This window comes from Burkholderia sp. LA-2-3-30-S1-D2, from assembly GCF_001523915.2.
GTDB classification, from domain to species: domain Bacteria; phylum Pseudomonadota; class Gammaproteobacteria; order Burkholderiales; family Burkholderiaceae; genus Burkholderia; species Burkholderia diffusa.
In genome coordinates this window covers 1-461,373 of sequence record NZ_CP013384.1, presented here as the reverse complement: position 1 = coordinate 461,373, position 461,373 = coordinate 1, and the positions used below count along the sequence as shown (strand labels likewise).

The 461,373-nt window shown below is 65.4% G+C and carries 399 protein-coding genes, 11 tRNA genes, 6 rRNA genes, 7 pseudogenes, 4 riboswitches and 1 other annotated feature (1 of these 428 only partly in view); of the genes and pseudogenes, 141 read left to right on the top strand and 282 right to left on the bottom strand.

Annotated features, from left to right (window positions below):
- Together WS66_RS14740 and WS66_RS14735 are read left to right on the top strand one after the other, a co-directional pair.
- Positions 1-618 carry the final stretch of a S41 family peptidase gene (locus WS66_RS14740; RefSeq protein ID WP_059599859.1) on the top strand. The gene continues 924 nt to the left of window position 1, outside the view, so 618 of the gene's 1,542 nt are visible here — the last part of the coding sequence; the start codon falls outside the window, past its left edge; its stop codon occupies positions 616-618.
- Positions 619-730: 112 nt separating this feature from the next.
- On the top strand, positions 731-1,483 hold the full coding sequence (locus tag WS66_RS14735; protein ID WP_059599858.1) for a HesA/MoeB/ThiF family protein: 753 nt from the start codon (positions 731-733) through the stop codon (positions 1,481-1,483).
- Between the two features lie 83 nt (positions 1,484-1,566).
- Here WS66_RS14735 and ptsP read toward each other — a convergent pair whose 3' ends face one another.
- The 7 genes from ptsP to WS66_RS14700 form a co-directional block, all read right to left on the bottom strand.
- Positions 1,567-3,339 (bottom strand): phosphoenolpyruvate--protein phosphotransferase, encoded by a 1,773-nt coding sequence (gene ptsP / locus WS66_RS14730; protein ID WP_059599898.1) that lies wholly within the window; start codon positions 3,337-3,339, stop codon positions 1,567-1,569.
- A 201-nt stretch (positions 3,340-3,540) separates the two neighbouring features.
- Positions 3,541-3,810, bottom strand: a complete 270-nt coding sequence (locus WS66_RS14725) for an HPr family phosphocarrier protein (protein ID WP_059599857.1) — start codon at positions 3,808-3,810, stop codon at positions 3,541-3,543.
- Between the two features lie 74 nt (positions 3,811-3,884).
- Complete coding sequence (locus tag WS66_RS14720; RefSeq protein ID WP_059599856.1) at positions 3,885-4,355, bottom strand: PTS sugar transporter subunit IIA; 471 nt, start codon at positions 4,353-4,355, stop codon at positions 3,885-3,887.
- A gap of 232 nt (positions 4,356-4,587) precedes the next feature.
- Positions 4,588-5,544, bottom strand: coding sequence for a glutathione synthase (gshB, locus tag WS66_RS14715; RefSeq protein ID WP_059599855.1), 957 nt, complete (start codon positions 5,542-5,544; stop codon positions 4,588-4,590).
- Positions 5,545-5,569: 25 nt separating this feature from the next.
- Positions 5,570-6,859, bottom strand: coding sequence for a glutamate--cysteine ligase (gshA, locus tag WS66_RS14710; RefSeq protein ID WP_059599854.1), 1,290 nt, complete (start codon positions 6,857-6,859; stop codon positions 5,570-5,572).
- A 243-nt stretch (positions 6,860-7,102) separates the two neighbouring features.
- The gene (locus WS66_RS14705; protein WP_059599853.1) at positions 7,103-8,614 is read right to left on the bottom strand and encodes an ammonium transporter; all 1,512 of its coding nucleotides are present in this window, start codon (positions 8,612-8,614) and stop codon (positions 7,103-7,105) included.
- 33 nt (positions 8,615-8,647) lie between these two features.
- Positions 8,648-8,986, bottom strand: a complete 339-nt coding sequence (locus tag WS66_RS14700; protein ID WP_006398175.1) for a P-II family nitrogen regulator — start codon at positions 8,984-8,986, stop codon at positions 8,648-8,650.
- 355 nt (positions 8,987-9,341) lie between these two features.
- On the opposite strand from WS66_RS14700, the gene WS66_RS14695 reads away from it, so the two are divergent.
- Both WS66_RS14695 and WS66_RS14690 read left to right on the top strand, forming a co-directional pair.
- On the top strand, positions 9,342-9,593 hold the full coding sequence (locus tag WS66_RS14695) for an accessory factor UbiK family protein (protein WP_059599852.1): 252 nt from the start codon (positions 9,342-9,344) through the stop codon (positions 9,591-9,593).
- Positions 9,594-9,833: 240 nt separating this feature from the next.
- A complete protein-coding gene (locus WS66_RS14690) occupies positions 9,834-11,468 on the top strand; it encodes a YifB family Mg chelatase-like AAA ATPase (protein WP_059599851.1) in 1,635 nt (544 codons plus the stop codon).
- 333 nt (positions 11,469-11,801) lie between these two features.
- On the opposite strand, the gene WS66_RS14680 is transcribed toward WS66_RS14690, so the two are convergent.
- Positions 11,802-12,374: a hypothetical protein gene (locus WS66_RS14680; RefSeq protein ID WP_059599850.1), complete on the bottom strand. Its 573-nt coding sequence runs from the start codon at positions 12,372-12,374 to the stop codon at positions 11,802-11,804.
- A 162-nt stretch (positions 12,375-12,536) separates the two neighbouring features.
- On the opposite strand from WS66_RS14680, the gene WS66_RS14675 reads away from it, so the two are divergent.
- Entirely contained in the window at positions 12,537-13,073 is a 537-nt protein-coding gene (locus WS66_RS14675) for a peroxiredoxin family protein (RefSeq protein WP_059599849.1), read from the top strand.
- Between the two features lie 97 nt (positions 13,074-13,170).
- Here the strand turns inward: WS66_RS14675 and WS66_RS14670 are convergent, their stop codons facing one another.
- From WS66_RS14670 to WS66_RS14630, 9 genes are all read right to left on the bottom strand, one after another.
- Positions 13,171-14,526: a sigma-54-dependent transcriptional regulator gene (locus WS66_RS14670; protein ID WP_059599848.1), complete on the bottom strand. Its 1,356-nt coding sequence runs from the start codon at positions 14,524-14,526 to the stop codon at positions 13,171-13,173.
- 91 nt (positions 14,527-14,617) lie between these two features.
- The gene (locus WS66_RS14665; RefSeq protein ID WP_059599847.1) at positions 14,618-16,627 is read right to left on the bottom strand and encodes a sensor histidine kinase; all 2,010 of its coding nucleotides are present in this window, start codon (positions 16,625-16,627) and stop codon (positions 14,618-14,620) included.
- A gap of 4 nt (positions 16,628-16,631) precedes the next feature.
- The gene (locus WS66_RS14660; protein ID WP_059599846.1) at positions 16,632-17,921 is read right to left on the bottom strand and encodes a dicarboxylate/amino acid:cation symporter; all 1,290 of its coding nucleotides are present in this window, start codon (positions 17,919-17,921) and stop codon (positions 16,632-16,634) included.
- A gap of 353 nt (positions 17,922-18,274) precedes the next feature.
- Complete coding sequence (actP, locus tag WS66_RS14655) at positions 18,275-19,972, bottom strand: cation/acetate symporter ActP (protein ID WP_059599897.1); 1,698 nt, start codon at positions 19,970-19,972, stop codon at positions 18,275-18,277.
- Positions 19,973-19,983: 11 nt separating this feature from the next.
- Positions 19,984-20,289 (bottom strand): DUF485 domain-containing protein, encoded by a 306-nt coding sequence (locus WS66_RS14650; RefSeq protein ID WP_059599844.1) that lies wholly within the window; start codon positions 20,287-20,289, stop codon positions 19,984-19,986.
- 102 nt (positions 20,290-20,391) lie between these two features.
- Entirely contained in the window at positions 20,392-21,597 is a 1,206-nt protein-coding gene (locus WS66_RS14645; protein ID WP_059599843.1) for a CaiB/BaiF CoA transferase family protein, read from the bottom strand.
- Positions 21,598-21,627: 30 nt separating this feature from the next.
- A complete protein-coding gene (locus WS66_RS14640; protein ID WP_059599842.1) occupies positions 21,628-22,773 on the bottom strand; it encodes an acyl-CoA dehydrogenase family protein in 1,146 nt (381 codons plus the stop codon).
- Positions 22,774-22,787: 14 nt separating this feature from the next.
- A complete protein-coding gene (locus tag WS66_RS14635; protein ID WP_059599841.1) occupies positions 22,788-23,984 on the bottom strand; it encodes an acyl-CoA dehydrogenase family protein in 1,197 nt (398 codons plus the stop codon).
- Between the two features lie 29 nt (positions 23,985-24,013).
- A complete protein-coding gene (locus WS66_RS14630; RefSeq protein WP_059599896.1) occupies positions 24,014-26,149 on the bottom strand; it encodes a 3-hydroxyacyl-CoA dehydrogenase NAD-binding domain-containing protein in 2,136 nt (711 codons plus the stop codon).
- 240 nt (positions 26,150-26,389) lie between these two features.
- Between WS66_RS14630 and WS66_RS14625 the strand changes: the two genes are divergently transcribed.
- Both WS66_RS14625 and ggt read left to right on the top strand, forming a co-directional pair.
- Positions 26,390-27,352 carry a LysR family transcriptional regulator gene (locus WS66_RS14625; RefSeq protein WP_059599840.1) on the top strand — a complete coding sequence of 321 codons (963 nt, stop codon included), beginning with the start codon at positions 26,390-26,392 and terminating at the stop codon, positions 27,350-27,352.
- A 70-nt stretch (positions 27,353-27,422) separates the two neighbouring features.
- Positions 27,423-29,315 carry a gamma-glutamyltransferase gene (gene ggt / locus WS66_RS14620; RefSeq protein ID WP_059599839.1) on the top strand — a complete coding sequence of 631 codons (1,893 nt, stop codon included), beginning with the start codon at positions 27,423-27,425 and terminating at the stop codon, positions 29,313-29,315.
- Positions 29,316-29,358: 43 nt separating this feature from the next.
- On the opposite strand, the gene WS66_RS14615 is transcribed toward ggt, so the two are convergent.
- The 5 genes and pseudogenes from WS66_RS14615 to WS66_RS14595 form a co-directional block, all read right to left on the bottom strand.
- Complete coding sequence (locus WS66_RS14615; protein ID WP_059599838.1) at positions 29,359-30,312, bottom strand: ABC transporter permease subunit; 954 nt, start codon at positions 30,310-30,312, stop codon at positions 29,359-29,361.
- Positions 30,312-31,109 (bottom strand): taurine ABC transporter ATP-binding protein, encoded by a 798-nt coding sequence (locus tag WS66_RS14610; protein ID WP_059599837.1) that lies wholly within the window; start codon positions 31,107-31,109, stop codon positions 30,312-30,314. The genes WS66_RS14615 and WS66_RS14610 overlap by 1 nt, the downstream gene beginning before the upstream one ends.
- 48 nt (positions 31,110-31,157) lie before the next feature.
- Complete coding sequence (tauA, locus tag WS66_RS14605; RefSeq protein WP_059599836.1) at positions 31,158-32,174, bottom strand: taurine ABC transporter substrate-binding protein; 1,017 nt, start codon at positions 32,172-32,174, stop codon at positions 31,158-31,160.
- Between the two features lie 352 nt (positions 32,175-32,526).
- Positions 32,527-34,878, bottom strand: a complete 2,352-nt coding sequence (locus WS66_RS14600) for a TOTE conflict system archaeo-eukaryotic primase domain-containing protein (protein ID WP_059599835.1) — start codon at positions 34,876-34,878, stop codon at positions 32,527-32,529.
- Positions 34,879-35,022: 144 nt separating this feature from the next.
- A pseudogene (locus tag WS66_RS14595) lies at positions 35,023-36,186 on the bottom strand (DUF6531 domain-containing protein); the annotation flags it as partial.
- Positions 36,187-36,604: 418 nt separating this feature from the next.
- On the opposite strand from WS66_RS14595, the gene WS66_RS14590 reads away from it, so the two are divergent.
- The gene (locus tag WS66_RS14590) at positions 36,605-37,405 is read left to right on the top strand and encodes a cystine ABC transporter substrate-binding protein (RefSeq protein ID WP_059599833.1); all 801 of its coding nucleotides are present in this window, start codon (positions 36,605-36,607) and stop codon (positions 37,403-37,405) included.
- 82 nt (positions 37,406-37,487) lie between these two features.
- Here the strand turns inward: WS66_RS14590 and WS66_RS14585 are convergent, their stop codons facing one another.
- Entirely contained in the window at positions 37,488-37,691 is a 204-nt protein-coding gene (locus WS66_RS14585; RefSeq protein ID WP_059599832.1) for a hypothetical protein, read from the bottom strand.
- 1,133 nt (positions 37,692-38,824) lie between these two features.
- On the opposite strand from WS66_RS14585, the pseudogene WS66_RS14580 reads away from it, so the two are divergent.
- From WS66_RS14580 to WS66_RS14570, 3 genes and pseudogenes are all read left to right on the top strand, one after another.
- A pseudogene (locus WS66_RS14580) lies at positions 38,825-39,356 on the top strand (PAAR domain-containing protein).
- The gene (locus WS66_RS14575) at positions 39,353-40,093 is read left to right on the top strand and encodes a VRR-NUC domain-containing protein (protein ID WP_059599831.1); all 741 of its coding nucleotides are present in this window, start codon (positions 39,353-39,355) and stop codon (positions 40,091-40,093) included. The pseudogene WS66_RS14580 and the gene WS66_RS14575 overlap by 4 nt, the downstream one beginning before the upstream one ends.
- 4 nt (positions 40,094-40,097) lie before the next feature.
- Positions 40,098-41,216: a DUF3396 domain-containing protein gene (locus WS66_RS14570; protein ID WP_059599830.1), complete on the top strand. Its 1,119-nt coding sequence runs from the start codon at positions 40,098-40,100 to the stop codon at positions 41,214-41,216.
- A 338-nt stretch (positions 41,217-41,554) separates the two neighbouring features.
- Here WS66_RS14570 and WS66_RS14565 read toward each other — a convergent pair.
- The 7 genes from WS66_RS14565 to WS66_RS14535 all read right to left on the bottom strand — a co-directional run bounded on the left by WS66_RS14565 (position 41,555) and on the right by WS66_RS14535 (position 46,690).
- Positions 41,555-41,630 (bottom strand) — tRNA-Thr (locus WS66_RS14565).
- A 19-nt stretch (positions 41,631-41,649) separates the two neighbouring features.
- Positions 41,650-42,168: a ClpXP protease specificity-enhancing factor gene (locus WS66_RS14560; protein WP_059599829.1), complete on the bottom strand. Its 519-nt coding sequence runs from the start codon at positions 42,166-42,168 to the stop codon at positions 41,650-41,652.
- A 71-nt stretch (positions 42,169-42,239) separates the two neighbouring features.
- The gene (locus tag WS66_RS14555; protein ID WP_006400565.1) at positions 42,240-42,851 is read right to left on the bottom strand and encodes a glutathione S-transferase N-terminal domain-containing protein; all 612 of its coding nucleotides are present in this window, start codon (positions 42,849-42,851) and stop codon (positions 42,240-42,242) included.
- Between the two features lie 94 nt (positions 42,852-42,945).
- The gene (locus WS66_RS14550; protein ID WP_059599828.1) at positions 42,946-43,704 is read right to left on the bottom strand and encodes a cytochrome c1; all 759 of its coding nucleotides are present in this window, start codon (positions 43,702-43,704) and stop codon (positions 42,946-42,948) included.
- 21 nt (positions 43,705-43,725) lie between these two features.
- Entirely contained in the window at positions 43,726-45,108 is a 1,383-nt protein-coding gene (locus tag WS66_RS14545; protein WP_108064681.1) for a cytochrome b, read from the bottom strand.
- Entirely contained in the window at positions 45,105-45,725 is a 621-nt protein-coding gene (gene petA, locus WS66_RS14540) for a ubiquinol-cytochrome c reductase iron-sulfur subunit (RefSeq protein ID WP_059599826.1), read from the bottom strand. The genes WS66_RS14545 and petA overlap by 4 nt, the downstream gene beginning before the upstream one ends.
- A 218-nt stretch (positions 45,726-45,943) precedes the next feature.
- Positions 45,944-46,690 (bottom strand): Nif3-like dinuclear metal center hexameric protein, encoded by a 747-nt coding sequence (locus WS66_RS14535; protein WP_059599825.1) that lies wholly within the window; start codon positions 46,688-46,690, stop codon positions 45,944-45,946.
- Between the two features lie 21 nt (positions 46,691-46,711).
- Here WS66_RS14535 and WS66_RS14530 point away from each other — a divergent pair, with 21 nt between their 5' ends.
- Positions 46,712-47,917 (top strand): Do family serine endopeptidase, encoded by a 1,206-nt coding sequence (locus tag WS66_RS14530; protein WP_059599824.1) that lies wholly within the window; start codon positions 46,712-46,714, stop codon positions 47,915-47,917.
- Between the two features lie 226 nt (positions 47,918-48,143).
- On the opposite strand, the gene tatC is transcribed toward WS66_RS14530, so the two are convergent.
- The 29 genes from tatC to WS66_RS14385 form a co-directional block, all read right to left on the bottom strand.
- A complete protein-coding gene (tatC, locus tag WS66_RS14525; protein WP_059599823.1) occupies positions 48,144-48,926 on the bottom strand; it encodes a twin-arginine translocase subunit TatC in 783 nt (260 codons plus the stop codon).
- 41 nt (positions 48,927-48,967) lie between these two features.
- Complete coding sequence (gene tatB, locus WS66_RS14520) at positions 48,968-49,498, bottom strand: Sec-independent protein translocase protein TatB (protein WP_059599822.1); 531 nt, start codon at positions 49,496-49,498, stop codon at positions 48,968-48,970.
- Between the two features lie 26 nt (positions 49,499-49,524).
- Entirely contained in the window at positions 49,525-49,755 is a 231-nt protein-coding gene (gene tatA / locus WS66_RS14515) for a Sec-independent protein translocase subunit TatA (RefSeq protein WP_059599821.1), read from the bottom strand.
- Positions 49,756-49,848: 93 nt separating this feature from the next.
- Positions 49,849-50,214, bottom strand: a complete 366-nt coding sequence (locus tag WS66_RS14510; protein WP_044845951.1) for a histidine triad nucleotide-binding protein — start codon at positions 50,212-50,214, stop codon at positions 49,849-49,851.
- 29 nt (positions 50,215-50,243) lie between these two features.
- Complete coding sequence (locus tag WS66_RS14505) at positions 50,244-50,636, bottom strand: DUF4870 family protein (RefSeq protein ID WP_059599820.1); 393 nt, start codon at positions 50,634-50,636, stop codon at positions 50,244-50,246.
- 71 nt (positions 50,637-50,707) lie between these two features.
- Positions 50,708-51,073 (bottom strand): phosphoribosyl-ATP diphosphatase, encoded by a 366-nt coding sequence (locus WS66_RS14500; RefSeq protein ID WP_044845953.1) that lies wholly within the window; start codon positions 51,071-51,073, stop codon positions 50,708-50,710.
- Entirely contained in the window at positions 51,070-51,486 is a 417-nt protein-coding gene (gene hisI / locus WS66_RS14495) for a phosphoribosyl-AMP cyclohydrolase (protein WP_044845954.1), read from the bottom strand. Before hisI ends, WS66_RS14500 begins: the two co-directional genes overlap by 4 nt.
- Positions 51,486-52,259, bottom strand: coding sequence for an imidazole glycerol phosphate synthase subunit HisF (gene hisF / locus WS66_RS14490; protein WP_059599819.1), 774 nt, complete (start codon positions 52,257-52,259; stop codon positions 51,486-51,488). The genes hisI and hisF overlap by 1 nt, the downstream gene beginning before the upstream one ends.
- A 105-nt stretch (positions 52,260-52,364) precedes the next feature.
- Positions 52,365-53,120: a 1-(5-phosphoribosyl)-5-[(5-phosphoribosylamino)methylideneamino]imidazole-4-carboxamide isomerase gene (gene hisA / locus WS66_RS14485; RefSeq protein ID WP_039366646.1), complete on the bottom strand. Its 756-nt coding sequence runs from the start codon at positions 53,118-53,120 to the stop codon at positions 52,365-52,367.
- Between the two features lie 163 nt (positions 53,121-53,283).
- Positions 53,284-53,925, bottom strand: a complete 642-nt coding sequence (gene hisH / locus WS66_RS14480; RefSeq protein WP_059599818.1) for an imidazole glycerol phosphate synthase subunit HisH — start codon at positions 53,923-53,925, stop codon at positions 53,284-53,286.
- On the bottom strand, positions 53,922-54,542 hold the full coding sequence (locus WS66_RS14475) for a YchE family NAAT transporter (protein WP_059599817.1): 621 nt from the start codon (positions 54,540-54,542) through the stop codon (positions 53,922-53,924). Before WS66_RS14475 ends, hisH begins: the two co-directional genes overlap by 4 nt.
- A 62-nt stretch (positions 54,543-54,604) precedes the next feature.
- On the bottom strand, positions 54,605-55,192 hold the full coding sequence (hisB, locus tag WS66_RS14470) for an imidazoleglycerol-phosphate dehydratase HisB (RefSeq protein WP_059599816.1): 588 nt from the start codon (positions 55,190-55,192) through the stop codon (positions 54,605-54,607).
- A gap of 65 nt (positions 55,193-55,257) precedes the next feature.
- The gene (gene hisC, locus WS66_RS14465) at positions 55,258-56,331 is read right to left on the bottom strand and encodes a histidinol-phosphate transaminase (protein WP_059599815.1); all 1,074 of its coding nucleotides are present in this window, start codon (positions 56,329-56,331) and stop codon (positions 55,258-55,260) included.
- Positions 56,332-56,450: 119 nt separating this feature from the next.
- The gene (gene hisD, locus WS66_RS14460; protein WP_059599814.1) at positions 56,451-57,767 is read right to left on the bottom strand and encodes a histidinol dehydrogenase; all 1,317 of its coding nucleotides are present in this window, start codon (positions 57,765-57,767) and stop codon (positions 56,451-56,453) included.
- 24 nt (positions 57,768-57,791) lie between these two features.
- The gene (gene hisG / locus WS66_RS14455; RefSeq protein WP_059599813.1) at positions 57,792-58,445 is read right to left on the bottom strand and encodes an ATP phosphoribosyltransferase; all 654 of its coding nucleotides are present in this window, start codon (positions 58,443-58,445) and stop codon (positions 57,792-57,794) included.
- Positions 58,442-59,791 carry a UDP-N-acetylglucosamine 1-carboxyvinyltransferase gene (murA, locus tag WS66_RS14450; protein ID WP_059599812.1) on the bottom strand — a complete coding sequence of 450 codons (1,350 nt, stop codon included), beginning with the start codon at positions 59,789-59,791 and terminating at the stop codon, positions 58,442-58,444. Before murA ends, hisG begins: the two co-directional genes overlap by 4 nt.
- 13 nt (positions 59,792-59,804) lie before the next feature.
- A complete protein-coding gene (locus WS66_RS14445; RefSeq protein WP_006477131.1) occupies positions 59,805-60,044 on the bottom strand; it encodes a BolA family protein in 240 nt (79 codons plus the stop codon).
- A gap of 50 nt (positions 60,045-60,094) precedes the next feature.
- Positions 60,095-60,934 (bottom strand): ABC transporter permease, encoded by an 840-nt coding sequence (locus WS66_RS14440; RefSeq protein WP_226118283.1) that lies wholly within the window; start codon positions 60,932-60,934, stop codon positions 60,095-60,097.
- Positions 60,931-61,857, bottom strand: coding sequence for an ABC transporter ATP-binding protein (locus WS66_RS14435; protein ID WP_059599810.1), 927 nt, complete (start codon positions 61,855-61,857; stop codon positions 60,931-60,933). Before WS66_RS14435 ends, WS66_RS14440 begins: the two co-directional genes overlap by 4 nt.
- Before the next feature lie 192 nt (positions 61,858-62,049).
- Positions 62,050-62,325: an STAS domain-containing protein gene (locus WS66_RS14430; protein ID WP_059599809.1), complete on the bottom strand. Its 276-nt coding sequence runs from the start codon at positions 62,323-62,325 to the stop codon at positions 62,050-62,052.
- On the bottom strand, positions 62,322-62,951 hold the full coding sequence (locus tag WS66_RS14425; RefSeq protein ID WP_059599895.1) for an MlaC/ttg2D family ABC transporter substrate-binding protein: 630 nt from the start codon (positions 62,949-62,951) through the stop codon (positions 62,322-62,324). Before WS66_RS14425 ends, WS66_RS14430 begins: the two co-directional genes overlap by 4 nt.
- A gap of 110 nt (positions 62,952-63,061) precedes the next feature.
- Positions 63,062-64,027: an MlaA family lipoprotein gene (locus WS66_RS14420; protein ID WP_059599894.1), complete on the bottom strand. Its 966-nt coding sequence runs from the start codon at positions 64,025-64,027 to the stop codon at positions 63,062-63,064.
- Between the two features lie 31 nt (positions 64,028-64,058).
- Positions 64,059-64,619 carry an outer membrane lipid asymmetry maintenance protein MlaD gene (mlaD, locus tag WS66_RS14415; RefSeq protein ID WP_059599808.1) on the bottom strand — a complete coding sequence of 187 codons (561 nt, stop codon included), beginning with the start codon at positions 64,617-64,619 and terminating at the stop codon, positions 64,059-64,061.
- 24 nt (positions 64,620-64,643) lie between these two features.
- Positions 64,644-65,411 (bottom strand): lipid asymmetry maintenance ABC transporter permease subunit MlaE, encoded by a 768-nt coding sequence (mlaE, locus tag WS66_RS14410; RefSeq protein WP_059599807.1) that lies wholly within the window; start codon positions 65,409-65,411, stop codon positions 64,644-64,646.
- A complete protein-coding gene (locus WS66_RS14405; protein WP_059599806.1) occupies positions 65,408-66,229 on the bottom strand; it encodes an ABC transporter ATP-binding protein in 822 nt (273 codons plus the stop codon). The genes mlaE and WS66_RS14405 overlap by 4 nt, the downstream gene beginning before the upstream one ends.
- An 84-nt stretch (positions 66,230-66,313) precedes the next feature.
- A complete protein-coding gene (gene thiE, locus WS66_RS14400) occupies positions 66,314-67,438 on the bottom strand; it encodes a thiamine phosphate synthase (protein WP_082728863.1) in 1,125 nt (374 codons plus the stop codon).
- Positions 67,435-68,250, bottom strand: a complete 816-nt coding sequence (locus WS66_RS14395) for a thiazole synthase (protein WP_059599805.1) — start codon at positions 68,248-68,250, stop codon at positions 67,435-67,437. The genes thiE and WS66_RS14395 overlap by 4 nt, the downstream gene beginning before the upstream one ends.
- Before the next feature lie 39 nt (positions 68,251-68,289).
- Positions 68,290-68,487, bottom strand: coding sequence for a sulfur carrier protein ThiS (gene thiS / locus WS66_RS14390; protein WP_014898319.1), 198 nt, complete (start codon positions 68,485-68,487; stop codon positions 68,290-68,292).
- Between the two features lie 32 nt (positions 68,488-68,519).
- On the bottom strand, positions 68,520-69,656 hold the full coding sequence (locus WS66_RS14385; RefSeq protein ID WP_059599804.1) for an FAD-dependent oxidoreductase: 1,137 nt from the start codon (positions 69,654-69,656) through the stop codon (positions 68,520-68,522).
- A gap of 234 nt (positions 69,657-69,890) precedes the next feature.
- A riboswitch (TPP riboswitch) is annotated at positions 69,891-70,014 on the bottom strand.
- 268 nt (positions 70,015-70,282) lie between these two features.
- On the opposite strand from WS66_RS14385, the gene WS66_RS14380 reads away from it, so the two are divergent.
- Positions 70,283-72,052: an ABC transporter ATP-binding protein/permease gene (locus tag WS66_RS14380; protein ID WP_059599803.1), complete on the top strand. Its 1,770-nt coding sequence runs from the start codon at positions 70,283-70,285 to the stop codon at positions 72,050-72,052.
- A 70-nt stretch (positions 72,053-72,122) separates the two neighbouring features.
- On the opposite strand, the gene thpR is transcribed toward WS66_RS14380, so the two are convergent.
- The 6 genes from thpR to WS66_RS14345 form a co-directional block, all read right to left on the bottom strand.
- A complete protein-coding gene (gene thpR, locus WS66_RS14375; RefSeq protein ID WP_059599802.1) occupies positions 72,123-72,671 on the bottom strand; it encodes an RNA 2',3'-cyclic phosphodiesterase in 549 nt (182 codons plus the stop codon).
- Complete coding sequence (locus WS66_RS14370; RefSeq protein ID WP_059599801.1) at positions 72,668-74,158, bottom strand: alanine/glycine:cation symporter family protein; 1,491 nt, start codon at positions 74,156-74,158, stop codon at positions 72,668-72,670. The genes thpR and WS66_RS14370 overlap by 4 nt, the downstream gene beginning before the upstream one ends.
- Before the next feature lie 596 nt (positions 74,159-74,754).
- On the bottom strand, positions 74,755-75,249 hold the full coding sequence (locus tag WS66_RS14365; RefSeq protein ID WP_108064680.1) for an RICIN domain-containing protein: 495 nt from the start codon (positions 75,247-75,249) through the stop codon (positions 74,755-74,757).
- A 282-nt stretch (positions 75,250-75,531) separates the two neighbouring features.
- Positions 75,532-76,998, bottom strand: coding sequence for a glutamate synthase subunit beta (locus WS66_RS14360; RefSeq protein WP_059599799.1), 1,467 nt, complete (start codon positions 76,996-76,998; stop codon positions 75,532-75,534).
- 85 nt (positions 76,999-77,083) lie between these two features.
- Entirely contained in the window at positions 77,084-81,787 is a 4,704-nt protein-coding gene (locus WS66_RS14355) for a glutamate synthase-related protein (RefSeq protein WP_059599798.1), read from the bottom strand.
- A gap of 288 nt (positions 81,788-82,075) precedes the next feature.
- Positions 82,076-82,789 carry a transposase gene (locus tag WS66_RS14345; RefSeq protein WP_027783329.1) on the bottom strand — a complete coding sequence of 238 codons (714 nt, stop codon included), beginning with the start codon at positions 82,787-82,789 and terminating at the stop codon, positions 82,076-82,078.
- 193 nt (positions 82,790-82,982) lie between these two features.
- Between WS66_RS14345 and WS66_RS14340 the strand changes: the two genes are divergently transcribed.
- Positions 82,983-83,714 carry an OmpW/AlkL family protein gene (locus WS66_RS14340; RefSeq protein WP_059599797.1) on the top strand — a complete coding sequence of 244 codons (732 nt, stop codon included), beginning with the start codon at positions 82,983-82,985 and terminating at the stop codon, positions 83,712-83,714.
- Between the two features lie 164 nt (positions 83,715-83,878).
- Here the strand turns inward: WS66_RS14340 and ugpQ are convergent, their stop codons facing one another.
- The 12 genes from ugpQ to WS66_RS14280 form a co-directional block, all read right to left on the bottom strand.
- Complete coding sequence (ugpQ, locus tag WS66_RS14335) at positions 83,879-84,643, bottom strand: glycerophosphodiester phosphodiesterase (RefSeq protein WP_059599796.1); 765 nt, start codon at positions 84,641-84,643, stop codon at positions 83,879-83,881.
- Between the two features lie 28 nt (positions 84,644-84,671).
- A complete protein-coding gene (locus WS66_RS14330) occupies positions 84,672-85,757 on the bottom strand; it encodes a sn-glycerol-3-phosphate import ATP-binding protein UgpC (RefSeq protein ID WP_059599795.1) in 1,086 nt (361 codons plus the stop codon).
- Between the two features lie 32 nt (positions 85,758-85,789).
- On the bottom strand, positions 85,790-86,635 hold the full coding sequence (gene ugpE, locus WS66_RS14325) for a sn-glycerol-3-phosphate ABC transporter permease UgpE (protein WP_059599794.1): 846 nt from the start codon (positions 86,633-86,635) through the stop codon (positions 85,790-85,792).
- Positions 86,632-87,516, bottom strand: coding sequence for a sn-glycerol-3-phosphate ABC transporter permease UgpA (ugpA, locus tag WS66_RS14320; protein WP_059599892.1), 885 nt, complete (start codon positions 87,514-87,516; stop codon positions 86,632-86,634). The genes ugpE and ugpA overlap by 4 nt, the downstream gene beginning before the upstream one ends.
- Positions 87,517-87,616: 100 nt before the next feature.
- Positions 87,617-88,951 (bottom strand): sn-glycerol-3-phosphate ABC transporter substrate-binding protein UgpB, encoded by a 1,335-nt coding sequence (gene ugpB / locus WS66_RS14315; protein WP_059599793.1) that lies wholly within the window; start codon positions 88,949-88,951, stop codon positions 87,617-87,619.
- A gap of 90 nt (positions 88,952-89,041) precedes the next feature.
- Entirely contained in the window at positions 89,042-90,250 is a 1,209-nt protein-coding gene (locus WS66_RS14310; RefSeq protein WP_059599792.1) for a deoxyguanosinetriphosphate triphosphohydrolase, read from the bottom strand.
- Positions 90,251-90,291: 41 nt separating this feature from the next.
- Positions 90,292-91,371, bottom strand: a complete 1,080-nt coding sequence (gene aroB / locus WS66_RS14305) for a 3-dehydroquinate synthase (protein ID WP_059599791.1) — start codon at positions 91,369-91,371, stop codon at positions 90,292-90,294.
- Complete coding sequence (locus WS66_RS14300) at positions 91,368-91,922, bottom strand: shikimate kinase (protein WP_082728862.1); 555 nt, start codon at positions 91,920-91,922, stop codon at positions 91,368-91,370. Before WS66_RS14300 ends, aroB begins: the two co-directional genes overlap by 4 nt.
- A 40-nt stretch (positions 91,923-91,962) precedes the next feature.
- The gene (locus tag WS66_RS14295) at positions 91,963-93,606 is read right to left on the bottom strand and encodes a type IV pilus secretin PilQ (RefSeq protein ID WP_059599789.1); all 1,644 of its coding nucleotides are present in this window, start codon (positions 93,604-93,606) and stop codon (positions 91,963-91,965) included.
- Entirely contained in the window at positions 93,603-94,472 is an 870-nt protein-coding gene (locus WS66_RS14290; RefSeq protein ID WP_059599788.1) for a hypothetical protein, read from the bottom strand. The genes WS66_RS14295 and WS66_RS14290 overlap by 4 nt, the downstream gene beginning before the upstream one ends.
- A complete protein-coding gene (locus tag WS66_RS14285) occupies positions 94,469-95,104 on the bottom strand; it encodes a fimbrial protein (protein WP_179955271.1) in 636 nt (211 codons plus the stop codon). Before WS66_RS14285 ends, WS66_RS14290 begins: the two co-directional genes overlap by 4 nt.
- A complete protein-coding gene (locus WS66_RS14280; RefSeq protein WP_059599787.1) occupies positions 95,101-96,024 on the bottom strand; it encodes a hypothetical protein in 924 nt (307 codons plus the stop codon). Before WS66_RS14280 ends, WS66_RS14285 begins: the two co-directional genes overlap by 4 nt.
- 225 nt (positions 96,025-96,249) lie before the next feature.
- Between WS66_RS14280 and WS66_RS14275 the strand changes: the two genes are divergently transcribed.
- The gene (locus tag WS66_RS14275) at positions 96,250-98,637 is read left to right on the top strand and encodes a penicillin-binding protein 1A (RefSeq protein WP_108064679.1); all 2,388 of its coding nucleotides are present in this window, start codon (positions 96,250-96,252) and stop codon (positions 98,635-98,637) included.
- An 82-nt stretch (positions 98,638-98,719) separates the two neighbouring features.
- Here WS66_RS14275 and cyaY read toward each other — a convergent pair whose 3' ends face one another.
- The gene (cyaY, locus tag WS66_RS14270; protein WP_059599785.1) at positions 98,720-99,046 is read right to left on the bottom strand and encodes an iron donor protein CyaY; all 327 of its coding nucleotides are present in this window, start codon (positions 99,044-99,046) and stop codon (positions 98,720-98,722) included.
- A 36-nt stretch (positions 99,047-99,082) separates the two neighbouring features.
- Between cyaY and lptM the strand changes: the two genes are divergently transcribed.
- Positions 99,083-99,364, top strand: a complete 282-nt coding sequence (gene lptM / locus WS66_RS14265) for an LPS translocon maturation chaperone LptM (RefSeq protein WP_059599784.1) — start codon at positions 99,083-99,085, stop codon at positions 99,362-99,364.
- Between the two features lie 84 nt (positions 99,365-99,448).
- On the opposite strand, the gene msrQ is transcribed toward lptM, so the two are convergent.
- From msrQ to WS66_RS14235, 5 genes are all read right to left on the bottom strand, one after another.
- Entirely contained in the window at positions 99,449-100,138 is a 690-nt protein-coding gene (gene msrQ / locus WS66_RS14260; protein ID WP_059599890.1) for a protein-methionine-sulfoxide reductase heme-binding subunit MsrQ, read from the bottom strand.
- Positions 100,139-100,158: 20 nt separating this feature from the next.
- Complete coding sequence (msrP, locus tag WS66_RS14255; RefSeq protein WP_059599783.1) at positions 100,159-101,154, bottom strand: protein-methionine-sulfoxide reductase catalytic subunit MsrP; 996 nt, start codon at positions 101,152-101,154, stop codon at positions 100,159-100,161.
- Between the two features lie 158 nt (positions 101,155-101,312).
- Positions 101,313-102,503 carry a c-type cytochrome biogenesis protein CcsB gene (gene ccsB / locus WS66_RS14250; protein ID WP_059599782.1) on the bottom strand — a complete coding sequence of 397 codons (1,191 nt, stop codon included), beginning with the start codon at positions 102,501-102,503 and terminating at the stop codon, positions 101,313-101,315.
- 4 nt (positions 102,504-102,507) lie between these two features.
- The gene (locus WS66_RS14245; RefSeq protein ID WP_059599781.1) at positions 102,508-104,724 is read right to left on the bottom strand and encodes a cytochrome c biogenesis protein ResB; all 2,217 of its coding nucleotides are present in this window, start codon (positions 104,722-104,724) and stop codon (positions 102,508-102,510) included.
- Positions 104,725-104,929: 205 nt separating this feature from the next.
- Complete coding sequence (locus tag WS66_RS14235) at positions 104,930-105,583, bottom strand: c-type cytochrome (RefSeq protein WP_059468469.1); 654 nt, start codon at positions 105,581-105,583, stop codon at positions 104,930-104,932.
- A 218-nt stretch (positions 105,584-105,801) separates the two neighbouring features.
- Here WS66_RS14235 and yihA point away from each other — a divergent pair, with 218 nt between their 5' ends.
- Together yihA and hemB are read left to right on the top strand one after the other, a co-directional pair.
- Positions 105,802-106,461 (top strand): ribosome biogenesis GTP-binding protein YihA/YsxC, encoded by a 660-nt coding sequence (gene yihA, locus WS66_RS14230; protein ID WP_059599780.1) that lies wholly within the window; start codon positions 105,802-105,804, stop codon positions 106,459-106,461.
- Between the two features lie 253 nt (positions 106,462-106,714).
- Positions 106,715-107,713 carry a porphobilinogen synthase gene (hemB, locus tag WS66_RS14225; RefSeq protein WP_059599779.1) on the top strand — a complete coding sequence of 333 codons (999 nt, stop codon included), beginning with the start codon at positions 106,715-106,717 and terminating at the stop codon, positions 107,711-107,713.
- Positions 107,714-107,828: 115 nt separating this feature from the next.
- Here hemB and dsbD read toward each other — a convergent pair whose 3' ends face one another.
- The 49 genes from dsbD to WS66_RS13975 form a co-directional block, all read right to left on the bottom strand.
- Positions 107,829-109,664, bottom strand: coding sequence for a protein-disulfide reductase DsbD (gene dsbD, locus WS66_RS14220; RefSeq protein WP_059599778.1), 1,836 nt, complete (start codon positions 109,662-109,664; stop codon positions 107,829-107,831).
- Positions 109,657-109,983 (bottom strand): divalent-cation tolerance protein CutA, encoded by a 327-nt coding sequence (gene cutA, locus WS66_RS14215; RefSeq protein ID WP_059599777.1) that lies wholly within the window; start codon positions 109,981-109,983, stop codon positions 109,657-109,659. The genes dsbD and cutA overlap by 8 nt, the downstream gene beginning before the upstream one ends.
- Before the next feature lie 208 nt (positions 109,984-110,191).
- A complete protein-coding gene (rplQ, locus tag WS66_RS14210; RefSeq protein WP_006477175.1) occupies positions 110,192-110,587 on the bottom strand; it encodes a 50S ribosomal protein L17 in 396 nt (131 codons plus the stop codon).
- A gap of 136 nt (positions 110,588-110,723) precedes the next feature.
- Positions 110,724-111,701, bottom strand: a complete 978-nt coding sequence (locus WS66_RS14205) for a DNA-directed RNA polymerase subunit alpha (RefSeq protein WP_006477176.1) — start codon at positions 111,699-111,701, stop codon at positions 110,724-110,726.
- 124 nt (positions 111,702-111,825) lie between these two features.
- Complete coding sequence (gene rpsD / locus WS66_RS14200; RefSeq protein ID WP_012362893.1) at positions 111,826-112,449, bottom strand: 30S ribosomal protein S4; 624 nt, start codon at positions 112,447-112,449, stop codon at positions 111,826-111,828.
- Positions 112,450-112,604: 155 nt separating this feature from the next.
- On the bottom strand, positions 112,605-113,006 hold the full coding sequence (gene rpsK, locus WS66_RS14195) for a 30S ribosomal protein S11 (RefSeq protein ID WP_004197937.1): 402 nt from the start codon (positions 113,004-113,006) through the stop codon (positions 112,605-112,607).
- A gap of 28 nt (positions 113,007-113,034) precedes the next feature.
- Positions 113,035-113,400, bottom strand: a complete 366-nt coding sequence (gene rpsM, locus WS66_RS14190; protein WP_039323572.1) for a 30S ribosomal protein S13 — start codon at positions 113,398-113,400, stop codon at positions 113,035-113,037.
- 38 nt (positions 113,401-113,438) lie between these two features.
- Complete coding sequence (gene rpmJ / locus WS66_RS14185; protein ID WP_004199844.1) at positions 113,439-113,555, bottom strand: 50S ribosomal protein L36; 117 nt, start codon at positions 113,553-113,555, stop codon at positions 113,439-113,441.
- 20 nt (positions 113,556-113,575) lie between these two features.
- Positions 113,576-113,794, bottom strand: coding sequence for a translation initiation factor IF-1 (gene infA, locus WS66_RS14180; RefSeq protein WP_004521905.1), 219 nt, complete (start codon positions 113,792-113,794; stop codon positions 113,576-113,578).
- Between the two features lie 9 nt (positions 113,795-113,803).
- Positions 113,804-115,153 carry a preprotein translocase subunit SecY gene (gene secY / locus WS66_RS14175; protein ID WP_006400642.1) on the bottom strand — a complete coding sequence of 450 codons (1,350 nt, stop codon included), beginning with the start codon at positions 115,151-115,153 and terminating at the stop codon, positions 113,804-113,806.
- A gap of 42 nt (positions 115,154-115,195) precedes the next feature.
- Entirely contained in the window at positions 115,196-115,630 is a 435-nt protein-coding gene (gene rplO, locus WS66_RS14170) for a 50S ribosomal protein L15 (protein ID WP_006477180.1), read from the bottom strand.
- Positions 115,631-115,656: 26 nt separating this feature from the next.
- A complete protein-coding gene (gene rpmD / locus WS66_RS14165) occupies positions 115,657-115,839 on the bottom strand; it encodes a 50S ribosomal protein L30 (RefSeq protein ID WP_006400644.1) in 183 nt (60 codons plus the stop codon).
- Between the two features lie 15 nt (positions 115,840-115,854).
- On the bottom strand, positions 115,855-116,373 hold the full coding sequence (rpsE, locus tag WS66_RS14160; RefSeq protein ID WP_006752931.1) for a 30S ribosomal protein S5: 519 nt from the start codon (positions 116,371-116,373) through the stop codon (positions 115,855-115,857).
- 14 nt (positions 116,374-116,387) lie between these two features.
- On the bottom strand, positions 116,388-116,753 hold the full coding sequence (gene rplR / locus WS66_RS14155) for a 50S ribosomal protein L18 (protein ID WP_006477183.1): 366 nt from the start codon (positions 116,751-116,753) through the stop codon (positions 116,388-116,390).
- 12 nt (positions 116,754-116,765) lie between these two features.
- Entirely contained in the window at positions 116,766-117,296 is a 531-nt protein-coding gene (rplF, locus tag WS66_RS14150) for a 50S ribosomal protein L6 (RefSeq protein ID WP_006758786.1), read from the bottom strand.
- Positions 117,297-117,314: 18 nt separating this feature from the next.
- On the bottom strand, positions 117,315-117,710 hold the full coding sequence (gene rpsH / locus WS66_RS14145; protein ID WP_006477185.1) for a 30S ribosomal protein S8: 396 nt from the start codon (positions 117,708-117,710) through the stop codon (positions 117,315-117,317).
- Between the two features lie 14 nt (positions 117,711-117,724).
- Positions 117,725-118,030: a 30S ribosomal protein S14 gene (gene rpsN / locus WS66_RS14140; protein ID WP_006482884.1), complete on the bottom strand. Its 306-nt coding sequence runs from the start codon at positions 118,028-118,030 to the stop codon at positions 117,725-117,727.
- Between the two features lie 7 nt (positions 118,031-118,037).
- Positions 118,038-118,577, bottom strand: coding sequence for a 50S ribosomal protein L5 (gene rplE, locus WS66_RS14135; protein WP_006482882.1), 540 nt, complete (start codon positions 118,575-118,577; stop codon positions 118,038-118,040).
- A 16-nt stretch (positions 118,578-118,593) separates the two neighbouring features.
- Positions 118,594-118,902 carry a 50S ribosomal protein L24 gene (gene rplX, locus WS66_RS14130; RefSeq protein WP_006477187.1) on the bottom strand — a complete coding sequence of 103 codons (309 nt, stop codon included), beginning with the start codon at positions 118,900-118,902 and terminating at the stop codon, positions 118,594-118,596.
- 9 nt (positions 118,903-118,911) lie between these two features.
- Positions 118,912-119,280, bottom strand: a complete 369-nt coding sequence (gene rplN, locus WS66_RS14125) for a 50S ribosomal protein L14 (protein WP_006752929.1) — start codon at positions 119,278-119,280, stop codon at positions 118,912-118,914.
- A 309-nt stretch (positions 119,281-119,589) separates the two neighbouring features.
- Complete coding sequence (gene rpsQ / locus WS66_RS14120) at positions 119,590-119,862, bottom strand: 30S ribosomal protein S17 (RefSeq protein WP_006752928.1); 273 nt, start codon at positions 119,860-119,862, stop codon at positions 119,590-119,592.
- A complete protein-coding gene (gene rpmC, locus WS66_RS14115; RefSeq protein WP_006400652.1) occupies positions 119,859-120,053 on the bottom strand; it encodes a 50S ribosomal protein L29 in 195 nt (64 codons plus the stop codon). Before rpmC ends, rpsQ begins: the two co-directional genes overlap by 4 nt.
- Before the next feature lie 9 nt (positions 120,054-120,062).
- Positions 120,063-120,479: a 50S ribosomal protein L16 gene (gene rplP, locus WS66_RS14110; protein WP_059468475.1), complete on the bottom strand. Its 417-nt coding sequence runs from the start codon at positions 120,477-120,479 to the stop codon at positions 120,063-120,065.
- Between the two features lie 2 nt (positions 120,480-120,481).
- The gene (rpsC, locus tag WS66_RS14105) at positions 120,482-121,282 is read right to left on the bottom strand and encodes a 30S ribosomal protein S3 (protein ID WP_006482899.1); all 801 of its coding nucleotides are present in this window, start codon (positions 121,280-121,282) and stop codon (positions 120,482-120,484) included.
- Positions 121,283-121,293: 11 nt separating this feature from the next.
- Positions 121,294-121,623: a 50S ribosomal protein L22 gene (rplV, locus tag WS66_RS14100; RefSeq protein ID WP_004199272.1), complete on the bottom strand. Its 330-nt coding sequence runs from the start codon at positions 121,621-121,623 to the stop codon at positions 121,294-121,296.
- A gap of 12 nt (positions 121,624-121,635) precedes the next feature.
- Positions 121,636-121,911, bottom strand: a complete 276-nt coding sequence (gene rpsS, locus WS66_RS14095) for a 30S ribosomal protein S19 (RefSeq protein ID WP_004199273.1) — start codon at positions 121,909-121,911, stop codon at positions 121,636-121,638.
- Positions 121,912-121,921: 10 nt separating this feature from the next.
- Positions 121,922-122,749: a 50S ribosomal protein L2 gene (rplB, locus tag WS66_RS14090; protein ID WP_034209733.1), complete on the bottom strand. Its 828-nt coding sequence runs from the start codon at positions 122,747-122,749 to the stop codon at positions 121,922-121,924.
- A 2-nt stretch (positions 122,750-122,751) separates the two neighbouring features.
- Positions 122,752-123,066, bottom strand: a complete 315-nt coding sequence (rplW, locus tag WS66_RS14085) for a 50S ribosomal protein L23 (RefSeq protein ID WP_004199275.1) — start codon at positions 123,064-123,066, stop codon at positions 122,752-122,754.
- On the bottom strand, positions 123,063-123,683 hold the full coding sequence (gene rplD, locus WS66_RS14080; RefSeq protein ID WP_006477192.1) for a 50S ribosomal protein L4: 621 nt from the start codon (positions 123,681-123,683) through the stop codon (positions 123,063-123,065). The genes rplW and rplD overlap by 4 nt, the downstream gene beginning before the upstream one ends.
- The gene (rplC, locus tag WS66_RS14075) at positions 123,683-124,333 is read right to left on the bottom strand and encodes a 50S ribosomal protein L3 (RefSeq protein ID WP_006752926.1); all 651 of its coding nucleotides are present in this window, start codon (positions 124,331-124,333) and stop codon (positions 123,683-123,685) included. The genes rplD and rplC overlap by 1 nt, the downstream gene beginning before the upstream one ends.
- 178 nt (positions 124,334-124,511) lie before the next feature.
- Entirely contained in the window at positions 124,512-124,823 is a 312-nt protein-coding gene (rpsJ, locus tag WS66_RS14070; RefSeq protein ID WP_004199280.1) for a 30S ribosomal protein S10, read from the bottom strand.
- Between the two features lie 286 nt (positions 124,824-125,109).
- Positions 125,110-126,300 carry an elongation factor Tu gene (gene tuf, locus WS66_RS14065; protein WP_006482910.1) on the bottom strand — a complete coding sequence of 397 codons (1,191 nt, stop codon included), beginning with the start codon at positions 126,298-126,300 and terminating at the stop codon, positions 125,110-125,112.
- Between the two features lie 42 nt (positions 126,301-126,342).
- Positions 126,343-128,445, bottom strand: coding sequence for an elongation factor G (gene fusA / locus WS66_RS14060; RefSeq protein ID WP_059535572.1), 2,103 nt, complete (start codon positions 128,443-128,445; stop codon positions 126,343-126,345).
- 123 nt (positions 128,446-128,568) lie between these two features.
- On the bottom strand, positions 128,569-129,039 hold the full coding sequence (gene rpsG, locus WS66_RS14055) for a 30S ribosomal protein S7 (RefSeq protein ID WP_006477195.1): 471 nt from the start codon (positions 129,037-129,039) through the stop codon (positions 128,569-128,571).
- A gap of 172 nt (positions 129,040-129,211) precedes the next feature.
- Positions 129,212-129,592 carry a 30S ribosomal protein S12 gene (gene rpsL, locus WS66_RS14050; RefSeq protein WP_006400662.1) on the bottom strand — a complete coding sequence of 127 codons (381 nt, stop codon included), beginning with the start codon at positions 129,590-129,592 and terminating at the stop codon, positions 129,212-129,214.
- A gap of 227 nt (positions 129,593-129,819) precedes the next feature.
- On the bottom strand, positions 129,820-131,667 hold the full coding sequence (gene recQ, locus WS66_RS14040) for a DNA helicase RecQ (RefSeq protein ID WP_059599776.1): 1,848 nt from the start codon (positions 131,665-131,667) through the stop codon (positions 129,820-129,822).
- 243 nt (positions 131,668-131,910) lie between these two features.
- The gene (rpoC, locus tag WS66_RS14035; RefSeq protein WP_059599775.1) at positions 131,911-136,152 is read right to left on the bottom strand and encodes a DNA-directed RNA polymerase subunit beta'; all 4,242 of its coding nucleotides are present in this window, start codon (positions 136,150-136,152) and stop codon (positions 131,911-131,913) included.
- 21 nt (positions 136,153-136,173) lie between these two features.
- A complete protein-coding gene (gene rpoB, locus WS66_RS14030; protein WP_059599774.1) occupies positions 136,174-140,280 on the bottom strand; it encodes a DNA-directed RNA polymerase subunit beta in 4,107 nt (1,368 codons plus the stop codon).
- A gap of 377 nt (positions 140,281-140,657) precedes the next feature.
- Positions 140,658-141,032, bottom strand: a complete 375-nt coding sequence (rplL, locus tag WS66_RS14025) for a 50S ribosomal protein L7/L12 (RefSeq protein WP_021161757.1) — start codon at positions 141,030-141,032, stop codon at positions 140,658-140,660.
- A 63-nt stretch (positions 141,033-141,095) separates the two neighbouring features.
- Positions 141,096-141,593, bottom strand: coding sequence for a 50S ribosomal protein L10 (gene rplJ / locus WS66_RS14020; protein WP_059599773.1), 498 nt, complete (start codon positions 141,591-141,593; stop codon positions 141,096-141,098).
- 295 nt (positions 141,594-141,888) lie between these two features.
- Complete coding sequence (gene rplA, locus WS66_RS14015) at positions 141,889-142,587, bottom strand: 50S ribosomal protein L1 (protein WP_059535563.1); 699 nt, start codon at positions 142,585-142,587, stop codon at positions 141,889-141,891.
- Positions 142,588-143,019, bottom strand: coding sequence for a 50S ribosomal protein L11 (gene rplK / locus WS66_RS14010; protein ID WP_006400671.1), 432 nt, complete (start codon positions 143,017-143,019; stop codon positions 142,588-142,590).
- A 140-nt stretch (positions 143,020-143,159) separates the two neighbouring features.
- Positions 143,160-143,717: a transcription termination/antitermination protein NusG gene (nusG, locus tag WS66_RS14005; protein ID WP_006400672.1), complete on the bottom strand. Its 558-nt coding sequence runs from the start codon at positions 143,715-143,717 to the stop codon at positions 143,160-143,162.
- Position 143,718: 1 nt separating this feature from the next.
- Entirely contained in the window at positions 143,719-144,099 is a 381-nt protein-coding gene (gene secE / locus WS66_RS14000; protein ID WP_006482892.1) for a preprotein translocase subunit SecE, read from the bottom strand.
- A 42-nt stretch (positions 144,100-144,141) separates the two neighbouring features.
- Positions 144,142-144,217: transfer RNA gene (locus WS66_RS13995), tRNA-Trp, on the bottom strand.
- A gap of 59 nt (positions 144,218-144,276) precedes the next feature.
- Positions 144,277-145,467, bottom strand: a complete 1,191-nt coding sequence (tuf, locus tag WS66_RS13990) for an elongation factor Tu (protein WP_006482910.1) — start codon at positions 145,465-145,467, stop codon at positions 144,277-144,279.
- A gap of 65 nt (positions 145,468-145,532) precedes the next feature.
- Positions 145,533-145,607 (bottom strand) — tRNA-Thr (locus WS66_RS13985).
- A gap of 25 nt (positions 145,608-145,632) precedes the next feature.
- Positions 145,633-145,706 (bottom strand) — tRNA-Gly (locus WS66_RS13980).
- 43 nt (positions 145,707-145,749) lie between these two features.
- Positions 145,750-145,835, bottom strand: a tRNA-Tyr gene (locus WS66_RS13975).
- A gap of 668 nt (positions 145,836-146,503) precedes the next feature.
- Between WS66_RS13975 and WS66_RS13970 the strand changes: the two are divergent.
- Positions 146,504-147,659, top strand: a pseudogene (locus WS66_RS13970) (IS3 family transposase).
- A gap of 129 nt (positions 147,660-147,788) precedes the next feature.
- Here WS66_RS13970 and rrf (WS66_RS13965) read toward each other — a convergent pair.
- The 6 genes from rrf (WS66_RS13965) to WS66_RS13930 all read right to left on the bottom strand — a co-directional run bounded on the left by rrf (WS66_RS13965) (position 147,789) and on the right by WS66_RS13930 (position 154,812).
- A 5S ribosomal RNA gene (gene rrf, locus WS66_RS13965) occupies positions 147,789-147,901 on the bottom strand.
- A 130-nt stretch (positions 147,902-148,031) separates the two neighbouring features.
- Positions 148,032-150,913, bottom strand: a 23S ribosomal RNA gene (locus tag WS66_RS13960).
- Between the two features lie 281 nt (positions 150,914-151,194).
- Positions 151,195-151,270: transfer RNA gene (locus tag WS66_RS13950), tRNA-Ala, on the bottom strand.
- Between the two features lie 37 nt (positions 151,271-151,307).
- Positions 151,308-151,384 (bottom strand) — tRNA-Ile (locus WS66_RS13945).
- 63 nt (positions 151,385-151,447) lie between these two features.
- Positions 151,448-152,980 (bottom strand): 16S ribosomal RNA (locus WS66_RS13940).
- Positions 152,981-153,546: 566 nt separating this feature from the next.
- Positions 153,547-154,812 carry an SGNH/GDSL hydrolase family protein gene (locus tag WS66_RS13930; protein ID WP_059608505.1) on the bottom strand — a complete coding sequence of 422 codons (1,266 nt, stop codon included), beginning with the start codon at positions 154,810-154,812 and terminating at the stop codon, positions 153,547-153,549.
- A gap of 211 nt (positions 154,813-155,023) precedes the next feature.
- Here WS66_RS13930 and paaA point away from each other — a divergent pair, with 211 nt between their 5' ends.
- The 8 genes from paaA to WS66_RS13890 all read left to right on the top strand — a co-directional run bounded on the left by paaA (position 155,024) and on the right by WS66_RS13890 (position 161,293).
- Entirely contained in the window at positions 155,024-156,022 is a 999-nt protein-coding gene (paaA, locus tag WS66_RS13925; protein ID WP_059608506.1) for a 1,2-phenylacetyl-CoA epoxidase subunit PaaA, read from the top strand.
- 36 nt (positions 156,023-156,058) lie between these two features.
- Complete coding sequence (gene paaB, locus WS66_RS13920; RefSeq protein WP_006752453.1) at positions 156,059-156,343, top strand: 1,2-phenylacetyl-CoA epoxidase subunit PaaB; 285 nt, start codon at positions 156,059-156,061, stop codon at positions 156,341-156,343.
- Positions 156,344-156,353: 10 nt separating this feature from the next.
- On the top strand, positions 156,354-157,157 hold the full coding sequence (gene paaC / locus WS66_RS13915) for a 1,2-phenylacetyl-CoA epoxidase subunit PaaC (protein WP_059608507.1): 804 nt from the start codon (positions 156,354-156,356) through the stop codon (positions 157,155-157,157).
- A gap of 25 nt (positions 157,158-157,182) precedes the next feature.
- Positions 157,183-157,746 carry a 1,2-phenylacetyl-CoA epoxidase subunit PaaD gene (gene paaD / locus WS66_RS13910; RefSeq protein ID WP_059608508.1) on the top strand — a complete coding sequence of 188 codons (564 nt, stop codon included), beginning with the start codon at positions 157,183-157,185 and terminating at the stop codon, positions 157,744-157,746.
- Positions 157,747-157,748: 2 nt separating this feature from the next.
- Positions 157,749-158,837 (top strand): 1,2-phenylacetyl-CoA epoxidase subunit PaaE, encoded by a 1,089-nt coding sequence (gene paaE, locus WS66_RS13905; protein WP_059608509.1) that lies wholly within the window; start codon positions 157,749-157,751, stop codon positions 158,835-158,837.
- 129 nt (positions 158,838-158,966) lie between these two features.
- On the top strand, positions 158,967-159,782 hold the full coding sequence (locus tag WS66_RS13900) for a DUF1835 domain-containing protein (protein ID WP_059608510.1): 816 nt from the start codon (positions 158,967-158,969) through the stop codon (positions 159,780-159,782).
- A gap of 23 nt (positions 159,783-159,805) precedes the next feature.
- Complete coding sequence (locus WS66_RS13895; protein ID WP_006757885.1) at positions 159,806-160,411, top strand: TetR/AcrR family transcriptional regulator; 606 nt, start codon at positions 159,806-159,808, stop codon at positions 160,409-160,411.
- Positions 160,412-160,645: 234 nt separating this feature from the next.
- A complete protein-coding gene (locus WS66_RS13890; RefSeq protein WP_059608522.1) occupies positions 160,646-161,293 on the top strand; it encodes a GNAT family N-acetyltransferase in 648 nt (215 codons plus the stop codon).
- Between the two features lie 69 nt (positions 161,294-161,362).
- Here the strand turns inward: WS66_RS13890 and WS66_RS13885 are convergent, their stop codons facing one another.
- Positions 161,363-161,887, bottom strand: a complete 525-nt coding sequence (locus WS66_RS13885) for an Lrp/AsnC family transcriptional regulator (protein ID WP_059608511.1) — start codon at positions 161,885-161,887, stop codon at positions 161,363-161,365.
- A 211-nt stretch (positions 161,888-162,098) separates the two neighbouring features.
- Between WS66_RS13885 and hppD the strand changes: the two genes are divergently transcribed.
- On the top strand, positions 162,099-163,196 hold the full coding sequence (gene hppD, locus WS66_RS13880) for a 4-hydroxyphenylpyruvate dioxygenase (RefSeq protein WP_059608512.1): 1,098 nt from the start codon (positions 162,099-162,101) through the stop codon (positions 163,194-163,196).
- Positions 163,197-163,334: 138 nt separating this feature from the next.
- Here the strand turns inward: hppD and WS66_RS13875 are convergent, their stop codons facing one another.
- Entirely contained in the window at positions 163,335-163,526 is a 192-nt protein-coding gene (locus WS66_RS13875; RefSeq protein ID WP_059608513.1) for a hypothetical protein, read from the bottom strand.
- 320 nt (positions 163,527-163,846) lie between these two features.
- Here WS66_RS13875 and WS66_RS13870 point away from each other — a divergent pair, with 320 nt between their 5' ends.
- Complete coding sequence (locus tag WS66_RS13870) at positions 163,847-167,437, top strand: indolepyruvate ferredoxin oxidoreductase family protein (RefSeq protein WP_059608514.1); 3,591 nt, start codon at positions 163,847-163,849, stop codon at positions 167,435-167,437.
- Positions 167,438-167,575: 138 nt separating this feature from the next.
- On the opposite strand, the gene WS66_RS13865 is transcribed toward WS66_RS13870, so the two are convergent.
- Positions 167,576-169,846: an NADP-dependent malic enzyme gene (locus WS66_RS13865; RefSeq protein ID WP_059608515.1), complete on the bottom strand. Its 2,271-nt coding sequence runs from the start codon at positions 169,844-169,846 to the stop codon at positions 167,576-167,578.
- Positions 169,847-170,307: 461 nt separating this feature from the next.
- Between WS66_RS13865 and WS66_RS13860 the strand changes: the two genes are divergently transcribed.
- From WS66_RS13860 to WS66_RS13830, 7 genes are all read left to right on the top strand, one after another.
- A complete protein-coding gene (locus WS66_RS13860; RefSeq protein WP_006752465.1) occupies positions 170,308-170,994 on the top strand; it encodes an orotate phosphoribosyltransferase in 687 nt (228 codons plus the stop codon).
- A gap of 221 nt (positions 170,995-171,215) precedes the next feature.
- The gene (locus WS66_RS13855) at positions 171,216-171,818 is read left to right on the top strand and encodes a YbhB/YbcL family Raf kinase inhibitor-like protein (RefSeq protein WP_059608516.1); all 603 of its coding nucleotides are present in this window, start codon (positions 171,216-171,218) and stop codon (positions 171,816-171,818) included.
- 229 nt (positions 171,819-172,047) lie between these two features.
- Positions 172,048-172,620, top strand: coding sequence for a flavodoxin family protein (locus WS66_RS13850; protein WP_059608517.1), 573 nt, complete (start codon positions 172,048-172,050; stop codon positions 172,618-172,620).
- A gap of 187 nt (positions 172,621-172,807) precedes the next feature.
- Positions 172,808-173,758, top strand: coding sequence for an N-acetyl-gamma-glutamyl-phosphate reductase (argC, locus tag WS66_RS13845; RefSeq protein WP_059608518.1), 951 nt, complete (start codon positions 172,808-172,810; stop codon positions 173,756-173,758).
- A 426-nt stretch (positions 173,759-174,184) separates the two neighbouring features.
- Complete coding sequence (locus WS66_RS13840; RefSeq protein ID WP_059608519.1) at positions 174,185-175,603, top strand: DUF2957 domain-containing protein; 1,419 nt, start codon at positions 174,185-174,187, stop codon at positions 175,601-175,603.
- Positions 175,604-175,758: 155 nt separating this feature from the next.
- Entirely contained in the window at positions 175,759-177,000 is a 1,242-nt protein-coding gene (locus tag WS66_RS13835) for a DUF2957 domain-containing protein (protein ID WP_059608520.1), read from the top strand.
- Between the two features lie 16 nt (positions 177,001-177,016).
- Positions 177,017-177,850 carry an OmpW/AlkL family protein gene (locus tag WS66_RS13830; RefSeq protein ID WP_059608521.1) on the top strand — a complete coding sequence of 278 codons (834 nt, stop codon included), beginning with the start codon at positions 177,017-177,019 and terminating at the stop codon, positions 177,848-177,850.
- A gap of 91 nt (positions 177,851-177,941) precedes the next feature.
- Here WS66_RS13830 and WS66_RS13825 read toward each other — a convergent pair.
- Positions 177,942-179,164 (bottom strand): IS3 family transposase gene (locus WS66_RS13825; protein WP_108064678.1). Its coding sequence is split into 2 segments (ribosomal slippage): positions 177,942-178,796 and positions 178,799-179,164, totalling 1,221 coding nucleotides; the frame shifts between segments, so codons are not numbered across the junction.
- A gap of 205 nt (positions 179,165-179,369) precedes the next feature.
- A complete protein-coding gene (locus tag WS66_RS13820; RefSeq protein ID WP_059607769.1) occupies positions 179,370-180,290 on the bottom strand; it encodes a LysR family transcriptional regulator in 921 nt (306 codons plus the stop codon).
- Between the two features lie 97 nt (positions 180,291-180,387).
- Between WS66_RS13820 and WS66_RS13815 the strand changes: the two genes are divergently transcribed.
- The gene (locus WS66_RS13815; RefSeq protein WP_059607768.1) at positions 180,388-181,665 is read left to right on the top strand and encodes an MFS transporter; all 1,278 of its coding nucleotides are present in this window, start codon (positions 180,388-180,390) and stop codon (positions 181,663-181,665) included.
- A gap of 73 nt (positions 181,666-181,738) precedes the next feature.
- Here WS66_RS13815 and WS66_RS13810 read toward each other — a convergent pair whose 3' ends face one another.
- Together WS66_RS13810 and WS66_RS13805 are read right to left on the bottom strand one after the other, a co-directional pair.
- Positions 181,739-182,380, bottom strand: a complete 642-nt coding sequence (locus WS66_RS13810) for a LysE family translocator (protein WP_059607767.1) — start codon at positions 182,378-182,380, stop codon at positions 181,739-181,741.
- A gap of 71 nt (positions 182,381-182,451) precedes the next feature.
- Positions 182,452-183,321 carry an NAD(P)-dependent oxidoreductase gene (locus tag WS66_RS13805; RefSeq protein ID WP_059607766.1) on the bottom strand — a complete coding sequence of 290 codons (870 nt, stop codon included), beginning with the start codon at positions 183,319-183,321 and terminating at the stop codon, positions 182,452-182,454.
- 97 nt (positions 183,322-183,418) lie between these two features.
- Here WS66_RS13805 and WS66_RS13800 point away from each other — a divergent pair, with 97 nt between their 5' ends.
- Complete coding sequence (locus tag WS66_RS13800; protein ID WP_059607765.1) at positions 183,419-184,186, top strand: Mut7-C RNAse domain-containing protein; 768 nt, start codon at positions 183,419-183,421, stop codon at positions 184,184-184,186.
- Positions 184,187-184,264: 78 nt separating this feature from the next.
- Here the strand turns inward: WS66_RS13800 and WS66_RS13795 are convergent, their stop codons facing one another.
- On the bottom strand, positions 184,265-184,501 hold the full coding sequence (locus WS66_RS13795; protein ID WP_059607764.1) for a hypothetical protein: 237 nt from the start codon (positions 184,499-184,501) through the stop codon (positions 184,265-184,267).
- 366 nt (positions 184,502-184,867) lie between these two features.
- Between WS66_RS13795 and WS66_RS13790 the strand changes: the two genes are divergently transcribed.
- From WS66_RS13790 to WS66_RS13775, 4 genes are read left to right on the top strand one after another with little or no spacing between them, the layout of a single operon-like run.
- Positions 184,868-186,073, top strand: coding sequence for an efflux RND transporter periplasmic adaptor subunit (locus tag WS66_RS13790; RefSeq protein WP_059607763.1), 1,206 nt, complete (start codon positions 184,868-184,870; stop codon positions 186,071-186,073).
- 10 nt (positions 186,074-186,083) lie between these two features.
- A complete protein-coding gene (locus WS66_RS13785; protein WP_059607770.1) occupies positions 186,084-186,782 on the top strand; it encodes an ABC transporter ATP-binding protein in 699 nt (232 codons plus the stop codon).
- Positions 186,783-186,800: 18 nt separating this feature from the next.
- Positions 186,801-187,955, top strand: coding sequence for an ABC transporter permease (locus tag WS66_RS13780; RefSeq protein ID WP_059607762.1), 1,155 nt, complete (start codon positions 186,801-186,803; stop codon positions 187,953-187,955).
- A 4-nt stretch (positions 187,956-187,959) separates the two neighbouring features.
- Positions 187,960-189,126, top strand: a complete 1,167-nt coding sequence (locus WS66_RS13775; RefSeq protein WP_059607761.1) for an ABC transporter permease — start codon at positions 187,960-187,962, stop codon at positions 189,124-189,126.
- Positions 189,127-189,139: 13 nt separating this feature from the next.
- Here WS66_RS13775 and WS66_RS13770 read toward each other — a convergent pair whose 3' ends face one another.
- Both WS66_RS13770 and WS66_RS13765 read right to left on the bottom strand, forming a co-directional pair.
- A complete protein-coding gene (locus tag WS66_RS13770; RefSeq protein ID WP_059607760.1) occupies positions 189,140-190,477 on the bottom strand; it encodes a carotenoid oxygenase family protein in 1,338 nt (445 codons plus the stop codon).
- A gap of 16 nt (positions 190,478-190,493) precedes the next feature.
- Complete coding sequence (locus WS66_RS13765) at positions 190,494-191,117, bottom strand: DUF2239 family protein (protein ID WP_059607759.1); 624 nt, start codon at positions 191,115-191,117, stop codon at positions 190,494-190,496.
- A 296-nt stretch (positions 191,118-191,413) separates the two neighbouring features.
- On the opposite strand from WS66_RS13765, the gene WS66_RS13755 reads away from it, so the two are divergent.
- Positions 191,414-192,754, top strand: coding sequence for an MFS transporter (locus WS66_RS13755; RefSeq protein ID WP_059607758.1), 1,341 nt, complete (start codon positions 191,414-191,416; stop codon positions 192,752-192,754).
- Between the two features lie 65 nt (positions 192,755-192,819).
- Complete coding sequence (locus WS66_RS13750; protein ID WP_059607757.1) at positions 192,820-194,217, top strand: enolase C-terminal domain-like protein; 1,398 nt, start codon at positions 192,820-192,822, stop codon at positions 194,215-194,217.
- Between the two features lie 69 nt (positions 194,218-194,286).
- On the opposite strand, the gene WS66_RS33690 is transcribed toward WS66_RS13750, so the two are convergent.
- Positions 194,287-194,378: transfer RNA gene (locus WS66_RS33690), tRNA-Ala, on the bottom strand.
- A 135-nt stretch (positions 194,379-194,513) separates the two neighbouring features.
- On the opposite strand from WS66_RS33690, the gene WS66_RS13745 reads away from it, so the two are divergent.
- Positions 194,514-195,872, top strand: a complete 1,359-nt coding sequence (locus tag WS66_RS13745; protein ID WP_059607756.1) for a tyrosine-type recombinase/integrase — start codon at positions 194,514-194,516, stop codon at positions 195,870-195,872.
- Positions 195,873-195,970: 98 nt separating this feature from the next.
- Positions 195,971-197,091, top strand: a protein-coding gene (locus WS66_RS13735) for an IS3-like element IS407 family transposase (protein ID WP_108064606.1) whose coding sequence is annotated in 2 segments (ribosomal slippage) — positions 195,971-196,229 and positions 196,229-197,091 — 1,122 coding nt in all. Because the reading frame shifts where the segments join, the coding sequence is not laid out codon by codon here.
- A gap of 162 nt (positions 197,092-197,253) precedes the next feature.
- Here WS66_RS13735 and WS66_RS13730 read toward each other — a convergent pair.
- The 3 genes and pseudogenes from WS66_RS13730 to WS66_RS13720 form a co-directional block, all read right to left on the bottom strand.
- Positions 197,254-198,504 (bottom strand): DGQHR domain-containing protein, encoded by a 1,251-nt coding sequence (locus WS66_RS13730; protein WP_082729099.1) that lies wholly within the window; start codon positions 198,502-198,504, stop codon positions 197,254-197,256.
- Positions 198,501-199,292: an HNH endonuclease gene (locus tag WS66_RS13725; RefSeq protein WP_082729098.1), complete on the bottom strand. Its 792-nt coding sequence runs from the start codon at positions 199,290-199,292 to the stop codon at positions 198,501-198,503. The genes WS66_RS13730 and WS66_RS13725 overlap by 4 nt, the downstream gene beginning before the upstream one ends.
- A gap of 260 nt (positions 199,293-199,552) precedes the next feature.
- Positions 199,553-200,686 (bottom strand): annotated as a pseudogene (locus WS66_RS13720) (IS3 family transposase).
- Between the two features lie 423 nt (positions 200,687-201,109).
- Here WS66_RS13720 and dpdE point away from each other — a divergent pair.
- The 9 genes from dpdE to WS66_RS33680 are packed head-to-tail and all read left to right on the top strand — an operon-like array spanning position 201,110 to position 220,120.
- Positions 201,110-204,379, top strand: a complete 3,270-nt coding sequence (dpdE, locus tag WS66_RS13715; RefSeq protein WP_159086551.1) for a protein DpdE — start codon at positions 201,110-201,112, stop codon at positions 204,377-204,379.
- Positions 204,376-206,949 carry a protein DpdF gene (gene dpdF / locus WS66_RS13710; protein ID WP_059608369.1) on the top strand — a complete coding sequence of 858 codons (2,574 nt, stop codon included), beginning with the start codon at positions 204,376-204,378 and terminating at the stop codon, positions 206,947-206,949. Before dpdE ends, dpdF begins: the two co-directional genes overlap by 4 nt.
- The gene (gene dpdG, locus WS66_RS13705) at positions 206,946-207,842 is read left to right on the top strand and encodes a protein DpdG (RefSeq protein WP_059608368.1); all 897 of its coding nucleotides are present in this window, start codon (positions 206,946-206,948) and stop codon (positions 207,840-207,842) included. Before dpdF ends, dpdG begins: the two co-directional genes overlap by 4 nt.
- The gene (gene dpdH, locus WS66_RS13700; RefSeq protein WP_059608367.1) at positions 207,839-210,964 is read left to right on the top strand and encodes a protein DpdH; all 3,126 of its coding nucleotides are present in this window, start codon (positions 207,839-207,841) and stop codon (positions 210,962-210,964) included. The genes dpdG and dpdH overlap by 4 nt, the downstream gene beginning before the upstream one ends.
- Complete coding sequence (locus tag WS66_RS33685) at positions 210,961-211,695, top strand: hypothetical protein (protein WP_059608366.1); 735 nt, start codon at positions 210,961-210,963, stop codon at positions 211,693-211,695. The genes dpdH and WS66_RS33685 overlap by 4 nt, the downstream gene beginning before the upstream one ends.
- Complete coding sequence (gene dpdJ, locus WS66_RS13695; RefSeq protein WP_059608365.1) at positions 211,686-216,458, top strand: protein DpdJ; 4,773 nt, start codon at positions 211,686-211,688, stop codon at positions 216,456-216,458. The genes WS66_RS33685 and dpdJ overlap by 10 nt, the downstream gene beginning before the upstream one ends.
- Complete coding sequence (gene dpdK, locus WS66_RS13690; protein WP_059608364.1) at positions 216,455-216,979, top strand: phospholipase D-like domain-containing protein DpdK; 525 nt, start codon at positions 216,455-216,457, stop codon at positions 216,977-216,979. Before dpdJ ends, dpdK begins: the two co-directional genes overlap by 4 nt.
- Positions 216,969-219,203, top strand: a complete 2,235-nt coding sequence (gene dpdD / locus WS66_RS13685; RefSeq protein ID WP_059608363.1) for a protein DpdD — start codon at positions 216,969-216,971, stop codon at positions 219,201-219,203. Before dpdK ends, dpdD begins: the two co-directional genes overlap by 11 nt.
- Positions 219,204-219,250: 47 nt before the next feature.
- Positions 219,251-220,120 (top strand): serine protease, encoded by an 870-nt coding sequence (locus tag WS66_RS33680; RefSeq protein ID WP_218928990.1) that lies wholly within the window; start codon positions 219,251-219,253, stop codon positions 220,118-220,120.
- 95 nt (positions 220,121-220,215) lie between these two features.
- On the opposite strand, the gene WS66_RS13680 is transcribed toward WS66_RS33680, so the two are convergent.
- From WS66_RS13680 to WS66_RS33675, 9 genes and pseudogenes are all read right to left on the bottom strand, one after another.
- Positions 220,216-220,623: a 6-pyruvoyl trahydropterin synthase family protein gene (locus WS66_RS13680; RefSeq protein ID WP_059608375.1), complete on the bottom strand. Its 408-nt coding sequence runs from the start codon at positions 220,621-220,623 to the stop codon at positions 220,216-220,218.
- Between the two features lie 111 nt (positions 220,624-220,734).
- Positions 220,735-220,898, bottom strand: a pseudogene (locus WS66_RS34405) (7-cyano-7-deazaguanine synthase); the annotation flags it as partial.
- 92 nt (positions 220,899-220,990) lie between these two features.
- Entirely contained in the window at positions 220,991-221,440 is a 450-nt protein-coding gene (gene queD / locus WS66_RS13670) for a 6-carboxytetrahydropterin synthase QueD (protein WP_059608362.1), read from the bottom strand.
- A gap of 7 nt (positions 221,441-221,447) precedes the next feature.
- On the bottom strand, positions 221,448-222,080 hold the full coding sequence (queE, locus tag WS66_RS13665; RefSeq protein ID WP_059608374.1) for a 7-carboxy-7-deazaguanine synthase: 633 nt from the start codon (positions 222,078-222,080) through the stop codon (positions 221,448-221,450).
- Positions 222,081-222,147: 67 nt separating this feature from the next.
- The gene (gene queC / locus WS66_RS13660; protein ID WP_059608361.1) at positions 222,148-222,864 is read right to left on the bottom strand and encodes a 7-cyano-7-deazaguanine synthase QueC; all 717 of its coding nucleotides are present in this window, start codon (positions 222,862-222,864) and stop codon (positions 222,148-222,150) included.
- 16 nt (positions 222,865-222,880) lie between these two features.
- Entirely contained in the window at positions 222,881-223,957 is a 1,077-nt protein-coding gene (gene dbpB / locus WS66_RS13655) for a DGQHR domain-containing protein DpdB (protein ID WP_059608360.1), read from the bottom strand.
- Entirely contained in the window at positions 223,954-225,252 is a 1,299-nt protein-coding gene (dpdA, locus tag WS66_RS13650) for a tRNA-guanine transglycosylase DpdA (RefSeq protein WP_059608359.1), read from the bottom strand. Before dpdA ends, dbpB (WS66_RS13655) begins: the two co-directional genes overlap by 4 nt.
- Positions 225,249-226,370 (bottom strand): DGQHR domain-containing protein DpdB, encoded by a 1,122-nt coding sequence (gene dbpB, locus WS66_RS13645; RefSeq protein ID WP_059608358.1) that lies wholly within the window; start codon positions 226,368-226,370, stop codon positions 225,249-225,251. Before dbpB (WS66_RS13645) ends, dpdA begins: the two co-directional genes overlap by 4 nt.
- Before the next feature lies 1 nt (position 226,371).
- Entirely contained in the window at positions 226,372-227,193 is an 822-nt protein-coding gene (locus WS66_RS33675) for a hypothetical protein (RefSeq protein ID WP_159086549.1), read from the bottom strand.
- A 793-nt stretch (positions 227,194-227,986) separates the two neighbouring features.
- On the opposite strand from WS66_RS33675, the gene WS66_RS34670 reads away from it, so the two are divergent.
- The 6 genes from WS66_RS34670 to WS66_RS13620 all read left to right on the top strand — a co-directional run bounded on the left by WS66_RS34670 (position 227,987) and on the right by WS66_RS13620 (position 232,682).
- Positions 227,987-228,115, top strand: coding sequence for a hypothetical protein (locus tag WS66_RS34670; RefSeq protein ID WP_257792079.1), 129 nt, complete (start codon positions 227,987-227,989; stop codon positions 228,113-228,115).
- Positions 228,108-228,593 carry a hypothetical protein gene (locus WS66_RS13640; RefSeq protein WP_082729094.1) on the top strand — a complete coding sequence of 162 codons (486 nt, stop codon included), beginning with the start codon at positions 228,108-228,110 and terminating at the stop codon, positions 228,591-228,593. Before WS66_RS34670 ends, WS66_RS13640 begins: the two co-directional genes overlap by 8 nt.
- 100 nt (positions 228,594-228,693) lie before the next feature.
- The gene (locus WS66_RS13635; protein WP_059608357.1) at positions 228,694-229,662 is read left to right on the top strand and encodes a DUF932 domain-containing protein; all 969 of its coding nucleotides are present in this window, start codon (positions 228,694-228,696) and stop codon (positions 229,660-229,662) included.
- A 77-nt stretch (positions 229,663-229,739) separates the two neighbouring features.
- Positions 229,740-230,735: a YqaJ viral recombinase family nuclease gene (locus WS66_RS13630; RefSeq protein WP_059608356.1), complete on the top strand. Its 996-nt coding sequence runs from the start codon at positions 229,740-229,742 to the stop codon at positions 230,733-230,735.
- 28 nt (positions 230,736-230,763) lie between these two features.
- Positions 230,764-231,675, top strand: a complete 912-nt coding sequence (locus WS66_RS13625) for a recombination directionality factor (RefSeq protein WP_059608355.1) — start codon at positions 230,764-230,766, stop codon at positions 231,673-231,675.
- Positions 231,672-232,682: a hypothetical protein gene (locus tag WS66_RS13620; RefSeq protein ID WP_159086548.1), complete on the top strand. Its 1,011-nt coding sequence runs from the start codon at positions 231,672-231,674 to the stop codon at positions 232,680-232,682. Before WS66_RS13625 ends, WS66_RS13620 begins: the two co-directional genes overlap by 4 nt.
- 31 nt (positions 232,683-232,713) lie before the next feature.
- Here WS66_RS13620 and WS66_RS13615 read toward each other — a convergent pair.
- Positions 232,714-233,951 (bottom strand): IS3 family transposase gene (locus WS66_RS13615; protein WP_108064622.1). Its coding sequence is split into 2 segments (ribosomal slippage): positions 232,714-233,660 and positions 233,660-233,951, totalling 1,239 coding nucleotides; the frame shifts between segments, so codons are not numbered across the junction.
- Positions 233,554-233,670: a sequence feature (AL1L pseudoknot), on the bottom strand. It overlaps the preceding gene by 117 nt.
- A 244-nt stretch (positions 233,952-234,195) precedes the next feature.
- Here WS66_RS13615 and WS66_RS13610 point away from each other — a divergent pair.
- A protein-coding gene (locus WS66_RS13610) for an IS3-like element IS407 family transposase (protein ID WP_108064606.1) occupies positions 234,196-235,316 on the top strand; the annotation gives its coding sequence in 2 pieces (ribosomal slippage) (positions 234,196-234,454 and positions 234,454-235,316; 1,122 coding nt in all).
- Positions 235,317-235,343: 27 nt separating this feature from the next.
- Here WS66_RS13610 and trfA read toward each other — a convergent pair.
- The 7 genes from trfA to WS66_RS13575 form a co-directional block, all read right to left on the bottom strand.
- The gene (trfA, locus tag WS66_RS13605; RefSeq protein ID WP_082728926.1) at positions 235,344-236,126 is read right to left on the bottom strand and encodes a plasmid replication initiator TrfA; all 783 of its coding nucleotides are present in this window, start codon (positions 236,124-236,126) and stop codon (positions 235,344-235,346) included.
- Entirely contained in the window at positions 236,123-236,473 is a 351-nt protein-coding gene (locus WS66_RS33670) for a DNA-binding protein (RefSeq protein WP_159086547.1), read from the bottom strand. The genes trfA and WS66_RS33670 overlap by 4 nt, the downstream gene beginning before the upstream one ends.
- Before the next feature lie 477 nt (positions 236,474-236,950).
- Positions 236,951-237,026: transfer RNA gene (locus WS66_RS13595), tRNA-Ala, on the bottom strand.
- 65 nt (positions 237,027-237,091) lie between these two features.
- The gene (locus tag WS66_RS13590) at positions 237,092-237,451 is read right to left on the bottom strand and encodes a c-type cytochrome (protein ID WP_059601871.1); all 360 of its coding nucleotides are present in this window, start codon (positions 237,449-237,451) and stop codon (positions 237,092-237,094) included.
- Positions 237,448-238,245 carry a BON domain-containing protein gene (locus tag WS66_RS13585; RefSeq protein WP_059601873.1) on the bottom strand — a complete coding sequence of 266 codons (798 nt, stop codon included), beginning with the start codon at positions 238,243-238,245 and terminating at the stop codon, positions 237,448-237,450. Before WS66_RS13585 ends, WS66_RS13590 begins: the two co-directional genes overlap by 4 nt.
- A gap of 17 nt (positions 238,246-238,262) precedes the next feature.
- Positions 238,263-238,847, bottom strand: coding sequence for an SIS domain-containing protein (locus WS66_RS13580; RefSeq protein ID WP_059601875.1), 585 nt, complete (start codon positions 238,845-238,847; stop codon positions 238,263-238,265).
- 128 nt (positions 238,848-238,975) lie between these two features.
- Positions 238,976-239,404 (bottom strand): YraN family protein, encoded by a 429-nt coding sequence (locus tag WS66_RS13575; protein WP_179955273.1) that lies wholly within the window; start codon positions 239,402-239,404, stop codon positions 238,976-238,978.
- Positions 239,405-239,450: 46 nt separating this feature from the next.
- Here WS66_RS13575 and rsmI point away from each other — a divergent pair, with 46 nt between their 5' ends.
- Complete coding sequence (rsmI, locus tag WS66_RS13570; protein ID WP_059601879.1) at positions 239,451-240,329, top strand: 16S rRNA (cytidine(1402)-2'-O)-methyltransferase; 879 nt, start codon at positions 239,451-239,453, stop codon at positions 240,327-240,329.
- 95 nt (positions 240,330-240,424) lie between these two features.
- Here the strand turns inward: rsmI and WS66_RS13565 are convergent, their stop codons facing one another.
- Positions 240,425-241,036, bottom strand: a complete 612-nt coding sequence (locus WS66_RS13565; RefSeq protein WP_059601881.1) for a septal ring lytic transglycosylase RlpA family protein — start codon at positions 241,034-241,036, stop codon at positions 240,425-240,427.
- A gap of 662 nt (positions 241,037-241,698) precedes the next feature.
- Here WS66_RS13565 and WS66_RS13560 point away from each other — a divergent pair.
- The 3 genes from WS66_RS13560 to WS66_RS13550 all read left to right on the top strand — a co-directional run bounded on the left by WS66_RS13560 (position 241,699) and on the right by WS66_RS13550 (position 243,549).
- Positions 241,699-242,343: an MBL fold metallo-hydrolase gene (locus tag WS66_RS13560; protein WP_059601883.1), complete on the top strand. Its 645-nt coding sequence runs from the start codon at positions 241,699-241,701 to the stop codon at positions 242,341-242,343.
- On the top strand, positions 242,340-242,999 hold the full coding sequence (locus WS66_RS13555) for a hypothetical protein (RefSeq protein WP_059601885.1): 660 nt from the start codon (positions 242,340-242,342) through the stop codon (positions 242,997-242,999). The genes WS66_RS13560 and WS66_RS13555 overlap by 4 nt, the downstream gene beginning before the upstream one ends.
- 79 nt (positions 243,000-243,078) lie before the next feature.
- Entirely contained in the window at positions 243,079-243,549 is a 471-nt protein-coding gene (locus tag WS66_RS13550; protein ID WP_006477376.1) for an Lrp/AsnC family transcriptional regulator, read from the top strand.
- Positions 243,550-243,577: 28 nt separating this feature from the next.
- Here WS66_RS13550 and WS66_RS13545 read toward each other — a convergent pair whose 3' ends face one another.
- From WS66_RS13545 to WS66_RS13535, 3 genes are all read right to left on the bottom strand, one after another.
- On the bottom strand, positions 243,578-244,735 hold the full coding sequence (locus WS66_RS13545) for a cation diffusion facilitator family transporter (RefSeq protein WP_059601887.1): 1,158 nt from the start codon (positions 244,733-244,735) through the stop codon (positions 243,578-243,580).
- A gap of 236 nt (positions 244,736-244,971) precedes the next feature.
- Positions 244,972-245,265, bottom strand: a complete 294-nt coding sequence (locus tag WS66_RS13540; RefSeq protein WP_006491875.1) for an H-NS histone family protein — start codon at positions 245,263-245,265, stop codon at positions 244,972-244,974.
- A gap of 354 nt (positions 245,266-245,619) precedes the next feature.
- The gene (locus WS66_RS13535) at positions 245,620-246,279 is read right to left on the bottom strand and encodes a HugZ family pyridoxamine 5'-phosphate oxidase (RefSeq protein WP_059601890.1); all 660 of its coding nucleotides are present in this window, start codon (positions 246,277-246,279) and stop codon (positions 245,620-245,622) included.
- Between the two features lie 276 nt (positions 246,280-246,555).
- Here WS66_RS13535 and WS66_RS13530 point away from each other — a divergent pair, with 276 nt between their 5' ends.
- On the top strand, positions 246,556-247,770 hold the full coding sequence (locus tag WS66_RS13530) for an MFS transporter (RefSeq protein ID WP_059601892.1): 1,215 nt from the start codon (positions 246,556-246,558) through the stop codon (positions 247,768-247,770).
- Positions 247,771-247,871: 101 nt separating this feature from the next.
- Here WS66_RS13530 and WS66_RS13525 read toward each other — a convergent pair whose 3' ends face one another.
- A complete protein-coding gene (locus tag WS66_RS13525) occupies positions 247,872-249,014 on the bottom strand; it encodes a branched-chain amino acid ABC transporter substrate-binding protein (protein ID WP_059601894.1) in 1,143 nt (380 codons plus the stop codon).
- Between the two features lie 419 nt (positions 249,015-249,433).
- Positions 249,434-250,513, bottom strand: coding sequence for an NAD(P)H-dependent flavin oxidoreductase (locus WS66_RS13520; protein WP_059601896.1), 1,080 nt, complete (start codon positions 250,511-250,513; stop codon positions 249,434-249,436).
- 270 nt (positions 250,514-250,783) lie between these two features.
- On the opposite strand from WS66_RS13520, the gene WS66_RS13515 reads away from it, so the two are divergent.
- Together WS66_RS13515 and WS66_RS13510 are read left to right on the top strand one after the other, a co-directional pair.
- Positions 250,784-251,476 carry a dienelactone hydrolase family protein gene (locus WS66_RS13515; RefSeq protein ID WP_059601898.1) on the top strand — a complete coding sequence of 231 codons (693 nt, stop codon included), beginning with the start codon at positions 250,784-250,786 and terminating at the stop codon, positions 251,474-251,476.
- An 81-nt stretch (positions 251,477-251,557) separates the two neighbouring features.
- Positions 251,558-253,036, top strand: a complete 1,479-nt coding sequence (locus tag WS66_RS13510; protein ID WP_059601900.1) for an amidase — start codon at positions 251,558-251,560, stop codon at positions 253,034-253,036.
- Positions 253,037-253,123: 87 nt separating this feature from the next.
- Here WS66_RS13510 and metF read toward each other — a convergent pair whose 3' ends face one another.
- The 25 genes from metF to flhD all read right to left on the bottom strand — a co-directional run bounded on the left by metF (position 253,124) and on the right by flhD (position 278,751).
- Positions 253,124-253,954, bottom strand: coding sequence for a methylenetetrahydrofolate reductase [NAD(P)H] (gene metF / locus WS66_RS13505; protein WP_059601901.1), 831 nt, complete (start codon positions 253,952-253,954; stop codon positions 253,124-253,126).
- Positions 253,955-253,978: 24 nt separating this feature from the next.
- A complete protein-coding gene (locus WS66_RS13500) occupies positions 253,979-254,332 on the bottom strand; it encodes a phage holin family protein (protein ID WP_006477367.1) in 354 nt (117 codons plus the stop codon).
- A gap of 106 nt (positions 254,333-254,438) precedes the next feature.
- The gene (gene ahcY, locus WS66_RS13495) at positions 254,439-255,857 is read right to left on the bottom strand and encodes an adenosylhomocysteinase (protein WP_059533465.1); all 1,419 of its coding nucleotides are present in this window, start codon (positions 255,855-255,857) and stop codon (positions 254,439-254,441) included.
- A gap of 34 nt (positions 255,858-255,891) precedes the next feature.
- Positions 255,892-256,008, bottom strand: a riboswitch (S-adenosyl-L-homocysteine riboswitch).
- Positions 256,009-256,090: 82 nt separating this feature from the next.
- Complete coding sequence (locus WS66_RS13490) at positions 256,091-256,825, bottom strand: RNA polymerase sigma factor FliA (RefSeq protein WP_059452641.1); 735 nt, start codon at positions 256,823-256,825, stop codon at positions 256,091-256,093.
- A 24-nt stretch (positions 256,826-256,849) separates the two neighbouring features.
- Positions 256,850-257,659, bottom strand: a complete 810-nt coding sequence (locus WS66_RS13485) for a MinD/ParA family ATP-binding protein (protein WP_059601903.1) — start codon at positions 257,657-257,659, stop codon at positions 256,850-256,852.
- The gene (gene flhF / locus WS66_RS13480) at positions 257,652-259,394 is read right to left on the bottom strand and encodes a flagellar biosynthesis protein FlhF (protein WP_059601904.1); all 1,743 of its coding nucleotides are present in this window, start codon (positions 259,392-259,394) and stop codon (positions 257,652-257,654) included. The genes WS66_RS13485 and flhF overlap by 8 nt, the downstream gene beginning before the upstream one ends.
- Positions 259,391-261,493, bottom strand: coding sequence for a flagellar biosynthesis protein FlhA (flhA, locus tag WS66_RS13475; protein WP_059601908.1), 2,103 nt, complete (start codon positions 261,491-261,493; stop codon positions 259,391-259,393). The genes flhF and flhA overlap by 4 nt, the downstream gene beginning before the upstream one ends.
- Positions 261,490-262,689 (bottom strand): flagellar biosynthesis protein FlhB, encoded by a 1,200-nt coding sequence (gene flhB / locus WS66_RS13470; protein ID WP_059601910.1) that lies wholly within the window; start codon positions 262,687-262,689, stop codon positions 261,490-261,492. Before flhB ends, flhA begins: the two co-directional genes overlap by 4 nt.
- A gap of 326 nt (positions 262,690-263,015) precedes the next feature.
- Positions 263,016-263,714, bottom strand: coding sequence for a DUF805 domain-containing protein (locus WS66_RS34400; protein WP_236872967.1), 699 nt, complete (start codon positions 263,712-263,714; stop codon positions 263,016-263,018).
- A gap of 44 nt (positions 263,715-263,758) precedes the next feature.
- Complete coding sequence (locus WS66_RS13460) at positions 263,759-264,256, bottom strand: VOC family protein (protein ID WP_059601914.1); 498 nt, start codon at positions 264,254-264,256, stop codon at positions 263,759-263,761.
- 162 nt (positions 264,257-264,418) lie between these two features.
- Positions 264,419-265,672: a DUF3443 domain-containing protein gene (locus WS66_RS13455; RefSeq protein WP_059601916.1), complete on the bottom strand. Its 1,254-nt coding sequence runs from the start codon at positions 265,670-265,672 to the stop codon at positions 264,419-264,421.
- A 16-nt stretch (positions 265,673-265,688) separates the two neighbouring features.
- Positions 265,689-266,192, bottom strand: a complete 504-nt coding sequence (locus tag WS66_RS13450) for a DUF2844 domain-containing protein (protein ID WP_059601918.1) — start codon at positions 266,190-266,192, stop codon at positions 265,689-265,691.
- A gap of 275 nt (positions 266,193-266,467) precedes the next feature.
- The gene (cheZ, locus tag WS66_RS13445; RefSeq protein WP_059601920.1) at positions 266,468-267,199 is read right to left on the bottom strand and encodes a protein phosphatase CheZ; all 732 of its coding nucleotides are present in this window, start codon (positions 267,197-267,199) and stop codon (positions 266,468-266,470) included.
- A 1-nt stretch (position 267,200) separates the two neighbouring features.
- Complete coding sequence (gene cheY / locus WS66_RS13440; RefSeq protein ID WP_006754880.1) at positions 267,201-267,596, bottom strand: chemotaxis response regulator CheY; 396 nt, start codon at positions 267,594-267,596, stop codon at positions 267,201-267,203.
- A 67-nt stretch (positions 267,597-267,663) separates the two neighbouring features.
- A complete protein-coding gene (locus WS66_RS13435; protein WP_059601922.1) occupies positions 267,664-268,755 on the bottom strand; it encodes a protein-glutamate methylesterase/protein-glutamine glutaminase in 1,092 nt (363 codons plus the stop codon).
- Positions 268,752-269,498, bottom strand: coding sequence for a chemoreceptor glutamine deamidase CheD (gene cheD, locus WS66_RS13430; protein ID WP_059601924.1), 747 nt, complete (start codon positions 269,496-269,498; stop codon positions 268,752-268,754). Before cheD ends, WS66_RS13435 begins: the two co-directional genes overlap by 4 nt.
- Positions 269,495-270,481 (bottom strand): CheR family methyltransferase, encoded by a 987-nt coding sequence (locus WS66_RS13425; protein ID WP_059601926.1) that lies wholly within the window; start codon positions 270,479-270,481, stop codon positions 269,495-269,497. Before WS66_RS13425 ends, cheD begins: the two co-directional genes overlap by 4 nt.
- A 3-nt stretch (positions 270,482-270,484) precedes the next feature.
- A complete protein-coding gene (locus WS66_RS13420) occupies positions 270,485-272,431 on the bottom strand; it encodes a methyl-accepting chemotaxis protein (RefSeq protein WP_059601928.1) in 1,947 nt (648 codons plus the stop codon).
- A gap of 37 nt (positions 272,432-272,468) precedes the next feature.
- Positions 272,469-272,984 (bottom strand): chemotaxis protein CheW, encoded by a 516-nt coding sequence (gene cheW / locus WS66_RS13415; RefSeq protein WP_059601930.1) that lies wholly within the window; start codon positions 272,982-272,984, stop codon positions 272,469-272,471.
- A gap of 48 nt (positions 272,985-273,032) precedes the next feature.
- A complete protein-coding gene (gene cheA / locus WS66_RS13410) occupies positions 273,033-275,261 on the bottom strand; it encodes a chemotaxis protein CheA (protein ID WP_059601932.1) in 2,229 nt (742 codons plus the stop codon).
- 33 nt (positions 275,262-275,294) lie between these two features.
- Positions 275,295-275,672: a response regulator gene (locus WS66_RS13405; RefSeq protein ID WP_059601934.1), complete on the bottom strand. Its 378-nt coding sequence runs from the start codon at positions 275,670-275,672 to the stop codon at positions 275,295-275,297.
- Between the two features lie 24 nt (positions 275,673-275,696).
- Positions 275,697-276,716 (bottom strand): flagellar motor protein MotB, encoded by a 1,020-nt coding sequence (motB, locus tag WS66_RS13400; protein ID WP_059601936.1) that lies wholly within the window; start codon positions 276,714-276,716, stop codon positions 275,697-275,699.
- 13 nt (positions 276,717-276,729) lie between these two features.
- On the bottom strand, positions 276,730-277,590 hold the full coding sequence (gene motA / locus WS66_RS13395) for a flagellar motor stator protein MotA (RefSeq protein ID WP_059601938.1): 861 nt from the start codon (positions 277,588-277,590) through the stop codon (positions 276,730-276,732).
- Positions 277,591-277,781: 191 nt separating this feature from the next.
- The gene (flhC, locus tag WS66_RS13390) at positions 277,782-278,336 is read right to left on the bottom strand and encodes a flagellar transcriptional regulator FlhC (protein ID WP_059601940.1); all 555 of its coding nucleotides are present in this window, start codon (positions 278,334-278,336) and stop codon (positions 277,782-277,784) included.
- 94 nt (positions 278,337-278,430) lie between these two features.
- Positions 278,431-278,751, bottom strand: a complete 321-nt coding sequence (flhD, locus tag WS66_RS13385; protein WP_059601943.1) for a flagellar transcriptional regulator FlhD — start codon at positions 278,749-278,751, stop codon at positions 278,431-278,433.
- Positions 278,752-279,417: 666 nt separating this feature from the next.
- Here flhD and WS66_RS13375 point away from each other — a divergent pair.
- Positions 279,418-280,482 (top strand): glycosyltransferase family 4 protein, encoded by a 1,065-nt coding sequence (locus WS66_RS13375; RefSeq protein WP_059601945.1) that lies wholly within the window; start codon positions 279,418-279,420, stop codon positions 280,480-280,482.
- A gap of 110 nt (positions 280,483-280,592) precedes the next feature.
- Here WS66_RS13375 and WS66_RS13370 read toward each other — a convergent pair whose 3' ends face one another.
- The gene (locus WS66_RS13370; protein WP_059452621.1) at positions 280,593-280,889 is read right to left on the bottom strand and encodes an H-NS histone family protein; all 297 of its coding nucleotides are present in this window, start codon (positions 280,887-280,889) and stop codon (positions 280,593-280,595) included.
- A 298-nt stretch (positions 280,890-281,187) separates the two neighbouring features.
- Here WS66_RS13370 and aqpZ point away from each other — a divergent pair, with 298 nt between their 5' ends.
- Positions 281,188-281,928 (top strand): aquaporin Z, encoded by a 741-nt coding sequence (gene aqpZ / locus WS66_RS13365; protein ID WP_059601946.1) that lies wholly within the window; start codon positions 281,188-281,190, stop codon positions 281,926-281,928.
- A gap of 105 nt (positions 281,929-282,033) precedes the next feature.
- On the opposite strand, the gene WS66_RS13360 is transcribed toward aqpZ, so the two are convergent.
- Both WS66_RS13360 and WS66_RS13355 read right to left on the bottom strand, forming a co-directional pair.
- Complete coding sequence (locus WS66_RS13360; RefSeq protein ID WP_059601949.1) at positions 282,034-282,867, bottom strand: Cof-type HAD-IIB family hydrolase; 834 nt, start codon at positions 282,865-282,867, stop codon at positions 282,034-282,036.
- Positions 282,868-283,014: 147 nt separating this feature from the next.
- A complete protein-coding gene (locus tag WS66_RS13355) occupies positions 283,015-283,896 on the bottom strand; it encodes a BadF/BadG/BcrA/BcrD ATPase family protein (RefSeq protein ID WP_059601951.1) in 882 nt (293 codons plus the stop codon).
- 141 nt (positions 283,897-284,037) lie between these two features.
- On the opposite strand from WS66_RS13355, the gene WS66_RS13350 reads away from it, so the two are divergent.
- Positions 284,038-284,643 carry a DNA-3-methyladenine glycosylase I gene (locus tag WS66_RS13350; protein WP_059601954.1) on the top strand — a complete coding sequence of 202 codons (606 nt, stop codon included), beginning with the start codon at positions 284,038-284,040 and terminating at the stop codon, positions 284,641-284,643.
- 335 nt (positions 284,644-284,978) lie between these two features.
- Here the strand turns inward: WS66_RS13350 and rpsU are convergent, their stop codons facing one another.
- A complete protein-coding gene (rpsU, locus tag WS66_RS13345) occupies positions 284,979-285,191 on the bottom strand; it encodes a 30S ribosomal protein S21 (protein WP_006401410.1) in 213 nt (70 codons plus the stop codon).
- 547 nt (positions 285,192-285,738) lie between these two features.
- On the opposite strand from rpsU, the gene WS66_RS13340 reads away from it, so the two are divergent.
- The 3 genes from WS66_RS13340 (at position 285,739) to fliT (ending at position 288,515) form a co-directional block, all read left to right on the top strand.
- On the top strand, positions 285,739-286,557 hold the full coding sequence (locus WS66_RS13340) for a flagellin domain-containing protein (RefSeq protein WP_059452616.1): 819 nt from the start codon (positions 285,739-285,741) through the stop codon (positions 286,555-286,557).
- Between the two features lie 184 nt (positions 286,558-286,741).
- On the top strand, positions 286,742-288,175 hold the full coding sequence (fliD, locus tag WS66_RS13335; protein WP_059601956.1) for a flagellar filament capping protein FliD: 1,434 nt from the start codon (positions 286,742-286,744) through the stop codon (positions 288,173-288,175).
- 40 nt (positions 288,176-288,215) lie between these two features.
- On the top strand, positions 288,216-288,515 hold the full coding sequence (fliT, locus tag WS66_RS13330; protein ID WP_059601958.1) for a flagellar protein FliT: 300 nt from the start codon (positions 288,216-288,218) through the stop codon (positions 288,513-288,515).
- A gap of 158 nt (positions 288,516-288,673) precedes the next feature.
- Here the strand turns inward: fliT and WS66_RS13325 are convergent, their stop codons facing one another.
- The 4 genes from WS66_RS13325 to WS66_RS13310 form a co-directional block, all read right to left on the bottom strand.
- Positions 288,674-291,163, bottom strand: coding sequence for a tetratricopeptide repeat protein (locus WS66_RS13325; RefSeq protein WP_059602237.1), 2,490 nt, complete (start codon positions 291,161-291,163; stop codon positions 288,674-288,676).
- 40 nt (positions 291,164-291,203) lie between these two features.
- Positions 291,204-293,714 (bottom strand): tetratricopeptide repeat protein, encoded by a 2,511-nt coding sequence (locus WS66_RS13320; RefSeq protein ID WP_059601960.1) that lies wholly within the window; start codon positions 293,712-293,714, stop codon positions 291,204-291,206.
- A gap of 39 nt (positions 293,715-293,753) precedes the next feature.
- A complete protein-coding gene (locus WS66_RS13315) occupies positions 293,754-295,607 on the bottom strand; it encodes an O-linked N-acetylglucosamine transferase, SPINDLY family protein (RefSeq protein ID WP_082728928.1) in 1,854 nt (617 codons plus the stop codon).
- 516 nt (positions 295,608-296,123) lie between these two features.
- A tRNA-Arg gene (locus tag WS66_RS13310) sits at positions 296,124-296,199 on the bottom strand.
- Positions 296,200-296,451: 252 nt separating this feature from the next.
- On the opposite strand from WS66_RS13310, the gene WS66_RS13305 reads away from it, so the two are divergent.
- On the top strand, positions 296,452-297,351 hold the full coding sequence (locus WS66_RS13305; protein ID WP_059601963.1) for a c-type cytochrome: 900 nt from the start codon (positions 296,452-296,454) through the stop codon (positions 297,349-297,351).
- Positions 297,352-297,441: 90 nt separating this feature from the next.
- On the opposite strand, the gene WS66_RS13300 is transcribed toward WS66_RS13305, so the two are convergent.
- The gene (locus WS66_RS13300) at positions 297,442-299,529 is read right to left on the bottom strand and encodes a UvrD-helicase domain-containing protein (RefSeq protein ID WP_059601965.1); all 2,088 of its coding nucleotides are present in this window, start codon (positions 299,527-299,529) and stop codon (positions 297,442-297,444) included.
- A 392-nt stretch (positions 299,530-299,921) separates the two neighbouring features.
- Between WS66_RS13300 and WS66_RS13295 the strand changes: the two genes are divergently transcribed.
- Together WS66_RS13295 and WS66_RS13290 are read left to right on the top strand one after the other, a co-directional pair.
- Positions 299,922-301,361, top strand: a complete 1,440-nt coding sequence (locus WS66_RS13295) for a glycosyltransferase family 2 protein (RefSeq protein WP_059601967.1) — start codon at positions 299,922-299,924, stop codon at positions 301,359-301,361.
- A gap of 82 nt (positions 301,362-301,443) precedes the next feature.
- Entirely contained in the window at positions 301,444-302,238 is a 795-nt protein-coding gene (locus WS66_RS13290) for an FkbM family methyltransferase (RefSeq protein ID WP_059601969.1), read from the top strand.
- 21 nt (positions 302,239-302,259) lie between these two features.
- Here the strand turns inward: WS66_RS13290 and WS66_RS13285 are convergent, their stop codons facing one another.
- Positions 302,260-302,967, bottom strand: coding sequence for an SGNH/GDSL hydrolase family protein (locus WS66_RS13285; RefSeq protein WP_059601971.1), 708 nt, complete (start codon positions 302,965-302,967; stop codon positions 302,260-302,262).
- 243 nt (positions 302,968-303,210) lie between these two features.
- Here WS66_RS13285 and WS66_RS13280 point away from each other — a divergent pair, with 243 nt between their 5' ends.
- From WS66_RS13280 to WS66_RS13240, 9 genes are all read left to right on the top strand, one after another.
- Positions 303,211-304,263, top strand: coding sequence for an oxidoreductase (locus WS66_RS13280; protein ID WP_059601973.1), 1,053 nt, complete (start codon positions 303,211-303,213; stop codon positions 304,261-304,263).
- Positions 304,264-304,465: 202 nt separating this feature from the next.
- Positions 304,466-304,834 carry a hypothetical protein gene (locus WS66_RS13275; protein ID WP_059601974.1) on the top strand — a complete coding sequence of 123 codons (369 nt, stop codon included), beginning with the start codon at positions 304,466-304,468 and terminating at the stop codon, positions 304,832-304,834.
- Positions 304,835-304,957: 123 nt separating this feature from the next.
- A riboswitch (glycine riboswitch) is annotated at positions 304,958-305,064 on the top strand.
- Between the two features lie 32 nt (positions 305,065-305,096).
- Positions 305,097-305,229: riboswitch (glycine riboswitch) on the top strand.
- Between the two features lie 84 nt (positions 305,230-305,313).
- Positions 305,314-306,432 carry a glycine cleavage system aminomethyltransferase GcvT gene (gene gcvT / locus WS66_RS13270; RefSeq protein ID WP_059601976.1) on the top strand — a complete coding sequence of 373 codons (1,119 nt, stop codon included), beginning with the start codon at positions 305,314-305,316 and terminating at the stop codon, positions 306,430-306,432.
- Between the two features lie 127 nt (positions 306,433-306,559).
- A complete protein-coding gene (gene gcvH, locus WS66_RS13265; RefSeq protein ID WP_057926424.1) occupies positions 306,560-306,940 on the top strand; it encodes a glycine cleavage system protein GcvH in 381 nt (126 codons plus the stop codon).
- Between the two features lie 59 nt (positions 306,941-306,999).
- Positions 307,000-309,927, top strand: a complete 2,928-nt coding sequence (gcvP, locus tag WS66_RS13260) for an aminomethyl-transferring glycine dehydrogenase (RefSeq protein ID WP_059601978.1) — start codon at positions 307,000-307,002, stop codon at positions 309,925-309,927.
- 152 nt (positions 309,928-310,079) lie between these two features.
- Positions 310,080-311,216, top strand: coding sequence for an alginate lyase family protein (locus tag WS66_RS13255; protein ID WP_059601981.1), 1,137 nt, complete (start codon positions 310,080-310,082; stop codon positions 311,214-311,216).
- A 30-nt stretch (positions 311,217-311,246) separates the two neighbouring features.
- Positions 311,247-312,635 (top strand): L-serine ammonia-lyase, encoded by a 1,389-nt coding sequence (locus WS66_RS13250; RefSeq protein WP_059601985.1) that lies wholly within the window; start codon positions 311,247-311,249, stop codon positions 312,633-312,635.
- Between the two features lie 138 nt (positions 312,636-312,773).
- Positions 312,774-314,477, top strand: coding sequence for a thiamine pyrophosphate-binding protein (locus WS66_RS13245; RefSeq protein ID WP_059601988.1), 1,704 nt, complete (start codon positions 312,774-312,776; stop codon positions 314,475-314,477).
- Positions 314,474-315,568 carry a hypothetical protein gene (locus WS66_RS13240; protein ID WP_059601991.1) on the top strand — a complete coding sequence of 365 codons (1,095 nt, stop codon included), beginning with the start codon at positions 314,474-314,476 and terminating at the stop codon, positions 315,566-315,568. The genes WS66_RS13245 and WS66_RS13240 overlap by 4 nt, the downstream gene beginning before the upstream one ends.
- Positions 315,569-315,628: 60 nt before the next feature.
- On the opposite strand, the gene WS66_RS13235 is transcribed toward WS66_RS13240, so the two are convergent.
- The 3 genes from WS66_RS13235 to exaC all read right to left on the bottom strand — a co-directional run bounded on the left by WS66_RS13235 (position 315,629) and on the right by exaC (position 319,119).
- On the bottom strand, positions 315,629-316,663 hold the full coding sequence (locus WS66_RS13235; protein ID WP_059601994.1) for a helix-turn-helix domain-containing protein: 1,035 nt from the start codon (positions 316,661-316,663) through the stop codon (positions 315,629-315,631).
- A 185-nt stretch (positions 316,664-316,848) separates the two neighbouring features.
- Positions 316,849-317,391 (bottom strand): hypothetical protein, encoded by a 543-nt coding sequence (locus tag WS66_RS13230; RefSeq protein ID WP_059601996.1) that lies wholly within the window; start codon positions 317,389-317,391, stop codon positions 316,849-316,851.
- Positions 317,392-317,592: 201 nt separating this feature from the next.
- Positions 317,593-319,119, bottom strand: coding sequence for an acetaldehyde dehydrogenase ExaC (exaC, locus tag WS66_RS13220; RefSeq protein ID WP_059602002.1), 1,527 nt, complete (start codon positions 319,117-319,119; stop codon positions 317,593-317,595).
- Positions 319,120-319,436: 317 nt separating this feature from the next.
- On the opposite strand from exaC, the gene WS66_RS13215 reads away from it, so the two are divergent.
- Positions 319,437-319,862 carry a pyridoxamine 5'-phosphate oxidase family protein gene (locus tag WS66_RS13215; protein ID WP_059602244.1) on the top strand — a complete coding sequence of 142 codons (426 nt, stop codon included), beginning with the start codon at positions 319,437-319,439 and terminating at the stop codon, positions 319,860-319,862.
- A 272-nt stretch (positions 319,863-320,134) separates the two neighbouring features.
- Here the strand turns inward: WS66_RS13215 and WS66_RS13210 are convergent, their stop codons facing one another.
- A complete protein-coding gene (locus WS66_RS13210) occupies positions 320,135-321,739 on the bottom strand; it encodes an MFS transporter (RefSeq protein ID WP_059602006.1) in 1,605 nt (534 codons plus the stop codon).
- A 151-nt stretch (positions 321,740-321,890) separates the two neighbouring features.
- Between WS66_RS13210 and WS66_RS13205 the strand changes: the two genes are divergently transcribed.
- Complete coding sequence (locus tag WS66_RS13205) at positions 321,891-322,775, top strand: LysR family transcriptional regulator (protein ID WP_059602008.1); 885 nt, start codon at positions 321,891-321,893, stop codon at positions 322,773-322,775.
- A 13-nt stretch (positions 322,776-322,788) separates the two neighbouring features.
- On the opposite strand, the gene eutC is transcribed toward WS66_RS13205, so the two are convergent.
- The 4 genes from eutC to WS66_RS13185 all read right to left on the bottom strand — a co-directional run bounded on the left by eutC (position 322,789) and on the right by WS66_RS13185 (position 328,199).
- Positions 322,789-323,580, bottom strand: coding sequence for an ethanolamine ammonia-lyase subunit EutC (gene eutC / locus WS66_RS13200; RefSeq protein ID WP_059602012.1), 792 nt, complete (start codon positions 323,578-323,580; stop codon positions 322,789-322,791).
- Positions 323,577-324,974: an ethanolamine ammonia-lyase subunit EutB gene (locus tag WS66_RS13195; RefSeq protein WP_059602015.1), complete on the bottom strand. Its 1,398-nt coding sequence runs from the start codon at positions 324,972-324,974 to the stop codon at positions 323,577-323,579. The genes eutC and WS66_RS13195 overlap by 4 nt, the downstream gene beginning before the upstream one ends.
- Positions 324,975-325,080: 106 nt before the next feature.
- Positions 325,081-326,493 carry an ethanolamine permease gene (eat, locus tag WS66_RS13190; protein ID WP_059602017.1) on the bottom strand — a complete coding sequence of 471 codons (1,413 nt, stop codon included), beginning with the start codon at positions 326,491-326,493 and terminating at the stop codon, positions 325,081-325,083.
- Between the two features lie 242 nt (positions 326,494-326,735).
- Entirely contained in the window at positions 326,736-328,199 is a 1,464-nt protein-coding gene (locus WS66_RS13185; RefSeq protein ID WP_059602021.1) for a mechanosensitive ion channel, read from the bottom strand.
- Positions 328,200-328,477: 278 nt separating this feature from the next.
- On the opposite strand from WS66_RS13185, the gene WS66_RS13180 reads away from it, so the two are divergent.
- Entirely contained in the window at positions 328,478-329,356 is an 879-nt protein-coding gene (locus WS66_RS13180) for an AraC family transcriptional regulator (protein WP_059602024.1), read from the top strand.
- A gap of 81 nt (positions 329,357-329,437) precedes the next feature.
- On the opposite strand, the gene WS66_RS13175 is transcribed toward WS66_RS13180, so the two are convergent.
- Together WS66_RS13175 and WS66_RS13170 are read right to left on the bottom strand one after the other, a co-directional pair.
- Positions 329,438-329,797 carry a zinc ribbon domain-containing protein gene (locus WS66_RS13175; RefSeq protein WP_059602026.1) on the bottom strand — a complete coding sequence of 120 codons (360 nt, stop codon included), beginning with the start codon at positions 329,795-329,797 and terminating at the stop codon, positions 329,438-329,440.
- A 10-nt stretch (positions 329,798-329,807) separates the two neighbouring features.
- Positions 329,808-332,399 carry a heavy metal translocating P-type ATPase gene (locus WS66_RS13170; protein ID WP_059602029.1) on the bottom strand — a complete coding sequence of 864 codons (2,592 nt, stop codon included), beginning with the start codon at positions 332,397-332,399 and terminating at the stop codon, positions 329,808-329,810.
- 81 nt (positions 332,400-332,480) lie between these two features.
- Here WS66_RS13170 and cadR point away from each other — a divergent pair, with 81 nt between their 5' ends.
- Positions 332,481-332,912 carry a Cd(II)/Pb(II)-responsive transcriptional regulator gene (gene cadR, locus WS66_RS13165; protein WP_059602032.1) on the top strand — a complete coding sequence of 144 codons (432 nt, stop codon included), beginning with the start codon at positions 332,481-332,483 and terminating at the stop codon, positions 332,910-332,912.
- 68 nt (positions 332,913-332,980) lie between these two features.
- Complete coding sequence (locus WS66_RS13160; protein ID WP_059602035.1) at positions 332,981-333,553, top strand: PadR family transcriptional regulator; 573 nt, start codon at positions 332,981-332,983, stop codon at positions 333,551-333,553.
- A 25-nt stretch (positions 333,554-333,578) separates the two neighbouring features.
- Here the strand turns inward: WS66_RS13160 and WS66_RS13155 are convergent, their stop codons facing one another.
- The 4 genes from WS66_RS13155 to WS66_RS13140 all read right to left on the bottom strand — a co-directional run bounded on the left by WS66_RS13155 (position 333,579) and on the right by WS66_RS13140 (position 338,016).
- Positions 333,579-335,009, bottom strand: a complete 1,431-nt coding sequence (locus WS66_RS13155) for an FAD-binding oxidoreductase (protein WP_059602039.1) — start codon at positions 335,007-335,009, stop codon at positions 333,579-333,581.
- Positions 335,010-335,021: 12 nt separating this feature from the next.
- Complete coding sequence (locus WS66_RS13150; RefSeq protein WP_059602042.1) at positions 335,022-335,810, bottom strand: ABC transporter substrate-binding protein; 789 nt, start codon at positions 335,808-335,810, stop codon at positions 335,022-335,024.
- A gap of 115 nt (positions 335,811-335,925) precedes the next feature.
- Positions 335,926-337,080: a pyridoxal phosphate-dependent aminotransferase gene (locus tag WS66_RS13145; RefSeq protein WP_059602045.1), complete on the bottom strand. Its 1,155-nt coding sequence runs from the start codon at positions 337,078-337,080 to the stop codon at positions 335,926-335,928.
- 267 nt (positions 337,081-337,347) lie between these two features.
- On the bottom strand, positions 337,348-338,016 hold the full coding sequence (locus tag WS66_RS13140; protein ID WP_059602048.1) for a TetR/AcrR family transcriptional regulator: 669 nt from the start codon (positions 338,014-338,016) through the stop codon (positions 337,348-337,350).
- Positions 338,017-338,089: 73 nt separating this feature from the next.
- Between WS66_RS13140 and WS66_RS13135 the strand changes: the two genes are divergently transcribed.
- Positions 338,090-339,742, top strand: coding sequence for an acyl-CoA dehydrogenase family protein (locus WS66_RS13135; protein ID WP_059602051.1), 1,653 nt, complete (start codon positions 338,090-338,092; stop codon positions 339,740-339,742).
- Positions 339,743-339,861: 119 nt separating this feature from the next.
- On the opposite strand, the gene WS66_RS13130 is transcribed toward WS66_RS13135, so the two are convergent.
- The 4 genes from WS66_RS13130 to hemE all read right to left on the bottom strand — a co-directional run bounded on the left by WS66_RS13130 (position 339,862) and on the right by hemE (position 349,199).
- Complete coding sequence (locus tag WS66_RS13130; protein ID WP_059602054.1) at positions 339,862-341,001, bottom strand: branched-chain amino acid ABC transporter substrate-binding protein; 1,140 nt, start codon at positions 340,999-341,001, stop codon at positions 339,862-339,864.
- An 84-nt stretch (positions 341,002-341,085) separates the two neighbouring features.
- A complete protein-coding gene (gene putA, locus WS66_RS13125) occupies positions 341,086-345,018 on the bottom strand; it encodes a trifunctional transcriptional regulator/proline dehydrogenase/L-glutamate gamma-semialdehyde dehydrogenase (RefSeq protein ID WP_059602057.1) in 3,933 nt (1,310 codons plus the stop codon).
- A 376-nt stretch (positions 345,019-345,394) separates the two neighbouring features.
- Positions 345,395-347,656, bottom strand: coding sequence for a primosomal protein N' (locus WS66_RS13120; protein ID WP_059602060.1), 2,262 nt, complete (start codon positions 347,654-347,656; stop codon positions 345,395-345,397).
- 448 nt (positions 347,657-348,104) lie between these two features.
- Positions 348,105-349,199 carry a uroporphyrinogen decarboxylase gene (gene hemE / locus WS66_RS13115; RefSeq protein ID WP_059602063.1) on the bottom strand — a complete coding sequence of 365 codons (1,095 nt, stop codon included), beginning with the start codon at positions 349,197-349,199 and terminating at the stop codon, positions 348,105-348,107.
- Between the two features lie 148 nt (positions 349,200-349,347).
- Here hemE and WS66_RS13110 point away from each other — a divergent pair, with 148 nt between their 5' ends.
- Positions 349,348-350,157 (top strand): transporter substrate-binding domain-containing protein, encoded by an 810-nt coding sequence (locus tag WS66_RS13110; protein WP_059602066.1) that lies wholly within the window; start codon positions 349,348-349,350, stop codon positions 350,155-350,157.
- A 701-nt stretch (positions 350,158-350,858) separates the two neighbouring features.
- Here WS66_RS13110 and WS66_RS13100 read toward each other — a convergent pair.
- The 25 genes from WS66_RS13100 to WS66_RS12975 all read right to left on the bottom strand — a co-directional run bounded on the left by WS66_RS13100 (position 350,859) and on the right by WS66_RS12975 (position 380,025).
- Positions 350,859-352,586 (bottom strand): AMP-binding protein, encoded by a 1,728-nt coding sequence (locus WS66_RS13100; protein ID WP_059602069.1) that lies wholly within the window; start codon positions 352,584-352,586, stop codon positions 350,859-350,861.
- A 258-nt stretch (positions 352,587-352,844) separates the two neighbouring features.
- The gene (locus WS66_RS13095) at positions 352,845-353,270 is read right to left on the bottom strand and encodes a F0F1 ATP synthase subunit epsilon (RefSeq protein ID WP_006477288.1); all 426 of its coding nucleotides are present in this window, start codon (positions 353,268-353,270) and stop codon (positions 352,845-352,847) included.
- Between the two features lie 104 nt (positions 353,271-353,374).
- The gene (gene atpD / locus WS66_RS13090) at positions 353,375-354,769 is read right to left on the bottom strand and encodes a F0F1 ATP synthase subunit beta (protein ID WP_034183838.1); all 1,395 of its coding nucleotides are present in this window, start codon (positions 354,767-354,769) and stop codon (positions 353,375-353,377) included.
- 66 nt (positions 354,770-354,835) lie between these two features.
- Positions 354,836-355,711, bottom strand: coding sequence for a F0F1 ATP synthase subunit gamma (gene atpG / locus WS66_RS13085; RefSeq protein ID WP_059602072.1), 876 nt, complete (start codon positions 355,709-355,711; stop codon positions 354,836-354,838).
- 69 nt (positions 355,712-355,780) lie between these two features.
- The gene (atpA, locus tag WS66_RS13080) at positions 355,781-357,322 is read right to left on the bottom strand and encodes a F0F1 ATP synthase subunit alpha (protein ID WP_059602075.1); all 1,542 of its coding nucleotides are present in this window, start codon (positions 357,320-357,322) and stop codon (positions 355,781-355,783) included.
- Positions 357,323-357,366: 44 nt separating this feature from the next.
- Positions 357,367-357,906 (bottom strand): F0F1 ATP synthase subunit delta, encoded by a 540-nt coding sequence (locus WS66_RS13075; protein WP_014895498.1) that lies wholly within the window; start codon positions 357,904-357,906, stop codon positions 357,367-357,369.
- Between the two features lie 2 nt (positions 357,907-357,908).
- Positions 357,909-358,379 (bottom strand): F0F1 ATP synthase subunit B, encoded by a 471-nt coding sequence (locus WS66_RS13070; RefSeq protein WP_006477283.1) that lies wholly within the window; start codon positions 358,377-358,379, stop codon positions 357,909-357,911.
- 129 nt (positions 358,380-358,508) lie between these two features.
- Entirely contained in the window at positions 358,509-358,778 is a 270-nt protein-coding gene (gene atpE, locus WS66_RS13065; protein ID WP_006482730.1) for a F0F1 ATP synthase subunit C, read from the bottom strand.
- Between the two features lie 75 nt (positions 358,779-358,853).
- Entirely contained in the window at positions 358,854-359,705 is an 852-nt protein-coding gene (atpB, locus tag WS66_RS13060) for a F0F1 ATP synthase subunit A (RefSeq protein WP_059602078.1), read from the bottom strand.
- Between the two features lie 110 nt (positions 359,706-359,815).
- Positions 359,816-360,343 (bottom strand): ATP synthase subunit I, encoded by a 528-nt coding sequence (locus WS66_RS13055; protein ID WP_059602081.1) that lies wholly within the window; start codon positions 360,341-360,343, stop codon positions 359,816-359,818.
- A gap of 575 nt (positions 360,344-360,918) precedes the next feature.
- Positions 360,919-362,049 (bottom strand): SLC13 family permease, encoded by a 1,131-nt coding sequence (locus WS66_RS13045; protein ID WP_059602248.1) that lies wholly within the window; start codon positions 362,047-362,049, stop codon positions 360,919-360,921.
- A gap of 13 nt (positions 362,050-362,062) precedes the next feature.
- Complete coding sequence (locus tag WS66_RS13040; RefSeq protein WP_059602251.1) at positions 362,063-362,956, bottom strand: ParB/RepB/Spo0J family partition protein; 894 nt, start codon at positions 362,954-362,956, stop codon at positions 362,063-362,065.
- A 31-nt stretch (positions 362,957-362,987) separates the two neighbouring features.
- Complete coding sequence (locus WS66_RS13035; RefSeq protein WP_059602087.1) at positions 362,988-363,767, bottom strand: ParA family protein; 780 nt, start codon at positions 363,765-363,767, stop codon at positions 362,988-362,990.
- Between the two features lie 51 nt (positions 363,768-363,818).
- On the bottom strand, positions 363,819-364,505 hold the full coding sequence (rsmG, locus tag WS66_RS13030; RefSeq protein WP_059602089.1) for a 16S rRNA (guanine(527)-N(7))-methyltransferase RsmG: 687 nt from the start codon (positions 364,503-364,505) through the stop codon (positions 363,819-363,821).
- Positions 364,502-366,472 carry a tRNA uridine-5-carboxymethylaminomethyl(34) synthesis enzyme MnmG gene (gene mnmG, locus WS66_RS13025; RefSeq protein ID WP_059602092.1) on the bottom strand — a complete coding sequence of 657 codons (1,971 nt, stop codon included), beginning with the start codon at positions 366,470-366,472 and terminating at the stop codon, positions 364,502-364,504. The genes rsmG and mnmG overlap by 4 nt, the downstream gene beginning before the upstream one ends.
- 519 nt (positions 366,473-366,991) lie before the next feature.
- Positions 366,992-367,747, bottom strand: a complete 756-nt coding sequence (locus WS66_RS13020) for an ABC transporter ATP-binding protein (RefSeq protein ID WP_059602253.1) — start codon at positions 367,745-367,747, stop codon at positions 366,992-366,994.
- The gene (locus tag WS66_RS13015; RefSeq protein ID WP_059602095.1) at positions 367,747-369,531 is read right to left on the bottom strand and encodes a branched-chain amino acid ABC transporter ATP-binding protein/permease; all 1,785 of its coding nucleotides are present in this window, start codon (positions 369,529-369,531) and stop codon (positions 367,747-367,749) included. Before WS66_RS13015 ends, WS66_RS13020 begins: the two co-directional genes overlap by 1 nt.
- A gap of 4 nt (positions 369,532-369,535) precedes the next feature.
- Entirely contained in the window at positions 369,536-370,591 is a 1,056-nt protein-coding gene (locus tag WS66_RS13010; RefSeq protein WP_059602097.1) for a branched-chain amino acid ABC transporter permease, read from the bottom strand.
- Between the two features lie 201 nt (positions 370,592-370,792).
- Positions 370,793-371,950 (bottom strand): ABC transporter substrate-binding protein, encoded by a 1,158-nt coding sequence (locus tag WS66_RS13005; RefSeq protein ID WP_059602101.1) that lies wholly within the window; start codon positions 371,948-371,950, stop codon positions 370,793-370,795.
- Positions 371,951-373,072: 1,122 nt separating this feature from the next.
- Positions 373,073-374,047, bottom strand: a complete 975-nt coding sequence (locus tag WS66_RS13000; RefSeq protein ID WP_059602256.1) for a branched-chain amino acid ABC transporter permease — start codon at positions 374,045-374,047, stop codon at positions 373,073-373,075.
- Entirely contained in the window at positions 374,047-374,931 is an 885-nt protein-coding gene (locus WS66_RS12995; RefSeq protein WP_059602103.1) for a branched-chain amino acid ABC transporter permease, read from the bottom strand. The genes WS66_RS13000 and WS66_RS12995 overlap by 1 nt, the downstream gene beginning before the upstream one ends.
- A 114-nt stretch (positions 374,932-375,045) precedes the next feature.
- A complete protein-coding gene (locus WS66_RS12990) occupies positions 375,046-376,245 on the bottom strand; it encodes an ABC transporter substrate-binding protein (protein WP_059602106.1) in 1,200 nt (399 codons plus the stop codon).
- A gap of 76 nt (positions 376,246-376,321) precedes the next feature.
- A complete protein-coding gene (locus WS66_RS12985) occupies positions 376,322-377,077 on the bottom strand; it encodes an ABC transporter ATP-binding protein (RefSeq protein ID WP_059602109.1) in 756 nt (251 codons plus the stop codon).
- Positions 377,074-377,853, bottom strand: a complete 780-nt coding sequence (locus WS66_RS12980; protein ID WP_059602111.1) for an ABC transporter ATP-binding protein — start codon at positions 377,851-377,853, stop codon at positions 377,074-377,076. The genes WS66_RS12985 and WS66_RS12980 overlap by 4 nt, the downstream gene beginning before the upstream one ends.
- Positions 377,854-378,339: 486 nt before the next feature.
- A complete protein-coding gene (locus WS66_RS12975; protein ID WP_059602259.1) occupies positions 378,340-380,025 on the bottom strand; it encodes a GMC family oxidoreductase in 1,686 nt (561 codons plus the stop codon).
- 163 nt (positions 380,026-380,188) lie between these two features.
- Between WS66_RS12975 and WS66_RS12970 the strand changes: the two genes are divergently transcribed.
- Complete coding sequence (locus tag WS66_RS12970) at positions 380,189-381,088, top strand: LysR family transcriptional regulator (RefSeq protein WP_059602114.1); 900 nt, start codon at positions 380,189-380,191, stop codon at positions 381,086-381,088.
- Between the two features lie 233 nt (positions 381,089-381,321).
- Positions 381,322-381,855, top strand: a complete 534-nt coding sequence (locus WS66_RS12965) for a class IV adenylate cyclase (RefSeq protein WP_059602117.1) — start codon at positions 381,322-381,324, stop codon at positions 381,853-381,855.
- 54 nt (positions 381,856-381,909) lie between these two features.
- On the opposite strand, the gene WS66_RS12960 is transcribed toward WS66_RS12965, so the two are convergent.
- Positions 381,910-382,395, bottom strand: coding sequence for an Lrp/AsnC family transcriptional regulator (locus WS66_RS12960; RefSeq protein WP_006408082.1), 486 nt, complete (start codon positions 382,393-382,395; stop codon positions 381,910-381,912).
- 106 nt (positions 382,396-382,501) lie between these two features.
- Between WS66_RS12960 and phhA the strand changes: the two genes are divergently transcribed.
- Positions 382,502-383,428, top strand: coding sequence for a phenylalanine 4-monooxygenase (gene phhA / locus WS66_RS12955; RefSeq protein ID WP_082728930.1), 927 nt, complete (start codon positions 382,502-382,504; stop codon positions 383,426-383,428).
- Between the two features lie 156 nt (positions 383,429-383,584).
- Entirely contained in the window at positions 383,585-383,893 is a 309-nt protein-coding gene (locus WS66_RS12950; protein WP_059452552.1) for a 4a-hydroxytetrahydrobiopterin dehydratase, read from the top strand.
- A gap of 92 nt (positions 383,894-383,985) precedes the next feature.
- On the opposite strand, the gene WS66_RS12945 is transcribed toward WS66_RS12950, so the two are convergent.
- Positions 383,986-384,216 (bottom strand): DUF3717 domain-containing protein, encoded by a 231-nt coding sequence (locus WS66_RS12945; protein WP_006756491.1) that lies wholly within the window; start codon positions 384,214-384,216, stop codon positions 383,986-383,988.
- A 123-nt stretch (positions 384,217-384,339) separates the two neighbouring features.
- On the opposite strand from WS66_RS12945, the gene WS66_RS12940 reads away from it, so the two are divergent.
- Both WS66_RS12940 and WS66_RS12935 read left to right on the top strand, forming a co-directional pair.
- Positions 384,340-385,032 (top strand): response regulator, encoded by a 693-nt coding sequence (locus tag WS66_RS12940; RefSeq protein ID WP_006401494.1) that lies wholly within the window; start codon positions 384,340-384,342, stop codon positions 385,030-385,032.
- Between the two features lie 116 nt (positions 385,033-385,148).
- Positions 385,149-386,633: a sensor histidine kinase gene (locus WS66_RS12935; RefSeq protein WP_059602120.1), complete on the top strand. Its 1,485-nt coding sequence runs from the start codon at positions 385,149-385,151 to the stop codon at positions 386,631-386,633.
- Between the two features lie 95 nt (positions 386,634-386,728).
- On the opposite strand, the gene WS66_RS12930 is transcribed toward WS66_RS12935, so the two are convergent.
- From WS66_RS12930 to mnmC, 7 genes are all read right to left on the bottom strand, one after another.
- A complete protein-coding gene (locus WS66_RS12930) occupies positions 386,729-387,250 on the bottom strand; it encodes an SET domain-containing protein (protein WP_059602123.1) in 522 nt (173 codons plus the stop codon).
- A gap of 188 nt (positions 387,251-387,438) precedes the next feature.
- Positions 387,439-388,551 carry an NADH:flavin oxidoreductase/NADH oxidase gene (locus WS66_RS12925; protein WP_059602125.1) on the bottom strand — a complete coding sequence of 371 codons (1,113 nt, stop codon included), beginning with the start codon at positions 388,549-388,551 and terminating at the stop codon, positions 387,439-387,441.
- A 203-nt stretch (positions 388,552-388,754) separates the two neighbouring features.
- Entirely contained in the window at positions 388,755-389,465 is a 711-nt protein-coding gene (locus WS66_RS12920) for a glutamine amidotransferase (protein WP_059602264.1), read from the bottom strand.
- Between the two features lie 28 nt (positions 389,466-389,493).
- Entirely contained in the window at positions 389,494-390,132 is a 639-nt protein-coding gene (locus WS66_RS12915; protein ID WP_059602129.1) for a MarR family winged helix-turn-helix transcriptional regulator, read from the bottom strand.
- Between the two features lie 505 nt (positions 390,133-390,637).
- Positions 390,638-391,753 (bottom strand): YbdK family carboxylate-amine ligase, encoded by a 1,116-nt coding sequence (locus tag WS66_RS12910; protein WP_006490006.1) that lies wholly within the window; start codon positions 391,751-391,753, stop codon positions 390,638-390,640.
- A 15-nt stretch (positions 391,754-391,768) separates the two neighbouring features.
- Positions 391,769-392,983: a cation:proton antiporter gene (locus WS66_RS12905; RefSeq protein ID WP_059602132.1), complete on the bottom strand. Its 1,215-nt coding sequence runs from the start codon at positions 392,981-392,983 to the stop codon at positions 391,769-391,771.
- A 675-nt stretch (positions 392,984-393,658) separates the two neighbouring features.
- Positions 393,659-395,620: a bifunctional tRNA (5-methylaminomethyl-2-thiouridine)(34)-methyltransferase MnmD/FAD-dependent 5-carboxymethylaminomethyl-2-thiouridine(34) oxidoreductase MnmC gene (mnmC, locus tag WS66_RS12890; RefSeq protein WP_059602135.1), complete on the bottom strand. Its 1,962-nt coding sequence runs from the start codon at positions 395,618-395,620 to the stop codon at positions 393,659-393,661.
- 389 nt (positions 395,621-396,009) lie between these two features.
- On the opposite strand from mnmC, the gene WS66_RS12885 reads away from it, so the two are divergent.
- Positions 396,010-396,288: an HU family DNA-binding protein gene (locus WS66_RS12885; RefSeq protein WP_006401505.1), complete on the top strand. Its 279-nt coding sequence runs from the start codon at positions 396,010-396,012 to the stop codon at positions 396,286-396,288.
- Positions 396,289-396,432: 144 nt separating this feature from the next.
- Here the strand turns inward: WS66_RS12885 and WS66_RS12880 are convergent, their stop codons facing one another.
- Entirely contained in the window at positions 396,433-397,746 is a 1,314-nt protein-coding gene (locus WS66_RS12880; RefSeq protein WP_059602138.1) for a GTP-binding protein, read from the bottom strand.
- A gap of 159 nt (positions 397,747-397,905) precedes the next feature.
- A complete protein-coding gene (locus WS66_RS12875) occupies positions 397,906-398,355 on the bottom strand; it encodes a lytic transglycosylase domain-containing protein (protein ID WP_059602140.1) in 450 nt (149 codons plus the stop codon).
- Positions 398,356-398,722: 367 nt separating this feature from the next.
- On the opposite strand from WS66_RS12875, the gene gspD reads away from it, so the two are divergent.
- From gspD to gspF, 3 genes are read left to right on the top strand one after another with little or no spacing between them, the layout of a single operon-like run.
- The gene (gene gspD, locus WS66_RS12870; protein ID WP_059602143.1) at positions 398,723-401,047 is read left to right on the top strand and encodes a type II secretion system secretin GspD; all 2,325 of its coding nucleotides are present in this window, start codon (positions 398,723-398,725) and stop codon (positions 401,045-401,047) included.
- The gene (gspE, locus tag WS66_RS12865) at positions 401,044-402,543 is read left to right on the top strand and encodes a type II secretion system ATPase GspE (RefSeq protein ID WP_059602146.1); all 1,500 of its coding nucleotides are present in this window, start codon (positions 401,044-401,046) and stop codon (positions 402,541-402,543) included. Before gspD ends, gspE begins: the two co-directional genes overlap by 4 nt.
- A 4-nt stretch (positions 402,544-402,547) precedes the next feature.
- Positions 402,548-403,765, top strand: coding sequence for a type II secretion system inner membrane protein GspF (gspF, locus tag WS66_RS12860; protein ID WP_059602149.1), 1,218 nt, complete (start codon positions 402,548-402,550; stop codon positions 403,763-403,765).
- 30 nt (positions 403,766-403,795) lie between these two features.
- On the opposite strand, the gene WS66_RS12855 is transcribed toward gspF, so the two are convergent.
- Positions 403,796-404,206, bottom strand: a complete 411-nt coding sequence (locus WS66_RS12855) for a type II secretion system protein N (RefSeq protein ID WP_059602152.1) — start codon at positions 404,204-404,206, stop codon at positions 403,796-403,798.
- A 178-nt stretch (positions 404,207-404,384) separates the two neighbouring features.
- On the opposite strand from WS66_RS12855, the gene gspG reads away from it, so the two are divergent.
- From gspG to WS66_RS12815, 8 genes are read left to right on the top strand one after another with little or no spacing between them, the layout of a single operon-like run.
- A complete protein-coding gene (gspG, locus tag WS66_RS12850; RefSeq protein WP_059602155.1) occupies positions 404,385-404,837 on the top strand; it encodes a type II secretion system major pseudopilin GspG in 453 nt (150 codons plus the stop codon).
- Between the two features lie 42 nt (positions 404,838-404,879).
- On the top strand, positions 404,880-405,416 hold the full coding sequence (locus WS66_RS12845; protein WP_082728932.1) for a GspH/FimT family pseudopilin: 537 nt from the start codon (positions 404,880-404,882) through the stop codon (positions 405,414-405,416).
- Entirely contained in the window at positions 405,413-405,817 is a 405-nt protein-coding gene (gene gspI, locus WS66_RS12840) for a type II secretion system minor pseudopilin GspI (protein ID WP_059602158.1), read from the top strand. Before WS66_RS12845 ends, gspI begins: the two co-directional genes overlap by 4 nt.
- Positions 405,795-406,499, top strand: coding sequence for a PulJ/GspJ family protein (locus WS66_RS12835; RefSeq protein ID WP_059602162.1), 705 nt, complete (start codon positions 405,795-405,797; stop codon positions 406,497-406,499). Before gspI ends, WS66_RS12835 begins: the two co-directional genes overlap by 23 nt.
- 2 nt (positions 406,500-406,501) lie before the next feature.
- Entirely contained in the window at positions 406,502-407,626 is a 1,125-nt protein-coding gene (gene gspK, locus WS66_RS12830; protein WP_059602270.1) for a type II secretion system minor pseudopilin GspK, read from the top strand.
- A gap of 24 nt (positions 407,627-407,650) precedes the next feature.
- Entirely contained in the window at positions 407,651-409,012 is a 1,362-nt protein-coding gene (gene gspL / locus WS66_RS12825) for a type II secretion system protein GspL (RefSeq protein ID WP_059602166.1), read from the top strand.
- A complete protein-coding gene (gspM, locus tag WS66_RS12820; RefSeq protein WP_059602273.1) occupies positions 409,009-409,515 on the top strand; it encodes a type II secretion system protein GspM in 507 nt (168 codons plus the stop codon). Before gspL ends, gspM begins: the two co-directional genes overlap by 4 nt.
- A 31-nt stretch (positions 409,516-409,546) precedes the next feature.
- Positions 409,547-410,335: a type II secretion system protein N gene (locus WS66_RS12815; protein ID WP_059602168.1), complete on the top strand. Its 789-nt coding sequence runs from the start codon at positions 409,547-409,549 to the stop codon at positions 410,333-410,335.
- Positions 410,336-410,364: 29 nt separating this feature from the next.
- Here the strand turns inward: WS66_RS12815 and WS66_RS12810 are convergent, their stop codons facing one another.
- Together WS66_RS12810 and WS66_RS12805 are read right to left on the bottom strand one after the other, a co-directional pair.
- The gene (locus WS66_RS12810) at positions 410,365-411,924 is read right to left on the bottom strand and encodes an efflux transporter outer membrane subunit (RefSeq protein WP_059602171.1); all 1,560 of its coding nucleotides are present in this window, start codon (positions 411,922-411,924) and stop codon (positions 410,365-410,367) included.
- A gap of 275 nt (positions 411,925-412,199) precedes the next feature.
- Positions 412,200-412,505: a multidrug ABC transporter ATPase gene (locus tag WS66_RS12805; protein WP_082728934.1), complete on the bottom strand. Its 306-nt coding sequence runs from the start codon at positions 412,503-412,505 to the stop codon at positions 412,200-412,202.
- 175 nt (positions 412,506-412,680) lie between these two features.
- Here WS66_RS12805 and WS66_RS12800 point away from each other — a divergent pair, with 175 nt between their 5' ends.
- Positions 412,681-413,169, top strand: a complete 489-nt coding sequence (locus WS66_RS12800) for a MarR family winged helix-turn-helix transcriptional regulator (protein ID WP_059531315.1) — start codon at positions 412,681-412,683, stop codon at positions 413,167-413,169.
- 174 nt (positions 413,170-413,343) lie between these two features.
- Complete coding sequence (locus WS66_RS12795; protein ID WP_059602177.1) at positions 413,344-414,906, top strand: DHA2 family efflux MFS transporter permease subunit; 1,563 nt, start codon at positions 413,344-413,346, stop codon at positions 414,904-414,906.
- Positions 414,907-414,959: 53 nt separating this feature from the next.
- On the opposite strand, the gene WS66_RS12790 is transcribed toward WS66_RS12795, so the two are convergent.
- Positions 414,960-415,886 carry a LysR family transcriptional regulator gene (locus tag WS66_RS12790; RefSeq protein WP_059602180.1) on the bottom strand — a complete coding sequence of 309 codons (927 nt, stop codon included), beginning with the start codon at positions 415,884-415,886 and terminating at the stop codon, positions 414,960-414,962.
- Positions 415,887-416,025: 139 nt separating this feature from the next.
- Between WS66_RS12790 and WS66_RS12785 the strand changes: the two genes are divergently transcribed.
- The 17 genes from WS66_RS12785 to WS66_RS12705 all read left to right on the top strand — a co-directional run bounded on the left by WS66_RS12785 (position 416,026) and on the right by WS66_RS12705 (position 433,813).
- Complete coding sequence (locus WS66_RS12785; RefSeq protein WP_059602183.1) at positions 416,026-416,502, top strand: CidA/LrgA family protein; 477 nt, start codon at positions 416,026-416,028, stop codon at positions 416,500-416,502.
- Between the two features lie 13 nt (positions 416,503-416,515).
- A complete protein-coding gene (locus tag WS66_RS12780; protein WP_059531328.1) occupies positions 416,516-417,238 on the top strand; it encodes an LrgB family protein in 723 nt (240 codons plus the stop codon).
- Positions 417,239-417,417: 179 nt separating this feature from the next.
- Entirely contained in the window at positions 417,418-417,954 is a 537-nt protein-coding gene (fliL, locus tag WS66_RS12775; RefSeq protein ID WP_059602185.1) for a flagellar basal body-associated protein FliL, read from the top strand.
- A 22-nt stretch (positions 417,955-417,976) separates the two neighbouring features.
- Complete coding sequence (gene fliM, locus WS66_RS12770; RefSeq protein ID WP_059465946.1) at positions 417,977-418,975, top strand: flagellar motor switch protein FliM; 999 nt, start codon at positions 417,977-417,979, stop codon at positions 418,973-418,975.
- A complete protein-coding gene (fliN, locus tag WS66_RS12765; protein WP_059602188.1) occupies positions 418,968-419,459 on the top strand; it encodes a flagellar motor switch protein FliN in 492 nt (163 codons plus the stop codon). The genes fliM and fliN overlap by 8 nt, the downstream gene beginning before the upstream one ends.
- Positions 419,456-420,025 (top strand): flagellar biosynthetic protein FliO, encoded by a 570-nt coding sequence (gene fliO / locus WS66_RS12760; RefSeq protein ID WP_059602191.1) that lies wholly within the window; start codon positions 419,456-419,458, stop codon positions 420,023-420,025. Before fliN ends, fliO begins: the two co-directional genes overlap by 4 nt.
- Before the next feature lie 36 nt (positions 420,026-420,061).
- Positions 420,062-420,823, top strand: a complete 762-nt coding sequence (fliP, locus tag WS66_RS12755; protein WP_059602194.1) for a flagellar type III secretion system pore protein FliP — start codon at positions 420,062-420,064, stop codon at positions 420,821-420,823.
- A 16-nt stretch (positions 420,824-420,839) separates the two neighbouring features.
- Positions 420,840-421,112, top strand: coding sequence for a flagellar biosynthesis protein FliQ (gene fliQ, locus WS66_RS12750; protein WP_006750427.1), 273 nt, complete (start codon positions 420,840-420,842; stop codon positions 421,110-421,112).
- A gap of 28 nt (positions 421,113-421,140) precedes the next feature.
- The gene (fliR, locus tag WS66_RS12745; protein WP_059602197.1) at positions 421,141-421,923 is read left to right on the top strand and encodes a flagellar biosynthetic protein FliR; all 783 of its coding nucleotides are present in this window, start codon (positions 421,141-421,143) and stop codon (positions 421,921-421,923) included.
- A 165-nt stretch (positions 421,924-422,088) separates the two neighbouring features.
- Positions 422,089-423,093, top strand: coding sequence for an ABC transporter substrate-binding protein (locus tag WS66_RS12740; RefSeq protein ID WP_059602275.1), 1,005 nt, complete (start codon positions 422,089-422,091; stop codon positions 423,091-423,093).
- 121 nt (positions 423,094-423,214) lie between these two features.
- The gene (locus tag WS66_RS12735) at positions 423,215-424,012 is read left to right on the top strand and encodes an ABC transporter ATP-binding protein (RefSeq protein ID WP_027788757.1); all 798 of its coding nucleotides are present in this window, start codon (positions 423,215-423,217) and stop codon (positions 424,010-424,012) included.
- Positions 424,013-424,036: 24 nt separating this feature from the next.
- Complete coding sequence (locus tag WS66_RS12730) at positions 424,037-424,894, top strand: ABC transporter permease (protein ID WP_108064675.1); 858 nt, start codon at positions 424,037-424,039, stop codon at positions 424,892-424,894.
- A gap of 73 nt (positions 424,895-424,967) precedes the next feature.
- Positions 424,968-426,335, top strand: coding sequence for a sensor histidine kinase (locus WS66_RS12725; RefSeq protein WP_059602199.1), 1,368 nt, complete (start codon positions 424,968-424,970; stop codon positions 426,333-426,335).
- 12 nt (positions 426,336-426,347) lie between these two features.
- Positions 426,348-427,025, top strand: a complete 678-nt coding sequence (locus tag WS66_RS12720) for a response regulator (protein ID WP_059602202.1) — start codon at positions 426,348-426,350, stop codon at positions 427,023-427,025.
- Positions 427,026-427,296: 271 nt separating this feature from the next.
- Positions 427,297-428,427 (top strand): porin, encoded by a 1,131-nt coding sequence (locus WS66_RS12715; RefSeq protein WP_059602205.1) that lies wholly within the window; start codon positions 427,297-427,299, stop codon positions 428,425-428,427.
- A 332-nt stretch (positions 428,428-428,759) separates the two neighbouring features.
- Complete coding sequence (locus WS66_RS12710) at positions 428,760-430,778, top strand: site-specific DNA-methyltransferase (RefSeq protein ID WP_059602208.1); 2,019 nt, start codon at positions 428,760-428,762, stop codon at positions 430,776-430,778.
- The gene (locus WS66_RS12705; protein WP_059602210.1) at positions 430,778-433,813 is read left to right on the top strand and encodes a type III restriction-modification system endonuclease; all 3,036 of its coding nucleotides are present in this window, start codon (positions 430,778-430,780) and stop codon (positions 433,811-433,813) included. The genes WS66_RS12710 and WS66_RS12705 overlap by 1 nt, the downstream gene beginning before the upstream one ends.
- A gap of 228 nt (positions 433,814-434,041) precedes the next feature.
- Here WS66_RS12705 and WS66_RS12700 read toward each other — a convergent pair whose 3' ends face one another.
- From WS66_RS12700 to egtB, 5 genes and pseudogenes are all read right to left on the bottom strand, one after another.
- On the bottom strand, positions 434,042-434,410 hold the full coding sequence (locus WS66_RS12700; protein ID WP_059602214.1) for a hypothetical protein: 369 nt from the start codon (positions 434,408-434,410) through the stop codon (positions 434,042-434,044).
- A 224-nt stretch (positions 434,411-434,634) separates the two neighbouring features.
- Positions 434,635-434,887, bottom strand: a pseudogene (locus WS66_RS12695) (hypothetical protein).
- Between the two features lie 56 nt (positions 434,888-434,943).
- On the bottom strand, positions 434,944-435,246 hold the full coding sequence (locus tag WS66_RS12690; protein WP_059448027.1) for a hypothetical protein: 303 nt from the start codon (positions 435,244-435,246) through the stop codon (positions 434,944-434,946).
- 247 nt (positions 435,247-435,493) lie between these two features.
- Positions 435,494-436,507: an L-histidine N(alpha)-methyltransferase gene (gene egtD / locus WS66_RS12685; protein WP_059602217.1), complete on the bottom strand. Its 1,014-nt coding sequence runs from the start codon at positions 436,505-436,507 to the stop codon at positions 435,494-435,496.
- On the bottom strand, positions 436,491-437,720 hold the full coding sequence (gene egtB, locus WS66_RS12680) for an ergothioneine biosynthesis protein EgtB (RefSeq protein WP_059602220.1): 1,230 nt from the start codon (positions 437,718-437,720) through the stop codon (positions 436,491-436,493). Before egtB ends, egtD begins: the two co-directional genes overlap by 17 nt.
- 581 nt (positions 437,721-438,301) lie before the next feature.
- On the opposite strand from egtB, the gene WS66_RS12670 reads away from it, so the two are divergent.
- Positions 438,302-438,778, top strand: coding sequence for a carboxymuconolactone decarboxylase family protein (locus WS66_RS12670; RefSeq protein ID WP_059602222.1), 477 nt, complete (start codon positions 438,302-438,304; stop codon positions 438,776-438,778).
- Positions 438,778-439,659 carry a sigma-70 family RNA polymerase sigma factor gene (locus WS66_RS12665; RefSeq protein WP_059602224.1) on the top strand — a complete coding sequence of 294 codons (882 nt, stop codon included), beginning with the start codon at positions 438,778-438,780 and terminating at the stop codon, positions 439,657-439,659. The genes WS66_RS12670 and WS66_RS12665 overlap by 1 nt, the downstream gene beginning before the upstream one ends.
- Before the next feature lie 195 nt (positions 439,660-439,854).
- Here the strand turns inward: WS66_RS12665 and WS66_RS12660 are convergent.
- A tRNA-Val gene (locus tag WS66_RS12660) sits at positions 439,855-439,931 on the bottom strand.
- Between the two features lie 94 nt (positions 439,932-440,025).
- On the opposite strand from WS66_RS12660, the gene WS66_RS12655 reads away from it, so the two are divergent.
- Together WS66_RS12655 and WS66_RS12650 are read left to right on the top strand one after the other, a co-directional pair.
- On the top strand, positions 440,026-440,280 hold the full coding sequence (locus WS66_RS12655; protein WP_236872966.1) for an EamA family transporter: 255 nt from the start codon (positions 440,026-440,028) through the stop codon (positions 440,278-440,280).
- Positions 440,281-440,809: 529 nt separating this feature from the next.
- The gene (locus tag WS66_RS12650) at positions 440,810-441,085 is read left to right on the top strand and encodes a hypothetical protein (RefSeq protein ID WP_059602225.1); all 276 of its coding nucleotides are present in this window, start codon (positions 440,810-440,812) and stop codon (positions 441,083-441,085) included.
- A gap of 520 nt (positions 441,086-441,605) precedes the next feature.
- On the opposite strand, the gene WS66_RS12645 is transcribed toward WS66_RS12650, so the two are convergent.
- Positions 441,606-442,367: an anti-sigma factor family protein gene (locus WS66_RS12645; protein ID WP_059602227.1), complete on the bottom strand. Its 762-nt coding sequence runs from the start codon at positions 442,365-442,367 to the stop codon at positions 441,606-441,608.
- Positions 442,364-442,882 (bottom strand): sigma-70 family RNA polymerase sigma factor, encoded by a 519-nt coding sequence (locus tag WS66_RS12640; protein ID WP_059602230.1) that lies wholly within the window; start codon positions 442,880-442,882, stop codon positions 442,364-442,366. Before WS66_RS12640 ends, WS66_RS12645 begins: the two co-directional genes overlap by 4 nt.
- Positions 442,883-443,039: 157 nt before the next feature.
- On the opposite strand from WS66_RS12640, the gene WS66_RS12635 reads away from it, so the two are divergent.
- The 6 genes and pseudogenes from WS66_RS12635 to WS66_RS12595 all read left to right on the top strand — a co-directional run.
- Entirely contained in the window at positions 443,040-444,128 is a 1,089-nt protein-coding gene (locus tag WS66_RS12635; RefSeq protein WP_059602233.1) for a catalase family peroxidase, read from the top strand.
- Entirely contained in the window at positions 444,125-444,658 is a 534-nt protein-coding gene (locus tag WS66_RS12630; protein ID WP_059602235.1) for a cytochrome b, read from the top strand. The genes WS66_RS12635 and WS66_RS12630 overlap by 4 nt, the downstream gene beginning before the upstream one ends.
- Positions 444,659-445,236: 578 nt before the next feature.
- A 16S ribosomal RNA gene (locus WS66_RS12620) occupies positions 445,237-446,769 on the top strand.
- Between the two features lie 383 nt (positions 446,770-447,152).
- A 23S ribosomal RNA gene (locus tag WS66_RS12610) occupies positions 447,153-450,034 on the top strand.
- A 189-nt stretch (positions 450,035-450,223) separates the two neighbouring features.
- A 5S ribosomal RNA gene (gene rrf / locus WS66_RS12600) occupies positions 450,224-450,336 on the top strand.
- 359 nt (positions 450,337-450,695) lie between these two features.
- Positions 450,696-450,899: pseudogene (locus WS66_RS12595) on the top strand (IS256 family transposase); the annotation flags it as partial.
- 43 nt (positions 450,900-450,942) lie between these two features.
- Here the strand turns inward: WS66_RS12595 and WS66_RS12590 are convergent.
- The 6 genes from WS66_RS12590 to dnaA form a co-directional block, all read right to left on the bottom strand.
- Positions 450,943-453,534, bottom strand: a complete 2,592-nt coding sequence (locus WS66_RS12590; RefSeq protein WP_059605236.1) for a DEAD/DEAH box helicase — start codon at positions 453,532-453,534, stop codon at positions 450,943-450,945.
- 5 nt (positions 453,535-453,539) lie between these two features.
- Positions 453,540-455,339, bottom strand: coding sequence for a site-specific DNA-methyltransferase (locus WS66_RS12585; protein WP_059605256.1), 1,800 nt, complete (start codon positions 455,337-455,339; stop codon positions 453,540-453,542).
- On the bottom strand, positions 455,332-455,730 hold the full coding sequence (locus WS66_RS34200) for a type II toxin-antitoxin system Phd/YefM family antitoxin (protein WP_218928989.1): 399 nt from the start codon (positions 455,728-455,730) through the stop codon (positions 455,332-455,334). Before WS66_RS34200 ends, WS66_RS12585 begins: the two co-directional genes overlap by 8 nt.
- 120 nt (positions 455,731-455,850) lie before the next feature.
- On the bottom strand, positions 455,851-458,325 hold the full coding sequence (gene gyrB, locus WS66_RS12575) for a DNA topoisomerase (ATP-hydrolyzing) subunit B (RefSeq protein ID WP_059605242.1): 2,475 nt from the start codon (positions 458,323-458,325) through the stop codon (positions 455,851-455,853).
- Positions 458,326-458,518: 193 nt separating this feature from the next.
- Positions 458,519-459,625, bottom strand: coding sequence for a DNA polymerase III subunit beta (gene dnaN / locus WS66_RS12570; protein WP_059605245.1), 1,107 nt, complete (start codon positions 459,623-459,625; stop codon positions 458,519-458,521).
- A gap of 170 nt (positions 459,626-459,795) precedes the next feature.
- Positions 459,796-461,373, bottom strand: a complete 1,578-nt coding sequence (gene dnaA, locus WS66_RS12565) for a chromosomal replication initiator protein DnaA (RefSeq protein WP_059605259.1) — start codon at positions 461,371-461,373, stop codon at positions 459,796-459,798.

Below are 461,373 nucleotides of genomic sequence, written 5' to 3'. Positions count from 1 at the left end.
ACAAACGCGTATTCGGCGTCCGCGTCGGAAATCGTCGCCGGCGCGCTGCAGGATTCGAAGCGCGCGCAGATCATGGGCAAGACGACGTTCGGCAAGGGCTCGGTGCAGACGGTCCGTCCGATGACGGCCGACACCGCGCTGCGCCTGACGACGGCCTACTACTACACGCCGAGCGGCCGTTCGATCCAGAACAAGGGCATCACGCCCGACGTACCGGTCGATCAGTACGCGGACGGCGATCCGGACGACGTGCTCGTGACGCGCGAGGTCGACTACACGAACCACCTCGCGAACACGCAGGATCCGAACGAGAAGAAGGAGCAGGAAGCACGCGAGCAGCGCCGCATGGACCAGCTGCGCGTCCTCGAGGAGCAGAACGACAAGAAGACGCCGGAGCAGCGCCAGAAGGACCGCGATCGCAAGCCGATCGAGTTCGGCAGCACCGACGACTTCATGATGCAGCAGGCGCTCAACAAGCTGGAGGGCAAGCCGGTGCAGGAATCGAAGTCGCTGCTCGCCGAAAGCACGACGAAGAGCCCGGCCGGCAAGGCCGCGTCCACCACGAAGGCGTCGGGCGCGAAGGCGGCCGCACCGAAGCCCGCGTCGGCACCGCAGTAAGCGCCGACCGGCATCCGACGGGCCATCGCGGGAAGACCGCGATGGCCCGTTTTTCATGTACGCCTAGAATGAATCGATACGCCGGCGCTTCCGCCCCGCTCACGACTGTCCCATGAACGACGATCAACTCCTCCGCTACTCCCGCCACATCCTCGTCGACGAAATCGGCATCGAGGCGCAGCAGCGCTTTCTCGACGCGCATGCGATCGTCGTCGGCGCCGGCGGTCTCGGCTCGCCGGCCGCGATGTATCTCGCGGCGTCCGGGGTCGGTACGATCACGCTCGTCGATGCCGACACGGTCGACCTCACGAACCTGCAGCGGCAGATCCTCCACGTGACCGCATCGGTCGGCCGCAGCAAGGTCGAATCGGGGCGCGACGCGCTCGCGCAGCTGAACCCGGAAGTGACCGTGCATGCGGTCGCGGCGCGCGTCGACGATGCGTGGCTCGACGAACACGTGCCACGGGCAACCGTCGTGCTCGACTGCACCGACAACTTCGCGACGCGCCATGCGATCAACCGTGCGTGCGTCGCGCACGGCGTGCCGCTCGTGTCGGGCGCCGCGCTGCGCTTCGACGGCCAGATCAGCACGTTCGACTTCCGCGACCCGAGTGCGCCCTGCTACGCGTGCGTGTTTCCGGAAGACCAGCCGTTCGAGGAAGTCGCGTGCGCGACGATGGGCGTGTTCGCGCCGACGGTCGGCATCATCGGTGCGATGCAGGCTGCCGAGGCGCTGCGCGTGATCGGCGATATCGGCACGACGCTCAACGGCCGGCTGATGATGCTCGATTCGCTGCGGATGGAATGGACGACGATGAAGATCGCGCGCCAGGCCGACTGCCCCGTCTGCCAGGGCCGGCACTGACGCGCGCGGGATGCATGCGCCGGGCGGCGCATGCGTGACGTTTCGCAACCTTCGCGACGGTTCCGCGGCGCAGCGCGTGCCGCCTAGGCGGCCGCGTCCGCACGCGGTTCCGCGACCGACAGGCGCTTGAGCGCCGCCTGCACTTCTTCCGGTTCGAACGCGGCCAGCACATCGGCCGTGGGCTTCTCGAGCGCCTTCAGGTGCGCGCGCAGGATCTCCTGCTTCACGACCAGCAACTGGCTCGGGTGCATCGAGAACTCGGTGAGCCCCATCCCGAGCAACAGGCGCGTGAGCGCCGGATCGCCCGCCATCTCCCCGCACACCGACACCGACACGCCCGCCCGCTTCGCTTCGCGCAGCGTATACGAGATCAGGTGCAGCACGGCCGGATGCAGCGGGTCGTACAGGTGCGCGACCGCGTTGTCCGCGCGGTCGATCGCGAGCGTGTACTGGATCAGGTCGTTCGTGCCGATCGACAGGAAATCGAACCGCTTCAGGAACAGCGGCAGCGCGATCGCCGCGGCCGGAATCTCGATCATCGCGCCGATGCGCACGTTCGGATCGTACGCGAGCCCCGCGTCGTCGAGCTGGCGCTTCGCCTCGCGGATCAGGTCGAGCGTCTGGTCGATCTCCTGCGCGTGCGCGAGCATCGGGATCAGGATCTTCACCTGCCCGAACGCGGACGCGCGCAGGATCGCGCGCAACTGCGTGAGGAACATCTGCGGCTCGGACAGGCTCCAGCGGATCGCACGCAGGCCGAGCGCCGGGTTCGGCGCCGTCTCGTAGCCCTCGTCGAGCGCCTCGAGCGGCTTGTCCGCGCCGACGTCGATCGTGCGGATCGTCACCGGCATGCCCTTCATCCACTCGACCGCGCGCTTGTACGCGGCGAACTGCTCCTCCTCCTCGGGCATCTCCTTCTGATGCATGAACAGGAACTCGGAGCGGAACAGCCCGACGCCGACCGCGCCAGCCTCGACCGCGGCCTTCGCGTCGTCGGGCAGCTCGATGTTCGCGTACAGCTCGATCTTCGTGCCGCACAGCGTTTGCGTCGGCGAGAACTTCAGGCGCTGCAGCTTGCGTTGCTCGAGCAGCTTCTCGGACTGGCGGTACGAATATTCCTCGAGGACGATCGGCGCGGGATCGACGATCACGATCCCCTGGTCGCCGTCGACGATGATCAGGTCGTCCTGCCGGATCAGCGAGCTCGCATGCTGGACGCCGACCGCGGCGGGAATGCCGAGGCTGCGCGCGACGATCGCCGTGTGCGACGTGCGGCCGCCGAGATCGGTGACGAACGCCTGGAACGATTGCGACTTGAACTGCATCATGTCGGCCGGCGCGATGTCGTGCGCGACGACGATCATCTCGTTCGTGCCGTTCGCGGCCGCGCGGTCGAGCGCCTGCGACGCGGACGGCGCACCGGCGAGTGCCTTCAGCACGCGCTCGACCACCTGTTCGATGTCGGCCTTGCGCTCGCGCAAGTATTCGTCCTCGATATCGTCGAAGTGGCGCGTGAGCAATTCGAGCTGCTCGGTCAGCGCCCACTCGACGTTGTAGCGGCGCGTGCGGATCAGGTCGATGGTTTCCTGCACGAGCATCGCGTCGCTCAGGATCATCATGTGGACGTCGATGAATGCGCCCACTTCGCTCGGGGTGTCGTCGGTCAGGTCGGCGCGCAACGCGTCGAGTTCGCGATGCACGACTTCGAGCGCCGTGCGGAAACGCTGGACCTCGGCGTCGATCTGGTTCGCCTCGACCAGGTAATGGGCGACGTCGAGCGCCGCCGGCGCGATCAGATACGCTCGCCCGATCGCGATACCACGTGAGACGGGAATGCCATGCAGCGTGAAGGACACGCGCACCTCCTCTGTACATGTAAAGCCGCGGCACACTGCTGCGATGCGCTTATGACCCCGGTTAGTGATTATAAATTCCGTATCTCCATGCTGACTGCGTGCAGCGCAGCATTACCATTTCCGCATCAACGCCGCGGACGAAAAAAATGCCGCGGCAAACGCGGCATTCTGCTTCGAAACGACAACGATCCCGCGCGGGGATCACTGACCTTCGCCGAACTTGTCCGCGATCAGCTTGAGCAGTGCATCCATCGCCTCGCGTTCGTCGGGACCGTCGGTCTCGATCGACACGGTGCTGCCGATGCCCGCCGCGAGCATCATCACGCCCATGATGCTTTTCGCGTTGATCTTGCGTCCGTTACGCGTCATCCAGACTTCGGACTGGAAGTTGCCGGCCAGTTGCGTAAGCTTGGCCGATGCGCGCGCATGGAGCCCCAATTTGTTGACGATGGTGGTTTCTTGTTGAAGCATGATTCTCGGTCGGGTCGGTCGCGGCCGCCGGCGACGTGCGTCGGCGGGTCGGTCTAAAACGAAAAACGGGACGGTCAGTGCGATTCGGTGCGCGGTTGCGGCTCGGGCGGAATCGGCGCGCACTGGCCGCAGCCGACTTCGGTCGGCGGCGGCGGTGTACCGGCCGCCACTTCGTGGACGCCCTTCGCGCCGCCGGACAGCGCCTTGTCGACGAGCTTGTCGAGCGGCACGGAACGGTAGCAGACGGCCCGCACCAGCATCGGCAGGTTCACGCCCGCCAGCACGCGCACGTTGTCGAGTTTCGCGAGCTGGCCCGCGATGTTCGCGGGCGTCGCGCCGTACATGTCGGTCAGCACGACGACGCCATTTTCTTCCCTGAGCCGAGCGAGCTCCGCGTGCGCGAACGCCATCACCTGGGTGGGATCGCTGTCGGCCAGCACGTCGATGCAGCCGATGCGCGCGGGCACGCCGCCGTAGATGTGCGCGATGCAGTCCCGCAGCGCGGTGGCGAGCGGTGCGTGCGCGATGATCAGAATCCCGGCCATGTCAGACTGCCCCCGGCCGCCCCTGGCGGGCCGACGCCCCGCAGCGGGGCAACGAGCATAGCGAGTGAGGGAATCGTTTCATGTTCAGCCTTGCAACGGTTTCGGCCCGACCGCCGGGCCTTCGGCGCGCTGGTCGCGGCACCGGGCAAGCGGGCATTGTAGCAGGCCAGTCAAGCTGCTCCGGCGACGGGGGACCTGCGCGGCCGCCGCCGGGGTTGCGCGGGGAGACGGCCTACGCGGCCGCACGCTCCAGCGCGTCGATGAACATCGCGGCGACGTCGAAGCCCGTCTGCTCCATGATCTCGCGGAAGCACGTCGGGCTCGTCACGTTCACCTCGGTCAGCCAGTCGCCGATCGCGTCGAGCCCGACCAGCAGCAGCCCGCGCGATGCGAGCACCGGCCCGAGCGTCTCCGCGATCTCGCGATCGCGGGCAGTCAGCGGCTGTGCGACGCCGAGCCCGCCCGCGGCGAGATTGCCGCGCACTTCGCTGCCCTGCGGAATGCGCGCGAGCGAATACGGCACCGGCTCGCCCGCGATCAGCAGAATGCGTTTGTCGCCCGCCGTGATCTCGGGGATGAACTTCTGGATCATCAGCGAGCGCGTGCCGTCGTGGCCGAGCATCTCGATGATCGCGCCGAGATTCATCCCGTCGGCCTTCACGCGGAACACGCCCATCCCGCCCATGCCGTCGAGCGGCTTCACGATCACGTCGCCGTGCTCGGCATGGAACGCGCGCAAGCGTGCGGCATCGCGCGTGACCAGCGTCGGCGCGACGAATTGCGGAAACTCGCCGATCGCCAGCTTCTCCGAATGGTCGCGGATCGACTGCGGCTTGTTGAACACGCGCGCGCCCGCGCGCTCGGCGAGTTCGAGCATCCACGTGGCCGTCACGTACTCCATGTCGAACGGCGGATCCTTGCGCATCAGCACCGCGCCGAACGACGTCAGCAGACGCGATTGATGCGCGGCCGCCTCGTACCACGGATGGCGATGCAGGTCGGCCGTGTCGCCGACGATCGTCACGCGCTGCACGTCCGCCTCGACGCCCGACCCCGTCCACGCAAGCTGGTGCGGCTCGCACGTGTAGATCGCGTGCCCGCGCCGCGCGGCCTCCGCCATCATCGCGTAGGTCGAATCCTTGTAGATCTTGAAGCGCTCGAGCGGGTCGGCGATAAAGAGAATGTCCATGCGGGTCCTGTACGTAGCGAAGCCGTTACACCTGGATGGCTTCGGGATCGGTCTTTTCCAGTTCGATCGACGACGCGATCAGCGACAGCCGCGCGACGACGCCGTACATGTAGAAACGGTTCGGCGGCGCGGCGCCCGGCTTCGCGCCGGCATCCGGCAGCGCGGTGTGCTCGAAGCCGAGCGGGACGTAGTGCATGCCGGGCGCGTTCAGGTTCTGGTCGCGCTCGCGGCCGCCGTGCGTGCGGTAGAAACCGCCGACCACGTAGCGGTCGATCATGTACACGACCGGCTCCGCGACTTCGTCGCCGACGCGCTCGAACGTATAGACGCCTTCCTGCACGATCACGTCGCGCACCGCGAGGCCGGCCTTCGACTCGGCCATCTGCGCGCGCTCGGCCTTCGACATGCGGCCGATCTCGGCCGCGTCGTGCACGGTCATCACGCCGCGCCCGGCGGTGCCCGCGTCGGCCTTCACGACGACGTACGGCTTTTCGCTGATCCCGTATTCGCGATACTTGCGCGCGATCTTCTTCAGCACGCCGTCGATCGCGTCGGCGAGCGCCTGCTCGCCTTCATGGCCCTGCCAGTCGACGCCTTCGACGTGTGCGAAATACGGATTCACCATCCAGGGATCGACGCCGACCATCTTCGCGAACTTCTTCGCGACGTCGTCGTAGCACGAGAAGTGCGTCGACTTGCTGCGCACGGCCCAGCCCGCGTGCAGGGGCGGCAGGAGGTACTGCTCGTGCAGGTTTTCCAGCACGGCGGGAATTCCGGCCGACAGGTCGTTGTTCAGCAGGATCGAGCACGGATCGAAATTCTTCAGGCCGAGGCGGCGCTGCGAACGCTCGAGCGGTTCGAGCACGATCTTCTGGCCGTCGGCCAGCGTGATCGGTGTCATGTCGGTGATGCTCGGGTCGAGCGAGCCGAAGCGCACGTTCAGGCCGGCCTGGCGCATGATCGTCGCGAGCCGCGCGACGTTTTCCAGGTAGAACGCGTTGCGGGTCGGCAGCTCGGGAATCACGAGCAGGTTCTTCGCGTCCGGGCAGATCTTCTCGATCGCGGCCATCGCGGCCTGGACGGCGAGCGGCAGCACTTCGGACGGCAGATTATTGAACGCGCCGGGGAACAGGTTCGCGTCGACGGGCGCCAGCTTGAAACCGGCGTTGCGCAGGTCCACCGAACAATAGAACGGCGGGGTGTGTTCCTGCCATTCGAGCCTGAACCAGCGTTCGATCGCAGGCGTCGCGTCGAGGATCTTCTGCTCGAGCTCGAGCAGCGGACCGTTCAACGCGGTAACGAGGTGGGGAACCATGAATCACTCGCGAGCGGGAGAATGAAGATTGTAGAGCAATTGCCCTGTCCATTTGGGGATTGTTCCCGGCTTCGCAAGGGTTTGGAGGAAGTTTTCGGCTATTGACCCGATAGCGTGAAGGGTTATGCGCTACGGCAGCGCGCGGCAGGAGAAAAAAAAGCCCGCCGGGCGGGCGGGCCGAAGTCGCTGCGCTCATTCGTGGCGGGTGCCGTCTGCGCGGCGGCCCGCCGTCATCCGTACGACTTATTCGACGTGCTCGCCGTGCAGGATCACGTCGAGGCCTTCGCGCTCTTCCTCTTCGGACACGCGCAAACCAATCGTCAGGTCGATCAGCTTGAGCAGCACGAAGCTCAGCACGCCGCTGTAGACCAGCGTGATCAGCACGCCCTTCGCCTGCAGCAGCAGGCTGCCGTCGGCGCCGCCGATGTCCTTGACCGCGAACACGCCCGTCAGCAGCGCGCCGAGAATCCCGCCCACGCCGTGCACGCCGAACGCATCGAGCGAATCGTCGTAGCCGAGCTTCGACTTGAGCCACGTCGCCGACCAGAAGCAGACCACGCCTGCCGCGATGCCGATCACGAGCGCACCCGCCACGCCGACGAAGCCGGCAGCCGGGGTGATCGCCACGAGACCCGCGACCGCGCCCGACACGATGCCGAGCACCGACGGCTTGCCCTTCGCGACCCACTCGGCAAACATCCAGCCGAGCGCCGCGCAGGCCGTCGCCACTTGCGTGGTCAGCATCGCGAAGCCGGCACGGCCGTCAGCCGCGACCGCCGAACCCGCGTTGAAACCGAACCAGCCGACCCACAGCATCGAGCCGCCGATCATCGTCAGCACGAGGTTGTGCGGCGCCATCGATTCGCGACCGTAGCCGACGCGCTTGCCGAGCACGAGGCACGACATCAGGCCCGCGATACCGGCGTTGATGTGCACCACCGTGCCGCCCGCGAAGTCGAGCACGCCGTCGGCCGACAGCCAGCCGGTCGGCTCCCACACCATGTGCGCGATCGGCACATAGACGATCAGCGACCAGAGCGTCATGAACACGAGCATCGCCGAGAACTTCATCCGGTCGGCGAACGCGCCGCAGATCAGCGCCGGCGTGATGATCGCGAACGTCATCTGGTAGACGAAGTAGACCGACTCCGGAATCGTCGTCGCCAGGTGGCTGACGGTCAGCGTGGTCGCCTTGTCGCCCTTCACGTAGGTCATCCCGTGCAGGAACGCGCGCGACAGGCCGCCGATGAAGCCGTTGCCCGGCGTGAACGCGAGGCTGTAGCCGACCACCGTCCACAGCACCGTGATCAGCGCGGTGATCGCGAAGCTCTGCATCACGGTCGCGAGCACGTTCTTCTTGCGGACCATGCCCGCGTAGAACAGCGCGAGGCCGGGGACCGTCATGAACAGCACGAGCGCGGTGGACGTCAGCATCCACGCGGTGTCGCCCGAGTTGATCTTCGACGAATCGACGGAGAACGGCTCGGTCGGCGCGGCGGGTGCGGCCGGCGCGGACGCGGTGGCGGCAGCCGATGCGTCGGAGGCGGCGCCCGAAGCGGGTGCGGCGGCAGCGGCGGATGCGTCAGGCGCGGCGCTCGCCGTCGCGGCGGGTGCCGCGGCAGCCGATGCGTCGGAAGCCGTTGCGGCGGGCGCGGACGCAGCCGCGGCGGACGCCGCGTCGTCGGCGAGCGCGGGGCCGACACCGGCCGCGATCAGCGAGCCGGCCATCAGCAGGGACATCAGAAGTTTGCGCATCTTGGATTTCCTCTTGTCGCTTGTCTTTGTCTGTTACAGCGCGTCTGCGCCGGTCTCCCCGGTCCGGATCCGGATCACTTGCTCGATCGGCGTGACGAAGATCTTCCCGTCGCCGATCTTGCCGGTGCGGGCGGCCCGCTCGATCGCCTCGACCGCCTGGTCGACCAGATCGTCGGACACGGCCGCCTCGATCTTCATCTTCGGCAGGAAGTCGACCACGTATTCGGCGCCCCGGTACAGCTCCGTGTGCCCCTTCTGGCGCCCGAACCCTTTCACCTCCGTGACCGTGATGCCGGAGACGCCGAGCGCTGAGAGCGCTTCGCGCGTCTCATCGAGCTTGAACGGCTTGATGATTGCGGTAATGAGTTTCATGAAGTCCTCTCGCTGGGTGGTCCCGTCGAATTGGTTGGAATGGTGTGACGGTCTCTCCTCAGCAACTCGCATGCCATGTTCGTGCGAACACCGCCTCGAACGGCTCTTAAACAGGGTCGCATCTGATGCTGAAAGGTGCGAAAGCCCGGCCGAATGGCCAACATGGCCCGGTTCGCTGGCGCGCCGAAAGGATCGTTGCTAGAGTGCACGCACGTCCCGGCTTACCGGGCCATTCACCCATGCGGGCGCCATGCCCGGAAATCGCGCCGCGCGCGCACCATTTCCGGTCATGCGTGCATCATGGGCACGTATGCAACTGAAGATGCACATTTTTTGTGCAAGGAAGGGAAATCTCATGAAGCAACCCAGCGATGTTTTCAACGACCTGCAGTCGCGCGTCAGCGACCTGCTAAAAAACTCGCCGGCCAAGGATGTCGAGCGCAACGTGAAGGCCATGTTGTCGCAAGGCTTCTCGAAGCTCGATCTCGTCACGCGCGAGGAGTTCGACACGCAGGCACATGTGCTCGCCCGCACTCGCGTGCGTCTCGAGGAACTCGAGAAGCGCGTCGCGGAACTCGAGCAGAAGCTCGCAGCGCCCCAGGCCTGACGCCCCCACCCGACCGACTGGTCGGGGCGCGGGCCGCCTCGCGCGGCCCGCGCCTGCCCCCCGGAAATCAGCCAGTCGGCAAGCCGTTCCGTCGTTCTTCGCTGTTCCTCGCTCTTCGCAGTTCGTCGTTCCTCGTTCTTTTCCGCGCCACGCCGGCAGCGCGCAACGATTCCTCCGATTCCCGCGGCATGCGGCCCTGAACAGCCGTCGCCCGTCCGATTCATCTACAGGAGCCTCGCCATGTCGCTCGCCGTGGTGCGCAGTCGCGCGCCGGCGGCCGGCCGCGCGCCGGACGTCACCGTCGAAGTTCATCTTGCCAACGGGTTGCCGTCGTTCTCGATCGTCGGCCTGCCTGATCTCGAAGTCCGCGAAAGCCGCGAGCGCGTGCGCGCCGCGCTGCAGAACTGCGGATTCGACTTCCCCGTCAGGCGTATCACCGTCAATCTCGCGCCGGCCGACTTGCCGAAGGAGTCGGGCCGCTTCGACCTGCCGATCGCGCTCGGCATCCTCGCCGCGAACGGCCAGCTCCCGGCCGACGCGCTGGCCGGCCGCGAATTCGCGGGCGAACTGTCGCTGACCGGCGCGCTGCGGCCGATGCGCGGCGCGTTCGCGATGGCGTGCGGCGCCGCGCGCGACTGGCGCGCGGGTCATGCCGAAGCGCAACTCGATTCCGGCGCCCGTTTCAGTTTCGATTCCAGCGGCCATGCCGGCGTCGACTGCGTCGCGATATCCGGCGAGACAGCCCCGTCGCGCCCGCCCGAGCTGTACCTGCCGCTCGACAGCGCGGCCGAGGCCGCGCTGGTGCCGGGCGTCACCGTGTTCGGCGCGCCCGACCTCCCCGCGCTGTGCGCGCACCTGGCCGGTGCGCCGGATGCCCGGCTCGCGCCGGTCGCGGCGCCCTGCCTCGACGGCGTGCCGGCGCCGGCCGCGCCCGATCTCGCGGACGTCGTCGGCCAACGCGGCGCCCGGCGCGCGCTCGAAGTCGCGGCCGCCGGCGGGCACCACATGCTGATGATCGGGCCGCCCGGCGCCGGCAAGTCGATGCTCGCCGCGCGGCTGCCCGGCCTCCTGCCGCCGCTGACCGACGACGAGGCGCTGACGTCGGCCGCGCTCCTTTCCGCGAGTCGCATCGGCTTCTCGCCCCCGCAGTGGCGGCGGCGCCCGTTCCGCTCGCCGCACCATTCCTCGAGCGCCGCCGCGCTGGTCGGCGGCCGCAACCCGCCTCAGCCGGGCGAGATCACGCTCGCGCACCTCGGCGTGCTGTTTCTCGACGAGTTGCCCGAATTCGACCGGCATGTGCTGGAAATGCTGCGCGAACCGCTGGAAGCGGGCCGCATCACGATCTCGCGCGCGGCCCAGCAGGCCGACTTCCCCGCCGCATGCCAGCTGATCGCCGCGATGAATCCGTGCCCGTGCGGGTGGCACGGCGATCCGTCCGGGCGCTGCCGCTGCACGCCGGATGTCGCCACGCGCTACCTGCGCAAGCTGTCGGGCCCGTTGCTCGACCGGATCGACATCCAGATCGACCTGCCAGCGCTGTCGCCGGCCGAACTCGCGTCGCGCGCGACGGCACCGGGCGAGCCGAGCGCGGCGGTCGCCGCGCGGGTCGCCCAGGCGCGTGCGTTGCAGCTCGAGCGGCAGGGCAAGACCAATCACATGCTGAGCGGCCGCGAGACCGACGACCTGTGCCGGCCGACCGACGACGGCGAGAGGCTGCTGCGCGAGGCCGGCGAGCGCTTCGGCTGGTCGGCGCGCGCGTATTTCCGCGTGCTGAAGGTCGCGCGCACGATCGCCGACCTGGCCGGCGACCCGTTGCCGACGGCCGCGCAGATCGCAGAAGCGATCCGCTACCGGCGTGCGCTCACGGCGCTGTGAGCGCCTTCGGAGGACAAAATGCGGCTGTCAAGACTTGACTTATGCACAATTTCACGAACCCGGCCCCAGATCACCCTGCACGGCCGCCCTTTCATCTAGAAATTCATATCCCTTTGTTTTTATTGATTTTTCACAAGGGAAGCGTGAACTGTCAAATGCGCCGGAGGGCCGTCCGGCGCGGCTTTGCGGGAGATTCGGTCAACTTTTCAACAAAGTTATCCACATGCGCTGTGGATAGCCGAAAAATCCCCGCAAAATCCGGCGATTAGCGTCGAAAGCTACGAATGAACTTTCAATTGCCACAGGAGTCGGAGGCGCCCTCGCCGGCCGCGGTCAGTCGAGTTTGAACGAGCCGAAAAACTGGTCGATCTGTTCCTGCGCGAGCGGCCGGTCGGCGATCGCGACGGCCTGGTACGCGTGCCGGCCCCGCGCCACGAGCCGCGCCACGATTGTCTTGTGGGAATGGTCGCCGCCGCTGGCCGCGCCCGCGACGCGCAGTTCGAGCCCGTTTACCGCACCGCCGGCCGCGAGCGGCACCGGCACCGAGGCCGTCTCTGGCACGCCTTCGAGATTGCGCGACAACCCGGCCCGCAGGAACTCGAGCGCCGCGCGGCGCGTATCGTCGCGATCGTCGGGCAGCGTCAGCGTGCCGACCGCGAACACCGCGCCGTCGACGTGCGCGGCCTGCATCCGCATCGGCATCGACGCACCGCCGACCGCCACCGGCTGATCCTCGACGGTCGGCTTCGCCGGCAGGTCGATCGTGTAGCCGGCGTCGTTGTGCAGCGTACGCCAGTCATATGACGGCGAGCACGCGGCCAGCGCCGCGCTCACGCACGCGAGCGCGGCGAAGTGTCGCAGGGGGCGAAAAAGGGGGCGCAACGAATGGAGAACTTCCTTCGGCATGGCAGTGATGGGGACAGGCAAAACGCCATTATCCGCCGAAGCCGACGCCCGGTATGCGTGGCGGCCGCCGGTGCATGCGCCGCATTCGCGCTAAAATGAGCGCCGAATTTCGACGTCCTTTGCATCGATCCGCGTCATCGACCGACTCCGAGAGCACCGCAGATGAACACCACGCCTCCCGCCCAGCGCCGCACCGGCCCCGCCCGCTATATCGTCGCGGCCGTCGTCGTCGCGGCCATCGCCATTGCCGGCTTCTTCGCGTTCAACGGCAAGTCCACCGTGCCGGACGCCACGTTCACGCTGCTGTCGGGCCAGAAGGTGTCGACGGCCGGCGACCTGAAAGGCAAGGTCTACCTCGTGAATTTCTGGGCGACGAGCTGCGCGACCTGCATGCAGGAAATGCCGCAGATGGTCGATACCTACAATCGCTTCAAGGGCCAGGGGCTGGAATTCGTCGCGGTCGCGATGAACTACGATCCGCCGATGTACGTCGCGAACTACGCGCAGACGCGCCAGCTGCCGTTCAAGGTCGCGCTCGACGACGGCAGCGTCGCGAAGCAGTTCGGCAACGTGCAGCTCACGCCAACGACCTTCGTCGTCGACAAGGACGGCAAGATCCTGAAGCGCTACGTCGGCGCCCCGCAATTCGCGGAACTCGACGCGCTGCTCAAGAAGGCGCTCGACGGCAACGCGGCCTGAGCGCCGCACGACAGGACTCGCGGGGGCGCCCACTGCGCCCCGCTCCGCACCACGGACCGCCCGACCGGCCAGCCCGGTTCCGCGGTCCGTCTCTTTTTCAGCGCTCGGTTTCGCCTTTCGCCGACAGCCCGTAGCGCTTCATCTTCTCGTACAGCGTCGCCTTGCCGACATGCAGGCGATCGGCTGTCGCCGCGACCGCGCCGCCCGTCTGGTTCAGCGCCTCGGCGATCACCGCGCGCTCGAACTGCTCGATGCGCTCCTTCAGCGTCTGGTCGCTCTGCGCATCGTCGTCGCCCGCGCCGGCTTCCTGCGGCATGTCGGCGACGCCGAGCACGAAGCGGTCGGCCGCGTTGCGCAGCTCGCGCACGTTGCCCGGCCAGTCGCGCTGCATCAGGCTCGCGCGCTGCCGGTCGGTCAGCACGGGGGCCGGCCGCCCGTAGCGCACGGCCGCGTCGAGCATGAAGTGCTCGAACAGCGGCACGATGTCCTCGCGGCGCTCGGCGAGCGGCGGCAGCGCGATCGTCACGACGTTGAGCCGGTACAGCAGGTCGCGCCGGAACGTGCCGGCCGCGACGAGTTCGCTCATGTCGCCTTTCGCGGCCGCGACGACGCGGCAGTTCACGCGGATCGGCTGGTTCGAGCCGAGCCGCTCCAGCACGCCGTCCTGCAGCACGCGCAAGAGCTTCACCTGCAGCGCGAGCGGCATGCTTTCGATTTCGTCGAGGAACAGCGTGCCGCCGGATGCGTATTCGAGCTTGCCGACGCGGCGTTTCGCGGCGCCGGTGAACGCGCCGGGCTCGTAGCCGAACATCTCCGACTCGAACATCGGCTCGGGCAGCGCGCCGCAGTTCACCGCGATGAACGGCTTGTCGCGACGCGGCGACAGCTCGTGCAGGCTGCGCGCGATCAGCTCCTTGCCGGCGCCCGTGTCGCCGTTGATCAACACCGATGCGTCGGTCGGCGCGACGTTCGCGATCAGCTTGCGCACTTGTTCGATCGCCGGGCTGCGGCCGATGATGCGCGGCGCGACGATGTTCTGCCCGGCCAGCTCGCGCCGCAGCGCATGGTTCTCGAGCACGAGCTCGCGCCGCTCGAGCGCGCGGCGCACGGTCTCGATCAGCCGCTCGGCCGCGAACGGCTTCTCGATGAAGTCGTACGCGCCGTCGCGCATCGCCTGCACGGCCATCGAGATGTCACCGTGGCCTGTGACGAGGATCACCGGCACGTCGGGCACGCGCTCGCGGCACTGCGCGAGCAGGTCGAGCCCGCTTGCGCCGGGCAGCCGGATGTCGCTGACGATCGCGCCGGCGGTTTCCGCGACGATCGCCTTGTCGGCCGCCTCGGCCGATTCGAACCCGACGACGTCGAACCCCGCGAGCTGGAGGCTCTGCACGCTCGCCCGGCGAACGAGCGCATCGTCTTCGATATAGATCACTTGCAGCCGGTTGGCCATCTTGGTCACTTGCTCCTGACAGGCCGCGCGGCGCGGGTGCGCGCGGCTCTCGTTGATGCCGGTCGTGCGGCGAACGGGTTTGCGGCGGGTCCTAGTGCGAGCCCGCCGGCTCGGACACCGAGTCCGGATGATGCGTGCGCGCGCGCCGCAGCGTCAAGACGAACAGCGCGCCGCCGGACGGTGCATTGCGCGCGGTCAGCGCGCCGCCCGCGTCGCTCGCGATCGACGACGAGATCGCCAGGCCCAGCCCGAGCCCGCGCCCCATTTCCTTGGTCGTGAAGAACGGCTCGAACAAGCGTGGCAGCAAGTCGGGCGCGATGCCGGAGCCGTTGTCGCGTACCTCGATCGCGAGCGTCGCGACCGACACCGCGATCGTCACTTCGATTGCCGGTGCCGCGACGCCGGCGACCGCGTCGAGCGCGTTGCCGAGCAGGTTGATCAGCACCTGTTCGAGACGCAAGTCCTCGCAGCGGGCGACGAGTTCCGGATAGTCGCACGCGAGGTCGAGCGGCGCATCCTGCGCGGGCGATACGGTCGCATCCTGCAGCGTCAGCGTGAGCGCGACGCCGTGCAGCCGGTCGCCGAGCAGCGACAGCACGCTGCGCAGCGCGCGCACGACGAGCGCCCGTTCGTTGCGCGGCTTCGCGCGGCCGACGAACAGCTTCAGCTGGTTGGTGATCTTGCCCATCCGCTCGGTCAGCGCGGCGATCGCCTCGAGGTTCTCGCGCGCGGCCGCCTGCTCGCCTCGATCGAGCAGCACGCGCGTATTGTCCGAGAAGCTGCGCAGCGCCGCGAGCGGCTGGTTCAGTTCATGCGTGATGCCGGCCGCCATCTGGCCGAGCGCGGCGAGCTTGCTCGCCTGGATCAGTTCGTCGTGCGCGGCGCGCAATTCCTGTTCCGCGCGGATCCGGTCGCCGACTTCCTTCTGCAATTGCTCGTTCGCCTCCGACAGGTCGGCCGTGCGCTCCTCGACGCGCCGGTTCAGCTCGGCATACGCCTGCTGCAGCAGTGCGCGGCCGCGGATCATCTCGCGCACGCGTGCGCGGCGCATGCGCCAGTAGAACGCGAGCAAGGCGACCGACACGAAGCCGAAGCCGGTGACGATCGTCGCATTGCGCGCGTCGGCGTCGATGGGCGCGATCGGCGCGAGCGTCACCAGCAGCCAGTCGGGTTCGCCGATCCGCCGCTTGCTGGCGAGGAAGCGCGGCGCGCGCAGGCCGGGACCGAGACGCACGATCTCCGCGTCGGCGTCGAGCACCTGCTCGACGCGCAGCGGCAGTGGCGTGACGGGTTGCTGCGCGTACTGGCGCGTCTCGTAGATCGACGCGGCGACAGGCCCCGTCAACGGATGCAGCGTGTGGTATTTCCAGGCGGGCACGGACGACAGGAACACGACGCCGTGATCGTCCGCGACGACGAGCGGCTCGGACGCGTCGGCACCCTGGAACCATTCGAGGTTGAGCTTCACGACGACGACGCCCGCGATCCTGCCGTCGCGCCACACCGGCTGCGAGATGTAGTAGCCGGGATCGCGCGAGATCGTGCCGATCCCGAAGAAGCGGCCGACCTGGCCGCCCATCGCATCGATGAAATACGGACGAAACTGGTATCCGGTCCCGACGAAGCTGTCGGGCGCGCGCCAGTTGCTGGCGGCGACGCACAGGCCGTCCGCGCCGATCACGTAGGTGACGGTCGCGTGCGCGTGTTCGTTGAGGTCTTCGAGATAGCGGTTCGCGCGCGCGGTGAAATCGGCGCGCTTCGGCTCGGCGAGCAGGTCCAGGACGTACGGGTGGCTGCCGAGCAGATAAGGCAGCGACTCGTAACGGTCGAGCGTGCTCTTGAGCGCGTTGGTGGTGCGGTCGGCCCGCACCGCGGCGTTGCGCTGCAGCTCGGCGACGCCGCGCCGCCACGTGATGGTCCACGTCAGCGCGCACGCCGCCGCGAGCGCGGCGGCAAGCATGACGAGGATGAGCAGGCGGCGCTTCACGGACGTGACTTCCTGGCGATGCGGATCGCCTATTGTGTCATAGGGCTCCATATCGCCGCCCGGGCCGCCGCGCGGCGCACCGCCCGCGGGCGGTGCCGCCGCCTGCTCATTCATGACGTCAGACGCCGGCCGTCTCGGTCGTCGCGACCTCGCCGCCGCCCTTCAGCGCCTGGCGCAGCTTGTTGCGGTCGAGCTCCTTTTCCCAGGCCGACACGACGACGGTCGCAACGCCGTTGCCGACGATGTTGGTCAGCGCGCGGCATTCGCTCATGAAGCGATCGATGCCGAGGATCAGCACCATGCCCGACAGCGGGATCGTCGGCACGACGGCGAGCGTCGCGGCGAGCGTGATGAAGCCCGCGCCCGTGACACCGCTCGCGCCCTTCGACGTCAGCATCGCGACCGCGAGCAGCGTGAGCTGCTGCATCCACGTCAGCTCGATGTTGGTCGCCTGCGCGATGAACAGCACGGCCATCGTCATGTAGATGTTGGTGCCGTCGAGGTTGAACGAGTAACCGGTCGGCACGACGAGGCCAACCACCGAGCGCGAGCAGCCGGCCTTCTCCAGCTTTTCCATCAGCTGCGGCAGCGCGGCTTCCGACGAGCTCGTGCCGAGCACGATCAGCAGCTCTTCCTTGATGTACGACACGAAGCGGATGATCGAGAAGCCCGTGGCGCGTGCGATCGCGCCGAGCACGACCAGCACGAACACGACCGCGGTCAGGTAGAACGTGCCGATCAGCTTGAGCAGCGGCACCAGCGAGCCGACGCCGTACTTGCCGATCGTGAACGCCATCGCGCCGAACGCGCCGATCGGTGCCAGCTTCGTGACGATGTGCACGATGCCGAACAGCACGCGCGTGAAGCCGTCGATGAAGTCGGTCACGACCTTGCCGCGCTCGCCGAGGTGCGCGAGCACGCTGCCGAACAGCAGCGCAATCAGCAGGATCTGCAGGATCTCGCCCTGCGCGAACGCATCGACCATCGTGTTCGGGATGATGTGCATCAGGAAGTCGACCGTCGACTGCCCGTGCGCCTTCGCCGCGTACGACGCGACGGCCTTGCCGTCGAGCGTCGCCGGATCGATGTTGAAGCCGACGCCCGGACGCAGGATGTGCGTGGCCGCGAGGCCGAGCAGCAGCGCGAAGGTCGACACGATCTCGAAGTACAGCAGCGCCTTGCCGCCGACGCGTCCGACCTTCTTCATGTCCTCCATGCCGGCGATGCCGGTGACGACCGTACAGAAGATGATCGGACCGATCACCATCTTGATCAGCTTGATGAAGCCGTCGCCGAGCGGCTTCATGTCGGTGGCGAGCGCCGGGTAGAAGTGGCCGAGGATCACGCCGACGACGATGGCGAAGATCACCTGCACGTAGAGCACTTTGTAGAAGGGTTTCTTCTTCACGATGGTTCCTGCTGAAGTAGATGAGCCGATGGAAACGGCGTCACGCGCGCGGACGAATGTGTCAGGGGAAAAGTTACTCGCCCGCGCGGCTGCCGTGCCGCAACAAGCGATGCCTCAGGACGTCCGGAGGGAGTGGAAGGCAGTGGTCATCGATTGTCTCCTTGGTTTAATAGTCGGCCGGGGGATGGCCGTGCTTTTCATATTGCAAGGTCGATGCCAGGTGTCCGGAACCCCTCAAGCCGTTGTTTTCATTGTATTTCTCATAATGCGGCAGGCAAGGAAATCCGGGATTCCGGATTTCCGGAAAACATCCGTCCGGCGATCCGGACGGATGGGGCATTTCATCTGACGAATCAGTGCTGCACGGCTTCACCGGCCAGCACGCCCGTCTGCGCATAGAACTCCTGCCGCGCGAAGGCCTCGCGTTCGCGCCGCGCGCGCTCGCCGCGGTCCGCGAGCGAGCCGACGACGATCCCGAAGAACGCGAGCGGCACCGACACGAGCGCCGGGTTGTCGAGGAACACCGGCGCATGCGCGTGGTGCAGCACGTCGACCCACACCGACTTCGACAGCACCGTGAGCGCCACCGCCGACGCGAGGCCCAGGCCGCCGCCGAGCACCGCGCCGCGCGTCGTCATCCCGCGCCAGAAGATCGACATCGCGAGCACCGGGAAATTCGCGCTGGCGGCCACCGCGGCGACGAGGCCGACCATGAACGCGACGTTCACGTGCTCGAAGAGGATCGACAGCGCGATCGCGACCGCGGACAGCCCGATCGTCGCCGCGCGCGAGATGCGCATTTCCAGCCGCTCGTCGGGCTTGCCGCGCGCCCACATCTGCGCGTACAGGTCATGCGAGATCGTGGTCGCGCCGGCGAGCGTCAGCCCGGCGACCACCGCGAGGATCGTCGCGAACGTGACGGCCGCGATGAAGCCGTAGAACCAGTTGCCGCCGACCGCCAGCGCGAGCTTCACCGCCACCATGTTGGAGCCGCCGAGCAGGTCGTGCGTCAGGTTGAAGGTGCCGTTCGCGCCGAGTCGGAAGAATTCCGGATGCTGCGCGAGCAGCACGATCGCCGAGAAGCCGATCACGAACGTGAGCAGGTAGAAGTAGCCGATGAAGCCGGTCGCGTAGAGCACCGACTTGCGCGCCTCCTTCGCGTTCGGCACCGTGAAGAAGCGCATCAGGATGTGCGGGAAGCCGGCCGTGCCGAACATCAGCGCGATGCCGAGCGACAGCGCGTTGGCCGGATCGCGGATCAGCTTGCCGGGCCCCATGATGCCGAGCGCGCCCGGATGCACGGCCACCGCACGGCGGAACATCTCGTCGATGCTGAAGCCGAATTCGGCGAGCGCGAGCAATACGAGCAGCGTCGCACCGCACAGCAGCAGCACGGCCTTGATCACCTGCACCCAGGTGGTCGCGGTCATCCCGCCGAAGAACACATAGACCACCATCAACACGCCGACGATCAGCTCGGCCGTGCCGTACGACAGCCCGAACAGCAACTGGATCAGCTTGCCCGCGCCGACCATCTGCACGACCAGGTACAGCACGACGATCGTCAGCGCGTTCGCGGATGTCAGCAGCCGGATCGGCCGCTGCGCGAAGCGGTACGCGACGACGTCGACGAACGTGAACTTGCCGAGGTTGCGCAGCGGCTCGGCGATCAGGAACATCACGAACGGCCAGCCGACCAGGAAGCCGATCGAGTAGATCAGTCCGTCGAAGCCGAACATGAACACCATCCCCGACAGTCCGAGGAACGACGCGGCCGACATGTAGTCGCCCGCGATCGCGAGCCCGTTCTGCAGCCCGGTGATGCCGCCGCCGGCCGTGTAGAAGTCGCGCGTCGAGCGCGTGCGGCGCGCGGCCCAGCGCGTGAGCGCGAGCGTCGCGAACACGAACGCGAAGAACATCGCGATCGCGACCGGGTTCAGCTCGACCTTGTCGGGCATCGGCCCCGCGACGGCGCTCGCGTGCGCGGTGGAGGGGGAGGTGGAGAAAACGAGAACGGCCAGCGCGCCGAGCGCGCTCGAGATGCGTCGCATGTCGGCCTCCGTCACGAACGTTGCAGGATCGCGTCGACGCGGCGGTCGAACGCACGGTTCGCGCGCAGCACGTAGCACGCGGTCAGGCCGATCGCGACCAGGATGATCGCGACGCCCGCGACGATCCCGACCGTGGTCGTCGCGCCGCGGTACAGCGGCGCGGCCAGCACGTGCGGCGCGAGCGCGACGAGCAGGATGAAGCCGTAGTAGGTGGCGATCATCAGCGCCGTCAGCGTGAAGCTGAAGCGGCGTCGCGCACGCACGAGCTGCTGGTAGTCACGGCGCGCCGTGACCGATTCGATGAAGGAATGCTGCATGGTGTCTCCAATGTCCCCTCGTCGTTCGCGAGGCGTGTCTTATGGATGGTCGGCGCGCGTCGACTGCTCCGCCCGCGCCGCGGCGGCAATACATGAAACGCGCTACACGACGCGATCCGCACGCAGCCGCACCAGGTCGTCCGGCGACAGCCCGAGCCAGCTGCCGAGCACGTCGTCCGTATCGGCGCCGAGTACGGGCGGCGCACCGCGCACCGGCAGGCGCGCGCCGTCGAAGCGATACGGCGGCGCGAGCACGTCGACGCCGCCCGCGACCGGATGCGGCTGCCGCGTGACGAGCCCCGCGCGGGTCGCGCGCTCCGACGTCAGCGCGTCGTGCAGCCCGAGCACCTCGCCGCACGGAATGCCCGCATCGGCGAGTGCCGCGAGCAGCATCGCGCGCGGCCGCCGCGCGAGCTCGCCGCGAATCTCCGGCAGCAGCGCGGCGCGGTTCTCCGAACGGCCGAGGTTGGTCCTGTAGCGGTCGTCCGCGGCGAGGTCGGGCCGCTCGATCGCGTCGCAAAAACGCGCGAACTGCGTGTTGTTGCCGACCGTGATCACGAGCGGACCGTCGGCCGCGTCGAACACGCCGTACGGCACGATCGACGGATGCGCGTTGCCGTAGCGCGGCGGATCCTCGCCCATCAGCAGCGCGTCGAGTCCGTAGTACGCGGTGATCATCAGCCCGCAGTCGAACAGCGCCATCTCGATGCGCCGCCCGCGCCCCGTCGCGTGGCGCTCGTACAGCGCGGCGAGGATCGCCTGCGCCGAATACATGCCGGTGAACAGGTCGACCGCCGCGACGCCGAATTTCAGCGGCGGCTGGCCGGCCTCGCCGTTCAGCGCCATCAGCCCCGCCTCGCCCTGCACAACGAGGTCGTAGCCGGGCCGCGCGGCCTCCGGGCCCGAGCGGTCGTAGCCGGAAATCGCGCAATGCACGAGCCGCGGATTCAATTCGGCCAGCGCGTCGTAGCCGAGGCCGAGCTTCTCCGCGCCGCCGAACTTGAAGTTGTGGATCAGCACGTCGGCCTGCGCGGCCAGCTCGCGCGCGATGCGCTGCCCTTCTTCGGTCTGCAGGTCGACGCAGATCGACCGCTTGCTCCGGTTCACGCTGTTGAAGTAGGTCGTCTCGGTCTCGCCGATCCGCAGCCCCCAGTCGCGCGTGTCGTCGCCGCGCACCGGATGCTCGACCTTGATCACGTCCGCGCCGAAATCGGCGAGCACCATCGCGCTCCACGGGCCCGCGAGCACGCGCGAGAAATCCAGCACCTTCACGCCGGCCAGCGGCAATGCGTGCGGGTCGTTCGTCATCCTTGTCTCCTCCATTCGCGTCGTATGCCTTTACTGTTTCGACAGCGCGATGTAGCGCGCGAGATGGTGATCCTCGTCGCCGAGCTGGTGATCGATCATCACGAGCCGCTTCGCGTAATGCGACAGCGGCAGCTCCCACGTCATCCCGATCCCGCCGTGCAGCTGAATGCTTTCCTCGGCGACCAGCGTGCCGATCCGGCCGATGCTGTATTTCGCCGCCGCGAGCGCGCGCTCGCGCACCACACGCGGCGCATCGAGCTGCGCGGCCGCATTGATCACCGCCGAGCGCGCCTGCTCGACTTCGAGCAGCAGATCGGCCATCCGGTGCTGCAGCGCCTGGAAGCTGCCGATCGGCAGCCCGAACTGCTTGCGCGTGCGCAGGTAGTCGAGCGTCGCGTCCTTCGCGACGTCCATCGCGCCGAGCGCCTCGGCCGACAACGCGAGCAGCCCGTAGCCGAGCACGCGTTCGAGTAGTGCCGCCCCCGCTTCGCCGTCGAGCGCATCCGGCGCGCCGAGCGCGGCATCGGCCGGCAGCGCGACACGCTCGAAGCGCACTTCTGCCGCGCGGCCGCCGTCGATCTTCCGGTAATCGCGCAGCGACACGCCCGGCGTGTCGGCCGGCACGACGAACAGGCCGATGCCCGCCGCGTCGTCGTCGCGCCCCGACACGCGCGCGCTGACGACGAAGAACGCCGCCTGCGCGGCCTGGTCGACGACGCCCTTCGCGCCCGTCAGCACCCAGCCGTCGCCGGCACGCTCGGCGCGTGTGCGCACGGTCGTCAGTTCGTAGTGCGAGCCCGGCTCGTCGTGCGCGAACGCGGCGCTCGCGCGGCCGTCGATCAGCGCGGCAAGCCGTTCACGATGCGCGTGGCCGCCGGCGAGCGACAACGCGCGGCCCGCGAGCAGCGCGCCGAGGAACGGCTCGACGACGAGCCCGCGCCCGAGGCATTCGAACACCACGGCGATGTCGAAGCCCGCGCCGCCGAAGCCGCCGTCGGCTTCGGGAAACAGCGCGCCGACCGCGCCGAGTTCGGCGAAGCGCTGCCACATCGCGCGATCGAAGCCGTCGGCCGACTGCGCGATACGGTCGCGCACCGGGAACGCATACTGTTCGGCGATGAAGCGGTTCAACGTGTCCGCCAGCATCCGGCGGTCTTCTGTGTGCTGGAAATCCATCGTCGCGTCCCTCGTTACAGCCCGAGCATCATCTTCGCGATGATGTTCTTCTGGATCTCGTTCGAGCCGCCGAAGATCGACAGCTTGCGGTTGTTGAAGTACTGCTGCGCGGCGCTCGCGGCGCCGTCTGGGCCGACCGGCTCGCCGTCGTGATCGGCGTCGAGCGCCTCCTCGATGAACGGCTGCGCGTATGGCCCCATCGCGCGGCGCATCAGCGCGGTGATTTCCTGGCGGATCTGCGTGCCGCGGATCTTCAGCATTGAGCTTTCCGCGCCCGGCACGCCGCCGCCCGCGACCGCGGCCAGCACGCGCAGGTTGGTCGTGCGCATGTTCTCGAGCTCGATCTCGACGCGGGCGACGCGCGCCGCGAAGAACGGATCGTCCGCGAGCGGCCGGCCATGCTTCGTCACCTTCGCGGCCACCGCGCGCAGGCGGTCGAGCGCGGCCGTCGAGAAGCCGATTCCGGCGATGTTGGTGCGCTCGTACGTGAGCAGGTATTTCGCGTAGGTCCAGCCGCGGTTCTCTTCGCCGACGAGGTTCTCCACAGGCACGCGCACGTCGGTGAAGAACACTTCGTTCACCTCGTGCTCGCCGTCGAGCGTGATGATCGGGCGCACTTCGACACCCGGCGTGGTCATGTCGATCAGCAGGAAGCTGATGCCCTCCTGCTTGCGCACGTCGGTCGCGGTGCGCACGAGGCAGAAGATCATGTTCGCGTAGTGGCCGAGCGTGGTCCACGTCTTCTGGCCGTTCACGACGTAGTGGTTGCCGTCGCGCACCGCGCTCGTCTTCACCGACGCGAGATCGGAACCGGCGCCCGGCTCCGAATAGCCCTGGCACCACCAGTCGGTGCCGTCGAGAATGCGCGGCAGCCAGTGGCGCTTCTGCGCTTCGTCGCCGTACTTGATCAGCACGGGCCCGAGCATGTTGACGCCGAACGGGACGATGCGCGGCGCGCCGGCGAGCGCGCATTCGTTGTCGAACAGAAATTTCTGCGCGACGCTCCAGCCGGGGCCGCCGTACTCGCGCGGCCAGTGGCTCGCGAGCCAGCCGCGGGCATTCAGGATTGCGTGCCATTCGCGCATGTCGTCGCGCGTCAGATGCAGGCCGCCCTTCACCTTGCGCGCGGTGCGCGCGGGCAGTTCGGCGGCGAGAAAGCGCTGCACTTCGGTGCGGAACGCTTCCTCTTCGGGAGTGAAATCGAGGTCCATCGTGAGTCCGTTGCGAATGCGGTGGGCGTTCAGTCGATACGGTTCAGGCTTGCGAAATCCGCGCCACGCTCGACCAGCTCGACGATCAGCGGCGAAGGCTTCCAGAACAGCGGATCCTCCTTCGCGAACGCGCGGATGTCGGCGAGCACGTTCGCGAGGCCGACCGTGTCCGCGTAGTGCATCGGGCCGCCGCGATAGCGCGGGAAGCCGTAGCCGTACAGAAACACCGCGTCGACGTCGAGCGGGCGCAGCGCGATCTTCTCGTGCACGACGTTCGCGCCTTCGTTGATCATCGCGGCGAGGTAGCGGCGCATGATCTCGTCGTCGGTGAACGTGCGCGGCGCGATGCCCTTCTTCGCGCGCTCGTCGGCGACGATCGCCTCGACTTCCGGGTCCGGCGTGCCGACGCGCGCGCCGTCCGGATACAGGTAGTAGCCGCGCGCGGTCTTCTGCCCGAACCAGCCGCGCTCGCACAGCCGGTCGGAAATCTCCACGTAGCGCGCGCGCGGGTCGCGCGTCGCCGCGCGGCGCTTGCGGGTCGCCCAGCCGATGTCGCCGCCCGCGAGGTCGACGACCTGGAACGGCCCCATCGGGAAGCCGAATTCGCGCACCGCGCGATCGATCTGATACGGCGACGCGCCGTCTTCCATCAGGTAGTCGGCGGCGGTGCGATAGACCGCGAGGATCCGGTTGCCGATGAAGCCGTCGCACACGCCGGCGCGCACCGGCGTCTTCTTCAGCTGTTTGGCCAGCGCGAACGCGGTCGCGACGACATCCGCACTCACGCGCGCCGGCACGACGATCTCGAGCAGCTTCATCACGTTGGCCGGCGAGAAGAAATGCAGGCCGATCACGTCGGACGGCCGGTCGACGCTGGCGGCCAGCTCGTCGATGTCGAGATACGACGTGTTGGTCGCGAGCACCGCGCCCGGCTTGCACACGCGCGAAAGTTCCGCGAACACCGCCTTCTTCACGCCCATGTCCTCGAACACGGCTTCGATGACCACGTCGGCCTGCGCGAGCGCGTCATACGAGGTGCTGCCCTTGAAGCGCGCGAGCCGCGCCGCGTGCGCGGCCGGCGTCATCCGCCCCTTCGCGACAAGGCCGTCGTACACCTTCTCGACATGCGCGCGGCCGCGCGCGAGCGACGCTTCGTCGCGCTCGATCATCGTCACGGGCAGCCCGGCGTCGAGCGCCGCGACCACGATGCCCGCGCCCATCGTGCCGCCACCGACCACGCCGATCCGCTCGACCGCACGCGCGCTCGCTCGGCGCGCCTCGGGTGCCTTGGCCGCCTCGCGTTCCGCGAAGAATGCATGCACGAGGCCCGCGCGCTGCGGGCTGTCGATGCATTGCAGGAACAGGCCGCGTTCGAGCTTCATCCCCGCGTCGAACGCCAGCGTGAGCGCGGCCTCGACCGCATCGACGATCTTCGCCGGCGAGAACAGGCCGCGCGACTTCTTCGGCAGGTCGGCGCGCGCCGCGTCGATCGCGGCCTGCGCGGCCGCGCGATCGGCAAGCCCCTGCGCATCGCGCGTGCGCCGCGCCGGCGCGCCGAGCGACACGAGCTCCTGCGCATAGGCGAGACCTTCGGCGAGCGTGTCGTCGCTGTGCGCGACGCGATCGACGAGGCCGAGCGCGAGCGCTTCGTCGGCGCTTGCGTGACGCCCCGTCAGCATCAGGTCGAGCGCGGCCTTCGCGCCGATCAGGCGCGGCGTGCGCTGCGTGCCGCCCGCGCCGGGCAGCAGGCCGAGCGTGACTTCGGGAAGGCCGAGCTTCGCGCCGGGCACCGCCAGCCGGTAATGCGCGGCGAGCGCGACCTCGAGGCCGCCGCCGAGCGTCGCGCCGTGCAGCGCCACCACGACCGGCTTCGCGCTCGACTCGATCCGCTCGCACACGTCCGGCAGCGACGGCGGCACCGGCGGCTTGCCGAACTCGCGGATGTCGGCGCCCGCGATGAAGTTGCGGCCGGCGCCGACGATCAGCACCGCACGGATCGCGTCGTCGGCCTGCGCGGCGTCGAGCGCGTCGGCGAGACCGCGCCGCACGTCGGCGGACAGCGCGTTGACGGGCGGATGGTCGATCGTGACGACGAGCACCTTGTCGCGCCGTTCGCGCGTGACGGTGCCGGCTCGGGATGGTTCGGTGGAAGCGGGTGAATTCATCGTGTCTCCAGTGCGGTGCGCCGCGCGGGCGGAACCGGTCGTCGGGCCGGCGAGCGGTGCCGGCTCCCGAGCCGGGTGCCGCGCGGCGGGAAACGATCCGGCGTGTTTGCCGGGCATGACTCGATTCTCGATTGATCGAGATTTATTGACAATTCCCGCGCGCCTTTACAAGCTGTCAAGTCTGACTTGACATTGAATGTTTTCGGACCGTTAAACGGGCCGGATCGGGAGACACCGGGCATGGACCTGAACGCGCTGACGCTGCTCGTCGAGATCCTCGATGCGGGCAATCTGAGCAAGGCCGCGCAGCGGCTCAAGATGAGCCGCGCGAACGTCAGCTACCGGCTGAACCAGCTCGAACGCTCGATCGGCCAGCAGCTCGTGCGCCGCACGACGCGCCGCATCGAGCCGACCGAGATCGGGCTGAAGCTGTACGAGCACGGCCGGCGCATCCGCAACGAACTGCTCGCCGCGCAGGAATCGGTGACGACGCTCGGCCAGGACCTGCAGGGCCGCGTGCGGCTGTCGGTGCCGAGCGGCTACGGGCAGATGGTGATGTCGGAGTGGCTGCTCGCGTTCAAGCGCCTGCATCCGGGCATCGTGCTCGACGTCGTGTTCGAGAATCGCGTGGAGGACCTGATGCGCGACGAAGTCGACATCGCGATCCGCGTGATGTCCGAGCCGCCTCAGAACCTCGTCGCGCGCGACATGGGCGCGGTGCGCTACGTCGCGTGCGCGTCGCCCGCGTTCGCGGCCGAGCACGGGATGCCCGCGAGCCTCGAGGCGCTGGCCGCCGCGCCGGTCGTCACCGCGACGGTGCTGGGGCGGCAGCTGCGGATCGCCGCGTATCTCGGCGACGAGCGCCACGAGGTGCTGCTCGAACCCACGCTGATTTCGGAGAACTTCCTGTTCCTGCGCCAGGCGATCCTCGCCGGGATCGGCGTCGGCATCGTGCCCGACTACGTGATGCAGGACGACATGCGGCGCGGCATCGTCGTCACGTCGCTCGACGCGTACCGGCTCAGCATCTTCGGCACGCACATGTACATGCTCTACATGCCGAACCGGCACCACACGCGCGCGACCGCGACGTTCATAGAGTTCATCCTCGAACAGGCCGGAAAGACCGGCCGGGGCGGGCCGGACGGGATGCGTCAGGGTTTCCTGTCGGGTGACAACCCGCCGGCCGCGCGGCGACAATAGCGCGCCGCCCGTGCGGAGCGCGTGCCGCGCACACGCTGCCTCCTTCGAATTCACTGTTGCCGAGGGTTCAATGTTCGACCGGATTCGTCCGCATTCGCGTCCCTGGACGCCCGTTGCCGCGCTCGCGCACGTCACGCTCGCCGCGCTCGTCACGTTCAGCGCCGGCTGCACGTCCCCGTCCGCGCCGTCGGGCGCCGTCGTCCCGGTCGCCGCCGCGTCGGGCGCCGCGGTGCCGCTGCCCGGCGTGCATGCGCCGGAACAGTCGTCCGGCTGGACCGACAAGCCGGGCTGGACCTCGCAGCACTTCATGATCGCGGCCGCGAACCCGCTCGCGACGCAGGCCGGCTACGAGATGCTGAAGGCCGGCGGCACCGCGATCGACGCCGCGATCGCGACGCAGATGGTGCTCGCGCTCGTCGAGCCGCAATCGTCGGGGATCGGCGGCGGCGCGTTCATGCTGTACTTCGACGGCCGTGCGACGCAGGCGTACGACGGCCGCGAAACCGCGCCGGCCGCCGCGACCGACCGCCTGTTCTACGGGCCGACCGGCCAGCCGATGGGCTTCTACGAAGGCGTCGTCGGCGGTCGCTCGGTCGGCACTCCGGGCGTGCTGCGCATGCTCGACGCCGCGCACCGTGCGCACGGCAAGCTGCCGTGGCGCCGGCTGTTCCAGCCCGCGATCCGGCTCGCCGAGCACGGCTTCACGATCAGCCCGCGCCTGGCGATGCTGATCGCGAACGACCGGTACCTGAAGAACGACCCGGCCGCGCGTGCGTACTTCTACAACAAGGACGGCACGCCGAAGACGGCCGGCACGGTGCTGAAGAACCCCGCGCTCGCGACCGTGCTGCGCCAGATCGCCGACCGCGGCGCGAACGCGTTCTACACCGGCGCGATCGCGCGCGACATCGTCGCGAAGGTGCGCAAGCACCCGACCAACCCGGGCCTGCTGTCGCTGCAGGATCTCGCACACTACAAGGCGAAGGTGCGCGCGCCGCTGTGCGCCGACTACCGGCGCTCGGTGGTGTGCGGGATGCCGCCGCCGTCGTCGGGCGGCCTCGCGGTCGCGCAGATGCTCGGCATCCTCGAGGCGATGCCCGACTGGCAGCAGATCGGCGCGCAGAAGCCGGTGCGGACCGAGCTGGGCTACGAGCCGACGCCGTTCGCCGCGCACCTGTTCAGCGAGGCCGGACGCCTCGCGTATGCGGACCGCGCGCGCTATGTCGCCGATCCCGATTTCGTGCCGCTGCCGGGCGGCAACTGGGCGAGCCTCACCGACAAGACCTATCTCGCGCAGCGCGCGCGCCTGATCGGCGACACGAGCATGGGCGTCGCGCAGGCCGGCACGCCGCAGGGCGCGACGCTCGCGCTGGCCGACGACCGCAGCCCCGACCTGCCGTCGACGTCCGACATCGCCATCGTCGACCGCTACGGCCAGGCGCTGTCGATGACGACCAGCGTCGAGGACGCATTCGGCTCGCGGCTGATGGTGCGCGGTTTCATGCTGAACAACCAGCTCACCGATTTCTCGTTCGTGGCGAGCGAGAACGGCCGGCCCGTCGCGAACCGCGTGCAGCCGGGCAAGCGGCCGCGCTCGTCGATGTCGCCGGAACTCGTGTTCGACAAGAAGACGAAGCAGGTGACGATGATCGTCGGTTCGGCCGGCGGCCCCGCGATCATCAACCACGTCGCGAAGACGCTGATCGGCGTGATGGACTGGGGGATGACGATGCAGCAGGCGATCGCGCTGCCGAACCTCGGGTCGATGAACGGGCCGACGCAGCTCGAGCGCGGCCGCGTGTCGGACGCGCTCGTCGACGGGCTGAAGGGGCGCGGGCACGACGTGCAGGTCGTCGAGATGAATTCGGGACTGCAGGGGATCCAGCGGCTGAACGTGCAGGGGCAGACGGTGTGGTTCGGCGGCGCCGACCCGCGGCGCGAAGGGATCGCGATGGGGGATTGAAGGCAGCCGGCAGAGGCGGCGCGCATGCGCCGCCTGCTGCGTGTCATCCGCGCCCTTTCCACGGCACGATCCGCCGCTCGACCCATCGCATCGCGAGATCGAACAGCCACGCGATCGCGCCGATGATCAGGATGCCCATCACGACGATATCCGTGCGCAGGAAGCTCGACGCACTGAGCACCATCTGCCCGAGCCCGGCCGTCGCGGCGACCATCTCGGCTGCGACGAGCGTCGTCCAGCCGAACCCGATCGCGATCCGCAGCCCGGTGAGGATTTCCGGCAGCGCGGCCGGCAGCACGACGTGGCGCACGACCTGCGCGAAGCTGCCGCCGAGCGAATATGCGGCGTTGATCTGCTCGACCGTCGCCGCACGCACGCCCGCACGGGCGGCCATCGCGATCGGCGCGAAGCACGCGAGGAAGATCACGACCAGCTTCGCCGTCTCGTCGATGCCGAACCAGATCACGACGAGCGGCAGGTACGCGAGCGGCGGCAGCGGCCGGTAGAACTCCAGCAGCGGATCGAGCACGCCGCGCGCGACACGGCTCACGCCCATCAGGACGCCGGCCGGCACGCCGGCCACGGTGGCGAGCAGGAACGCCCCGAACACGCGCGCGGCACTCCACAGCAGATGCTCGGACAGCGGCAGGCCGCCCTGGATGCGGCCGTGCCACGCGTCGACGAATGCCGCCCACACCGCTTCCGGCGCGGGCAGGAACAGCGGCGGCAACCACTGCCGATGCGTCGCGACCCACCACAGCACGGCCAGCGCCGCGACCGTCGCCGCGCTGAGCCATGCGGTTTTTCCCTGGCCCGGCAACCGGTAGCGGCGCGACGGCCGCGCCGCCTTGCGCCGCGTCGTGCGCTCGTCCTGCTCGAACCTCCCGGCCGCTCGATCGGCCACCCAGGAATCCTGCGTGCTCATGTCGTCCTGCCTGTGCAAAGTACTGATCCGGCCGCGCCCGACGGACGCGCCCTGCCGCGCGAACTCATGCATCACGCGGTCTCCCCGACCGCCTCGTCGCGATGCAGATACGCGATCAGCCGCTCGCGCCATGCGATGAATTCCGGCGACGACTTCACCGCGCGCGCATCGCGCGATTCGACGTAGCGCCGCGCGAACGGCAGCTCGAAGGTTTCCGCGATGCGGCCGGGGCCGGACGTCATCACGACGAGACGCGTCGCGAGGAACAGCGCCTCCTCGACGTCGTGCGTGATGAAGAACACCGTCTTGCCCGTGCGCGCCCATACGTCGAGGACGAGCGCCTGCATCGTGCCGCGCGTCATCGCGTCGAGCGCGCCCATCGGCTCGTCCATCAGCAGCACGCGCGGATCGCTCGCGAGCGCACGCGCGATGCCGACGCGCTGCTGCATCCCGCCGGACAGTTCGTACACGCGCGCATGCGCATGGCGCTCGAGGCCGACCAGCGCGAGCATCTCCGTCGCACGCGCCTTGCGTTCGGCCTTCGACACGCGTGCGAAGCGCAGCCCGAGCGCGACGTTGTCGAGCACGTCGAGCCATGGCAGCAACGCGTATTTCTGGAATACGACGCCGCGATCGGCGCCGGGGCCGGCGACTGGTACGCCGTCGACGCGCACGTCGCCCGTCGTCGGCGCGACGAAGCCGGCCATGCAGTTCAGCAGCGTCGTCTTCCCGCACCCCGACGCGCCGAGCGCGACGACGAATTCACCGGAATCGATGCGCAGGTCGACGCGCGCGAGCGCCTGCGTCGTCGTCCGACCGCGTTCGCCCGGATAGGCGACCGATACCTGACGGACTTCCAGCGTGCTCATGATCGAGGGCTCCGCGATGAGTGGCCTGAGTCGCCTGATGCGCCACGCTCAGCGCGCGGCCTTCTGCACGAACTGCGGATCGACGCCGACCGAGTAGTCGGCGAGCACCGTCTGGATCGTGCCTTGCGATTTGAGGAAGGTGGCGGTAGCCGCGAGCGACTTCGCGGCGCCCGACTGCGCACCGCCGCCGAGCCAGGTCGGCGACGCCTGCTCGGCCGGCGTCGGGAACGCGTAGAGCGCGAGGCTCGCGGGCACGTCCTGCACGTTCGCGCCCGACACCTTCGCGACCGCCGCGACCTGCGGCGAACCGGCCTTCCACGCGGCCGCGTGCGCGCGGTAATCGGCATCGGCGGACGCGAGCACCTTCACGAAGCGCGTGACGAACTCGGGGTTCTCGCGCGCGAACTTGCGGCTCACGACGAAGCCGTCGAACGTCGCCTTGCCACTTTCTTTCGCAACCTGGCCGGACGTCGTCAGCACCGTGCCAGACTGCTTGACCTTCGCGAGCACGGGATCCCAGATATAGGTCGCGTCGATGTCGCCGCGCGCCCACGCGGCCGCGACTTCGGGCGGACGCAGGTTGACGATCTTCACGTCGTTCGGATTCACGCCGGCGGCCTGCAGCGCGACGAGCGTATGGAAATGCGACGTCGACACGAACGGCACGCCGATCTTCTTGCCCTTCAGCGCCGCGATGCTCGTGACGCCCGAGCCGTTGCGCGCGACGAGCGCCTCGGCGTCGTTGATGTTGTCGAGCACCCAGAACAGCGAGATATCGAGCCCCTGCGACAGGCCGGCCGCGATCGGGCTCGACCCGGCCTCGCCGAGCTGCACGGAGCCCGACGCGAGCGCGCGGATCACGTCGGCGCCGCTGTCGAGCTTGCGGAACGTGACCTTGTAGCCGGTCGCCTTTTCGACTTCACCGCTTGCCTGCGCGTAGCGCCACGGCACGACCATGTCCTGGTACGCGATCGCGACTTCGCGCGATTCGGCGTGCGCCACGCCCAGCGCTGCAAAGGCGGTCAGCGCGACGGCGGCGCGGCGGATGAAGCTGAAACGGGACATGCGGCTCTCCTTCGAATGCGGGCATTGCTGCGGGAGAGCCGACTTTACGAGCTTTGCGCGCGGCGGGAGCGAACTTATCCTGCGAAGCTATCGATGCCGTTTCAGCTTTGCTTTCCACGTTCGACCGGATCGGGCATCCGGTCGGGTGGCGATTGTCGTGCGAACGCGCGGGCGGCAGCCGCACCAACGAAAAAGCCCGCAGCTGTCAATGATCAGCAGTTGTTGGGAGAACTAGCACGAATTCAGCCGATCCTGATCAACAGTTAGCGGGAAAAGATCCGGTAGTTCATAGGAACAGTTTACCGAAGCCAAAATCGATTAAATCTTCGACGACGTCCCAACCTGTCGCACCTCATTCTCTGTCATTAATCCGGTACCCCATCGCCCGGTAGCCACGCTGTCGCTTATCCCACATACGTAGCAGGGCGGGATGACCGGTATCGACAAAATCGATGATTCGCACGTCTGTCTTGCTGGCGTGTTCGCGATGGAGTCGCCCCGCGTATTGCTGCAAGGTGCCCTTCCAGGACACTGGCATCGCGAGCACCAAGGTATCAAGCGGCGGATGGTCGAAGCCTTCGCCGACGAGCCTGCCGGTGGCGAGCAGGATGCGAGACGCATCAGGAGGCAATGTGTTCAATTCAGCGATCAGCGTCGCTCTTTGCTTCTTGGACATTCGGCCGTGCAAGACGAACGGCGCGGGCTCCACGCCTTCCAGCGCTCGGAGGATGGCGTCGACGTGCTCGGTGCGCTCGGTCAGCACCAGCACCTTCCGGCCGCGTTCGACGGCTGCGCTGACCTCGGCGGCAATGGCGTCGGTTCGCGCCCGGTCGTTGGCGAGGTGCCGGAATACTTCTTGAATGCCCGCGTCTGCTGGCAATTGGATGGGGGCAGATGATGAGTGCGGCACCACCTCCAAGTCATGGGGGGCACTCGCAGGCTTATCCGCCGTGTAGCGGATCGGTCCGCATTGCATGAAGATGATCGGCTGCTGCCCGTCGCGGCGAATAGGCGTCGCGGTAAGGCCCAGCACGAACTTCGCCTTTGTTCGTTTCAGGATCGCATCGAACGAGACAGCGCCGACGTGGTGACACTCGTCCACAATCACGTGACCGTAGTTCTCCACTAATGGATTCACCTCGCCCTGCCGCGACACCGACTGCATCACTGCAATGTCGATCACGCCCGTCGGTTTGGCCTTGCCTCCACCAATGGTGCCGACCACGCCTTTGCCGACACCGAGGAAGGCCTGCAGGCGCTCATGCCATTGCTTGAGCAGTTCATTTCGATGCACCAAAACCAACGTATTCACGCCCCGACGTGCGATCATCGCGGCGGCCGTTACCGTTTTGCCGAACGCAGTCGGTGCGCAAAGCACACCGGTATCGTGGTGCAGCATCGCCGAGACCGCCGCTTCCTGATCGAGACGCAACTCCCCGATGAAATTAACGTCGATCGGCGCACCGTCAGAGCGCTCGTCATTCAGATCGCAACGGATGCCGTTATCTGCCAGCAAATGGGCGGCGGCGTCGAAACAGCCGCGCGGCAGCGCGATATGTAGCGGATAATTCTCGGCGCACCCGATAACGCGAGGCTTGTCCCACACCGACATCCGCATCGCTTGCGCTCGGTAGAACTCGGGATTCTGGAAAGCCGCGAGTCGGATCAAGCGGTTGGCCAGCGATTGCGGCAATTGCGCCTTCTCGAAATAGACCTGATCGGAGACCGTCACCGTCAACGATTCCGGCAATTTTCCGGTCAGTTTCTTCGTTGATGAGTCGTTCCGCTTCCACGGTGTAGCGAGATCCTCATCGTCAATAAACGTGACATCCAAAGGATGACTATTTCCGGTAGCGCGCAGGATGGTCGGCTCGATGTCAGGAGGCGCCATCGGCTCGATCGAGGCGAGATGCGCCCATTGATCCGTGTAGGGACGCAGATCGGTATCGACGAACACACTGCACCCGGTCTCGCGCGACCGTTTCTGCAATGGCAACGCTATCAGGTTGCCGAAGCCGCCCTTGGGCATCGCGTCCTGATTCGGGAAGAGGCGGTCGTAGGACGAAAGTTTTAGCTGTCGGGTGCGCGAACAGGTATGACTGATGATGGCCGTCCCCAGGCGGCGCGCATCGCGGGCGGACACCTTGAACGAGAAGAAGATCCATGCGTGCGCCCCTTGCCCCGAGCGCGAAATCTCCAACGCCACGGGCACGCCCAGTTCATGGCAGGACAACACGAACGCTCGAGCGTCGTCCCGCCACTCAGCCTCGTCGAAATCGACTGCCAAGAAGTAGCAGGCGTCATCCTCCAGCAAAGGATAAACGCCGATAGTGTGCTCACCGGCCAAGTGGTCGTAGACGACTGCATCGGAGAGCGGTATCAGCAGACGGTTGCCGCAGTCGCCACACTTGATGCGCGGCTTCTCACACACCCCGGCGCGCCACTCGTTCGCGCAGGCAGGCGCGTAACCTGACTTGCCGGTGGTCTTGCTTTCCCAACGCACCGGATAGACATTGGTACGGCCACGAAACAGCCTACGGAACAACGCGACCTTTTCGTCCGTGGACAGGCGCGAGGACTCCACCGCCCTACGAGACTCCATAGGTTCAACAGGCTGGCGCCATTCGATCCCGTGTGCCTCCAGCAACGCGATCAAGCGGGCATTCTCAACCCGCAATTCCGCCAGTTCATCACGATCAGCCATGGCTCCGTACTCAGCGAGTAATTCATGCACCCGTTTTGTCACGACTATTTCAGATCATGCCCACGTTCGGGCACACCTTCGCGGATGATCGCGCGCTAATGCCCTTGCTCCGACTGCCGCGCAACCAAGTCATCGATCGAAAACTCCATTTCGTCGAACGGATTCCACTCTTGAGCAGGAACATCCGAGAGCCCTTTTTTCAATGCTGCCGTCCTGATGGATGTGCAGAACCAGATTGTGATGCGCATCGCGACGGAACCACTCCTGATTGCCGTCCGGATAGACGATTCGGTACACGTAACCGTGGATATTGAAGTAGTACCGCGTCATCTGGCCGAGCGCGTCGGTCACGTAGGTCAGACGGATATTCGGATGCCATGCGAGCCGGAGATCGAGGCTGCCGTCATCCGCATATTCGCGTATGCATTTGGCATCCGCGTTGTCTTCGGCATCCGCGCCATCCCATTCGAGCGTCATACCGCGGCCCGTCCGGTCGGTATAGCGCGTCACCAGATGGCGGTGATATTGATACGTCCGTGCATTGCCGTGGCGATCGACTGCAAGTACGAGATCGCCGTTCGCGTCGTATTCGTAGCTCGCCAGTGCGCGGCGTGCGCCGCCTTCGAGCACATGCTCGATCAGCACGATCCGGCCATGCTTGTCATGCTCGAACGCCAGGACGTTACCGCTCGCGTCAATCAAGCGCGCAAGCCGATCGAGCGCATCGTAGTCGCACGTAATCGTGTTGCCAGCGCGATCCTTTTGCATCGCAAACCGGAACGCATCTCCACGGCGCTCGTACACATGCAATTCGTCATGGCCGTATGCGACCGTCACCCACGTATCGTCGAGTCGCGACAGCGTCAGGTTTTCGGATAGATCGTCGTGCACAGCACCGGCAGCGAGTGCCGGATAGTCGATGCTGCGCCCCTCGGCATCGCGAAAGATCCACTGGCCGTTCTTGACGTCGATGCGTGTCGTATAAGGCGTGATCCATCGCGCACCCAGTTCGCCATTGTCATAGGCCGACAATCGGGATCGGTAAGTCCGCCCCCACACGAGCGGCAGCGCGCCCGGCAGGTCGAAATCCACATGCGAGAACGTTTCGTCGCCGAATGCGAAATCGATGGAAGCCGGCGACGCGCCGACACCGCAAGCCTTGCACGTGCTCTTTCCCGCTCCTTCGGCCGGCGCTTGCGCTTCGGTTTTCTCGAGTCCCTCCTGGCCGCGCGTCTTCTTCGCCTGGCTCTTCCCGGCCGCCTTGACGTCGGCACTCTGTTCATGAAGCTTCGAGCGTGCCTTGACGCGGCAGCCGGTCCTGCTGAAGCAACCCGCCGCGCAATGCGGCAACAGTGTTCTGCATGTTCATGGCAACGGCCTTTTCTTCTTTTGACGCGCCCTCGGATGGCGCGCTATGCGATTTCGCTCGCGCGATCTTACAGACAAATTACTGCGAGACTCCGAAAATCGAACTGATTTAAAAGAGTTTTTCAAGCGTATTCCGAGCGGCCCGGTCGAACCGTTCGAACGCCTGTTCGACACGTACGCGCCATGACGTCACGCCGAACTGTTCACCCATGACCCGCTGAAATCGATGCAATCAGGGCCAATTCGACTTCCGGCGCGGCCCGGTTGCGAGTAGTGTCTACGTGCCCGTATTCCGGCCCAGTCCGGGCACGACCGATGCCCGGCGCTCGATTACCACACTGAACACTGGAGATCTGCGATGAAACGCTCGAAGTTCCTGCTGTCGGGCCTGCTGCTCGCGTCGGCCCTCGGTTTCACGGCCGTTGCCGCCCATGCGGAAGACCTGCTCGACTCGGTGAAGAAAGCCGGCGTGCTGCGCGTCGGCCTCGAAGGCACGTATCCGCCTTTCAACTCGCGCGGCACGTCGGGACAGCTCGAGGGCTTCGACGTCGATGTCGCCAATGCCGTTGCCGGCAAGCTCGGCGTGAAGACGCAATTCGTCCCGACCGAATGGAGCGGGATCATTGCGGGGCTGCAGGCCGGCAAGTTCGACGTGATCGTCAACCAGGTCACGATCACGCCGCAGCGCAAGGAAGCGCTCGACTTCAGCGAGCCGTACACGTACTCGGCAGCGCAGCTGATTCAGCGCAAGGACGACACGCGCAACTTCAAGTCGCTCGAGGATTTCAAGGGCAAGAAGCTCGGCGTGACGCTCGGCACCAACTACGACCAGATGGCACGCAGCGTGCCGGGCATCGAGGTGCAGACGTATCCCGGCGCACCGGAAAAGCTGCGTGACCTCGCCGCGGGCCGGATCGAGGCGACGCTCGACGACCGCCTGATGCTGCCGTACATGATCAAGACGTCGAACCTGCCGCTGCGCTCGGGCGCGGTGCTGAACGGCGGCAAGCAGGAGATGGCGATCCCGTTCCGCAAGGGCAATCCGAAGTTCGAGAAGGCGATCAACGATGCGCTGGAGTCGCTGCGCAAGGACGGCTCGTTGAAGAAGATCTCGATGCACTGGTTCGGCAGCGACGTGACGGTGCCGGTCGCGCAGTAAGCGGTTCGCCGCGCTTGCGTTGCGTCACGTCCTTCGCTGCGGCGAAGGCGTGACGCGCAACCGCATTACTCTTCCCTTCCCCTCAAGCCGCTTCGTCGAAGCGCGCAAGCAGCATCTGGCCGATCGGCGTCAGCGCCGGGCGCGCGGCCACCGCACTCACACGTACCTGCGTATCGTCGACGAGCCGCTTTTCGACGAGTACGGCGAACGCCGGATTCGACGGGTCGACACTGTCCGGTGCGCGGGCAATGCGCAGCAGCATCGAGAATTCGTGCGGACTCAGCATGATCCTTGTCTCCTGATCGTCCGCGATCCGGTTCGAATCGGCGTCGATTGTCTCTTTTGATGAAATGGCCCGAAGGCTTGTGAATGCGAGAGTGCGCGGCTGTTTGCGACGAGAGCACGTCGTCGCGAGGAGCCAGCCGCTCCCTGCGCGGTGCGATGTCATCGGATCCGCTGAATGCGGACGTCACGGCAGGGACGTGCAACGTTATTGGGCCATCGTGACGCGGCCGTGACAGCAAATCAGGAGCGCACATCTGGTCGACCGATACCGACGACCGCGCTCATCGCAGACGGCAGATTGCTCGTTTGCAGACATTGCCTGGAAGACTGGCTGCGGCGCCAAGGCATCGCTTGGTGAGGGAGGCATTGCAACCGGGTGAATGCGCCGCTCCTGATAAGCGCGGCGCGGGCCGGCCAGGAAATGTACGGCACCGAGTCGAGAAATCCCGCATGCGCGTGTCCACACATGCATGCGCTGAAATGCACTGAAGCGGGCTTGCCATGCGCCCCGTGTCCCCGCGTCAGATTTGTCGACTCGCGGCGCTGAAACGACGAAGGGCCGGGAGAAAAAATCTCCCGGCGGCTGCAGGATCAACAATCCTTATCCAATCCATTGATTCAAAACGAAAATGGAATCGGCGATTGGAATCTGAACCCCCAAACATACCCCCAATCGGTTGAGCCCATGCGGAGGAGGCCATCGAGCGAAAAATTGTGGCGTAAGTCGCCGATCGTCGGCCGCCCGAACAGAAAACTTCTGGAGATTTGGAGACATATGCTCAATTCACCCCGGAAGCCTTACTGGGCAAGGGTCCGAGTATCTCCAAGTGTATCTCCAAAACACTCATTTACTTGGAGACAAAGTTGGAGATAGCCGGCAAATACGGCGCATGACGCCAGCCGTGTCGAGAAGCACCCTGCGGTCTGGAACGCTGCGCGCAAAGAAACTCCCGTGCCGCAGCCCTCCCCGATGCCACGGCAAAAGCTGGCCTTGTGTTCAATGAAAAGTGACTTTGGCGGTCAAAAATTGCACCGCGCCATTCACCTGCGAAGCCTCCCGGCAACTTTGACAGCGTAGTTACCCTTATTCGGTGCGTGCTACAGTCCTCGCAAAATTTCAACAGAGGATTCGGCATGAGTTCTGCGTTCATTCGGGAAGGCGATACGACTTCGCACGGTGGCCGGGTGCTCGCCTGCACGTCTGTCTACCAACATCGTCTTCGGCAAGCCACTCGCGCTCGAAGGCGACATGGTGTCGTGTCCCAAGTGCAGCGGCGCCTACCCAATCATCGGCGTCCGCGTTCGCAGCATGACGTTTGGCGGCCGGGCTGTGGCGACCGAAGGCGACAAGACTGCATGCGGTGCGACGCTGATAGCATCGCAAGGCATGGCGACGGTAGAGCCGACCTCCGGCGCAGGCGGCTCGGTTGGCGCAGGCAAGAGCGTAGTCACGCAGACGACCGCGCAAGACGATGGCGCATATCGCGGCCGCTTCCAGTTCGTCGACGACAAGACACGCGCGCCGATTCCGAATCACCCATACACGGTCACGTCGGCGGACGGCCAAACGATCCAAGGCACGACGGACGCGAGCGGCCACACCGATTGGATCAGCAGTCACCAAGCTGCATCGCTGTCGTTCCATCAGCCCGGGAGCGATGCATGACCGGCCCCTACTCCCCAGGGTCGTCAACTGGGGGCTCGAGCACCAGTGGCCAGACAACGCAGGTTGGATTAAGCGCCCCCAAACTCTCCCCGAAGGACCGGAAAGTTCTGTGTCACACGTTCTGCGAGTGCCGTCGGATCGGCGTCGCGACAAAAGCCGGGACAATCCAGCGGCAGCGCTGCGTCGAGATGCGCCTCGGGCTGCCCAATGAGGTGTCGAAGATGCAGTCGGGCGTTCCAACGGAATACAGGCCGGAACAACCGTACGATATGACGACGAATCCACCCCAGCCGATCATGGACTACGACGATCCGCTGGAGCCCAATTCGGGCATTCGCCAATGGATCAAGGACGTGTGGCCCAGCAAGGGCAGGAAATACGAGAAAGGCGACGTCCGCCGCCCTGACGTCGTCATCGTGAACGACCCGTCGAAACCTCCGGAGCAATCGAATATCAAGACCGTCGTGGAAATGAAATTCCCCGGCGATCGATACGGCCCTGATCAGGAAGACGACTACATCGAAATCGCGGGCGGCCCGTCGAAGTTTGTTCACCTCGGCGCGGCTGATTGCGGATGCGGCGACGACGACGGCCAGAAGGAAACTTCGCGCTCGAAGCAATCCGCGCGACAATCCGAGCTTGACGACTTGTTCGGCGGCAATAGCAGCGCGCCTGGAGGCCCACCGCTCCCGACCGCGCCTTCATTGCCACCACCTGCATTCCCGCTCCCGCTTTGACGCCATGACGAACGACGAAATTGAAGCTTGGGCCAAAGATCCGCGCCGCGCGGACACCATGCCTTTCGGGCTTTACGAGCCCGCGCACCAAAAAGGGATCACGGGTGCCGCTCTTGTAGTGCGGGGCGTGCTTTACTTCCGCAACGGTTTCACGTCGGAGGTTCGGCAAGCACTGGTGCGCTGCTTCAAGCAGTACAACGCGGCGATCGAGGAATATCAACACGCGCTCGAAGTGGCGGCCGGCCAGACGCCGTCGAAGTCCGGGCCGCTGCGCTGGTTCTATTCCGAGGGAGAAGAGCCGATCCAGTACGACAAGTCTCCGGGATTCGAAAGCCTCGTGACGAACGTTCCCTCCGACGACGCCCTTGCGGTCGCGATCACCAGCGCAGAGCACAAACTCGCGACCGGGTTCTATGAATTCACTGTGTTCGCACTTAGCGAAAAGAAGGCTGCACGGAAACGCGGGCTCGACGGGTTGGCCTTCACGGTGCCGCGAGCATTTATCGCATACCGCCCCGGCGTATTCGAAGCGATGTTCCGCGCGTTCGCTGAAGCGCTGCCGACAGTCAATGGCCATGGCGGGCTAGCCGTGAACGTACCTCCGATGGGGCGTCGGCCGAACGAAGCAAGCGAGTATTTCTACGCGCGCCACTTCGGCCCTGGCATCGACGTCGGCGATCCAATGCGCTCGACCGTCCGCAAGCTCTACACGAAGATCAAAACGGTTGACTGGCTCAACGCGCTCAATGCGGACTTGGTCGCGGCTGTTGGCGGCTCATCGGCGCTCGGACTCCCGCCAGATTGGTTCGCCCGTATTCCGCTGGGGAACGGGGGCTTGATTATTCAGGCCGGCGTCGCGCCGCAGTCCGGCGTATCCAATGGACCAGGCATTCCCGTATCTCCACCCGCCGCGTACGTCATTCTGAACCACGCGCTGCGGCCGATCATCGCGGATGAGGTCGATACGCTGCAAGACGGGACACTGGACAGTACCGCGCCCCTGCTAAATACGGTCGTAGCGACCGAAGGTTGGCTGCGTCGGTTCAACGTACAGGATGATCAACTCAACGGTGTCTGGGTCGAGCTACACAAGACGCCGAAGCTGCACGGCGAAACGACGTGATGTTGCGATGAGGCAGCGCCTTGTGATCCGTCATACGCAACATCGCTGCCACCGCTTACACCCTGGCCCCCGGTCGCAATCAAAGACGCTTCAGGTAATCACGATTGCGATTCAACATCGCACCGATGATTCAACATCGCACCGATTTCTGTCAGCTTGGGGTGCGGGCGATTTCATTGTGCGCCGGGGTACGGCATACCCCCAAATCCTCGAAGTCATACCCCCAAATTTCGGGGATGCCCCGGCCTCGCACGGCACGTCCCGAAACAAAAAACCCGCGTCAGCGCTAGGCTGGACGCGGGTTTTGGGACTTCCGGGTACTACTTGAAACTAGTGTTTGGTGCCGGCTGCAGGACTCGAACCCGCCACCTGATGATTACAAATCAACTGCTCTACCAGATGAGCTAAGCCGGCGTAAGCGCGAGATTCTACCTCATTTCACGATCTTGAGGCGAGGTCTGCCGCCTTTCGAGCCGTCGCCGTCGGTTTTCGGCGGTTCGTCGGCACCTTCGGACGGCTCCTCGTTCGCCCCGCCATCAACGACCGGCGTCAACACGGCAGGCGACTCGTCACGCGGCGCATCTTCCGCCTGCGCGGCATCGTCTTCGAACGCGCCCGAATCCGCGCCCTCGCCCGCGACCGCATCGACCTGGAACGCCATCCCCTGCCCGTTCTCCCGCGCGTAAATCGCGAGCACGTTGGCCACCGGAATCTCGATCTTGTGCGCCTTCCCGGAGAACCGGGCGGTGAACTCGATCCACTCGTTACCCATCTGCAGCTGGCTCGTCGCCTCGAAGCTGATGTTGAGCACGATCTCGCCGTCACGCACGAACTGACGCGGCACGCGCGTCGAGTTGTCGACCCTCACCGCGATATGCGGCGTGTAACCGTTATCAGTGCACCACTCGTACAACGCGCGCAGCAGATAAGGTTTCGTTGAAATCTCTTGCATCACAATCCTCGAACCCGGAGCGGGCACGCGGCACGCCGCGCCGCCCGCTCCGTCATGCACTCATTGCACCATCAACGACGCATGACCTTTTCGGACGGCGTCAGTGCTTCGATATAGGCCGGACGGCTGAAGATCCGCTCGGCGTACTTCATCAGCGGCGCAGCGTTCTTCGACAGCTCGATGCCGTAGTGATCCAGACGCCACAAGAGCGGCGCGATCGCGACGTCGAGCATCGAGAACTCCTCGCCGAGCATGTACTTGTTCTTCACGAAGATCGGTGCGAGCTGCGTCAGGCGATCGCGGATCGCGAGGCGTGCCTTCTCATGGTTCTTCTCCGCGGCCTTGCCCTTTTCGTTCTCGAGCGTGCTGACGTGAACGAACAGCTCCTTCTCGAAGTTGAGCAGGAACAGGCGTGCACGTGCGCGCTGCACCGGGTCGGCCGGCATCAGTTGCGGGTGCGGGAAGCGCTCGTCGATGTATTCGTTGATGATGTTCGATTCGTACAGAATCAGGTCGCGCTCGACCAGAATCGGCACCTGACCGTACGGGTTCATCACCGAGATGTCTTCCGGCTTGTTGAACAGGTCGACGTCACGGATCTCGAAATCCATGCCCTTCTCGAACAGCACCAGCCGGCAACGCTGGGAGAACGGGCAAGTTGTGCCGGAATACAGAACCATCATATTTGCGTTTCCTCAAAAAAGCCGAGGGCCGACACGCGGCGCAACCCCTTTCACGGGTTCCGCCTTGCGCCGGCCCCACGCCGGTCAGGCGTGTTTACTTGATATCTTTCCAGTACGCGGCATTGAGCCGCCAGGCCAGGAAAGTCAGGACACCGAGAAAGACCAGCACCCACACGCCGAGGCGCTTGCGGGTCTGCTGGGCCGGCTCGGACATCCATGTCATATAGGCCACCAGGTCGGCCACCGCAGCATCATAGTCCGGCGACGACAACGTCCCCGGCGTGACCTGCTGGAAGCCGACGAGCTTGTGGACCTTCTCGCCCGTCTCCTCGTCCGTCTTGTCTTCGAATTTGGCAGTGCGCTGCCCCTGCAGTTGCCACAATACATGGGGCATGCCGACGTTCTCGAACACCGCGTTGTTCCAGCCGCTCGGCCGCGTATCGTCGCGGTAGAAACTCCGCAGGTACGTGTAGAGCCAGTCGCGGCCGCGCGCCCGCACCTCGACCGACAGGTCGGGCGGCGAGGTGCCGAGCCAGTTCTTCGCGTCTTCGGGCCGCATCGCGACGGACATCGTGTTCCCGACCTTGTCGGTCGTGAACAGGAGATTCGTTTCGATCTCCTTCTGGGATATGCCCAGATCCGTCAGACGGTTGTAGCGCATCAGGTTCGCGCTGTGGCAGTTCAGGCAATAGTTTACAAACAATTGCGCGCCGTGCTGAAGCGAAACGAGATTTTCCGTGTTATCGGGCGCCCGGTCGAGCGGAAAATTACCTTCCGCGCGCACGGCCGGCGCCGCCAGCAGCGCCACGGCCGTTGCCCCGATCAGTGCGAGCGTCGAAAGCAGTTTCTTCATGTCGTTCTCTCCTCGCTCACGTTAATGGGGCTTGAAGCGCACCCGTTCCGGCGGCTGCTTGAACGTGCCAAGCGGTGTCCAGACGGGCATGCCGAGGAAGAACGCAAAGTAGATCAGCGCGCAGCCCTGCGCGATCAGCGTCGCGGCCGGCGATGGCGGCCGTGTGCCGAGGAACGCGAGGGTCAGGAACGCCGCGACGAAGATCCCGAGGAACACTTTGTGGAACAACGGACGGTAACGGATCGACTTCACCGGGCTACGGTCGAGCCACGGCAGGAAGAACAGCGTGATCACCGCGGAACCCATCACGACGACGCCCCAGAACTTCGATTCCGTCAGGAACATGAACACGACGATCGCCGCGGCCAATACGGGCAGGCCGACCTTCCACTTGCCGCGCGCGCGGATCAGCGCGAGCACGCCGAGCAGCGCGATCACGATCATCAGCACGATCTTGAACGGGTCGGTGGTCGCGCGCAGCATCGCGTAGAACGCTGTGAAGTACCAGACCGGCGCGATCTCCGGCGGCGTCTGCAGCGGGTTCGCCGGGACGAAGTTGTTCGACTCGAGGAAGTACCCGCCCATCTCCGGCGAGAAGAACACGATCAGCGCGAACACCATCAGGAACACGCAGACACCGAAGAAATCGTGCACCGAGTAGTACGGATGGAACGGGATGCCGTCGAGCGGAATGCCGTTCGCGTCCTTCTTCGCCTTGATCTCGATGCCGTCCGGGTTATTCGACCCCACTTCGTGCAACGCGACGAGGTGCGCGATCACGAGGCCGACCAGCACGAGCGGAATCGCGATCACGTGGAACGCGAAGAAGCGGTTCAGCGTGACGTCGGACACGACATAGTCGCCGCGGATCCACAACGACAGGTCAGGGCCGACGAACGGGATCGCCGAGAACAGGTTCACGATCACCTGCGCGCCCCAGAACGACATCTGGCCCCACGGCAGCAGGTAGCCGAAGAACGCCTCGGCCATCAGGCACAGGAAGATCGCACAACCGAAGATCCACACGAGCTCGCGCGGCTTGCGGTACGACCCGTACATCAGCCCGCGGAACATGTGCAGGTACACGACGACGAAGAACATCGATGCACCGGTCGAGTGCATGTAGCGGATCAGCCAGCCCCACGGCACCTCGCGCATGATGTACTCGACCGACGCGAATGCGAGCATCGAGTCGGGCTTGTAGTTCATCGTCAGGAAGATGCCCGTGACGATCTGGTTGACGAGCACGAGCAGCGCGAGGGAGCCGAAGAAGTACCAGAAGTTGAAGTTCTTCGGCGCGTAGTACTCGGAAACGTGCTTCTTCCAGGTGGACGTGAGCGGGAAGCGCTGGTCGATCCAGCCGGTGAGACCTGTCGTGGAGACTTCCTTGTTGTCGGCCATCACGCTTCTCCTTTCTCGTCCTTGCCGATCACGAGGGTCGTCGCCGACGTGAACATGTAGGGCGGGATATCGAGATTCTGAGGCGCCGGCTTGTTCTTGAACACGCGGCCGGCGAGGTCGTAGGTCGAACCGTGGCACGGGCACAGGAAACCGCCCGGCCAGTCGTCCGGCAGGTTCGGCTGCGGACCCGGCGTGAAGCGTTGGCTGGGCGTGCAGCCGAGGTGCGTACACACGGCCATCACGACGAGAATGTTCTTGCGATCGGCCCGCGCTCGATATTCGTTCGCGCAATACGCGGGCAACGGCATCGAATACGGGGATTTCGAGGTCGGATCGGCCACTTCCTTGTCGGCCTTGACGACGTCGGCGAGCATGTCGTCGGTGCGGTTCAGGATCCAGACCGGCTTGCCGCGCCACGGCACGGTGACCATCTCGCCGGGCTTCAGGCCGCTGATGTCGACCTCGACCGGGGCTCCGGCCGCTTTCGCTTTCGCGGACGGCGCAAGCGACGCCGCGAAAGGTATGACGGTGGCTACGCCTCCCACGCCACCTGCTACGGATGTCGCAATCAGCCAGGTACGGCGGCCGCTGTCGACGCGTTTCTCTTCCTTGTCTCGCATCACACGCCCCACTTCTGAGTTGGATTTTCCGTCACGACTTTTCATTCCGCCGCTAGTTTGCGCGAATGGAGTCGCCATTTACAAGGCCCGGAGATGAAAATCCCTTCGAAGTAGTTGATAGTTAAGGGTTTCCCCCCACTATCGGAGCGATTAAATCATTTCGCTTTTAAGCGGATGCTACATTGTGAAATTTCGATGCGCCGCCGCAAATCCGTCGATCAGACCGGATTATGAATATCGATAAAAAGGTGTTCGATATCGAATTCTTCGGACAAGTGAGCGCCAAGCGCCTGGATTCCGTAGCGTTCGGTCGCATGGTGCCCTGCCGCAACGAACGCGACGCCGCTCTCGGCCGACGCGTGCGTGACGGGTTCCGATACTTCGCCGGTCAGGAACACGTCGGCGCCGGCGTCGATCGCGGCATCGAAATAGCTCTGCGCGGCACCCGTGCACCACGCGATGCGGCGCAGTTGCATCTCCGGATCGCCGAGCACGAGCGGCGTGCGGCCGAGCGTGCGCTCGACCTTCGCGACGAAGTGCTCGAGCGTGACCGGCATCGGCAGCGTGGCCATCCAGCCGAGGTCGCCGTCGCCGAAACGCTGCTCGCCGATCAGTCCGAGCTTCTCGCCGAGCTGAGCGTTGTTGCCGAACTCGGGATGCGCGTCGAGCGGCAGGTGGAACGCGAACAGGTTCAGGTCGTTCGCGAGCAGCAGCTTCAGGCGCCGGTACTTGCGGCCGGTGATCTGCGGCGCCTCGTTGCGCCAGAAATAGCCGTGATGGACGAGCACCGCATCCGCCCCCCATTCGAGCGCGGCTTCGAGGAACGCGAGCGACGCCGTCACGCCGGTGGCGATCTTCTCGATCTTGCGACGCCCCTCGACCTGGAGGCCATTCGGGCAATAGTCCTTGAAGCGCGCGGTTTCAAGGGTATTGTTCAAGTACAATTCAAGTTCGATCCGATCCATATAAACCTCTAATCCATTCAGATGCTTAAACGCTTCTGGCTGTTCTTCGCGCAGGCGGTGACCGTACTGCTCGCGCTGATGTTCATCGTCGTGACGCTCAAGCCGCAATGGCTGCAACGGCAAGGACAGCTCGGCAAGCAGCTCGCCACGCCGATCGTCGCGCTGCGGGAAGTCGCGCCGGGCATCGGCGGTGCACCGGCGACCACGTCATACGCGGAGGCCGCGCAAAAGGCGATGCCCGCCGTCGTCAACGTCTTCTCCAGCAAGGATGGCTCGCTGCCGCCCGATCCGCGCGCGAAGGATCCGCTGTTCCGCTACTTCTTCGGCGACCGCAACGCCCGCAAGCAGCAGGACGAACCTGCCGCCAACCTCGGCTCCGGCGTTATCGTGAGCCCTGAAGGTTACATTCTAACGAACCAGCACGTCGTGGACGGCGCCGACCAGATCGAAGTCGCGCTCGCCGACGGCCGCACGGCCACCGCGAAGGTGATCGGCAGCGACCCCGAAACCGATCTCGCCGTGCTGAAGATCAACATGACGAACCTGCCGACGATCACGCTCGGCCGTTCCGACCTGTCGCGGGTCGGCGACGTCGTGCTCGCGATCGGCAACCCGTTCGGCGTCGGCCAGACGGTCACGATGGGGATCATCAGCGCGCTCGGCCGCAACCATCTCGGCATCAACACGTTCGAAAACTTCATCCAGACCGACGCGCCGATCAACCCCGGCAACTCGGGCGGCGCGCTGGTCGACGTGAACGGCAACCTGCTCGGCATCAACACGGCGATCTACTCGCGCTCGGGCGGCTCGCTCGGCATCGGCTTCGCGATCCCCGTGTCGACGGCGCGCACCGTGCTCGAAAGCATCATCACGACGGGCTCGGTCACGCGCGGCTGGATCGGCGTCGAGCCGCAGGACGTCACGCCGGAAATCGCCGAGTCGTTCGGGCTCCAGCAGAAGTCGGGCGCGATCGTCGCGGGCGTGCTGCAGGGCGGTCCGGCCGACAAGGCCGGCATCAAGCCGGGCGACATCCTCGTGAGCGTGAACGGCGACGACATCACCGACACGACGAAGTTGCTGAACACCGTCGCGCAGATCAAGCCGGGCACGCCGACCAAGGTGCACGTCGTGCGCAAGGGCAAGGAGTTCGACGTGAGCGTGGTGATCGGCAAGCGCCCGCCGCCGCCGAAGCAGACGCTCGACGAACAGGACAGCGACAGCGAGTGACATCCGGCGGGCGGCGTGTCGGAGCCGCTTGCCGGCCAGCGATGGAAATGCAAAAGGGCAGCCTGATCGGCTGCCCTTTTGTTTTGCTTCGACGATCCTTCGTCACGGCGACGGAGCTGCGTTCATCCCCGCCGCCTGCACCGCCCGATCGCCCGCCCGGATTCAGCGTCGTCGAGGTGCCGCATCGACGGCATCCCTCATGCCGACCGCCGCGCGCCGCGCTTCATCAACTCGCGGCGCCGTTCTCGGCCTCGGGTTCTTCCGTCGGCTTCGGCACGAAGAATCGCGCGGCCAGAAGCCCGATTTCGAACAGCACGACGAGCGGCAGCGCGAGCATCAGCTGCGAGAACACGTCCGGCGGCGTGACGACCGCCGCGACGACGAACGCGCCGACGATCACGTACGGCCGCATCTCCTTCAGCTTCTTCAGCGACAGCACACCCATCCGGACGAGCAGCACGACGACGATCGGCACCTCGAACGTGACCCCGAACGCGATGAACATCCCGAGCACGAAGCTCAGGTAGTTGTCGATGTCGGTCGACATCTCCGCGCCGAGCGGCGCGTTGTAGTGCGCCATCACACGGAAGATCGTCGGGAACACGAGGAAGTATGCGAACGCCATCCCGCACAGGAACAGGACGTAGCTGCTGCCGACGAGCGGCACGACGAGCTTCTTCTCGTGCTGATACAGGCCCGGCGCGACGAACGCCCAGATCTGGTACAGCACGATCGGCAGCGCGATCACGAGCGCGACGAGCATCGTGACCTTCATCGGCACGAAGAACGAGCCGGTGACGTCGGTCACGATCATCCTGCCGCCCTTCGGCAGGTTCTCCATCAGCGGCCGCGCAAGCAGCCGGAAAATGTCGGGCGCCCAGTACACGAGCCCGAGGAACACGACGATCACGGCCAGCCCCGCGCGAATGATGCGATCGCGAAGCTCGACGAGATGGGAAATGAAGGTTTCTTCCGGGGCGTCGCCCGGATTCTGCTGGGGGTCGCTCACACCGGCCCTCGGTAGGATTGACGAGCGAGCATGCGCTCGGCTCAGAAGAAGCGCGTCGGCCGGCGCAGGCTGGCCGGCTGATGGCGCGCGACACGCGCGGCGCCCGACTGCACGTGCGTGCGGCGGGTCGTCGCGCGCTTGTACCAGACAGGCGTCGCCGCCTGTTTCACACGCCAGTTGCGACGCTTCGGCGCGAGCGCGGCCATGCTGCCCCGCCACGACGGCGCCGCGGGCGTGTCGGAGCCGTACGTGCCGGCATCGACCGAGCCTTCGTTAAGACCGCCGACCGCGGAGTTCCACGTGTCGTTCAGTTCCTTCTCGTGCTCGCGCAGGTTGTCGTGAATCGTCGTCTCGACATTGCGCGCGGCCGACTCGAAATCGGTCTTCATCGTCCGCAGCGCGTCGAGTTCGATTTCGCGCGAGACCTCGGCCTTCACGTCGTTGATGTACCGCTGCGCGCGGCCGAACAATGCGCCTGCCGTACGCGCGACGCGCGGCAGGCGCTCGGGGCCGAGCACCACGAGCGCGACGACGCCGATCAGCGCCATCTTCGAAAGACCGAGATCCAGCATCGCGAATGCCTGTCAGCGTGCCGGCGTTACGCCTTGTTCGAGTCGGAACGCGTCGTTTCCTTCGCGTTGACGTCGACCGAACCCGAACGCGGCAGTTGCTGCGTGTCCGCCGGTGTCTCGCCTTCCTTCATGCCGTCCTTGAAACCCTTCACGGCGCTGCCGAGGTCGTTGCCGATGTTGCGCAGCTTCTTCGTACCGAAAACCAGCGCGACGATCAGCAGCACGATCAGCCAGTGCCAAATGCTCAATCCACCCATGATGAAACCTCTCCTCAACCACGCCGCGTCGCGGCGCAAATCGCCGGCGGCACGCCGGCTTCGACTATCGATGCGGGGAAACGCCCCGCCACGTCAACCCATCCGCAGCCACGGGCGCGGGCCGGCCAGGATGTGCGCGTGCAGGTGGTAGACCTCCTGCCCGCCGCCGGGGCCCGTGTTGATCACCGTGCGAAAACCGGTTTCGCCCCCCGTGTATGCAACGCCGAGCTGGTCGGCCAGACGGGCGACCAGCAGCATCAGCCGGCCGAGCATCGGCGCATCGGCCTCGCTCGCCGCCGACAGCGTCGGCACATGCCGGCGCGGAATGACGAGCACGTGCGTCTCGGCCGCCGGGCGGATGTCGCGGAACGCGACGAATTCGTCGTCCTCGTGCACCTTCGTGCTCGGGATCTCGCCCGCCGCGATCTTGCAGAACAGGCAATTCGGATCGTGACTCATGTTGCTCCTGCGAAACGCCCGTGCGCCGGTCAGAACCAGGCCTGCGGATCAAGCGTCTTGTTGTCGTTCAGGTACAGCCAACCTTTGATGATACGGTACAGCGTCCAAATCCACGTGACAAACATGATCACGAATCCCACCACCACGAACATCAGCGCGAAGCCGATCACGTAGGCGATCAGCGCGCGCCAGAACGTGCGGATCTGCCACTCGAAATGGTCGGCGTACGGCGTGCCGGCCACGTCGCCGCGCTTCACGTAGTTGATGATGATCGCGATGATCCCGGTGACGCCACCCGTCAGCCAATGAATCGCGTAGAGGCCGTACAGCACGTGCGTCAGCGTGCGCAGACCTGCCAGTCGCTCGGCGTCCGCTGCGCCCGGCACCGACGGTGTCGGAAACTGGCTCGGCGTATCGGTCATGATGCTACCCCCGTTAGATGACAATTCTTACAGCTTACCGCACTGTCGTCGGCGCGGCAGGCCGCGCGTCGTCACCCGCCGTTTTCCTCGCGCTCGCGACGCTTGCGCAGCGCCTTTTCCTCGATGCCCGACAGACCTTCGCGGCGCTCGAGTTCGGCGATCACGTCGGCCGGGCTCAGGTCGAAATGCGACAGCATCACCAGGCAATGGAACCACAGGTCGGCCACCTCGCCGACCAGCGCCGTCGGCGCGCCGCCCTGGCGCACGTCCTTCGCGGCCAGCACGACTTCGGTCGCCTCTTCGCCGATCTTCTTCAGCACCGCGTCGTCGCCCTTGTGAAACAGGCGCGATACGTACGATTGTTCGGGGTCGCCGCCCTTGCGGCTATCGATCACGGCCGCGAGGCGCAGCAGCGTGTCTTCGGTCGATTGCGTCATTTGTAGATATGTTCGGGGTCTTTCAGCACCGGATCGACCGCGACCCAGTCGCCGCTGTCCACGGTGCCTTCGAATTTCTGGAAGAAGCACGAATGCCGACCGGTGTGGCATGCGATGCCCGACACCTGCTCGACCTTCAGCAACACGACGTCCTCGTCGCAGTCGAGCCGCACCTCGTGCACGTGCTGCACGTGGCCCGACTCCTCGCCCTTGAACCACAGGCGCTTGCGCGAACGCGAATAGTAGACCGCGCGCTGCGTCTCGATCGTCTTCGCCAGTGCCTCGCGGTTCATCCACGCGAACATCAGCACGTCGTTCGTCGACGCTTCCTGCGCGATCACCGGCACGAGGCCGTTGTCGTCCCAGCGGACCTTGTCGAGCCACGCGGGCAGGGATTTCGTTTCCGTGTTCATCACAGCCTCACCGGAATGCCCTGGTCGGCCATGAAGCGCTTCGCCTCGCCAACCGTGTGCTCGCCGTAGTGGAAGATGCTCGCGGCCAGCACTGCGTCGGCGCGGCCGTCCTTGATGCCGTCCGCGAGGTCCTGCAGCGAGCCCACGCCGCCCGATGCGATCACCGGCACCGGCACCGCGTCCGACACGCCGCGCGTGAGCGCGAGGTCGAAACCGGACTTCGTGCCGTCGCGGTCCATGCTCGTGAGCAGGATCTCGCCCGCGCCGAGCTCGGCCATCTTGCGCGCCCATTCGATCGCGTCGAGGCCCGTGCCCTTGCGGCCGCCGTGCGTGAACACTTCCCAGCGCGGCGCCTCGCCGTCGGCCGACACGCGCTTCGCGTCGATCGCGACGACGATGCACTGCGAGCCGTACTTGTCGGCCGCGTCGCGCACGAGCTGCGGGTTCGCGACCGCCGACGAATTCATGCTGACCTTGTCCGCGCCGGCGTTCAACAGGCGCCGCACGTCCTCGACGGCGCGCACGCCGCCGCCGACGGTCAGCGGAATGAAGACCTGCGACGCGACGGCTTCGATGATCGGCAGAATCAGGTCGCGCTGGTCGGACGTCGCGGTGATGTCGAGGAAGGTCAGTTCGTCGGCGCCTTGTTCGTCGTAGCGGCGCGCGATTTCGACGGGGTCGCCGGCATCGCGCAGTTCGACGAAATTGACGCCCTTGACGACACGCCCGGCAGTCACGTCCAGGCAGGGGATGATGCGTTTAGCTAGAGCCATGATGTTGCGCCAAATGCCGCGCTGGGACGGCCGGTTACGGAAGCCTCGCGCGAGGCTTCCGGTGGAGCCGCCCGCGGGCAGCTCCGGCAAACGGAACAACCGCGGTTACGCGTTGTCGAGTTCGCCGTTCAGTTCGTCCGCGCGCTTTTGCGCGGCCGCGAAATCGAGATCGCCGGAGTAGATCGCACGGCCGCAGATCACGCCTTCGACGCCATGCTCTTCCACTTCGCAGAGGTTCTCGATGTCCGTGAGGTTCGACAGGCCGCCGCTGGCGATCACCGGAATGCCGACCGCCTGCGCGAGCTTCACGGTCGCCTCGATGTTGATGCCCTGCAGCATCCCGTCGCGGCCGATGTCCGTGTAGACGATCGATTCGACGCCGTAGTCCTCGAACTTGCGCGCGAGATCGATCACTTCGTGGCCGGTCAGCTTGCTCCAGCCGTCGGTCGCGACCTTGCCGTCCTTCGCGTCCAGCCCGACGATGATGTTGCCGGAGAACGCGGTGCACGCGTCCTGCAGGAAGCCGGGGTTCTTCACGGCGGCAGTGCCGATGATCACGTAGGACAGGCCGGCGTCGAGATACTTCTCGATCGTCTCGAGGCTGCGGATGCCGCCGCCGAGCTGTACGGGGATTTCGTCGCCGACTTCGTCGAGGATCGCTTCGATCGCTTCGAGATTCTTCGGCTTGCCGGCGAATGCGCCGTTCAGGTCGACGAGATGGAGCCGCCGGGCGCCGAGATCGACCCACTTGCGGGCCATCGCCGCCGGGTCCTCGGAGAAAATCGTGGCCTGGTCCATATCGCCCTGTTTGAGGCGCACACACTGACCGTCTTTGAGATCGATGGCCGGAATCAGCAACATAGCAATCGGGTGTCGTCGTGGAAAATGAAAAGAATCCGGCGCGTACCGGCCAAACCGGTGCCGCGCCGTCTCGCTAGTTTAGTACAACTCTTTCGGCGCTTAAGCGGGCAAGCCCCGCGCGACGGGCCGTTCGGCCCGGTCGACTGTGGCTCGCACGCCACGTTTACGGCTTCCAGTGTACGAAGTTGCGATACAGACGCAACCCGACCTCCGCGCTTTTCTCGGGGTGGAATTGGGTCGCGAAGAGGTTGTCCCGCGCGACCGCGGACGTAAACGGCGCGCCGTATACCGTTTCGCCGACCGTGTGCGCCGGGTTGTCCGGGCTCACGTAATAACTGTGCACGAAGTAGAAATATGCGTCGTCGGGCACGCCATCCCACAGCGGGTGCGGCTGCGACTGGTGCACGCGGTTCCAGCCCATCTGCGGCACCTTGAAGCGCGAACCGTCGTCCTGCAGGCGGCCTTCGAGCTCGAAACGCACGACCTTGCCCGGCAACAGGCCGAGGCCCTTCGTGTCGCCTTCCGCGCTCCAGTCGAACAGCATCTGCTCGCCGACGCACACGCCGAGCAGCGGCTTCGTGCGCGACGCCTCGATCACGGCCTCCTGCAGCCCCGACTCGCCGAGGCAGCGCATGCAGTCGGGCATCGCGCCCTGGCCGGGCAGCACGACGCGGTCGGCCGCGCGAATCGCGGCCGGCGTATCGACGATGGCCACGTCGGCGGCCGGTTCGGCCTTCTTGAGCGCCTGCGCGACCGAGCGCAGGTTGCCCATCCCATAATCCACAATCGCAATCGAAGTTTTCATCTCAGTGCAGGCAGTAGCGCCCTCAGTCCATTGACGATGAATTCCACCGCCAGCGCCGACAGCATCAGACCCATCAGCCGCGTGGCGATGTTGATGCCGGTGCGGCCGATCCAGTTCGCGATCGGCTCGGCAAGCCGCATCGCGAAGAAACACAGCAGAGCCAGGACCGCGCCGATCGCGACGAGCCCGGCTCGCTCATACCAGTGATGCGAGTTCGCCGCATAGACGATCGCCGTGCTGATCGAGCCGGGGCCCGTGAGCAGCGGAATCGCCAGCGGCACGACCGCGATGTTGTCCTTCAGCTCGGCCTCGTGGCGCTCCTCCGGCGTCGATCGCGTGTTGCCGATCTGCGCGTTCAGCATGTTGATCGCCATCAGCAACATGATGATCCCGCCGCCCACTTCAAGGGAGCCGACCGAAATACCGAAGAAGTCGATGATCTGCTGCCCGAGCAGCGTCGTCACCGTCATCACGCAGAACACCGACACCGACGCGATCCGGATCGTGCGGCGCCGCTCGATGTCCGACTGCTGCGCCGTCAGGCTCAGGAAAAACGGCACCGCGCCGATCGGGTTGATCAGCGCCAGCAGCGAAATGAACGATTTGAGCAGATCCATCGCAAGCCGGCGCGCCGCGCCGAAGCCGTGAGGTTGTCGTTGGCGTCCTGTCCGTTCGGAAGTTAGAGGCTGCCCTTCGTCGACGGAATCTGCCCCGCTGCACGCTCGTCGAGCTCCACCGCCCCACGCAGCGCCCGGCCGAAGGCCTTGAACACCGTTTCGAGCTGGTGGTGCGCGTTGATTCCGCGCAGGTTGTCGATGTGCAGCGTGACGCCCGCGTGGTTCACGAACCCGCGGAAGAATTCGATGGACAGGTCGACGTCGAACGTGCCGATCCGCGCACGGGTGAACGGCACGTGGAATTCAAGACCCGGCCGGCCCGAGAAGTCGATCACGACGCGCGACAGCGCCTCGTCGAGCGGCACGTACGAATGGCCGTAGCGGCGGATGCCCTTCTTGTCGCCGATCGCCTTCGCGACAGCCTGACCGAGCGTGATGCCGACGTCCTCGACCGTGTGGTGGTCGTCGATATGGGTATCGCCATGCGCTTCGACCTCGAGATCGATCAGACCATGTCGCGCGATCTGGTCGAGCATATGGTCGAGAAACGGCACGCCGGTGGCCAGCTTCTGCCGGCCCGTCCCGTCGAGATCGAGCTTCACACGGATCTGCGTTTCGCTGGTATTGCGAACGACTTCCGCCACACGCATGGCAATTCCTTGAATGAGTCTGATGTAAATGGGGATTGATCGTCTCGCGCCGCCGTGCCCTGGGCTCAACCGGGCAGCGCGAGTTTCAAAGCAGCCAGCAGGCGCGCGTTTTCGTCGGGAGAACCGACGGTCAGCCGCACGCATTCGGACAGCAACGGATGCATTTTACTCACGTTTTTGACCAGCACCCGCTCCGTGAGCAGCGCATCGAACACGGCGGCCGCGTCCGGCACGCGCACCAGCAGGAAATTACCGGCGCTCGGGAACACCGTCGCACCCGGCAGCGCGGCCACGGCCTGCGCGAGGCGCGTGCGTTCCGCACGCAGTTCGGCCGCCTGCGCGTCGAGCACGTCGAGGTGGTCGAGCAGGAAATCGGCGGTCGCCTGGGTCAGCACGTTGATGTTGTACGGCGGGCGCACCTTGTCGAACTCGGTCAGCCACGCCGGCAGGCCGGCGAGATAGCCGAGGCGGATCCCCGCGAGGCCGAGCTTCGACACCGTGCGCATCACGACGACGTTGTCGAACTCGGCGGCACGCGGCAGCCACGAACGCTCCGCGAACGGCTGGTACGCCTCGTCGATCACGATCAGGCTGTGCCGCGCGGCCGCGATGATCCGCTCGACGTCGGCTTCGTCGTACAGCGTGCCGGTGGGGTTGTTCGGGTAAGCGAGGTAGACGAGCGCGGGCCGATGCTCGGCGATCGCCGCGATCAACGCGTCGGCGTCGAGCGTCAGGTCGGCCTTGAGCGGCACGCCGACGAATTCGAGCTGCGCGAACTTCGCCGACAACTCGTACATCACGAAGCCCGGCACCGGTGCGAGCACCTTCGCGCCCGGCTTCGCACATGCCACCGACATCATGCTGATGATTTCGTCCGAGCCGTTGCCGAGCAGCACGTCGCATGCGGCCGGCACGCCCATCGCACGGCGCAGCTTGTCGAGCAGCGCGCCCGGGCGCGGCGCCGGGTAGCGGTTCAGCGCGACCTGCGCGAGGCGTTCGCCGAGCGCCGCCGCAAGCGGCGCCGGCAGCGAATACGGGTTCTCCATCGCGTCGAGCTTCACGAAGCCGCTCGCGTCGGGCACCGGGTAGCTCGTCATCGCGAGCACGTCGCGGCGGATGATGTCTTGTGGCGTCGTCATGGTCTCAAGCCGGCGTGCGTCGCGCCGGCGTCAAATGGCCGGCAGGGCGGCGGCTGCCGCCCTGCGCTGGGTCTCCTCGTCGACCGGAACCGCTGCGTCGGCATCGGCTCCGGCGCGCGTCACCCCTTCATCCGGAGCTCGGCGCTACGCGCGTGCGCCTGCAGCCCTTCGCCGTATGCGAGCTCGGAGGCGATCTCGCCCAGCGTCTGCGCACCTTCGGCGCTGACTTCGATCAGGCTCGAACGCTTGATGAAGTCGTACACGCCGAGCGGCGACGAGAAGCGCGCGGTGCGCGACGTCGGCAGCACGTGGTTCGGGCCCGCGCAGTAGTCGCCGAGGCTTTCGCTCGTGTAGCGGCCGAGGAAGATCGCGCCGGCGTGGCGGATTTGCTGGCCCCATTGCTGCGGCTCCAGCGCGGAAATCTCGAGGTGCTCCGGCGCGATGTCATTCGCGATCCGGCACGCTTCGGCCATATCGCGCACCTTGATCAGCGCGCCGCGGCCTTCCAGCGACGCGCGGATCACGTCCCGGCGCGGCATCGTCGGCAACAGCTCGTCGATCGCCTTCTCGACGCGCTCGAGGAACGCGGCGTCCGGGCACAGCAGGATCGACTGCGCGAGCTCGTCGTGTTCGGCCTGCGAGAACAGGTCCATCGCGACCCAGCTCGGATCGGTCGTGCCGTCGCACAGCACGAGGATTTCCGACGGGCCGGCGATCATGTCGATGCCGACCGTGCCGAACACACGGCGCTTCGCCGACGCGACGTATGCATTGCCCGGCCCGCAGATCTTGTCGACCGGCGGCACGGTGGCCGTGCCGTACGCGAGCGCGCCGACCGCCTGCGCGCCGCCGATCGTGAACACGCGATCGACACCGCCGAGCAGCGCCGCGGCGAGCACGAGGTCGTTCTTCACGCCGTCCGGGGTCGGCACGACCATCACGATCTCGCCGACGCCCGCGACGCGCGCGGGAATCGCGTTCATCAGCACCGACGACGGATAGGCGGCCTTGCCGCCCGGCACGTACAGGCCGACGCGGTCGAGCGGCGTGACCTTCTGGCCGAGCACCGTGCCGTCGCTTTCCGTGTACTGCCAGCTATGGGTGCCGCACTCGATCTTCTGTTTCTCGTGATACGCACGCACGCGCGCGGCAGCGGCTTCCAGCGCCGCGCGCGCCTTCGGCGCGAGGCCGTCGAGCGCCGTCTGCAGCGCGTCCTGCGGCAGTTCGAGCGCGGCGACGCTGCTCGCGTCCAGCCGGTCGAAGCGGTTCGTGTACTCGAGCACCGCGGCGTCGCCGCGCGACTTCACGTCGGCGAGAATCTTCGCGACCGATTGCTCGATCGCTTCGTCCTCGCTCGCCTCGAACGCGAGCACTGCACGCAGCGCGGCGTCGAAGCCCTCGCTCGTCGAATCGAGTTTGCGGATGGTGATGGCCATGGGAATTCCGTTACGGTGATGCGCTCAATTGCCATTCTGCGACGCGCGTTCGAACGCGTCGAGAATCGGCTTGAGCGCCGTGCGCTTCAACTTCAGCGCAGCCTGGTTCACGACGAGGCGCGACGAGATCGCCATGATCTCCTCGACCTCGACCAGATTGTTCGCCTTCAGCGTGCCGCCCGAACTGACGAGGTCGACGATCGCGTCGGCCAGCCCGACCAGCGGCGCCAGCTCCATCGAGCCGTACAGCTTGATCAGGTCGACGTGCACGCCTTTCGCGGCGAAGTGTTCGCGTGCCGTTTCGACGTATTTGGTCGCGACCCGCAGGCGCGCGCCCTGGCGCACCGCGTTCGCATAGTCGAAACCGGCCGGCACGGCCACCGACATCCGGCAGCGCGCAATGTTCAGGTCGATCGGCTGGTACAGACCCGAGCCGCCGTGCTCGACCAGCACGTCCTTGCCCGCCACGCCGAAGTCGGCCGCGCCGTATTCGACGTAGGTCGGCACGTCGCTGGCGCGCACGATGATCACGCGCAGGTTCGGATCGGTCGTCGGCAGGATCAGCTTGCGCGACGTTTCCGGATCCTCGGCCACCTGCACGCCGGCGGCCGCCAGCAGCGGCAGGGTTTCCTCGAAAATCCGGCCCTTCGACAGGGCGAGGGTCAGCGGCGCGGTCATGCTTGGCTCCCGGAGAGGCGGCGCACGTTCGCGCCGACGGCGGTCAGTTTGGTTTCCATGCGGTCGTAGCCGCGGTCCAGGTGATAGATGCGGTCGACGAGCGTTTCTCCTTCGGCCCGCAGCCCGGCGATCACGAGGCTCGCCGAGGCGCGCAGGTCGGTCGCCATCACGTTCGCGCCGGACAGCTTGTCGACGCCGGTCACGAGCGCCGTGTTGCCGTCGATCGTGATGTTCGCGCCGAGCCGGTTCAGCTCCTGCACGTGCATGAAGCGGTTCTCGAAAATGGTCTCGACAACCTGCGCGGTGCCCGTCGCGACCGAATTGAGGGCCATGAACTGGGCCTGCATGTCGGTCGGGAACGCCGGGTATTCCGACGTGCGGATCGTCACCGCCGACGGGCGGCGGTCCATCTTCACGCGCAGCCAGCTGTCGCCTTCCTCGATCGACACGCCGGCCTCGCGCAGCTTGTCGATCACCGCGTCGAGGATGTGCGGGCGCACGCCCGTCAGCATCACGTCGCCGCCCGCCGCCGCGACCGCGCACAGGAACGTGCCGGCCTCGATGCGATCGGGAATCACCGAATGGCGTGCGCCATGCAGCCGCTCGACACCCTGGATCACGAGGCGGTCGGTGCCGATGCCGTCGATTTTCGCGCCCATCGCGACCAGCAGGTGCGCGAGATCGCTCACTTCCGGTTCGCGGGCAGCGTTCTCGATCACCGTCTCGCCGTCCGCGAGCGTCGCGGCCATCAGCAGGTTTTCCGTCCCCGTCACCGTGATCATGTCGGTCACGATGCGCGCGCCCTTCAGGCGCTTCGCGCGCGCCTCGATGAAGCCGTGCTCGATGCTGATCTCGGCGCCCATCGCCTGCAGGCCCTTGATGTGCTGGTCGACCGGACGCGCGCCGATCGCGCAGCCGCCCGGCAGCGACACCTTCGCCTCGCCGAAGCGCGCGAGCAGCGGCCCGAGCACGAGAATCGACGCGCGCATCGTCTTCACGAGTTCGTACGGCGCCACGAGGTTGTCGACGCGCGACGCATCGAGCTGCACGCGGCAGCCGTCGGTCTCGCTCTTCACGCCCATCTGGTTCAGCACCTTCAGCGTGGTGCGCACGTCCTTCAGGTTCGGCACGTTGTCGAGTTCGACCGGCTCGGCGCTGAGCAGCCCCGCGCACAGGATCGGCAGCGCGGCGTTCTTCGCGCCCGACACGACGATCTCGCCCGACAACCGGCGACCGCCTTCGATCACCAGCTTGTCCATCCCATGTCCCTGCGATTCCCCGTTGGCGGCCGGGTGTGCCGTGGCGACGCTCTGGACGGCGTCGCACTCGTTGACGGTGACTTGCACTCAGTGGTTCCGGTTATGCGTTCTGCCATTCGGCGGGCGTCAGCGTCTTCATGCTGAGCGCGTGAATTTCCTGCTTCATGCGATCGCCGAGCGCCGCATAAACGAGCTGGTGCCGCTGGATCGGCCGCTTGCCTTCGAAGGCCGCCGACACGATCGTCGCGAAGAAATGCTGGCCGTCGCCTTCGACTTCCAGATGGGTGCAGGCGAGACCGCCGGCAATGTATTGCTTGACCTGTTCGGGAGTCGGCAACATGAGAGGCTCCTGTCGGCGCGCGCCGCCCGTGGCGGCCGCCACCGTCGATATCAATGACGCAGTTTGTAGCCGGTCGCGAGCAGCCGCATCGCGAACATCGCGAGCAGCACGAAGAAACCGGTGACGATCGCGAGGCTCGCGAGCGGGTTGATGTCGGACGCGCCGAAGAACCCGTAACGGAATCCGTCGATCATGTAGAAAAACGGGTTGAGACGCGAGATCTCGCGCCACACGGGCGGCAGCGAGTGCGTCGAATAGAACACGCCGGACAGGAACGTCAGCGGCATGATCAGAAAGTTCTGGAACGCGGCGAGCTGGTCGAACTTCTCGGCCCAGATCCCGGCGATCAGCCCGAGCGTGCCGAGGATCGCCGAGCCGAGCAGCGCGAACGCGATGATGAACAACGGCGCCGCGAAATGCATCGGGACAAACCAGATCGTCACGACGAATACGCCCGCGCCGACCGCGAGCCCGCGCACGACGGACGCGAGCACGTACGCGCCGAAGATGTCGCGGTACGACAGCGGCGGCAGCAGCATGAACACGAGGTTGCCGGTGATCTTCGACTGGATCAGCGACGACGAGCTGTTCGCGAACGCGTTCTGCAGCACGCTCATCATCACGAGGCCCGGCACGAGAAAGCTCACGTACTCGACGCCCGGATACACCTCGACGCGGCCCGACAGCGCGTGGCCGAAGATCGTCAGATACAGCAGCGCCGTCACGATCGGCGCGCACACCGTCTGGAACGACACCTTCCAGAAGCGCAGCAGTTCCTTGTAGAACAGCGTTTGAAAGCCGCTTCCCGGCACTCGCCGGGCCGCCCCGATAGTGGCGGGCGCCCCCTCGGGGGGCAGCGAACGAAGTTCGCGTGGGGATTGTTGATTCATGCCAGACCCTCGATCACCTCGGCCCCGTTCATCACCTGGACGAACACATCCTCGAGGTCGGCCTTGCGGACCTCGATCTCGTCGAACGTGCAGCCCGCCGCGCGGCATTGCGCGAGGATCCGCTCGACATCGTCGTAGCTCGTCAGGCGCAGCAGGTGCTCGCCCGGCGCGCGGGCGGCCGGGTCGGACTCCAGCCCGCGCAGCTCGGACGGCAGCGCGCCAGTCCCCAGGCGCAGGTACAGCTGCAGCCCGGCGAAGCGGCGCAGCAGCGCGTCGGTGCGATCGAGTGCAACGACTTCGCCACGGCGCAGCATCGCGATGCGGTCGCACAGCGACTCGGCTTCCTCGAGGTAATGGGTGGTCAGCACGATCGTGTGGCCCTCGCGGTTCAGGCGCGAGATGAACTTCCACAGCGTCTGGCGCAATTCGACGTCGACGCCGGCGGTCGGTTCGTCGAGCACGATCACGGGCGGCCGGTGCACGAGCGCCTGCGCGACCAGCACGCGGCGCTTCATCCCGCCCGACAGCGCGCGCATGTTCGCGTCGGCCTTCTCGGTGAGGTCGAGATTGGCCATCACTTCGTCGATCCAGTCGTCGTTGCGGCGCAGCCCGAAATAGCCGGACTGGATCCGCAGCGTCTCGCGGACGGTGAAGAACGGGTCGAACACGAGTTCCTGCGGCACGACGCCGAGCGCGCGGCGCGCATCGCGGAAGTCCTTGACGACGTCGTGGCCGCGCACCGAGATACTGCCTTCATCGGCCCGGGTAAGCCCGGCGAGGATACTGATGAGCGTGGTCTTGCCTGCGCCGTTCGGGCCGAGCAGACCGAAAAACTCGCCTTCCTCGACCGACAGGCTGACGCCCTTGAGCGCCTGAAGCGATTTGTAGCGCTTCTTGACGTGACGGATTTCTATGGCTGACATGACTGTGCGCGGCGCAAGGGCCGCGACGCCTATTCTGTGCTTGCTGCGAAAGAAAATGGGGGCCGGACGCCGATTGGCTGCCCCGCAAAACGCTTGATTATAGGGCAAACCGGCTGGTGGGGCCGGCGCAGGAGGCGCGCGGCCTGAAGCGTGCGCGCGCCGGCTGGCGCGGCAGGCTTCGGTCGGGCAGGGTCAATGTCGCCCGGTGCCGTCGATGAGGGCGTCGACGCCATAGGCGCGCGCGAGGCTGGCGAGCTTGTGCGGGAGATTGAGGATGTCGAGGGTCGCGCCGCGCGCTTCGGCGGCACGTTGCCATGCGAGCAGCACGGCGAGCGCGGACGAGTCGAACTGCGTCAGCGCCGTGCAATCGACGGCGGTCGCGCCGGCGCCGATGCGCGCAAGACCGTCCGCGAGCGCGGACTTCGCGCTCGCGACGGTCAGCGAAGAGCCTGCTTCGAAGCCGCTCACGACGCCTGCTTGCCGGAGGCAAGTTGCTGGTTGCGCTGCGTCAGGAACTGGATCAGGCCGTCCACGCCGCTTTGCTGGATCTTCTCGTTGAACTGCTGCTGGTACGTCTGGATCAGCCACGCGCCGAGCACGTTCAGGTCATAGACCTTCCAGCCATTCGCCGACTTGTACAAGCGATAGTCGATCTGGACCGGCTGACCGTTGTTCATCGCGACCGTCTTCACCACCACGTCGGTGTCGGCCGGATCGGCGCGGAACGGCGGGTACTGGATCTGCTGGTCCGGCTTCAACTGCGCGAGCGCGCCCGAATACGTGCGGATCAGCAGCAGCTTGAACTGCTCCTGAATCTGCTTCTGCTGTTCGGCCGATGCCGTGCGCCAGTTGCGGCCCATCGCGAGCTGCGTGGTACGGCGGAAATCCGTGTACGGCAGGATGTCCTTGTTGACGATCGTAATGATGCGGTTGGTGTCGCCCTGCTTGATCGTCTGCTGCTTGACTTCGTCGAGCACCTGCTGCGTCGCCGTCTTGATCAGCGCCTGCGGGTTCGACTGGTCGACTTGCGCGTGAGCTGCGCTGCCGAACGAGAACAGCGCCGCGAAAACGGGGATCAGGAACAGTTTTTTCATCATAGTGACCTGCATGAAGAGTCGATGCGAAGGTTGGAGCCGGTAGCTTACGCGCAAGTTCGCGTGCGCTACCGACTGAATCGTTTCCGGCTGTAACGAATGTAAGTTGGTCAGTGCAGCCTGATGCTCGGGAAACGAATCCCGCCCGGTGCGGGCGGCGTCATCTGCATTGCCGGCACGTTCGTCGCGCTGGCCGGGTTCGGTGCTTCGGCACTGCCCGACGCCGGTACGGCGACGGCCGCGCCCGATGCGCCGGCCGGTGCCGTCGCGCCGCCGACTGCAGCCGCGCCCGCCGTTCCGGCCGCGCCGGCTGCCGCCGGTGCCGCGCCATCGTCCGGCAAGTCGTACTTCGGCAGCGCATCGTTGCTCGACGCCGTCGAGGCCTCGCCGCGCGCGTTGTCGATCAGCATCTGGCGGCGCTGCAGGTAGGCGTTGCGCACGAACGAATACTTGTCGAGCGCCGCGGCATCCAGCACGTCGCCCGCGCCGAGCAGGTTCGCACGCGTGTTGACGAGGTTCACGCCGAACAGGCCCCAGCTCAGGCCGTCCGGCTTCACGTAGGTGAGCGGATTGCCCACGTAGTCGACGCCGAGGCCTGCCGTGTCGCGCAGCGTGCTCGGGCCGAGCAGCGGCAGCACGAGATACGGGCCCGACGGCATGCCGTAGCGGCCCATCGTGATCCCGAAATCGGCCGTGTGCTTCGGCAGTTTCGCAATCGTCGCGACGTCGAACAGGCCGCCGACGCCGAACACCGTGTTGATCACGACGCGCATGATGTCACCGACGCCGTCCGCGATTCGCAACTGCACGATGTTGTTCGCGGCGATGTAGACGTCGCCGATGTTCGAGAAGAAGTTCGTCACGCTGTCGCGCACCGGCTGCGGCACCACGTACTGGTAGCCCTTCGCGACCGGTTTCAGCGCGTACGTGTCGACCGTGTCGTTGAACTTGTACATCGACCGGTTGAAGCCTTCGAGCGGATCGCCCTTGGTCGGCGTCTGCACGGTCGCGCAACCGCTCAACGCGGCGACTGCCGCCACCGCGAGCGCGGCGTGCCTGATGCGGATCGTCTGCATGGTCATTCCCTCTTGTCTTTCTCTCGTGTGGTTATTGGGCAGCCGAGCCGGACACCGCGGAGGCCGGCACCGCGACCGGCGCGGGTGCCGCCGGCGCGGCCGAGGCCCCGGATGCCGGTTTCGCGCCGCCCGCGTCGGCTGCCTTGCTGTACAGGAACTGGCCGATCAGGTTCTCGAGCACGATCGCCGACTGCGTCATCGTGATCGTATCGCCCGCCTTCAGCATTTCGGTGTCGCCGCCCGGATCGAGGCCGATGTACTGCTCGCCGAGCAGGCCCGACGTCAGGATCTTCGCCGACGAATCCTTCGGGAACGGATACTGACCGTCGATATCGATCGTCACCAGCGCCTGATAGGTGTTGGTGTCGAAGCCGACCGACTTCACGCGGCCGACCACGACGCCCGCGCTCTTCACGGCGGCGCGCGGCTTCAGTCCGCCGATGTTGTCGAATTTCATCCTCACCGAGTAGGTCGGCTGAAACGACAGCGAGCTCATGTTGCCGACCTTGAGCGCCAGGAATAGCACCGCAAGGAAGCCCACCACCACGAACAGGCCGACCCAGAAGTCGAGAGCAGTCTTTTTCATCGTCATCCCAAAATTTGGCTTGGCTGAGGCTTAGCTGAACATCAGCGCGGTCAGCAGGAAATCGAGGCCGAGTACGGCGAGCGACGCGAACACGACCGTCTTGGTCGTCGCGCGCGACACGCCCTCGGGCGTGGGCTTCGCTTCATACCCCTGAAACAGTGCAATGAAGGTCACGGCGAACCCGAACACGATGCTCTTGATCACGCCGTTGCCGACGTCGGCCCACACCTCGACCCCGCCCTGCATCTGCGACCAGAACGCGCCCGGATCGACGCCGATCAGCACGACACCGACGAAATAACCGCCGAGCACGCCGACCGCGTTGAAGATCGCGGCGAGCAGCGGCATTGCGATGATGCCGGCCCACATGCGCGGCGCGATCACCGTCTTGATCGGATCGACTGCCATCATCTCGAGCGCCGTGAGCTGCTCGCCGGCCTTCATCAGGCCGATCTCGGCGGTGAGCGACGTGCCGGCGCGGCCCGCGAACAGCAGCGCGGTCACGACCGGGCCGAGCTCACGCACCAGCGACAGCGCGACCAGCAGGCCGAGCGCCTGCTCGGACCCGTAGCGATTCAGCGTGTAATAGCCCTGCAAGCCGAGCACGAAGCCGACGAACAGGCCCGACACGGCAATGATCACGAACGAATAGTTGCCGAGAAAGTGGATCTGCTTGGTGACCAGCCGCGGCCGGCGCAGCAACGGGAAGAATTCCAGCACGAGGCGCACGAACAGCCGCGTGCCGTAGCCCGCGCGCTCGAGGCCGCCGATGACGTAACGTCCGATCGCGCTGATCATGCGCGCCCTCCGCCAAGCCCGAAATCCGCAGTCAGCGGCGGGCTCGTGTAATGAAATTTGAACGGGCCGTCCGGCGCGCCGTCGATGAACTGGCGCACGCTCGGGTCGGTCGACGCGCGCAGCTCGTCGGGTGTCCCCTGCGCGAGCACGCCACCATTGGCCAGAAAATACACGTAGTCGGCGATCGCGAACGATTCCGGCACGTCGTGCGTGACGAGGATCGACGTCGCGCCGAGTGCCTCGTTCAGCGTGCGGATCAGGTTCGCCGTGATGCCGAGCGAGATCGGATCGAGGCCCGCGAACGGTTCGTCGTACATGATGAGCTGCGGGTCGAGCGCGATCGCGCGCGCGAGCGCGATGCGACGCGCCATCCCGCCGGACACCTCGGACGGCATCAGGTCACGCGCGCCGCGCAGACCGACCGCGTTGAGCTTCATCAGCACCAGGTCGCGGATCAGGTCTTCGGGCAGGTCGGTGTGTTCGCGCAACGCGAACGCGACGTTCTCGAACACCGACATGTCGGTGAACAGCGCGCCGAACTGGAACAGCATGCCCATCTTGCGGCGCAGCGCGTACAGGCCGTCGCGCGTCTGCGCGCCGACGTCGGCGCCGTCGAACAGCACCTGGCCGCGGCGTGCGCGCACCAGTCCGCCGATCAGGCGCAGCACGGTCGTCTTGCCGCAACCCGACCCGCCCATGACGGCGACGACCTGGCCGCGCCTGAAGCGCATGTTCAGGTTCGACAGGACGAGGCGGTCGCCATAGCCAAAGTCGACGTCGCGAAGTTCCAGCAGTGTCTCGGTAGGAGTGGGGCTCACGGAGCTGACAGTCCTTTTACGCAGAACGCCGAATTATAGGGCCTGCATTGGAATGATGTCGTGACGCCGTTCCGGGCCCTGCGGTCAATGATTGTCAAATTGTCGGGCAAAACATTGCTGCAACGCAACAATCGCCGCCCGATAATCGTCTGCGCCCGTGACCGCACTGACCACCGCGACGCTGCCGACGCCCGTCGCCAGCACGTCCGGCAACGCGTCGAGCCCCACGCCGCCGATCGCGACGAGCGGCGCGCGCGCGCCCGCGAAGCGCGCATAGCGGGCAATCCGCGCGAGGCCCTGTGGCGGCGCCGCGACGGCCTTGGTCGCGGTCGTGTACACGGGGCCGAGCGCCAGATAGCTCGGGCGCACGTGCAACGCGCGCAACATCTCGTAATAACCATGGCTCGACAGTCCGAGCCGCAGGCCCGCGCGCGCGATCGCGGCCAGATCGGCCGTTTCGAGGTCCTCCTGACCCAGATGTACGCCGTACGCGCCCTCTTCTATCGCGATTTGCCAGTGATCGTTGATGAACACGCGTGCATCGGGATAGCGGCGCCCTGCCGCGACCGCACGTGCGACTTCCCGGCGCAACGCGTCCGGGTTCGCGCCTTTCACGCGCAGCTGCACGGTTCGCGCGCCGCACTCGAGCACGCGTTCGACCCATTCGGCGTCGGGGACGACCGGATAGAGGCCGAGTTGCTTGGGGCACGGCGGGAATGCGGGCTCGGGTGCCGCGGCCAGGCCGGCGACGCGCGGGAACCGCGCGGCATCGACCGGCCACGCATCGGCCCCGCGCGTTTCGTCGCCGTCGCGCCACGCCAGCGCGAGCACGAGCGCGTCGATCGGCGCGAAACCGCAATCGAGGAACGCCGCGAGCGCCGCGATCCAGTCGTCGGCGAGCGGATGCGCAGCTTCCAGCGCGTAGCGCACGCCTGCGGCGTGCAGCACCGCGCCGTGCTCGCCGAACTCGATCGCGACCGCGTCCGACGACGCGGGGCGCGATGCGGCCGACGCGCGCGCCTGCGCGGCACGATCGCCGGCCGACACGATCAGCACGTCGCCTTGGGCCGGCACGTCAGGCGCCGCGACGCACAGCCGCCACGCCGCCGTGCCGGTCGGCCAGTCGCCCAGGCGGGCGCGAATCCGCTCGGCCGCTTCGGCCAGCTCGTCGGCCGGCGGCCAGAAGGCATCGGCGAAGCGCGCACTCATGCGCCGCCCCCGTCCTGGTGCCAGAACGGCATCCCGACGACCGGCGTGCTCGCGTGCGCGGTCTCGCGCGCATCCATCGGCCCGGCGAGATAGGCCGCACGGCCGGCCTCGACGCCTTGCGCGAACGCACGCGCCATGATTTCCGGATGCGTGGCCTGCGACACGGCCGTGTTCAGCAGCACGCCGTCGAAACCCCACTCCATCACCTGGCACGCGTGCGACGGCACGCCGAGCCCGGCGTCGACGATCAGCGGCACGTCCGGCAGCCGCTCGCGCAGCACGCGCAGCCCGTACGGATTCACGACGCCCTTGCCGGTGCCGATCGGCGCGCCCCACGGCATCAGGGCCTCGCAGCCGACGTCAAGCAGACGCCGGCCGATCACGAGATCCTCGGTGCAGTACGGCAACACCTTGAAGCCGTCCTTGACCAGTTGCGCGGCCGCCTCGATCAGCCCGATCGGGTCGGGCTGCAGCGTGTAGTCGTCGCCGATCAGCTCGAGCTTGATCCAGTCGGTATCGAAAACCTCGCGCGCCATGTGCGCGGTCGTCACCGCCTCGGCGACGGTCTGGCAACCGGCCGTGTTCGGCAGCAGCGGCACCGAGTGACGCTTGAGCAGATCGAAAAAGCCGGCCTCTGCGGTGCCGCCGGTCATCTGGCGGCGCAGCGCGACCGTCACCATCCCGGGGCGCGACGCGGCGATCGAATCGGACAGCGACTGCAGCGACGGGTAGCGCGACGTGCCGAGCAACACGCGGCTTGCGAAGGTTTCGCCGTACAGCGTCAGCGCGTCGGCGGAAGTGAGGGACGTCATGTCGTTTTCCTGGAAGAGCAGAGGGCGAACCGGCGGCGCTCAGCCGCCCGCGACGGGGTGCACGACGTCGAGCTTGTCGCCCGTCGCGAGCGCGCGCGCCGCATGCTGCGTGCGCGCGACGAAATTGCCGTTCAGCGCAACCGCGTACGGCGGACGCGCGCCGTACGCGGCGAGCGCGTCGGCCACCGTTGCGCCGTCGGGCAGGGTCAGCGTCTGTTGGTTGATCTGGATATCCATGAGTCTTGGTCGAATTCGGTCGGCGGCGCGCATCAGGCCGGCTGGCGCGCGTCGTCGCGGTGATGGAGGAGCGTCGGCCAGCGCGCGGCATCGCGCCACGCGGCGAACGCGTCGGCATCGGCGAACGCGCCGCCGAGCGCGGCTTGCGCGAACGCGACCGCCGCATGCGCGACTTCCGGCGCGATCATGAAGCCGTGCCGGTACAGGCCGTTGACGGCCAGCGTCGTCGCGCCGTCCCAGATCACCGCCGGGCGGTGATCGGGCAGCGTCGGGCGGCATTGCGCGTTCAGTTCGAGGATGCGCGCCTCGCCGAACGCCGGGTGCACGGAAAACGCCGCGCTCAGCAGTTCGAGCGCCGAGCGCACGCTGACGGGCGACATGTCCTCGCCCTCCACTTCGGTCGCGCCGATCACGTACAGGTCGTCCTGTTTCGGCGCGATGTACAGCGGATAGCGCGGATGCAGCAGCCGCACGGGCCGCGTAAGCCCGATGCCTGGTGCGCACACGCGCGCGACTTCGCCGCGGATGCCCCGCAGCGCGGGAAGCGCGGATTTCGCGCCGAGCCCGCGGCAATCGATCGTGAAATGCGCGTCGGGCCGGTTCGCGTCGTCGATCGTCGCGTGCCAGTGCAACTCGACGCCGCGTTGCGCGAGGCCCGCCGCGAGTGCGCGCAGCGCCTGCCGGTTGTCGAGCTGCCCTTCGCGCGGCAGCATCAGGCCGCGCGCGAAGCGCCCCGCGAGCGCGGGCTCGGCCGCGTCGACCTGCGCGCCGGCCAGCGCGACGAAGCCACCGTCGAACAGTTCGGCCGGCGCGTTCGCGCGCACGCGCCGCTCGAACAGCGGCGCCTCGGCGCGATCCGCTTGATGCCAGACGACGAGCGTGCCGTGCTGCTGGAAGAACACCGGTTCGGGCAGTTCCGCGAGCCATTGCGGCCAGCGCGCGAGCGATGCCGCGCCGAGCTCGGTGATCAGCAGCTCGGCGCTGGCCGCCTCGGCGAGCGGCGCGAGCATCGCGGCCGCGATCCACGCGGCCGACTGCTCGCCGTCCGGGCCGCCGCGCTCGTACAGCGCGACGCGATGCCCGTCGCCCGCAAGCCGCCACGCGATCAGACGGCCGACAAGGCCGCCGCCGAGTACCGCGAAATCGGGCCGGGAAGCGTGGAGGTTCATCGCGCGCCCTCCCCGCGAACAGCGCTATCGCGTGCGACGAACGTCGACGCGCATGCACCGTCCCGTGCGGACGCACGCGACAGCGGATCGGGAACAGCGCAAAAGACTGAAGATTGAGCGGTCATCATTCCTTCCGTAACGCGCGACGCGCGTACCCAAAAGGACGAAACCGGCAGCAAAGGCCGGCCGGGCGGGACTCGGGCGCTGACCATGTGGGATGGCAGCCAGCGCGGCCCGGCGGGATCAGAAACTTCCCTCGCCGGTATTACCCGGATCGGGTGCGAAGGGTCTTTCTCAGCCTCGCCGCGTCGCCCGGAACTGTCCGTCGGCCGCGCTCGAAGCACCCCTGTTTCGTCGTCGGCCATTAGACCATAAAAGCGGAAAGCGCCGCAAACTGTCCCCTTGCGGCAAATTCGCCGTCGCGCCGCGCCGCTCTGGCACAATGCCCGCAGGCCGGCCGCGCGAGCGGCCGGTTGCCGCGTCACCGCCGGCCTTAAGTGCCGTTTAAGACGCGCGGGCCACCATCCGGACGCCCGCCGTCAGTCGGCACCTCGTCCCGGCATGCCGTACCGCGGCGCGCGTCCGGCTCCGCCAGGCCCGCGCGCCGGCTACTCATCAGGAAGCACATGACCCAATCGATCGATCCCGTCCGCTCCGTCTCCGACGCGCCGCAGGACGAGCGCCCGGTATCCGCATGGAGCCTCATCAAGCCCTACTGGGTGTCGTCCGAATGGAAAATCGCGTGGGGGCTGCTCGTCACGATCATCGTGATCAATCTTTGCGTGGTCTGGATCAATGTCAAGCTGAACAAGTGGAACGCGCAGTTCTACAACGCGCTGCAGTCGAAGGACGTCCACGACTTCCCGAACCTGCTGATGCAGTTCTCCGCGCTCGCATTCGGCTTCATCATCCTCGCGGTGTACGGCCGCTACCTGCGCCAGATGCTCGGGTTCCGCTGGCGCCAGTGGCTCACCGACCGCTTTCTCGGCCAGTGGCTCGGCGATCGTGCGTTCTACCGGATCGAACGCGACCGCCTCGCCGACAACCCCGACCAGCGGATCACCGACGACCTCCAGTCGTTCGCGACGACGACGCTCGCGCTGTCGCTCGACCTGCTGTCGACGGTCGTCACGCTCGTGTCGTTCATCACCATCCTGTGGTCGCTCGCGGGCGCGCTGACGTTCTCGCTCGGCGCGACGCCGATCACGATCCCCGGCTACATGGTGTGGGCCGCCGCGCTGTACGCGGTGGTCGGCTCGCTGATCATCCAGAAGGTCGGCCACCCGCTCGTGTCGATCAACTACCAGCAGCAGCGCGTCGAGGCCGACTTCCGCTTCGGGCTGATCCGCGTGCGCGAGAACGCCGAGCAGATCGCGTTCTACGACGGCGAGAAAACCGAGACCGTCAATGCGCAGAACCTGTTCACGCGCATTCGCGACAACTGGTGGCGCGTGATGAAGTACACGAAGCGCCTTACGTTCGTGCTGAGCTTCTACGGACAGATCGCGATCATCTTCCCGCTCGTCGTCGCGGCGCCGCGCTATTTCGCGGGCGCGTTCTCGTTCGGCGTGTTGATGCAGATCTCGTCGGCATTCGGCACCGTCAGCGATTCGTTCTCCTGGTTCATCAACAGTTACTCGACCCTCGTCGAATGGCGCGCCACCGTCAACCGTCTGCGTGAGTTCAAGCGCGTGATGGGCACGTCGCACCTGAAGGAAAGCATGTCGCCCGCGACCGAGCACGGCGGCATCAACCTGCATTACGTCGATGCCGCGAAGCTGTCGACGTCGTCGCTGAAGCTCGCGCTGCCGAACGGCAACGCGCTCGCGAACATCGGCAACGTGACGATCGAACCCGGCTCGCGCTGGCTCGTGGTCGGCAAGTCGGGTTCCGGCAAGAGCACGTTCATGCGCGCGCTGGCGGGCCTGTGGCCGTTCGGCGACGGCGCGATCGATGCGCCGGTCGGCGCGCGGATGATGTTCGTGCCGCAAACCAGCTACTTGCCGATCGGCACGCTGAAGGCCGCGCTCACCTATCCGGCCGCGCCCGACGCGTTCACCGACGACGCGTGCCGCGACGCGCTGCGTGCGTGCCACCTGGAAGACTACGTCGGGCGCCTCGACGAGACCGCCCACTGGACGCGCGTGCTGTCGCCGGGCGAACAGCAGCGTCTGGCCGGCGCGCGCGTGCTGCTGCACAAGCCGGACTTCCTGTTCCTCGACGAAGCGACGAGCGCGCTCGACGCCGACAATGAAGCGCGGCTCTATCATCTGTTCGCCGAACGGCTGCCGAAGGCCGCGATCGTCAGCATCGCGCACCGCGAGGCGCTGGCCGCGTTCCACGTCGGCACGATCAACGTCGAACGCGTGAACGAGAGCGACAAGGTCGCCGCTTAACCGCAAAAAAGGCCGGCGCATACCGCGCCGGCCTTCACTTCCTCGTTCTCCCCGCCTTCCAGCTTTCCCGCTACGCCGGCGCGACCGGCGCCGACACGATCGGCACATGCGACACGCCGTCGTGCGACAGCCTGCTTTCAAACAGCGTCAGCGCGACGAAACGCAGCGCGACCGGCCGCCCGGTCGCACCGCCGCGCGCTGGCTGCCCGTCCGCGTCGCGCGGCAGCCGCGCGAGCGTGACGTGCGGCCTGAACGGCCGGCCGTCGGCCGGCACGCCCAGTTCGTGCAGCAGCGCGGACACGTCGGCATTCAGCGCCGCACAGGCGGGATCGGGCGCCAGCTCCGCGACGATCAGCCTCGCGCGCGGCAGGCTCGGCCACCACGCGATCCGCTCGACCAGCTGTAACGGCAGCGCATGCCCGGCCGCGAGTGCCGGCAGGCGCGCGGCCAGCGCATTGCACCGCCCCCGTTCGATTGCACCGATGAACGAGAGCGTCACGTGCAATTGAGCCGGCATCGTGCGCCGCGCGCCGCGGGTGACCGGCAACGCGTGCAGCGCATCGCGCGATGCCGCATCGGGCACCAGCGCGACGAATGCACGGAGCCGGTCGCCGTTCATGACTCGCGCACCGCCACGCGCGCTTCGACCACCGCGCCCTCCGAAGCCGGACGCTGCGGCAGCGGACCGTGCTCGCCCCACACGTCGGCGGGTAGCACGCTTGCAAGCTCGGGAATCGTGTTGCGCGTGAACACCGGATCGGCGACGCCTTCCGCGCGCTGGCGGCGATAGTCGCGCCACGCGGCATGCGCATACTTGCCGAGCGCGAGGATCGCGACCAGGTTGATGATCGCCATCAGCCCCATGCTCGTATCGGCCATCGCCCACACGAGCGGCAGTTGCCCGACGCTGCCGAACATCACCATGCCGAGCACCGCGATGCGGAACAGCGGCAGCACGCCGCGCCGCTTCGTGATGAAGTCGACGTTGCCTTCCGCGTATGCGTAATTGCCGATCACCGACGAGTACGCGAAGAAGAAGATCGCGACGGCCATGTAGATGCCGCCCCAGTCGCCGACGTGGCTCGCGATCGCGCGCTGCGTGAGCGCCGCGCCCTCCATGCCGGTGCCGAGTTCGTACTGGCCCGACAGCAGGATCACGAACGCGGTCGCGCTGCAGATCACGATCGTGTCGACGAACACGCCGAGCATCTGGATCAACCCCTGCACGACCGGATGCCGCACGCTCGCGGTCGCGGCCGCGTTCGGTGCGCTGCCCATGCCGGCCTCATTCGAGAACAATCCGCGCTTCACACCCATCGCGACCGCCTGGCTGACTGCATAGCCGGTCAGGCCGCCCGCTGCCTGCTCGAGCCCGAACGCGCTCTTCACGATCAGCGCGATCACGCCCGGCACCAGCGCGACGTGCGTCGCGACCGCGTAGACCGCCAGAGCAAGGTAGCCGATCGCCATCACCGGCACGATCACCTGCGCGACCGACGCTATGCGGCGAATCCCGCCGAAGATGAGCGGCGCGGTGAGCAGCACGAGGCCGAGGCCGACCGTTTCGCGGCTCCAGCCGAACGACGTATGGAACGCGTCGGCGATCGCATTGGCCTGCACCGCGTTGAACACGAAGCCGAACGCGAGGATCAGCGACAGCGAGAACAGCACGCCGAAGCCGCGCGAGCGCAGGCCCGTCTGGATGTAGTACGCGGGGCCGCCGCGATAGCTGCCGTCCGGATGCGACACCTTGAAGATCTGCGCGAGCGTCGCCTCGACGAACGCCGACGACATCCCGACGAGCGCCGTCATCCACATCCAGAAGATCGCGCCCGGCCCGCCGACCGTCAGCGCGACCGCCACACCGGCGATGTTGCCGGTGCCCACGCGGCTCGCGAGGCCGGTCGCGAACGCCTGGAATGACGAGATGCTGCCCGGCTCGCCCTTGCTGCCGACCAGTTTGATGCTGAGGAACAGCGCCTTCAGCTGGATCATCCGGAACCGCAGCGTGAACCACGCGCCCACGCCGAGCAGCAGCGCGATCAGCACGTAGTTCCACAGCACACCGTTGACGGCGTCGATCAGCCCTTGTACGAATGCTTCCATTCAGAGTCCTTGTAAATGGGGTCAGTCAAATGCGGCGGCCACGCGAACGCGGCCAGCGGGCGATGATATGACAGTTTCCAAGGAACATTACAAAATGAAAGTATTTGGGATCGCGGAAAATCAACGTCCGATGTGATCAGGTTAGGCGACGCTTCGGGGAGGTGCGGGGGGATGCGACGGGGCGGGCGGCGCGGCGAGTGCATGCCCGGGGCGTGCGACATGCCCCGGATCCCTGCTCTTTGTCACACGGTGAGCCAGGCTCGGCGAGCAGCGATCCCGAGCGGAAATACCATAGCGGGCGAGTCGCGATCGTTGACAATCGAAAACAGTCGCAATAGTGAATCGCCAAACAGAAATGGCGTTAAAAAACGAAACTATGCTTTAAGCAGTTTTCCCTACCCATTAATCACGACTACCCCTCCCAGAAACCCCCGAGCTCGAAAAAACAGAAATAGCCCGGGTGAATCCGATGCAGTTTATTGCGATACCGGTTGATTGCCGCAAAAGAATTCACCCATCGACGACGCGCATGCGTCTGAGTCGGTCGGCGCGGGTCGCCGCGGGGATCCTCTGCCCGCGGCGACCGCAAACAATTCTTATGCTCGTAGCGATTGCGGCGCTCTTTCGGCGACTGCCTGGAAGGCATGAACCGGCGTCCATTGTTGTGCTTGGGTGCCGTTGTACGGGAATGCCCAGACGAGGTTGTTGGCCTGCCGACTATCGTAATGATCGTCGATCACGAGGCCGGTGTTGGCGAGTGACGTGATGTAACCGGGGCGAATGGAGATGCTCCACCGCTGCGAAGGCGCTCCCGTGAACGGGCGCAGGACCAGCGGCGTTTCGGCGGCGACCTTGCCATCCGCGAAATCGACCGCCAGCTTGCCTCCGCCGTTCAAATCGCTGAAATCCAGAATGATGAAACCAACGGTGGGATCGTAGTCCCACAGAGTCTGCACATTCGGGTCGGTGAAGTAGCGAAGTTGCAACGGGGCATTAGGGCCGATCACGCTGCCGTCGGTATTGTTCTGGGCAACACCGAGGGCGCGCGTCGGATCATGCGTAAACTGAAACGACATCGATATATACGCCATGATTTTCTCCAAAGAGTGTGAAAACCAGACCGTTCAATATGCCCGAATTAATCGGACAAAAATCACTATAGGCGGCAGCAGACCCCGATTCAACGTCTATTTCGAGATAAATATCGATATTTTTGTTTTTATGAATAGTCGATTTAATTGATGCCGAATAAATTGATGGGTGCTCACGGAAAATCCCCGCCAACCCAGTCGTCTCAGGCTCGCGCCCCATAAAAAAACCGGGCGTCCTTTCGGACGCCCGGTTTTCTTCGAAACCCGCTCGCGCGCTTCAGCTTAGCGCGGCAGTTCCGAATGCCCCATCAGGTACGCGTCGACCGAGCGCGCGCACTGGCGGCCTTCGCGGATCGCCCAGACGACGAGCGACTGGCCGCGGCGCATGTCGCCAGCTGCGAACACCTTGTCGACCGACGTGTAGTACGAGCGATCGCCTTCGGTCGCCGCACGCGCGTTGCCGCGTGCGTCCTTCGCGACGCCGAACGCGTCGAGCACGGGCGCTGCCGGCTGCGTGAAGCCCATCGCGAGCAGCACCAGGTCGGCCTTCATCTCGAACTCGGAGCCCGGCACTTCCTGCATCTTGCCGTCCTTCCACTCGACGCGCACCGCGATCAGCTTCTCGACCTTGCCGTTCTTGCCTTCGAGACGCTTCGTCGCGACCGCCCAGTCACGCTCGCAGCCTTCCTCGTGCGACGACGACGTGCGCAGCTTGATCGGCCAGTACGGCCACACGAGCGGCTTGTTTTCCTCTTCCGGCGGCTGCGGCAGCAGCTCGAACTGCGTGACCTGCTTCGCGCCGTGACGGTTCGACGTGCCGACGCAGTCCGAACCGGTATCGCCGCCGCCGATCACGATCACGTGCTTGCCCTTCGCGAGCAGCTGGTCGGTGAGCTTGTCGCCCGCGTTCACACGGTTCTGCTGCGGCAGGAAGTCCATCGCGAAATGCACGCCGGCCAGCTCGCGGCCCGGCACCGGCAGGTCACGCGGCGTTTCCGAACCGCCCGCGATCACGACCGCGTCGAACTCTTCCTTCAGCGTGTCCGGCGAAATGGTTTCCTTCGCGAGGCTGCCGATCGATTCGGGCAGCGGATCCTTGCCGATGAACACGCTGGTGCGGAACGTCACGCCTTCCGCTTCCATCTGGCGCATGCGGCGGTCGATCAGCCACTTCTCGAGCTTGAAGTCGGGGATCCCGTAACGCAGCAGGCCGCCGACACGGTCGTTCTTCTCGAACACCGTCACGTCGTGGCCCGCGCGCGCGAGCTGCTGCGCGGCGGCGAGGCCCGCAGGGCCCGAGCCGACGACGGCAACCTTCTTGCCCGTCTTGTGCGCGGCCGGCTCAGGCTTCACCCAGCCTTCCGCCCATGCCTTGTCGATGATCGCGTGCTCGATCGACTTGATGCCGACCGGGTCTTCGTTGATCCCGAGCGTACACGCGGCCTCGCACGGTGCCGGGCAGATGCGGCCCGTGAATTCCGGAAAGTTGTTGGTCGAGTGCAGGACTTCGATCGCCTGCTGCCAGTCCTGGCGGTAAACGAGATCGTTGAAGTCCGGGATGATGTTGTTGACCGGGCAGCCGTTGTTGCAGAACGGGATGCCGCAATCCATGCAGCGCGCGCCCTGGACCTTCGCGTCCGCGTCGGTCAGTGCCGCGACGAATTCCTTGTAGTGCTTCACGCGCGTGAGCGGTGCTTCGTACGCCTCGTGGCGGCGTTCGAACTCCAGAAAACCGGTTGCCTTGCCCATAAGGTGCTCTTCTGTTCGGTGTATCGGGTGGGGGAGCCGCGCGCGGCAATCATGCGCGCGCGGCATTCGCTATGTCGTTCGTCGCTCAGGCGGCCAGCACTTCCTTCGCCGCCTTCTTCGCACCGATCTCGCCCAGCGCGCGCTTGTATTCGTGCGGGAACACCTTCACGAACTGACGGCGCGCCGCGTCCCAGTTTTCCAGCAGCGACTTCGCGCGCGGCGAACCCGTGAACTGGAAATGACGCTCGACGAGCCCCTTGAGCAGCGCTTCGTCCGTCGTGCCCGCGTGCCAGAGTGCGCGGTCGACCGTGCGCTCCTGCTCGGCCTGCTGCAGCACCGGCTCGAGCGCGACCATCGACTTGTTGCACTTCGCCGCGAACGTGCCTTCCGGATCGTAGATGTACGCGAGGCCGCCCGACATGCCGGCCGCGAAGTTGCGCCCCGTCTCGCCGAGCACGACGACCGTGCCGCCCGTCATGTATTCGCAGCCGTGGTCGCCCGTGCCTTCGACGACCGCCGTCGCGCCCGAGTTGCGCACGCAGAAGCGCTCGCCCGCCACGCCGCGGAAGAAGGCTTCGCCTTCGATCGCGCCGTACATCACCGTATTGCCGCAGATGATGTTTTCCTCGGACTTGCCGCGGAAGTCGTTGGTCGGTCGGATGATGATCCGGCCGCCCGACAGGCCCTTGCCGACGTAGTCGTTGCCGTCGCCGACGAGGTCGAGCGTCACGCCCTTCGCGAGGAACGCGCCGAAGCTCTGGCCGGCCGTGCCCTTCAGCTGGATGTGCACCGCGTCGTCGGCCAGGCCGTCATGGCCGTGCTTCTTCGCGATCACGCCGGACAGCATCGCGCCGACCGTGCGGTTCACGTTGCGCACCGGCTGGATGAACGACACATGCTCGCCGTTCTCGATCGCGGCCTTCGCCTTCTCGATCAGCACGTGGTCGAGCGCGCGCTCGAGGCCGTGATCCTGCACGTCGACGTGACGCGGCGCGACGTCCTCGCACTCTTCCGGCTGGTAGAACACGCGCGAGAAGTCGAGGCCCTTCGCCTTCCAGTGCTCGATGCCCTTGCGCGTATCGAGCAGGTCGGCGCGGCCGATCAGGTCGTCGAACTTCGCGATGCCGAGCTGCGCCATAATCTCGCGCACTTCCTCGGCGACGAAGAAGAAGTAGTTCACGACGTGCTCGGGCTGGCCCTTGAACTTCGCACGCAGCACCGGATCCTGCGTCGCGACGCCGACCGGGCACGTGTTCAGGTGGCACTTGCGCATCATGATGCAGCCTTCGACGACGAGCGGCGCCGTCGCGAAGCCGAATTCGTCCGCGCCGAGCAGCGCGCCGATCACGACGTCGCGGCCCGTCTTCATCTGGCCGTCGGCCTGCACGCGGATGCGGCCGCGCAGGCGGTTCAGCACCAGCGTCTGCTGCGTTTCGGCGAGGCCGAGTTCCCACGGCGTGCCGGCGTGCTTGACCGACGACAGCGGCGATGCGCCCGTGCCGCCGTCATGGCCGGCGATCACGACGTGATCGGCCTTCGCCTTCGCGACACCGGCCGCGACCGTGCCGACGCCCACTTCCGACACCAGCTTCACCGAGATGCTCGAGCTCGGGTTCACGTTCTTCAGGTCGTGGATCAGCTGCGCCAGATCCTCGATCGAGTAGATGTCGTGGTGCGGCGGCGGCGAGATCAGGCCGACACCCGGCACCGAGTAACGCAGCTTGCCGATGTATTCGGACACCTTGTGGCCCGGCAGCTGGCCGCCTTCGCCCGGCTTCGCGCCCTGCGCCATCTTGATCTGGATCTGGTCGGCCGACGCGAGGTACTCGGCGGTGACGCCGAAGCGGCCCGACGCGACCTGCTTGATCTTCGAGCGCAGCGAATCGCCGTCCTTCAGCGGAATGTCGCTGACGATCTCGTCGCCGATCACCGACTTCAGCGTCTCGCCCGACTTGATCGGAATGCCGCGCAGTTCGTTGCGGTAGCGCTTCTCGTCCTCGCCGCCTTCGCCGGTGTTCGACTTGCCGCCGATCCGGTTCATCGCGATCGCGAGCGTCGCGTGCGCTTCGGTGCTGATCGAACCGAGCGACATCGCGCCGGTCGCGAAGCGCTTGACGATGTCCTTCGCCGGCTCGACGTTTTCGATCGGGATCGCCTTGGTCGGCTCGACCTTGAACTCGAACAGGCCGCGGAACGTCATGTGACGCTTGGTCTGGTCGTTGATCAGGTGCGCGTATTCCTTGTACGTCTGGTACGAGTTGCTGCGCGTCGCGTGCTGGAGCTTCGCGATCGAATCCGGCGTCCACATGTGGTCTTCGCCGCGCACGCGGTACGCGTACTCGCCGCCCGCGTCGAGCATGTCGCGCAGGACCGGGCTGTCGCCGAACGCGTCGCGGTGCAGGCGGATCGCTTCTTCCGCGACTTCGAACAGGCCGATGCCGCCGACCTTCGATGCCGTGCCCTTGAAGTACTTCTCGACGAGGTCGCTCGACAGGCCGAGCGCTTCGAAGATCTGCGCGCCCGTGTACGACATGTACGTCGAGATGCCCATCTTCGACATCACCTTCTGCAGGCCCTTGCCGACCGCCTTCGTGAAGTTGTAGACGGCCTTTTCCGGCGACAGGTCGCCCGGCAGGCCTTCGGCCATCTTCGCGAGCGTTTCCATCGCGAGGTACGGGTGCACGGCTTCCGCGCCGTAGCCCGCGAGCAGCGCGAAGTGGTGCGTCTCACGTGCGGAGCCCGTCTCGACGACGAGGCCCGTGCTCGTGCGCAGCCCTTGCTGGACGAGGTGCGTGTGGATCGCCGACGTGGCGAGCAGCGCCGGAATCGCAACATGCTCGGCGTCCGTCTTGCGGTCCGACACGATCAGCATGTTGTAGCCCGACCTCACCGCGTCGACGGCTTCCGCGCACAGCGACGCGAGGCGCGCCTCGATGCCTTCCTTGCCCCAGGCCACCGGATAGCAGATGTTCAGCTCGTATGCGCTGAACTTGCCGCCCGTGTACTGGTCGATCGCGCGGATCTTCGCGATGTCCTTGAAGTCGAGCACCGGCTGCGACACTTCGAGACGCATCGGCGGGTTGATGTTGTTCGTGTCGAGCAGGTTCGGCTTCGGGCCGATGAACGACACGAGCGACATGACCATGTTCTCGCGGATCGGGTCGATCGGCGGGTTCGTGACCTGCGCGAAGAGCTGCTTGAAGTAGTGATAGAGCGTCTTGTTCTTGTTCGACATCACCGCGAGCGGCGAGTCGTTGCCCATCGAGCCGACGGCCTCTTCACCCTGCTGCGCCATCGGCGCCATCAGGAACTTGAGGTCTTCCTGCGTATAACCGAACGCCTGCTGGCGGTCGAGCAGCGCGGCGCCCTGCGTGCGGCCGGCCGCGACGTCCTCGGCCTTCGGCTCGATCTCGTCGAGCTTGATGCGCACGGCGTCGATCCAGCTCTTGTACGGCTTCGCGTTCGCGAGGTTGTCCTTCAGTTCCTTGTCGTCGATGATGCGGCCGTGTTCCATGTCGATCAGGAACATCTTGCCCGGCTGCAGGCGCCACTTCTTGACGATCTTCGATTCGGGGATCGGCAGCGTGCCGGCTTCCGACGCCATGATGACGAGGTCGTCGTCCGTGACGATGTAGCGCGCCGGGCGCAGGCCGTTGCGGTCGAGCGTCGCGCCGATCTGGCGGCCGTCCGTGAACGCGATCGCGGCGGGACCGTCCCACGGCTCCATCATCGCGGCGTGGTATTCGTAGAACGCGCGGCGGTTCTCGTCCATCAGCGTGTGCTGTTCCCACGCTTCCGGGATCATCATCATCACCGCGTGCACGAGCGGATAGCCCGCCATCACGAGCAGTTCGAGACAGTTGTCGAACGAAGCCGTATCCGACTGGCCCGGATAGATCAGCGGCCAGAGCTTCGGCAGGTCGTCGCCGAGCACGTGCGACGCGATCGCGCCGGTACGCGCGTTCAGCCAGTTCACGTTGCCCTTCACGGTGTTGATCTCGCCGTTGTGCGCGATCATCCGGTACGGGTGAGCCAGCTCCCACGCCGGGAACGTGTTGGTCGAGAAGCGCTGGTGCACGAGCGCGAGCGCCGACACGACGCGCGAGTCCTGCAGGTCGCGGTAGTACACGCCGACCTGGCCAGCCAGCAGCAGCCCCTTGTAGACGACCGTGCGCGCCGACATCGACGGCACGAAGTATTCCTTGCCGTGCTTGAGCTTCAGCGCCTGGATACGGTGGCTGGCGGTCTTGCGGATCACGTAGAGCTTCCGCTCGAGCGCGTCCGTCACCATGATGTCCTTGCCGCGGCCGATGAAGATCTGGCGGATCAGCGGCTCGCTCGCCTTGACCGTCGGCGAGATCGGCATCGCGTGGTCGACCGGCACGTCGCGCCATCCAAGCACGACCTGACCCTCTGCCCGAACCGTCCGCTCGAGTTCCTGCTCGCATGCGAGACGCGACGCGTTCTCCTTCGGCAGGAAGATCATCCCGACCCCATATTCACCGGCCGGCGGCAGCGTCACGTCCTGCTTCGACATTTCCTCGCGATAGAACGCGTCCGGAATCTGGATCAGGATGCCGGCGCCGTCGCCCATCAGCGGATCGGCACCGACCGCGCCGCGGTGATCGAGGTTCTCGAGGATCTTCAGACCCTGCTGAATGATCTCGTGGCTCTTCTTGCCCTTGATGTGAGCGACGAAACCGACGCCGCAGGCGTCGTGTTCGTTTTGCGGGTCGTACAGACCTTGTGCGGCGGGCACCGCGGCGAGCGGCTGCTGGTGGTCGTTCATGGGGACACCGTCGTAAAGGGGCCTCGAGGGCCGTTGAACCATTTTGTGTTGCCGTCGATCCCGCTCCCGACGGGAGACGGCACGGCCGACAGTGGTTGGGCGAGCTTCACCCGGGCCACCGGAATTCGGAATATACGCGACGAATCAAAGGAATAGCAACAAAAACCGCTTGATCGAACCCCAATTAAACGCATGCTCCGATCTGGTGCCGTTTTATTGGGGCCGTATCGTGTTGGTGCAAAAAGAAGCGGCGCCCGCGGCGCCGCCTCGTGATCCGCCTTTCCCGCGTTACTGCTGGATCGGCGGGGTGTTTTCACGCACCTTTCTGGGGCGTCCGCGCGGCAGCGGCGATACGCGGCGGTTCGCGGTACGCGCCGCCCATTCGCGGTAGTTCTCGCCGCCGAGCACCCAGCCCTTCAGCGTCGCCTGCTGCAGCTGATCGGCCTGCCGCTCGTCGAGCGGCTGCTCGCACAGCTCCTTGTACGCGCGCTGACGGTCGAACGGCGTGTTGCCGAGCGCCCAATAGAGCGGATGGTCGGTGATCAGGCTGTCGACGGTGAGCCCGACGTGATGCCGGTAGCTCGACCACCGATAGGCCTCCGGCGTCGCGACCAGCTGCGAGCGCACCGGGCTCATCTCGACCACGCGGCTCGCGAGGAGGAAATACCGCTCGCCTTCGATCACGGTCGCGCGATAGCGGCCTTCCCACAAGGTGCCGCGACGCGAATAACGTCGGTTGAAATGCGCGACGTAGCGGCGGCCGACCGCCTGCATCGCCTTCGGCAGGCTCGCCTCGTCGCTGGGCGTCACGAGGAGCTGCACCTGGCGCGGAAGCAGCACGTAGGCATGCACCGAGAGGTGATGATCGCGTGCCGCGGCCTTCAGGCAATCGATGAAGAGTTCGTAGTCCTGGTCGTCGACGAACGCAGGTTGCTGATCCAGGCCGCGCAGTATCACGTGCTGCGGCTGGTCGGGAACGTAGAGTCGTGCTAACCGTGCCATGCTGAATGTCCGTTTGAACGCGTTAGGAAATACCCGAAGGTCCGAAATTGCGCACCTGCGTAGAATGCCTGTCCCGGCGGGGCGCTGAAACGTACGGTCGTACTAATCTTAGGGTGAAAACTCTAACTTACGAGCTTGTTTGGTTTTAAACGCAGTCGTCATAATGAGCACGCCTTAGATCGGAGGAGACACAATGAAACGAAAACTGGCCTTTACGGGGGCTGCAGCGCTCGCATTCACGTTTGCGGGCGGTACGGCACACGCACAATCCGCAGGTGATTTCTACGTCAGCACCGGCTGGTTCCACCTTGCGCCGCAGGACAGCAGCGACCCGCTGTTCGTCTACGGCGTTGGCGGCACGCCCATCAACCAATCGATTCCCAACACCGGCGCCGGCATCAGCGACGCCGATACGCTTGGGCTCGCAACGGGTTACTTCGTCACCGACCATATCTCCACCGAGCTCGTTATGGGGATACCGCCGAAGTTCGACATCACCGGCAAGGGTCAGTTCGAAAGATTCGGCGTACTCGGCCGTGCGTACCAGTGGAGCCCCGCCGTATTGCTTCGCTACCACTTCAACGACGCCAACGCGAAATTCCGCCCGTATGTCGGCATCGGCGCAACGTACATCTGGTTCACCGGCGCGAAGATCACGAACAGCAGCTTCGAGAACGGCGTGCTCGGCGGCCCGACCAGCGCCACGACCAGCAACCAGTGGGCGCCCGTCTTCAACGCCGGCTTCACGTACAACTTCACGAAACACTGGTTCGCGGGCCTGTCGCTCTCGTACATCCCCGTCAGCGTGACCGCGACCTTCACGACGGCTCGCCGGACGCCGGTCGGCACCCTGACGGAAACGTCGAAGGCCCACATCTCGCTGAACCCGATCGTCACGTACCTGAACGTCGGCTACCGTTTCTAAGCGTAGTCGAATATTTGGGGAATGGTTAATCCTGCTGCAATTTGTAGCGGATTTTTCGTGACGTAACGTCTCCTCGATGCAAAACGCCCCGGCGGAAATCCCGCCGGGGCGTCGTTTTTTTGTCTCAGGGTCTTCCCGCATCCACCATTGCGCGGGACGGGTCGCTACGCAATGTCGTCCAGTGCATCGGGGCCGATCAGGTCGATCCGGTCCGTGCAGACCGCATCGACGCCCCAGCGCACGAGTTCGCGCGCCCGGGCAAGGTCGTTGACCGTGTAGACCAGGATGCGCAGCCCGGCCGCCTTGATCGCGCGCACGAGCGGTTCGTCGAGTTCCTTGTGGTTTGCATGCAACGATACGCAGCCGAGCGCGCCGACGACCTGCGCGTGCCAGTCGTCCGGCACCGCCTCGTACAGCATCCCGCGCGGCAGCGCCGGGGCGCTCGCGCGCGCCTGTTGCAGCGCGTCGAACGAGAACGACGACAGCAGCGGCGGTACGGCCGCGCCGTGCCAGTATGCGGCCGCATCGACGGCCACCCGCTGCCCCGTGTCGCGCTCGCGGCCCGGGCACGGCTTGATCTCGACGTTCGCCGCCATCCCGTGCGCGATGCAGCGCGCCGCCGCCGCCTCGAGCGTCGGCATCCGCTCGCCCGCGAACCGCGCGTCGAACCAGGCGCCGGCGTCGAGCGCGGCCAGCGCTGCATAGCGCATGCCCGCCGCCGGCCCGCTGCCGTTCGACGTGCGGTCGACCGTGTCGTCGTGCAGCAGGAAACTCACGTCGTCGGCGGACAGCTTCGCGTCGAACTCGACCATCCGGTGACCGCGCCGCGCGCCTTCGTCGAACGCGGCGAGCGTGTTCTCCGGCGCGAGCGTGCCGCCGCCGCGATGGGCGACGACGCGCGGATAGGGCCAGTCGGTACGGGAAGTCATCGTGCGCCTCGCAGCAGGTCCGTCAGGGTCAGCCGGCACGCTTGCCGGTCTCGGGATCGAAGAAATGCAGCCGGTGCGCGGGCAGCGCGGCGCCCAGCGCCGTGCCGCGCGCGGGACGATCCGCGTGCGGCAGCCGCACCGCGACGTCGTGGTTGCCCCAGCGGCCGTGCGCGAGGTTGTCCGCACCGAGCAGCTCGCACGAGTCGACCGGCAGCGAGGCCTGCGCGACGCCCGGCTGCGGCGTCATGTGCTCCGGCCGCACGCCGAGCACCCAGTCGCGCCCGGTGGCGATCGTGGTGCCGATGCCGGGCGCGCTGGCGACCGGCAGCGCCGGACCGCCGCCCGCGACCGTAAACGTCGCGCCATCCTCCGACAGCCGGCCGTGCATCAGGTTCATCGCCGGCGAGCCGATGAAGCCCGCGACGAACACCGTCGCCGGTTTCTCGTACACGTCGACCGGCGCGCCGATCTGCTCCGCATAGCCACGGTTCATCACGATCACGCGCTGCGCGAGCGTCATCGCCTCGATCTGGTCGTGCGTCACGTACACGCTCGTCGTCGCGAGCCGCGCATGCAGCCGCTGGATCTCGAGCCGCATCTGCACGCGCAGCTTCGCGTCGAGGTTCGACAGCGGCTCGTCGAACAGAAACACCGACGGCTCGCGCACGATCGCACGCCCCATCGCGACACGCTGCCGCTGGCCGCCCGACAGTTCGCGCGGCCGCCGCGCGAGCAGCGGCTCGAGTTCGAGGATCTTCGCGGCCGCGGCCACCCGCGAGTCGATCGTCGCGCGCTCGATGCCGCGGATCTTCAGCCCGTACCCCATGTTCTGCGCGACCGTCATGTGCGGATACAGCGCATAGTTCTGGAACACCATCGCGATGTCGCGATCCTTCGGCTCCAGCGCGTTGACGACGCGATCGCCGATCGCGATCTCGCCGTCCGTCACCGTCTCGAGCCCCGCGATCATCCGCAGCAGCGTCGACTTGCCGCAGCCCGACGGGCCGACCAGCACGATGAATTCGCCGTCGGCGATCTCCACGTCGATGCCGTGCAGCACGTGCTGCTTGCCGTCGTAGGATTTCCTGACGCCCTTCAAGCTCAGCGCAGCCATACTTGGTCCTTCTCCCGGTTGCCGTCCGTGGTTCATTTCTCGGAATCGACGAGGCCGCGCACGAACCAGCGCTGCATCGCCAGCACGACGACGAGCGGCGGAATCATCGCCAGCAGCGTCGCCGCCATTACGTATTGCCATTCGGTCGCGGCGTCACCGCTCGCGATCATCGTCTTGATGCCCACCACCGCCGTCGACAGCGACGCCTCGGTCGTGATCAGGATCGGCCACAGATACTGGTTCCAGCCGTAGATGAACGTGATCACGAACAGCGCCGCGATGCTCGTCTTCGACAGCGGCAGCACGACGTCCCGGAAAAAGCGCAGCGGCCCCGCACCGTCGATGCGCGCGGCGTCCATCAGCTCGTCGGGCAGCGTCATGAAAAACTGGCGGAACAGGAACGTCGCGGTCGCCGATGCGATCAGCGGCAGCGAGAGCCCGGCGTAGGTGTTCGTCAGGTTCAGCGTCGACACGACCTGCACGGTCGGGAATATCCGCACCTCGACCGGCAGCATCAGCGTGATGAAGATCAGCCAGAACGCCGTGTTGCGGAAGGGGAAGCGGAAATAGACGATCGCATACGCGGACAGGATCGACACCGCGATCTTGCCGACCGCGATGCCGAGCGCCATCACGAAGCTGTTGACGAGCAGCCGGCCGAACGGCGCCGTCGTGCCGCCGCTGCCGTGCCCCCAGATGTAGGCGATGTTCTCCAGCAGGTGCGTGCTCGGCACCAGCGACAGCGGGATCGTGAACACTTCCTGCGCGTTCATGGTCGCCGCGCAGAACGCGACATACACCGGGAACACGATCAGCACGACGCCCGCGATCAGCACCGCGTGGCAGAACAGGTCGAAGCCCTTGCGATTTTCGATCATGCGTATTGCACCCTGCGTTCGACGAAACGGAACTGGATCACCGTCAGGCCGACGACGACGATCATCAGCACGACCGACTGCGCGCCCGAGCTGCCGATGTCGAGGCCCTGGAAGCCCTCCGTGAAGATCTTGTAGATCAGCGTCTTGGTGCTTTGCGCGGGGCCGCCCGCGGTGGCCGCGTCGATCACCGGGAACGTGTCGAAGAACGCGTAGACGAGGTTCACGACCAGCAGGAAGAAGCTCGTGGGCGACAGCAGCGGCAGCACGATGTGGAAGAAGCGCCGCACCGGCCCGGCACCGTCGATCGCCGCCGCCTCGATCAGCGAGCGCGGGATCGCCTGCAACCCCGCGTAGAAGAACAGGAAGTTGTAGCTCACCTGCTTCCACACCGACGCGAGCACGACGAGGAACATCGCCTGGCCGCCGTTCAGCGCGTGATTCCACACGATGCCACCCTTCGCGAGCGCATAGGTGACGAGCCCGATGCTCGGGTTGAACAGGAACGCCCACAGCACGGCCGCGATCGTCGGCGCGACCGCGTACGGCCAGATCAGCAGCGTGCGATACACGCGCGCGCCGCGGATCACGCGGTCGGCGCAGGCGGCGAGCAACAGCGACACGACGAGCCCGCTGACCGTGACGAGCGAGCTGAACACCAGCGTCGTGCGGAACGAGTCGAGGTACAGCGGATCGGCGAACAGGCGTGCGAAGTTCGCGAAGCCGACGAATTCGCTCGACGTGCCGAACGCGTCCTGCATCTGCGTGGACTGCCACAGCGCGACGCCAGCCGGCCACAGAAAGAATACGGCGGTGATCGCGAGTTGCGGCGCGATCAGCAGGTACGGCAGCAGGCTCGCGCCGAAACGGGAACGGGATTGCATCGCGGGCATCCGGTCAGGCGAAACGGGAAAGGAACCGCGCCGCCGGCCGCGCGCGTCGCATATGCGACGCGGCGACCGGCGACACGCACGCGATGCGGGATCAGCCGCCCGACTTCTCGAAGCGGCGCAGCAGTTCGTCGCCGCGCGAAGCCGCCGAGTCGAGCGCGTCCTTCGGCGACTTCTTCTGCGCCCAGACCTGCTCCAGTTCCTCGTCGACGACCGTGCGGATCTGCGGCATGTTGCCGAGGCGCAGCCCCTTCGTGTAAGGCAGCGGCGGCTTGTTCATCATCTGCTTGATCGCGGTTTCCGCGCTCGGGTTCTTCGCATAGAAGCCCTGCTGGCGCGTGAGGTCGTACGCAGCCGTCGTGACCGGCAGGTAGCCCGTTTCCTGGTGCCACTTGGCGGCGATCGGCGGCGAGGCCAGGAACGCGAGGAATTTCGCGACGCCCTTGTAGGTCGCCGGATCCTTGCCGGCCAGCACCCACAGGCTCGCGCCGCCGATGATCGCGTTCTGCGGCGCACCCTTCACGTTCGCGTCGTACGGCATCATGCCGGTGCCGTAGCTGAACTTCGCGAATTTCTGCACGTTCGCGAGCGCGCCCGACGACGTCGTCAGGATCCCGCAGTCGCCGCTGTAGAACTTCGCGGACGCTTCGTCCTTGCGGCCCGCATACGTGAACGTGCCGTCCTTCTGCATCTGCTGCAGGAACGCGATGTGCGCGATCTGCTGCGGCTTGTTGAATTCGAGCGCCGCGTCGGTGCCGTCGAAGCCGTTGTTGCGGCTCGCGAACGGCAGCGCATGCCACGCGCTGTAGTTCTCGAGCTGGATCCAGCCTTGCCAGCCGGTCGTGAAGCCGCACGCCATCCCGGACTTGCGCAGCTTCTCCGCGTCGGCCTGCACGTCGGCCCACGTCTTCGGCGGCTGGTTCGGATCGAGCCCGGCCTTCTTGAACGCATCCTTGTTGTAGTACAGCACCGGCGTCGAGCTGTTGAACGGCATCGACACGAGATGGCCCGTCCTCGCGTCGCTGTAGTAGCTCGCGATGGTCGGCACGAACGCCTTTTCGTCGAGCGGCACGCCGGCCTGCTTGAACATGTCGTAGACGGGCACGACGGCCTTCTTCGCCTGCATCATCGTCGCGGTGCCGACTTCATAGACCTGGAGGATCGCCGGCGCGTTGCCGCTGCGATAGGCGGCGATGCCCGCCGCGAGTGCCTGGTCGTAGGTGCCCTTGAAGACCGGCACGATCTTGTAGTCGCCCTGCGATGCATTGAACTGCGCGGCGAGCTCGTTCACGCGCTCGCCGAGCGCCGACTCCATCGCATGCCAGAACTGGATCTCCGTCACGGCGAACGCCGCATGCTGCATACCGAACATGAGCGCGCCGCCCAGCGCGATCGAGCGAACCACGGTCCCCGCAGGCTTCTTCTTCATCGACCTCTCTCCTATGAAAACGTTACCAACAGCGTGTGCAACATTCCCGTCGCCATTGAACCGGCGAAGTCTAGTGATCGTTTGTGACAGTCAGTTGTCGTTGATGACGAACAGGCGCTGATATTCCTTCAGCGCGAAGCGGTCGGTCATGCCGGCGATGTAGTGCGCGACGAGGCGCGGCTGCTGCGCTTCGTCGTCCGACTGGTACGGCGGCGGCAGCAGGCGCGGATCGTCGATGAACGCGTCGAACAGCCCGGTGACGACGCGCTGCGCCTTGTTCGCCATGCGCATCACCTTGTAGTGGCGATACAGGTTCTTGAACAGGAAGCGCTTGAGGGCCGCCGCCTGCGCGGCGATCGCCTCGCTGTGCGCGACGAGCTGCGGCGCGGCGCGCACGTCGTCGAGCGACGCGGGCGCGACACGCGCGAGATTGCGCGTGGTCTCGTCGATCAGGTCGACGATCAGCGTGTTGATGATGCGGCGCACCGTCTCGTGGACGAGGCGGCGGCCTTCCAGATGCGGGAATTCGGTGAGCGCGGCGTCGTAGTGGCGCTGCCACAGCTCGACTTCGGCGAGCTGCTCGATCGTGATCAGGCCGGAGCGCAGGCCGTCGTCGACGTCGTGGTTGTTGTACGCGATTTCGTCCGCGATGTTCGCGAGCTGCGCTTCCAGCGACGGCTGGCGCCCTTGCAGGAAGCGCTCGCCGAGCGCGCCGAGCTTGCGCGCGTTCTCGCGCGAGCAGTGCTTGAGGATGCCTTCGCGCGTCTCGAAGCACAGGTTCAGGCCGTTGAACGCGCCGTAATGCTCCTCGAGTTCATCGACCACGGCCAGGCTCTGCAGGTTGTGCTCGAAGCCGCCGTGCTCGCGCATGCACGCGTTCAGCGCGTCCTGGCCGGCGTGGCCGAACGGCGTATGACCGAGATCGTGCGCGAGCGAGATCGCTTCGACGAGATCCTCGTTGAGCCGCAGGTTGCGCGCGACCGAACGCGCGATCTGCGCGACTTCGAGGCTGTGCGTGAGGCGGGTGCGGAACAGGTCGCCTTCGTGATTGACGAAGACCTGCGTCTTGTATTCGAGCCGGCGGAACGCGGTCGAATGAACGATACGGTCGCGGTCGCGCTGGAATTCGGTGCGCGCCGCCGGCGGTGTTTCCTGATGGCGGCGGCCGCGCGACTGCGACGCGTGGGCGGCATACGGAGCGAGATGGGCTTCCAGCGCCGCCAGCGTCGGCGGCTCGGCCGGCGCCGCGACGGATGCGCGGCCGGCTTTGGACGGTTTGCTGCTGGATGTCTCGCTCACGTCTCCTCCATGTCAGGGGCGCCGGGGCATCCGGGGCGCCGTTACCGGGTCGTCTGCGCCAGGGTGGCGAACACGGCTTCGTCGGGCGCCTGGGTGATCAGCGTATCGCCGAATCGCTTCAGCAGGATGAACTTGATCGCGCCGGCTTCGGCTTTTTTGTCGACGCGCATCAGCTCCATGTAGCGCGCATCGCCGAGTGCCGGCCCGCGGACCGGCAGGTGCGCGGCGGCGATCACCGCATCGAGCCGCTGCCGCGACGCTTCGTCGAGGAGGCCGAGCCGCACCGACAGGTCGCCCGCCATCACCATCCCGCAGCCGACCGCTTCGCCGTGCAGCCACTCGCCGTAGCCGAGCCCGGCCTCGATCGCATGGCCGAACGTATGGCCGAAATTCAGGATCGCGCGCAGCCCGCCTTCGCGTTCATCGGCCGCGACCACGCTCGCCTTGATCTCGCACGAGCGCTTCACCGCATGCGCGAGCGCGGCCGGCTCGCGGCGGTTAAGCGCATCGACGTTCGCCTCGATCCAGTCGAAGAATGCCGCATCGGCGATCGCGCCCGTCTTGATGACCTCGGCCACGCCGGCCGCCAGTTCGCGATCGGGCAGCGTGGTCAGCGCGCCGATATCGGCGATCACGGCCTGCGGCTGGTAGAACGCGCCGATCATGTTCTTGCCGAGCGGGTGGTTGATGCCCGTCTTGCCGCCGACCGACGAATCGACCTGCGACAGCAGCGTCGTCGGCACCTGGATGAACGGCACGCCGCGCATGTAGCACGCGGCGGCGAAACCGGTCATGTCGCCGATCACGCCGCCGCCGAGTGCGACGAGTGTCGTCTTGCGGTCGGCGCGCTCGGTCAGCAGGCCGTCGAAGATCAGGTTCAGCGTTTCCCAGTTCTTGTAGGCCTCGCCGTCCGGCAGCACGACCGTCGAGACGCGCTTGCCGAGCGGCGCGAGCGCCGCGCGCAGCGCATCGCCGTAGAGCGGATCGACCGTCGTGTTCGTGACGATCGTGATCGACGAACCGGTGATGTGAGGAGCGAACAGCTCGGTGCGGCCGATCAGGCCGGCACCAATGTGAATCGGGTAGGCGCGGTCGCCCAGATCGACGTTGACGGTAATCATGCTTGTAGCGGCTTGGCGACGACGCCTGCCAGTTCGAGTTGCATCAGCACCATGTTGACGAGGCCGTTGACCGACGGACGGCCGGTCTCGATGATGAAGTCCGCGCATTCGCGGTAAAGCGGATCGCGTACTTCGTAGAGCGCTTCGAGACGCGCCTTCGGATCGTCGGTCTGCAACAGCGGGCGGTTCTTGTCCTTGCGCGTGCGCAGCCACAGATCGTGCGGATTGGCGCGCAGATAGATGACGATGCCGCTGCCTTTCAGGCAATCGCGATTTTCAGGGCGCAGCACCGCGCCGCCGCCCGTCGCGAGCACGATGTTCTCGCGCTGCGTCAGATCGGCGATCACCTGCGATTCGCGGTCGCGAAACCCGGCCTCGCCCTCCATCTCGAAGATCACCGGAATGCGCGCACCCGTGCGGGCCTCGATTTCGTGGTCGGAGTCGAAGAACGTCCTGTCGAGCCGGCGCGCGACCGCACGGCCCACGGTGGTCTTACCCGCTCCCATAAGGCCGACGAAAAATACGTTTGCGTGTGGGTCCCGCGCTTGCAACGGCTTCCTCTGCTTGAATCTTGCTGGTGTGTGGCGCAGCTTACTGGCAAAGCGGCTGCCTTGTCGAGCCTGCACCACCGGCTTCCGGCCCCGCTTTTCCCGCATCCGCGTCGCCCGCGCCGGCCGTTTCGCAACGCGCGCCGACGACCGTCGGCGTGATGAAGACGACCAATTCGTTACGCTGGTCGCGCCGCGCACGGTGCCGGAAAAGCGCGCCCAGAACCGGTATTTTGCCCAAGAGCGGCACCCGCGTCACATCGTCCCGGTTCAACTGCTCGTAAATCCCGCCGATGGCGACCGTTCCGCCGTCCTCGACCTCGACACGCGTCTGGACGTGCTTCGTATGAATCGCCGGGCCGGCGGCCGTCGGCTCGCCGATGCTGTCCTTCGTCACGTCCAGGTCGAGCACCACGCGCCCGTCGGGCGTGATCTGCGGCTCGACCTCGAGCTTCAGCGTCGCTCGGCGGAACTGCACGCCGCTCACGCCGTTGCCGACTTTCGCCTGGTACGGCAGCTCCGAGCCCTGTTCGACGATCGCCTTCACGCGATCGGCCGTCACCACGCGCGGACTGGAAACGATCTGGCCCCGGCCCTGCGCCTCGAGCGCGCTCAATTCGACGTCGAGCACGCGGCTGAGCGGCGCTGCGAACAACGTGAAGCCGGCCGTCGCCGCCTCGAAGCCGCCGAGCGGTCGCGCGGCCAGGTCGAGCGCGTTGCGCGTGTCCGTCGCGGGCGCCGCCCCCTCGGCTGCGGGAGCCCGCCCTTGGGCGCGCAGCGCGACGCGAGCCCCGAGGTTGCGCGAGAACCCCTGTTCGCCCTCGACGATGCGCGCCTCGATCCTGACCTGCCGCGACGGCCGGTCGATCGCGTCGATCAGGCCCGCGATCTGCTCGATGCGTGGCGCCAGGTCGGTGACGAACAACAAGTTCATGCGCGGATCGGCCGCCGCGGCGCCGCGTTTCGACAGCAGGCGCTGGCCGGTCGCCCCCGCCAGCAACCGCTGCACGTCCTGCGCACGTGGGTAATGCAGCGCGAAGGTTCGGCTCGCGAGCGGCTCCAGCTCGGCCGCACGTGCGTGCGTTTCGAAGCGCTCGCGCTCCCGCGCGGCGAGTTCGGCCGCCGGAGTGACCCAGATCACGTTGCCGCGCCGGGACATCGCCAGCCCGTGCGTGTCGAGCAACGTATCGAACGCATCGCGCCAGCGGACATTGTTCAGACGTAATGTCACGGTACCGCGCACCTGCTCGCCGACGATGATGTTCAGCCCGGTGAATCGCGCGAGCGCGTCGAATGCGGCCGCGAGCCCGGCGCCCTGCAGATTCAGCGAGATTCGACGCGCGTCGTCCGCATCGCCGGGGTGCCGCGCCGCGGCGTCGCTCATGCGCACCGGCGGAGGCAATGGAATCGGCGGCCCTTCCAGCTGGGGCACCGGTGCCGCAGTGTCCGCCCGAAGTACCGCGCGCGCCGCTTGGTCGAACGGCTGCGGACCATCGTGCGCGGGCGCGTCACCGCCCACGCCGTCCGCGCCATCAGGCGCGCCCTGCGGCAGCGGCGTCTCCTCGGCGTACGCCCGTATCGATCCGATCGGCCAGCCGGCCGGCGGCAAAGGCGGTAGAGCCGCATCCACGGTGGCCACGCTCGATCCAGCCCAGAATGCGATCACGCACCATCCGTACTTCGTCATGAGCGGTCTCCGTCGTCCACGACGAACCGGCGTGCGCCATCGGCCGTCGCGACCGTCACGGCACCGGCATCGACGCTCACCACACGCGACACCCCGAACGCCTCGCCCGGCGCGACGGTCGCGAATGCGCCATCGCCGGCGTCGAACAGCGCGAGCCCGGTGCGTCCGTCGCGAATGGTGCCGGCCAGGCGCGGCGGCGTATCGTCGGCTACCGTCGGCGAACCGGCGTCGCCGAATGGATCGTCGCTCGGCGCACCGGCAAGCACCGCCTCCGCGCCGTCCGGAACGCGGGCCCCCGACAGCGCCGGAAACACGTCGATCGTCATGTCCACCCGCGACGCGGGCGGGTTCCTCTCGATATGCAGCCCCGACGGCACCACCAGCGCGGGGAAACTCGCCAACCCGCCCATCAGGCGCAGCAGTGCCGGAAAACCGCCGTCCGCGACGATCCGTAACGTGCGCCGGCCATCCGGCGCTGCATCGTCAGTGCGCCGCGGTTCGATCGACACAACCCGCAGTCCGCTTCCTCGGACCAGGTCAGCCAGCTCCAGCATCAGCGCGGGCCACCCTGGCGCAGGCGGCGAGCTGGCATCGCGCCCGGCAGGCGTGCCAATATCGCGCCGCGGCGCGGCGGCCGCGAGCAGCCGTTGTGCGTCGGCGGCCCGTATCTGCGCCTTTGCCAGCAACGCGCGACTGCGTGCGAGTCCGCTTCCATCGACGGCACTCATCAGATGAATGCCACCCACCATCACGACCGCGAATGCCAGCGCGCAACCAACGGCGTGCACTGCGGCAGGCGACATCCGCGTCACGCGGCCGAACGACTCGACACCGTCAGGCATGGACCGATGCACGATGGCCGTCATGCTCCGCCTCCCGTTGCCTTCTGTCGCGGCGGCGCGTCGTGCCAGCGCACCTGGACGGAAAAACGGAACGGCGCGGCCGAACCCGGGCCCGGCGTGGCCGACGCCGGTGTCAACGCACCGATGTCGAATCGCCAGTCGCGCTGCTCGGCCGCGATCCGTGCGAGCCACCGCGCGGCCGTCCGGTAACTCGTCGCGCGCGCGTCGAGCTCGGCACCGGACGATGTCGTATGCAATGCGTCGAGCCGAACGGTGTCGTCGCGCACCAGCGCCAGCGTCGCGAGCAGTCCGGCAACGCGCCGGTAAGGCCCGGCAAGGACGACTGCCCGCGCATCGCGTTGCGCGAGATCGGCTGCCGCGCCGGCGGTGCGCCGTGCGGCATCGACCTGCGGCTGCAATTGCCGCAACCGCGCCTCCACGCGCGTGCGCTCGGCATCCACGCGCCATCGCCACGCTGTCGCCGCCCCTGTCCAGACACAGGCCCCGAGTGCGCCGAGCACGATCGCCGCCCCGCATTGCGTGGCGCGGCGCCGCCGCAGCGCCTGCGCCAGCCGCTCACGGTACGGCAGCAAATTGAAGCCGCCGAGCGCGGCATGGCTGGCGGCAGCGCGCCCGAACCCCATATCGGCCATCATTCCCACACCCCGCGCAGCGCCAGCCCGATCGCGAGGGCAAACGCCGGACCGCCCGGCGCGCCGGCGGGCTCGCGCGGCAGCCCGTCCCATCCGGAGCAGTCGAACGGCACCACGGCCACCCCGAGCGCATCGCCGATATCGGCCGCCGACGTGCCCCAGCGGCCGATGCAGCGCTCGTCGCCGGCCACGAGCACGCAGCGCACCGGCTCGAATACGCACTGGCGCAATGCGTCAGGCAACGCCGCCTGCACGTCGCCGGACAACGCGAGCACCGGCGCGGCGATCGTGCCGTCAATCCGCCAGCCGCGCACGCCCGTGTCGCCGAACCAGAATGCGGCATAAGGGCCGTGTGCGTCAGGCTCGAACTGCGCGGCATAGCGCAACGCGCGCAGTGCGGCAGCTGACTCGCCGTCGACGGCCGTCAGATCGATGCCGGCCTGCGCGGCCACGTCGATCCGCCGCTCGAGCAACGCCTGCGGCGCCACGGCGACCGCAATCTCGCCCGGGCACGCATCGTCGTCCTGCCGCCAGTCGAACGCGAGGTTGTCCGGTGCCAGCCCCGAGATCCGTTCGGCCGCCTGCCGGGCGGCGTCCGCGATGTCGTCGCGTCCGGCCAGATCAAGCGTCGCGGTCTGCATCTCGTCATCGCGCAGCGCCATCACGCCGCGTGCGTCGCAGCACACACCCGCCGCCGACAGCCGCGACACGGCCGCCGCCAACGCACGTGCCACCGCAGCCCAGCGCGCGTCCTCCGGCCCACCCGCCAGTCCGACCGGCTCCCGCTCGAGTCCTTCGACCCGAACATCCGCAGCCCGGCCGCGCCGGCTCAGCACGGCCACCCTCACCTCGTCCGCCCCGACGTCGATGCCCGTCGAACGGTGCCTGCCCGGCGCGAACCGCGCCGCCCATCGTCCTGCCATTCCAGCCTCCCGCGATCGTTGCGGCCCACGCCGCGTTTCCGATGCCTGATTCTGCAAAGCGCCGCGCACGCCCGACAGTCGGCCGGACGGCCAGTCGTGACACAAGCGGCCGCGCGGACGCCATACTGGCGGCACCGCGATCCGCCGCGTTCCGGCCGACGCCCCCCCGCGCCAGGACCGTCTTACCGGGCAGCTATAATCGCGGGACTGTTTTCCGGTATGCCTATGCAATCCACGTCTCCTACGTCCCCGCCTCCCGCGCCCGAGCCGAAGAAGCGATCCTGGTGGCTGAAAGTCCTGATCGGCGTCGCCGCGATGTGCGTGGCCCTCGTCGTGGCCGGCGGCCTCGTGCTCGGCTACGCGCTCGTCGTCGCGTGGCCGAACATGCCGTCGCTCGAAGCGCTGACCGACTATCGTCCGAAGGTACCGTTGCGGATCTACACGTCGGATCACGTGCTGATCGGCGAATTCGGCGAGGAACGCCGCGACATCGTCCATTTCAAGGACGTGCCCGACTCGCTCAAGAAGGCGATCCTCGCGATCGAGGACGCGCGCTTCTACGATCACGGCGGCGTCGACCTCACCGGCATCGCCCGCGCCGGCTTCGTCGCGCTGACGAACGGCCATGCATCGCAGGGCGCGAGCACGATCACGATGCAGGTCGCGCGCAACTTCTTCCTGTCGAGCGAAAAGACCTACACGCGCAAGATCTACGAGATGCTGCTCGCGTACCGGATCGAGCGCGCGCTGACGAAGGATCAGATTCTCGAGGTCTACATGAATCAGATCTATCTCGGTCAGCGTGCGTATGGCTTCGCGAGCGCGGCGCGGGTCTACTTCGGCAAGGACCTGAAGGACATCACGCTCGCGGAAGCGGCGATGCTCGCGGGGCTGCCGAAGGCGCCGTCCGCGTATAACCCGGTCGTCAATCCGAAGCGCGCGAAGGTGCGCCAGGAATACATCCTGCAGCGGATGCTCGAGCTGAACTTCATCACGCGCGAGCAGTACGACGAAGCCGTCGCGCAGCCGCTCGTCGTCAAGGGCGCGGGCCGCGAGTTCAGCGTGCACGCCGAGTACGTCGCGGAAATGGTCCGGCAGATGATGTACGCGCAGTACCGCGAGGAAACCTATACGCGCGGCTTCAACGTCGTCACGACGATCGACTCCGCCGACCAGCAGGTCGCGTACACGGCACTGCGCAAGGGCATCATGGATTACGAGCGCCGCCACGGCTATCGCGGGCCGGAAGGCTTCATCGAGCTGCCGGCCGGCGCCGATGACCGCGAGCAGGCGATCGACGACGCGCTGCTCGAGCACCCCGACAACGGCGAACTGGTCGCGGCGGTCGTCACCGCCGCAACCCCGCGGCAGATCACCGTCGCCTTCATCGACGGCAGCAGCGCGACGATCGAAGGCGACAACCTGCGCTTCGCGTCGGGCGCGCTGTCAGCCAGCGCGCAGCCGAACCGCCGCATCCGTCCGGGCGCGATCGTCCGGGTCTCGAGGAACGACGCAGGCAAGTGGGCGATCACGCAGTTGCCGCAGGTCGAAGGCGCGTTCATTTCGATCGTCCCGCAGGACGGCGCGATCCGCTCGCTCGTCGGCGGCTTCGACTACAACAAGAACAAGTTCAACCACGTCACGCAGGCGTGGCGGCAACCGGGTTCGTCGTTCAAGCCGTTCATCTACTCGGCGTCGCTCGACAAGGGCCTCGGACCGGCCACGGTGATCAACGACGGCCCGCTGTATTTCAGCGCCGCGGAAACGGGCGGCCAGCCGTGGGAGCCGAAGAACTACGGCGGCGGCTTCGAAGGCCCGATGTCGATGCGCACTGCGCTGCAGCGCTCGCGCAACCTCGTGTCGATCCGGATCCTGAACCACATCGGCACGAAGTACGCGCAGCAGTACATCACGCGCTTCGGCTTCGACGCCGACCGCCATCCGGCCTATCTGCCGATGGCGCTCGGCGCGGGCCAGGTCACGCCGCTGCAGATGGCCGGCGCGTACTCGGTGTTCGCGAACGGCGGCTTCCGCGTGAATCCGTACCTGATCGCCGAAGTGACCGATCCGAATGGCGCGATCGTCGCTCGCGCGCAGCCGCTCATCGCCGAGCAGAACGCGCCGCGCGCAATCGACGCGCGCAACGCGTACGTGATGAACAGTCTGCTGCAGAGCGTCGCGCAGCGCGGCACGGGCGCGCGCACCAATGTGCTGAAGCGCACCGACCTCGCCGGCAAGACCGGTACGACGAACGATTCGCACGACGCATGGTTCGCCGGCTACCAGCACACGCTCGCGGCGATCGCGTGGATCGGCTACGACAACCCGCGCAGCCTCGGCGATCGCGAAACCGGCGGCGGCCTGTCGCTGCCGGTCTGGATCGACTACATGGGCGCGGCGCTGAAGGGCGTGCCGGAGTTCAAGCCGACCATGCCGGACGACGTCCAGGCGCTCGGCAGCGAGCTGTACTTCACCGAGTTCACGCCGGGACACGGCTTCGTATCGACGGTCGGCGTGCCGCAGGCGCCGGCGGTGCAGAACACCGACGAACCCGTACCGCACGTCGACGAGCAGGAGAAGCAGGACATCATGAACCTGTTCCGCGGCCATTGACACGCATGGCCCGAGCATGAAAAAAGCGCCCCGCAGGGCGCTTTTTTCTTGTGCTTCGATCCGGCGTATCGGGTGCCGGACGTTACGCGCCGAACGTGATCGGCAGGCCGGCCTGCTGCGTCGCGTAGTCGGTGAGCGCCGCGAAGAACTCGGCGCCCGTGCGCGTGTCGCGCCATTCGCCGTCCACGAAACGGTAATGGAATCCGCCCGCCTTCGCGGCGATCCACAGTTCCTTCATCGGCGGCTGGAGATTGATGATGATCTTCGAGCCGTTCTCGAACGTCAGCGTCAGCACGCTGCCGTTGCGCTCCAGATCGATGTCGTGATCGCCATCGTTCGCGGCATCCACGGTACGCTCGACGGCCGCCAGCACGGCCTCGGCACGGGCCAGGTATTCAGTATCGGACATGCTAAACTCTATCGGTTAAATTGTTCAGGGACGATCATGCGAGTCGTTTTCCGGATGAGCGCGATTGTAGCGGCTTTGGCGATACTTGCCGGCTGCGGTCAACGCGGCCCGCTCTATCTGCCCACCGTGCCGCCGTTGCCGGCGAAGCCCATCCAGCAGCAGGACACGCCGCCGTCGGACGTCATGCCGACCGATGAAAACGCGTCATCCGAGAGCATTCCCGATTCTTCCGGCACGCCGCTCACGCTGTCGCCGGAACTGTCGAGCGATGCGTCGAAGGCCGTGACGCCCGCATCCGGTCCGGCTGTCGCGCAGTAATCGCACACCGCCACTCGCGCGGCTCCGTTCGCAACAAAGGCGATGACGTCCCGTCATCGCCTTTTGTTTTTTCAGGCGCGCACGTCATGCACGGATGCGCCGCCAGCCCCATTCAAGCAGCCGCCAGCCGAGCAGCACCGCTACGATCGTCGCGTAGAGCTTCGGCTGTGCGAGATTGTGCTTGCCGGCCCTCATCCACCAGAAATGCAGCACACCGAACAGCGCAATCGCATAGATTGCGCGATGCAGCGTCGCCCAGTGACGGCCGAGCCGGCGCACCATCGCGCGCGGCGACGTCGCGGCCAGCGGAATCAGCAGCACGAACGCGGCGAAGCCGACCGTGATGAACGGACGCTTGCCGACGTCCTTCAGGATCGCAAGCACGTCGAACCACTTGTCGAACCACAGATACGTCGTGAAATGCAGCGTCGCGTAAAAGAACGCGAACAGGCCGATCATCCGACGAAAGCGCAGCAACGCGGGAACACCTGTCACGCGCCGAAGCGGCGTGACGGCGAGCGTGACGCAGAGCATCACCAGCGTCCAGAGGCCCGTCGAACGCGTGATGAACTCGATCGGGTTCGCGCCGAGCCGGTCGGTCAGCCCGAACAGCACCACGCGCGCGAGCGGATAGAGGCCGGCCGCGAAAACCAGCACCTTGGCGGGAGCAAGCCAGCGCGGCGAGGCGTTCCGAACCGTGCCGGCTCCTGCACCACCGGCGGCAGCCGTGCGCATGCCGGACGCGCGCGCGGGCGTCAGCGTCGAAGGCGGGATGTCGTTTCTCACCGGCGCGCTCAGAAGTTCTTTTTCAGATCCATGCCCTGATACATCGACGCGACGAGATCGCCGTAGCCGTTGAACATCAGGGTCTTGCGCTTCGGCGTGAAGAAGCCGTCCTCGCCGATCCGGCGCTCGGTCGCCTGGCTCCAGCGCGGGTGATCGACGTTCGGGTTCACGTTCGAATAGAAACCGTATTCATTCGACGCATACGTGTTCCAGCTCGTCTTCGGCTGCTTGTCGACGAAGCGGATCTTCACCAGCGACTTCGCGCTCTTGAAGCCGTACTTCCACGGCACGACGATCCGCACCGGCGCGCCGTTCTGGTTCGGCAGCACCTGGCCGTACACGCCCATCGTCAGCAGCGTCAGCGGATTCATCGCCTCATCCATCCGCAGCCCTTCCGAGTACGGCCAATCGAGCACCGGCGTCGACAGCCCCGGCATCTGCGACGGATCGGCCAGCGTGATGAACTGCACATATTTCGCGTTGCCGGTCGGCTGCACGCGCTTGATCAGTTCGGACAGCGGCACGCCGATCCACGGAATCACCATCGACCATCCTTCGACGCAACGCAGCCGGTACACGCGCTCCTCGAGCGGCGCGAGCTTCAGCAGCTCATCGAGATCGAACACCTTCGGGTGCAGCACCTCGCCCTCGACGCTCACGCGCCACGGGCGCGGCCGCAGCGTGCCCGCGTTCTGGGCCGGGTCGCTCTTGTCGGTGCCGAATTCGTAGAAGTTGTTGTAGGACGTGATGTCCTTGAACGGCGTCACCTTGTCGGCCGCGACGAACCTCGGATTGGTTTTCGCCGCGAGCTTCGCTGCCCGCGCGTCCGGCGACGCATAGGCCGCGAACGCCGCGCCGCTGCCGCCGAGCAATCCGCCCGCCGCCGCCAGGCCGGCGGCCTGCAAGACACGCCGCCGGTTCTCGAACACCGCGCGCGGCGTAATCTCGCTCGGCGCGATATCACCGCCGGTCAGTACGGTGCGCAAAGGGGGTTTGATCCACATCGTGCTGCTCCTCCTGCATGCGCGGCGCGCACGCTTCATGGGTGTTCGACCCGAGCCGTCCTGCGCCGTTCGACGCCCGGACCGTCCGCCCGTTACAAAAGAAAACCGCCGGGCACACAGTGCGCCGGCGGTCTTTTGTCGGACCAACGTCGGAAATCTTACAGCTTGCCGTAGCTATGCAGCCCGGACAGGAACATGTTGACGCCGAGGAACGCGAACGTCGTCACGAGCAGGCCCGTGAGCGCCCACCAGGCGGCGACCGCGCCGCGCAGGCCCTTCATCAGGCGCATGTGCAGCCAGGCCGCGTAGTTGAGCCATACGATCAGCGCCCAGGTTTCCTTCGGGTCCCAGCTCCAGTAGCCGCCCCATGCTTCGGCGGCCCACAGCGCGCCGAGGATCGTCGCGATCGTGAAGAACGCGAAACCGACCGCGATCGACTTGTACATCACGTCGTCGAGCACCTCGAGCGGCGGCAGACGATCGGCGAGCACGCCGCGCTCCTTCATCAGGTACGCGACCGACACCATCGCCGACAGCGCGAAGCTGCCGTAGCCGATGAAGTTCGCCGGCACGTGAATCTTCATCCACCAGCTCTGCAGCGCCGGCACGAGCGGCTGGATCTGCTGCGCGTCGCGCGCGACCGAGTACCACATCAGGAAGCCGACGGCCGCGCTGATGACCAGCAGCACGAACGCGCCGAGCGAGCGCGTGCCGTAGTGGCCTTCGTAATACAGGTAGAGCAGTGCGGTGATCAGGCTGAACAGCACGAAGACTTCATACAGATTCGACACCGGGATATGCCCGACGTCGGCACCGATCAGGTAGGACTCGTACCAGCGCACCATCAGGCCGGTGAAACCCATCAGCACCGCGACCCACGTCAGTTTCTGGCCGATCGCGGAGCCCGACTCCGAGCGCGCGAGCAGGCCGATCCAGTAGAAGATCGTCGCGAGCACGAACAGCGCGCTCATCCACAGGATCGCGGACTGGCTCGACAGGAAGTACTTGAGGAAGAACGCCGAATCGGCACGCGCGAGATCGCCCTGGTAGATCTGGATCGACAGCAGCGACAGCACCGCGATCGACGCCATCATCAGCCGCGCGGGCTTCCAGCGCCAGCCGAGCACGACAAGCGCCGGCACCGTGCCGATCATCACCGCCTTGTCGTAGTAATTCATGTGTTCGTTGTAATGCACGAACGCATAGCCTGCGCCGACCACGAGAGCCAGGGCGAACAGCCAGTCGATGATCGACAGGCGGGCGAGGAACGGACGGTCGTCGAACAACGGCGCCGGATTCGGGGCCTGAACCGGCCCCGAACGGGAAGAGGAGACTTGAGTGAGATCCATGACGTTACCGGGTGGAATTCTCGGAATCGGAACCGCCGCCGGCAGGCGGACGGACAGTCGCTGCCGCACCGGCGGGCGCGGCGTCGCGTGGCGTGGCGCGCAAGGCGGCGCCGGCCGCGTCGCGCGTCTGCACGAATTCTTTCTCGAAATCGAAGGTCTTGCGGGCCGTGGACATCGCCATCACCACATCGACACCCGAACCGGCATCCTTGAGCCAGAACCAGAGGCGCCGCTCGCGCACGTAGAACATCGAGAAGATGCCTGCGACCAACAGCAGGCTGCCAAGATACACCAGATTCTTGCCGGGTGCGCGCGTCAGCTGAAATACCGAAGCTTGCACCTGCTTGAAGGAGTCGAGCTGCAAATAGACCGGCGATCCGTACAAGAAGCTGTCGGATAGCGCATTGATCGCGTTCTGCACGAAGCGGATCGTGTCGGCGCCCTGCTGGGCGGCCGGCTCGCCGGCATGCTCGCGCGCGATCTGCCAGACCTCCCACATCGAACCCTCGAGCATGCGCAGCAGCAGGCTGGCCGCCTTTTCCTGCTCGGCCTTCGGCACCGAGCGGTCGATGAACGTCGCCACCGCCTGGAAGCCGCCGACCGGCTGGCCGTCGGCGCCACGGCCGACGCTGTCGTCGCTGGCCGCAAAGAGGGTCAGCACCTTGAACGCACTGTCCTGCAGGCGGCCGCGCAGCGACGCTTCGGTCGTCGGCAGCGAACGCTGCGCGAATCGTGCGGCGGCGTCGGCACGCACGGCCGGATCCTCGAGCGCGGCGCGCAGGCGCATCCATTCGCCGATCGAATCCTGGCTATCGGCCGGAATCCGCATGTACCGGAACGGATCGTTCGGGCTCGCGCGCACGCCGGCGAGGAACACGCGCGTGCCGCCCATGTCGACGGGCAGCATGTAGTTGTTGAATTCGCGCGCCTGACCGTCCTTGCCGCGAATCTTGTACTGGACCGACGGGCCGATGTTGTGGAGTTGCATCGGCTTCGACGTCTTCGCGCCCGAACCGAGCCGCTCGTCGAACGCTTCCTTGAGCGACTCCGTCTTCGCGACGCCGCGCACGTCCGGCTTGCCGTTCGCGTCCGCCATGTTCTCGACGTTGATCGCGCGGAAGTCGGAGAATTCGATCGTGTCGCCGTCGCTGCCCGGCATCTGCAGCGGCGCCGTACTGCCGATCGTGCCCTTCACCGCGAAGGTCTTCGCGTTGCTGCCCGTCATCGGGTAGGCCGTCATCTCCATCTGCGAGCCGCCGTCCTGGAAGCTCGACTGGTAGATCGACACGCCCTTGTACGTGAACGGCTTGTTGACCTCGACGCGCGCCGGGATCTTCTGGCCCGTCTCGCGATCGATCACGACGATGTCGCTCGCGAACAGCTTCGGCATCCCGGTCGTGTAGTAGTCGACGATGAACTTGTTGAGCTGGATCGAGAACGGCAGGTCCTGGATCAGCGAGCCGCTCGGCTGGTTCAGAATCGCGGTCGACACGAACTGGCCTTCCGGCACCCACGCGTAGCCGCGGAACGTCGGGTTCGACGCGGACAGCCGGTGGTCGGGCGAAATCTCGCTGATCGTCGCGCTCGTGTTGACCGGGCTCTTGCCGAACAGCCACATCTGGAATTTGATCGGCAGGTTGCTGTCCAGCAGGCCGCCGATACAGATCACGACGATCGCAAGGTGCGCGGAGATGTAGCCCCACTTCGTCAGCGCGCCGCGTTTCGCGGAGATCAGCGTCGCGCCGTCGGTTTCACGCACGACGTGCTTGTAGCCGGCCTTGGTGACGAACGTGGCGAGCGTGGCCGCGACGGTCGCGCGCGTACCGGACGCCGAGTATTCGGCCTTGTGGTGGAAGGCGCGCAGGCTGCCTTCGCGGACCTTGTCCTTCCAGCTCTTCGCGTCGGCGAGCATCTTCGGCGCGTTGCGGATCACGCACAGCGAGATCGACACGACGAGGAAGATCAGGATCAGCATGAACCACCACGCGCTGTACACGTTGTACAGGCCCAGCGAGCGGAAGATGTCCGCCCAGAATGGCCCGAACTGGTTCACGTAGTTCGGATATGGGTCATCCTGGGTCAGGACCGTGCCGACGATGCTCGCGATCGACAGCACCACCAACAGTGCGATCGCGAAGCGCATCGAGCTCAGCAGCTCGACTGCGCGCCTGGACGCACTTTGACCCGACTTCGACTGCAACCCCGACGTGGTAACGCTCATTCAAACTCCGACTAAGGGGAAACAGCCCCCACGCTCACTATGTTCGCTGCCCACCCAAGGGGGGGCGGTCAGCACTCCTGGGACGGCCCGGCGAGTGCCGACAAAAAAGGGCGAGGCAACCGCAACGGTGCGGCGCCCCACCCTTTTCTTGTTCTGACGCCGGCTGCCCTTCGGGCGCCCGGTCATTCCATTCGCGACCGTCCGTTCAACGCAGGCCCGCGATGTAATCCGCGACGGCCTTGATCTCGTTGTCCGACAGACGCGATGCGATCTGATGCATCGCCTCGTTGTTGTTGCGCGCGCCGACACCCTGCTGGAATGCGGTCAACTGCGCAACCGTGTAATCGGCCCACTGCCCCGACAGACGCGGGTACTGGACCGGAATCCCCTGTCCCGTCGGCCCGTGGCAGCTCGCGCAGGCGGGCACACCCTTTTCCGCGATGCCGCCGCGATAGATCTTCTGGCCGATCGGCACGGTCGCCGCGTCGCGTGCGGTGCCGAGCTTCGTCGTCTGCGATCCGTAATACGCGGCGACGTTGCGCATGTCGTCCGCGCTCAACGCGCTCGCGAACCCGACCATCACCGGATTGGTCCGCGCCGGCCCCTTCGCGCCCGGCTGGGCCTTGAAGTCGTTCAACTGCTTGACCAGATATTCGGGATGCTGGCCGGCGAGCTTCGGGAAACTGCCCGATGCGCTGTTGCCGTCGGCGCCGTGACACGACGCGCAGACTTGCCCGGCAATCGCCTTGCCGCGGTCCAGATCCGGCTTTGCCGCATCCGCCGCGTTTGCCTCCGCTACGAAACCTACGAACCCTGCTGCAACCTGAAGCACCATCAGAGACTTGCACAGTCGATTCATTCGCACACCCTGTTTCGTCTTGTGGGAATTTGAGGTTCTGCAAAAAACGACGTCGACCAGTCTACCGCAGAAGCTGCATAAAAGCGCGAGGCAGGCGCCCGCAACCCTTCGGCAAAACCGGCGTATTGTACAATATCGCGCTGAAAGCTCCCGCGCCTATCGGGGCTACCCCGCCTCCACCAAGCGGCTCGCGCCGCCCCGTCCCTCCGGTTTCCCCCATGGCCTTTTTGCTCCACCAAGCCCGCTTCTACACGACCGTCAACCATCTGCGCGACCTGCCGCCGACGGTACAACCGGAAATCGCGTTCGCCGGCCGCTCGAATGCCGGCAAATCGACGGCGATCAACGTGCTGTGCAACCAGAAGCGGCTCGCGTTCGCGTCGAAGACGCCCGGCCGCACCCAGCACATCAACTACTTCTCCGTCGGCCCGGCCGCCGAGCCCGTCGCGAACCTCGTCGACCTGCCCGGCTACGGTTACGCGGAAGTGCCCGGGGCCGCGAAGGCCCACTGGGAAATGCTTCTGTCGTCCTATCTCGCAACGCGTTCGCAGCTGTGCGGCCTGATCCTGATGATGGATTCGCGGCGCCCGCTGACCGACCTCGATCGCCGGATGCTCGAGTGGTTTGCGCCGACCGGCAAGCCGATCCACACGCTGCTGACGAAGTGCGACAAATTGACGCGCCAGGAAAGCATCAACGCGCTGCGTAACACGCAGAAGGGACTCGACGCGTATCGCGACCAGGGCGTGAAGGGCAAGCTGACCGTCCAGCTGTTCTCGGCGCTGAAGCGCACGGGGCTCGACGAGGCTCATGAACTGATCGAGAGCTGGGTGCGGCCGTCCGTCGCCGACGAAAAAAGCGAGCCTGTAGGACAATGAGCGGGCAACGCGCGGCCGGGATCGGCCGGGCGCACCTGACGGCACCTGCGGATTCGGCCGGCTCATAAAAAAACCCGCCGTTGAACGGCGGGTCAAACAGCCTAATCGAATAACGACAGGCACCCGCTCAGGGAGGAGAAGCGGGGAGTTGCACGCGACGCGTGCCGCTCGATCGCTATCATATACCAACGATCTCGAAAATGACCTAAGGGTTCCGTAAGGTCCTTCTTGCCCTGATTTCTGCCAAATCGCCATGAGCTTCCATCCGCTTCATCGTCCGCGCCGGATGCGCCGCGACGACTTCTCCCGGCGCCTGATGCGCGAAAACCGCCTGACCACCGACGACCTGATCTACCCGGTGTTCGTCGTCGAAGGCACCAACGAACGCCAGGCCGTCCCGTCGATGCCCGGCGTCGAGCGCGTATCGGTCGATCTGCTGATGCACGTCGCCGAGCAGTGCGTCGAACTTGGCGTGCCCGTGCTGTCGCTGTTCCCGGCCATCGAGCCGTCGCTGAAAACGCCCGACGGACGCGAAGCGGCCAATCCGGAAGGCCTGATCCCGCGCGCTGTGCGCGAGTTGAAGAAGCGTTTCCCCGAACTCGGCGTGCTGACCGACGTCGCGCTCGATCCGTACACGAGCCACGGCCAGGACGGCGTGCTCGACGAGAACGGCTACGTGATCAACGATGACACGATCGAGATCCTGGTCGACCAGGCACGCGCGCAGGCAGAAGCCGGCGTCGACATCGTCGCGCCGTCGGACATGATGGACGGCCGCATCGGCGCGGTCCGCGAGATGCTGGAAAGCGACGGCCATATCCATACGCGCATCATGGCCTATTCGGCCAAGTTCGCGTCGGCGTTCTACGGCCCGTTCCGCGATGCGGTCGGCTCGGCGTCCAATCTGGGCAAGGGCAACAAGATGACCTACCAGATGGATCCGGCGAACAGCGACGAAGCACTGCGCGAAGTGCGCCTCGACATCGACGAAGGCGCCGACATGGTGATGGTCAAGCCCGGGATGCCGTATCTCGACATCGTGCGCCGCGTGAAAGACGAGTTCCGCTTCCCGACCTACGTGTACCAGGTGAGCGGCGAATACGCGATGCTGAAGGCCGCCGCGATGAATGGCTGGCTCGACCACGACAAGGTCGTGCTCGAATCGCTGCTCGCATTCAAGCGCGCGGGCGCCGACGGTGTCCTCACGTACTTCGCGCTCGATGCTGCCCGTCTGCTGAAAGCGCAGCGCTGAGCCGCACGACGGCGAGTATCAAGAAAAACGGCGGGACACTTCATCGGTGTCCCGCCGTTCTGCATTTGCGGTCCGGTGGGCGCAGCGGGCGCCCATGTGCGGCGGCGCGCGCGCCTTACACCGTCGGCACCGCCGCGCGATCGAGGCTGCGCAGGAACGTCTCGGCCGCCTGATAGCCGACCACGCGGCCGATTTCGTTGCCGTTGCGATCGAAGAAGATGATGCCCGGCGGCCCGAACAGGTTGAAGCGCTTGAGGAGCGCCTGGTCGTCCGGATTGTTCGCGGTGACATCCGCGCGCACCAGGTGAAGCTGCGCGAGCCGCGCCTGCACGCGCGAATCGGTGAACGTCAGATGCTCCATTTCCTTGCAGCTCACGCACCAGTCGGCGTAGAAGTCGAGCATCACGGGCCGGCCCGACGTCTTCAGCAGCGCGTCGAGTTCGCCGCTGGAGCGCACCGACGCGAACGCGGGGCCTGCCTGTCCGGCTGCCGACGCATCGCCCGACGCAACCGTGCGCGTCGCGAGTACGGCCAGCGGCTTCACGGGGTCGTTGGAGCCCGCCGCGAGCCCGACGAGCAGCGTCGCGGCCCAGATCGCGAGCGCCGCACCGAGGCCACGACCGAGTCGGCGCCAGATCGACGCGGCGCCGGCATGCGGCGTGAACAGGCCGAGCGCCGCAGCCGCGACGAGCAGCCACAACGCAGCGAGCACCATCTTCAGCCCGCCCGCGAGCACTGGCCACACGATCCACAGCGCGGCCGCGAGCAGCACGATGCCAAAGAACACCTTCACGCCATCCATCCATGCGCCCGCGCGCGGCAGCACCGTGCCGGCACCGACGCCAACGACGAGCAGCGGCACGCCGAGCCCCAGTCCCATTGCGAACAGCGCAGCACCGCCGAGCCACGCATTGCCGGTGTGCGCGATGAACGCGAGCACTGCGAACAGCGGCGCCGTCATGCATGCGCCGACGACCAGCGCCGACAACGCGCCCATCGCCGCGACCGCGACGAAGTGACCGCCCTGCCGCGCGCGCGAAGCTTCGGCCGCGCCGTTCTGCCAGCGCTCGGGCAACGCGATGTCCTTGCCGGAAATCAGCGACACTGCGAATGCCGTGAGCAGCACGCCGAACGCGCCGAGCACCCACGGGTTCTGCAACCACGCGCCAAGGCTCTGGCCGACCAGCGCCGCAGCGATGCCCAGCACCGTATAGACGAGCGCCATGCCGACCACGTACGTCAGCGACAGCGCAAAGCCGCGCGCATGCGTCGCCCGCGTGCCTTGGCCGATGATGATCGCGGACACGATCGGAATCATCGGATACGAACAGGGCAGGAGACTCAGCACGACGCCCGCGACGAAATACAGCGCGACGATCGTGAAGAAGCCGTGCCCCTCGAGCAGCGACTGCGCGAAATCCGCGCTCGTGACCTTGTCGAACCAGTTGCCCGAGGCCGGTGCGCCGTCAGCCGGCGCGGCCGCGCCCAGCGCCGCACCGTCGACCTTCACGACGTGCTCCGCGGGCGGATAGCAGATCCCTTCGTCGGCGCATCCCTGCGACGTCACCGCGAGCTCGAACGGTCCCGCCGCCTGCTTGACCGGCACGTGAATAACGACCTCGTCGCGATAGGTCTCGACTTCTTTTTGGAACGTCTGGTCGAACTTCACGTGACCGGCCGGGAATTGCGGATCGCCGAGCGTCACCTGCCCGCCCTTCACAGCGAACGCGAACCGCTCGCGGTACAGGTAATAGCCATGGGCGACCTTGAAGCGGACGTCCACCTGCCCCGGCGACTCGGTCGCGCTGAACTTGAATGCGACCGACGGATCGAGAAAATCGTCGGCCGCGCGCGCGACCGACACGCCGGCCAGCATGAACATGAACGACAACAGGACTGCGAGGACCCGCAGCGCGCGCACGCGCACGGAAAGCGCCATACCGTTAAACATGAAATAGACGTTGAGTTTCGCTGGTCACCCACTGGCCGTACGCGGCCGAAGCCGTCGCCTGCCACGAGACGACTTCCGGCGTCTCGTAAGGATGATGCGCGAGAATAAATCGCTCCAGTTCGAGCGAGCGCATGGGGCTCGTCTTGAACAGCAACTGGATCTCGTCGGCCGTCTCGACCTTGCCCTGCCAGTGGTAGCGCGACTTGATCGCACCGAGTTCCGACACGCACGCAGCAAGCCGCGCATCGAGCGCGCCGTCGGCGAGCGCCGCAGCCGTCGCCGCATCCGGCACCGTCGTGAGCATCAACACCACCACCATACGCGCCCTCCTGGCTGGTTTTTACCGGCTTCCGCCGCCACGATTCGCCCATCGAGGGCCCGTGCCGACAGTTCCGTATCGTAGCGCAGCCCGCGCGACGCTGCCGGCCGCGGGCTGCGACAATCTTTCGCAGCCCGCGGCACTACAAAAAACAAAAAGGGCCAAGCAATCGCTCGGCCCTTTTCAGATACTGCTGCGTACTGGAAGCTTACTCGGCTTCTTGCACGTTTTCCGTTTCGTCGACTTCCGGACGATCGAGCAGCTCGACCAGTGCCATCGGTGCGTTGTCGCCGACGCGGAAGCCGAACTTCAGCACGCGCAGGTAGCCGCCCGGACGGTTCGCGAAACGCGGACCGAGCACGTCGAACAGCTTCGCCACCGAGTCACGATCGCGCAGGCGGTTGAACGCCAGGCGACGGTTTGCCAGCGACGGCTTCTTGCCGAGCGTGATCAGCGGCTCGACGACTTTACGGAGTTCCTTCGCCTTCGGCAGCGTCGTCTTGATGACTTCGTGCTCGATCAGCGAGTTGGACATGTTACGGAGCATAGCCAGACGGTGGCTGCTCGTGCGGTTCAGTTTCCGCAGACCATGACGATGGCGCATTTCAGTTTCCTTGATTCAAAGTTTTGATCCAGCTCTTCTATCGCACCGCTGGGGTGCACGGGCCGGTAACGAAAAAAGCAAGATGCGGATTTTAAAGGAAAATCCGCATCTTTGCCAACTACAGCAACAACCGGGCTTACTTGTCGAGACCAGCCGGCGGCCAGTTTTCGAGCTTCATGCCCAGCGTGAGACCGCGCGAAGCGAGCACTTCCTTGATCTCGTTGAGCGACTTGCGACCGAGGTTCGGCGTCTTCAGCAGCTCGTTTTCCGTGCGCTGGATCAGGTCGCCGATGTAGTAGATGTTCTCGGCCTTCAGGCAGTTCGCCGAACGAACCGTCAGCTCGAGATCGTCCACCGGACGCAGCAGGATCGGATCGATCTGCGGTGCGCGCGACGGTGCCTCGGCGGCCGTTTCCGTGCCTTCCAGCGCCGCGAACACGGACAGCTGGTCGACCAGGATGCGGGCCGATTGACGGATCGCTTCTTCCGGCGTGATCACGCCGCTCGTCTCGATGTTCATGACGAGCTTGTCGAGGTCGGTACGCTGCTCGACACGTGCGCTTTCGACCGCGTAGCTCACGCGGCGAACCGGCGAGAACGATGCGTCGAGGACGATTCGGCCGATGATCTTGGCCGTGTCTTCGCCGTAGCGACGGACGTTGCCCGGCACATAACCGCGACCCTTCTCGATCTTGATCTGAACGTCGAGCTTGCCGCCCTTCGACAGATGCGCGATCACGTGATTCGGGTTGATGACTTCGCAATCGTGAGCCAGCTCGATATCGCCGGCCGTGACGACGCCTTCGCCTTCCTTGCGCAGCGTAACCGTCACTTCGTCACGGTTATGCAGCTTGAACACCACGCCCTTCAGGTTCAGCAGCAGGTTGACGACGTCTTCTTGCACGCCATCAAGCGTCGAGTACTCGTGCACCACGCCTGCGATCGTCACTTCGGTCGGCGCGTAGCCAACCATCGACGACAGCAGCACGCGGCGAAGCGCATTGCCCAAGGTATGGCCGTAACCGCGTTCGAACGGTTCCATGACCACCCTCGCGTGGTTCTCGCCCAGCGATTCCACGGCGATGATCTTGGGTTTCAGCAAACTGGTTTGCATGGGCTTTCCTTTTCAATACCCTCGGCTCGTTACACCGATAAGGCTGACCGGTAACAACCAGAAAATAAACAGCCGAGGCCCCCCCTTGCATGACGCAATCGGGGTACCTCGGCCGTCAATCGGATTAACGCGAATACAATTCGACGATCAGGCTTTCGTTGATGTCGCCTGCGATGTCAGCGCGTTCCGGCATTTGCTTGAACGTGCCTTCGAACTTCTTCGCATCGACTGCAACCCAGCTCGGCATGCCGCCTTGCTCGGCCAGCGACAGCGCTTCGACGATACGCGCCTGCTTCTTCGCCTTTTCGCGGATCGCGACGACGTCACCCGCCTTCACTTGCTGCGACGGCACGTTCGCGACGACGCCGTTCACGGTGATCGACTTGTGGCTCACCAGCTGACGCGCCTCAGCGCGGGTCGAGCCGAAGCCCATGCGATACACGACGTTGTCGAGACGCGACTCGAGCAGTTGCAGCAGGTTTTCACCCGTGTTGCCCTTGCGACGGTCGGCTTCAGCGAAGTAACGGCGGAACTGACGCTCCAGGACGCCGTAAATGCGCTTGACCTTTTGCTTTTCACGCAGCTGCGTACCATAGTCGGACGTACGTGCGCCCGAGGTACGGCCGTGCTGACCCGGCTTGCTGTCGAGCTTGCACTTGTCGGCGAGCGAGCGGCGCGCGCTCTTCAGGAACAGGTCGGTGCCTTCACGGCGGGACAGCTTGGCCTTGGGGCCGATATAACGTGCCACTTTGCATTCCTTTATCAATCAGTCACGCGGATCGAAATCCGCGCTAGTTCGCGCCCTTTGGGGCGAACGGTGGGCTTAGTCAATCAAAAAAGCAACGCCCGTCGACGCTGCGCGGCGACAGGCAAATGTGCCAGCACGAACGTGCCAGCACATCCTTAGATACGACGGCGCTTCGGCGGACGGCAGCCGTTGTGCGGAATCGGGGTGACGTCCGAAATCGCGGTGATCTTGATGCCGAGGCCATGCAGTGCACGCACTGCCGACTCACGACCCGGGCCCGGGCCCTTGATCCGCACTTCCAGATTCTTCACGCCATATTCCATCGCCACGCGACCGGCCGACTCAGCAGCAACCTGAGCAGCGAACGGCGTCGACTTGCGCGAGCCCTTGAAGCCCTGGCCGCCCGACGTCGCCCATGCCAGCGCATTGCCCTGGCGATCGGTGATCGTGATGATCGTGTTGTTGAACGACGCGTGAACGTGAACCACGCCTTCAGCGACGTTCTTCTTAACCTTCTTGCGAACGCGTTGCGCCGCGGTGTTCGAAGCCTTAGCCATTACGTTTTCCTGTAACTGTCAGTTCCGCTTACTTCTTCAGCGCTTGCGCTGCACGACGCGGACCCTTGCGGGTACGTGCGTTCGTACGCGTACGCTGACCGCGCATCGGCAGGCCCTTGCGATGACGAACACCACGGTAGCAACCGAGGTCCATCAGGCGCTTGATGTTCATCGTCACTTCACGGCGCAGATCGCCTTCGACGATGAACTTGCCCACTTCTTCACGCAGCTTTTCGAGGTCTGCGTCGGTCAGGTCCTTGACCTTCTTCGAGAATTCCACGCCAGCTGCCGTGCAGATGCTGCGCGAGCGCGTGCGGCCGATACCGAAGATTGCCGTCAGGCCGATCTCGGTATGCTGGTGATTCGGGATGTTAACCCCTGCGATACGAGCCATTGTTTTTCCTCAAACAAAAAGCGCAAACAAACGCGCGGTCAGCCTTGGCGCTGCTTGTGGCGCGGATCCGAGCTGCAGATCACGCGAACGACGCCTTTGCGCTTGATGATCTTGCAATTGCGGCAAATGCGCTTAACCGATGCCATCACTTTCATGATAATACCCTTTTTTCAAATCACTTCGCCCGGAACACGATCCGCGCACGAGACAGATCGTAAGGCGTCAATTCAACCGTCACCTTGTCGCCTGGCAGGATGCGGATGTAGTGCATCCGCATCTTCCCGGAGATATGCCCCAACACGACATGGCCGTTTTCCAGCTTCACACGGAAGGTCGCATTCGGGAGGTTTTCGATCACCTCACCTTGCATCTGGATTACATCGTCTTTGGCCATAGTCCTTAATTAACGCATTGGGATGTTGCCGCCCTTGAAGTTTGCCTTCTTGAGCAGCGACTCATACTGTTGCGACATAACGTACGACTGCACCTGCGCCATGAAGTCCATCGTGACGACGACAATGATCAGCAGCGACGTTCCACCAAAATAAAACGGCACGTTCCAGCGCAGCACCAGGAATTCCGGCAGCAGACACACGAAGACGATGTAGATCGCACCCGCCAGCGTCAGACGCGTGAGGATACGGTCGATATATCGTGCGGTCTGATCGCCCGGACGAATGCCCGGAACAAACGCGCCGCTCTTCTTCAGGTTGTCCGCGGTTTCCCTGCTGTTGAACACCAATGCGGTGTAGAAGAAGCAGAAAAACACGATCGCCAGCGTGTACAGCAGCACATAGACCGGCTGGCCCGGCTTCAGCGCCTCCGCGACGTTATGCAACGTGTTGGAGATCCAGCTTCCCGACGGCTGACCCGTGCTGAACCAGCCGAGAATCGTGGCCGGGAACAGGATGATCGACGATGCGAAGATCGGCGGAATCACGCCCGACATGTTCAGCTTCAGCGGCAAGTGCGACGACTGGCCACCGTAGATCTTGTTGCCGACCTGGCGCTTCGCGTAGTTCACGAGGATCTTGCGCTGACCGCGTTCGATGAACACGACCAGGTAAGTCACCGCGGCAATCAGAACGACGATGATGATCGCCGAAATGATGCTCATCGAACCCGTGCGCACCAGCTCGAACAACCCACCGACGGCATTCGGGAACCCTGCTGCGATCCCGCCGAAGATGATGATCGAGATGCCGTTACCAAGACCACGCTCGGTGATCTGCTCACCCAGCCACATCAGGAACATCGTGCCGGTAACCAGCGTCACGACCGTCGTCAGCCGGAACAGCATGCCGGGGTCGATCACGAGGCCTGGCTGGTTTTCCAGCGCAGCCGCGATACCGAACGCCTGGAAGGTCGCGAGCACCACGGTGAAATACCGCGTGTACTGCGTGATCTTCCGTTGCCCTGCCTGCCCTTCCTTCTTCAGCGCCTCGAGCTGCGGCGAGACGATCGCCAGCAACTGCATGATGATCGACGCCGAGATGTACGGCATGATCCCCAGCGCAAAGATCGTGAAGCGGGAAAGCGCGCCACCCGAGAACATGTTGAACATGCCCAGGATGCCGCCCGCCTGGCTCTGGAACAGCTTCGCCAGTTGATCCGGATCGATGCCCGGCACGGGGATGTGCGCGCCGATGCGATAGACGATCAGCGCCAGGAGCAGGAACATCGCTCGCCGACGCAGATCGCCGAATTTCGCCGTGCTTCGACCGGGTTTTGCAAGACTCGGGCTGTTAGCCAAGTACCTTCTCCGATGAATGCAAGTAACGACGCGCTACGCGTGTCACTCGGCGAACGAACCGCCAGCCGCTTCGATCGCAGCGCGCGCACCCTTGGTGGCACCGAGACCCTTCACGACGATCTTGCGCTTCAGTTCGCCCGTCGCGATGATCTTTGCGCTCTTCGTCAGCTCGCCGACCAGGCCGGCTTGCTTCAGTGCGAGCAGATCGATTTCATCGACCGGCAGCTTCTCGAGGTCGGAGAGGCGCACTTCACCGACGAATTCCTTCGTCAGCGACGTGAAGCCGCGCTTCGGCAGACGACGTTGCAGCGGCATCTGACCGCCTTCGAAACCGACTTTGTGGAAGCCGCCCGAACGCGATTTCTGACCCTTGTGACCACGGCCAGCCGTCTTGCCGAGGCCCGAACCGATGCCGCGACCGACGCGACGCTTGGCGTGCTTGGCGCCAGCGGCCGGCTTCAGGTTATTCAATTCCATATCAACTCCTTGATCCGTAGGGCCGCTTACGCGATGACCTTAACGAGGTACGAGACCTTGTTGATCATGCCGCGGACCGCCGGCGTGTCCTGCAGCTCGCTAACCGAGTTGAGTCGGCGCAGGCCCAGGCCACGCACGGTCGCGCGGTGCGATTCGCGGGTCCCGATCAGGCTCTTAACGAGCTGAACCTTGACAGTTTTTTCAGACATGGTGACCACCCGGGCTTAGCCCAAAATATCTTCGACGGACTTGCCGCGCTTCGCCGCGATGTCTGCCGGGGTCGACTGCTTGCGCAGACCGTCCAGCGTGGCGCGAACGAGGTTGTACGGGTTCGTCGAACCGTGGCTCTTCGCCACGACGTTCTGAACGCCCATCACGTCGAACACTGCGCGCATCGGGCCGCCGGCGATCACGCCCGTACCTGCCTTCGCCGGAGCGAGGAGGACAGCGGATGCGCCATGCTTGCCGTGCACTTCGTGCTGCAGCGTGCCGTTCTTGAGCGGCACCTTGAACATGTTGCGGCGAGCTTGTTCCATTGCCTTCTGGACAGCGACCGGCACTTCCTTCGCCTTGCCCTTGCCCATACCGATACGGCCATCGCCGTCGCCGACCACGGTCAGTGCGGCGAAGCCGAGAATACGGCCCCCCTTCACGACCTTGGTCACGCGGTTGACCGAAATCATCTTTTCGCGAAGGCCGTCGTCGCGCTCGTCAGCCTGAACTTTCGCTTGCATCTTTGCCATGACGAATTCCTTCCTTAGAACTTGAGCCCAGCTTCGCGAGCTGCCTCAGCCAGCGCCTTGACGCGGCCGTGGTAGCGGAAGCCCGAGCGGTCGAAGGCGACGGATTCGATGCCGGCGGCCTTTGCCTTCTCGGCAATACGCTTGCCGATCAGCGTCGCAGCATTAACGTTGCCACCCTTGCCCGACTTGTCGGCCAGTTCGGCGCGCACTTCTGCTTCGAGCGTCGACGCGCTGGCGAGCACCTTGGTGCCGCAGGGCGAGAACACTTGAGCGTAGATGTGCGTGTTCGTGCGATGCACGGCGAGACGCGCGACCTGCAGCTCAGCGATCTTGATACGCGTCTGGCGAGCGCGGCGCAGGCGAGATTGAGTCTTATCCATGATTGCGCACCCTTACTTCTTCTTCGTTTCTTTGAGGATCACAACCTCGTCGGAATAGCGCACGCCCTTGCCCTTGTAGGGCTCCGGCGGACGGTAACCGCGGACTTCCGCAGCCACTTGACCGACTTGTTGCTTGTTGATCCCCTTGATCACGATTTCGGTTTGCGTCGGGGTTTCAGCCTTGACGCCTTCCGGCATCTGGTGCACCACCGGGTGCGAGAAACCCAGCGACAGGTTCAGCTTGTCGCCTTGCGCCTGCGCACGATAACCGACGCCAACCAGCGTCAGCTTGCGCTCGAAACCCTTGGTCACGCCGTGCACGGCATTCGCGATGATCGCGCGCATCGTGCCCGACAGTGCATTTGCTTCGCGGCTTTCGTCGACCGGCGACAGATTCAGCGTGCCGTCGTTGTTCGCCACGTTCACGAGCGGATTGATCGCTTGCGTGATGGTGCCCAGCGGGCCCTTGACGGTGATTGCACCGTCGGCCAGCTTGACTTCCGCGCCTTGCAGCGCGATCGGGCTCTTACCTACTCGAGACATGTTTCTCTCTCCTCGGCTTTAAGCGACGTAGCAGATGACTTCGCCGCCGACGCCGGTAGCGCGCGCCTTGCGGTCGGTCATCACGCCCTTCGGCGTCGACACGATTGCCACGCCCAGGCCATTCATGACCTGCGGAATGTCGTTACGGCCGCGGTACACGCGCAGACCAGGCTTCGACACGCGCTCAAGGCGTTCGATGACCGGGCGACCTGCGTAGTACTTCAGCGCGATATTCAGTTCGGACTTCGCACCTTCCGCCTTGACGGCGAAATCGTCGATATAACCTTCGTCCTTCAGGACTTGCGCGATTGCAACCTTGACCTTCGACGAGGGCATCGCGACCGATACCTTCTCGACCATCTGCGCGTTGCGGATGCGAGTCAGCATATCGGCGATAGGATCACTCATGCTCATTTACGTTTCTCCTATTACCAGCTCGCCTTGGTCAGGCCAGGAATCTCGCCACGGAATGCGATTTCACGAATCTTGTTACGCGCGAGGCCGAATTTACGGAACGTGCCACGCGGACGGCCCGTGATCGCGCAGCGGTTACGCTGGCGGGTCGGGTTTGCGTTGCGGGGCAGTTGCTGCAGCTCAAGGCGTGCTTCGTAGCGCTCTTCTTCCGACTTGCTTTGGTCTTCGACGATCGCCTTCAGCGCTTCGCGCTTTGCTGCGAACTTCGCGACCAGGCGGGCGCGCTTCTTTTCACGTTCGATCAGTGCCAGTTTAGCCACGGTAACCTCAGTTTCTGAACGGGAACTTGAAGCTGGCGAGCAGAGCCTTTGCTTCGTCGTCGGTCTTCGCAGTCGTCGTGATGCTGATGTTCAGCCCACGCAGTGCGTCGATCTTGTCGTAGTCGATTTCGGGGAAAATGATCTGCTCTTTCACACCGATGTTGTAGTTGCCGCGGCCATCGAAAGCACGGCCCGACACACCACGGAAGTCACGCACGCGGGGCAGGGCAACGGTCACGAAACGGTCGAGGAATTCGTACATCGCACGACCACGCAGCGTCACCATCGCGCCGATCGGGTAGCCCTGGCGGATCTTGAAGCCTGCGATTGCCTTGCGTGCCTTCGTGACGACCGGCTTCTGACCAGCGATCTTCGTGAGGTCGCCAACGGCGTTCTCGATGATCTTCTTGTCAGCGATCGCTTCGCCAAGACCCATGTTCAGCGTGATCTTGGTGATGCGCGGCACTTCCATGACCGACTTGTAACCGAACTTCTCGATCAGGCCGGGCACAACCTTTTCTTTGTAAAACTCTTGAAAACGAGCCATTTTTTACTCCGCTGCGTCAGGCGCTCAGTACGGCACCGGTCGTCTTCAGGAAGCGAACCTTCTTGCCTTCCTCGACCTTGATGCCAACACGCGACGCCTTGCCATTCGCGTCGACCAGTGCGACGTTCGAAATATGCAGGGGCATCGTCTTCGCTTCCACGCCACCCGTCGTACCCTTCATCGGGTTCGGCTTCACATGCTTCTTGACGAGGTTGATACCCTCAACCGTCACATGTTCTGCACCGACAGCCAGCACGACGCCGCGCTTGCCCTTGTCTTTGCCAGTGACGACGATAACTTCGTCACCTTTGCGAATCTTGTTCATCGCGACTCCTTACAGCACTTCCGGCGCCAGCGAAACGATCTTCATGAATCGTTCGCTACGCAGCTCACGCGTCACCGGCCCGAAGATACGGGTGCCGATCGGCTCAAGCTTGTTATTCAAAAGCACAGCGGCGTTGCCGTCGAACTTGATCAGCGAGCCGTCTTGACGGCGAACACCCTTGGCGGTGCGGACCACCACGGCGTTGTAGATTTCGCCTTTCTTCACGCGCCCGCGCGGCGTTGCTTCTTTGACGGTCACCTTGATGATGTCGCCAATGCCGGCATAACGACGCTTCGAGCCGCCGAGCACCTTGATGCACATGACTTCACGCGCACCCGTGTTGTCGGCTACTTCGAGCCGAGATTCGGTCTGGATCATGGTTTGTCTTTCCCAACTTAATCCGGATGCACCACCATGATGCATTCGGTCAGTCTTGGTCCCGTCAGCCAATCGGCTGCTTGGGTTGGAACAGCAGCGACGGCAAACGAAACCCGCCATCGCAATTCGGTGAATCTTTCGGACAGGCTGGCGCCAGTCCGCTTCCCCCACCAACTTCGCCCGCGACGGGGCTCCCATAAAGAGGGAAGACCGGGATTATAACAAATAATCCCGGTCACGCAAGCAAAAACTTTGCGATTTCAAGCACTTCTTGGCGAAGTGCCTGTTACTGCCAACTGCTCTGCCCGCTTAGATGACGCGAGCTGCTTCGACGAGGCGCGACACCGTCCAGGCCTTCGTCTTCGAAACAGGACGAGTTTCCTGGATTTCGACGAGATCGCCTTCGTTGCAGGTGTTCGCTTCATCATGCGCGTGGTACTTCTTCGAGCGCACGACGTACTTGCCGTAGATCGGGTGCTTGACGCGGTGCTCGATCAGCACGGTGACGGTCTTGTCCATCTTGTTGCTGACGACCCGACCGACCAGCGTCCGCTTCAGCGAGGTTTTCACGCTATCGTTCATTTCTGGTTCGCCTTCTGAGTCATGACGGTCCGCACACGTGCGATGTCGCGACGAACCTTCTTCAGCTGGCTCGTGTTCGTGAGCTGCTGGGTCGCGAGTTGCATGCGCAGGCCGAATTGCGCCTTCAGCAGGTCCGCCAGCTCCTTGTTGAGCGCGGCCTGGTCTTTCTGGAGAAGTTCGGAAGCCTTCATGTTTTCTCCTTAGGCGCCGAGCTGGCGCACGATGAACGTCGTCTTCAGCGGCAGCTTCGCTGCAGCCAGACGGAACGCTTCGCGTGCCAGTTCTTCGGTTACGCCGTCCATTTCATAGAGCATCTTGCCCGGCTGGATTTCGGCGACGTAGTACTCCGGGTTACCCTTACCGTTACCCATACGCACTTCTGCCGGCTTTTGCGAAATCGGCTTGTCCGGGAAGATCCGAATCCAGATGCGGCCGCCACGCTTGATGTGACGCGTCATTGCACGACGCGCCGCTTCAATTTGACGTGCGGTCAAACGACCGCGACCGATCGCCTTCAGGCCGAATTCACCGAACGACACTGCGTTGCCGCGCGTCGCCTTGCCAGTGTTACGACCCTTCTGCTCTTTACGATACTTTCTGCGTTTCGGTTGCAGCATCGTTATTCTCCAGTCTTGCCGTCTTCGGGCTTGCCGGCGCCACGGCGCGGTGCGCCACGACGAGCACCCGGAGCGCCGCCTTCGCCGTCACGGCGCGGACGACGGTCGCCCGGACGCGCATTGCGACGCGGACGCTTGTCTTCGGCTACTTCTTCGACCACCGGCGCGTCATTGCGGCCGAGCGTGTCGCCCTTGTACACCCAAACCTTGACGCCGATGATCCCGTAGGTCGTCTTCGCTTCCGAGGTTGCGTAGTCGATATCGGCACGCAGCGTGTGAAGGGGCACGCGACCTTCGCGATACCACTCCGTACGAGCGATTTCGATACCGTTCAGACGGCCTGCGCTCATGATCTTGATGCCCTGGGCACCCAGACGCATCGCGTTCTGCATCGCACGCTTCATCGCGCGACGGAACATGATCCGGCGCTCGAGCTGTTGCGTGATCGAGTCAGCGATCAGTTGCGCATCGGTTTCCGGCTTGCGGATTTCTTCGATGTTGACGTGAACCGGCACACCCATGCGGCGTTGCAGTTCCGTCTTCAGCTGCTCGATATCCTCGCCCTTCTTGCCGATGACGACGCCCGGACGCGAGCTGTAAATCGTGATGCGCGCGTTCTTTGCCGGACGCTCGATGACGACCCGACCGACCGAAGCGTTCTTCAGCTTCTTCTTCAGGTATTCACGAACACCGATGTCTTCCTGCAGCATCGCCGCGAAATTGTTGTTGTTCGCGTACCAACGCGAAGCCCAATTGCGGCTGACAGCCAGGCGGAAGCCAGTCGGATGAATTTTCTGTCCCATCGTATGGCTCCTTAATTCCCGACCGTCACAGTGATGTGACAGGATTGCTTCTCGATGCGGTTACCGCGGCCCTTTGCGCGCGCGGTGAAACGCTTGAGCGATGCAGCCTTGTCGACGTAGATGCTCTTGATCTTGAGCTCGTCGATATCAGCGCCTTCGTTGTGCTCCGCATTCGCGATTGCCGACAGCACAACCTTCTTCACGATGCCAGCCGCCTTCTTCGGCGAGAACGTCAGAACGTTCAGCGCCTTGTCGACCGGCAAACCGCGGATCTGGTCAGCCACAAGGCGCGTTTTTTGCGCCGAGATGCGGGCACCGCGATGAATTGCTTTCACTTCCATCTTGATTGCCCCTTATTTCTTGGCCTTCTTGTCGGCCGCGTGACCCTTGAACGTACGGGTCAGTGCGAACTCGCCAAGCTTGTGGCCGACCATGTTTTCCGAGATGTACACCGGAACGTGTTGACGGCCGTTGTGAACAGCGATCGTCAGGCCGATGAAATCCGGCAGAATCGTCGAGCGACGCGACCAGGTCTTGATCGGCTTTTTGTCGCGCGAAGCTGCAGCCGCCTCAACTTTCTTCAGCAAATGGGCGTCGCAGAACGGACCTTTTTTTACAGAACGTGCCATTGCCTACTCCTTAACGCTTGTGACGGCGCTGGACGATCATCGTCGTCGTGCGCTTGTTGCTGCGGGTGCGGTAACCCTTAGCCGGCGTACCCCACGGGCTCACCGGGTCGCGACCTGCAGCCGTCTTGCCCTCACCACCACCGTGCGGGTGATCAACCGGGTTCATCGCAACGCCACGCACCGTCGGGCGGATACCGCGCCAGCGGTTCGCGCCAGCCTTGCCGATTTGGCGCAGGCTATGCTCTTCGTTGCCGACTTCACCGATCGTTGCACGGCACTCGATGTGCACGCGGCGGATTTCGCCCGAACGCAGACGAACCTGCGCGTAGACGCCTTCACGTGCCAGCAGCATGGCCGACGTGCCAGCCGAACGCGCCATTTGCGCGCCCTTGCCCGGCAGCATCTCGATGCAGTGGATCGTCGTACCGACCGGAATATTGCGGATCGGCAGCGTGTTGCCTGCACGGATCGGCGCTTCCGAACCCGACATCAGCTGTTGGCCGACGGTCAGGCCCTTCGGGGCGATGATGTAGCGACGCTCGCCGTCTGCGTAGAGCACCAGCGCGATGTTCGCGCTACGGTTCGGGTCGTATTCGAGACGCTCGACCTTTGCCGGGATGCCGTCCTTCGTGCGACGGAAATCGACGATACGGTAATGCTGCTTGTGACCACCACCCTTGTGACGCGTGGTGATGCGGCCGTTGTTGTTACGGCCGGCGGTCGAGCTCTGCGAGTCGAGCAGTGCCGCGTACGGCTTGCCCTGGTGCAGATTCTTGTTGACCACCTTGACCATCGCGCGGCGACCCGGCGAAGTCGGTTTAACTTTCACGATTGCCATGATTACTTGGCCTCCGCTTCAAAGTTGATTTCCTGGCCGGGCTTCAGGCAAACGTACGCCTTCTTCACGTCCTTGCGACGGCCCATCGAACGGCCGAAGCGCTTTTGCTTGCCCTTCTGCACCAGCACGTTGACCGAATCAACTTCAACCTTGAACAGCAGCTCGACAGCCGCCTTCACTTCCTGCTTCGTGGCATCCGGTGCGACTTCGAACACGACTTGCTCGTTCTTGTCGGCAACCAACGTCGCCTTTTCCGAGATCACCGGTGCGAGCAGGACCTGCATCAAACGATGATCGTTCTTGCGAATCTCGCTCATGACAGCAACTCCTCGATCTGGGCGACCGCAGCCTTCGTGACCAGCACTTTCTTGAAGTAGATCAGCGACAGCGGGTCAGCGTAGCGCGGCTCGACAATCGCCACGTGCGGCAGGTTGCGCGAAGCCAGGTACAGGTTCTCGTCGACCGTGTCCGTAATGATCAGCACGGAGTCGAGACCCATGGTCTTGAATTTGTCAGCCAGCAGCTTGGTCTTCGGCGCTTCGAGGATGATGTCCTCGACGACCGACAGACGACCTTCACGGGCCAGCTGCGAGAAGATCGAGCAGAGACCTGCGCGATGCATCTTCTTGTTGACCTTGTGCGAGAAGTTTTCTTCCGGCGAGTTCGGGAAGATGCGACCACCGCCACGCCACAGCGGGCTCGACGACATACCGGCACGAGCGCGGCCCGTACCCTTCTGACGCCACGGCTTCTTGGTGGTGTGCTTGACTTGCTCACGGTCCTTCTGTGCGCGGTTACCTTGGCGAGCATTCGCCTGGTACGCGACGACGACCTGGTGGATCAGCGCTTCGTTGTAGTCACGACCGAACACGACGTCCGACGCGTTGACCACTGCACCTTCCTGACCATTTTCGTTCAGGAGCTTGAGTTCCATTATTTCGCCCCCTTGGTCTTGACGGCCGGCGTCACGAAAACCTTGCCGCCCTTCGCGCCCGGAATCGCGCCCTTGACGAGCAGCAGCTTGCGCTCTGCGTCGATACGAGCGATTTCGAGGTTCTGCACCGTCACCGTAACGTCACCGAGGTGACCCGTCATGCGCTTACCCGGGAAAACGCGACCCGGATCCTGCGCCATACCGATCGAGCCCGGCACGTTGTGCGAGCGCGAGTTACCGTGGGTGGCACGGCCGGAGGAGAAGTTGTAACGCTTGATCGTACCAGCGTAGCCCTTACCGATCGACACGCCTTGCACGTCGACCTTCTGGCCCACTTCGAAAAGATCAGCACCGACCACGGCGCCATTCGACAGCTCTGCTGCCTTGGCCGCGTCAATGCGGAATTCCTTGAGGATTTCACCGGCTTCGACACCGGCTTTGGCGAGATGACCTGCCAGCGGCTTCGTCACGCGCGATGCGCGGCGGGAGCCGAATGCAACCTGCACGGCCGTGTAGCCGTCGGTTTCAACAGTCTTGATCTGCGTCACGCGGTTGTCCGACACGTCCAGCACGGTGACGGGAATCGAATCCCCTTCAGCCGTGAAGATACGGGTCATGCCAACCTTGCGACCTACGAGTCCAAGGCTCATCATTTTCTCCATTCCCGACTGCGATTGGTCGGGGCTGATTTACAAAATGCCGGGCACGCAAGGCCCAACTTTTTTACGCGAATACGCGAAAAGCCAAGCAGTATAGCCCGACTTCTCGATTTCCGCAAGCAATACAAAGACTTAGCACCACCCAGCAATCCGGATGGCGCCGAAAGCCTTACTGCAGCTTGATTTCCACGTCGACGCCGGCCGGCAGATCGAGCTTCATCAGCGCGTCAACCGTCTTGTCGGTCGGATCGACGATGTCCATCAGGCGCTGGTGGGTACGGATTTCGAGCTGATCGCGCGACGTCTTGTTGACGTGCGGCGAGCGCAGGATGTCAAAACGCTGAATGCGCGTCGGCAGCGGCACCGGGCCACGGACGATTGCGCCAGTCCGCTTCGCGGTATCGACGATTTCGGCAGCCGATTGATCGATCAGACGATAGTCGAAAGCCTTCAGGCGAATGCGGATTTTCTGTTGCTGCATGACGATTCCTTGAAAAGAGCGAGGCGATGTTGCATCGCCGGACACTAAAAGAACGCGAAACCTGTTGCCTGCGGGGAGCGAGGCGCCAGCTTCCGAACGGTACTTCCACTGCTAAGCCCGCGATTCTACACGAAAAATCGGAGTGGTGGTGTGCGTTTGTCAATACCGCAACGCGCACGCCACAAAGACAAAACCGGGTGCCAGATCAAACTGGACACCCGGTTTCGACGGTACGACCGACTACCGTGGAATCGCGGACCCCGGAGGGATCCGCGGATCGTCGATGTTACTCGATGATCTTGGCGACGACGCCGGCGCCGACGGTACGGCCGCCTTCGCGGATTGCGAAGCGCAGACCTTCTTCCATCGCGATCGGAGCGATCAGCTTCACCGTGATCGACACGTTGTCGCCCGGCATCACCATTTCCTTGTCCTTCGGCAGCTCGATCGAGCCCGTCACGTCCGTCGTACGGAAGTAGAACTGCGGACGGTAGTTGTTGAAGAACGGCGTGTGACGGCCGCCTTCGTCCTTGCTCAGCACGTACACTTCAGCCGTGAAGTGCGTGTGCGGCGTGATCGAACCCGGCTTCGCCAGAACCTGGCCACGCTCCACGTCTTCACGCTTCGTGCCGCGCAGCAGGATACCCACGTTGTCGCCTGCCTGACCTTGGTCCAGCAGCTTGCGGAACATTTCAACGCCCGTGCAGGTCGTCTTCACCGTCGGCTTGATACCGACGATTTCGATTTCCTCGCCGACCTTCACGATGCCGCGCTCGACACGACCCGTCACCACCGTACCACGGCCCGAGATCGAGAACACGTCTTCCACCGGCATCAGGAACGCGCCGTCAACTGCACGCTCCGGCGTCGGGATGTACGTGTCCAGTGCGTCTGCCAGGCTCATGATCGCCACTTCGCCCAGCTCGCCCGTGTCGCCTTCCAGCGCCAGCTTCGCCGAACCCTTCACGATCGGCGTGTCGTCGCCCGGGAAGTCGTACTTCGACAGGAGTTCGCGAACTTCCATCTCGACCAACTCGAGCAGTTCAGCGTCGTCCACCATGTCGCACTTGTTCAGGAACACGATGATGTACGGAACGCCAACCTGACGCGCCAGCAGGATGTGCTCACGCGTTTGCGGCATCGGGCCGTCTGCTGCCGAGCAAACCAGGATCGCGCCGTCCATCTGCGCCGCGCCCGTGATCATGTTCTTCACATAGTCAGCGTGGCCCGGGCAGTCGACGTGTGCGTAGTGGCGGTTTGCCGTTTCGTACTCGACGTGTGCCGTGTTGATCGTGATGCCGCGCGCCTTTTCTTCCGGTGCCGCGTCGATCTGGTCGTACGCCTTCGCTTCGCCGCCGAACTTCTTCGTCAGAACCGTCGTGATCGCTGCCGTCAGCGTCGTCTTGCCGTGGTCAACGTGACCAATCGTACCAACGTTGACGTGCGGCTTGGTCCGCTCAAACTTTTCTTTTGCCATGATTCTCTTCTTTCAAAAAATAATCGGTTGGTAGCTACAGATTTACTTCGACTTCGCGCTGATGATCGCTTCAGCAACGTTGCGCGGAGCTTCAGCGTAGTGCTTGAACTCCATCGTGTACGTTGCACGACCTTGCGTCAGCGAACGCAGCGACGTCGAGTAACCGAACATTTCCGACAGCGGCACTTCGGCGCGAACGATCTTGCCGCCGCCAACCATGTCTTCCATGCCCTGGACGATGCCGCGACGGCCCGACAGGTCGCCCATCACGTTGCCCATGTAGTCTTCCGGCGTCTCGACTTCGACAGCCATCATCGGCTCGAGGACGACCGGGTTCGCCTTGCGCATCGCTTCCTTGAACGCCATCGAACCGGCCATGCGGAACGCGTTTTCGTTCGAGTCAACGTCGTGGTACGAACCGAACGTCAGGTGAACCTTCACGTCGACGACCGGGAAGCCGGCCAGCACGCCCGACTTCAGCGTGTCCTGGATACCCTTGTCGACCGCCGGGATGTATTCACGCGGAATCACACCACCCTTGATCTCGTCGAAGAACTCGTAGCCCTTGCCTTGTTCGTTCGGCTCGAGCGTGATGACCGCGTGACCGTACTGGCCGCGACCACCCGACTGCTTGACGAACTTGCCGTCGACGTCCTTCGCCGTCGAACGGATCGTTTCGCGGTATGCAACCTGCGGCTTGCCGACGGTCGCTTCCACGCCGAATTCACGCTTCATCCGGTCAACCAGAATTTCGAGGTGGAGCTCGCCCATGCCCGAAATGATGGTCTGGCCCGACTCTTCGTCGGTCTGCACGCGGAACGACGGGTCTTCCTGCGCCAGACGGTTCAGCGCGAGGCCCATCTTTTCCTGGTCAGCCTTGGTCTTCGGCTCGACAGCCTGCGAAATCACCGGCTCCGGGAACACCATGCGCTCGAGAACGATCGGGTTCGCCGGGTCGCACAGCGTGTCGCCCGTGGTCGCTTCCTTCAGGCCGACCGCAGCAGCGATGTCGCCTGCGCGGACTTCCTTGATTTCTTCACGCTGGTTCGCGTGCATCTGCAGAATACGGCCGAGGCGTTCCTTCTTGCCCTTGGTCGAGTTCAGCAGCGTGTCGCCCGAGTTGACGACGCCCGAGTACACACGGAAGAAGATCAGCTGGCCGACGAACGGGTCGGTCATGATCTTGAACGCGAGCGACGAGAACTTCTCGTCGTCCGACGCCTTGCGCTCCGCTTCTTCACCGTTTTCGAGCTCGCCCTTGACCGGCGGGATGTCGACCGGCGACGGCAGGAAGTCGATCACGGCGTCGAGCATACGCTGCACGCCCTTGTTCTTGAACGCGGTACCGCACAGCATCGGCTGGATTTCGCACGCGATCGTACGGTCGCGCAGAGCCTTGACGATGTCGGCTTCCGGCAGATCGCCTTCTTCCAGGTACTTGTTCATCAGGTCTTCGCTGGCTTCAGCAGCCACTTCGACCATCTTTTCGCGCCATTCCTTGCAGGTCTCGGCGAGCTCGGCCGGGATGTCGACGTAGTCGAACTTCGTGCCTTGCGACGCTTCGTCCCAAATGATCGCCTTCATCTTGATCAGGTCGACCACGCCCTTGAAGTTTTCTTCCGAGCCGATCGGCACCACGACCGGAACCGGATTCGCCTTCAGGCGCAGACGGAGCTGGTCGTAGACCTTGAAGAAGTTCGCGCCGGTACGGTCCATCTTGTTGACGAACGCGAGACGGGGCACCTTGTACTTGTTAGCCTGGCGCCACACCGTTTCCGACTGCGGCTGCACGCCGCCCACTGCGCAGTACACCATGCACGCGCCGTCGAGCACGCGCATCGAGCGCTCCACTTCGATCGTGAAGTCGACGTGCCCCGGGGTGTCGATGATGTTGATGCGGTGTTCCGGATAGTTGCCGCCCATGCCCTTCCAGAAGGCCGTGGTAGCAGCGGACGTGATCGTGATGCCACGCTCCTGTTCCTGCTCCATCCAGTCCATCGTGGCTGCGCCGTCGTGGACTTCACCGATCTTGTGGTTCACACCGGTGTAAAACAGAATGCGCTCGGTCGTCGTCGTCTTGCCGGCGTCGATGTGAGCGCTAATACCGATATTGCGGTAGCGCTCGATAGGAGTCTTGCGAGCCACTTTGATCCTCTACTGGGATAACACGATGCAGCCCTGCTGCATCATGCTTCAACACAAACGGGCGAGGCGCCTGAAAAGCGCACCCGCCCGGAATTTATTTCCGCTAACAGCCCAGCCAGGCGCTTAGAAACGGAAATGCGAGAACGCGCGGTTGGCTTCTGCCATGCGGTGAACTTCATCGCGCTTCTTCATCGCGCCGCCACGGCCTTCGGCCGCTTCGGAGAGTTCACCTGCCAGGCGCAGGGCCATCGACTTCTCGCTGCGCTTCTTCGCAGCCTCACGCAGCCAGCGCATCGCCAATGCCATACGACGCGACGGGCGCACTTCGACCGGAACTTGATAGTTGGCACCACCAACGCGACGGCTCTTCACTTCGACCACCGGCTTCACGTTGTTGAGCGCAACGGTGAACACTTCCAGCGGGTCCTTGCCACCCTTGGTCTGGATTTGTTCGAATGCGCCATAAACGATGCGCTCTGCGACCGACTTCTTGCCGGACAGCATCAGCATGTTCATGAACTTGGCTACATCAACGTTGCCGAACTTCGGATCCGGCAACACTTCCCGCTTGGGGACTTCGCGACGACGCGGCATGATTCTTCCTTTACCTGTTCAGTTGGAGCTGCACTCAGCCCCGCGGCCACCAACAAACCCGATCACATCTTCACGACTAACCAGCTTGGCCGGGTGACCACTTACTCGACAGCACCGGCAATCCGGCACTCCCGCCTTGACCGCCCTGCGGCGATCCCTGATCAAAAACTGCTTACTTGGCAGCCTTTGCACGCTTCGCGCCGTACTTCGAGCGCGCTTGCTTACGGTCCTTGACGCCCTGGGTATCCAGCGAGCCGCGAACCATGTGGTAACGCACACCCGGCAAGTCCTTCACACGGCCGCCGCGGATCAGCACAACCGAGTGTTCCTGCAGGTTGTGGCCTTCACCGCCGATGTACGAAATCACTTCGAAGCCGTTCGTCAGACGAACCTTGGCAACCTTACGGAGTGCCGAGTTAGGCTTCTTCGGCGTCGTCGTGTACACACGGGTGCACACGCCGCGACGCTGGGGGCAGTCCTGCAGGGCCGGGCTCTTGCTCTTCGTCGTTTCCGACTGACGGCCTTTGCGAACCAGTTGGTTGATGGTTGGCATTGTTTATTCCTGAAATTGAACAAAATCTGCACATCGATTTCGGGCAAAGCGAGAATCGACGCACAGTTGATTTCCGAACTGGCGATACGGGCACGAACTTTCGAACGCGGCTCGACCCACCGAATACCGGAACCCAGCATCATATGCCGGAAATGCCAACGAAGTCAACGGCTTGCGTGATTTGCCAACCGCGCGGGCGATTTACCGGAAGGGTCGGAACACCTGTGTCATGCCGATTCGACGACGTCGATGATCTCGTCGCCGAAGCGTTCCAGCTTGCGCACACCCATGCCGGGGATATGGCGCAGGTCGTCGATCGTCTCCGGCGCATTGCGCGCAATTTCGGCCAGCGTCGCGTCGTGGAAGATCACGTAGGCCGGCACACCGTCGGACTTCGCGGTTTCCGCGCGCCACGCGCGCAGCGCATCCCAGCGTGCGCGCTCGCGCGTGCCCATGCCGGCCGTCGGGTCGACCCGCGTGCCGCTGCGGCTCGACGACTGGCGCGTGCGCTGCGGCTTCACGTAGCGGCGCAGCGTGACCTTCTCCTCGTTCTTCAGCACCGGCTTCGCGGCCTCGGTCAACATCAGCGCGCCGAAGCCGCCATGGTCGACCGCCAGATAGCCATACGCCACGAGCTGCCGGAAAATCGCGCGCCACTCGGGCTCGGACAGCGACGCGCCGATCCCGAACGTACTGAGCTGGTCGTGGCCGCGCTGCAGCACCTTCTCGGTGCGGCCGCCACGCAGAATCTCGATCAGATGGCTCGAGCCGAAATTGAAGCCGCTCGCGCGCTGCGCGCGGAATACGCACGACAGCGCCATTTGCGCCTCGCGCGTCGCGTCCCACGAATCGGGCGGTTCGAGGCACGTGTCGCAGTTGCCGCACGGGTGGCTCGCCTCGCCGAAGTAGTTCAGAAGCCGCACGCGCCGGCACGAGATCGTCTCGCACAGTCCGAGCAGCGCATCGAGCTTCGACGTCTGTACGCGCTTGTGCGCGTCGTCCGCATCGGACTCGTCGATCATCTTGCGCTGCTGGACGACGTCGCCGAGCCCATACGCCATCCACGCGTTTGCCGGCATCCCGTCGCGGCCCGCACGGCCGGTTTCCTGGTAGTAGCCTTCGACACTCTTCGGCAAATCGAGGTGGGCGACGAAGCGCACGTCCGGCTTGTCGATGCCCATGCCGAACGCGATGGTCGCGCACATCACGATGCCTTCCTCCCGCTGGAACATTTCCTGGTGCTTCTGCCGCACCTCGAACTCCATCCCCGCGTGATACGGTAGCGCACGCACGCCCTGCGCCTTGAGCCATTCGGCCGTTTCCTCGACCTTGCGGCGCGACAGGCAGTAGACGACACCGGCGTCGGTCGTGCCGTCGGCATTCGTGTGTTCGGCGCGGATGAAATCGAGCAACTGCGAACGCGCGTTGTCCTTTTCGACGATCCGGTAGCGGATGTTCGGGCGGTCGAAGCTCGACACGAACACGCGCGCGTCGTCGAGCGCGAGACGATGGATGATCTCGTCGCGCGTGATCGCATCGGCCGTCGCGGTCAGCGCGATACGCGGCACCGACGGGAACCGCTCGTGCAGCACCGACAACTGAATGTATTCCGGGCGGAAATCGTGCCCCCATTGCGACACGCAGTGCGCTTCGTCGATCGCGAACAAGCCGATCTTCGCGCGCTCGAGCAGGTCGAGGAAGCGCCCCGTCATCAGGCGCTCCGGCGCGACGTACAACAGGTCGATTTCGCCTTCGCGCAGCGCACGCTCCGTGGCCGCGGCCTCGGCGCCCGACAGCGTCGAGTTCAGGTAGGCCGCGCGCACGCCGACTTCGCTCAACGCCGCGACCTGGTCCTGCATCAGCGCGATCAGCGGCGACACGACGATGCCGGCGCCCTGCCCGGCCTCGCGGCGCAGCAGCGCCGGAATCTGGTAGCACAGCGATTTGCCGCCGCCAGTCGGCATCAGCACGAGGCAATCGCCGCCGCCGGCGACGTGTTCGACGATCTCGCCCTGCTGGCCGCGAAATGCGGAATAACCAAAGACTTCGTCGAGGATTTCGAGGGCGCGGGACATGAATGATGAGAACGAGGACGGCGGAACGATGACCGCGATTTTAACAACCCGCTCGCGCGACGCGCGGCGAATCGTGCAACGTTGGCCGATCGGCAGGGTTCGTGCACGTGCATGACGGGCCTGCGCAAGCGTGCGGCAAGCCCGTCATGCACGTGAACGACGTATAAAAAAAACCGCCCGGCGGACCGGGCGGTTTCGATGACAGCGAATACGCAACGTGAGGCGGCTCGCGCCGCCCCGCGCTTATTCGGCTGCCGGGTGTTGCGGCTCTTCCGCAGGCGCGCTCGGCGTGCCGAAGTCGAATGCCTCTTCCGCTGCGATCTGATCGAAACGCTCGCGATCGGACATCTCCTTCGCCTTGCGTGCCTTGTGGAACGCGAGACCCGTACCGGCCGGGATCAGACGGCCGACGATCACGTTTTCCTTCAGGCCGCGCAGATCGTCGCGCTTGCCCATGATCGCCGCTTCGGTCAGCACGCGGGTCGTTTCCTGGAACGATGCCGCGGAGATGAACGAGTCGGTCGACAGCGACGCCTTCGTGATACCGAGCAGCACGTTGTCGTACGACGCCGGACGCTTACCCTCGGCGATCATGCGATCGTTCTCGTCCAGCATGTCGGAACGCTCGACCTGTTCGCCCGGGATGAAGCGCGTATCACCGTTGTCGGTGATCTGCACACGACGCAGCATCTGGCGAACGATCACCTCGATGTGCTTGTCGTTGATCTTCACGCCCTGCAGACGATACACGTCCTGCACTTCGTCGACGATGTAGCGCGACAGCGCCTCGATACCCTGCAGACGCAGGATGTCGTGCGGATCGGCCGGGCCGTCCACGATCATTTCGCCCTTGTTGACGACCTGAGCATCGTGGACCAGCACCTGCTTTTCCTTCGCGATCAGGAACTCGTGCTGATTGCCTTCGAGGTCCGTGATGACGAGACGCTGCTTGCCCTTCGTGTCCTTGCCGAACGACGTTGTGCCGGTGACTTCCGCGAGAATGCCGGCATCCTTCGGCGAACGCGCTTCGAACAGTTCCGCCACCCGCGGCAGACCGCCGGTAATGTCACGCGTCTTCTGCGCTTCGGTCGGGATACGTGCAAGCACTTCACCCACCTGCACTTGCTGGCCGTCCTTCACGGTGATCAGTGCACCGACCTGGAAGCCGATCTGCACTGCGTGTTCCGTGCCCGGGATCTTCACTTCTTCGCCGTTCGCGTCGAGCAGCTTCACCTGCGGACGCACGCTCTTCGAAGCTTGCGAACCGCGACGCTTCACGTCGATCACGACCAGCGTCGACAGGCCGGTCACGTCGTCGATCTGCTTCGCGACGGTTACGCCTTCCTCGACGTTCTCGAACTTCACCGTACCACCGTACTCGGTGATGATCGGACGCGTCATCGGATCCCACGTCGCCAGCTGCGTGCCGGCCTTGATCGCCGCACCGTCGAGCTGCAGCAGCGTCGCGCCGTACGGGATCTTGTGACGTTCGCGCTCGCGGCCGATATCGTCGGTGATCAGCGCCTCGCCCGAACGCGAGATGACGATCTGCTCGCCCTTCGCGTTGGTGACGTAACGCATCGTCGCCGTGAAACGCACGATACCGTTGCTCTTCGCTTCCACCGACGACGCCACTGCCGCACGCGATGCCGCACCACCGATGTGGAACGTACGCATCGTCAGCTGCGTGCCCGGTTCACCGATCGACTGTGCCGCGATCACGCCGACTGCTTCGCCGACGTTCACGAGCGAGCCGCGGCCGAGGTCACGGCCGTAGCAGGCTGCGCACAGGCCGTAACGCGTTTCGCAGGTCAGCGGCGTGCGCACGCGCACTTCGTCAATGCCGAGGCGTTCGATTTCCTCGACCGCCGTTTCGTCGAGCAGCGTGCCCGATTCGTACAGCGTTTCCTGCGTTTCCGGGTTCACGACGTCCGCGACCGCGACGCGGCCGAGGATACGGTCGCGCAGTGCCTCGACGACTTCACCGCCTTCGACCAGCGCCTTCATCGCCACGCCGTTCGACGTGCCGCAATCGTCCTCGACCACCACCAGATCCTGCGTGACGTCGACGAGACGACGGGTCAGGTAACCCGAGTTTGCCGTCTTCAGTGCCGTATCAGCCAGACCCTTACGTGCACCGTGGGTCGAGATGAAGTACTGCAACACGTTCAGGCCTTCGCGGAAGTTCGCGGTAATCGGCGTCTCGATAATCGAGCCGTCCGGCTTCGCCATCAGGCCACGCATACCGGCCAGCTGACGAATCTGCACCGCCGAACCCCGGGCGCCCGAGTCGGCCATCATGTAGATCGAGTTGAACGACTCCTGGCGCGTCTCGTTGCCGTCGCGGTCGATCACCGGCTCCGTCGACAGCTGCTCCATCATCGCCTTGCCGACCGCTTCCGACGTCGCCGACCAGATGTCGACCACGTTGTTGTAGCGTTCCTGGGCGGTGACGAGACCCGACATGTACTGGCGGTCGTACTCCTTCACCTTCTTCGCGGCGTCGCCGACGATCGTTTCCTTCTGCGGCGGCACGAGCATGTCGTCCACGCAGATCGAAATGCCGGCGCGCGTCGCGAGACGGAAACCCGACTGCATCAGCTGATCGGCGAACACCACCGTCGCGCGCAGACCGCACTTGCGGAACGCCGTGTTGATCAGGCGCGAGATTTCCTTCTTCTTCAGCGGCTTGTTCAGCACCGAGAACGGCAGGCCGTGCGGCAGGATCTCCGACAGGATCGCGCGACCGACGGTCGTCGCGTACAGCGTGATCTTCGGCACGAATGCCGGTGCGCCTTCCGACTTGTCTTCGTTGTGGACCATTTCGGTGATCCGCACGTTGACGCGCGATGCCAGCTCGACTTCCTTGTTCTCGTACGCGCGGATCACTTCCGACACGCCGGTGAACGACAGGCCTTCGCCCTTGCCGTTGATCGCTTCGCGGGTCGCGTAGTACAGACCCAGCACGATATCCTGCGACGGCACGATCGACGGATCGCCGTTGGCCGGGAACAGCACGTTGTTCGACGCCAGCATCAGCGTGCGCGCTTCCATCTGCGCTTCGAGCGACAGCGGCACGTGAACGGCCATCTGGTCACCGTCGAAGTCGGCGTTGAACGCCGCGCAGACGAGCGGGTGCAGCTGGATCGCCTTGCCTTCGATCAGCACGGGCTCGAACGCCTGGATACCGAGACGGTGCAGCGTCGGCGCACGGTTCAGCATCACCGGGTGCTCGCGGATCACCTCTTCGAGGATGTCCCACACCACCGGCGTCTGGTTCTCGACTTCCTTCTTCGCCGCCTTGATGGTCGTCGCGACGCCCATCACTTCCAGCTTGTTGAAGATGAACGGCTTGAACAGCTCGAGCGCCATCAGCTTCGGCAGACCGCACTGGTGCAGCTTCAGCGTCGGGCCGACCACGATGACCGAACGGCCCGAGTAGTCGACGCGCTTGCCCAGCAGGTTCTGACGGAAACGACCGCCCTTGCCCTTGATCATGTCGGCGAGCGACTTCAGCGGACGCTTGTTCGCGCCCGTCATCGCCTTGCCGCGACGACCGTTGTCGAGCAGCGAGTCGACGGCTTCCTGCAGCATCCGCTTTTCGTTGCGGACGATGATTTCAGGGGCCTTCAGCTCGAGCAGACGCTTCAACCGGTTGTTACGGTTGATCACGCGGCGATACAGGTCGTTCAGGTCCGACGTCGCGAAACGGCCGCCGTCCAGCGGCACGAGCGGACGCAGTTCCGGCGGCAGCACCGGCAGCACTTCGAGGATCATCCACTCGGGCTTGATGCCCGAGCGCTGGAATGCCTCGAGGACCTTCAGGCGCTTCGCGTACTTCTTGATCTTCGCTTCCGAGCCGGTGTTCTTCAGCTCGGTGCGCAGCGTCTCGACCTGCTCGTCGATGTTGATCGCGCGCAGCAGTTCACGCACGCCTTCCGCGCCCATCTCGGCACGGAATTCGTCGCCGTATTCCTCGACCTTGTTGTAGTAATCCTCTTCGGTCATGATCTGCCGCGCCTTCAGCGGCGTCATGCCCGGTTCGATCACCACGTACGCTTCGAAGTACAGCACGCGTTCGATGTCGCGCAGCGTCATGTCGAGCACCATGCCCAGACGCGACGGCAGCGACTTCAGGAACCAGATGTGCGCGACCGGCGAGGCCAGTTCGATGTGGCCCATGCGTTCGCGACGCACCTTCGCCAGCGTCACTTCGACGCCGCACTTCTCGCAGATCACGCCGCGGTGCTTCAGACGCTTGTACTTGCCGCACAGGCACTCGTAGTCCTTGATCGGCCCGAAGATCTTCGCGCAGAAGAGACCATCGCGTTCCGGCTTGAACGTACGGTAGTTGATGGTCTCCGGCTTCTTCACTTCACCGAACGACCACGAACGGATCTTGTCGGGCGAGGCCAGACCGATCTTGATCGCGTCGAAAACTTCTTCCTGTTGGACTTGCTTGAATAGATCGAGCAGAGCTTTCATTGCTTTCTCTCCGTAGTCCGATTAATTGCGGTCGAGATCGATATCGATACCGAGCGAGCGGATTTCCTTCACCAGCACGTTGAAGGATTCCGGCATGCCTGCATCGATCACGTGATCGCCCTTGACGAGGTTTTCGTACACCTTCGTCCGGCCGGTCACGTCGTCCGACTTCACCGTCAGCATTTCCTGCAGCACGTAGGACGCGCCGTACGCTTCGAGTGCCCACACTTCCATTTCACCGAAACGCTGGCCACCGAACTGCGCCTTACCGCCCAGCGGCTGCTGCGTGACGAGCGAGTACGGGCCCGTCGAACGCGCGTGCATCTTGTCGTCGACCAAGTGGTGCAGCTTCAGGTAGTGCATGTAGCCGAGCGTCACGCGACGTTCGAACATTTCACCCGTGCGGCCGTCGTACAGGCGGACCTGGTTCTTCGACGGGTTCATGCCGAGCTGTTCCGCGATGTCGTCCGGGAACGCGAGGTCGAGCATCTTGCCCATTTCTTCCTCGGTCGCACCGTCGAACACCGGCGTTGCGAACGGCACACCTTCGCGCAGGTTCTTCGCGAGTTCGAGGATCTCGTCGTCGGTGAAGCTTTCCAGATCTTCCTGGCGGCCCGACTCGTTGTAGATCTTCGTCAGGAACACGCGCAGTTCCTCGATCTTCGCCTGACGCTGCAGCATTTCGCCGATACGCCAGCCGAGGCCCTTCGCGGCCCAGCCGAGATGCACTTCCAGAACCTGACCCACGTTCATCCGCGACGGCACGCCGAGCGGGTTCAGCACGACGTCTGCCGGACGGCCGTCGGCCATGTACGGCATGTCTTCGATCGGGACGATCTTCGACACGACACCCTTGTTACCGTGGCGGCCTGCCATCTTGTCGCCAGGCTGCAGGCGGCGCTTCACCGCGAGATACACCTTGACCATCTTCAGCACGCCCGGCGGCAGTTCGTCGCCTTGCGTGAGCTTCTTGCGCTTCTCTTCGAACGCGAGATCGAACTGGTGACGCTTTTCTTCGATCGAGTTCTTGATCGCTTCGAGCGATGCCGCTGCTTCGTCGTCCGCGAGGCGGATGTCGAACCAGTGGTAGTGGTCGAGGTCTTCCAGGTAAGCCTGGTCGATCTTCGTGCCCTTCGCGAGCTTCTTCGGACCGCCGTTCGCGACCTTGCCCACGAGCATCCGTGCGAGACGCTGGAACGCGTCGCCTTCCACGATGCGCAGCTGGTCGTTCAGGTCGAGACGGTAGCGCTTCAGTTCGTCGTCGATGATCTGTTGCGCACGCTTGTCGCGCTGGATGCCTTCACGCGTGAATACCTGGACGTCGATCACGGTGCCGCTCATGCCCGACGGCACGCGCAGCGACGTGTCCTTCACGTCCGAAGCCTTCTCGCCGAAGATCGCGCGCAGCAGCTTCTCTTCCGGCGTCAGCTGGGTCTCGCCCTTCGGCGTGACCTTGCCGACCAGCACGTCGCCCGCTTCGACTTCCGCACCGATGTACACGATGCCCGATTCGTCGAGACGGCCGAGCTGGACTTCCGCCAGGTTCGAGATGTCGCGCGTGATTTCTTCCGGCCCGAGCTTCGTGTCGCGTGCAACGACGTTCAGCTCTTCGATGTGGATCGACGTGTAGCGATCGTCGGCCACGACCTTCTCCGAGATCAGGATCGAGTCCTCGAAGTTGTAGCCGTTCCACGGCATGAACGCGATCAGCATGTTCTGGCCGAGCGCGAGCTCGCCCAGGTCCGTCGAGGCGCCGTCGGCCAGCACGTCGCCGCGCGAGACCTTGTCGCCCATCTTCACGATCGGACGCTGGTTGATGTTCGTGTTCTGGTTCGAACGCGTGTACTTGATCAGGTTGTAGATGTCGACACCGACTTCACCCGCGACCGCTTCGTCGTCGTTCACGCGAATCACGATACGGCCTGCGTCGACATAGTCGACGACGCCGCCGCGGAACGCCTGAACCGTCGTGCCCGAGTCGACCGCACAGGTGCGCTCGATGCCGGTACCGACGACCGGCTTTTCCGGACGCAGACACGGCACGGCCTGACGCTGCATGTTCGAACCCATCAGTGCACGGTTCGCGTCGTCGTGCTCGAGGAACGGGATCAGCGAAGCTGCAACCGACACGATCTGCGACGGCGCGACGTCCATGTACTGGATGCGATCCGGCGTGACCATCATCGTTTCGCCGGCTTCACGCGACGACACGAGTTCGTCGACCAGCGTGCCGTTCTCGTCGATCGCGGCGTTCGCCTGCGCGATCATGTAGCGGCCTTCCTCGATCGCCGACAGGTAGTCGATCTGGTCGGTCACCTTGCTGTCCACGACCTTGCGGTACGGCGTCTCGAGGAAGCCGTACTCGTTCAGGTGCGCATACAGTGCGAGCGAGTTGATCAGACCGATGTTCGGACCTTCCGGCGTTTCGATCGGGCACACGCGGCCATAGTGGGTCGGGTGCACGTCACGCACTTCGAAGCCTGCGCGTTCGCGCGTCAGACCGCCCGGGCCCAGTGCGGAAACACGGCGCTTGTGCGTGATTTCCGACAGCGGGTTGGTCTGGTCCATGAACTGCGACAGCTGCGACGAACCGAAGAACTCGCGGATCGCCGACGAAATCGGCTTCGAGTTGATCAGGTCATGCGGCATCAGGTTTTCGCTTTCGGCCTGGCCGAGGCGTTCCTTGACCGCGCGCTCGACACGCACGAGACCCGCGCGGAACTGGTTTTCCGCCAGTTCGCCGACGCAACGCACGCGACGGTTGCCGAGGTGGTCGATGTCGTCCACTTCGCCCTTGCCGTTGCGCAGTTCGACGAGGATCTTGATCGTCGCGAGGATGTCGTCGTCCTGCAGCGTCATCGGGCCGGTGATCTCGTCACGGCTGACGCGGCGGTTGAACTTCATACGGCCGACCTTCGACAGGTCGTACGCTTCTTCGCTGTAGAACAGACGGTTGAACAGCGCCTCGACCGCTTCTTCGGTCGGCGGCTCGCCCGGACGCATCATGCGGTAGATCGCGATGCGCGCGGCCGTCTTGTCGGTCGTTTCGTCGACACGCAGCGTCGACGAGATGTACGGACCCTGGTCCAGATCGTTCGTATAGAGCGTCTGGATGTCCTTGATGCCCGCTTCACGCAGCTTCTCGAGCACGCTTTCCGTGACTTCGTCGTTCGCGCTCGCGATCACTTCGCCGGTATCGCCATCGACGACGTTCTTCGCCAGCACGCGGCCGAGCAGATAGTCTTCCGGCACCGAGATGAACTTGGTCTTGGCGGCTTCGAGGTCGCGAATGTGCTTCGCGTTGATCCGCTTGTCCTTCTGGACGATGACCTTGCCATCACGATCCGTGATGTCGAAACGCGCGACTTCACCACGCAGGCGCTCGGGCACGAACTCGAGTTGTGCGCCTTCGTCCATCAGCGTGAAGTTGTCGAACACGAAGAAGTTCGCGAGGATCTGTTCCGGCGTGAGGCCGATGGCCTTCAGCAGGATCGTGACCGGCATCTTGCGGCGACGGTCGACGCGGAAGTACAGGATGTCCTTCGGATCGAATTCGAAGTCGAGCCACGAGCCGCGGTACGGAATGATCCGTGCCGAGAACAGCAGCTTGCCCGAGCTGTGCGTCTTGCCCTTGTCGTGTTCGAAGAACACGCCCGGCGAACGGTGCAGCTGCGAGACGATGACACGCTCGGTGCCGTTGATGACGAACGAGCCCGTCGGCGTCATGAGCGGCATTTCGCCCATGTACACTTCCTGCTCTTTCACTTCCTTGACGACCGGCTTGTTCGGCGATTCCTTGTCGAGGATGACAAGGCGGACCTTCGCGCGCAGCGCGGAGCAGTACGTCAGGCCACGCTGCTGGCATTCCTTGATGTTGAATGCCGGCGAGGACAGCGCATAGCTCACGAACTCGAGGCGCGCGAAACCGTTGTGCGAAACAATGGGAAATACCGATGTGAACGCGGCCTGCAAACCTTCAGGCTTGCGTTGTGTGGCCGGCACATCGGCTTGCAGAAACGTGCTGAATGATTCAAGCTGGGTGGCCAGCAAGAACGGAACTTGGTGAACGATGGGGCGCTTCGCGAAACTCTTGCGAATGCGCTTCTTCTCGGTGAAGGAATATTGCATACGATCTCCGAATCACGGCGGGTGCTATCGAGGCGGAATACCTGGACGTTTCAAACCCGAGTGTTCACCGACTGAGACCCGATGGCCGTCCAACGGCTTGAACGAGCCGAGAAGCTTGGTGGTTGGCCGCTACCAACCGCTGGCTGACGGCAGCGGATGCCTGTGTTGCCCGCTACCCGACCAAACTTGCCTTCTGCAGTCGCTTCAGAAGACAAAGAGAAACGCCGATCGCGACCTTTGATTACGATTCGGCGGTTTTCTTTGGCTTCTGGGGCCGATTATTCGGGCTCCCGAATGAGTGCCAGAATAACGTCCCCACAAAGCACAAAAAGGCCGGCGGTGAAAATACCGCCAGCCTTCGCACAGCGCGTCGAAACTTACTTGACTTCGACCTTTGCGCCTGCTTCTTCCAGCTTCTTCTTGGCTTCTTCAGCAGCAGCCTTGTCGACGCCTTCCTTGACAGCCTTCGGTGCGCCGTCAACGACGTCCTTCGCTTCCTTCAGGCCGAGGCCCGTCAGTTCGCGAACTGCCTTGATGACTGCAACCTTGTTGCTGCCTGCTTCAGCCAGAACGACCGTGAATTCGGTCTTCTCTTCTGCAGCAGCAGCAGCGCCGCCGCCTGCCGGGCCAGCGACTGCCACTGCAGCTGCCGACACGCCAAACTTCTCTTCGAACGCCTTGACCAGTTCGTTCAGTTCCAGAACGGTCATCCCTTCGACTGCTGCCAGGATGTCTTCTTTTGCGATTGCCATTTGAAATACTCCTAAATTGAATTCGGATACAGCCAGCGATCAGTGACGCTGATGCTCGCTCGATTACGCAGCTTCTGCTTGCTTCTTCTCGGCCAGCGCGGCAAGAGCACGCGCGAAGCCCGAAACAGGCGATTGCATAACGAACAGCAGCTTCGAGAGCAGTTCTTCACGGCTCGGGATGCTTGCCAGCGCTTGCACGCCAGCCTTGTCCATCACCTTGCCATCGAACGAACCAGCCTTGATGACCAACTTGTCATTGCCCTTGCTGAAGTCGTTGACGACCTTAGCAGCAGCAATTGCATCTTCCGAGATGCCGTAGATCAGGGGGCCAGTCATCTGCTCTGCCAGCGGAGCAAACGGCGTACCTTCAACAGCGCGACGCGCCAGCGTGTTCTTCAACACGCGCAGGTAAACCTGTTGCTCACGCGCTTTCGCGCGCAGCTTGGTCAGATCGCCAACCGCAATTCCACGATACTCAGCCAGCACAACGGTCTGGGCCTTCGCGACTTGCGCGGCAACCTCAGCGACGACGGCTTGCTTGTCTTCTCTATTAAGCGGCACGGTTAGCCTCCAGAAACGATACGTTCGGCACGAAACCTCACGTACCTCGTTCAACAACGGCGTCCGACCTCGTTAGGAGTATTTCCACCTCACGCCGGGAATCGCTTCACGGCCTGCGGCTTCACCACTGCAAAACTTTTTCGGGTTCGCCATCTGCGTTGGCTTGAATTAAGGGATCGCCTGCCTGCTGCGCCCCACCAACGGTCTTTGATAACCGGTTGCCCGCCTTGCTGCACGAACAACCGCCCAAAGCCCATGTAGGCCGCTTCGCGAACGAAGCGGCCCGAATACTTGCTTACTGTGCTGCCAGCGTAGCCTGGTCGACACGCACGCCGACGCCCATCGTGCTCGACAGTGCGATCTTGCGCAGGTAGACGCCCTTGCTCGTTGCCGGCTTGGCCTTCTGCAGCGCTTCGATCAGTGCCGACAGGTTCGAACGCAGTGCGGTCGATTCGAACGATGCACGGCCGATGGTCGCGTGAATGATACCGGCCTTGTCGACACGGAATTGCACCTGACCAGCCTTCGCGTTCTTGACTGCAGTCGCAACGTCCGGCGTGACCGTGCCAACCTTCGGGTTCGGCATCAGGCCGCGCGGGCCGAGGATCTGACCGAGCGTACCGACGATACGCATCGTGTCCGGCGAAGCGATCACGATGTCGAAGTCCATCTGGCCAGCCTTGATCTGCTCAGCCAGGTCTTCCATACCGACGATTTCCGCGCCTGCTGCACGAGCCTGCTCGGCCTTGTCGCCTTGTGCGAACACGGCAACGCGAACCGACTTACCCGTACCTGCCGGCAGAACGACCGAACCACGAACGACCTGGTCCGACTTCTTCGCGTCGATGCCGAGTTGCACTGCGACGTCGATCGATTCGTTGAACTTCGCGCTCGCGCATTCCTTCACGAGTGCCAGTGCGTCTTCGATCGCGTACAGCTTCTGACGATCGACCTTGGCGGCAAATGCCTGACGGCGCTTGGAGATCTTAGCCATTTACACGCCCTCCACAGTGATGCCCATCGAGCGTGCGCTACCAGCGATGGTGCGAACGGCTGCGTCCAGATCAGCTGCCGTAAGGTCCGGCATCTTGGTCTTCGCGATTTCTTCGGCTTGAGCGCGCGTGATCGAACCGACCTTGTCGGTGTGCGGCTTGCTCGAGCCCTTGTCCACCTTCGCCGCCTTCTTGATCAGGACGGTCGCCGGCGGCGTCTTCATCACGAACGTGAAGCTCTTGTCAGCGTATGCCGTGATGACCACCGGCACCGGCAGACCCGGCTCCATGCCTTGAGTCTGCGCGTTGAACGCCTTGCAGAACTCCATGATGTTCAGGCCGCGCTGACCCAGTGCCGGACCGACCGGCGGCGACGGATTGGCTTTACCTGCAGGGATCTGCAGCTTGATAAAGCCGACAATCTTCTTTGCCATTTGTAAACCTCGTTGGAACGCCAAGCGGCGTTCGGTGAGTGATAACGCGCTTTCGCCGCTGGCTACTGACGCTCCTCAACGGCCATAACGCGAGCCGTAAGCGCGAAGGTGGGCAGCCGAGGCTGCCCACCGAATCGGGATTAAACTTTTTCGACCTGACCGAACTCGAGTTCGACCGGGGTAGAGCGGCCAAAGATGGTGACCGACACACGCACGCGCGATTTTTCGTAGTTGACTTCCTCGACAGTGCCGTTGAAGTCCGTGAACGGGCCTTCCTTGACACGCACCATCTCGCCAACTTCGAACAGGGTCTTCGGGCGCGGCTTCTCGACGCCTTCCTGCATCTGCGACATGATCTTCTCGACTTCCTTCGGGGAAATCGGGGTCGGGCGGTTACGCGCACCGCCGACGAAGCCCGTGACCTTCGCCGTGTTCTTCACGAGGTGCCACGTTTCGTCCGTCATCTCCATTTCCACCAGCACGTAGCCGGGGAAGAAACGACGCTCGGTTACAGCCTTGTGGCCACCTTTGACTTCGACCACTTCTTCGGTCGGAACCAGGATCTGACCGAATTTATCCTGCATGCCAGCACGTTCGATGCGCTCTTGAAGCGCGCGCTGCACGCTCTTCTCCATACCGGAGTAGGCGTGCACGACGTACCAACGCTTTCCGCTCGGGGATGCCGGAGTATCGCTCATATCATTTCCAACCCAGAATCGCCGAGAAAATCACCCATTCGATCGATTTGTCACTCAACCAGAGGAAAATCGCCATCACGAGCACGAAACCAAACACGACGAGTGTGGTTTGCGTTGCCTCCTTGCGGGTGGGCCAAACGACCTTGCGGACTTCCTTGTACGAATCCTTGGCAAACGCGATGAGGCTCTTGCCAGGTGCGGACATCAGGCCGACGGCCACGCCGGCGATAATACCTACCGCCAATGCGGCACCGCGGACGTACCACTGCTGATTGGCCAGCCAGAAGAAGCCCACGAATCCGGCCAAGACCAGCAATACGCCCAGGGCCAGCATCAGCTTATCGCCGGAGGTATTTACAGTTTCGACGGATGGATTCGCCATAACACCTTAAAACAAATGCCACGTGGGACACGTGGCGATTTTTGGCAGGGGCAGAGGGAATCGAACCCCCAACCTTCGGTTTTGGAGACCGACGCTCTGCCAGTTGAGCTATACCCCTAAACCATGCTGGGGCCGGCTGATGCCAGCCCCAAAACTGTCGATCAACGAATAACTGGCTTACTCGATGATCTTGGCGACGACGCCGGCGCCGACGGTACGGCCGCCTTCGCGGATTGCGAAGCGCAGACCTTCTTCCATCGCGATCGGAGCGATCAGCTTCACCGTGATCGACACGTTGTCGCCCGGCATCACCATTTCCTTGTCCTTCGGCAGCTCGATCGAGCCCGTCACGTCCGTCGTACGGAAGTAGAACTGCGGACGGTAGTTGTTGAAGAACGGCGTGTGACGGCCGCCTTCGTCCTTGCTCAGCACGTACACTTCAGCCGTGAAGTGCGTGTGCGGCGTGATCGAACCCGGCTTCGCCAGAACCTGGCCACGCTCCACGTCTTCACGCTTCGTGCCGCGCAGCAGGATACCCACGTTGTCGCCTGCCTGACCTTGGTCCAGCAGCTTGCGGAACATTTCAACGCCCGTGCAGGTCGTCTTCACCGTCGGCTTGATACCGACGATTTCGATTTCCTCGCCGACCTTCACGATGCCGCGCTCGACACGACCCGTCACCACCGTACCACGGCCCGAGATCGAGAACACGTCTTCCACCGGCATCAGGAACGCGCCGTCAACTGCACGCTCCGGCGTCGGGATGTACGTGTCCAGTGCGTCTGCCAGGCTCATGATCGCCACTTCGCCCAGCTCGCCCGTGTCGCCTTCCAGCGCCAGCTTCGCCGAACCCTTCACGATCGGCGTGTCGTCGCCCGGGAAGTCGTACTTCGACAGGAGTTCGCGAACTTCCATCTCGACCAGCTCGAGCAGTTCAGCGTCGTCCACCATGTCGCACTTGTTCAGGAACACGATGATGTACGGAACGCCAACCTGACGCGCCAGCAGGATGTGCTCACGCGTTTGCGGCATCGGGCCGTCTGCTGCCGAGCAAACCAGGATCGCGCCGTCCATCTGCGCCGCGCCCGTGATCATGTTCTTCACATAGTCAGCGTGGCCCGGGCAGTCGACGTGTGCGTAGTGGCGGTTTGCCGTTTCGTACTCGACGTGTGCCGTGTTGATCGTGATGCCGCGCGCCTTTTCTTCCGGTGCCGCGTCGATCTGGTCGTACGCCTTCGCTTCGCCGCCGAACTTCTTCGTCAGAACCGTCGTGATCGCTGCCGTCAGCGTCGTCTTGCCGTGGTCAACGTGACCAATCGTACCAACGTTGACGTGCGGCTTGGTCCGCTCAAACTTTTCCTTGGCCATTTTCAACTCCCAAAAGGAATTTCACATGTTGCGCCGCGCGCAAACAGACACTGACTTTGTACTGCTGGTGCCCATGGGCAGGATCGAACTGCCGACCTCTCCCTTACCAAGGGAGTGCTCTACCACTGAGCCACATGGGCGCTATTACGCTTCAACTACACGGACTGGAGCGGGTGAAGGGAATCGAACCCTCGTCGTAAGCTTGGAAGGCTTCTGCTCTACCATTGAGCTACACCCGCACGGGCCACTAACGATTCCCTACCGCTCTTTGCGTTGATGTTCTGGTGGAGGAGGTTGGATTCGAACCAACGTAGGCGTAAGCCAACAGATTTACAGTCTGCCCCCTTTAGCCACTCGGGCACCCCTCCGTAGAGAACTGACGATTATGGGGGTGCATCGCACTCTTGTCAAGCACATCTGAAAGATTATTTTCATTCTCTTCCAGAGCACTTGCCGACTTACCCGACACTCACGCTCACCCGGCTGAGGCAAGCACGAGAGGAGGCCGATCGGCGCCACATCTTCGTCAGACTCCGTCTTCAGCGTCGATTTGCATCTTCGCTAAAAACGAAAGACCGCCATGATACGACCTCCCGCGGATAATGCCAAGCGGGTAGATGCAAAAAATTTGCAATTTCCATGCCGACGGGAATTGCGGGGGCATCCGGCAAACTTCCGGACCAGCTGAAGCCGATTGACGGTGACGTCAGCATATCGCCCGGCCCGGGGCTGCCGCGTTGTCCGCAGGGGCCTCGGGGACACCGACACCGGATTCCGGATATAGCGCCGCCGTTCGCCTCCTCCGCTGCGATAGCTTGACCTGACGCTCACGTTGATAAGCTTGCACGAAGGCCCGATGCAATGCGGGCTGCGCCGCTGCACGTTCGCCGCGACGGTGACGCGCAGTCGACGTGGTAGCCAGGGGTGCGGGAGCAGATCGTCGCGTATGAGCGGCAGCATGACGCCGAAGCAGGTTGAGCTTTGACCCTAGCCCACAATATGGCCCCACTTAGAAGTGGAAAATTCCGGCATGACGATGTCATCGGGACCTGGAGGTCATGCCGCGAAGAAGAGCAAGTTCACCGAAGAGCAGATCGCCTATGCGTTGAAGCAGGCCGAGCTGGGCACGCCGGTCGCGGAGGCCACCGCAAGATGGGGATTAGCGACGCAATGTTTTACAACTGGCGGACGAAATATGGAGGACTGTCGCCCTCGGAGCTGCGCCGGCTGAAGCAACTTGAGGAAGAGAACGCGAAGCTCAAGCGGCTCGTGGCTGTTCTGTCGCTGGAAAAGGCCATGCTGCAGGACGTGCTGTCAAATAGGCTTTGAAGCCTTCTCGGCGCCGAGATCTGGTCACGGACTTGATGCAGCGTTTCGGCGCGAGCCAACGGCAGACCTGCGCGTTGTTGCAGCTTTCTGGCACGGTCTACCATCACGACTCGGTCGCGCGGGATCACAGCGCACTGGAAATGCGCATCAAGGAGATCATGGAAGTGCGGTGGCATTACGGTGCGCCCCGCGTGTACGTGATGCTTCGCAGGGAAGGCTGGAGAGACAATCATCAGAGAGTAGAACGCGTGTATCGGGAACTGGGCCTTTCGTTGTGCCGCAAGCGAGCCCGTCGAAGCAAGTCTTACCGGCGCCGGCAACCGACGCAGTCAGTGAGCGCGATCAAAGAAAGCTGAAGTAAGAACCTCGTCGCTGATGCGCTGTTTGATGGTCGACGCTTGCGCACCCTCACGATCGTGGTCAACTATCCGCGGGAATGCTTGGCGATTGAAGTCGGCGGCTCGTTGGGTGGCGAGCACGCGGTTGCCGCGCTGACCAGGCTTGCGCAGCATCGCCCGCGTCCACGCTATATCAAGGCAGACAATGGCAGCGAGTTCATTTCGAAGGTGCTCGACAAATGGGCGTACGAGAACGGCGTGGAGATTGATTTCTCGCGTCCTGGCAAGCCGACCGAATACGCGAAGAATGAATCCTTCAACGGACGCTTTCGGGAGGAATGCCTCACCGCGCATTGGCTCTCGTCGCTTGAAGAAGCCAGACGCAAAATCGAGGTCTGTCGCGAGCACTACAACGAGGCGCGCCCTCACTCTGCGCTGCAGTGGATGACACCGGCGGAATTCGCCCGCCAGCGCACCGATCGGGCCTGGGCGGCCCACCCCGAAGTACCGGAATTTTCGCGCTAAGACCGGGATGGAAATTGGGCCAGCCTCATTGAGCAACAACCGGAGAGGTTCGATTGCCTGCACTCGCGCTTTTCGCTGCGCAAATGCAAAAACCCCCGCCTTGTCGGGCGGGGGTTTTTGGCTTAGGGAGCCTGACGATTACCTACTTTCACACGGGAATCCGCACTATCATCGGCGTAGAGTCGTTTCACGGTCCTGTTCGGGATGGGAAGGGGTGGGACCGACTCGCTATGGTCATCAGGCAAAGAGGGTTGTTCTGCTGGCGTGGCCAACAGAACCAATCTGGGAAGAAGCAGTAATTTAGGTTGTGTGTATCACACACGAGAATCCAACCAGTCCGACGCGCTCTGTAGCGCGAGACAGACTTGTTATAGGATCAAGCCTTACGGGCAATTAGTATCAGTTAGCTGAACGCATTACTGCGCTTACACACCTGACCTATCAACGTCCTGGTCTCGAACGACCCTTCAAGGGGATCTAGTCCCCAGGGATATCTCATCTTAAGGCGAGTTTCCCGCTTAGATGCTTTCAGCGGTTATCTCTTCCGAACATAGCTACCCGGCGATGCCACTGGCGTGACAACCGGTACACCAGAGGTTCGTCCACTCCGGTCCTCTCGTACTAGGAGCAGCCCCCTTCAAATATCCAACGCCCACGGCAGATAGGGACCAAACTGTCTCACGACGTTTTAAACCCAGCTCACGTACCTCTTTAAATGGCGAACAGCCATACCCTTGGGACCGGCTACAGCCCCAGGATGAGATGAGCCGACATCGAGGTGCCAAACACCGCCGTCGATATGAACTCTTGGGCGGTATCAGCCTGTTATCCCCAGAGTACCTTTTATCCGTTGAGCGATGGCCCTTCCATACAGAACCACCGGATCACTATGACCTGCTTTCGCACCTGCTCGACTTGTCGGTCTCGCAGTTAAGCACGCTTATGCCATTGCACTATCAGCACGATTTCCGACCGTACCTAGCGTACCTTCGTACTCCTCCGTTACGCTTTGGGAGGAGACCGCCCCAGTCAAACTGCCTACCATGCACTGTCCCCGACCCGGATCACGGGCCAAGGTTAGAACCTCAAACAAACCAGGGTGGTATTTCAAGGACGGCTCCACCGAAACTAGCGTTCCGGTTTCATAGCCTCCCACCTATCCTACACAGATCGGTTCAAAGTCCAATGCAAAGCTACAGTAAAGGTTCATGGGGTCTTTCCGTCTAGCCGCGGGTAGATTGCATCATCACAAACACTTCAACTTCGCTGAGTCTCGGGAGGAGACAGTGTGGCCATCGTTACGCCATTCGTGCAGGTCGGAACTTACCCGACAAGGAATTTCGCTACCTTAGGACCGTTATAGTTACGGCCGCCGTTTACCGGGACTTCAATCAAGAGCTTGCACCCCATCATTTAATCTTCCGGCACCGGGCAGGCGTCACACCCTATACGTCCACTTTCGTGTTTGCAGAGTGCTGTGTTTTTATTAAACAGTCGCAGCCACCAGTTTATTGCAACCCCTTCACCCTCCTGGCGCAGGCCAGTCAAGCTACAAGGGCGTACCTTATCCCGAAGTTACGGTACCAATTTGCCGAGTTCCTTCTCCCGAGTTCTCTCAAGCGCCTTAGAATACTCATCTCGCCCACCTGTGTCGGTTTGCGGTACGGTCATCGTTAGACTGAAGCTTAGAGGCTTTTCTTGGAACCACTTCCAATTGCTTCGCTCCCGAAGAAGCTCGCGCCACACCCTTGAATTACGCACCCGGATTTGCCTAAGTGCCTTCTCCAATGCAGCGACCGGGACTTCCAACACCCGGACAACCTTCCGCGATCCGTCCCCCCATCGCATCTAACAATGGTGCAGGAATATTGACCTGCTTCCCATCAGCTACGCATTTCTGCCTCGCCTTAGGGGCCGACTCACCCTACGCCGATGAACGTTGCGTAGGAAACCTTGGGCTTACGGCGAGGGGGCCTTTCACCCCCTTTATCGCTACTCATGTCAGCATTCGCACTTCCGATACCTCCAGCACCCTTTACAAGGCACCTTCGCAGGCTTACGGAACGCTCTCCTACCATGCGTGCAAAGCACGCATCCGCAGCTTCGGTATATAGCTTAGCCCCGTTACATCTTCCGCGCAGGACGACTCGATCAGTGAGCTATTACGCTTTCTTTAAAGGGTGGCTGCTTCTAAGCCAACCTCCTGACTGTTTTAGCCTTCCCACTTCGTTTCCCACTTAGCTATATTTGGGGACCTTAGCTGGCGGTCTGGGTTGTTTCCCTCTTGACACCGGACGTTAGCACCCGATGTCTGTCTCCCGTGATTGCACTCTTCGGTATTCGGAGTTTGCTATGGCGGGGTAATCTGCAATAGACCCCCCAACCATGACAGTGCTCTACCCCCGAAGGTGAGACACGAGGCACTACCTAAATAGTTTTCGGAGAGAACCAGCTATTTCCAAGTTTGTTTAGCCTTTCACCCCTATCCACAGCTCATCCCCTAACTTTTCAACGTTAGTGGGTTCGGACCTCCAGTACGTGTTACCGCACCTTCATCCTGGCCATGGATAGATCACTTGGTTTCGGGTCTACGCCCAGCAACTGAACGCCCTATTCGGACTCGCTTTCGCTACGCCTGCCCTATACGGTTAAGCTTGCTACTGAACGTAAGTCGCTGACCCATTATACAAAAGGTACGCCGTCACCCCTTACGAGGCTCCGACTGTTTGTATGCATGCGGTTTCAGGATCTATTTCACTCCCCTCCCGGGGTTCTTTTCGCCTTTCCCTCACGGTACTGGTTCACTATCGGTCGATCACGAGTATTTAGCCTTGGAGGATGGTCCCCCCATCTTCAGACAGGATTTCACGTGTCCCGCCCTACTTGTCGCACACCTAGTTCTTTCATACTGTTTTCGCCTACAGGGCTATCACCTGCTATGGCCGCACTTTCCAGAGCGTTCGGCTAACAATACAAATAAAGAGTGCAAGGCTCATCCCATTTCGCTCGCCACTACTTTGGGAATCTCGGTTGATTTCTTTTCCTGCGGTTACTTAGATGTTTCAGTTCACCGCGTTCGCTTCACATGACCTATGTATTCAGTCATGGATACTCCAAAAGGAGTGGGTTTCCCCATTCGGACATCTACGGATCAAAGCTCGTTTGCCAGCTCCCCGTAGCTTTTCGCAGGCTACCGCGTCCTTCATCGCCTGTGATCGCCAAGGCATCCACCACATGCACTTGTTCGCTTGACCCTATAACGAGTCTGTCTCGTTACAGGTTGAGTTCTCGCGTTGTGCCGTATTCCAAAATCGAGCCGAACATAGAGTTCGAATCATCTTGAGATACATCGATACAATCACAACCCGGATAGTTTCCACGTCCATCTCAAGACGCTTCCGCTATCCAAATTACTTACTTCTTCCAGATTGTTAAAGAACGACAGCCGATACATACTACGTATCCTCTGACTGGCTCAATCGCCAATGCAAAATTCTCGGTTCAGTGTCTGAACCAAGCCCTTAGCGTTGGTGATTGGTGGAGGCAGACGGGATCGAACCGACGACCCCCTGCTTGCAAAGCAGGTGCTCTCCCAGCTGAGCTATGCCCCCATGAGTACAGATTGCCTCAGGTGTTACCGCCAGACAATGGTGGGTCTGGTTGGATTCGAACCAACGACCCCCGCCTTATCAAGACGGTGCTCTAACCGACTGAGCTACAGACCCCTGAGTCTGTCTTTAAATTTACAGCCGATAAGCGTGAGCGCTCAATTTTGCGAGAAGCTCTGGAAAGGAGGTGATCCAGCCGCACCTTCCGATACGGCTACCTTGTTACGACTTCACCCCAGTCATGAATCCTACCGTGGTGACCGTCCTCCTTGCGGTTAGACTAGCCACTTCTGGTAAAACCCACTCCCATGGTGTGACGGGCGGTGTGTACAAGACCCGGGAACGTATTCACCGCGGCATGCTGATCCGCGATTACTAGCGATTCCAGCTTCATGCACTCGAGTTGCAGAGTGCAATCCGGACTACGATCGGTTTTCTGGGATTAGCTCCCCCTCGCGGGTTGGCAACCCTCTGTTCCGACCATTGTATGACGTGTGAAGCCCTACCCATAAGGGCCATGAGGACTTGACGTCATCCCCACCTTCCTCCGGTTTGTCACCGGCAGTCTCCTTAGAGTGCTCTTGCGTAGCAACTAAGGACAAGGGTTGCGCTCGTTGCGGGACTTAACCCAACATCTCACGACACGAGCTGACGACAGCCATGCAGCACCTGTGCGCCGGTTCTCTTTCGAGCACTCCCACCTCTCAGCAGGATTCCGACCATGTCAAGGGTAGGTAAGGTTTTTCGCGTTGCATCGAATTAATCCACATCATCCACCGCTTGTGCGGGTCCCCGTCAATTCCTTTGAGTTTTAATCTTGCGACCGTACTCCCCAGGCGGTCAACTTCACGCGTTAGCTACGTTACTAAGGAAATGAATCCCCAACAACTAGTTGACATCGTTTAGGGCGTGGACTACCAGGGTATCTAATCCTGTTTGCTCCCCACGCTTTCGTGCATGAGCGTCAGTATTGGCCCAGGGGGCTGCCTTCGCCATCGGTATTCCTCCACATCTCTACGCATTTCACTGCTACACGTGGAATTCTACCCCCCTCTGCCATACTCTAGCCTGCCAGTCACCAATGCAGTTCCCAGGTTGAGCCCGGGGATTTCACATCGGTCTTAGCAAACCGCCTGCGCACGCTTTACGCCCAGTAATTCCGATTAACGCTTGCACCCTACGTATTACCGCGGCTGCTGGCACGTAGTTAGCCGGTGCTTATTCTTCCGGTACCGTCATCCCCCGGCTATATTAGAACCAAGGATTTCTTTCCGGACAAAAGTGCTTTACAACCCGAAGGCCTTCTTCACACACGCGGCATTGCTGGATCAGGCTTTCGCCCATTGTCCAAAATTCCCCACTGCTGCCTCCCGTAGGAGTCTGGGCCGTGTCTCAGTCCCAGTGTGGCTGGTCGTCCTCTCAGACCAGCTACTGATCGTCGCCTTGGTAGGCCTTTACCCCACCAACTAGCTAATCAGCCATCGGCCAACCCTATAGCGCGAGGCCCGAAGGTCCCCCGCTTTCATCCGTAGATCGTATGCGGTATTAATCCGGCTTTCGCCGGGCTATCCCCCACTACAGGACATGTTCCGATGTATTACTCACCCGTTCGCCACTCGCCACCAGGTGCAAGCACCCGTGCTGCCGTTCGACTTGCATGTGTAAGGCATGCCGCCAGCGTTCAATCTGAGCCAGGATCAAACTCTTCAGTTTAAACCTGTTACTGTTTTCGGTTCGGTTAAGAACCGGTCGCTCACTCAAAGCTGACAGGAATATGAATCACTTCATAAACCTGACTTACTTTAGTGTGAGACTCTTGATACTTTCGCTATCTGATCCGAAGATCAGCTCGCTTCCATCAAGCGCCCACACTTATCGGCTGTTAATTTTTAAAGAGCATTTCTGCGAGAAACCTGAAGTTTCTCAGCAGCGCTGCGTTTTCAGCAGCAGAGAAGCGAGATTATGAACCGTGTTTCTCAGTCAGTCAACAACTTTTTGAACTGCTTCGTTGCGACGACTGGGTTCAACTTCGTGTGCGCCGGGGCTCGACAACCGACCCTCCATCGCACCGCTTCCCTTCTTCCTCCGCGCTGCGTTTCCGTTAGCGCGAAAGAGGCGTGATTCTATGCACCCGCCCCGGTCTGCGCAACCCCCTTTGTGAAAATATTTTGAAAAAGCCCCCGTGCGCTAACGCGCACGGGGGCTTGGGGCTCGAGGGACGAGCGCCACCCACAATCCCGAGGATGCCGGCGGTTCGTCGCTCTATATATAAGGCGATGTCACTTATCGCCGACTGCGGCCTGCAGCCGCTCCATCGGCACTGCATCGGCCATGGCCGTGTAACCCGCGTCACTCGGATGAATGCCGTCGCCACTGTCATACCGGCGCTGCAGCACACTCGGGCGAGCCGAGTCGCGCAGCACCGCGTCGAAGTCCACCACGCCGTCGAACCCGCCGCCGCTCCGGATCCACCGGTTCACCTCGAGTCGGACCGCCTCGCGCCCGGCCGGCAACGCCGCAGGCGTGAGCGTCGCGCCAAAGACCTTCACGCCCTGGTGATGTGCTGCCTCGATCAACCGGCGATAGCCGTCGATCAACGAAGCGGCCGTGACCTGCGTATGCGGGTTGTCGCAATCGAGCCCCGCACGCGGCGGCATCGCCGCAAAGTTGATGTCGTTGATGCCGATCAGCACGATCGCCGCCTTCACCCCTGCACGCGAAAGCGCATCGCGCTCGAACCGTGACGCCAGCGACGTGCCGTAGCATGCCGAATCGCTCAGCAGCCGATTGCCGCTGATCCCGAGATTCACGACGCCGAGCGAATCCGAACCTGCGGCGGCCAGCCGGCGCGCCAGCGCATCCGGCCAACGACGGTTGCGGTTCAGGCTCGAGCGTAGCCCGTCGGTGATCGAGTCCCCGATCGCGGCGACACTCGCCCGCGCGGCGCCCGCCTCGACGGCCAGTTCGGTCACCCACGCATACTGGGTAAAGCGCGTGCGGAATGCGCCGGCGCCCGGATCGTTCACATGATCGCCCGGCGCCGATACGTAATTGAGCTGGTTCGACACACGGTGCCACACCGTCATCCGCTGGTTTGCCCCCATCCGCAGACTGATTGCATACGGCTGCCCGGCCGTCACGTCGATCGCCACCGCGTCGCTTTCAAGCTCCTGGCCCGGGGCGAGCGTCACCGACGTCTTGCCGCCGAAGCGGACGGAAGCGCCCGTCGCGTCGACGAGCGCCGCGCCGTCACCGGCGCGCGCGAGACTGGCCGCCTCGACCAACAGCGGCGCGCGCGCGTAGGCGTTGCTGATACGAATCCGCGCGGCATGCCCGGAAACCGTCGGGTAGACGATCTGCCGAACGGTTCGCCCGGCCACGTCGGGCGCGCGGTAGAGCGGCGGCGGCGCAGTCAGGTCGGGAATCGGCTGCAACGCGGTCGCCCACGCGGCGACCCACCCGGCCGGTGCGGCCGAGACCGCGAGCGGCGACATGAAAACGGACGCGCCCAGCACGGTCGCGACGAAACTGCTTCGAAATGACATCGGCGAAATCCTCATCGGAAAGCAGGCATTGTGCCGCAGAAGCCACCCGTCTCACGCGCCACCGCCCTCCCGACCGGCGATCGCGCCCCTCGCCCCTCGCCCCTCGCCCCACGTTTACCCGAGTCCCGCCGCAAATCCGCAAGAAATTTATTAACCGACCGGTCGGTTGGTTTATACTTCGCACACATTCAACCGGACGAGATCCTCCGCCATGTACACGCAATCCCTCGACATCCCCGGCAACGTCGCACCGCTCGACGCCGCAGCCGAGTCGCCCGAGCAGGCGCGGTTCGACGCGGTCATGGCCGCGGACGGCAAGATCGAGCCGCAGGACTGGATGCCCGATGCCTATCGCAAGACGCTGGTCCGCCAGATTTCGCAGCACGCGCACTCGGAAGTCGTCGGCATGCTGCCGGAAGGCAACTGGATCTCGCGCGCACCGAGCCTGAAGCGCAAGGCGATCCTGCTCGCGAAAGTCCAGGACGAAGCCGGTCACGGCCTCTATCTATATAGCGCGGCCGAAACGCTCGGCGTATCGCGCGATTCGCTGATCGACGCGCTGCACGCCGGCAAGGCGAAATACTCGAGCATCTTCAACTACCCGACGCCGACCTGGGCCGACGTCGGCGTGATCGGCTGGCTCGTCGACGGCGCCGCGATCATGAACCAGATCCCGCTGTGCCGCTGCACGTACGGCCCGTATGCGCGCGCGATGATCCGCGTGTGCAAGGAAGAGTCGTTCCACCAGCGCCAGGGCTTCGATGCACTGCTGTCGATGATGAAGGGGACCGACGCGCAGCGCGCGATGGTCCAGCAGGCGGTGAACCGCTGGTGGTGGCCGGTGCTGATGATGTTCGGCCCGAGCGACGCCGATTCGGTCCACAGCAACCAGTCCGCGAAATGGGGCATCAAGCGGATCTCGAACGACGACCTGCGGCAGAAGTTCGTCGACGCGACGGTCGATCAGGCGAAGGTGCTCGGCGTGACGCTGCCCGACCCTGACCTGAAATGGAACGAGGCGCGCGGCCACTACGACTACGGCGCGATCGACTGGGATGAATTCTGGCGCGTCGTCAACGGCGACGGCCCGTGCAACAAGGAACGCCTCGCGACGCGCGTGAAGGCGCACGACGACGGTGCGTGGGTGCGCGAAGCCGCGCTCGCGCACGAAGCAAAGCGCCGCGCCCGCGCCAAGCAGCAAGCCGCCTGAGCGGCAACCATCGAATACAGGATTCAGGAGAGAGTGATGAACAAGGAATGGCCGATCTGGGAAGTGTTCGTACGCAGCAAGCAGGGCCTCGACCACAAGCATTGCGGCAGCCTGCACGCGGCCGACGCGTCGATGGCGCTGCGCATGGCGCGCGACGTCTACACGCGTCGCCAGGAAGGCGTGAGCATCTGGGTGGTGCCGTCGTCGGCGATCACCGCGTCGGATCCGGCCGAGAAGGCCGAGTTGTTCGAACCGGCGGGCGACAAGATCTACCGTCACCCGACGTTCTACACGCTGCCCGACGAAGTCAACCACATGTAACGCCCGCGCCATGACGATCACGCCCGAACACCTCTCCTACGTGCTGCGCCTCGCGGACAACGCGCTGATCCTCGGTCAGCGCAACGCCGAATGGTGCGGCCACGGCCCGATCCTCGAGGAAGACATCGCGCTCACCAACATGAGCCTCGACCTCATCGGCCAGGCCCGCATGCTGTATACGCACGCAGCCGACCTCGACCGCCAACTGAACGGCGCGGCGAAGACGGAAGACGACTACGCGTACTTCCGTACCGAGCGCGAGTTCGCGAACTTCACGCTCGCCGAGCTGCCGCACTACGGCCCGATCGCCGGCACGGCGCACGCCGACAAAGACTATGCGGTGACCATCGTGCGCAATTTCCTCTACGCGACGCTGATGCTGCACGTGTGGGCGGCGCTCGAAACGTCGACGGACGCGCAACTCGCCGCGATCGCCGCGAAATCGGTGAAGGAAACCCGCTATCACGTGCAGCATGCCCGCGAATGGCTGCTGCGCCTCGGCGATGGCACCGACGAATCGCATCGCCGCGCGCAGGCCGCGCTCGACTACCTGATTCCGTACACGCGCGAATTCTTCGCCGCCGACGCGGTCGACGACGCGATCGCCGCATCCGGCATCGGCCCGGCAGCGGCCACGCTCGAAGCCGCATGGCGCGCGGACGTGGACGATGCGCTCGCGGAAGCGACGCTCACCCTGCCCGCGCCCGTGCAGCATGTGACGACCGGCAAGCAGGGCGAGCACTCGGAGCACATGGGCTACCTGCTCGCGGAAATGCAGAGCCTCGCGCGCCAGCACCCCGGCGCGACCTGGTAACCGGCCGACCCAACGGAGCCCGACGATGTCCGTCCAGACTGCCGCCCCCGCCGACGCCGCACCCGCCGCGCACCGCAACGATCCGTTGCTCGCGCGCGCGTGGGACGTGCTCGAAGCCGTGCCCGATCCCGAGATTCCAGTCGTGTCGATCCGTGAGCTCGGCATCCTGCGCGACGTCCGTCGCGCAGACGACGGCCTGCTCGAAGTCGTGATCACGCCGACCTACTCCGGCTGTCCGGCGATGTCGCAGATCGCCGAGGACATCGCCGCGGCGATGCACGCCGCCGACCTGCCGCCGCACCGGATCGAGACGGTGCTCGCGCCCGCATGGACGACCGACTGGATCACGCAGGAAGCGCGCGACAAGCTGCGCGCGTACGGCATCGCGCCGCCCGTCGGCCAGTGCGCCGGCGCCGCGCCGCGGGAAAACGTCGTGCGCTTCGTGCCGCGTCCCGTCGCGGCGCCCGTCTGCCCGCGCTGCGGTTCCGCCCGCACCGAGCGTCTCGCGCAATTCGCGTCCACGGCCTGCAAGGCGTTGTATCGCTGTGTCGACTGCCGCGAACCCTTCGACTACTTCAAACCTTATTGATCATGGCGACCCCGCAATTTCACCCGCTGCGTATCCGCGATGTGCGCCCCGAGACCGCCGACGCCGTTACCGTCTCCTTCGACGTGCCGCCCGAATTGCGCGACGCGTACCGCTTCACGCAGGGCCAGTTCGTCACGCTGAAGACCCACATCGACGGCGAGGAAACGCGCCGCTCGTACTCGATCTGCGTCGGTACGACCGACTACGACCGTGACGGCGAGCTGCGCATCGGCATCAAGCGCGTGCGCGGCGGCCGGTTTTCGAACTTCGCGTTCGACACGCTGAAGCCCGGCCACACCATCGACGTGATGACACCGGACGGCCGCTTCTTCACGCACCTGAACGCCGACCACGGCAAACAGTACGTCGCGTTCTCCGGCGGATCGGGCATCACGCCGGTGCTCGCGATCGTGAAGACGACGCTCGAGCTCGAGCCGCGCAGCACGTTCACGCTGATCTACGGCAACCGCAGCGTCGACGCGATCATGTTCGCCGAGGAGCTCGAGGACCTGAAGAACCGCTACATGAACCGCTTCGTCCTGTACCACGTGCTGTCGGACGACCAGCAGGACGTCGAGCTGTTCAACGGCGTGCTCGACCAGGCGAAATGCGCGGAATTCCTTGCCACGCTGACGCCGGCCGACGCGATCGACGAAGCGTTCATCTGCGGCCCGGCACCGATGATGGACGCGGCCGAAGCCGCGCTGAAGGCAGCCGGCGTGCCGCCGGCGAAGGTACATGTCGAACGCTTCGGCACGCCGCTGCCGCAGGCCGGCGCGCCCGTCGTCGAGATTACCGACCAGACGCCGGCCGCCGATCTCGAAATCGTGCTCGACGGCAAGAAGCGCAAGCTGCGCCTGCCTTACGAGGGCGTGAGCCTGCTCGACGTCGGCCTGCGCGCGGGCCTCGCGCTGCCCTATGCGTGCAAGGGCGGCGTGTGCTGCACGTGCCGCGCGAAGGTGGTCGAAGGCGAAGTCCGGATGGAGAAGAACTACACGCTCGAGGAGCACGAAGTGAAGGACGGCTTCGTGCTCACGTGCCAGTGCCACCCGGTCAGCGACAAGGTCGTCGTGAGCTTCGACGAGCGTTGAGCGGCGTCGCACCGGCGCGGCGCGCCGGTTTCTCGTCGTCACACATCTCGCTTACACTAGGGGCCGCCGGCCGGCTGGACGTCGCAACGTCCGCCCGGCCGGCGGTTTTCTTTTGTTGATGACAGGCCGATGAGTACCATTCACGTGATTCAGGGCGGCACCGCCGCCGCGTCGCTGCGCGAGGCGCTCGCGCAAGCCGGACGCGACGAGCGCGTCGTCGGATTGCTCGACGATCTCGCGGTCGGGCCGCTGAAGGGCGCCGACGAGACGCCCGACACGCGCGCCGCCTTCTGGCAGCGCGTGCTCGGCGACCAGATTCCCGACTGGAATGCGGAGATCGAAGGTGAATTCACCCGCCTCGACCAGCTCGCGATGGATACGGACCAGGTAGTCGTCTGGCACGCACCGAGCGTCGGCGACAAGCTGCTGTTGCGCCGCGTCGCCTATCACCTGCGTAACGCGCCGCAGCGGCTGAACGAGGTGCGGTTGTCGGCCGCGGACCTCGACGCCCCGCAGCGCGCGGCGCTGACCCGCACCGACCAGGCCTGCTCGACCGGGATGTTCTCGCCCGCGGCACTCGCTCGCAAACGGCCGGTGGCCGCGCCGATCTCGGTACTGCGCATCGGTCGCCTCGCGCTCGAATGGCAAGAGGCGAAGCACCTGAATGCCGAGCTGCGCTACTGGGTCAGCAACACGATCGAGAGCGGCCATTACGCGGACCTCGACGCGCTGATCGTCGCGCACGCGGAACCCGGCTGGCTGCCCGCGCGACGTGTCGTCGGCGACATCATGGCCAACGCCGACCGCGGCGGGCTGTTCGTCAGCGATTCGATCGCCTGGTGGCGCTGCCGCGAACTCGCGGCTGCCGGCCGGCTCGAGCTGCAGGACGACGCGCCGGCCGCCCTTTCTTCCACGCAGGTGCGCGCGGCAGCCGCGCCTCGCTAACGCTACAACTTTCGCATTCGACCATGGCCCGTACCCGAGCGCCCGACCACGAATCCCAGCGCGAGCAGATCCTCGATCTCGCCGCCGAGAAATTCGCGCAGACGAGCTATCCGAGCACGTCGATGTCCGATCTCGCGACCGCGAGCGGCACGTCGAAGGCACGTCTCTATCACTATTACGAGAGCAAGGAAGCGATCCTGTTCGACCTGCTCGACCGCTACACGAAGCGGTTGATGCTGATCATCGCCGAGGTGGAAGGCGCGAGCCAGCGGCGCGGCCTCAGCGAGCGCGACGCGTTCGCCGAGCTGGTGCGCGCGTTCCTCGCCGAGTACGAGACATCGCACAGCCGCCATGTCGCGCTGCTCAACGACGTGAAGTATCTCGAGGACGCGCAGCGCGAAATCGTGCTCGACCGCCAGCGCGACATCGTCGCGGCATTCGCGCGCCAGCTCGCGCGCGCCTACCCGGACCGGATCTCGAAGGAAAACCAGACGTCGGTCACGATGATGGTGTTCGGGATGATCAACTGGACGTTCACGTGGCTCAAGCCGGGTGGCCGCCTCGGCTACCGCGACTTCGCCGAACAGGTGATCGACCTGATGGAACGCGGGCTGTCGCCCGGCGCGTGATTGCCGCGCAGCAGCATGCGTTGCGCGGCGGGCACACTGCGACAGGCCGCCGCGCATTTCATATGATGAATTTTAAATCCGTTAAAAATCAAATAGATAGAGAATGAACTAAGCGGATTTAGAATTCCCCCTCAGCACAAATAACGTCAAATACGGGTTTTCCCCAACCCCGCTCAGGTAAAATGCGCTGCATTGCACAAGTTGCTCGTGCAGCTACACACTGAGGAACCCACGATGAACACGCAACTCAACCGCCGTGCCGATGCAGTCGGCCAGGCCGGTACTGCGCCGGTTCTCGTCAGGGAACTGGCTTCCAAAGACCGTGAGCAAATGCTCACCCACTTTCTCTCGCTCAACGAAGAGGACCGCCTGCTGCGCTTCGGCCAGATGGTGCCCGACCACGTGATCGAGAACTATGTCCGTACGATCGACTTCGGTCGCGACACGGTGTTCGGCGTGTTCGACCAGGCGCTCGAGCTGATCGGCGTCGGCCACCTGGCGTATCTGCCCGCCGAAGGCGACAAGCGTACGGCCGAATTCGGCGTGTCGGTGCTCGAAAGCGCCCGCGGCTGCGGCGTCGGCTCGAAACTGTTCGAGCGCGCTGCGATCCGCAGCCGCAACACCCGCGTGACGATGCTGTACATGCATTGCCTGTCGCGCAACGCGACGATGATGCACATCGCGAAGAAGTCCGGGATGCGCATCGAGTACGCATACGGCGAGGCCGATGCGTACCTGTCGCTGCCACCGGCCGACCACTCGACGATCCTCGCCGAGATGCTGCAGGAGCAGGCCGCGGTATTCGACTACGCGCTCAAGCGCCAGGCGCACCGCACGTCGAAGTTCATCGAATCGCTGATGCCCGCCGCGCTGACGGCATAACATCGGCCGACCGGGCTGCCTCGCGGGGCGCCCGGCTCATCCTTCTTTCTCCCCTTCTCGCACCGCGCTCTAGCGCACCGACCGGATCGGCAACGCCGTCGTCTCCTTGAAGCACTCGAGCGAGAAGCTCGTCTTCACGTCGATCACCGACGGATGGTGCAGCAAATGCTCCTGCACGAAGCGGGAGAAGTGCGCCATGTCCTCGACCTGCACCCGCAGCAGGTAATCCATGTCGCCCGTCATCGCGTGGCACGCCACCACTTCCGGCCAGGTCTGCACGGCCGCGCGGAACAGTTCCGCGTGGGTCGCGCCCGCGCGCGCCGACGTCTCGTCGGCACGGGCCGGCGCCAGGCCGCCGCGCTTCTCGAGCCGCACGCTCACGTATGCGAGCAGGTCGAGCCCCAGCTTCTGCGGATCGAGCAACGCGACGTAGCCGGTGATCACACCGATCTCCTCGAGCCGCCGGATCCGTCGCAAGCACGGGCTCGGCGACAGGTTCACGCGCTCGGCGATCTCCTGATTCGACAAGCGGCCGTTCTCCTGAAGAATCGCGAGAATCCGCCGGTCGATGGCATCCAATTCGGCTTGCGCCATCTTCTGCTCTCCAATGATGGTTCAGAGACTGGAAATTGCGCCATCGTAGGCATGGACGATTAAGTTCGCAAGTTTACGCTCGCGCCCGCCCGCTACACTCTGTCGCACGTACCGATTCGTTGCGCACGCCGACGCGTGCGCCGCGTTCGACATCGAACCGGGCCGCGCGCGCACGTCGCGCCGGCCGATCGCCCCGCACAGGAGACACGACATGCAGATCCCCCACTGGGACAACCCCGTCGGCACCGACGGCTTCGAATTCATCGAATACACCGCTCCGGATCCGAAAGCGCTCGGACAACTGTTCGAACGGATGGGTTTCACCGCGATCGCGCGCCATCGCCACAAGGACGTGACGGTCTACCGCCAGGGCGACATCAACTTCATCATCAACGCCGAACCCGATTCGTTCGCGCAACGCTTCGCACGCCTGCACGGCCCGTCGATCTGCGCGATCGCGTTCCGCGTGCAGGACGCCGCGAAGGCGTACAAGCACGCGCTCGAGCTCGGCGCGTGGGGCTTCGACAACAAGACGGGCCCGATGGAGCTGAACATCCCGGCGATCAAGGGCATCGGCGATTCGCTGATCTACTTCGTCGACCGCTGGCGCGGCAAGAACGGCGCGCAGCCGGGCGCGATCGGTGACATCAGCATCTACGACGTCGACTTCGAGCCGATCGCCGGCGCGAACCCGAACCCCGTCGGCCACGGCCTCACCTACATCGACCACCTGACGCACAACGTGCATCGCGGCCGCATGCAGGAATGGGCCGAGTTCTACGAGCGCCTGTTCAACTTCCGCGAAGTGCGGTATTTCGACATCGAAGGCAAGGTGACCGGCGTGAAGTCGAAGGCGATGACGTCGCCGTGCGGCAAGATCCGGATCCCGATCAACGAGGAAGGCTCGGACACGGCCGGCCAGATTCAGGAATACCTCGACGCGTACCACGGCGAAGGCATCCAGCACATCGCGCTCGGCACGAACGACATCTACGGCGCGGTCGACGGCCTGCGCGGCAAGGGCGTGAAGTTGCTCGACACGATCGACACGTATTACGAGCTGGTCGACCGCCGCGTGCCGAACCACGGCGAATCGCTGGACGAACTGAAGAAGCGCAAGATCCTGATCGACGGTGCCCGCGACGACCTGCTGCTGCAGATCTTCACCGAGAACCAGATCGGCCCGATCTTCTTCGAGATCATCCAGCGCAAGGGCAATCAAGGCTTCGGCGAAGGCAACTTCAAGGCGCTGTTCGAATCGATCGAACTCGACCAGATCCGCCGCGGCGTGGTCCAGGACAAGGCCTGACGCAGACGGCCGCCCGGCGCCTGACAGCCGGGCGCCGAGCGAGCCTCGGCGGCACATGAAAAAAGGGCGGGAATCCTGCGATTCCCGCCCTTTCGTCTTTTGCGTGGTTTCGGCGCGGCCTGGCGCCGCGCGAACAGATCAACGCACGTTCGCCTTCGACACGACGCGCGCGGCTGCCGGCTGCGCGTCGGCAGCCTGCGCCGGCGCGATCTGACGCATCTGCGCGCCGGCTGCCGCCAGTGCGCTCGCGCCTCGCGCGTGCACCGGGCCGGTCATCGCGAAAAACGCGGCGGACACGATCAGGAAACTCTGGATATGACGTGTGTTCATTGCACCTCCTTTAAAACTGCCGGCGCCTCCCCGGTTGCGTCGAAACAGGCCGACGCGGCCGGGCACCTCCGGCAGGCCGACAAGATTAACGGCAGTTGTACGAAGATGGGACCGGCTTTACATGCTTTTACATGATGTAACGCATTGCGGCGCGCCGTTTCGTCGATGCGCCGAGGCCAACCGGCCGGTGAGCGACGGGTTTATCCCAGTGCTACCATCGCTTAAAACCGGCCAATATGCCGGCCACTGCCGAGACGTTCACAAGACGTCGACGCAATTGAAGCTTTGGTGATCCCAAACTGGGTGGAGGAGACAGTTCAATGAATGCCCCGCTAGACGCAGGCCAACGCGCGTCGCTTGAAGCCGCGCTGAAGTCCGTCACGCTTGACGACAAATACACGCTCGAACGCGGCCGCGCGTACATGAGCGGCATTCAGGCGCTCGTGCGCCTGCCGATGCTCCAGCAGGAACGCGACCGCGCCGCCGGCCTCAACACGGCCGGCTTCATCTCCGGTTATCGCGGCTCGCCGCTCGGCGGCCTCGATCTCTCGCTCTGGAAGGCCAAGCAGCACCTCGCGGCCCACCAGATCGTCTTTCAGCCCGGTCTCAACGAAGATCTCGCCGCCACCGCCGTGTGGGGCTCGCAGCAGGTGAACCTGTATCCCGGCGCGAAGCACGACGGCGTGTTCGGCATGTGGTACGGCAAGGGCCCGGGCGTCGACCGCACCGGCGACGTCTTCAAGCATGCGAACTCGGCCGGCTCGTCGCAGCACGGCGGCGTGCTGGTGCTCGCCGGCGACGACCACGCGGCGAAATCGTCGACGCTCGCTCACCAGTCCGAACACATCTTCAAGGCCTGCGGGCTGCCGGTGCTGTTCCCGTCCAATGTGCAGGAATATCTCGACTTCGGCCTGCACGGCTGGGCGATGAGCCGCTACTCGGGCCTGTGGGTCGCGCTCAAGTGCGTGACGGACGTGGTCGAATCGTCGGCATCGGTCGACATCGACCCCCATCGCACCGAGATCGTGCTGCCGACCGACTTCATCCTGCCGGAAGGCGGCCTGAACATCCGCTGGCCGGACCCGCCGCTCGTCCAGGAAGCGCGGCTGCTCGACTACAAGTGGTACGCGGCGCTCGCGTACGTGCGCGCGAACAAGCTCGACCGCATCGAGATCGACTCGCCGAATGCGCGCTTCGGGATCATGACGGGCGGCAAGGCGTACCTCGACGTGCGCCAGGCGCTGACGGACCTCGGCCTCGACGACGCAACCTGCGCGCGGATCGGCATCCGCCTGTACAAGGTCGGCTGCGTGTGGCCGCTCGAGGCCCAGGGCGCGCAGGCGTTCGCGCGCGGCCTCGACGAAATCCTCGTCGTCGAGGAAAAGCGCCAGATCCTCGAATACGCGATCAAGGAAGAACTGTACAACTGGCCCGATGCGCAGCGCCCGCGCGTGTTCGGCAAGTTCGACGAGAAGGACGGCGCCGGCGGCGAATGGTCGGTACCGATGGGCAACTGGCTGCTGCCCGCGCACTACGAACTGTCGCCCGCGATCATCGCGAAGGCGATCGCGACGCGCCTCGAGAAGTTCGAGCTGCCGTCCGACGTGCGCGCGCGCATCGCCGCGCGGCTCGCGGTGATCAACGCGAAGGAAATGGCGCTCGCGAAGCCGCACGTGCAGACCGAGCGCAAGCCGTGGTTCTGCTCGGGCTGCCCGCACAACACGTCGACCAACGTGCCGGAAGGCTCGCGCGCGATCGCCGGGATCGGCTGCCACTACATGACGGTCTGGATGGACCGCAACACGAGCACCTTCAGCCAGATGGGCGGCGAAGGCGTGCCGTGGATCGGCCAGGCGCCGTTCACGGACGAGAAGCACGTATTCGCGAACCTCGGCGACGGCACCTATTTCCACTCGGGCCTGCTCGCGGTGCGCGCGGCGATCTCGTCGAAGGCGAACATCACCTACAAGATCCTCTACAACGACGCGGTCGCGATGACGGGCGGCCAGCCGGTCGACGGCGTGCTGACGGTGCCGCAGATCACGCACCAGCTCGCGTCCGAGGGCGCGAAGAAGATCGTGATCGTCACCGATGAACCGGAGAAGTACGACAGTCAGAAGGCGCTCCTAGCACCAGGCGTGACGATCCATCACCGCGACCAGCTCGACGACGTGCAGCGCGAGCTGCGCGAGATCGAAGGCACGACGATCCTGATCTACGACCAGACCTGCGCGACCGAGAAGCGCCGCCGACGCAAGCGCGGCACGTATCCGGATCCGGCGAAGCGCGTCGTGATCAACGACGCTGTGTGCGAAGGCTGCGGCGACTGCTCGGTGCAGTCGAACTGCCTGTCGGTCGAGCCGCTTGAAACCGAATTCGGCACGAAGCGCCAGATCAATCAGTCGAGCTGCAACAAGGACTTCTCGTGCGTGAAGGGCTTCTGCCCGAGCTTCGTCACGGTCGAAGGCGGCCAGCTGAAGAAGCCCAAGGCCGTGTCGGTGGACGGCGGTGCGCTGCCGCCGATTCCGGAGCCGACGCTGCCGGCGATCGACCGTGCCTACGGCGTGCTCGTCACGGGTGTGGGCGGCACGGGCGTCGTCACGATCGGCGCGCTGCTCGGGATGGCCGCGCACCTGGAGAACAAGGGCGTGACCGTGCTCGACGTCACGGGCCTCGCGCAGAAGGGCGGCGCCGTGATGAGCCACGTGCAGATCTCGCACGCGCCGACCGACATCCACGCGACGCGGATCGCGATGGGCGAAGCCGACCTCGTGATCGGCTGCGACGCGATCGTCACGGCTGGCGACGAATGCACGTCGCGCATGCGGCACGACACGACGCGCGTGGTCGTCAACAGTGCGCAGACGCCGACCGCCGAGTTCATCAAGAATCCGAACTGGGCGTTCCCGGGCCTGTCCGCGGAAAACGACATCCGCGCGGCGGCGGGTGAAGCCGTCGACTTCATCGACGCGAACCGCTTCGCAGTCGCGCTGCTCGGCGACGCGATCTACACGAACCCGTTCGTGCTCGGCTACGCATGGCAGAAAGGCTGGCTGCCGCTCACGCTTGCGTCGCTCGTCCGTGCGATCGAGCTGAATGCGGTATCGGTCGAGAAGAACCGTGCGGCATTCGACTGGGGCCGCCGCGCCGCCCACGACCTCGCGAGCGTGAAGCAGGCCGCGGCCGGCGACGCACGCCCGGCGCAAGGCGCCACGGTGATCGCGTTGCACACGAAGAAGGCGGTCGACGCCCTGATCGCGAAGCGCGTGGAATTCCTCACCGCGTACCAGAACGCCGCATACGCAGCACGCTATGCGGCCTTCGTCGACAAGGTGCGGGCAGCCGAGCGTGCGCTGGCAGACGGCGACACGATGCAGGAGCAACTGACCGAAGCGGTCGCGCGCAACCTGTTCAAGTTGATGGCGTACAAGGATGAATACGAAGTCGCGCGGCTGCAGTCCGATCCGGCGTTCCTCGCGCGCCTGTCGTCGCAGTTCGAAGGCGACTGGAAACTGAAGTTCCATCTCGCGCCGCCGCTGTTCGCGAAGACGGACGCGCACGGCCATCTCGTGAAGAAGGCGTACGGCCCGTGGATGCTGTCGGCGTTCCGGTTGCTCGCGAAGGCAAAGTTCCTGCGCGGCACGGGCCTCGACCCGTTCGGCCGCACCGAGGAGCGCCGCACCGAGCGCGCACTGATCGGCGAGTACGAAGCGCTGATCGACGAAGTGCTGGCCAGGCTGAACGCGGCCAACCACCCGCTCGCGCTCGAGCTGGCGGCACTGCCGGACGGCATTCGCGGCTACGGCCACGTGAAGGAGAACAACCTGCGCGCGGTACGCCAGAAGTGGAACACGTTGCTCGCGAAGTGGCGTTCGCCGACGGGTGGGCAGTCGCACCAGCAGGTCGCGTAACGGCGCGAGGCGGACGTTCGCGGTCGGGACGTCCGCCTCCGCGCGGTGGGCGGTTTACAAAAAAAACGCCACGGAACACAGGTTCCGTGGCGTTTTTCATTGCGCCGCGCGCGATGCGCGGCACACGCGGGCGCGAACTTACTTCGTGTTCGCGTTCGCGGCGGCCACTGCTGTCATGTTGATGATCCGGCGCACGGTCGCGGCCGGCGTCAGGATGTGGACCGGCTTCGCCGCGCCGAGCAGGAGCGGGCCGACCGTCACGCCTTCGCCGCCGACCATCTTCAGCAGGTTGTACGCGATGTTCGCCGCTTCGACGTTCGGCATGATCAGCAGGTTCGCTTCGCCCGACAGCGTCGTGCCCGGGAATGCGGCCTTGCGGACCGCCTCCGACAGCGCCGCGTCGCCGTGCATTTCGCCGTCGACCTCGAGGTTCGGCGCACGCTCGCTGATCAGCTTGCGGGCTTCGGCCATGCGGCGCGACGACGCCGACGGCGCGCTGCCGAAGTTCGAGTTCGACAGCAGCGCGGCCTTCGGCACGATGCCGAAGCGCTCGATCTCGGCGGCCGCCTGGATCGTCATGTCGGCGAGCTGTTCGGCGCTCGGCAGTTCGTTCACGTACGTGTCGCACAGGAACAGGTTGCGGCCCGGCAGCATCAGCAGGTTCATCGCCGCGAAGTGCTCGGCGCCCTTCGCGCGGCCCAGCACCTGCTCGATGAACTTCAGGTGCGTGTGGTACGTATCGATCATCCCGCAGATCATCCCGTCCGCGTCGCCCAGATGCACGAGCATTGCGCCGATCAGCGTGTTGAACTTGCGCATCGCGGCCTTCGCGACTTCCGGCGTGACGCCGTCGCGCGCGCCGATCTCGTGGTAGGCCTGCCAGTAGCGGTGGTAACGCGTGTCGTCTTCCGGATTCACGATCTCGAAATCGACGCCGGCCTTGAGCTTCGAGCCGATCTTCTGCAAGCGCATCTCGATGACCGACGGACGGCCGACGATGACCGGCTTCGCGATCTTTTCCTGCAGCACGAACTGCGCGGCGCGCAGCACGCGCTCGTCCTCGCCCTCGGCGAACACGATGCGCGCCTGCTTCTTCTTCGCGGTCGCGAACACCGGACGCATCACCATGCCGGTGCGGTAGACGGTTGCGCCGAGCTGCTCGCGGTATGCGTCCATGTCCTGGATCGGACGCGTGGCGACGCCCGAATCCATCGCGGCTTGCGCGACGGCCGGCGCGATCTTGATGATCAGGCGCGGATCGAACGGCTTCGGAATCAGGTATTCCGGCCCGAACTCGAGCGAGTGGCCTTCATACGCCTTCGCGACTTCCTCGCTCTGGTCGGTCTCCTCGGCCAGCTCGGCGATCGCGCGCACGCACGCGAGCTTCATTTCTTCCGTGATCGTCGTCGCGCCGACGTCGAGCGCGCCGCGGAAGATGAACGGGAAGCACAGCACGTTGTTGACCTGGTTCGGATAGTCCGAACGGCCGGTCGCGACGATCGCGTCCGGGCGCACGGCCTTCGCGTCTTCCGGGCGGATTTCCGGTTCCGGGTTCGCGAGCGCCAGGATCAGCGGGCGGTCGCCCATCGTCTTGACCATGTCCTGCTTCAGCACGCCCGCGCTCGAGCAGCCGAGGAACACGTCAGCGCCGACGATCGCGTCGGCGAGCGTGCGCGCGTCGGTCGCCGCCGCATAGCGCTGCTTCGACGGGTCGAGGTTGCCGCGCCCTTCATAGATCACGCCCTTCGAGTCGGCGACGAGGATGTTCGACTTCGTGAGACCCAGGTTCACCAGCAGGTCCAGACACGCGATCGCCGCCGCGCCCGCGCCCGAGCACACGAGCTTCACTTCGGACAACTTCTTGCCGACCACCTTCAGGCCGTTCAGGATCGCGGCCGACGCGATGATCGCGGTGCCATGCTGGTCGTCGTGGAAGACGGGAATCTTCATGCGCTCGCGCAGCTTCTGCTCGATGTAGAAGCATTCCGGCGCCTTGATGTCCTCGAGGTTGATGCCGCCGAGCGTCGGCTCGAGCATCGCGATCGCCTCGACGAGCTTGTCGGGGTCGGATTCCGACAGTTCGATGTCGAACACGTCGATGCCCGCGAATTTCTTGAACAGGCAGCCCTTGCCTTCCATCACCGGCTTCGCGGCCAGCGGGCCGATGTTGCCGAGGCCCAGCACGGCCGTGCCGTTCGTGATGACGCCGACGAGGTTGCCGCGCGACGTGTACTTCTGCGCGTCGAGCGGATCGGCGTGGATCGCCTCGCACGCGGCGGCGACGCCCGGCGAATACGCGAGCGACAGATCGAGCTGGTTCGACAGCGGCTTGGTCGGGGTGACCGAAATCTTGCCGGGTTTCGGGTTCAGGTGATAAGCGAGAGCGGCCTGCTTCAGTTGTTCGTCCATGATTGACCTGCGAGAGACATGCGAAATTTTTGACGGTTCAGTACACAGCACCTTGGGCCGCGTCTACTTGAATCGAAGGGGTGGTCGACTGCGAGACGGCACGCAGCGCGCCGGGTCGGCACGCCATCGAACCTTGGCGGGTGGCAAGAGGAAAGTACAAAGTACTGAACGATTTCTAAGGGTCGCCTAGTGTACACCCCGCGCATGACGCATGTTGGTGCAGCGCCGCATCCTTTGCATCAGCGCGCGAGCGGTCCGGCCCCGTTTGTTTCGCCGGTGGTGAGCCAAGCGGCGAACCCGCGCGAATTCCGCCGAAAACCGGCCTGAATCGGGTAAAATAGCCGGCTACGCGCGCAGCGATGCGATTGGCCCTCCGATCGCGCCCCGGCCCCTCGGGCAGGTTCCCCTTGCTGCGCCATGGGGCCCGCGCCCGCTCTTCGCTCATCACCCAAGGAATGCCCATGACAGGCTACGATCGTCAGTCGATCTCGGATACGACCGCCAAAATCCTGCTCGAAGTACAGGCAGTGCACTTCAATGCAGAAAAACCGTTCATCTTCACGTCCGGCTGGGCAAGCCCCGTCTACATCGACTGCCGCAAGCTGATCTCGTATCCGCGCGTGCGCCGTGCGCTGATGGAAATGGCGGAAACGACGATCATGCGCGACGTCGGCTTCGAGCAGATCGACTCGGTGGCGGGCGGCGAGACGGCCGGCATCCCGTTCGCGGCATGGCTCGCGGACCGGATGATGGTGCCGATGCAGTACGTTCGCAAGAAGCCGAAGGGTTTCGGCCGCAACGCGCAGATCGAAGGCCATCTGGAAGAAGGCTCGCGCGTCCTGCTCGTGGAAGACCTGACGACCGACAGCCGCAGCAAGATCAACTTCGTCAACGCGCTGCGCACCGCGGGCGCGACGGTGAATCACTGCTTCGTGCTGTTCCACTACAACATCTTCAAGGAAAGCGTGTCGGTCCTGAAGGACATCGACGTCGACCTGCACGCGCTGGCGACCTGGTGGGACGTGCTGCGCGTCGCGAAGGCCTCGGGCTACTTCGAGACCAAGACGCTCGACGAAGTCGAGAAGTTCCTGCACGCGCCGGCCGAGTGGTCGGCCGCGCACGGCGGCGCGACGGCTCCGAAGGAGTAATGCCGGGCCGGCACGCAGCCGGCACCCTGGCCGAACAAGCCGCTCGCCTGATCGCGAGCGGCTTTTTTTTCGTCCACCGATCCACATCGGGGCCGGCCCGCATCGCGCATCGAACCCTAATGCTAGACTTGATCCATCGTCGCCATCAGCTGCGCGGGCAACGCACAACGCCAACAATGCCGGGAGCATCGGTCCGGCCCACGTGACGGGAGAAGCGCCATATGCGTGTGGATCGCCGGATCACTTCGCCTGCGTCCCCGGGTCGTCCTTCGCCGTTCATCGCCGCCCTTGCCTGCGCCGCCGCGTGCGTCGCGTTCGCCGTCCTGCCCGCGCGGGCGGAAGGCCCGTTCACCGTGTCGAGCAACGACCTGACGGCCGGCGGCCGCGTCGGCGCCGCGAACGTGTTCGACCGCGGCGACTGCAAGGGCGCCAATCGTTCGCCGCAACTGAGCTGGCGCAACCCGCCCCCCGGCACGCAGGGCTACGCGATCACGATCTTCGATCCCGATGCGCCGGGGCACGGCTGGTGGCACTGGGCCGTCGCCGGCATCCCGGCAAGCGTCACGAGCCTGCCGGCCGACGCGAGCGCGTCGGGCCTCCTGCGCCGCATCGGCGCGAGCGAGGCGCGCAACGACTTCGGGATCGACGGCTACGGCGGCCCGTGCCCGCCCCCCGGCAAGCCGCACCGCTACGTCATCACCGTCTATGCGCTGAAGGGCACGGACCTGCGCGTCGCGCAAGGGCGCCCCGCACCGATGTTCGAGCACGAGATCGGCACGCTGACGATCGGCACCGCGCGGCTCACGGTCACTTACGGACAGTGAGCGCTCACGCGCCGCCGCCTGCACCGTTGCGCGCGTCCCCGGCCTCCCTCGCCCGCGCCCGCGAATTTCCCCGCCTCGCCTGCGCGCTTTTCTCCCGTCATTTCGACTTGCTAGACTCGGCGTCACCGGTCGCGGCATCCCGCCGCGCATCCGCCGCGCCGCCCGACCGCGGCGCGTGACGCGGCAGGCCGCGACGCCCGCCGTTTCGTCCCCTTCCGGAGAACGCTTCATGTCGAACATCGTCATCGTCTATCACAGCGGCTACGGTCACACACAGAAACTGGCCGACGCCGTCTACGCAGGCGCGCAGGACGCCGGCGCCACCGCACGCCTGATCGCCGTCGGCGAACTCGACGACGCGGGCTGGGCCGCGCTCGACGCGGCGGACGCGATCGTCTTCGGCGCGCCGACCTACATGGGCGGCCCGTCCGCGCAATTCAAGCAGTTCGCCGATGCCACGTCGAAACCGTGGTTCACGCAGAAATGGAAGGACAAGATCGCCGCGGGCTTCACGAACTCCGCGACGATGAACGGCGACAAGTTCTCGACCATTCAGTATTTCGTCACACTGGCGATGCAGCATGGGATGGTGTGGGTCGGCACGGGCATGATGCCGGCCAACTCGAAGGCGGCCACCCGCAACGACATCAACTACGTCGGCGGCTTCACGGGCCTGCTCGCGCAGTCGCCGGCGGACGCGACGCCCGACGAGGGCCCGCTGCCGGGCGACCTCGAGACCGCGAAGGCGTTCGGCCGGCGCGTCGCCGAGGCGACCGCCCGCTGGCTGGCCGGCGGCCGCTGAACGCGGCGGCACGCACGCCCGGTCGCGCCGCCGGTGACGCAGCAATGCCGCGCAGGCGCGCGAGAGCGGTACAAGACGGCCCGCGGGCCGTCTTTTTTTCGCCCCGTGCGGTGCAGGCCCGCCGGATGAGGTCTTAAAATGGCGGTTTCAGGGCGCCGCGGCTCCCGTTTCATTCAGCGAGAACGAAATGAGCACCAAAGTTTTTGTCGACGGCCAGGAAGGTACGACCGGCCTCAAGATCTTCGAATACCTGTCGGCGCGCAACGACATCGAGATCCTGCGCATCGAGGAAGCGAAGCGCAAGGACGTCGACGAGCGCCGCCGCCTGATCAACGCATCGGACGTCACGTTCCTGTGCCTGCCGGACGTCGCGTCGCGCGAATCGGCATCGCTGGTCGAGAACCCGAACACGACGTTGATCGACGCGAGCACCGCGTTCCGCACGCACGCCGACTGGGCGTACGGCCTGCCGGAACTGACGCGCGCGCAGCGCGAGAAGATTCGCACGTCGAAGCGCATCGCCGTGCCGGGCTGCCATGCATCGGCGTTCGTGCTCGCGATGCGTCCGCTCGTGGACGCCGGCATCGTCGCGCCGACCTTCGCCGCGCACAGCTACTCGATCACCGGCTACAGCGGCGGCGGCAAGTCGATGATCGCCGAATACGAAAACGCAGCGCCGGGCGGCAAGCTCGCGAGCCCGCGTCCGTACGCGCTCGCGCTTGCGCACAAGCACCTGCCGGAAATGGCCGCGCACACGGGCCTCGCGCACGCACCGATCTTCACGCCGATCGTCGGCCCGTTCCTGAAGGGCCTTGCCGTGACGACCTACTTCTCGCCCGAACAGCTCGCGAAGCGCGCGACGCCGCAGGACGTGCAGCGCGTGTTCGCCGAGTACTACGCGGACGAACCGTTCGTGCGCGTCGCGCCGTTCAACGCGGATGCGAACCTCGACAGCGGCTTCTTCGACGTGCAGGCGAACAACGACACGAACCGCGTCGACCTGTTCGTGTTCGGCAACGAAGAGCGCTTCGTCACGGTCGCGCGCCTCGACAACCTGGGCAAGGGCGCATCGGGCGCGGCGATCCAGTGCATGAACCTCAACATCGGCGCCGCCGAGGATGCAGGCCTCAAACGCTGATTGCGCTTGCATGCGATGCAAAGCCGGCCGATGGCCGGCTTTTTATTTTCCCGTATCAGGCAATCAATAAAATCCGATTCGCGCATTTACAAATATTTACAAGCTTTCCATTGCGCGATTACCGATGAATTAATTACCCCAATTTCTCCAGTCAATCCCGAATAGGGATAAACCGGATACCGCCGCTTTAAACGCTGCCGTTATACGCGTGAGCGCCTCGAGAGCCCTCCGTGCGTGGCAGCCACCCCACTTCGGCAGCACTCTAGCACCCTTCACGCGTTTTAATTCTTACTGAAATCCCGATCCTGCAAGGATTCATCGCGTGCACGCCGTTTCAATCGTCTTTTTTAGACGAGTTCATCAATTGACAGCAAAAATCCAGACAGCGACATTAGCTCGCACAATTAAACGATTGGAGACAGCGGCATGTCGCACGCCTTATCGAAGGGGGTGGCAACGGCCTTTGCCATCGCCCCTTTCCTGATTGCCTGTGGTGGAGGGGACGGCGGCGCGCCCGCGCCCATCGAAGCACCCCAATGTTCCGGATCGAGTTGCGGCACGCAAGGGCCGCCGCCGTCGCAGCCCATAAACGGCGCGCTGTGCCCGGCCGACGCCGACATCGTCAAGAGCACGTACCTCGGCGGCGCCGGTAGCGGCGAGATCGTCAGCGTCAACATCGACGCGGTCGCGATGACGTACACGCTCAAGTGGCTCGAGTCGCCGATTCCGCTCGCGACCGGCACGGTCACGCCGAGCCGCGCCGGCACCACGATCACCGGCAAGGTCGTCCACCCGCCGACCGGCACGCTGCCGACCGCGGAACAGACGCGCTGCGCGTTCGTGCTCACGCCGGGTTCGGGCACGGCACCGAACGGCTCGACCTACTCGACGGCCGCCGACTTCAACCAGGCGAACCCGCCGATGCTGCTGGTCGGCATGGGTGTGGCCGGCGGCGGCATCCCCGGCGCGACCGTTCAGTACGACGGGCTGACGATCATCCCGGGCGTGATCCAGAACGTCGGCCAGGTGCCGAACCGCCACTTCGACTTCTATCCGTTCCTCGGCTTCGCGAACACGACGACCGACCTCACGAAGCTGCCGGGCACGTACAACGCGCTGATCTACCACCTCGTGCCGTCGAGCAACTACGCGACGAAGGGCACGAATTCGAGCGAGACGTTCGACGCGAACGGCGCATGCACGTCGACGAATGCCGGCGGCTGCCAGACGACCGGCGATCCATGGACAGTGAACGCGACCGGCGGCTACCTCAACAGCGCGAAGGCGCCGCAGATCCTGCCGCAAACGCAGCTGCCGCTGATCGGCGCAACCGGCAAGTCGGCCACCGCGCACATGGTGATCGGCCAGCTCAACGGCGCGACCGTGCCGGTGGTCGTGCGCACGGGCAACGTGAACCTCGGCACGCCGCCGCTGCATGCCGACGCGCAGGTCGACGACGAATCGGGCATCGCGGTGCTCGGCGCGGCGAGCGCGATCCAGTCGGGCGCGATCGACGGCGGCTACGCGGGCGCCGATTCGAACTTCAAGTACACGGCCGCGCTGATCCGCGGCAGCAACGCGTCGTTCATCAACCCGACCACGCAGGCAGAGGAAGACGCCTTCACGCTCGACTACGGCCAGGGAACGCCTGGCCTGCTCAACACGACGACGACGCCGGCAAGCGGCGCGACCTATCCGTCCGCACCGGGCGTGGTGATCGCGACGGGCGGCCTGTACGCGGCGCTCATCCAGGGCACGGTGAACGGCGGCGTCACGTCGACGTCGGCGAACTCGAGCACGTCGTCGACACCGTACTTCGGCGTGGGCGCACAGATCAGCAAGTAACGATCGGGGACGCGGCGGCGCTCGATATGCCGCCGCGGGATGCAGGGAAGGCACGAAACGACGGCGCCCGGCACGGCGCAGGCAGCACGAGCACAAGCAACAGAAGCGGTCGACAGGGAGCCGGCCGCCTGACAAGACAAATCTGGAGGAGCAACATGAAGCGCAACCTCGTTCTGGCGGCGGCCCTTGCCGCCCCCCTTCTTTCCGCGTGCGGTGGCGGCAGCGACAATCCGCCTCCGCTCGTCGAAGACCGGCTCTGCCCCGCGACGCTCGACTACAGCACCGTGTTTACCGGCGGCGCGGGCAGCGGCGAACTGGCCAAGGTCCAGCTCGATACGACCAAGATGACCTGGCAGGTCACCTATGTCGAATCGGCGGTTCCGCAAAAGACCGGCACCGTCACGCCGACCCGCGCGGGCACTGTCGACAGCGGCACGCTCACGCAGGAAACGCTGCTGCCGACCAACAAGCTGAACCAGTGCGCGTTCCGGCTGAATGGCGCGAGCCTCGATGCGTCGCGTCCGGCGCGCATCTTCGTCGGCTTCGGCGTGGCGGGCGGCACGATTCCCGGCAAGGAGATCCAGTTCGACGGCGTGCTCGGCCAGGCGGCGGTGCCCGACACGAAATTCCCGTACTACCCGTTCATCGGCTTCTCGTCGATCGAAACCGACATCACGAAGGTCGCGGGCACGTACAGCCACGTCGGCTTCGGCGAAGTGCCGTCGCAGAAATTCGCGCCGGCGTCGATCGACGCCAAGGTGACGATCAACGCGGACGGCACGTGGACCAAGTGCGACACGACCGGCCAGTTCGCCGGCGGCGCGTGCATGCAGCAGGGCACGAACTTCGTGCAGTCGGCCGACGGCAGCGGCGCGTTCCAGAGCAACAACTACCAGAGCCAGCTGAAGCCGACGCTGTCGGCGACGCCGCAGGGCAAGGGCTTCATGATCGTCGGCAAGCTGCGCAACCAGCTGGTGCCGATCCTCGTGCGCACGGGCGTCGCGAACCCGAACCCGACGCCCGACAGCAACGGCGTGCCGGGCCTGACCGCCGACGACGAATCGAGCATCTCGATCCTCTCGCCGCAGACCGCGATCGCGGCCGGCTCGCAGAACGGCGAATACATCGGCGTCGACAGCCAGTTCGACTACCGGACCACCGCGCTGATCAACAACCAGGCCACGCTGCTCGATCCGTTCCAGCCGTCGCAGGCATCGCTCGCGACCGCGCTCGACCTGGACTACACGCAGAAGGTGCCGGGCACGGTCACGACGATCCACACGGGTTCGGGCAGCACGTCGCCGACCGGCAAGTTCATCTTCACGGGTGGCGTGTTCGGTTTCCTCGACAACGCGGGTTCGACGCCGTATTTCACGATCGGCGCGTTCGTCCAGTAAGCGGAGGCAAGCCGTGATGAAGAAGACCCTTCTTTGCGCGGCGGCCGGCGCCGCCGCGCTGGCGCCGCTCGCGGCGCACGCGCAGAGCGCCGGCAGCAACGTCGTCACGCTGGGCTGGTTCCACGTGATGCCGCAGCAAAGCAGCACGCCGATGACGACCAACGTCGCGCCGACGCCGATCAATACGCCGCTGCGGCTGCCGCCGTCGTTCACGTCGCCTGGCACCGGGCTGCGTACGAGCGGTGCCGATACGGTCGGCCTGACGGTCAGCCACTTCCTGACCGACCACATCGCGGTCACGTCGGTGGCAGGCGTGCCGCCGGTGTTCAAGGTGTCGGGCCAGGGCACGATCAAGCCGCCCGGCCCGGCCGGCGCGCTCGGCACGCAGAACATCGGGCTGGCGTCGGTGAACCCGATCGTGAAGAGCGTGCGGCAGTGGAGCCCGGCCGTGCTGCTGCAGTACTACTTCGGACAGGCGACCGCGAAGTTCCGGCCGTTCCTCGGCCTCGGCGTGTCGTACAACTGGTTCAGCGACCTGCAGCTCAACACGAACTTCATCAAGCAGACGCAGGACAACCTCGGCGCGATTCTCGCGGCGGGCGCGGGCAAGCCGGGTACGACATCGGTGGAGGCGAAGGCGTCGTCGTCGTGGCAGCCGGTGTTCAACGCGGGCCTGCAGTACAACATGACGGAGCATTTCGGGCTGATCGCGTCGGTGACGTACATCCCGCTGAAGACGACGTCGACGGTGACGATCAAGGCGGCCGACGGCACGGTGCTCGCCGAGTCGAAATCGGACCTGAAGGCCGACCCGATCATCAGCTATGTCGGGATGACCTACAAGTTCTGACGCCGACAACGGAGGACGGACAGAGGACGAATGGATGGCCCGCGCAAAAAACGCGTGTCAAGTCCTGGAATAGGTTGACAGTATCCAGGCGCTAGAACGCCCGATGCACCGCATCGGGCGTTTTGTATTTCAGCGCGGCATGTGGCCGTTCATAGTTGTAGATGTGTACCGACTGTTCGACCATCTTGGCGGCCTGTTCAAGGTCCGCAGGACGTTGCAACAGGAACTCCCCCTTGAGAATGCCGTTGACCCGCTCAGCCAGCGCATTCTGATAGCAGTCGTAGCCGTCCGTCATTGAACAGCGCAGGCCGTGATGCCGATGGATGTCCTGATAGTAGGTCGAACAGTACTGGACCCCGCGATCGGAGTGATGGATCAACGGCTGCCGGCTCCGGCGCTTGCGCAACGCCTTCTTGAGCGCCTGACTGACCTGCTCGGTTTGCAGGCTGTCGTGAACGTGATGACCGACGATCTTGCGCGAGAACGCATCCGTGACGAGACTCAAATACACAAACGGGCCAGCCGTCGGCAGATACGTGATGTCGGCCACCCACACTTGTTCGGGGCCGGTCGGCACGATTTGATCCGGCCCGGGTTTCAGTAGATTCGGATGACGCCGGAAGCGGTGATGGCTATGGGTGGTCTTGTGATACGCCCGGTGCGGTACGACCAGTAGGCGCGCGGCACGCAGCACGTCGAACAGCCGATCTCGCCCCAGCTTGATGCCGCGCTCGACCAACGCTGGCCCGAGCAGATGATGGAGCTTGCGTGTGCCCAGCCTCGGCTGGCGAAGCCGCACGTCTCGCACCAGCGCAGTGACGGTCTCGCTCTGCGAGCAACGGTGTTCCTCGCTGCGGCATCGCTTGTAATACGCTTGGCGGCTGATACCCATGTATCGGCAGGCCCGCTCGACGCTCAGCTTTTCGATCCGCTTTTGCGCGACGACCTGCCTGAAGGCTTTTTTACGGTGATCCCGTAATCCTTGCGCATCACGTCGACCACGGCTTCGAATAGCGCGGCTTTCTCCTGCGCCTGTCGCAACTGCGTCTCCAACTCCTTGATGCGCTGCTCCGGTGTGAGCGGCTTTGAGTCTTGCTTTGACATGGTGGAACCCGATCGCGCACGGCCGGATGGATCGGCCCAATCCTGCAAGCCGTGCTTACGTAACCATACCAGCACGGTCGAGCGCCCCTGGATGCCGTAGCGTCGCTGTGCCTCTTTGTACGTCAGTTCGCCTTTTTCGACCTGCGCCACCACCGACAGTTTAAAAGCCAGGCTGTAGTCCCGCTGCGTCCGCTTGATCCCTTGCTCCATTTGGCACCTCTTCGTTTCGGCGAAAAAGTGTCAACCTATTTCAGGACGGGTCAGCGGGCAAAAAAAAGCCCGCCTAAGAGGCGGGCTGAATCCATATCAGAGGAGACATGGAGGAGACAGGTGTAACTATAGCGAATTGATTTCCGCATTGCAACATTTCCGTAGAGAAAATCAGGATTTTCCCTCGAATGCGCACTCTAGCGCGCTAGTTCGCATCCGACCCCTTCTCGTTCTCCCGGTCGAGCACCGCTCCCAGCGCATCGCGCAGCAGCGCGACCGGCCGTGTCAGGCGGCCCGGCAACGCACCGTGCACGATCCACACGTTGATCCGCGTCTCCAGCCCCGCCGTTTCCACCACCCTCAGTGCATCGCGATGCGCACTGCGCGCCAGCGCATTCGGCGACGCAATCCCGATGCCCGCACCGCGCGCGACGAGCGACAACTGCAACTCCGAACCGAACGCCTCGACCGCGACGTCGAACGGCAGCCCGGCCGCGCCGAGCGCACGGCTCAGCGCCGAACGCATCCCGCAGCCGTCCTGGCTCAGCACCCACGGAAAACCCGACAGCACATCGAGCGACAGCGGGCCGTCCGGCAGCGGGAAGTCGCGCGCGGCGACGAGCACGGTCGGCTGCGTGCCGAGCAGCGTAGCCGTCAGCGTGTCGGGTAGCGCCGCGCTGGTCGGCACCATGACCGTCGCGACATCGAGCGTGCCGCGCTCGATGCCCTGCACCAGCGCCGGCGACCAGCCTGCCGTCACGCGCAGCGTCAGTCGCGGAAACGTGTCGCGCAGCTGGTCGATCGGCCGCTCGAGCGCCAGCTCGGACAGGAACGGCGGCACGCCGATGCGCAGTTCGCCGGACGGCTCGCTGTCGGGTGCGCCAGCCGCCATCAATTCGTCGACCGCACCCAGCACGTTGCGCGCGAGCGCATAGACGTCGCGCCCGGCGGCCGTGGGCTTCAGCGGCTTGCTCTGCCGCTCGAGCAGCGGCATGCCCAGCAGCGTTTCGAGGTTCTGCACGCGTCGCGTGAGGCCCGGCTGCGTCAGATGGAGCTTCGCGGCGGCGGCGACCATCGACCCGCTGTCGACCACAGCGACGAACGCCTGGAGATCACGCGTATTCAAAGCAAACTCGCATAATCATGTTAGACATATTTCAATTGTCGCATAAACATCGGGCACCTACGATGGGACTTCCTTCGCTCAAGACCCGAGGCCTTCGATGAACTGCCCTGCCGATTCCTGCCCGCCCGCCGGTCACCCCGCGCGCGGCGCACCGCCCGCGCTCAGTGCAGGCATGACGCTCTTCTTCGCCGCGACGGTCGGCGTGATCGTGATGGACCTGTTCGCCGCGCAGCCGCTGACCGGCCCGATCAGCGCTGACCTGCAGCTGCCGCCCGGCCTCACGGGCCTCGTCGCGATGCTGCCGCAGCTCGGGTACGCAGCGGGCCTCGTGCTGCTGGTGCCGCTCGTCGACCTGCTCGAGAACCGCCGTCTGATCGTGGCGACGCTCGTCGCGTGCGCGACCGCGCTCGCGCTGCCGGCGTTCACGCGGTCCGGCACCGTCTTCCTGCTCGCGACGCTGGCCGCGGGCGCCGCGTCAAGCGTGATCCAGATGCTGGTGCCGATGGCCGCGTCGATGGCGCCCGAAGCGCAGCGCGGGCGGGCAGTCGGCAACGTGATGAGCGGATTGATGCTCGGCATCCTGCTGTCGCGGCCACTCGCCAGCCTGATCGCGGGCACGGCCGGCTGGCGCGCGTTCTACGCGCTGGCCGCGCTCGCGAACGCGGCGATCGCGGCGGTGCTCGCGCGGCGCCTGCCGCCGCGCGTGCCGTCGGTGACGGCCGGCTATCGCGCGCTGCTCGCGTCGATGGGCCGCCTGCTGGCCGACGAACCGGTGCTGCGCCGACATGCGCTGTCGGCCGCGCTCGCGATGGCCGCGTTCAGCGCGTTCTGGACCGCCGTCGGGCTGCGGCTCGCGCAGCCGCCGTTCGGCCTCGACCTGCACGGAATCGCGCTGTTCGCGTTCGCCGGCGCAAGCGGTGCGATCGTCACGCCGTTGGCCGGCCGCGCCGGCGATCGCGGCCACGGCCCGGCCGCGCAGCGCATCGCGCACGTGACGATGCTCGCCGCGCTCACCGTGCTCGGCATCGCCGGCGCCGGCTGGCTCGGCTTCGATGTGCACGCGCACCGCGGGCTCGCGCTGGCGCTGCTGGCCAGCGGCGCGGCGCTGCTCGACGCGGGCGTGATCGTCGACCAGACGATCGGCCGCCGGGAAATCAACCTGCTGAATCCGGCCGCGCGCGGGCGTCTGAACGGGCTGTTCGTCGGGTTGTTCTTCGTCGGCGGGGCGCTCGGCGCGGCGCTCGCGGGCAGCGCATGGGCGTGGGGCGGGTGGAGCGCCGTGTGCGGCGTCGGCTTCGCGTTCGCAGGCGCGGCCGCGGTGTTCGGCTTGTCGGCGAGCCGCCGGGCCGGCGCCGCCGCATGGCCGCGCGCTTGACGCGGGGCCGGACAGGAAAACGCCCCGCCCTCTGACGAGGTGCGGGGCGTCCGGCGGACCGCGCAGGCTTAATTCAGTGACGGACCAGCGCCATCATCGCGCCGAAGCCGACGAAGATGCCGCCCGTCAGCCGGTTGAAGACCTTCGCGACGCTCTGGCTCTTCAGCGTCGCGCCGATGCGCGTGCCGAACGACGCGTAGACGAGATACCAGCTGACCTCGATCACCGCGAACGTGACGACGAGGATGCCGAACTGCGGCAGTGTCGGCTCGGATGCGTTGATGAACTGCGGCAGCAGCGCGGCCGCGAACAGGATCGCCTTCGGGTTGCTGCCTGCGACCAGGAAACCGTTGCGGAACAGCGCCGAGCGCGATGCCGACGCGACCTGGCGCAACACGGTTTCGACGTCGGCGGCAGGCTGTTCGTCGTCGACGCGCGCGCGCCACGCCTTCACGCCGAGGTAGATCAGGTAGGCCGCGCCCGCAAAGCGCAACGTGTTGAACATCGCCGGCCAAGCCTCGAGCACGGCACCGAGGCCCGCCGCCGACACCGACAGCATCAGCACCAGCGCGGTGAGACAGCCGGCCATCGTCCACGCCGAACGCCGCAGCCCGTGCCGCGCGCCGTGCGTCATCACGAGCAGCATGTTCGGACCCGGAATCGCCGACACGACGAACACCGTCGCCACGAAAAGCCACCACGTATGCAGGTTCATGACCACCCCGACCGAAAGAGAAACGAAATGTCGATTATGCCGCGCACGCGGCGTGTCTGTCCCGCGCCGGCTCAGCGGCCCGCGCGGCGCAGCGCGACTTCGCCGAGCACCGCGAAGTCCTGTTCGCCGCCGCCGTGCGCGAGCGCATCGAGCAGGCTGTCGCGTACGACGCTCGCCACCGGCAGCGGGACCGACGCGGCGTCGCCGGCCTGCAGCGCGAGCCGCACGTCCTTCAGCCCGAGGCGCGCCTTGAAACGCGCGGGCTCGTAGCTGCGCTCGGCGATCATCCCGCCATAGCCTTCGTAGACCGGCCCCGGAAACACGCTGTTCGTGATGACGTCGAGGAAGTCGCGCATCGCGACGCCGTGCGCGCCGAGCAGCGCGGACGCCTCGCCGAGCGTCTCGATCGCCGACGCGAGCGTGAAATTCGCGGCGATCTTCGCGACGTTCGCGTGCTGCGGCAGCGAGCCGAAGCGCCAGGTCTTCTGGCCGATCGCGTCGAACAGCGGCTGCACGCGGTCGATTGCCTCGGCCGGGCCGCCGGCCATGATCGTCAGGCGCGCGGCGGCCGCGACGTCCGGACGCCCCATCACGGGCGCGGCGACGTAGGCGAGGCCGCGCGACGCATGCGCGTGCGCGAGCGACTCGGCGAGCGCGACCGACACCGTGGCCATGTTCACGTGAATCAGGCCGCGCGGTGCCTGCGCGAGCAGCGCGTCGTCGAATACTTCGCGCGCCGCGGCATCGTCGGCGAGCATCGAGAAAACGGCATCGCCGCGAAACGCGTCGGCAGGCGTCGCGACGATCTGTGCGCCGAGCGCGGCAAGCGGCTCGGCGCGCTCGCGCGACCGGTTCCAGACCCGCACGTCATGCCCCGCCTTCAGCAGGTTCGTCGCGATCGCCTGCCCCATTTCGCCCAGCCCGATAAATCCGAGATCCATTTCCCCGCTCCTTCGACTCGTGAAGCGTGGAGTTAAACACAGATGGCGGTGACCTGCAGCCCCGGCGACCGGCTGCACGCGGTGCGATACTGCCCGGATGGCGACCGCGATCTTCCGCTTCCACGGTGAACTGAACGCATTTCTCGCTCGCGCCCAGCGCGAGCACGTGTTCACGCACGCGTTTTCCCGCGACGCGACGGTCAAACATGCGATCGAGGCGCTCGGCGTGCCGCATACGGAAATCGGCCGGCTCTGCGTGAACGGCGCACCGTCCGCCCTCGACCGGCCGCTCGGCGACGGCGACCGCGTCGACATCCATCCGGAGCGCCCGCAGCCGTCGGCCGCATCCCCGCAGCCGCAACCGGACCGCTGGCGCTTCGTCGCCGACGCGCACCTCGGCGGCCTTGCGCAGCTGCTGCGCCTCGCCGGCTTCGACACCTGCTACGACAACCACTACCGCGACGACGAACTCGTCGCGCTCGCCTCGCGCGAAGGCCGGATCGTGCTGACACGCGACCGCGAGCTGCTCAAGCGCCGCGCGGTCGCACGCGGCTGCTACCTGCACGCGCAGCAGCCGGACGCGCAGTTGCGCGAGCTGTTCGCGCGGCTCGACCTCGCGCCGCACATGTGGCCGTTCCGGCTGTGCCTGCGCTGCAACGCGCCGCTGCACGCGCTCGATGCGGCGGACGCCGCGCCGCGCGTGCCGGCCGGCGTCCGGCAGCGGCACCGCCGCTTTGCCGCGTGCGACGTGTGCCAGCGGGTGTTCTGGGAAGGATCGCACTGGCGCCGGATGCGCGCGGTGGTCGACGCGATGCGCGCGCCGCCGCCCGGTGCCCTCGACATTCCGGACGTGGCGGACGCCTGAAAAAACAAAACCCCGCATGCCGAAGCGTGCGGGGTTTCGCGACGGATGGCTGGCAGCGCCAGCTCCGGCGAGGCGCGCTTAGTTGGCTGCGCCCGAGTCGTTCGTGCCGGCGGCTGAAGCGGCTGCGGCCTTCGCCTTGCCCTTTGCCGAACCGTGGTGCTTCAGCTTGTGCTTCGGCTTGCTGTGATCCTTCTTCATCGGTGCGGAAGAGGGTGCCATCGCGCCTGCCGGAGCCGACGCCGACTCCTGTGCGAATGCCGAAACCGATGCGAGAGCGAATGCTGCGGTCATGATCGAAGCGAGCGTCTTCTTCATTGTTCTTCCTTTAGCGGAGAAAAAGTCAAACGTACCGGTAAGTGATGCGAGGCATCCGCATCGTAACATCAGTCGCGCCGGATCGCCGGTCGCCGCCGGGCGGGCCGGCTCATGCCTTTCCGCCTCGACAAATACTGATGCACTGGCTCCATAACGCATCGCCCGCGCGACGAGTTGACATGCCGCTTGCATCCTTCGGGTTTCCCCGGGGGCGCCGGTTTCGGGCCCGCGCGACGCGCCGCGGGACGTGCATCAATCGTCCGACAAACCGTCTCTCACGCCCGCCGCGGCGACGCTATACTGGCCTCCTTCCGTCCCAACCGGACGCGGCCGGTCACAGACCGCCGCCGTCGCGAGGCGCCCAAATTGCCCGATCACAATCTGGACAAACTGAAAATCGACCGGCGTCCCGTCGCAACCGCGCCACGCCGGCGCCGGTGGGTCCGCTACGCGGTCGCCGCCGCGCTCGTCATCGTCGCGATCGTTGCCGTGCTGGCGCTCACCGGCCGCCCGACGGTCGACACGACCGCCGTCACGTCCACCTACCCGTACCAGAACGACACCCAGCTCAACGCGACCGGCTACGTCGTGCCGCAGCGCAAGGCCGCGGTCGCGTCGAAAGGCCAGGGGCGCGTCGAATGGCTCGGCGTGCTCGAAGGCACGCGCGTGAAAAAGGACGAGATCATCGCGCGGCTCGAAAGCCGCGACGTGGAAGCGTCGCTGGCGCAGGCACGCGCACAGGCGCAAGTCTCCCGCGCCAACCTCGGCGTCGCTCAGGCGGAGCTGAAGGACGCGGAGATCGCGCTGCGCCGCACCGCCGTGCTCGCGCCGAAGGGCGCGGTGCCGGCCGCACAGCTCGACATCGACACGGCCCGCGTGAACAAGGCGCGCGCATCGCTCAACAGCGACGAGGCCGCGATCGCGTCCGCCGAGGCCAATGCGCAGGCCGCGCAGGTCGCGGTCGATCAGACGGTGATCCGCGCGCCGTTCGACGGCATCGTGCTGGCAAAGCACGCGAACGTCGGCGACAACATCACGCCGTTCTCGTCCGCGTCGGACAGCAAGGGCGCGGTCGTGACGATTGCCGACATGGACACGCTCGAGGTCGAGGCCGACGTCGCCGAATCGAACATCGCGAAGATCCGCGCGGAGCAGCCGTGCGAGATCCAGCTCGACGCGCTGCCCGACATGCGCTTCGCGGGCCGCGTGTCGCGCATCGTGCCGACCGTCGACCGCTCGAAGGCGACGGTGCTCGTGAAGGTGCGTTTCGTCGACCGCGACGAGCGCGTGCTGCCCGACATGAGCGCGAAGATCGCGTTCCTGTCGAAGCCCGCTTCACCGCAGGACCGGCAGCCGGTGACCGCCGTGCAGGCGAGCGCGGTGGTCGAGCGCGACGGCCGGCCGGTCGTGTTCGTCGTGAAGGACGACACCGTGCATGCAACGGCGGTGACCAAGGGCGCGCGGATCGGCGAACTCGTCGCGATCCGCGGCGTGAAGCCCGGCGACACGGTCGTGCTCGCGCCGGGCGCGAAGCTGAAGGACGGCGCGAAAGTGACCGTCGCGAAGAAGTAGCGTGGTGAGCGTGAACGACGCCTCGCCACCGCTCGTCGAGATCAGCCACGTCGCGAAGTCGTACCGGCGCGGCCACCAGATCGTGCCGGTGCTGACCGACATCACGCTCGACATCGGCGAAGGCGACTTCGTCGCGCTGATGGGGCCATCGGGTTCCGGCAAGAGCACGCTGCTCAATCTCATCGCCGGCATCGACCGGCCCGACAGCGGCGAGCTGCGCGTGGGCGGCCTCGACATCTCGCGGCTCGAGGAAGCGCAACTCGCCGAATGGCGCGCGGCGAACGTCGGCTTCATCTTCCAGTTCTACAACCTGATGCCCGTGCTCACCGCGTTCGAGAACGTCGAGCTGCCGCTGATGCTCACGCACCTGTCGCGCCGCGAACGGCGCGAGCACGTCGAGATGGTGCTCGACATGGTGAATCTCGGCGACCGGAAGACCCATTACCCGTCCGAGCTGTCGGGCGGCCAGCAGCAGCGCGTCGCGATCGCGCGCGCGTTGATCACCGATCCGGTGCTGATCGTCGCCGACGAGCCGACCGGCGACCTCGACCGCGCATCGGCCACCGACGTGCTCGCGATGCTGCAGCGGATGAACGCCGAGCTCGGCAAGACGATCATCATGGTGACCCACGATGCGCACGCGGCCGCCGCCGCGCGCTCGGTCGTGCATCTGGAAAAAGGGGAGCTGATCGATGGGCACGCCGTCTGACGGACGGGAGCGCGCGCGATGTACGTGCTGAAGCTGATCGCGCGCAATGCGCTGCGGCACCGGCTGCGCACGTTGCTGACCGTGCTCGGGCTGACCATCGCGGTGCTGGCGTTCGGGCTGCTGCACACCGTCGTCGACGCGTGGTACGCAGGCGCGGCCGCCGCGTCCAGCGGCCGGCTCGTCACGCGCAACGCGATCTCGCTCGTGTTCCCGCTGCCGGTCAGCTACGAGAACCGGATCCGCGGCGTCGACGGCGTGACGGCCGTGGTCCGCTCGAACTGGTTCGGCGGCATCTACCGCGACCCTAAGAACTTCTTCGCGAGTTTCGCGGTGTCGGAGAACTATCTCGACCTGTATCCGGAATTCATCCTCCCGGCGCAGCAGCGCGCCGACTACGACCGCGACCGCCGCGGCTGCCTCGTCGGGCGCCAGCTCGCGACGCAGTTCGGCTTCAAGGTCGGCGACGTGATTCCGCTGAAAGGCACGATCTACCCGGGCACGTGGGACTTCGTCGTGCGCGGCATTCTCGACGGCCGCGACGATTCGACGATCACGCGCCAGCTGGTGTTCCACTGGGATTACCTGAACGAGACGGTGCGCAAGCGAACGCCGAAGCAGGCCGACCAGGTCGGCGTGTTCGTGCTCGGGGTCGCGAACCCGGACGACGGCGCAGCGATCGCCCGCAACGTCGACGCGGTGTTCAAGAACTCGCTCGCCGAAACGCTGACCGAGACCGAGCAGGCGTTCCAGCTCGGCTTCGTCGCGATGTCGAACCAGATCATCGCGGCGATCCGCGTCGTGTCGTACGTGGTGATCCTGATCATCATGGCCGTGATGGCCAACGCGATGGCGATGAGCGCGCGCGAACGCACCGCCGAATACGCGACGCTGAAGGCGCTCGGCTTCGGCCCCGGCTTTCTCGCGCTGATCGTGTTCGGCGAATCGGTCGTGATCGCGGTGGTCGGCGGCGGGCTCGCGATGCTCGCGACACCGCCGGCCGCGAGCCTCTTCAAGCAGGCCGCGGGCGGCATCTTCCCGGTATTCAAGGTGTCGGCCGAAACGATGGCGCTGCAGGCCGCATGCTCGGTCGCGGTCGGCCTCGCGGCCGCGCTCGTGCCGGCGTGGCAGGCGGCGCGCGTGCGCGTGGTCGAAGGCCTGCGGGCGATCGGATAGGCGCATGGCCATTCCACTCACCTACATCGCGCGCAACCTGTGGACGCGCCGGCTCACCACCGCGCTCACCGCGGGCGGGATGGCGCTGGTGATCTTCGTGTTCGCGACGGTGCAGATGCTCGACGCGGGGCTCACGCAGACGCTCGTGTCGACCGGCGAACCGGACAACGCGGTGGTGATCCGCAAAGGCGCCGAAACCGAGATTCAGAGTGCGATCGACCACCAGCAGGCCAACGCGCTCGAGATGCACCCGGCTGTCGCGCTCGGCCCGGACGGCCGGCCGCTCGTGTCGAAGGAAGCGGTCGTGCTGATTTCGCTGGTAAAGACGTCGTCCGGCAAGCCGTCGAACGTCGTGATCCGCGGCGTGTCGCCGGCCGGCCTCGCGCTGCGCCCGCACGTGAAGCTCGTCGCCGGCCGCATGTTCACGCCCGGCTCGTCGGAGATCATCGTCGGCAGCGCGATCGCGAAGGGTTTCAGCGGCACGCAACTCGGCGACAGCCTGCATTTCGCGCAGCGCGACTGGACCGTCGTCGGCATCTTCGATGCGGGCGGCAGCGGCTTCGACTCGGAGATCTGGGGTGACGTCGACCAGTTGATGCAGTCGTTCCGGCGCACCAGCTACTCGTCGATGGTGCTGCGCATCCCGAGCGCCGACGGCTTCGCGCGCTTCAAGGCCGACATCGACGTCGACCCGCGCCTGACGGATGAAGCGAAACGCGAGCAGACGTTTTACGGCGACCAGTCGAAGGCGTTGTCGACCTTCATCAACATCCTGGGCATCACGCTGTCGACGATCTTCTCGATCGCCGCGATGATCGGCGCGATGATCACCATGTATGCGTCGGTCGCGAACCGCACCGCGGAAATCGGCACGCTGCGCGCGCTCGGCTTCAAGCGCATGAACGTGCTCGCCGCGTTCCTGCTGGAGGCGCTGCTGCTCGGCTTCGTCGGCGGTGTCGCGGGGCTCGCATCCGCATCGCTGATGGAGTTCGCGTCGTTCTCGACGACCAACTTCCAGACCTTCTCCGACCTGTCGTTCCGCTTCGTGCTGACGCCCGCGATCGTCGTGAAGACGCTGCTGTTCTCGCTCGTGATGGGGCTCGTCGGCGGCTTCCTGCCGGCGATGCGCGCCGCGCGGCTGAACATCGTCGACGCGTTGCGCGCGCAGTGACGCGCGCGGCCCCTCACGCCCGACGCTCGCGCGGCACCCACGCGCCGTGGAACCCGGCCGGCACGCGGCGCGGCAGGTGCACCGTCGCGACCGGCGCCGCGTCGATCGCGCGCGCATCGAGGATCACGACATCGCTCGTATCCGTCGCCGCGCGGTAGACCACCACCAGCAGCCAGCCGTCGTCCTCGTCGGTGCCGCCCGGGCGCGGCACGAACACCGGTTCACCGTTCTGGTCGCCGGCCGGCACCGCGTAGCGGGTCGTCGTGCCGCGCACGTGGTCGAAACGCATCACGCCGCGCATCTCGGCGTTGTTCGGCTGCTCGACCGCATACAGGTAGCGGTAGCGGCGCCCCGTCCGGCTTTCGTTGATGCGCGGCAGCTCGATGCCGCCGTCGGCCAGCGGCCCTTCGTCGATCAGCCCGTTCGCGGTATCGATCACGTAACGCCACAGCTCGCCGACCGGGTTGTCGGCGAAGCGGCCCGTGCGCGCGTCGAGCCGCAGGAACCACGGATAGCGCACCGCGTCGAGCACGATGCACGACGCATCGCAGTCGTACGCATTCACGACGTGCTGGATGAAGCACGGCTCGATGCCGAACCAGCGCACGTCGCCGCCGTGGCGCGGCATCACGCCGATCCGCGCGTCGCGGTCGTCGTGCCAGCGCAGCGGCATCCGGTGCCCCTGCTTCAGCATCGCGAAGTCGTAGCCGACGTTCAGGTCGAGCAGCAGGCTGCGGGTTTCGGTGATCGCGAGGTCGTGCATCATCGACGGCGCACGCACGTCGACGGCGAGGTCGACGCGCTGCACGCCCTGCGCATCCGCGACACCGTAGCGCAGCCACGGCGCGCGCCAGTCCGCGCGAAACAGGATCAGTTCGCCCGTCACCGGATCGACTTTCGGATGCGCGGTCATCGCGCCGCCGAACGCCGTGTGCCGCGCAGGCGCACCGAGCGTGTCGAGCGCGGCCGTGATCGCGAGCGGCGCGCCGCCTTCCGCCAGCGCGAGCAATTCGCCGGCGTGCTGCAGCACATTCACGTTCGGATTCGTGTCGGGCAGGTGCGGCGCCTGCTCCGGCGCGTGCACATCGGCCCAGCGGCGCGTGCGCGCCCAGCGGTTCCGGTAGCCGGCCGCGCGGCCGCGTTCGAACGCGATCGCGTGCAGCATCGCCGCTTCCGGCCACCACGACAGCACGTCGTTGCCCTCGAAACGGCCGCCCGGCGGATTCGGGCCGTTGCGCAGCAGCGTGCCGTCGAGTTCGGGCGGGATCGTGCCGGTCACGGGCAGGTCGACGAGGTCGACTTCGTCGGCGACCGGCGCGATCGCGCCGCGGTTCAGATCGAACGTCGTCATCGCGTCGTCTGCTCCGTCAGCAGTCTTCGGTCGACGGCGGCAAATCGCCGCGCGCCAGCGCGAGCGCATGGTCGCGCACGTCGTCCGGCCAGCCCGCAATCAGTTCGGTCATCCGCTCGAGGTCGTTCGCATACAGCGCACGCGCGGCCTCCTCGAATCCGGGCAGGTCGCCCGCGATCGCCGACATGAAGTGGTATGCGCGCGTCTGCGCGTCGCGGCGCCGGTCGGCCGCCGCGTGCGTGCGCCGCGCGTCCTCGACCAGCTTGCGCAGCGCGACGGACGCGCCGCCCGGCTGCGCGGCGAGCCAGTCCCAGTGACGCGGCAGCAACGTGACCTCGCGCGAGACGACGCCGAGCTTCGGACGGCCGCGGCCGCGTTGTTCGGCCGCGCCGGCGGGCTCGGCGGGCGCGGATGCCTCGCCCGGCACTGGCGCGTAACGCGCACGGATATCGTCCGCCGTGCCGCGCAGGTCGAGGTCGATCGAGCGGCCGGTCGCGTCGTCGAAGATCACGATGGTGCCGGACATCGCATTGCCGGCCGCCTGACGGACCGCCACCGCCACCGTCGCGAGCGGGCCCGACGCGACGCGCCGGTGGCCATCGAACGCCGTGTAGGAAGGGAGAAGCATGGAGAGAGTCATCGTGGTTGCCCGTCGGCAGGAATCGGAATGACGCCATTTTTATCCGGGTATAAATTGTTGTCAATATCACCCGGGTAAAAAAAGTGACATGCCGATGCCACGGATCGATCCAATTCCTGAATCGATCAAGTCAGCAATTGGCATGAAAGCGCAATTTTCGCCATGACAGAATGATCCGGACGCCGCGCCTCCGGGCATCGGCGTCCGGCCCCCGGCCGGCAAGGCCACCACGAAAAAACGCGCGCACCGACGCGCAGCCGCACGACGGCACCTTCCGCCCTTCGGAGGAGACAGTCATGAATCCGCTTCACGCATTGCCGGCGTCCGCGTCGACAACGGCCCGGCGCACCCGCGTGCGCTGGCTCGTGCTGACCGTGCTGTTCGCGGTCACGACGATCAACTACGCGGATCGCGCGGCGATCGCGATCGCGGGCCCGGCGCTCGCCCGCACGATGCACCTGAGCCATGTGCAGATGGGCTTCATCTTCTCGGCGTTCGGCTGGTCGTACGTGATCGCGCAACTGCCGGGCGGCTGGCTGCTCGACCGCTTCGGCTCGCGCATCGTCTATGCGTTCAGCATCTTCTTCTGGTCGCTGTGCACGCTGCTTCAGGGCGGCATCGGCTTCGTCGGCGGCGCATCCGCGTTCGCGCTGCTGTTCGGATTGCGCTTCCTGGTCGGCGCGGCCGAGGCGCCGTCGTTCCCGGCCAACAGCCGGATCGTGTCCACGTGGTTTCCGGCCGCGGAGCGCGGCACCGCGTCGGCGATCTTCAACGCCGCTCAGTACGCGGCGACCGTCGTGTTCGCGCCGCTGATGGGCTGGCTCGTGCACGCGTACGGCTGGCAGTCGGTGTTCGCGGTGATGGGCGTGCTCGGCTTCGCGTTCGTGCTGGTGTGGAACCGCACGATGTACGACCCGAAGGTGCACCCGCGCATCAACGACGCGGAGCTCGACTACCTCACCGAAGGCGGTGCGCTCGTCAACATCGACCAGGCGACCGGCGCGCGCGACGGCGGCCCGTCGATGCGTCACGTGAAGGCGCTGCTGAGGAACCGGATGCTCGTCGGCGTGTACGTCGCGCAGTATTGCATCAACGCCCTCACCTACTTCTTCATCACGTGGTTTCCCGTCTATCTCGTGCAGGCGCGCGGGATGTCGATCCTCGACGCGGGGCTCGTCGCGTCCATCCCGGCCGTGTGCGGATTCCTCGGCGGGATTCTCGGCGGCATCGTGTCCGACGCGCTGCTCAAGCAGGGGCAGTCACTGTCGGTCGCGCGCAAGGTGCCGATCGTGATCGGCATGCTGCTGTCGATGTCGATGATCGTCTGCAACTACACCGATTCGCACGTGCTCGTGGTGCTGCTCATGGCGCTGTCGTTCTTCGGCAAAGGGCTCGGCGCGCTTGGCTGGGCCGTCAACGCCGATACCGCGCCGCGCCAGATCGCCGGCCTGAGCGGCGCGCTGCTCAATACGTGCGGCAATCTTTCCAGCATTACGACGCCGATCGCGATCGGCTACATCGTCGACCGCAGCGGCTCGTTCAACGGCGCGCTCGTGTACGTCGTCGCGCACGCGCTCGTCGCCGTGATCTGCTACCTGTTCGTCGTCGGCGAAATTCGCCGCGTCGAGCTTCAATGATGAACGGCGTGGGCTGCGCCAGTGCACCCAGCGGCCCGCACGCCACTGGAACCAGGAGCGAACCGATGTCCGAACCCAGCCGTGCCGGCACCCCGCGCGTCACGCGCATGCAAGTGATTCCCGTCGCCGGCCGCGACAGCATGCTGTTGAACCTGTGCGGCGCGCACGCGCCGTATTTCACGCGCAACCTCGTGATCCTCGACGACAGCAGTGGCCACACGGGTGTCGGCGAAGTGCCCGGCGGCGAAGGCATCCGACAGGCGCTCGAACGGATGACCGATCTCGTGGTCGGCCAGTCGATCGGGCGTTACCAGGCGACGCTCAACGCAGTGCGCGCGGCGCTGTCCGGCACCGCTGCGGGTGCGGGACGCACGATCCGGCACGAGGTGACGTCGGCCGGCGAGGCGGCCGTGCTGCGCCAGCCGCACGAGATCAACCTGCGGCTCGACAACGTGATCACTGCGATCGAGGCCGCGCTGCTGGACCTGCTCGGCCAGCATCTCGACGTGCCCGTCGCCGCGCTGCTCGGCGAAGGCCAGCAGCGCGACGCGGTGCCGATGCTCGCGTACCTGTTCTACATCGGCGAGCGGCGCCGCACCGACCTGCCGTATCGCGACGAGATGCACGCGGCCGATCCGTGGTTCCGCCTGCGCAACGAAGCCGCGCTCACGCCGGCCGCGATCGCGCGGCAGGCCGAGGCTGCGGTCGAGCGCTACGGCTTCGTCGATTTCAAGCTGAAGGGCGGTGTGATGGCCGGCGCGGACGAGATGGAGGCGATCGCGGCGATCAAGGCGCGCTTTCCCGACGCGCGCGCGACGCTCGACCCGAACGGCGCGTGGTCACTCGACGAAGCCGTCGCGCTGTGCCGCGGGCAAGGTCATCTGCTCGCGTATGCGGAGGACCCGTGCGGGCCGGAAGCCGGCTACTCGGGCCGCGAGGTGATGGCCGAATTCCGGCGCGCCACCGGCATCCCGACCGCGACCAACATGATCGCGACGGACTGGCGGCAGATGGATCACGCGGTGCGGCTGCAGGCGGTCGACATTCCGCTCGCCGATCCGCACTTCTGGACGATGCAGGGTTCGGTGCGGCTCGCGCAGCTGTGCCGCGACTGGGGGCTCACGTGGGGTTCGCACTCGAACAACCACTTCGACGTTTCGCTGGCGATGTTCACGCACGCGGCCGCGGCTGCACCCGGCACGATCACCGCGATCGACACGCACTGGATCTGGCAGGAAGGCGACGCGCGGCTCACGCGCGAGCCGCTCGAGATCGTCGGCGGCCAGGTGGCCGTGCCCGAGCGGCCGGGGCTCGGGATCGAACTCGACATGGCGCAGGTCGAGGCTGCCCATGCGCTGTACGGGCAAGTCGGCGGCACGGCGCGCGACGATGCGATGGCGATGCGGTATCTGGTGCCGGGGTGGACGTACGATCCGAAGCGGCCGAGTTTCGGGCGCGGGTGACGGCGGGGGGGCGGACATGCGAAAAAACAAAAAGGGTTCGGTCTTGCGACCGAACCCTTCGAATTCCCTTGGTGGAGCGGAGGAGGATCGAACTCCCGACCTTCGCATTGCGAATACGAACAAGTCGACATTTCTCGAGATAGATCGACTTTGACCAATCCACTCAAACCGTTGAATTTTAACGATTATCAACGATCTATCCTGCTGATTGATGTTGATCCACATCCCTCCACTGCCGCATAATCGGGTTACACAGCGGTTACACGGAATCGCAAACCCAAGAATGAGGTTGTTGGATGGCCAAGGTAAATTTCACGGCAGCTCGCGTCGAAGGGCATCGCTGCAGCGAAGGCAAATCGCAGTCGTTCCTATGGGATAGCAAGACCCCGGGGCTTGGTTTGCGCGCCACTGCTGGAGGTGCCAAGGCGTACATCTTCCAAGGGAAAATTCACGGCTCGACAGTGAGGATCACCATCGGCGATCCACGAAGCTGGACCATCGATCAGGCGCAGGAGCGAGCGAGAAGTCTCCAGACGCTCATAGACGAAGGCGTCGATCCACGGGAGCGTGAGGCCGAACAGAAGGCGGCGCACGAAGCACGGCAGGCTGCGAAAAAGCGCCAGGACGTCACAGTCGGCGAAGCATGGGAACAGTATCTTGAACACCTTCGCACGAAAATTTCCCCGAAAACAAAGAAGCCTCGGTCTGAGCGATACATCCTCGACCATATCAACCTCTCGTCGCCCGGCGGGGGGATTGCAAAACGCGGCGGCAAAGAAAAAGTGCGTGGGCCATTGGCCCCGCTCATGCCGCGCAGGTTGACCGAGATAACCGTGGCATCCATGTCGGAGTGGCTCGAGGCCGAAATACCTCGGGGGCCGACGAATGCCGGTCATGCATTCGGTCTCTTCAAGGCGTTCATCCGGTGGTGTGACACTCACGAGACGTATGCAGGCATCATGCCGCACGAGGCCTATGCTTCGCCAAAGGTCAAGGGAATTCTCCCTCGTAGCGCCGCGAAGGATGACTGTCTTCAGCGCGAGCAATTGTCGGTTTGGTTCAGCGCGGTACGTGGCATCGCCAATCCGGTGATCAGCGCATACCTCCAAGGCCTCTTGATTACTGGCGCCCGTCGAGAAGAGCTAGCCGCACTACGTTGGGAAGACGTGGACTTCCGCTGGCGAAGCTTGACCATGAACGACAAGGTTGAAGGCACCGGCGGCCGAACTATCCCGCTCACGCCGTACTTGGCGAGCCTATTGCGGAATCTCCAGCGTCTCAACGAGATGCCCCCAAATAAGCGCCAAGCTGCTCGCCTCTCTGAAAGGCGCGAACTGTGGGAGCCGTCCGAGTGGGTCTTCGCCAGCAAGACTGCGGCAGACGGAAAAATCGCTGAGCCGCGTCACGCGCACAACCGAGCGCTAGCGCCAACTGGGTTGCCGCACATTTCGTTGCATGGTCTCCGCCGATCATTCGGAACGTTGTCCGAGTGGGTCGAGGTGCCGGTAGGCGTCGTCGCGCAGATTCAGGGACATCGGCCATCCGCGATTGCCGAGAAACACTACCGGCGCCGTCCTCTCGATCTGTTACGTATGTGGCACGACAAAATTGAAGCTTGGATGCTTGAACAAGCGAAGATCAAGTTTGAACCATGAAGCAATGATCGGGGGATGCAATGCCCCGGTTGACCTGCCCCCTACAAACAGGGCCAGCCGGAGTCTAGTAAAGTTCGTTTTCGGAGAAGAAGACGGACATGAAGAAGCGCTTTACGGAACAGCAAATCATCGGGTTTCTGAAGGAAGCCGAAGCCGGTATGGCGGTCAAGGAACTGTGCAGGAAGTACGGGTTCAGTGACGCGTCGTTCTACACCTGGCGCGCGAAGTTCGGCGGCATGGAAGTCTCGGAAGCCCGCCGGCTCAAGGACCTCGAGGTGGAGAATGCCCGGCTGAAGAAGCTGCTGGCCGAAGCAATGCTCGATATGGAAGCGTTGAAGGTCGTCGTCAAGGGAAAGCCCTGAGCCCGCAAGCCAAACGCGAAGCAGTGTCGGCGATTCGGGAGAAGGTCAATATCTCCGAGCGCCGCGCCTGCCGGCTTGTCGGGCTTTCTCGCAGCGTGCTGCATTACGACGCGAAGCCGGACCACGAGAATGAGCTGCTAGCGGCGCGTCTGGTGGAATTGGCACACGAACGTCGTCGATTCGGCTACCGTCGACTGCACGCCCTGGTGGAGCGCGAAGGCACGCACGCCAATCACAAGCGCATCTATCGCCTGTACCGTGAGGCAGGGCTGGCTGTGCGGCGCCGTCGCAAGCGCCATGGCGTCATGATTGAGCGCGAGCAACTGGCATTGCCGGGCGCGCCCAACGAGGTGTGGTCAATCGATTTCGTGATGGATGCGCTTTCCAACGGCCGTCGCGTGAAGTGCCTGACCGTCGTCGACGACTTCACGAAAGAGGCTGTCGACATCGTCGTCGACCATGGCATCTCAGGCTTGTATGTCGCTCGGGCATTGGACCGTGCAGCTCGCTTCCGTGGCTATCCCAAGGCGGTGCGAACAGACCAGGGACCCGAATTCACGAGCCGCGCGCTTGACCAGTGGGCATATGCGAACGGCGTCACGCTGAAGTTGATTCAGGCGGGCAAGCCAACGCAAAATGCGTACATCGAATCGTTCAACGGCAAGTTCCGCGACGAATGCCTTAACGAGCACTGGTTCACGACGCTCGCGCACGCTCGGGCTGTCATCGCGGCATGGCGTCAGGACTACAACGAGCAAAGGCCGCACAGCGCACTGAACTACCTTGCGCCGTCAGAGTTTGCGGCGAAACACCGGGCAACCGCGGATGCTCCTGCCGCTTTCCAGGAGCTGGTTTAACAGGACTTTGCTAGAAGCCCATTGGCCCTATTGAAGGGGGCAGGTCAGAACAAGCACTAAAGCAACATTTTGCCGGCAGATCCTTGAACACCGAGCATGCTACGATCAGTCCGCGGATTCGTGGACTGATCGTAGCATCTGATGTCTAGCTAACTCGTGAACCTAAGTTCCGCCCCGGGTCTTCTTTACCACCGTCTTCTTGGTGGCGGCCTTCTTAGCGGATACCTTCTTAGCTACTGTTTTCGGCTTCTCATACGTTTGACCACTAATAAGGGCGGGATCAATAAGCGAAACCTTGTCATACCAAGGCCGAGAGAAGCGAACGTTGGAATCGATGACCTGTAATGCGTCGAGGAGCAACTGACGGCCAGAACTCGTGTCTAGTTGAGTTGCCTTCCATTCTGTTGTCCAGAATTTTTCCGGTATTCGCGTGACAACCCGTTCCACCAGGTTGTCAAGGGTCACCTCATTGGTGAAGTCCGTGGGCGTATCGTCCATACGTTGCTTCGCGATCATGCTCTCGAGCACATACACTGTCAAAGCGTGAATCGAGACTTTCTGGAGAAGTCTGCTCTCTGGGAACGGCGCCCATATAGACTTTCTTAGCGCCCGGATTTTAATCCAAATTGCCAAGAAAACATCTCGCTCAAGCTCTTCAATTCCAAGCAATGCCGCTCTATCCCGCGTTTCAGCGAGGGCACCTTCGATTGCACTGGGCTGGATATAACCACCTGGATTGGTAGGCCACTCCAGCAAACCTTTGAATGGCGCCGTACCATCGACTGTCTGAAGATCATCATATTTGACATCGTTTATTCCGAGCGCCACCCCCGCACTGTTGATTAAACGCGTATTTAATTTATCCTTGTCATAGTTCAAGTTCAGCGCCTTAATGTGATCCTTAGGCACCCTTGTTGCACTGTTGTTAATAACAACAAACTGAAAGGCGCGCTCGGCATCATCTCCACCCAAAAACGCAACAATGTTCAAACGAGTGGTGGCATCAAACTTCGCAGCGCCGAATACTCTATGCTGACCGTCTATTATAAGACCCGGTTTATCTGATCCACGCATGGAAATAGTAATTTTTCCGTGCCATTCAGTGTTTTCGCGATAATTCGGCGAGGTCCCATTAAACGTAATCGCGCCACTATCAAGAGCTATAACTACAGAGGTGGGTATCGTGTTGCGGTCATCACGCGAAAGAAATTTTGCAACCTTGCTAACTTTCAATTCACGAAGCGGACGCTGCGCACCGGTGAGATTATCCCCGTCCAGACGATCAACATCTGCCCATTGTATAATGTCGGCGGCAGACGCATTAAATACGACAAATGCCGGCGCACTCTCTTTATTTCGCTGCGAATAACTAAGCGCAAAATAGCTGAATTGCTGCACAGAAGCTTTAATCATACCGACCCCTCAAATTGCTGAAAAAGCTCGAAATAGAGATACGTTTGACCTTCCTCAATATTGAGATCAGGAAGTACTGGGCGAATTTTCTTTGCAGCATCTTTCAAAGTTATGGGCCTTCTTTCGTTCGCACTTGCTGCCAACATAAGACGAGCAATCGCCAGCGAGAGTTTTAACTGGCCTGGGGGATTGGCGTTTCCGCTGCGCGTGTGAAACGTGGATTGAACTGGTCCCCATGCCCAAGTTATCGTGTTGCTTCGCTTGTCATTACAGTCTTTGCATGCCGGAATAATATTTTCTTCAACTGTTTCCCCGCCAAGACTTAGAGGCCAGATGTGCTCTACGGTGCATTGATCTCTCGCGTTCTTTTTTTTAGTTAATGACACACCACACAGGTAGCATTGCGCAGGCTCTACACTCAACGCATTTCTCTCTATTTGATCCGACCGCTTCTCTTCAGCAGCTATTCGCCCCGTCTGCTTTGCGAATTCACAAAATATTTGATTGTCATATAAGAACGCGGGGATGTCGGTGTGAATTCGAAGCATTCTACCCAAATTTCTAGCAGGCATATGCGGCTCGTCTTCATGAAATTTTTTTGCACATCGGACGCATCGCAGAAAAATCTCCAACGTCGCAGAAAGACGCGTGAATTCCTCAAATCGAGACGGCGACACTAAAAAATTGAAGCCGACATTATCTGGGATACCGACTGATATCTTCTTGCCCAATTCTCGATATAGGACGAGGAACAACTCTTCCCCATAGGTTGATGCTTTCCACAACATCGTTGCCCCCGCAATTATCTACAAGCATCATTCAAGATTCGCACTACCACATTACCAGCTTGTTAAGGCACAATCATCGCCAGCATGGATTTTATTTCCGTTGAGACGCTATGCGCGCATTCCTGGCGGGAACAATTCTACGCCCTAGTTGGAGCGAAGGAATCTCGTCAGACATGTTTTGAGGTTCCCTCGGTTTTTCGCCTCCCAGAGGCCCTGGGTTATGTAGCCATATCCTTTGTCCGCTGAGTCGCAAGCCAGTATTACATGAACTGAGTTGGCGACATGAAGCCCAGCGATGAATGACGACGACTGCAGTTATAAAACACTTCGATGTATTCGAACAAGTCCGCCACGGCTTCGCGATGCGTGCGATACCTCCTGCCGTGTGCCCGCTCGTTCTTCAGGCTGTTGAAGATGCTTTCCGCCGGCGCGTGTCCCAGCAATTTCCTTTGCGGCTCATCAAGTCGCACGTCCCGTAGAAGGTCAGCTTGCGCTGGAATTCATGGCTCGCGTTGACTACCCGTGTCCGAGTGATACAGCACCCTGGGCGCGGGGCGCGCGGCGGAACCACGCCATCGCCAATGCATCGGTCAAGAGTTCCGCCGTCATGCGCGACTTGACGGACCAGCCCACGTCCTCCCGATTAAACAGATCCAGCGTAACCGCGAGATACAGCCAGTCTTCGTCGGTCCAGGTGTACGTGATGTCCGAGGTGAACATTTGATCGGACTCGGCCGGCGAGAACTTGCGGTTCGACACGTTCAGCGCGACCGGCAGTTTGTGTCGAGAATCAGTTGTCACACGATAACGACGCTTGTGGCGGGCTCCGATACCGTTGGCCCTCATCAGCCGCTCTACACGTGCTTTGCTGGCCGGAAAGCCGCGAGAGCGAAGCTTTCCGGTCATGCGCGGCGAACCGTAAGCGCTCGTGAACTTGGCATGAAACGTTTGAATCAATGTCAGCAAGCGCACATCGGTCAGCCGCTGCCGTTCGCGCGTGCCGCCGCGCTTCCATGCGCGATAGCCAGTGGCGCTTACATCAAGGACCTCGCTCAGCGCTGACAGCGAATATTGCCAGCACGGAGTGTCAATCCAAGCGTACTCCACAGGAGGTCTTTCGCGAAGAACGCCGCTTCTTTTGTGATTTCCAACCCCATCTACAAGCGCTTGTTCTCCGCCCGCAGACGCGAGAACCCCATCTGTTCCGCTGTGACGACCTTCGCGCTGGGACCATTCAGCTTGCCGGCTTCCGACGCTTAGAGCCAGTTGCGCAGCGTCTGCATCGACATGCCCAGTTCTCGGGCCACAGCGGTCACGCTTTGCCCGTCGTTGACTCGTTGCATGGCCGGTTCCCTGAACTCTGCCGCGTACACCTGATGCGGTACCTTGAACATCTCTTCCTTCCTTTGGGTCGAGTTTATACGCGACCGGCTAGAAGGCGAAAAGCTCATCCGACTCGCCCTTCGTTTACTCGAATAGGCATGCGCTTAAACGCGCTTGTTGGTGCGTCGATTTGTTGCTTGCGAGGCATAACTCACGTTTTATGGTCGCGCTGATGATCGAAACATCCTAAAATTCGCCTACGGTAGCTCACCAGACACAAAAACGGGGCCTCACAGGGGAGAGGTACGAAACAAGATGCCGTGCCAACGCCTATGAGCATTAAGTAAAATGACAGGAAGCGCAAGATGCCAGAAAATGCCGCAATCTCGATTTGCTCAAGTGGCCTGCCATCGCGTCAGTGAAAGCCAGCCTGGCTCACATTTTCCGAACTCGGCATCTGGCGGACTATGGTTCGCCTCCGCGGGAGCCTGGTGATGGCAGCCGTTCGCCTCGCAACAGGCGCCTTCGTGCAGGTCAGCGCCGCGCCTTATGCCGATTGGGGTATCGGAAAGTTTCTCGGCGCAGGTGCGGGCATCGGCCGTGTCCAGTACTTTGATGCTCCCGGAACTGAGTCGCCGCCGGTTGTGGAATGCTCGCTGACTAACATCAAGCCTGCAAGCCTCCCGGCGCAGACACGCGTCTACCGGCGGCACTCAACCGGTCGCTGGCAAGTGGGGCGCGTTATCGACGATGACAACACAGTGCTCTTCGTCCAGTTCCCAAACGGTGACGCAGGTAACGTCGATGCCGCCGACCTCCAAGTCCGTTGGAACCGACCGCTGCGCGACCCGTTGCCGCTTCTGGTCGGCGAAACGACCGAAACGCCCTTTCTCGCCGACGCGCGCAGCGCCTTCACGCAACAAGTCACGCTTCAATACACGGCGGCATCGGGCATCACCGCGGCGCTCTCACCGCCCATTGAGCTCGTCGACTATCAGTTCGAAGTGGTCAGGCGCGTGCTCACGGACCCGGTGCAACGCTACCTGCTCGCCGATGAAGTCGGCTTGGGCAAGACCATCGAAGCATGCGTCATCATCCGCCAGTACTTTCTGGATGCGCCGGAAAGCGCGCGCGCCGTCGTACTGGCGCCGCAGGCGCTCGTGTGGCAGTGGCGCGACGAACTGTCCGCAAGATTCGGGCTCGGCAACTACTTGGACGATTTTCTTCACGTGGTCAGTCATGACGACCCGGAGGGACTCGAGGAGACGCTGGAGAACGCGGGCCTGCTCGTCGTCGATGAAGCGCATCACCTTTCGCGCTTGGGCAACGAGCGCGAAGTCGCGCTGTTCCGCCTTCTGCAGGCGCACGCGCACAAGATTCCCCGCCTGTTGCTACTTTCCGCAACGCCAGTTTTATCCGACCCGGAAGGCTTTCTGCGGGTTCTGCATCTGCTCGATCCGCTCGCGTTTCCGCTCGACGATCTCGATGGATTCAAGCGCCGGATCGCCACGCGTCAGATCGTCGCCGAAGTGGTCGCAGCGCTGGTTCCGGAAAATCTCTGGAGCCTCACCGGTGAACTTGAGCGCCTGCAGCAGGCGTATGGCGAAGACATCGTGTTGATGGACAAGGTCGACGCGTTGCGCGCGATCGTCGACACGTTCCCTGATGAAAAGGACGAAGGCTACCTCGCCGCGCTCGCCGATCTGAAAACGCACCTCGTCGAGAGTTATCGCCTGCACCGCCGGATGCTGCGCAATCGTCGCAAGTCCGTGCAGTGGGCCACGCCGGGACGCGCCGGACTGAAGCGCGTGTCGTTCAGCAGCGAAGGCGCCGATCGCTGGCGGCACCGCATCGAGGAACTGCGCCTCTGTCTAAATGGTCTCGACGCACTGCCTGACGCGCTGCGCCTCGCGCTGCTCGAGAGTTCGGTGAATCCTCGCCAGATCATGTCCGTGCGCGCGCTGCTGGAACGATACGGCGTGCGCGACGACTACGCACTCGACATCGCGAGCGCGCTCGACAACAGCGCCCACCGCATGCGCGACGGGCACGAGCGTTTCGATGCGCTTCTCGCGACGGTCGAACGTCTGCTTGCCGTGCCCGGCGCCCAGGTCGTCGTGTTCTGTAGCGAACGCGCCGATGCCGACCGCGCCGCCGAGCGTCTGCGGCGTTCGCTCGGTACGCAGGTGGTTCTTCACGAAGTGCGCGTCGATGAGGACGACGAGGATCGTTTGTTGCCGTGGCAGCAGTTCCTGTCGGCACCACAGAAGGCTCGCGTTCTGGTGTGCGACGCGCGCGCCGAAGAAGGCGTCAATCTGCATGGAGGCAAAAAGATCGCCGTTCACTTCGACATGCCGGGCTCGCCGAATCGCTGCGAGCAGCGGCTGGGCCGGCTCGACCGCTTCGGCACGGGCGATCCGATCGTGTCATACGCGTTACAGGACGAAGCGAATCCGGACGAAGTGGCCTGGATCGACACGCTCGATACCGGCTGGCAAGTATTCAAACGTTCCGTCGCGAGTCTGCAGTATCTGATCGAGTCCGCGTTGCAGACGCTTTCGGAAGAATGGTTCGCGCGCGGCACGCCAGCGATACAGCAGCATCAGGCCGCACTTGCGGGACCGGACGGCCTAGTCGAACGCGAACGCAGACAGATCGATCTGCAGGACGCCTTGGATGCGCTCGGCGAACAGGAAGCGGACGCGATCGACCAACTCGACGAGTGCGAACAGGCATGGCGCGAGTGGCGGGCGGCCTTCTACGGTTTCGCGCGCGAGGCGCTCAAATTCGAGGTTCGGTACGAAGGCCCGCGTCCCACGAACGATGACGCGGACGAGGTGTTCAGGGTGGGCTACGCGCTCCACCACGGCGTGCCCCAAACGCTGATCCCGCTAGACAAATACCTCCGCACCTTCCTGCAAAGCCTGGATTCGCAGTCCCGCAGCGGCGGCTCGCGCTCGCTGCTGTCGCATCCCTATGTATTCCGACGGCAGAATGCGCTCGCACGCGCCGCGCGGGCTCGGGGCGTGCGTGTGCTGCGCGTCGGCGACCCGCTGGTCACGGCGCTCGAGCAGTTCTGCGAGCATGACGACCGCGGACGCGCGTTCGCCATGTGGCGCGTGGACCGCGAATACGAAGTGAACGACCCGAGCGGCGCCGACCTGTACTTTCGCTTCGACTTCGTCATCCGGTCGGCGGCGCTCATCGCCACGCTGGACGGACGCGGTCCCGAAGCTCAATCCATTGTCGAACAGGCGCTCGTCCGCAAGACGCAGGCGTTTTTCGCGCCTCTGTTTGTCCGCGTCTGGGTGGACGGCGCGGGTGCGATCGTCGCCAATCCGCCGGAACGCGTGGCCGCGCCCTATCGCAATGCCTGGCTGGGCAGCCGCCGTGACTACAACCTGAATTCGGGTCGATGGCGCGATATGCCGCCGGCGGTGCAGTCGAACTGGCTGCGGAACTGGCTGGCGCTATGCGCCGAGGCACGCAGGAACGCCGAGACCGCGGCGCTTCAGTCCGAAGCGTGCCAGCGCCACGTGAAGCAGGCGCTTGCCGCGCTGGACCGGGAAGTCCGGCTGCGCCACGCGCAGAGCGAGTCGCGTCTGGCGCGGCTTGCGGGCGCGCAGCGGCAACGCGAACTCAGCGAGCGTGCCGGTGACGATGTGCTCTATGCCACGATCCGCAGCGCGCTCGCCGGTCCTGATGTCGTTCTCGACGTCGCGGGTGCGGTCTTTCTTGCCTCCGACAATCCGTTCGAACAATGAAGCGCGATTCCTTCGGTGACGCCGAACTCAGCGAGTGTCTGGCGAATTGGGCGCGGGCGGAAGAGGTTCTCGCCGTGCCCGGCTCGAGCGATATGCTCGAGCGGCTGAGGCAGGCGCTTCAGAAATACGTCGGCGAGCAGCCGCGTCCGTCCCACGCCGACTGCATCGCTCTGATCCGGCAATGGCTGCTGTTTCAGGCATCGAATGGCGGCGCCAAGTGGCTCAAGGTGCCCAAGGGACCCGCCTGGCCTGCTCAGCATGTCTGGCAGGAAGCCGGATTCGACGTGCTGCCATTCGAAAACCGACTGGAGATACAAGCAAGGAAGCCACTACTATCGTGGCTCGACTCGCAAAGCGATCTCTTTGACGACGTCTTCGATCGCTTACAGGCGATCGCCCCGAAAGGCGTGGCGGCCGAGCCGATCGTCGCCGATCTGCTGGGCGTGGAATCATTCACCGGCGCGGGTCAACGCGAAGCCGTCCGCGGACTGATCCACATGCCCGCGGACCTCACGCTCATCGCGGCGCTGCCCACGGGAAACGGCAAGTCTGTGCTCGCCCAACTTCCGGCGCTAATGCATGGCGAGGGGCATCTGACGCTCGCGATCGTGCCAACCGTGGCGCTGGCCATCGACCAAGGGCGGCGCATGGCTGCCCTGCTTAGGAGCCGGTATCCCCATCGGGAACATGACCAGTACGCGTATCACAGCGGCCTGACTTTGGAAGAGCGGTCCGCCATCTTCCGCGCGGTGAACGATGGCTCGCAACGCATCCTGTTTACCTCGCCCGAAGCGGCGACCGGAACGTTGCGCACGCTGCTGGAAAAATGCGCGAAGGCAGGCGGACTCAGTCACGTCGTTATCGACGAAGCGCATCTTGTCGCGACGTGGGGCAGCGGATTCAGACCGTCGTTTCAATTGCTTCCCGCTCTGATCGCGCGTTTGCGCTCTATGTCGCCGCATGCTATTCGCGTCGTGCTCGCATCCGCGACGCTCACGCGGCACACCGTGACGGTACTCAAGCGGCAGTTCGGGCCACCCGAGAGGACGAAGTTGATCAGCGCAATCTATCTTCGCCCGGAACCGCGTTACGCCGCCGTGTGGTGTGCTTCGATGCAGGAAAAGCAGGAGCGCGTGATTGAAGCGCTCAGAGTAGCGCCGAGACCGTTTATCCTCTATATCACGCGCCCGGACGAGGCACGCACGTGGCTGAACCTCTTGCGTGGAGAAGGATTCGTGCGGGTCGCGCAGTTCACCGGGCAGACCGGTGCCGGCGAGCGCAAAGCACTCCTTGGGCAGTGGGAACGCAATGAACTCGACGGGATGATCGCGACATCCGCGTTCGGACTGGGTGTCGACAAGGGCGACGTACGCACGATCGTTCATGCAACCTTTCCTGAGTCGCTCGACCGCTTCTATCAGGAGGTCGGGCGCAGTGGCCGTGATGGAATCGCATCGGCAAGTCTTCTGCTATACACCACCGAGGACGTCAAACAGGGGTTGCGGATGGCGAGTGCGCGCCACATCGGCGACGAACTTGGCTTTCAACGCTGGACCGCAATGATCGATCACGCGATGCCGGACGCCACGCGCGATGGCGACAGCTGGATCGACCTGAACCGGTTACGCCCTGCCCTCGTGAGCCGGGGCAAGTCCAATCTGGCGTGGAATCTTCGAACACTGAATTTGATGGCCTGCTCCGGCCTCATCGAACTCACGGCATTGAGTTCCAGCAGGCCGGGCGCCGCAGATACCCAGAACGGCGACTTGGAAGAATCCGATATGACGATTGGCTATGCTGCCGTTCGTCTCCCCAACGGAGATCATGGATCGCGGAGCGCTTTTGAACGCAGCATGCGCGAGGCGCGAAGCGAATCGAAGCGCGCGGCGCGTCTAGCTTTCCAGTTAATGCTGACGATCGCACGCAACGAGCGGCCCGTCGAGGCCGCACTGCGCGACCTCTACCAGTTGACCATGCCTCTCGCCTACGCGCCCGTTCGTGCGTATTGTGGCGGCTGCGCGAGCCATTGGTCCGACCGCTCCCGGATACCAGTCGTCCCGGCACCGTTTGTCGACCGACTGGAACAGTTCGAGCCTCGCCCCGACTTCGAGAAAGCGTTGCGCACCTTCCCGCGCCTGCTCCAGAATTTGACTTTCGTCGTTGTCGACGACGTCGAGCGACTGCTTAGCCAGAATGGCCCGGGCCTGCTCGACGCCTTGCTCAGCAGGCTGCGTCCTCATACGGTCGCCGTGGCCTGCGACACGGCGGCGACGCTCGCCACGCTGATGCACGCTCGGCTCAGACGCCTACATTCCGACGCTTTCATCGACACGTTCGATGCAAGCGCTCCCGATTCGCTGGCGGGAGGCAAGGATGAGGTAAAAATCATCGTTTGGACATCTGAACATATTTCACGATCACTGGGTATGTTGCTGAGAACTTCACCTAGCGCAATGACCGTCATGATCATACCGAAAAGCACCCGCGACCCGGAGCGCCCAGATCGCACATGGTCGAGCGTGCTGCCGCACATCGATGAAGAAACCGCTATTCAGGCTTTGAGCTCATGAGTCTCCTTAACATCGCCAGCGACGGCCTGCCCAACGTCCTCGTGCAGTTGCATGCAACCGTACTGCGCTCAAGGAAGCCGATCCCCAAAGACGAACTGCTCGACATGGTCGCGCCGCCTTTGGTGGTGGGAGATGACGGCGACAAGGCCCGGCAGACATTGCTGCGCTGGACGCAGCTCAGCCTGTTTCGTGAGGAAGGCGGCGCCATCGATGTGGCCGAGCGGCCGGATGACCGCTTGCGCACTCCGCAAGACTTCCTCGCCTTCACGCGCCGCGTGGCGTGTGCGCGCGTTCTCGCCGCGGAGAACAATCCGGACTTCTGGGCGCCTCAAGGCACACTGGCCGCGGACCTCACGCGCGGCCTCGCCTGGATGATGGCACAGGACGTCTATCGCACCGGTTTTGACGTGATCGAGGAACGGGAGTCGCAACAGATCACCGACCCAGACCGCTGGCTCCTGCGCAACGGCACGCGCCGCCCGGGACTGCAGTACTGGTCGCGCTTCCTCGGCTTCAGCCAGCAGCCGTACGCCGATATCGATCCGACCGTCGCCGTGCGCGACGTGCTGCCACAAGTGCTGGCTGAAGGCGAGGACATGCCCGCCGCGCAATTCGTCGACCGTCTGGCGGGCGTCCTGCCAGTCATCGATGAAGGCGTGTGGCAGAAAGAAATGCTGGCGGCGGTGGATACGAACGTACTCGGCCGCCTGCGGCAAGGGCAGCTCTCCACCGCGCTCTCGAGGGCCCTGCTCAACCTCAGGCAGGCGGGCGACATCCTGCTGCAGCCCCGATCGGACCTTGGCAGCTCGATCACATTGACGGGCGCGAACGGCGCCCGCAACGATCTCACGTTCCACTGGATTTCCCGACCGAAGGCAGGAGCCGCGCGATGAACCCGTTGAACGCATACTGGCCCGACGCCGCGCGGGTTGCGGAATGCATGCGCACCGAGGCCGAGACCGTCGATCAGGCGCTGCTGCTCGCCGTCCACCTGCCCGTTACGCTGCGGCGTCGCGTCGCGGAATCAAAAAGCGAGGAAGCCGCCACGGAGAATGACATGCTCGAAGCGCTCATGCGGCCGATTCACGACGGCAGTTCGGTGATCGTCGCGCTCACTGGCGCATCGGGGGTCGGCAAGTCGCACATGGTCCGCTGGCTCGGCGCGCAACTCGACCGCCATCCGAAGCGGGACAAGATGGTGGTCGTGTCGATTCCGAAGACGGCGAGTCTGCGCCGTGTCGTCGAACTCATTCTCGCGCCGCTCAGCGGCGACGAGTATCACGCGCTGACGCAGGATCTCGGGCGCGCCATAGAAGCGCTGGACCCGCCCAAGGCCGCCGAGTTGCTCGCCACTGCGCTGGCCGAGGAACTGGAACCCTACGCGCAGCGGCTGATGGATGAGAGCCGCGCGGCCCGCGACCACTCGCAGGGGCCGCGCATCACGGCGGCTCGTCAATTGCGCGAACTCGTGCGTGACCCGGACATCCGGGACCGCTGGTTCAAGAAAGTGCTGTTGCGCATTGTCACATCCAGTCTCAGCGGAACGGCCGATCCGGCGCAACGGCAATTTCAGCCATCCGACTTCGAAGCGCCCGAGACCGTTGCGCTCGGAGCCGATCTGCGAGACGTCGTCAACCGCGCACTGGCCTGGCTGGCGAGCGCGAACGGAACCAACCGGACCACAGCGGCTGAAGTGCTGCAGGCCGTGCTGGACCCAGCGCTGCGCACCATCTTCCGTTTCACCGAGGCGCTGCACCAACGCACCATCCAAGAAGTCGTCAACGACATCCGCGTGCAACTGCTCAAGGATGGCAAGGAACTGATCCTTCTGATCGAGGATCTCGCGGCGCTGTCCGGCATTCAGCAGCCCTTGCTCGACATCATGATTTCCGAGAGCGATGAAAAGGGAGTACGAGTGCGCGCGCCCATCCGCACCGCGGTGGCGGTCACGGACGGCTTTCTCTCCCGGGCGCAGACCGTGCTCACGCGCGCCAAGGCGGAATGGGTGGTGCCGAGCGAAGGCATCGACGAGGCAACCGTGATGCAGTTGCTCGTCGAGCTCACGGGCCGCTATCTGAACGCGGCGCGCTGGGGTATCGATCATCTGAAGCGCGAGTTCAAGACCGCCGAGCGTGACCTCGACAATCTGTACGCATGGGTGCCGAGCTTCGACTCCGTCACCTTGATCGATGCAGCGTCCTCAGAACAACTCGCGGCGTTCGGACGCAGCAAGGCGGAATACAGCCTGTTCCCGTTCAACCCGACTGCCATCCGGTCGCTCGCGACGTCCATCCTCAAGGTCGACGGCCGCTGGAAGTTCAATCCGCGCGCCTTTATCAACGAGGTGCTGACCAAAACTTTGAGCCAGCGGCCCCTGTTCGAACAGGGAGCGTTTCCGCCGGCGAACTTCCAGAGTCCGGAGCTTCGGTCCGACATCAGGCTTTCGCTCCAGCATCGCGGCTTCGCTCCGGAACAGCGCGGCCGGATCGAATCGATGCTGTTCCACTGGGCGGGCGATCCCCGGTCGCTGGCCGCGCCGCCCTCTTCTGTCTCTGCGGACCTCTTCACGGCGTTCTCCGTGCCCTGGCCGTTCGACGGCGAAGGCAAGAAGGCGAGCACGGTGAGTCTGCGAACAGGCAACACCTCCACCACCACGACCGCGGGCGGCTCGAGCGGCAGTGTGAGCGGCGACTCGACCGCAGGCGACCAACAGACAACCGAAGACTCCAGACAGACCACGGCGGATACGTCCGAAGAAGCCACCGCGTATGGAGAGGCACTGGAAGCATGGAAGCCGAACATCCGTCTGGTCAATGACATCTCGCGGAGAACGCGCACGCTCGTGGCCGAGGCGTTGAACCAGCGTCTGGAGGTCAACGACTGGTGCCTGCACGGCCAAAAAGTGGACTTCAACTGGTTCTGGCTTCCGCCTGCGAGCAACGTCAATAATCCGACGATCGGGCCGATGATCGAACTCTGTGCGCCGGACACGGACATACCGCCGCATATCGTCGCGGGCCTGAAGGCGCTGGACCGGTGGGATATCAAAGGCAAGTCATGGGACTATACCGGCGCCGAGAATGATTACGCGGCGGCCAACGTGCTGCTCGACGAACTCGAACGTAAAGTGCTCGACCTGATGCTCAACGAAGCATCACGCGATTTGAGCATCGCGGCACTTGCGCTGCATCGGCAGGACCTACTGCTGGGCATCACGAACCGCCCCGAGAACCCGAGCCTGAAAGACCTGCTCACCGCCGCGCCGGAGGAGCCGTCTGTAAAGGAAGAGTCCATCGACACGGTGGGTCGCAGGGCACTCGAACGCCGGCGCAATGCGACTGGCGGCCGTGCTCAACTGCAGGACCGCCTAAAAAAATATCTCGCCTGTTATCAAGGCAATGTCGGCACCACGGTCATGGCCATCGACACGGAGCGGTTTCGTCTGGCTGTCAGGCAGGAAGTCGAGGACAAGTGGATATTCGCCCTGAAGGGCCGCGGCCCCAAGGACACCGATGACACACTCGACGCCCTCGACCGCCTCTCTCCCCGCTCCATCGACATGTTGCTGCGCGACCTCTCGGCGGCAGTGGACCGCTACCTTGCGCCAACCACCGAGGCATTCGCTGAAGACCACGCCCGTGTCGCATGGCGCGACGAGATGAAAGAGATCGTCGCTCACGCGAACCGCCAGTCTACCTGGCCTCCTGGCACGATCACGCAGGCCGCGGTGCGCGCAGCCATCGATCGGCTCTCGGCAGAAGGCATCGAGACAACCATCCAGCGGCTTCACAAGATGCGCGCCGCCGAAGCGTCCCCGGAGACGCACCGGCGGCTGGCTGCGCTGTCGGCAGTGCCGTTGCCGTGGCTCGTCGCCATTCATGAGGACGTGAGTCTGCTGCGAAGCTTTCTTGCCTCGCTCAACAAGACCATCGATCAACAGACCGGTTCAATCGACGACCAGACGGCCATTCAGGCGCATGACGCGCTGATCGCCGCGTTGTCGTGGGAGGAATGATGCCCACATTGCTAGAAGAAGCCCGGCAGGCGCGCGCGGGCCTGGACAAGGTTCGGCAAGCCAATCAGCTGCGCCACCAGTTGTCGGCCATTCAAAGCCGCGCCTCCGAATGGAGCGAGCGCAAACAAAAGCGCGTTCAGCTGCTCGCGAAGTTCGGCTACCTGCCGCTGCCGCCGGCCGCATCGGCGGAGCTCGGGAAGGCTGACGAAGCCAGCCGCGCGTTGTGCGAGGAAGCGCGCGAGCGCCTGCATGGCGGGAACATCGAGTCACTGTCGGAGAACGAGTTGTGGCGGCGCCTCCTCCAACAAGCCGACAAGACCAACACGGCCTACGCCGAGGCCGTTCGCGCGAACTGGCGCGCGCTGATCCAGGATCTCGGCACGGTTGAAACCGCGTCGGCGCTTGTCGCGCGTGAGCCCGAGACGCCCAGCAACAAGACAGCGCTCGCCCAGTACCGGGCGCTCTACACCCAGTACGCGGCGCTCAGGGATGCTGACATGCCGCCCGCACCGCAATCCGCGGACGCGCTGCGCGAATGCGTCGAGAGACTGCGCGAGATCCTTGCCACGCTGACGCCCACACCGGAATCCGTCAAACAGTTCTTCAAGGCTGTCGAAGCTGGCGGCGCCGCGCTCGACCTGCTGACAGAAGAAGTGTTGAACTGGCTGAAGCTATACGACGACGCAACGCGCTTCGTCATCCGGACACGGACGGTGCCCACATGGCGTTGACTCCCGATCTCGCGCTCGCCGAGCGCGCACTGGACGCGCTAGAGCAGATTGAGGCGCGCGCTCTCGTCTGGGGTCTTGTCGACAACGCCCTTGGCAACGAAGAAGTCCACGATACGCTGAATCACGTCATCGACGACGAACGTAACGCCACGCTGCGCAACGACGTCGCCTGCAACATCGCCACCTCGCGCGACCTGCGCGACCAACTCGTGACGCTCGGCATGTTGTTCGAGGTGCCCAGCACGGACACTGGCTCGAGTGACGATGGCCCGCGCTGGCGCACGCGCATGGCCGAAGGCGTGCGTCTGATCGCGCGACTGCGTCAGCTGTTTCCGCAGCATGCGGGCAGCACGCAGTGGGCAATGGCGCCCACGCTCGTCGCGGACTATCGCTTTTTGCGCCGCGCACGGCGCTATCCGAAACGCGATCAGCGACGTGAATCGGTAATGGACGTCATCGACAAAGACGTGACCGATCCCGCCTTGCTCTCGGCGGTCGCCCACTGGCTCGATCAGTTGCCGCCGAACGCGGGCCTGTCGCGCTTTCAGGTGGATGCCGCCGCGCGCATCCTTGGCGGACTGACCCATCGCACGCGCTCGGGCACGCTCGTATCCGCCGGAACCGGCAGCGGCAAAACGCTCGCCTTCTATTTGCCCGCGCTCGCGTGGCTCGCCCAGCAGCGTGTGGATTCACCAAGAGCGTCGGTCCGCGTGCTCGCGCTTTATCCGCGCAACGAGTTGCTCAAGGATCAGTTGGCTGAGGTCTACGAGCAATGCCGCAAGTTCGATGACTGGATAGCAAGCCGCGGCGGTGCCGCGCTTCGCGTGGGAGTGCTCTATGGCGAAACGCCCGAGTCACGCCAGAGCGCACTGAAGCAGCGCGGCTGGCGCTTCAACGCGAGGGAATCCATTTGCCCGTTTTTCACCTGCCCCATGCCAGGCTGCGGCGGCGAGATGGCCGTGCGCGACGAAGACAAGGACCTGCCCAAGGACCGGCTCGTCTGCAAGTCCTGCGGGCACAGCGTGCAGTCCGACCTACTCGCGTTCACGCGCAAGGCCATGGCGGATGAGCCGCCCGACATTCTGTTCACGTCAGTCGAGATGCTCAATCGCCATCTGTCCAATCCGACGTTGCGCCATCTCTTCGGCGTCGGTCCGAAGGCGATGGAAGCGCCCGGGCTGGTGCTTATGGACGAGGTGCACCTTTATTCCGGCACCTACGGCGCGCAGGTCGCGTATCTCATGCGCCGATGGTGGAGCGCGAGCGGCAGGCGTTCGAGTTTCGTTGGCCTCTCCGCGACGATCTCGGAAGGGCGACGTTTCTTCGCGAGCCTGACGGGGCTAGATGAATCGGTGGTGCAGGAGATCAAGCCTCTGGAAAACGACATCATCGACGAAGGCGCGGAGTACCTGCTCGCCCTTCGGGGCGATCCGGTGTCCCAAGCCGCGCTGCTATCGACCACCATTCAGACGCTAATGCTGGCCACCCGACTGCTCGACCTGCGTGAAGGCTTCGACAAGAACCGCAATCCTTTCTTCGGTTGGCGCGCGTTCGCCTTTACCGATCAGTTGGATGCCGCAAACCGCCTGTTCCGCAATCTTCTGGATGCGGAAGGCCGGTACTTTAACGGCCGCGCCAACCTGTTGCGTCACCCCGACGGCGGTCTGGCCCGTCTGCGTAACCGCGTAGAGCCGCCTGGACGCCGCTACGACGCTGGCCAGGACTGGCGCATGCCGGAGGAAATTGGCCATGAACTGACCACGCGACTCGAAATCGCGCGTACGACCGCGTACGACTCCGGCGTGAGTTCGCGCAGCGAGGTCGTTGTGGCGACCGCCGCGCTGGAGGTCGGCTTTGACGACCCGGCTGTCGGCGTAGTCGTGCAGCACAAGGCGCCGCGCGACATCGCATCGTTCCTGCAGCGCAAGGGACGCGCGGGACGCACGCGTCACATGCGCCCCTGGACGATGATCGTCCTCACCGACTACGGCCGCGACCGGCTCGCCTATCAGGCCTACGACACGCTGTTCGACCCCGAGTTGCCTGCGCGCCAGTTGCCGCTGTCGAACCGCTATGTGCAACGCATGCAATCGGTCTACGCGCTGCTGGACGAACTTGGCGACATGACGCACTCGGACCCGCTCAAGATCCAGGTGTGGCGTGACATGAAAGGTCCACCCGACGACTCGCGGCTCGCCTACTGGGACGAACGCAACCGGCGCGCACTCGAAAAGCTCGTCCGCAAGGTTCCGGTGGAAGCGCTCACGCCAGCGTTGCACCAACTGCGAAACGATGCGCTGCAACTCGCCCCGCAGGACCGCGGCAAGCAGATGAAATGGTCGGGTGTGAACTGGCTGAAGACGCGTTTGGCCCACCGGCGTCTTCACGACGTGCTCAAGCGCTTCCTCACCCGGCAGGAATCCACCGATCGGCTCGCCGTCTCGCTGCAGAAGCGGCTAGCGATCTCCCGCGAGGACATGGACGTGCTGTTGTGGAACCAGCCGCGACCGTTGCTGCTCGGCGCCGTGCCCACCGCCATGCGGCGTCTGCAAATGAACTGGCAGGGCAAGGATGCGGAGCACCCCGACTACAGCGCGGGGCATCCGCTGCCCGACTACATCCCAGCCAATCTGTTCGATGACCTGAGCCTGCCCGAGATGCGCCTCGCACTGCCCGGCGGCGGGGACGACGGTCACTATCTTCCGGTTCAGCAGGGTCTGGGTGAGTTCGCGCCCGGCAAGGTCTCGCGCCGCTTCGACGATGCGCTGTGGCTCGGTGTATCAGCGGAAACGCTCAACGGCTATCTCGGCATGGGCCAGGACATCCTCGAGCAGGACACAGACATCGCCGAGTGGTATGAGACGCAGGGCGAGCGGCCGTTCCATCGACTCGAAGACGGCCAGGTGGTCACGTATCGCGCGTTTCAACCGCGCACGGCCCGCCTGCAGGCGGCGCCGGGACGCCAAGCCGGATTGCCCGAACTGAACGACACCTCCAATGCGCAACTCAAATGGAGCTCTCATCTGGAAGCGCCGCGCGAAGGCACTGAATTCCGGCCGCCTGACCATATTGGCGTAAGCCGCCTCATTGGGTCGATCGCCGCGCACACGCATTCGGGCCAGTCCGCCGCGCTGGTGCGGCGATACGCGATCGCATCGCGGGCAGACATGCGCATGCGGATCGGCAACGAGTCGCACCGGCTCACGGTCAACTGGCGCTTCATGAATGAAGACCAGCCCTGCGGCGTAGGTTTCGAGATCGATGCGGACGCGCTCCTGATTGTTCTGCATCTTCCACCCGCGTTGCACGAGAGCATCGACTGGTCGGACGAAGCACGCGCACGCGCTGCGCGTGCCGCGCGGTACAACTGGGAAGCGCAGCATTGCCCGAGCTTCGTCGCGGCGGTTGCCAACCCGTTCCTGCGCGGGTGGATCGCACAGATCTTCCAGATTGCAGCCATCCTCGTGGCCACAAAGGAGCAGTTGTCATTGACGGTTGCGCTGGACGAAGTCGCCAACGGCGCGCGTATGGACGCTCTCCTCGGCGTACTCTCCACGGTCTTCCAGATGCCCGAGACTGAGGCCGGCGACGAGAGTCCCGATCGGCTCAGACTCTCGCTCGACGAAGCGCTGCACGCCGAAGCCGTCCGGCACGCGGTGCATGACGCGGCCCGCGTGCTCGTCGCCCCGATCGATGCGGAATGGGAACCGTGGCTCTCCCTGACCGTGCGCGCGACCTTGGGGGCCGCCTGTCTAGAAGCCATTCAGCAGGCATGCCCGGAGGTGGACCCGGAAGGGCTGATCGTGGATATCGATCCTGGCATCCATCTGGATGGCATCGCACCACAGCGGGCGGAGATATGGATCTCAGAGACCAGTCCGGGCGGCAACGGCATGATTGAGCAGGTGGTCGAATTGCTCGCCTCGCGACCAGACAGTTTCTACAAGCATGTCGAAGCAGCGCTGGAGACCGGCGATCTGGAGTCCACGAATACGCAACTGAAGCAGTTGGTCGAGTGGATCGGCGGCGATGCGCGCGACGCCGAACTCGTCGAAGCGGTTATGCGGGTGCGCAATGCGGGCAGCCCGACCACGGCACAGGTGGAATTCGCCCGACTGCGCGCGGAACTCGTCCGGCGCGGGCAGGCGGTGTTCCATGGCTACGCGGTGGCGTTGAGTCTGCGCATGCTCAGACCCGAGAGCCCCGAGGAAATTGACCGGCTGATCGCTGAGATTCACGGTCACTGGGGGTCGCTGGAACACTTGCACGGTATCGAAATCGATGTGCGCATAATGTGCGCAGTCTATAGTGGCGACAATCGCCTGGACACCGCATTTGCGTCCTCGGGTCTGATCTTGCCGGTGGACGACCGCGAGAGCTGGCGCTTCGGCGTTCTGATGGGTCTGCTATGGCCGCAGGGCCACGCGCTACGCGCCGTCAACCTGCCGCTGCCGAACCGCTTCGCGCCGGTTGTCGCTACCGAGCGCCTACTGCTCGGACAATGGCTCACGCAACGCCAGACGCCCATTGATCCGACGCTGCCGGGATGGGAGGAACTCGCGCGCCAACAACTCGTTACACGCTCGGAGGCGGTGTTTGTCGTAGTTGCCAGCGAGGCGCGCAAAATCGTCCCGATCCTTATCCGCACACTAACCATCGAGCCGATCCACTTCGATTATCTAAACGTCTTCGCCATGCTGTCCTCCGTCAAGCGGCGCGACGATACGATCGAGCTCCAATTCTCGATTCCGGAATCCGCATGAGCACGTCCCGAAGCATTTTCAAATCGGCCACCTCCGCGCCCGAAGCCGCGCGCGATGCCCTGGCGGCCGTCTTCGCAGAGGAACTGCTGGCGCCGAGCAAGACGGTCCATCTGCTTGCGCCGTGGATCAGCAACATCGTCATCTTCGACAACAGCGTGGGCAACTTCAGCGGGCTCAATCCCGAGTGGAGCCGGCGCGAAATTCGCCTGGTCGACGTACTGGTTGCCATTGCGTCCAACGACACGCGACTCGTGATCCGGGTGCGCCCGGACAACCACAACAGGCCGTTCGAGAAGCGTCTGTTCAGCGCGCTCGCGGATTCCGGACTGCAGGACAAGTGCGACTGGAAGGAGAGCGGGACTTTGCACACCAAGAGTCTGTTGACCGACCACGTGTTGATCGCCGGGTCGATGAACTTCACGGAACGCGGCATCTCGCTCAACGAGGAAGTCGTAACGCTGGACTTCGATCCGCAGCATATCGCTCAGGCCAAGATGGAGTTCCACGACCATGGCATCTGAGGGCCAGTCTGAGCTTGCGCAAACGGCGGCCGCCTGTCTTGAGGCGTTCTTCGCGGCGCCTAATTGCTTCGTCAATCCGGTTGCGCCGCACGCCGACTCCGGCAGACTGACCACCGAGACGGTTCCGGGAGCGCTCGTGAGCGCGATCCAGCGCATGCGCAACGGCAGCGCCGATCTTCCCGCACTGCTACCCTTCCGGACCTCGGCTGATGAGCCGGTCACCTGGTACGCATGCACGCGCGACAAGCCGGGCGTGCGCGCTGTGCGGGCCGATCTGGACGCTTTCATCGGCCCGGCCTTCGCGGAATTCGAGCCCACTGCCGTCGCGCGAACACATGCCGATGACCTGTTCGAGCGGCACGGATTTCATTTCGTTCGGTTCACCGCCATTCGCGCGAGCTTCGACAGGCACATCGTCGAGCAGTGGGGCATCTACTGGGCGCTGCTGGAACGCCGGCCAAAGCGCCGCACGCTGGAACATCGCACCTTCGCCCAACTGCGCGCGGCGCTCGACTGGGCGCTGCTCGCGAAAAACGAGACCGAGGCCCGCGCAGCGGTCTCGGCGCTGCGCGAGCAGCACGGACTGAGCGCGGAGAACCGGGCGTTTCTGGAAATCCGCATTGCCGCAGCCTTCGGACGATGGGGCGAGATACTCGGACATGCCAACTTTCCGTATCTGCTTAAGTTGAGGCTGCCGCCGGAGACGTTCGGCGACATCTGGGAGGCGCTCTACGAGACATGGCTGCGTCCACAGGAACAAACTGGCGACGCCGCGCGGCTGATGGCCGCCTTCGAGGAGGAGGTTCGCCCGGCCGCTGGCCATCTTCTGCGCTCGCTCGGTCGGTCACGCCGGCCCGCCGCGCTGAAATCGTTCCTGCTGCACGAACTGTCGCAGGCGAAGCCTTCCGTCGATCTATGCGCGCAGTGGCTCGCTGAACTGGGCGATCACGCCTTCGGCCCAACGACCGCCGCCATCGGCAACCTGATTCAGCCTTTGACGCCCAAACGCGGCTTCGACGCCGCACGGGAGGACATGGATCTGGAGCGCTACGAACAGGCCTACGATGTGTTGTGGCCACTGGAAGACGACCTGGAGGTGCTGACAGCCCTGCTTCGCTGCGTGAAGGAGATCAACGACCCTGTGCGCGCGGAACAAACCGTCGCGCGCGTGAAGGCTAGCGGCACCTCCCTATCTGGCAGCGTGCAACAGGCCCGCGCGCGCCTGTTCGGCGACGTCACACGCCTTGCCGCGACCAAGCCGCCAGAGAGCTTGGAGGCGCAACTACGCGTTGAACCCGAGGGCGAAACAGCCGCCGCAGACAATGTGGTCGAGTTCTGGCGCGAACTCGCTAACACAGATGCCTTCACAAAAATCGACGCAGCCATGGCGGAGCGTCTCGTCCAGAGCATGGAAGACGAGGTGCTCAGCAATTCGGGCACCTTCGACGCGCTTCTGCCCGTCTGGTTCGACTGGATCGTCGAGCGGACGAAGCCGCATGCGCCCTTCATTCCTCTGTACAGCACCCTGATCGAGACGATGTGGGTGCGGGACCACTACGGCGAGAGCGAACTGGACCTGATCAAACAGGCGGCGCTTCACGTCGTGATGGCTGGTCCCACACCGGATCAATACGCACATCTGATGGACCGTCTGCTCAAAATTTTTGAAGCAGTGCGCTCGCCCCATGTCATGCGTTGGGCACTGGATCTTGCCGATGCGCTCGTCATCGCGCCCACACGCAACGAGCAGGCGCGCAACCAGTTGCTCGTAGCGATTCTAAGCGCCGGGAGGGAGTTCTCTGCACGTCTAGCCGCAGCACAGAAGGCGTTGTTGCTGCTGCTTGCAAGCGACACATCGATTCCGTTCACGCTGGAAACGCAGGAAGTCGCGAAGTCTGAAGAGCCGGACACGTCAGCATCAGATTCGCGTGTCATGATCTACAGCCTGGACATCCAGGCGACGCACCGCGCGATGGACGTGCTCAAGATCCTGAGTCCGAACCTAAAGGTCACGACGAACAGCGATACGGAATGCACGTCCCGGTTGCGCCAGCACACGCGACACGCCGACTATGTGTTTTTCGTATCGAGTGTGGCGACGCATCAGGCGTTCTTCTGCATCAAGAACTCGCTACGGGTGCCAGAAGCGCTCTGCCAGGTTCAGGGGACTGGCACGACGAGGATCGTCGAGACTGTGATTAAGCAGATACGGGCGGCGGGGTAACCGTCACACAAGCGAGGCCGAGCGAGATCAAGCACCCGCTTACAGATATGAAAAATTCAAAGAGGCCACTTTGGTTAGGAGAAAATCCGTCCTCGGACTACAAAAGCATTATTGACGCGTCCATAAACCGCGCCTTGGCTGGGGTATCTCCGATATTTGTAAACAATTGGAACTCGAAATGGGAAGGTGTAGGGACGGGATTCGTTGTCACATTCGGAGGTCAGGCCTACTTCGTGACAGCAAATCACGTTATAGCAGCCGCATTTACTCAAAAGCAGGTCGCCGCGAAGATTTTCGGAAAGTGGGTCTTTCTGCATGGACTGTACTTTGTCGACAATCTGAAGTCCGATATTTCCGTAACATTTTTGCCACCTAGATGGCTAGAATCTTACGGCATATCTGAGATCTTTGCACCAATGCTCGAACCACTACCAGCGACATATACCGGGACTTCAACTTTCATGATGGTCGGATACCCAGCGTCCAAAAATAAATTCGATTTGCGCTGGCCATCGGACATGACTACAAAACCCATCGCCATTGAGGCTAAACTTGACGATCGAAGGTTCGCACCCACCAATATCGAACCTTCGATTCATATTCACTATGATCATAAAGCGTTTCCCATCCGTCTCCCTGCACTGCAAGGGATGAGTGGCGGACCGCTGTTTGAAGTGATGTCGCGAGAGATCGGCGCTCGGCGTGGGTTGTCACTCTGCCCGCGCGGCGTTCTTTGCGAGTGGCACAAACGTCAAAGGGTAGTCGTCGCCGCCAGCATCGATTCAGTTGCCAAAACGATCGAAGACCGATCCATTGTTTGGAAGCTCGCAGAAACGTCGCATGCGCGCGGCGCTCCGACCCTCTTGACACCGCCCGATACCCAACCGCCTAACCCCGACGACTACCTGGCTCAGTGACCGAAATCCACATTTAATCGCCCAAGGGCGCCGTCGCGTTTATACGTCACAATCCGCGCGGGCGTTTTCGACAGCCATTCTCGAATGCTGGCTACTTAGGGTAATCGAAATTCCGCTTCGCTCTGAGGCTTCATCACCGACGCTGCCTCCAAATCGCAGCAGTCTCCGCTCGCGGGCCGCTCCACGCGCACCTTCGAGATATTGGGCAGCGAGTGCGACAGATTCCGCAAGATAAACGCACACAGGCCTTCGAGCGTCGCCGCGCCGAGGCCCGGAACTTCATCGAGAAAGCGGTGATCCAGCAGGTCCCGCACGCGGTCGATCTCCCGGCGCAGCAAGCCCAGATCGACCACCATCTGCGTGGTCAGGTCTGGACAGCCGCGCACGAATACCTGCGCGTGATACGTGTGCCCGTGAACGCGTCGGCTGCCCTCGGCGTCGATCTCCCGGTGCAGCGTATGCGCCGCCTCGAAATAGAACTTCTGGCTGAGTTCGTAGTTCATCTGTTCCGCTGCCACCTCCTATTCCCCATCGCTCATTGATCGACGCCGCGCTCCGCAGACCACCATTTCCCGAAGCGACTCGAAGCCTTCTTGCCGCAACTCGCAAGCGGGTCATTCGCCGCAACCGTAGCCCCACCGTGCTGCATGGTTCGATTGCCGACATGACAGGTGTGCGTCTCCCTGCGAATCAGATCGACGAGCGCCTCGCCTCCCAGATGCTCCGCCATTCGCCAGGTGTCGGCTTTGTCTATCTACATTAACGGAGTCTCGATAACCAGCGGTTGGTAGATGGACAACGTCGCCACGGATTACCCACACTATCCTCACATCCAAGCGACGTGATCGTTGTTCCGCCGGACCGGCGCGCTCAGAGATCGCGCTTAACATCAGCCCAACAGTTTGGCGTTTCATAGAGCCGCACGTGCTGAAGCCGCAAGTTCACGCCGTAATGTGCATCGTAGACCTGAGCGAGCGTTTCGAACACGATTGCCGCGAGATTCTCGACCGTCGGGACACGCTCGAGCACGACCGTCTTGTGACCCGGCATCGATTCGAGAAATGCGCGCACGGGTTCGTCCCCAGCATAGACGAGGAATGCATGATCCCAGCGGCTCACGAGATGCTCCATCGCCAACGATTTGACATCGGCGAAGTCCATCACCATGCCGCAGTCGGATGCGCCTTTGGTCGTGACAATGTCGCCTTGCAACGTGATCTCGAGCACGTAGCGATGACCATGAAGATTGCGGCACTGGCTGCAGTGGTCGGGAATGCGGTGACCCGCATCGAATTCGAGTTTTCGGGTAATTGTTAACACGATCGGGTCAGGGAATATTCAAGTATTTGTGGGTTTGCATCGACAGCCGCCAACTCGGATGGCGCTTGCACCAGTCGATTGCAACACGTGTGTTGAGTTCGCGCGAAGGGCCATCCATCGGCTGCACAAAAAAATGAGCAAAGTCGAGTCGCGCGTAGTCGTCGAGTCGCTGGTTATCCTGCGGCACGACGACCTTCAGTTCGTTGCCCTTCGTCACAACGAGCGGCGCATCGGCCTTCGGACTGACGCAAATCCAATCGATCGAGTCGAGCACGGGCAGCGAACCGTTCGTCTCGATCGCCACTTCGAAGCCGGCCGCATGCAGCGCGGCAACGAGCGCCTCGTCAATCTGCAGCATGGGCTCGCCGCCCGTGCAGACGACGAAGTGATGCGCCTCGCCTTCAGGCCATAGCGAGGCGATTTGATCGACGAGCGCCGCGGCGTCCCGATACTTCCCGCCGTTTTCGCCATCGGTGCCGACGAAATCCGTGTCGCAAAAGCGGCAGACGGCACTGGCCCGGTCCTCTTCGCGCCCCGACCACAGATTGCATCCGGCAAACCGGCAAAACACCGCCGGGCGGCCCGCATTCGCGCCTTCGCCCTGCAATGTGTAGAAAATTTCCTTGACCGCGTACGTCATGCTGCTTTTTTCGTCCATCCCGATTTTCGAGCGACCCACGACGGATCGGCCCAGCTTCTCACCGCCACTACGCCGACTGCGCCACCTTTTCACCGGCGAGAAATGCTTCGTATCCGCGCTTGCGCAAGTGGCAAGCCGGGCATTCGCCGCAGCCGAAGCCCCAGTTGTGCAACTCGGCGCGTTCGCCGACGTAGCACGTATGTGTCTCCACGCGCACAAGTTCGACGAGCGCGTCGCCCCCGAGATCGCGCGCGAGGCGCCATGTGTCGGCCTTGTCGAGCCACATGAGCGGCGTCTCGACGACGAAGCGGCTCTCCATGCCGAGATTCAGCGCCACCTGCAGCGCCTTCATCGTGTCGTCGCGGCAATCGGGATAGCCGGAAAAATCCGTTTCGCACATTCCGCCGACGAGCACCGACAGCCCCCTGCGGTAGGCTATCGCGGCGGCGATCGTCATGAACATCAAATTACGGCCCGGCACGAACGTATTCGGCAAACCGCTGGCCGTTGCCTCGATCTCGATCTCGCGCGTCATCGCCGTATCGCTGATCGAGCCGAGCACCGACAGATCGATCATGTGATCCTCGCCGAGGCGCTCGGCCCACTGCGGGAATGTGCGCGTGATCGCCTGACGCACGCCGTTACGGCATTCCAACTCGACGCGGTGACGCTGACCATAGTCGAAGCCGAGCGTCTCGACCGTCTCGTAGCGCTCGAGCGCCCACGCAAGGCAGGTCGTTGAATCCTGACCGCCGGAGAACAGAACCAGTGCGCGAGTCTTCATAAGTGGTTCCTATCGATCAAGAGTTGGCAACCTGGCGTGGCTTACGCAACGCTCGCTTCATGGATCGAACGAGGTAGTTGGTCAGCAGGTCGATGTCGCTCGGCGTGTTCTGGATGCCATTCCACGGCCGTTCGTCGTAAGGCGCCAGACGCCACTGCCCGCTGGTCCATGCCGTATACTCCTTCAACAACCTGAGGCTGCGTTCAAAGTCGCTGCGCGTCGTAGCGCCTTCGCTGGAATACAAAAACTCCATGACGAACCCCATTGCCACAATGCCTGCGCCGTGTCTCAAGCGCGATGTCTTGGGACTCATTCCGATCCATTCACTTGCAAAAACCGCGACCACTGCTTCAAAGAACGCATTAATGAATTCGTAGGCGCGATCTTCGTAATCGCCTTCCTTGATAAGTTCTCGAACTGCACCGTCAGAGGCTGAGTTCATCACCAAACGCTGCATCGCGGTATCGCTCAGCACACCTTTTGGATTTGTGTGCTGGCGAATTTCTCCATATAGCGAAGAACCGCGAGTGAAGTTCAAGCGATCAACAACGCGCGCAGCGAACTTCCGCGCGGTGAACCTCTCAGGCAGTCCTTCCACAGTCGGAAGCAGTTCGTAAATCAAAGTCTTCGGCAACGGTCGCGTGTTGTTGACCAGCACAAACTGCTGACGCAACTCGTTGTAGTCTTTGCAGACGAGAGCGGACACAAAAACCTGGAATCCAGGCTTCGTGATTCCCGACAAAGCACTGAGTCGCTGCTGACCGTCAACGACAAAGCCTGGCTTTTGATCACCAACCTTGATTTCAATGTCTGCGACGCCGTCGCCCTTATCCTTCACTCTAACGCCGCCAATGAAGGCAACGATCAATGCATTGGGCAACAGCGCGTCATCACGTCGCAGATAATCGCGGATTTCCTTGATGTGCGATGCGATCTGATGACGCTGGAAGCCACGTAAGTGGCCATCATCTGCCCGACTCACGCGCTCGATTTCGGCAAATCCCCAGATCTGTTCAGGCGTGGCAGCAAAGGTGAATACGTCGTGCTCGGGAGCCTGTGACGCACGAATTGCCTTGAATCGGTATACGCTCACCGTTTTTTCTCCAGGGTACGTTGTACATGTTTGTGGTATACGCCCAGGTTGTGAAATCCGCGGCGCTTGTTCCGGTTACTAGATCGGAAGATTATGACCTCGACGCCAGCCTTACTGCAGACGGAGCAACGGCAGCGCTTCCAAGGCGCATCTTCCAAGGTGCGCGCCACCAACGCACGCATCTTCCCCAGTTCCTTTTGATGTGTCTCCGCGGGGCGACCATCGCCCAGCGTAAGAAACTGTTGATAATCCATGATCGCCTCGAGCGCATCTTTCGATTTTCCGCTACCGTCATCGAACTTGCGGAGTGCCGTCAGTGCCTTTTGCTCACGGCGCTGCAAATCTTCAGCGCCAAAAATCCCGCGCTTGATACCTTGCATCAAACGAGGATTTTCAATCGCCTGGGGGATACGGATCGCGGCGTAATAGTCGAGCGCATTCCCTTCCGGAGATTCCATATAGTAATTTGCCTTTGCATCCTTGAAGGCACGAATAAGTGGAGACGTAGAATCGAAACTAGTGATACCGAAATTTGTAAACTGATGGATCGTGTCGGCCTTCGCAAACCCGAGAAGATGAATCTTGGTTTCAGGTTTAATTGCATCACGCAGTGCATGCAGGACCTGTTTGATGACATCCACCTTCAACGGAACGAGCCCTCCGATCGCCAAATAGCGATATCCCATTTTCTCAAGTCGAACAGCAGCTTCAGCCATGCTCTTTGGTGACCAGCCTTGTACGGCCCCCAACGGCTCGAACGGACGTCCCTCGGCATCCGCAAGACGTAAGAACTCCTCTGCGTTGGCAAGCGTGATATCGAAACGCTCAATGATCCCAGGTGCAACGTCGCTTGCAGGAGGATTGTCGGTCAGGCAATCGAAGATGATGTGGTCGGGAGATACCCCGTGGGTAAAGGCTGCGTCCAGGTAGAAATCCACCACTTCCTGCGGCGAGTACGCTGGTGTTTTGCTGTCTGCGTACGCAAACGCCCCGCAGTCTCCAAGTACCATGGCGTCCTTGAATTTGGGGCCACCATATCTCAGGAACTTGCGTACGCCATCCCGCAACATCCGCTGCTCTTCCGCAGTTGAATATCGCACCTTTGATTTAGCGACTCCGGCAGCCTGGCGAACCGCACTCATCGACACCAGCAAACCGTCATACGGCGCGGGCATCATGAGTTCGTGGGCATACACATCGTCCCAGTAGCGGCGGCGGCCGGGAGCATTGCGATCGTTAATAAAATCGTACTCTGGGTCAACGTAGTCCTGAGTATCCGAATAGAGAAATTTCATTTTCTTATCGTGCTGGTATACGCCCGAACCAGCGCATCCTGAAGTTTTCTGATATCTCGTGGTGTGCTCTGTATCTCGTTCCAAGCGATACCTAGTGTTTCCCACGTTCCCCTAGTCCAGCGACACGCTGGCGCAACCTTTTCCAGTTCTTTGCGGACCGTTTTGTAGTCTTCACCATGTCCGGAGAGGCGTGCGTAAATCCTGTCCATCAGCACACCCATCGCTTCGATGCCCGCTGAATGCATTAACCGACTGCGCCTCGGATCTGCGCCCCATGCCTCTGGAAACACGTCCCTCACCGCGGACCAGTATGTTTTTAAAACTTGATACATCCCCTGAACGTCGACCCCTTCACGGCCAGCCAACTTGAAGGGGGCAAGAGCACCCAACGGGTTGTTCATGCTGTTGCGGATCATCGCTATCACAGCAGTATCGGTAATGACACTCGTGCTGCTGCTCTTTTCCGAAATACGCTTGATCAACTTATGAAACGGCGATTCTGGATCGCGGTTGAGCAAGTTGCAAATCTCGGATGGGACCCTACGCGCACTCAGTTCGCGAGGCAGCAAGATACTGCGCGTCTCGGGCAGCAACTCATTAATTAGCCGTGTCGGGAGCGGCCGCGCCTTGTTGACCAAAATGAACTGTTCACGCTGAATTTCCAGATTATCCGAGACAAAACCAACAACGGGAACTGGGATACTCTTGCTTCCAGTTTGTGCCAAGGCCAACGAACGTTGCTGACCGTCGACGATCCATGCTACTCGCTGCCCCTCATCATAGACGGGAATAGCCAGGGTACCTGCTTGCGCGATGCCCTGATCGCCGGCAGGTCTTGTGCCGCGAGCAGCTGTGAAGCGAACGGCCGGTGACATCGCAAGAATGATCGCATTCGGGAACAACACATTGCCCTGGTTGAGATAGTCGACGATACCTTTGACGTGGGTTTGTATCTCGGGCCGCTGAAACCCTTTGAGCACATCGGATTCGTCGCGCTCGACCCTAGATATGTCAGCGACCTTCACAATGTCTACGCCCTGAATGAAAAAGGCATAGACATCCAGGTCCTCACCCTGGGTCGTGCGCAGCGCTCGTACCACGATCTCTTTTCTGGCCATATCAACTCTTGCCGTTCATTGCGAGTTCTTGCTGAAGAAGGCTCCATAGACCGCGGAATCGCCCTTGTTCGCAGGAAACCAACGCTTCGTCTCGCAGGTAACGCAGTAATCGCGTTGAGCCGCCACCAAAACGGCTCCAGTTCTTTCGCAGAAGCGCCAGAATTTCTGGGTCAGTTTTCTTTGTGCGTGCTGGAATAGTCGGCTTCTTCAACGTGCGCATCGCATTCGCAACAGCCTTCCTCCCTTCTTCGGCGGAGAGTCGATGCCCGTCCAGCACTTCGATAAAGTGGCGTAACGCCCTCTGCGCGAAGTCTGTGCGGGTCCCGGGGTATGAAGAGCCCTCCAAGCGTTCGTCATAAGGCAGAACGACGTGGCGAGCGTGGTCTGGCACCAGTGCCTGACCATGACCAGACGTAATGATGCGGATTCTGTTGACCTGCGATTTCGTCAGGCAAGCCAACTCCGGAGCGATAAGCGCGACGTAGCTACCCGGCAACGCAAATAGCGCCAGCGCATTCGAGTATCTCCCGAGCAACGCGCGAACGGAGCGATGCTCTCCCAGTTCTGCTGTCAATGCTGCCCACCAGTCACCAGGGTCTTTGCCGAGTCGGACGAGAAGCGGTTTCAACGAATTTGCGCCGTCTGCGACGGTTAGGTCGTATGACGGGATGAAATCTGATGCACCCACTACACCGAGTCCTGCCGAGACGATGTGAAGCGTGCCTTCAAGTATTGCAGCTACACGCCGTGCCTCGACGAATGCTCGCCCGGCGTAGACGTCCCTAGCCTGCGTCGATAGTTGCGCTTTCTCGATGGCTTTCACCCACCGCTCAGCAATAGACGTCAACGATCCACGCGTGCCGACCTGGCCGAGAGCAACGTCTACCCTACCGACACGCTTCCGGTTAGTGCAATTCGTGACAACGATGACCTCGCCTTTCATAGCTGATAACTGCACATGTGTCTGAAAACTTACCCTAGAAAACTGCAAACCGTATTGCCGCAAAGTTTCGCACTTATCGGCAAGAAGGTCCAGATTTGGGTGAGATATGAGCGTCGACACGCGAGACCTGTAGCTCCAGCGCAACGATAGTGGACTCGGAAGGGTCGGAAGCGACGCCGAACGTCGAACTCCGGTCGCATCCCACCCAATCCGCTATGACGTGCGCATCTGGCCCTTCGACCCATCGATGAATGACGGGCAACGAAGACGAACCATGACCGCGAGTGGACGATACTGTCTATCGGCGACGATATGGCTGCACCGCTGTCGACGTGAGGCCGCTTGCAAACCTCCGGGCCCCTCTCAGTCGACCATCGACTCTCAAGATTGCTACCCAGCGCTTGTCAGGCGTTTTTGTCCGCACCTGGCAGACGGCTTTGCGTGAGACGCGCGACCTAGGGGCAGCGAATATAGCGATCCGGTTTCCGGGATATGGCGATAAAACTGCGCAGCCGCCGCAAAAAAGCACTCGAGAAACGTGTGCAGTTTCCATTGCCATCGCGGGATGGAATCAAAAAAAACTGGATCACATATCACTCCCCTGAGCCCGGCCAACCACGGCCACTCCGTCTGGGCAATCCCGCACGGACGAACCTGCCTCAGGAGTCCAGTGATGCTCCCGATCTCACCACTTGAATACCTGATTGCCTTCGCACTCGCTTACCTCTCCGGCGTGCTTTGGTCGATCTGCTTCTGCAAATATCTCGGCAAGGTCCGGCGCGAGGTCGCGTGCCATGCGTGACCGCCCTCCGCTTTTTCCCTACGACGACGGGGACGAGGATGAGAACCCGGCGTGGCAATCGGCGCTGGATCGGCTCCGCCAGAGGCCTCCCCCGCCGCAGCACGGCGAAGGCGAATCGCCCCGCTTTCGCCCCGGCAAAGGCGATCTGGTTTTTCCGTGTCCGTCGTGCGAGTCGTTTCGCACCGAACAACGGCACATTGCAAGGCGTGTCTGCAGCGCCATCGGTGCTGCGGCGGGCGCCACGAGCGGTGCCGCCGCCGTGTTATCCGGCGCCGAAACCGGCGCGGCCGTCGGAATGCTCGGCGGTCCTGTTGGCTCTGTATGCGGCGGCGTCGCCGGCGCCATTCTCGCCGGGCTTGTGGCCGGCGCCGCCGGTTGCGCGACTGGCGCAGCGTTGGGCGAAGCCATCGACCAGAAGGTATTGGACAACTGGCGGTGCCTCGCCTGCGGACGCCTCTTCACCGTCCGTCTGAGTTGACCCGTTCCACTTCCCTCTCTCTTCCCCCAGCTTTTCCCTTTCGTCCTGCCCGGCGTCACGTCGGGCTTTATGCAGTCATCTTTTCACAGGAGTTCAAAAAGTGCATCTCGTACAGACCATGGCGTATACCGGTGAGGAACCTTGGCACGGCCTCGGTAACAAGCTCGCTCCGAAGCAACCGCTTGAAACCTGGGCCAAGGCGGCGGGCATGAACTGGCAGATTGAATCCGCCGAAGTGCGCTTCGTTGCCGCTCACGACAACGCGCTCGGCTCAATCCATGCGTTTCCCGAACAGAAGGTCCTCTATCGTTCCGACACGAAGGCTCCGCTCTCCGTCGTATCTGCCCGCTATCAGGTCGTTCAACCAATGGAAATCCTGAACTTCTACCGCGACCTCACCGAAGTCGGTGGGTTCGAACTGGAGACCGCGGGCGTGCTTAAAGAAGGCAAGAAGCTATGGGCGTTGGCTCGCACAGGCCAATCCGCGACGCTCAAGGGCAAGGATCAGGTGTCCGGGTACCTCCTCCTTGCTACTGCGTGTGACGGGAGCCTCGCCACTACGGCCCAGTTCACATCGATTCGTGTCGTGTGCAACAACACGCTGCAAATCGCGTTGGGAGAAAGCACAAACGCCGTCAAGGTGCCGCACCGTTCGCAGTTCGACGCCCAAGCCGTGAAACGCCAACTCGGCATCGCGATCTCGTCGTGGGACGCGTTCATCGCAAGAACGAAGGCACTCGCCGACCGCAAAGTGTCGGACACGGCGGTCGAAGCGTTCCTGCGGCGTGTGCTCACGTATCCGACCACGAGCCCGGCCAATCGCGACACAGCCTCCGTCAATGAGCGGGCCATCAAGGCGATCGGGCAGCTCTACGCCGGGCACGGTAAGGGAGCTGAACTGGCGTCGGCAAGTGGCACCGTGTGGGGACTGCTCAATGCAGTGACAGAGTACGTCGATCACCATCGCCGCGCGCGCAGCGACGATCACCGTCGCGATGCCGCATGGTTCGGACAAGGCGCAACGATCAAGCAGAAAGCGTGGGATGAAGCGCTCAAGCTCGTCGTGTAAGCCAGGTTCCTCCTGTTTCCCCTCACCCACGGCTCGGTCAGGTTCTCCCGCCGGGCCGCTTTATTTCTGGAGAGGCTATGAGTGCAGTCCAACCCGACAGGCCCCGCGCGCGACGACCGGCGCTGAAGCTCGTGAAAACGCAGGAACTGAGCCGCGACGATTGGCTCGCCGTGCGCCGTACGGGCATCGGTGGATCAGACGCCGCTGCGGCAGTGGGGCTCAATCCGTACATGAGCCAGCTGGAGCTATGGCTTGACAAGACCGGACGGGCAGACGGCCTACCCCGGCCCGATTCCGACGATACAGCGTCGCCGACGTATTGGGGCACGCTGCTGGAGCCGATCGTTGCCGCCGTGTACACGAAACAGACAGGCAATCGCGTCAGGCGTGTCAATGCAGTGCTTAGGCATCCGAGCGTGCCGTTCATGCTTGCCAACATTGACCGCGAGATCGTCGGCGCTCGCGACGCCTCCATTCTGGAATGCAAGACGGCAGGCGAGTTTGGCACGCGACTGTGGCGCGACGGCGTTCCCGAATACGTGCAGATCCAGGTGCAGCACCAGCTCGCCGTAACAGGCAAGCAGGCGGCGCACGTCGCGGTACTGCTGTGCGGTCAGGCTCTCAAAGTATTTCGAGTCGAACGAGATGACGCATTGATCGGCCGACTCGTCGAACTCGAATCGCGCTTCTGGCGCTGCGTCGAATCCGATACACCTCCGCCCGCGGATGGGTCCGAATCAGCCGATCGGGCGTTGCGCCACCTCTATCCGGGTAACGGAGGCACCGTCGACTTCACGGATGATCGGCAGCTCTCATCGGTGTTTGCCGACCTCGTTGCTGTGCGAGGGCAGATCGAGGCGAACCAAGCATTCGAAGCACGATTGAAGCAGGCAATCCAGCAGGCAATGGGCGAGGCAACGCGGGCAGTCTTTGAGACGGGCGAAGTCTCGTTCAAGCGCAGCCGGGAATCGTCCACCATTGACCTGAAACGGTTACTCGTTGATCACCCCGAGTACGAAACGCAGTACGCCACCTCGAAGCCCGGCTCCCGGCGCTTCCTCATCTCCGTCTGATTTTCCGTTCAGCTGAAAGGATAACGCCATGTTGAAAGGTCTTTCCATTACGCCGCCCGTCGTGGGGCGCATTTCCATCGGTCGTATCGTCGAGAAAAACGGAAAGCGTCTGCCCGAGAAAGACGACGCTTTCACGCTGACGACGCAAGTGCAGCAGCGCGGCGAATGGATGCTCCATCCGCTAAACGAAACCCTGCGCAAAGCCACACCCGGCAAGCTCCGCGCCATTCCGGTTCGCATGCTTTTCGATGACCCGGACCTAAACCTTCGCGCCGAGTACACGCTGTTCGACCGCGACACCGGACGGCCCGTATGCCTCGGCAACGGCGAAACGTGCCGTCGCGTTGCGGCGGACGGCAACGGCATCGAAAGCCTGCCCTGCGCGTCGCCCGATGGCTGCGCGTTCGGACAGCAAGGCGGCTGCAAGCCGTATGGCCGATTAAACGTACTGGTCGGGGATGGGGAGGACATGGATTCGTTCATCTTCAGGACCACGTCGTTCAACTCCATCCGCACGCTCGCCGCACGTCTGCGCTACTTCGCTGCGGTGTCCGGCAACCTGCTCGCCTGCCTGCCGCTCGAGCTGAAACTGCGTGGCAAGTCGACGACGCAGAGCTACCGCTCGGCGATCTACTACGTCGACCTGGGCGTTCGATCGGGCTGTACGCTTGAGCAGGCGTTGATCGAGGCGAAGGAGCTCGACACGCGCCGCCGAGGGGCTGGATTCGATCAAGCGGCGCTTGACGCCGCAGCGCGACTCGGGTTCGCCAACGGCGCATTTGAGGACAGCCCCGACGAACAAGCTGCGGTCGCCGAGGAGTTCTATCCGGAGACGACCGAACGGCCAGACTCCGCGGAGAGCGGTCTGGCCGGTACGCCCGCGACACTGCGCGAGAAACTGGAACGCAAGGCCGTGCTGCTCGGCGGCAAAGCGGCATGAGTACGCGCCGCTGGGCCTTCGCCCTAGCGATCGGCGCAACGTCCACCGCGCTCTGTCTGTCGGTATTCGGCGGCTGGCAGCGCGGTGGCTCGCTCTCGGAACGGCTCGTCTGGGTGGCGATCGGCCTGGTGCTCGTCACGAGCGCGCACCTGTTGCCCGCACTACTCCGACATGCGTCGGTGCTCGTCCGCTGTATTGGTAGCGTTTTATGGGGTGCGTGTCTGACAACGGCATGTTTCGGGCACGCGGTGTTCTTTGTCTCCGCGCAGCAACATGCGGGCGAACTGAGGGCATCATCGGTACAGCAAGCTCCGGTTCCGACATCGGGTCGCAGTCTTGTAGCTGTCATGGCCGAACGCGCGGCCGTCACGGCACAACTCGCGTCGGCCAACGCCCGTTACTGCGTCGGGAACTGCGCGACACTGGCCGCCCGTCGCGCGACGCTCTCCGCACGACTCGACTCGCTAAACGCCGAAGCGGACGAGGCACGACGCGCTCAAGTCGAACGCGACCAAGTTGCGGCCCGACGCGATGCGTTACTCGCTGATCCGGTCACGTCGCGACTCGCTGCGCTACTCCGCACGACGACGGCTCGCGTCGACCTGTTGTCGGGGTTGATGTTCGCGGCAATCCTCGAAGGCGTCGCATGCCTGTTGTGGGCCATTGCGCTTCAGTCGCCGTCATCCAGACCGTTACCCCTCGCGACTGGCCTCATGCCGCCCACAGTCGCACCAGTAACGGAGGTTCCTGACGCGACTGCAGCCTGCATCGCGGAGGTTGCAGGCTTGACTACCGTGACTCCATTCGCGGTCTCGCCCGCCGTAGCGAGTCCCGCCGATGAGACCGTTAGTCGCAAAGTCGTCCCTGAGCACGACGGCGACGCGTCCGGCCGCCACGCGCCACGAGACGCCCCCGTCACGTCGCTGCTGGATACCGATCCCGTCGACGACCACCTGACACAGCTTGCGCGCGATGTTGCCGCCGGCTTGATCCGACCGACAGTCTGAACCGCGCCGGGAATCGTGGAGGCCGGTTGGTTTAAGTTAATGCAGGCAAGTCAGCGGCATTTCTGAGTTGCCTGTAGTAGTTTGCCTCAGCCTCAGCGGGCGGGATATAGCCGAGCGGTTCCATCAACCGATGATGGTTGTACCAGGCCACCCATTGCAGCGTTGCCAGTTCGACGGATTCCCTCGTTTTCCAAGGGGCGCGCCGATGAATCAGTTCCGTCTTGTACAGGCCATTGATCGTTTCGGCCAGCGCATTGTCGTAGCTGTCGCCCCGGCTGCCGACCGACGGCTCGATGCCGGCCTCAGCCAGCCGTTCGCTGTACCGAATGCTGACATATTGCGCCCCTCTATCGGAGTGATGTATCAATGTCCCGTCGTCACCCGGTTGGCGAGCGTACAGCGCCTGTTCAAGTGCATCCAGAACAAAGTCCGTGGTCATCGACGAACTGACGCGCCAGCCAACGATACGACGGGCGAACACGTCGATGACGAACGCCACGTAAAGCCAGCCCCGCCATGTCGAGACGTAGGTGAAATCCGACACCCAAAGCTGATTCGGTCGCTCAGCCTTGAACTGCCGGTTCACCCGATCCAGCGGGCACGGCGCGCTCGAATCGGGAGTCGTCGTGCGAACTCGCTTGCCGCGAACTGCGCCTCGCAAGCCCTGCAGCTTCATCAACCGCCCGACCGTGCAGCGTGCGACCAAGATGCCCTCACGGTTCATCTGCTTCCAGACCTTCGGCACGCCATAGACCTGCATGTTGGCCTGCCAGACACGCTTGATCTCCGGCTGCAGAAGCTCATCGCGTTTGGCGCGGGCGCAGCGTTTGGACGGATCGCGAAGCTGCGCAGCATGGCGTCGGTAGCCCGACGGGGCAATCCGCAAGACCTTGCAGATCGGCTCGACCCCGAAGGTGTCGCGATGCTGATCAATGAAGGCCTTCAGGACTTGAAACGGCGGTCGAGCTCCGCCTGGGCGAAAAACGCGCTCGCCAGCTTGAGAATCTCGTTGGTCCGGCGCAGTTCCTTGACCTCGCGTTCCAGGGCCTTGATGCGTTCACGCTCGGCCGTGCTCACGCCATCGCGCTCCCCGCGGTCGACCTCGTCGCGTTTGACCCAATCCAGCAGCGTCTGCGGCGTACAGCCGATCATCGGCGCAATCGATTCGACCGCTGCCCACATCGACGGGTGTTCGCTACGCTGTTCGCGTACCAGACGCACTGCGCGCTCCCGCACTTCCGGGGAAAATTTGCTTGCCTTCTTGTTCATGACTCGATTCTCTCAAGAATACGAGCCTCCACAAAATCCGGTGCGGTTCACGGCACTTCATGACTTGCAAAGTAGCCATGTAGCCATGTTGCAATACCAGGCGGTAGATCAAGCCGCTGCGCCCACTCAACTCGGGTGAAATAGCCTTTTCCACCATACAGATCGACCAGTTGTGGTGACCTGCCCCCTACAAACAGGGCCAGCCGGAGTCTAGTAAAGTTCGTTTTCGGAGAAGAAGACGGACATGAAGAAGCGCTTTACGGAACAGCAAATCATCGGGTTTCTGAAGGAAGCCGAAGCCGGTATGGCGGTCAAGGAACTGTGCAGGAAGTACGGGTTCAGTGACGCGTCGTTCTACACCTGGCGCGCGAAGTTCGGCGGCATGGAAGTCTCGGAAGCCCGCCGGCTCAAGGACCTCGAGGTGGAGAATGCCCGGCTGAAGAAGCTGCTGGCCGAAGCAATGCTCGATATGGAAGCGTTGAAGGTCGTCGTCAAGGGAAAGCCCTGAGCCCGCAAGCCAAACGCGAAGCAGTGTCGGCGATTCGGGAGAAGGTCAATATCTCCGAGCGCCGCGCCTGCCGGCTTGTCGGGCTTTCTCGCAGCGTGCTGCATTACGACGCGAAGCCGGACCACGAGAATGAGCTGCTAGCGGCGCGTCTGGTGGAATTGGCACACGAACGTCGTCGATTCGGCTACCGTCGACTGCACGCCCTGGTGGAGCGCGAAGGCACGCACGCCAATCACAAGCGCATCTATCGCCTGTACCGTGAGGCAGGGCTGGCTGTGCGGCGCCGTCGCAAGCGCCATGGCGTCATGATTGAGCGCGAGCAACTGGCATTGCCGGGCGCGCCCAACGAGGTGTGGTCAATCGATTTCGTGATGGATGCGCTTTCCAACGGCCGTCGCGTGAAGTGCCTGACCGTCGTCGACGACTTCACGAAAGAGGCTGTCGACATCGTCGTCGACCATGGCATCTCAGGCTTGTATGTCGCTCGGGCATTGGACCGTGCAGCTCGCTTCCGTGGCTATCCCAAGGCGGTGCGAACAGACCAGGGACCCGAATTCACGAGCCGCGCGCTTGACCAGTGGGCATATGCGAACGGCGTCACGCTGAAGTTGATTCAGGCGGGCAAGCCAACGCAAAATGCGTACATCGAATCGTTCAACGGCAAGTTCCGCGACGAATGCCTTAACGAGCACTGGTTCACGACGCTCGCGCACGCTCGGGCTGTCATCGCGGCATGGCGTCAGGACTACAACGAGCAAAGGCCGCACAGCGCACTGAACTACCTTGCGCCGTCAGAGTTTGCGGCGAAACACCGGGCAACCGCGGATGCTCCTGCCGCTTTCCAGGAGCTGGTTTAACAGGACTTTGCTAGAAGCCCATTGGCCCTATTGAAGGGGGCAGGTCAGTGGGGCCAATTGCACCCTGTACTGTTTGAGTGCGGCACCGGTACGCGGGTCGCGCCATTCGAATGCCGGGATCATCGACATTGCCTTGCCCTCCTCCTCGCCTTTTCGGTTGCTGTCGTCGAGGCGCTTTACTATCACTTGCAAGGACGTGGCTTGCATACGCGTCAGGCAATCACGCAAACGGGTATAGCTCTGGCTTTTCACTGGCCATCCGATCGCCAAGAGAAAAGAGCGTGCGGTGAACCGCACGCTTTCGCCAAGCGGCTGAGACTTGGCGAGCTGAATCAATTGAAGCCAGACCGTCTCATCATCCTGCCTTAGCTCTTCACCCGTGTAAGTGATCCGACCGTCGCCGATGACGTAGATTTCACGCTCTTTCAGATACTCGCGTTTCCTGCATTTGTTGCGTGCGTTGAAGAGAGCCGATCTGAAAATTTCGTTCGGCAGGGCGCGGAACTTCGCAGGCCAGAAAGGGAGCGACAGCTGTTGGATGATTACGCTCTCAGCTACAGCCGCGTCCAGCTTTGCGCGCTGCGCAGCTTCCCTGGCCCGTTGCGCAGCCGACCGCTGTACGATCTGCGGCGAGTGAGCGAGGATGACATCGGCCGCAGATTTTATCGGACCAGTCGCTTCTTGCTCGCGACATGTCGAGTGGTCGATACCGGTGCGCGTATGCACGTCATTCATCGGTTGACCATAAAAGCGGCGCGGCCGGGCACGCCCGCCAATTGGCGGCAACGTCTCCTCATCTTGGGAGATCATCTGCCCTCCCGAGCCGCCGCCAGACGTTCAAGCTGCTGCCGTTTCGTCGGTCGCCCACTTCGCGGCGATTGCGGCGACTCCGTTATCCGGTCCGCATTTCGCGGCAGTTTACGGAAATTGGCTGCGACTACCGTGGCGGCGACTGCTGGTTGGACGTGCTCATCAATCCAATCGAGTACATCCTGCTTGCGCCAGAACAACTTCCGTTGGCCGGGCAATCGAACGATCGGCGGCAAGCGATCGAAACGCTTCCCTGCAATGTCTGCGTAGACTGTCGCGGGCTTTCTATGGAGAAGAAGACATAGCTGACCGAGCGTCAGCAACTCGACGGGAAAATCTTTTGGCATGGGCGAACTCCGGCGACCCACAAGCAGTATCTGCATGTGAGCTACCGAACGTGCGCACCAGCCGATGGCCCAGACGCCGCAGCGTTGTACCAAGAGGCGGGCCGAATGGCCCTCAGTGGCTCCTTCGCCATGCCCTGCTGCGCTCTGTCTTGCGCTGCGCCGACGCCGTTCGTATTCGGTCGGTTGGCATGTCGTTAACCGCGCGCGGAGGGTGCTTATCCACACGGGCCTTGATCGGCTCGTCCGATCAAGTCAAAGGTCAATCGAGTTGGATTGTCTATGGTCTGCTTAAATCAGTCAACAGAGGATACGCGTGCGGACGGAACCATAGTGGCCGCATCGGCCGGTCCGACAGGGGTCTCACGCGGGACAAATCTGGGACACTAATAGACTGGAAAGGACCGAAAAAGACTGGGACTGATATAGAAGAAAAACAAGAAAAAACCGGCCTAAGCGGCCGGTTTTAAAGGAAATTCTTGGTGGAGCGGAGGAGGATCGAACTCCCGACCTTCGCATTGCGAACGCGACGCTCTCCCAGCTGAGCTACCGCCCCAACAGTCTTCAATCATACACACGCATTTCCGCGCTTGGCAATAGGGGTTCCGTCACCCCGGCACGTCACTTTGACGGCGCGCCGGCCAGCACCCATTCGACCACGGAACGCAGCTCCGCGTCGCTCATGCGCGGATGCGCCGGCATCGGAATTGCGCCCCAGACGCCGGAGCCACCGTCCTTCACCTTCTTCGACAGCTTCGCGACGGCCTGCGGATCGGACTTGTAGCGGGCGGCGATGTCCTTGAACGACGGACCGACGAGCTTGCGGTCCACTGCGTGGCAACCCATGCACGCGTTGCCGCGCGCGACCTTGAGGCCGTCGCCGACGTCCGCCTGCGCCGTGCCGAGCGCACCGGCTGCGAGCGCCGCGGCTGCGGCGCCCTGCACCATCCATTGACTGATCTTCATTTGCGTCGACTTCATTGCGGCGTTGCCTTCGGGTTGCCCGGGTGCACACTCGATGAATTCGAGATCGGTGCCGGCGGTTGCAGCGGCGTGGACTGGACCGACGCATCGGGCACCGCACCGACCGTCGCGGCATCCGCAGGCGCGGCGGCGGCCTGCGCCCCGGACGCCCCGCTCGGCGACGCGGCCTGCAATGCCTGCGCGTCCTGCGGCTGGATGTACTGGAACACCTTGACGACCTTCTCGACGCCCGGCACCTGGCTGGCTGCATCGGCGCCGCGATTGCCTTCGTCGACCGTCACGAGCCCCATCAGGTAGACGTTGCCGCGCTCGCTGACGACCTTGTAGTAGTTCGCCGACAGCCCCTTCGTCGCGATCAGCTCGGACTTCACGCGCCCTTCGAGGTACGAGTCGTTCGCGCGCGACGACAGCGACGACGACGGCTCGACCGACAACTCGTTGACGATGCCGTTCACGTTGTTGATGCCGCGCACGATTTCCTCGGCGCGCTGCTTCGACGCATTGTTCGGCACTTCGCCCGTCAGCAGCACGCGGCGGTTGAACACCGTCACGTTCACGTGCGACTGATCCGGCAGCCCGTTGTTGATTTGCGAGAGCGACTTGACCTGGATCTCGCGATCCTCCGTCTGCGCGCCGAGCGTACGGCGATCGGTCGCGATCAGCGCGCCGCCGCCGGCCGCCGCCCCAAGCACGCCGAGCACGCAGCCCTGCAGGGACATCGCGAGGCCCGCCGTCAGCGCGGCGAGCAACGTGGTTCTGACGAGCGTCTGTTTGACGCGGCTTTGATTCATCGACGGCTCTCCTTCGTTCAATCCTCACCCAGCAGCATCGCGTCGATGCCGTCGCACAGGCAGTGGATGGTCAGCAGATGGACTTCGTGGACGCGTGCCGCACGCGAGGCGGGCACGCTGATCGGAATATCGGTGTCTGACAGCGCGGCCCCGACGGCATGGCCGTCGCCGCCCGTCAGCGCGACGACGGTCATCTCGCGCTCGTGCGCCTCGTCGATCGCGGCCAGCACGCGCGGCGACGCGCCGCTCGCGTCGAGCACCAGCAGGATGTCGCCGGTCTGCCCGAGCACACGCACCTGCTGCGCGAACAGCTGATCGGCGGCGACTGCCCCCGTGAGACCGCCCTGCGACGCATCGGTGGCCAGCGCAATCGCGGGAAGGCCCGGACGCTCGCGCTCGAAACCGCCGACGAGCGACACGGCGAGGTAGTGCGCTGCGGCGGCCGACGGGCCATCCCCGCATGCGACGATCTTGTTGCCGTTCGCCAGCGCGGCGAACATTGCGTCGACCGCGGCCGCGATCGGCAACGACAGCGCATCGGCCGCTTCGGCGTGAAGCGCGGCGCTGTCGCGGAAATGTTGCTGAATACGTTCGACTGACATCGATTCCTGGTGAACTGGGCGCGCATGGCACGCAGCGCGCAACGTCATGGGTTCGGCGAGTTTACCGCACTCCGGCACCCTCTCCGGGGGTATGACAAGAACTCTTTACATCTCGTCACAGCTCGCGGCTACGCGTCGTCGGCACGAAATGCATCGCGCAGCCACTCGAGCCGACCCGCCTCGAACGCGACGACGTCGAAACGGCATGCGGCACCCGCGCCGTGCCGCGCCCAGAAATGGAGCGCGGCCGCGACCAGACGCCGCCGCTTGCGCAAGCCGACGCTCGCGGCCGCGCCGCCATGCCGGGCGCTGCGCCGCGCGCGCACCTCGACGAACACGAGCGTGCCGTCGGGCGTGCGCATCACCAGGTCGAGTTCGCCGCCGCGCGTCGTCACGTTCGCCGCGACGAACGCGAGACCGCGACGTTCCAGGAACTGCCGCGCGCGCTGCTCGAACGTCGCGCCAATCGATCTTGATCGCGCCGTGCCGGAAAAGTTGCCGCCGCCGGTCGGCAAATCGCGCTTGTTGCCCGGCGCGGCCGGCGCCGCGTGGCACAATGCCGTCCTTGTTCCGCCTGCGCCGCGATTGCGCGCATTGCCTGCCATGACTGCCCTCCTCGAACTCGCGCAAACGCAGCACTACCCGGACGCCGCGCTCTATGTGGTCGCAACGCCGATCGGCAACACCGCCGACATCACGCTGCGCGCGCTGCACGTGCTCGGCCTGGCCGACCGCATCGCGGCCGAAGACACCCGCAACACGGGCCAGCTGCTGGCCCGCTACGGCATCTCGAAACCGCTCGTCGCTGTGCACGAGCACAACGAGCGCGAAGCCGCGCTGCGCGTGATCGAGCTGTTGCGCGCGGGCGAACGCGTCGCGTACGTGTCGGACGCCGGCACGCCCGGCATTTCGGACCCCGGCGCGCGGCTCGTCGACGCCGTGCGCGCGGCGGGCTTCCCGGTGATTCCGCTGCCGGGCCCGAGCGCGGCCGTGACCGCGCTGAGCGTGGCGGGCGACTGGGCCGGCGCGTTCACGTTCGCGGGCTTCCTGCCGCCGAAGCCAAAGCAGCGTGCGAGCGCGCTGCAGGCGCTCGTGCGACACCCGTACGCGCTGGTGTTCTACGAAGCGCCGCACCGGATCACGGACACCGTCGCCGCCCTCGCTGACGCGTTCGGCCCGGCGCGCCGGCTGCTGATCGCACGCGAGCTCACCAAGCTACACGAGCAGCTGTTCCAGGGCACCCTGGCCGAAGGACAGAGCTGGCTCGCCGGCGATGCGAACCGGCAGCGCGGCGAGTTCGTCCTCGTCGTCGAAGGCGCGCCGGCCGACGTCGGCGAAGCCGACGACACCGCGCACGACGCGCTGCTCAAGCTGCTACTGGAAGAAGTGCCGGTGAAGAGCGCGGCGAAGCTCGCGGCCGCGCTGACGGGCGCATCGCGCAACGCGCTGTATGCGCGCGCGCTGGCGCTGAAGGAAGGCTGACGCGCGAGCGCGGGCGGCCCCCGCCGCCCGGCACGCGGAAACGAAAAAGGGCTGCCCGAAGGCAGCCCTTTTGCATGTGCGGACGAACCGCCGCGTTACTTCGACGACAGCGACGCGAGCATTTCGTCGCGCGCCTCGCGCGCTTCCTGCGGCGACAGCCCTTCGATCTTCACGCGGCCGATGCCGGCATGCACGAGGCCGATCATCTTGGCGGCCGCATAAGACAGGTCGAGCACGCGGCCGCGCTTGTACGGCCCGCGATCGTTGACCTTCACGACGACCCACTTGCCGCTCGACGCGTTCGTCACCTTGATGTACGACGACAGCGGCAGCGTGCGGTGCGCGGCGGTCAGCGCGTTCATGTTGAAACGCTCGCCGTTCGCGGTGCGGCGGCCGTGGAAATCCCGGCCATACCACGATGCCCGGCCCGTCTGGCGGAAGTCGGACACGTCCTTGCCGTCGATCGGCTCGGCGTCCGCCAGCGACGACTTCTTCGCGTCCTTGCTGTCGGCAGCGGGCATCGATGCCAGCGCGGAATCGAAATTCAGTTGCTGCTTGTCGTCGTCCGCTTTCGCGGCAGCGGCCGTCTTGTTGACCGCGTTCTTCTGGTTGGCGCTGCCGGTGGTCTGGCTGGATGGCACCGCACAGCCCGTCAGCGCGAAAAATAATGCAATGGTCCCGAATCGAGTCGGAAAACGAAAGTTCATCGACGTGTCGCCTTCTGGTTCGGGCCGCACCGATACAACGCTGCTCAACAACGCAGATACGCGGCCCGGACGGCAAATGCGTGCACGCCCCGCTCGGCCAAGCGAGCAGGCGGCTAGCATGGGCGCGGCTTTCGTCTCTGCCGCAACCGTCCTGATTAGTTTTCACGTCTGGCGCAACCTGTCCCCGGCAGCCTGACCAGACCCCACATGCCGCCATCGAACATGGCTATCACGTTCGCGCGCGTTGCGTACGGCCAACGCACAGGAACGGCGGCACAGGCCTCATCCGGCGGCGCGGCAGCAGGGCCGCAGAACGGGCGCGCAGCACCCGGCCGGACAAGACGTGAGCACCGAATGCTCGGTGCTGGATACACCGCCGGACTCCCCGGCGGTCGATGCTTGACGATGAATCCGACACCCCTTTTTTAACGGGGCCGAAACACCAGCGAATTGCGTGAAATTCACGCGCAATGGGCCGCATTATACATAAACCAAAAGCCCGGCTAGAAAAGCGCCCCTTCCGGACCATTGATTCTCACTATGACTGTAACAATCGGCATGCTCCGGGATTGCCCGGAACCGCGCACCCGACGCCGCGCCGCAGGGCGGGCAGGCAGCGCGCGCGACCGGTACAATCGCTCCTTTTAGCCGCCGGTGTCTCCATGAAAGTCACGCTCATTCCGGTCACGCCGTTCCAGCAGAACTGCTCGCTGCTCGTCTGCGAGAAGACGGGCCGCGCCGCCGTCGTCGATCCCGGCGGCGACATCGAACGGATCGAACAGGAGATCGCGCGGCAGAACGTGCAGGTCGAGAAGGTGCTGCTCACGCACGGCCACGTCGATCACTGCGCGGGCGCGAAGGCGCTCGCGACACACTACGGCGTGCCGATCGTGGGACCGCACGAAGACGAGCGCTTCTGGATCGAGCAACTGCCGATGCAGAGCCAGCGCTTCGGCTTCCCGGCCGCCGAGGCGTTCGAGCCGGACCAATGGCTGAAGGACGGCGACACCGTGCGGTTCGGCGACGAGACGCTCGAGGTCTATCACTGCCCGGGCCACACGCCCGGTCACGTCGTGTTCTTCAGCCGCGCGCATCGTGTCGCGATCGTCGGCGACGTGCTGTTCGCCGGCTCGATCGGGCGCACCGATTTCCCGCGCGGCAACCACGCGGACCTCGTGCGTTCGATCAAGGAGAAGCTGTGGCCGCTCGGCGACGATGTCACGTTCGTGCCGGGCCACGGCCCGGTGTCGACGTTCGGCGATGAGCGCCGCACGAACCCGTTCGTGTCCGACAAGGTGTTCGGATGAACCAGACCGCCATCCCCGAAATCTACGTCAGCACCGACGTCGAGGCCGACGGCCCGATTCCCGGCCCGCACTCGATGCTGAGCTTCGCGTCGGCCGCCTATACCGAGGACAAGCAGCTGATCGCGACGTTCTCGGCGAACCTCGAGACGCTGCCCGGCGCGCAGGCCCACCCGGTGCAGGAAGCGTGGTGGAAGACGGAGCCCGAAGCGTGGGCCGCGTGCCGGCGCGACCTGCAGGCGCCCGAGGCGGCGCTGGTCGCGTACGTCGAGTGGGTCGAGGCGCTGCCCGGCAAGCCGGTATTCGTCGCGATGCCGGCCGGTTTCGACTTCACGTTCATGTTCTGGTACATGATGCGCTTCGCGGGGCGCTGCCCGTTCTCGTGGTCGGCGCTCGACATCAAGACGCTCGCGTTCGCGATGACGGGCCTGCCGTACCGCAAGGCGATCAAGCCGCGCTTTCCGAAGCACTGGTTCGACGATCACCCGCACACGCACGTCGCGCTCGACGACGCGATCGAGCAAGGCGCGCTGTTCTGCAACATGCTCGCCGACCTGCGCCGTCAGCAGGCCGCGCTCGCGGGCCTCGCCGTGTCGGACACCGATCGGTCGGAAAACGCGGGGGCGGGACAAAACCCCACGGATCCGCGAGCAAATTAGCGAATCTCGCTCAACAGCGCCACGTCAGATTGCCTTTCCTTTCCCAGCCCTCTAACATTCAGCGTGTTGTAGCTGCCGCATGGAGGCGCAGGTGACGCTCGATTCCTTTTCGCAAAAAATCCTTCGCCTGTTGCAACTCGACGCGCGCCGTTCCGTGCAGGAAATCTCCGACCAGGTCGGCCTGTCGAGCACGCCGTGCTGGCGCCGCATCAAGGACATGGAACAGTCGGGCGTGATCCAGCGCTACACGGCGCTGCTCGATCGCGAGAAGCTCGGCCTGCACGTCTGCGCGCTGGCGCACGTGCATCTGACCCGCCACAACGAAGGCGGCGTCGAGCAGTTCGAGCGCGAGATCGCGACCTGCCCGGAAGTCACCGAGTGCTACAGCACGACCGGCGAGGCCGATTACATCCTCAAGATCGTCGCGCCCGACATCAAGGCCTACGACGTCTTCCTGCACGAACGGATCTTCAAGATCCCGGCGGTGTCGCAGGTGCGCACGAGCGTCGTGCTGCGCGAAATCAAGTTCGACACGCAACTGCCGCTGTAACGCGCGGGCCCGCGGTCGCCGGCGCCGCTCAGGCCTGCGCGGGCAATCCGCGCGTGAAGCCGATCCGACGCGCGCCGAACTGCCGCTTCAGCGCGTCGACGTCGAGCCGGCCGGCCAGCGACGCGTCGGTATCGCCCGCGCCGGCGTCGAGCGTCACGTCGATCTCGAGCCCCGTGCTCAGGTAGTGCAGGTTGATCGCGGCCGGATGCAGCCCGCGTTGCGCGAGCGCGGCCTCGAGCCGCGCCGCGATCTCGGCGCGCGGCGGCAGCGCGAGCGCCGGACGGCGCGCCGTGTCGTTCTCCGGATCGACGTGGATCAGCGCGTCGAGCACGCGCGGGTCGCGCAGCACGCGCGCACGTGCGGTTTCCGCGATGTAGTGGCCTTCGGAGACGGAGATCATCGGATCGACAAGGATGTGCGCGTCGACGAGCGCCGCATCGCCCATCTTGCGCGTGCGCAGGTCGTGCACGTCGCGCACGCCCGGCGTCGCCTCGAGCAGCGCGCGGATCTCGGCCGTGTCGGCGGTGTCGAGTGCACGATCCGACAGGTCCTGAAGCGCGTCGTAGCCGAACGTCCAGCCCATGCGCGCGACCATGAAACCGACGATCGCCGCGGCGATCGGGTCGAGCAGCCGCACGCCGGCGAGACTGCCGACGATGCCGATCGCGACGACGAGCGACGATGCGGCGTCCGAGCGCGCATGCCACGCGTTCGCGACGAGCATCGCCGAACGCACGCGCCGAGCCTCGCGCAGCATGTAGCGGAACAGCGCCTCTTTCGACACGAGCACGGTCAGCGCGACGATCAACGCGGAAAAATGGACGGCCGGGATGTTTTCGAGATTCACGAGCCGGTCGCCGGCGCGCCAGAGCATGCCGATACCGACGGCGATCAGGATCGCGCCGAGAAACAGCGACGCGACGGTTTCATAGCGGCTGTGTCCGTAATTGTGATCGGCATCCGGCGATGCACCACTATGGCGATTGGCCACCAGTACGACAAAATCCGAGATCAGATCGGAAATCGAATGGATGCCATCGGCAATCAATGCCTGCGAATGCGCAACCACGCCGACGACGATCTGAAACGTCGCGAGCACCACATTCAGCACAATACTAACGAGGGTGCTCTTGCGCGCGACCGCGTGCTTATCTGCGCTTTGCGCGTCGTCGGAAAACGTGGACATGAAATGCTAGATATCGGTTGTGATACGGAATTCTATCAAACGAAGTCCGCCCGGCATTCCGATAACCCAAAATTTTCCATTCAAATCAACCGCTTATGCGAACGGGTTGCATTTTCATTCACACCCGCGCCTGACATTTTCATGACAAAACGCATACAATCCGGTGCCGGAATGCAAAAAGCCGCGCTCCTCGACGGATGCGCGGCTCTTTTCGAGACGTCGACTTAAACGATCGTTTAAATCGCAAACTGTTCGCGGTTCTTGCCAGCGATCCAGCGCGGCGGCTTGCCGCGGCCCGACCACGTCGCGCCCGTTTCCGGATCACGGTATTTCGCGGCCACGCCTGCGCGCGGACGGCCGACCTTACCTGCCTTCGCGCGGCTGAGACCGAGTTCGGCGAGCGAAAAGCCGTAGTCGGCAATTTTCTGCTTCACGTCATTCAGCACTTCAGCGTATTCACGCGACTTCGCTTCTTCGATTTGCTTCTCCAGCTTCTCCCGCTGGGCCAGCAGGTCCTTGTAAGAAGACATAGTTTCCCTTTTTATCTGACCAATGGCGCCGGTCTACCGCCAGCTCACCATTCATGAAATATATGTGCCTCGGATTTTCGAAGGCAGAGATTAGCACAAAAAAGATTTGATAGAAGCGAGATTCATGCAAATCCCGAGACCAATTGCAATTCACGCGTGTCATTTTGACCGGCTGCGGCCTTTTCTCAAGTTTTTACGCACTTGCATTGAGATTAGGACATTATCGATCCGGTAATCGGCCTATCAGCATACGCAATTACCCTGCATGTGGGAAAATCAAAGCTTTCATCCGGCGACAAGTTCGGAAATATCGTACGGCGCGAGGCGTTATTCAGACATATCCGTATCCCTGCATCACGTCACCTCCCGAGCGCAGGCAATCAACCGTTCGCGCAACGCGCCGGCGTCGCCCGGCACTGAATCGAAGGGCGTGCGCACGCGGCGGTTGTCGCAGCGCCAGTCGGCTCCGTGGCAATCGACGCCGAGCAGGTCGAGCCCGTCGCGGCGCGCATCGCTCGAGTCGTACGCCTCCCACAACGCCCGTTCTTCGTCGAACCCAAGCGGCGGCAGCGCATCGAGGCCGGTGCCGTCCACCCAGCCCATCCGGCCGAATCCGCCGATATAGCGCAGCCGCTCGATATCGAGTGCCCAGAACGTGAAATCGCCGAGCGCGAGGTAGCGTGCGGCATCGGGTTCGTAGCGCGTGTAGCGCGCGACGACATGCGGATCGTCGCCGAGCGGCATGAAGCGGCCGAGCAGTGTCGCGCGCTCGGCGTTCAGCACGTCGGCGTCCGGCGCGTCGACGACGAGGAATCCCGCGCGCGGATCGACGGCAAGGTTGCGCGTATGCTCGGCCAGGCCGCTCACGAGAATCACGGGTCGATGATTCGCATCGGGTGCGAACGGCACGACCGTCGGATAGGGAAAGCCTTGCGGGTCGCGCGCGTGGGTCGCGAGCGTGCCGAGCGCGCAACGGTGCAGCAGGTGCAGGGCAAGGGTGGGATCGATGTTCACGGTGACTCCTGCGGTCGGAAAGCCTGGGCGGCAACGGTGGCGATGACGCGCCGCACTGGAACGCTTCGGGCACGCCGCCTGCGCACCGATGTTACTCGCGGCGGCGTCCCGCCGGGCATCGGCCGGATGACCGACGCGGACCGCGCAAGCGGCGTGCGCGCCGAAGCCTGATCGGCCCAACGGCCAGCACGCCGGCAAGACCGTAAGCGGTTCGATAGAATCGGACCCATCCGACGGGCGCGACGCGCCCGCGCATCGTCCATTCAAGAGCGCTCCGTGTCCGAAACCTCCTCCCGATCCTCGTCCGACTTCGCCGCGCCGCCCGACGCGCATCGCCTGCTGGCCTTGCCGGTCCGCCAGCGCGCACGCACGGCCACGATGGCACTGTTCTTCATCGCCGGCATGATGTACGCGTCGTGGGGCGTGCACGTGCCGACCGTGCGCGACAAGTTCGCATTGAGCCCGGGGCTGCTGTCGATCGCGCTGTTCGCGGTCGCGGGCGGCTCGATCGCCGCGATGCTCACGATCGCGCGCTGGATCGCGCGCGTCGGCTCGCGCACCGCGTGCCTCGCGGGCGGGCTCGTGATGGCCGCGTGCGCGGCGCTGATCCTCGCCGTGCCCGATTACTGGATGCTGCTCGTCGTGCTCGCGGTGTTCGGCTTCTCGATGGCGACGCTCGACGTCGCGATGAACGCGGAGGCGAGCGCGGTCGAGATCGCGCTCGGCAAGCCGATCATGTCGTCGCTGCACGGGATGTTCAGCATCGGCGGAATGTCGGGGGCGGCGGCCGGCGGCGCGCTGCTGTCGGCCGGTATGGCGCCGGCCGTGCATCTCGCGCTCGCGGCGGCCGTCAGCGCGGCCGTGCTGCTCGTCGCGAGCCCGGCCGTGCTGCCGCACGTGCCGCATCACGAACACGCGCACGGCGGCGGCAACCGCTGGCGCTCGCCCGCGCTGTGGATGCTCGGCGGCATCGCGCTGATCGCGCTGATCGCCGAAGGGGCGATGTACGACTGGGCGACGGTCTACATGCGCGACGTCGTCGCGGCGAGCCCCGCGCTCGCGAGCGCGGCCTATGCAGCATTCTCCGGCGGGATGGCGATCGCGCGCTTCGCGGGCGACGCGGTGCGCGCGCGTTTCGGCGCACCGCAGCTCGTGTTCGCGAGCGCGTCGCTCGCGTGCGCCGGGATGATCGGCGCGCTGCTGCTGCCGAACCCGATCGCCGTGCTGACGGGCTTCACGCTGATGGGCCTCGGCCTCGCGAACATGATGCCCGTGCTGTTCGCCGCCGCCGCGCGCGTCAAAGGCATCCACGCGGCCGAAGGGCTCGCGCACGTGGCCGGACTCGCGTATTTCGGGTTGCTGTTCGGTCCGGTCGTGATCGGTGCGGTCGCGCAGGCCGTGAACCTGACCATCGGCCTGTCGGTCGTCGCGCTGTGCGCGGCGCTCGTCGCGGCCGTCGCGCCGAAGGTGCTTGCGCACCTGAAGATCTGACCGCGCGGCGAGCCGGCCACCCGCTGCGAGATCGCCAAAAAGAAAGCGCGCCTGCGTTGCCGCAGGCGCGCCTTCACCCCTTCTGTCGACCGCTTTTCAGCTTACATCTTCACTTCGTCGAGCAGCGACTTCTTGCCGTTCTTGTAGTTGTACAGCGAGATCACGCCGTGCCGCAGGTCACCCTTCGAGTCGAAGGTCGTCGTGCCGATCACGCCCGAGTAGTTCGTCGCCGGCATCGCCGCGAGAATCTTCGCCGGGTCCGTCGAGTTCGCGCGCTTCATCGCATCGACGATGATGTACACGGCGTCGTACGTGAACGGTGCGTAGATCTGGATCGGCTGGCCGAAGCGCTTCTCGTACTTCGCCTTGAACGCCGCGCCGCCCGCCATCTTCTCGAGCGAAGCACCGGCTTCCGAGCACACAACGTTGTCGGTCGCGTCGCCGGCCAGGTCGGCCAGCTTTTCCGTGCACACGCCGTCGCCCGCGAAGATCTTCGCGCGCAGGCCGAGCTGCTTTGCCTGTTTCGCGAACGGGCCGCCGGTGGCGTCCATGCCGCCGTACATGATCGCGTCCGGATTCTCGCCCTTGATCTTGGTCAGAATCGCGCGGAAGTCGACCGCCTTGTCGTTGGTCGCGTCGTGCGACATCACCTTCAGGCCGAGCGCCTTCGCCTTCTTCTCGAACTCGTTCGCGAGACCCTGGCCGTATGCGGTCGAATCGTCGACCACCGCGACGCTCTTGATGCCCTTCGAGTGCGCGTAGTTCGCGAGTGCCGGGCCCTGCTGCGCATCGGTCGCCACCACGCGATACGTGGTCTTGAAGCCTTGCTGCGTGTACGCCGGGTTGGTCGCCGACGGCGAGATCTGCACGATGCCCGCATCGCTGTAGATCTTCGAGGCCGGGATCGACGTGCCCGAGTTCAGGTGGCCAACCACCGCGACGACCTTGTCGTCGACGAGCTTCTGCGCAACCTGCGTGGCCTGGCGCGGGTCGGCCGCGTCATCCTGCGGGTCGAGTTGCAGCGTGATTTTCTGGCCGCCGATCGTGAGACCCTTGGCGTTGATCTCCTCGACTGCGAGACGCGCGCCGTTTTCGTTGTCCTTGCCCAGGTGTGCAATGCCGCCCGTCAACGGCGCGACGTGGCCGATCTTGACGACTTGATCGGCGGCTGCGTTGCCTGCAGCTGCAGCACACAGCATCGCAGCTGCGGTGATCGGCAACAGCTTTTGCATCTTGATATTCATGTAAGTCTCCAGTTTCGGTCCCAAAAAACGCCATCGCCCGGTGCCCCGCTGCCATCCCTGTGTTTGCATTCACTGGACGATTCGCCGGTTGCATCGTTCATGCACTTGGCCTCAAGCACGTAGGGAAACAGCCGCTTGTAGCGGCCGCCCGCCCGTACTTGCGCGCAAGTGTAGGTGATCAAATTAATTTGTGGGACTTTTTTGGGGTAGTGGTAACACTACCGATACGGGCGCTTTGGAATGAATCCTCGAATTCGCTGCAAGCCCCACCAGATAAGGGTTTCCGCTAATTTCGGACGACCGGATGAAAGGTTGATTCAAAGCGTTCCCGCGTCATTTCGATTCGGTATTTTGTGCGCGGGATCATTGAATGAAAAGCGCGTGACAACACGCGCTTTTCTCGCTTCGATACGGGGCGGTCAGGCGGCCGTTACGCGCCATTCCGCGTCGAGCGCGTCGACGAGTTGCGACGTCGTCAGCGCGGCGGCGCGCCGTCGCGCGAGCGGTGCGCCCTGCCCGGCCCACAGCGACAGGTAGTCGCCGTCGTTCGCGCGCGCGGCGGCCTGGCGCAGCGGCTGGGTCAGCGCGTTCTGCACCGGATACGGCGCGGCGTCGGCCACGCGTTCGCCGAGCCGCATCATCAGCGTATTGCGCAATCCGCGCGCATGGCGGCCCGTGATCGCGCGCGTGACCTGCGTCGACGTATCGGCGCTCGCGAGCAGCCGCGCTTTCCAGTCCGCCGCGATCGCGCTTTCCGCACAGGTCAGGAACGCGGTGCCGAGCTGCGCGCCCTGCGCGCCGAGCGCGAGCGCGGCGGCGATCCCGCGGCCGTCCATGATGCCGCCCGCGGCGAGCACGGGCAGGCCGGTCGCATCGACGAGCTGCGGCACCAGCGCGAGCGTGCCGATCAGCGCATCGTCGGCCGAGCCGATGAAGGTACCGCGATGGCCGCCGGCTTCGGCGCCCTGCGCGGACAGCGCATCCACCCCGGCCGCCTGCCACGCGAGCCCTTCGGCGACGTGCGTCGCGGTGCCGATCACGTAGGTACCGGCGGCCTTCAGGCGCGCGACGTCGGCCGCGTCGAGCACGCCGAACGTGAAGCTTGCGACCGGCACGCGCAGCGCGACGAGCGCGTCGAATTGCGCGCGGAAGTCGGGTGCATAGCGCGCGGGCGCGGTGCCCGGCGGCAGCCCGAGCGTCGCGTTCAACGGATCGATCGCGGCAAGCGCACGTGCGACGGTCGCCGCGTCGGGCACGGCCTCGGGCAACACGAACAGGTTCACGGCAAACGGACGCGCGGTCGCCGCGCGAATGGCGGCGACTTCGGTCGCGAGACGATCCGGCTCGAACGCGCCGGCGCCGAGACTGCCGAGCGCGCCGGCACTGGATGCGGCCGCGACCATCGCGGCCGTGGTCGCGCCGACCATCGGCGCCTGCACGAGCGGCAGGCGCAGGCCGAAGCGCTCGGAAAACGGCGTGGAAAATGCACGGGTGGACATGGCGAATCCTTCGATGACGATGTGCGAAAGCGCTTTGTAAAGGCCTACACATCGACTCTATCGAAGCGGCGCATCGCCGAAAAATGAATAATCGAGATCGAAACGATCGCTGCGCGAGAAGCGGGTCCGAGACGCGGATTCGACACGCGCGCACCCCCGCCAGGCGCGCCGCTTGCGCGCTGCAGCGCCACCGGATTGGTGGCACACTAGGCCGCCCTTTTTTCCATCCTCGGTGCGCACGTCGCGCACCCGTTCGCCAGGAGTTCCAACGTGACTGCCCAATGGATCGACATCCCGACCGGTAACGACAGCTTCGGTGGCTATCTCGCGCTGCCCAAGCGCGGCAAGGGCCCCGCCGTCATCATCATCCAGGAGATCTTCGGCGTTAACGCGCACATCCGCGCGGTCGCCGACCAGTACGCGGCCGACGGCTTCGTCGCGCTCGCGCCCGACGTCTTCTGGCGCACGCAGCCGCGCGTCGAACTGACCTACGAAGGCGCCGATCGCGACAAGGGCATCGAGCTGATGAAGAAGACCGACGTCGGTCTCGCGGTCGCGGATATCGGCGCGGCCGCCGACGCGTTGCGCGCGCGCCCCGAAGTCGCCGGCAAGGTCGCCGCGATCGGCTACTGCTTCGGCGGCCAGCTCGCGTACCGCGCGGCCGCGGCCGGCAAGGTCGATGCGGCGGTCGCCTATTACGGCGGCGGTATCCAGAATGCGCTCGACCTTGCCGGCAAGGTCACGCAGCCGATCCTGTTCCACTACGCGGAGAACGACCACGGAATCCCCCTCGACGCGGTCGAGCAGGTGAAGGCCGCGTTCGCGGGCCGCCACAACGCATCGTTCCACCTTTATCCGGGCGCCGAACACGGCTTCAACTGCACCGATCGCGCGTCGTACAACCAGCGCGCGTCGGCGCTCGCGCACGGCCGCACGCTGAAGTTCCTCGCCGAGCACGTGTAACGGCGGCCGGCAGCGGGCCCGGCGCGTCGGGCCCGCGTTATCCTCCTTTCATCGCCACGGGTCACAACGGGGGTGACTGCGATGCACTCGGACTATCTCGCGCATGACGCGATCGGGCTTGCCGCACTCGTGCACGAGCGCAAGGCGAGCCCGCGCGAACTGCTGGACGCCGCGATCGGCCAGGCCGAAGCGGTAAACGGCGCGATCAACGCGATCGTGCTGCAGGACTACGACGATGCGCGCAAGCGGGCGGAATCGGCCATCGCTACCAGCACCGATGCGCCGTTCGCGGGTGTCCCGTATCTGGTCAAGGATCTCGGCGCGGCGGTCGCGGGGCTGCCGTTGTCGATGGGCAGCCGCCACTATCGCTACTTCGTCCCCGCCGACGACTCACCGGTGATCGCGCGCAGCCGCGCGGCGGGACTCAACGTGTTCGGCAAGACCAACACGTCGGAAATCGGCCAGATGCCGTACACCGAACCCGAACTGTTCGGCGCGTGCCGCAATCCGTGGAACCTCGATCACACGCCCGGCGGCTCGAGCGGCGGCGCGGCCGCGGCCGTCGCGGCAGGCATCGTGCCGCTCGCGCATGCGTCCGACGGCGGCGGCTCGATCCGGATTCCGGCGTCGTGCTGCGGGCTGTTCGGCCTGAAACCGAGCCGCAATCCGGTGCTGGTCGACTTGCCGTCGAACGGCGAGCTGGTCGTCCAGCATGCGGTTTCGCGCAGCGTGCGCGACAGCGCGCTGCTGCTCGACGTGACGACCGGCCAGACGCAGCCGCCCGGCGCGCCCGGCACCTTTCTGGGCGAGCTCGACACACCGCCCGGGCCGCTGCGGATCGGCCTCGTCGTCGACCCGATGCTCGCGTCGGCGCTCTCCGACGACACGCGCGCGGCGCTCGACGACGCGGCCGCGCTCGTCGAATCGCTCGGTCATCACGTCGAGCCGGCGACGCTGAACATCGACTACGCACGCGCGGCCGAAACCTTTCTCACGCTGTGGGCGACGATCGCCGAGGAGATGGTGCTGGGCGCGCGCGCGGTGACCGGGCGCACGCCGAAGCGCGCGGAGTTCGAACCGGCGACGTGGGCGATGGCCGTCGTCGGCAGGCGCATCGCCCGCGCGCGCTTGCCGGACGTGCTCGAATGGCAGCGCCAGCTCACCGTGCAGGTCGCGGGCCTCGTGTCGCGCTACGACGCGATCCTGTGCGCGACGCTCGCGGGGCCGCCGGTCAAGATCGGCGAGCTGCAGCCGACGCCGCTCGAAGCCGCGCAGATGAAGCTGCTCGGCGCGCTGCCGGTCAAACCGCTGCTGCGGGAAATGCTCGCGAAGGCCTCGGAGAAGGCGTTCGCGTGGGCCGGCTGCACCGAGCTGTTCAACCTGACGGGCCAGCCGGCGATGTCGGTGCCGCTCTACTGGAACGCGCGCGGCCTGCCGATCGGCGTGCAGTTCGTCGCCCGCCACGCCGACGAGGCGTTGCTGCTGAAACTCGCGCGTCAGCTCGAACAGGCGCGGCCGTGGTTCGACCGGCGTCCGCCGCTGATGCAGGCGCAGCGCTGACGCGCGCGGCCGCTTCCGCAAACATCGAAAAAAAGCCCCGCCGGCAGGACCGGCGGGGCTTTTGCACGTGCAACCGCGTGATGGCGCTTACATCGCGAGCCGTTCGCAGATCGTCCGCGTGGCGGTCGCCGCGTTCAGCGTATAGAAGTGCAGACCCGGCACGCCCGCGTCGATCAGGCGCTGGCACAGGCTCGTGACGACATCCGCGCCGAACGCACGGATCGCGTCGCGATCGTCGCCGAAGCTTTCGAGCCGGCGCGCGACCCAGCGCGGCACTTCCGCGCCGCACATTTCCGAGAAGCGCATCAGCTGCGAGAAGTTCGTGATCGGCATGATGCCCGGCACGATCGGCACGTCCACACCCAGCTTGCGCGCATCGTCGACGAAGCGGAAATACGCGTCGGCGTTGAAGAAGTACTGCGTGATCGCGGAATTCGCGCCGGCTTTCACCTTGCGCGCGAAGTTCTCGAGATCGGCCTTCGGCGAGCGCGATTGCGGGTGGTATTCCGGATAGCCGGCGACTTCGATGTGGAACCAGTCGCCATGCTCGGCGCGGATGAAGCTGACGAGCTCGGACGCATAGCGCAGCTCGCCGACCTCGCCCATCCCCGACGGCAAGTCGCCGCGCAGCGCGACGATATGGCGGATGCCGTGCGAGCGGTACTGGTCGAGGATCGCGCGCAGGCTGTCGCGCGACGAGCCGATGCACGACAGGTGCGGCGCGGCCTCGAGGCCGTCCTTCTGCATGTCGAGCACGGTATCGAGCGTGCCCTGTTGGGTCGAGCCGCCGGCGCCGAACGTCACGGAGACGAATTTCGGCTTCAGCGGCAGCAGCTGCGCACGCGTCGCGCGCAACTTCTCGACGCCGTCCGCCGTCTTCGGCGGGAAGAATTCAAACGAGAGTTCGATCGATTTCATGATTCGCAAGAATGGGCGCGGCCGTCAGCCGATGTCGCGCTGCCCGAAGATCAGCGCGGACAGCAGCCACGACACGATGCTGTACAGGATCGAACCGAAGAACGCCGACCAGAAACCCGACACCTCGAAACCCTTCAGCAGCGACGACGCGAACCAGAAGCACAACGCGTTCACGACGAGGATGAACACCCCGAGCGTGACGATCGTGACCGGCAGCGTCAGCAGGATCAGCACCGGACGGATCACCGTGTTGATGAGGCCGAGCACGACCGCGATGATCAGCGCGGTGCCGAAGCTCTTGATGTGGATCGACGGCACGAGGTACGTGATGATCAGCAGCGCGAGGGCGTTGATGACCCAGGTGAGGATGACGCTCATGGAGGGCTCCGGTTCGGTTGTCGATCTGGTCGGTCGGTGACCGCGGCCGGCCGCCGCACCGCGCACGCCCGCTACGGGGCGCGTGCGGCGCGGCGGCGGCGGTGCATCAGTAGCGGTAGTGGTTCGGCTTGAACGGGCCGTCCTTCTGCACGCCGATGTACGAAGCCTGCTCGTCCGACAGCACGGACAGGTTCGCGCCGATGCGCGCGAGGTGCAGGCGCGCGACCTTTTCATCGAGATGCTTCGGCAGCACGTACACCTTGTTCTCGTACTGTTCGCCGCGCGTGAAGAGTTCGATCTGCGCGAGCGTCTGGTTCGCGAACGAGTTCGACATCACGAACGACGGGTGGCCGGTCGCGCAGCCGAGGTTCACGAGGCGGCCTTCGGCCAGCAGGATCACGCGCTTGCCGTCCGGGAAGATGATGTGGTCGACCTGCGGCTTGATGTTTTCCCACTGATACTGGCGCGTCGACGCGACGTCGATTTCCGAGTCGAAGTGGCCGATGTTGCAGACGATCGCGTTGTGGCGCATCGCCTTCATGTGATCGTGGTTGATCACGTGGTAGTTGCCGGTCGCCGTCACGAAGATGTCGGCCTTGTCGGCCGCGTATTCCATCGTCACGACGCGGTAGCCTTCCATCGCCGCCTGCAGCGCGCAGATCGGATCGATTTCCGTGACCCACACGGTCGCGCCCAGGCCGCGCAGCGATTGCGCGCAGCCCTTGCCCACGTCACCGTAGCCCGCGACGACCGCGACCTTGCCCGCGATCATCACGTCGGTCGCGCGCTTGATGCCGTCGACGAGCGACTCGCGGCAGCCGTACAGGTTGTCGAACTTCGACTTCGTGACCGAGTCGTTCACGTTGAACGCCGGGAACGGCAGGCGGCCGTCCTTTTCCATCTGGTACAGGCGATGCACGCCGGTCGTGGTTTCTTCGGTCACGCCCTTGATGTGCGCGAGGCGCGTCGAGTACCAGGTCGGATCGGCGTCGAGGTGCTTCGCGATCGACTTGAAGAGCGCGACTTCTTCCTCGTTGGTCGGCTTCGCGATCACCGAACGGTCCTTCTCGGCCTTCGAGCCGAGGATCAGCAGCAGCGTTGCGTCGCCGCCGTCGTCCAGGATCATGTTCGCGAATTCGCCGTTCGGCCATTCGAAGATGCGGTGCGAGAACTCCCAGTATTCGTCGAGCGACTCGCCCTTGAACGCGAACACCGGCGTGCCGGCTTCGACGATCGCGGCAGCGGCGTGGTCCTGCGTCGAGAAGATGTTGCACGACGCCCAGCGGACATCGGCGCCGAGCGCCTTCAGCGTCTCGATCAGCACGCCGGTCTGGATCGTCATGTGCAGCGAACCTGCGATGCGCGCGCCCTTCAGCGGCTGCTGCGCCTTGTATTCGTCGCGGATCTGCACGAGGCCCGGCATTTCGGTCTCGGCGATGTTCAGTTCCTTGCGGCCCCAGCCGGCAAGCGCCATGTCGGCGACGATGTAATCCTTGGAAGCCTGGGAATCGATAATGGCGTTCATCACGCCCTCCTTTCTAAAAAAGTTCTAGAAATTGGTGACGTGAGCGCCGTTCAGGAAGCGGGGCCGGCGCGAATGATGCCGCACGGCTGCTTGGTGAAGCTTTCCGAGCCTGGCGGACGCAGGATGGTCCGTCGCAACGCTCCTCGGAAAACGGGAGGGATTGTAGCAAATCGGCGCGGGAAATGCGCGCCATGCACCGCGCGCGGCGTCGGCGCGCGGGCATCATGAAAGGGTCAGTTCTCGGCGCCGACCCATGCCTGTTCGCGCAACCGTGCGCGCAGGCGCGCGACGGCCTGGCTGTGCAGCTGACACACGCGCGATTCGCTCACCTCGAGCACCGCGCCGATCTCGCGCAGGTTCAGCCCGCGCTCGTAGTACAGCGACATCAGCAGCTTCTCGCGCTCGGGCAGCCGCTCGATCGCTTCGACGAGCGCCTCGCGCAGGTGTTCGTCGAGCAGCGACGACAACGGATCGGCGTGATCGACGCGATAGCGGTCGAGGAACGGCTCGTCGTCGGCCGCGCGATCGAAATCCTCGTAATAGATGAGCTGGCTGCCGTGCAGGTCCTGCAGCATCCCCTGGTATTCGTCGAGCGGCATCTTCAGGTGCTGCGCGATCTCGGTCTCGCTCGCCGAGCGGCCGAGCTGCTGCTCGACCTGGTGCACCGCGTACTCGACCTCGCGCGACGTCTTGCGCAGGCTGCGCGGCAGCCAGTCGTTGCTGCGCAACTCGTCGAGCATCGCGCCACGGATGCGCTGGGTCGCGTAGGTCTCGAACTGCGCGCCCTGGTCTTCCTTGTAGCGGCCGGCCGCGTCCATCAGGCCGATCATGCCGGCCTGGATCAGGTCGTCGAGATCGACGCTCGCCGGCATCTTCGCGACGAGCTGCAGCCCCAGGCGCCGCACGAGCGGCGCATATTGCGCGAGCACGTCGGCCTGGGTCATCTTTCCTTGAGCGTTGTACATCATGGCTCTCTCTCCTTCCTGTGGCGCTCACGCGGCGTGTGCCGCACCCGCCTCGTACGACGGCTTGCCGCCCGCATGCACGGCCCGGCCGGCGCCCGAACACGGGCGCATCGGCCAGTACAGCAGGTCGGCGGCAATCTGCCGGTAATCGCGCGCGGCGACCGACGACGGGAACGCGTCGACCGCGGTGTGCATCAGGTCGCGCGCATGCTCGACGAGCGGATCGGCGCTCACGCAGCCGGCGTCGGCGATCGACACCGTCAGGTAGCGGCTCGCGACGCCCGCGAGGTTGTCGAATGCGGTCCTGGCGTCGGCGTGGCTGCCGACGTGATTGGTCAGCACGCGGAACTGCGCGACCGCGTGCGCGAAATGCAGGCGCTTCATGCACGCGTACGCCTCGGTGATCGCCTGCGCGGCGACCCGCGTGACGATCAGCACGTCGTGCGCCTCGCGCGCGAGCGGGGAGAACGTGCCGTCGGCACCGAGCTGCGCGTCGACCAGCACGATGTCGGCCTGGCCGTCGATGAAGTCGCTCAGTTGCGAATCGCTGTAGCCGTCCCGCGCGGCCGCGCACAGGCCGAATCCGGCTGAGACGCGGGTGCGTTCGCCGTCGCGCAGCCAGGCGCCCGCGAGCGTCGCCGCGGCCGAATGCACGTCGGCGCGCTCGTCGACGACGAGCACGTCCTTGCCGAGCGCGGCCAGCGCGGCCGCGACGTTCACGACGGTCGTCGTGCAGCCGACGCCCGCCGGCCCGCCCGTTACCGCGACGATGCGCGACGCGCGCCCGGCCAGCAGGCGCCGCAGCCCTTCGGCCTGATCGATGATCCGTTTATCCAAATCGCACCTCGTGCAGCTCGGCGGTGGAACGTGCGGTCAGGGCGGAAAGCAGCGTCGGCATGTCCTCGTCTTGCGGCACGAAGGGCGAGCCGTCGCGCGGCACGCAGAACGCGCTCTTCAGCAGGAACCGGGTCGATGCGACGTACAGGTTTTCCGGCACTTTCTGGCCGGTCGACACGTAGTGGACGGGCAGCTTGTACCGGATCACCGTGTCGAGCACGCCGCCGAGGTGGGTCGCCTCGTCGAGCTTGGTCAGGATGCAGCCGGCGAGATCGGGATACTCGGCCGCGCTGCGGTAGGCCTGGACAACCTCGTTGAGCGTGTCGCCATGGCTCGTCGCGTTGAGCAGCAGCAGGCGCTGCACCGGCGCGTTCGCGCCGTGCAGCATCGCGATCTGGTCGGACAGCGCGCGGTCGCGCTGGCTCATGCCGATCGTGTCGATCAGCACGATGTGCTTGTTGCGCAGCTCGGACAGCGCGAGCTCGAGATCGCCCGCGTCCTTCACCGCGTGCACGGGCACGCCGAGGATCTTGCCGAAGATGCGCAGCTGCTCGTGGCCACCGATCCGGTAGCTGTCGGTGGTCAGGAGCGCAACCTTGCTCGCGCCGAAGCGCATCACGCAACGCGCGGCGAGCTTCGCGGTGGTGGTCGTCTTGCCGACGCCGGTCGGCCCCATCAGCGCGAACACGCCGCCGCGCTCCATCAGCGCGTCTTCGCTCTCGAGCACCGGCAGGTTCGCCGCGAGCACCGACTGCGCCCATTCGGCGGCCTGCTCGAAGGTTTGCGCGTCGTCGCCGGACGGCAGGTTGTCGACGAGCATGCGCACCAACTGCGCGGAGAAGCCGGCCGAGAACAAATGCTTGGTCAGCGCGCCGTGCACCGGGCTGCGGCGCTGGCGGTCGTGCCACATCAGGCTGTCGAACTGCTCTTCCATCATCCCGCGCATCGCGCCGAGCTCGTGCATCACGGTGTCGTTGACGATGCTCTCGATGCGCGTCTTCACCGCATCCGCCACCGCGGCCGCGGCTTCCGCGGACAGGCGCGTGCGTTCGGCCGGCTTCGCGGCGCTCGTTTCGCTCGGGCGGGCCATGGCGGCAGCAGCAGCGGCCGGCGGCATCCGGCGTTCGGCGTCGCGCACGATGTCGCGCGCCCAGCCGGCCGGCGTCGCGGGCGCGGCGTCCTGCTGCGCGCGGGCCGGTGCCTGCGGCGCGGCTGGTGCGGCCTGCGCGCGGGCGATCAGCGCTTCGCGCTGCTGGGTCAGGCGCTTCGCGTGCTCGACGAGCCACGGCGCGGGTTCGGACGCTGCCGCCGGCGTGCCGGCAGCGGGCGCAGGCGATGCCGCGTCCGTGGCGGCGTCGAAGGCGGTCGGTTGCGCGGCCGGTTCCGTCGCTTCGGCGCTCGCGCCGAACACCGACGAAAACACGTCCGGGAGGCCGCCTTCGCTTGCCGCATACGGATTGACGGCCGGGCGCGCGAGCGCGGCACCGGGGCGCGACACGATGCCCGGAACGGCCGCTGCCGGCACGGATTCCGCCGCGCGCGGCGCGAGGGTGCGCGCCCGGACGGCGGCCGGCGGCGTGACCGCGGCGAGATCCGAGTCGGCGAGTGCGACGATTTCGACGCTGCCGTCATCGAGCGTGCGGTTCGACAGCACGACGGCGTCGGCGCCGAGTGCCTCGCGCACGAGGCGAAGCGCGTCGCGGCTGGTCGCGCCGGTGAATTTGCGAATGTTCAAGCGGAACCCCCGATGACGTTAACGACTTTGATCGTGCGTGTGTCCGGCACTTCGGCATACGACAGCACTTTCAGTTGCGGCAGGCTGCGGCGCAGGAAACGCGCGAGCATCGCGCGCAGCGCGTGCTGCACCAGCAGCACCGGCGGCAGCCCGAGATTCTGTTGACGCAGCATCGCCTGTTGCGTGCCGGTCAGAAGGTTGTGCGCGAGGCCGGGCTCGAGGCCCGGGTTCGCGCCGGTGGCGAGCGCCTGCGACAGCACGCGCTCGAGATTCGAATCGAGGCCCATCACCTGCATCTCGCCCGAGCCCGGATACCACTGCTGCGTGATCGCGCGGCCGAGCGACAGCCGCACCGCGGCGGTGATCTCGAACGCGTCGCCACGGCCCGCGTGTTCGGACACGGCCTCGAGAATCGTGCGCATGTCGCGGATCGGCACGCCTTCCTCGAGCAGGTTCTGCAGCACTTTCTGCAGCGTCGTCAGCGAGATCGTCTTCGGCACGAGGTCCTCGACGAGCGACGGCGCGTCCTTGCCGGTGCGCTCGACCAGCGCCTGCACTTCCTGGCGGCCGAGCAGTTCGGCCGCGTGCTGGACGACCAGATGGTTCAGGTGCGTCGCGACGACCGTGCTCGCATCGACGACCGTGTAGCCGTACACCTGCGCCTGCTCGCGCATCGCGACGTCGATCCACACGGCCGGCAGCCCGAATGCCGGGTCCTGCGTCACGGCGCCCGGCAGCGCGGCCGTCACCTGGCCCGGATTGATGGCGAGCCACTGGCCCGGGAACACTTCGCCCGCGCCGATCTCGACGCCCTTCAGCGCGATCCGGTAAGCGTTCGGCCGCAGTTCGAGGTTGTCGCGGATGTGGATCACCGGCGGCAGGAAGCCGATCTCTTGCGCGAATTTCTTGCGGATGCTCTTGATGCGCTTGAGCAGTTCGCCGTCGCTGTTCTTGTCGACGAGCGGAATCAGCCGGTAGCCGACCTCCAGGCCGAGCGGATCGATCAGCTGCACGTCGTCCCAGGTCGCCTCGTGGCTGTCGCCCGGCAGCGCGGCGGGCGGTGCGATCTCGGTCACGTCACCGGCCGCCACGCGGGCCGCCGCGCGGCGGACCTGCGTGCGGGCCAGCCAGATCGCGCCCCCGCCGAGCGCGAGGAACGCGAAGTGCGGCATGCCCGGGATCAGCCCCATCAGCCCGATGATCGCGCCGGTGATCGTCAGCACGCGCGGGTTGGTGAACAACTGGCCGGTGATCTGCGTGCCGATGTCCTCGTCGGTCGCGACGCGCGACACGATCACGCCGGCCGCCGTCGAAATCACGAGCGACGGGATCTGCGCGACGAGGCCGTCGCCGATCGTCAGCAGCGTGTAGTTGGTGCCGGCCGCGGCGAACGACATGTCGTGCTGCACCATCCCGACGATCAGCCCGCCGATCACGTTGATCGCCATGATGATCAGGCCCGCGATCGCGTCGCCGCGCACGAACTTCGACGCACCGTCCATCGACCCGTAGAACTCGGCTTCCTGCGACACGGCGAGGCGCCGCTTGCGCGCCTGCTCTTCGTTGATGAGGCCCGCGTTCAGGTCGGCGTCGATCGCCATCTGCTTGCCCGGCATCGCGTCGAGCGTGAAGCGCGCGGACACTTCGGCGATCCGCCCCGCGCCCTTGGTGATCACCATGAAGTTGATGATCATCAGGATCACGAACACGATGATGCCGACCGCGAAGTTGCCGCCGACGAGGAAGTGGCCGAACGCCTCGATCACCTTGCCGGCGGCGTCCGGGCCGGTGTGGCCCTCGAGCAGCACGACGCGCGTCGACGCGACGTTCAGCGACAGGCGCAGCAGGGTCGAAAACAGCAGCACGCTCGGGAACGCCGCGAAGTCGAGCGGCTTCATCGTGTACATGCTCACGAGCAGCACCATCACAGACAGCGCGATGTTGAACGTGAACAGCAGATCCAGCAGCAGCGGCGGCAGCGGCAGGATCATCATCCCCAGGATCATGCAGATGAGGATCGGGCCCGCGAGCGCGCGCAGGTTGGTGCCTGCAAACGGATTCTGGCGTTTGGCGAAGAAGCCGGTGGTCGGGGTGCTCATGCTGCGTTTCCTTGCTTGCCGAGCGTGTCTTCGGCTTCCTCACGCTCGTCGTCGGCCGATACCGACGACCCCTTGTCGAGTTCGGCCGGCACGTCGAGATCGATCGGCGCAGCCGGGAAGGCGCCGCCTTCCGAGCGGAAGCGCCGCAGCTGGTAGACCCACGCGAGCACTTCGGCGACGGCCGAGTACAGCGAGCCGGGAATCTCGCGTTCGAGTTCGACGTTGTGATACAGCGCACGCGCGAGCGGCGGCGCTTCGAGCAGCGGCACGTTGTGCTCGGCCGCGAGTTCGCGGATGCGCGCGGCGACGAGGTTCACGCCCTTCGCGACGACCTTCGGCGCGCGCATCTCGCCGTCCGTGTACTGCAGCGCGACGGCGAAGTGCGTCGGGTTCGTGACGACCACGTCGGCCTTCGGCACGGCGGCCATCATCCGGCGCCGCGCGATCGCGCGCTGCTGCTGGCGGATGCGGCCCTTCACGTGCGGATCGCCTTCGTTCTCGCGATGCTCACGCTTCACTTCTTCCTTCGTCATGCGCAACTTCTTGTTGTACTGCCAGAGTTGGTAAGGCACATCGAGCGCGGCGACCACCAGCATCCCGGCGACCGTCGTGCCGCAACACACGGCGACCAGATGCAGCGCGTCCGCGAGCGCCGAGCCGAGCGGCTGGGTCGCGAGGCCGAGCAGTTCGTCCTTGCTGCGCCAGATCGCGATCCCGCCGATCCCGCCGACAACGAGCGTCTTCGCGAGCGACATCCCGAGCTGGATCGGCCCCTGGATCGAGAACATCCGGCCGAGGCCGGCGATCGGGTTCAGGCGGTCGAACTTGAGTTCGAAGGTCTTCTGCGAGATCAGCCAGCCGCCGAGCGCCATCGGCGCGAGCAGCGCGGCGAGGCCGGTGAGCGCGAGGATCGGCAGCAGCGCGGCGAGACCTTCGACGCTTGCGCTGCCGGCCGCCGACAGCATCCGGTGCGTATCGAACGCGGTCGCGCGATCGAACGCGAACGCGCCGCGCAGCATCGTCTGGAGATGGGCGCCCGACGGACCCGCGAGCAGCCACGCGCCGTAGAACCCGGCAGCGAGCAGCGCGAACGAAGCCAGCTCGCGCGAACGCGCGACCTGCCCCTCCTCGCGCGCCTTCTCGCGGCGCCTCGGAGTGGCGGCTTCGGTTCTGTCGAGATCGCTCTCGTCTGCCACGGTGCCTCCAGTCGGGTACGGCGAAATGCCGCTTTCCAGTGACACCGATTATTCATGCGCACGTCAAACGCCGATCGGTCGAGCAAAGCCGGGAAAGGGGGGTATTTCGGAGAATCGGGCGAGCCGGTGCGGCGGGCGGTCGCGGGCGGTCGCGGGCGGTCGCGGGCAGGCGCGGGGGGGCCGGGAGGCGGTGGAAACCGCGTTCGCGGTCGGGCGCGGTGAAGCGGATGAAGGGGTAAGGCGGGGAATCGGGAGATCGAAGCGGCCGTGGAGCGATCGTCGGCCCGCCCCGACGCGACGGCGTCGCGCGTCGGGGCGGGCGGCGCTCAGATCACCGGAATCGGATCCGAGCCGAAACGGTTCGGGCCGTTGGTGCCGCGCGAGCACATCCACACGAGCAGCAGGATCCCGCCGACGATCGGAATGAGCGCGATCAGCAGGAACCAGCCGGAGCGACCCGTATCGTGCAGGCGGCGGACGGTGACCGCGAGGCTCGGCAGCACCAGCGCGAGCGACACGACGGCCGCGACGATCATCAACAGCAGCGAAAGCGCGCTCGCGTCGCGCCCCGCCATGGTGATCACCTGGCAGATGATCGACACGACGCTGGTCAGCAACGCGAAATACCAGTATTCGGCACGGCGCGCGCGGCCCTCGAATTTCGCATATTGATTGAATGCGGAACGAACAGCCTCGGTGAAATTCATTTTATTGCCCTCATGTTTTATATCGGCGACCCCGGAAACATCGCGGGCATTATAAGTTTGAATTTCCGAGCCTTGCATCTCTTTTCGCGTGCCGACCGGCTCGCACGCCGGCTCTGGCATAACTGGCGCGGCTTCAGCGGCGGCATGCCGTATCGCCCGCGGGCATGTCACGTCATTTTTATAATCGCGACGTCCGGATGGAAACAACGACCAGATAATCCATGACTTGATTACACCAGCATGAAACGCACCGCGATCGATAATCGAATCGATCGTTCGTCGCGCATTTACCGGCCGGCCGGGAATATCGCCGGGCATCGCGTGCGCACGTCGAAAACGGCGCGTGCCGGCCGGCGTTCGCGCTAGCCTGCCGCCGCCTGCTCCAGCACGTAGAGATCGAGCTTCTTCATCTTCATCACCTGCGCCATCACGCGCTCGGCACGTGCCGGATCGCCCGCCATCAGTTCGGGCATCTGCACGGGCACCACTTGCCACGACACGCCGAAGCGGTCGCGCAGCCAGCCGCACTGCTGCGCGCGCTCGTCGCCGCCTTCGGCCAGCGCCGTCCAGTAGCGGTCGATCTCCTGCTGGTCGCGGCAGTTGACGACGAACGACACGGCCGGCGTGAGCGGAAACGCCGGGCCGCCGTTCAGCGCGAGAAACGCCTGCCCGTCCAGTTCGAACGACACCGTCATCACCGCGCCCTCCGCCTGGCCCGACGCCTGCGCACCCGACTTGCCGTAGCGGGCGACGTGCAGGATGCGCGCGTCGTCGAATACCGACACGTAGAAGTTCGCGGCCGCCTCGGCGTCGTGGTCGAACCACAGAAACGGCGTGATGCGTTGAATACGCTGGCTCATGGCGCTGTCTCCTCGATGTCGTGCCGGCACCGGTGCCGGTCTTATATCGTAGGCGCTGTGCGGGCACGGCGCGGTTGCCCGAAGCGTAGTGCGTCGCCGCCAGCGAAGACAAAAAAAGGGGGCGATCGCTCGCCCCCTTTTGCTGCCGCCGTTCGTGCGCGGTCAGAACGCGACGTAAGGCTGCGCGCCGCCGGTGCCGGTCCGATCCATCCCGAAGTAGATCGTCTTGCCGTAGAAGTGCGGCATGCCGAGATCGAGCCACCCGGCTGGGCCGAACGGGCCGGCGATGTCGTTGAACGCGAACGTCGACGAATTCGCGAACAGCGCATCGGCGTTCGCGACGGGCATCGACACGCCGCCCGATGTCCCGTTCTTGCCGGTCAGCGTCGCCGTGTAGGTGGTCGTCGACGACGGGCAGTAGAACTGCGTATTGGTCGAGCACCTCGTCTGCGACGAATCGTTGAAGAAGTACGCGTTCGAACCCGTATCGAAGAACGCGGTCACGCTGCCGCCGAGGAACGTCGCATCGACGTCGCCCGTCGTCGTCGACGTCAGCACCGTCGACGCCCCGAGCCCGTTGTTGCTCTGCGTATTGATCCCGAACGTCAGCAGGCCCGTCGCGCTGCCCTGCCCGCTGCTCGAGATGTTCGGCATCTGCACGATCACGCCGTTGTTGTCGGTCGCGAAGCGATGGACCGGGTTGGCCACCTGCTGCGCAACCGGCACCAGCGCCACCGTGCAGCTCGAATTGCCGTTCGGGCACGCGTAGTAGTTGTTGGACGTTGCCGACGTCGACGTCGCGCAGCTCGTGCCGCAGTCGACCGGCGCCGGCCCGATGCCGAGGATGCCGTTCGCACCGAGATCGCTGGCCGTGTTGGCCGACGTTCGGGCACCGTTGTTCGAGCATGAACTCGGCACGTTGCTGGTGCCGAGATCGCCGATGATCTGCACCGGCAGGGAGCCCGCCTGCTCGGTGCCGATCGACAGGTCGACGGTGCGCACGGAGCCCCATGTGAAGCTCGACACGAACTTGCCGCACTCGGCCACAGGTGCGCCGCCGCTCGTCGTCTGCGGCAGGTTGTTCAACACACCCGACGACAGCGCGCTGCTGACCAGCCGCAGCCCGTACGATGCCGTATCGACGAGCACGTTGTTGACCACCTGGCAGTTCGTCGTGCCCGGCACGCAGATCTTCACGTTGACGGTCGGAATGTTGATCACATGCGCGACGCCGGTGCCGACCGTGATCACGGCCGTGTTCGCCGTATTGCCGTCCGACACGCTGTTGCCGCCGCTGTTGCCGCCGCTCCCGCCGTTGTTGTCACCGCCGCCGCCGCAGGCGGTCACGAGCATGGCCGTCACGGCCGCGACGCTCAGCAGGCCGAGCCAGCGCTTGAAGGTACGATGAATTCGCAAGATCGCTCTCCCGCTGTCACTGGATGTCGGTGCCGGACAGGCCGGCCGGCAGCGCCGCCGGCAGCCACGCCTGGCCTGCGAAGGCGCCCATGTGGCCGCCCGTGCGGATCACGAGGCCGCTCGTATCGACGGACACGGGCGCGCGCCAGCCGCCCGCCGCATGCGCGACCTGGACGCCGGCGGTGTACTGCGGGAAATAGCTGCCGAGCAGCGACTCGAGGTCCGGCATGCTCGGCCCGCGCCAGGCGAGGCCGAACACGGTGCCGGCCGCGGTCGTGTATTCGTGGATGACGGTGCCCGATCCGAGCGTGATCTCGCGGACGGTGTAGGCGGCCGCGTTCGCCTGCGCGCCGTCGGCGGAGCGCATCGCGCGCTGCAGCGCGCGCACCGTGGCGGCGTGATCGTCCGCCGGAGGCGACATCGGCGCGCCGCCCAGTTCGGCCTGTGCGTGGACGGCCCACAGCACACCCATTGCGGCCGTCGCGTGCGCGGCGGCCCAGCCCAAGCGTTTCAGCTTCACGTTCCCCCCCAAGGGACTGGCTTCGTTGCCGGCGCGCCGCCATCGGATCCGGCGCCGCCAGTCAACAAATGAAAGTCTTAAGAATGACGCTTCATTGCTGCTGACGCGTAGTATGCCTGCGGAGTGTGTCGGAGTGTCAAATCAACGCGGCTTGACGCGACGCAACATGATGTGCGGCACGACCCGCACGTGTGGGCTCGTGTGACCAGCATCGTGAAAGCCACGCGCACCGGGCCGCTCCGCGATCGGGCGCGGCGCCGATGCGATGGGCAGGTTCAGAAGCCGAGGCTCGCAAGCAGATCGTCGACCTGCGCCTGATCCTGCACGACGTCGGACTTGCCTTCCGGCGCGATCTGCGGCCCGTTCAGCAGCGACTCGGGGCTGCCGGTCGCGCTGATCTGCTCGGCCGCGAGCGCGGCCGCGGTCGCCGCGAACTGCTCGCGCCGCTCGGGTGCGATGTTCTCGACGAGCACGGTGAGCAGCTGCTGCTCGATCAGGTAGACCATGTCCATGATCTTCTTGATCACCTGCCCGGTCAGGTCCTGGAAATCCTGCGCGAGCATGATCTCGAGCAACTGCGCGCTGGTCGCCGACGCCGCCTCCGGCAGCGCACGCAGGAACGTGCGCGTGTCGTCCATCAGCTCGCGCACTTCCGCGTGCTCGATCGGTGCCGCATACCACTGCGCCCAGCGCGCATCGAGCGCCTCGGCCTCGTTCTGGATGCGCTCCTGCATCGGCTTGGCGACCTCGATTGCGTTCAGCACGCGCTCGGCCGCCTGCTCGGTCATCGTCGCGACGTAGCGCAGCCGGTCGCGCGCATCGGGCACGGCTTCCGCCGCGCGCTCGACATGCTTGTCGAGCCCGAGCTCGCGCATCGAATCGCGCAGCGTGCGCGTGACGTGGCCGATGCGCGCGAGGATCCGGTCGCTCGCGTAATCGGCGCCTTCGGCGTGGCCGTCGGCGTTGATTGCCGCGCCGGCAAGCGCCGCATGGATCGGCTCGTTCACGTCAGCTCCCGGCCTTGGCCATCTTGTCGATGATCTTGTTCAGCTTCTCGTCGAGCGTCGCGGCCGTGAACGGCTTCACGACGTAGCCGCTCGCGCCCGCCTGCGCGGCCGCGATGATGTTCTCCTTCTTCGACTCCGCCGTGACCATCAGCACCGGCAGGTGCGTGAGCGTCGCGTCCGCGCGGATTTCCTTCAGCATCGCGAGGCCGTCGAGGTTCGGCATGTTCCAGTCGGAGATCACGAAGTCGAAGCCGCCGCCGCGCAGCCGCGCGAGGCCGGCAGCGCCGTCCTCGGCTTCGTCGACGTTCGTGTAGCCCAATTCCTTGAGCAGGTTGCGGACGATCCTGCGCATCGTCGGGAAATCGTCCACCACCAGGATTTTCATGCTCTTGTCCATCGTCGTTCCTTTGCAGATTCGTTACCGTCGGGGCCCGCCGCATCGCAGCTGCCCCGTGACATTTCATTCAGACGCGCTGTACGCGGTCGCCCATCGTCGCCAGCCGCGCCATCACGCGCCGGCTCATCTCGGAAAGCGGCGCCACCTCGTCCGCGCCGCCGAGCGCGATCGCCTCGCGCGGCATCCCGAACACGATGCAGCTCGCCTCGTCCTGCGCGAACGTGTGGGCGCCCGCGCGCTTCATGTCCAGCAGGCCGGCCGCGCCGTCGCGGCCCATCCCCGTGAGGATCACGCCGATCGCGTTCTTGCCCGCGTGCTGCGCCGCCGAGCGGAACAGCACGTCGACCGACGGGCGGTGCCGGTTCACCGGCGGCTCGTCGGACAGCTGCGCGATGTAGTTCGCGCCGCTGCGCGCGAGCAGCAGGTGCGCGTGGCCCGGCGCGATGTACGCATGGCCCGGCAGCACGCGCTCGCCGTGTTCGGCTTCCTTCACCGCGATCCGGCACAGGCCGTTCAGCCGCTGCGCGAAGGATTTCGTGAAGCCGGGCGGCATGTGCTGCGCGATCAGCACCGCCGGCGCATCCGGCGGCAGCGGCGTCAGCACCTCGCGGATCGCCTCGGTGCCGCCCGTGGACGCGCCGATGATGATCAGCTTCTCGGTACTGACGAGCGGGTTGTTGACCATCGGCGCGGCCGGCTGGCCGCTCGCCGCGCGCGCGGCGGCCTGCGGCTGCGGCGCCTGGCGCACGCGCGCGCGCGATGCCGCGCGGATCTTGTCCGCGAGCTTTTCCGCGTAGTCGAGCATGCCGTCGCGAATCCCGACGCGCGGCTTCGTGACGAAATCCACCGCGCCGAGTTCGAGCGCGCGCAGCGTGATCTCGGAGCCGCGCTCGGTCAGCGACGACACCATCACGACCGGCATCGGCCGCAGGCGCATCAGCTTCTCGAGGAAGTCGAGCCCGTCCATGCGCGGCATTTCGACGTCCAGCGTCAGGACGTCCGGGTTGTGCTGCTTGATGAGCTCGCGCGCGACGAGCGGATCGGGCGCGGTCGCGCACACTTCCATGTCGGGCTGGCTGTTGATGATCTCCGTCATCAGGCTGCGGATCAGCGCCGAGTCGTCGACGCACAACACTTTGATCTTCTGCACTGCGGTCATGCCTCCTGCTTTCTCGAAAGGTTGGCCGCATACGGGCTGCCGGCCTTCGTGTTCGTCGTCTGCGCGCCCGTGCCGCCGCGTGCGCCGAACAGCTCGATGCGCGGGCGTGCCGGCGGCGGTGCAGCCGGCCGCTTCGCCGCGAACAGCTCGACGTGCGCGCGCTGCCGATCGGCGCGCACGCGGTCGGCCTCGCGCGCCAGCGCGGCTTCGCGCTCGGTCACGCCCGGCACCTGCAGCCGCAGCTTCTTCACCATCGCGCGGCCGGTGCGCGGCATGAACGCGACCTTGCGCGGGTGCACGCCCTGCAAGTCCTCGGCGGTGATGCGGATGCGTTCGAGCGCCAGATAGCGGCGCACGAAGTCGGCGTTGCGGTCGCCGATGTTGATGGTCGTCATGCCGGCCAGCACGGCCGCGCCGCCGAACACCTTCGCCTCGAAGCGCTCGCGGCGACCGCCGGCCTTGATCAGTTCGTTGATCAGCACTTCCATCGCGTACGCGCCGTAGCGCATCGACTCCGACGCGGCCGCGCCGGCATCGGCGCCGTCGTCGGGCAGCATGAAGTGATTCATCCCGCCGATGCCCGCCAACGGGTCGTGCAGGCACGCGGCGACGCACGAGCCGAGCACGGTCATCAGCACCATGTCCTCGGACGTCGTGTAGAACTCGTTCGGAAGCAGCTTCACGCCCGGGCGTTCGAAGTGGTTGTCGAAGTAGCGATTGGTCGCGATCGGCAGGGCGCTCATCCGCGTTCTCCGTAAGCGGGCGCGGCGACCGCGGCACGCACATGGGCGCGCGGCGGCACCGCCGCGGCCGGCGCGGCGCCGCGCGGGCGCAGGCCCGGCGCGGCATCGCGCGTCAATTCGTACACCGTCTGCCCGCGCAACCGGAAGGCCTGCGAGACGTACGTGAAATTCTCCGAATGCCCGGCGAACAGCAGGCCGCCCGGCTTCACGAGCGGCTCGAAGCGCGACAGCACCTGCCCCTGCGTCGGCTTGTCGAAATAGATCATCACGTTGCGGCAGAAGATCGCGTCGAACGGCTTCGCGATCCCGTAGTCGGCATCGGTCAGGTTCAGCTGCTCGAAGCGGATCATCGCGCGCAGTTCCGGGCGCACCTTCACGCGGCCGGCCTGCGCGCCCGTGCCTTTCAGGAAGAAGCGCTTGAGCCGCTCCGGGCTCAGGTGCTTGACCTGGTCGTACGTATAGATGCCAGCCTCGGCCTTCGCGAGCACCTGCGTGTCGAGATCGGTCGCGAGGATCGATGCGCCGCGCGCGGCCGATTCGCCGAGCGCCTCGATCAGCGTGATCGCGATCGAGTAAGGCTCCTCGCCGGTCGACGCCGCCGAGCACCACACCGACACGGGCGCCGCGCGACCCTTCACGAAGTCGGCCAGGATCGGGAAATGGTGCGACTCGCGGAAGAACGCGGTCAGGTTCGTCGTCAGCGCGTTGGTGAACGCTTCCCACTCGAGCGGATCGTCCTCCTGCTCCAGCAGGTCGAGGTAGTCGCGGAACGTGTCGAGGCCGCGTGCGCGCAGCCGGCGTGCGAGCCGGCTGTACGCCATGTCGCGCTTGTGCTCGGACAGCGAAATACCCGCGCGTTGATGGATCAGCGCGCGGATGCGTGCGAAATCCGCGCCGGTGAACGCGAAGTCGCGCCCCGGCTCGCCCGCGCGGGGCGAGGCATCCGGTGCATCGGGTCGAAACGGTGCGCGCGCGGACGGCATGGCTTAGAAAGTCTCCCAGTCGTCGTCGGACGTGCCGGCCGCCGCCATCGCCGGCTTCTCGCCGTTCAGCGCGGGGCGCACCAGCGCGGGCTTTTCGGCAGGCTTCTGCGCCGGTGCGGCGGCCGCCTTCGCGAGACGCGGGCCATAGCCGCCCGCGGCCGGCGCTTCCTTCGATGCGCGTGCGGCAGCGGCGTCCGGCGCGCGCTTCGTTTCGTGGCTCGCGGCCGGTGCCGCGGCATGCGGCGCCGGTGCGGCGCGACGGGACGGCTGCACGGTAGCCTGCGGTGCCGGCAGTGCGGCCGGCGAGGCTTCGTGACGGTGCGCCGACGGCAACGCCGGCGCCGGTGCGTGCGTGGCCGGGCGTGCAGCATTGCGCGCCGGCGCGAGCGCGATGCCGCCCGCGACGCGCCACGCCGACACGATCGCCTTCATCTGGCGCGTCTGCTCCTCGAGCGATGCGGCCGCGGCCGCTGCCTGCTCGACGAGCGCCGCGTTCTGCTGGGTGACCGAATCCATCTGGCCGACCGCGCGGTTGACCTGCTCGATGCCGGTCGACTGCTCTTCCGACGCGGCGCTGATCTCGCCCATGATGTCGGTCACGCGGCGCACGGCCTGCACGATCTCGTCCATCGTCGAGCCGGCCCGCGCGACGAGCGCCGACCCGCTGTCGACCTTCTCGGCCGAGTCGCCGATCAGCTGCTTGATTTCCTTCGCGGCGCTCGCGCTGCGCTGCGCCAGCGAGCGCACTTCGCCCGCGACCACCGCGAAGCCGCGGCCCTGCTCGCCCGCGCGCGCGGCTTCGACCGCCGCGTTCAGCGCGAGGATGTTGGTCTGGAACGCGATGCCTTCGATCGTGCCGATGATGTCGACGACCTTGCCCGAGCTCGCCGCGATGTCCTGCATCGTCGACACGACCTGGCCGACCACCTCGCCGCCCTGCGTCGCGATGTCCGACGCGTTCACCGCGAGCTGGCTCGCCTGCCGCGCGTTCTCCGCGTTCTGCCGCACGGTGCCGGTCAGCTGCTCCATGCTCGATGCGGTTTCCTGCAGCGACGCGGCCTGCTCCTCGGTGCGCTGCGACAGATCGGTGTTGCCGGTCGAGATCTCGCGCGCGCCGACGTCGATCGACTCGGTGCCGCGATGCACGGCCTGCACCATCGTCGTCACGGCGTCCTGCATCCGCTTGATGCCGCCGAACAGGCGGCCGATCTCGTTCGTGCTGAACACGTTCACCGGCTGCGTGAGGTCGCCGCCTGCGATGCGCTCGAAGTGCGCGATCGCGTCCTCGAGCGGCTTCACGATCAGCCCGCGCAGCGCTAAGCGGATCGCGATCACGACGACGAACGCGATCGCGATGCCGGCCGCGATCAGGCCGACCATCAGCGAGATCTGCGACTGCGTCGCGGCCTGGCGTTCTTCCGCGCGCTTCTGCAGCGATGCGATCACGGCCGCCGCCGTCTGGTCGAACGCGACGAACATCGGGCTGATCTTCGCGTCGGCAATCGCGTGGTACGCCGCCATGTCGCCCGCGCGCGCCGCGGCAAATTCGGGCTCGACGCCTTCCTTCACGATCGTCGTGTAGCGGGCGGTGAGCTCGTCGACGAGCGCCTGCTCGACACCGAGCTTCGGCGTCGACTGGAACGCCTGCCAGTTCTGGTTCGACTTCGCGTACAGCTCCTGCGCGCGGTCGAGCACCTTCGCCGCCTCGGCCGCATTACCGGCTTCGGTCAGCGTACGGAAGCGATCGAGCGCAATGCGCGAGCGCAGCAGGTGCGCGGCCGTGTCGTCCAGCGTGTGGATCGCCGGCAGGTCGACGTGCGCGATCTCGTCGAGCGAACGGCTCGCGTGATCGAGCGCGTAAAGGCCGAGCCCGCCAACCGCGGCGGCCAGGCACACGAGGATGAGTCCGACCGCCGTCAGCGTCGTGCGGATCGACCAGTTATGCAACATTGCAGATTCTCCCGAAATTCCTGCGCGCGCGGCGCGCTTACCCGCCGAGCGTCTCGATCAGCGCCATTTCACGGCTCGACATCAGCTTCTCGATGTCCATCAGGATCAGCATCCGGCCGTCGACCGTGCCGAGGCCCGTCAGGTACTCGGTCGTCAGCGTCGCGCCGAATTCCGGCGCCGGCATGATCTGGTCGGTCTGCAGCGTCAGCACGTCCGACACGCCGTCGACCACCATCCCGACCACGCGATTCGACACGTTCAGGATGATCACGACGGTCTGGTGGTCGTACTCCACGCGGCCGAGATGGAACTTGATCCGCATGTCGACGATCGGCACGATGATCCCGCGCAGGTTGATCACGCCCTTGATGAATTCGGGCGCGTTCGCGATGCGCGTGACGCTGTCGTAGCCGCGGATTTCCTGCACCTTCAGGATGTCGATCCCGTATTCCTCGTCGCCGAGCGTGAAGACGAGGAACTCCTGGCCCGTCGCATCGCCCTGCTCCGCGTCGCGGCGGCTGGTCGCCGCGTTCGCCGCGGCCGTATTGATCATTTGGACTTCAGCAGACACGTTTGCCCCCAATCAGTTGAATGGCGAGAGTCAGAAGATTGCGAGCTCGGCGCCGGCTCGGGCGCCGTGCGTCGCACGGGTTTCACGGTTCAGCGCCGCGACGTCGACGATCAACGCGACGCTGCCGTCGCCGAGGATGGTCGCCGCCGAGATGCCATGCACCTTGCGGTAGTTCGTTTCGAGGTTCTTCACGACCACCTGCTGCTGGCCGACCAGCTCGTCGATCAGCATCGCGAAGCGGCGCCCCTCGGTTTCCATGATCGTGACGATCCCCTGGGTCGGATCGGTACGCGCGTCCTCGACCGAGAACACCTCGTGCAGCGCGACGAGCGGCAGGTATTCGCCGCGCACGCGCACCACGCGCTCGCCGTTGCCGACGGTGTAGATGTCGTCGTTCGACGGCTGCAGCGACTCCATCACGAAGTTCAGCGGCAGGATGAAAATCTCCGTGCCGACCTTCACCGACATCCCGTCGAGGATCGCGAGCGTGAGCGGCAGCACGATCCGCGTGGTCGTGCCGCGGCCGGCCTGCGACGAGATCTCGACGTGGCCGCCCATCGACTGGATGTTGCGCTTCACGACGTCCATCCCGACGCCGCGGCCCGACACGTCGGTCACCGTCTCGGCGGTCGAAAAGCCCGGCGCGAAGATCAGTTGCCAGACTTCGTCGTCGCTGATGTTGTCGGATACCTGCATCCCCTGCTTCGCGGCCTTCGCGAGAATCCGCTCGCGGTTCAGGCCACCGCCGTCGTCGCTGACCTCGATCACGATGTTGCCGCCGTGATGCGCGGCCGACAGCACGAGCTGGCCGACCGCATCCTTGCCCGCGGCGACGCGTTTGTCGACGGTCTCGATCCCGTGGTCGAGGCTGTTGCGCACGAGGTGCGTGAGCGGGTCGATGATCCGCTCGATCAGGCTCTTGTCGAGCTCGGTCGCCTGGCCGAACGTGACGAGCTCGACCTGCTTGCCGAGCTTGCCGGCCAGGTCGCGCACGAGGCGCGGGAAACGGCTGAACACGTAGTCCATCGGCATCATGCGGATCGACATCACCGCTTCCTGCAGGTCGCGCGCGTTGCGTTCCAGTTGCGCCATCCCGTTGAAGAGACGGTCGTGCAGCGCCGGATCGAACGCGCTCGCCGTTTCCGCGAGCATCGCCTGCGTGATCACGAGTTCGCCGACCAGGTTGATCAGCTGGTCGACCTTCTCGACGCCGACGCGGATCGAGCTGCCTTCGGCGCCCGATGCGGCGGCGGCCGGGCGCGGACGCTTGTCGTCGTGGTGCGCGGCAGCGTGGGCAGCCGGCGCGGCGGGGTCGGCCTGCGGTTGCGGCGCGGGTTGCGGCGCCGGTTGCGCGGCGGCGCTCGGCTGCGCCGGCGCTTGCGGTGCGGCGGCGGCCGGTGCGGCACCGGCGGCTTGCGCGAATACCTCGACGCGTGCGGCCGGCTCCGGCGCCGCGGCCGGTTCGGGCGCGGCCGGCGCGACGGCAGGCGCCGGTGCGGCCGGCGCGGTGCCGCGCGCGATGCGGATCTGGCTGTCGTCGATCACGAAACAGCACACGGCGACGATGTCGTCGGACGGCACGTCCGATTCGAGCCACAGCGTCAGGTCCGCGCCCGCTTCCTCGCGGCCGACGATCCGGCCGAGATTGCCGAGCTCCTCGGTGAGCAGCGCCTGGTCCTTCGCGTCGACGCCGACGAGCGTGATCTTCAGGTGCGGGCCGCCCGCGACGGCGTCGTCCGCCGGATGCGCGGCCGCGACGGCCTGTTCGACCACGTGATCGGGCACGCGGTCGTCGGTGGAAGGCGCCGGCGCCGGTGCGGCCGCTTCGGCCGCTGCGGCCGGCACGACGGCCGCGGCCGCATCCGCGCCGCTCTCGGCCTTCAGGCGTTCGAGCTTCGCGCAGATCGTCGCGGCAGCCGCCGCGTCCGGTTCCGCGCTCGCGCGATAGTCGACCAGCTGGTCGGACAGCACGTCCTTGGTCTCGAGGAACGCGTCGACCATTTCCTTGGTCAGCGTCAGCTCATGGTTGCGCGCGCGGTCGAGCAGCGACTCGAGGATGTGGGTCGTCTCGGTCAGCGCGGAAAAGCCGAAGGTCGCCGCGCCGCCCTTGATCGAATGCGCGGCGCGGAAGATCGCGGCCAGGTCCTCGGGGTCGGGCGAGCCGACGTCGAGGTTCAGCAGCAGCTGCTCCATCTGCGCGAGCAACTCGTCCGCTTCGTCGAAAAAGGTCTGGTAGAACTGCGTGATGTCGAGAGTCATGCCCGGTCACCGGTTGGATTCGTCGCGTTCATGTCAGGAGGCGGTCTGTTCGGACAGCGTCGCGACCAGGTCGATCAGCACGGCCGGGTCGATCGGCTTCTCGATCCAGCCGGTCGCGCCCGCGTCGCGCGCGGCGTCCTTGAAGGCATTGCTGCCTTCGGTGGTCAGCACGAGGATCGGCGTGTCCGCGTAGGCCGTCAGCTTGCGCAGCGACGCGATCACCTCGAGCCCGCTCTTGCGCGGCATGTTCTGGTCGGTCAGCACCAGGTCGTACGGCACGGTGGCCGCCATGTCGAAGCCGGCTTCGCCGTCCGGCGCCACCGTCACGTCGTAGCCGGCCTGCGCCAGCGTCGCCTGCAGCAGCGCACGCATGGTCGCCGAGTCGTCGATGGCGAGAATGGTTCGGATCATGTCTGTCTCGAAATCTGGGAAACGTCAGGGTTTCGGTGCCACGGCGACGGCGCTCGCCAGCGCCGGTCGCGCGGGCTGCGCCGGGCCGCCGAGCTGCTGGGCCAGCAGCTTCGAGCCCGCCGCGTCGGCCGACAGCGTCGTGGTCGTCGCGTCGTCGCGCATCAGCGCGTCTTCGGATTTGCGGTTCAGCACGATCACGCTGATCCGGCGGTTTTCCGGATCGAGCGGATCGGCCTTGTTCAGGTTCTGCGTCGACGCGAGGCCGAGCACGCGCAACACCTTCGCCTCGTCCATGCCGCCCGCGATCAGTTCGCGGCGCGACGCGTTCGCGCGGTCGGCCGACAGCTCCCAGTTGCTGTAGCCGCCCTCGCCGCCCGCGTACGGCACCGCGTCGGTGTGGCCCTGGACGATGATCCGGTTCGGCACGTCGTTCAGCGTCTTGCCGATCTCGCGCAGGATGTCGCGCATGTACGGCTCGACGTGATCGCTCGACATCGCGAACATCGGCCGCTTCTGCGAATCGACGATCTCGATGCGCAGCCCCATCAGCGTCGAATCGATGCGGATCTGCTGCCTGAATTGACGCAGCGTCGGGTTCGCCTCGATCGCCGCCATCAACTTGATCTGCAGGTCGTGCAGGCGCGTCTGCTCGAGCCGGTCCTGCGCGCCCTGCGCCTGCGAACGCGTCTTGTCGTCGCCGGCCTTCGCGACGCGGTCGGCGAGCGACGTCGTGCCGTCGGTGCGGCGCAGCGTGCCGGCGTCGAGGCTCGACAGGTCGCGGCCGCCGCCGTTGATGATGCTCGAGTCCTGCGAGCTGCGATCGCCGCTGCCGAACAGCGCGGCTTTCAGCGGCGTGTTGAAGTACTCGGCGATCCCCTTCAGCTGCACCGGCGTGACCGAGCTCAGCAGCCACATCAGCAGGAAGAACGCCATCATCGCGGTCATGAAGTCCGCATAGGCGAGTTTCCATGCGCCGCCGTGGTGGCCCTTCTTCTGCGGGGCCACCCGTTTCACGACGATCGCGCGATCCTTGCTCTTGCTCATCGAATGCTCCGCGTCACTTCGCCTTCACGCGGCGCACGTGCTCTTCGAGCTCGGTAAACGACGGCCGCTCGGTCGAGTACAGCACCTTGCGGCCGAACTCGACCGCGATCGCGGGCGCATAGCCGTTCAGGCTCGCGAGAATCGTCACCTTGATGCACTGGAACATCTTGGTCGACTCGGCCACGCGCTGCTCCGCGAGGCTCGCGAGCGGCCCGATCAGCCCGTACGACAGCAGGATCCCGAGGAACGTGCCGACCAGCGCCTGCGCGATCATCGCGCCGAGCACCGCGGGCGGCTTGTCGGCGGATGCCATCGTATGCACGACGCCCATCACCGCCGCGACGATCCCGAACGCCGGCATCGCGTCGCCGACGCGCATCAGCGCGTGCGCCGGGCCCTCGCCTTCCGCGTGGTGCGTCTCGATCTCCTCGTCCATCAGGCTCTCGATCTCGAACGCGTTCATGTTGCCGCCCACCATCAGGCGCAGGTAGTCGGTCAGGAATTCGACGATGTGGCGATCGGCGAGGATCTTCGGGTATTGCGTGAAGATCGGGCTCTTGTCCGGATCGTCGATGTCGGCCTCGAGCGTCAGCGTGCCTTCCTTGCGTGCCTTCGCGAGCAGCACGTACAGGAGCGCCATCAACTCCATATAGACGTCCTTGGTGTACTTCGAGCCCTTGAAGAGCGTCGGCAGCACACGCAGCGTCCCCTTGATGGTCTTCATGCCGTTGCCGAGGATGAACGCGCCGACGCCCGCGCCCGCGATCATCAGGATCTCGACCGGCTGGATCAATGCGCCCAGATGCCCGCCTGCCAGCGCGTAACCGCCGAAGACGGACAACAGCGTCACGAGTGTTCCCACGATAATCAGCACTGCCTGTCCCTCACGAATGACCGGCGGGGAGACCGCCGTTAATCAGGTTTACGGCAGTCGGCAGGAAAACTTTCGCGGCCGCGCCGCGGCGGCGCGGCGGTGTTTACCAGCAAGCCCCGCGCGGTTCGCGCGGCGAGCGGCAGCCGTGAGGCGTCCGCTCGCGCCCCGCCCGGCCCCGCCCTGCCCGGCGCTCAGGCCGCGGCGGCGGACAGCTCGGCACGCGCGGCGGCGGCCTTGCGGGTCTTGCCCGCGCGCGACGGCGGCTGGCACAGGCCGCACACGAAACCTTGATGCGGATCATGCGCATGCGCGACGAAGTGGCCGCCGCAGCGCGTGCACGGGGTCATCTGCAGCATCCCCGAGTCGAAGAAGCGCACCAGCGTCCACGCGCGCGTGAGGCTCAGCGCGGCCTCGTCGCCGGACAGCTTCACGTGCTCCTGATAGAGCCGGTACGCCTTCACGATCGACTGGATCGGCTCGCAGCGGCCGTGGTCCTGCATGAACCGGTAGATGTTGTAGAACAGCGACGAGTGGATGTTCGGCTGCCACGTCATGAACCAGTCGGTCGAGAACGGCAGCATCCCCTTCGGCGGCGACGCGCCCTTCAGCTCCTTGTACAGCTTGATCAGGCGATCGCGCGACAGGCTCGTCTCCGCCTCCAGCAGTTGCAGCCGGGCGCCCAGTTCGATCAGTTCGATGGCGAGGGTGATTTCCTTCACCTCGATCACGACGCTTTTGCTTGCCATGGTGAATAACCGTCCGCTTGACGTTGTTCGGATGAGTGGCCAAGACGCTGCCTGCCGGCGCGACGCGCCGGGACGAACGCAAGGCGGGTAAGGATCAGCGGACGCTTTCGACCGGCTGGCCGGCCATCAGGATGGCCGAATGCGCGTGCGTGACGACGTCGCTGCGCCCCTTGTCGGCGAGCGACGACAACAACGCGTGATCGTCGAAGCGGAAGCGGCACAACATCTGGTTCGATGCGGCGAGCTTCACGGTCTGGGCGAGCGTGAGGTTCGCGAGCACATCGGCCAGTTCCTGGGAAACTCCCATGCGGAACATGCCCATCGCCTTGTCTTCCCGCAGCAGGCGCTGCGCGAGGAGGAGGTACGACAGGTTGACCTCTTTGATCTCACTGAGCATTTCGCTGTTGGCGCTCATGATTCCCCCGTTAAGAGCTTTGCTTTGGCCGTTCATGTTATGAAAACGTTTGCTCGATCAGGCCCCGCTGGGCGCTCCGTCGGCACGTTTATATTCTTACAGGGCGAATTTTGGCCAAACGGCATTTATGCCGGTATCAGCGAAGTGGCGTATGCCGCGCAGGATTTGTCTGTAAACCGTGTAGGAATTTTTCCGACAAGGCGAATTGAAAGGGAACAAACGGCGGGGGAAGTGACGCGCGAATTCGTCGATGATGCGGTCCGACACGGGACGAATCCGGCTGAAGGCCTTCCGGCAAGGCTGCCGGAAAGTGAATCGGAAAAAATTATAGTGGTTTTTCACGATAGCGCAACAATTCTCGTTGCCATATCGCTTTGTGTTTCCGCACCCCTTTTATCGGGGTTTTCGCGTATTTCACGGTGTAACAAGCCTTAAGTGTTTGAAAAAACACTCGAACCCCTGAAGGCGATATCGATAATGGACTCCAATGGGCGGCGGCGGGAGCCGCGCCGGCCCGCCCCGCAGCTTGCCGCCCGGCCTCCCGCGCACCGCGCCCCGGACCGGGCCCCGTACCGCAGAGCGCGTGCGTCGGCGAGTTCCGCAACCCTGCATCGGACCAGCATGCGCACTCGAGCGCCCCGCGCTGGTCGACACCGGAGAACGCCCATGCGTATTGCCCAGATCGCGCCCCTTTACGAAGCTGTCCCGCCGAAACTCTATGGCGGCACCGAGCGTGTCGTGTCCTACCTCACCGAGGCGCTCGTCGAGCTCGGCCACGACGTGACGCTGTTCGCAAGCGGCGACTCCGTCACGTCCGCGCGTCTCGAGGCGGCATGGCCGCGCGCACTGCGGCTCGACCCGTCGATCCGCGATTCGATGGCGCCCCATATGCGCCTGATCGAGCAGGTCGCCCGTGTCGCGCACGAATTCGACGTGCTGCACTTCCACCTCGACTACCTGCCGTTCTCGCTGATGTCGCGCCTCGATACGCCTTATGTGACGACGCTGCACGGCCGCCTCGACCTGCCGGAGCTGCAGCCGGTGTTCGACGCATTCCCGGACGCGCCGGTCGTGTCGATCTCCAACAACCAGCGCAAGCCGCTGCCGCAGGCCGCGTGGGCCGGCACCGTGTATCACGGGCTGCCCGACACGCTGCTCACGCCGCAACCGGACGTGAAGCCCGAATACCTCGCGTTCCTCGGCAGGATCTGTCCCGAAAAGCGAGTCGACACCGCGATCCGGATCGCCGCGCAGAGCGGGCTGCCGCTGAAGATCGCCGCGAAGGTCGACAAGGCCGACGCCGACTACTTCAAGGAAGTGATCGAACCGCTGCTCGGCGAGGCGCACGTCGAATTCATCGGCGAGATCAACGAGGCGCAGAAGCCCGCGTTCCTGTCGGGCGCGAAGGCGCTGCTGTTCCCGATCGACTGGCCGGAGCCGTTCGGCCTGGTGATGATCGAGGCGATGGCCTGCGGCACGCCGGTCGTCGCGTTCAACCGCGGCTCGGTGCCGGAAGTGATCGAGGACGGCGTGACCGGCTTCATCGTCGAGGACGTGCAGGGCGCCGTCGGTGCGCTGCACCGGATCGACAGCCTGTCGCGCGACGCGATCCGCGCGCGTTTCGATACGCGCTTCAGTTCGAAAGCGATGGCGCGGCGTTATGTCGAAACTTACGAATCGCTTTGCACGGCGGCGAAACGGCCGGCCTTGCGCCAAGTCGCGGGCGCCTGACGTCGAAATTCGTCAGGAAATAATCGGTAAAATTCGCGCCGAAATCGGCGTGAAAATCCCGAAAACGCCAAAGAGCCGCATCGTCGATGCGGCTCTTCATTTTTGCGCGGTCATTCGATCAGGAAACGATCGCGGTTTTTCCCGACGATCCAATTCGGCGGCTTGCCGCGCCCGCTCCAGGTCGCACCCGACTTCGGATCGCGGTATTTCGGGGGCAGCGGCGCCTTTTTCGGCGGACGGCCGCGCCGCGCTCGCTCCGCGAAGCCCAGGTCCTCGGCCGTCAGGCCATATTCGGCAATCATTCGCTGGACGTCGGCAATCACCGCCGCCACTTCCTGGCGACGCACGTCATCCGCCTGGGCCTGCAACTCGGCGATTTGCGCCTTGAGTTTCGCGTATTGAGACATTTTTCGACTCCCCTTTTCCATGATGCAGCTCCGGCGAGTTCGACCGGAACGCCAACATCCGTTACGTCATCGTACCGCCGCCCTGCTCTTCGAAATTAATGCTGTCATCTTTAACCGATTCGTCGATATCGAGAATGCGGACTTATTCTAATAAAAGCCATTCCCCAGCCATTCAGATTTAACAATCGTTGACCCTCTCGAACCCGATTCATTTCCTATAATCCAGACCAATTCCGGGCGTCCGAATAATTCATCCGGTCGTCCGTTTGTCTTCAACCCACTTGAACGAGGTCCATACATGAATCTTTCTCAGCGTCTGGCTGCAGAGGTATTCGGCACGTTCTGGCTGGTGCTCGGCGGGTGCGGAAGCGCCGTGCTGGCCGCCGCCTTTCCGGGCCTCGGCATCGGCTTTGCCGGCGTCGCACTCGCCTTCGGCCTGACCGTGCTGACGATGGCATTCGCGATCGGCCATATTTCGGGCTGCCACCTGAATCCGGCGGTGAGCGTCGGCCTGACGGTCGCCGGCCGCTTCCCGGCGCGCGATCTCGCGCCGTACATCGTTGCGCAGGTGGTCGGTGCCACGCTGGGTGCGTTCGTGCTGTACCTGATCGCGACCGGCAAGCCGGGCTTCGACGTCGTCGGCAGCGGCTTTGCGACGAACGGCTTCGGCGAGCGCTCGCCCGGCCACTACTCGCTCGGCGCGGCATTCATCTGCGAAGTCGTGATGACGGGCTTCTTCCTGTTCGTGATTCTCGGCGCCACCGACAAGCGCGCGCCTGCCGGCTTCGCGCCGATCGCGATCGGCCTGTGCCTGACGTTGATCCACCTGATCTCGATCCCGGTCACCAACACGTCAGTCAACCCGGCCCGCTCGACCGGCCCGGCGCTGTTCGTGGGCGGCGAGGCGATCGGCCAGCTGTGGCTGTTCTGGGTCGCGCCGATCATCGGTGCGGCAATCGCCGGGATCGTCTACCCACTGATCGCAGGGCGCGACGATGCCGTCGGCCTGCTGCCCGCATCCGCTCGCACCAACGAATAAAACACTACGGGGTCACGCGAGCAGAGCAGCGAGCCTCACGCTGTCGAACAACATAGAGGCAGGTAATTTGGACGGGCGCCGCTGGCGCCCGTTTTTCATGGCCGCTCAGGAAGCGGCGACGCCGTCGAGGGTGTCCTCGAGCGCGAACAGCATGCGCAGGTGACGGGCGACGCCCGCGTCGAAGTTGTTGCCGATTCGCGGGATGTGCGGCAGGTGCGCGATCAGGTCGGGGTTCGCGTTGTTCATCATGAACGCGTGACCGGCCGTTTCGAGCAGATCGATGTCATTCATGTTGTCGCCGAACGCAATGCAGTGGCCGGCGTCGACGCCGAGCCGCGCGAGCACCGCACGCAGCGCGCGGCCCTTCGACACGTTGGCGGTCATCACTTCGAGACAGTCGGGCAGCGAGTACGTGACGTACAGTGCATCGCCGAACCGCACGCGCATCTGTTCGGCGACCACCGCCAGATCGGCCGGCTCGCCGATGTACAGCACCTTCGCGATATCGGCGCCGTCGTGCGCGGACATGTCGATCACGTCGTACCGGAATCCCGAATCCTGGTGGAATTCGAGCAGGTGCGGCGCGTCCCGGTCGATCAGCCAGCCGCGGTCGGTAAACAGGTTGACGATCACGCGCCCGTGCGCGCCGGTCACGCCCGGCTGCACGAGGCCGCGGACGATCGCGGGATCGATGTCCTGCGCGTGGATCGCCGTGTCGTCCGGTGCATGCACGCGCGCGCCGTTCGACGTGATCAGGTACGGCCGAATGCCCAGCACGTCCCGAATGCCGGCGACGTCCGCGTAGTGGCGCCCCGTCGCGATCACGAACTGCAGGCCGCCGCGGTCGAGCCGGCGGACGGTCTCGATCGTGTACGGATCGAGCTGGTGGTCGCTGTTCAGCAGGGTGCCGTCGAGATCGGTGGCGATGACTTTGTACATGGGGACGGGTGAATGGCGCGCGGGACGCTGCGGAACCGCCATTTTAACGTCGTGCCCGGAGGGCCGCCGGGCGGTTGGGGAATGGAGCGGGTTTCGGGCCGTTCGGCCTGCTCGGCCCACTCACCGCACGCCGCCCGCTTGAACCGCTCACCCCGCTTCCGTCGCCCTCAACACCTGCAGCGCAAGCCGCAACGCACCGTGCGCGGAATCGTCGAGCGGCGCGCGCAGCCGGGCCGCGTGGCGTGCCGGCACGGCCGGCGCCAACGCGTCGGCCAGCCCGCCGCACAGCGCGACCGGCAGCGCCTGCCGAGGATCGAGCGCGTCGATCATCTTGCCGATCTCATCGCCGGCCTGCGCGATCAGCGCCGCCGCACAAGGATGGTCGCGGTGCGCGAACACGATCGGCGCGAGGCGCGCGTAGATCGTCTGGTTCGCATCGCACGACCACTGGACGAGTGCGTCGCGATCGTGCGCGCCCGTTTCCGCGAGCAGCGCGCCGGCGAACGCGTCACGCGGCACGCGGCCGTCGAGCGCCTGCTGCGCGTATGCAAGCGCGCGCATGCCGAGCCACGCGCCGCTCGCCTCGTCGCCGGACGGAAAACCGAAGCCGCCCGCGATGCGGCAGTCGCCCGCCGCGTCGAGCGCCGCCGCGATGCTGCCCGTGCCGAGCGCGACGATGAGCCCCGGCGCGCCGCCGTGCGCGCCGACGACGGTCGTATACGCGTCGCTCTCGATCGCGAGCGCGTCGAGCGGCGCCTGCGCACGGAACGCGGCGAGCCACGCGGCATTGTTGACGCCCGCGAGCCCGCAACCGAGCGCACATTGCGACCAGTCGAACGCGAGCCCCGCCTGCGTGAAGGCGTCGGCGCAAGCAGCGCCGATCGATGCCCACGCGCGCTCGATGCCGAGGCCGAGCCCCGACGGGCCGCCGCGCCCCTGCGCGAGCTCGCGCCCGTGCCGGTCGGCAAGTACCACGCGGGTGCCCGTGCCGCCGCCGTCGATGCCGATCGCAAAAAGTAGTGCCGTCATGCGTTGATCCTGCTGATTCGAACAGGCGCCAAGCTTAACCGGATCGGCGCCGCGCGCCCATCTGCCGTTCGGCCAGCTATGCCGTGAATGGGCCTTCCGCTATGCTGGCACGATCGAATCGACACTGGAACGAGGCTGACGATGTCGCAGCGGTGCAACTGGGTAAGGACGGAAGCGGATGCTCACTATCACGATACCGAGTGGGGCGTGCCGTCGCACGACGATCGCCATCTGTTCGAAATGCTGATTCTGGAAGGCGCGCAGGCGGGCCTGTCGTGGTCGACGATCCTGAACAAGCGCGCCGGCTATCGCGAGGCGTTCGCCGAGTTCGATGTCGACGCGGTCGCGCGCTTCACGCCGAAGCGCATCGAGAAGCTGCTCGAAAATCCGGGCATCGTGCGCAATCGCGCGAAGGTGGAATCCGCGGTGACCAATGCCCGGGCCGTGCAGCGCATTCGCGACGACCACGGCTCGCTCGCGCAATTCCTGTGGTCGTTCGTCGATCACACGCCGGTGCAGAACGCGTGGCAGTCGTATCGCGACGCGCCCGCGTCGACTGCCCAGTCGGATGCGCTCAGCAAGGCGCTGAAGGAGTACGGCTGCAAGTTCGTCGGCTCGACGATCTGCTACGCGCTGATGCAGGCAACCGGAATGGTCAACGACCACGAGACCGGCTGTCCGTGTCACGCCAAATGCGCGGCGCTCGGGGGCAAGCAGCAGCCGGCACGGAGCCGCAAGGCAGGTTGACGGCGACGAAACCCGCCCGGGGCGGGCCGGGGGTTGGCGCATCGGCACATCACAACGCCATCCGCGGCCCCCCACACACGCGCTGCGCTTCTTCAAACTGATACCGATCCCCGTCACGCCGACGCTGAGCGTCGCGATGACGGCTTCGGAACGCGCCCGGCGGCGGCTCGAAGCCGTCGGCAATCCGTCGAATCGGCCGCGTCGCCGTCAGGCGACCGCCCCGCCAAGGCTTGAAACCCGAGACCGACGCCCTTTTTCCGGCCCGGAAAAGCAAAACGGCGGAGCGGCTTCTTTCGAAGCACGCTCCGCCGTTTCGCGGCGAACCGGAGATGCTCTTAGTGGAGCTTCTTCGGCAGCATCTGGCTGCGCAGGCGCTTGTGCAGGCGCTTGACGGCTGCTGCCTTCTTGCGCTTGCGGACTGCGGTCGGCTTTTCGTAGGACTGGCGTTCGCGCAGTTCAGCGATCAGGCCATTTTTTTCGATAGCACGGCGAAAGCGGCGAATCGCCACTTCGAACGGCTCGTTTTCTTTCAGAAGAATCGTCGTCATGTCGTTCCTAAATTGCTTAAACGGTCAAAAACGTAGCGGCCAAGCGCCACGCACCGGCCATCCGGGCGTCCCCACAACAGGCGAAACGAGCGGAAATACGGCCTCGGAGGCCGGAAAAGAGAGGCACAAAGCACCGCGGGTACGCTTCACAAGCCGCGTGCAGCGCCGCGTTTGACTGCCAGCAAGAATGCCGAGACGGCACAGGCTTGACAGAAAATCTCAATTCAGCCCGCCATCATATCAGGAAATCACAGACAAAACTATCCTTTTGTCGATTCCGGTTCGCCGCCCCATGCGGCGCGGCCGCGTACACCATCCAACGGGACCGTCGCGCAACCTGCCCGAAATTGCTGTCACCCAAGCCAGGCGCGGCCTGCGCGGCGATCGCCACCTTCCGTCCCGATTTTCCTCACACATCCCTCTAAAGTTTTCGCCGGGTGCCGCCGTCAACCAGGAAAGGCGGGCAGCGCCACTCGCGATAAAGCGCAACGCCGAAAACGAACCTGATCCTGTCTGAACTCAGGCATTTTCCAAAACGAGGAAGCAAATGCTGAACATCAACACCAACATCCTTTCGCTGTCGACGCAGACGAATCTGTCGGGCTCGCAAAACGCGCTGTCGCAAGCGATCAACCGCCTGTCGTCGGGCAAGCGCGTGAACAGCGCAGCGGACGACGCAGCGGGCCTGGCAATCGCGACGACCCAGACGGCCGCAATCAACGCGCTGAACCAAGGCGTGTCGAACGCGAACAACGGCATCTCGATGGTCCAGACGACGGCCGGCGCGCTCCAGTCGATCGTCGACAACCTGCAGCGTATCCGCCAGCTGGCAGTTGAAGCAGGCGACGGCTCGCTCGACTCCAACGCACGTGCAAACCTGCAGTCGGAAGTCTCGACCCGCCTGACGGAAATCTCGCGCGTCGCAACGCAAACGACGTTCAACGGCCAGTCCGTCCTGCAAGGCCTGAGCACCGTCAGCTTCCAGATCGGCGCGGTCAACGGCCAGACGATCGCTGCGGACTTCGGCACGCAGAGCTGGGACTCGGCAAACCTCGGCCTCTCCGCGCTGACGGTTTCGAGCGTCACGGATTCGCAAGCCGCGATGGGCTCGATCGACGCAGTGCTGACGAAGGTCAACACGTTCCAGGCAACGCTCGGCGCAACGCAGAACACGTTCCAGTCGGCCATCACGAACACGCAGACGCAATCGACCAACATGTCGGCAGCGCGTTCGCAGATCACCGACGCGGACTTCGCGACGGAAACGGCGAACCTGAGCAAGGCGCAAGTGCTGCAGCAAGCAGGCATCTCGGTGCTGGCACAAGCAAACTCGCTGCCGCAGCAGGTTCTGAAGCTCCTGGGTTAATACCCCACGACCGGCGGCGCGCGTCTCGCGACGCGCCGGCCGCCGGCACGGGCGCCGCGACCTCGGTCCGGCGCCCGCGCCTTTTCATCGCGCACCCGGGACGCTCACCTCCCATTGCGCACGTGTTCGACACCGACGCGCGATTCGCCCGAACCTGTCCGGCGACGCGAACCGGAGCCCCCGAATGACCTCGACGACCACCACCACCACGTCCACCAGCGACCTGAACACCGCGCTCCAGCAGGCTGCGCAGTCCCTCATCAGCGGCTCGACGAAGTCGTCGCTCGACGTCAATTCGCTCGTCTCCGCGCTCGTCACCGCGAAGACCACCGCGCAATCGACCGCACTCGCGAACAAGCAAGCGTCCGACAACACCGAACTATCCGCGATCGGGCAGATCAAGTCGCAGCTCGCGGCGCTGCAAACGGCGCTGACGGGCCTCACCGACGGCACGACGCTGTCGGCACTGACCGCGACGGCCAGCGGCTCCGGCCTCACCGCCACCACCGCGAGCGGCGCGGCGGCCGGCACGTACACGGTGAAAGTCAACGCCGTCGCGACCGCCAACTCGATTTCGTCGCCGGCGCTCACGTCGTCCGACACGATCGGCAGCGGCACGCTGACCGTCGGCGTCGGCAGCGGTTCGATGCAGGTGTCGGTCTCGTCGACCGATACGCTCGCGACGATCGCCGCGAACATCAACAAGGCCTCGAACAACCCGGGCGTGACGGCCACGGTGATCAATGCGTCCGACGGCCAGCACCTGGTGCTCTCCTCGAACAACACGGGGGCGACGAACACGGTGTCGATCACCGCGGGTGCCGGCCTGAACAGCAAGCTCGACTCGACCCAGTCGACCTACAACACGGTGACGCCCGCCGCGGACGCCAACATCACGATCGCCGGCAGCACCGTGACGAGCGCGACGAACCAGATTTCCAACGCGCTGACCGGCGTCACGCTGAACCTGACGGCAGCTGCGGTCAACACGACGCAGACGCTCACGATCGCGCAGGACACGACCGGCATCACGACGGCGATCAACAATTTCGCGAAGGCGTACTCGACCTTCGTCACGACGGCATCGAGCCTGTCGTCGTACACGAGCACGTCCTCGGGCTCGACGGCCGGCCCGCTGCTCGGCGACGCGATGCTGAACTCGATCACGAACGGCCTCGCGACCGCGCTCAGCGGTGGCGTCACGACGGGAGGCAAGACCTACAGCCTGTCGTCGATCGGCCTCAACCTGAACACCGACGGCACGCTGACGGTCGACAGCACGAAGCTGCAGACCGCCCTCACGACCAACGGCTCGGCCGTCTCCGCGATCTTCAATTCGACGAACGGCGTCGGGGTCGCGCTGAACAACTTCGCGAATTCGTACTCGCAGACGGGCGGCCTGATCGACCAGCGCACGGCCTCGCTGAACAAGGACCTGTCGAACCTGCAGGATCAGGCGACGCAGCTGAAGAACTACCAGACCGCGCTCACGGCCCAGTACAACGCGCAGTTCACCGCGCTCAACACGCTGATGACGCAGATGCAGAACAACCAGCAGTACCTGACGCAGTTGTTCGGCGGGTCGAGCAGCGCCGGCACGCTTGCCACCAACAAGTGACGGACCGGCACCCGGCCACCGCCCACGAGGACTTCTCGCCATGGAACACACTTCGCTGACACGCGCGCTGGCGCTCACGCACGCGCTCGCGGACGCCGTCTCGCACGACGCATGGGAGCGCGCCGCCGCGCTCGTGAACGAACGCGCCGCGCTGCTGATGTCGCTCGACGCTGACCAGACGCCGGATGCGCTCGCGATCATCCGCGAGATCCAGCGGCTCGATGCAATCATCACCGAACAGGCGATGGCCGGCCGCGAGCGGCTGATGACGAATCATCGGCTGGCGCTGCAGCGCATCGATGCGGCATCGCGTTACCAGTCGACCGGGATGCTGGGCTGAACCGCACCGACGCAGATCGAACAAGAACAACTACGACGCCCGCGAGGGCGCCCTCCTCGAAGAGCCGCAGCGATGCGGCTTCTTTTTTTGGGGACGCCCCCACCGCACCGCACCGCGCCGCGATGCCCGGCGGCACGGCGCCCGTCCGGCCGCGGCCGTTACCGCGCCGGCGCGTCGCCCGGGGTGCCGGCGAGCCATGCGTCCCACATGCCGTGGAACGCGTCCTCGAGGTGGCGGGCGAACCGCTTCGCGTCGCCGAGCGGCGAACGCTGCATCTGCTGGCGCAACCCGGCACGCATCGCCGCGAGCTCGCCGCGATCGCGGGAGAACGCGACGGCCTTCGCGATGTAGTCCGCTTCGTCGCTCGCGATCCAGTCGCCGAGACCGGCCGCATGCAGCAGGCTCTCGCAGATGTGCGTGACGAACCGCTCCCCCTTCATCCCGAGCACCGGCACGCCCATCCACAGCGACTCGGCCGTCGTCGTGCCGCCCGGGTACGGGAACGGGCTCAGCATCACGTCCGCGCGGTTGTATGCCGCGAAGTACGCGTCGCGCGACGAGCCTGGCTCGAGGATCAGCCGGTCGGCGTCGATGCCGTGCGCCGCGAAGCGCGCGCGCGTTGCATCGCAGATGTCCTCGACCGCGAGTTCGTACGCCTTGAGCAGCAGCTTCGCGCCCGGCACGGTGTGCAGCAGGCGCGACCAGACGCGCACCACCTCGTCGGTCACCTTCACGAGCTTGCCGAAGCAACCGAACGTGATGTGCCCGTTGCGCAGCATCGGCAGCGGGCCGACCTGCACGTCGTACGGCGGCGGCGTGAAGCACAGGTAGCTGTCGGGCAGGCGCCACGGCCGCTCGACGAAGTGCGCCTCCTCGGCGGCCGGCAGCACGTGCGCATCGCCGAGGAAATAGTCCATCTCCGCGATGCCGGTCGACGCGAAAAAGCCGAGCCAGCTCACCTGGATCGGCGCCGGCTTCCACGCAAAGGCAGGCAGCCGGTTGTGCGCCGTATGCCCGGCCAGATCGACGAGCACGTCGATCCGCTCTTCGTGGATGCGCCGGGCCGTCTGCTCCGTCCCGAGATCCGTGATGCGATGCCAGCCGTCGAAATGCGGCTTCAGCCGCGCGGTGTAGTCGTCCTCGGTGTCGAACGTCGTGAACGCGACGAGCTCGAGCCGCGACCGATCGAGATGCGCGACGACGCTTTCGAGAAAGATGCCGACCGGGTGCCGCCGGAAATCGCCCGACACGAAGCCGACACGCAACCTGCGCCCGTTCAGCGGCGCCGGCCGGTGCCGCCACGGCTGCGCGTGCATCGACATGCGCGCGCCGAACACGCGCGCATCCGCCAGGTACGCATCCGGGTCGAAGGCGGTTTGGCCCGCGAGGCAGAACAGCAGCGACGTGTAGGTACCCGGATTGTCGGGATCACACTCCAGCGCGCGGCGATAGCACTGGATCGCCGCGTCGACGTCGCCGGTCTTGCGCAGCACGTCCGCGAGATGCGCATACCGGCGCGCGGTGCCGGGTTCGAGTGCCACGGCGGCATGCGCGCTCTCCAGCGCTTCATGAACGCGCCGCGCCTGGCACAGCGCGATCGACAGGTTCTGGTGGATATCCGCCGAATCCGGATCGAATTCGAGCGCGTGCCGGTACTGCACGATCGCGTCGTCGACACGGTCCAGCCAGTAATACGCGTGGGCCAGGTTCACATAGCCCTCCGCCCGGCGCGGATCCAGCTCGATGGCCCGCTTGCCGGCCTCGACGGACTCCTCGATGCGGTTCTGGCTCTTCAGCGCCCGGCTCAGGTTGAGGTGTGCGTCGACGTCGCCGCCGGACAGCTCGATCACCCGTTCGAAATGCACGATCGCTTCGTCGTTCCGGCCCGCTTCACGCAGCGCGCTGCCGAGACAGTTGTGGACCTGCGGATCCCGCGGATCGAGTTCGACTGCCCGGCGCAGCGTCGCGATGGATTCGTCGAGGTCGCCACGCGCGAGCAGCGCGGTGCCGAGATTGCCGTGCACGATCGCCCGGCCCGGGCTCAGCGCGACGGCCGCGCGATAGCTGTCCACCGCCGCGTCGAACTTGCGCTGCGTCGTCAGCACGTTGCCGAGATTGTTGTACGCGTCCGCGTAGCGCGGATCGTGTTCGATCGCCTTGCCGTATGCGAGCACCGCTGCATCCGCCTGCCCCAGATCCTTCAGTGCGTTGCCCAGGTTGTTGTATGCCTGCGCATAGTCCGGCCGCAGCGCGATCGCCTGCGCGCAGTGCTGCATCGACGCATCCGGCTGCCGCGCCTCGCGCAGCGCATCGCCCAGGTTGTTGTGCGCTTCCGCGTAGTCCGGCTGACGCCGCACCGCTTCGCGGTACTGCGCGATCGCATCGTCGAGCCGGCCCCGCTCGCGCAGCGCGTTGCCCAGGTTGTTGTGATAGATCGCGCTCGGATACGCGTCGATCGAGCGGCGCATCAGCGCGATGCCTTCTTCCGGCTGCCCTGCCTGACAGGTCAGCAGTCCGAGGAAATGCAGCGCGTCCGGATGCGCGGGCTCCCCCGCGAGCAGCTGCTCGTAGCCCGCCTTCGCGTCGCTCAGCCGGCCCGCCTGGTGATGCGCCAGTGCGGCGCCGAGAATGTCCGTGGTCTGTTGCATGTCGTCGTTTCGTCGTTCGCGCGCCACCCTGCCGGGCGGCTCAATTCGGTTCGTCGCCCGCCGCGGCCCGCTCGTCGGCGCCGGCGTTCGTCCTGTCCATCCACATCCCGTAAAACGCCTCCTCGAGATGTTTCGCGAAGCGCGGCGCATCGCACAGCGGCGACGCGAGCAGCTGCGCGCGCAATGCCTGCCGCAGCGCACCGAGCCGCTGCGGATCGGCCGCAGCGGCCACGGCCTTCGCGACGTAGTCGTCTTCGTCCCGCGCGATCCAGTCGCCGAGGCCGACCGTCTGCAGCACGCTCTCGCAGATGTGCGTGACGAACCGCTCGCCTTTCATCCCGAGCACCGGCACGCCCATCCACAGCGACTCGGCCGTCGTCGTGCCGCCCGGGTACGGAAACGGGCTCAGCATCATGTCGACGCGGCGGTAGGCCGTCAGGTAATCGGCGCGCGGCGAGCGGCCTTCCATCACCAGCCGGCTCGCGTCGATCCCGTTGCGGGTGAACCGCTCGGCCGTGCGGCGCACCGCATGCGCGTCGTCGAGCTCACCCGCCTTCAGGAACAGCCGCGCGCCCGGCACCGCGGCAAGCACCCGCGACCACACGCGCACGACCGCATCGTTCATCTTCCCGAGCTTGCCGAAATAGCCGAACGTCATCACACCGCTCTCGCGTTGCGGCAACGGACCGACGTCGAGCGCCGGATGCGGCGGCGTGAAGCACAGATAGCTGTCGGGCAGCCGCCACGGCCGCTCGACGAAATGCGCTTCCTCGCCGGCAGGCAGCACGTGCCGGTCGCCCAGTACATAGTCGATCGCGCGCAGCCCCGTCGAGGCGAAGAAGCCGATCCACGTGACCTGCACCGGCGCGGGCTTCCATGCGAACACGCCAAGCCGGTTTAGCGCCGTGTGGCCCGACAGGTCGACGAGGACGTCGATGCCGTCCGCGCGAATCCGCTGCGCCGCCTGTTCGTCCGACAGGTCGAGAAGCGAATGCCATGCGTCGAAGTGCGGCTTCAGGCGCGCGGTCGTGTCGTCTTCCGCCGCCGACGTCGGATAGGCGATCAATTCGAGCCGGTGTCGATCGAGATGCGCCAGCACGCCTTCGAGGAAAATGCCGACCGGATGCGTCACCAGGTCGCCCGACACCCAGCCGATGCGCAGCCGTCCACCCGACGGGCGCGAGCCGGTGTCGGTATGCGCGAGCGGCCGTGCATCGGCTTCGACGTATTCGCCGAAATGCCGCGCAGCCCTGAGCGTCTCTTCCTGGTCGATCGATGGATGCGTGGCGAGCGCGAAGACCAGCCGGTCGTGCAGGACCGCGTTGGTCACGTCGAGTTCGACCGCGCGGCGGTAATGCGCGAGTTCGCCATCCACGTCGCCGAGCATGCCGAGCACGTCACCGAGCGTCATGTGCGCGGGCGCGGCCCGGTCGTTCAATGCGAGCGCCGCGCGGGCATGAGGCAGCGCGTCGTCGGCACGGTTCTGCTTCAGCAACACGATCGCGCAGCGATGATGTGCGTCGACGTCGTTCGTATCGAGTTCGGTCGCGGCCCGGTAGCACATGACGGACGCGTCGTACTTGCCCAGGTCATGATACATGTCGCCGAGCATGCGATAGGCGGGACCGTGAGCGGGCGCCAGCTCAAGCGCGCGCGTCATGCACTCGGCCGCACGCGCCGTCTGCCGCCGGCGGTACAGCACCTCGGCAAGGCCCGCGTGCGCGTCGGCGCGCATCGGCGACAGTTCCGCGGCTCGCTCGAACTGTGCGATCGCCGCGTCGGCCTGCCCTGCGTCGCGCAGCGCGACGCCGAGGTCGACACGCGCCTGCGCGTCGCCAGGCGCCAGTTCGACGAGACGGCGCAAGGTCGCAATCGCCTCGTCGCGATCGCCGCGGGCGAGCAGCGCCGCACCGAGATTGCGGTGCGCGATCGGGTTGGACGGGGCCAGCGCGACGGCCGCGCGATAGCTGTCCGCCGCCGCGTCGAATTTGCGCTGCGTCGTCAGCACGTTGCCGAGATTGTTGTACGCGTCCGCGTAGCGCGGATCGTGTTCGATCGCCTTGCCGTATGCGAGCACCGCAGCGTCCGCCTGCCCCAGATCCTTCAGTGCGTTGCCGAGGTTGTTGTATGCCTGCGCGTAGTCCGGCCGCAGCGCGATCGCCTGCGCGCAGTGCTGCATCGACGCATCCGGCTGCCGCGCCTCGCGCAGCGCATCGCCCAGGTTGTTGTGCGCTTCCGCGTACTCCGGCTGACGCCGCACCGCTTCACGGTACTGCGCAATCGCATCGTCGAGCCGGCCCCGCTCGCGCAGCGCGTTGCCCAGGTTGTTGTGATAGATCGCGCTCGGATACGCGTCGATCGAGCGGCGCATCAGCGCGATGCCTTCTTCCGGCTGCCCTGCCTGACAGGTCAGCAGTCCGAGGAAATGCAGCGCGTCCGGATGCGCGGGCTCCCCCGCGAGCAGCTGCTCGTAGCCCGCCTTCGCGTCGCTCAACCGGCCCGCCTGGTGATGCGCCAGTGCGGCGCCGAGAATGTCCGTGGTCTGTTGCATGTCGTCGTTTCGTCGTTCGCGCGCGGTTCAGTCGATGCGTCAATCGTGCGGGCCGGCGACGTTGCCGGCCTGGGCCGCGCGACGGGCCCACATTCCGTGGAACGCGTCCTCGAGATGCCGCGCGAAGCGCGGCGCATTGCACAGCGGCGATGCGATCAACTGCATGCGCAGGCCGGTCCGCAGCAGGCGCAGTTGCGCCGGGTCGGTCGCGAAGGCCACGGCCTTCGCGACGTAGTCGTCTTCGTCGCGCGCGACCCAGTCGGCCAGGCCGACCGTCTGCAGCAGGCTTTCGCAGATGTGCGTGACGAACCGGTCGCCCCGGATGCCGAGCACGGGCACGCCCATCCACAACGCATCGGCGGTCGTCGTGCCGCCCGAATACGGAAACGGGCTCAGCATCATGTCGACGCGACGGTACGACGCGAGGTATTCCCCGCGCGGCGCATTCGGCTCGAGCAGCAGCCGCGCCGGATCGATGCCGTGCTCCGCGAACCGCTCGCGCGTGCGGCGCACCGCGTATGCGCCGGCCAGCTCGCTCGCCTTGAGCAGCAGCCGCGATCGAGGCACCGCCGCGAGCACCCGCGACCAGACGCGCACGACCGCGTCGCTCATCTTGCCGAGCTTGCCGAAATAGCCGAACGTCACCGCGCCGCCGGCCAGTTGCGGCAGCGGGCCCGGCACGATCGCGTCGCGCGGCGGCGTGTAGCACAGATAGCTGTCGGGCAGGCGCCACGGACGCTCGACGAAATGCGCTTCCTCGTCGGCCGGCAGCACGTGGCGATCGCCCAGCACGTAATCGATCGCGTCCAGCCCGGTGGTCGCGACATAACCGATCCACGAAACCTGCACCGGCGCCGGCTTCCACGCGAACAGCGCGAGCCGGTTGAAGATCGTGTGGCCCGCCGCGTCGACCAGGATGTCGATCGCATCGTCGCGAATCCGCCGGGCCGCGGCCTCGTCGCTCAGCGCGGCGAGACTCGTCCAGCCCGCGAACAGCGGGCGCAGCCGCTGTGTCAGGTCGTCCTCGACATCGCGGGTCGGATACGCGACGAACACGACGCGCGTGCGATCGGTCGCGCGCAGCACGCTTTCGAGGAAATAGCCGACCGGGTGATGCTTCAGGTCGCCCGATACGATGCCGACCCGCAGCGGTCTCGCGCCGTCGGCCGTCGGCCACGAGCGGTACGGCACCGCTCGCGCGGCGGCCTGCGCACCGTAGCGCCGCGCGGCATCGAAATGAACGTGCGGCGCGGCGGCCGCGCTGTAATTCAACGCGAACAGCAGGTTGTCGTGCGGCTCGAGAAGATCCGGCCGCAACGCAATCGCGGCGCGGTAGCCTTCAAGCGCGGCCTCCAGTTCGCCCGCATCGAGCATCGCGTTCGCGAGATTGTTGTAGGCCTGCGCATGGTCGGGCCGCAGCCGGATCGCCGTGCCCAGCGCCTCCACCGCGCCTTCGCAGTCCTTCAGCGTTCGCAACGCGTTGCCGAGGTTGTTGTACGCGTCGGCATCGTCCGGTTGCAGCGCGAGCGCCTGCCGGAAGCACTCGACCGCCGCCACGGGCCGGTTGTGCGCGGCCATCACGGTGCCCAGGTTGTAGAAATAGCGTGCCTGCGGATCGCGCCGGATCGCGTCCGCGATCGCCGCGACGGCCCCGTCGAAGTCCCCGCGGCGAAACGCGACCAGCCCGTGAACGTGCAGCGCCTCGGCCCGCTCGGGCTCGCGCTGCCGCACCTGCCGGCACAGATCCTCGGCAGCGTCGAGCCGGCCCGCGTCGTAATGTTCCAGCGCGCACGCCAGCAGCGCCTCGACCGGCGTGTCCGCGCCGGACAGTCCGTCGGACGGTTCACGTACGCCGCCGGACGGGTGTCCGCGTTCGAGGAGGTTTTCGTTCATAGGCCGGGCTTACGCTGGGTCCGCTGGGTGTGCGATAGGCATGGATGACGAACCGGCCGCCCGGGGCGACTGGCGCGAACGATGCCGGGACGGCGCTTTCGGCGCGCGACAGCCGGCGCCCCCGCCATCAGGCCGAGCGCGCCGGGTCGCATGAAAGGCGGGCGCGGACATGCCTGCGCGTTGGCGCCGACGGCAGGAAACTCGCGGATATTGTCGCGACGTTCGCTGTGTTTCGAAGGGACGATCAGTCGAGCAAAACACCCGCAATTCGTCGCATCGCGCGACGGGGCGGTGGCGAGACCCGGATCGGATCGTTTCAGCGCTCGGGCGCCTTGCGCTGGCGGCCGCCGTGATCGACGCCGGGATTGACGTTGCGAGGGGGCGCCTCGCATCACGGAGTTGCGGCGAAACGGCGCGGGAAAGCCTCGCGGACTCGACCGCATGCGCGATGCAACGCGACGCTTCAGCGAATTCGGAAAATGGATCGGGAAATTCAGTGCCTGGAATCAGGCTATTTGGCGCGCCCGGCTGGGATCGAACCAGCAACCCCTGCCTTCGGAGGGCAGTACTCTATCCATTGAGCTACGGGCGCATGTGACAGTGAAACGACCCCAATAAACCGGCCGCCCACCATTGGCAAGACGGCAAGGATACCCGGTTTCCCATGAAGCGTCCACCTTGCCTGCAGAATCCCCGTCAGGCCCCCATTCGTGCGGGTAAACACGTGCCTTCGCGCCGCTCGCCGTGATGTAAACGTTCCGTCTATAATCGTCCGTGCTTCATTGGACTGCCATTTTGCCGTTGCACCGCGCTCACAATTCCTATTCACGGAGACGAGGCAAGCATGAGCGAAGCACCCCACGAATCTCCCGTCAAAACCCCCGGGCAGCTGATCGCCGTCATCATCGCCTCATTCGCGATTCCGATCGCCCTGATCGTCCTGTTTGCCACCTATGCCAACCATGCGTTCCGCTCGGGCGCCGGCACGGACGCGCTATCGGACGAACAGGTCGCCGCGCGGATCGCACCGCTCGCGAAAGTCGACGTGAAGGACGCCAACGCGCCACGCACGTACAAGACCGGCGAGGAAGTCTACAAGGCCGTGTGCGTGACCTGTCACGGCACGGGCGCCGCCGGCGCGCCGAAGTTCGGCAACAAGGACGACTGGGCACCGCGCATCTCGCAGGGCTTCGACACGCTGCTGAAGACGGCGCTGTCGGGCAAGGGTGCGATGCCGCCGCGTGGCGGCACGAATCCCGACGACGTCAGCGACTATGAAATCGCGCGCGCGATCGTCTACATGGCGAACAACGACGGCGCGAACTTCCCCGAGCCGGCTGCCCCGGCCGCCAGTGCGGCGCCGGCGGCGAGCGGCGCGGCGGGTGCGGCAGGCGCGTCGGGCGCGGATGCGTCGAACGCGCAGGCCGCGGCCGCAATGGCCGCGATCGCCGCGATTCCGAAGGCCGGCGAAAAGCCCGCGGCTGCGCCGACCAGCGCCGACGCCGCATCGGCCGGCAAGGCGCTGTACACGCAGGTCTGCCAGGCATGTCACGCGACCGGCGTGCTCGGCGCGCCGAAGTTCGGCAGCAAGGAGGACTGGGCGCCGCGCCTGAAGGACTCGATGGATATCGTCTACAACTACGCGCTGCACGGCAAGGGCGCGATGCCGCCGAAGGGCGGGTCGAGCGCGTCCGACGCCGACGTGAAGGCGGCCGTCGACTACATGGTCAACGCGTCGAAGTAACGTCTGCCGGCCAGAAAAAACCCCCGCGGCGCACGCGCATCGCGGGGGTTTTCCTTTGTCGGGACGGCAGCGCCGGCCGCCTTTCGCACGTCACTTCTGCAACAGCGCCTTCAGGCTCGCGAGCCGGTCCTTCGGTGTCATCGGGGCCTCCTCCGGCGTCGGCGGCGGCGCTTCGTCGAGACCCATCTCGGGGATGAAGCGCGACGGCTCGCACACGACCGTCTCGCGCGCCCGCTTGCGCTTCTTGCACCAGTTCAGATGCAGGCTGCGCTGCGCGCGCGTGATCGCGACGTACATCAGCCGGCGCTCCTCCTCGATCCGCTCGTTGTCGATGGGGCCGTCGTCCTCGCTGCCGCCGCGATGCGGCATGATCCCCTCCTCGACGCCGACCAGGAACACGTGCGGATACTCGAGCCCCTTCGACGCATGGACGGTCGACAGCCGCACCGCGTCCGGATCCTCGTCCTTGCCTTCGAGCATCGACATCAGCGCGACGGTCTGGATCAGGCCGAGCAGGTTCTTGCCGGTGTCCGCCAGCCCGTCGGCGTTGTGGAACCCGTCGGCCTCGCCGTCGACGGCTTCCGTCTCGGGCTTGGTGCCCTTGCGCTTCAGCCATTCGAGGAATTCGAGCACGTTCTGCCACTTCGACTGCGCCTGCCGCTCGTCGAACGCGTCGTACAGATAGGCCTCGTAGTGGATGGCCTCCATCATGTCGTCGAGCACGACGGTCGCGGGCTCCTTGTCCGCGCGATCGGTCAGGCGCTGGATGAAGTCGCAGAACATCCTGAGCGGCTCGACCTGGCGCGCGGACAGCCGCGCCTCGATCCCGCCCATGTACACGGCCTCGAACAGCGACACCTTCGCCTGCCCCGCAAACGAGCCGAGCGCTTCCAGCGTCGTGTTGCCGATCCCGCGGCGCGGCGTCGTGACCGCGCGGATGAACGCGGGATCGTCGTCGGCGTTCGCGATCAGGCGCAGGTACGCGCACAGGTCCTTGATCTCGGCCTTGTCGAAGAACGACTGGCCGCCCGACAGCACGTACGGGATCCGCTCACGCCGCAGCACCTGCTCGAAGATGCGCGCCTGGAAGTTGCCGCGATACAGGATCGCGTAGTCGCGGAACTGCGTGCGCCGCTCGAACTTGTGCGCGGACAGCCGGAACACGACCGATTCGGCTTCGTGCTCCTCGTCGTTGCACGGCGTGACGGTGATCGAGTCGCCCATCCCGTGCTCGGACCACAGCTTCTTCTCGAACAGTTTCGGGTTGTTCGCGATCACGTTGTTCGCGGCGGTCAGTATCCGCACCGTCGACCGGTAGTTCTGCTCGAGCTTGATCACGTGCAGCTTCGGGAAATCCTTGCCGAGCTGCGCGAGGTTCTCGAGCGTCGCGCCACGCCAGCCGTAGATCGCCTGGTCGTCGTCGCCCACCGCCGTGAACGCGGCGCGCGGGCCGGCGAGCAGCTTGAGCAGTTCGTACTGGCACGCGTTGGTGTCCTGGTATTCGTCGATCAGCAGGTAGCGCAGCTTGTTCTGCCAGCGGTCGCGCACCTGCTCGTTCTTCGCGAACAGCTCGGCCGGCAGGCGGATCAGGTCGTCGAAGTCGACCGCCTGATACGCGTGCAGCGTCGCGACGTAGTTGCGGTAGACCAGCGCGGCCTGGTGCTCGTCCTCGTTGGCCGCGATCGCCATCGCCTCATCGGGCATGATCAGGCCGTTCTTCCACAGCGAGATCGTGCTCTGGATCTTGCGGATCAGGCCCTTGTCGGTGGTGCCGATCTGCTCCTGGATCATCCCGAAGCAGTCGTCCGAATCCATGATCGAGAACTGCGGCTTCAGGCCGACGTGCTCGGCCTCCTGGCGCAGGATCTGCACGCCGAGCGAGTGGAACGTGCACACGGTGAGCTGGTTGACGGGCACCTTGCGGCCTTCCTTGCCGGGCGTGGTGAGCGTCTTGCCCTCCAGCAGCTTCGACACGCGCTCGCGCATTTCGGCCGCGGCCTTGTTCGTGAACGTGACGGCCGCGATGTGGCGCGGCTCGAAACCTTTCGCTTCGATCAGGTGCGCGATCTTCTGCGTGATCACGCGGGTCTTGCCGCTGCCCGCGCCGGCGAGCACGAGGCAGGGACCGTCGAGGTAGCGCACCGCTTCGTTCTGAGCGGGGTTGAGGCCTGCGGACATGATGACGGATGATGTTGCGGTTGACGGCGGAACGCCGGGAGGATGCCGCGCGCGGCAGGCCTGGAATGCAGGCGGACACGCGGGGCAGGACGCGCATGTTAACACGTCGGCAGCGGCCGGCGGATGACGATGCCGCCGGGTGGCGACGCGCGACACCGGCGGGCTTCGCGCCCCTTTTTCTGCGCCCTTTTCCTGCACCCTTTCCCCGCGCGCTTTCCGTGCGCGGCCCGCGCCGGTGGACGCGCCGGTGGACGCGCGCCGAACATCCGAACAGGCAGCAAATCTCCCCTCTGTTTGATCCATGACCGCGCGCCCCCCGGCGGCAAGATACGCGAAACGTCGGCGAGTACGCGCCGCCGCCCCTTCATTCGCCGTCATCGACTTCCGCCGCCATGAATGACACCGTCATCGCCGCCCCCGTTTCCGAGGCCGAGCTGGCCCACGCCGCCGCGCTTCACGCCGCCGGCTCGCTTCAGGACGCGGAGCAGGCCTACCGCCAGATCCTGCAAGCGCATCCCGAACATGCCGATTCTCACCTCCGCCTCGCGACGGTGCTCGAACAGCTCGACCTGCGCGACGCCGCGCTGCGGCACTTCCGGGCCGCGGTGGCGACCGAGCCGTCGCAGCGGCGCTACTGGATCGCGTGCATCGACGCGCTGACGCGCGACAACCAGATGGATGCGGCGCGCGCGCTGGTCGCGCAGGCCCGCACGCACGGCATCGACGCGTTGTCGCTCGAACTCGCGGCAGCCGATGCGCCGTCGGCCTCCGCCGACGAGCTGGCGGCCGTCCTCTCCGAATTCATGAATACGCTCGCGGCGCTGCTCGACAAGCGGCAATTCGCGCAGGCCGAAGGCATCGCGACCCAGCTGACCGAATGGATGCCCGACATCGGGCTCGGCTGGCGGGCGCTGGCCGTCACGCTGGTTCAGCAGGAACGTCACGCGGAGGCGCTCGCGCCGATGCGCAAGGCCGCCGCGCTGATGCCCGACGACGCCGACACGCGGCAGGACCTCGCCGAGCTCGAGGCGCATGTGATGCAATCCGCGCCGGCGCCGCAGCCCGTCGCGATGCCGCTGGTGCCGAACGCGACGCTCTGCACGACGCTGCCGGGCAGCCGTCAGTTCCGGCATTTCGCGGGTGGCCTGGTCGCCACGGTGCCGGTGCTGATCCCGACCTTCAACAATCCGACCTATACGCGCCGGATGGTGGCACAGCTGAAGGCGCGCGGCCTGCGCAACGTCGTGATCGTCGACAACGCGTCGAGCGCGCCGGACATGCTCGCGTTCCTGGAAAGCGTGCAGGACGACGTGACCGTCGTGCGCCTCGATCGCAACGCGGGCCCGCGCGACCTGTTCCTGTCGGACGCGAACTACGCGCGCCTGCCGGAGCTCTTCTGCGTCACCGATCCGGACCTCGAACTGAACGACGCGCTGCCGCCCGAATTCCTGTTCGAGCTGATCGATGCGACCGAAGCGTTCCAGACCGGCAAGGCCGGCTTCGCGCTCGACATCTCGCAACCCGAGCTGATGAAGGAAACGACGCTCTTCTGCGGCGACCGCCAATACACGACGCTCGAATGGGAGGCGAACTTCTGGCGCCACCAGATCGGCAGCACGGCGGGCGGCGACCCGATCTACAACGCGCCGATCGATACCACGTTCGCCGTCTACAACAAGCGCTACTTCCGCCGCGAATCGCATCTCTGCGGCGTCCGGTTCGCGGGCCGCTACACCTGCAAGCATGTGCCCTGGTACAAGGAGACCGGCCTGACGGACGCGGAGGAACAGTACTACCGCGAACACCAGAAGTGGTCGAACTACCTGGCCTGACCCGCGGCGGCCGGCATCGGCGCATCGCTGCGCCATGCACGCACGCCGCCCTCTTCGCCCGACAACCCTGACACCTCGCGCCATGCTACCCAGAGTCAACCTCGTCAAGACCGACAACGCCGATTACCTGCTGTTCGCAACCCGGGACGCGATTTCGGCGAACCTCTATTACAACGGCTCGTGGGACGCATCGCTGCTGACCATCAGCCAGATGTTCTACGCGAACGAGGAGGCGCCGCTGGTGCTCGACATCGGCGCGAACCTCGGCGCGTACGCGGTGCCGGTCGCCAAGAGCATCGCCGCGCAGGGCGGCATGGTCTACGCGTTCGAGCCGCAGCGCATCGTCTATTACCAGCTGTGCGGCAACGTGTTTCTGAACCGGCTCGAGAACGTGCACGCGTTCAACGTCGCGATCGGCAACCAGGACGGCATCATCCCGCTGCCAGCGATCGACTATTCGCGCTCGATCAACATCGGCGGCTTCTCCCTCGACGAGCAGTTCAACCTGCGTCGCAACTCGGTCGAGACCGTCGCGAGCCAGCAGCCGAGCGACGTGCCGATCGCCCGGCTCGACACCCTCAACTTCCCGAAGTCGCCGGCGCTGATCAAGATCGACGTCGAAGGGCTCGAACTCGACGTGCTGAAAGGCGGCACGGCTTTCCTCGAACGGCACGGCTTTCCGCCGCTGCTGCTCGAGGCCTGGAACCTCGAATGGTTCTCGGAAAAGCGCGCCGCGCTGCTCGACTACCTGAAGACGCTCGGCTACACGTGGTTCGCGATGGGCGACGAACTCGTCGCGCAGCATCCGTCGTTCGCGCGGCAGGTCAGCTTCGAGACGGGCGCCGACGGCGTGATCCGGATGAACCGCACCCGCTGACGGTTCGCACCCGGCGCAACGTTACGCGCGCAGGCGCTGCCTGAGCGCGTCGGCGGCCTGTGCGGCCCAGGCGGCGCACGCGGCCGCGCCGGGATGAAAGCCGTCCGCCGCCATCAGGTGCGGCTCGAGCGGCAGCGCGACGCGCAGGAACGTACAACGCGATTGCGTCGCGGCCCACTCGGAGAGCGTCGCGTTGAGCCGCTTCGCGCGCAGGCCGAGATACCACGCAAGCGGCTGCGGCAGCGCCGGAAAGCGCTCGATCGGCGGCACCGCCGACAGGATCACGTGCGCGACCCCGAATCGCGCGGCGAGCAGGTCGACGAGCGCCGCCTGCGCGGCGCGCCAGCGCGCCGGCGACACGCCGCCCGTCACGTCGTTCACGCCGAGCGACGTCACTGCCACATCGAACGGCTGCGCCGGCTCGGCGGCAAGCCAGTCGACGAGTTCCTCGGCGGTCAGCCCCGTGCGCGCCAGCAATTTCCAGCTCACGCGGTGCGATGCCGCAAGCGCGCGGGCGAGCTGCCCCGACAGCGCGTCGCGCTGCGACGCGACACCGACGCCCGCGGCAGCCGAATCGCCCAGCACCAGCACGCGCAGCGGCGGCCCGTCGCCGGCCGTGCCGTCGCGCGGGCCGGCCGCCTCGGCGAGCCGCGGCGTGACGCGGCGGACACGACGCCCCTGCATCAGCAGCAACGGGCCCAGGGCGGCGGTGGCGAGCGGATATCCCATGGTTTCGATCCGGTAACGGGGCAAGCAGGCGACGCGGGACACGCGCCGGAACAGCCCCCATTGTGTCGGATTCGCGCGCCGGCGGGCGCGATCCGGCCATTCGGCCGAGGTCGTGCGCACGCGCAGCGGTTCCTTGTCCGTTCGGCCAACGCCCGCTCGCGCGCGTGCCGCCGTGCCACAATAGCCGTCCGCGCGGCCGGTGGCCGCAGCGCTTTGCCCTCCGTACGCAGCCAAGGATTTGCCATGTCGTCATTGCTCAGGATTGGTTTGATGGGTTTCGGTTTCGCCGGCGCGACGTTCCACGCGCCCGTGATTGCCACGAGCGGCCGCACCGAGATCGCCGCGATCGCGACGGGGCAGCCCGATCGCGCGCGCGCCGCATACCCGGGCGCACGCATCGTCCCCGATCTCGACACGCTGCTCGGCCTCGACGACATCGACTGCGTGGTGATCGCCACGCCGAACGACACGCACTTCACGCTCGCCCGCCAGGTGCTCGAAGCCGGCCGCCACGTCGTCGTCGACAAGCCCGTCACGCTCACGGCCGACGAAGCGCTCGCGCTCGCGCGGCTCGCGAACGCGCGCAGCCGCCTGTTTGCACCGTTCCACAATCGCCGCTGGGACGGCGACTTCCTCACCGTGCGGCGCATCGTCGAATCCCGCGAACTCGGCCGGCTCACGTATTTCGCGTCGCACTTCGATCGCTTCCGGCCGACCCCGCGCACGCGCTGGCGCGAGGAGCCCGCACGCGGCGGCGGCCTGCTGCTCGACCTCGGCCCGCACCTGATCGACCAGGCGCTCACGCTGTTCGGGCTGCCGGAAACGGTCAACGCCACGGTCAAGACGCGCCGCGACAACGGCACGGCGCCCGATTTCGTGCACCTGCTGCTCGGCTATCCGGACAAGGACGTCGCGCTGCACGCGAGCGCGCTGTCGGCGATCGAGCCCGCGCGCTTCACGCTGCACGGCACGCGCGGCAGCTACCAGAAGTTCGGGCTCGACACGCAGGAAGATCAGTTGAAGGCAGGCCTCACGCCGGACCACGTCGAGTTCGGCGGCGGCAACCCGCCCGGCGTGCTGCGCGTGCTCGACGGCGAAGTCGAGGTCGAGCGGCCGGTGCCGACGCTCGACGGCCAGTACGCGGAGTTCTACCGCGCGCTCGCCGCGTCGGTCCACGACGGCGCGCCGTTCCCGATCACGCCGCAGGACGCCGTCGACGTGATGACGATCATCGAGCTCGCCGCGCAAAGCGAGCACGAAGGCCGCCGGGTACCGTTCGTGCGCCGCATCGTCTAACCGCCGGCCGGGTCGGCACCGTCCCGGCCCTCGGCCGCTACCCTGCGCTGCGCCGTCCCCGGCAGCGGCCACGCGTCAGCCGCCGCGACGGCACGGTCCCGAACATTCCGTTACAAATGGTGCGGGAACGAAAGTCATCGGTCGCCCAGTCTGATGCGTTTCTCAAAAAGTCGATCCGACACCAAACCGTCAGGAGAATGTGATGCAACGGTTGATTCGCGCAGCGGCATGCTGCGTCCTGGTTTCCTCGCTCGCGGCGTGTATCGTGCAGCCGCAGCGGCCGGCCCGACAGGCGCCTCCGCCCCCGCCGCGGCCAAATCCACAGGTCGTCGCGAACGATCGCCTGCTGGAGGTCCAGGGCCGGATCGACAACCTGCACCGCCGGATCGACTCACGCGTCAACGGCGGCTACTATCCGCCGCCGTACGGCGCGCAGCTGCACCACCGGCTCGACGTGATCCGCCAGGAAGCGAACGACATGTCGGCGCAGCACAACGGCGGCCTGTCCGGCGACGAGCAGCGCGTGCTGAACCAGGAACTCGACACGGCCGCGCGCGCGATCGGCGAGTAATACCGGCCCTGCCGGGACGGGCCGGTGCCGGCAAACGCGGCGGCGCCCCTCGCGCCGCCGCTTGTCGCGAAGCGACATTCTTTTGCTCAAATTGACAACGCCCACCCGCTCGCGTACAGTCGCCCGCACGCGTCGGGAGAGCGTGTGACCGCGTAGCAACTCGCAACGCCGGTCGCGCCGCCGAAGGGGCACACCCGCAAACTCTCAGGCAAAAGGACCGACCGCGTCGGGGAATCCCGTCCGCGCTTCGCGCGGGCCGCACTCCCCGCACTCTGGAGAGCGGCAGTAGCCCGCTGCGCGATTGCAGCGCGGGCAGGCTGCCCACCGAAGGGGCGCGCGTTCGCCGGCTTTGCCCGCGGCGCAATCTCTCAGGTATCGAGGACAGAGGGGCATGTATCGCATCGCTCGCAGGCCCACGGCCGCGGCGGTCGGCACATGGCCGTTCTGACCCGCGCGCAAGCGCCTTGCCTGAGGCCTCGATGACTGCACTGAATCACACCCCGCTCAACGCCGCGCACCGCGCGCTCAATGCCCGCATGGTCGACTTCGGCGGCTGGGACATGCCCGTCAACTACGGCTCGCAGATCGAAGAACACGAAGCCGTGCGCACCGACGCCGGCATGTTCGACGTATCGCACATGTGCGTCGTCGATTTCACCGGCAGCCGCGTGCGCGCGTTCTTCGAACACGCGATCGCGAACAATGTCGGCAAGCTCAAGACCCCCGGCAAGGCGCTCTACTCGTGCCTGCTCAATCCGCAGGGCGGCGTCGTCGACGACCTGATCGTCTATTACTTCACCGAAGACTTCTTCCGCGTCGTCGTCAACGCCGGCACGGCCGAGAAGGACATCGCGTGGTTCAACCAGCTCAACGAACAAGGCGGCTACGGCCTGACCATCGCGCCGCGCCGCGATTTCGCGATCGTCGCCGTTCAGGGCCCGAACGCCCGTGAAAAGGTCTGGACGACGGTGCCCGCCGCGCGTGCCGCGACCAGCGAACTGAAGCCGTTCAACGCCGCGCAGGTCGCCGGCACGCCGTTCGGCGATCTCACCGTCGCGCGCACCGGCTACACCGGCGAAGACGGCTTCGAAGTGATCGCCCCGGCCGTGCACGTCGAAGCGCTGTGGGCCGCGCTGCAGCAAAACGGCGTGCGCCCCTGCGGGCTCGGCGCGCGCGACACGCTGCGCCTCGAGGCCGGCATGAACCTGTATGGCCAGGACATGGACGACACCGTGTCCCCGCTCGACGCGGGCCTCGCATGGACGGTCGACCTGTCGGCGCCGCGCGAGTTCGTCGGCCGCGCCGCGCTCGAGCGCGACGGCTCGCGCGCTGCGTTCGTCGGCCTGATCCTGCAGAAGGAAAACGGCAAGGCGGGCGGCGTGCTGCGCGCGCACCAGAAGGTCGTCACGCCGCACGGCGAAGGCGAGATCACGAGCGGCACGTTCTCGCCGTCGATGCAGGAATCGATCGCGTTCGCGCGCGTGCCGGCGGCCGTCCAGGTCGGCGACACCGTTCATGTGCAGATTCGAGACAAGCAACTTCCCGCGCGCGTGGTAAAACTGCCGTTCGTGCGCAACGGCAAGGTCCTCGCTGCGTAACGACCGAGAGGCGACCGGGAGGCCGCCTCCCGGGGAAGCCGGGAAATGGCGCCCGGCGCAACCACACCCGGCGCGCCCCGGCGGCGCGCCAGCATAACGAACACACCCTTTTATCCAGGAGCATCCGATGAGCAACGTCCCGGCCGATCTGAAGTACACCGACGAACACGAGTGGATCCGCACCGAAGCCGACGGCACGCTGACGGTCGGCATCACCGATCACGCGCAGAGCACGCTCGGCGACATCGTCTTCCTCGAACTGCCGCAAGTCGGCAAGTCGGTGAACGCGGGCGACGCAGTCGGCGTCGTCGAATCGGTGAAGGCGGCATCCGACATCTACTCGCCGGTGTCCGGCGAAGTCGTCGCCATCAACGAAGAAGCCGCCGACTCGCCGGAAGAAGTGAACAGCGACGCATACGGCACGTGGCTCTTCAAGATCAAGCTCGCGGCCGGCGCCTCGACCGACAAGCTGATCGACGCTGACGCCTACAGCAAGCTGATCGACTAATTTTCCCTACCCGAACCGCGCGGCCGGCCAACCGGGCCGCGCGGGACCAGAGTCACGCCATGAAGCTCGAACACCCGGACCGCCTGATGAACCGCACGCCCCTCTCGCTCGCCGCGCTCGAAACGCACGACGCGTTCGCCGAACGCCACATCGGCCCCGATGCCGCCAGCCAGCAGGCCATGCTCGACACGCTCGGCTTCGCGTCGCGCGCCGCCCTGATCGAGGCCGTGATCCCGGCCTCGATCCGCCGCGCCGAAACGCTGCCGCTCGGCCCGTTCGCGCAACCGAAGAGCGAGGCCGAAGCCCTCGCCGCGCTGCGCGCCCTCGCGGACAAGAACCAGGTGTTCCGCTCGTATATCGGCCAGGGCTATTACGACTCGCACACGCCGGCCGTGATCCTGCGCAACGTGCTCGAAAACCCGGCATGGTACACGGCCTACACGCCGTACCAGCCCGAAATTTCCCAGGGTCGCCTCGAGGCGCTCCTGAACTTCCAGCAGATGGTCGCCGACCTCACCGGCCTCGCGATCTCGAACGCGTCGCTGCTCGACGAAGCAACGGCCGCGGCCGAAGCGATGACGCTGCTGCAGCGCACCGGCAAGCCGGCGTCGAACGTGTTCTACGTCGCCGACGACGTGCTGCCGCAGACGCTCGAGGTGATCCGCACGCGCGCGCTGCCGATCGGCATCGAGGTCAAGACGGGCCCGGCGGCCGACGCCGCGCAGGCCAACGCGTTCGGCGTGCTGCTCCAGTACCCGGGCGTCAACGGCGACGTGCGCGACTACCGCGCGCTCACCGAAGCGATCCACGCGGCGGGCGGCCATGTCGTCGTCGCGGCCGACCTGCTCGCACTGACCGTGCTGACGCCGCCGGGCGAATGGGGCGCGGACGTCGCGGTCGGCAACACGCAGCGCTTCGGCGTGCCGATGGGCTTCGGCGGCCCGCACGCCGCCTACATGGCCGTGCGTGACGAATTCAAGCGCCAGATGCCGGGCCGCCTCGTCGGCGTGACCGTCGACGCGCAGGGCAAGCCCGCGCTGCGTCTCGCGCTGCAGACCCGCGAACAGCACATCCGCCGCGAGAAGGCGACGTCGAACGTGTGTACCGCGCAGGCGCTGCTCGCGATCATGGCGAGCATGTACGCCGTCTACCACGGCCCGCACGGCCTGAAGACGATCGCGCTGCGCGTGAACCGCATCGCGGCGCTCGTCGCCGCAGGCGTGAAGCAGCTCGGCTTCGCGACCGTCAACGACACGTTCTTCGACACGCTGACGGTCGACACCGGCGCGCGCACCGCGCAGGTTCACGAATTCGCGAAGGCCAAGCGCATCAACCTGCGCCGTGTGAGCGACACGCAAGTCGGCGTGTCGGTCGACGAAACGACGACCCGCGACGACCTCGCCGATCTCCTCGCCGTGTTCGCGCAGGCCGCGGGCGGCACCGCGCCGACCGTCGACGCGCTGGACGCGGGCCTCGCCGGCGTCGCCGCGCTGCCGGCCGGCCTCGAGCGCACGAGTGCGTACCTGACGCACCACGTGTTCAACCGCCACCATTCCGAAACCGAAATGCTGCGCTACCTGCGCAGCCTGTCGGACAAGGATCTCGCGCTCGACCGCTCGATGATCCCGCTCGGCTCGTGCACGATGAAGCTGAACGCGACGTCGGAAATGCTGCCGGTCACGTGGCCCGAATTCGGCCGGATCCACCCGTTCGCGCCGGCCGAGCAGACCGTCGGCTACCGCGAGATGATCGATCAGCTCGAGCAGATGCTGGTCGCGGCCACCGGCTACGCGGCCGTGTCGCTGCAGCCGAATGCCGGCTCGCAGGGCGAGTACGCGGGCCTGCTGATCATCCACGCGTACCACGCTTCGCGCGGCGAAGCGCATCGCGACGTGTGCCTGATCCCGGCATCCGCGCACGGCACGAACCCGGCGTCCGCACACATGGCCGGCATGAAGGTGGTGGTCGTCGCCTGCGACGCGCAGGGCAACGTCGACATCGCCGACCTGAAGGCGAAGGCCGAGCAGCACGCGAACGACCTCGCGGCGATCATGATCACGTATCCGTCGACCCACGGCGTGTTCGAGCAGAACGTGCGCGAGATCTGCGAGATCGTGCACGCGCACGGCGGCCAGGTGTACGTCGACGGCGCGAACATGAACGCGATGGTCGGCCTGACCGCGCCGGGCCAGTTCGGCGGCGACGTGTCGCACCTGAACCTGCACAAGACCTTCTGCATCCCGCATGGCGGCGGCGGCCCGGGCGTCGGCCCGGTCGCGGTCGGCGCGCACCTCGCGAAGTTCCTGCCGAACCAGCGTTCGACCGGCTACGCGCGCGCGGAAGACGGCATCGGCGCGGTGTCGGCCGCACCGTACGGCTCGGCGTCGATCCTGCCGATCTCGTGGATGTACATCGCGATGATGGGCGCGAAGAACCTGACCGCCGCCACCGAAACCGCGATCCTCAACGCGAACTACATCGCGAAGCGCCTCGCGCCGCACTACCCGGTGCTGTATTCGGGCCCGGGCGGGCTGGTCGCGCACGAGTGCATTCTCGACCTGCGTCCGCTCAAGGAAACCAGCGGCATCAGCGTCGACGACGTCGCGAAGCGCCTGATGGACTACGGCTTCCACGCACCGACGATGAGCTTCCCGGTGCCGGGCACGCTGATGGTCGAGCCGACGGAATCGGAATCGCAGGAAGAACTCGACCGTTTCATCGCCGCGATGATCGCGATCCGCGATGAAATCCGTGCGGTCGAGGAAGGCCGCGCCGATCGCGAGGACAACCCGCTGCGTCACGCGCCGCACACGGCAGCAGTCGTCACCGCGAACGAATGGCCGCACGCGTACTCGCGCGAGCAGGCCGCGTACCCGGTCGCATCGCTCGGCACGAACAAGTACTGGCCGCCGGTCGGCCGTGCGGACAACGCCTACGGCGACCGCAACCTGTTCTGCTCGTGCGTGCCGATGTCGGAATACGCATAACGCCCGTCGCGCACCGGAGTCCGGCCGTGACCACACCGCACGCAACCTCCGGTTGCGTGCGGTTTTTGCGTTCGCCGCCAGCCCGATCGATTCACGCTTGCCCCCCAATCCGGCTAACATCACACGCGATCCAGCCAATCAAGGAGTTCCGCATGGTGCGTCCGATGTTTCCGGGCCATGGTGCAGCGCACGAGCGGCCGCGCACGCGCCGCTTCGTGCCGCTGCTCGTCGCGTCGCTGTCGTTTGCCGTCGCCGGCCTTGGCACGCCGGGCAGCGCAGGCGCGGCGATGAATTTCTGCGCGGCGCCCGCGTTGCAGGCGAGCGAGACGACGCAGGCCGAGCCGGGCGTGCAGGCGCTGATCCGCAGCGTCGACGCGCGTATCGGCGAGCAGCCGAAGGCGTTGGCGCGCGTGCACACCGAAGGCACGCTGCCGCACGAAGGCATCTACGACCAGAGCGCCGACGCGCTGAAGGACATGGAGCTGATGCGCGACGCCGCGCTCGCGTGGCGCGTGACCAATGCGCCGCGTTACCTGCAGCTCGTCGACCGCTTCCTGTCCGCGTGGGTTGCGACCTACCAGCCGAGCTTCAACCCGATCGACGAGACGCGCTTCGACAGCCTGATCGTCGCGTACGACATGACGGCGAGCGCGCTGCCGGTGAAGACGCGCAACGCGACGGCGGCGTTCATCGCGAAGCTCGGCGCCGGTTACGTCGCGCAGATCGACGCGCAGAAGCGCCCGCTCACCGGCACCTGGCGCAACAACTGGCAAAGCCACCGGATCAAGCTGATCGCGCTGTCCGCGTTCACGCTCGGCGACCGCAAGATGATGAACGCCGCGCAGCGGCTGTTCGTCGAGCATCTCGCCGACAACATCGGCCCGGACGGCAAGACCTGGGATTTCGAGGAACGCGACGCGCTGCACTACGCGGTGTACGACCTGCAGCCGCTGGTGACGGCCGCGCTCGCCGCGCGCCGCTTCAACCGCAACTGGCTGCGCGAGCGCGGCGCGAACGGCGCGACGCTCGCGGCCGCGCTCGACTGGCTCGTGCCGTACGCGCTCGGCGAGAAGACGCACGAGGAATTCGTGAATTCGCCGGTGCCGTTCGACGCGAAGCGCCGCGAAGCCGGCTTGCCGGGCTACACGGGGCAGTGGGACCCGAAAAACGCCACTGAACTCTTTCATCTGGCCGCGCGGCTCGACGGGCGTTATGCCCGCGTCGCGCGGCAGCTCTCCCCCATGCCGCCCGCATGGCTCGCCGCGTGCCTGCCATTGCAGGCGCGTTAGCACTATTCTCAAAGCAAGGCAGGAATCGAAATGGCAGTCAGCGTGTTTGACCTCTTCAAGATCGGCATCGGCCCGTCCAGTTCGCATACGGTCGGACCGATGCGCGCGGCGCTGATGTTCGTCCAGGGCCTCGAGCGCGACGGGCTGCTCGACGCGACGGCCCACGTGAAGGTCGAGCTGTACGGCTCGCTCGGCGCCACCGGCAAGGGCCACGGCACCGATCGCGGCGTGATGCTCGGGCTGCTCGGCGACGCGCCCGATACCGTCGATCCCGACACGATCGACGCGCGTCTGGAGGACGTCCGCACGTCGAAGAAGCTCGCGCTGCTCGGCACGCATCCGGTGCCGTTCGTGCTGAAGGAGAACATCGCGTTCTACCGCCAGGCGCTGCCCGAGCACCCGAACGGCATGAAGCTGCGCGCGTCCGACGCGAACGGCGCGGTGCTGGTCGAGCGCACGTACCTGTCGGTCGGCGGCGGCTTCGTCGTGACGGCCGGTGCGCCGAACACGAAGGTGCTGAGCGCGGCCGAGCAGATGACGCATCCGTTCCGCACCGGCGCCGAGCTGCTCGCGCTGACCGAGTCGACCGGCAAGTCGATCGCACAGCTGATGTGGGAAAACGAGCGCGCGTGGCACACCGAGGAAGAGACGCGCGACGGGCTGCTGAAGATCTGGGCCGTGATGCAGTCGTGCGTGTCGCGCGGCTGCGGGATCGGCAACCCCGACGCCGACGGCAACCTGCCCGGCCCGTTCCAGGTCAAGCGCCGCGCGCCGCAGCTGTACCGCACGCTGACGGGAAGCCCGGAGCGCGCGCTGCAGGATCCGCTGTCGATGATCGACTGGATCAACCTGTATGCGATCGCGGTCAACGAGGAAAACGCGGCCGGCGGCCGCGTCGTCACCGCGCCGACCAACGGCGCGGCCGGCATCATCCCGGCCGTGCTGCACTACTACACGCGCTTCACGCCGGGTGCGAACGAACAGGGCGTGATCGACTTCCTGCTGACCGCCGCCGCGATCGGCATTCTGTACAAACTCAACGCGTCGATTTCGGGTGCGGAAGTCGGTTGCCAGGGCGAAGTGGGCGTCGCCTGCTCGATGGCGGCTGGCGCGCTCGCGGCCGTGCTCGGCGGCTCGCCGCGCCAGGTCGAGAACGCGGCCGAGATCGGGATGGAGCACAACCTCGGCCTCACCTGCGACCCGGTCGGCGGGATGGTGCAGATCCCGTGCATCGAGCGCAACGCGATGGCATCGGTGAAGGCCGTCAACGCGGCACGCATGGCGCTGCGCGGCGACGGCTCGCACTACGTGTCGCTCGACTCGGTGATCAAGACGATGCGCGAGACCGGCGCCGACATGAAGACGAAGTACAAGGAAACGTCGCGCGGCGGGCTGGCGGTGAATATCGTCGAATGCTGATGCGATGACGGCGGGCGGGCGCACGCGCCGAGGCGCGCCGCCGCCCCGCTCGTTCCGACACTTTTCACCGGCCGGCGTACCGGCGCCCCGCCGACAGGCGTAAGCTGTACCTCCCGCTACCCAGGGAGACGGCAGCCCATGTCGCATTCCAAGGATCTCGAGCCGCGCGCCACCACCGGCGCGCGACTGCTCGTCGATGCGTTGCTCGCCAATCACGTCGAACGCGTGTTCTGCGTGCCGGGCGAGAGCTTCCTCGCCGTACTTGATGCGCTGGCGGACGACACCGCGCGCATCCAGACGGTCGTCTGCCGCCACGAGGCGGCCGCCGCGAACATGGCGGAGGCGGTCGGCAAGCTGACCGGCCGTCCCGGCATCGCGTTCGTCACGCGCGGGCCCGGCGCGACCCACGCGTCGATCGGCGTGCATACCGCGTTCCAGGATTCGACGCCGATGATCCTGTTCGTCGGCCAGTGCGCGCGCGAGCACCTCGACCGCGAAGCCTTCCAGGAAATCGACTACCGCCGGATGTTCGGCCAGATGGCGAAATGGGTCGCCCAGATCGACGACCCGCGCCGCATTCCCGAATACCTGAGCCATGCGTTCCACGTCGCGATGTCGGGCCGTCCGGGCCCGGTCGTGCTCGCGCTGCCCGAGGACGTGCTGTCCGACGCATGCGCACCGCAGCCCGTCGTGCCGGCCGCGAAGCGCATCGCGGCGTCGCCGTCGGCCGCGCAGGTCGACGAGCTGCGCGAACGGCTTGCGCGCGCCGAGCGGCCGTTCGCGATCGTCGGCGGTAGCGGCTGGACGCCCGACGCATGCGCGAACCTGCGCACCTTCGTCGAGCGGTGGCAGTTGCCGGTCGCGTGTGCGTTCCGCTACCAGGACACGATCGACAACGCGCACCCGAACTACGCGGGCGACGTCGGGCTCGGGATCAACCCGGCGCTCGCGAAGCGCATCCGCGACGCCGACCTGCTGCTCGTGATCGGGCCGCGCCTCGGCGAAGCAACGACCGGCGGCTACACGCTGCTCGACATCCCGAAGACGCGCCAGACGCTGATCCACGTGCACCAGGGCGCGGACGAGCTCGGCCGCGTGTATGCGGCCGACCTGCCGATCGTGTCGGGCATGCCTGAGATCGCGGCGCCGCTCGCCGCGCTCGAACCGCCGGCGCACCCCGCGTGGGCCGGCACGGCCGCCGACTCGCACCGCGCATACCGCGAATGGCATGCCCCGCTGCCGATGCCCGGCGACGTCCAGCTCGGCGACGTGATGGTGCAGCTGCGCGAGCGCCTGCCGCACGACGCGATCCTGACCAACGGCGCCGGCAATTACGCGATCTGGCTGCATCGCCACTTCGCGTACCGGCACTTCCGCTCGCAGCTCGCGCCGACCAGCGGCGCGATGGGCTACGGGCTGCCCGCCGCGCTCGCCGCGAAGTCGCTGTATCCGTCGCGAACCGTCGTCGCGCTCGCCGGCGACGGCTGCTTCATGATGGCCGGCAACGAACTCGCGACCGCGATGCAGTATGGGCTGAACATCATCGCAATCGTCGTCAACAACGGGCATTTCGGCACGATCCGCATGCATCAGGAGCGCAACTATCCCGGGCGCGTGCATGGCACCGGGCTCACGAATCCCGATTTCGCCGCGTATGCGCGCGCGTTCGGCGCGCATGGCGAGACGGTCGTGCGCACCGCCGACTTCGCGCCGGCACTGGAGCGCGCACTGACCTGCGGGCTGCCGGCGCTGATCGAGATCCGCATCCCGCAGGACGCCAGCACGCCGGCCGCGACGCTCGAGCAGATCCGCGAACAGGGCCGCCGCGCGCGCGGCGCATGACCGTGGAACTGCGCACCACACCGACCGGCCTCGCGCTGTCGCGCGACGACGCGCTCGCCCACCCCGGCACGCTGCTCGCGCCGGACGGCACGCTCGTCGCGCCGTACGACCTCGAGCACGGCGGCGGCCCCGCGGAGGGCCATGTGCCGGCCGCGCCGGCGCTCGGCCTGCTGCACGCCGCCCACCAGCCGTTCCGGCTCGACTACGACCGCATGACGAACGTGCACGTGATCAACGGAATGGGCGTCACGCTCGGCGACTCGGTGATCGGGCTGACCGCGCTCGCCGCGCTGCGCGCGATGCATCCCGGCCTTCGCTTCACGCTGTTCCGGCCGGCCCGCGCGCCGCGCTACGTCGACGCGCTGTATGCGCTCGCGGCTGACGTCGTCGCGCCGTCGCATGCGCTGCCGTGCGCCGCCGATGCACTGCCCGCGCACGCGCCGTGCGTCGATCTCGGCAATCACCTGTACTGGCCCGCGTTCGCGCGGCAGCCAATGATCGACTTCTTCCTGGACGCGCTCGGCGCGGATCCGGCCACGGTGCCGGCCGCCGCGAAGCGCAACCGCTGGCTCGCGCGGTTGCGGCTGCCCGCGCTGCCGGCCGAATGGCGGCGGCCATACGTGCTGTTCTGCCCGACCGCGAGCACTGCGGTGCGCAGCGTGCCGCCCGCGCTGCACGCGACGTTCGTCGAGCGACTCGCGCAGCGTTACGGGCTGCCGGTGGTCGGCTTCGGCCCGGTCGCGCATCCCGCCTACGTCGACGTGAGCCGCGACGCGGCCGATACCGCGCACTTCATTGCCTGGGTCGAGGGTGCGAGCATGCTGTTCGCGCCCGATACGTCCGCGCTGCATCTCGCCGACGGCTTCGACGTGCCGACGCTCGCCTGTTTCACGACGATCGGGCCGGCGCTGCGGGTGCGCGACTATCCGCACTGCGTGCCGGTCGCGCTCGACGTGCCGGACGAATTGCGCGGGCTGCATCGCAGCGAGCGACCGGGCGATCTCGCGGCGGTCGAAGCCGCTTACCGGGCGATCGACTGGGATGCCGTGCCGTGGCCTGCACCGCGCGACGCGGCGACTATGTCCGGATAGAAAAACGAAGATCACCCGAAAGATCGGGCGTGCAGCGGCAGCCCCGCACCGCCGCGCGGCTCATCCGGCCGTCACCGTCACTGCCCGCTCGCGCAGCGTCTCCGACGGCCGTTTGCCGAACAGCCGCCGGTAGTCGGTCGCGAACTGGCTCAGGTGCCAGAAGCCCCACGCCTCCGCGACGTCCTGCACCGAACCGGCCGCCCGCCCGCACAGATCGCGCCGCGCACCGTTCAGCCGCAGCGTCCGCAGGTAGGTCGCGGGCGCCATGCCGAGCACATCCTGGAAGCAGTACTGCAGCGTGCGCCGGCTCACGTGCAGTTGCTCGCACAGCTCGGGCACGCCGACCGGGCGCGTGCGGTGCGCGAGCACGTACTCGCGCGCCTGCTCGACGATCCAGCGCCGTGTCGACGGTGCGCCGCCGGCGCCATCGTCCGCCGGTTGCGCGCACGCATCGAACAGCGCGGCCAGCACCTCGGCCTGCAGGTCGTCGCGCTGCGCGTCGGGCAGCGGCCCGCCCACGGCCGCCGCGCCGTCGAGCCGGCGGCCGAGCAGCGCGCACAGGCGCGCGAGCCGCGTATCGCCAACCTGGATCACGTGCTGCGTGAACAGCCGCTCGTCGAGCGCGCGGTGTTCGACTTCCTCCGCGTAGCGGCGCAGCACGTCGCCGCGCACGACCACGCCGTAGATCGAGAACTGCGCGGGCGTCAGCAATTCGAATTCGACGTTGCCGGGCCGGAACGCGAGCGCACCGGGCCCGATGCGGCACGCATCGACGCGCGCGGTGCCGTCGCTGACCAGCGGGATGCCGAACCAGTACGCGTCGCCGCGCACCTCGCATGCCTGGCGCAGCAGGTGGCTGGTCGATTCGCGAAACAGCTTCATCGTGTCGAGCGGCAGCTCGGTCAGCGTGCCGACGAAGCGGCCGGCCGCGAGCTGGTCGTAAGTCTGCCGCCAGCCGATCAGGTTGCGCGCCTGCTCGTCGGCGTCGTGCGCAACGCTGACCACGGCCTGGCCGGCGAGCGCGTCGTCACCCTGCGCGCTGCACCGCGTGTCCTCGGCCGTCGGCTCGGCCATGCACTCCAATCGTTGACCCATCGTGTTCTCCTCACCTGCCCGGAACCGCGTCCAACACGCAAGTCCCGTGCCGAACCGCGCGGCCCGGCGACAAGCCCGTCATTGCACGCCGTGCGGCCGCCGCGCGCCATGAGGGCGCACCCGGAGGCGGCATGCCACGCACCGTGCGGGTGCGGCTTGCGCGCCGCGGGCAGCCCGGCGACGCGCTACGCGCCCGGCCGCAACCGCACGACCCGCGTGCCGCAATTGCCGTACGCCTGCGCGACCGCCAGCTCGATGATCGGGCTGCCGGCCGGCCAAGGCGCGGCATCCGCTGCCGGCAGATCGGCACGCAACGTCGCGCGGCCGTTGATCCGATAACGGATGCCGCGCACGAAATCGATGAACAACAGCCCGATGCCGCCGCCGTCGCACGCGAGCGCATCGATCCGGTCGCCGTCGCCGTGCGTCGGCAGCGCGAAGCGCAGCGTCTTCGTGTCGATCACGCGCACGACCGGCCACAGGTCGCCGTTCGCGTCGCGCATGCCCTGCACGATGTCGCAGGTCACGCGCGCCGGGTTGCCGCGCGTCGTGCCGACGAACATGAACGGCTGCGATTCGACGAACTGGCGCACGCCGATGCTCAGCCGCGTCGTGATGACGTCGCTCATGCGCTCGGCTTCGTCGGCGACGCCGAACCGGTGCTGCGCGTCGAGCTCGCCCGCGTGAAACACGGGGTGACGCGGCCAGGATCGAGGCGGATCTGCCATGCTGGTTTCCGTCGGGGCCATCGGTGCGCAATGCGGGCGCGACCGCGCGACAGCCGATGCGGTTGCCGAGGCGGGCCGCCGGCGACGCGCAGCCGACGCCGCGTATCGAATGTCGAAAGGCGAAAAAGACGAAGTGCCGGACGATCGGCCGCAAGCGCGCTGCCGCCCGGCCGGCCCGGCACTTCGCCCCTGCTGCGGCGATCAGAAGAACCCGAGCGCCTCGGCCTGGTAGCTGACCAGCAGGCACTTCGTCTGCTGGTAGTTCGACAGCGCCATCTTGTGCGTCTCGCGACCGATGCCCGACTGCTTGTAGCCGCCGAACGCCGCATGCGCGGGGTACAGGTGGTAGCAGTTGGTCCACACGCGGCCAGCCTCGATCTCGCGGCCCATCCGGTACGCGCGCGTGCCGTTGCGCGTCCACACGCCGGCGCCGAGCCCGTAGAACGTGTCGTTCGCGAGTTCGATCGCTTCCTGCTCGTCCTTGAACGTCATCACCGACGCGACCGGCCCGAAGATCTCTTCCTGGAACACGCGCATCTTGTTGTTGCCGAGCAGCATCGTCGGCTTCACGTAGTAGCCCGTGCCGAGGTCGGCGGCCGGTGCCGTGCGCTCGCCGCCCGTCAGGCATTGCGCGCCTTCGTCGCGGCCGATGTCGATGTACGACAGGATCTTGTCGAGCTGCTGCTGCGACGCCTGCGCGCCGATCATCGTCTGCATGTCGAGCGGATGGCCGGCCTTGATGCGCTCGACGCGCGCGACGGCCTTCTCGATGAAGCGTTCGTAGATCGATTCCTGGATCAGGATCCGCGACGGGCACGTGCACACCTCGCCCTGGTTCAGCGCGAACATCGCGAGCCCTTCGAGCGCCTTGTCGAGGAACGCATCGTCCTGGTCGAGCACGTCGGCGAAGAAGATGTTCGGGCTCTTGCCGCCCAGCTCGACCGTCGACGGGATCAGGTTCTCGGCCGCGGTGCGCAGGATGTGCTTGCCGACCGGCGTCGAGCCCGTGAACGCGATCTTCGCGATCCGCTTGCTGGTCGCGAGCGCCTCGCCCGCTTCCTTGCCGAAGCCGTTGACGATGTTGATCGTGCCGGCCGGGAACAGGTCGCCGATCAGTTCCATCAGCACCAGCACCGACGCGGGCGTCTGCTCGGCCGGCTTCATCACGACGCAGCAACCGGCCGCGAGCGCCGGCGCGAGCTTCCATGCGGCCATCAGCAGCGGGAAGTTCCACGGGATGATCTGGCCGACGACGCCGAGCGGCTCGTGGAAGTGATACGCGACGGTGTTGTCGTCGATTTCGGAAATGCCGCCTTCCTGCGCGCGGATGCAGCCCGCGAAATAGCGGAAGTGGTCGATCGCGAGCGGCAGGTCGGCCGCCATCGTTTCGCGCAGCGGCTTGCCGTTGTCGATCGTCTCGGCCACCGCGAGCAGCTTCAGGTTCTTTTCCATCCGGTCGGCGGCGGCGAGCAGGAGGTTCGCGCGCTCGGCGACCGACGTCTTGCCCCACTTGCGGCGCGCGGCGTGCGCGGCATCGAGCGCGACCTCGATGTCGTCGGCGCCCGAGCGCGGCACGCGGCAGAACGGCTTGCCGTTGATCGGCGACACGTTCTCGAAATACTCGCCCTTCACCGGCGGAACCCACTTGCCACCGATGTAGTTGTCGTACTGCTGACGATACGGATATTCGACGTCGAGGCCCAGTTGTTTCAGGTCAAACGGGTTCATACATGTCTCCTGTTCATCGTGCTTGTGTGAATGCAGCGCCGGTTGGATCGCGCTACACGGTTTACGCAACATGCGTGCCAAACCGGCCGAAAACCGAACAGGAGCGGTGTGTCCGGCCGCCCGCCGCGGACGGCGTCGACGCACGAAAAACGAGTGTCCCGATTCTGAACATCGCGACGGCACAGCCGGCACGGCGGGTGTTCTGATTTTCCACAGCGCACCCGCGCACGCTTCGCCGTGCACCGCGCTCGCAGCGTGGCATGTCGCTTGCGTGCGGAACGCGGATCCGCACGCACCGGCCACGCGCCGACCGAACCATGAACCCGGGCCCCCTCGGCGACGATGCCGTCGCGTTCATCCATGAACAGGCATTCCTGATCGTCGCGACCGCGAACGCGGCGGGCGACAGCGACTGCTCGTATCGCGGCCGGCAGCCGCGCGCGGACGGTTCGTTCGCCCCGCTCGTCGACCTGCCCGACCGTCGTACGCTCGTGCTGCCCGATTTCGCGGGCAACAACCTGTTCAACACGATCGGCAACCTGCTCGTGAATCCGGCGATCGCGCTGCTGTTCGTCGACTTCGTCCGGCAGACGACGTGGCTCGTGCAAGGGCGCGCGACGATCGATGAAGATGCCGGAAGTCGCGCGCACCTGTGGCCCGATGCGCTGCGCTATGTGGTCGTCGATGTGGAAAGCGCGCAGGCACGGGCCGATGCGGGATTGCCGCCGCTCGTGCTGGCGTGATGCGCGGCACCCTTTCGTCGTCGGCACAAGGCGGGCAGGCAATGCCCGGTGCGGTGCTGCGCACGCTTGTGCAAGCGTGCTGCATCGAGCCAGTCGTCGGTGCCGGAGTACGCCGGCGCCATTCCCACAGGACGCGTGCCCGGCGGGCGACGCAACGCTCCACGCTCATTCGCGCGCGGGGCCGATCGCCGGTACACGGATTCGCGTGATCGCAACATGCGCGGGCACGCTGCCCGCGATCGTCGACCTGCGCGCCCCCTGAGACGCCCCGCTCACCGCCCGCTTGCCTCCGTGCAAGCCGGTTCGGTTCGGCGGCGCGCCGGCGCGCCGGGATGCGCGGTTTCACCATCGTCGCCGCGCGCTTCCGTCACCCCGGGCCGCGCACCGAGAAATGCGAACACCACCCCCGCACACAGCACCGTGACGATCGCGAGCCCGATCAGCAGCCGATCGAACGCATGCGTGTAGTTCGCGAGCAGCGCCGTACGCTCGACGCCCGGCAATACGGCCGCCGCGCCCGCGAGATCGCCGGTGGCGAGCCGCGCGGCCGCGCGCAACGCTGCGTCGGACGCGCCGGCCGCCCGCCGCAGATCGGTGTGCGCGAGCGTCGCCAGCACCGCGCCGGCGATCGCGAGCGCGATCCCCTCGCCCGCCACGCGCGTCGTGCTGAAGATCCCGGTCGCCATCCCTGCGCGCTCCTTCGGCACGACGCTGACCGACAGCCCGTCCATCAGCCCCCACGGCATGCCGGCCCCGACGCCGATCGCGAGCATCGGCGCGATCGCCGTCGGCCCTGCGCCGCCGTGCAGCGCGACGCCCAGCCACACGAGGCCCGCCGCCGCGAGCAGGAGCCCGAGCCCCGAGATCACGCCGGCCGACAGCCAGCGCGTGAGCGTCGCCGCGACGAGCGGCACGACGAGCATCGGCGCGGAAATCGCGAGCATCAGCCAGCCTGCGTCGATTTCGCTGAAGCCATCGATGCCGATGAAGCGCAGCGGCAGCACGACGAGCAGGACGATGTAGCAGCAGCAGGTCGACACCGGCAGCACCTGCACGCCGACGAAGCGCGGAATCCGGAACAGCGACAGGTCGAGCATCGGCCGCGCGACGCGCGTCTCGATCGCGACGAACGCGCACGCGCCGAGCGCCGCAGCCGCCAGCAGCGCGACGACGAGCGGATGCGCCCAGCCGCGCGCGGGCGCCTCGATCACGCCGAACGTGAACAGCGTGAGCGCGGCGGTGAACGCGGCCGTGCCGGGCCAGTCGAGCCCCGTCGCGTGCGGATCGCGCGACTCGTGCATGCGCGGCAGCCCGAACGCGAGCGACAACGCGCCTGCCGCCGCGCCCGTGACGAAGATCGCGCGCCAGCCGTAGTGCGCGATCAGGGCGCCGGCGAGCACGGGCCCGAACGCGAGCCCGATCCCGAACGTCGTGCCGAGCAGGCTGAACGCGCGCGTACGCGCCGCGCCGTCGAACTCCTGCGCGAGCGCGGCCGTGCCGCCCGCGAGCGCCGCGGCCGCCGCGAGCCCCTGCGCGGCGCGCAACAGGTCGACCGCGAGCATCGACGGCGCGAACGCGAGCGCCACCGACATCAGCGTGAAGCCGCCGACGCCGATCGCGAACACGCGCTTGCGGCCGAACTGGTCGGCCAGCGCGCCCGCCGCCATCAGGAAACTGCCGAACGCGAGCATGAATGCGTTGGTGATCCAGTTCATCGCGACCGGGCCGCCGTGCAGGTCGCGGCCGATCGCGGGTGTCGCGACCGCGCCGCCCGAAAACGACAGCGGCAGCGCGACGGCGGCCATGCAGACGGCGGCCAGCACCCACGCGCGCCGACGCGCCGACGTGGCTGAAGCGGGTGAAAACGGGTGATCCATCATCGCTCCTCGAAAAGCCGGCGCGGATGCGCCTCAAGCGCGATCAAGGATAATTTCGATTCAATCTTAGAAAAACAACGCGAAGCTCCGCATATAACGGACTAAAATTCTTCAATTCAACGCTTCGCGCCCCGCTCGCCCGTCTACGTCGATGGAAAACCTGAACGGCATCGCCGCCTTCGTCCGCACCGCCGAAGCGCTCAGCTTCGTCGCGGCCGGCCGCGCGCTCGGCATCTCGGCCTCCGCCGTCGGCAAGACGATCGCGCGGCTCGAGCAGTCGCTCGGCGTGCGCCTGTTCAACCGCACGACGCGGCGCGTCACGCTGACCGACGAAGGGCGCCATTTCTACGAACGCTGCCAGCGGATCCTCGAGGATTTTCGTGATGCGGAGGCGACCGTGACGGCCTCCGCGCAGCGCCCGCGCGGCAAGCTGCGCGTGAGCCTGCCGGTGATCGGCTACCGGTTCCTGCTGCCGGTGCTGCCCGAATTCAGGCTGCGCTATCCGGACGTCGAGCTCGATCTGGATTTCAACGACCGGATGGTCGATGTCGTCGAAGGCGGCTTCGACGCGGTGATCCGCAGCGGCCCGCTGTCGGATTCGAGCCTGATGTCGCGGCGGCTCGGCCCGTTCGCGTTCGTGCTGTGCGCGACGCCCGCGTATCTCGCGCTGGCCGGCACGCCGCGGGCGCCGCACGATCTCGAAACCCACGATTGCGTGCGCTACTGTTTCCCGACCACCGGCAAGCTGCAGGACTGGGCGCTTGCCGCCGACGACGGCACGCCGCTGAAGCTGCGCACCGCGATGACCTGCAACAACATGGAAGCGCTGCGCGGCGCGGTGATGGCGGGGCTCGGCATCGGCTACATGCCCGACTTCCTCGCGCGCGACGCGCTGGACACGGGCGCGCTCGTCACCGTGCTCGACGACTACCGGATCGCGCCGGGGCAGTTCTCGATCGTGTGGCCGTCGAGCCGGCAACTGTCGCCGAAGCTGCGCGTGTTCGTCGACTTCCTGTGCGACCGGCTGTTCAAATAGACGGTCGGCCCCGTCACGCCGCGCCGATCCGCTCCGCTTCCGCCTGCGGCAACAACGAATCGCTGTCGTCCTTCAGGCCGACGCCCGTGAGCTTGAGCCTGCGCGCATGCGTCATCAGGTAATGCAACTTGTGCGCGGCGGCGGCATGCGGCAGCCCTTCGGGCCGCACGTTCGAGATGCAGTTGCGCAGCGCGTCGTGGCAGCCGACCTTCGGCGCCCAGGTGAGGTACACACCGAGGCTGTCCGGCGAGCTGAGCCCCGGCCGTTCGCCGATCAGCATCGCGACGACCTGCGCGCGCAGCAGTTCGCCGATCTCGTCGCCGAGCGCGACGCGCGCCTGCGTCGCGACCACCACCGGGCCGACCCGCCAGCCGTCCGCGTCGAGCCGCGGCCGCACCGCCTGCAGCAACGGCAGCGCCTGCTTCGCGGCCGCGAAGGCCGACAGCCCGTCGCCCACCACGAACACGACGTCCGGCGCATCGTCGAGCGCCGCGCCGTAGCCGGCCAGCAGCGCGCGTCCGCCGTCGGACAGCTTGCGGCCGAGATCGGGCCGGCGCAGGTAATGCTGGCGGTCCGGCGCCGCGCTCTGCACGCCGAGCGTCGCGAAGCCGGCCGCGTCGATCTGGCGGCGCAGCGCGTCCGCGTCGAGCGGCTGATGCACGGCGTCGCGCGCCTGCGCGTGCGACAGGTTGAACGCGAGCAGCGGCGCGGTCGGCAGGCTGCTGCCCGCGCGGCCGAGCGCGATCCGCGCGTTCGTGAACGCCTTCAGCTGCGCCCACGGATTCTTTTCGACGGCGTCGCTCATGCCGAAATCCCCATCCAGTCGTTCGCGCCCGCGAGCAGCGGCACGCGCGCGTTCGCGGCGCGCAGCGCGCCGCGCGCGTCGGCGATCTCCATCGTCTCCAGCCATTCCTCGAACTCGGGCGCGCGGCGCAGGCCGAGCACCTCGCGCACGTAGAGCTGGTCGTGAAACGACGTGCTCTGGTAGTTCAGCATCACGTCGTCCGCGCCGGGAATCCCCATGATGAAGTTGATGCCGGCCGCGCCCAGCAGCGTCAGCAGCGTGTCCATGTCGTCCTGGTCGGCTTCCGCGTGATTCGTGTAGCAGATGTCGCAGCCCATCGGCACGCCGAGCAGCTTGCCGCAGAAGTGATCCTCGAGCCCCGCGCGGATGATCTGCTTGCCGTCGTACAGGTATTCGGGCCCGATGAAGCCGACCACCGTGTTCACGAGGAACGGATCGAACTTGCGCGCGACCGCATAGGCACGCACCTCGCAGGTCTGCTGGTCGACGCCGAAGTGCGCGTTCGCCGACAGCGCGCTGCCCTGGCCCGTCTCGAAATACATCAGGTTGTTGCCGACGGTGCCGCGCTTCAGCGACAACGCGGCCTCGTGCGCCTCGCCGAGCAGCGCGAGCGAGATCCCGAAGCTCGCGTTCGCCTTCTCGGTGCCCGCGATCGACTGGAACACCAGGTCGACCGGCGCGCCCTTCTCGATCGCCGCGATCGTGTTGGTCACGTGGGTGAGCACGCACGACTGCGTCGGCACACCGTAGCGCTCGCGGAACCCGTCGATCATCGCGAGCAGCTTCACGATCGCCGCGAGGCTGTCGGTCGCCGGGTTGATGCCGATCATCGCGTCGCCGCAGCCGTACATCAGCCCGTCGAGCATCGACGCGGCGATGCCCTTCACGTCGTCGGTCGGATGGTTCGGCTGCAGCCGCACCGACATCCGGCCGGCCAGCCCGACCGTGTTGCGAAAGCGCGTGACGACGCGGCGCTTGCGCGCGGCCGCGATCAGGTCCTGGTTGCGCATCAGCTTCGACACCGCCGCGACCATCTCGGGCGTGAGGCCCGGCGCGATCCGTTCGAGCGCGGCGCCGTCGGCCGCGGGCGACAGCAGCCAGTTGCGGAAGTCGCCGACGGTGAGGTGAGAGATTTCCGCGAACGCGGCAGCGTCGTGATCGTCGACGATCAGGCGCGTGACCTCGTCGTCTTCATACGGAATCACCGCTTCATTCAGGAACGCCTTCAGCGGCACGCCCGCGAGCGCGATCTTCGCGGCGACGCGCTCCTCCTCGCTCGCCGCCGCCACGCCGGCGAGCTGGTCGCCGGAACGCAGCGGGCTCGCCTTCGCGAGCAGCGTCTTCAGGTCCGCGAAGCGGTACGTGCGCGGGCCGATCGTCTCCGTGTAGGACATCGTTCGAATCTCCTTGCCAGTCCTTGCCTTGCATAACGCCGACGGCGCGCCCGTTCGACGGGGCGCGCCGGATGCCGTCACCAACGGCCGTTCGGGTCCACCACCCTCATTCCTCCAGCAGCACGTCGGCCGGCGCGCTCGCACGCTGCGAACGGGTCGCGAGGAAGTACGCGTAGCCGAGCGCGAGGAACGCGACGAACACCATCGCCACCAGCCCGTTGAAATACACCATCGTCGCGAGGCAAATCAGGGCCGCAACGATCGCGAATGCCGGGAAGAACGGGTACAGCGGCGCGCGGAACGGCCGCGCCATGTTCGGCTGCGAACGGCGAAGCTTGAACAGCGCCGCCATGCTTACGATATACATCACGATCGCGCCGAACACCGACATCGTCACGATGTTCGCGGTGAGCGTCTGGCCGCCGAACTGGATCAGTTCGTCGCTGTAGATCGCGGCGATGCCGACCACGCCGCCCGCGAGGATCGCGCGATGCGGGGTCTTGAAGCGCGGATGCACCTTGCCGAGCCACTCCGGCAGGTAGCCTTCGCGGGCCAGCGCGAAGATCTGGCGCGAATAGCCGAGGATGATCCCGTGGAACGACGCGACCAGCCCGAACAGCCCAAGCCACACGAGCATGTGCATCCAGCCGCTGTTCGCGCCGACGATGTATTTCATCGCCTGCGGCAGCGGGTCGTTGATGTTCGCGAGCTTGGTCCAGTCGCCCGCGCCGCCGGCGAACACCATCACGCCGATGGCCAGCGCGACGAGCGTCAGGATGCCGGCCACGTATGCGATCGGGATCGAGCGCTTCGGGTTCTTCGCCTCCTCGGCGGCCATCGCGACGCCTTCGATCGCGAGGAAGAACCAGATCGCGAACGGGATCGCCGCGAACATGCCGTGGAATGCGCCGACGCTGAAATGATCGGCGCCCGACCAGCCGCCCTTCATGAAATTGCTCCACGCGAAGCCCGGCGACACGACGCCCATGAACACCAGCAGCTCGAAGATCGCGAACAGCGTGACGACCAGCTCGAACGTCGCGGCAATCTGCACGCCGACGATGTTCAGCGCCATGAACACGAGATACGCGCCCATCGCCGCGTGTTTCGGTTCGAGCCCCGGGAACTGCACGTGCAGGTACGCGCCGATCGCGAGCGCGATCGCGGGCGGCGCGAACACGAACTCGACGAGCGTCGCCGCGCCGGCGAGGTAGCCGCCCGCCGGGCCGAATGCGCGGCGCGCATACGCGAACGGGCCGCCCGCGTGCGGGATCGACGTCGTCAGTTCGGTGAAGCTGAAGATGAAGGTGGTGTACATCGCCGCGACGAACAACGCGGTGACGACGAAGCCCAGCGTGCCCGCACTCGCCCAACCGTAGCTCCAGCCGAAGTATTCGCCTGAAATCACGAGGCCGACCGCGATGCCCCACAGTTGCCAGGTCCCGAGCGTCTGCTGCAGCGCGGGCTGGCCGGACGACTTGGCGCCGGCGGCGGGCCGGCCATTCGACTCTGCTTTCATCGGATTCTCTCCTCAAATGCGCCGGGCCTGGCGGCCTGCGCGACTGAGAATCGATGCTAGAGAGTCATTAAACGACGTGTTATCGAAATTCGGCAAAGATGACGGCTGACGTTTCGCTGACGGAAATGCCGGCCCGGCCGGCCATGCGACGCGCGTCGATGTGCCGGGCGCGCACGCCCGACCGCCCCCCTGCGGGCACCATCGCCGGCCGCGCGAAGCGGCCGGACGGGCACGCGGCAGGCTTACTGCCCGCCGCCGCGCTGGTTGAACCAGCGATCGAGCAGCTTGCCGGCCGCTTCGCGGCCGCCGAGGCCGAACGACAGCGCGACCGCCACCGCGATCGCGCCGAGCACGAGGCCGAACGCGAGCTGCACGATCTCGTTGGCGATGCCCATCGCACGCAGCCCCATCGCGAATACCAGGCCGAGGATCGCGAATTGCGCGATGCGCGCGAACAGCACGCTGTGCTCGCGGTCCGCCTGCTCGATCACGCGGCGCGCGAGGCCCGCGAGCCACACGCCGATCACGAGGATCACGCCGCCCATCAGTACGTGGCCGCCGAATTCGATGAACAGCGTGACGACGTCGCGCACCTGCGTGAAGCCGAGCCGGTTCGCGGCCTCGACCGACGCGAACAGCATCGCGAAGAACACGATCAGCCGCGCGACCAGCACCGACGGCTGCAGGATCCCCGAGAACACACGCTCGACGCCTAGCACGGCCGGCAGCCCGTCGACGCCGGCGGCTTCCAGCAGCTTCTGCGCGAGCGACGCGACGAAGCGCGCGAAGTAGAACGTGACGAGCACGATCACGATCGCCGCGACGATGTCCGGCACCGCGCCGAGGAACTGGTTCAGCATGTTGGTGGCCGGAATCGAGATCGCGTCGATCTTCAGCGCGTCGAGCGCGGAGATCAGCGTCGGCACGAACACGAACACGTAGACGATGGTGCCGACCAGGCTCGATACGCGCACCGGCGTCGGGCTGTCGAGGCTTTGCGTCAGGCGATCGGCGCCGGCGGCGACGAGCAGGTTCGTCACGAGACCGCGCAACACGCGCGCGACGATCCAGCCGACGATGCCGATCACCGCGGCAGCGAACAGGTTCGGCACGATCGCGAGCAGCTTGTCGACCATCCCCTGCACCGGCGACAGCAGGCCGGACAGCGCGAACGACCCGAGAATCGCGGGCAGGAACATCAGGATCACGAGCCAGAACAGCACGTCGCCGAGATAGCCGCTCATCGGCTGCATGCCTGCGCTTTCGGACAGCTTGTCGTCGACCTTGCTCGCCTTCAGCGCGCGGTTCGCGAGGCTGCGCAGCAGCGATGCGATCAGCCACGCGATCAGCGTCAGCGCCGCGCCGCCGATCAGGTTCGGCAGGTAGTTGACGATGTGCGTGACGAGCAGCGAGAACGGATTGGACACCGCGTACAGGTTGAGCACGTTGAAGATGCCCACCGCGGTGACGAGCAGCACGAGCCAGAACAGCCCGCCGGCGATGATCCGCTCGACGTACGCGCCCTGGCCGGTGCTTTCGCTGATCCGCTGATCGACCTTCAGCGCGTTGAGCAGCCGGAGCGCGCCGGCACGCACCGCCATGGCGATCAGCCAGCCGATCACCAGGATGCCGATCGCGCCGGCGATCTTGGGCAGGTATCCGCCTAGCGTGGTCTGCAGCGACGTGATGAAGCTGGAAGCATCCATTTCTTCTTCTCCCGAAAAACGTGGCGTTGCGATTGAACATCGACGAACTACCTGCGTACTTCGAAAACCGTGCGTTGCCGTGCGAGCAACTTACCCGAGAAAAATGACGCGATCACACGATTTCACCGTCTTTAACTTTAGTCGTAGATCGCAGGGGGGCAAGACCCCATTTCGTCATAATAAAAAGGGGCCTGATTCGTCGGCCTCCTACGCATTTCCGCAAGATTTATCAATTCGGCCCGTGCTACCGTGACGTCGGTTCCCGCCCGGACACGCCGATGACCGTCGAAGCGAAACCCGACCAGCTCGCCTGGATCCGTTACGCGGCCAGCGTGGCGCGCGTCCACGAATACATTCGCGCGCACCTCGACGGCCCGCTCGACCTGAACCGGCTTGCCGAAGTCGCGTGCCTGTCGCCGTATCACTGGCAGCGCGTCTATCGCGCGCTGTATGGCGAGTCGGTCGTGCTGACGGTGCGGCGGATGCGGATCGTGCGCGCGTCCGAGGATCTCGTCTGCACGGCGCGGCCGATCGACGAGATCGCACGGCGCGCGGGCTACGGTTCGACGCACGCGTTCACGCGGGCGTTTCGCGACGCATACGGCGTGCCGCCCGCGCAGCACCGGCGCACGGGCAGCCACCGGCCCATCTATCCGTTACAGCGAGGAGAAGAAGACATGTTCAAGCATGAAGTCGAAATCCGGCAGCTGCCTGAACTGCACGGCTATGCGATAGCGCACACCGGTTCGTACTTGAAGGTCAGCGAGGCGTTCATGCGGATCGGCGCGTGGGTCGGGCAGCATGGGTTGATCGGCCCCGGCGCGAAGATGATCGGCATTTTTTACGACGATCCGGACACCACGCCCGAAGCGCAGTTGCGCGCGAAGGCCTGCTTCATGCCCGCCGACGGTGCGCCGGACGTCGAGCCCGTGCCGCCGGTGGAGCACGTGATAGTGGCGGGCGGCGAATATGCGGTGCTGTTGCATACGGGGCCGTATGCGGACCTGAAGACGGCCTACCAGTGGCTCTACGGCGACTGGCTGCGTCACTCGGGCCGAGAAGCCGCCGACGCGCCGCCGTTCGAGCTGTACCTCAATACGCCGATGGACGCGGCGCCGGCCGACCTGCGCACCGAGATCTACCTGCCGCTGCGCTGATCGAAAGACGGGTGTGCCTGCACCTGAAACGAAGCGCGCCGGCCGGCGTTCAGACGCCGCCGGCGCGGATGGCCGACAAACTTACGCAGCCTGTGTCCCGCACCCGGGACAGAACCGGGCGTCGGCCGCCAGCGCGGAATGGCAGCGGCTGCAGGACTCGCCGCGTTGCGCGGCACCGCACTGCGCGCAGAAACGCGCATCCGACGCATTGAGGGCGCCGCAGCCCGCGCACGCGAGCTGGCGCAGCGGCATGTTGCCGCCTGGCGCGTCGGTCGACGGCTGCCAGCCCCAGCCGTAGCGGTCGCGGCCGCGCGCATCGTGGCCGCCGTGACCGTCGCGTTGCTGCCCGCCGTGATGCCCGCCGCCGCCCTGCCCGCTGCCGTGGCCTCCTCCGCCGTGACCACCACCGTGGCCGCGCAGGATCCGTTTCAGAAAGCTCACCGCCCGCTCCTCATCGCTTCGCCGTCGCGCCGTCGAACACGCCCGTCTTCGACAGCAGCCGCAGCCCGTTGCCGACGACGATCAGGCTCGCGCCCGCGTCGGCAAACACAGCCATCCACATCGTGCCGAGCCCCGCGACCGTGAGGCCGAGGAACACGATTTTCACGCCGAGCGCGAAGCCGATGTTCTGCACCAGCACGCGGTGCGTCGCGCGCGACAGCCGCACGAACGCGGGGATCTTGCGCAGGTCGTCGTCCATCAGCGCGACGTCGGCCGTCTCGATCGCCGTGTCGGTGCCCATCGCGCCCATTGCGAAGCCGATGTCGGCGCGCGCGAGCGCCGGTGCGTCGTTGATGCCGTCGCCGACCATCCCGACCGCGCCCGCACCGCCCGCCGACAGTTCCTCGACCGCCGCGAGCTTGTCCTCGGGCAACTGGTTGCCGCGTGCATCGTCGATGCCGGCCTGCTGCGCGATCGCCTCCGCGGTGTGCGGGTTGTCGCCGGTCAGCATCGCGGTGCGGATGCCGAGCGCGTGCAGGTCGGCGATCGCCGCGCGGCTGGTGTCCTTGATCGTGTCGGCCACCGCGAAGATGCCGAGCACGCGCGTGTCGTCGACCAGCATCACGACGCTCTTGCCCTGCCGCTCGAGCGCGTCGAGCTTCGCCTCCAGCGCCGGCGAGCAGCGTTCGAGCTCCTCGACGAGCCGGTGGTTGCCGAGCCAGTAGCGCACACCGTCGATCGTGCCGCGCACGCCGCGCCCGACGAGTGCTTCGAAGTCCTCTACATCGGCGAACGCTGCCGTCTGCGTGTCGCGGGCCGCGACGGCGATCGCCTGCGACACCGGGTGATCGGAGCGCGCCGCGAGGCTCGCGCCGAGGTGACGCACGCGCGCCGCGTCGACGCCCGTCGCATGCAGGTCGAAATCGGTCTGCACGGGCTTGCCGTGCGTGATCGTGCCGGTCTTGTCGAGCGCGAGCCACGCGAGCTTGCGGCCCTCTTCCAGATAGACGCCGCCCTTCACGAGAATCCCGCGCCGTGCCGCGGCTGCGAGCCCCGACACGATCGTCACCGGCGTCGAGATCACCAGCGCGCACGGGCACGCGATCACGAGCAGCACCAACGCGCGGTAGATCCAGTCGTGCCACGCGCCGCCCATGACGAGCGGCGGTGCCACCGCGACCAGCAGCGCGACCGCGAACACGATCGGCGTATAGACGCGCGCGAACTGGTCGACGAAGCGCTGCGTCGGCGCCTTCGCGCCCTGCGCTTCCTCGACCGCGTGGATGATCCGCGCGAGCGTCGAGTTGGCGGCAACCGCCGTCACGCGATAGTCGAACGAACCCGCTTCGTTGATCGTGCCCGCGTACACCGCGTCGCCTGCCGTCTTGTCGACCGGCAGGCTCTCGCCGGTGATCGGCGCCTGGTTCACCGTCGAGCGGCCCGCGATGACCTCGCCGTCCAGCCCGATCCGTTCTCCCGGCTTCACGCGCACGATCGCGCCGAGCGCGACCTGCGCGGCCTCGATCGTGCGCCACGCGCCGTCGGCGTCCTGCACGGTCGCGGTGTCCGGCGCGAGCTGCATCAGGCCCTGGATCGCGTTGCGCGCGCGGTCGAGCGACTTCGCCTCGATCAGCTCGGCGATCGTGAACAGCACCATCACCATCGCGGCTTCCGGCCACTGGCCGATCGCCATCGCGCCCGTCACCGCGATGCTCATCAGCGCGTTGATGTTCAGGTTGCCGTTGCGGATCGCGATCCAGCCCTTCTTGTACGTGGTCAGCCCGCATGCGAGCACCGCCGCGAGCGCCAGCACCGCCGACAGCCACGTCGGCAGGCCGGCCCAGCTCACCGCCTCGGATGCGATCGCGGCGACGGCGGCCAACGCAAGCGGCCACCACGGCTTCGCGGGCGGCGGCGCGACGGATGCTGCCGGTGCGTCGGCCGACGCGGCCTCCGGCGTCATCCCGAGCGTGCGGATCGCGCTTTCGATCGCCGGTTGCGCACCGGGCACGTGTTCGACGGTCAGCATCCGCTGCATCAGGTTGAATTCGAGCGCGGACACCTGCTCCATTCCGCCGAGCTTCTTGCGAATCAGGGTTTCCTCGGTCGGGCAGTCCATCTGCATGATGCGGAACGCCGAGCGGACGTGACCCGACGCGGTCGCCCGCGCGACCGGCAGCGGCGCGAGCGATAGCGCGGCCGGCGCGCAGCATGCGCCGGCCGCGTGGTCGTGGTCGTGGTCGTGGTCGTGGTCGTGGTCGTGGTCGTGGTCGTGGTCGTGGTCGTGACCGGCATGATCGTGCGCCGCGTGGCCGTGCGAGCACGCCGCTCCATGCTCATGCCCGTCGCCGTGCGCGTGGCCGGCATGGGTGTCGTGATCGTGCCCCGTGCCGTGCGCGGATGGGCGATCGTGGTCATGGTCGTGACCGCATGCATGCGGCTGCGCGCGGTGCGCCGCCGCGTCGCCATGCGCGTGCTCGCCGGCCGCCGGCGCCGCGTCGGCAGTGGTCGCCGCCTGCGTGTCGCGCGCATCGGCGCAGCACGCATCGGCGCCGCCTGCATGACGGTGTCGTGGGTCGGGGGTACGCTGGGCGTCGGTCATGACAACCTCCTCTATGGCTTGACGGTGTAGAGTTAACACCCTGAAGCCACTACAAGGTCAACCCTTACAACGGAGAAAGCCATGAAGATCGGCGAACTGGCCAAGGCGGCCCGCTGCACGCCCGAGACGATCCGCTTCTACGAGAAGGAAGGGCTGATGCCGGACGCCGAGCGCACCGATGCGAACTACCGCAACTACACCGACGTGCACGTCGAGCGGCTGCGCTTCATACGCAACTGCCGCGCGCTCGACATGGCGCACGACGAAATCCGCGCGCTGTTGCAGCTCACCGACACGCCGGCCGACCCGTGCGATTCGGTCAACGCGCTGCTCGACGAGCACATCGGCCACGTCGACGCGCGCCTCGCCGAACTGACGCATCTGCGCGACCAGCTCACCGAATTGCGCCGCCAGTGCGTCGGCGAACATTCGGTCGAGGACTGCGGAATCGTCCACGGTCTCACGACGATGGAAACCGTCGCGCCAGCCGCGAAGCGCTCACACCTCGGCTGAAACGCTTGTGGAATATGATAGTCTAGTCGATACTAGTTATATTCTTACTAGACATAATCGAACTATTCATGGCAACAAGCCGCCCGTCTCCGCTCGCGCTCGCGGTCCTCGCGACGCTCACCGAAACGCCGATGCATCCGTACGGAATGCTCCAGCAGTTGAAGGCGCGCGGCTATGACGAAGTCGTCAACGTGCGACAGCGCACGAGCCTGTACCAGACGATCGACCGGCTGCTGCGCGACGGGCTGATCGCCGTGCACGACACCGAGCGCGACGGCGCGTTTCCCGAACGCACGCTGTACACGCTGACCGAAGCCGGGCATACGGCCGGGCAGGCGTGGCTGCATGCGCTGCTCGCGGAACCCGCGCGCGAGTTTCCGGCATTCGGCGCCGGTCTCGCATTCCTGCCGCTGCTCGACGCCGACGATGCGCGCCAGCAACTCGAGCGCCGCATCGCCGCGCTCGAGGCCGAACGCGAACGTCTCGAGTCGCTGCGCAACGCCGCGCAGAACGACCAGGTGCCGCGCCTGTTCCTGTTGCAGAACGAACATGCGCTCGTGCTGCTCAACGCGGAACTCGACTGGGCGCGCAGCGTCGTCGAACACCTGAGGATCGGCGCACTGCGCTGGGTCGACGGCTGACGCGCCCGCCATCGGCGCGTGCCGATCAAAGCACCTTGCCGGGATTGAGCACGCCGGCGGGATCGAGCGCGGCCTTCAGGCGCCGCATCAAGCCGATTTCCGCTTCGCTGCGCGTGTGCGCGAGATAGGCGCGCTTGAGCATCCCGATGCCGTGCTCCGCCGACACCGACCCGCCCATGTCCCGAACGACCGCGTACACGCAGCGATCGATCGCATCGGCGTCCGCGTCGCGCATGCCGGTGAGCGATACGCCGATATGCACATTGCCGTCGCCGACGTGGCCGAAGAACAGGCAAACGATGCCGGGCCAGACCGCACGCAACGCCGCCTCGCAGCGCGCGGCGAACAGGCCGAGCTCACCCGTCGGCAGGCTCACGTCGAAGTTCACCAGATGCGGCAGCGCATCGATCGCGAGGCCTTCGCGCAACGCCCACAGGTCGCGCGCCTGCCGCTCGGACGTCGCGAGCGCTGCATCGTCGACGAGCCCCGCGTCGATCGCATCGGCCAGGCCGGTTTCCAGCGCCTGCCGCGCATCGCCGCCCGGCGCGCTCGTCGCGCACTCGATCAGCACCGCGAAGCCGCCGTCGCCCGCGAACGGCGCGACGACGCCGGGCGTGTGGCCCGCGACGTAGTCGTAGAAGGCCGGCCACATCGCTTCGAAACTGACGATCTCGGGCAGTGCGCGCAGGCGGTTCCACAACCCGACGACGGCGTCGTAGCCACGCACGCGGCAGAGCGCGGTGGCCGGCGCGGCGAGCTTCGGATGCAGCCGCAGCACGGCGCGCGTGATGATGCCGAGCGTGCCTTCGCTGCCGATGAACAGCTGCTTCAGGTCGTAGCCCGCGTTGTTCTTCAGCATCCGGTTCATCGACGACACGATGGTGCCGTCGGCGAGCACGGCCTCGAGCCCGAGCACCTGCTCGCGCATCATTCCGTAGCGAATCGCGCGCGTGCCGCCCGCGTTGGTCGCGAGCATGCCGCCGATCTGGCACGAACCGCGTGCGCCGAGATCGACGCCGAACGTGAAGCCCGCCGCGTCCGCGGCCTCCTGCACCGTCTGCAGCGGCGTCCCGGCGCGCACCGTCATCGTGCCCGCCGCCGCGTCGATTGCCTCGACGCCCGCGAAACGCTCCATCGACAGCACGATCTCGCCGCCCAGCGCGACCGCGCCGCGGGCGAGCCCGGTGAGACCGCCCTGCGGCACGACCGGCTGCCCGAGCCGCGTGCACAGCGCGAGCGTGCGCGACACGTCGTCGACGCTGCGCGGCCGCACCAGCGCGCGCGGCCGCACACCGGCCGGCTCGTTGTACGCGGTGAAGTAGCGCGGATCGATCCCGGCCGCCCGCGTGACCAGCGAGTCGCCCAGGCCGGCGACGAGCGCCGCCTCGAGCGCGTCGTCCGCCGGCACCGTCACACCGTGGCCGCCGGTCTCCGCGCCCGTATCCAGGCTCTGCATCGTATGCGTCCGTTATTTGATGGAGATGTCGATATCGCCGAAGTATTTCTGGCCGAGCGACTTCACCGTGCCGTCCGCCTTCAGCTTGTCGATCGCGGAATCGAGTTTCGCCTTCAGCGCGTCGTCGCCCTTGCGCAGGCCGAACGCGATCCCGCTGCCGAGAATCCGGTCGTCGCGCACCGGCTGGCCGACGAACGCGAAACCGTTGCCGTCCGGGCGCGACAGGAAACCGCGCTGGCCGGCCGGCGCGAGCACCAGCGTCGCGTCGAGACGACCCGCCACGAGATCCGCATACACCTGGTTCTGATCCTGGTACGCGACGATCGACACGCCGGCCGGCTCCCAGTGCGCCTTCGCGTAGGTTTCCTGGATCGATGCCTGCAGCACGCCGACGCGCTTGCCCTTCAGCGATTCCGGCGTCGGCAGCAGGCCGCTGCCGGTGCGCGCGATCAGCTGCGTCGGCACACGGTAGATGATCGTCGTGAAGTCGATCGCCTGGCGCCGCTGCTCGGTCGCGTTCATCGCCGAATTGATCGCGTCGAACTTGCGGCCCTTCAGCGCGGGAATCAGCCCGTCGAACGACGTCTCGACCCACTTGCACGACAGCTTCGCGGTCTGGCAGACAGCGTTGCCGACGTCGATGTCGAAGCCCTGCAGGTCGCCGTTCGGCGCCTTCGACTCGAACGGCGGGTATTGCGCCTCGAGGCCGAAACGCAGCGTTTGCCCGTCGGCGAGCGCCGCGCCGGAACCGAGCGCGCACGCGAGTGCGAACGCGAGCTTGAGTGTGTGTGCATGCTTCATCGTGATCTCCTGGCTTGTCGGCCGGCGCCGTGCGTTCGCATGTGCTCCGGTTCCGTCGGTGGCTTTCCGTGCGACGTACACGTCGCCTGCTTGGGGTGCGGGCCGCGCCCGCGATTTACAGCGACCGCAACCGCCGCGCGCCTTCGATCAGCGTCGCGTCGTCTTTCGAGAAACTGAGCCGGATCACGCCGGCGTCGGTGCCGTCGGTATAGAACGCCGAAAGCGGAATCGTCGCGACGCGCGCATCGCGGATCAGGCGCAGCACGAAGTCGCTGTCGCGTTCGTCCGAGAAGTGCCGGAACCGCGCGAGCATGAAGAACGAGCCTTCGCTCGGCAGCAGCTCGAAGCGCGAACCGGCCAGCTCGCGCGCGAGCAGGTCGCGCTTGGCCTGGTAGAACGTCGACAGGCCGAGATAGCTTTCCGGCCGCGCGAGGATCTCCGCGAACGCGACCTGCATCGGCGTATCGGCCGAGAACACCATGAATTGGTGCACCTTGCGGATCTCGTCCATCAGTTCGGCCGGCGCGACGCAATGGCCGACCCGCCAGCCCGTCACGTGGAACGACTTGCCGAACGACGACACGATCACGCTGCGCTCGGCGAGCTCACGGTGACGCGCGACGCTCTGATGTTGCGCGCCGTCGAACACCACGTGCTCGTAGACCTCGTCCGACAGGACCACGATGTCGGTATTGCGCGTGAGCAGCGCGAGCCGTTCGAGATCGTCGGCGGAGAACACCGTCGCGGTCGGGTTGTGCGGCGTGTTGACGATGATCATTCGCGTGCGCGGCGTGATCGCCGCGGCCACTTCGTCCCAGTTCACGCGGAAATGCTCGGGCGACAGCTTGATCGCGACCGGCGTTGCGCCCTGCAACCGCACGATCGGCGCATAGCTGTCGAACGACGGCTCGAAATAGATCACTTCGTCGCCCGGATGCACGAGCGCGCTGATCGCCGCGTAGAGCCCTTCGCTCGCGCTCGCGATCACCGTGATCTCGGTGCCCGGGTCGTAGCGCGTGCCGTACAGCGCCTCCGTCTTCTCCGCGAGGCGTTCGCGCAGCGACACGACGCCGGCCATCGGCGCGTACTGGTTGTGGCCGTCGCGCATCGCGCGCGCGACGCCCTCGACGAGCGCCGGATCGGGCGCGAAATTCGGCGCGCCCTGCGACAGGTTCAGCGCATCGTGCTGCGCGGCGAGCTGGCCGATCACCGTGAAGATCGTCGTCCCGACGTCCGGCAGTTTCGATCGGGGCGTGGTGGCGCTTCGCATGACTCCTCCTTCAATTGTCCTTCGCGCCGGCCCGCGCGACGCACGCGGCCCGGTTCGTGACGCATGATTTAGCCCGAGCCAATAAGGGTGGACAATCGAAAGTTCGTCATGGCGGCCATGCATTTTTCTCATGACGGGCCATGCGCAAGGCTCAATGCCAAGACCATGTGCCCGGCAACGCATGCGCATCAGGCATCTCCTCCCAGTGCCGGCCCACACTCGCGACGGGCTTGCGCTGGCCGCCCGGACGCACGGCCACGCCGCGCATCACGCGCCCGCGGCCGCCAGATAGGCGCCGAGGACGGCCTGCAACTCGCCCCGCAACGCGGCGAAGTCCAGCGCGGGCCCGAGCGTGAGCAGCGCCTGCGACACGCCGCCGTAGCAGACCGCGTGCGCCATTCGCGCGATCCCGTCGAGCCTCGCGGCCGGCGGCGGATCGCTGCACTGCGCAAGCGCGTCGCGCCACAGCGCGACATACGCGTCGTAATGGCGGCGGTATGCGGACAGCGGCGACACCTGCCGCTCCAGCGCGAAGAACGCGCTCCACGGCGCGGCGTCCGCGGCGATCGCATCGACCTGCAGGTCGACGAGCACGGCCGCGAGCTCGGCACGCGGCACGCCGCGCAGCCCGCGCGCCGCTTCGCGCAGCCGGTCGGCCAGCGCCAGCACGCGCCGGTGGATGCACAGCGCGGCGAGGCTCTGCTTGTCGCCGAAGTATTCGTAGAAGGTGCCGACGCTCACGCCCGCGACGGCCGCGATCTCGCGGATCGTCGCCTTCGCGTAGCCGCGCTCGAGCAAAAGCTGAACGAAGGCCTGCTGGAGCGCCTCGGACGTGGCCTGCGCGCGCGACTGGCGCGGCCGGCGGCGCAACGCGGGCGCGGGTTGCGCCGCCGGCTGGCCGGGCGGCGCCGGAACCTGAACATGTCGCGGCGGCATATTTGCTACTCTGAAATTCAGCGGAAACGCGTTTGACCGGCAGACCGCGAAGCACGAGACCGGAGACAGCCCGATGACCGAATCGACCCATGCCATCACGAACCAGTTCGACGAACTGGTCGACTATAACCTCTTCGCCACCGACGTCGCGCTGCGCGAGGCACTCGCCCGCGCGAGCGCCGGCTGGGCCGTGCCGCAGCTCGACGCGTACGGCGCGCGGCTCGGCAGCGCCGACACCGCGCGGCTCGCCGACGAAGCAAACCGCCATCCGCCGGAACTGAACGCGTTCGACCGGCGCGGCCGGCGCATCGACTGCGTCGACTTCCATCCGGCGTGGCACACGCTGCTCGGCATGTACCGCAACGAGGGCTTCGTGTCGCTCGCGTTCCGCGATACGCGCCCGGGCCGCTGGGCCGCGACCGCGGCCGGCTTCTACCTGCACGGCCAGATCGAGGCCGGCACGCTGTGCCCGGCGACGATGACGCAGGCCGCGATCCCGGTGCTGCAGAAGGAACCCGCGCTGTGGGACCTGCTGCGCGACAAGCTGTACAGCGACGACTACGATCCGCGCGACGTGCCGGTCGCCGACAAGCGCTCGATCTGGTTCGGCATGGGCATGACCGAGAAACAGGGCGGCTCCGACGTGCGCGCGAACACGACGCTGGCGAGCGCCGTCGGCGTGGGCGGACGCGGCGGCGAATACCGGCTGCGCGGCCACAAGTGGTTCTTCTCCGCGCCGATGTGCGACGCGCACCTGGTCGTCGCGCGCACCGCGGCCGGCGGCCCGTCGTGCTTCTACGTGCCGCGCTGGCGGCCCGACGGGACGAAGAACGCGGTCGAGATCCAGCGGCTGAAGAACAAGGTCGGCAACCGCAGCAACTCGAGCAGCGAGATCGAGTTGAACGACGCGTGGGGCATCATGCTCGGCGACGAAGGCCGCGGCATTCCGACCATCATCGAGATGGCCACGTACACGCGGCTGAACTGCGTGCTCGGCAGCGCGGCGATGCTGCGCCAGGGCGTCGTGCAGGCGATCGCGTACACGCGCCAGCGCCATGCGTTCGGCCGCGCGCTCGCCGAGCAGCCGCTGATGCGCACCGTGCTCGCCGATCTCGCGCTCGAAAGCGAAGCCGCGCTCGCGCTCGCGATGCGTCTCGCCGACGCGTTCGAGCGCGACGACTCGCCGCGCGAACGCGCGTGGAAGCGGATCGTCACGCCCGCCGCGAAATTCTGGGTCTGCAAGCGCGCGGTCGAGCTGACCGGCGAGGTGATGGAAGTGTTCGGCGGCAACGGCTACGTCGACGACGGCCCGATCGCGCGGCTGTTCCGCGAAGCGCCGGTCAACTCGATCTGGGAAGGCTCCGGCAACGTGATGTGCCTCGACGTGCTGCGCGCGGTGTCGCGCGAACCCGACGCGGCCGCGGCGCTCTTCGACGAGCTGACCGACCTCTGCGCGGGCGAGCCCCGCATCCGCGCGGCGCTCGATGCGCTGCGCGCGAGGCTCGCGGCACCGGCCGATACGCTCGAGGCGTCGGCCCGCGTGTTCGCGCAGCGGCTCGCGCTCGTCGCGCAGGCCTGCCTGCTGCGGCGCGACGCGCCCGCGGCCGTCGCCGACGCGTTCATCGCGACGCGGCTTGCCGCGCCCGACTGGGGCCGCATCGCGGGCGGCTTCGATCCGCACGCGCTCGACGTCGCCGCGCTGCTGCAGCGCGCATACGCGGCCTGACGAGCGCCGAACCGACCACCGACGCCAAAGAAAAAGCCACCGGGCCCGACGGCCCGGTGGCTTCTTCACATGATGCCCCGCACGGCGCCCTTCGACGCCGCCGGCGACTCACGCCATGCTTACTTGCCGCCGATGCTCTTCAGCGGCTTCCACTCGCCCTTCTCGACCTTGTACATCGTGATGCCGCCGTTCTTCAGGTCGCCCTTCGCGTCGTACGCGACGTGCGACGACGTGACGCCGGCCATGTCGGTCTTCGCGAGCACCGGCAGGTATTTCGCCGGATCGGTCGAGCCGGCCTTCTTCATCGCGTTGAGCATCGCCATCGCGCCGTCGTACGCGTACGGCGAGTACGTCTGCACGTCTTCGCCGAAGCGCTTCTTGTACTTGTCGGCGTAGGCCTTGCCGCCCGGCATTTCCTCGAGCGGGAGGCCTGCCAGCGATGCGATCGTGCCGTCGGCCGCGTTACCCGCGATCTTCAGGAACGTCGGCGTCTTCACCATTTCGCCGCTCATCAGCGGTGCGGTGATGCCGAGCGTCTTCATCTGCTTGACCATCGGCGCTGCCTGCGAATCCGCGCCGCCGTAGTAGACGAGGTCCGGCTTCGCCGCCTTCAGCTTCGTCAGGATCGCCTTGAAGTCGACGGCCTTGTCGTTCGTGAACTCACGGTCGACGATCGTCGCGCCGCCGGCCTTCGCGGCCTTCTCGAACTGGTCGGCGAGACCCTGGCCGTAGGCCGTGCGGTCGTCGACGATCGCGATCTTCTTCATGCCGAGATCCTTCGCCGCGAAGGTGCCCGCCACCGAGCCCTGCTGCGTGTCGGACGTCATCATGCGGAAGGTCGTCTTGTAACCCTGCTGCGTGTATTCCGGCGCCGTCGCCATCGCGATTTCCGGAATGCCGGCGTTTGCGTAGATACGCGAAGCGGGAATCGTCGTGCCCGAGTTGAAGTGGCCGAGCATGCCCTTGATGCCGTCGTCGACGAGCTTCTGCGCAACCGTCGTGCCGGTGCGCGGGTCAGCCTGGTCGTCCTGCGTCTCGAGTACGAACTTCACCGCCTTGCCGCCGATCTTCGGGTTCGTCGCGTTGAAGTCTTCCAGCGCGAGCGCGATCCCGTTCTGCATATCCTTGCCGTAGTGCGCCTGGGCGCCCGTCATCGGCCCTGCGTAACCGATCTTCACGTCGTCCGCATGGGCCGTCCCCGCAAGCGACATGACGGCGACGAACGTCGCGCCTGCCAGCTTTTTCATCGTGTGTTGCATAGCATCTCCTTGGTACCAGGGTAAATGGAGCGGCTTCGGGATCGCCTTGCCGCTTCCTTTGTTTGATCCGAACGGCAAGGATGGTCAGCCGATCGTCATCAAATTCGCATTGCCGCCCGCCGCGGCCGTGTTCACGCTCACCGAGCGTTCGGTGAGCAGGCGCTCGAGCGCGTAGTCTTCCGCGTCGCCGTTCTCGAACGCGCCCGCCGACACGCCCTGCACCGACACGATCGGGCCCGGTCGCTGCGCGACGTCCTTCACGAGCGTCTGCAGTTCGTCGCTATCGCCTTCGAACAGCACCGCGTCGAACGGCGCGTCGGCCTGCTTGCGCACGGCCGCATGCCCCTTCAGCGCCGCCGGCAGCGCGGCGACCAGCGCCTCGCCCGCCGCGCCGGCGAACAGCGCGCGGTTGCCCGTCGCGAGCACCGCCGCGAACTGCGCGCGCGCGCCGCCCGGCGTGGCCGCGACACACAGCACGGTGCCGCGCGGGCCGAGTGTATACGTGTTTCGCTCGCCCGTCGGCCCGGTCAGCACCGCGGTCGCACCGGCCGGCACCTGCGCCAGATAGCCGTCGCAGCGTGCGGCCAGCGCCGGCTCGCGCTGCTCGATCAGCCAGTCGCGCAGCGTCGTGAGCGCCGCCGCCGGGTTGCCGCGTGCATCGCCTTCGACCGCGCCGTCCGCGATCAGCATCTGCGCGAGCGAGCGCGGCAGGCCCGACGGACGCGTCGCGAGCAGGCGCTGCAGGTACAGCGCGCCGCCGGCCTTCGGGCCCGTGCCCGACAGCCCTTCGCCGCCGAACGGCTGCACGCCGACCACCGCGCCGATCACGTTGCGGTTCACGTAGATGTTGCCGACGTGCGCGTTCGAGATCACGTGCGCGATCGTCTCGTCGATCCGCGTGTGGATGCCGAGCGTCAGGCCGTAACCCGTCGCGCGGATCTGCTCGAGCAGCTTGTCGAGCTGGCTGCGGCGATAGCGCACGACGTGCAGCACCGGGCCGAACACTTCACGCTTCAGCTCGTCGATGCTGCCGATCTCGATCAGCGTCGGCGGCACGAACGTGCCGTGTGCGCAAGCTTCCGGCGACGACAGCTGCGTGACCGCGTGGCCCTTCTCCTTCATCGCCGCGACGTGCGTGTCGATCGTCTGCTTCGCTTCGGCGTCGATCACCGGGCCGACGTCGGTCGACAGCCGGTCCGGGTTGCCGAGCGCCAGCTCGTGCATCGCGCCCTTGAGCATCGTCAACGTGCGGTCCGCGACGTCGTCCTGCAGACACAGAACGCGCAGCGCCGAACACCGTTGACCGGCCGAGTCGAACGACGACTGCATCACGTCCGCGACGACCTGCTCCGCGAGCGCCGACGAGTCGACGATCATCGCGTTCTGGCCGCCCGTTTCCGCGATCAGCGGAATCGGCTTGCCGTCCGGGTCGAGGCGCGCGGCGAGCGTCTTGTTGATCAGGCGCGCGACTTCGGTCGAGCCGGTAAACATCACCGCGCGCGTGCGCGGATCGGCGACCAGCGCCGCGCCGACGGTCTCGCCGGTGCCCGGCAGCAGCTGCACCGCGCCGGCCGGCACGCCGGCCTCGCGCAGCAGGCGCACGGCCTGGGCGGCGATCAGCGGCGTCTGTTCGGCCGGCTTCGCGAGCACCGTGTTGCCGGCCGCGAGCGCGGCCGCCACCTGGCCCATGAAGATCGCGAGCGGGAAGTTCCACGGGCTGATACAGACCACGGGGCCGAGCGGGCGGTGCGTGTCGTTCGAGAATTCGTCGCGGATCTGCGCCGCGTAGTAGCGCAGGAAGTCGACGGCTTCGCGAATTTCGGCGATCGCGTTCGGCAGCGACTTGCCGGCTTCGCGCACGATCAGGCCCATCAGCGTGTGCATCTGCGCTTCGAGCAGGTCGGCAGCGCGCACCAGGCAGTCGGCGCGCGCATCGACCGGCGTCGCCTGCCAGATCGGCGCGGCGGCCACCGCGTGCGCGAGCGCCGCGCTCACGTGTTCGGCCGTCGCTTCGCTGACGGTGCCGACCAGGTCGCGCTGGTCGGCCGGGTTGCGCACGTCGCGCGCCGGGGCGTCGGCGAGCGCGTCGTCGGCGAGCATCGGCGCCGCGCGCCACGGATGGTGCGCGCTCGCGAGCAGCGCGGACGACAGCGACGCGAGACGATGTTCGTTCGACAGGTCGAGGCCCATCGAGTTGGGACGCTCGTCGCCGTAGAGGTTGCGCGGCAGCGGGATCTTCGCGTGCGGCGCGCCGAGCGGCACGACCTTCGATGCCTCGTCGACCGGATCGGCGACCAGTTCCTTCACCGACACCGTCTTGTCGGCGATGCGGTTCACGAAGGACGTGTTCGCGCCGTTCTCCAGCAGGCGGCGCACGAGGTACGCGAGCAGCGTTTCATGCGTGCCGACCGGTGCATACACGCGGCACGGACGGTTCAGCTTGTCGCGGCCCGTGACTTCCTCGTACAGCGGTTCACCCATCCCGTGCAAGCACTGGAATTCGTACTGGCCGGGGTAGTAGTTCTGGCCGGCCAGGTGATAGATCGCGGCCAGCGTGTACGCGTTGTGCGTCGCGAATTGCGGGTAGACGGCGTCGGGCGCCGCGAGCAGCTTCTTCGCGCACGCGAGGTACGACACGTCCGTATAGATCTTGCGCGTGTAGACCGGATAGCCTTCGAGGCCGTCGACCTGCGCACGCTTGATTTCGGTATCCCAGTACGCGCCCTTGACGAGGCGGATCATCAGGCGGTGACGGCTGCGGCGCGCGAGGTCGATCAGGTAGTCGATCACGAACGGGCAACGCTTCTGGTAGCCCTGCACGACGAAGCCGATGCCGTTCCAGCCGGCCAGCTCCGGATCGAAGCAGAGCGCTTCGAGCAAGTCGAGCGAGATTTCGAGGCGATCCGCTTCTTCCGCGTCGATGTTCAGGCCGATGTCGTAGCGGCGCGCGAGCAGCGCGAGCGCACGCACGCGCGGCAGCAGCTCGCTCATCGTGCGGTCCTGCTGCGAGCGCGAGTAGCGCGCGTGCAGCGCCGACAGCTTGATCGAGATGCCCGGGCCTTCGTAGATGCCGCGGCCGCCGGCGGCCTTGCCGATCGCGTGGATCGCCTGCTCGTACGACGCGTAGTAGCGCTGCGCGTCCTCTTCGGTCGTCGCCGCTTCGCCGAGCATGTCGTACGAGTAGCGGAAGCCGCGCGCTTCGTACTTGCGGCTGTTCGCGAGCGCTTCGGAAATCGTCTCGCCGGTGACGAACTGCTCGCCCATCAGACGCATCGCCATGTCGACGCCCTTGCGGATCAGCGGCTCGCCGCCGCGGCCGATCAGGCGCGTGAGCGCCGACGACAGGCCCGCTTCGCTATTGGTCGTCACGAGCTTGCCGGTGATCATCAGGCCCCAGGTCGCCGCGTTCACGAACAGCGACGGCGCGTGGCCGACGTGCGAGCGCCAGTCGCCCTTGCTGATCTTGTCGCGGATCAGCGCATCGCGCGTCGCGCGATCGGGAATGCGCAGCAGCGCTTCGGCCAGACACATCAGCGCGACGCCTTCCTGGCTCGACAGCGAGAACTCGTGGATCAGCCCCTCGACGCCACCGCCCGAGCTCTTCTCGCGCAGCGCCTCGACGAGCTGCGTCGCGAGCGTCTGCACGTCGGCCTGCAGGTTCGCGGGCAGGCGCGCCTGGCCCAGCAGGAACGGCACGCATTCCGGCTCGGGGCGGCGATACGCGGCCGTGATCGCCGCGCGCAGCACCGATTGCGGCTGCACGTTCTGCGCGAACTCGAGGAACGGATGCGGCGAGTTGTCGTCGTCGCCGTCCGTCGCCTGGCCGTCGGCGAGCTCCGTCACGCCGCTGTTGCCCGACAGTTCAGGCGGCAGCTGGCCGTGCTCGATCCGCTCGAGATACGCGAAGATCGCCTGCTTGATCAGCCAGTGGGGAGTGCGCTCGAGACGCGCTGCCGCGTCTTTCAGGCGCGAGCGGAGAAGGTCGTCGACTTTGACGCCGAGAGTCGTGCTTGCCATGGTGGGTTCGTGCGCCGGTGCGAGTCCGGCGATGTGGTGTGAGAGGATGCGCGAAATCCTACGGCACGCAATAAAAAGGTGCAACCGAATTGATGGATCGGTTGCACCTTCAAGTTACTCAATATAATCAGCCACTTATGAAGTTGCAACCTAGGGGTTGCCCGTGGTCGGCGGATCGGTGTTTTCCCTGATCGGGGCGAGTCGGCGCGCGCGGGCAACCCTCGGCGTGCACCACCGAGGGGAAAAGCGGGTTGCACTGCGCGGGGTGACAGGGAATTCAGGTGGGTGTGGGACGGGCCGGCAGGCGGCTCGCGCAGGTCGCCGGTTCCGGCCGGCTCGGTATCGGCGAGCGGTGCGGCGGCCGCGCGCGCAACGCTCAGATATCCAGCGGATCGACCTCGACGCTCCACCGCAGCACGCCCTTCAGCGCACGCAGTTCCGGCTGCCATGCGCGCAGCGCATGCTGCAATGCCGCCCGCGACGCGCTTTCGAGCAACAACTGCGCGCGGTGGACGTTCGCGACCTTGACGATCGTCATCGGCACCGCGTCGTAGACGGTCACGCGATCGGCGCCCGGCAGCCCCGGCAACGCGGCCGCGGCCTGCAGCAGGAACGCGAGCGCCGCATCGAGCGTGCGTCCTTCGGCGCGCAGCAGCGCCTGGTAGACGAACGGCGGCAGATGCGCGTCGCGGCGCTCGCCGAGCGTCGAATTCGCGAAGCCGACGTAATCCTGCCGGCCGAGCGCGTGATACAGCGCGTGACGCGGGTAACGCGTCTGCACGAGCACCTCGCCCGGCAGTCCGGCGCGCCCCGCGCGGCCGCTCACCTGCATCAGCTGCGCGAACAGCCGCTCGCTCGCGCGGAAGTCGTGCGAGAACAGCGCGGTGTCGGCATTGAGCACGCCGACGAGCGACACGCGCTGGAAGTCGTGCCCCTTCGCGATCATCTGCGTGCCGACCAGGATGTCGACTTCACCGGCGTGCACGTCCGAGAACAGCGCCTGCGCACTGCCCTTGCGTCGCGTGCTGTCCGCGTCGATCCGCAATATCCGTGCGCCCGGCACGGCCTCGGCGAGCGCCTCCTCGATGCGCTGCGTGCCGCGCCCGAGCGGCGCGATATCGACGTTCCCGCATTCCGGGCACGACCGCGGAATGCGCGCTTCCCAGCCGCAGTGATGGCAGCGCAGCGCATGCTCGGGCTTGTGCAGCACGACGTAGGCGCTGCAGCGCGGGCAACCGGCGACCCAGCCGCACGCGTCGCACGCGAGCTGCGGCGCGTAGCCGCGCCGGTTCAGGAACACGAGGCTCTGTTCGCCGCGCTCGAGCCGCGCCTTCAACGCCGCGACAAGCGGCCCCGACAGCCCGCCCATCGACGCGCGCCCGCGCCGCCGCTCCTCTTCGAGATCGATCAGCCGCACGGTCGGCAGCGTCGCGTCGGCTACCGCGCGGCGCGACAACGTGAGCCGCGTGTAGCGGCCCTGATCGGCCTGCCACCAGCTCTCGAGCGAAGGCGTCGCCGAGCCGAGCACGACCGGAATGCCGAGATGCTTCGCGCGCCACACCGCAAGATCGCGCGCCGAATAGCGCAGCCCTTCCTGCTGCTTGTATGCGGGCTCGTGCTCCTCGTCGACGACGATCAGTGCGAGCGTCGGCAGCGAAGCAAGCACCGCGAGCCGCGTGCCGAGCACGATCCGCGCGCGGCCCGTGTGCGCGGCGAGCCAGTTGCGCGCACGCTCGCCCTCGGCGAGCCCGCTGTGCAGCGTGACGATCGCGTCGTCGGCGAGCGTGCCCGCGAAGCGTGCGCGGAACGCGGCCTCGAACTGCGGCGTCAGGTTGATTTCGGGCACGAGCACGAGCGCCTGCGCGTCGGGCCGCGCATCGAGCAGCGCGGCGAGCGCATGCAGATAGACCTCGGTCTTGCCGCTTCCGGTCACGCCATGCAGCAGGAACGGCGCGAAGCCCTGCGCGGCGCGAATCGCGTCGAGCGCCTCCGCCTGCTGGTCGGTGAGCGCCGGCGGCACAGTTCGTCCACTGGTTGTCGACAGGTTATCCACAGGCTTGGGCACAGGCGCGTCGGCCCAGCCGATTTCCTCGATGGCGACCCAGCCGCGCGCCGCCCAATCGTCGAGCGTGGCGGCGGCCTTCGGATGCAACGCACGCGCATCGGGCAACGTCATCGAATCGGTGTCGGCGAGCGCCTGCGCGAGCCGCCGCAGCGCGGCCCCGCGCGCCGGCAGTGCGTCGGGCAGCGCCGCGCGGCCGGCTTCGGTCAGCCGGTAGCGCACCTCGGGCGCCAGCAGCCGGCCCCAGCGCTCCGCGTCGCGCAGCGCCTGCGGCAACGCCGGCAGCGCGACTTCGCCGCGACCGCGCTGGTAATAGTCGGCCGCGAACGACACGAGCGCGAGCCAATCCGGCGCGAGCGGCGGCAGCTCGGTACAGATCGCGTCGATCGCCCGCAACCGGGACGGCGGCACGTCGGTGTGAGTCGTCACTTCGCAGACGAGGCCGACAACCTGCCGTTTGCCGAACGGCACCTGCACCAGGGTGCCGGGCTCAGGCGCCGGCTGGACGTCGCAGCGGTAGTCGAACAGGGTGGCGAGCGGATGGTCGAGGGCGACCCTGAGGTAGGTGCCGCCCATCACCGCGCTCCGGCGACAGCACGGGGCGCACTGGCGAATTGCACCCGGGTCCGCGCCACGGTGGCGAACTTAAAGTAAAACTTCAGATTCGGCGCTAAGTTTTGGATTCGCATTAGGAATCGCCGTATACCCTGACCAGCCTGTGGATAACTTTGTTGAGAACTCGCCGTTCAACAGCCGCGAAGCGCGCGGGGCCGTGCTTCCCGCTGTTTTCGGCCGCCGTCGGCCGCGCCCCGCGGAGCCTTATTCCATAAGGCTGCTATTCAAATTACGGAGCCATAGCGAGACATTTCGACCGATACAGGGCTCTACCGCGCTGCAACGTGGAAAATGTGCATAAGTCAAGTCTTGACAAGCCTTGAATCGGCAACCGGTGCGGGGTTGCGCCCTGTTTAGCGCCGACAGCGAAACGCCGCCACCCCGCAGTGCAGCATGGCAGCGCTTGCGCTTAGCCCACCGATCCGCTACGGATCTTGCGGCTGTGGGTGTGCACTTCGTCGACGAGCTCGGCGACGTGGTCGGGCGACGTGAACTGCGAAATGCCGTGGCCGAGGTTGAATACGTGACCGGGGTGATTGCCGTAGCTGTCGAGCACCGCACGCGCCTGCTCGCGCACCGCGGCCGGCGGCGCAAACAGGATCGTCGGGTCGAGGTTGCCCTGCAGCGCGACGCGCCCGGCGACGCGTTCGCGCGCGGCGCCGAGATTGACCGTCCAGTCGAGGCCGACCGCGTCGACGCCGGTCGCCGCGATTTCCTCGAGCCACAGGCCGCCGCCCTTCGTGAACGTGATCACCGGCACGCGCTCGCCGTCGTGCTCGCGCTTCAGCTGCGCGACCACGCGACGGATGTAGTCCAGCGAGAAGCGCTGATATGCGCCGTCGGCGAGTGCGCCGCCCCACGTATCGAAGATCATCACGGCCTGCGCGCCGGCTTCGATCTGCGCGTTCAGGTACGCGGCCACGGCCTGCGCGTTCACGTCGAGGATCCGGTGCATCAGGTCGGGGCGCGAATACGCCATCGACTTCACCGTGCGGAAATCGTCCGACCCGCCGCCTTCGACCATGTAGCACGCGAGCGTCCACGGGCTGCCCGAGAAGCCGATCAGCGGCACGCGCTGGCGGCCCTGGCCGTCGGTCAGCGCGCGGCGGATCTCGCGCACGGCGCCCGTCACGTAGCCGAGCGTCTCCTCGATGTCCGGCACCGCGAGCTTCGCGACGTCGGCCTCGGTGCGCACCGGATGCGCGAACTTCGGCCCTTCGCCGACCTGAAAGTCGAGGCCGAGGCCCATCGCGTCGGGAATCGTCAGGATGTCCGAGAACAGGATCGCGGCGTCGAGCGGGAAGCGCTCGAGCGGCTGCAGCGTCACTTCGGTCGCGTAGTCGGGATTCTTCGCGAGGCCGAGGAAGCTGCCGGCGCGCGCGCGCGTCGCGTTGTATTCGGGCAGATAGCGGCCGGCCTGACGCATCAGCCAGATCGGCGTGTAGTCGGTCGGCTCGCGCAGAAGCGCACGCAGGAAGGTGTCGTTGAGCAGGTTATGGGCCACGGTAGGAGCGACGAGCGAAGGCAAAGCGGCATTTTACCGGAGCGCGGCCGCACGGCTGCGTATGCCGATGCGATGGCGGCCATATGACGCGCGCGATGGCTCCGTTATGATCGGACGCTGATATCGAACCGACCGAAGGAGGAAACCGATGAAGACATTCGCCACGCTGGCCACGCTCGCCGCTGCCATGCTTTGCTGCGCCGCCGCGCACGCGCAGGGTACGACCACGACGGCGGCCCCGACCACCGCGGCCGTCGGCTCGCGGCTCGACGACGTGGTCGCACGCGGCACGCTGCGCGTATGCACGACGGGCGACTACAAGCCGTATTCGTACTACCGGGCGGACGGCCGCTTCGAGGGCATCGACATCGACATGGCCGAGTCGCTCGCGAAATCGCTCGGCGTGAAGGCCGAGTTCGTGAAGACGAGCTGGTCGAACCTCACCAACGACTTCGTCGCGAAGTGCGATGTCGCGGTGGGCGGCGTGTCGACGACACTCGAGCGCCAGAAGCGCGTGTTCTTCACGCACCCGTACGTGGTCGACGGCAAGACGCCGATCGTGCGCTGCGCGGACGCCGACAAGTACCAGACCGTCGCGCAGATCGACCGGCCCGAGACCCGCGTGATCGTGAACCCGGGCGGCACCAACGAGCGCTTCGCGAAGCAGTTCTTCACGCATGCGAACCTGAGCGTCTATCCGGACAACGTGACGATCTTCAAGCAGATCCTCGCGGGCAAGGCGGACGTCATGGTGACGGATGCGTCCGAGACGCTGCTGCAGCAAAAGCTGAATCCGGGCCTGTGCTCCGTGCATCCGGACAAGCCGTTCCAGTTCGGCGAAAAGGCGTACATGGTGCCGCGCGGCGACGTCGTCTTCCAGCAGTACGTCGACCAGTGGCTGCATCTGGCGCTATCGTCCGGCGAATACCAGGCGATCTCCGACAAGTGGCTGAAGTGAGCACGATCGCTTGCGGAACGGGCGTCCGATAACGACGTGGACCCGTTGCCGCCGCCGGCCGCACACCTCGCCGTTACACATCGGCGTGGCGCGTGGCCGGCGTGAAATCGCGAAAACCGGCCGAATGGCCGACTATCGCGTGCCTCAATCACGTTTCAAAATCTTTCCGACGAATGAATCGTCATGTGCGGTATCTGCCGCGCGATGCACATTCCGGCGTGTAAATCGGCATTTCATCGACGCCGATACGCATGAAAAACGCATTGTGCGCGCCCGATGAAAACTCTGCGGAAATGACGAGTAAATATGACCTTCTTCAGGACCCCGAAAACAGAAAAAAATCCCGGAAAGCCTTATCTGGCGGGCGTTACAACCTGAAACACTTTGTTACCGTGAGGGATCATTAATTCGCCCACAATGGGCTCAACGGTTTCAACACGGATGCGGTCTCGTGTGCCAAGTGTGAGCGGACGCGAAGCGCTGCGAGCCAGTCGGTCACGTACCGAAGCCCTTCCGAGGGGCATCCCTGTTGGAGTCGTTTCCGGCTCCCGCCGGACTCGGTTTCATCTTTGGTCTCCTCGCGCTAACCCCGTAGCGTGTGGTTTTTAGCGGGCTAATAAGCCCGCTTTTTTTCGTCCATCGAAAACGCAACGGCCCGCAGGCCGCCGCGTTCGTCCCGCCGGCCGGGCCGCTTGCTCGTATCAAGCGGTCTTCTGCACGTCGAGCTTCAGCTCGTCGATCATCCGTTCGCGCATCACGAATTTCTGCACCTTGCCCGTCACCGTCATCGGCAGCTCGTCGACGAAGCGGATGTAGCGCGGAATCTTGTAGTGCGCGATCTGGCCGCTACAGAACGCGCGCACGTCATCCTCGGTCATCTGCTCGTTCGCGCGCAGCACGATCCACGCGCACAGCTCCTCGCCGTATTTCGCGTCGGGCACGCCGAACACCTGCGCGCTCTGAATCTTCGGATGCCTGAACAGGAATTCCTCGATCTCGCGCGGATACACGTTCTCGCCGCCGCGAATGACCATGTCCTTCAGCCGGCCGACGATGTTGCAGTAGCCGTCGGCGTCGAGCGTCGCGAGGTCGCCCGTATGCATCCAGCCGTCGACCAGCACCTCGCGCGTCTTCGCGTCGTCGTCCCAGTAGCCGAGCATCACCGAGTAACCCTTCGTGCACAGCTCGCCCGTCGCGCCGACCGGCACGATCGCGCCGGTTGGGTCGACGATCTTCACCTCCAGGTGCGGCTGGATGCGGCCGACCGTCGTCGTGCGCTTCTCGAGCGGGTCGTCGGTCGAGCTCTGGAACGACACGGGGCTCGTCTCCGTCATTCCGTACGCGATCGTGATCTCGGACAGATGCATCTGCGACACGACGCGCTTCATCGTCTCGATCGGGCACGGCGAGCCGGCCATGATCCCGGTGCGGAGCGTCGACAGGTCGAACTTCGCGAAGTCCGGATGATCGAGCTCCGCGATGAACATCGTCGGCACGCCGTGCAGCGCGGTACAGCGCTCCTCGGCGACGGCCGCGAGCGTCGCGACCGGATCGAACGCCTCGCCGGGGAACACCATCGCCGCGCCCTTCGACACGCACGCGAGCACGGCCAGCACCATCCCGAAGCAGTGATACAGCGGCACCGGGATGCAGAGCGAATCCTGTTCGGTGAAGCGCATCGCCATCGCGATCGAGCGCGCGTTGTTGACGACGTTGCGGTGCGTGAGCGTCGCGCCCTTCGGGCTGCCGGTCGTGCCGCTCGTGAACTGGATGTTGATCGGATCGGTGGCCGCGAGCGTCGCGCCGATCGCGTCGAGCCGCGCGACATCGAGCGTGTCGCGGCCGCGCGCCATCACGTCCGCGAAGCGGAACATGCCGGCCGGCGCGACCTCGCCCATCGACACGACCGTGCGCAGGCTCGGCACGCGTGCCGCATGCAGGTCGCCCGGCGTCGCGCTCGCGAGCTCCGGCGCGATCGTCTGCAGCATCTCGACGTACGCCGACGTCTTGAAGCGCTCGGCCGCGATCACGGCCTTGCAGCCGACCTTGTTCAGCGCGTATTCGAGTTCCGCAAGCCGGTAGGCCGGGTTGATGTTGACGAGGACCGCGCCGATGCGCGCGGTCGCGAATTGCGTGAGCAGCCATTCGCTGCGGTTCGGCGACCAGATGCCGACGCAGTCGCCCTTCGCGATCCCGAGCGCGGCGAGGCCCGCCGCGAGCACGTCGATCTCGTGCGCGAACGCGCGCCAGGTCCAGCGCACCTGCTGTTCGCGGAACACGACGGCCGGGCGATCGGGAAAGCGGCCCGCCGTGTCGAGCAGGAACCGGCTGATCGTCGCTTCGGATAGCGGCACGTCGGTCGCGCCGCGCACGTACGACAGTCCGTTTTCGGGCGCGATCAGCGCCCCCTTGCCAAGGTCTGCTGCCATCGATGTCTCCGTCCGTTTTTGTCTGATCGGCTCAGCACGCGGCTGACGCGCGCGCCTGCTCCGCCACGATCGCGGCGGACTGCCTCTGCGCGGATGATGCCGCGTTCTGCTGACGACACTCTGACATCAAATCGCGGCGGGCGGATGAAATAGCACGACCGGACGATACGATCCGGCCCGCAAAAAACCGACGAAAACGACGGACGAAAAAAAAGCAGCCCGAAGGCTGCTTTCTTTCGCGGGATACGCACGCGCGGCTCAGTGCCGGCTGCGAATCTTCGCCAGACGCTGGATCGCTTCGAGCTGCGCCATCGCGGTCGCGAGCTCCGATTGCGCCTTTGCGAGGTCGAGGTCCGACTTCGCGTTCTGCAGCGTTTCCTCGGCACGCTTGCGCGCTTCCTCGGCTTTCGCCGCGTCGAGGTCCTTGCCGCGGATCGCGGTATCGGCGAGCACCGTCACGGCGCCCGGCTGCACTTCGAGAATGCCGCCTGCGACGAACACGAATTCGTCGTTGCCGCCCTCGACTTCGATGCGCACCGCACCCGGACGAATCCGCGTGATCAGCGGCGTGTGACCCGGCAGAATACCCAGCTCACCCGTTTCGCCCGGCAGCGCGACGAATTTCGCCTCGCCCGAGAAGATCTGCTCTTCCGCGCTGACGACGTCTACTTTGATGGTTGCCATATCGACTCCTGGTTGAGCGTATTACGTGGGCGCCCGTCCGTGAAAAGATGCCATCGAGACATCCTTCACGAACGCACGGGCGCCCGCTGCGTTACACCCGACCTTTACTGGATCTTCTTGGCCTTTTCGAAGGCTTCGTCGATCGTGCCGACCATGTAGAACGCCTGTTCCGGCAGGTGGTCGCACTCGCCGTCGACGATCATCTTGAAGCCACGGATCGTTTCCTTCAGCGGCACGTACTTGCCCGGCGAGCCCGTGAACACTTCAGCGACGTGGAACGGCTGCGACAGGAAACGCTGGATCTTACGAGCGCGCGCGACCGACAGCTTGTCTTCCGGCGACAGTTCGTCCATGCCCAGAATCGCGATGATGTCGCGCAGTTCCTTGTAGCGCTGCAGCGTCTGCTGAACGCGACGGGTGATCGAGTAGTGCTCTTCACCGATCACGTTCGGGTCGATCTGGCGCGACGTCGAGTCGAGCGGGTCGACCGCCGGGTAGATACCCAGCGAAGCGATGTCACGCGACAGAACGACGGTTGCGTCCAGGTGGCCGAAGGTGGTTGCCGGCGACGGGTCGGTCAAGTCGTCCGCAGGGACGTACACGGCCTGAACCGACGTAATCGAGCCCTTCTTGGTCGACGTGATGCGTTCCTGCAGCTTGCCCATTTCTTCAGCCAGCGTCGGCTGATAGCCCACTGCCGACGGCATACGGCCGAGCAGTGCCGACACTTCGGTACCGGCCAGCGTGAAACGGTAGATGTTGTCGACGAAGAACAGCACGTCGAGGCCTTCGTCACGGAAGTGCTCGGCCATCGTCAGGCCGGTCAGCGCAACGCGCAGACGGTTGCCCGGCGGCTCGTTCATCTGGCCGTACACCAGCGCGACCTTGTCGAGAACGTTCGAGTCCTTCATTTCGTGGTAGAAGTCGTTCCCTTCACGGGTACGCTCGCCCACGCCCGCGAACACGGAGTAACCGCCGTGTTCCTTCGCGATGTTGTTGATGAGCTCCATCATGTTGACGGTCTTGCCCACGCCAGCACCGCCGAACAGGCCAACCTTGCCGCCCTTTGCGAACGGGCAGATCAGGTCGATAACCTTGATACCCGTTTCGAGCAGTTCGGTCGACGGCGACAGTTCGTCGAACGCCGGAGCCTTCTGGTGGATCGAACGCGTGTGTTCGCTCACGATCGGGCCGGCTTCGTCGATCGGACGGCCGAGCACGTCCATGATACGACCGAGGGTCGGCTTGCCGACCGGCACCGAGATCGGATTTGCCGTGTTCTTCACGGTCAGACCGCGGCGCAGGCCGTCGGATGCACCCAGACAGATGGTACGGACAACGCCGTCGCCCAGCTGCTGCTGGACTTCGAGCGTCAGTTCCGAGCCATCGAGAATGAGCGCGTCGTAGATCTTCGGCATGCTGTCGCGCGGGAATTCCACGTCGATAACGGCGCCGATGCACTGTACGATCTTGCCTTCTACCAAAGCAGCAGTACTCATCGCTTTTCCTTTAAATACCTGATTCTTTACTCGCGCAAAGGCGCAGTTGTCGTCCGTGGCGCGCGCTTAAACAGCAGCTGCGCCGCCGACGATCTCCGACAGTTCTTTCGTAATCGCGGCCTGGCGGCTCTTGTTGTATACGAGCTGCAGTTCGCTGATCACCGTCTTCGCGTTGTCGGACGCGGCCTTCATCGCGACCATCCGCGCCGACTGCTCGGACGCCATGTTTTCAGCGACGGCCTGGTACACCAGCGCCTCGACGTAACGCACGAGCAGTTCGTCGACGACTGCCTGCGCGTCCGGCTCGTAGATGTAGTCCCACGACGTAGCCGGCGTACCGTCATCGGCTTCGAAGTGTTCCGACGACAGCGGCAGCAGCTGCTCGATCACGGCTTCCTGCTTCATCGTGTTGACGAAGCGCGTGTAAGCGATATAAACCGCCGACAGCTTGCCTTCCGAATACAGGTCGAGCTGCGTCTTCACTGCGCCGATCAGCTTGTCCAGATGCGGGGTGTCGCCGAGGTGCACGACCTGCGACATCACCTTCGCGCCGAAGCGGTTCAGGAAACCGAGGCCCTTGCTGCCGATCGCCGTGGCTTCGACCTTCTGGCCCTTCTCTTCCAGCTCCTTGAACTTCTGCACCGTCGCACGCAGCACGTTGGTGTTCAGCCCGCCGCACAGACCCTTGTCCGTCGTGACGAGGATGATGCCGGCCGTGTTCGCGCCGTCGTTTGCCACCATGAACGGGTGGCGGTACTCCGGGTTCGCGCGGCTCATGTGCGCGGCGATGGCACGGACCTTGTCCGCGTAAGGACGAGCGGCGCGCATGCGTTCCTGCGCGCGGCGCATCTTCGATGCGGCCACCATCTCCATCGCCTTCGTGATCTTGCGCGTGTTCTGCACGCTCTTGATCTTGCCGCGAATTTCCTTCATTCCAGCCATAGCTTGCTCCTTGACCGAAGCTGCGCGGGCGCATCAGCACCCGCGCGGCCTCAGTGTGTCACTCGCGGATCAATAGGCACCCGACTTCTTGAAGGATTCGATCGCCGCGCGCAGCGCGCCTTCGTCGTCCTTCGAGAGATCCTTGGTGTCTTCGATGCGCTTGATGAGGTCAGCGTGGCTGGTCTTCAGGTTGTCGCGCAGGCCCTTCTCGAACGGCAGCACTTGCTTCACGTCGAGGTCGTCGAGGTAGCCGTTGTTCGCGGCGTACAGCGACACGGCCAGTTCCCAAACCTGCAGCGGCTGGTACTGCGGCTGCTTCAGCAGTTCCGTCACGCGGCGGCCGCGCTCGAGCTGCTTGCGGGTCGCTTCGTCGAGGTCCGATGCGAACTGCGCGAATGCGGCCAGTTCACGGTACTGCGCGAGGTCGGTACGGATACCGCCCGACAGCTTCTTCACGACCTTCGTCTGAGCGGCGCCACCGACGCGCGACACCGACACGCCGGCGTTGATTGCCGGGCGGATGCCTGCGTTGAACAGGTCGGTTTCCAGGAAGATCTGGCCGTCGGTAATCGAGATCACGTTCGTCGGAACGAACGCGGTCACGTCGCCAGCCTGCGTTTCGATGACCGGCAGTGCCGTCAGCGAGCCGCTCTTGCCCTTCACTTCGCCGTTCGTGAACTTCTCGACGTACTCTTCCGACACGCGAGCAGCACGCTCGAGCAGACGCGAGTGCAGATAGAACACGTCACCCGGATATGCTTCACGGCCCGGCGGGCGGCGCAGCAGCAGCGAGATCTGACGGTATGCCCAAGCTTGCTTGGTCAAGTCGTCGTAAATGATCAGCGCGTCCTGGCCGCGGTCGCGGAAGTATTCGCCCATCGTGCAGCCGGCGTACGGTGCGAGGTACTGCATCGCTGCCGAATCCGACGCCGTAGCGGCGACGACGATCGTGTATTCCATCGCGCCCGTTTCTTCGAGCTTGCGAACCACGTTCATGATCGACGAAGCCTTCTGGCCGATCGCGACGTAGATACAGATCAGGTCCTTGCCCTTCTGGTTGATGATCGCGTCGAGCGCCACCGCGGTCTTGCCGCACTGACGGTCGCCGATGATCAGCTCACGCTGGCCACGGCCGATCGGCACCATCGCGTCGATCGACTTGATGCCCGTCTGCACCGGCTGCGACACCGACTTACGCCAGATCACGCCCGGGGCGATCTTTTCGATCGCGTCGGTCAGCTTCGCGTTGACCGGGCCCTTGCCATCGATCGGGTTGCCGAGCGCGTCGACCACGCGGCCGACGAGTTCCGGACCAACCGGGACTTCCAGAATGCGGCCCGTCGTCTTGACGACGTCGCCTTCCGAGATGTGTTCGTATTCGCCGAGAATCACCGCGCCGACCGAGTCGCGCTCGAGGTTCAGCGCGAGGCCGAACGTGTTGCCCGGAAACTCGAGCATTTCGCCCTGCATCACGTCCGACAGGCCGTGGATGCGCACGATACCGTCGGTCACGGAGATCACGGTGCCCTGGTTGCGAACGTCTGCGCTCGCTTCAAGGCCCTGGATCCGGCTCTTGATCAGCTCGCTGATCTCAGAGGGATTGAGTTGCATTATTCGCTCCTGATAGTCAATTCTGTTGCGTGCCGGCGTGGCGCTCAGGCGGTCAAGGCAGCCTGCATCGATGCGAGGCGCGCGCGAACCGAGGTGTCGAGCACTTCGTCGCCGACCGTCACGCGCACGCCGCCGATCAGCGACGAATCGACTTCGACCGTCGGCTTCAGCTTGCGCTTGAACTTGCGTTCGAGGCCAGAGACGAGGCTTTCGAGATCCGCGCCGTTCAGCGGGAACGCGCTCACGATCTCGGCGTCGGCTGCACCTTCGCGTTCGTTCTTGAGCGCCTCGAACTGCTCGGCGATTTCCGGCAGCAGCGCGATGCGATGATTGTCGACCAGCATCTGCACGAAGTTCTTCGCTTCGGCGCCAGCCGCGACCGGCGACTTCACCGCAGCAAGCAGCAGCTCGGCCACTTGCGTGCGCGTCACCTTCGGGCTCGACGCGACCGACAGCACTTCCGGCAGACGCGCAACCTGGGCCAGCTCTTGCACGAGCGTGGACCAGGCGGCGATGTCACCTCCCTCGGCCACGCGGAACAGCGCTTCTGCGTAAGGGCGGGCGATGGTTGCAAGTTCGGCCATGATCAGAGCTCGGCTTTCAGTTGATTCAGCAGTTGGGCGTGGGCCGTTTGATCGACTTCGCGCTTCAGGATCTGCTCGGCGCCCTTCACGGCCAGCGCGGCGACTTCGCCACGCAGCGCTTCGCGCGCCTTCACGATTTGCTGTTCTGCTTCCGCTTTCGCCTGGGCGACGATGCGGGCGGCCTCAGCCTGGGCGTTGGCCTTGATTTCCTCGGCGACCGCCTGTGCACGCTTTTCAGCGTCGGCGATGCGCTGCTGGCCGTCGTTGCGGGCCTGCGCGAGTTCCTGGTCCACGCGCTTGTGCGCTGCGTCGAGTTCCGCCTTGCCCTTCTCCGCGGCGGCGAGGCCGTCGGCGATCTTCTTCGAACGTTCGTCGAGGGCGTTGATCAACGGCGGCCACACGAATTTCATCGTGAACCACGCGAGGACCAGGAACACGACCATTTGCGCAAACAGAGTTGCGTTGAGATTCACGGTGTTTCCTTATCTGCTATTCCGGAAAAATGAAACGGTAAGGCGCTCATCGAGTTGCATTCGATCAGCGCCCCAAGTCTCCGTTCCGCCCTGCGCCGGCTCACGCCGGGCGCATATTTCCGAGGAACCTTAGCCTGCGAGCTTCGACAGGAGCGGGTTCGCGAACGCGAACAGCATTGCGACACCAACGCCGATCAGGAATGCAGCGTCGATCAGGCCGGCCAGCAGGAACATCTTCGTTTGCAGCGGGTTGATGAGTTCCGGCTGACGTGCGCAGGCTTCGATGTACTTGCCACCCATCAGCGCGATACCGATACAGGCGCCGATTGCACCCAGGCCGATGATGATGCCGATACCGATGGCGGTCAGACCCTGGATGTTGGCGATGTAAGCTTGCATGATCACTCCTTTGTGAAAAGACTTGGAACTGAGATTTAAAAAACTAAAACGGAAACTCTTTTTTGCACGCCGCGCTTAGTGCTTGTCGTGCGCCTGGCCGAGATACACCAGCGTCAGCATCATGAAAATGAATGCCTGCAACAGAACAATCAGGATGTGGAAGATTGCCCAGACGCTACCCGCGATCACGTGACCGACGAAGCCGAGGAACGTTGCGTCGCCACCGAAGCTCCACATGCTGCCGAGCAGGGCGATCAACAGGAACAACAGCTCACCCGCGTACATGTTGCCGAACAGCCGCATGCCGAGGGAAACGGTCTTTGCGAGATATTCGACGATGTTCAACGCGAGGTTCGGGATCCACAGCAGCGGGTGCGCGCCGAACGGGGCCGACAGCAACTCATGCACAAAGCCGCCCACGCCCTTGATCTTGATGCTGTAGTAGATCATCAGGACGAACACGCCGAGCGCGATGCCGAGCGTGCCGTTCAGGTCGGCCGTCGGGACGATGCGATGGTGAGAAATCACGTCCGACAGACCGAGCAGGCCGATGACGCGGCCCGGCAGGTCGACGGGGAGGAAGTCGAGGGAGTTCATCAGCGCGACCCACACGAACACCGTGAGGGCGAGCGGAGCGATGAAGGTGCGGTTGCCGTGGACGATGGCCTTCGATTGATCCTCGACCATTTCGACGAGCATCTCGATCGCACACTGGAAACGGCCCGGCACGCCCGAGGTCGCCTTGCGGGCGGCCAGACGCAGCAGGACGATCGTCACGATACCGCACACGATCGACCAGAACAGCGTGTCGAGGTTCCAGACGTGGATGTCGAAAATCGACGTCTGATGCGAGGTGGAGAAATTCTGCAAGTGGTGCGCAATGTACTCGGACGGATCCGGACCGCGCGTGCCTTCGCTAGCTGCCATATCGTTAATGCCACCCAAATTGTCGAAAATCGTTTTGCCCCGTTCCGCAATACGCTATTGCGGGAACGGGCCGGTGCGGTTCATTGTCGAAACCGCACGCTGCTTGTTGCTTACCGCCAGGCCAGCGCGATCCAGTACGTCTTCAGCACGACGAGGTAGGTGACGAGGAGCGCCGGCCAATGCACGCCGGCATAGCCGTACGCCACTGCGGCAAACATCCCGATCGTCACGCCGAGCTTCAGGGCTTCGCCCATCACCCAGCTCATCACGGTGGCCGAACCACCTGCCTTCAGTCGTGCCACGAACAACGCGCTTGGCACCCAGCCGATCGCCCCGCCCAGAAACGCGGATTGCGCAGCGGCGCCCGGCGACTTCGAAAACAGCCACCACGCCAGCGTTGCAACCAGGGACAAGACCACCTGCGCGATCACCACCTTGTAGGGGGTTACGCGCGGCGGCTTGCTCACGTTCGGACCGAACAGCCTCTCGGCTTCCGTCCGCGTGAGCGGAACGATGTTGTTATCTTGCAGCTCGGCATCCCAGTCGTCGCCATCGGGCTCGCGCCGCTCGCCGGCCGCTGAAGCGGTGCGTTGCGCTCGGTGATCATCGTGCCTGTCGTTCGGCGCCTGACCCGCCATCGCAATCTTCCGCAAAATCCTTGAACCCGGCCCCAAGCTTTCTGAAAGCTTTCAGGGGTGCCTAGCTAACAAATCCGGGCGATTGTAAGCGATAGTTGCAGGTGATTCAAGGCTTTAGACGCGACAAAAACCTGCGTAAAACGACGCCTCATGATGTGAAAAAGCGTGCGCGTCGATGACGTACGATGACAGTTGTAAGGTCGGCTTTTTGCGCCGGCATTTCTTGCCCGAAAAAGCGCGGTCGCGATGAAATGAGGTGACAACGAAGTCTGGTGGGGGCGACACCGGCGCGACGTGATCGCAGCAGAAATCCTGCTGTGACGCGATCACGGGAAATGACCCGACGCGGCGACGGGTAACAGAGGAAACACTGTGACCGCCACGTCGAGCGCGATGCGCGAAATGCGCTTGAACGTGAACACGCCTATGCCTGCAATCAGTTGTTGTGCCGCCACAGTCGTTCGACTGTGGCGGCACAACACTTATCAACAGGACCGCCTTCGCAACGACCGGGAACGCTGTGCGCCCTCCCCGCCACGCTTGCGGCATGCATAAGCCGCACTGATCCGCAGCGCTCAGCCGTGAACGAGCAACCACGCACCCAGCGCCGCGCTCAGGATCGCGAACGGAATCGACACGAGGTGAAACGGCAGCCACATACGAGGCTCCTTCGCAAGACGCACCGCGATCAGGTTCGCGAGCGAACCGATCGCGAAACCGAAGCCGCCGACCGATACGCCGAACGCGAGCGCCCGCCAGTCGCGCGTGAATTCCGACAGCAGGATCGCCGCCGGCACGTTGCTGATTCCCTGTGACACCACCGCGCCCGCTGCGAACACACGCAGCGGCGAATCGAGATGGGTTCGCGCGATCGCATCGTGGACGACCGGCAGCGCAGCCGCGCTGCGCAGCACGACGAACATCAGTACGAAGATCAGCAGCAGCAGCCAGTCGATCTTCAGGACCGCGTCACGTCTCGCCACCAGCAGTGCGATCACGACGGCGATCAGACCCGGCACGGGATTGTGCGCATCGGCGAGCAGCACGAACGCACCGAACAGCACCGCCGCGAGCAACGCATGCATGCGCTGCACTGGAACGGCCTGGACGTCTCCCGACAGATCGAGCGGCTTCGCGCGAAACGCGCACGCCGTCAGCACGAGCAGCAGCGCCATCAACGCCAGTGCGAGCGGCCCGAGCGTGACGACGAAGCGGCCAAACGACACGCCGCTCAATTGCCACAGGAAAAGGTTCTGGGGATTGCCGAGCGGGGTCGCGACGGACCCCGCGTTGACGGCCAGCGCGACGACGATCACGAGCCGCCGGAACGGCAGCGGCGTCAACGTGCGCAGCGATACCATCAGCGGCACGACGACGAACAGCGCGACATCGTTGGTGAGCCACATCGCGAGCGCCGCCGCGAACACGACGAGCAGCATCGCAAGCCCGCGCTCGGAATGCACGTGATGCACGATGCGATGCGCGAGCCACATCAGGCACCCGGACAGCTCGAGCGCCTTGGTCAGCATCAGCAGACCCGCGAGCGTCGCGACGGTCTGCCAGTCGACGAGACCGACCAGCGCGGCAATTGGTTGCGGACGCAACCATTGCAAAACAACCAGCGCAAGCGCCAGCACCGTTAGTACGGGTTCCTGCAAAAGCCAGCCAAGCCACCGGCACGGCGCCGGTGCGCCCGTGTTTTCCATCGATCGTGCCTCGTTATTCTTCGGCCGCGACGTTGCCGCGCAGGCGCGCAAGAATGCCCTCGAGCGCGTCGAGGTTGCCGAAATCGATCATCACCTGCCCTCGCCCGCGGCGGCCGAGCTTGATCTTCACCGTCGACGCAAGCAGATCGGACAACTCATCCTCGAGACGACGCGTGTCGCGGCCGCCGTCATCCTTCGCGCGCGCCTTCACCGCCGGCGCTTCCTTCGTCGTATGCGCGACCAGCTTCTCGGTCTCGCGCACCGACATGCGCTTGTTGACGACCTGGTGCGCGAGTGTGATCTGCGTCGCGGCATCGACCGCAAGCAGCGCACGCGCGTGGCCCATGTCGAGGTCGCCGGCCAGCAGCATCGTCTGCACCGGCGCTGCGAGGTTCAGCAGACGCAGCAGGTTCGATACCGCGCTGCGCGAGCGGCCGACCGATTCGGCCGCCTGTTCGTGCGTGAAACCGAACTCGTCGAGCAAGCGCTGGATACCGTGCGCCTCTTCCAGCGGATTCAGATCCTCGCGCTGGATGTTCTCGATCAGCGCCATCGCGGCGGCGGCCTGATCGGACACGTCCTTCACGAGCACCGGTACTTCGTCGAGGCCGGCCAGGCGTGCCGCGCGGAAACGCCGCTCGCCCGCGATGATTTCGTATTTGTCAGATGAAATAGGTCGTACCAGGATCGGCTGCATCACGCCTTGCGCGCGAATGCTGGCCGCCAGCTCCTGCAAGCTGCCTTCGTCCATCCGCGTCCGCGGTTGGTACTTGCCCGCCTGCAGCTTGCCGAGCGCGAGCGTGTTCGGCGCCCCTTCGATCTTCACCGCTTCGGTGATGTCCGCACTGCCGCCGAGCAGCGCTTCGAGGCCACGTCCCAAGCCCTTCTTCTTTGGTACCGCGTTCATGTCTTTCTTCCTCGCTTCGCTCATGTCCGGATCACGACACCTCGAACGCGCGCACGCGATCGATCATCTCGGCACCAAACTGGATATACGCCTGCGCACCGCGCGAGTTGCGGTCGAATACGACGCCCGGCAACCCGTAACTTGGCGCTTCCGCCAAGCGCACGTTGCGCGGAATCACCGCGTCGAACACCTTGTCGCCGAAGTGCGCTTTCAATTGATCGGAGACTTGCTGCTGCAGCGTGATGCGCGGATCGAACATCACGCGCAGCAAGCCGATGATCTTCAGGTCGCGGTTCATGTTCGCGTGAACCTGCTTGATCGTATTGACGAGATCCGACAGCCCCTCCAGCGCGAAGTATTCGCACTGCATCGGGATCACGACGCCATGCGCCGCGCACAGCCCGTTCAGCGTCAGCAGCGACAGCGTCGGCGGGCAATCGATCAACACGAAGTCGTAGTCGTCGGCCACGCGTTCGAGCGCGCCCTTCAACCGTCGCTCGCGGTTATCGATGCTGATCAGCTCGATCTCGGCACCGGACAGTTCACGGTTGGCCGGCAGCACGTCGTACGTGACGCCTTCCGGACGCACGCGCGCTTCCGTCACCGATACGCCGTCGACCAGCACTTCGTACACGGTCGACTCGCAGGCGGCCTTGTCGATCCCACTACCCATCGTCGCGTTGCCCTGCGGGTCGAGATCGATCAGCAGGACTCGTTGCTCCTGCGCTGCAAGGCTTGCGGCGAGATTGACCGATGTCGTCGTCTTGCCGACGCCCCCCTTCTGGTTCGCAACGCAGAAGATCTTTGCCATCGTTGGTGTGTTCCCTTTACCTTCAAACAAACGGCGCGCTACCGCGCGCCTTCAATTCGCCTCGTCGACGGTGACCTCGATCAGATGCCGTTCGGCATCGAGCATCGGTACCGCCAGCCGCATCGTCTGCTTTACATGACTGCCCTCCGGCAACCGTGCAATTTCGTCGTCCGGATGGACACCCTTCATTGCCCAGATCGATCCACCGGGCGCGACGAGATGTCGAGCAAGTTTAACGAAGTCGGATAGATCCGCGAAAGCGCGGGATACGATCATGTCGAATTTTTCCGGCACTTCGATACCCGGCTGCAGCGATTCGACACGCCCGGTGACGACAGACAGGTTCGCGAGCTTCAGCTCGGCGCGCATCTGCGTCTGGAATGCAGACTTCTTCTGCACGATATCGTTCAGCGTGACCTGCCAGTCCGGCTGGACGATCGCCAGCACGATACCGGGCAACCCGCCGCCCGAACCCACGTCGAGCACGCGCGCCGATGCATGGTCGCGCAGATGCGGAACGATGGAAAGCGAATCGAGAATGTGCTGGATCAGCATCTGCTTCGGGTCGCGAATCGCGGTCAGGTTGTAGACCGCGTTCCACTTGCCGAGCAGCGCGACATAGTCGAGCAGCTGGTTCCGTTGTGCATCCGTCAATGCGATGCCGAGCTCGGCCGTGCCGTCGACGAGCATCTGTTCAAGTACGTCCCGATTAACCGCCGGCGCGCGACGCGCCGTCATTGTTGCGTCGGGACGGTGCCGCCCCCCTGTTCCGTCACCTCTGCGGCGGTGCCGTTACGACGGCCAAGGCCTCGGCGTTTCAGGTGCACCATCAGCAGCGAGATCGCTGCCGGCGTGACGCCCGAGATTCTCGATGCCTGGCCGATCGTTTCCGGGCGGAACTCGTTCAGCTTCTGGCTCACCTCGAACGACAGGCCGCGCACCTCGCGGTAGTCGATACCGTCCGGCAGGCGTGTGTTCTCGTTCGCATCGTTGCGCTCGATCTCACTGGCCTGCCGCTCGATATAGCCCTGATATTTGATGCCGATCTCGACCTGTTCCTTGATCTGCTCAAGCAGCACCGGATCGTCGGCCAGCGGCTCTGCAGGCGCACATTCACCGCCCTTCAGGCCGCACACACCGTCGTAGCTGATACCGGGGCGGCGCAGCAGTTCGGCGAGGCTGTACTCGTGATCGATCGCCTTGCCGAGCAACGCGGTCGCCTCTTCTGGCGGCAGCGTCTTCGGCGTGACCCACGTCGATTTCAGTCGTTCGGTTTCACGTGAAACAGCGTCGCGCTTCCGGCTGAATGCGTCCCAGCGCACGTCGTCGACGAGGCCCAATTCGCGGCCGATCTCGGTCAGGCGCATGTCCGCATTGTCTTCACGCAGGCTCAGACGGTACTCGGCACGGCTCGTAAACATCCGGTACGGCTCGGCCACGCCACGTGTGACGAGGTCGTCGACCAGCACGCCAAGATAGGCCTGGTCGCGACGCGGGCACCAAGCGTCCTTTTCTTGCACGTAGCGGCCCGCATTCAGACCGGCCAGCAACCCTTGTGCGGCCGCTTCTTCGTAGCCGGTCGTGCCGTTGATCTGGCCCGCAAAGAACAGCCCGTTGATCGCCTTCGTCTCGAGCGATGCCTTCAGCGCGCGCGGGTCGAAGTAGTCGTATTCGATCGCGTAGCCGGGGCGCAGGATGTGCGCGTTCTCGAGGCCGCGCATCGAGTGCACGAGCTCGAGCTGCACGTCGAACGGCAGGCTCGTCGAAATCCCGTTCGGATAGAACTCGTTGGTCGTCAGCCCTTCCGGCTCGAGGAAGATCTGGTGCGATTCCTTCGATGCGAATCGGTGGATCTTGTCCTCGATTGACGGGCAGTAACGCGGGCCGACACCTTCGATCACGCCTGTATACATAGGCGAACGGTCGAGGCCGCCGCGAATGATGTCGTGCGTACGCTCGTTCGTGTGCGTAACCCAGCAAGGCAGCTGCTGCGGATGCTGCTCCGCACGGCCCAGGAACGAGAATACGGGGATCGGATCGAGGTCGCCCGGCTGCTCGTCCAGCTTCGAAAAGTCGATCGAGCGGCCATCGATACGCGGCGGTGTACCGGTCTTGAGGCGTCCCTGCGGCAGCTTCAACTCCTTCAGGCGCGCCGACAGCGACACGGCCGCCGGATCGCCCGCGCGACCGCCCGTGTAGTTGTTCAGGCCGACGTGAATCTTGCCGTCGAGGAACGTACCAGCCGTCAGCACGACCGCACGTGCGCGGAAGCGGATGCCGATCTGCGTGACGGCGCCGACCACGTGATCGCCTTCGACCATCAGGTCGTCGACAGCCTGCTGGAACAGCCACAGGTTCGGCTGGTTCTCGAGCCGATGGCGGATCGCTGCCTTGTACAGGATGCGGTCGGCCTGCGCACGCGTCGCGCGCACGGCCGGGCCCTTCGACGAATTGAGGATCCGGAACTGAATACCGCTCTCGTCCGTCGCGGCGGCCATCGCGCCGCCGAGCGCATCGACTTCCTTGACCAGATGGCCCTTGCCAATGCCGCCGATCGACGGATTGCAGCTCATCTGGCCAAGCGTTTCGATGTTATGGGTCAGCAGCAGTGTTTTCGCACCCATACGGGCCGATGCCAATGCGGCTTCCGTGCCGGCGTGCCCGCCACCGACGACGATGACGTCAAATTCTGTGGGAAAAAGCATGGTGGATTCCGGGCGCAGAACTGCGCACGAACCTATCTGAGAAATGTATGGGCCGAATTATAGCGGGTTCGCTTTTCACCCGAAGACCGTCCGAATGGTAGGGCCGGTTCATTTGCCCACTTTTTTTGCCCGATCGGCTGAGCTGTGCCGTGCGGCCTGCTTCGGCGGCGCTGCTGCAGCCTCAGCGCACATCGTCATACTGTGCAAAATCGCGCACCCGGCAGTGGTTTGCGACCTCCGCCATCGCTGTGCCATCACAGCATTTCGGATCGACCTGCCCGAGCTTATCCCCTGTGCCGCTTGGCTCATGTCGATGGAACGCTGTCACGCGTGCAGCGCTCACTGCCCTGTGCAACCCGGCGCGATGAGGCCCCCCGCTCTCGTCACAGGGTTTCTGCTTGTTGCTCCGGCACTTATCCCCACGCCCGATTCGCCGACGCATCTCCCCACTCCCAGAAAACAAAAGCGGCGTGTTTCACGTGAAACACGCCGCGCGTTTCCCGCCGACCGCCCCACCCATCAAGCCGTTTTTTTCACCAGCCCCAGGTATGTTTCGATCACGCGCGGATTCTGCGCCAACTCCGCCGCCGGCCCTTCCAGCGCAAACTCCCCAGTCTCCAGTACATAGCCGTAGTCAGAAATCTGCAGCGCAGCCCGAGCGTTCTGCTCGATCAGAAGCGTCGCGACGCCTGTGCCGCGTAACGCGCTGATGATATGAAAAATCTCCTTCACGATCAGCGGCGCCAGCCCGAGGCTCGGCTCGTCGAGCATCAGCAGATCGGGCTTGCCCATCAGCGCACGGCCCACCGCGAGCATCTGTCGCTCACCACCCGATAGCGTGCCGGCTGCCTGCTTGCGCCGCTCCTTGAGCCGCGGAAACAGCGCAAACACATGATCGAGCTGGTCGAGGAAGTTCGACTCGCCTGCGAGCTTGCGGCGATACGCGCCCAGCACGAGGTTATCCTCGACCGTCATCGTGCTGAACAGCTCGCGCTTTTCCGGCACAAGGCACATTCCCCGCGCGACACGCTGTTCGACCGGCAGCGCGCCCACGTCCTTGCCACGGTACACAACTGCCCCTGTCGCATGTCCGGTCACCGGCAACGCGCCCATGATTGCGTTCAGCAGCGTCGACTTGCCTGCCCCGTTCGGGCCGATCACGCTGACGATCTGTCCTGCGCCGACCTTGATCGCCGCTCCGTGTAACGCCTCTACCTTCCCGTATCGCACCGCCAGGCCGCGCACGTCGAGAATCGGCATCGTCGTCTCCGCCATCATTCCACCCCGCCCAGATACGCTTCGAGCACCGCCGGATCCTGCTGCACGTCCTGCGGCAGTCCTTCCGCGATCCGCGTGCCGAATTCCATCACCACCAGCCGGTCGGTGAGGTTCATCACGAAATCCATGTCATGTTCCACGAGCAACACGCTCATTCCTTCCGCCTTCAGGCGCCGCAGCAGGTGGGCGAGTTGCTGCTTCTCCTGGTAGCGCAGCCCGGCGGCCGGCTCGTCGAGCAGCAGCAGCGTCGGATCGCAACAAAGCGCGCGCGCGATTTCGAGAATCCGCTGCTGGCCGAGCGCGAGGCTGCCGGCTTCGTCGTACATGTGCCTCTCCAGCCCAACGCGGCGGATCTGTCGTGCCGCCTCGGCCAGTAGCTGCGCTTCCTCGTGCGCATTGAACCGCGCGATGCTGCGCCACACGCCCGTATGGCCGCGCAGGTGCGCGCCGATCGCGACATTCTCGAGCACCGTCATCGTCGGCAGCAGCTTCACGTGCTGGAACGTACGACCGATCCCCCGCCGGACAATCTGGCGCGACGTGAGCCCGTCGATCCGCTCGCCGCGGAACGTGATCGTGCCGCCGGTCGGCTGCAGCACGCCGGTTACGAGGTTGAACGTGGTCGACTTGCCGGCGCCGTTCGGGCCGATCAGGCCGATGATCTGTCCCGCCTTCACCTCGAAGCTGACGTCGTTGACGGCCACCAGGCCACCGAACTGCTTGCGCGCGTTGTCGACGACGAGCAGCGGCTCGCCCGCCACCGGCTTCGCGCGCTGCGGCAGCGGATCGGCATGGTCGGGCACGTGCGCGCGCGGCCCGCGCGGAAACAGCTTCGCGACGAACGGCCACACGCCTTGGCGTGCGTACTGCAGCAGCAGCACCATCAGCACGCCGAACACGATGATCTCGAAGTTGCCCTCCGAGCCGAGCAGCTTCGGCAACAGCGTCTGCAGGTAGTCCTGAAGCACGGTGAGGATCGCGGCACCGAGCACCGCGCCCCACACGTGCGACACGCCGCCGACCACGGCCATGAACAGGAATTCGATCCCGTGGTTCAGGCCGAACGGGGTCGGGTTCACCGCGCGCTGCAAGTGCGCGTACAGGAAGCCCGAAACCGCAGCGAGCACGGCCGCGTAGATGAAGATCACGACGCGCATCCACGCGGTGTTCACGCCCATCGCCTCTGCCATCACGCCGCCGCCACGCAATGCGCGGATCGCACGGCCTGGCCGGCTGTTGAGCAGGTTCTGCACCGACACGATCGCGGCCAGCACGACGGCCCAGATCAGGAAGTACAGGCTTCGGCCGCTTCCGAGCTCGATGCCGAACAGGTTCAGTGCCGGAATCCCGTTGATCCCGTCGTACTTGCCGAGCAGTTCGAGGTTTCCGAAAAGATAGAACAGCGCGAGACCCCACGCGATCGTGCCGAGCGGCAGGAAGTGCCCGGACAGGCGCATCGTGACCGCACCGAGCACGAGCGCGACGAGCGCCGTCAGCACGACGCCGACGATCAGCGCGAGCCACGGCGACACGCCGTAGCGCGTCGTCAGGAATGCGGTCGCATACGCGCCGATGCCGACGAATGCGGCCTGACCGAAGCTCGTCATGCCGCCAACGCCCGTCAGCAGCACGAGGCCGATCGCGACGATCGCGTAGAGGCCGATGTAGTTCAGCAGCGTGATCCAGTATTCGGGCACCTGCAGCGCGCCGGGCAGCACCGGCAGCGCGAACAGCACCACGAGAAACACCCAGAAAGTCTTGTTGCGTACCATCGTCTTCATCGCGTCACTCCTCTTCCTCTTCCGTGTGCGGCGTCGAGAAACTGCGCCACAGCAGCACCGGGATGATCAGCGTGAACACGATCACTTCCTTGTACGCGCTCGCCCAGAACGACGAATACGATTCGAGCACGCCGACCAGCAGCGAGCCGGCGGCCGCGAGCGGATAGCTGACCAGCCCGCCGATGATCGCGCCGACGAAACCCTTCAGGCCGATCAGGAAGCCGGAGTCGTAATAGATCGTCGTCAGCGGACCGACGAGGATGCCGGACAGCACACCGAGCCCGGCCGCCAGCGTGAACGCGAGCCGCCCTGCTTCGGTCGTGCCGATGCCGACGAGCCGCGCGCCGAGCCGGTTCACGGACGTCGCACGCAGCGCCTTGCCGGCGATCGTGCGGCCGAAGTACACGTAGAGCGCGCCGATCAGCACCAGCGCGGTCGCGACCACGAGGATGCTCTGTACCGACACCGTCATGCTGCCGACCGACAGCGACGCATCCGCGAAGCCATTGGTGCGCGAGCCTTCCGCCCCGAACATCACAAGCCCGAGGCCGACCATCGCGAAATGGACGGCGACGGACACGATCAGCAACAGCAGTGTCGTGCCTTCGGCGATCGGCTGATAGACGAGCCGGTAGACGAACGGCCCCATCGGCACGACGATCGCGAGCGTCAGCGCGATTTGTGCAAGCATCGGCATCGGCTGCGCGGCAAAGCCGCGCGTAATCGCGAACACCGCGAGCGGCAGCAGCACGTAGCGGCTGCCGAGCGTCGCGAGCGTGCGGCCGAGCTGATGACGGCGTTCGCGATGGCGGATCAGGCCGCCGACTTCCAGCAGGAAGCACGCGATGCCCATCACGAACAGCAGCCAGCAGGTGGCGGGAAATTTCTGCGCCTGCAGCGCTGCAAGCGTGAGCGCACCGTAGGCGACGAATTCGCCCTGGGGAATGAAGATCACCCGCGTGACGGAAAACACCAGCACGAGCGCCAATGACAGCAATGCATAAATGGCGCCGGTCGTGATGCCGTCTTGCGCGAGGATCGCCGCAATCGAGAGATCCATACGTTTCGGGTATCGAAAATGCTGCGGAGAAACGAAAGACGGGAATGGCCGCGGCGCACGAACGGCAAAATCGGCGCGTCGGGCGCCACGCGGCGGGTCCCGGTGATTCCATGCGGCACGGGAGCGGCCAGTCAGGCCCGCTCCGCTGCCGACGGCGCGCACGGCGCCGTTCGCGCCGCGCCCGCCGGTTTCACGTGGTGCTTACTCGGCCTGCAGCTTCCACTTGCCGTCGACGATCTGCACCATCACGCGCGCACGCGTGTCGAAGCCGTTGTGATCGGTCGGCGTCGTGTTGATCACGCCGTGCGACACGGGCAGGTCCTTCACGCTCTCGAGCGATGCGCGCAGCGCCTCGCGGAACGCCTCGGTGCCCGGCTGGCCCTTCTTCAGCGCTTCCGGGATCACACGCTGCAGCAACAGCCCCGCATCCCATGCGTGGCCGCCGAATGTCGACAGCGACCCCGCGCCGTACGCCTTCTCGTACGCGGCCTTGTAGCCGAGCGCCGGCTTCTTCACCGGGTTCGAATCGGGCAGCTGGTCGGTCACGAGCACCGGGCCGGCCGGGAGGATCTCGCCCTCGCAATCCTTGCCGCACACGCGCAGGAAGTCGTTGTTCGCGACGCCGTGCGTCTGATACACCTTGCCCTTGTAGCCACGCTCCTTCAGCGTCTTGGCGGGCAGCGCGGCCGGCGTGCCGGACCCGGCGATCAGCACCGCATCGGGATTCGAGCCCATCAGCTTCAGCACCTGCCCCATCACCGACGCGTCGGTGCGGTTGTAACGCTCGTTCGACACGACCTTCAGCCCGTTCTTCGCGGCAGCCGCATTGAACGTGTTGTACCAGCTGTCGCCGTACGCATCGGCGAAGCCGATGAAGCCGACCGTCTTCACGCCGTGCTTCGCCATGTAGCCCGCGATCGCATCCGCCATCAGCTGGTCGTTCTGCGGCACCTTGAACATCCATGCGCGCTTCGCGTCCATCGGCGAGATGATCTGCGCGCTCGCCGCGAGCGAGATCGTCGGCGTCTTGCCCTGCGATATCGGATCGAGCATCGCGAGCGAATTCGGCGTGACGGACGAACCGATGATCGCGTCGACATGATCCTCGTCGATCAGCTTGCGCACGTTCTGCACCGCGCGGCTCGTGTCGGACGCATCGTCGAGCACGATGTACTGGACGCTCTTGCCCGCGATTTCCTTCGGCAGCAGCGCGATCGTGTTCTTTTCCGGAATCCCGAGCGACGCGGCCGGCCCGGTGGCCGACAGCGTTACACCGATCTTCACCTGCGCCGACGCCGTGGCCGCCGCGCACACGAGGCCCGCGGCAAGCAGAACCTCCATCCATCGATTCATCTTCATTTACGTTGTCTCCAAACGCTGCTCGAAAAATCCGCGGGTCGCTCGGGCGGCTCCCGGTCCTCAAACAAGTTAATAATTTAACTATCTCGCCGTACCGCGCCTACACTCGTTTTCCCGTGAAACGCCTGCACCGCCATCAAGCCCCGGTGATACCGCGCGCGCACGCGCCGCGGCGCGTTCCGAAACGGTCGTGCGACCGCCACGATGCGCGGCAGTAATGTCGTCTGGATGAACCAACCGGAGAAATGCGGCGTTGCGCGAGACACGATCGATGCGGACGCAACGATCATCGGAAGGTCGGCCGGCCGGGCCGGGTTCGGCTCCACAAGCGGGCGATGCAGGATCGAAAAATCGGCCGTTCATGCGAACGCGAACGACACATCGGATGCGAACGCAACGACCGCGGAGACCGTCGTGCCGGCAAATCGCACCGGAACGCGCATACCGGCCGCAGGACGGCTCGTGAACGCCGGGGCATAGCCGTGCACCGCCGACCCCGAACGAGCGGCGCCAGCCGCCCCTTGCACCCCGATCCATCGTCCCGCGCTTCTCATCCAACCGCACTCCCTCTTCTGCATTTTGCTTGTAGGAGAACTGCCGACCGTTTTCCCGACCGCACGGTCGGCGAAAGCTGAGTGTAACGGACGCTTTGTGCGCACGCCAACCGGGTAAGCCCGGACGGCAATGCACGCGGCTGCGCGCCAGCGGCGATCGACCGGCAGCAAGGAAGGACGAAAACGGGGGAAAACGGGACGAGGCGCGAGCGCGGTCGGCCAGAATGTGGCGGCACGCCTTTGCACCAGCAACGGAAATTCGCGCACCAAATGAAAAAGCGCTGTTGGATTCCGTCCAACAGCGCTTTGGGGTCCGGGCACTTTGTGCCTCGATTGTCTCCTCGTTCTCCACCTGCAAATTCGTTTCGCGGTGCATCAGAACTGAAACGAAGATTAAAGGACCTTTCACCCAGCGACAACTTAGCATTTACCCCTATGGTGCATCGCCGCACGAAAATGGGGCACCAGCCTTGCCGCGCGGCACCGGCGCGACGCCGCCGAAACGCCCTTCCCGGCTGCGCCGGATGGTGCTTCGCATCAACGCGCCGCAACGGCCGCTGCGATGCAATCAGGACGGCCTGAGCGTCTTCACCCGCGCGACCATCTCGCCGACGATCCCGCGCCGGAACGCAAGCACGCATGCGATGAAGATCAGCCCCGTGACGATCGTCGCCGATTCGCCGAGCGAGTGGAACCAGCCGATGCCGGTCGCCGACGCGAGCCATTCGCCGATGTCGCCGAGCCGGTCCTCCAGCGCGACGATCAGCGCCGCGCCGAGCAACGGGCCGAACAGCGTGCCCATCCCGCCGACGAGCGTCATCAGCACGACGAGGCCCGACATCGTCCAGTACGCGTCGGACAGCGTCTCGAAACCGAGCACCAGCACCTTCAGCGAACCGGCCAGCCCCGCGAGCCCGGCCGACAGGATGAACGCGAGCAGCTTGAAGCGATCGGTGTCGTAGCCGAGCGAGATCGCGCGCGCCTCGTTCTCCTTGATCGCGACGAGCACCTGGCCGAACGGCGAGTGCACGATCCGCACGATGAATGCGCACGCCACGACGATCACCGCGAGTACGACGTAGTAGAGCGCGACGTCGTTCGACAGGTCGACGACCCCGAACAGGTGCCCGCGCGGCACGCCCTGCAGGCCGTCCTCGCCGTGCGTGAACGGCGCCTGCAGGTAGATGAAGTAGACCATCTGCGCGAACGCGAGCGTGATCATCGCGAAGTAGATGCCCTGCCGGCGGATCGCGAACAGGCCAACGACGAGCCCGAGCAGCGTCGCGGCAACGGTACCGACCAGCACGCCGAGCTCCGGCGTGAAGCCGAGCGTCTGGATCGCATAGCCGGTCACATAGCCGGCGGTCGCGAGGAACATCGCATGACCGAACGACAGCAGCCCCGTATAGCCGATCAGCAGGTTGAACGCGGCCGCGAACAGCGCGAACGTGAGCACCTTCATCACGAACACCGGATACGCGCCGATGAACGGCGCGGCGAGCAGTGCCGCGAGCAGCACGCCGTAGAGCACTTTTCTCTGCATCATTTTTCCTTGCCGAACAGGCCCGCCGGGCGGAACAGCAGCACGATCGCCATGATCACGAACACGACCGTGGCCGATGCTTCCGGATAGAACACGCGCGTGAAGCCCTCGATCACGCCGAGCAGCAGGCCGGTGATGATCGAGCCGAGGATCGAGCCCATCCCGCCGATCACGACCACCGCGAACACGGTGATGATCATCGGCTGGCCCATCAGCGGCGACACCTGGATCACCGGCGCCGCGAGCACGCCCGCGAACGCCGCGAGCGCGACGCCGAAGCCATAGGTGAGCGTGATCATCATCGGCACGTTCACGCCGAACGCCTCGACGAGTTTCGGGTTCTCGGTGCCGGCGCGCAGATAGGCGCCCAGGCGCGTCTTCTCGATCACGAACCAGGTCGCGAGACACACCGCGAGCGACGCGACGACCACCCACGCGCGGTAGTTCGGCAGGAACATGAAGCCGAGATTGGTCGCGCCGGACAGCTGCGACGGCACGTCGTACGGCTGGCCGGACGATCCGTAGATCGACCGGAACACGCCTTCGACGACCAGCGTGAGCCCGAACGTGAGCAGCAGCCCGTACAGGTGATCGAGCTTGTACAGCCAGCGCAGCATCGAACGCTCGATCAGGATCCCGAACGCACCGACGATCAGCGGCGCGAGCACGAGCATCGCCCAGTACGGCAACGCGAAGTACGACAGCCCCATCCACGCGAGCATCGCGCCCAGCATGAACAGCGCGCCGTGCGCGAAGTTGATCACGTTGAGCAGCCCGAAGATCACCGCGAGCCCGAGGCTCAGGATCGCGTAGAACGAGCCGTTGACGAGCCCGAGCAGCAACTGGCTCAGCATCGCCGGCAACGGAATGCCAAAGATTTCCATCGACTTAGCCGTCAGAATGAGTTTCGTTGCGCGCGCAACGTTCAAGCCGTCGCGCGCACGGGCGGCGCAGCGGGCACATCGCTGCGGCCGCCACCACGCGCCGCTATGTCGCGCTTACTTCCACATCGCGCAGCGCGATTCCTGCTTGGTGCCGAATGCCTGGTCGCCCGGAATCGTGGCGAGCACCTTGTAGTAGTCCCACGGCTCCTTCGATTCCGACGGCTTCTTCACTTCCATCAGATACATGTCGTGAATCATGCTGCCGTCCTGGCGAATGAAGCCCTTCGCGTAGAAGTCGTTGATCTTCATCTTCTTCAGCTCGGCCATCACCTTGTCGGAGTCGGTCGTGCCGGCAGCCTGCACGGCCTTCAGGTACGTCGTCACCGACGAATAGTCGGCCGCCTGCAGGCTCGACGGCATCTTCTTCATCTTGCCGAAGTAGCGCTGCGCCCACTGGCGCGATGCCGCGTCGCGGTTCCAGTACCAGCTGTCGGTCAGCACGAGGCCCTGCGTCGTCTCCAGGCCGAGGCTGTGCACGTCGTTGATGAACATCAGCAGCGCGGCGATCTTCATCGTCTTCGTGATGCCGAATTCCTTCGCGGCCTTGATCGAGTTGATCGTGTCGCCGCCCGCGTTCGCGAGGCCGAGGATCTGCGCCTTCGACGACTGCGCCTGCAGCAGGAACGACGAGAAGTCCGACGCCGACAGCGGGTGGCGCACCGTGCCGAGCACATGGCCGCCATTCGCCTTCACGACATCCGACGTGTTCTTCTCGAGCGCCTTGCCGAACGCGTAGTCGGCGGTCAGGAAGAACCAGCTCTTGCCGCCCTGCTTCACCACCGCCGAGCCGGTGCCCTTCGCGAGCGCCATCGTGTCGTACGCGTAGTGGACCGTGTACGGCGTGCACTGCTCGTTGGTCAGCGTGTCGGCGCCCGCGCCGATGTTGATGTAGACCTTCTTCTTCTCGGCCGCGACCTGGTTCATCGCGAGCGCGGTGGCGGAGTTCGTGCCGCCGACCAGCAGGTCGAGCCCGCCGCGGTCCATCCATTCGCGCGCCTTCGACGCGGCGATGTCGGCCTTGTTCTGGTGATCGGCATAGACGACCTCGATCGGCTTGCCGAGCACCTTGCCGCCGAAGTCGGCAACCGCCATGCGGATCGCCTCGAGGCCGCCCTGCCCGTCGATATCGGCGTAAAGCCCCGACATGTCGGTGATGAAGCCGATCTTCACGGTATCCGCGGCCTGCGCGGCGCCGGTGGTGAACGCGGCAGTCGCGAGTGCGAGACAGGCGTGTGCGAGGGTCTTCACTTTCATTGACGTCTCCTGTTGTTCTGATGCGTTGTGGTTGTTCGAACCCGCCACGGCTAGCGGCGAGAGAGACGGGGCGGCGTCACACCCCGAGCAGGTCGTGCAGGGTGGGCATCTTGCTTTCCAGTTCGGCCGCGCGGAAATGCTCGACGATGCTGCCGTGCTCCATCACGTAGAACCGGTCGGCAAGCGGTGCCGCGAAGCGGAAATTCTGTTCGACCATCACGATCGTGTAGCCGCGCGCCTTCAGCGCGACGATCATCCGCGCCAGCGCCTGCACGATCACCGGCGCGAGGCCTTCGGAAATCTCGTCGAGCAGCAGCAGGTTCGCGCCGGTGCGCAGGATCCGCGCAACCGCGAGCATCTGCTGCTCGCCGCCGGACAGCCGTGTGCCCTGGCTCTGCCGGCGCGACGCGAGGTTCGGGAACATCGCGTAGATCTCGTCGATCGACATCGCGTGGTCGCGCGGCCCGATCGGCGGCGGCAGCATCAGGTTCTCCTCGCACGACAGGCTCGAGAAGATCCCGCGCTCCTCCGGGCAGTAGCCGATGCCGAAATGCGCGATGCGGTGCGTCGCGAGGCCGATCGTCTCGTTGCCCGCGACCTTGATCGACCCGCTGCGGCGGCCCGTGAGGCCCATGATCGCGCGCAGCGTCGTCGTGCGGCCCGCGCCGTTGCGGCCGAGCAGCGTGACGACTTCGCCGCGATGCACCGTCAGGTCGACGCCGTGCAATATGTGGGATTCCCCGTACCAGGCCTCCAGGCCCGTGATCTCCAGCGCGGGCGTACCGCTCTCGACGCCGCTCAATTCGCGTTCCTCCCGTTCGCTGTGCTTCATGCGTGCGCCCCCGCGAGCGCCGCATCGGCGCTGCCCATGTAGGCTTCGATCACGAGCGGATTCTTCGACACTTCCGCATACGAGCCTTCGGCCAGCACCTCGCCGCGTTGCAGGACGGTGATCGTGTCGGAGATGCCCGCGATCACGTTCATGTTGTGCTCGACCATCAGGATCGTGCGGCCGCTCGCGACCTTCTTGATCAGCGCGGTCACGCGATCGACGTCCTCGTGGCCCATCCCCTGCGTGGGCTCGTCGAGCAGCATCAGTTCGGGTTCCATCGCGAGCGTGGTCGCGATCTCGAGCGCGCGCTTGCGGCCGTATGCGAGCTCGACGGTCGGCACCTGCGCGAAATCGGTGAGGCCGACCTGCGTGAGGAGGTCCATCGCGCGGTCGTCGAGCCGCTTCAGCGTGCGTTCGCTGCGCCAGAAATGGAATTCGGTGCCGAGCGCGCGCTGCAGGCCGATACGCACGTTCTGCAGCGCGGTCAGGTGCGGGAACACGGCCGAGATCTGGAACGAGCGGATGACGCCGCGCCGTGCAACCTGCGCGGGCCGCTCGTCGGTGATGTCGATGCCGTTGAAGACGATCTGGCCGGCCGTCGGTGTCAGGAACTTGGTGAGCAGGTTGAAGCAGGTGGTCTTGCCCGCGCCGTTCGGTCCGATCAACGCATGGATCGCACCACGCCGCACACGCAGGTTGACACCGTTCACGGCGGTGAAGCCCCTGAATTCCTTCGTCAGTCCGCGTGTTTCGAGAATCGTGTCGCCGAGAATCATGTTCCCTTCCGTACGAAGTCAGGCGAAGCACCGGGAAGATTCGCGAGAAGCGTCCGCGAACAGGTCCGCGGATCAGCGGGCTGCCCCCCGGGCGCCGAATTACGCCTCGAGGGTGGTCTCCCGCGCCGACGCGTATGCACACTGCGCAACATTGTCGCCCCGTTGGTGCAGTGCAATCATCGGGATTTGCACTTATAGGGCTGGCCGCCATATGACACGCGGCTGAGCGCGAATTTCGACGCGTTTTTTTTGACGCGCGCATCATCGAAGGTCGCTCGATTGCACGACGCGTGCCTGCGCGAACGCGGGCACGTTACGCCGCGCGTCATGTCGTCGCGCAACGAGAAGGCCGCGAGCAATGCACGACTTGCGGTGCAATCGCCGTGCGTGTCGTCGCTCCGTTGCGATCCGCACGCCGGCTTGTTTCGCATAGCGAATCAGCGGGCACCCGCATGACGGCCCGCTGTCGTGCCTGTCAGCGTGGCGTCATGCAGCCGTCATCGTCGCTTCCGTTCGCACCTGCGTCGCGTCGTGCGCAGCACGTCGATCGGCGCGGATCATGTCGCTCGCGCGCTCGGCGATCATCAGCGTCGGCGAATTCGTGTTGCCCGACGTGATGAACGGCATCACCGATGCATCGACGATCCGCAGCCCGACGATGCCGCGCACGCGCAGCCGGCTGTCGACGACGGCACGCTCGTCATCCGTGCGCCCCATCCGGCACGTACCGACGGGATGGAAGATCGTCGTGCCGACCGCACCCGCCGCTTCGATCAGTTCGGCTTCGGTCTGGTACCGCCTGCCCGGCAGGATCTCTTCCGGATGGTAGCGCGCGAGCGCCGGCGCGGACGCGATGCGCCGCGTGAGGCGCAGCGCATTCGCCGCGACATGACGATCGTAGTCGGTCGACAGATAGTTCGGTGCGATCGACGGTGCCGCGCCCGCATCGGGGCTCGCGATGTGCACGCTGCCGCGCGAGCTCGGCCGCAGATGGCAGACGGACGCCGTAAAGGCGTTGAAGCCGTGCAGCGGCTCGCCGAAACGCTCCAGCGACAGCGGTTGCACGTGGTATTCGAGATCGGGGCGCGTGAGCGCGGGATCGTCCGGATCAGACTTCGCGAACGCGCCGAGCTGCGACGGCGCCATCGACATCGGCCCGCGCTGCAGCAGTGCATATTCGGCGCCGATCATCAGCTTGCCCCACCAGTGCGCGGACAGCGTGTTCAGCGTGCGCACGCCTTCGACGCGAAATGCCATCCGCAACTGCAGGTGATCCTGCAGGTTCTCGCCGACACCCGGCAGATCCTGCACGACGTCGATGCCGAGCGCCTGCAGCCGCGCGCCCGCACCGACGCCCGACAATTCGAGCATCTGCGGCGAATTCACCGCGCCGGAGGTGAGCAGCACTTCGGCGCGAGCACGCGCGACGTAGTCGGTGCCGCCGCCGCGATATTCGACGCCGACCGCGCGCCGCCCGTCGAAGATCACGCGCTGCGCATGCGCGCCGGTGATCACCGTCAGGTTCGGACGCGTCATCGCCGGCCGCAGGAACGCCTTCGACGTATTCCAGCGCACACCGCGCTTCTGGTTCACCTCGAAATAGCCGACCCCGGCATTGTCGCCGCGGTTGAAATCGTCGGTCGCCGGGATGCCCGTCTGCTGCGCGGCCTGTGCGAACGATTCGAGGATCTCCCAGCGCAGCCGCTGCTTCTCGACACGCCAGTAGCCGCCTGCGCCGTGCGCATCGCTCGCGCCCGCGTGGTGATCCTCGCTGCGCTTGAAGATCGGCAGCACGCTGTCCCACGACCAGCCGGCATCGCCGGTTTCCTGCGCCCAGCTGTCGTAATCCTCGCGCTGGCCGCGCATGTAGATCATCCCGTTGATCGACGAGCAGCCGCCGAGCACGCGGCCGCGCGGATACGACAGCGCGCGGCCGTTGAGCGCCGCCTCGGGCTGCGTCTTGTACAGCCAGTCGGTGCGCGGATTGCCGATGCAATATAAATAGCCGACCGGGATGTGGATCCAGTGATAGTCGTCCTTGCCGCCGGCTTCGAGCAGCAGCACGCGGATCTCGGGATCCTCGGTCAGGCGGTTCGCGAGCACGCAGCCCGCGGTGCCCGCGCCGACGATCACGTAATCGAATTCGCCCTCGAGCGTGCGTTGAGTACTCACGAGTGTCTCCATCAATTGTTGTGCACCGCGCGTGCGATTCCGCGCGTCGTTTTCAGCATAGTGCGGCGCGGGCGATGCGGTCGATGAAGCGTACTCCGGCCGCCCGCCGCCCATCCAATGAGTTATGCTGAACCGCGTTATAAGCTGCGCTCATATCACGACGATGGATCTCACCCTGCTCCGTGCGTTCGCGTCGGTCGCCCGCGAAGGCAACCTGACGCGCGCCGCCGTGCAGCTGCATCTCACGCAGCCGGCCGTCAGCCTGCAGATCAAGCATCTGCAGGAAACGCTCGGCGTCACGCTGTTTACGCGCACGTCGCGCGGGCTTGCGCTCACGCGCGACGGCCAGACCCTGCTGCCGCACGCCGAGCGTGCGCTGGCTGCAGCCGCCGACGTGCAGCGCGCCGCTGCTGCGCTGCGGCACGAGGTGCGCGGCCGGCTGCGGATCGGCACGATCCTCGATCCCGGCTTCCTGCGGCTCGGCGGCTTCCTGCGCGCGCTGGTCGAAACCCATCCGCAGATAGAAACCGCATTGCGGCACGGAATGTCCGGCTGGGTGCTCGAACAGGTGCGTGCGCAGGCGCTCGACGTCGGCTATTACATCGGCCGGCCCGACGAGGACGATCCGCGCGACGACACGCTGTTCCACACGATCACGCTCACACGTTTCCAGTACCGCGTGCTCGCGCCGGCCGGCTGGAAGGAGCGCGTGCAGCGCGCGCACGACTGGCGCGCCCTCGCCGCGCTGCCGTGGATCTGGACGCCGCCGGCGTCCGCCCATCACCGGCTGCTGTCGCGGCTGTTCGCGGCGGCCGGCGCGCAGCCGGTGAAGGTCGCCGAGGTCGACCAGGAGCAATCGATGCTCGATCTCGTGAAATCGGGGATCGGGTTGACGCTCGCGCGCGACTCGACCGCGCTGGCCGAAGCGCACGCGCATGCGCTGGCCATCGTCGAACACGTGACGGTGCCGACCGAGCTGACCTTCGTGACGCTCGCCGCGCGGCGCGCCGAACCGGCAATCGCGGCCGCGCTGCGGCTGATCGAGACCCAATGGGCGATATGAATGCCGCTGATGCCGATGCGGCCGGTCGTGCATCGGGCTCAGGACGCAGGCGTGCGACGCGCCGCGGGTGTCCAATCGACGCCCGCAGGTGACGGGTGTTATCGCGAACGGGCTCGAATCGCGTGCCCCGCATCGCGTCGCCGCTTCCCGCTTGCGCGTCACGCCACCATCGCAGGCTTTTTGCTAGATTGTGCCTTCGCACACCGCGAGACCCCTGATTGAAGGAGACCCGCATGGCCCGCAACATCGAGATCAAAGCCCGCGCCCGCGAATTCGACCGGCTGCGCGAACAGGCGGCCAGGCTCGCCGCCGAAGCGCCGCTCTTCTACCGCCAGCAGGATTTCTTCTACGACGTGCCGCGCGGCCGGCTGAAGCTGCGCCGCTTCGAGGACGGCACGCCGGCCGAACTGATCTTCTACCAGCGCGACGACCGTGACGGGCCGAAGGCGTCGTACTACACGCGCAGCCCGGTGACGAACCCGGACGCGATGCACGCGCTGCTCGCGACCGCGCTCACCACGCGCGGAATCGTGACGAAGGAACGGCACGTATACCTCGTCGGCCGCACGCGGATCCATCTCGACCGCGTCGACGGCCTCGGCGACTTCATCGAACTGGAAGTGGTGCTCGGTCCCGACGACGACGAAGCCGGCGGCGAAGCCGAGGCCCATGACGTGTTCGCGAAGCTCGGCGTGGCGCAGGAGGATCTCGTCGCGGTCGCGTACGTCGACCTGCTGAACGCCGACGCACGATCCGAAGCGGTCTGATCCGGCCCTGTCAGCGGCGGCGCCTCGCTCCCCGCCGCCGGCCCGGCCGCCACGTCAGGCGGCGCCGGGCGCCAGGTGCGCGAGCGGCAGCGCGCCGTTGCGCTTGAAGGTCGTCAGCACGATGTTCGAGCGCACGCTGTCGACGCCCGGCACGCGCATCAGCTTCTTCATCACGAACTGCGACAGCGCGTTGAGATCCGGCGCGACGATCCGCAGCAGATAGTCGGCGTCGCCGACCACCGCATGACATTCGAGCACTTCGGGCAGCACGTCGATCTGTTGCTGGAACTGCTCGATGATCGAATCGCCGTGGTGCTTGAGCTTCAGGCTCGTGAACGCCGTGACGCCGAGCCCGAGCTTTTCGGGGCGCAGCATCACGCGGTAGCCTTCAATCACGCCGGCCGCCTCGAGCCGCTGCAGCCGCCGGCCGATCTGCGACGGCGACAGCGGCACCTCCTCGCCGAGCTGCTGGTGCGTCGCACGGCCGAAGCGCTGCAGCACGTCGAGAAGCGCGAGATCGAAGTGATCGAGTTCCAGCATGAGCGTTCTCCGCATTGATTCCTGTTTTGGTGCGCGATTATCGCATTAACAGGCGAATTCACGCCATCTTTGCGCTCATTCCGCACGCCACTCGCTCTACACTTGCATGGTTCCCAACCACAGCGTGCAGAGCCTCACCATGTCCACCGTCGTCACCGCGAAACTGCAGGAGCAGTTCGACGCGGGCCTCGAAACCCGCGCCGATTTCACCATCGACCAGCCGCTAGAACGCTACGGCCAGGTCGACCACGCGGTGTGGCAGCAGCTCTATGCGCGCCAGTCGGCGCTGCTGCGCGGACGCGCATGCGGCGCGTTCATTGCAGGGCTCGGGAAGATCGACCTGCCGGCCGATCGCGTGCCGTCGTTCGCCGACGTGAATCGCCAGCTGAAGCCGGCCACCGGCTGGGAGATCGTCGCCGTGCCGGGCCTCGTGCCCGATCGCGTGTTCTTCGAGCACCTCGCGAACCGGCGGTTTCCGGTCACCTGGTGGATGCGCCGCCCCGATCTGCTCGACTACCTGCAGGAACCCGACTGCTTCCACGACCTGTTCGGCCACGTGCCGCTCCTGATCGAGCCGGTGTTCGCCGACTACATGCAGGCATACGGCCGCACCGCGCTCGCGGTCGCGGACGACGAAGCGGCGCTCGCGCGCCTGGCGCGCCTCTACTGGTATACGGTGGAGTTCGGGCTGATCCGCGACACGAACGGCACGAACGGACTGTCGATTTACGGCGCCGGGATCGTGTCGAGCAAGGGCGAGAGCCTGTACAGCCTCGAAAGCGCGGCGCCGAACCGGCTCGGTTTCGACCTCGAGCGCGTGATGCGCACGCGCTACCGGATCGACACGTTCCAGAAGACCTACTTCGTGATCGATGATTTCGCGCAGTTGTTCGCGCTGGCTGACGTCGATGGCCGTGCGCTGGCCGACCGGCTGGCCCCGCTGTCCGAGTTCCCGGCCGGCGCGGTGGTCGACCGCGATCTCGTGCTGCATCGCGGCACGGGCGAAGGCTGGCCGGACGACGCCGACGCGTAAGGCCGCGGGCCACGCCGGCATGATTCCCGCGCCGGCGCCCGTCCCCGGATGCCCGTTGCCGGATGGCCATCCCGCAACTATGAAACAATGACCGGTACCGGTTTTGCCGCGTGGCCTTTGCCCGCGTGCGGGCGCCGTTACCGAACGAGGTGCAACATGATTCACAAGCTCACATCAGAAGAACGCAAGACCCGACTCGAAGGCCTGCCTCACTGGACGGCCGTGCCGGGCCGCGACGCGATCCAGCGCAGCCTGCGCTTTGCCGATTTCAACGAGGCCTTCGGCTTCATGACGCGTGTCGCGATCAAGGCACAGGAAATGAACCACCATCCGGAATGGTTCAACGTGTACAACCGCGTCGACGTGACGCTGTCGACCCACGACGCGGACGGCCTGACCGAACGCGACATCGCGCTCGCGACGTTCATCGACCAGGTGTGCGCACACACCGATCCGGCCGCCTGAGACCTTCCTCTACCGCCGCGCATCTTTCGACGCGCGGCGCGTCAACTTTTCATTTCGATGAACGTTTTCTAGGATGTACTCAGCGAAAGCCTTCAGCTTTCCAAGCCATCCTTAAGGCGCACGTAAGTCTCGTACGCTTTCCGCGCCTTGGGGTCCAAACCTTCCAGTTGCAGCGCGCCTTCGCGCTGTACAATCAGCAGCGCATACGGCTTGGAGAGCGCGCTGGCCTCTTCGCAGAGTTTGAGTTCGTCGCCGCTCGACGGCGAGCGGGCGCGCCAGAAATTGATCGCGGCTTCGAGGTCGTGAATCGAAATATCGGACATGATTGGATTTAATCGTTCGCTGGCCGCCATGCTTGATTGTCAGGCGATGCGTCGCCCCTGTGGAAACGGCGTCGTGCTGTCCGCGTGCCTGAACCGCCAACCCATTGTACTTGAGCGAACTTCATGCGACTCCTTCTGATCGAAGACGACCGCCCCATCGCACGCGGTATCCAGAGCAGCCTCGAGCAGGCTGGCTTCACCGTCGACATGGTGCATGACGGCATCTTTGCCGAACAGGCGCTGGCACAAAACCGCCACGAACTCGTGATCCTCGACCTCGGCCTGCCGGGCATCGACGGTATGACGCTGCTCACACGCTTTCGCCAGACCAATCGCCACACGCCGGTCATCGTGCTGACCGCGCGCGACGAATTGAACGACCGGATTCAGGGCCTGAACTCCGGTGCCGACGATTACATGCTCAAGCCGTTCGAGCCGGCCGAGCTCGAAGCGCGCATCCGCGCGGTGATGCGCCGCAGCGGCCCGCACAGCGACATGCCGCGTCCGGAAGTGTCGCTCGGCGGCGTCCGCCTGTCGGGCGTCGATCGCCGCATCTTCAACGACGACAAGCCGCTGGAACTGTCGCCGCGCGAATTCGCAGTGCTCGAAATGCTGCTGCTGCGTCACGGCCGTGTGGTCAGCAAGGCCCAGCTGCAGGATCACCTCACGCACTTCGGCGGCGATCTCGGCGACACCGCGATCGAAGTCTACGTGCACCGGGTGCGCAAGAAACTGGAGCAGTGCCGTGTCGAAATCGTCACGGTGCGCGGCTTCGGCTACCTGCTGCAGGAAATCCGCCAGACCGCGAGCGTCTGAGCGGCGCCGCACGCCGGCCGGCCGCGTGCCGCCGGCAAGCCGCCCTGCCCGCGTCGCCGTCCGACGCACGTCCGCGCCGCTCCCCGTGAGCGGCGCTTATCCATTTGCCCGTCGAAATGTCTTCTGATCCGGCTGTCACCACCAGCCTGCGCCGCTCGCTGCTTCGGCGCCTCGCCGCGCCGCTGTCGATGCTCGCGCTGATGAGCGGCCTGATCGCCTACTGGCTCGCGTGGCAGTACACGCAGCACGTGATCGACCGCTCGCTCGCCGACCTCGCCACCGCCATCTCCAAACAGATCCAGATCGCCGGCCCCGACGCGCCGTTCACTGTGCCGCCGCTCGCGCAGGCGATGTTCTCCGATCCGGCGGAGGCGCTGATCTACCGGATCAGCGACGGCGAACAGGAACTCGCCGGCGACCCGAAGCTGCCGCTGCGCGGCATCAACGTGCGCCGCATGCATCACGCGTACGTGTTCGAGGCCGAGTACGACAATCGCGCGGTGCGCGTCGCGCAGGTGCGTGTCGACAATGTCGAGGGCGGCAAGCCGATGGTGGTCGAGGTCGCGCAGCCGGTGCGCCACCGTTACCGGATCGCGGCCGAATTCCTCGTCGCGATCATGATGCCGCTGCTGCTGTTGCTGCTCGCGGGCTGGGGCATCGTGTGGCGGGTCGTGAACCAGCAGCTCGGCCCGCTCACGCATCTCGCCGATTCGCTGAACCGGCAGACCCACACGTCGCTGGAGCCGGTCGACGAAACCGACGTGCCGCTCGAGATCCGGCCGCTGACGAGCGCGATGAACGCGCTGCTCGGCCGCCTGAAGACCGCGCTCGACGCGCAGCGCAAGTTCATCGCCGATGCCGCGCACCAGTTGCGCACGCCGCTCACGGCCGTGAAGCTGCATGCGGAACAGGCCGCCGTCGCGCGCGACCCGCAGCAGACCTACGCCGCCGTGCGCGAACTGCGCGCGGCCGCCGACCGCGCGGTGCGGCTGTCGAACCAGCTGCTGTCGCTCGCGCGTGCGGAGCCGGGCGAACAGGCCGCGCGTTTCGTCGACGTCGACCTGGCCGCGATGGCGTTCGAGACGGGCGCCGAGTGGGTGCCGCGCGCACTCGCCTCGCATGTCGATCTCGGCTTCCAGCGCAGCGACGATCCCGGCGAAGACGAAACGCTGAACGTGCGCGGCAACCCCGTGCTGCTGCGCGAAGTGATCGCGAACCTGCTCGACAATGCGCTGAAATACGTGCCGCTCGCACGGCCGGCGGGCGCGCGGATCACGGTGAACGTCGCACGCGGCGCGCTCGAGGACGGCCAGCCAGCCGCCGAGATCGTCGTCGAGGACAACGGCCCGGGCGTGCCGGCCAGCCAGCAGGCCGACCTGTTCAAGCGCTTCTTCCGCGGCGATGCGCAGAGTGGCAACGGCGTCGAGACGGGCGCCGGGCTCGGCCTCGCGATCGTGCACGACATCATCGCGATGCACGGCGGCACGGTGTCGTACGAGGATGCAGCGGGAGGCGGCTCGCGTTTCGTGGTGCGGGTGCCGCTCGCCAAGCGCACCGCGAAGCCGGCGAGCGAGACGCCGGCCGCCGCGCCGACGCACTGAGGCGCGTGCTGGCCCGTATCGGGCAGGACGGACGGCCGCGCGGCGGCCATCCTGGTGAAGGTGAAGCAGCTGCGCACGATGCGCGGCCGCGCCGGTCACTTCTTCTTTTTCTTGTCCTTCGCGTCGGACTCCGACTTCCTGTCCTTCTTCTTTTTCTTCTTGCCGTCGTCGTCCGGCGTGGCGAGCAGCGTGCCGCGACACGCGGCCGCGCCGCAATGGCACGCGTATTCGCGCTTGAGCTTCTTCGTCAGCTTCTCGTCGATCACGAGGCCATAGTCGTAGAACAGCTCTTCTTCTGGCCCGATATCGCGCAGCGCATGGATGAACACGCGGCCCTCGATCTCCTCGGCCTCGCAGTTCGGCGCGCACGAATGGTTGATCCAGCGCGCGCTGTTGCCGTCGATCTTGCCGTCGATCACGCCGCCCTCTTCCAGTGCGAAGTAGAACGTATGGTTCGGCTCGTTCGGGTCGTGCGGATGGCGGCGCAGCGCTTCCTTCCACGAAATTCGCTCGCCCTTGTATTCCACTACGCGTTCGCCGGCCTTGATCGGCGCCACCGCGAACACGCCCTTGCCGTGTACTCCCGAGCGGCGCACCGCGATCCTGCGTGAACTCATCGAACGAATCCTTTGAAGACGACTTGAATGAAAGACAGCCGCGCTTTCGACTTGTGCGACTCTACGTCGCGCGAAACGAAAACGCGGCACCGGTTGGTGCCGCGTCGGGGCATGCGGCGAATCACCCGCATCCTACACGTTCACGATTGCTTCGTTCAACATCGCGCGCAATATCGCGCGCATGCCGCTCAGCGCTGGCCGAATGCGATGTCGCCGAACAACGCCTTGTGCTCGCGCGGCTGCGAACGCCAGTACTGCGGCGGCGCCGACACCTGTGCGCCGAGCTCGGCGGCCGCATGCCACGGCCAGCGCGGGTCGTACAGCATCGCGCGCGCCATCGCGACGAAATCGGCGTCGCCGGCCTCGATCAACTGGTTCGCATGCGCGGGCTCGTTGATGAGGCCGACCGCGATCGTCGGCATCCCGACCGCGCGCTTCACGGCCTTCGCGAACGGCACCTGGTAGCCGGGCGACAGCGGGATCTTCTGCAGCGGCGACACGCCGCCGGACGACACGTCGATCCAGTCGCAGCCGCGCTCCTTCAGTTCGTGCGCGAACGCGATCGTATCCTCTAGTTCCCAGCCGCCCTCGACCCAGTCGGTCGCCGACACGCGCACGCCCACCGGCCGGTCCGCCGGAAACGCCGCGCGCACGATGTCGAAGATCTCGAGCGGAAAGCGCATCCGGTTTTCTCGCGAGCCGCCGTATTCGTCGGTGCGCTGGTTCGAAAGCGGCGACAGGAACTGATGCAGCAGATAGCCGTGCGCCGCATGCACCTCGATCGCATCGATGCCGAGGCGCGCGGCGCGCTTCGCTGCGGCAGCGAACGCCTCGCGGATCCGGTTCAGGCCGGCCGCGTCGAGCGCGAGCGGCGGTGTCTCGCCGTCCTTGTGCGGTAACGCCGACGGCGCATGCGGCAGCCAGCCGCCATCGGCGACGGACACGAGCTGGCCACCCTTCCACGGCACCTCGCTCGACGCCTTGCGCCCCGCATGCGAGAGCTGCATCGCGACACGGACCGGCGAATGCTTGCGGATCGCCGCCAGCACGGGCTTGAGCGCCGCTTCGGTCACGTCGTCCCACAGGCCGAGGTCGCCGGCCGTGATGCGCCCGTCGGGTTCGACGGCGGTCGCTTCGATGCAGAGCAAGCCCGCACCGGACAGCGCGAGATGGCCGAGGTGAATCATGTGCCAGTCGGTCGCCTCGCCGCGCTCGGCCGAGTACTGGCACATCGGGGAGATCACGATCCGGTTCGGAAGGGTCACGCCGCGCAGCGTGAACGGAGAAAACAGCGCTGTCATGGATACCGCTCGCCAGGAAAGGGAAAGAGCGGACCAGCGTAGCATGCGAGCTCGAAGCCTGCTCGTAGCCGGGTCGGCAGTAAGCGGATGGTCAGGCAGGGCCGGCGTGCAGCCGGCCGCGAGGCAGCGCGCACGCGGCGTGCGGCGGTGCGCCGACCCGCAATGCCCGCGGGCCGGTCACGCGCGGTGCCGCTCGCCCGGGATCAAAGCCCGACGCTGTCGAGCCACTCGCCGAACATGCGTCGCGCGGCCGTCTCCAGGGCAGGACCGCGCTGAACGGTGTCGGCGCGCAACTGGCGCGCGTCGATGCCGGGCGTCGACGCGATTTCGCCGGCGTTGCCGATCAGCCATGGTTCGAAGCGGTCGGTGCGGATTTCAGGATGACATTGCAGCGCCAGCACGTGCTGCCCCCAAGCGAACGCCTGATGGCGGCACGCCGGTGTCGATGCAAGATGGATCGCGCCGCCCGGCAGGTCGAACGTATCGCCGTGCCAGTGCAGCATCGAGGTCGCCGCGCCGTCGAGGTGGCGCAGCGGCGACGCGCGGCCCGCGTCGGTGAGCGTCAGCGGCGCCCAGCCAAGTTCCTTCTGCGCAGCCGGATAGACGCGCGCACCGAGCGCGCGGGCGATGAACTGCGCCCCGAGGCAAATGCCGAGGATCGGCAGTCCGGCATCGATGCGCTGGCGCACGAGTGCCGCGAGCGGCGCGATCGACGGATACTGCGCATCCTCGTACACGCTGAGTGGCCCGCCGAGCATCACGACCAGCGCCGGCTTGAGCGCGTCGAGCGCCTCGACGCGCGACGATCCGACGTCGACGTATCGCACCCGCCGCCCGCGCTCTCCGAGCACCTGCTCGAAGCTGCCGAGGTCCTCGAAATGCACGTGGCGGATCGCCACCACTTCAGCGTTCATCATCGGCCTCCCGGTCGATCGACGGACGTCAGCCGGCGAACAACTTCCAGGTCTTCTTTTGCGTCGCCGCGTCGGCTTCTTCGTGCACCGAACAGTCGAGACGCAGATCGCTGTCGGCCATCGACAGATCGAGCGCCGCGCAGTGATGCACGGTCTTCTTCGACTGCTTGCCCGGCTGGAAATGCGCGCACGTCAGGCACATGCGCTGCGGCGGCGTCGCACCGGCCACCTGCAGCTCGCGCAGCGTCTTCAGCAGCGCGCGGTACAGCGTGCCCTGCTCGTCCGCGCCGAGCTTGCCGACTGCTTTCGTCAGGAATTCAGGCCATTGCAGCGCCTTCTTCGCCGCGGTGCGGCCGCGGGCCGACAGGCGCACGGCGAGCGCACGGCCGTCGTCCAGTGCGCGACGCTTCTCGACGAGCCCCTTCGTCTCGAGCGTGCTGACCGCGTCGCTGGTGGTCGCAGCCGTGAGTTGCGTCTCGCGGGCGATCTCGCCGAGCCGCATCGGGCCCTTGCGTTGCAGCAGCAGCACGAGGATCTCGCCCTGCGTCGGCGTGAGGCCTGCACCTTCCGCCCAATCCCATGCCTGGCTTCGCATGGCCGTACTCAACCGCAGCAAGCTGTGGGTCACACGTCCCGAAGCCTGATTCCCGTAAACGCCTTCGCTCATAGTCTTTTCGCTTTGCCGCCGCCCGGATCGCCGAGCAGCCGTAGTGTGGAGATCGAATGTCTATCTCAAAACAGACGCTCGTTGAAGAGCGTCGACACGGCCGTCGCGAGGCACACGCGGCGGTCGCGTTCGCGGCGACCGGTGAGACACGGGTCGTTCCGGTGTCCGCAAAGCCGACATTCTAAGCGAGAGCGGAAAATCGCACAGCTAAGTTATCCCCTTCAATCTGTGGAAAATCGCTGGATAACCGGATTTTTTCGTTGTGCCGGCAATCTCTGCCGACCCCACAACCGAACGCGCAAACATTTTCCTGTTGGAATCGGCCATCGTGCCGATGGTACCGATCCACCGGGTTATCCATCCCGCAGAGCATTGACTTTGAAGCGGAATATCAGGTTATCCACAGATTTTCAGGACGACTGGCGACGCGCTGCGCACGAATCGGCGTCGAACGGCGTTCAGCGAATCGGCGCGCGGTCGAGCCTGTAATCTGCAAAACATTTTTTCATTCACGCCAGCGCAGGCACTGCTGACGGACCGTCTCGTTCAGCGATTTTTCCTGTTTGAAAACGGTTCTCAACCACGATGCGTCATTCACCCGCGCCTTCGCGAGCGCGCCGATCTCGTCGAGCGCCGCGCGCGAGCCGAGCGCGGCCGCATGCGGCGCGATCCGGTCGAGCGTGTCGAGGATGTCTTCCGCGATCGTGCGGCGCTCACCTGTCTGAGGATTGACGCAGGTGCCCTCGAGCCCGAAGCGGCACGCTTCGAAACGGTTGAATGTGTAGACGAGATAGTCGTCCTCCGACAGCTTCAGCGGCCGGTCGGTCAGCAGGTAGCGCGCGAGCGTCTGGATGTAGCAGGCAATCGCGGCCGCGCGATCGACCGACAGCGGCGTGTCCATCACCCGCACTTCGATCGTCCCGTAGCCGGGCTTCGGCCGGATGTCCCAGTAAAAGTCCTTCATCGAGTTGACGACGCCCGTGTTGACCATCTTCGTGAAGTACTCCTCGAAGCTGTCCCAGGTCAGCACGAACGGCGCGCGGCCCGACAGCGGGAACGCGAACACCGAATTCAGGCGCGCCGAATGGAAGCCGGTATCGACGTTCTGCACGAACGGCGACGACGCGGACAGCGCGATGAAGTGCGGAATGAAGCGCGACATCGAGTGCAGCAGGAACAGCGCGCTGTCCGGATCGGGACAGCCGATGTGCACGTGCTGGCCGAACACGGTGAACTGCTTCGCGAGATAGCCGTACAGCTCGGAGATGTACTGGAAGCGCGGCGCGTCGTAGATCTGGCGGTCGCTCCACTGCTGGAACGCGTGCGTGCCGCCGCCGGCGAGCCCGACGTTGAGCTGGTCGGCCGCCTTCACGAGCACGTCGCGGATCGCGTGCAGCTCGCTGACCGCCTGTTCGTGCGAATGGCAGATGCCGGTCGACAGCTCGATCATGCTCTCGGTGATTTCGGGCGTGATGTTGCCGGGGAAGGTCTCGCCCTGGATCAGGCGCATCAGGTCGGATGCCGCCTTGGTCAGGTCGTAGTTGTGCGTGTTGACGACCTGGATCTCCAGTTCGACGCCGAACGTGAACGGTTCGGAATTGACGAAAGTTTCGAGTGCCATGGCAGGTTCCGGAAATCAGTTGCCGTCGCTGCGTTCGCTGACCGCCGACAGGCAGCGGTAGACGACGAACGGGCTGACGAGCTGCAGGATCACGATCGTGCACATCACGATCGCACGCAGGTGCGGGTCGAAATTCGGATAGAGCTGGTAGGTGTCGTCGACGAGCAGGTACGACAGCGCGGACATCGGTGTGAGCGCGATGCCGAGCGCGATGCCTTGCTTCATCCCGATGCCGCTCGGCTTCGCGAACGCGACGACGCCGGCCAGCTTCGCAACGAGCCGCGTGACGATCAGCACGATCGCGAGCAGCCCGCCGAGTGCGATGTCGCCCCACGTGAACGACGTGAGCGTCAGCACGAACAGGACCACCGTCAGCAGCCAGCCGGCCGTGCCGAAATGCTCGGGCCACAGCTGCGGCCGCGCTTCGAGGTTCTTCACGATGATGCCGGCGAGCAGCAGCGTGAGCAGCGTCGAGAGCTTCAGCGCCTGCGCCACCGCGATCGCGAGCATCACGAGCCCGAACAGCGCGACGAACGAATGCTCGTCGCGCATCGTCGAGGTCATGTGGCGGAACAGGTAATTGCACGCCCGCGCGACCAGGTACGCGACGATTAACGAACCGGCGATCAGGTAGACGGGCTGCAGGATCGTCGCGAAAACGTTCCCGTATGCCTCCTGGTGGAGCCAGCTCGTGACGAGCTTGGTCAGCACGATCGCGTACACGCTGTTCAGCGCGGTCAGCGTGATGAGGCGCTGCGACACCTGCCCTTCCGCGCGCAGTTCGGTCTTGAGCTGGATCACCATCGACGGCGACGTCGCGATCGCGATCGCCGACAGCACGAGCGCGACCATGCCCGACACGCCGAGTGCGAGCATCACGAACAGCACGAGCACGAATGTCAGTGTCGCCTCGGCAAGGCTCGACGCAATGAGCCACGGATTGCGGCGAATCCATTTCAGGTCGAGACGGCTGCCGAGCTCGAACAGCAGCAGCCCGAGCGCGACGTCGATCAGCAGCCGGGAGGTTTCGTCGGTGCTCGCGTCGATCACGCCGAATCCGAACGAACCGGCGACGAGGCCGATCACCGCATAGCCAGTGATGCGCGGCAACCGCCATGCGCGGTAGCACAGCTCGCCGCACAGACCGGCCGCGAACAACGCGAGCCCGGCCCAGAACACGGCATCCGGTGCGAGCGGCCAGTTGGGCAGGAATGAAAACGCCGACTTCATCGTGGTGACTTCTCCTTTGGAAGCAATCGCCAGCGGCGCGGGGTCAAGCGTCAGAAATGAGATGCACGCCGGCCGGGTATCGCCCCGAATGTGATTGTTGTGGTCGACGACGGCGGGACATGGGATCCGCCTTTTTCCGCCGTCCGGCGGAACTGTCGTTCAGGCTGCCGATCTGGATTGTCGGCCTGGTGTGTGAACGGACTGCGCAGTCTCGAAGATTCAGATTCGAAATCGAGCAGACCGTTCCATTGAAGCACGTTCGGCACCTGGCCGAACGAACGCGAAGGAAACCGATTGTGCCACAGCTTTTTCGCTCCGGAGCCGATCGAATCGACTCGCGGCCCTGTGAGGCACCGCAGGTCTTTGGTTTCAATGGTTTACTTGTATATATACGTAGTAGAAGTTAACAAGGCGTGCACAGTTCTGTGGATAACTTCGGTTTACGCAACAAGATCAAAGCGTTGGCACAGCCATAACCCGTTGCACAGGCTGTTTGCTCACAGAGGTTTGAGTTGAGCAACTTTTGAGCCGCTCGACGGCTGTGCCGAGTTGCCCAGTTTACGTCCACTGTGATTACACACGAACCGCGCGTGGATTCCGCGCGGTTATCCACAGCATCGAGTGGATAACCCTGCGCGAAAAAATCGAAGCACTGTGAGGATTCGGCTGACGAGATCAGCCGATCTGGCGGCCGCGCAGCGCGCGGATCAGGAACCGGGCCGGGTCGACGGCATCGGCGAGCTCACGCTCGAGCGGCAGCGGCTCGCCTTCGAGTTGCGACGCGATCAGCTCGGCGCCGAGCGCCGCCCACACCAGGCCGCGGGAGCCGTAGCCGAATGCGCCATAGAGGCCCGCGGTGCGAGGCAGGTCGCGCGCCTTCGCGCCGCTCAGTGCGCGTGCGTTCGCGACGGTCTGCGCTTCGTCCGCAAGCGGGCCGATCACCGGCACACGGTCGGCGACGACCCAGCGAAATGCGACGCGCCCGCGCAGCGTCCCGACGTCCGGCAGCTCGCCGATCAGGCCGGGCAGCAGATGCCGCACGCGCTCGATATTTTCGATATGTCCGGCGGGGCGCATCGCTGGATCGAGGTCGTCGGGTTCGAACGTTGCACCGATCAGCAGCGTGCCGTCGTCGAGCGGCACCGCATAGCCGTCGCCGATCGCCGGGCACGGCAGCGGCGCCGTGCTGCCGGGCGGCAGCAGCGTCAACTGGCCGCGCACCGGCTGCAACGAGACATGCCGCAGGCCGGCGAGACGCACGGCATCGCCCGCGTTCGCAAGCACGACGACCGGCGCTTCGGCGAGCGTTGCGCCTGCCGCGTCGACAGCGCGCCACGTGTCGCCATCACGCTCGAGTCGATCGACTTCGGTGCCGGCCAGCAGTTTCACGCGCTCACCGGCCGCCGCGACTTGCGCGGCGCAGAGCCCTGCCGGCCATACGGCGCCGCCGTGCGGAAACAGCAGGCCACCATGTGCGACGGGCAGGTTCAGATGCGCGCGTGCGGCGTCGGTGTCGAGCAGCGACACATAATCGGACGGTGCGCCGAGCGCGTCGAACGCATCGCGCATCCGCACGAAATCGTCGGCCGATTCCGCGAGATGAATCATTCCGCGCGTGCTGCGCGCGAACGCATGGCCTGCCTGCTCGAGCGCGCGCCAGCGTGCGAGCGCATGCAGGAAACCGCTGCGTGTGAGGCGACTCGCGACGTTGTCGTCGCGCGTCATCAGTGGATGAAATACACCGGCCGGATTGCCCGATGCGTCGCTCGCGATCCGCGCGTGCCGTTCGATCAGCGTGACGTTCCAGCCGCGTGCGGCGAGCCGTTCGACGATCGCGCAGCCAGCCAGGCCCGCACCGATCACGATCGCATCGCGCGCGGCAACCGGCAATGCGCGTGGTGGTTCGTGCCGGCGCATCCGCCAGCGCGGTGCATATTCGCCCGCGAGCATCGCATGCTTGCCGGCCAACCCGGTGATCTCGCGGTACGTGAAACCCGCTTCGAGGAGCGCCTTTTTCACCACGCCCGCGCTCGAATACGTCGCAAAGGTCGCATTGTCGGCGGCGACGCGCGCGAGTGCGCGGAACACATCGACCGACCAGAGATCGGGATTTTTCGCGGGCGCTACGCCGTCCAGATAGAACGCATCGGCGCGTGCGACCAGTTTCGGCAGCATCTCGCGCGCGTCGCCCAGCACGAGCGTGAGCACGACCCGGCCGGCGTCGAATTCGAGGCGATGAAAACCTGGAACGAGCATCGGCCACGCATCGGCGAGCATCCCCGCTTCTGTCGAGATGGTTGTGTTCGCAACTATATGGGAGAGTGCCTGGCGCAGGTCGTCGCGCGAAAACGGATGTTTCTCGAACGACACGAAATGCAGCCGCTCGCAGCGCGCGGGATTGTCGCGCCAGGCGGCCCAGGTCGCGAGGAAGTTGGCGCCCGCGCCGAATCCCGTCTCGACGATGGTGAACGTGTGGCGGCCTTGCCAGCGCGCGGGGAGCGCGTTGCCCGCGATGAACGTGTGGCTCGCCTGCGCGAGCGCGCCCGCGACATTGTGATAGATGTCGCCGTACTCGGGCGAGACGAGGATGCCGTCGTCGCGAAACGCGAGCGTGGCGGGAACGAGTCGGTCGGGCATGCGAAACAAAAAACGTGGCAGCCAAGCCTGGCAAGGGATTGCGCGGAGGCGTCCGGCGGGCCGTTGGCAAAAACCAACGGCGTTGCGCGACGGCGGACCCGGCTGCGTACCCTGTCCGGTTGGCGCAGGTCAAAAAACGGGCAATCGACGAATCATTCGGCGAAATACCGATGAAAATCTTTGAAACCCTTGTCGTTATTGGGTTTGCGCTGCGCTATCATAGCAACGCCGTACCGCGGGGTGGCCGCCGGCAAGCCGGACGGCACGTCGCGCGGGCCAGGATTCGGCGCTGTGCCGTCGGAGTCTGACTCTCGACGGCACGGTTCGCGCACGTATAATCGGCGCGTTCGCGCTGTTCGTGTCAAACCTAACCTGAAAAAGGAACCTTAATGAACAAACAGGAACTGATCGACGCCGTCGCCGCCCAAACGGGCGCCAGCAAGGCTCAAACCGGCGAAACGCTGGACACGCTGCTCGAAGTCATCAAGAAGGCCGTGTCGAAGGGTGATGCGGTTCAGCTGATCGGCTTCGGCAGCTTCGGTTCGGGCAAGCGCGCAGCACGTACGGGCCGCAACCCGAAGACGGGCGAAACCATCAAGATCCCGGCAGCCAAGACGGTCAAGTTCACGGCTGGCAAGGCGTTCAAGGACGCCGTCAACAAGCGTTAATTCAGCGCCTGTTCCAGGAAAAAAACCCGCCGGAAGGCGGGTTTTTTGTTGGGGGCGCGCGACATTTTTTCCACAGTTCGCGTCACTCTTGCAAGATTTAACGGTTACTTTTCACTGACCGTCTTCGCCGAGTTTTACCGCGTATTACGCGTGCACGATCTGCGTGTCGCCGGGATCTTCGTCGTCATGCGCATCGACATCCCACACCGGAAACGGATCGTCGAACGCGGTCCATTGCGCCGCGCCGAGCGCGAATTCCGCATCGGTGAGCAGGCACGTGTCGAGTTTCGCGCGCCATGCGTCGGCATCGAGGCCGATGCCGATCAGCACGAGTTCCTGACGGCGATCGCCGACCGAGCGGTCGTCGAGGTCGCCCTGCCACTCCGTGCGAATTTCGGCGAGCAACTCGTCGTCGTCCGGCCATTCCGCGCAATCCTGCGCGGCCCACCAGAGACCTGCCGGGCCATGCCGGCACACGCCGCCCGCCTGCGACAGCGAACCGGCGATGTCGTTGCGCGTCGCGAGCCAGAAGAAGCCCTTGCTGCGCAGCACGCCCGGCCACTCCTGATGCAGCAGCGCCCAGAGTCGCGCCGGATGAAACGGCCGGCGCGCGCGGTAAACAAAGTTGCCGATGCCGAATTCGTCGGCTTCGCCATGCACGTGCGCGTGATGCGGATCGTGGCACTCGGGATCGTCGCAAGGCGTGTGATCGTGATCGAGCGACGCGAGCCAGCCCGGCGCGTTCGCGGCTTCGTCGAAATCGAAGCGGCCGGTGTTCAGCACTTCGTCGAGCGGCACGTTGCCGAACGTCGACACGACCTGATGCGCGCGCGGGTTGAGCCGCGCAAGGATGTGCTGCAGGCGCGCGAGTTCGTCCGCGCCGACGAGGTCGGCCTTGTTGATCACCAGCACGTCGCAGAATTCGATCTGCTCGATCAGCAGCTCGACGAGCGTGCGATCGTCTTCGTCCGATGCGGCGATGCCGCGCGTCGCGAGCGCATCGTCGGAACCGTAGTCGCGCAGGAAATTGTAGGCGTCGACCACGGTGACGAGCGTGTCGAGGCGCGCGACGCTCGACAGCGACGCGCCGTCGTCGTCGACGAACGTGAAGGTTTCGGCGATCGGCATCGGCTCCGCGATGCCGGTCGATTCGATCACGATCGCATCGAAGCGGCCGTCCGCCGCGAGATTGCGGATCTCGACGAGCAGGTCGTCGCGCAGCGTGCAGCAGATGCAGCCGTTCGACATCTCGACGAGGCGTTCCTCGACGTGCGACAGCGCCTGCGCATCGCGCACGAGCGACGCGTCGATGTTGACCGCAGCGAGATCGTTGACGATCACGGCAACTTTCAGGCCCGCGCGGTTCGCGAGGATGTGATTGAGCAGCGTGGTCTTGCCGGCGCCGAGAAAACCGGACAGCACGGTGACGGGCAACGGCTGGTTCATTGCCGGATTCATAACGATTTGCACCAACGGAAAAGAGGGAAAAGCGGCTGCGGCGCCCTGGCGGGGCGCGATCGGCCCGGAGCCGGTCGAAACCGCGGCGTGAGATGCGCATTGTGCATCAAACGCGCGCCGGCCGAGCGCCACGGCGTCAGCTGGCGCTGCGGCGCGGCGTCACTGCTCGGGCGGCAGCAGCTTCCACTGCGCCAGGATCGAGGCGATCTGCCGCGCGTACTTGTCGCGCAGCGACGGCGTTTCGGAATGATAGGCGCCGACGGCCTGCCATGTGTTGCCGTAGCGATTCATCTTCTGGCGCAGGTGCCACGCGGCGATGTAGACGTTCTTGCACGGCTGCATCAGCGTGTCGCGGCCGATGCCGTAGCGCGACAGCGTCGGCAGGTGGATCGAATTGATCTGCATCAGGCCGTAGTCGACCGAGCCGTTCGTATTCTTGTTCAGCGCGTCGGGCCGGTTGCGCGACTCCTGCCACGCGATCGCGCGCAGGATCAGCGGATTGACCTTCTGGTACCGGGCGGCCTCGTCGAAACAATCCGCGCGAGCGTTTCCGCAGGCGAACCACACGCCGGCGGCGATCAACGCGATCGAAGCGAACCGTCTGTTCATGTTGCGGAAACGAAAAGGAAATGACGCAAGGATCGGGAAAACCCGTGTCTGTTATTCGTACGACTGGAAACGCGCCGCCCGTATCATACAGACAGTCCGCCACGTGGCGACAAGCAAAAGGCGGCAGCCCGTTTATACCGCATTTTCGTGTCGATTCATCGCAAAACGACGGCGATGGCCTGAATGCCGGGGCATTGCCGAAATCTTACATATTGCATACGGTGTGCCGGATACATGTCGTATGTGAGACAGTCCTCGGATCAATGTGATATTTCGGACATGAAAAACTGCTAATGTCGCGCCTTTAGGACTTGGATCCCAGCACTACCGCCGGAAGTGGCCTGAGCCGGCATCGACCCATTCATCCATGACAAGAAATCGCTTCGTTATGCGGCGCATCGCCACGACCCTGATGGTCGCAGGCATCATCGTCTCGCAGGCCGCCTACGCTCAGGTCACGCTCAATTTCGTGAATGCGGATATCGACCAGGTCGCCAAGGCGATCGGCGCCGCAACCGGCAAGACAATCATCGTCGACCCCCGCGTGAAGGGGCAGCTCAATCTCGTGGCCGAACGGTCGGTGCCGGAAGACCAGGCGCTGAAGACGCTGCAGTCGGCACTGCGCATGCAGGGCTTCGCACTGGTGCAGGATCACGGGGTGCTGAAGGTGGTGCCCGAGGCCGATGCGAAGCTGCAGGGCGTGCCGACCTACGTCGGCAATAAACCGCAGGCGCGTGGCGACCAGGTGATCACGCAGGTGTTCGAGCTGCACAACGAATCGGCGAACAACCTGCTGCCGGTCCTGCGGCCGCTGATCTCGCCGAACAACACGGTCACGGCCTACCCCGCGAACAACACGATTGTCGTTACCGATTACGCGGACAACGTGCGCCGCATCGCGCAGATCATCGCGGGCGTCGACAACGCCGCGGGCGCCCAGGTGCAGGTCGTGCCGCTGCGCAACGCGAACGCGATCGACCTCGCCGCGCAGCTTCAGAAGATGCTCGACCCGGGCGCGATCGGCAACAGCGATGCGACGCTGAAGGTGACGGTCACGGCCGATCCGCGCACCAACTCGCTGCTGCTCCGCGCCTCGAGCAGCGCGCGTCTGGCCGCCGCGAAACGCCTCGCCCAGCAGCTCGACGCACCGAGCGCGGTGCCCGGCAACATGCACGTCGTGCCGCTGCGCAATGCCGACGCCGTGAAACTCGCGAAGACGCTGCGCGGGATGCTCGGCAAGAGCAGCAACGACAGCGGCTCGTCGGCGTCGTCCAACGATGCGAACAGCTTCAACCAGGGCGGCGGCTCGTCGTCGAGCGGCAACTTCTCGACCGGCACGTCGGGCACCCCGCCGCTGCCGTCGGGCGGCCTCGGCGGTTCGTCGTCATCGTCGTACGGCAGCGGCGCGTCGGGCAGCGGCGGGCTCGGCAGCGGCGGCCTGCTCGGCGGCGACAAGGACAAGGGCGACGACAACCAGCCGGGCGGGATGATCCAGGCCGACGCGGCCACCAACTCGCTGATCATCACCGCGTCCGATCCGGTCTACCGGAACCTGCGCTCGGTGATCGATCAGCTCGACGCACGGCGTGCGCAGGTCTATATCGAAGCGCTGATCGTCGAGCTGAACTCGACGACGCAGGGCAACCTCGGCATCCAGTGGCAGGTCGCGAGCGGCCAGTTTCTCGGCGGCACGAACCTGAGCCCCCAGCTCGGCCTGGGTAACAGTATCGTCAACCTGACGACGGGCGCGGCGGGCAGCACCGGGCCCGGCCTGGCGGCCAACCTCGCAACGCTGACCCCGGGCCTCAACATCGGCTGGCTGCACAACATGTTCGGCGTGCAGGGCCTTGGCGCGCTGCTGCAGTATTTCGCGGGCGTGAGCGACGCGAACGTGCTGTCGACGCCGAACCTGATCACGCTCGACAACGAGGAAGCGAAGATCGTCGTCGGCCAGAACGTGCCGATCGCGACCGGTTCGTATTCGAACCTGACGAGCGGCACGACGAGCAACGCATTCAATACCTACGACCGTCGCGACGTCGGCCTGACGCTGCACGTGAAGCCGCAGATCACCGACGGCGGGATTCTGAAGCTGCAGCTCTACACGGAGGATTCGGCGGTCGTCAGCGGTACCACCAACGCGCAGACCGGCCCGACCTTCACGAAGCGCTCGATCCAGTCGACGATCCTGGCCGACAACGGCGAGATCATCGTGCTCGGCGGCCTGATGCAGGACAACTACCAGGTATCGAACAGCAAGGTCCCGCTGCTCGGCGACATTCCGTGGATCGGCCAGCTGTTCCGTTCGGAATCGAAGGTGCGCGCGAAAACCAACCTGATGGTGTTCCTGCGCCCGGTGATCATCTCCGATCGCAGCACCGCGCAGGAAGTCACTGCCAACCGCTACGACTACATCCAGGGCGTGACGGGCGCGTACAAGTCGGACAACAACGTGATCCGCGACAAGGACGATCCGGTCGTCCCGCCGATGCCGCTCGGTCCGAGCCAGGGCGGCACGCCCGCCGGGAACCTGTTCGACCTCGACAAGATGCGTCGCCAGCAGATGCAGCGCCAGGTGGCGCCGGTTCCGGCCCAGCCGTTGCCGGAGGCGACGCCCGCGCAGCCGCAGAGCGTGCCGCAGCAGGCGGTGCCGCAACAGCCGCTGACCGCCACGCCGGGAGCCTCGCAGTGACGGACGTGCTCGCGTCCTCCGCCCACGACGGTGCGCCGGGCGAACGGCAGCCGCCGTCGCCGCTCGCCGCGCGCCTGCTGCCGTACGGCTTCGCGAAGAGCGGCCAGGTACTGATCGCGCACCAGCTCGACGACACGCTCGAGGTGTGGATCAGCGAACGCACGAGCGACGCCGCGCTCGCGGAGATCGCGCGCAACTTCGGCTCGATCTCCGTGCACCGCGTGCCGGCCGACGAACTCGCGCAGGCGATCAACCAGGCCTACGCGCGCCAGGACGGCAGCGCCGCGCAGGTGGTCGGCGAGGTCGAAGGCGAAGTCGACCTGTCGCGCCTGATGCAGGACATTCCCGAAGTCGAGGATCTGCTCGAATCGGAAGACGACGCGCCGATCATCCGGATGATCAACGCGCTGCTCACGCAAGCGGCGCGCGAACAGGCATCGGACATTCACATCGAGCCGTTCGAGAACGCATCGGTCGTGCGATTTCGCGTCGACGGCACGCTGCGCGACGTCGTGCGCCCGAAGAAGGCGCTGCATGGCGCACTGATCTCGCGGATCAAGATCATGGCGCAGCTCGACATCGCCGAGAAACGCCTGCCGCAGGACGGCCGCATCACGCTGCGCGTCGGCGGCCGGCCGGTCGACGTGCGCGTGTCGACGCTGCCGACCGGGCACGGCGAGCGCGCGGTGCTGCGTCTGCTGGAAAAGGATGCGAAGCGCCTGAATCTCGAAGCGCTCGGGATGGGCCGCGACACGCTCGTCCAGTTCGACAAGCTGATCGCGCGACCGCACGGCATCGTGCTCGTCACGGGCCCGACGGGCTCGGGCAAGACGACGACGCTGTATGCGTCGATGTCGCGGCTCGAAACCGCGACGACCAACATCATGACCGTCGAGGACCCGATCGAGTACGACCTCGGCGGCATCGGCCAGACGCAGGTGAACGAGCGGATCGGGATGACCTTTGCCCGCGCGCTGCGCTCGATCCTGCGCCAGGATCCGGACGTGATCATGATCGGCGAAATCCGCGACCTCGAAACCGCGCAGATCGCGGTGCAAGCGTCGCTGACGGGCCACCTCGTGCTCGCGACGCTGCACACGAACGATGCGGCATCGGCCGTCACGCGTCTGACCGACATGGGTGTCGAGCCGTACCTGCTCGCATCGTCGCTGCTCGGCGTGCTCGCGCAGCGCCTGGTGCGGCAGCTCTGCCCCGTCTGCAAGGAAGAGCGGCACGAGGATGGCCGCACGCTGTGGCATCCGGTCGGCTGCGACAAGTGCGGGCATTCGGGCTACGCGGGCCGGCGCGGCGTATACGAGCTGCTGCTGGTCGACGACTCGATCCGCGCGCTGATCCATCGCAACGCGGCCGACGCGGAGATTCTGGCCACCGGCCGCGCGGAAGGGATGCGCACGCTGCGCGACGACGCCGAACGCTGGCTCGCGGCCGGCGCGACGTCGCTCGAGGAAGTGCTGCGCGTGACGGGAGGCGCATAGCGCGATGCCGGCATTCCGTTTCGAAGCGATCGATGCGGCGGGACACGCGCAGAAAGGCGTCATCGATGCCGACAGCGCGCGTGCCGCGCGCGGCCAGCTGCGCACGCAGGGGCTCACGCCGCTCGTCGTCGAGCCGGCCGCCAGCGCAACGCGCGGCGCGCGCTCGCAGCGCCTCGCGTTCGGCCGCAAGCTGTCGCAGCGCGAGCAGGCGATCCTCACGCGCCAGCTCGCGAGCCTGCTGATCGCGGGGCTGCCGCTCGACGAGGCGCTCGGCGTGCTGACCGAGCAGGCCGAACGCGACTACATCCGCGAACTGATGGCCGCGATCCGCGCCGAGGTGCTCGGCGGCCATTCGCTCGCGAATGCGCTGGGCCAGCATCCGCGCGATTTTCCGGAAATCTACCGCGCGCTCGTCGCAGCGGGCGAGCATACGGGCAAGCTCGGCATCGTGCTGTCGCGCCTGGCCGACTACATCGAGCAGAGCAACGCGCTCAAGCAGAAGATCCTGCTGGCGTTCACGTATCCGGGCATCGTCACGCTGATCGCATTCGGCATCGTGACGTTCCTGCTGAGCTACGTGGTGCCGCAGGTCGTCAACGTGTTTGCGAGCACGAAGCAGCAGTTGCCGATCCTCACCGTCGTGATGATGGCGCTGTCGGAATTCGTGCGGCACTGGTGGTGGGCGATCCTGATCGTGGTCGCGCTCGTCGTGTGGTTCGTGAAGGCGACGCTGTCGCGCGACGGGCCCAGGCTCGCGTTCGACCGCTGGGTGCTGACCGCGCCGCTCGCGGGCAAGCTCGTGCGCGGCTACAACACGGTGCGCTTCGCGAGCACGCTCGGCATCCTGACCGCGGCCGGCGTGCCGATCCTGCGCGCGTTGCAGGCGGCCGGCGAGACGCTGTCGAACCGCGCGATGCGCGCGAACATCGACGATGCGATCGTGCGCGTCCGCGAAGGCTCCGCGCTGTCGCGCGCGCTGAACAACGTGAAGACGTTTCCGCCGGTGCTCGTGCACCTGATCCGTTCAGGCGAAGCGACGGGCGACGTGACGACGATGCTCGACCGCGCGGCGGAAGGCGAGGCGCGTGAACTCGAGCGGCGCACGATGTTCCTGACGAGCCTGCTCGAGCCGCTCCTGATCCTCGCGATGGGCGGCATCGTGCTCGTGATCGTGCTGGCCGTGATGCTGCCGATCATCGAGCTGAACAACATGGTGCAGTGACGGCCCGAGCGTCGGTCGGGCCGCCGCCGTTCAACGCATGTAGATCGCGGGGGACGGTGTGTTCGCGGGGAGCTGGATTTCGGCGCGGGCGCCGTTGCGATCGACGATGATCGAGCGGCTGCGGACTTCGGCGAGCTTCGCGCCGGGCGTGACTTCCGCGCCGAGCGACACGGCCCGCGGCGGTTCGCCGCCGACGCCGACGATCGCGGCGCCGCCATGATTGAGCGCGAGAATGCCGAACAGGTGGATGTCCTGCACGGGATTCTTGTCGAGCTGTCCGCCGAAGAGCGCGGCGGCGTCCTCGGTGCGGATCGGCAACCGCGCGGCGGCGGCGGGCAGCGGCGCTTCGCGGGCCGACAGCGTGACGACCCAGTAGGTGGCCGTCGCGCACAAACCCGCGAAGAGGGCTAGGGAGAGGATCCGGATCGAGAGCGCGTTCATGCGCGCTATTGTACGGATGTATATGAAATTTGCGTTGGGTGAAAGCCCTCGGCAATGCGCGCCTTACAATGCGTGCTCCGCGCCCGGGGTATCGGAAGCTTGCCGTCAGGCAGGCATGCCGCGATCCGCAGGGTGCGTCACTCAATCGACGATATTTTTTGGAAAGAGGTAGTCAGTCATGCAAACGTGGATCACTCGCCGTAATGCGGCCGTGCGCCGTCAGCGCGGTTTCACGCTGATCGAGATCATGGTGGTGGTCGCGATCATCGGGATCCTCGCGGCACTGATCGTGCCGAAGATCATGAGCCGTCCCGACGAGGCGCGCCGTATCGCCGCGAAACAGGACATCGGCACGATCATGCAGGCGCTCAAGCTGTACCGTCTCGACAACGGCCGCTATCCGACCCAGGAACAGGGCCTGAACGCTCTGACCCAGAAGCCGACCACCGATCCGATCCCGAACAACTGGAAGGACGGCGGCTATCTCGAGCGCCTGCCGAACGATCCGTGGGGCAACGGGTACAAGTACCTGAACCCGGGCGTGCACGGCGAGATCGACGTGTTCAGCTACGGCGCCGACGGCAAGGAAGGCGGCGAGAGCAACGATTCCGACATCGGTTCGTGGCAGTAAGCCTGCGCTGACCGGACCGACGTTCTCCCCGTTCCTCATTTCATGCCCGCCCTTCGCACGCCCTTGCGCGCCGCTTGCCGCGATGCCCGCGACGGTCGCGTTCGTCGCGGTGTGGCCGTGACCGCGGCGCGTGCGCGCGGCTTCACGCTGCTCGAGATGCTGGTCGTGCTCGTGATCGCGGGCCTGCTGGTGTCGCTCGCGTCGCTGTCGCTCACGCGCAATCCGCGTACCGACCTGCGCGAGGAAGCGCAGCGCATCGCGCTGCTGTTCGAAACGGCCGGCGACGAAGCGCAGGTGCGCGCGCGCCCGATCGCGTGGCAACCGACCGCACACGGCTTCCGTTTCGACGTGAGCTCGCCCGACGGCTGGCGCACGCTGCACGACGACGTGCTGCGACCGCGCGACTGGGACGGCGGCGTCACTGGCGCCGATATCGACTACCCCGGATCCGACGTGCGCGCGAGCCGCGTCGTGTTCGGCATCGAAAGCGTCGACACGCCGGTGCGCGTGACGCTGCATTCGGCGGTCGGCAGCGCGACGATCGTCGGCACCGGCAACGGCCGCTACGAGGTGCAATGACGATGCGTCGTCGCCTGCCCTTCCCGGCTTCTTCCCGAGGCTTCACGATGATCGAGGTGCTGGTCGCGCTCGCGATCATCGCGGTCGCGCTCGCCGCGTCGATCCGCGCGGTCGGCACGATGGCGACCAATGCCTCAGATCTCCATCGCCGGCTGCTCGCCGGCTGGAGTGCCGACAACGCACTCGCGCAGTTGCGGCTCACGCATGCGTGGCCGGAGGTCGGCGAGCAGAATTTCGACTGCTCGCAAGGCAACGTGCAGCTCGTCTGCACGCAGCGCGTGAGCACGACGCCGAACCCGGTGTTCCGGCGCGTGCAGGTGTCGGTGAGCATGCCGGGGCAAGCCGGCGTGCTCGCGCAAATGGTGACGGTGGTCGCGAATGAAACCAGCCGTCCGCTCTGACGCGCCGATGCGGCGCCGGCCCGTGCGTTCCGTCGGCTCGCGCCGCGTGCGCGGCTTCACGCTGATCGAACTGATGATCGCGATCGCGATCCTCGCGGTGGTCGCGATCCTCTCGTGGCGCGGGCTCGACCAGATCATGCGCGGCCGCGACAAGGTCGCGTCCGCGATGGAGGACGAGCGCATCTTCGCGCAGATGTTCGACCAGATGCGCATCGACGCGCGGCTCGCCGCCACCGACGACGAAGCCGGCCAGCCGGCCATCGGCGTCGCCGGCAACACGCTGCAGATCGTCCGCGAACTCGACGTGCCGGGCGCCGCGCCACGGCTGCAAGTGGTCCGCTACCGGATCGCCGGCGGGCGTGTCGTGCGCTATGCGTCGCCGCCGCTCGACGACGCGAACCGCCTGCGCGACGTGCTGAAGGACAGCAGCGTCGACGGCTGGAGCTGGGTCGCGCTGATGGGCGGCGTCGGTGCGATCGACGCGAAGCTGTACGTGCCGCGCGTCGGCTGGACCACCAACCTGCAGGCGGCCAGCGACGCGCTGTCGCAGAACAACGATGCGCTGAAGGTGCCGCAGATCGGCAACGCGCCGCCGACGCGCGCGGTGACGGGGCTGCAGGTCAGCATCGGCGCGACGTCGCTGCGCGTGCCCGTCACGCGCATCTTTCTCGTCGGGGAATGACGATGCGCGCGCGCCCTCACCGTTCCCGGTTCGCCGCTCGCGGCAGCGCGAGCGTGCATGCCCGCACTCGCCGCGAGCGCGGCGCGGCGATCATTACGGCGCTGCTCGTCGTCGCGCTGTCGGCGATCCTCGTGTCGGGGATGCTGTGGCGTCAGCAGGTGCAGATTCGCCGCATCGAGAACCAGCGCGTGATCGCGCAAGCGCAGTGGGTCGCGCGCGGCGCGCTCGACTGGACGCGCATGATCCTGCGTTCCGAAGGCGACACGGCGCCCGGCATCACCTATCTCGGCGGGATCTGGGCCGTGCCGATCGCGAAGACCAAGCTGTCCGACTTCCTCGGCCGGATCGGCGCGCCGAACGACAACGGCGGCGAAGACACCTACATCTCCGGATCGATCGAGGACGCGCAGGCGAAGTACAACCTGCGCAACCTCGTGTCGTCGCCGGCGCCCGGCGTGCTGCAGCTCAACGTGATGCAGCTCCAGGTGTTCCAGCGGCTGTTGACGACGCTCGGCTACGACGGCGCGTTCGCGAAGCGGATCGCGCTGCAGATGCGCGCGGGCCTGATGCATTCGGCGACGCGTTTCCAGACGCCGACGCTGCCCGGCGCCGGTACGGCCGCGACCGCGCCGGTGCCCGGCGGCGACATGACCGGCAACATCACCGACGAACCGGGACTGTCCGACAGCGATCGCGGGCCCGCGCCGCTCGTGATGACCGGCGTCGACAGCCTGCTCGACGTCGACGGCGTGACGCCCGAGATGGTCGCGCGACTGCGCCCGTTCGTCACCGTGCTGCCGACCACCACGCCGGTGAACATGAATACTGCGCCAGCCGAGGTGATCGCGGCGCTGGTGCCGGGGATGAGCGTGTCGTCCGCGCAGGCGCTCGTGGCGCGCCGCGAGACCGTGTTTTTCCGCAACGTCGGCGACGTGCACCTCGCGCTGCGCGGTGCCGGCGCGCCGAACGTGACGATCGACTCGAGCCTCGTCGACGTCAATTCGAGTTATTTCATCGTGCATGGCCGGATTCAGCACGATCGCGCGGAGGTCGATCGCACCTCGCTCGTGTATCGTGATTCGACCACGCACTCGACGCGGGTCGTGCGCATCCGCGACCAGCTATAACGACGCCATTCGGGAGAGGAGCTCTTGAGCACGCTGATTGTTTCTTTGCCGCCGCGCGAGCCGGCCGTGCCGTTGCAGGAATGGCAGTGGCCCGAGCTGCCGTTCACGCTCGTGGACAAGGCCGGCCAGGTGCAGCGCGCGGGCCGCGCCGCGCTCGCGCTGCTGCCACGCGCGAACGCGACGGTGCTGATCGTCGCCGCGCGCGACGTGCTGCTGCTGGCCGCGACCGTGCCGCCGCTCAAGGGGCCGAAGCTGCGCCAGGCGCTGCCCAACATCGTCGAGGACCAGCTGATCCAGGATCCGCTCGGCTGCCATATCGCGCTCGATCCGGTCGCGCGGCCTGACGGCCGCCGCGTGCTGGCCGTCGTCGATCGCGCCTGGTTCCGCGCGATCTGCGACGCGTTCACCGCGGCCGGCCACCGGCACCTGAGCGCCGTGCCCGCGACGCGCTGCCTGCCCGCGCCGCGGGCGCCGGCGGACGCTGGGCCTGCCGACGGTGAGGCCACGCCGGCCGACGCGATCACGGCTGCGGCCGAGCCGCCCCTCCGCCCGACGGCGGTGGCCGCGGTGCTCGGCCTCGCGACGACGGTCGAACCCGTGCTCGTGGAAGCCGGCGCGCTGCCGGCCGTGGCCGGTGCGCCGCGTCTCGAGCTCGCGATCGCGCGCGGTGTGCTCGGCGAAGGTTTCGCGGCGCCGGCATCACGCGCGGGCGGCACGCTGGCCGCGCTCGCCGGTGGTGGCGACGTCGAGCTGTACGAACTCGGCGAACCGGGTGCGGAGCCGCGCCTCGCGTCGGTCGGACGTGCCGACGGCCCGCTGCTGCCCGGCGCGCAACCGCTGTCGTTCGACGCATTCGCGCGGCGTGCGCTGACCGAGCGCTTCGATCTGTGCCAGTTCGAATTCGAATCCCAGCCGTGGCGCTTCGACCGCGCGACGGTGAAGCGCCTGCGCGTGCCGATCGCACTCGTCGCGGCCACGCTCGGCGTCGCGGTGATCGGGATGAACCTGCACTGGTGGAAGCTGTCGCGTGAGCGCGACGCGCTGTCTGCGCAGATCACCGAGACGCTGCTGTCGGCCTTTCCGAAGACGACGACGGTGCTCGATCCGCCCGCGCAGATGCAGCGTCAGCTCGACCAGCTGCGCCTCGCGGCGGGCGAGCTGTCGCCGAACGATTTCCTCGCGTTGTCGAGCGGGTTGTCCCGTTCGATGGGCGCGCTGCCGCTGAACGGAATCGCGTCGCTCGATTATCACGACCGGCGGCTCGACGTCGGCTTCAAGCCGGAGGTCAAGGTCGACCCTGATTTCCCGCAGCGTCTCGCGCGCAACGGGCTGTCCGGCGAAGTCGACAGCAGCACCGGCAAATGGACGATCCGGAGCCGCTCATGAAGACCGAACAACTGAACCAGACGCTTGCCCAGTTCTGGGGCGAACGCACGCCCCGCGAGCGGACGCTGCTCGGCTGGGGCGGCGCCGTGCTGGCCGTCGCGATCGCGTATTCGGTGCTGTGGTCGCCCGCGCAGGAAGGCCGCGCGCGGATCCGCAACGAACTGCCGACGATGCGCCGCGAGCTCGCGCAGATGACCGCGCAGGCCACCGAGGCGAAGTCGCTGACGGCCGCCGCGCAAGGCGTTGCGCCGACCGGCCTGGCGCTGAAGGACGCGCTCACCGCGTCGCTGTCCGATCACGGGCTGCAGGGCGCGCAGGTGCAGGTCGTCGGCAACGGCGTGCAGGTCCAGATGAAGAACGTGCCGTTTCCGGTGTGGACGCAGTGGCTCGACGACGCGCGCCGGCAGTTCAAGGTGCAGGTCGGCGAAGCGCACGTGACCGCGCTGAAGGAAGACGGCCAGGTCGACCTGACCGCCGTGATGCAACCCTCGACGCAGAAATGACGCAGTGGATGAAACAAGCGACGGTCGGCCGATGAGGCCAGGGATCCGGCGGCTCGTCGCCGCATTGCCGTGGGTGGTGGCAGGCTCGCTTGCGACGGCGCTGACGCTCGTCGCGCTCGCGCCTGCCGCCTGGATCGCACCGCAGTTCGCGCGCGCGACCGGCGGGCACGTCAATCTCGTGGATCCGGACGGATCGCTGTGGCACGGTTCGGGCACGCTGATGCTCGCGCCGGGCGCGGACCAGAGCGCGGCGACGCTGCTGCCGGGCCGGGTCGAGTGGACCACGGGCTTCTGGCCGCTCCTCACCGGGCGCGTGCAGATGCGCATGCGGCAGACCGAGGCGATGCCCGAGGCCGTCACGCTCGACGCGACGTGGCGCGGCGCGGTGCTGTCGGCGGGCTCGATGGCCGTGCCCGCGTCGCTGCTCGCCGGGCTCGGCACGCCATTCAACACGCTCGACCTTCAGGGTGACGTGCGGCTCCGCTGGACCGACTGGCGGATGATCGGCAACAACGCGTTCGGCCAGTTGACGGTGACGATCGATTCGATGAGTTCGCGCGTGTCGCGCGTGAAGCCGCTCGGGTCGTACCGAGCGGTGCTGCAGGCGAAGGGGGCGGACGCCGATCTCGACCTGTCGACGACGCAGGGCCCGCTATTCCTCGACGGGCACGGCACCTTCGGTCCCGGCCAGGGTTCGTTTCGCGGCACCGCGCATGCGGCGCCCGAGCAGCAGGCGAACCTCGCCGGGCTGCTGAACCTGCTCGGCCATCCGATCGGCAACAACCAGGTGTCGCTGATCTTCGGTGATGCGGTGCGCTGACGCGCGCGCCGTGCTCGCCTTTTCCCGTCTTACTTCTGCGCGAGCGGTGCGGCGGCCGACGGTGCGGTTGCGGCCGGCGCTGCCGCTGCGGATGCCGGCACCGGCGCGGGCGCAGCCACGTCGCCCGTTTCGCGCGCCATGTCCGACGCATCCCAGCCGCCGCCGAGCGCCTTCACGAGCCCGACCGACGACACCATCCGCTGCCCGCCGATCGTCGCGAGCTTCTGCTGCGCGGTAAACGCGGTGGTCTGCGCGGTCAGCACGTTCAGGTAGGCGACCGTGCCGGCCTTGTACTGGTTCGTGACGATCGCGAGCGCGTGCTCGGCGCTGTCGACGGCCTGCCGCTGCACGTCGACTTCCTGCGCGAGGATGCGCTGCGACGCGAGGTTGTCCTCGACGTCCTGGAATGCGGTGAGCACCGCGAGGCGGTACGCGGCGACGTCCTGGTCGTAGGTCGCGCGCGCGGCATCGGTCTGCGCGGCGCGCAGGCCGGCGTCGAACAGCGTTGCCGCGAGCTGCGGGCCGACCGTCCAGAACCGCGCGGGCAGCGTGAACAGCTGCGACCACACCGAGCTCTGGAAGCCGCCGGTGGCCGACAGCGTGAGCGTCGGGAAGAAGGCGGCGATCGCGACGCCGATCTGCTCGTTCGCGGCAGCCGCGCGACGCTCGGCCGCCGCGATGTCGGGCCGGCGCTCGAGCAGCGCGGACGGTACGTCGACCGGCATGATCGGCGGTTCCGCCGAGAGCGGGCTCGGCGGCAGCGAGAACGTCGAGGCCGGTTCGCCGATCAGCGTCGCGATCGCATGCTCGTACTGCGCGCGCGCGACGCCGTTGTCGATCGACGCGGCCTGCGCGCTCTGCAGCTGCGTCTGCGCCTGGATCACGTCCGCGCGCGCGGCGACGCCCTGCGCGTACTGGTTCTGTGTGAGCTTCAGCGATTCGCCGTACGACTTCACGGTGTCGTCGAGCAGCTTCTGCAGCGCATCGGACGTGCGCAGCTGGAAGTAGGTCTGCGCGAGCAGCGCCTGCTGCGACAGCCGCGCGTTCGCGAGATCGGCCGCGGCGGCTGCCTCGCCGGCGCGTTGCGCGCTGACGCTGCGGCTCACCTTGCCCCACAGGTCGGGCTCCCAGCTCGCATCGAGACCGACGCTGTAGCTATTGCTGATCGACGAGCTGCTGCCGAAACCCGACGTGCTCGACGTGGACGTGCGCCCCGTGCGGGAGCGCGAGCCCGACGCGGTCAGCCCGACGGTCGGGAAGTACGCGGCACGCGCTTCGGCGACGAGCGCGCGGGCCTGCCGGTACGCGGCGGCCGATTGCGCGATGGTCTGGTTCGATGTGTTGAGCTTGCCGATCAGCGCGTCGAGCTGCGGATCGTTATAGACCGTCCACCACGGGCCGCGGTCGGTCCGGTCGGCGGGCTGCGCGACCTTCCACCCAGCCGGCGCTTCCTTGAAGGCGGCGGGGATCGACGTGTCGGGCCGGTGATAGTCGGGCCCGACGGCGCAGCCGGCGAGCAGCACGGCCGTCGCAACGGCGACGGCGGCGCTCAGCGGGCGAAGGGCGCGCGGGAGGGGGGCGTACGGCATCGTGGTATTCCTGTCTGGGCGCGATGGCCAGCGAGCGGCGTCGCGCGATGCGGTCGTCGTGCCGCTGGCGGACAAATGGTAACTGACGGCGGGAAAGCTGCGCAGCCGTTAGGGTACGGTGCGCGGCGGCACGAATGTGTTACCGGCGCGGCCGGCCGGTTTACCGGTCATTACGGATCGCTTGCGCGCGGGACGGGCGACGAATGCGGCGCGGACGGCGCCGGGCCGCGGGGATGCAGCCGGCGTTCAGTCCGGGTGACGGGGGGGATGCGGTGTCAGTGGCAGTGCACGGGCACCGGCACCGGCACCGGCACCGGCACAGGTTCTGCGGCGGCGGCCCGCCATGTCGACGGCTCCGTTGCCGCCGGCTGGCTCGTGCGGCGGGCGGTGTGCTTCGCGTTGCGCTGCCGGCGATGATCGAACCATGCGAACCCGAGCGCCGCGAGCGATCCGCCCGGCACCACCAGCATCGTCACGTACAGCGCGATCTTCCAGCCGCGGTGCGGCCCGGAGAACACATGATGAGCGGTATCGGTCAGGTTGCGGCGCAGCGCGCCGGCGGCATTTTTCAGGAACAGCATCGCGAACATCCTCGGGTGCCCGGCAGCGCGGGCTAAGCGGTCAGAACATCGTCTCCGGCAGTGCAACATGCACGTCGTAACTGGTTGCCTGAAATAATATTGACTAAGCAATCAATTTTCAAGATACTGGGCGCGTTTTGACCTGAAACGCACTATTGCTGCGCGCGCAATTCGCATGAACGGCGGCCTCTACGATCCCGACACCATCGCACTGGAAACGAGCCTCGGTTACTACCTGACCAAGGCTCGGCAGGCGCTCGTCGAGCGAATGGACCGCGCACTCGAGCCGTACGACCTCACCGCGCAGCAGATCGGCGTGATCCTGCTGTTGTCGCGCGGCTATGCGCGCACGCCGTTCGAGCTGTCGCGCAAGATGTCGTACGACAGCGGCTCGATGACCCGGATGCTCGACCGTCTCGAGCGCAAGGGCCTGATCGCACGCTCGCGCAGCGAACAGGACCGCCGGGTGATCGAGCTGACGCTGACCGAACGCGGCGCCGAAGCGGCCCGTGCGCTGCCGTCGCTGATCGCGACCGCGCTGAACGCGCAGCTTGCCGGCTTTTCGGCCGACGAACTCGCGCTGCTCACCGGCCTGTTGCAGCGGTTCATCGCCAACGGGCCCGGCGACACCGGCTGCCCGAAGCCCGACGAACCGGACTGCTGAGTGCGGAGGCCCCATGTCTAGGTTAAGCATTCGCTTATTTCTCTGTCTGGGCAGAAGATGACAAGGCACGTGCTCCGTCTCTTCCCTCACCCGTTCCAACCAGCCGGGCCGCGCGGTATCGTGCGCCCGTGCGCTGTGCCGGCGCGTTGCGCGCGCCGCGTCTAGGAGATTCCGATGTCCGCCACCACGGCATCCGCCGCGCCCCGTGCCGCCGAACCCGCGCCGCTGACCGGCGGCGCGCTCGCGCTCCTCACCGTCGGGCTCGCGCTCGGCACCTTCATGGAAGTGCTCGACACGTCGATCGCGAACGTCGCGGTGCCGACCATCTCGGGCAGCCTCGGCGTCGCGACGAGCGAAGGCACGTGGGTGATCTCGTCGTATTCGGTCGCGTCCGCGATCGCGGTGCCGCTGACCGGCTGGCTCGCGCGGCGGGTCGGCGAAGTGCGCCTGTTCACGCTGTCGGTGCTTGCGTTCACGATCGCGTCGGCGCTGTGCGGCCTCGCGGAGAACTTCGAGACGCTGATCGCGTTCCGGCTGCTGCAGGGCCTCGTGTCGGGGCCGATGGTGCCGCTGTCGCAGACGATCCTGATGCGCAGCTATCCGCCCGCGAAGCGCGGGCTCGCGCTCGGGCTATGGGCGATGACGGTGATCGTCGCGCCAATCTTCGGCCCGTTGCTGGGCGGCTGGATCAGCGACAACTACACGTGGCCGTGGATCTTCTACATCAACCTGCCGATCGGGATCTTTTCGGCGGCCTGCGCGTACTTCCTGCTGCGCGGCCGCGAGACGAAGACGACGAAGCAGCGGATCGACGCGGTCGGCCTCGCGCTGCTCGTGATCGGCGTGTCGTGCCTGCAGATGATGCTCGACCTCGGCAAGGACCGCGACTGGTTCAACTCGACCTTCATCGTCGCGCTCGCGCTGATCGCGGTGGTATCGCTGGCGTTCATGCTCGTGTGGGAGGCGACCGAGAAGGAACCGGTGGTCGATCTGTCGCTGTTCAAGGACCGCAACTTCGCGCTCGGCGCGATGATCATCTCGTTCGGCTTCATGGCGTTCTTCGGCTCGGTCGTGATCTTCCCGCTGTGGCTGCAGACGGTGATGGGCTACACGGCCGGCAAGGCCGGCCTCGCGACCGCGCCGGTCGGGCTGCTCGCGCTCGTGTTGTCGCCGCTGATCGGGCGCAACATGCACCGGCTCGACCTGCGGATGGTCGCGAGCTTCGCGTTCATCGTGTTCGCCGGCGTGTCGGTCTGGAACTCGACGTTCACGCTCGACGTGCCGTTCAACCACGTGATCCTGCCGCGGCTCGTGCAGGGGATCGGCGTCGCATGCTTCTTCGTGCCGATGACGACCATCACGCTGTCGAGCATCCCCGACGAGCGGCTCGCGAGCGCGTCGGGGCTGTCGAACTTCCTGCGCACGCTGTCCGGCGCGATCGGCACCGCGGCCAGCTCGACGTTCTGGGAGAACGACGCGATCTACCATCACGCGCGGCTGTCGGAATCGGTGAGCATCTATGCGCAAAACACGACCGACTACCAGGGCGCGCTCGCGCAGCTCGGGATCCTCGGGCAGACGGCCAACGCGCAGCTCAACCAGCTCGTCACGCAGCAAGGCTTCATGATGGCGACCAACGACTTCTTCCACCTGTCGGCGGGGGTGTTCATCGCGCTCGCGGCGCTCGTGTGGATCACGAAGCCGAAGAAGGGCGCGGGACCGGCGATGGGGCACTGAATGCGCTGGGGGGCCGCGCCGGCCCCTCCCCCCGTTCCCCTTCCGTCGCGGCCTCACTCCCGCGCCAGCAATCCGCCGAAGGCCAGATCGTCGCCCGACGCGATCGGCAGCGTCGCCCGCGCGACCTCGAGCCATGCACGCGCCGCGTGCGACAGATAACCCTTCTTCAGCCAGCCGAGCGCGATCGCCCACGTGATTTCCGGCTCGACGATCGGCCGGCACGTGAACTGCCGCGCGTCGAGCCGCCGGCAGTACGGCTCCGGCAACAGCGCGATGCCGACGCCAGCGTGCACGAGCGCCGCCATGAAATCCCAGTGTCCGCTGCGGCTCACGATCGACGGCGTGAAGCCGGCCTGCCGGCACGCGTCGAGCACCGCATCGTGCAGCGCGAGGCTCTCCGCGTAGAACACGAACGACTCGCGCGCGAGATCGGCGAGCGGCACGTCCTTGTGGTCCTCCCAGCGCGACTCGCGCGGCGCGACGAGCCATAGCGGCGCGCGTACCATCGGCAACCGCTCGAACGTGGCGGGATCGACCGGCTCCAGCAACCCGCCGAGCTCGAGCTCGCCCGACATCAGCGCGGCCTCGATCATCCGCGCGCCCTGCTCGAACAGCTTCAGCTCGATGTTCGGATAACGCTGCTTGTACGCGGCGATGATCGGCGTGAACAGCGACCCGCCGAGCGGCGGAATGCCGATCGTCAGTTCGCCGCGCCCGAGCGTGCCGAGATCCTTCAGCTCCGACTGCAGCTGCGCCTGCGCGGCGAGCACATCCTGGCCGCGCTGGAACACGATCCGCCCCGCGTCGGTCAGCACCATCTGCCGGCCGTCGCGCAGCAGCAGCGGCGATCCGATCTCGTCCTCGAGCGCCTTCACCATCTTGCTGATGGTCGGCTGCGTGACGAATAGCCGATCGGCGGCCGCCGTGAAACTCTGCTGACGGACCACCTCGACGAAGTACCGCAGCGCGCGCAATTCCATCGATCACTCCCCAGATTGGTGCAGCGAACACAACTGAATTCCGAATTGGAATGACAAGGATAGAGACAAGTCATTTTATTTATGGTTAGGGGAAACCCTATACTCACACCATCGACGAAATACCTGTATGGAGCCCGCCATGAACAAGCCGATCGCCACTGCCGCCGCCCGCCCTGCCGCTTCGGGCAACGTTGCGCGTACGGGCCGGATCGTGCTTCAGGCCGCCGCGCTTGGCGTGCTGTGGATGGCCGTCGACTGGACCGTGCGCGCGGTCGGGCTGCCGGTGCCGTCCGGCGTGATCGGCCTCGCGGTGCTGCTCGCGCTGCTGTTCTCGGGCCGCGTCGCGCCCGCGTGGGTCAAGGACGGCGCGAACTGGCTGCTGTCCGACATGCTGCTGTTCTTCGTGCCGGCCGCCGTCGCGGCCGTCCAGTACGGCGGTCTGTTCCGCGAGGACGGCTGGCGTATCGCGCTGGTCATGCTCGCCGGCACCGCATTCGTGATGGTCGCGGTGGCGGTGGCGGTCGACCTCGCCGCGAAGCTCGAACGCCGGCTTGCCGCGCAGCGCGTGTTCGCCGAGCGCCGCCGCGCGCGCCTCGCCGCCGTGACCGCCCACTGAGCCGGAGCCCGGGATGCCTGCGCTGCTGTCGAACCTGTCCGCCGACCAGGTGAATACCGCGATCTCCGTCGGCTGCTTCGTGCTGACGGTCGTCCTGTATTTCGTGTCGAAGCGGCTCTACGCGTACAGGAAGACGCTGCTGTTCTCGCCGCTCGTGTTCGTGCCTGGCGTGCTGGTGCTACTGGTCCTGCTGACCGGCATCCCGTATTCGGTCTACTTCCGCGACACGCGCTGGCTGATGTGGCTGCTCGGCCCGGCAACGATCGCGTTCGCGGTGCCGATCTACGAGTACCGCGACCTGATCCGCCGCCACTGGCTGTCGCTGTCGGTCGGCGTCGCGGTCGGGATCGGCGCGGGCGTATGCGGGTCGCTGCTGCTCGCGAAGCTGCTGCACCTGTCGCCCGAGCTGCAGCGCTCGCTGATGACGCGCTCGGTCTCGACCCCGTTCGCGCTCGCCGTATCCGACAAGATCCATGCACCGAAGGACCTCACCGCCCTCTTCGTGATCGCGACCGGCATCTGCGGGATGCTGCTCGGCGAAATCGTGCTCGCGCTGGTGCCGATGCGCACGCGGCTCGCGCGCGGCGCGCTGTTCGGCGCGGCCGCCCACGGCGTGGGCACCGCGAAGGCGCGCGAGATCGGCAGCGAGGAAGGCGTCGTGTCGAGCCTCACCATGATGATCGCGGGCGTCGCGATGGTGCTGATCGCGCCGCTCTTGTCGCTGTTGCCGATCTGACGATGCGCGGGCGGGCGCCGCTGTCAGCCCGCTCCGCCTCGCTGCCCCGGCGCCCGCCGGCCGCGCCTCGCCCCGCCGTTCCCGCCCTGCATCGAGCCGACACCCGGCCGACAATCGGCTGAGATAGCCGCAATTCCCCCCTCTTTTCCGCCCATCGGGCTCGGCCCGGATGCCGAACAATGCATGCTACGAGACATCACGCACGCACTCACATGGCCTCCACGACCGCAAACCCGACCGCCGACAAGCCGGCTTCGTCCGGCAAGTTCAAGCGCATCGCGCTCATCGCCGTCATCGCGCTGGGCGCGGCCGCCGCCGCCGCGGGCGGCATGTACGTGTTCCTGAGCAAGGCAGGCGTCGGCCATGCGAGCGCGCCCGCCGAACCGGCGCCGCTTGCCGCGCCGGTGTTCTTCCCGCTCGACCCGCTGACCGTGAACCTGCAGTCGGACGACGGCGTGCAGCACTACCTGCGCGTCGGCCTGTCGCTGAAGCTCACCGACCCGAAGGCGCAGGAGCAGCTGACCGCGCGCATGCCGGAGATCCGCAGCCGGATCCTGCTCGCGCTGTCGAACAAGCATCCCGAGGATCTCGCGACGCCGGACGGCAAGCGTTCGCTTGCGACGGAACTGCGGGAGCTGATCGAACAGCCGACGCAGCCGGGCAACCAGCGCGCGAAGGTCGACGACGTGCTGTTCACCGAATTCGTCGTCCAATAACGCGGCCGGACAAGGAGCGCGCATGGGCCACCAGGAGTTCATGTCCCAGGAGGAGGTCGACGCCCTCCTCAAGGGCGTCACGGGCGAAACCGATTCAGTCGACGAGCAGCGCGACACGTCGGGCGTCCGCCCCTACAACATCGCGACGCAGGAGCGGATCGTCCGCGGCCGGATGCCCGGCCTCGAGATCATCAACGACCGCTTCGCGCGCCTCTTGCGGATCGGCATCTTCAACTTCATGCGGCGCACGGCGGAAATCTCCGTGAGCCAGGTGAAGGTGCAGAAGTACAGCGAGTTCACCCGCAACCTGCCGATCCCGACGAACCTGAACCTGGTGCACGTGAAGCCGCTGCGCGGCACGTCACTGTTCGTGTTCGACCCGAACCTCGTGTTCTTCGTCGTCGACAACCTGTTCGGCGGCGACGGGCGCTTTCACACGCGCGTCGAGGGCCGCGACTTCACGGCCACCGAGCAGCGGATCATCGGCAAGCTGCTGAACCTGGTGTTCGAGCACTACACGACCGCGTGGAAGAGCGTGCGGCCGCTGCAGTTCGAATTCGTGCGCTCGGAGATGCATACGCAGTTCGCGAACGTCGCGACGCCGAACGAGATCGTGATCGTCACGCAGTTCTCGATCGAGTTCGGGCCGACGGGCGGCACGCTGCACATCTGCATGCCGTACTCGATGGTCGAGCCGATCCGCGACGTGCTCGCGTCGCCGATCCAGGGCGAGGCGCTCGAGGTCGACCGCCGCTGGGTGCGCGTGCTGTCGCAGCAGGTGCAGTCGGCCGAGGTCGAGCTGAGCGCGGATCTCGCCGAGATCCCGTCGACCTTCGAGAAGATCCTGAACCTGCGTGCGGGCGACGTGCTGCCGCTGGAGATCGAGGACACGATCACCGCGAAGGTCGATGGCGTGCCGGTGATGGAATGCGGCTACGGCATTTTCAATGGTCAATATGCGTTGCGCGTGCAGAAGATGATCAGCGCGGGCGACACGATGAAGGAAGGTGGATATGAGTGAGCTGAACCCGACGCCCGAACTCGACCCGCAGGCGCTCGCCGACGCGGCACTCGCGGAATCGGCCGCAGACGTGCAGGCGGCGCCCGCCGCGGCGGAAGAGGAATCGGGCCTGGACGACTGGGCCGCCGCGCTCGCCGAACAGAACCAGCAGCCGGTGCAGGCGGGCGCGACCGGCGCCGGCGTGTTCCAGCCGCTGTCGAAGGCCGCGGCCAGCTCGACGCACAACGACATCGAGATGATTCTCGACATCCCGGTCAAGATGACCGTGGAGCTCGGCCGCACGAAGATCGCGATCCGCAACCTGCTGCAGCTCGCGCAGGGTTCGGTCGTCGAACTCGACGGTCTCGCCGGCGAGCCGATGGACGTGCTCGTGAACGGCTGCCTGATCGCGCAGGGCGAGGTCGTGGTCGTCAACGACAAGTTCGGCATCCGGCTGACCGACATCATCACGCCGGCCGAACGCATCCGGAAGCTGAATCGGTGACCGTCATGAAGTCCGGCCGCGGCGTGCATCCTTGGCCGAGCCTGGCGGCGCTGGCCATCGTCGCGTCGTTCGTCTGCGCGCCGGCCGGCGCCGCCGACATGAACGCGGTGAACAACGCCGGCGCCATCGCGTCGAGCGTGACGGTCGGCTCGGCCGTGCCGTCGCTCGGCGTCGGCGCGGTGCTGCAGACGCTCGTCGGGCTCGCGGTCGTGATCGGCCTCGTGTTCGGCTGCGCGTGGCTCGCGCGCCGCTTCGGCTTCCAGCCCGCGCGGCGCGGCGGCCCGCTGAAGGTCGTGTCGAGCGTCGGGCTCGGCGCGAAGGAAAGCGCGACGATCGTCGAGATCGGCGATACCTGGCTCGTGCTCGGCGTCGCACCGGGCAACGTGCGGCTGCTGCATACGCTGCCGGCCGGCTCGGCGGCGGTCACGACGGCGCCGGCGTCTGCCGACGCCTCCGCCCAGGCCGTATCGGACGAACGCGGCCAGAGCGGCACGTTCGGCGCGCGGTTTCGCGACGCGCTCGCGGGCGAAGCCGCGAAGCGCTTCGGGCGCGGCAAGGACCGCTGACATGGCGTCGCGCCCTCTTTCCGTATTCGCATCTCGATGAAACACGAATTCCTGCGTCACGCGGCGCGCCTCGCGCCCGTGCTGATCCTCGGCTTCGCCCCCGCGCTCGCATGCGCGCAGGCGGCCGGCCTGCCCGCGTTCAACACGAGCCCGGGCCCGAACGGCGGCACCACCTATTCGCTGAGCGTGCAGACGATGCTGCTGCTCACGATGCTGTCGTTCCTGCCGGCGATGCTGCTGATGATGACGAGCTTCACGCGCATCATCATCGTGCTGTCGCTGCTGCGCCAGGCGCTCGGCACCGCGACGACGCCGCCGAACCAGGTGCTGGTCGGCCTCGCGATGTTCCTCACCTTCTTCGTGATGTCGCCGGTGCTCGACCGCGCGTACGCCGACGGCTACAAGCCGTTCTCCGACGGCGCGATGCCGATGGAGCAGGCCGTGCAGCGCGGCGTCGCGCCGTTCAAGGGCTTCATGCTGAAGCAGACCCGCGAGACCGATCTCGCGCTGTTCGCGAAGATTTCGAAGGCCGCGCCGATGCAGGGCCCGGAAGACGTACCGCTGTCGCTGCTGGTCCCCGCGTTCGTCACGAGCGAGCTGAAGACCGGCTTCCAGATCGGCTTCACGATCTTCATCCCGTTCCTGATCATCGACATGGTCGTCGCGAGCGTGCTGATGTCGATGGGGATGATGATGGTGTCGCCGTCCACCGTGTCGCTGCCGTTCAAGCTGATGCTGTTCGTGCTCGTCGACGGCTGGCAGCTCCTGATCGGCTCGCTCGCGCAGAGCTTCACGTAAGCGGAGGAAGCGCGCGATGACGCCCGAACAAGTGATGACGCTGGCGCACCAGGCGATGATGGTCGGCCTGCTGCTGGCTGCCCCGCTGCTGCTGGTCGCGCTCGCGGTCGGCCTCGTCGTGAGCCTGTTCCAGGCCGCGACGCAGATCAACGAATCGACGCTGTCGTTCATCCCGAAGCTGCTCGCGGTGGCCGCGACGCTCGTGATCGCCGGCCCGTGGATGCTGACGACGATGCTCGACTACCTGCGGCAGACGCTGCTGCACGTCGCGACGCTCGGCGCTGGCTGAGCCGCGCGCCCGGCTCCTTTACTCCGCGATGTTCTCGGTCTCCTACGCGCAGCTCAACGGATGGCTGACGGCTTTCCTGTGGCCGTTCGTGCGGATGCTCGCGCTCGTCGCGACGGCGCCCATGGTCGGCCACGCGGCGGTGCCCGTGCGCGTGAAGATCGGCCTCGCCGCGTTCATGGCGCTGGTCGTCGCGCCGACCCTCGGCGCGATGCCGGCCGTCACCGTGTTCTCCGCGCAGGGCATCTGGATCGTCGTCACGCAGTTCCTGATCGGCGTGGCGATGGGCTTCACGATGCAGATCGTGTTCGCGGCCGTCGAGGCGGCCGGCGACTTCATCGGCCTGTCGATGGGACTCGGTTTCGCGACCTTCTTCGACCCGCATTCGAACGGCGCGACGCCGGCGATGGGCCGTTTCCTGAACGCGATCGCGATGCTCGCGTTCCTTGCCGTGGACGGCCACCTGCAGGTGTTCGCGGCGCTGGCCGCATCGTTCCAGTCGCTGCCGGTGTCGGCCGACCTGCTGCACGCGCCCGGCTGGCGCACGGTCGCCGCATTCGGCGCGACCGTGTTCGAGATGGGGCTGCTGCTTGCGCTGCCGGTGGTCGCGGCGCTCCTGATCGCGAACCTCGCGCTCGGGATCCTGAACCGCGCGGCGCCGCAGATCGGCATCTTCCAGATCGGCTTTCCGGTCACGATGCTGGTCGGGCTGTTGCTCGTGCAACTGATGATCCCGAACCTCGTGCCGTTCGTGTCGCACCTGTTCGACATGGGGCTCGATGCGATGGGGCGGGTATTGCTCGGCTGGCGCTGAGCGCGTCCCGCCCCGTTTCCCGCCTGTTCCGGCCCTTCGTTGCTGGAAAACCCCTAAAGGAATCGCCAGCTCACGAAAGGTTGCGGAAGGTTTCGCCTCCCTATACTCGTCATGACGATGCAGCAAGCATCGCGCCATACGAACACAACGAAGGAGACGACCCCGATGCGACCCATCCTCCGCACCCTCGCCGTTGCAGCCAGCCTGAGCTGCGCGCTCGCCGCTCATCCCGCTTTCGCCGACGACGGCGGCAAGATCACGATCATGGTCGGCGGGATCGCGAAGCTGATCTACCTGCCCGCGCGGCTCACGCAGGAGCTCGGCAACTTCAAGGCCGAAGGGCTCGACGTCGAACTGCTGTCGCAACCGGCCGGCGTCGATGCCGAGAACGAACTGCTGGCGGGCGCCGTGCAGGGCGTCGTCGGCTTCTACGACCATACGATCGACCTGCAGAGCAAAGGCAAGGAAGTGAAGGCGATCGCCGTGTTCGGCCAGGTGCCGGGCGAGGTCGAGATGGTGTCGACCAAGGCCGCCCCCACCTTCAAGTCGATGGCCGACGCGAAAGGCAAGACGCTCGGCGTGACCGGCCTCGGCTCGTCGACGAGCTTCCTCACGCAATACCTCGCGCTCGCGCACGGCGTGCCGTCGACGCAGTACACGATGCTGCCGGTGGGCGCCGACGCGAGCTTCATCGCCGCGATCAAGCAGGGCCGCATCGACGCCGGGATGACGACCGAGCCGACGGTGTCCGCGCTCGAGAAGATGGGCGACGCGAAGGTGCTCGTCGACATGCGCACCGTCGACGGCACGCGCGCCGCGCTCGGCGGCACCTATCCGGCCGCGAGCCTGTACGTGCAGTCGGCGTGGGCCGATTCGCACAAGGCCGAGGCCACCAAGCTCGCGCACGCATTCGCGAAGACGATGCAGTTCATCCACACGCACAGCGCGGAGGAGATCGCCGCAAAGATGCCGGCCGACTACCAGAAGGACAAGGCGCTGTACGTGTCCGCGCTGAAGGCGTCGCTGCCGATGTACACGGTCGACGCGAAGATGCCGGCCGACGGCCCGGCGACCGTGCTGAAGGTGCTCTCGGCATTCAACCCGTCGGTGAAGGGCAAGCACATCGACCTGGCGCGCACCTACACCAACGATTTCGTGAACGCGAAGTAATCGATATCGGTACAGGCGCCGGCGGCGGCGATCCCGCCGTCGCGCGTTCCCCGTTCCGGCCCGGCTGACCGGCCCGGCGTCGCCACGATGCGGCGCCCTCCTCACCCGCAGGACGAATGCGATGAATCAGGCAGTTTCCCCGAGCACACCGGCGATCGAGTTTCGCAATGTGTCGTGCCGCTTCATTTCGCCGGAAGGCAAGGCCACCGTCGCGTTGCGCGACTTCAGCATGAGCGTCGCACGCGGCGAGTTCATCGCGATCGTCGGGCCGACCGGCTGCGGCAAGTCGACCACGCTGAACCTGATCACCGGCCTGCTCAAGCCGGCGTCGGGCGAGGTGCGCGTGATGGGCCGCCCGGTCGACGGGATCGACCCGCGCATCGGCTTCGTGTTCCAGGCCGACGCCGTGTTCCCGTGGCGCAACGTGATCGACAACGTCGCGGCGGGCCCGCTGTTTCGCGGGCGCTCGAAGGACGTCGCGTACGCGCAGGCCGAGGAATGGATCCGCAAGGTCGGCCTCGACAAGTTCACGAAACACTATCCGCATCAGCTCTCCGGCGGGATGCGCAAGCGCGTCGCGCTCGCGCAGACCTTCATCAACCAGCCGGAAATCCTGCTGATGGACGAGCCGTTCTCCGCGCTCGACATGCAGACGCGCACGCTGATGCAGGACGAACTTCTGCAGTTGTGGTCCGCGAACAAGGGCTCGGTCGTGTTCGTCACGCACGACCTCGAGGAGGCGATCGCGCTCGCCGACCGCGTGTTCGTGCTGACCGCGCGCCCCGCGACGCTCAAGCGCGTGTATGAGATCGACCTGCCGCGCCCGCGCGTCACGTCGGAGATTCGCTACGACACGCGCTTCATCGAAATTTCCAAGGACATCTGGCACGACCTGCGCGAAGAAGTGCAGATCGGCTGACAGCAGCAAGGACAGGACAGGAGCATGACCGACATGACGCTTCCCCCCACCGCCATTCCGGCAACGTCCCTCGAGGACGAGTCGCGCGCCGCTCAAACCCGGCTGCGTCGCCGCCGGCAACTGATCATCGGCCTGCGGATCGCCGTGCTCGTGCTCGTGCTGGGCGGCTGGGAACTCGCCGCGCGGCTCAAGTGGATCGATCCGTTCTTCTTCTCGCAACCGACGCTGATCTTCGCGCAGCTCCAGGACTGGTTCGCGAACGGCACGTCGCAGGGGCCGCTGCTCACGCAGGTATGGGTCACGCTCGAGGAAACCGGCATCGGCTTCGTGATCGGTTCGGTCGCCGGTGTGATCTGCGGGATCGTGCTCGGCCGCAACAAGCTGATGGCCGACGTGTTCGGCCTCTACATCCAGATTGCGAACTCGATTCCGCGCGTCGTGCTCGGCTCGATCTTCGTGATCGCGCTCGGCCTCGGGATGGCGTCGAAGATCGCGCTGGCCGTCGTGATGGTGTTCTTCGTCGTGTTCGGCAACGCGTTCCAGGGCGTGCGCGAAGCCGACCGCTACCTGATCGCGAACGCGCAGATCCTCGGCGCGTCGCGCCGGCAGATCACCACGTCGGTCGTGATCCCGTCCGCGCTCTCGTGGATTCTCGCAAGCCTGCACGTGAGCTTCGGCTTCGCACTGGTCGGTGCGGTCGTCGGCGAATTCCTGGGTTCCAAGCAGGGCATCGGCCTGCTAATCTCCACCGCCCAGGGCGCGTTCAACGCGAGCGGCGTGTTCGCGGCGATGATCGTGCTGGCCGTGGTCGCGCTGGCCGCCGACTACCTGCTGACCTGGCTCGAGAAGCGCTTGCTCAAGTGGCGCCCCGCCGCGTTCTGAGCAGCGCACGCATCGGATGACACGCCAGAGCCGCGCCGGTTGCCCCGGCGCGGTTCGGCATTGAGGAGAAGGAATGGCGCACAGCCTGCGCGGGCGGCTCTTGTGGTGGCTGCTGCTGCCGCTCGCGGTGTTCGTGCTGATCGCGGGCGCGATGTCGTACGACACCGCGCGGACCACCGCCGGGCTCGTGCAGGACAGCGCGCTCGTCGCGTCCGCGCGCACGATCGGCGAGGACGTCGAATGGCGCGACGGCTATCTGGCGGCCGACGTGCCGCCCGCCGCGCTCGAGATCTTCGAGTCGCCGTCGGCCGATTCGGTCTACTACAAGGTGGTCGACAGCCGCGAGCGCCTGCTCGCCGGCAATCCGGCGCTCGCCCTGCCCGAACGGCACGGCATCGAGCCGACGCTGTACGACACGGCGCTCGACGGCGTGCCGCTGCGCGCGGTGGTCTACGACCGCCAGCTGTACAACGAGGGCAAGATCGAGACGGTCACGGTGGTCGTCGCGAAGACGACGCGCTCGTACGACGCGATGATCGCGACGATCTGGCGGCCGCAACTCGTGCGCCTGTCGCTGATGCTGGTGCTCGCGGTCGTGCTCGTCTATCTGGGCCTCACGCTCGAGCTGCGCCCGCTGATGAAGCTGAAGGACGACGTCGCCGACCGCGGGCCGATGGAACTGGAGCCGATTCGCCCGGAGCGGCTGCAGCACGAGCTGCGGCCGATCGTCGACGCGATCAACCAGTGCATCGCGCGGCTCAATACGCATACGGCCACGCAGCGCCGCTTCATCGCCGATGCCGCGCACCAGCTGCGTACGCCGATCGCCGTTCTCGACACGCAAATCCAGTACGCGCAGCAGCGCGAGCACAATGATGTGGAGCTCGCGTCGGTGCTCGACAGCATGCAGCGCAGCAGCCGCAAGATGGCCGACGTGACCAACAAGCTGCTGCTGCTCGCGCACGCGGAAGCGACGCCGCCGACGCTGCTCACGCATCGCGTCGATCTCGCCGCCGTCGTGTCGAGCGTGCTGGAGGAAACGATCGTGCTCGCGCAGCAGCGCGACATCGATCTCGGCGCCGATCTCGGCGAGCGGCTCGACGTCGCGGGCAGCGACAGCCTGCTGACCGCGCTGGTGATGAACCTTGTCGACAACGCGGTGCGCTATACGCAACCTGGCGGCTGCGTGACGGTCGCCGCGCGGCGCGACGGCGACGCCGTCGTGTTCGACGTGGTCGACAACGGCCCCGGCATTCCGGCCGAAGCGCGACCGCACGTGTTCAAGCGGTTCTACCGCGTGTCGGCCGACACCGAAGGCTCGGGCCTTGGCCTCGCGATCGTCCGCGAGATCGCGCAGGCGCATGGCGGCAGCGCGTCGCTCGCGCCGGGGCCCGGCAATCGCGGTATCGTCGTGACCGTGCGGCTGCCCGCATACGCCTGAAGAGATGTCGCCATGAAACTCCTGCTGGTCGAAGACAACGCCGAACTCGCGCACTGGATCGTGAACCTGCTGCGCGGCGAGGATTTCGCGGTCGACTGCGTCGGCGACGGCGAACGCGCGGACACGGTATTGAAGACCGAACGCTACGACGCGGTGCTGCTCGACATGCGGCTGCCGGGCATCAGCGGCAAGGAAGTGCTCGCGCGATTGCGGCGCCGCAACGACAACGTGCCGGTGCTGATGCTGACCGCGCACGGCTCGGTCGACGACAAGGTCGACTGCTTCGGCGCGGGCGCCGACGACTACGTGGTCAAGCCGTTCGAGTCGCGCGAGCTGGTCGCGCGGATCCGCGCGCTGATCCGCCGGCAGGCCGGCGTCGGCACGACGCAGCTTGTGTGCGGCGATCTCGTCTACGCGTTCGGCACGCGCGAATTCCGTTGCGGGGGCGCGGTGCTCGCGCTGCGTCGCCGCGAGCATGCGATTCTCGAGACGCTGATGCTGCAGCAGAACAAGACCGTGTCGAAGGTGCGGCTGATGGACAGCGTGTTCGCGCTCGACGACGAACCGAGCGCGGATGCGATCGACATCTACATCCACCGGCTGCGCAAGCATCTCGCGGGCAGCACGGCCGAGATCATCACGCTGCGCGGGCTCGGCTACATCCTGCGCGAGAAGAACGCGCAGGACTGACGGGCCTGCCTCCAGGTTCGATTCGTAGCACGTAACGTGTCGGCAGCCGCTGGCTGCCGGCCAGGCTCGCGTTCGCCCGCCTGCCCGATTCACGATTATTGCGCGTTCGGTGTTTTCACCGATCCGATTCTTTCCTCCAGGAAAGCGGCGAGAAGGATTGCACCCTCTACGATGCTACACGCCGGCCCCCTCGCTGTGGCCGGCAACAACCGGCATACATTACGTACTGCCAACGAACAGATTTCAATGCGGCAGCTCGGAGGAGACGATCTTGAAACGAAAAACCCTTGCCCTTTTCATCGCGGCGGCAGGCCTGTGCGCCGGCACCCAGGCGCACGCGCAGTCGAGCGTGCAGCTCTATGGCCTGATGGACCTGAGCTTTCCGACCTATCGTACCCACGCCGACGCGAACGGCAATCACGTGATCGGCATGGGCAACGAAGGCGAACCGTGGTTCAGCGGCAGCCGCTGGGGCCTGCGAGGCGCCGAGGACATCGGCGGCGGCACGAAGATCATCTTCCGCCTCGAAAGCGAATTCGTGGTCGCGAACGGCCAGATGGAAGACGAAGGCCAGATCTTCGACCGCGACGCGTGGGTCGGCGTCGAGGACGAGCGCTTCGGCAAGCTGACGGCCGGCTTCCAGAACACGATCGCACGCGACGCATCGGCGATCTACGGCGACGCGTACGGTTCCGCGAAGCTCACGACCGAGGAAGGCGGCTGGACCAACTCGAACAACTTCAAGCAGATGATCTTCTACGCGGCCGGCCCGACCGGCACGCGCTACAACAACGGCCTCGCGTGGAAGAAGCTGTTCAGCAACGGCATCTTCGCGAGCGCCGGCTACCAGTTCAGCAACTCGACCGCGTTCGCGACCGGCTCCGCGTACCAGGTCGCGCTCGGCTACAACGGTGGGCCGTTCGCCGTGTCGGGCTTCTACAACCACGTGAATCACGGCGGCTTCACGAACCAGACGTTCTCCGTCGGCGGCAACTACGCGTTCAGCATCGTGCGCCTGAATGCCGGCTACTTCCGCTACAACGGCGACCAAGGCTCGCTGGGCCAGCGGCATGACGATTCGTGGACCGTGTCGATGAAGATCGCGCCGAAGGGCCCGCTCGATTACGAGCTCGGCTACCAGCAGATGCGCGTCAAGAACGCCGCGTACAACTCGGACGGCTTCGTGCCGAACGCGAACCTCGGTGCGTTCAGCCTGACGAACGGCGTCGGCAACGGCTTCAAGGAGACGATCTACGGGTCGGTGTTCTATCACCTGAGCAAGCGCACCGAGCTGTACCTGGCCGGCGACTACATGAAGCTGCATGGCGGCTACACGGTGTCGTCGACGTTCGGCGCGAAGAACCAGCTCGAACTGACCTCGGGCATCCGCACGCGTTTCTGACCCCGCGGCCGGGGCGCGCCCCGGCCGTACCCTTCGTTCGGGATTCTCCATGCGGGCACGCCGGCGCATTGCGCTGAACGTGCCCTTTTTTCGTCGCTTTCGGCCGGTGCGGGGTATCCCGGAGGCCCCATGTGCGCGGCGCCGCGACAACCCGGCCCGAAGCCGCTTGCGGCCCGTCGGACGGGCGATCGCGGCCGATGCCCGCACGATCGCCTCACATCGGTGCTTGACCTGCGCCGACCGACTCGCTAGCGTTTCGGGTTTGCCCGGGTGGCCATTGCCGCCGGTGCCGTGAGTGCGCCCGACGTCCTGGCGCACACGGCCGGGCTCCGATGGAAAAAACGATGCAGAAACTCGATGCGGCGAGCCCGCAGGCGATGTCGACGGATTTCACCGCCGACAACGTCGCGCGCCTGAAGGCGCTGTTCCCCGAACTCGTGACCGAAGGCCCGGACGGCGCGTCGGTCGACGTCGACGTGCTGAAGGCGCTGGTCGGCGAGCGCACCGTCGGCGACGCCGACGAGCGCTACGGCTTCCACTGGCACGGCAAGCGCAGCGCGCGCCAGGCCGCGCTCACGCCGTCGACGGGCACGCTGCGTCCGTGCCCCGGCGACAGCGTCGCGTGGGACGACACGCGCCATCTCGTGATCGAGGGCGACAACCTCGACGTGATGAAGCTGCTGCACAAGAGCTACGCGGGCAAGGTGAAGCTCGTCTACATCGACCCGCCGTACAACACGGGCAGCGATTTCGTCTATCCGGACGACTTCAGCGATAGCATCCGCCACTACCTGGCGATGACGGGCCAGACCGAAGGCGGCGTGAAGCGCAGCACCAACACCGAGGCGAACGGCCGGTTCCACACCGACTGGCTGAACATGATGTATCCGCGCCTGAAGCTCGCGCACGCGCTGCTGTCCGACGAAGGGCTGATCGCCGTGCACATCGACGAGCATGAAGTGCATGCGCTCGTGCTGATGCTGCGCGAGATCTTCGGCGAGGAGAACGAGCTCGGGGTGGCCGTGTGGGACAAGCGCAACCCGAAGGGCGATGCGCGCGGCGTCGCGTACCAGCACGAATCGCTGGTGCTGTTCGCGCGCAACGCCGAGACGCTGCTCGAGCAGGCGCCGCTGAGGCGCCCGAAGCGCAACGCGCAGCGCATGCTGGATGCCGCGCACGACGCGGTGTACCGCAGCGGCAACGTGAAGGATGCGCAAAAGGCCTACCGCGCATGGATGAAGGCGCAGACCAACCTGTCGGGCGGCGAGGTGATGTACGACCGGCTGTCGGCCGACGGGCGCGTGTACCGCCTCGTGTCGATGGCATGGCCGAACAAGAAGAAGGCGCCGGAAGAGTATTTCACGCCGCTGATCCACCCGGTCACCGGCAAGCCGTGCGCGATGCCGGCGCGCGGCTGGCGCAACCCGCCCGCGACGATGCAGGCGCTGATCGAGCGCGGCCAGATCGAATTCGGTCCGGATGAAACCACGCAGCCGCAGCGGATCTACTACCTCGACGAGAACATGTACGAGAACGTGCCGTCGGTGCTGCCGTTCGCCGGCTCCGACGACGCGCTGCTGAAGACGCTCGGCATCCCGTTCGACCAGCCGAAGCCGGTCGATTTCGCGGCGGCCGTGATCGGCTGGTGCACGCGCGGCGACGACATCGTGCTCGACTGCTTCGCCGGCTCCGGCTCGACCGGCCACGCGGTGATGCAGGTGAACGCGACCGACGGCGGCGCACGCCGCTACATCCTCGTGCAACTGCCCGAGGCACTCGACCGCCGCGACAAGACGCAGCTGGCGGCCGCCGATTTCTGCGCGAAGCTGAAGAAGCCGCCGACGCTCGCCGAAATCACGAAGGAGCGCCTGCGCCGCGCGGCCCAGCAAGTGGCACGCGACTATCCGGAAAGCTATGGCGACCTGGGCTTTCGCGTGTACCGGCTCGACACCACCAACGTGATCGAGTGGGATCCGCGCCGCGACGACTTCGACCATGCGCTCTTCGCGTCCGTCGAGCACGTGAAGACCGGCCGCAGCGAGGACGACCTGCTCGCCGAGCTGACGCTGAAGCTCGGCCTCGACCTGTGCACGCCGGTCGAGCATCACCCGATCGCAGGCAAGACCGTGCACCTGATCGGCCGCTCGATCGTCGCGTGCTTCGATGCGCGCATTTCGCGCGACGACGCGGGCCCGCTCGCCGACGGCATCGTCGAACTGCTCGACGCGACCGGCGCGACGCGCGATGTCACGTGCCTGTTCCGCGACAGCGGCTTCGTCGACGACGTCGCGAAGCTCAATCTCGCCGCGCTGCTCGAACAGCATGGCGTGAAGCGCGTGCGGAGCCTGTGATGCGGCTGCATTTCGAAGCGGATCTCGACTACCAGCGCGAGGCGATCGACGCCGTCTGCGACCTGTTTCGCGGCCAGGAATCGTATCGCGGCGACTTCAGCGTGCTCGCGAACGCCGCGCCCGGCACCACGGCGGCAGCTCAAGGCTCGCTCGGCTTCGCGGTGTCGGAGCAAGGCGTCGGCAACCGGCTGTCGCTGACCGACGACGCGCTCGCGCGCAATCTCGCCGACGTGCAGCTGCGCGGCGGGCTGCCGCCGTCCGGCTTGCCCGGCTCACGCGACTTCACCGTCGAGATGGAGACCGGCACCGGCAAGACCTACGTGTACCTGCGCACGATCTTCGAGCTGAACCGCCGCTACGGCTTCACGAAGTTCGTGATCGTCGTGCCGTCGATCGCGATCAAGGAAGGCGTGCACAAGACGCTTTCGATCACCGAGGACCATTTCCGCGCGCTGTACGCGGGCGTGCCGTACGACTACTTCCTGTACGACTCCGCGAAGCTCGGCCAGGTGCGCCACTTCGCGGCGAGCGCGGCGATCCAGATCATGGTGATGACGGTCGCCGCGATCAACAAGAAAGAGATCAACAACCTCTACAAGGACAGCGAGAAGACCGGCGGCGAGAAGCCGATCGACCTGATCCGCGCGACGCGGCCGATCGTGATCGTCGACGAGCCGCAAAGCGTCGACGGCGGGCTCGAGGGGCGCGGGCGCGAAGCGCTCGCCGCGATGGCGCCGCTCTGCACGCTGCGTTATTCGGCGACGCACGTCGACCGCCACCACATGGTGTACCGGCTCGACGCGGTCGACGCGTACGAGCGCAAGCTCGTCAAGCAGATCGAGATCGCGTCGGCGATCGTCGAGGACGCGCACAACAAGCCGTACGTGCGGCTTGTCAGCGTGTCGAACCGGCGCGGCGCGATCAGCGCGCGCATCGAGCTCGACGTCGCGACCGCGGCCGGCGTGAAGCGCCAGATCGTGTCGGCGACCGACGGCGACGATCTCGAACGCCTGACCAAGCGCGCGCTGTACGCGGGGCTGCGGATCGGCGAAGTGCATGCGGTGAAGGGTGCCGAATACGTCGAGCTGCGCCATCCGGAAGGCGAGGCGTTCCTGTCGCTCGGCGAGGCATTCGGCGACATCGACACGCTCGCCGTGCAGCGCGAGATGATCCGCCGCACGATCCGCGAGCACCTCGACAAGGAATTGCGTCTGGCCGAGCGTGGTGTGAAGGTGCTGTCGCTGTTCTTCGTCGATTCGGTCGAGCGCTATCGCCGCTACGACGAGAACGGGATGCCCGTGAAGGGCGATTATGCACTGATCTTCGAAGAGGAATATGCGCGCGCGGCGCGCGTGCCGGCCTACCGTGCGCTGTTCGACGGCGTCGACGTCGCGCTCGAAGTCGAGCGCGCGCACAACGGCTACTTCTCGATCGACCGCAAGGGCGGCTGGACCGACACGAGCGAAAGCAGTGCCGCGGCGCGCGAGAACGCGGAGCGCGCATACGGCCTCATCATGCGCGAGAAGGAAGCGCTGCTGTCGTTCGACACGCCGCTGAAGTTCATCTTCTCGCACTCGGCGCTGAAGGAGGGCTGGGACAACCCGAACGTGTTCCAGATCTGCACGCTGCGCGACATCCAGACCGAACGCGAGCGCCGCCAGACGCTCGGCCGCGGGCTGCGCCTCGCGGTCGACCAGGACGGCGAACGCGTGCGCGACCCGGGCGTGAACACGCTCACGGTGATCGCGACCGAACGCTACGAGTCGTTCGCGGAGAACCTGCAGAAGGAAATCGAGGCCGATACGGGCATCCGTTTCGGGATCGTCGAGGAGCACCAGTTCGCGGCACTGCCGGTGCAGGAAGGCGACGGGCCCGCGCACGCGCTCGGCATCGAGCTGTCGCGCACGCTGTGGACGCATCTGCATGAGCAGGGCTACGTCGACGCGCAAGGCAAGGTGCTCGACCGGCTGAAGGATGCGCTGCGCCAGAGCGCGCTCGTGCTGCCCGACGCGTTCGAGTCGCTGCGCGCGCCCATCGTCGCGACGCTGCGCAAGCTGTCGGGCCGCTTCGCGGTGCGCAATGCGGACGAGCGTCGCGCGATCGCGTTGCGGCGCGATGCATCGGGCAAGGCCGTCGTGTTCGGCGACGACTTCCGGGCGTTGTGGGACCGCATCCGCCATCGCACCGTATACAGCGTCGAGTTCGACAACGCGAAGCTCGTGCGCGATTGCACGGCCGCGCTGCGCGACGCGCCGGACATCGCGCGCGCACGGCTGCAGTGGCGCAAGGCCGAGATCGATATCGGCAAGGCCGGCATCGAGGCGATCGAGGTGGCGGGCGCCGGCACGGTGCTGATCGACGAAGGCGAGTTGCCGCTTCCCGACCTGCTCACCGAACTGCAGGACCGCACGCAGCTCACGCGCCGCTCTCTCGCGACGATTCTGGCCGACAGCGGCCGGCTCGACGACTTCCGCGTGAATCCGCAGCAGTTCATCGCGCTGGCCGCCGATGCGATCAACCGCTGCAAGCGGCTCGCGCTGGTTGCGGGCATCGCGTACCGCAAGCTTGGCGAGCGCCACGTACATGCGCTCGAGTCGTTCGAGAGCGAGGCGCTGACCGGCTATCTGCGCAACCTGCGGCCCGATGCGCGGAAGTCGATCCACGAGGCCGTCGTGTGCGAGACCGACGCGGAGCGTGCGTTCGCCGATGCGCTCGAAGCGCACGACGGCGTGAAGCTGTACGCGAAGCTGCCCGCGTGGTTCCGCGTGCCGACGCCGCTCGGCAGCTATCACCCGGACTGGGCGGTGCTCGCGGAGCAGGACGGCGGCGAGCGGCTGTATTTCGTCGTCGATACGCCGAATGCCGACGGCGACGTGACGAGCGAGCACGAGCGCGCGAAGCTCGTGTGCGGCGAGGCGCATTTCCGTGCGCTGGTGGACGGCGGAGAGGCCGCGCGGTTCGTGCGCGTCAGGCAGGCCGATGCGTTGTTCGAGCCGGTTGCAGCCGTCGCGCCCCTGGCGGGCGCGGGACGCTGAAACGAAGGGCGGCGACGAGCCGCCCTTTTTTCATTTCATCGATCCGATTACGGCGAATCCGTTTGTCATCCGAATGAAAGCGATTCGTATCGCTCGCCGGTTCGCGCGCGTCGTTATCGCTGGTTGCAAATCGGGGTCGATGCGACGCCGGCGCGCGACACCTCCGTTTCGCCACCGCCATGAAAAAAGGGCGCCGAAGCGCCCTTCCTCCCCATGCGTGCGCCGCAGTTACAGCGTGCGGCCGAACGCGTTGCGATGTGCGTGATGCGTGGACGTCGACGCATGCGCGGTATGGCCGTGCGTGTGCCCATGACCGTGGCCCGGCTGCGTGCCTGCACGATCGGCGATCGTGTCGGAGCGGTCGGCTGCACGCGCGAGGCCCTTGTCGCGGTCGCCCGAGCGGAAGCCGTTCGAGTTGCTCAGCGCTTCGCCGCTCATGTGGCCGCCGGACATGCCGCCGGCGTTGCCGCCCATGCCGCCAGCACCGTGACCACCGCCGTTGCCCCCACCGTTGCCACCGGCCGCGGCATTCGCGGAAACGGCACCGAGTGCGAGGAGCGCGGCGGCCAGTACGGACAGATATCGTTGCGTTTTCATTGTTTGCTCCCTGAAGCGTGTTCGGATGATTGCATTCTAGGAACACGCGATTTCCGCGCGACTCGACGTTGTAAATGATCGTAACGGTGCGCGTGACGCGCATTCGTCGGATCAATGTGCGACATGCCGGATGCGTGCGCGGAATGCGCGGCCGGCCGTCGTCGGACGAAGCAATATGAAAGGCGGGAACGGCGCTGTCGCGCCGTTTCCGCCGGTGAGCGCGCTTACTGCGCCGGCTGCACGCCCTGCGCGGCGGCCTTGCGCTGCGCCGCCATCTCGTGCTCGTGCTTCTTCGCCATGTGGTGGCCGACGATACAGCCGCCGACTGCACCGACCACGGCGTGATGTCCCGCGTAGTGGCCGGCGACACCGCCCACCACCGCGCCCTTCATGCAGCCTGCCGCGCGCGCTGCCGATCGTTGCGAGCGCAACGACGGCGGCCGCTGCGCACGACCTGATGTGTCGAATGGGCATCATGCGATCACTCTCCTCTTGTCGTCGTGATCAGTATTCTCGTGAGCCGGCCGCCCGGTTCAGTTCCAGCGGCCGCGCCAGCCGTCGCCGTCACGCCAGGCGCGCTCGCGCCACTCGTGCTCGCGCCATTCACGGCGACGCCACTCGTGTTCACGCCATTGACGCGCACGCCAGTCGTCGTCGCGATAGCCCACCGGCGCGTACATCACCGGCGGCGGCGGCGCGACGTAGACCGGCTCGGGCGCCGCATAGACGCCGGGCACACCGATCCCGACCGACAGGTCGACGTGGGCCGATGCGACGCCCGAAGCTGCCAGCGCCGCTACACCGAGAACTGCACCGAGGATAAGTTTCTTGCTCATTTCGCGACTCCCTGCACGTGTCGTGCGTCATGTGACTACGGTTCGGAGTCTAGGCATCGGGCGCCGACACAGGTGAAACCGGTCTGCGAGACCGGTAACGGACGTTTACGGCGGGGTGCAAAGCGTTGCAGGACAAGGGTGGCGGGTGATTCGACACGCCGTTGCAACGGCGCATCGAATCGGTAAAGGCGGGAATTTTTGCCGGAAAACGCGCCGGCGCCGCTCGCCGCACGCGAACCGAACGAAGTTACGCGCGGATATCGTCGACGCTGCGCAGCCAGTGCACGCTGAACAGGCTGTCCGCGTCGGTCCACACGGTGTCGGGCTCGAAGCCCGCACGGCGCGCGATCGCATGGAAGCCGTCGATCGTGAACTTGTGCGAGTTCTCCGTGTGGATGTGCTCGCCCGCCTCGAAGCGGAACGCGTGGCCGCGCACGTGCACCGTTTGCGCGATATCGCTGACGAGATGCATCTCGATGCGCTGCCGTTCGCGGTCGTAGAACGCGCAATGCGAAAACGCGTCGAGATCGAAGTCCGCGCCGAGTTCCGCGTTCGCGCGGGCGAGCAGGTTCAGGTTGAACCGCGCGGTCACGCCCTGCGCGTCGTTGTACGCGCGATGCAGCGTGCGCTCGTCCTTCACGAGATCCACGCCGACCAGCAGGCCGCCCCCGCGCAACAGCCGCGCGGCGTCGCGCAGGAACGCGTCGGCTTCCTCCGGCGAGAAGTTGCCGATCGTCGAGCCGGGGAAGAAGCCGATGCGCCGGCGCGGCGTCTCCGTCAGTTCGGCCAGTTGCTCGGCCTTCGTGTAGTCGGCCGCGATCGGCGCGACGTCGAGCCACGGATACGCGTCACGCAGCCGCGCCGCGGCGCCGTGCAGGTAGTCGGCCGAGATGTCGATCGGCACGTAGCGCGCCGGCGCGTTCGCGTAGTTGTCCGCACACGCGTCGAGCAGCACGCGGATCTTCTCGAGCGAGCCCGCGCCGAATTCGACGATGTCCGCATGCGGGCCGACGCGCCGCACGATCTCGGCCGCGCGATCGCGCAGGATGCCGAGTTCCGTACGCGTCGGGTAGTACTCGGGCAGCTCGCAGATGCTGTCGAACAACGCCGACCCAGCCGCATCGTAGAAGTATTTCGGCGAAATGCTGCGCGGCGTGCGCGACAGTCCGTCGATCAGGTCGCGCTCGAACGCGCTCGGCCGCGAATCGCGGGCGGGTTGCAGGCCACCGCTCGTGGCCGTCAGATCAGACGTCTCGCGCAAGTCGCACTCCCGTGAATTGCCAGCGCGCAGCCGGCGGAAAGAAATTGCGGTACGTCGGCCGTTCGTGCCCCGGCGGCGTCGCGACGCTGCTGCCGCGCAGGACCTGCTGGCCAACCATGAACTTGCCGTTGTATTCGGCGGCGACTCCCGCGAGCGGCCGAAAGCCCGGATACGGCTCGTAGGACGAACGGGTCCACTGCCACACGTGCCCGAGCATCTGCTGAATACCATCCGCGCCGAATGCGGCTTCCCATTCGAATTCGGTCGGCAGACGTGCGCCGGCCCACTCCGCGTACGCGGCCGCTTCGTAGAAGCTCACGTGACACACGGGCGCATCGGGCGCGAGCGTCTCCACGCCGTGCAGACCGAACGCGCGCCATGCGTGTACGGTTTCCGGCCCACCGTCGTCGTCCGGAATCCAGTACGCGGGCCCTCGCCACCCTTCCCGCTGCACCGTCGCCCAGCCGTCCGACAGCCAGTATTCAGGGCGGGCGTAGCCGCCGTCCGCGATGAAGGCCGCGAATTCCGCATTCGTCACGAGACGGTTCGCGATCTCGTACGGACGCACGAGCGCCGTATGGCGCGGCCGTTCGTTGTCGAACGAGAACGCGTCGCCGTCGTGGCCGATCTCGACGAGCCCGCCCGGCTGATGCAGCCAGCGCAACGGGCCGGCATCGCCCGCGGCCAGGGCCGCGTGCCCATCGGCGCGATTGAGCGGCCGGAACGCAGGCTTGAGCGGGTTGCACGAGAACGCATGCAGCATGTCCGTGACGATCAGCTCCTGATGCTGCTGCTCGTGATGCAGGCCGAGTTCGATCTCGGGCGCGATCGTGGCGAGCATCGTCGGATCGGCGCCGTCGAGCGCGCGCAGCATCGCGTCGTCGACGTACTGACGGTACGCACTCACCTCGTCGAGCGACGGACGCGTGAGCAGCCCGCGCTGCGGCCGCGGATGGCGCGGGCCGAGCGCTTCGTAATAGGAATTGAAGAGGAACTGGAATGCGTCGTCGAATGGCGCATAGCCATCCACGCGGCGCATCAGTACGACGGTTTCGAAGAACCAGGTCGTATGCGCGAGATGCCACTTCACCGGACTCGCGTCGGGCATCGACTGCACGGCCTGGTCTTCGGCGGATAGCGTCGCCGTCAACGCGACACTATGGGCGCGCACGTCCTGATAACGGCGCTGAAGCTGGGATGCAAGGAGGCTCATCGGTTTACCGTCCACGTCGCGATTCGCTGCGTTGCGTTGCCGGAAAAAGGAAAGCCTTGCGCTCGGATGCGCGCGGCTGGCGTGCGACCTTCATTGCTGCGATGTCGGGCAGCCGGCGCGCGCGCCGGGCCGCTGGTGCGGCGTCACATCATCTGCCCGTGCAGAACAGTATGGGCCAGAAATGTGAACGTCGCGAATCGGATTTCGGGCGAAACAAATGCGAAAGACAAATGAAAGCACTGGCGCGTCGAGCGGCGACGTTGGCGAACCGTCGATGCCCGTGATGGCGGGGCCCGGCAGGCGATCGCAATGGGCATGCCTGCGCGTCGGCATTACCGCCGCCTCATGACGGTCGCGCGGCACGCATGAAAGGTCGACGACCCGCGTTCACCGGCGCAACGGCGTCGTGCGGTCGATATCGGCCCCGATCCGCACGCTGGCATCACGGCCGTCGGTGCGATGTTCGACTGCCCTGCCCTCCGTGCGCTTCCGAGCTTTTGAAAAATTTTTCGCGCCGATGTCACACGCGCGGGGGCCTCGCTCGTCATATCACCGGAACCCACACGAAAGGAGAAGGAACCATGACTGCGAAACTCAATCCGTTCGCCGCCGCCCCCGCGCTGATGAAGAACTGGATGGCCGTATCGGTCGCCGCTGCCGGGAGCCTCGAGCCGACGCTGATCGAGCTGGTCAAGATCCGCGCGTCGCAGATCAACGCGTGTGCGAACTGCCTTAACATGCACACCGTCGAGGCCCGCGAGCAAGGCGAGACCGAGCAGCGCATCAATCTGCTGGCCGCGTGGCGCGAAGCACCCTGCTACACCGACCGCGAACGCGCGGCGCTCGGCTGGACCGACGCGCTCACGCGGCTGTCGGAGGGCCATGGCGCGCACGAAGCCGCGTATGCGGCGCTCAACGACCACTTCAGCCAGGAGGAGCAGGTGAAACTCACGGTGATGATCAACGTGATCAACGGCTGGAACCGGCTGGCCGTCGGCTTCGGGCTGTGGATCGATCCGGCTGAAGCGAAAGCCGCTGCAGCGAAGATGGTGGCCTGATGACCAGCCTCGATCCGGCCGCGGGCAGCGCCGAAGACCGGGCCGACGCAGCGGCGAGCTTCGATCCGCTGCGTCGCACGCTGATCCGCGTCGCGTACCGGATGCTCGGTTCCGTCGCGGACGCCGAGGACATGGTGCAGGAGGCGTTCATCCGCTGGATGGACGTCGATCGCACGGAGGTGCGCGTGCCCGAGGCGTTCCTGCGCCGCATGGTGATGCGCATGTGCCTCGATCAGCTGAAGTCCGCGCGGCACCAGCGCGAGACCTATATCGGCCCGTGGCTGCCGGAGCCGGTCGTCGAGGAGGATGAACAGGAGGACGTCACGCTGCCGCTGATGCTCGCGCTCGAACGGCTGTCGCCGCTCGAGCGTGCGGCGTTTTTGCTGCACGACGTGTTCGGCCTCGAGTTCGACGAGATCGCGAAGACGATCCAGCGTGACCCGGCCGCATGCCGGCAGCTCGCCGCGCGGGCGCGCACCCATGTGCGCGAGGCGCGGCCGCGGTTTCATGTCGAGAAGCAGCGCGGGATCGCGCTGGCCGAGGCGTTCTTCGCGGCGTCACGCAGCGGCGACATGCGCGCGCTCGGCGCGATGCTCGCCGAGGACGTGAGCCTGCATTCGGACGGCGGCGGCAAGCGCGCGGCCGCGGGCAAGCCGGTGTTCGGCTTCGAGCGCGTGATGAAGGTCCACGCATACCTGGCCGAACTGTTCGCCACGCATGCGTCGAAGCTCGTGCGGGCCGGGTTCATCAACGGGTTGCCGGGTTTCGTCACGCGGGAGGCCGACGGCGAGCTGCAGACCACGGCGCTCGAGATCGAAGACGGGAAAATCGTCGCGATCTATGTCGTGCGGAATCCTGACAAGTTGAAGCATCTGCATTGATGCTCGACGAGCGGGGGCTCTACGCCCTGCCTTGCCGATTACCCGCTGCTTGCCGCACGACGCATCGCCCAGGCATGCACGATTTCGTGCCGCAAAAAGAAAAACGCCACGCGATGTTGCCGCGTGGCGTTTGTATGTTGGCGAGCCGGATTGCCTGTAGGCAATGCGTGCTGCCAGACCCCTTCTTTTGTTCGTTGGTAGGCTCGATTGGATTCGAACCAACGACCCCCACCATGTCAAGGTGGTGCTCTAACCAACTGAGCTACGAGCCTAAGAAGCCGCGAATTATAGAGAGGGTTTTGGAGGTGCGCAAGTCCCTTTTGTGAAATTTATTCGATCGAGCATGGCGCGCATGGGCGGCGCACCGTGCGCGAAGCGAATTGCGATCGCATCCGGGTTGATCCCCACTGCGGGCTGCTTTGCTACGGCGCGGGCACGGTGCTCTGGATCTTCGCGTTGAGCAAGGCCGGGCTCACCGTCGTATATCCGTTTACCGTGCTCACGTTCGTGCTCGTCTTTCTGGCCGGAATCGTGTTCTTCGGCGAACGTGTGTCGTACGCGCAATGGGGAGGCGTCGCCATGATCCTCGGCGGGCTGTATCTGATTGCCATGGTTCGATAGCGGGCGGACCGGCGCCGCAACTTATCCACAGCGCGCTATGGATAACCGTCCGGCAAGCCTCTGGATTCACAGTGGAACGATTGAGGATATGTCGCCGCGGCTGTGAATCGGCGGAAAGTTGTTCTGTGATGCACAGCGATTTTCCTGTGCATCGCCTGTGGTTATGCATTCTGTTTCATGTTGAAAATTCATGGTGTTACGGAAGTTGTCCACTGTGGAGCGGTGGGCTTGTTAACTATCACTACGTATATATACGAACCCTGTTAACACCTTTGGATAAGCACAGTCCGTCGACTGTGATCCGGGAAGAATATGCACTGCGCGCGATGGATGAATCACGCGAAGTCGAAGGCAGGGACCAACCCGAACGCTCGCATCTGTAAAGTCGCCAGGTTCTCGACACGCCTCGTCAATGAACCTCTGGTGGCGGATATTGCTGGCCGCGTAGCGGGGCTCATGGCCGATGTGGCCGCGGTTGTACGAGGATCCGTTATGACAATCACGTCATCGTCGTACCGGATGTGAGCTCGTGACTCGGGCCGTTTCCGATCTCGTCAACGATCGTAGCAACGGCCAGAGTGGGCATCGGGTCGTGCCATTGACGCTGACGCGTGATGAAGTCGAATTTCCGGGCTACATGCTCGAATCCGAAGTGACGAAAATTCTGGAGTTGCGCGGGAAGTATGAAGGGGGCGGCGCCTATCGGTTCGACGATGACGAGTCGATGGAATCAGCTATCGGTCTATTGACGGCAACTTGTGCTGAATGCCTGAGGGAATTGATTGCAAGGCAGGAAGAAAGGTAGGAGGACGAGTGCCTCAGGGAGCGGGATGACCGGATTGAAATTCGACAAGGTCGATCGGTGTTCCGTCCAGTTCGATATCGCGACGCTGCTCGGCCTGAAGACTCCGTCATGGTGGAATGCCTTGTGGATATCGAGAAGTCAAATCACTCGAAGGCCTGTGGGCTCAACGGATACGGCAATCGAATTCGGTGCAGATGTTCGCGGTACCTTGCGGTTGTGGATATTGCACGCCAAAACAATCCGAAACACTGTGCAGGCCGAAGATGAGCGAGTCGACCGATGACCGCGCGCGGTGTCGACAGGATTGATGTGGATATCCCGCCCCGCAGCGACTCGAAACCCTGTGATTCCGAAAGGGCGAGGGTGCCGGTGTTGTCTCGATGTGGACAACAAACCGCGAAAGTCAGTCGAAACGCTGTGCAAGCGAGTGGTGACAGTAAGCACGCACAAGTCAGAAGCCGCATCATTCGGGGCATCGACGGCCGCCCACCGATCACCAGCTGCGCGCGCGTCGTACCAATCAAGTCTGCTGATCGAGCGCCTGCGCGATCGCTTTCTCCGTGAGGCTTCCGGCCGGCCCGACCACCGCGAAATTGAGCCCGTTCACCGACCCGTACCGCGCGAGCAACGGCCCATCCACGCGTTGTCCGGCCGGCAGCAGCCGGTGTTTCGATTCCGCCGGCCGGAGATAGAAGCTCAGTGTTCGCCCGGCATCGTCCTCATAGAGCACCATCGCGGCAGTGGCTCCGCTGTCCGTCGTAAACAGCCGCCCGCCAACCGGCCTGAACCCGGCCGCACTCAAATCCGGCAGCCGCGCCGATGCGCCGACGCGTCTGGTGAGCCACCCTTGCAAATCTCCCGCACGGGTTGGCCGAAAATCCACCTTCGCGGCTTGATCGACGACCATCATCCGGTAAGCCTCGACCGCATCGCTCATCGGCGCGATCGGAGGCGGCGCGTTCCATCCATGCGCCTGCCATCCGCCAAACGTCCCCAGCCCGATACAGAACACGAACGAAGCCGCCATCGCGAATCGCATCCGCGAGCGCTCCACACGCTTCGCCCGAATCGCAGCCGGATCGAGCTCAGGATTCTGACCGGGCATCCGCACGCTCTCGAGCGCGGCCCGCAATCGCTGCGCATCCTGCTGCCATTGCCTTACCTGTTCCGCACGCTCCGGATGCAGCGCGAGATATCGCTCGACCGCGGCGCGCGCGTCGTCGTCGAGCTGGCCGTCGACATAGGCCTGGAGATCGTGTTCGTCGGGACGGAGGTGGTTCATTTCATCACGCGGAGAGAAGGAGCGGGAAGTTCGCCGTCGCTGAGCTGGCGCAGCGCGTGGCGCGCGCGGGAGAGTCGCGACATCACGGTGCCGATCGGCACGCCGAGCAGGTCGGCGACTTCCTGATACGTGAAGCCCTCGACCGCGACGAGCAGCAGCAGGCTGCGCTGCTCGTCGGAGAGCCGGCCGAACGCTTCGAGCGTCGCGCGTGCGGCCACCTCACGTTCGGCGGACGGCCAGTGCGCTTCGTCGTCGTCGCGAATGCGGCCGAGCAGCCATGCGTAGCGCTTCGCGCTGCGTTTGCCGTCGAGAAACTGCCGGTAAAGGATCGTGAAGAGCCAGCTGCGCAACGACGCGTCGTCGCGGCGGCTTGCCCAGCGCGACAGCGCGCGCTCGAGCGTCGACTGGACGAGATCGTCGGCGGCGTGGACGTCGCGCGCCAGCCAGAGCGCGAAGCGTCGCAGCCTGGGGATGAGTTCGCGCAATGCGTCGTCGTCGGGGGCGTTTGAGGGCATGGCCGGGGCGCGAGCCGATAAGCGTGGAGATGCCGCGTAGGACGCCGGTCGGCGTCGCTTATTCCGTCAGCATACGAAAAATTTCTTCATGGAATAAAGCGGCGCGGGTGGCGTCCTACACGCGTTCGACAATGATCAGACGATCGGGAGTGCATCCATGAAGCAATCTTCCTCTTCTTCGCCGCCGAGCGAACCCGGGCGCGGGTGGTGGCGCTGGGCCGTGATCGGCGGCGCGGTGGCCGGCGTGGCCGTGGCGTTCGGGTATGTCGGCGGCTGGCTTGCGCCGGCGCGTCTGACCCCGCACCGGCTCGTCGACGCGCTGCAGACGGCCGGCGGCGAGCATCCGGGCTTCCGGCGCAATCACGCGAAGGGCGTGTGCGTGACCGGTTACTTCGAAGGCAATGGCGCCGCGAGCGCGTATTCGGTCGCGCCGTTCTTCAAGGCGGTGCGCACGCCGGTGGTCGGGCGCTTCGCGCTGCCGGGCGGGAATCCTTATGCGCCCGACAGCAGCGTGCCGATCCGCAGCCTCGCGCTGAAGCTCACCGCACCGGACGGCCAGCAATGGCGGACCGGGATGAACGCGATGCCCGTGTTTCCGGTGGCGACGCCGAAGGCGTTCTACGCGCAGTTGCTGGCGACCCGGCCGGATCCGGCGACGGGCAAGCCCGATCCGGCGAAGGTGAAGGCGTTTTTCGGCGCGCATCCGGAGACGGCAGCGTTCCGCGCATGGGTGAAGGGTGCGAAGCCGAGCGCGAGCTACGTCACCGAAAGCTATTACGGATTGAACGCGTTCTACTTCGTCGATGCTGCCGGCAAGCGCCAGGCGGTGCGGTGGCGCGTCGTGCCGGAGCAGATGACGGGCGCCGGCGACGTCGCGACGGCCGCGGATCCGAACGTGTTGCAGCAGGACCTGACGCGGCGCATCGCGGACGGTGCGCAGAAGTGGAAGCTGCTGGTCACGCTGGCCGAGCCCGGCGACCCGGTGGACGACGCGACGAAGACTTGGCCCGCGCAGCGGACGACGATCGACGCCGGGACGCTCGTGCTCGATCGCGTGGAGCCGCAGGACAGCGGGCCGTGCCGGGACGTGAATTACGACCCGACGGTGCTGCCGCAGGGGATTCAGGTGTCGGGGGATCCGTTGCTGGCGGCGCGGTCCGCGGCGTATGCGGATTCGTATCTGCGCCGGACGAGTGAAGAGGCCGGCGTGGCCGGCGCGGCGCGACTGAGCGCGGAGGGACGATGATGAAGGCTACGACGACGTTTAGCTTGCCGGCGAGGCTGCTGCATTGGGTGATGGCCGCGATGATCGTCGCGATGCTGTTCATCGGGGTGGGGATGGTGGCGTCGGTTTCCGGGCGGCACGATTTCCTGGTGGCGTTGCACAAGCCGCTGGGGATTGCCGTGCTGGTGCTGGTTTGCGTACGGATCGTGGTGCGGTTCGTGTCGAAACCGCCCGCGTTGCCCGATGATCTGCCCTGGTGGCAGAAGCTTGCCGCGCATGGGTCGCATCTCGTGCTGTACGCGCTGATGCTCGCGATGCCGCTGATCGGATGGGCGATGCTGTCGGCGGGCGGGTATCCGGTGACGCTGGGTGGCGGCGTGCAGTTGCCGGCGCTGGTCTCGGCCGACCCGGTGACGTTTGCCTGGCTCAGGGTCGCGCACCGGGTGTTGGCTTACCTGTTCTTCGTGACGTTCCTCGCACACTTTGCGGCGGCGCTGTATCACGGGTTGATTCGGCGGGATGGGGTGGTGAAGGCGATGGTGGGGAGGTGAGCGACGCAGCGTTACGCTCGATGCGGGCGAGGTTTCTCAAAGGCTATCTCGCCCGGATCGAGTCGAGCGGCTTCCGTGGCCACCCGTGGGGGGCGGCTCGACTGTCCCGGGCCCGCTTGTAAAAATATTTTCACAAAGTGCTTGCGGAGACCGGGGCAGGTGCATAGAATCACGCCTCTTTCGCGCTAACGGAAACGCAGCGCGGAGGAAGAAGGGAAGCGGTGCGGTTGGGATCGGTTGTAGCGACTCCAGTGCACACGAAATTAAACCGCAGTCGTCGCAACGAAGTAGTTAAAAAAGTTGTTGACGAGTTTTAAAAAACGGTTAATAATCTCGCTTCTCTGCTGCTGAAAACGCAGCGCTGCTGGGAAACTTCAGGTTTCTCGCAGAAATGCTCTTTAAAAATTAACAGCCGATAAGTGTGGGCGCTTGATGGAAGCGAGCTGATCTTCGGATCAGATAGCGAAAGTATCAAGAGTCTCACACTAAAGTAAGTCAGGTTTATGAAGCAATTCATATTCCTGTCAGCTTTGAGTGAGCGACCGGTTCTTAACCGAACCGAAAACAGTAACAGGTTTAAACTGAAGAGTTTGATCCTGGCTCAGATTGAACGCTGGCGGCATGCCTTACACATGCAAGTCGAACGGCAGCACGGGTGCTTGCACCTGGTGGCGAGTGGCGAACGGGTGAGTAATACATCGGAACATGTCCTGTAGTGGGGGATAGCCCGGCGAAAGCCGGATTAATACCGCATACGATCTACGGATGAAAGCGGGGGACCTTCGGGCCTCGCGCTATAGGGTTGGCCGATGGCTGATTAGCTAGTTGGTGGGGTAAAGGCCTACCAAGGCGACGATCAGTAGCTGGTCTGAGAGGACGACCAGCCACACTGGGACTGAGACACGGCCCAGACTCCTACGGGAGGCAGCAGTGGGGAATTTTGGACAATGGGCGAAAGCCTGATCCAGCAATGCCGCGTGTGTGAAGAAGGCCTTCGGGTTGTAAAGCACTTTTGTCCGGAAAGAAATCCTTGGTTCTAATATAGCCGGGGGATGACGGTACCGGAAGAATAAGCACCGGCTAACTACGTGCCAGCAGCCGCGGTAATACGTAGGGTGCAAGCGTTAATCGGAATTACTGGGCGTAAAGCGTGCGCAGGCGGTTTGTTAAGACCGATGTGAAATCCCCGGGCTCAACCTGGGAACTGCATTGGTGACTGGCAAGCTAGAGTATGGCAGAGGGGGGTAGAATTCCACGTGTAGCAGTGAAATGCGTAGAGATGTGGAGGAATACCGATGGCGAAGGCAGCCCCCTGGGCCAATACTGACGCTCATGCACGAAAGCGTGGGGAGCAAACAGGATTAGATACCCTGGTAGTCCACGCCCTAAACGATGTCAACTAGTTGTTGGGGATTCATTTCCTTAGTAACGTAGCTAACGCGTGAAGTTGACCGCCTGGGGAGTACGGTCGCAAGATTAAAACTCAAAGGAATTGACGGGGACCCGCACAAGCGGTGGATGATGTGGATTAATTCGATGCAACGCGAAAAACCTTACCTACCCTTGACATGGTCGGAATCCCGCTGAGAGGCGGGAGTGCTCGAAAGAGAACCGGCGCACAGGTGCTGCATGGCTGTCGTCAGCTCGTGTCGTGAGATGTTGGGTTAAGTCCCGCAACGAGCGCAACCCTTGTCCTTAGTTGCTACGCAAGAGCACTCTAAGGAGACTGCCGGTGACAAACCGGAGGAAGGTGGGGATGACGTCAAGTCCTCATGGCCCTTATGGGTAGGGCTTCACACGTCATACAATGGTCGGAACAGAGGGTTGCCAACCCGCGAGGGGGAGCTAATCCCAGAAAACCGATCGTAGTCCGGATTGCACTCTGCAACTCGAGTGCATGAAGCTGGAATCGCTAGTAATCGCGGATCAGCATGCCGCGGTGAATACGTTCCCGGGTCTTGTACACACCGCCCGTCACACCATGGGAGTGGGTTTTACCAGAAGTGGCTAGTCTAACCGCAAGGAGGACGGTCACCACGGTAGGATTCATGACTGGGGTGAAGTCGTAACAAGGTAGCCGTATCGGAAGGTGCGGCTGGATCACCTCCTTTCCAGAGCTTCTCGCAAAGTTGAGCGCTCACGCTTATCGGCTGTTGATAAAGACAGAAAGACTGTCTGTTAGCGGTTTAATCGGTTATAATGCCGGCCGCTTTCGATAATCTTCAATGACAAACATTCGAATGAAGTTTGGTTCGAGTTTTTCTCATTGGCGATTGAGCCAGTCAGAGCGGTACGAAAGTATCGGCTGTCGTTCTTTAACAATCTGGAAGAAGTAAGTAATTTGGATAGCGGAAGCGTCTCGAGATGGACGTGGAAACTATCCGGGTTGTGATTGTATCGATGTATCTCAAGATGATTCGAACTCTAAGTTTGACTCAATTGGAATACGGCACAACGCGAGAACTCAACCTGTAACGAGACAGACTCGTTATAGGGTCAAGCGAACAAGTGCATGTGGTGGATGCCTTGGCGATCACAGGCGATGAAGGACGCGGTAGCCTGCGAAAAGCTACGGGGAGCTGGCAAACGAGCTTTGATCCGTAGATGTCCGAATGGGGAAACCCACTCCTTTTGGAGTATCCATGGCTGAATACATAGGCCATGTGAAGCGAACGCGGTGAACTGAAACATCTAAGTAACCGCAGGAAAAGAAATCAACCGAGATTCCCAAAGTAGTGGCGAGCGAAATGGGATGAGCCTTGCACTCTTTATTTGTATTGTTAGCCGAACGCTCTGGAAAGTGCGGCCATAGCAGGTGATAGCCCTGTAGGCGAAAACAGTATGAAAGAACTAGGTGTGCGACAAGTAGGGCGGGACACGTGAAATCCTGTCTGAAGATGGGGGGACCATCCTCCAAGGCTAAATACTCGTGATCGACCGATAGTGAACCAGTACCGTGAGGGAAAGGCGAAAAGAACCCCGGGAGGGGAGTGAAATAGATCCTGAAACCGCATGCATACAAACAGTCGGAGCCTCGAAAGGGGTGACGGCGTACCTTTTGTATAATGGGTCAGCGACTTACGTTCAGTAGCAAGCTTAACCGTATAGGGCAGGCGTAGCGAAAGCGAGTCCGAATAGGGCGTTCAGTTGCTGGGCGTAGACCCGAAACCAAGTGATCTATCCATGGCCAGGATGAAGGTGCGGTAACACGTACTGGAGGTCCGAACCCACTAACGTTGAAAAGTTAGGGGATGAGCTGTGGATAGGGGTGAAAGGCTAAACAAACTTGGAAATAGCTGGTTCTCTCCGAAAACTATTTAGGTAGTGCCTCGTGTCTCACCTTCGGGGGTAGAGCACTGTCATGGTTGGGGGGTCTATTGCAGATTACCCCGCCATAGCAAACTCCGAATACCGAAGAGTGCAATCACGGGAGACAGACATCGGGTGCTAACGTCCGGTGTCAAGAGGGAAACAACCCAGACCGCCAGCTAAGGTCCCCAAATATAGCTAAGTGGGAAACGAAGTGGGAAGGCTAAAACAGTCAGGAGGTTGGCTTAGAAGCAGCCACCCTTTAAAGAAAGCGTAATAGCTCACTGATCGAGTCGTCCTGCGCGGAAGATGTAACGGGGCTAAGCTATATACCGAAGCTGCGGATGCGTGCTTTGCACGCATGGTAGGAGAGCGTTCCGTAAGCCTGCGAAGGTGCCTTGTAAAGGGTGCTGGAGGTATCGGAAGTGCGAATGCTGACATGAGTAGCGATAAAGGGGGTGAAAGGCCCCCTCGCCGTAAGCCCAAGGTTTCCTACGCAACGTTCATCGGCGTAGGGTGAGTCGGCCCCTAAGGCGAGGCAGAAATGCGTAGCTGATGGGAAGCAGGTCAATATTCCTGCACCATTGTTAGATGCGATGGGGGGACGGATCGCGGAAGGTTGTCCGGGTGTTGGAAGTCCCGGTCGCTGCATTGGAGAAGGCACTTAGGCAAATCCGGGTGCGCAATTCAAGGGTGTGGCGCGAGCTCCTTCGGGAGCGAAGCAATTGGAAGTGGTTCCAAGAAAAGCCTCTAAGCTTCAGTCTAACGATGACCGTACCGCAAACCGACACAGGTGGGCGAGATGAGTATTCTAAGGCGCTTGAGAGAACTCGGGAGAAGGAACTCGGCAAATTGGTACCGTAACTTCGGGATAAGGTACGCCCTTGTAGCTTGACTGGCCTGCGCCAGGAGGGTGAAGGGGTTGCAATAAACTGGTGGCTGCGACTGTTTAATAAAAACACAGCACTCTGCAAACACGAAAGTGGACGTATAGGGTGTGACGCCTGCCCGGTGCCGGAAGATTAAATGATGGGGTGCAAGCTCTTGATTGAAGTCCCGGTAAACGGCGGCCGTAACTATAACGGTCCTAAGGTAGCGAAATTCCTTGTCGGGTAAGTTCCGACCTGCACGAATGGCGTAACGATGGCCACACTGTCTCCTCCCGAGACTCAGCGAAGTTGAAGTGTTTGTGATGATGCAATCTACCCGCGGCTAGACGGAAAGACCCCATGAACCTTTACTGTAGCTTTGCATTGGACTTTGAACCGATCTGTGTAGGATAGGTGGGAGGCTATGAAACCGGAACGCTAGTTTCGGTGGAGCCGTCCTTGAAATACCACCCTGGTTTGTTTGAGGTTCTAACCTTGGCCCGTGATCCGGGTCGGGGACAGTGCATGGTAGGCAGTTTGACTGGGGCGGTCTCCTCCCAAAGCGTAACGGAGGAGTACGAAGGTACGCTAGGTACGGTCGGAAATCGTGCTGATAGTGCAATGGCATAAGCGTGCTTAACTGCGAGACCGACAAGTCGAGCAGGTGCGAAAGCAGGTCATAGTGATCCGGTGGTTCTGTATGGAAGGGCCATCGCTCAACGGATAAAAGGTACTCTGGGGATAACAGGCTGATACCGCCCAAGAGTTCATATCGACGGCGGTGTTTGGCACCTCGATGTCGGCTCATCTCATCCTGGGGCTGTAGCCGGTCCCAAGGGTATGGCTGTTCGCCATTTAAAGAGGTACGTGAGCTGGGTTTAAAACGTCGTGAGACAGTTTGGTCCCTATCTGCCGTGGGCGTTGGATATTTGAAGGGGGCTGCTCCTAGTACGAGAGGACCGGAGTGGACGAACCTCTGGTGTACCGGTTGTCACGCCAGTGGCATCGCCGGGTAGCTATGTTCGGAAGAGATAACCGCTGAAAGCATCTAAGCGGGAAACTCGCCTTAAGATGAGATATCCCTGGGGACTAGATCCCCTTGAAGGGTCGTTCGAGACCAGGACGTTGATAGGTCAGGTGTGTAAGCGCAGTAATGCGTTCAGCTAACTGATACTAATTGCCCGTAAGGCTTGATCCTATAACAAGTCTGTTTCGACAGTCGTTAGCGCTTCAGCGCTTTACGAATGTCGAACGTCGAGTGCAAGGCACTCGACGTACAGCGGTTGAACTACCGCGTATGTGTGAGATACAACCTCACAACCCAACGAAATTACTGCTTCTTCCAAGATTGGTTCTGTTGGCCACGCCAGCAGAACAACCCTCTTTGCCTGATGACCATAGCGAGTCGGTCCCACCCCTTCCCATCCCGAACAGGACCGTGAAACGACTCTACGCCGATGATAGTGCGGATTCCCGTGTGAAAGTAGGTAATCGTCAGGCTCCCTAAGCCAAAAACCCCCGCCCAAAAGGCGGGGGTTTTTGCATTTGTGACGCCGAAAATGCATGGTGAGCTGGTATGGGTTGCAGCTCGTGCTGAAAGGCAACGCGGCAGCGGACCTGAGTGACCGGCCCGCTGCATTTGCAAGGCAATCGTCGCTTGTCACAGTTACTAACAGTGCAGAGTATCGGGTACTGAGCTACCTGAGCGGTGGTGACTTGCGACGCCCACCATGGACAATGCGCCGATCACATCGGCGTGATGATGAGCCGCTTGTCCTGAGCCTATCCGGTCTTTTGTGTGTGAGGCATAAACTGACGGCCAAGGAGCCACTTTTATGCCACGAAAACGCAAGGAAGAAGTGATGATAGAACCGGGCAAGGGCTTGAACCTGGACCCGGAACTGATCAAGCAACTGGTGCCCGGAACGCTGGACCGGGCGACGATCAACGAGCAGCTTGCTGCGCTCAAGAAGGCGATCTTCGAGCGCGCACTGGGCGGCGAGTTGGCCCACCACCTCGGCTACGAGAAGGGCGAAGCCAAGCCGGCCGGCAGCACGAACCATGGGTCTGTCAGTGATTTTGTGTTCAGGGCATATTTGCTGTACCTCACAGGTGGGCAGGCAATTTCGCCTGCCACTCACTCATCAGGATCAGCGTGCCCTCAACGGTTTCGCCGTTGTTGACCAGCTCCAATTCGCCGACCGGTGTGGTTTCGTCCCATTGGAAATGCTCCGACAGGAATGAAAGTGCTTCGCGCTTGTAGGCCGTATCAAGATTGTCGAGCTGGTCGCCCTTGGTCTCCAGCACCGTGATGTGCTTGTTTTTTCCATCTCGCTGCACGGCGAAGATGAAATCAGGATAGATTTTGGCCTTTTTCCATCCCTGGACGCCGTATTGTGTCCGAGCGACGTTGCGGTGCCACCAAGTCAGCGTCTTCTCGCCATCGAGATACACGGCCACATCTCGCTCGTCGCCGTTCAGTTCATTTTCGTAGACCGGCGCGAACAGGCTCTTTTCCAGTGGGCCGCCTGCCCGGTTCAGAAGCTGGCGAGCGTTCTCCGGTTCCGTGGCCTCGATGCTGACGGGCATCCGCCAGTTGCGGCCATCGAGCCGCAGCCGGAACTGGATGCGGCCCGTTGCCACATCTGTCTTGAACACGGCTTCGGCGCGTTTGTTCCGCGCGGTATCGAGGCCCTTGCGCAGTTCTTCCACGATCAGGCTGGCGAGCTGGCCGAGTTTGGCGTCATCGAAGCCGCGGGCTCGAAGGGAGGCCACCATTGCGCCGACAATCTCGCGTCCGACGAAGGGATTTGGCACGATGTCGGAGATCATCCTGACGGCATGGGTTGGATCGAAGGCAAGAGTTTCCGTGTTCGCGGCGATCGTCTCGCCGACGAATAGTTCATCGCCATCATCGGCAAGCCGGATCCGTTGAAGCTGGCTCTCTACCGCCTGTGCGTTCTCGGGCACTCGCTCTCCGATTTCCTGCGGATCGAAGCCGCGCCAGTCGATTGCCGAGAGCACGTCGGTTTCGTAATCCAACTCGCGCACTTGCTCGCCTTCCACAATCATCACCTTGGGCAGGTAGATTTCCGTGGATGCAAATGCTGGACGGCGCTTGATGGAGCGAGCTGCCGTGGCAGTGCCACTCCTGTCATCCTGTGTCACGCGCAGCACCAGGTCGCCAAGGCCATCCTGTTCCAGCCCCTCTTTGATCGCGCTGACAACCGAGGCGGTATCGGCATGGTGGGTGATGATATGGCATTCATCGAGAGCTTCCACGCCGGTCTTGAGAGCGCCGGGCTGCCGGAGAATACGACCGACGAGCTGCGTCATCGCCTTGAGATTGGCGCTGGCCGCAAGGCTGCACAAGACATAGGCGAACGGGCAATCCCAGCCCTCTTGCAGCGCCTGTTTAGTGATAATGGCACGGACACGGTTGGTCGGCGACAAAAGGTCCTGATTCTCGGGGACACTCAGATCATTTTGCTGCGCCGTCTTGATAGCGATTTCGGCGTGATCGAAGCCCGCCGTCAGGAGCCAGTCCTTCACGTCTTCGGCGTGGATATGCCCGCTTTCGCGCTGATCCGCGCCTGTGCGTTCGACCTGAATCAGCATGATGGGCCGAATATAGCGGCCCATATCGGCATGCAGCTTCCGGGCCTCGGCATCGAGCGTGTTGAGCTTGGCGAGCGCTGCGTTCAGCGTTGCCTTCCAGTCATTGCTCTGCCGGGGATCGAGGTTGAGCGGCATTTTGATCATGCCCTCGCGATCCAGTTCGCGTCCGGATACTTCCACCAACACATTGGCGTAGCGGCCCTCGCGTGGGTTCCGGCCACCGCGTGGTTGCACATCCTGCGGCGTGGCTGTCAGTTCGAGCACGAAGCATGGATTGAATCCGTAGAGTGTGCCGAAGGCGAGGTCGGAAACAGCCCGGTGCCCTTCATCCATCACGACGACGGGGCGGATGATTCGCAGAGCGTTGCCGAGTGAATCCTTCACCATCGGGAACAGGCCCGTATAGGCGGAAAGGTTCGGGGTCCGTTCGATGGCGGCTTTGTGCGCCTGTTGTTCCCCTTCGGGCGGGAAGAAACCGTGTACGTCACCTCGATCCTGAAACATTTTCAACGAATCCTGTGTCTCGCGATTCGCCGATTGCAGCATCAGCAGCATGATGCAGAGGTTGGTTTCCACATCCCGCGCGTCGAGGCGGTCGGTTTTCTCCATGATTTTTACCCGCCCCGCCGCTGCGCGGTCCAGCGCTTGGCGATAGGGGTGCTGGCGATCTTTCAGGTGCTTGAGCGTCTGTGTGTAGATCGCCTCATTCGGCACGATCCACAGCACGAAACCCGTGTTACGGTCGAGATAGCGACCCATCACCCGCGACACGGCGGAGACCGCGAGCCACGTCTTGCCGCCGCCCGTTGGCACTTTCAGCACGGCATTGGGAACAGGGCGGGCGCAGCCATCCATGCGCGGTGAGAACGGAGTCGCGGCGCGGGAAGCGGGCAGCTTGTCCGCCGCTTTCAGCGCCTCCCAAGCTTCCTTGGCGAAATCTGGCACGGCAAGGCCAAGGTCGGGGTCCTGTGCCGCGAGCGCGGCGATCTTGTCGGCCCGGACCTTCTTTTCCTTCAGAAGGTCTAGATAGGTGTCGAGCGTGGAAAGCACGCGCTCCTGATAATCGAGTTGGCGAAACATGGCGGTCAGCTCCGGTCAATGCGATAGAGCGCAAAGGGCAGCGGCACGAACTCCACGGGGATGTTCTGCTCGACCAGCATCTTCTGACTGACAAACCTCGCCGGGGCGAAGACTAGATGTCGCTTGCCCGGCTGGGAGGCGGCGAATGCCTTGGCACGGGCCAGTGTCAGAGCTGCTTCCGGCGACTTTAGCCAGTCGAGATCGGGCTTGTAGATCAGCCATACATGCTGTCCTTCGGTCACGCCGAGAAAGAAATCGTCTTCCCGCACGGCGGCGGGATCGAAGGCGCGATTGGTCGCCATGTGGAACAGAGCTGCGCCAAGACCGGTATAGGAGGGCAAAGTTTCGCCATTTAGTACCTTGTCCAGTTCAACCGGATCACCAAGCGTGCAATAGGTGAAGGTGCCGCCAATACCCTCAGCGCGTTCGGTCACATCCTTCTCTCCGGTGACGATCAATTCATCGTCTTTCACCTCTTTCTTGATCCGGTCATATTCGTGCCCGCGCAGATTTTCGAGGGTTTCAACCGTCTCGGTCAGCTTCTCAGCCTTCTTGAGCTTGGTCCAAGTAATCCGCTCGCGATGAAGTTCCGACTTTTGGGTGCCTGTGAGATCGTACCCGTTGATTACGCGCCGCATTCGTTCGGCTGTAAGACTATCTGCATAATCTTCCATCTCGACCAAAACGAAACGCCGCCCACCGCCATCACGCTGGTTTGATTTCAATACGGCGTGGGCGGTCGTTCCCGATCCGGCGAAGGAGTCCAGCACGATGGAATCCTTTTGGGTTGCTATCTCAATGACGCGCTCGATTAGCTGGACTGTCTTGGGTGCATGAATTGCAAGATCAGCTTCATCGTATTCCGAAAAAATTTCGAGCAGATGCTTTTTGGAATCCTCTGTAGTGCCGACTTCGGACGCAGGCCATAAAGTCATTGGTACGAGGCCCTTAGCGTTATCTGGAAATTGCTTTATCCGTGGTTTCCCATTCCCGTTCTTTGGCCAATACACCATATTCTGTGCTTTTAAGCTTTCGAACTCTGGTTCCGTGGCTCCCCAGCAACGCCCTTTGGGGGGCTTGTGCTTGACTCCGGTAGGCGTGGTGATCTCGTAGACTTGATTTTCGCGGTAGCCCTGTGCCGAAAACGGAATCGATGCCCACACGCCTCGAGGGTCGCTATCAGGATTAGAGTAACCGTCGTCCTTGGGCGTGAGGAGATTCCGACGGAGCTTCCAAGTATCTTTCAACGCCTTGGAATACAGCAGAATATGATCGAAACTAGGAGAGAGGACGGCCCGATTTTCACGAGAGGTTCGCTTTTGCCATGCAAGCTGTCCGACGAATGAGTTTTCGCCGAAAATATCGTCCAACATATTCCGTGCGTGGTGAACTTCGTTATCGTCCAGCGTGATCCATATGCTGCCGTTCTCGCTTAACATCTCATGCAGAAGCCGCAACCTCGGCCACATCATCGCGCACCATTTGTCGTGACGTAGTCCGTCTTCGATTCCGATAGGGTTCGATTCCAACCACTCGCGAATCATCGGGGCGTTGACGTTATCGTTGTAGCACCAGCCCTCATTACCGGTGTTGTATGGCGGGTCGATAAAGATGCAGTCCACTTTGCCCGCATAAAGTGGCAGAAGCGCTTTTAGCGCGTGCAGGTTGTCACCGTGGATGACGAGATTGCCGTCAACGGCAACTGGCCCGATCCCCTTCTCAGGATGTGGCACGAGAGGGCGGAAGGGTACAGCGAGATGATGGTTGTAAACGAACTCTTTACCCTTGAAGTTCAGCTCAGCCATGGTGTTTCCTGGGTGTATGGGCGGCTGCATCGCCATTCGGGGCATGGGATGCCTCGATAGCGACAAGCCGCTGATATTCTTCGATAGCAAGGACGACGACCGGGCGATCGTGTTTCTCGATCACGATAGGTTCAGCACGAGCGGTGACGATCAGCCGCCTGAAATTGTATTTCGCGTCCTTGGCGGATTGCGTATGCATAGCAGTTCCTGCCGGTTTGTCATCACATGCCAATGCTTGGTCTGGATTTTTCCGTTCCGGTAGATTTCCGGCAAAGGCCAGTTTTCGACGCTCTGATCTGGTCTCATGGACAAAAAAAGCACCGACGCCTTCGCGCAAGTGCTTGATTTTATAATGAATAATTCGGTGGTGGGGCGTGAGTGACTCGAGCACTCGACCTACGGATTAAGAGTCCGCGGGGCGAGATAGTTCTTGCAGTGGGCGCAACCTGTCCGAAGTGGCGGGATCGATGCGCAATCACGCTTACTCTGGCGCCGTACGCCTCTGCTCGGATCAAACGTCAATATTCCCCGCCCGCAACGCATTCGACTCGATAAACGCCCGCCGCGGCTCGACGTCATCCCCCATGAGGGTAGTAAAGATCCCATCCGCCGCAATCGCGTCTTCGATCTGCACGCGCAGGAGTCGCCGCACTGCCGGATCCATCGTCGTTTCCCACAGCTGCTCGGGGTTCATCTCGCCGAGCCCCTTATAGCGTTGTTTCGAGACGTTCCGTTCAGCATCCGCCAGCAGCCACTTCATCGCGCTCTTGAAGTCCGCCACGGCCATGCTGCGCTCACCGCGTTTGATGACCGCGCCTTCCCCGATAAGCCCCTTGAACGTATTCGCGGTGGTCACGAGCTGCTGATAATCCGCCGTGTGCTGGAATTCCTGGTCGATGACCGAAACCCGCACGTTGCCGTGATGCGTCCGCTCGACATGCAGCGCGCGCTGTTCGCGAACCGCGTCATACGAAGGCACAACCCGCACTTCGTTCTTGAGCGCTTCGTCATGCAACGCAGCGTGCAGCGCCTTCGCCGAAGCCTCGGTCGAAGCCTCGTTGGAGAGGTCGATCACCACGCCATCCATGACCGCTTCCAGCGCGGCCGGGTCATACAACCGGCTCAACCGGTCAATGACGCTCTGCGACAGCAGATACGACCGTGCCAGCTCGCCAAGCGCATCGCCCGAAATCGCAGCCGCATTCTCACCCGGCACCAGTTCCGACCCTTGCAGCGCCAACCGCAGCATATGCGCGTTCAGCTCCACATCGTCCTTCAGATACCGCTCGTCCTTGCCCGCCTTGATCTTGTAAAGCGGCGGCTGCGCGATATACACATACCCGCGCTCGATCATGTCCGGCATCTGGCGATACAGGAACGTGAGCAGCAGCGTCCGGATGTGCGCACCGTCCACGTCCGCGTCGGTCATGATGATGATGCGGTGATAGCGCAGCTTGTCGAGGTTGTAATCGTCCTTGCCGATCCCGCACCCAAGCGCGGTCACGAGCGTGACGATCTGTTCCGACGACAGCAGCTTGTCGTAGCGTGCCTTCTCGACGTTCAGCACCTTGCCGCGCAGCGGCAGGATCGCCTGGAACTTCCGGTCACGACCTTGCTTGGCCGAGCCGCCTGCCGAGTCACCCTCGACGATGTAGATTTCGCACTTCGCCGGGTCTTTCTCCTGGCAGTCCGCGAGCTTGCCCGGCAGGCCGACGCCGTCGAGCACGCCCTTACGGCGCGTCATTTCGCGCGCCTTCCGCGCGGCATCACGCGCACGCGCGGCTTCGACGATCTTCCCGCAGATGATCTTCGCGTCGATCGGCGTTTCGAGCAGGAACTCTTCCAGCGCCTTCGCGACGACTTCTTCAACCGGCGCCCGCACTTCGGACGACACCAGCTTGTCCTTCGTCTGCGAGCTGAACTTCGGCTCCGGCACCTTCACGGAAAGCACGCACGACAGCCCTTCGCGCATGTCGTCGCCGGTCGTCTCGACCTTCGCCTTCTTCGCGATTTCGTTATCGGTGATGTACTTGTTGATGACGCGCGTCATCGCGGCGCGCAGGCCGGTCAGGTGCGTGCCGCCGTCGCGCTGCGGAATGTTGTTCGTGAAGCACAGCACGTTCTCGTTGTAGCTGTCGTTCCACTGCATCGCGACTTCGACGCCCACGCCATCCTTCTCGCCGTTGGCGAAGAAAACCGTCGGGTGCAGGTTGGTCTTCGTCTTGTTGATGTACTCGACGAAGCCCTTCACACCGCCGGCGAACGCGAAATCGTCTTCCTTGCCCGAACGAAGGTCGGTGAGGCGAATCCGCACGCCGTTGTTCAGGAACGAGAGCTCGCGCATCCGCTTCGCGAGAATGTCGTAGTGATACTCGACCGTGCCGAAAATGGTCGGATCGGCCATGAAGTGCACTTCGGTGCCGCGGTTCTCGGTGTCACCGGTCACGAGCATCGGCGACACTTCCACGCCGTCCACCTTCTCGAGCACACGATCCTGCGCGATGCCGCGATGGAACTCCATGAAATGCTTCTTGCCGTTGCGGCGCACGGTGAGGCGCAGCCAGCTCGACAGCGCGTTCACGCACGACACACCCACGCCGTGCAGACCACCGGAAACCTTGTAGCTGTTCTGGTCGAACTTGCCGCCGGCATGCAGCTCGGTCATCACGATTTCCGCAGCACTGCGCTTCGGCTCATGCTTGTCGTTCATCTTCACGTCGGTCGGAATCCCGCGGCCGTTGTCGGTCACGGAAATCGAGTTGTCGGCGTGAATCGTCACGTGGATGTCGTTGCAGTATCCGGCCAGCGCTTCGTCGATCGAGTTGTCGAGCACCTCGAACACGAGGTGGTGCAGACCGGTGCCGTCCGACGTGTCGCCGATGTACATCCCGGGGCGCTTGCGCACCGCTTCCAGACCTTCGAGGATCTGGATCGACGAGGCGCCGTAGCTGCTGTTATCGGGTTGCGAATTGTGCTGTTCACTCATGGATATCTTCCGGTTCTGCGAGGCCACTCTCGTGGCGGCGCGGTGCGTTTCAGCGAGAGAAATCGCCGGGCCGCTCCAGTTTCCTGGCCCGCCCGAAGCGCCGAAAAGGCGCCAAAGGGACGGGTTGTCGGTTCGCCATAAAAACGCCAAAGGGGCTTGCCGCCCCCTGGTGTGTATCTTGATGTCGAGCGCGTCAGATGCGCATCGGCATCACGACATACTTGAATTCGTCGTTCTCGGGCACGGTGATCAGCGCGCTCGAGCTGGCGTCGCCGAGGCTCACCTGCACGGTGTCGACCTTCAGGTTCGCGAGCACGTCGAGCAGATACGTGACGTTGAAGCCGATGTCGACGGTATCGCCCTGGTAGGCGATCTCGAGTTCTTCCTGCGCCTCTTCCTGATCGGCGTTGGTCGACATGATCTTCAGCTGGCCCGGTGCGATGATGCAGCGCACGCCCTTGAACTTGTCCGAGGTCAGGATCGCCGCGCGTTGCAGCGAACGCTGCAGCTCTTCACGGCCGATCTCGAACGTGTTCTTGTGCGCCTTCGGGATCACGCGCTGGAAGTCGGGGAACTTGCCCTCGACGAGTTTCGACACGAGCTCGACCTGGCCGAACGTGAACTTGGCCTGGGTCTGCGCGATGTCGATGGTGACGGTGTCGTCGATGTCCTCGAGCAGGCGCTGCAGCTCGAGAATCGTCTTGCGCGGCACGATGACTTCCTGGCGGCCGAACGTGCCGCCTTCGATCTTCATCGACGAAAACGCGAGGCGGTGGCCGTCGGTGGCCACGGCCATCAGCTGGTCGCCGTCGACGACGAGCAGCATGCCGTTCAGGTAGTAGCGGATGTCCTGCTGCGCCATCGCGAAGTGCACCATGCCGAGCAACTGGCGGAACGACTTCTGCGGGACGGTCAGGGTCGCGCCGAAATCCTTTGCCTGCGCGACGGTCGGGAACTCGTCGGCCGCGAGCGTCTGCAGTGCGAAGCGGCTCTTGCCGGACTGAACGGTGAGGCGCTTGTCGGCGAGCGACAGCGTGACCTGGCCGTCAGGCATCGCGCGCAGGATGTCGAGCAGCTTGCGGGCCGCGACGGTGGTGGCCACCTGGTCGCCGCCGACGCCGAAATCGGCGCGCGTGGTGATCTGCAGCTCCAGGTCGGTCGACAGGAATGAAACGTCCGGGCCGTTCTTGGTGATCAGCAGGTTGGCGAGGATCGGCAACGTATGGCGGCGTTCGACGATGCCGCTGACCGTTTGCAGCGGCCTGAGGAGTGTGTCTCGTTCGGTCTTGACCAGTTGCATAGAGTTCCTTCGTTGAGTAACGGCCTGCAGCGCAGCAGCCACGCAGCGCCCCGCCGGCCGGGCTCTTGGCCCGCCACCACCGGGGCGGTCAAACCAGTATTGTGCCTCAAAACCGAACCGCCCCCCTTAAATTGGGGCGGAGGCCGAATTATCAAGCGCGGTGCGCGCGCTCAGCCCTTCAGCGTCTGTTCCAGCACGTGCAGCTCGTGGTTGAGCTGCGCGTCCTTGCTGCGCTCGTCCGCGATCTTGCGCACGGCGTGCAGCACGGTGGTGTGGTCACGCCCGCCGAACAGCTCGCCGATCTCCGGCAGGCTTTTCTGCGTCAGTTCCTTCGCCAGATACATCGCGATCTGCCGCGGCCGCGCGATGTTCGCGGGACGCTTCTTCGAGTACATGTCGGCGACCTTGATGTTGTAGAAGTCGGCGACGGTCTTCTGGATGTTCTCGACCGAAATCTGCCGGTTCTGCACGGTCAGCAGGTCCTTCAGCGCTTCCTTGGTCAGCTCGATCGAGATCTCGCGGCCGTGGAACTTCGAATACGCGAGGATCTTGCGCAGCGCGCCTTCGAGCTCGCGCACGTTCGAGCGCAGGTGTTTCGCAACGAAGAACGCGACGTCTTCCGACAGGTTCACGCCTTCCGACTGCGCCTTGCGCATCAGGATCGCGACGCGCATTTCCAGCTCGGGCGGCTCGATCGCGACGGTGAGGCCCGAGTCGAAGCGCGAGATCAGGCGATCGTCGATGCCCGAAATCTCCTTCGGATACGTGTCGCTGGTGATGATCACCTGCGCCTTGTTCGCGACGAGCGCCTCGAACGCGTAGAAGAATTCCTCTTGCGTGCGCGACTTGCCGGAGAAGAACTGGATATCGTCGATCAGCAGCAGGTCGAGCGAGTGGTAGTAGCGCTTGAAGTCGTCGAATGCCTTGCGCTGGTATGCCTTCACCACGTCCGACACGTATTGCTCGGCATGGATGTAGCGGATCCGCGCGCCGGCCTTGTCGAGCAGCAGCTGGTTGCCGATCGCGTGGATCAGGTGGGTCTTGCCGAGGCCGACGCCGCCGTACAGGAACAGCGGGTTGTACGAGATGCCGGGGTTGTCCGCGACCTGGATCGCGGCGGCGCGCGCGAGCTGGTTGGCCTTACCGGTCACGAAGTTGTCGAACGTGAGCACGGGGTTCAGCTTCGAACGTTCGTACATCGAGTCGGCTTCGCCGCCGTTCGCGGGTGCGGCACCGGGGCCCGGGCGCCACGTGCGGCGGCCGGCGGCGGCTTCGTGCGCGGGCAGGCTCGGCAGGTCGATGTCGGCGTCGTCGGCGTTCAGGTGGTGCGCGGCGGCTGCCGACGCCGTCATCGGCACGTCGGCCGGCGCGCTGGGCGCGGCACCGGCATTCGCGGCCAGGTTGGCGGCGATCGCGGCGACCGTCGCGGCGGGGCCGTTCGGTGTCAGCGGCGCGCGCTGGGCGGCCGGCGCGGCGTTCGCGGTGGCGCTGCGCATACCGGCTTTCGGATCGAGGACGAACTGGACTTCGATCGGCGCATTCCAGAAATCGCGGGCCAAATCGGAGATCCGGCCCGAAAACTGGCTCTTGACCCAGTCCAGCTTGAAGCGGTTCGGCGCGGCGATGGACAGCGTGTTCGCCGACGCATCGAAGGCCACCGGGGCCAAGGGTTTGATCCACGTCACGTACTGCTGGGGCGTCAGCTCGCGCTCCAGCAGTGCGGAACAGTGTTGCCAGAAATCGTTCAT

Excerpts from the sequence above, each read along its gene's own strand:
- WS66_RS13155 (WP_059602039.1), bottom strand. The coding sequence starts at position 335,009 with ATGCAGAGCCTGGATACGGGCGCGGAGACCGGCGGCCACGGTGTGACG.
- gcvH (WP_057926424.1), top strand. The coding sequence starts at position 306,560 with ATGAGCAACGTCCCGGCCGATCTGAAGTACACCGACGAACACGAGTGG.
- WS66_RS14530 (WP_059599824.1), top strand. The coding sequence starts at position 46,712 with ATGCTTAAACGCTTCTGGCTGTTCTTCGCGCAGGCGGTGACCGTACTG.
- WS66_RS13370 (WP_059452621.1), bottom strand. The coding sequence starts at position 280,889 with ATGTCTCAATACGCGAAACTCAAGGCGCAAATCGCCGAGTTGCAGGCC.
- WS66_RS13590 (WP_059601871.1), bottom strand. The coding sequence starts at position 237,451 with ATGAAGTCGACGCAAATGAAGATCAGTCAATGGATGGTGCAGGGCGCC.
- WS66_RS14380 (WP_059599803.1), top strand. The coding sequence starts at position 70,283 with ATGACCCAATCGATCGATCCCGTCCGCTCCGTCTCCGACGCGCCGCAG.
- rplN (WP_006752929.1), bottom strand. The coding sequence starts at position 119,280 with ATGATCCAGACCGAATCTCGGCTCGAAGTAGCCGACAACACGGGTGCG.
- cheD (WP_059601924.1), bottom strand. The coding sequence starts at position 269,498 with ATGAGCGCCCTGCCGATCGCGACCAATCGCTACTTCGACAACCACTTC.
- rplQ (WP_006477175.1), bottom strand. The coding sequence starts at position 110,587 with ATGCGCCATCGTCATGGTCTGCGGAAACTGAACCGCACGAGCAGCCAC.
- exaC (WP_059602002.1), bottom strand. The coding sequence starts at position 319,119 with ATGAACCCGTTTGACCTGAAACAACTGGGCCTCGACGTCGAATATCCG.
- hisG (WP_059599813.1), bottom strand. The coding sequence starts at position 58,445 with ATGACCGCGCCGCTGACCCTCGCCCTGTCGAAGGGCCGGATTTTCGAG.
- tuf (WP_006482910.1), bottom strand. The coding sequence starts at position 145,467 with ATGGCCAAGGAAAAGTTTGAGCGGACCAAGCCGCACGTCAACGTTGGT.
- WS66_RS14295 (WP_059599789.1), bottom strand. The coding sequence starts at position 93,606 with ATGACGAAGTACGGATGGTGCGTGATCGCATTCTGGGCTGGATCGAGC.
- gshA (WP_059599854.1), bottom strand. The coding sequence starts at position 6,859 with ATGGTTCCCCACCTCGTTACCGCGTTGAACGGTCCGCTGCTCGAGCTC.
- queE (WP_059608374.1), bottom strand. The coding sequence starts at position 222,080 with ATGACGTACGCGGTCAAGGAAATTTTCTACACATTGCAGGGCGAAGGC.
- WS66_RS13195 (WP_059602015.1), bottom strand. The coding sequence starts at position 324,974 with ATGTCCTACACGGAGACGATCGGCCCGCGCACGTACCGCTTCGCGGAC.
- atpE (WP_006482730.1), bottom strand. The coding sequence starts at position 358,778 with ATGCAAGCTTACATCGCCAACATCCAGGGTCTGACCGCCATCGGTATC.
- WS66_RS12810 (WP_059602171.1), bottom strand. The coding sequence starts at position 411,924 with ATGCCGTACGCCCCCCTCCCGCGCGCCCTTCGCCCGCTGAGCGCCGCC.
- WS66_RS13205 (WP_059602008.1), top strand. The coding sequence starts at position 321,891 with ATGGAAAACCTGAACGGCATCGCCGCCTTCGTCCGCACCGCCGAAGCG.
- WS66_RS13745 (WP_059607756.1), top strand. The coding sequence starts at position 194,514 with ATGGCCAAGGTAAATTTCACGGCAGCTCGCGTCGAAGGGCATCGCTGC.
- WS66_RS13300 (WP_059601965.1), bottom strand. The coding sequence starts at position 299,529 with ATGTCCGCAGGCCTCAACCCCGCTCAGAACGAAGCGGTGCGCTACCTC.
- putA (WP_059602057.1), bottom strand. The coding sequence starts at position 345,018 with ATGGCAAGCACGACTCTCGGCGTCAAAGTCGACGACCTTCTCCGCTCG.
- WS66_RS12880 (WP_059602138.1), bottom strand. The coding sequence starts at position 397,746 with ATGAATCCGGCAATGAACCAGCCGTTGCCCGTCACCGTGCTGTCCGGT.
- WS66_RS13210 (WP_059602006.1), bottom strand. The coding sequence starts at position 321,739 with ATGGATCACCCGTTTTCACCCGCTTCAGCCACGTCGGCGCGTCGGCGC.
- gcvT (WP_059601976.1), top strand. The coding sequence starts at position 305,314 with ATGACTGCACTGAATCACACCCCGCTCAACGCCGCGCACCGCGCGCTC.
- dnaA (WP_059605259.1), bottom strand. The coding sequence starts at position 461,373 with ATGAACGATTTCTGGCAACACTGTTCCGCACTGCTGGAGCGCGAGCTG.
- rpsK (WP_004197937.1), bottom strand. The coding sequence starts at position 113,006 with ATGGCTAAGGCTTCGAACACCGCGGCGCAACGCGTTCGCAAGAAGGTT.
- hisF (WP_059599819.1), bottom strand. The coding sequence starts at position 52,259 with ATGGCTCTAGCTAAACGCATCATCCCCTGCCTGGACGTGACTGCCGGG.
- WS66_RS12795 (WP_059602177.1), top strand. The coding sequence starts at position 413,344 with ATGTCCGCCACCACGGCATCCGCCGCGCCCCGTGCCGCCGAACCCGCG.
- mlaE (WP_059599807.1), bottom strand. The coding sequence starts at position 65,411 with ATGATCAGCGCGATCGGACGTTACGTCATCGGCGGCCTCGAGCGCGCG.
- yihA (WP_059599780.1), top strand. The coding sequence starts at position 105,802 with ATGGCCTTTTTGCTCCACCAAGCCCGCTTCTACACGACCGTCAACCAT.
- WS66_RS13315 (WP_082728928.1), bottom strand. The coding sequence starts at position 295,607 with ATGAACGAAAACCTCCTCGAACGCGGACACCCGTCCGGCGGCGTACGT.
- WS66_RS12635 (WP_059602233.1), top strand. The coding sequence starts at position 443,040 with ATGAAGCAATCTTCCTCTTCTTCGCCGCCGAGCGAACCCGGGCGCGGG.
- WS66_RS12915 (WP_059602129.1), bottom strand. The coding sequence starts at position 390,132 with ATGAGCGAAGGCGTTTACGGGAATCAGGCTTCGGGACGTGTGACCCAC.
- rpsS (WP_004199273.1), bottom strand. The coding sequence starts at position 121,911 with ATGGCACGTTCTGTAAAAAAAGGTCCGTTCTGCGACGCCCATTTGCTG.
- WS66_RS14280 (WP_059599787.1), bottom strand. The coding sequence starts at position 96,024 with ATGGCAGGACGATGGGCGGCGCGGTTCGCGCCGGGCAGGCACCGTTCG.
- WS66_RS14435 (WP_059599810.1), bottom strand. The coding sequence starts at position 61,857 with ATGTCAGCCATAGAAATCCGTCACGTCAAGAAGCGCTACAAATCGCTT.
- rsmI (WP_059601879.1), top strand. The coding sequence starts at position 239,451 with ATGACTGCCCTCCTCGAACTCGCGCAAACGCAGCACTACCCGGACGCC.
- WS66_RS13755 (WP_059607758.1), top strand. The coding sequence starts at position 191,414 with ATGAATCCGCTTCACGCATTGCCGGCGTCCGCGTCGACAACGGCCCGG.
- WS66_RS14570 (WP_059599830.1), top strand. The coding sequence starts at position 40,098 with ATGACGAACGACGAAATTGAAGCTTGGGCCAAAGATCCGCGCCGCGCG.
- WS66_RS14245 (WP_059599781.1), bottom strand. The coding sequence starts at position 104,724 with ATGAGCGTTACCACGTCGGGGTTGCAGTCGAAGTCGGGTCAAAGTGCG.
- infA (WP_004521905.1), bottom strand. The coding sequence starts at position 113,794 with ATGGCCAAAGACGATGTAATCCAGATGCAAGGTGAGGTGATCGAAAAC.
- gspI (WP_059602158.1), top strand. The coding sequence starts at position 405,413 with ATGACGATGCGTCGTCGCCTGCCCTTCCCGGCTTCTTCCCGAGGCTTC.
- ugpB (WP_059599793.1), bottom strand. The coding sequence starts at position 88,951 with ATGAAGAAGAAGCCTGCGGGGACCGTGGTTCGCTCGATCGCGCTGGGC.
- rplP (WP_059468475.1), bottom strand. The coding sequence starts at position 120,479 with ATGCTGCAACCGAAACGCAGAAAGTATCGTAAAGAGCAGAAGGGTCGT.
- mnmC (WP_059602135.1), bottom strand. The coding sequence starts at position 395,620 with ATGCCCGACCGACTCGTTCCCGCCACGCTCGCGTTTCGCGACGACGGC.
- paaC (WP_059608507.1), top strand. The coding sequence starts at position 156,354 with ATGACGATCACGCCCGAACACCTCTCCTACGTGCTGCGCCTCGCGGAC.
- rpsJ (WP_004199280.1), bottom strand. The coding sequence starts at position 124,823 with ATGCAGCAACAGAAAATCCGCATTCGCCTGAAGGCTTTCGACTATCGT.
- WS66_RS12780 (WP_059531328.1), top strand. The coding sequence starts at position 416,516 with ATGCCTGCGCTGCTGTCGAACCTGTCCGCCGACCAGGTGAATACCGCG.
- dpdH (WP_059608367.1), top strand. The coding sequence starts at position 207,839 with ATGAACCCGTTGAACGCATACTGGCCCGACGCCGCGCGGGTTGCGGAA.
- hisA (WP_039366646.1), bottom strand. The coding sequence starts at position 53,120 with ATGTTGCTGATTCCGGCCATCGATCTCAAAGACGGTCAGTGTGTGCGC.
- fliL (WP_059602185.1), top strand. The coding sequence starts at position 417,418 with ATGCATGCTACGAGACATCACGCACGCACTCACATGGCCTCCACGACC.
- WS66_RS13460 (WP_059601914.1), bottom strand. The coding sequence starts at position 264,256 with ATGAGCCAGCGTATTCAACGCATCACGCCGTTTCTGTGGTTCGACCAC.
- WS66_RS14275 (WP_108064679.1), top strand. The coding sequence starts at position 96,250 with ATGCAATCCACGTCTCCTACGTCCCCGCCTCCCGCGCCCGAGCCGAAG.
- paaA (WP_059608506.1), top strand. The coding sequence starts at position 155,024 with ATGTACACGCAATCCCTCGACATCCCCGGCAACGTCGCACCGCTCGAC.
- WS66_RS14290 (WP_059599788.1), bottom strand. The coding sequence starts at position 94,472 with ATGACGGCCATCGTGCATCGGTCCATGCCTGACGGTGTCGAGTCGTTC.
- WS66_RS13780 (WP_059607762.1), top strand. The coding sequence starts at position 186,801 with ATGTACGTGCTGAAGCTGATCGCGCGCAATGCGCTGCGGCACCGGCTG.
- WS66_RS12740 (WP_059602275.1), top strand. The coding sequence starts at position 422,089 with ATGCGACCCATCCTCCGCACCCTCGCCGTTGCAGCCAGCCTGAGCTGC.
- WS66_RS14720 (WP_059599856.1), bottom strand. The coding sequence starts at position 4,355 with ATGGCCGGGATTCTGATCATCGCGCACGCACCGCTCGCCACCGCGCTG.
- WS66_RS12630 (WP_059602235.1), top strand. The coding sequence starts at position 444,125 with ATGATGAAGGCTACGACGACGTTTAGCTTGCCGGCGAGGCTGCTGCAT.
- WS66_RS14285 (WP_179955271.1), bottom strand. The coding sequence starts at position 95,104 with ATGATGGCCGATATGGGGTTCGGGCGCGCTGCCGCCAGCCATGCCGCG.
- cheA (WP_059601932.1), bottom strand. The coding sequence starts at position 275,261 with ATGACTCTCGACATCACGCAGTTCTACCAGACCTTTTTCGACGAAGCG.
- tatB (WP_059599822.1), bottom strand. The coding sequence starts at position 49,498 with ATGCTGGATCTCGGTCTTTCGAAGATGGCGCTGATCGGCGTCGTCGCG.
- fliT (WP_059601958.1), top strand. The coding sequence starts at position 288,216 with ATGGAACACACTTCGCTGACACGCGCGCTGGCGCTCACGCACGCGCTC.
- WS66_RS14690 (WP_059599851.1), top strand. The coding sequence starts at position 9,834 with ATGTCGCTCGCCGTGGTGCGCAGTCGCGCGCCGGCGGCCGGCCGCGCG.
- ccsB (WP_059599782.1), bottom strand. The coding sequence starts at position 102,503 with ATGGATCTCACTCAAGTCTCCTCTTCCCGTTCGGGGCCGGTTCAGGCC.
- queC (WP_059608361.1), bottom strand. The coding sequence starts at position 222,864 with ATGAAGACTCGCGCACTGGTTCTGTTCTCCGGCGGTCAGGATTCAACG.
- WS66_RS13865 (WP_059608515.1), bottom strand. The coding sequence starts at position 169,846 with ATGGACGAACAACTGAAGCAGGCCGCTCTCGCTTATCACCTGAACCCG.
- WS66_RS13150 (WP_059602042.1), bottom strand. The coding sequence starts at position 335,810 with ATGAAGCATGCACACACACTCAAGCTCGCGTTCGCACTCGCGTGCGCG.
- WS66_RS13295 (WP_059601967.1), top strand. The coding sequence starts at position 299,922 with ATGAATGACACCGTCATCGCCGCCCCCGTTTCCGAGGCCGAGCTGGCC.
- flhC (WP_059601940.1), bottom strand. The coding sequence starts at position 278,336 with ATGGCAAGCAAAAGCGTCGTGATCGAGGTGAAGGAAATCACCCTCGCC.
- WS66_RS12990 (WP_059602106.1), bottom strand. The coding sequence starts at position 376,245 with ATGAAAGTGAAGACCCTCGCACACGCCTGTCTCGCACTCGCGACTGCC.
- WS66_RS13565 (WP_059601881.1), bottom strand. The coding sequence starts at position 241,036 with ATGAACTTTCGTTTTCCGACTCGATTCGGGACCATTGCATTATTTTTC.
- gcvP (WP_059601978.1), top strand. The coding sequence starts at position 307,000 with ATGAAGCTCGAACACCCGGACCGCCTGATGAACCGCACGCCCCTCTCG.
- WS66_RS13885 (WP_059608511.1), bottom strand. The coding sequence starts at position 161,887 with ATGGCGCAAGCCGAATTGGATGCCATCGACCGGCGGATTCTCGCGATT.
- fliD (WP_059601956.1), top strand. The coding sequence starts at position 286,742 with ATGACCTCGACGACCACCACCACCACGTCCACCAGCGACCTGAACACC.
- WS66_RS13585 (WP_059601873.1), bottom strand. The coding sequence starts at position 238,245 with ATGAATCAAAGCCGCGTCAAACAGACGCTCGTCAGAACCACGTTGCTC.
- gspG (WP_059602155.1), top strand. The coding sequence starts at position 404,385 with ATGCAAACGTGGATCACTCGCCGTAATGCGGCCGTGCGCCGTCAGCGC.
- WS66_RS13140 (WP_059602048.1), bottom strand. The coding sequence starts at position 338,016 with ATGCCGCCGCGACATGTTCAGGTTCCGGCGCCGCCCGGCCAGCCGGCG.
- egtB (WP_059602220.1), bottom strand. The coding sequence starts at position 437,720 with ATGAGCCTCCTTGCATCCCAGCTTCAGCGCCGTTATCAGGACGTGCGC.
- WS66_RS12815 (WP_059602168.1), top strand. The coding sequence starts at position 409,547 with ATGAGGCCAGGGATCCGGCGGCTCGTCGCCGCATTGCCGTGGGTGGTG.
- rplW (WP_004199275.1), bottom strand. The coding sequence starts at position 123,066 with ATGAGCGAGATTCGCAAGAACGATCATCGTTTGATGCAGGTCCTGCTC.
- fliN (WP_059602188.1), top strand. The coding sequence starts at position 418,968 with ATGAGTGAGCTGAACCCGACGCCCGAACTCGACCCGCAGGCGCTCGCC.
- gspD (WP_059602143.1), top strand. The coding sequence starts at position 398,723 with ATGACAAGAAATCGCTTCGTTATGCGGCGCATCGCCACGACCCTGATG.
- WS66_RS14600 (WP_059599835.1), bottom strand. The coding sequence starts at position 34,878 with ATGGCTGATCGTGATGAACTGGCGGAATTGCGGGTTGAGAATGCCCGC.
- msrP (WP_059599783.1), bottom strand. The coding sequence starts at position 101,154 with ATGTGGATCAAACCCCCTTTGCGCACCGTACTGACCGGCGGTGATATC.
- WS66_RS13000 (WP_059602256.1), bottom strand. The coding sequence starts at position 374,047 with ATGCAGAGAAAAGTGCTCTACGGCGTGCTGCTCGCGGCACTGCTCGCC.
- WS66_RS13360 (WP_059601949.1), bottom strand. The coding sequence starts at position 282,867 with ATGTACAAAGTCATCGCCACCGATCTCGACGGCACCCTGCTGAACAGC.
- hisD (WP_059599814.1), bottom strand. The coding sequence starts at position 57,767 with ATGGCCATCACCATCCGCAAACTCGATTCGACGAGCGAGGGCTTCGAC.
- WS66_RS14475 (WP_059599817.1), bottom strand. The coding sequence starts at position 54,542 with ATGGATCTGCTCAAATCGTTCATTTCGCTGCTGGCGCTGATCAACCCG.
- WS66_RS13435 (WP_059601922.1), bottom strand. The coding sequence starts at position 268,755 with ATGACCGCAGTGCAGAAGATCAAAGTGTTGTGCGTCGACGACTCGGCG.
- metF (WP_059601901.1), bottom strand. The coding sequence starts at position 253,954 with ATGAAATCGATCGAACTCTCGTTTGAATTCTTCCCGCCGAAGACGGCG.
- WS66_RS14725 (WP_059599857.1), bottom strand. The coding sequence starts at position 3,810 with ATGCTTCAACAAGAAACCACCATCGTCAACAAATTGGGGCTCCATGCG.
- WS66_RS13045 (WP_059602248.1), bottom strand. The coding sequence starts at position 362,049 with ATGGAAAACACGGGCGCACCGGCGCCGTGCCGGTGGCTTGGCTGGCTT.
- WS66_RS13555 (WP_059601885.1), top strand. The coding sequence starts at position 242,340 with ATGAACCAGACCGCCATCCCCGAAATCTACGTCAGCACCGACGTCGAG.
- dpdA (WP_059608359.1), bottom strand. The coding sequence starts at position 225,252 with ATGAAATTTCTCTATTCGGATACTCAGGACTACGTTGACCCAGAGTAC.
- WS66_RS12965 (WP_059602117.1), top strand. The coding sequence starts at position 381,322 with ATGGCCCGCAACATCGAGATCAAAGCCCGCGCCCGCGAATTCGACCGG.
- WS66_RS13355 (WP_059601951.1), bottom strand. The coding sequence starts at position 283,896 with ATGACGGCACTACTTTTTGCGATCGGCATCGACGGCGGCGGCACGGGC.
- WS66_RS33680 (WP_218928990.1), top strand. The coding sequence starts at position 219,251 with ATGAAAAATTCAAAGAGGCCACTTTGGTTAGGAGAAAATCCGTCCTCG.
- WS66_RS13350 (WP_059601954.1), top strand. The coding sequence starts at position 284,038 with ATGTCGCAGCGGTGCAACTGGGTAAGGACGGAAGCGGATGCTCACTAT.
- WS66_RS14235 (WP_059468469.1), bottom strand. The coding sequence starts at position 105,583 with ATGAATCGACTGTGCAAGTCTCTGATGGTGCTTCAGGTTGCAGCAGGG.
- WS66_RS12645 (WP_059602227.1), bottom strand. The coding sequence starts at position 442,367 with ATGAACCACCTCCGTCCCGACGAACACGATCTCCAGGCCTATGTCGAC.
- WS66_RS12705 (WP_059602210.1), top strand. The coding sequence starts at position 430,778 with ATGCGGCTGCATTTCGAAGCGGATCTCGACTACCAGCGCGAGGCGATC.
- secE (WP_006482892.1), bottom strand. The coding sequence starts at position 144,099 with ATGGCGAATCCATCCGTCGAAACTGTAAATACCTCCGGCGATAAGCTG.
- hisC (WP_059599815.1), bottom strand. The coding sequence starts at position 56,331 with ATGACGACGCCACAAGACATCATCCGCCGCGACGTGCTCGCGATGACG.
- WS66_RS13890 (WP_059608522.1), top strand. The coding sequence starts at position 160,646 with ATGAACACGCAACTCAACCGCCGTGCCGATGCAGTCGGCCAGGCCGGT.
- WS66_RS12690 (WP_059448027.1), bottom strand. The coding sequence starts at position 435,246 with ATGAGCAAGAAACTTATCCTCGGTGCAGTTCTCGGTGTAGCGGCGCTG.
- ugpQ (WP_059599796.1), bottom strand. The coding sequence starts at position 84,643 with ATGACTTCCCGTACCGACTGGCCCTATCCGCGCGTCGTCGCCCATCGC.
- WS66_RS12640 (WP_059602230.1), bottom strand. The coding sequence starts at position 442,882 with ATGCCCTCAAACGCCCCCGACGACGACGCATTGCGCGAACTCATCCCC.
- WS66_RS13875 (WP_059608513.1), bottom strand. The coding sequence starts at position 163,526 with ATGAACACACGTCATATCCAGAGTTTCCTGATCGTGTCCGCCGCGTTT.
- tauA (WP_059599836.1), bottom strand. The coding sequence starts at position 32,174 with ATGTCCCGTTTCAGCTTCATCCGCCGCGCCGCCGTCGCGCTGACCGCC.
- WS66_RS12875 (WP_059602140.1), bottom strand. The coding sequence starts at position 398,355 with ATGAACAGACGGTTCGCTTCGATCGCGTTGATCGCCGCCGGCGTGTGG.
- rplC (WP_006752926.1), bottom strand. The coding sequence starts at position 124,333 with ATGAGCCTTGGACTCGTAGGTCGCAAGGTTGGCATGACCCGTATCTTC.
- WS66_RS13560 (WP_059601883.1), top strand. The coding sequence starts at position 241,699 with ATGAAAGTCACGCTCATTCCGGTCACGCCGTTCCAGCAGAACTGCTCG.
- WS66_RS13020 (WP_059602253.1), bottom strand. The coding sequence starts at position 367,747 with ATGGCGGAGACGACGATGCCGATTCTCGACGTGCGCGGCCTGGCGGTG.
- WS66_RS14445 (WP_006477131.1), bottom strand. The coding sequence starts at position 60,044 with ATGTTGCCGACTCCCGAACAGGTCAAGCAATACATTGCCGGCGGTCTC.
- WS66_RS13215 (WP_059602244.1), top strand. The coding sequence starts at position 319,437 with ATGAACCCGGGCCCCCTCGGCGACGATGCCGTCGCGTTCATCCATGAA.
- WS66_RS13100 (WP_059602069.1), bottom strand. The coding sequence starts at position 352,586 with ATGGCAGCAGACCTTGGCAAGGGGGCGCTGATCGCGCCCGAAAACGGA.
- WS66_RS12945 (WP_006756491.1), bottom strand. The coding sequence starts at position 384,216 with ATGTCCGATATTTCGATTCACGACCTCGAAGCCGCGATCAATTTCTGG.
- WS66_RS13375 (WP_059601945.1), top strand. The coding sequence starts at position 279,418 with ATGCGTATTGCCCAGATCGCGCCCCTTTACGAAGCTGTCCCGCCGAAA.
- WS66_RS14695 (WP_059599852.1), top strand. The coding sequence starts at position 9,342 with ATGAAGCAACCCAGCGATGTTTTCAACGACCTGCAGTCGCGCGTCAGC.
- WS66_RS13120 (WP_059602060.1), bottom strand. The coding sequence starts at position 347,656 with ATGGGCGGCACCTACCTCAGGGTCGCCCTCGACCATCCGCTCGCCACC.
- WS66_RS12845 (WP_082728932.1), top strand. The coding sequence starts at position 404,880 with ATGCCCGCCCTTCGCACGCCCTTGCGCGCCGCTTGCCGCGATGCCCGC.
- thpR (WP_059599802.1), bottom strand. The coding sequence starts at position 72,671 with ATGAACGGCGACCGGCTCCGTGCATTCGTCGCGCTGGTGCCCGATGCG.
- WS66_RS12935 (WP_059602120.1), top strand. The coding sequence starts at position 385,149 with ATGTCTTCTGATCCGGCTGTCACCACCAGCCTGCGCCGCTCGCTGCTT.
- fliQ (WP_006750427.1), top strand. The coding sequence starts at position 420,840 with ATGACGCCCGAACAAGTGATGACGCTGGCGCACCAGGCGATGATGGTC.
- WS66_RS14665 (WP_059599847.1), bottom strand. The coding sequence starts at position 16,627 with ATGAATGAGCAGGCGGCGGCACCGCCCGCGGGCGGTGCGCCGCGCGGC.
- WS66_RS13775 (WP_059607761.1), top strand. The coding sequence starts at position 187,960 with ATGGCCATTCCACTCACCTACATCGCGCGCAACCTGTGGACGCGCCGG.
- WS66_RS34670 (WP_257792079.1), top strand. The coding sequence starts at position 227,987 with ATGCTCCCGATCTCACCACTTGAATACCTGATTGCCTTCGCACTCGCT.
- rplX (WP_006477187.1), bottom strand. The coding sequence starts at position 118,902 with ATGAACAAGATTCGCAAAGGTGACGAAGTTATCGTCGTCACTGGCAAA.
- WS66_RS13620 (WP_159086548.1), top strand. The coding sequence starts at position 231,672 with ATGAGTACGCGCCGCTGGGCCTTCGCCCTAGCGATCGGCGCAACGTCC.
- WS66_RS12950 (WP_059452552.1), top strand. The coding sequence starts at position 383,585 with ATGATTCACAAGCTCACATCAGAAGAACGCAAGACCCGACTCGAAGGC.
- dsbD (WP_059599778.1), bottom strand. The coding sequence starts at position 109,664 with ATGTTTAACGGTATGGCGCTTTCCGTGCGCGTGCGCGCGCTGCGGGTC.
- WS66_RS13425 (WP_059601926.1), bottom strand. The coding sequence starts at position 270,481 with ATGCCGTCCGCGCGCGCACCGTTTCGACCCGATGCACCGGATGCCTCG.
- rpsU (WP_006401410.1), bottom strand. The coding sequence starts at position 285,191 with ATGACGACGATTCTTCTGAAAGAAAACGAGCCGTTCGAAGTGGCGATT.
- WS66_RS13075 (WP_014895498.1), bottom strand. The coding sequence starts at position 357,906 with ATGGCCGAACTTGCAACCATCGCCCGCCCTTACGCAGAAGCGCTGTTC.
- thiS (WP_014898319.1), bottom strand. The coding sequence starts at position 68,487 with ATGGATATCCAGATCAACCAACAGACGCTGACCCTGCCCGACGGCGCA.
- mlaD (WP_059599808.1), bottom strand. The coding sequence starts at position 64,619 with ATGACGATGAAAAAGACTGCTCTCGACTTCTGGGTCGGCCTGTTCGTG.
- rpmD (WP_006400644.1), bottom strand. The coding sequence starts at position 115,839 with ATGTCTGAAAAAACTGTCAAGGTTCAGCTCGTTAAGAGCCTGATCGGG.
- WS66_RS13285 (WP_059601971.1), bottom strand. The coding sequence starts at position 302,967 with ATGGGATATCCGCTCGCCACCGCCGCCCTGGGCCCGTTGCTGCTGATG.
- WS66_RS13800 (WP_059607765.1), top strand. The coding sequence starts at position 183,419 with ATGGCGACCGCGATCTTCCGCTTCCACGGTGAACTGAACGCATTTCTC.
- trfA (WP_082728926.1), bottom strand. The coding sequence starts at position 236,126 with ATGATCTCCCAAGATGAGGAGACGTTGCCGCCAATTGGCGGGCGTGCC.
- WS66_RS14630 (WP_059599896.1), bottom strand. The coding sequence starts at position 26,149 with ATGAATTCACCCGCTTCCACCGAACCATCCCGAGCCGGCACCGTCACG.
- WS66_RS13815 (WP_059607768.1), top strand. The coding sequence starts at position 180,388 with ATGAACTGCCCTGCCGATTCCTGCCCGCCCGCCGGTCACCCCGCGCGC.
- WS66_RS14330 (WP_059599795.1), bottom strand. The coding sequence starts at position 85,757 with ATGGCTGCGCTGAGCTTGAAGGGCGTCAGGAAATCCTACGACGGCAAG.
- atpA (WP_059602075.1), bottom strand. The coding sequence starts at position 357,322 with ATGCAACTCAATCCCTCTGAGATCAGCGAGCTGATCAAGAGCCGGATC.
- WS66_RS13680 (WP_059608375.1), bottom strand. The coding sequence starts at position 220,623 with ATGAACTACGAACTCAGCCAGAAGTTCTATTTCGAGGCGGCGCATACG.
- WS66_RS13305 (WP_059601963.1), top strand. The coding sequence starts at position 296,452 with ATGAGCGAAGCACCCCACGAATCTCCCGTCAAAACCCCCGGGCAGCTG.
- WS66_RS13835 (WP_059608520.1), top strand. The coding sequence starts at position 175,759 with ATGAAGCGCAACCTCGTTCTGGCGGCGGCCCTTGCCGCCCCCCTTCTT.
- WS66_RS34400 (WP_236872967.1), bottom strand. The coding sequence starts at position 263,714 with ATGCCCGGCGATATTCCCGGCCGGCCGGTAAATGCGCGACGAACGATC.
- argC (WP_059608518.1), top strand. The coding sequence starts at position 172,808 with ATGAGCACCAAAGTTTTTGTCGACGGCCAGGAAGGTACGACCGGCCTC.
- WS66_RS12800 (WP_059531315.1), top strand. The coding sequence starts at position 412,681 with ATGAACGGCGGCCTCTACGATCCCGACACCATCGCACTGGAAACGAGC.
- WS66_RS13040 (WP_059602251.1), bottom strand. The coding sequence starts at position 362,956 with ATGAACGCGGTACCAAAGAAGAAGGGCTTGGGACGTGGCCTCGAAGCG.
- hppD (WP_059608512.1), top strand. The coding sequence starts at position 162,099 with ATGCAGATCCCCCACTGGGACAACCCCGTCGGCACCGACGGCTTCGAA.
- WS66_RS13015 (WP_059602095.1), bottom strand. The coding sequence starts at position 369,531 with ATGAAGACGATGGTACGCAACAAGACTTTCTGGGTGTTTCTCGTGGTG.
- WS66_RS14355 (WP_059599798.1), bottom strand. The coding sequence starts at position 81,787 with ATGAACGACCACCAGCAGCCGCTCGCCGCGGTGCCCGCCGCACAAGGT.
- lptM (WP_059599784.1), top strand. The coding sequence starts at position 99,083 with ATGCGAGTCGTTTTCCGGATGAGCGCGATTGTAGCGGCTTTGGCGATA.
- WS66_RS13895 (WP_006757885.1), top strand. The coding sequence starts at position 159,806 with ATGGCCCGTACCCGAGCGCCCGACCACGAATCCCAGCGCGAGCAGATC.
- paaE (WP_059608509.1), top strand. The coding sequence starts at position 157,749 with ATGGCGACCCCGCAATTTCACCCGCTGCGTATCCGCGATGTGCGCCCC.
- WS66_RS13055 (WP_059602081.1), bottom strand. The coding sequence starts at position 360,343 with ATGGCGGGTCAGGCGCCGAACGACAGGCACGATGATCACCGAGCGCAA.
- atpB (WP_059602078.1), bottom strand. The coding sequence starts at position 359,705 with ATGGCAGCTAGCGAAGGCACGCGCGGTCCGGATCCGTCCGAGTACATT.
- WS66_RS13290 (WP_059601969.1), top strand. The coding sequence starts at position 301,444 with ATGCTACCCAGAGTCAACCTCGTCAAGACCGACAACGCCGATTACCTG.
- cheW (WP_059601930.1), bottom strand. The coding sequence starts at position 272,984 with ATGATCAATACGGCCGCGGCGAACGCGGCGACCAGCCGCCGCGACGCG.
- WS66_RS14700 (WP_006398175.1), bottom strand. The coding sequence starts at position 8,986 with ATGAAACTCATTACCGCAATCATCAAGCCGTTCAAGCTCGATGAGACG.
- WS66_RS14610 (WP_059599837.1), bottom strand. The coding sequence starts at position 31,109 with ATGAGCACGCTGGAAGTCCGTCAGGTATCGGTCGCCTATCCGGGCGAA.
- dpdG (WP_059608368.1), top strand. The coding sequence starts at position 206,946 with ATGAGTCTCCTTAACATCGCCAGCGACGGCCTGCCCAACGTCCTCGTG.
- WS66_RS14575 (WP_059599831.1), top strand. The coding sequence starts at position 39,353 with ATGACCGGCCCCTACTCCCCAGGGTCGTCAACTGGGGGCTCGAGCACC.
- paaB (WP_006752453.1), top strand. The coding sequence starts at position 156,059 with ATGAACAAGGAATGGCCGATCTGGGAAGTGTTCGTACGCAGCAAGCAG.
- WS66_RS12590 (WP_059605236.1), bottom strand. The coding sequence starts at position 453,534 with ATGTTTCGCCAACTCGATTATCAGGAGCGCGTGCTTTCCACGCTCGAC.
- WS66_RS12905 (WP_059602132.1), bottom strand. The coding sequence starts at position 392,983 with ATGAAGTCGGCGTTTTCATTCCTGCCCAACTGGCCGCTCGCACCGGAT.
- WS66_RS14615 (WP_059599838.1), bottom strand. The coding sequence starts at position 30,312 with ATGCATGAGTTCGCGCGGCAGGGCGCGTCCGTCGGGCGCGGCCGGATC.
- WS66_RS12785 (WP_059602183.1), top strand. The coding sequence starts at position 416,026 with ATGAACAAGCCGATCGCCACTGCCGCCGCCCGCCCTGCCGCTTCGGGC.
- WS66_RS12985 (WP_059602109.1), bottom strand. The coding sequence starts at position 377,077 with ATGAAGCACAGCGAACGGGAGGAACGCGAATTGAGCGGCGTCGAGAGC.
- WS66_RS13545 (WP_059601887.1), bottom strand. The coding sequence starts at position 244,735 with ATGTCCACGTTTTCCGACGACGCGCAAAGCGCAGATAAGCACGCGGTC.
- tatA (WP_059599821.1), bottom strand. The coding sequence starts at position 49,755 with ATGGGTGGATTGAGCATTTGGCACTGGCTGATCGTGCTGCTGATCGTC.
- WS66_RS14395 (WP_059599805.1), bottom strand. The coding sequence starts at position 68,250 with ATGACGTCCCTCACTTCCGCCGACGCGCTGACGCTGTACGGCGAAACC.
- thiE (WP_082728863.1), bottom strand. The coding sequence starts at position 67,438 with ATGAGTGCGCGCTTCGCCGATGCCTTCTGGCCGCCGGCCGACGAGCTG.
- WS66_RS12995 (WP_059602103.1), bottom strand. The coding sequence starts at position 374,931 with ATGGAAATCTTTGGCATTCCGTTGCCGGCGATGCTGAGCCAGTTGCTG.
- WS66_RS12940 (WP_006401494.1), top strand. The coding sequence starts at position 384,340 with ATGCGACTCCTTCTGATCGAAGACGACCGCCCCATCGCACGCGGTATC.
- WS66_RS14345 (WP_027783329.1), bottom strand. The coding sequence starts at position 82,789 with ATGGCACGGTTAGCACGACTCTACGTTCCCGACCAGCCGCAGCACGTG.
- WS66_RS13500 (WP_006477367.1), bottom strand. The coding sequence starts at position 254,332 with ATGAGCGTCATCCTCACCTGGGTCATCAACGCCCTCGCGCTGCTGATC.
- WS66_RS12730 (WP_108064675.1), top strand. The coding sequence starts at position 424,037 with ATGACCGACATGACGCTTCCCCCCACCGCCATTCCGGCAACGTCCCTC.
- hisI (WP_044845954.1), bottom strand. The coding sequence starts at position 51,486 with ATGAACACGGAAACGAAATCCCTGCCCGCGTGGCTCGACAAGGTCCGC.
- WS66_RS14535 (WP_059599825.1), bottom strand. The coding sequence starts at position 46,690 with ATGGATCGGATCGAACTTGAATTGTACTTGAACAATACCCTTGAAACC.
- WS66_RS13145 (WP_059602045.1), bottom strand. The coding sequence starts at position 337,080 with ATGCGAAGCGCCACCACGCCCCGATCGAAACTGCCGGACGTCGGGACG.
- WS66_RS12790 (WP_059602180.1), bottom strand. The coding sequence starts at position 415,886 with ATGGAATTGCGCGCGCTGCGGTACTTCGTCGAGGTGGTCCGTCAGCAG.
- WS66_RS13640 (WP_082729094.1), top strand. The coding sequence starts at position 228,108 with ATGCGTGACCGCCCTCCGCTTTTTCCCTACGACGACGGGGACGAGGAT.
- rpsE (WP_006752931.1), bottom strand. The coding sequence starts at position 116,373 with ATGGCAAAGATGCAAGCGAAAGTTCAGGCTGACGAGCGCGACGACGGC.
- phhA (WP_082728930.1), top strand. The coding sequence starts at position 382,502 with ATGGTTCCCAACCACAGCGTGCAGAGCCTCACCATGTCCACCGTCGTC.
- WS66_RS13250 (WP_059601985.1), top strand. The coding sequence starts at position 311,247 with ATGGCAGTCAGCGTGTTTGACCTCTTCAAGATCGGCATCGGCCCGTCC.
- WS66_RS13540 (WP_006491875.1), bottom strand. The coding sequence starts at position 245,265 with ATGTCTTCTTACAAGGACCTGCTGGCCCAGCGGGAGAAGCTGGAGAAG.
- WS66_RS13730 (WP_082729099.1), bottom strand. The coding sequence starts at position 198,504 with ATGATTAAAGCTTCTGTGCAGCAATTCAGCTATTTTGCGCTTAGTTAT.
- rplO (WP_006477180.1), bottom strand. The coding sequence starts at position 115,630 with ATGGAATTGAATAACCTGAAGCCGGCCGCTGGCGCCAAGCACGCCAAG.
- WS66_RS12710 (WP_059602208.1), top strand. The coding sequence starts at position 428,760 with ATGGAAAAAACGATGCAGAAACTCGATGCGGCGAGCCCGCAGGCGATG.
- eat (WP_059602017.1), bottom strand. The coding sequence starts at position 326,493 with ATGAAAGCAGAGTCGAATGGCCGGCCCGCCGCCGGCGCCAAGTCGTCC.
- hemB (WP_059599779.1), top strand. The coding sequence starts at position 106,715 with ATGAGCTTCCATCCGCTTCATCGTCCGCGCCGGATGCGCCGCGACGAC.
- WS66_RS12885 (WP_006401505.1), top strand. The coding sequence starts at position 396,010 with ATGAACAAACAGGAACTGATCGACGCCGTCGCCGCCCAAACGGGCGCC.
- WS66_RS13185 (WP_059602021.1), bottom strand. The coding sequence starts at position 328,199 with ATGGATGCTTCCAGCTTCATCACGTCGCTGCAGACCACGCTAGGCGGA.
- WS66_RS13900 (WP_059608510.1), top strand. The coding sequence starts at position 158,967 with ATGAGTACCATTCACGTGATTCAGGGCGGCACCGCCGCCGCGTCGCTG.
- WS66_RS13550 (WP_006477376.1), top strand. The coding sequence starts at position 243,079 with ATGGAGGCGCAGGTGACGCTCGATTCCTTTTCGCAAAAAATCCTTCGC.
- atpG (WP_059602072.1), bottom strand. The coding sequence starts at position 355,711 with ATGGCTGGAATGAAGGAAATTCGCGGCAAGATCAAGAGCGTGCAGAAC.
- WS66_RS14440 (WP_226118283.1), bottom strand. The coding sequence starts at position 60,934 with ATGAATCAACAATCCCCACGCGAACTTCGTTCGCTGCCCCCCGAGGGG.
- WS66_RS14365 (WP_108064680.1), bottom strand. The coding sequence starts at position 75,249 with ATGGCGTATATATCGATGTCGTTTCAGTTTACGCATGATCCGACGCGC.
- WS66_RS33670 (WP_159086547.1), bottom strand. The coding sequence starts at position 236,473 with ATGCCAAAAGATTTTCCCGTCGAGTTGCTGACGCTCGGTCAGCTATGT.
- flhD (WP_059601943.1), bottom strand. The coding sequence starts at position 278,751 with ATGAGCGCCAACAGCGAAATGCTCAGTGAGATCAAAGAGGTCAACCTG.
- ahcY (WP_059533465.1), bottom strand. The coding sequence starts at position 255,857 with ATGAACGCCATTATCGATTCCCAGGCTTCCAAGGATTACATCGTCGCC.
- WS66_RS13135 (WP_059602051.1), top strand. The coding sequence starts at position 338,090 with ATGACCGAATCGACCCATGCCATCACGAACCAGTTCGACGAACTGGTC.
- WS66_RS13010 (WP_059602097.1), bottom strand. The coding sequence starts at position 370,591 with ATGGATCTCTCGATTGCGGCGATCCTCGCGCAAGACGGCATCACGACC.
- WS66_RS14370 (WP_059599801.1), bottom strand. The coding sequence starts at position 74,158 with ATGGAAGCATTCGTACAAGGGCTGATCGACGCCGTCAACGGTGTGCTG.
- fliM (WP_059465946.1), top strand. The coding sequence starts at position 417,977 with ATGGGCCACCAGGAGTTCATGTCCCAGGAGGAGGTCGACGCCCTCCTC.
- WS66_RS13180 (WP_059602024.1), top strand. The coding sequence starts at position 328,478 with ATGACCGTCGAAGCGAAACCCGACCAGCTCGCCTGGATCCGTTACGCG.
- recQ (WP_059599776.1), bottom strand. The coding sequence starts at position 131,667 with ATGTCCCGCGCCCTCGAAATCCTCGACGAAGTCTTTGGTTATTCCGCA.
- WS66_RS12805 (WP_082728934.1), bottom strand. The coding sequence starts at position 412,505 with ATGCTGTTCCTGAAAAATGCCGCCGGCGCGCTGCGCCGCAACCTGACC.
- WS66_RS13840 (WP_059608519.1), top strand. The coding sequence starts at position 174,185 with ATGTCGCACGCCTTATCGAAGGGGGTGGCAACGGCCTTTGCCATCGCC.
- WS66_RS14420 (WP_059599894.1), bottom strand. The coding sequence starts at position 64,027 with ATGCAGACGATCCGCATCAGGCACGCCGCGCTCGCGGTGGCGGCAGTC.
- rplR (WP_006477183.1), bottom strand. The coding sequence starts at position 116,753 with ATGGATAAGACTCAATCTCGCCTGCGCCGCGCTCGCCAGACGCGTATC.
- WS66_RS13630 (WP_059608356.1), top strand. The coding sequence starts at position 229,740 with ATGAGTGCAGTCCAACCCGACAGGCCCCGCGCGCGACGACCGGCGCTG.
- WS66_RS13625 (WP_059608355.1), top strand. The coding sequence starts at position 230,764 with ATGTTGAAAGGTCTTTCCATTACGCCGCCCGTCGTGGGGCGCATTTCC.
- WS66_RS13035 (WP_059602087.1), bottom strand. The coding sequence starts at position 363,767 with ATGGCAAAGATCTTCTGCGTTGCGAACCAGAAGGGGGGCGTCGGCAAG.
- flhA (WP_059601908.1), bottom strand. The coding sequence starts at position 261,493 with ATGAGCACCCCGACCACCGGCTTCTTCGCCAAACGCCAGAATCCGTTT.
- rpsM (WP_039323572.1), bottom strand. The coding sequence starts at position 113,400 with ATGGCTCGTATCGCAGGGGTTAACATCCCGAATCACCAGCATACCGAG.
- WS66_RS13160 (WP_059602035.1), top strand. The coding sequence starts at position 332,981 with ATGGCAACAAGCCGCCCGTCTCCGCTCGCGCTCGCGGTCCTCGCGACG.
- gshB (WP_059599855.1), bottom strand. The coding sequence starts at position 5,544 with ATGGACATTCTCTTTATCGCCGACCCGCTCGAGCGCTTCAAGATCTAC.
- petA (WP_059599826.1), bottom strand. The coding sequence starts at position 45,725 with ATGCGAGACAAGGAAGAGAAACGCGTCGACAGCGGCCGCCGTACCTGG.
- WS66_RS12925 (WP_059602125.1), bottom strand. The coding sequence starts at position 388,551 with ATGACAGCGCTGTTTTCTCCGTTCACGCTGCGCGGCGTGACCCTTCCG.
- mnmG (WP_059602092.1), bottom strand. The coding sequence starts at position 366,472 with ATGCTTTTTCCCACAGAATTTGACGTCATCGTCGTCGGTGGCGGGCAC.
- WS66_RS12585 (WP_059605256.1), bottom strand. The coding sequence starts at position 455,339 with ATGGCTGAGCTGAACTTCAAGGGTAAAGAGTTCGTTTACAACCATCAT.
- WS66_RS14425 (WP_059599895.1), bottom strand. The coding sequence starts at position 62,951 with ATGAAAAAACTGTTCCTGATCCCCGTTTTCGCGGCGCTGTTCTCGTTC.
- WS66_RS12930 (WP_059602123.1), bottom strand. The coding sequence starts at position 387,250 with ATGAGTTCACGCAGGATCGCGGTGCGCCGCTCGGGAGTACACGGCAAG.
- WS66_RS12970 (WP_059602114.1), top strand. The coding sequence starts at position 380,189 with ATGGATCTCACCCTGCTCCGTGCGTTCGCGTCGGTCGCCCGCGAAGGC.
- WS66_RS12720 (WP_059602202.1), top strand. The coding sequence starts at position 426,348 with ATGAAACTCCTGCTGGTCGAAGACAACGCCGAACTCGCGCACTGGATC.
- WS66_RS12735 (WP_027788757.1), top strand. The coding sequence starts at position 423,215 with ATGAATCAGGCAGTTTCCCCGAGCACACCGGCGATCGAGTTTCGCAAT.
- WS66_RS12700 (WP_059602214.1), bottom strand. The coding sequence starts at position 434,410 with ATGAAAACGCAACGATATCTGTCCGTACTGGCCGCCGCGCTCCTCGCA.
- aqpZ (WP_059601946.1), top strand. The coding sequence starts at position 281,188 with ATGAATCTTTCTCAGCGTCTGGCTGCAGAGGTATTCGGCACGTTCTGG.
- WS66_RS13850 (WP_059608517.1), top strand. The coding sequence starts at position 172,048 with ATGTCGAACATCGTCATCGTCTATCACAGCGGCTACGGTCACACACAG.
- WS66_RS14680 (WP_059599850.1), bottom strand. The coding sequence starts at position 12,374 with ATGCCGAAGGAAGTTCTCCATTCGTTGCGCCCCCTTTTTCGCCCCCTG.
- dpdF (WP_059608369.1), top strand. The coding sequence starts at position 204,376 with ATGAAGCGCGATTCCTTCGGTGACGCCGAACTCAGCGAGTGTCTGGCG.
- WS66_RS12920 (WP_059602264.1), bottom strand. The coding sequence starts at position 389,465 with ATGAACGCTGAAGTGGTGGCGATCCGCCACGTGCATTTCGAGGACCTC.
- WS66_RS13830 (WP_059608521.1), top strand. The coding sequence starts at position 177,017 with ATGAAGAAGACCCTTCTTTGCGCGGCGGCCGGCGCCGCCGCGCTGGCG.
- gyrB (WP_059605242.1), bottom strand. The coding sequence starts at position 458,325 with ATGAGTGAACAGCACAATTCGCAACCCGATAACAGCAGCTACGGCGCC.
- WS66_RS14675 (WP_059599849.1), top strand. The coding sequence starts at position 12,537 with ATGAACACCACGCCTCCCGCCCAGCGCCGCACCGGCCCCGCCCGCTAT.
- rpoB (WP_059599774.1), bottom strand. The coding sequence starts at position 140,280 with ATGCAATATTCCTTCACCGAGAAGAAGCGCATTCGCAAGAGTTTCGCG.
- gspM (WP_059602273.1), top strand. The coding sequence starts at position 409,009 with ATGAAGACCGAACAACTGAACCAGACGCTTGCCCAGTTCTGGGGCGAA.
- WS66_RS13765 (WP_059607759.1), bottom strand. The coding sequence starts at position 191,117 with ATGACTCTCTCCATGCTTCTCCCTTCCTACACGGCGTTCGATGGCCAC.
- WS66_RS13810 (WP_059607767.1), bottom strand. The coding sequence starts at position 182,380 with ATGAACCTGCATACGTGGTGGCTTTTCGTGGCGACGGTGTTCGTCGTG.
- rplD (WP_006477192.1), bottom strand. The coding sequence starts at position 123,683 with ATGGAACTCAAGCTCCTGAACGAAAATGGTCAGGAAGGTGCAGTGGTC.
- cadR (WP_059602032.1), top strand. The coding sequence starts at position 332,481 with ATGAAGATCGGCGAACTGGCCAAGGCGGCCCGCTGCACGCCCGAGACG.
- WS66_RS14735 (WP_059599858.1), top strand. The coding sequence starts at position 731 with ATGAACGACGATCAACTCCTCCGCTACTCCCGCCACATCCTCGTCGAC.
- tuf (WP_006482910.1), bottom strand. The coding sequence starts at position 126,300 with ATGGCAAAAGAAAAGTTTGAGCGGACCAAGCCGCACGTCAACGTTGGT.
- WS66_RS13795 (WP_059607764.1), bottom strand. The coding sequence starts at position 184,501 with ATGAAGAAGACGCTCGCTTCGATCATGACCGCAGCATTCGCTCTCGCA.
- rpoC (WP_059599775.1), bottom strand. The coding sequence starts at position 136,152 with ATGAAAGCTCTGCTCGATCTATTCAAGCAAGTCCAACAGGAAGAAGTT.
- WS66_RS13855 (WP_059608516.1), top strand. The coding sequence starts at position 171,216 with ATGCGTGTGGATCGCCGGATCACTTCGCCTGCGTCCCCGGGTCGTCCT.
- rpsC (WP_006482899.1), bottom strand. The coding sequence starts at position 121,282 with ATGGGACAGAAAATTCATCCGACTGGCTTCCGCCTGGCTGTCAGCCGC.
- WS66_RS13245 (WP_059601988.1), top strand. The coding sequence starts at position 312,774 with ATGTCGCATTCCAAGGATCTCGAGCCGCGCGCCACCACCGGCGCGCGA.
- cheY (WP_006754880.1), bottom strand. The coding sequence starts at position 267,596 with ATGGACAAGAGCATGAAAATCCTGGTGGTGGACGATTTCCCGACGATG.
- WS66_RS13340 (WP_059452616.1), top strand. The coding sequence starts at position 285,739 with ATGCTGAACATCAACACCAACATCCTTTCGCTGTCGACGCAGACGAAT.
- WS66_RS13490 (WP_059452641.1), bottom strand. The coding sequence starts at position 256,825 with ATGATGTACAACGCTCAAGGAAAGATGACCCAGGCCGACGTGCTCGCG.
- ugpA (WP_059599892.1), bottom strand. The coding sequence starts at position 87,516 with ATGCAATCCCGTTCCCGTTTCGGCGCGAGCCTGCTGCCGTACCTGCTG.
- WS66_RS13110 (WP_059602066.1), top strand. The coding sequence starts at position 349,348 with ATGAAGACATTCGCCACGCTGGCCACGCTCGCCGCTGCCATGCTTTGC.
- WS66_RS14205 (WP_006477176.1), bottom strand. The coding sequence starts at position 111,701 with ATGCAAACCAGTTTGCTGAAACCCAAGATCATCGCCGTGGAATCGCTG.
- WS66_RS13525 (WP_059601894.1), bottom strand. The coding sequence starts at position 249,014 with ATGAATATCAAGATGCAAAAGCTGTTGCCGATCACCGCAGCTGCGATG.
- dnaN (WP_059605245.1), bottom strand. The coding sequence starts at position 459,625 with ATGCAACTGGTCAAGACCGAACGAGACACACTCCTCAGGCCGCTGCAA.
- WS66_RS14360 (WP_059599799.1), bottom strand. The coding sequence starts at position 76,998 with ATGGGCAAGGCAACCGGTTTTCTGGAGTTCGAACGCCGCCACGAGGCG.
- rplV (WP_004199272.1), bottom strand. The coding sequence starts at position 121,623 with ATGGAAGTGAAAGCAATTCATCGCGGTGCCCGCATCTCGGCGCAAAAA.
- WS66_RS13275 (WP_059601974.1), top strand. The coding sequence starts at position 304,466 with ATGCAACGGTTGATTCGCGCAGCGGCATGCTGCGTCCTGGTTTCCTCG.
- dpdK (WP_059608364.1), top strand. The coding sequence starts at position 216,455 with ATGAGCACGTCCCGAAGCATTTTCAAATCGGCCACCTCCGCGCCCGAA.
- rpsH (WP_006477185.1), bottom strand. The coding sequence starts at position 117,710 with ATGAGCATGAGTGATCCTATCGCCGATATGCTGACTCGCATCCGCAAC.
- fliP (WP_059602194.1), top strand. The coding sequence starts at position 420,062 with ATGAAACACGAATTCCTGCGTCACGCGGCGCGCCTCGCGCCCGTGCTG.
- rpsQ (WP_006752928.1), bottom strand. The coding sequence starts at position 119,862 with ATGAACGATAGCGTGAAAACCTCGCTGAAGCGGACGCTGGTCGGTCGG.
- hisH (WP_059599818.1), bottom strand. The coding sequence starts at position 53,925 with ATGAAAACTTCGATTGCGATTGTGGATTATGGGATGGGCAACCTGCGC.
- WS66_RS13805 (WP_059607766.1), bottom strand. The coding sequence starts at position 183,321 with ATGGATCTCGGATTTATCGGGCTGGGCGAAATGGGGCAGGCGATCGCG.
- WS66_RS13170 (WP_059602029.1), bottom strand. The coding sequence starts at position 332,399 with ATGACCGACGCCCAGCGTACCCCCGACCCACGACACCGTCATGCAGGC.
- WS66_RS13580 (WP_059601875.1), bottom strand. The coding sequence starts at position 238,847 with ATGTCAGTCGAACGTATTCAGCAACATTTCCGCGACAGCGCCGCGCTT.
- WS66_RS14705 (WP_059599853.1), bottom strand. The coding sequence starts at position 8,614 with ATGCGCAAACTTCTGATGTCCCTGCTGATGGCCGGCTCGCTGATCGCG.
- WS66_RS13255 (WP_059601981.1), top strand. The coding sequence starts at position 310,080 with ATGGTGCGTCCGATGTTTCCGGGCCATGGTGCAGCGCACGAGCGGCCG.
- aroB (WP_059599791.1), bottom strand. The coding sequence starts at position 91,371 with ATGATTACCGTCAACGTCGATCTGGGCGACCGCGCCTACCCGATTCAC.
- WS66_RS12980 (WP_059602111.1), bottom strand. The coding sequence starts at position 377,853 with ATGATTCTCGGCGACACGATTCTCGAAACACGCGGACTGACGAAGGAA.
- WS66_RS14510 (WP_044845951.1), bottom strand. The coding sequence starts at position 50,214 with ATGAGTCACGATCCGAATTGCCTGTTCTGCAAGATCGCGGCGGGCGAG.
- WS66_RS13930 (WP_059608505.1), bottom strand. The coding sequence starts at position 154,812 with ATGTCATTTCGAAGCAGTTTCGTCGCGACCGTGCTGGGCGCGTCCGTT.
- WS66_RS14500 (WP_044845953.1), bottom strand. The coding sequence starts at position 51,073 with ATGACGCAATCGACCGAAGACACGCTGCTGCGCCTCGCGGCCGTGATC.
- WS66_RS13405 (WP_059601934.1), bottom strand. The coding sequence starts at position 275,672 with ATGATCCGAACCATTCTCGCCATCGACGACTCGGCGACCATGCGTGCG.
- WS66_RS13770 (WP_059607760.1), bottom strand. The coding sequence starts at position 190,477 with ATGACGACGTTCGATCTGAACCGCGGCGCGATCGCGCCGGTCGCCGAC.
- eutC (WP_059602012.1), bottom strand. The coding sequence starts at position 323,580 with ATGAGCGACGCCGTCGAAAAGAATCCGTGGGCGCAGCTGAAGGCGTTC.
- WS66_RS14590 (WP_059599833.1), top strand. The coding sequence starts at position 36,605 with ATGAAACGCTCGAAGTTCCTGCTGTCGGGCCTGCTGCTCGCGTCGGCC.
- WS66_RS13325 (WP_059602237.1), bottom strand. The coding sequence starts at position 291,163 with ATGCAACAGACCACGGACATTCTCGGCGCCGCACTGGCGCATCACCAG.
- actP (WP_059599897.1), bottom strand. The coding sequence starts at position 19,972 with ATGCGACGCATCTCGAGCGCGCTCGGCGCGCTGGCCGTTCTCGTTTTC.
- WS66_RS13230 (WP_059601996.1), bottom strand. The coding sequence starts at position 317,391 with ATGGCAGATCCGCCTCGATCCTGGCCGCGTCACCCCGTGTTTCACGCG.
- WS66_RS13510 (WP_059601900.1), top strand. The coding sequence starts at position 251,558 with ATGCACTCGGACTATCTCGCGCATGACGCGATCGGGCTTGCCGCACTC.
- rsmG (WP_059602089.1), bottom strand. The coding sequence starts at position 364,505 with ATGACGGCGCGTCGCGCGCCGGCGGTTAATCGGGACGTACTTGAACAG.
- rplB (WP_034209733.1), bottom strand. The coding sequence starts at position 122,749 with ATGGCAATCGTGAAAGTTAAACCGACTTCGCCGGGTCGCCGCGCGATG.
- gspK (WP_059602270.1), top strand. The coding sequence starts at position 406,502 with ATGCGCGCGCGCCCTCACCGTTCCCGGTTCGCCGCTCGCGGCAGCGCG.
- WS66_RS12665 (WP_059602224.1), top strand. The coding sequence starts at position 438,778 with ATGACCAGCCTCGATCCGGCCGCGGGCAGCGCCGAAGACCGGGCCGAC.
- rplE (WP_006482882.1), bottom strand. The coding sequence starts at position 118,577 with ATGGCTCGTTTTCAAGAGTTTTACAAAGAAAAGGTTGTGCCCGGCCTG.
- WS66_RS14505 (WP_059599820.1), bottom strand. The coding sequence starts at position 50,636 with ATGACCGATACGCCGAGCCAGTTTCCGACACCGTCGGTGCCGGGCGCA.
- cutA (WP_059599777.1), bottom strand. The coding sequence starts at position 109,983 with ATGGTGGTGGTGTTGATGCTCACGACGGTGCCGGATGCGGCGACGGCT.
- WS66_RS14645 (WP_059599843.1), bottom strand. The coding sequence starts at position 21,597 with ATGACGAACGACCCGCACGCATTGCCGCTGGCCGGCGTGAAGGTGCTG.
- WS66_RS14585 (WP_059599832.1), bottom strand. The coding sequence starts at position 37,691 with ATGCTGAGTCCGCACGAATTCTCGATGCTGCTGCGCATTGCCCGCGCA.
- dpdJ (WP_059608365.1), top strand. The coding sequence starts at position 211,686 with ATGGCGTTGACTCCCGATCTCGCGCTCGCCGAGCGCGCACTGGACGCG.
- WS66_RS13235 (WP_059601994.1), bottom strand. The coding sequence starts at position 316,663 with ATGGGTCAACGATTGGAGTGCATGGCCGAGCCGACGGCCGAGGACACG.
- WS66_RS12910 (WP_006490006.1), bottom strand. The coding sequence starts at position 391,753 with ATGGCACTCGAAACTTTCGTCAATTCCGAACCGTTCACGTTCGGCGTC.
- WS66_RS13240 (WP_059601991.1), top strand. The coding sequence starts at position 314,474 with ATGACCGTGGAACTGCGCACCACACCGACCGGCCTCGCGCTGTCGCGC.
- dpdE (WP_159086551.1), top strand. The coding sequence starts at position 201,110 with ATGGCAGCCGTTCGCCTCGCAACAGGCGCCTTCGTGCAGGTCAGCGCC.
- WS66_RS14635 (WP_059599841.1), bottom strand. The coding sequence starts at position 23,984 with ATGGACCTCGATTTCACTCCCGAAGAGGAAGCGTTCCGCACCGAAGTG.
- rpmJ (WP_004199844.1), bottom strand. The coding sequence starts at position 113,555 with ATGAAAGTGATGGCATCGGTTAAGCGCATTTGCCGCAATTGCAAGATC.
- WS66_RS14555 (WP_006400565.1), bottom strand. The coding sequence starts at position 42,851 with ATGATGGTTCTGTATTCCGGCACAACTTGCCCGTTCTCCCAGCGTTGC.
- rplK (WP_006400671.1), bottom strand. The coding sequence starts at position 143,019 with ATGGCAAAGAAGATTGTCGGCTTTATCAAGCTGCAGATCCCTGCAGGT.
- rpsL (WP_006400662.1), bottom strand. The coding sequence starts at position 129,592 with ATGCCAACCATCAACCAACTGGTTCGCAAAGGCCGTCAGTCGGAAACG.
- WS66_RS14640 (WP_059599842.1), bottom strand. The coding sequence starts at position 22,773 with ATGGATTTCCAGCACACAGAAGACCGCCGGATGCTGGCGGACACGTTG.
- atpD (WP_034183838.1), bottom strand. The coding sequence starts at position 354,769 with ATGAGTACTGCTGCTTTGGTAGAAGGCAAGATCGTACAGTGCATCGGC.
- dpdD (WP_059608363.1), top strand. The coding sequence starts at position 216,969 with ATGGCATCTGAGGGCCAGTCTGAGCTTGCGCAAACGGCGGCCGCCTGT.
- ugpE (WP_059599794.1), bottom strand. The coding sequence starts at position 86,635 with ATGATCGAAAATCGCAAGGGCTTCGACCTGTTCTGCCACGCGGTGCTG.
- WS66_RS12725 (WP_059602199.1), top strand. The coding sequence starts at position 424,968 with ATGGCGCACAGCCTGCGCGGGCGGCTCTTGTGGTGGCTGCTGCTGCCG.
- ggt (WP_059599839.1), top strand. The coding sequence starts at position 27,423 with ATGTTCGACCGGATTCGTCCGCATTCGCGTCCCTGGACGCCCGTTGCC.
- rpsG (WP_006477195.1), bottom strand. The coding sequence starts at position 129,039 with ATGCCGCGTCGTCGCGAAGTCCCCAAGCGGGAAGTGTTGCCGGATCCG.
- WS66_RS12670 (WP_059602222.1), top strand. The coding sequence starts at position 438,302 with ATGACTGCGAAACTCAATCCGTTCGCCGCCGCCCCCGCGCTGATGAAG.
- WS66_RS13520 (WP_059601896.1), bottom strand. The coding sequence starts at position 250,513 with ATGTCCACCCGTGCATTTTCCACGCCGTTTTCCGAGCGCTTCGGCCTG.
- paaD (WP_059608508.1), top strand. The coding sequence starts at position 157,183 with ATGTCCGTCCAGACTGCCGCCCCCGCCGACGCCGCACCCGCCGCGCAC.
- WS66_RS13130 (WP_059602054.1), bottom strand. The coding sequence starts at position 341,001 with ATGCAACACACGATGAAAAAGCTGGCAGGCGCGACGTTCGTCGCCGTC.
- cyaY (WP_059599785.1), bottom strand. The coding sequence starts at position 99,046 with ATGTCCGATACTGAATACCTGGCCCGTGCCGAGGCCGTGCTGGCGGCC.
- WS66_RS14670 (WP_059599848.1), bottom strand. The coding sequence starts at position 14,526 with ATGGCCAACCGGCTGCAAGTGATCTATATCGAAGACGATGCGCTCGTT.
- WS66_RS14340 (WP_059599797.1), top strand. The coding sequence starts at position 82,983 with ATGAAACGAAAACTGGCCTTTACGGGGGCTGCAGCGCTCGCATTCACG.
- WS66_RS12960 (WP_006408082.1), bottom strand. The coding sequence starts at position 382,395 with ATGCTGGAACTCGATCACTTCGATCTCGCGCTTCTCGACGTGCTGCAG.
- rplF (WP_006758786.1), bottom strand. The coding sequence starts at position 117,296 with ATGTCTCGAGTAGGTAAGAGCCCGATCGCGCTGCAAGGCGCGGAAGTC.
- WS66_RS13870 (WP_059608514.1), top strand. The coding sequence starts at position 163,847 with ATGAATGCCCCGCTAGACGCAGGCCAACGCGCGTCGCTTGAAGCCGCG.
- WS66_RS13005 (WP_059602101.1), bottom strand. The coding sequence starts at position 371,950 with ATGAAGATGAATCGATGGATGGAGGTTCTGCTTGCCGCGGGCCTCGTG.
- WS66_RS14550 (WP_059599828.1), bottom strand. The coding sequence starts at position 43,704 with ATGAAGAAACTGCTTTCGACGCTCGCACTGATCGGGGCAACGGCCGTG.
- WS66_RS14625 (WP_059599840.1), top strand. The coding sequence starts at position 26,390 with ATGGACCTGAACGCGCTGACGCTGCTCGTCGAGATCCTCGATGCGGGC.
- WS66_RS13320 (WP_059601960.1), bottom strand. The coding sequence starts at position 293,714 with ATGCAACAGACCACGGACATTCTCGGCGCCGCACTGGCGCATCACCAG.
- WS66_RS14650 (WP_059599844.1), bottom strand. The coding sequence starts at position 20,289 with ATGCAGCATTCCTTCATCGAATCGGTCACGGCGCGCCGTGACTACCAG.
- WS66_RS12855 (WP_059602152.1), bottom strand. The coding sequence starts at position 404,206 with ATGAACGCGCTCTCGATCCGGATCCTCTCCCTAGCCCTCTTCGCGGGT.
- rplL (WP_021161757.1), bottom strand. The coding sequence starts at position 141,032 with ATGGCAATCGCAAAAGAAGACATCCTGGCAGCAGTCGAAGGGATGACC.
- WS66_RS13860 (WP_006752465.1), top strand. The coding sequence starts at position 170,308 with ATGACAGGCTACGATCGTCAGTCGATCTCGGATACGACCGCCAAAATC.
- WS66_RS14560 (WP_059599829.1), bottom strand. The coding sequence starts at position 42,168 with ATGCAAGAGATTTCAACGAAACCTTATCTGCTGCGCGCGTTGTACGAG.
- WS66_RS13280 (WP_059601973.1), top strand. The coding sequence starts at position 303,211 with ATGTCGTCATTGCTCAGGATTGGTTTGATGGGTTTCGGTTTCGCCGGC.
- rplA (WP_059535563.1), bottom strand. The coding sequence starts at position 142,587 with ATGGCTAAGATCTCCAAGCGCCGTCAGGCATTTGCCGCCAAGGTCGAT.
- hisB (WP_059599816.1), bottom strand. The coding sequence starts at position 55,192 with ATGCGTGTGGCGGAAGTCGTTCGCAATACCAGCGAAACGCAGATCCGT.
- WS66_RS13750 (WP_059607757.1), top strand. The coding sequence starts at position 192,820 with ATGTCCGAACCCAGCCGTGCCGGCACCCCGCGCGTCACGCGCATGCAA.
- WS66_RS13095 (WP_006477288.1), bottom strand. The coding sequence starts at position 353,270 with ATGGCAACCATCAAAGTAGACGTCGTCAGCGCGGAAGAGCAGATCTTC.
- nusG (WP_006400672.1), bottom strand. The coding sequence starts at position 143,717 with ATGAGCGATACTCCGGCATCCCCGAGCGGAAAGCGTTGGTACGTCGTG.
- WS66_RS13420 (WP_059601928.1), bottom strand. The coding sequence starts at position 272,431 with ATGTTGCATAACTGGTCGATCCGCACGACGCTGACGGCGGTCGGACTC.
- gspF (WP_059602149.1), top strand. The coding sequence starts at position 402,548 with ATGCCGGCATTCCGTTTCGAAGCGATCGATGCGGCGGGACACGCGCAG.
- WS66_RS14385 (WP_059599804.1), bottom strand. The coding sequence starts at position 69,656 with ATGAACCTCCACGCTTCCCGGCCCGATTTCGCGGTACTCGGCGGCGGC.
- dbpB (WP_059608358.1), bottom strand. The coding sequence starts at position 226,370 with ATGGCCAGAAAAGAGATCGTGGTACGAGCGCTGCGCACGACCCAGGGT.
- fliR (WP_059602197.1), top strand. The coding sequence starts at position 421,141 with ATGTTCTCGGTCTCCTACGCGCAGCTCAACGGATGGCTGACGGCTTTC.
- rpmC (WP_006400652.1), bottom strand. The coding sequence starts at position 120,053 with ATGAAGGCTTCCGAACTTCTCCAGAAAGACCAGGCCGCGCTCAACAAG.
- WS66_RS12835 (WP_059602162.1), top strand. The coding sequence starts at position 405,795 with ATGAAACCAGCCGTCCGCTCTGACGCGCCGATGCGGCGCCGGCCCGTG.
- motB (WP_059601936.1), bottom strand. The coding sequence starts at position 276,716 with ATGAGCAAGAGCAAGGATCGCGCGATCGTCGTGAAACGGGTGGCCCCG.
- WS66_RS13725 (WP_082729098.1), bottom strand. The coding sequence starts at position 199,292 with ATGTTGTGGAAAGCATCAACCTATGGGGAAGAGTTGTTCCTCGTCCTA.
- WS66_RS33685 (WP_059608366.1), top strand. The coding sequence starts at position 210,961 with ATGATGCCCACATTGCTAGAAGAAGCCCGGCAGGCGCGCGCGGGCCTG.